General features: G+C 66.8%; 401 protein-coding genes, 13 tRNA genes, 2 pseudogenes and 1 riboswitch (1 of these 417 cut by a window edge). Of the genes and pseudogenes, 210 read left to right on the top strand and 206 right to left on the bottom strand.

Going from position 1 to position 433,544, the window contains the following annotated elements:
- From AC5P9W_RS04595 to AC5P9W_RS04605, 3 genes are all read right to left on the bottom strand, one after another.
- Positions 1-364, bottom strand: the beginning of a protein-coding gene (locus AC5P9W_RS04595; RefSeq protein ID WP_206621303.1) for an HvfB family MNIO-type RiPP peptide maturase. 482 nt of this gene lie to the left of the window's left edge; only the first 364 of its 846 coding nucleotides appear in the window; the start codon lies at positions 362-364; its stop codon lies off the left edge, out of view.
- 54 nt (positions 365-418) lie between these two features.
- On the bottom strand, positions 419-895 hold the full coding sequence (locus AC5P9W_RS04600; protein ID WP_206621302.1) for an HvfA family oxazolone/thioamide-modified RiPP metallophore: 477 nt from the start codon (positions 893-895) through the stop codon (positions 419-421).
- Positions 896-990: 95 nt separating this feature from the next.
- Positions 991-1,635 carry an HvfX family Cu-binding RiPP maturation protein gene (locus AC5P9W_RS04605; protein ID WP_019659348.1) on the bottom strand — a complete coding sequence of 215 codons (645 nt, stop codon included), beginning with the start codon at positions 1,633-1,635 and terminating at the stop codon, positions 991-993.
- Positions 1,636-1,976: 341 nt separating this feature from the next.
- On the opposite strand from AC5P9W_RS04605, the gene AC5P9W_RS04610 reads away from it, so the two are divergent.
- From AC5P9W_RS04610 to AC5P9W_RS04630, 5 genes are all read left to right on the top strand, one after another.
- Positions 1,977-2,765 carry an alpha/beta fold hydrolase gene (locus AC5P9W_RS04610; protein WP_021203081.1) on the top strand — a complete coding sequence of 263 codons (789 nt, stop codon included), beginning with the start codon at positions 1,977-1,979 and terminating at the stop codon, positions 2,763-2,765.
- Positions 2,766-2,768: 3 nt separating this feature from the next.
- Complete coding sequence (locus AC5P9W_RS04615) at positions 2,769-3,314, top strand: redoxin family protein (RefSeq protein WP_021203082.1); 546 nt, start codon at positions 2,769-2,771, stop codon at positions 3,312-3,314.
- A 57-nt stretch (positions 3,315-3,371) separates the two neighbouring features.
- On the top strand, positions 3,372-4,112 hold the full coding sequence (locus AC5P9W_RS04620) for a response regulator (RefSeq protein WP_019659345.1): 741 nt from the start codon (positions 3,372-3,374) through the stop codon (positions 4,110-4,112).
- Positions 4,109-5,422 (top strand): sensor histidine kinase, encoded by a 1,314-nt coding sequence (locus AC5P9W_RS04625; protein WP_111098252.1) that lies wholly within the window; start codon positions 4,109-4,111, stop codon positions 5,420-5,422. Before AC5P9W_RS04620 ends, AC5P9W_RS04625 begins: the two co-directional genes overlap by 4 nt.
- A 184-nt stretch (positions 5,423-5,606) precedes the next feature.
- Positions 5,607-6,866 (top strand): MFS transporter, encoded by a 1,260-nt coding sequence (locus AC5P9W_RS04630; protein ID WP_111098253.1) that lies wholly within the window; start codon positions 5,607-5,609, stop codon positions 6,864-6,866.
- 4 nt (positions 6,867-6,870) lie between these two features.
- Here AC5P9W_RS04630 and AC5P9W_RS04635 read toward each other — a convergent pair whose 3' ends face one another.
- Complete coding sequence (locus AC5P9W_RS04635) at positions 6,871-7,818, bottom strand: nucleoside hydrolase (protein WP_206621301.1); 948 nt, start codon at positions 7,816-7,818, stop codon at positions 6,871-6,873.
- A gap of 267 nt (positions 7,819-8,085) precedes the next feature.
- Here AC5P9W_RS04635 and AC5P9W_RS04640 point away from each other — a divergent pair, with 267 nt between their 5' ends.
- Together AC5P9W_RS04640 and AC5P9W_RS04645 are read left to right on the top strand one after the other, a co-directional pair.
- A complete protein-coding gene (locus AC5P9W_RS04640; protein WP_241744877.1) occupies positions 8,086-8,559 on the top strand; it encodes an SMI1/KNR4 family protein in 474 nt (157 codons plus the stop codon).
- A 443-nt stretch (positions 8,560-9,002) separates the two neighbouring features.
- Positions 9,003-9,329, top strand: coding sequence for a hypothetical protein (locus AC5P9W_RS04645; protein ID WP_206621300.1), 327 nt, complete (start codon positions 9,003-9,005; stop codon positions 9,327-9,329).
- A gap of 70 nt (positions 9,330-9,399) precedes the next feature.
- On the opposite strand, the gene AC5P9W_RS04650 is transcribed toward AC5P9W_RS04645, so the two are convergent.
- The 15 genes from AC5P9W_RS04650 to AC5P9W_RS04720 all read right to left on the bottom strand — a co-directional run bounded on the left by AC5P9W_RS04650 (position 9,400) and on the right by AC5P9W_RS04720 (position 25,184).
- On the bottom strand, positions 9,400-10,119 hold the full coding sequence (locus tag AC5P9W_RS04650) for a GntR family transcriptional regulator (RefSeq protein ID WP_021203087.1): 720 nt from the start codon (positions 10,117-10,119) through the stop codon (positions 9,400-9,402).
- A gap of 105 nt (positions 10,120-10,224) precedes the next feature.
- Positions 10,225-11,592, bottom strand: coding sequence for an SLC13 family permease (locus tag AC5P9W_RS04655; protein WP_111101831.1), 1,368 nt, complete (start codon positions 11,590-11,592; stop codon positions 10,225-10,227).
- 104 nt (positions 11,593-11,696) lie between these two features.
- Positions 11,697-12,617 carry a malonate decarboxylase subunit epsilon gene (gene mdcH / locus AC5P9W_RS04660; RefSeq protein ID WP_021203089.1) on the bottom strand — a complete coding sequence of 307 codons (921 nt, stop codon included), beginning with the start codon at positions 12,615-12,617 and terminating at the stop codon, positions 11,697-11,699.
- The gene (gene mdcB, locus AC5P9W_RS04665) at positions 12,614-13,471 is read right to left on the bottom strand and encodes a triphosphoribosyl-dephospho-CoA synthase MdcB (RefSeq protein WP_495218911.1); all 858 of its coding nucleotides are present in this window, start codon (positions 13,469-13,471) and stop codon (positions 12,614-12,616) included. The genes mdcH and mdcB overlap by 4 nt, the downstream gene beginning before the upstream one ends.
- Positions 13,468-14,109 carry a malonate decarboxylase holo-[acyl-carrier-protein] synthase gene (gene mdcG, locus AC5P9W_RS04670; protein WP_111098258.1) on the bottom strand — a complete coding sequence of 214 codons (642 nt, stop codon included), beginning with the start codon at positions 14,107-14,109 and terminating at the stop codon, positions 13,468-13,470. Before mdcG ends, mdcB begins: the two co-directional genes overlap by 4 nt.
- On the bottom strand, positions 14,102-14,812 hold the full coding sequence (gene mdcE / locus AC5P9W_RS04675; protein ID WP_021203092.1) for a biotin-independent malonate decarboxylase subunit gamma: 711 nt from the start codon (positions 14,810-14,812) through the stop codon (positions 14,102-14,104). The genes mdcG and mdcE overlap by 8 nt, the downstream gene beginning before the upstream one ends.
- The gene (locus tag AC5P9W_RS04680; protein ID WP_019659334.1) at positions 14,809-15,717 is read right to left on the bottom strand and encodes a biotin-independent malonate decarboxylase subunit beta; all 909 of its coding nucleotides are present in this window, start codon (positions 15,715-15,717) and stop codon (positions 14,809-14,811) included. Before AC5P9W_RS04680 ends, mdcE begins: the two co-directional genes overlap by 4 nt.
- On the bottom strand, positions 15,714-16,034 hold the full coding sequence (mdcC, locus tag AC5P9W_RS04685; protein ID WP_188250127.1) for a malonate decarboxylase acyl carrier protein: 321 nt from the start codon (positions 16,032-16,034) through the stop codon (positions 15,714-15,716). The genes AC5P9W_RS04680 and mdcC overlap by 4 nt, the downstream gene beginning before the upstream one ends.
- Positions 16,035-16,043: 9 nt before the next feature.
- Positions 16,044-17,687 carry a malonate decarboxylase subunit alpha gene (gene mdcA, locus AC5P9W_RS04690; protein ID WP_021203095.1) on the bottom strand — a complete coding sequence of 548 codons (1,644 nt, stop codon included), beginning with the start codon at positions 17,685-17,687 and terminating at the stop codon, positions 16,044-16,046.
- A 189-nt stretch (positions 17,688-17,876) separates the two neighbouring features.
- Positions 17,877-20,069 (bottom strand): TonB-dependent siderophore receptor, encoded by a 2,193-nt coding sequence (locus AC5P9W_RS04695; RefSeq protein ID WP_206621299.1) that lies wholly within the window; start codon positions 20,067-20,069, stop codon positions 17,877-17,879.
- Positions 20,070-20,391: 322 nt separating this feature from the next.
- Complete coding sequence (mqo, locus tag AC5P9W_RS04700) at positions 20,392-22,080, bottom strand: malate dehydrogenase (quinone) (protein ID WP_495218913.1); 1,689 nt, start codon at positions 22,078-22,080, stop codon at positions 20,392-20,394.
- Positions 22,081-22,271: 191 nt separating this feature from the next.
- A complete protein-coding gene (locus AC5P9W_RS04705; RefSeq protein WP_021203098.1) occupies positions 22,272-22,718 on the bottom strand; it encodes a GNAT family N-acetyltransferase in 447 nt (148 codons plus the stop codon).
- A gap of 184 nt (positions 22,719-22,902) precedes the next feature.
- A complete protein-coding gene (locus AC5P9W_RS04710) occupies positions 22,903-23,487 on the bottom strand; it encodes a hypothetical protein (RefSeq protein ID WP_021203099.1) in 585 nt (194 codons plus the stop codon).
- A 198-nt stretch (positions 23,488-23,685) separates the two neighbouring features.
- Positions 23,686-24,120, bottom strand: coding sequence for a tetratricopeptide repeat protein (locus AC5P9W_RS04715; protein WP_111098263.1), 435 nt, complete (start codon positions 24,118-24,120; stop codon positions 23,686-23,688).
- A gap of 158 nt (positions 24,121-24,278) precedes the next feature.
- On the bottom strand, positions 24,279-25,184 hold the full coding sequence (locus tag AC5P9W_RS04720) for a LysR family transcriptional regulator ArgP (protein WP_019659327.1): 906 nt from the start codon (positions 25,182-25,184) through the stop codon (positions 24,279-24,281).
- Positions 25,185-25,322: 138 nt separating this feature from the next.
- Between AC5P9W_RS04720 and AC5P9W_RS04725 the strand changes: the two genes are divergently transcribed.
- A complete protein-coding gene (locus AC5P9W_RS04725) occupies positions 25,323-25,958 on the top strand; it encodes a LysE/ArgO family amino acid transporter (RefSeq protein ID WP_019659326.1) in 636 nt (211 codons plus the stop codon).
- 167 nt (positions 25,959-26,125) lie between these two features.
- Positions 26,126-28,108 carry an alpha/beta hydrolase family protein gene (locus AC5P9W_RS04730; protein ID WP_021203101.1) on the top strand — a complete coding sequence of 661 codons (1,983 nt, stop codon included), beginning with the start codon at positions 26,126-26,128 and terminating at the stop codon, positions 28,106-28,108.
- A gap of 57 nt (positions 28,109-28,165) precedes the next feature.
- On the opposite strand, the gene AC5P9W_RS04735 is transcribed toward AC5P9W_RS04730, so the two are convergent.
- The 3 genes from AC5P9W_RS04735 to AC5P9W_RS04745 form a co-directional block, all read right to left on the bottom strand.
- Positions 28,166-29,920 carry a peptide MFS transporter gene (locus AC5P9W_RS04735; RefSeq protein WP_111098264.1) on the bottom strand — a complete coding sequence of 585 codons (1,755 nt, stop codon included), beginning with the start codon at positions 29,918-29,920 and terminating at the stop codon, positions 28,166-28,168.
- A gap of 79 nt (positions 29,921-29,999) precedes the next feature.
- The gene (locus AC5P9W_RS04740; RefSeq protein WP_021203103.1) at positions 30,000-31,148 is read right to left on the bottom strand and encodes an acetyltransferase domain-containing protein; all 1,149 of its coding nucleotides are present in this window, start codon (positions 31,146-31,148) and stop codon (positions 30,000-30,002) included.
- A 56-nt stretch (positions 31,149-31,204) separates the two neighbouring features.
- The gene (locus AC5P9W_RS04745) at positions 31,205-31,720 is read right to left on the bottom strand and encodes a hypothetical protein (RefSeq protein ID WP_021203104.1); all 516 of its coding nucleotides are present in this window, start codon (positions 31,718-31,720) and stop codon (positions 31,205-31,207) included.
- Between the two features lie 328 nt (positions 31,721-32,048).
- Between AC5P9W_RS04745 and AC5P9W_RS04750 the strand changes: the two genes are divergently transcribed.
- From AC5P9W_RS04750 to AC5P9W_RS04760, 3 genes are all read left to right on the top strand, one after another.
- Positions 32,049-34,013 (top strand): OPT family oligopeptide transporter, encoded by a 1,965-nt coding sequence (locus AC5P9W_RS04750; RefSeq protein ID WP_495218915.1) that lies wholly within the window; start codon positions 32,049-32,051, stop codon positions 34,011-34,013.
- A 207-nt stretch (positions 34,014-34,220) separates the two neighbouring features.
- Positions 34,221-36,299 carry an alpha/beta hydrolase family protein gene (locus AC5P9W_RS04755; RefSeq protein WP_111098265.1) on the top strand — a complete coding sequence of 693 codons (2,079 nt, stop codon included), beginning with the start codon at positions 34,221-34,223 and terminating at the stop codon, positions 36,297-36,299.
- 136 nt (positions 36,300-36,435) lie between these two features.
- Positions 36,436-37,680, top strand: a complete 1,245-nt coding sequence (locus AC5P9W_RS04760) for a DUF819 family protein (protein ID WP_021203107.1) — start codon at positions 36,436-36,438, stop codon at positions 37,678-37,680.
- Between the two features lie 120 nt (positions 37,681-37,800).
- Here the strand turns inward: AC5P9W_RS04760 and AC5P9W_RS04765 are convergent, their stop codons facing one another.
- From AC5P9W_RS04765 to AC5P9W_RS04785, 5 genes are read right to left on the bottom strand one after another with little or no spacing between them, the layout of a single operon-like run.
- A complete protein-coding gene (locus AC5P9W_RS04765; protein ID WP_171952331.1) occupies positions 37,801-38,283 on the bottom strand; it encodes a hypothetical protein in 483 nt (160 codons plus the stop codon).
- A 46-nt stretch (positions 38,284-38,329) separates the two neighbouring features.
- Positions 38,330-38,590 (bottom strand): cell division topological specificity factor MinE, encoded by a 261-nt coding sequence (gene minE, locus AC5P9W_RS04770; RefSeq protein WP_005408532.1) that lies wholly within the window; start codon positions 38,588-38,590, stop codon positions 38,330-38,332.
- Between the two features lie 2 nt (positions 38,591-38,592).
- The gene (gene minD / locus AC5P9W_RS04775) at positions 38,593-39,402 is read right to left on the bottom strand and encodes a septum site-determining protein MinD (protein WP_019659318.1); all 810 of its coding nucleotides are present in this window, start codon (positions 39,400-39,402) and stop codon (positions 38,593-38,595) included.
- 37 nt (positions 39,403-39,439) lie between these two features.
- The gene (gene minC / locus AC5P9W_RS04780; protein ID WP_164143875.1) at positions 39,440-40,285 is read right to left on the bottom strand and encodes a septum site-determining protein MinC; all 846 of its coding nucleotides are present in this window, start codon (positions 40,283-40,285) and stop codon (positions 39,440-39,442) included.
- Positions 40,231-40,827, bottom strand: coding sequence for a GNAT family N-acetyltransferase (locus tag AC5P9W_RS04785; protein ID WP_019659316.1), 597 nt, complete (start codon positions 40,825-40,827; stop codon positions 40,231-40,233). The genes minC and AC5P9W_RS04785 overlap by 55 nt, the downstream gene beginning before the upstream one ends.
- Positions 40,828-40,978: 151 nt before the next feature.
- Between AC5P9W_RS04785 and AC5P9W_RS04790 the strand changes: the two genes are divergently transcribed.
- The 4 genes from AC5P9W_RS04790 (at position 40,979) to AC5P9W_RS04805 (ending at position 44,606) form a co-directional block, all read left to right on the top strand.
- Complete coding sequence (locus AC5P9W_RS04790; protein WP_019659315.1) at positions 40,979-42,181, top strand: sensor histidine kinase; 1,203 nt, start codon at positions 40,979-40,981, stop codon at positions 42,179-42,181.
- A complete protein-coding gene (locus AC5P9W_RS04795) occupies positions 42,181-42,822 on the top strand; it encodes a response regulator (protein ID WP_021203109.1) in 642 nt (213 codons plus the stop codon). The genes AC5P9W_RS04790 and AC5P9W_RS04795 overlap by 1 nt, the downstream gene beginning before the upstream one ends.
- A gap of 234 nt (positions 42,823-43,056) precedes the next feature.
- Positions 43,057-44,130 (top strand): polyketide cyclase, encoded by a 1,074-nt coding sequence (locus AC5P9W_RS04800; protein WP_021203110.1) that lies wholly within the window; start codon positions 43,057-43,059, stop codon positions 44,128-44,130.
- A gap of 104 nt (positions 44,131-44,234) precedes the next feature.
- On the top strand, positions 44,235-44,606 hold the full coding sequence (locus tag AC5P9W_RS04805) for a DUF423 domain-containing protein (protein ID WP_019659313.1): 372 nt from the start codon (positions 44,235-44,237) through the stop codon (positions 44,604-44,606).
- A 159-nt stretch (positions 44,607-44,765) separates the two neighbouring features.
- On the opposite strand, the gene AC5P9W_RS04810 is transcribed toward AC5P9W_RS04805, so the two are convergent.
- Genes AC5P9W_RS04810 through AC5P9W_RS04830 form a run of 5 tightly spaced genes read right to left on the bottom strand, consistent with a single transcriptional unit; the run spans position 44,766 to position 47,464 of the window.
- A complete protein-coding gene (locus tag AC5P9W_RS04810) occupies positions 44,766-45,575 on the bottom strand; it encodes a M15 family metallopeptidase (protein ID WP_206621295.1) in 810 nt (269 codons plus the stop codon).
- A 9-nt stretch (positions 45,576-45,584) separates the two neighbouring features.
- On the bottom strand, positions 45,585-46,178 hold the full coding sequence (locus AC5P9W_RS04815) for a PH domain-containing protein (RefSeq protein WP_019659311.1): 594 nt from the start codon (positions 46,176-46,178) through the stop codon (positions 45,585-45,587).
- A gap of 3 nt (positions 46,179-46,181) precedes the next feature.
- Positions 46,182-46,361 (bottom strand): DUF4177 domain-containing protein, encoded by a 180-nt coding sequence (locus AC5P9W_RS04820; protein ID WP_019659310.1) that lies wholly within the window; start codon positions 46,359-46,361, stop codon positions 46,182-46,184.
- The gene (locus AC5P9W_RS04825; protein WP_019659309.1) at positions 46,358-46,537 is read right to left on the bottom strand and encodes a type II toxin-antitoxin system antitoxin; all 180 of its coding nucleotides are present in this window, start codon (positions 46,535-46,537) and stop codon (positions 46,358-46,360) included. Before AC5P9W_RS04825 ends, AC5P9W_RS04820 begins: the two co-directional genes overlap by 4 nt.
- A 45-nt stretch (positions 46,538-46,582) precedes the next feature.
- Positions 46,583-47,464, bottom strand: coding sequence for an SPFH domain-containing protein (locus AC5P9W_RS04830; RefSeq protein WP_021203112.1), 882 nt, complete (start codon positions 47,462-47,464; stop codon positions 46,583-46,585).
- Positions 47,465-47,601: 137 nt separating this feature from the next.
- Here AC5P9W_RS04830 and purT point away from each other — a divergent pair, with 137 nt between their 5' ends.
- On the top strand, positions 47,602-48,789 hold the full coding sequence (gene purT / locus AC5P9W_RS04835; RefSeq protein ID WP_111101819.1) for a formate-dependent phosphoribosylglycinamide formyltransferase: 1,188 nt from the start codon (positions 47,602-47,604) through the stop codon (positions 48,787-48,789).
- A 130-nt stretch (positions 48,790-48,919) separates the two neighbouring features.
- Here the strand turns inward: purT and AC5P9W_RS04840 are convergent, their stop codons facing one another.
- Together AC5P9W_RS04840 and AC5P9W_RS04845 are read right to left on the bottom strand one after the other, a co-directional pair.
- Positions 48,920-50,134, bottom strand: a complete 1,215-nt coding sequence (locus tag AC5P9W_RS04840; RefSeq protein ID WP_111101818.1) for an endonuclease/exonuclease/phosphatase family protein — start codon at positions 50,132-50,134, stop codon at positions 48,920-48,922.
- 38 nt (positions 50,135-50,172) lie between these two features.
- Positions 50,173-50,928, bottom strand: coding sequence for an arginyltransferase (locus AC5P9W_RS04845; RefSeq protein WP_111101869.1), 756 nt, complete (start codon positions 50,926-50,928; stop codon positions 50,173-50,175).
- A gap of 156 nt (positions 50,929-51,084) precedes the next feature.
- Between AC5P9W_RS04845 and AC5P9W_RS04850 the strand changes: the two genes are divergently transcribed.
- A complete protein-coding gene (locus AC5P9W_RS04850) occupies positions 51,085-51,645 on the top strand; it encodes an EF-hand domain-containing protein (RefSeq protein ID WP_021203117.1) in 561 nt (186 codons plus the stop codon).
- A 51-nt stretch (positions 51,646-51,696) separates the two neighbouring features.
- Here AC5P9W_RS04850 and AC5P9W_RS04855 read toward each other — a convergent pair whose 3' ends face one another.
- The 4 genes from AC5P9W_RS04855 to AC5P9W_RS04870 all read right to left on the bottom strand — a co-directional run bounded on the left by AC5P9W_RS04855 (position 51,697) and on the right by AC5P9W_RS04870 (position 55,485).
- Complete coding sequence (locus AC5P9W_RS04855; protein WP_019659303.1) at positions 51,697-52,914, bottom strand: RNA polymerase sigma factor; 1,218 nt, start codon at positions 52,912-52,914, stop codon at positions 51,697-51,699.
- A gap of 228 nt (positions 52,915-53,142) precedes the next feature.
- Positions 53,143-53,652 (bottom strand): pathogenicity-like protein, encoded by a 510-nt coding sequence (locus AC5P9W_RS04860; RefSeq protein ID WP_019659302.1) that lies wholly within the window; start codon positions 53,650-53,652, stop codon positions 53,143-53,145.
- A gap of 5 nt (positions 53,653-53,657) precedes the next feature.
- Positions 53,658-54,557, bottom strand: a complete 900-nt coding sequence (tesB, locus tag AC5P9W_RS04865; protein ID WP_032953622.1) for an acyl-CoA thioesterase II — start codon at positions 54,555-54,557, stop codon at positions 53,658-53,660.
- Between the two features lie 151 nt (positions 54,558-54,708).
- A complete protein-coding gene (locus AC5P9W_RS04870; RefSeq protein ID WP_188250118.1) occupies positions 54,709-55,485 on the bottom strand; it encodes an enoyl-CoA hydratase-related protein in 777 nt (258 codons plus the stop codon).
- A gap of 34 nt (positions 55,486-55,519) precedes the next feature.
- Here AC5P9W_RS04870 and AC5P9W_RS04875 point away from each other — a divergent pair, with 34 nt between their 5' ends.
- Entirely contained in the window at positions 55,520-55,966 is a 447-nt protein-coding gene (locus tag AC5P9W_RS04875; RefSeq protein WP_021203119.1) for a copper chaperone PCu(A)C, read from the top strand.
- A gap of 72 nt (positions 55,967-56,038) precedes the next feature.
- Here the strand turns inward: AC5P9W_RS04875 and AC5P9W_RS04880 are convergent, their stop codons facing one another.
- From AC5P9W_RS04880 to uvrA, 3 genes are all read right to left on the bottom strand, one after another.
- Positions 56,039-56,764 carry a hypothetical protein gene (locus tag AC5P9W_RS04880; RefSeq protein ID WP_021203120.1) on the bottom strand — a complete coding sequence of 242 codons (726 nt, stop codon included), beginning with the start codon at positions 56,762-56,764 and terminating at the stop codon, positions 56,039-56,041.
- 90 nt (positions 56,765-56,854) lie between these two features.
- On the bottom strand, positions 56,855-57,262 hold the full coding sequence (locus AC5P9W_RS04885) for an acyl-CoA thioesterase (protein WP_019659297.1): 408 nt from the start codon (positions 57,260-57,262) through the stop codon (positions 56,855-56,857).
- Positions 57,262-60,252 (bottom strand): excinuclease ABC subunit UvrA, encoded by a 2,991-nt coding sequence (gene uvrA, locus AC5P9W_RS04890; RefSeq protein ID WP_019659296.1) that lies wholly within the window; start codon positions 60,250-60,252, stop codon positions 57,262-57,264. The genes AC5P9W_RS04885 and uvrA overlap by 1 nt, the downstream gene beginning before the upstream one ends.
- Positions 60,253-60,590: 338 nt before the next feature.
- Here uvrA and rplU point away from each other — a divergent pair, with 338 nt between their 5' ends.
- The 3 genes from rplU (at position 60,591) to cgtA (ending at position 62,411) form a co-directional block, all read left to right on the top strand.
- On the top strand, positions 60,591-60,899 hold the full coding sequence (rplU, locus tag AC5P9W_RS04895; RefSeq protein ID WP_005408557.1) for a 50S ribosomal protein L21: 309 nt from the start codon (positions 60,591-60,593) through the stop codon (positions 60,897-60,899).
- 18 nt (positions 60,900-60,917) lie between these two features.
- Positions 60,918-61,181 (top strand): 50S ribosomal protein L27, encoded by a 264-nt coding sequence (gene rpmA, locus AC5P9W_RS04900; protein WP_005408558.1) that lies wholly within the window; start codon positions 60,918-60,920, stop codon positions 61,179-61,181.
- Positions 61,182-61,358: 177 nt separating this feature from the next.
- Positions 61,359-62,411, top strand: coding sequence for an Obg family GTPase CgtA (gene cgtA / locus AC5P9W_RS04905; protein ID WP_288041237.1), 1,053 nt, complete (start codon positions 61,359-61,361; stop codon positions 62,409-62,411).
- Between the two features lie 167 nt (positions 62,412-62,578).
- Here cgtA and rpsT read toward each other — a convergent pair whose 3' ends face one another.
- Complete coding sequence (rpsT, locus tag AC5P9W_RS04910) at positions 62,579-62,848, bottom strand: 30S ribosomal protein S20 (RefSeq protein ID WP_005408560.1); 270 nt, start codon at positions 62,846-62,848, stop codon at positions 62,579-62,581.
- A 116-nt stretch (positions 62,849-62,964) separates the two neighbouring features.
- On the opposite strand from rpsT, the gene murJ reads away from it, so the two are divergent.
- The 7 genes from murJ (at position 62,965) to AC5P9W_RS04945 (ending at position 72,608) form a co-directional block, all read left to right on the top strand.
- Complete coding sequence (murJ, locus tag AC5P9W_RS04915) at positions 62,965-64,569, top strand: murein biosynthesis integral membrane protein MurJ (protein WP_032955127.1); 1,605 nt, start codon at positions 62,965-62,967, stop codon at positions 64,567-64,569.
- 75 nt (positions 64,570-64,644) lie between these two features.
- A complete protein-coding gene (locus tag AC5P9W_RS04920) occupies positions 64,645-65,592 on the top strand; it encodes a bifunctional riboflavin kinase/FAD synthetase (protein WP_019659293.1) in 948 nt (315 codons plus the stop codon).
- Positions 65,589-68,420 carry an isoleucine--tRNA ligase gene (gene ileS / locus AC5P9W_RS04925; protein WP_197575894.1) on the top strand — a complete coding sequence of 944 codons (2,832 nt, stop codon included), beginning with the start codon at positions 65,589-65,591 and terminating at the stop codon, positions 68,418-68,420. Before AC5P9W_RS04920 ends, ileS begins: the two co-directional genes overlap by 4 nt.
- Entirely contained in the window at positions 68,420-68,944 is a 525-nt protein-coding gene (gene lspA, locus AC5P9W_RS04930) for a signal peptidase II (protein ID WP_014646377.1), read from the top strand. The genes ileS and lspA overlap by 1 nt, the downstream gene beginning before the upstream one ends.
- A 27-nt stretch (positions 68,945-68,971) precedes the next feature.
- The gene (gene ispH / locus AC5P9W_RS04935) at positions 68,972-69,922 is read left to right on the top strand and encodes a 4-hydroxy-3-methylbut-2-enyl diphosphate reductase (protein ID WP_019659291.1); all 951 of its coding nucleotides are present in this window, start codon (positions 68,972-68,974) and stop codon (positions 69,920-69,922) included.
- 116 nt (positions 69,923-70,038) lie between these two features.
- Positions 70,039-71,922, top strand: coding sequence for a M61 family metallopeptidase (locus tag AC5P9W_RS04940; RefSeq protein ID WP_495218919.1), 1,884 nt, complete (start codon positions 70,039-70,041; stop codon positions 71,920-71,922).
- Positions 71,919-72,608, top strand: a complete 690-nt coding sequence (locus AC5P9W_RS04945) for a lysoplasmalogenase (protein WP_206621292.1) — start codon at positions 71,919-71,921, stop codon at positions 72,606-72,608. Before AC5P9W_RS04940 ends, AC5P9W_RS04945 begins: the two co-directional genes overlap by 4 nt.
- 59 nt (positions 72,609-72,667) lie before the next feature.
- Here the strand turns inward: AC5P9W_RS04945 and AC5P9W_RS04950 are convergent, their stop codons facing one another.
- From AC5P9W_RS04950 to AC5P9W_RS04970, 5 genes are read right to left on the bottom strand one after another with little or no spacing between them, the layout of a single operon-like run.
- Positions 72,668-73,375 (bottom strand): hypothetical protein, encoded by a 708-nt coding sequence (locus AC5P9W_RS04950; protein ID WP_206621291.1) that lies wholly within the window; start codon positions 73,373-73,375, stop codon positions 72,668-72,670.
- Complete coding sequence (locus tag AC5P9W_RS04955; RefSeq protein WP_495218920.1) at positions 73,372-74,328, bottom strand: hypothetical protein; 957 nt, start codon at positions 74,326-74,328, stop codon at positions 73,372-73,374. The genes AC5P9W_RS04950 and AC5P9W_RS04955 overlap by 4 nt, the downstream gene beginning before the upstream one ends.
- Positions 74,329-74,373: 45 nt before the next feature.
- Positions 74,374-77,172 carry a TonB-dependent receptor plug domain-containing protein gene (locus AC5P9W_RS04960; protein WP_111201644.1) on the bottom strand — a complete coding sequence of 933 codons (2,799 nt, stop codon included), beginning with the start codon at positions 77,170-77,172 and terminating at the stop codon, positions 74,374-74,376.
- Positions 77,173-77,183: 11 nt separating this feature from the next.
- Positions 77,184-78,152 carry a FecR family protein gene (locus AC5P9W_RS04965; protein ID WP_111201643.1) on the bottom strand — a complete coding sequence of 323 codons (969 nt, stop codon included), beginning with the start codon at positions 78,150-78,152 and terminating at the stop codon, positions 77,184-77,186.
- Positions 78,149-78,676, bottom strand: a complete 528-nt coding sequence (locus AC5P9W_RS04970; protein WP_088496450.1) for an RNA polymerase sigma factor — start codon at positions 78,674-78,676, stop codon at positions 78,149-78,151. The genes AC5P9W_RS04965 and AC5P9W_RS04970 overlap by 4 nt, the downstream gene beginning before the upstream one ends.
- A 236-nt stretch (positions 78,677-78,912) precedes the next feature.
- Between AC5P9W_RS04970 and AC5P9W_RS04975 the strand changes: the two genes are divergently transcribed.
- The 4 genes from AC5P9W_RS04975 to AC5P9W_RS04990 all read left to right on the top strand — a co-directional run bounded on the left by AC5P9W_RS04975 (position 78,913) and on the right by AC5P9W_RS04990 (position 83,433).
- Positions 78,913-81,786 carry an autotransporter outer membrane beta-barrel domain-containing protein gene (locus AC5P9W_RS04975; protein WP_111201642.1) on the top strand — a complete coding sequence of 958 codons (2,874 nt, stop codon included), beginning with the start codon at positions 78,913-78,915 and terminating at the stop codon, positions 81,784-81,786.
- Between the two features lie 97 nt (positions 81,787-81,883).
- On the top strand, positions 81,884-82,894 hold the full coding sequence (locus AC5P9W_RS04980; protein WP_111201641.1) for a 2-hydroxyacid dehydrogenase: 1,011 nt from the start codon (positions 81,884-81,886) through the stop codon (positions 82,892-82,894).
- Positions 82,895-82,945: 51 nt separating this feature from the next.
- Entirely contained in the window at positions 82,946-83,272 is a 327-nt protein-coding gene (locus AC5P9W_RS04985) for a hypothetical protein (protein WP_111201640.1), read from the top strand.
- 85 nt (positions 83,273-83,357) lie between these two features.
- Positions 83,358-83,433 (top strand) — tRNA-Thr (locus AC5P9W_RS04990).
- Positions 83,434-83,528: 95 nt separating this feature from the next.
- Here AC5P9W_RS04990 and AC5P9W_RS04995 read toward each other — a convergent pair.
- Both AC5P9W_RS04995 and AC5P9W_RS05000 read right to left on the bottom strand, forming a co-directional pair.
- The gene (locus tag AC5P9W_RS04995) at positions 83,529-83,861 is read right to left on the bottom strand and encodes a hypothetical protein (RefSeq protein ID WP_111201639.1); all 333 of its coding nucleotides are present in this window, start codon (positions 83,859-83,861) and stop codon (positions 83,529-83,531) included.
- A 20-nt stretch (positions 83,862-83,881) separates the two neighbouring features.
- Entirely contained in the window at positions 83,882-84,517 is a 636-nt protein-coding gene (locus tag AC5P9W_RS05000; protein ID WP_111201638.1) for a GyrI-like domain-containing protein, read from the bottom strand.
- Between the two features lie 353 nt (positions 84,518-84,870).
- On the opposite strand from AC5P9W_RS05000, the gene cyoA reads away from it, so the two are divergent.
- The 4 genes from cyoA to cyoD are packed head-to-tail and all read left to right on the top strand — an operon-like array spanning position 84,871 to position 88,887.
- The gene (gene cyoA, locus AC5P9W_RS05005; RefSeq protein ID WP_014646391.1) at positions 84,871-85,911 is read left to right on the top strand and encodes a ubiquinol oxidase subunit II; all 1,041 of its coding nucleotides are present in this window, start codon (positions 84,871-84,873) and stop codon (positions 85,909-85,911) included.
- Between the two features lie 2 nt (positions 85,912-85,913).
- Positions 85,914-87,911: a cytochrome o ubiquinol oxidase subunit I gene (cyoB, locus tag AC5P9W_RS05010; protein WP_019659275.1), complete on the top strand. Its 1,998-nt coding sequence runs from the start codon at positions 85,914-85,916 to the stop codon at positions 87,909-87,911.
- Positions 87,908-88,546 carry a cytochrome o ubiquinol oxidase subunit III gene (cyoC, locus tag AC5P9W_RS05015; protein WP_206621289.1) on the top strand — a complete coding sequence of 213 codons (639 nt, stop codon included), beginning with the start codon at positions 87,908-87,910 and terminating at the stop codon, positions 88,544-88,546. Before cyoB ends, cyoC begins: the two co-directional genes overlap by 4 nt.
- Positions 88,546-88,887 (top strand): cytochrome o ubiquinol oxidase subunit IV, encoded by a 342-nt coding sequence (cyoD, locus tag AC5P9W_RS05020; protein ID WP_005415725.1) that lies wholly within the window; start codon positions 88,546-88,548, stop codon positions 88,885-88,887. Before cyoC ends, cyoD begins: the two co-directional genes overlap by 1 nt.
- 136 nt (positions 88,888-89,023) lie before the next feature.
- Here cyoD and AC5P9W_RS05025 read toward each other — a convergent pair whose 3' ends face one another.
- The gene (locus AC5P9W_RS05025; protein ID WP_206621288.1) at positions 89,024-91,084 is read right to left on the bottom strand and encodes a putative bifunctional diguanylate cyclase/phosphodiesterase; all 2,061 of its coding nucleotides are present in this window, start codon (positions 91,082-91,084) and stop codon (positions 89,024-89,026) included.
- A 149-nt stretch (positions 91,085-91,233) separates the two neighbouring features.
- Between AC5P9W_RS05025 and radA the strand changes: the two genes are divergently transcribed.
- The 4 genes from radA (at position 91,234) to AC5P9W_RS05045 (ending at position 97,584) form a co-directional block, all read left to right on the top strand.
- Positions 91,234-92,610, top strand: coding sequence for a DNA repair protein RadA (gene radA / locus AC5P9W_RS05030; protein ID WP_019659272.1), 1,377 nt, complete (start codon positions 91,234-91,236; stop codon positions 92,608-92,610).
- 202 nt (positions 92,611-92,812) lie between these two features.
- Entirely contained in the window at positions 92,813-94,669 is a 1,857-nt protein-coding gene (locus tag AC5P9W_RS05035) for an ATP-binding protein (protein WP_206621287.1), read from the top strand.
- 49 nt (positions 94,670-94,718) lie between these two features.
- On the top strand, positions 94,719-97,025 hold the full coding sequence (locus AC5P9W_RS05040) for a tetratricopeptide repeat protein (protein WP_206621286.1): 2,307 nt from the start codon (positions 94,719-94,721) through the stop codon (positions 97,023-97,025).
- Positions 97,026-97,119: 94 nt separating this feature from the next.
- On the top strand, positions 97,120-97,584 hold the full coding sequence (locus AC5P9W_RS05045; protein ID WP_019659269.1) for a YqhG/Tai3 family protein: 465 nt from the start codon (positions 97,120-97,122) through the stop codon (positions 97,582-97,584).
- A gap of 156 nt (positions 97,585-97,740) precedes the next feature.
- Here the strand turns inward: AC5P9W_RS05045 and AC5P9W_RS05050 are convergent, their stop codons facing one another.
- A complete protein-coding gene (locus AC5P9W_RS05050) occupies positions 97,741-98,535 on the bottom strand; it encodes a cytochrome C assembly family protein (RefSeq protein WP_019659268.1) in 795 nt (264 codons plus the stop codon).
- 122 nt (positions 98,536-98,657) lie between these two features.
- On the opposite strand from AC5P9W_RS05050, the gene ffh reads away from it, so the two are divergent.
- From ffh to AC5P9W_RS05105, 11 genes are all read left to right on the top strand, one after another.
- Positions 98,658-100,034 (top strand): signal recognition particle protein, encoded by a 1,377-nt coding sequence (gene ffh, locus AC5P9W_RS05055; RefSeq protein WP_010483267.1) that lies wholly within the window; start codon positions 98,658-98,660, stop codon positions 100,032-100,034.
- A 148-nt stretch (positions 100,035-100,182) separates the two neighbouring features.
- Positions 100,183-101,259, top strand: a complete 1,077-nt coding sequence (locus tag AC5P9W_RS05060) for an NAD(P)H-dependent flavin oxidoreductase (protein WP_206621924.1) — start codon at positions 100,183-100,185, stop codon at positions 101,257-101,259.
- Positions 101,256-102,038, top strand: a complete 783-nt coding sequence (locus tag AC5P9W_RS05065; protein WP_111099004.1) for an aminotransferase class IV family protein — start codon at positions 101,256-101,258, stop codon at positions 102,036-102,038. Before AC5P9W_RS05060 ends, AC5P9W_RS05065 begins: the two co-directional genes overlap by 4 nt.
- A gap of 307 nt (positions 102,039-102,345) precedes the next feature.
- Positions 102,346-102,777, top strand: a complete 432-nt coding sequence (locus AC5P9W_RS05070; RefSeq protein ID WP_258391450.1) for a suppressor of fused domain protein — start codon at positions 102,346-102,348, stop codon at positions 102,775-102,777.
- Positions 102,778-102,965: 188 nt separating this feature from the next.
- On the top strand, positions 102,966-103,226 hold the full coding sequence (gene rpsP / locus AC5P9W_RS05075; RefSeq protein WP_005415733.1) for a 30S ribosomal protein S16: 261 nt from the start codon (positions 102,966-102,968) through the stop codon (positions 103,224-103,226).
- 44 nt (positions 103,227-103,270) lie between these two features.
- Complete coding sequence (rimM, locus tag AC5P9W_RS05080; protein WP_019659264.1) at positions 103,271-103,783, top strand: ribosome maturation factor RimM; 513 nt, start codon at positions 103,271-103,273, stop codon at positions 103,781-103,783.
- 8 nt (positions 103,784-103,791) lie between these two features.
- Positions 103,792-104,550, top strand: a complete 759-nt coding sequence (trmD, locus tag AC5P9W_RS05085; RefSeq protein WP_021202471.1) for a tRNA (guanosine(37)-N1)-methyltransferase TrmD — start codon at positions 103,792-103,794, stop codon at positions 104,548-104,550.
- Positions 104,551-104,704: 154 nt separating this feature from the next.
- Positions 104,705-105,106, top strand: coding sequence for a 50S ribosomal protein L19 (gene rplS, locus AC5P9W_RS05090; protein ID WP_005408597.1), 402 nt, complete (start codon positions 104,705-104,707; stop codon positions 105,104-105,106).
- A gap of 82 nt (positions 105,107-105,188) precedes the next feature.
- A complete protein-coding gene (locus AC5P9W_RS05095; protein ID WP_021202472.1) occupies positions 105,189-105,569 on the top strand; it encodes a DUF6404 family protein in 381 nt (126 codons plus the stop codon).
- 78 nt (positions 105,570-105,647) lie between these two features.
- A complete protein-coding gene (locus tag AC5P9W_RS05100; protein ID WP_021202473.1) occupies positions 105,648-106,082 on the top strand; it encodes a DUF1801 domain-containing protein in 435 nt (144 codons plus the stop codon).
- A gap of 38 nt (positions 106,083-106,120) precedes the next feature.
- A complete protein-coding gene (locus tag AC5P9W_RS05105) occupies positions 106,121-106,531 on the top strand; it encodes a DUF1801 domain-containing protein (protein ID WP_019659260.1) in 411 nt (136 codons plus the stop codon).
- A 68-nt stretch (positions 106,532-106,599) separates the two neighbouring features.
- Here the strand turns inward: AC5P9W_RS05105 and AC5P9W_RS05110 are convergent, their stop codons facing one another.
- Positions 106,600-108,072 (bottom strand): MATE family efflux transporter, encoded by a 1,473-nt coding sequence (locus tag AC5P9W_RS05110; RefSeq protein WP_021202475.1) that lies wholly within the window; start codon positions 108,070-108,072, stop codon positions 106,600-106,602.
- 62 nt (positions 108,073-108,134) lie between these two features.
- On the opposite strand from AC5P9W_RS05110, the gene AC5P9W_RS05115 reads away from it, so the two are divergent.
- On the top strand, positions 108,135-108,374 hold the full coding sequence (locus AC5P9W_RS05115; RefSeq protein WP_021202476.1) for a hypothetical protein: 240 nt from the start codon (positions 108,135-108,137) through the stop codon (positions 108,372-108,374).
- Positions 108,375-108,383: 9 nt separating this feature from the next.
- Positions 108,384-108,791: an RNA-binding S4 domain-containing protein gene (locus AC5P9W_RS05120; RefSeq protein ID WP_021202477.1), complete on the top strand. Its 408-nt coding sequence runs from the start codon at positions 108,384-108,386 to the stop codon at positions 108,789-108,791.
- 35 nt (positions 108,792-108,826) lie between these two features.
- Here AC5P9W_RS05120 and AC5P9W_RS05125 read toward each other — a convergent pair whose 3' ends face one another.
- The 4 genes from AC5P9W_RS05125 to AC5P9W_RS05140 form a co-directional block, all read right to left on the bottom strand.
- On the bottom strand, positions 108,827-109,429 hold the full coding sequence (locus AC5P9W_RS05125) for a DUF937 domain-containing protein (protein ID WP_206621923.1): 603 nt from the start codon (positions 109,427-109,429) through the stop codon (positions 108,827-108,829).
- 108 nt (positions 109,430-109,537) lie between these two features.
- Positions 109,538-111,181, bottom strand: coding sequence for a catalase (locus AC5P9W_RS05130; RefSeq protein ID WP_425605084.1), 1,644 nt, complete (start codon positions 111,179-111,181; stop codon positions 109,538-109,540).
- A 191-nt stretch (positions 111,182-111,372) separates the two neighbouring features.
- Complete coding sequence (mutS, locus tag AC5P9W_RS05135) at positions 111,373-113,964, bottom strand: DNA mismatch repair protein MutS (RefSeq protein WP_206621922.1); 2,592 nt, start codon at positions 113,962-113,964, stop codon at positions 111,373-111,375.
- A gap of 134 nt (positions 113,965-114,098) precedes the next feature.
- Entirely contained in the window at positions 114,099-114,491 is a 393-nt protein-coding gene (locus AC5P9W_RS05140) for a barstar family protein (RefSeq protein WP_180876055.1), read from the bottom strand.
- A gap of 628 nt (positions 114,492-115,119) precedes the next feature.
- On the opposite strand from AC5P9W_RS05140, the gene AC5P9W_RS05145 reads away from it, so the two are divergent.
- The 3 genes from AC5P9W_RS05145 to AC5P9W_RS05155 all read left to right on the top strand — a co-directional run bounded on the left by AC5P9W_RS05145 (position 115,120) and on the right by AC5P9W_RS05155 (position 119,395).
- The gene (locus AC5P9W_RS05145; protein ID WP_026346935.1) at positions 115,120-117,342 is read left to right on the top strand and encodes a methyl-accepting chemotaxis protein; all 2,223 of its coding nucleotides are present in this window, start codon (positions 115,120-115,122) and stop codon (positions 117,340-117,342) included.
- Positions 117,343-117,508: 166 nt separating this feature from the next.
- Entirely contained in the window at positions 117,509-117,877 is a 369-nt protein-coding gene (locus AC5P9W_RS05150; RefSeq protein ID WP_014646414.1) for a glycine zipper 2TM domain-containing protein, read from the top strand.
- 225 nt (positions 117,878-118,102) lie between these two features.
- Positions 118,103-119,395: a hypothetical protein gene (locus tag AC5P9W_RS05155; protein WP_188250104.1), complete on the top strand. Its 1,293-nt coding sequence runs from the start codon at positions 118,103-118,105 to the stop codon at positions 119,393-119,395.
- A 51-nt stretch (positions 119,396-119,446) separates the two neighbouring features.
- Here AC5P9W_RS05155 and AC5P9W_RS05160 read toward each other — a convergent pair whose 3' ends face one another.
- From AC5P9W_RS05160 to AC5P9W_RS05180, 5 genes are all read right to left on the bottom strand, one after another.
- Entirely contained in the window at positions 119,447-120,568 is a 1,122-nt protein-coding gene (locus AC5P9W_RS05160) for an ABC transporter permease (protein WP_134730311.1), read from the bottom strand.
- Positions 120,565-121,752 (bottom strand): ABC transporter permease, encoded by a 1,188-nt coding sequence (locus AC5P9W_RS05165; RefSeq protein WP_206621921.1) that lies wholly within the window; start codon positions 121,750-121,752, stop codon positions 120,565-120,567. Before AC5P9W_RS05165 ends, AC5P9W_RS05160 begins: the two co-directional genes overlap by 4 nt.
- The gene (locus AC5P9W_RS05170) at positions 121,737-122,750 is read right to left on the bottom strand and encodes an HlyD family secretion protein (protein ID WP_019659205.1); all 1,014 of its coding nucleotides are present in this window, start codon (positions 122,748-122,750) and stop codon (positions 121,737-121,739) included. Before AC5P9W_RS05170 ends, AC5P9W_RS05165 begins: the two co-directional genes overlap by 16 nt.
- Positions 122,743-124,149 (bottom strand): TolC family protein, encoded by a 1,407-nt coding sequence (locus tag AC5P9W_RS05175; RefSeq protein ID WP_111102350.1) that lies wholly within the window; start codon positions 124,147-124,149, stop codon positions 122,743-122,745. Before AC5P9W_RS05175 ends, AC5P9W_RS05170 begins: the two co-directional genes overlap by 8 nt.
- A gap of 78 nt (positions 124,150-124,227) precedes the next feature.
- Entirely contained in the window at positions 124,228-125,121 is an 894-nt protein-coding gene (locus tag AC5P9W_RS05180; RefSeq protein ID WP_021202486.1) for a LysR family transcriptional regulator ArgP, read from the bottom strand.
- Between the two features lie 106 nt (positions 125,122-125,227).
- Between AC5P9W_RS05180 and AC5P9W_RS05185 the strand changes: the two genes are divergently transcribed.
- On the top strand, positions 125,228-125,842 hold the full coding sequence (locus AC5P9W_RS05185) for a LysE/ArgO family amino acid transporter (RefSeq protein WP_111098998.1): 615 nt from the start codon (positions 125,228-125,230) through the stop codon (positions 125,840-125,842).
- On the opposite strand, the gene map (AC5P9W_RS05190) is transcribed toward AC5P9W_RS05185, so the two are convergent.
- The 15 genes from map (AC5P9W_RS05190) to AC5P9W_RS05260 all read right to left on the bottom strand — a co-directional run bounded on the left by map (AC5P9W_RS05190) (position 125,839) and on the right by AC5P9W_RS05260 (position 138,432).
- Positions 125,839-126,621: a type I methionyl aminopeptidase gene (map, locus tag AC5P9W_RS05190; RefSeq protein ID WP_031269556.1), complete on the bottom strand. Its 783-nt coding sequence runs from the start codon at positions 126,619-126,621 to the stop codon at positions 125,839-125,841. The two genes, AC5P9W_RS05185 and map (AC5P9W_RS05190), sit on opposite strands and share 4 nt — an antisense overlap.
- A 10-nt stretch (positions 126,622-126,631) precedes the next feature.
- Entirely contained in the window at positions 126,632-126,844 is a 213-nt protein-coding gene (locus AC5P9W_RS05195) for a ParD-like family protein (protein WP_019659200.1), read from the bottom strand.
- Between the two features lie 68 nt (positions 126,845-126,912).
- Positions 126,913-127,272 (bottom strand): bleomycin resistance protein, encoded by a 360-nt coding sequence (locus AC5P9W_RS05200; protein WP_206621920.1) that lies wholly within the window; start codon positions 127,270-127,272, stop codon positions 126,913-126,915.
- 110 nt (positions 127,273-127,382) lie between these two features.
- On the bottom strand, positions 127,383-128,267 hold the full coding sequence (locus AC5P9W_RS05205; protein WP_021202490.1) for an arginase family protein: 885 nt from the start codon (positions 128,265-128,267) through the stop codon (positions 127,383-127,385).
- A gap of 3 nt (positions 128,268-128,270) precedes the next feature.
- Positions 128,271-129,335: a GNAT family N-acetyltransferase gene (locus tag AC5P9W_RS05210; protein ID WP_111102347.1), complete on the bottom strand. Its 1,065-nt coding sequence runs from the start codon at positions 129,333-129,335 to the stop codon at positions 128,271-128,273.
- Positions 129,336-129,364: 29 nt separating this feature from the next.
- Positions 129,365-130,765 (bottom strand): aspartate aminotransferase family protein, encoded by a 1,401-nt coding sequence (locus AC5P9W_RS05215; protein WP_021202492.1) that lies wholly within the window; start codon positions 130,763-130,765, stop codon positions 129,365-129,367.
- Positions 130,766-130,813: 48 nt separating this feature from the next.
- Positions 130,814-131,530 carry an MtnX-like HAD-IB family phosphatase gene (locus AC5P9W_RS05220; RefSeq protein ID WP_495218929.1) on the bottom strand — a complete coding sequence of 239 codons (717 nt, stop codon included), beginning with the start codon at positions 131,528-131,530 and terminating at the stop codon, positions 130,814-130,816.
- Between the two features lie 168 nt (positions 131,531-131,698).
- Positions 131,699-132,907: a DegT/DnrJ/EryC1/StrS family aminotransferase gene (locus tag AC5P9W_RS05225; protein ID WP_197575672.1), complete on the bottom strand. Its 1,209-nt coding sequence runs from the start codon at positions 132,905-132,907 to the stop codon at positions 131,699-131,701.
- Between the two features lie 10 nt (positions 132,908-132,917).
- On the bottom strand, positions 132,918-133,316 hold the full coding sequence (locus AC5P9W_RS05230; protein WP_019659193.1) for a DMT family transporter: 399 nt from the start codon (positions 133,314-133,316) through the stop codon (positions 132,918-132,920).
- Complete coding sequence (locus tag AC5P9W_RS05235; RefSeq protein WP_021202495.1) at positions 133,313-133,672, bottom strand: EamA family transporter; 360 nt, start codon at positions 133,670-133,672, stop codon at positions 133,313-133,315. Before AC5P9W_RS05235 ends, AC5P9W_RS05230 begins: the two co-directional genes overlap by 4 nt.
- Position 133,673: 1 nt before the next feature.
- Complete coding sequence (locus AC5P9W_RS05240; RefSeq protein WP_134730289.1) at positions 133,674-134,510, bottom strand: alpha/beta hydrolase; 837 nt, start codon at positions 134,508-134,510, stop codon at positions 133,674-133,676.
- A 79-nt stretch (positions 134,511-134,589) separates the two neighbouring features.
- Entirely contained in the window at positions 134,590-135,969 is a 1,380-nt protein-coding gene (locus tag AC5P9W_RS05245) for a sensor histidine kinase (protein ID WP_019659190.1), read from the bottom strand.
- Positions 135,966-136,649, bottom strand: a complete 684-nt coding sequence (locus tag AC5P9W_RS05250; RefSeq protein WP_019659189.1) for a response regulator — start codon at positions 136,647-136,649, stop codon at positions 135,966-135,968. Before AC5P9W_RS05250 ends, AC5P9W_RS05245 begins: the two co-directional genes overlap by 4 nt.
- 132 nt (positions 136,650-136,781) lie before the next feature.
- Positions 136,782-137,909, bottom strand: a complete 1,128-nt coding sequence (locus AC5P9W_RS05255; protein ID WP_021202498.1) for a metallophosphoesterase — start codon at positions 137,907-137,909, stop codon at positions 136,782-136,784.
- A 73-nt stretch (positions 137,910-137,982) separates the two neighbouring features.
- On the bottom strand, positions 137,983-138,432 hold the full coding sequence (locus AC5P9W_RS05260) for a winged helix-turn-helix transcriptional regulator (protein WP_019659187.1): 450 nt from the start codon (positions 138,430-138,432) through the stop codon (positions 137,983-137,985).
- A gap of 89 nt (positions 138,433-138,521) precedes the next feature.
- Between AC5P9W_RS05260 and AC5P9W_RS05265 the strand changes: the two genes are divergently transcribed.
- Positions 138,522-139,724 carry an MFS transporter gene (locus AC5P9W_RS05265; RefSeq protein WP_425605083.1) on the top strand — a complete coding sequence of 401 codons (1,203 nt, stop codon included), beginning with the start codon at positions 138,522-138,524 and terminating at the stop codon, positions 139,722-139,724.
- 95 nt (positions 139,725-139,819) lie between these two features.
- Here AC5P9W_RS05265 and AC5P9W_RS05270 read toward each other — a convergent pair whose 3' ends face one another.
- The gene (locus tag AC5P9W_RS05270; protein WP_021202500.1) at positions 139,820-141,235 is read right to left on the bottom strand and encodes a GGDEF domain-containing protein; all 1,416 of its coding nucleotides are present in this window, start codon (positions 141,233-141,235) and stop codon (positions 139,820-139,822) included.
- 285 nt (positions 141,236-141,520) lie between these two features.
- Here AC5P9W_RS05270 and AC5P9W_RS05275 point away from each other — a divergent pair, with 285 nt between their 5' ends.
- Positions 141,521-143,770 (top strand): TonB-dependent siderophore receptor, encoded by a 2,250-nt coding sequence (locus tag AC5P9W_RS05275; protein WP_111102342.1) that lies wholly within the window; start codon positions 141,521-141,523, stop codon positions 143,768-143,770.
- A gap of 140 nt (positions 143,771-143,910) precedes the next feature.
- On the top strand, positions 143,911-144,900 hold the full coding sequence (locus AC5P9W_RS05280) for a cation diffusion facilitator family transporter (RefSeq protein WP_197575671.1): 990 nt from the start codon (positions 143,911-143,913) through the stop codon (positions 144,898-144,900).
- 221 nt (positions 144,901-145,121) lie between these two features.
- Here the strand turns inward: AC5P9W_RS05280 and nfi are convergent, their stop codons facing one another.
- Entirely contained in the window at positions 145,122-145,796 is a 675-nt protein-coding gene (gene nfi, locus AC5P9W_RS05285) for a deoxyribonuclease V (RefSeq protein ID WP_164145468.1), read from the bottom strand.
- 93 nt (positions 145,797-145,889) lie between these two features.
- On the opposite strand from nfi, the gene gpmA reads away from it, so the two are divergent.
- Positions 145,890-146,639, top strand: a complete 750-nt coding sequence (gene gpmA / locus AC5P9W_RS05290) for a 2,3-diphosphoglycerate-dependent phosphoglycerate mutase (protein ID WP_019659181.1) — start codon at positions 145,890-145,892, stop codon at positions 146,637-146,639.
- Between the two features lie 209 nt (positions 146,640-146,848).
- Positions 146,849-148,942 carry a M13 family metallopeptidase gene (locus AC5P9W_RS05295; RefSeq protein WP_111098988.1) on the top strand — a complete coding sequence of 698 codons (2,094 nt, stop codon included), beginning with the start codon at positions 146,849-146,851 and terminating at the stop codon, positions 148,940-148,942.
- 199 nt (positions 148,943-149,141) lie between these two features.
- Here the strand turns inward: AC5P9W_RS05295 and AC5P9W_RS05300 are convergent, their stop codons facing one another.
- From AC5P9W_RS05300 to AC5P9W_RS05315, 4 genes are all read right to left on the bottom strand, one after another.
- Positions 149,142-149,759 carry an HD-GYP domain-containing protein gene (locus AC5P9W_RS05300; protein WP_227851938.1) on the bottom strand — a complete coding sequence of 206 codons (618 nt, stop codon included), beginning with the start codon at positions 149,757-149,759 and terminating at the stop codon, positions 149,142-149,144.
- Positions 149,760-149,804: 45 nt separating this feature from the next.
- On the bottom strand, positions 149,805-153,269 hold the full coding sequence (gene mfd / locus AC5P9W_RS05305) for a transcription-repair coupling factor (protein ID WP_111098987.1): 3,465 nt from the start codon (positions 153,267-153,269) through the stop codon (positions 149,805-149,807).
- A 127-nt stretch (positions 153,270-153,396) separates the two neighbouring features.
- Positions 153,397-153,942, bottom strand: coding sequence for a GNAT family N-acetyltransferase (locus AC5P9W_RS05310; RefSeq protein ID WP_019659177.1), 546 nt, complete (start codon positions 153,940-153,942; stop codon positions 153,397-153,399).
- A 95-nt stretch (positions 153,943-154,037) separates the two neighbouring features.
- The gene (locus AC5P9W_RS05315) at positions 154,038-154,895 is read right to left on the bottom strand and encodes a 23S rRNA (adenine(2030)-N(6))-methyltransferase RlmJ (RefSeq protein WP_021202507.1); all 858 of its coding nucleotides are present in this window, start codon (positions 154,893-154,895) and stop codon (positions 154,038-154,040) included.
- A gap of 35 nt (positions 154,896-154,930) precedes the next feature.
- Here AC5P9W_RS05315 and creB point away from each other — a divergent pair, with 35 nt between their 5' ends.
- The 7 genes from creB (at position 154,931) to AC5P9W_RS05350 (ending at position 162,743) form a co-directional block, all read left to right on the top strand.
- Positions 154,931-155,656, top strand: a complete 726-nt coding sequence (gene creB / locus AC5P9W_RS05320) for a two-component system response regulator CreB (RefSeq protein ID WP_019659175.1) — start codon at positions 154,931-154,933, stop codon at positions 155,654-155,656.
- Between the two features lie 3 nt (positions 155,657-155,659).
- Complete coding sequence (gene creC / locus AC5P9W_RS05325; protein ID WP_021202508.1) at positions 155,660-157,120, top strand: two-component system sensor histidine kinase CreC; 1,461 nt, start codon at positions 155,660-155,662, stop codon at positions 157,118-157,120.
- An 81-nt stretch (positions 157,121-157,201) separates the two neighbouring features.
- Positions 157,202-158,521, top strand: coding sequence for a cell envelope integrity protein CreD (gene creD, locus AC5P9W_RS05330; RefSeq protein ID WP_188250088.1), 1,320 nt, complete (start codon positions 157,202-157,204; stop codon positions 158,519-158,521).
- Positions 158,522-158,531: 10 nt separating this feature from the next.
- Positions 158,532-158,942, top strand: a complete 411-nt coding sequence (locus AC5P9W_RS05335) for a hypothetical protein (protein ID WP_111101987.1) — start codon at positions 158,532-158,534, stop codon at positions 158,940-158,942.
- Positions 158,943-159,066: 124 nt separating this feature from the next.
- Positions 159,067-160,659: a M28 family metallopeptidase gene (locus tag AC5P9W_RS05340; protein WP_188250087.1), complete on the top strand. Its 1,593-nt coding sequence runs from the start codon at positions 159,067-159,069 to the stop codon at positions 160,657-160,659.
- A gap of 154 nt (positions 160,660-160,813) precedes the next feature.
- Positions 160,814-162,217, top strand: coding sequence for a glutamate--tRNA ligase (gene gltX / locus AC5P9W_RS05345; protein WP_111098983.1), 1,404 nt, complete (start codon positions 160,814-160,816; stop codon positions 162,215-162,217).
- A gap of 34 nt (positions 162,218-162,251) precedes the next feature.
- A complete protein-coding gene (locus tag AC5P9W_RS05350) occupies positions 162,252-162,743 on the top strand; it encodes a Fur family transcriptional regulator (protein ID WP_021202513.1) in 492 nt (163 codons plus the stop codon).
- Positions 162,744-162,898: 155 nt separating this feature from the next.
- Here the strand turns inward: AC5P9W_RS05350 and AC5P9W_RS05355 are convergent, their stop codons facing one another.
- From AC5P9W_RS05355 to AC5P9W_RS05375, 5 genes are all read right to left on the bottom strand, one after another.
- Positions 162,899-164,053, bottom strand: a complete 1,155-nt coding sequence (locus tag AC5P9W_RS05355; protein ID WP_111101990.1) for an HlyD family secretion protein — start codon at positions 164,051-164,053, stop codon at positions 162,899-162,901.
- 8 nt (positions 164,054-164,061) lie between these two features.
- Positions 164,062-165,735: an MFS transporter gene (locus tag AC5P9W_RS05360; protein WP_111101991.1), complete on the bottom strand. Its 1,674-nt coding sequence runs from the start codon at positions 165,733-165,735 to the stop codon at positions 164,062-164,064.
- Positions 165,735-166,301, bottom strand: a complete 567-nt coding sequence (locus tag AC5P9W_RS05365; protein ID WP_019659167.1) for a TetR/AcrR family transcriptional regulator — start codon at positions 166,299-166,301, stop codon at positions 165,735-165,737. Before AC5P9W_RS05365 ends, AC5P9W_RS05360 begins: the two co-directional genes overlap by 1 nt.
- 221 nt (positions 166,302-166,522) lie before the next feature.
- Positions 166,523-166,837: a hypothetical protein gene (locus tag AC5P9W_RS05370; RefSeq protein WP_155029186.1), complete on the bottom strand. Its 315-nt coding sequence runs from the start codon at positions 166,835-166,837 to the stop codon at positions 166,523-166,525.
- 293 nt (positions 166,838-167,130) lie between these two features.
- Complete coding sequence (locus AC5P9W_RS05375) at positions 167,131-169,338, bottom strand: TonB-dependent receptor (protein WP_021202516.1); 2,208 nt, start codon at positions 169,336-169,338, stop codon at positions 167,131-167,133.
- A gap of 136 nt (positions 169,339-169,474) precedes the next feature.
- Here AC5P9W_RS05375 and AC5P9W_RS05380 point away from each other — a divergent pair, with 136 nt between their 5' ends.
- Together AC5P9W_RS05380 and AC5P9W_RS05385 are read left to right on the top strand one after the other, a co-directional pair.
- Complete coding sequence (locus AC5P9W_RS05380) at positions 169,475-169,888, top strand: MerC domain-containing protein (protein ID WP_021202517.1); 414 nt, start codon at positions 169,475-169,477, stop codon at positions 169,886-169,888.
- A gap of 110 nt (positions 169,889-169,998) precedes the next feature.
- Positions 169,999-170,178 (top strand): 30S ribosomal protein THX, encoded by a 180-nt coding sequence (locus AC5P9W_RS05385; protein WP_004150462.1) that lies wholly within the window; start codon positions 169,999-170,001, stop codon positions 170,176-170,178.
- A gap of 129 nt (positions 170,179-170,307) precedes the next feature.
- On the opposite strand, the gene AC5P9W_RS05390 is transcribed toward AC5P9W_RS05385, so the two are convergent.
- The 3 genes from AC5P9W_RS05390 to AC5P9W_RS05400 form a co-directional block, all read right to left on the bottom strand.
- Positions 170,308-171,558, bottom strand: a complete 1,251-nt coding sequence (locus tag AC5P9W_RS05390; RefSeq protein ID WP_495218930.1) for an alkaline phosphatase family protein — start codon at positions 171,556-171,558, stop codon at positions 170,308-170,310.
- A gap of 425 nt (positions 171,559-171,983) precedes the next feature.
- Entirely contained in the window at positions 171,984-172,475 is a 492-nt protein-coding gene (locus AC5P9W_RS05395) for a methylated-DNA--[protein]-cysteine S-methyltransferase (RefSeq protein ID WP_021202265.1), read from the bottom strand.
- Entirely contained in the window at positions 172,472-173,950 is a 1,479-nt protein-coding gene (locus AC5P9W_RS05400) for a DNA-3-methyladenine glycosylase 2 (RefSeq protein WP_019659161.1), read from the bottom strand. The genes AC5P9W_RS05395 and AC5P9W_RS05400 overlap by 4 nt, the downstream gene beginning before the upstream one ends.
- A gap of 444 nt (positions 173,951-174,394) precedes the next feature.
- Here AC5P9W_RS05400 and AC5P9W_RS05405 point away from each other — a divergent pair, with 444 nt between their 5' ends.
- The 4 genes from AC5P9W_RS05405 (at position 174,395) to ubiM (ending at position 177,820) form a co-directional block, all read left to right on the top strand.
- Positions 174,395-175,555, top strand: a complete 1,161-nt coding sequence (locus tag AC5P9W_RS05405; RefSeq protein ID WP_206621635.1) for a COG3904 family protein — start codon at positions 174,395-174,397, stop codon at positions 175,553-175,555.
- Between the two features lie 59 nt (positions 175,556-175,614).
- A complete protein-coding gene (locus AC5P9W_RS05410) occupies positions 175,615-176,160 on the top strand; it encodes a DUF4019 domain-containing protein (RefSeq protein ID WP_019659159.1) in 546 nt (181 codons plus the stop codon).
- Between the two features lie 11 nt (positions 176,161-176,171).
- Complete coding sequence (locus tag AC5P9W_RS05415) at positions 176,172-176,561, top strand: MAPEG family protein (protein ID WP_206621634.1); 390 nt, start codon at positions 176,172-176,174, stop codon at positions 176,559-176,561.
- A gap of 80 nt (positions 176,562-176,641) precedes the next feature.
- Positions 176,642-177,820 carry a 5-demethoxyubiquinol-8 5-hydroxylase UbiM gene (ubiM, locus tag AC5P9W_RS05420; protein ID WP_021203643.1) on the top strand — a complete coding sequence of 393 codons (1,179 nt, stop codon included), beginning with the start codon at positions 176,642-176,644 and terminating at the stop codon, positions 177,818-177,820.
- Positions 177,821-177,831: 11 nt separating this feature from the next.
- Here the strand turns inward: ubiM and AC5P9W_RS05425 are convergent, their stop codons facing one another.
- Complete coding sequence (locus AC5P9W_RS05425) at positions 177,832-178,053, bottom strand: RNA-binding S4 domain-containing protein (protein ID WP_197575667.1); 222 nt, start codon at positions 178,051-178,053, stop codon at positions 177,832-177,834.
- Between the two features lie 264 nt (positions 178,054-178,317).
- Here AC5P9W_RS05425 and AC5P9W_RS05430 point away from each other — a divergent pair, with 264 nt between their 5' ends.
- The 6 genes from AC5P9W_RS05430 (at position 178,318) to AC5P9W_RS05455 (ending at position 187,974) form a co-directional block, all read left to right on the top strand.
- Positions 178,318-180,264: a DEAD/DEAH box helicase gene (locus AC5P9W_RS05430; RefSeq protein ID WP_197575666.1), complete on the top strand. Its 1,947-nt coding sequence runs from the start codon at positions 178,318-178,320 to the stop codon at positions 180,262-180,264.
- A gap of 218 nt (positions 180,265-180,482) precedes the next feature.
- Positions 180,483-182,906, top strand: a complete 2,424-nt coding sequence (locus AC5P9W_RS05435) for a putative bifunctional diguanylate cyclase/phosphodiesterase (RefSeq protein WP_111101996.1) — start codon at positions 180,483-180,485, stop codon at positions 182,904-182,906.
- A 109-nt stretch (positions 182,907-183,015) separates the two neighbouring features.
- Positions 183,016-184,680: a sensor domain-containing diguanylate cyclase gene (locus tag AC5P9W_RS05440; RefSeq protein WP_188250084.1), complete on the top strand. Its 1,665-nt coding sequence runs from the start codon at positions 183,016-183,018 to the stop codon at positions 184,678-184,680.
- Positions 184,681-184,714: 34 nt separating this feature from the next.
- Positions 184,715-185,437 (top strand): pseudouridine synthase, encoded by a 723-nt coding sequence (locus tag AC5P9W_RS05445; protein WP_019659152.1) that lies wholly within the window; start codon positions 184,715-184,717, stop codon positions 185,435-185,437.
- Between the two features lie 143 nt (positions 185,438-185,580).
- Entirely contained in the window at positions 185,581-186,651 is a 1,071-nt protein-coding gene (locus AC5P9W_RS05450) for a sensor domain-containing diguanylate cyclase (RefSeq protein WP_021203647.1), read from the top strand.
- A gap of 162 nt (positions 186,652-186,813) precedes the next feature.
- Positions 186,814-187,974 carry an AAA family ATPase gene (locus AC5P9W_RS05455; RefSeq protein ID WP_227854131.1) on the top strand — a complete coding sequence of 387 codons (1,161 nt, stop codon included), beginning with the start codon at positions 186,814-186,816 and terminating at the stop codon, positions 187,972-187,974.
- 30 nt (positions 187,975-188,004) lie between these two features.
- Here AC5P9W_RS05455 and AC5P9W_RS05460 read toward each other — a convergent pair whose 3' ends face one another.
- Positions 188,005-188,952 (bottom strand): DMT family transporter, encoded by a 948-nt coding sequence (locus tag AC5P9W_RS05460; RefSeq protein WP_021203649.1) that lies wholly within the window; start codon positions 188,950-188,952, stop codon positions 188,005-188,007.
- 78 nt (positions 188,953-189,030) lie between these two features.
- On the opposite strand from AC5P9W_RS05460, the gene AC5P9W_RS05465 reads away from it, so the two are divergent.
- Positions 189,031-189,645: a Pr6Pr family membrane protein gene (locus tag AC5P9W_RS05465; RefSeq protein ID WP_026346926.1), complete on the top strand. Its 615-nt coding sequence runs from the start codon at positions 189,031-189,033 to the stop codon at positions 189,643-189,645.
- Here the strand turns inward: AC5P9W_RS05465 and AC5P9W_RS05470 are convergent.
- Together AC5P9W_RS05470 and AC5P9W_RS05475 are read right to left on the bottom strand one after the other, a co-directional pair.
- A complete protein-coding gene (locus tag AC5P9W_RS05470; protein ID WP_021203650.1) occupies positions 189,566-190,441 on the bottom strand; it encodes a DUF72 domain-containing protein in 876 nt (291 codons plus the stop codon). The genes AC5P9W_RS05465 and AC5P9W_RS05470 overlap by 80 nt on opposite strands.
- Positions 190,438-190,881 carry a VOC family protein gene (locus AC5P9W_RS05475; protein ID WP_495218934.1) on the bottom strand — a complete coding sequence of 148 codons (444 nt, stop codon included), beginning with the start codon at positions 190,879-190,881 and terminating at the stop codon, positions 190,438-190,440. Before AC5P9W_RS05475 ends, AC5P9W_RS05470 begins: the two co-directional genes overlap by 4 nt.
- 110 nt (positions 190,882-190,991) lie before the next feature.
- Between AC5P9W_RS05475 and AC5P9W_RS05480 the strand changes: the two genes are divergently transcribed.
- A complete protein-coding gene (locus AC5P9W_RS05480) occupies positions 190,992-192,545 on the top strand; it encodes a serine hydrolase (RefSeq protein ID WP_111102002.1) in 1,554 nt (517 codons plus the stop codon).
- Between the two features lie 203 nt (positions 192,546-192,748).
- Complete coding sequence (gene smrA / locus AC5P9W_RS05485) at positions 192,749-194,581, top strand: multidrug efflux ABC transporter SmrA (RefSeq protein ID WP_111102003.1); 1,833 nt, start codon at positions 192,749-192,751, stop codon at positions 194,579-194,581.
- 252 nt (positions 194,582-194,833) lie between these two features.
- On the opposite strand, the gene AC5P9W_RS05490 is transcribed toward smrA, so the two are convergent.
- Positions 194,834-196,642, bottom strand: coding sequence for a DUF885 domain-containing protein (locus tag AC5P9W_RS05490; RefSeq protein WP_111102004.1), 1,809 nt, complete (start codon positions 196,640-196,642; stop codon positions 194,834-194,836).
- A gap of 112 nt (positions 196,643-196,754) precedes the next feature.
- Between AC5P9W_RS05490 and AC5P9W_RS05495 the strand changes: the two genes are divergently transcribed.
- Positions 196,755-197,111, top strand: a complete 357-nt coding sequence (locus AC5P9W_RS05495; RefSeq protein ID WP_495218936.1) for a GFA family protein — start codon at positions 196,755-196,757, stop codon at positions 197,109-197,111.
- Between the two features lie 32 nt (positions 197,112-197,143).
- On the top strand, positions 197,144-197,923 hold the full coding sequence (locus AC5P9W_RS05500; protein WP_495218981.1) for a DUF4349 domain-containing protein: 780 nt from the start codon (positions 197,144-197,146) through the stop codon (positions 197,921-197,923).
- Between the two features lie 31 nt (positions 197,924-197,954).
- Here AC5P9W_RS05500 and AC5P9W_RS05505 read toward each other — a convergent pair whose 3' ends face one another.
- Together AC5P9W_RS05505 and AC5P9W_RS05510 are read right to left on the bottom strand one after the other, a co-directional pair.
- The gene (locus AC5P9W_RS05505) at positions 197,955-198,248 is read right to left on the bottom strand and encodes a hypothetical protein (protein ID WP_021203661.1); all 294 of its coding nucleotides are present in this window, start codon (positions 198,246-198,248) and stop codon (positions 197,955-197,957) included.
- A 68-nt stretch (positions 198,249-198,316) separates the two neighbouring features.
- A complete protein-coding gene (locus AC5P9W_RS05510) occupies positions 198,317-199,261 on the bottom strand; it encodes a LysR substrate-binding domain-containing protein (protein WP_134735789.1) in 945 nt (314 codons plus the stop codon).
- A 115-nt stretch (positions 199,262-199,376) separates the two neighbouring features.
- Between AC5P9W_RS05510 and AC5P9W_RS05515 the strand changes: the two genes are divergently transcribed.
- Positions 199,377-200,249 (top strand): EamA family transporter, encoded by an 873-nt coding sequence (locus tag AC5P9W_RS05515; RefSeq protein ID WP_134735788.1) that lies wholly within the window; start codon positions 199,377-199,379, stop codon positions 200,247-200,249.
- 581 nt (positions 200,250-200,830) lie between these two features.
- Here the strand turns inward: AC5P9W_RS05515 and AC5P9W_RS05520 are convergent.
- Together AC5P9W_RS05520 and AC5P9W_RS05525 are read right to left on the bottom strand one after the other, a co-directional pair.
- Positions 200,831-201,733 carry a peptidylprolyl isomerase gene (locus tag AC5P9W_RS05520; protein ID WP_111098964.1) on the bottom strand — a complete coding sequence of 301 codons (903 nt, stop codon included), beginning with the start codon at positions 201,731-201,733 and terminating at the stop codon, positions 200,831-200,833.
- 130 nt (positions 201,734-201,863) lie between these two features.
- A complete protein-coding gene (locus AC5P9W_RS05525; protein WP_180832682.1) occupies positions 201,864-202,337 on the bottom strand; it encodes a lytic transglycosylase in 474 nt (157 codons plus the stop codon).
- A gap of 220 nt (positions 202,338-202,557) precedes the next feature.
- On the opposite strand from AC5P9W_RS05525, the gene AC5P9W_RS05530 reads away from it, so the two are divergent.
- On the top strand, positions 202,558-202,923 hold the full coding sequence (locus tag AC5P9W_RS05530; protein WP_069138000.1) for a PadR family transcriptional regulator: 366 nt from the start codon (positions 202,558-202,560) through the stop codon (positions 202,921-202,923).
- Complete coding sequence (locus tag AC5P9W_RS05535; RefSeq protein WP_180832681.1) at positions 202,920-203,909, top strand: sensor domain-containing protein; 990 nt, start codon at positions 202,920-202,922, stop codon at positions 203,907-203,909. The genes AC5P9W_RS05530 and AC5P9W_RS05535 overlap by 4 nt, the downstream gene beginning before the upstream one ends.
- 106 nt (positions 203,910-204,015) lie before the next feature.
- Here the strand turns inward: AC5P9W_RS05535 and AC5P9W_RS05540 are convergent, their stop codons facing one another.
- Both AC5P9W_RS05540 and AC5P9W_RS05545 read right to left on the bottom strand, forming a co-directional pair.
- Positions 204,016-205,323, bottom strand: a complete 1,308-nt coding sequence (locus AC5P9W_RS05540; protein ID WP_155029199.1) for a polyhydroxyalkanoate depolymerase — start codon at positions 205,321-205,323, stop codon at positions 204,016-204,018.
- 93 nt (positions 205,324-205,416) lie between these two features.
- Positions 205,417-206,007, bottom strand: coding sequence for a class I SAM-dependent DNA methyltransferase (locus AC5P9W_RS05545; protein WP_495218939.1), 591 nt, complete (start codon positions 206,005-206,007; stop codon positions 205,417-205,419).
- A 149-nt stretch (positions 206,008-206,156) separates the two neighbouring features.
- Between AC5P9W_RS05545 and AC5P9W_RS05550 the strand changes: the two genes are divergently transcribed.
- On the top strand, positions 206,157-206,612 hold the full coding sequence (locus AC5P9W_RS05550) for a CopD family protein (protein WP_021203668.1): 456 nt from the start codon (positions 206,157-206,159) through the stop codon (positions 206,610-206,612).
- Between the two features lie 284 nt (positions 206,613-206,896).
- On the opposite strand, the gene AC5P9W_RS05555 is transcribed toward AC5P9W_RS05550, so the two are convergent.
- The 19 genes from AC5P9W_RS05555 to AC5P9W_RS05645 all read right to left on the bottom strand — a co-directional run bounded on the left by AC5P9W_RS05555 (position 206,897) and on the right by AC5P9W_RS05645 (position 230,047).
- Positions 206,897-207,856, bottom strand: coding sequence for an acetyl-CoA carboxylase carboxyltransferase subunit alpha (locus tag AC5P9W_RS05555; RefSeq protein WP_019659134.1), 960 nt, complete (start codon positions 207,854-207,856; stop codon positions 206,897-206,899).
- Positions 207,857-207,969: 113 nt separating this feature from the next.
- The gene (locus tag AC5P9W_RS05560) at positions 207,970-208,839 is read right to left on the bottom strand and encodes a hypothetical protein (protein WP_021203669.1); all 870 of its coding nucleotides are present in this window, start codon (positions 208,837-208,839) and stop codon (positions 207,970-207,972) included.
- Between the two features lie 55 nt (positions 208,840-208,894).
- Entirely contained in the window at positions 208,895-212,485 is a 3,591-nt protein-coding gene (gene dnaE, locus AC5P9W_RS05565) for a DNA polymerase III subunit alpha (protein WP_111102008.1), read from the bottom strand.
- A 236-nt stretch (positions 212,486-212,721) separates the two neighbouring features.
- Complete coding sequence (gene rnhB, locus AC5P9W_RS05570) at positions 212,722-213,381, bottom strand: ribonuclease HII (protein WP_021203671.1); 660 nt, start codon at positions 213,379-213,381, stop codon at positions 212,722-212,724.
- Positions 213,378-214,580, bottom strand: a complete 1,203-nt coding sequence (gene lpxB / locus AC5P9W_RS05575; protein WP_227844006.1) for a lipid-A-disaccharide synthase — start codon at positions 214,578-214,580, stop codon at positions 213,378-213,380. Before lpxB ends, rnhB begins: the two co-directional genes overlap by 4 nt.
- 53 nt (positions 214,581-214,633) lie before the next feature.
- The gene (lpxA, locus tag AC5P9W_RS05580) at positions 214,634-215,425 is read right to left on the bottom strand and encodes an acyl-ACP--UDP-N-acetylglucosamine O-acyltransferase (RefSeq protein WP_005415844.1); all 792 of its coding nucleotides are present in this window, start codon (positions 215,423-215,425) and stop codon (positions 214,634-214,636) included.
- A 16-nt stretch (positions 215,426-215,441) separates the two neighbouring features.
- Complete coding sequence (gene fabZ, locus AC5P9W_RS05585; RefSeq protein ID WP_005415845.1) at positions 215,442-215,900, bottom strand: 3-hydroxyacyl-ACP dehydratase FabZ; 459 nt, start codon at positions 215,898-215,900, stop codon at positions 215,442-215,444.
- A complete protein-coding gene (gene lpxD / locus AC5P9W_RS05590) occupies positions 215,897-216,919 on the bottom strand; it encodes a UDP-3-O-(3-hydroxymyristoyl)glucosamine N-acyltransferase (protein WP_021203673.1) in 1,023 nt (340 codons plus the stop codon). The genes fabZ and lpxD overlap by 4 nt, the downstream gene beginning before the upstream one ends.
- 452 nt (positions 216,920-217,371) lie before the next feature.
- Entirely contained in the window at positions 217,372-219,735 is a 2,364-nt protein-coding gene (gene bamA, locus AC5P9W_RS05595) for an outer membrane protein assembly factor BamA (RefSeq protein ID WP_019659128.1), read from the bottom strand.
- 74 nt (positions 219,736-219,809) lie between these two features.
- On the bottom strand, positions 219,810-221,168 hold the full coding sequence (gene rseP, locus AC5P9W_RS05600) for an RIP metalloprotease RseP (protein ID WP_021204146.1): 1,359 nt from the start codon (positions 221,166-221,168) through the stop codon (positions 219,810-219,812).
- 55 nt (positions 221,169-221,223) lie between these two features.
- A complete protein-coding gene (locus AC5P9W_RS05605) occupies positions 221,224-222,414 on the bottom strand; it encodes a 1-deoxy-D-xylulose-5-phosphate reductoisomerase (protein WP_021204145.1) in 1,191 nt (396 codons plus the stop codon).
- Positions 222,415-222,416: 2 nt separating this feature from the next.
- Positions 222,417-223,253 carry a phosphatidate cytidylyltransferase gene (locus AC5P9W_RS05610; RefSeq protein ID WP_019659125.1) on the bottom strand — a complete coding sequence of 279 codons (837 nt, stop codon included), beginning with the start codon at positions 223,251-223,253 and terminating at the stop codon, positions 222,417-222,419.
- Positions 223,250-224,017, bottom strand: a complete 768-nt coding sequence (gene uppS / locus AC5P9W_RS05615; protein ID WP_019659124.1) for a polyprenyl diphosphate synthase — start codon at positions 224,015-224,017, stop codon at positions 223,250-223,252. Before uppS ends, AC5P9W_RS05610 begins: the two co-directional genes overlap by 4 nt.
- Before the next feature lie 5 nt (positions 224,018-224,022).
- Positions 224,023-224,577, bottom strand: coding sequence for a ribosome recycling factor (frr, locus tag AC5P9W_RS05620; protein ID WP_019659123.1), 555 nt, complete (start codon positions 224,575-224,577; stop codon positions 224,023-224,025).
- 96 nt (positions 224,578-224,673) lie between these two features.
- The gene (pyrH, locus tag AC5P9W_RS05625) at positions 224,674-225,402 is read right to left on the bottom strand and encodes a UMP kinase (protein WP_019659122.1); all 729 of its coding nucleotides are present in this window, start codon (positions 225,400-225,402) and stop codon (positions 224,674-224,676) included.
- Between the two features lie 121 nt (positions 225,403-225,523).
- Positions 225,524-227,062 carry a sensor domain-containing diguanylate cyclase gene (locus tag AC5P9W_RS05630; RefSeq protein WP_021204144.1) on the bottom strand — a complete coding sequence of 513 codons (1,539 nt, stop codon included), beginning with the start codon at positions 227,060-227,062 and terminating at the stop codon, positions 225,524-225,526.
- Between the two features lie 261 nt (positions 227,063-227,323).
- Complete coding sequence (gene tsf / locus AC5P9W_RS05635; protein WP_019659120.1) at positions 227,324-228,199, bottom strand: translation elongation factor Ts; 876 nt, start codon at positions 228,197-228,199, stop codon at positions 227,324-227,326.
- Between the two features lie 125 nt (positions 228,200-228,324).
- Complete coding sequence (gene rpsB / locus AC5P9W_RS05640; protein WP_005408748.1) at positions 228,325-229,131, bottom strand: 30S ribosomal protein S2; 807 nt, start codon at positions 229,129-229,131, stop codon at positions 228,325-228,327.
- A 220-nt stretch (positions 229,132-229,351) separates the two neighbouring features.
- Positions 229,352-230,047 (bottom strand): fimbrial biogenesis chaperone, encoded by a 696-nt coding sequence (locus AC5P9W_RS05645; RefSeq protein WP_111097795.1) that lies wholly within the window; start codon positions 230,045-230,047, stop codon positions 229,352-229,354.
- A gap of 6 nt (positions 230,048-230,053) precedes the next feature.
- On the opposite strand from AC5P9W_RS05645, the gene AC5P9W_RS05650 reads away from it, so the two are divergent.
- On the top strand, positions 230,054-230,308 hold the full coding sequence (locus tag AC5P9W_RS05650; protein WP_164143964.1) for a hypothetical protein: 255 nt from the start codon (positions 230,054-230,056) through the stop codon (positions 230,306-230,308).
- A gap of 106 nt (positions 230,309-230,414) precedes the next feature.
- Here AC5P9W_RS05650 and AC5P9W_RS05655 read toward each other — a convergent pair whose 3' ends face one another.
- The 4 genes from AC5P9W_RS05655 to AC5P9W_RS05670 are packed head-to-tail and all read right to left on the bottom strand — an operon-like array spanning position 230,415 to position 235,102.
- Positions 230,415-231,452 carry a Csu type fimbrial protein gene (locus tag AC5P9W_RS05655; RefSeq protein WP_457894530.1) on the bottom strand — a complete coding sequence of 346 codons (1,038 nt, stop codon included), beginning with the start codon at positions 231,450-231,452 and terminating at the stop codon, positions 230,415-230,417.
- Positions 231,449-233,815: a fimbria/pilus outer membrane usher protein gene (locus AC5P9W_RS05660; protein ID WP_021204140.1), complete on the bottom strand. Its 2,367-nt coding sequence runs from the start codon at positions 233,813-233,815 to the stop codon at positions 231,449-231,451. Before AC5P9W_RS05660 ends, AC5P9W_RS05655 begins: the two co-directional genes overlap by 4 nt.
- Before the next feature lie 7 nt (positions 233,816-233,822).
- Positions 233,823-234,572: a fimbrial biogenesis chaperone gene (locus tag AC5P9W_RS05665; protein ID WP_021204139.1), complete on the bottom strand. Its 750-nt coding sequence runs from the start codon at positions 234,570-234,572 to the stop codon at positions 233,823-233,825.
- A complete protein-coding gene (locus tag AC5P9W_RS05670) occupies positions 234,572-235,102 on the bottom strand; it encodes a Csu type fimbrial protein (protein ID WP_019659113.1) in 531 nt (176 codons plus the stop codon). Before AC5P9W_RS05670 ends, AC5P9W_RS05665 begins: the two co-directional genes overlap by 1 nt.
- Before the next feature lie 242 nt (positions 235,103-235,344).
- Here AC5P9W_RS05670 and map (AC5P9W_RS05675) point away from each other — a divergent pair, with 242 nt between their 5' ends.
- The 7 genes from map (AC5P9W_RS05675) to AC5P9W_RS05705 all read left to right on the top strand — a co-directional run bounded on the left by map (AC5P9W_RS05675) (position 235,345) and on the right by AC5P9W_RS05705 (position 245,092).
- Positions 235,345-236,130 carry a type I methionyl aminopeptidase gene (map, locus tag AC5P9W_RS05675; RefSeq protein ID WP_032955117.1) on the top strand — a complete coding sequence of 262 codons (786 nt, stop codon included), beginning with the start codon at positions 235,345-235,347 and terminating at the stop codon, positions 236,128-236,130.
- Positions 236,131-236,150: 20 nt separating this feature from the next.
- Positions 236,151-238,760, top strand: a complete 2,610-nt coding sequence (locus AC5P9W_RS05680) for a [protein-PII] uridylyltransferase (RefSeq protein ID WP_026346923.1) — start codon at positions 236,151-236,153, stop codon at positions 238,758-238,760.
- Complete coding sequence (gene dapD / locus AC5P9W_RS05685; protein ID WP_111097791.1) at positions 238,760-239,821, top strand: 2,3,4,5-tetrahydropyridine-2,6-dicarboxylate N-succinyltransferase; 1,062 nt, start codon at positions 238,760-238,762, stop codon at positions 239,819-239,821. Before AC5P9W_RS05680 ends, dapD begins: the two co-directional genes overlap by 1 nt.
- Before the next feature lie 191 nt (positions 239,822-240,012).
- A complete protein-coding gene (locus AC5P9W_RS05690) occupies positions 240,013-240,384 on the top strand; it encodes an arsenate reductase (RefSeq protein ID WP_021204138.1) in 372 nt (123 codons plus the stop codon).
- Entirely contained in the window at positions 240,381-241,508 is a 1,128-nt protein-coding gene (gene dapE / locus AC5P9W_RS05695) for a succinyl-diaminopimelate desuccinylase (protein WP_206621627.1), read from the top strand. The genes AC5P9W_RS05690 and dapE overlap by 4 nt, the downstream gene beginning before the upstream one ends.
- 379 nt (positions 241,509-241,887) lie before the next feature.
- Positions 241,888-243,579, top strand: coding sequence for an asparagine synthase B (asnB, locus tag AC5P9W_RS05700; protein ID WP_111097789.1), 1,692 nt, complete (start codon positions 241,888-241,890; stop codon positions 243,577-243,579).
- 124 nt (positions 243,580-243,703) lie between these two features.
- Positions 243,704-245,092 (top strand): cation:proton antiporter domain-containing protein, encoded by a 1,389-nt coding sequence (locus AC5P9W_RS05705; protein ID WP_495218942.1) that lies wholly within the window; start codon positions 243,704-243,706, stop codon positions 245,090-245,092.
- 82 nt (positions 245,093-245,174) lie between these two features.
- On the opposite strand, the gene AC5P9W_RS05710 is transcribed toward AC5P9W_RS05705, so the two are convergent.
- Positions 245,175-247,505, bottom strand: a complete 2,331-nt coding sequence (locus AC5P9W_RS05710) for a penicillin acylase family protein (protein ID WP_495218943.1) — start codon at positions 247,503-247,505, stop codon at positions 245,175-245,177.
- A gap of 123 nt (positions 247,506-247,628) precedes the next feature.
- On the opposite strand from AC5P9W_RS05710, the gene bfr reads away from it, so the two are divergent.
- Positions 247,629-248,117 (top strand): bacterioferritin, encoded by a 489-nt coding sequence (bfr, locus tag AC5P9W_RS05715; protein WP_005408763.1) that lies wholly within the window; start codon positions 247,629-247,631, stop codon positions 248,115-248,117.
- Positions 248,118-248,447: 330 nt separating this feature from the next.
- Here bfr and parC read toward each other — a convergent pair whose 3' ends face one another.
- A complete protein-coding gene (gene parC / locus AC5P9W_RS05720) occupies positions 248,448-250,691 on the bottom strand; it encodes a DNA topoisomerase IV subunit A (protein ID WP_021204132.1) in 2,244 nt (747 codons plus the stop codon).
- 59 nt (positions 250,692-250,750) lie between these two features.
- Entirely contained in the window at positions 250,751-251,632 is an 882-nt protein-coding gene (locus tag AC5P9W_RS05725; RefSeq protein WP_026346921.1) for a helix-turn-helix domain-containing protein, read from the bottom strand.
- 172 nt (positions 251,633-251,804) lie between these two features.
- Here AC5P9W_RS05725 and emrR point away from each other — a divergent pair, with 172 nt between their 5' ends.
- From emrR to emrB, 4 genes are read left to right on the top strand one after another with little or no spacing between them, the layout of a single operon-like run.
- A complete protein-coding gene (gene emrR / locus AC5P9W_RS05730; protein ID WP_019659100.1) occupies positions 251,805-252,248 on the top strand; it encodes a multidrug efflux system transcriptional regulator EmrR in 444 nt (147 codons plus the stop codon).
- Entirely contained in the window at positions 252,245-253,738 is a 1,494-nt protein-coding gene (emrC, locus tag AC5P9W_RS05735) for a multidrug efflux transporter outer membrane subunit EmrC (protein WP_206621766.1), read from the top strand. Before emrR ends, emrC begins: the two co-directional genes overlap by 4 nt.
- An 11-nt stretch (positions 253,739-253,749) precedes the next feature.
- Positions 253,750-254,931 carry a multidrug efflux MFS transporter periplasmic adaptor subunit EmrA gene (gene emrA / locus AC5P9W_RS05740; RefSeq protein WP_021204129.1) on the top strand — a complete coding sequence of 394 codons (1,182 nt, stop codon included), beginning with the start codon at positions 253,750-253,752 and terminating at the stop codon, positions 254,929-254,931.
- A 7-nt stretch (positions 254,932-254,938) separates the two neighbouring features.
- Positions 254,939-256,525 carry a multidrug efflux MFS transporter permease subunit EmrB gene (gene emrB, locus AC5P9W_RS05745; protein ID WP_019659097.1) on the top strand — a complete coding sequence of 529 codons (1,587 nt, stop codon included), beginning with the start codon at positions 254,939-254,941 and terminating at the stop codon, positions 256,523-256,525.
- Positions 256,526-256,636: 111 nt separating this feature from the next.
- Here emrB and AC5P9W_RS05750 read toward each other — a convergent pair whose 3' ends face one another.
- The 3 genes from AC5P9W_RS05750 to AC5P9W_RS05760 all read right to left on the bottom strand — a co-directional run bounded on the left by AC5P9W_RS05750 (position 256,637) and on the right by AC5P9W_RS05760 (position 258,272).
- Entirely contained in the window at positions 256,637-256,915 is a 279-nt protein-coding gene (locus AC5P9W_RS05750) for a hypothetical protein (protein WP_019659096.1), read from the bottom strand.
- A gap of 322 nt (positions 256,916-257,237) precedes the next feature.
- Positions 257,238-257,322 (bottom strand) — tRNA-Leu (locus AC5P9W_RS05755).
- 50 nt (positions 257,323-257,372) lie between these two features.
- Positions 257,373-258,272, bottom strand: a complete 900-nt coding sequence (locus tag AC5P9W_RS05760) for a LysR family transcriptional regulator (protein ID WP_021204128.1) — start codon at positions 258,270-258,272, stop codon at positions 257,373-257,375.
- A gap of 99 nt (positions 258,273-258,371) precedes the next feature.
- Between AC5P9W_RS05760 and AC5P9W_RS05765 the strand changes: the two genes are divergently transcribed.
- Complete coding sequence (locus AC5P9W_RS05765) at positions 258,372-259,118, top strand: sulfite exporter TauE/SafE family protein (RefSeq protein WP_087803314.1); 747 nt, start codon at positions 258,372-258,374, stop codon at positions 259,116-259,118.
- A 56-nt stretch (positions 259,119-259,174) separates the two neighbouring features.
- On the opposite strand, the gene AC5P9W_RS05770 is transcribed toward AC5P9W_RS05765, so the two are convergent.
- Both AC5P9W_RS05770 and AC5P9W_RS05775 read right to left on the bottom strand, forming a co-directional pair.
- Positions 259,175-259,259: transfer RNA gene (locus AC5P9W_RS05770), tRNA-Leu, on the bottom strand.
- Positions 259,260-259,463: 204 nt separating this feature from the next.
- A tRNA-Leu gene (locus AC5P9W_RS05775) sits at positions 259,464-259,548 on the bottom strand.
- Positions 259,549-259,907: 359 nt separating this feature from the next.
- On the opposite strand from AC5P9W_RS05775, the pseudogene rnr reads away from it, so the two are divergent.
- From rnr to rlmB, 3 genes and pseudogenes are all read left to right on the top strand, one after another.
- Positions 259,908-262,136: pseudogene (gene rnr / locus AC5P9W_RS05780) on the top strand (ribonuclease R); the annotation flags it as partial.
- 85 nt (positions 262,137-262,221) lie between these two features.
- The gene (locus AC5P9W_RS05785) at positions 262,222-262,716 is read left to right on the top strand and encodes a GFA family protein (RefSeq protein WP_111097784.1); all 495 of its coding nucleotides are present in this window, start codon (positions 262,222-262,224) and stop codon (positions 262,714-262,716) included.
- A gap of 93 nt (positions 262,717-262,809) precedes the next feature.
- Positions 262,810-263,553 carry a 23S rRNA (guanosine(2251)-2'-O)-methyltransferase RlmB gene (gene rlmB, locus AC5P9W_RS05790; RefSeq protein WP_206621765.1) on the top strand — a complete coding sequence of 248 codons (744 nt, stop codon included), beginning with the start codon at positions 262,810-262,812 and terminating at the stop codon, positions 263,551-263,553.
- Positions 263,554-263,635: 82 nt separating this feature from the next.
- Here the strand turns inward: rlmB and AC5P9W_RS05795 are convergent, their stop codons facing one another.
- The 3 genes from AC5P9W_RS05795 to AC5P9W_RS05805 are packed head-to-tail and all read right to left on the bottom strand — an operon-like array spanning position 263,636 to position 268,271.
- Positions 263,636-265,075 carry an efflux transporter outer membrane subunit gene (locus AC5P9W_RS05795; protein ID WP_058979458.1) on the bottom strand — a complete coding sequence of 480 codons (1,440 nt, stop codon included), beginning with the start codon at positions 265,073-265,075 and terminating at the stop codon, positions 263,636-263,638.
- On the bottom strand, positions 265,072-267,030 hold the full coding sequence (locus tag AC5P9W_RS05800) for a MacB family efflux pump subunit (protein ID WP_019659089.1): 1,959 nt from the start codon (positions 267,028-267,030) through the stop codon (positions 265,072-265,074). The genes AC5P9W_RS05795 and AC5P9W_RS05800 overlap by 4 nt, the downstream gene beginning before the upstream one ends.
- Positions 267,027-268,271, bottom strand: a complete 1,245-nt coding sequence (locus AC5P9W_RS05805) for an efflux RND transporter periplasmic adaptor subunit (protein ID WP_031270711.1) — start codon at positions 268,269-268,271, stop codon at positions 267,027-267,029. The genes AC5P9W_RS05800 and AC5P9W_RS05805 overlap by 4 nt, the downstream gene beginning before the upstream one ends.
- 204 nt (positions 268,272-268,475) lie before the next feature.
- Between AC5P9W_RS05805 and AC5P9W_RS05810 the strand changes: the two genes are divergently transcribed.
- From AC5P9W_RS05810 to AC5P9W_RS05820, 3 genes are all read left to right on the top strand, one after another.
- Entirely contained in the window at positions 268,476-269,204 is a 729-nt protein-coding gene (locus tag AC5P9W_RS05810) for a response regulator (RefSeq protein WP_019659087.1), read from the top strand.
- A 6-nt stretch (positions 269,205-269,210) separates the two neighbouring features.
- A complete protein-coding gene (locus AC5P9W_RS05815) occupies positions 269,211-270,620 on the top strand; it encodes an ATP-binding protein (protein ID WP_021204122.1) in 1,410 nt (469 codons plus the stop codon).
- A 177-nt stretch (positions 270,621-270,797) separates the two neighbouring features.
- A complete protein-coding gene (locus AC5P9W_RS05820) occupies positions 270,798-273,824 on the top strand; it encodes a ligand-binding sensor domain-containing diguanylate cyclase (RefSeq protein ID WP_111097780.1) in 3,027 nt (1,008 codons plus the stop codon).
- Positions 273,825-273,919: 95 nt separating this feature from the next.
- Here the strand turns inward: AC5P9W_RS05820 and rnt are convergent, their stop codons facing one another.
- The 15 genes from rnt to AC5P9W_RS05895 all read right to left on the bottom strand — a co-directional run bounded on the left by rnt (position 273,920) and on the right by AC5P9W_RS05895 (position 286,980).
- On the bottom strand, positions 273,920-274,504 hold the full coding sequence (gene rnt, locus AC5P9W_RS05825; protein WP_005408782.1) for a ribonuclease T: 585 nt from the start codon (positions 274,502-274,504) through the stop codon (positions 273,920-273,922).
- A gap of 185 nt (positions 274,505-274,689) precedes the next feature.
- Complete coding sequence (locus AC5P9W_RS05830; protein WP_021204120.1) at positions 274,690-275,211, bottom strand: HvfX family Cu-binding RiPP maturation protein; 522 nt, start codon at positions 275,209-275,211, stop codon at positions 274,690-274,692.
- Between the two features lie 31 nt (positions 275,212-275,242).
- Complete coding sequence (locus tag AC5P9W_RS05835) at positions 275,243-275,998, bottom strand: HvfC family RiPP maturation protein (RefSeq protein WP_111097779.1); 756 nt, start codon at positions 275,996-275,998, stop codon at positions 275,243-275,245.
- Positions 275,991-276,866 (bottom strand): HvfB family MNIO-type RiPP peptide maturase, encoded by an 876-nt coding sequence (locus AC5P9W_RS05840; RefSeq protein WP_058979472.1) that lies wholly within the window; start codon positions 276,864-276,866, stop codon positions 275,991-275,993. Before AC5P9W_RS05840 ends, AC5P9W_RS05835 begins: the two co-directional genes overlap by 8 nt.
- Positions 276,853-277,209, bottom strand: a complete 357-nt coding sequence (locus AC5P9W_RS05845; RefSeq protein WP_058979473.1) for an HvfA family oxazolone/thioamide-modified RiPP metallophore — start codon at positions 277,207-277,209, stop codon at positions 276,853-276,855. The genes AC5P9W_RS05840 and AC5P9W_RS05845 overlap by 14 nt, the downstream gene beginning before the upstream one ends.
- A gap of 259 nt (positions 277,210-277,468) precedes the next feature.
- Positions 277,469-278,176, bottom strand: coding sequence for a phosphate signaling complex protein PhoU (phoU, locus tag AC5P9W_RS05850; RefSeq protein WP_005408787.1), 708 nt, complete (start codon positions 278,174-278,176; stop codon positions 277,469-277,471).
- 65 nt (positions 278,177-278,241) lie between these two features.
- On the bottom strand, positions 278,242-279,072 hold the full coding sequence (pstB, locus tag AC5P9W_RS05855; protein ID WP_005408788.1) for a phosphate ABC transporter ATP-binding protein PstB: 831 nt from the start codon (positions 279,070-279,072) through the stop codon (positions 278,242-278,244).
- Between the two features lie 19 nt (positions 279,073-279,091).
- Entirely contained in the window at positions 279,092-279,955 is an 864-nt protein-coding gene (pstA, locus tag AC5P9W_RS05860; protein WP_005415894.1) for a phosphate ABC transporter permease PstA, read from the bottom strand.
- Complete coding sequence (gene pstC / locus AC5P9W_RS05865; protein WP_019659079.1) at positions 279,955-280,923, bottom strand: phosphate ABC transporter permease subunit PstC; 969 nt, start codon at positions 280,921-280,923, stop codon at positions 279,955-279,957. The genes pstA and pstC overlap by 1 nt, the downstream gene beginning before the upstream one ends.
- An 82-nt stretch (positions 280,924-281,005) precedes the next feature.
- The gene (gene pstS / locus AC5P9W_RS05870; RefSeq protein WP_019659078.1) at positions 281,006-282,094 is read right to left on the bottom strand and encodes a phosphate ABC transporter substrate-binding protein PstS; all 1,089 of its coding nucleotides are present in this window, start codon (positions 282,092-282,094) and stop codon (positions 281,006-281,008) included.
- Positions 282,095-282,503: 409 nt separating this feature from the next.
- A complete protein-coding gene (pstS, locus tag AC5P9W_RS05875) occupies positions 282,504-283,520 on the bottom strand; it encodes a phosphate ABC transporter substrate-binding protein PstS (protein WP_019659077.1) in 1,017 nt (338 codons plus the stop codon).
- Between the two features lie 222 nt (positions 283,521-283,742).
- Positions 283,743-284,954, bottom strand: coding sequence for an OprO/OprP family phosphate-selective porin (locus AC5P9W_RS05880; RefSeq protein WP_329859107.1), 1,212 nt, complete (start codon positions 284,952-284,954; stop codon positions 283,743-283,745).
- Positions 284,955-285,150: 196 nt separating this feature from the next.
- Entirely contained in the window at positions 285,151-285,840 is a 690-nt protein-coding gene (nth, locus tag AC5P9W_RS05885; RefSeq protein WP_021204114.1) for an endonuclease III, read from the bottom strand.
- The gene (locus AC5P9W_RS05890) at positions 285,840-286,193 is read right to left on the bottom strand and encodes a hypothetical protein (protein WP_005408795.1); all 354 of its coding nucleotides are present in this window, start codon (positions 286,191-286,193) and stop codon (positions 285,840-285,842) included. The genes nth and AC5P9W_RS05890 overlap by 1 nt, the downstream gene beginning before the upstream one ends.
- Before the next feature lie 4 nt (positions 286,194-286,197).
- Entirely contained in the window at positions 286,198-286,980 is a 783-nt protein-coding gene (locus AC5P9W_RS05895; RefSeq protein WP_021204113.1) for an enoyl-CoA hydratase/isomerase family protein, read from the bottom strand.
- A 168-nt stretch (positions 286,981-287,148) separates the two neighbouring features.
- Here AC5P9W_RS05895 and AC5P9W_RS05900 point away from each other — a divergent pair, with 168 nt between their 5' ends.
- From AC5P9W_RS05900 to AC5P9W_RS05910, 3 genes are all read left to right on the top strand, one after another.
- The gene (locus AC5P9W_RS05900) at positions 287,149-287,850 is read left to right on the top strand and encodes an FKBP-type peptidyl-prolyl cis-trans isomerase (protein WP_005408797.1); all 702 of its coding nucleotides are present in this window, start codon (positions 287,149-287,151) and stop codon (positions 287,848-287,850) included.
- 216 nt (positions 287,851-288,066) lie between these two features.
- On the top strand, positions 288,067-288,870 hold the full coding sequence (locus AC5P9W_RS05905) for a CoA pyrophosphatase (RefSeq protein WP_111097776.1): 804 nt from the start codon (positions 288,067-288,069) through the stop codon (positions 288,868-288,870).
- Positions 288,867-289,769: a sulfurtransferase gene (locus AC5P9W_RS05910; protein ID WP_206621761.1), complete on the top strand. Its 903-nt coding sequence runs from the start codon at positions 288,867-288,869 to the stop codon at positions 289,767-289,769. Before AC5P9W_RS05905 ends, AC5P9W_RS05910 begins: the two co-directional genes overlap by 4 nt.
- A gap of 445 nt (positions 289,770-290,214) precedes the next feature.
- Here AC5P9W_RS05910 and AC5P9W_RS05915 read toward each other — a convergent pair whose 3' ends face one another.
- Complete coding sequence (locus AC5P9W_RS05915) at positions 290,215-290,781, bottom strand: N-acetylmuramoyl-L-alanine amidase (protein WP_021203541.1); 567 nt, start codon at positions 290,779-290,781, stop codon at positions 290,215-290,217.
- A gap of 72 nt (positions 290,782-290,853) precedes the next feature.
- Between AC5P9W_RS05915 and AC5P9W_RS05920 the strand changes: the two genes are divergently transcribed.
- A complete protein-coding gene (locus AC5P9W_RS05920) occupies positions 290,854-291,381 on the top strand; it encodes an alpha/beta hydrolase (RefSeq protein WP_024958728.1) in 528 nt (175 codons plus the stop codon).
- A 145-nt stretch (positions 291,382-291,526) separates the two neighbouring features.
- Entirely contained in the window at positions 291,527-293,665 is a 2,139-nt protein-coding gene (rlmKL, locus tag AC5P9W_RS05925; protein ID WP_206621760.1) for a bifunctional 23S rRNA (guanine(2069)-N(7))-methyltransferase RlmK/23S rRNA (guanine(2445)-N(2))-methyltransferase RlmL, read from the top strand.
- Positions 293,666-293,820: 155 nt separating this feature from the next.
- Here rlmKL and AC5P9W_RS05930 read toward each other — a convergent pair whose 3' ends face one another.
- The 6 genes from AC5P9W_RS05930 to aptA form a co-directional block, all read right to left on the bottom strand.
- Positions 293,821-294,150, bottom strand: a complete 330-nt coding sequence (locus tag AC5P9W_RS05930; protein WP_019659066.1) for a DUF3325 domain-containing protein — start codon at positions 294,148-294,150, stop codon at positions 293,821-293,823.
- The gene (locus AC5P9W_RS05935) at positions 294,147-295,775 is read right to left on the bottom strand and encodes a PepSY domain-containing protein (protein ID WP_206621759.1); all 1,629 of its coding nucleotides are present in this window, start codon (positions 295,773-295,775) and stop codon (positions 294,147-294,149) included. The genes AC5P9W_RS05930 and AC5P9W_RS05935 overlap by 4 nt, the downstream gene beginning before the upstream one ends.
- Positions 295,772-296,086 carry a DUF3649 domain-containing protein gene (locus AC5P9W_RS05940; protein ID WP_021203544.1) on the bottom strand — a complete coding sequence of 105 codons (315 nt, stop codon included), beginning with the start codon at positions 296,084-296,086 and terminating at the stop codon, positions 295,772-295,774. The genes AC5P9W_RS05935 and AC5P9W_RS05940 overlap by 4 nt, the downstream gene beginning before the upstream one ends.
- Before the next feature lie 243 nt (positions 296,087-296,329).
- Complete coding sequence (locus tag AC5P9W_RS05945; RefSeq protein ID WP_206621758.1) at positions 296,330-297,616, bottom strand: DUF445 family protein; 1,287 nt, start codon at positions 297,614-297,616, stop codon at positions 296,330-296,332.
- A gap of 123 nt (positions 297,617-297,739) precedes the next feature.
- Positions 297,740-298,618, bottom strand: coding sequence for a ParB N-terminal domain-containing protein (locus AC5P9W_RS05950; RefSeq protein ID WP_206621757.1), 879 nt, complete (start codon positions 298,616-298,618; stop codon positions 297,740-297,742).
- 63 nt (positions 298,619-298,681) lie between these two features.
- Positions 298,682-300,034 (bottom strand): omega-aminotransferase AptA, encoded by a 1,353-nt coding sequence (aptA, locus tag AC5P9W_RS05955; RefSeq protein ID WP_206621756.1) that lies wholly within the window; start codon positions 300,032-300,034, stop codon positions 298,682-298,684.
- Between the two features lie 103 nt (positions 300,035-300,137).
- Here aptA and AC5P9W_RS05960 point away from each other — a divergent pair, with 103 nt between their 5' ends.
- Positions 300,138-301,634 carry an aldehyde dehydrogenase gene (locus tag AC5P9W_RS05960; RefSeq protein ID WP_111097881.1) on the top strand — a complete coding sequence of 499 codons (1,497 nt, stop codon included), beginning with the start codon at positions 300,138-300,140 and terminating at the stop codon, positions 301,632-301,634.
- Positions 301,635-301,804: 170 nt separating this feature from the next.
- Here AC5P9W_RS05960 and AC5P9W_RS05965 read toward each other — a convergent pair whose 3' ends face one another.
- On the bottom strand, positions 301,805-302,446 hold the full coding sequence (locus AC5P9W_RS05965) for a hypothetical protein (protein ID WP_111097882.1): 642 nt from the start codon (positions 302,444-302,446) through the stop codon (positions 301,805-301,807).
- A gap of 156 nt (positions 302,447-302,602) precedes the next feature.
- On the opposite strand from AC5P9W_RS05965, the gene AC5P9W_RS05970 reads away from it, so the two are divergent.
- A complete protein-coding gene (locus tag AC5P9W_RS05970; protein WP_180832791.1) occupies positions 302,603-303,895 on the top strand; it encodes an MFS transporter in 1,293 nt (430 codons plus the stop codon).
- On the opposite strand, the gene AC5P9W_RS05975 is transcribed toward AC5P9W_RS05970, so the two are convergent.
- The 3 genes from AC5P9W_RS05975 to AC5P9W_RS05985 all read right to left on the bottom strand — a co-directional run bounded on the left by AC5P9W_RS05975 (position 303,876) and on the right by AC5P9W_RS05985 (position 307,404).
- Positions 303,876-304,337, bottom strand: coding sequence for a bacteriohemerythrin (locus AC5P9W_RS05975; RefSeq protein WP_019659057.1), 462 nt, complete (start codon positions 304,335-304,337; stop codon positions 303,876-303,878). The genes AC5P9W_RS05970 and AC5P9W_RS05975 overlap by 20 nt on opposite strands.
- 86 nt (positions 304,338-304,423) lie before the next feature.
- Positions 304,424-305,767 carry a diguanylate cyclase gene (locus AC5P9W_RS05980; protein WP_111102043.1) on the bottom strand — a complete coding sequence of 448 codons (1,344 nt, stop codon included), beginning with the start codon at positions 305,765-305,767 and terminating at the stop codon, positions 304,424-304,426.
- 101 nt (positions 305,768-305,868) lie between these two features.
- Positions 305,869-307,404 (bottom strand): MASE1 domain-containing protein, encoded by a 1,536-nt coding sequence (locus tag AC5P9W_RS05985; protein WP_021203552.1) that lies wholly within the window; start codon positions 307,402-307,404, stop codon positions 305,869-305,871.
- A 345-nt stretch (positions 307,405-307,749) separates the two neighbouring features.
- On the opposite strand from AC5P9W_RS05985, the gene AC5P9W_RS05990 reads away from it, so the two are divergent.
- Positions 307,750-308,169, top strand: coding sequence for a hypothetical protein (locus AC5P9W_RS05990; RefSeq protein ID WP_227853851.1), 420 nt, complete (start codon positions 307,750-307,752; stop codon positions 308,167-308,169).
- Between the two features lie 108 nt (positions 308,170-308,277).
- Here the strand turns inward: AC5P9W_RS05990 and AC5P9W_RS05995 are convergent, their stop codons facing one another.
- The 3 genes from AC5P9W_RS05995 to AC5P9W_RS06005 form a co-directional block, all read right to left on the bottom strand.
- On the bottom strand, positions 308,278-309,867 hold the full coding sequence (locus AC5P9W_RS05995) for an MASE1 domain-containing protein (protein WP_031270281.1): 1,590 nt from the start codon (positions 309,865-309,867) through the stop codon (positions 308,278-308,280).
- Positions 309,868-310,058: 191 nt separating this feature from the next.
- A complete protein-coding gene (locus AC5P9W_RS06000) occupies positions 310,059-311,666 on the bottom strand; it encodes an MASE1 domain-containing protein (RefSeq protein WP_188250432.1) in 1,608 nt (535 codons plus the stop codon).
- A gap of 50 nt (positions 311,667-311,716) precedes the next feature.
- Positions 311,717-312,994, bottom strand: a complete 1,278-nt coding sequence (locus tag AC5P9W_RS06005) for an NAD(P)/FAD-dependent oxidoreductase (protein ID WP_111097886.1) — start codon at positions 312,992-312,994, stop codon at positions 311,717-311,719.
- A 161-nt stretch (positions 312,995-313,155) separates the two neighbouring features.
- Here AC5P9W_RS06005 and AC5P9W_RS06010 point away from each other — a divergent pair, with 161 nt between their 5' ends.
- From AC5P9W_RS06010 to AC5P9W_RS06020, 3 genes are all read left to right on the top strand, one after another.
- Positions 313,156-313,917, top strand: coding sequence for a gamma-glutamyl-gamma-aminobutyrate hydrolase family protein (locus AC5P9W_RS06010; RefSeq protein WP_111097887.1), 762 nt, complete (start codon positions 313,156-313,158; stop codon positions 313,915-313,917).
- Positions 313,914-315,311 carry a glutamine synthetase family protein gene (locus AC5P9W_RS06015; protein WP_021203558.1) on the top strand — a complete coding sequence of 466 codons (1,398 nt, stop codon included), beginning with the start codon at positions 313,914-313,916 and terminating at the stop codon, positions 315,309-315,311. Before AC5P9W_RS06010 ends, AC5P9W_RS06015 begins: the two co-directional genes overlap by 4 nt.
- 91 nt (positions 315,312-315,402) lie before the next feature.
- Entirely contained in the window at positions 315,403-316,512 is a 1,110-nt protein-coding gene (locus AC5P9W_RS06020; protein ID WP_019659050.1) for a polyamine ABC transporter substrate-binding protein, read from the top strand.
- Here the strand turns inward: AC5P9W_RS06020 and AC5P9W_RS06025 are convergent.
- A complete protein-coding gene (locus AC5P9W_RS06025) occupies positions 316,509-317,918 on the bottom strand; it encodes a flavin-containing monooxygenase (RefSeq protein ID WP_329866202.1) in 1,410 nt (469 codons plus the stop codon). The genes AC5P9W_RS06020 and AC5P9W_RS06025 overlap by 4 nt on opposite strands.
- A 308-nt stretch (positions 317,919-318,226) precedes the next feature.
- Here AC5P9W_RS06025 and AC5P9W_RS06030 point away from each other — a divergent pair, with 308 nt between their 5' ends.
- The 4 genes from AC5P9W_RS06030 to AC5P9W_RS06045 all read left to right on the top strand — a co-directional run bounded on the left by AC5P9W_RS06030 (position 318,227) and on the right by AC5P9W_RS06045 (position 322,579).
- Entirely contained in the window at positions 318,227-319,363 is a 1,137-nt protein-coding gene (locus AC5P9W_RS06030; RefSeq protein ID WP_329866200.1) for an ABC transporter ATP-binding protein, read from the top strand.
- A complete protein-coding gene (locus AC5P9W_RS06035; protein ID WP_021203561.1) occupies positions 319,360-320,292 on the top strand; it encodes an ABC transporter permease subunit in 933 nt (310 codons plus the stop codon). Before AC5P9W_RS06030 ends, AC5P9W_RS06035 begins: the two co-directional genes overlap by 4 nt.
- Entirely contained in the window at positions 320,289-321,131 is an 843-nt protein-coding gene (locus AC5P9W_RS06040; RefSeq protein ID WP_021203562.1) for an ABC transporter permease subunit, read from the top strand. Before AC5P9W_RS06035 ends, AC5P9W_RS06040 begins: the two co-directional genes overlap by 4 nt.
- 83 nt (positions 321,132-321,214) lie before the next feature.
- Positions 321,215-322,579, top strand: a complete 1,365-nt coding sequence (locus AC5P9W_RS06045) for an NAD-dependent succinate-semialdehyde dehydrogenase (RefSeq protein WP_206621640.1) — start codon at positions 321,215-321,217, stop codon at positions 322,577-322,579.
- 167 nt (positions 322,580-322,746) lie between these two features.
- Here AC5P9W_RS06045 and AC5P9W_RS06050 read toward each other — a convergent pair whose 3' ends face one another.
- From AC5P9W_RS06050 to AC5P9W_RS06085, 8 genes are all read right to left on the bottom strand, one after another.
- Complete coding sequence (locus AC5P9W_RS06050; protein WP_019659045.1) at positions 322,747-323,769, bottom strand: magnesium and cobalt transport protein CorA; 1,023 nt, start codon at positions 323,767-323,769, stop codon at positions 322,747-322,749.
- Positions 323,770-323,775: 6 nt separating this feature from the next.
- On the bottom strand, positions 323,776-325,026 hold the full coding sequence (locus AC5P9W_RS06055) for a lipoprotein N-acyltransferase Lnb domain-containing protein (protein WP_021203564.1): 1,251 nt from the start codon (positions 325,024-325,026) through the stop codon (positions 323,776-323,778).
- On the bottom strand, positions 325,023-325,904 hold the full coding sequence (locus tag AC5P9W_RS06060; RefSeq protein ID WP_019659043.1) for a CorC family transporter: 882 nt from the start codon (positions 325,902-325,904) through the stop codon (positions 325,023-325,025). Before AC5P9W_RS06060 ends, AC5P9W_RS06055 begins: the two co-directional genes overlap by 4 nt.
- A gap of 64 nt (positions 325,905-325,968) precedes the next feature.
- Complete coding sequence (locus AC5P9W_RS06065; RefSeq protein ID WP_180832779.1) at positions 325,969-326,556, bottom strand: hypothetical protein; 588 nt, start codon at positions 326,554-326,556, stop codon at positions 325,969-325,971.
- Positions 326,556-327,164 carry a hypothetical protein gene (locus AC5P9W_RS06070; RefSeq protein WP_188250426.1) on the bottom strand — a complete coding sequence of 203 codons (609 nt, stop codon included), beginning with the start codon at positions 327,162-327,164 and terminating at the stop codon, positions 326,556-326,558. The genes AC5P9W_RS06065 and AC5P9W_RS06070 overlap by 1 nt, the downstream gene beginning before the upstream one ends.
- A 78-nt stretch (positions 327,165-327,242) precedes the next feature.
- Entirely contained in the window at positions 327,243-327,848 is a 606-nt protein-coding gene (locus AC5P9W_RS06075; RefSeq protein ID WP_019659040.1) for a hypothetical protein, read from the bottom strand.
- Between the two features lie 47 nt (positions 327,849-327,895).
- Positions 327,896-328,381, bottom strand: a complete 486-nt coding sequence (ybeY, locus tag AC5P9W_RS06080; RefSeq protein ID WP_019659039.1) for an rRNA maturation RNase YbeY — start codon at positions 328,379-328,381, stop codon at positions 327,896-327,898.
- Positions 328,378-329,364 carry a PhoH family protein gene (locus AC5P9W_RS06085; protein ID WP_019659038.1) on the bottom strand — a complete coding sequence of 329 codons (987 nt, stop codon included), beginning with the start codon at positions 329,362-329,364 and terminating at the stop codon, positions 328,378-328,380. Before AC5P9W_RS06085 ends, ybeY begins: the two co-directional genes overlap by 4 nt.
- A 441-nt stretch (positions 329,365-329,805) precedes the next feature.
- Here AC5P9W_RS06085 and AC5P9W_RS06090 point away from each other — a divergent pair, with 441 nt between their 5' ends.
- Genes AC5P9W_RS06090 through AC5P9W_RS06100 form a run of 3 tightly spaced genes read left to right on the top strand, consistent with a single transcriptional unit; the run spans position 329,806 to position 332,815 of the window.
- A complete protein-coding gene (locus AC5P9W_RS06090; RefSeq protein ID WP_021203568.1) occupies positions 329,806-330,762 on the top strand; it encodes an HlyD family secretion protein in 957 nt (318 codons plus the stop codon).
- Positions 330,763-330,782: 20 nt separating this feature from the next.
- Positions 330,783-331,706 (top strand): ABC transporter ATP-binding protein, encoded by a 924-nt coding sequence (locus AC5P9W_RS06095; protein WP_111097895.1) that lies wholly within the window; start codon positions 330,783-330,785, stop codon positions 331,704-331,706.
- Positions 331,703-332,815, top strand: coding sequence for an ABC transporter permease (locus tag AC5P9W_RS06100; protein WP_021203570.1), 1,113 nt, complete (start codon positions 331,703-331,705; stop codon positions 332,813-332,815). Before AC5P9W_RS06095 ends, AC5P9W_RS06100 begins: the two co-directional genes overlap by 4 nt.
- Positions 332,816-332,888: 73 nt before the next feature.
- Here AC5P9W_RS06100 and miaB read toward each other — a convergent pair whose 3' ends face one another.
- The gene (miaB, locus tag AC5P9W_RS06105; protein ID WP_111097897.1) at positions 332,889-334,307 is read right to left on the bottom strand and encodes a tRNA (N6-isopentenyl adenosine(37)-C2)-methylthiotransferase MiaB; all 1,419 of its coding nucleotides are present in this window, start codon (positions 334,305-334,307) and stop codon (positions 332,889-332,891) included.
- Positions 334,308-334,515: 208 nt separating this feature from the next.
- Positions 334,516-335,136: a glutathione S-transferase family protein gene (locus AC5P9W_RS06110; RefSeq protein ID WP_058979542.1), complete on the bottom strand. Its 621-nt coding sequence runs from the start codon at positions 335,134-335,136 to the stop codon at positions 334,516-334,518.
- Between the two features lie 80 nt (positions 335,137-335,216).
- On the opposite strand from AC5P9W_RS06110, the gene AC5P9W_RS06115 reads away from it, so the two are divergent.
- From AC5P9W_RS06115 to AC5P9W_RS06145, 7 genes are all read left to right on the top strand, one after another.
- Positions 335,217-336,185 (top strand): helix-turn-helix transcriptional regulator, encoded by a 969-nt coding sequence (locus AC5P9W_RS06115; RefSeq protein ID WP_495218956.1) that lies wholly within the window; start codon positions 335,217-335,219, stop codon positions 336,183-336,185.
- A 45-nt stretch (positions 336,186-336,230) separates the two neighbouring features.
- Positions 336,231-337,151, top strand: coding sequence for a lytic transglycosylase domain-containing protein (locus AC5P9W_RS06120; protein WP_111097900.1), 921 nt, complete (start codon positions 336,231-336,233; stop codon positions 337,149-337,151).
- A 184-nt stretch (positions 337,152-337,335) separates the two neighbouring features.
- Entirely contained in the window at positions 337,336-337,956 is a 621-nt protein-coding gene (gene petA / locus AC5P9W_RS06125) for a ubiquinol-cytochrome c reductase iron-sulfur subunit (protein ID WP_021203575.1), read from the top strand.
- Positions 337,956-339,215 carry a cytochrome b gene (locus tag AC5P9W_RS06130; protein WP_019659030.1) on the top strand — a complete coding sequence of 420 codons (1,260 nt, stop codon included), beginning with the start codon at positions 337,956-337,958 and terminating at the stop codon, positions 339,213-339,215. Before petA ends, AC5P9W_RS06130 begins: the two co-directional genes overlap by 1 nt.
- Positions 339,208-339,957, top strand: a complete 750-nt coding sequence (locus AC5P9W_RS06135; protein WP_058979545.1) for a cytochrome c1 — start codon at positions 339,208-339,210, stop codon at positions 339,955-339,957. The genes AC5P9W_RS06130 and AC5P9W_RS06135 overlap by 8 nt, the downstream gene beginning before the upstream one ends.
- 134 nt (positions 339,958-340,091) lie before the next feature.
- Complete coding sequence (locus AC5P9W_RS06140; RefSeq protein ID WP_021203577.1) at positions 340,092-340,727, top strand: glutathione S-transferase N-terminal domain-containing protein; 636 nt, start codon at positions 340,092-340,094, stop codon at positions 340,725-340,727.
- A gap of 83 nt (positions 340,728-340,810) precedes the next feature.
- Positions 340,811-341,263, top strand: coding sequence for a ClpXP protease specificity-enhancing factor (locus tag AC5P9W_RS06145; protein ID WP_019659028.1), 453 nt, complete (start codon positions 340,811-340,813; stop codon positions 341,261-341,263).
- 46 nt (positions 341,264-341,309) lie between these two features.
- Here AC5P9W_RS06145 and AC5P9W_RS06150 read toward each other — a convergent pair whose 3' ends face one another.
- The 4 genes from AC5P9W_RS06150 to AC5P9W_RS06165 all read right to left on the bottom strand — a co-directional run bounded on the left by AC5P9W_RS06150 (position 341,310) and on the right by AC5P9W_RS06165 (position 344,022).
- Entirely contained in the window at positions 341,310-341,660 is a 351-nt protein-coding gene (locus tag AC5P9W_RS06150; RefSeq protein WP_049423257.1) for a DUF3301 domain-containing protein, read from the bottom strand.
- 67 nt (positions 341,661-341,727) lie between these two features.
- A complete protein-coding gene (locus tag AC5P9W_RS06155; protein ID WP_111097901.1) occupies positions 341,728-342,729 on the bottom strand; it encodes a DUF2272 domain-containing protein in 1,002 nt (333 codons plus the stop codon).
- A 175-nt stretch (positions 342,730-342,904) separates the two neighbouring features.
- Positions 342,905-343,756 carry a carboxylating nicotinate-nucleotide diphosphorylase gene (gene nadC, locus AC5P9W_RS06160; RefSeq protein ID WP_021203580.1) on the bottom strand — a complete coding sequence of 284 codons (852 nt, stop codon included), beginning with the start codon at positions 343,754-343,756 and terminating at the stop codon, positions 342,905-342,907.
- Positions 343,753-344,022, bottom strand: coding sequence for a Trm112 family protein (locus AC5P9W_RS06165; RefSeq protein ID WP_019659024.1), 270 nt, complete (start codon positions 344,020-344,022; stop codon positions 343,753-343,755). The genes nadC and AC5P9W_RS06165 overlap by 4 nt, the downstream gene beginning before the upstream one ends.
- A gap of 58 nt (positions 344,023-344,080) precedes the next feature.
- Between AC5P9W_RS06165 and purE the strand changes: the two genes are divergently transcribed.
- From purE to AC5P9W_RS06180, 3 genes are all read left to right on the top strand, one after another.
- Complete coding sequence (gene purE, locus AC5P9W_RS06170) at positions 344,081-344,584, top strand: 5-(carboxyamino)imidazole ribonucleotide mutase (RefSeq protein WP_005412808.1); 504 nt, start codon at positions 344,081-344,083, stop codon at positions 344,582-344,584.
- Positions 344,581-345,729: a 5-(carboxyamino)imidazole ribonucleotide synthase gene (locus AC5P9W_RS06175; RefSeq protein ID WP_495218959.1), complete on the top strand. Its 1,149-nt coding sequence runs from the start codon at positions 344,581-344,583 to the stop codon at positions 345,727-345,729. The genes purE and AC5P9W_RS06175 overlap by 4 nt, the downstream gene beginning before the upstream one ends.
- A gap of 125 nt (positions 345,730-345,854) precedes the next feature.
- Complete coding sequence (locus AC5P9W_RS06180; RefSeq protein ID WP_019659022.1) at positions 345,855-346,196, top strand: carboxymuconolactone decarboxylase family protein; 342 nt, start codon at positions 345,855-345,857, stop codon at positions 346,194-346,196.
- Positions 346,197-346,270: 74 nt separating this feature from the next.
- Here the strand turns inward: AC5P9W_RS06180 and AC5P9W_RS06185 are convergent, their stop codons facing one another.
- Positions 346,271-346,849, bottom strand: a complete 579-nt coding sequence (locus AC5P9W_RS06185; protein WP_058979595.1) for a superoxide dismutase — start codon at positions 346,847-346,849, stop codon at positions 346,271-346,273.
- 121 nt (positions 346,850-346,970) lie between these two features.
- Between AC5P9W_RS06185 and grxD the strand changes: the two genes are divergently transcribed.
- The 11 genes from grxD (at position 346,971) to AC5P9W_RS06240 (ending at position 360,382) form a co-directional block, all read left to right on the top strand.
- The gene (gene grxD / locus AC5P9W_RS06190; RefSeq protein ID WP_005408852.1) at positions 346,971-347,291 is read left to right on the top strand and encodes a Grx4 family monothiol glutaredoxin; all 321 of its coding nucleotides are present in this window, start codon (positions 346,971-346,973) and stop codon (positions 347,289-347,291) included.
- A complete protein-coding gene (locus tag AC5P9W_RS06195) occupies positions 347,288-348,064 on the top strand; it encodes an SDR family NAD(P)-dependent oxidoreductase (RefSeq protein ID WP_111102033.1) in 777 nt (258 codons plus the stop codon). The genes grxD and AC5P9W_RS06195 overlap by 4 nt, the downstream gene beginning before the upstream one ends.
- A 232-nt stretch (positions 348,065-348,296) precedes the next feature.
- A complete protein-coding gene (locus tag AC5P9W_RS06200) occupies positions 348,297-351,533 on the top strand; it encodes a TonB-dependent receptor (protein WP_065200299.1) in 3,237 nt (1,078 codons plus the stop codon).
- Positions 351,534-351,785: 252 nt separating this feature from the next.
- Positions 351,786-353,174 (top strand): nucleotide 5'-monophosphate nucleosidase PpnN, encoded by a 1,389-nt coding sequence (ppnN, locus tag AC5P9W_RS06205; RefSeq protein WP_495218984.1) that lies wholly within the window; start codon positions 351,786-351,788, stop codon positions 353,172-353,174.
- A 161-nt stretch (positions 353,175-353,335) separates the two neighbouring features.
- The gene (locus AC5P9W_RS06210) at positions 353,336-353,851 is read left to right on the top strand and encodes a GspH/FimT family pseudopilin (protein WP_021203585.1); all 516 of its coding nucleotides are present in this window, start codon (positions 353,336-353,338) and stop codon (positions 353,849-353,851) included.
- The gene (pilV, locus tag AC5P9W_RS06215) at positions 353,848-354,321 is read left to right on the top strand and encodes a type IV pilus modification protein PilV (RefSeq protein ID WP_021203586.1); all 474 of its coding nucleotides are present in this window, start codon (positions 353,848-353,850) and stop codon (positions 354,319-354,321) included. Before AC5P9W_RS06210 ends, pilV begins: the two co-directional genes overlap by 4 nt.
- A 2-nt stretch (positions 354,322-354,323) precedes the next feature.
- Positions 354,324-355,484 (top strand): PilW family protein, encoded by a 1,161-nt coding sequence (locus AC5P9W_RS06220; protein ID WP_233653026.1) that lies wholly within the window; start codon positions 354,324-354,326, stop codon positions 355,482-355,484.
- A 2-nt stretch (positions 355,485-355,486) separates the two neighbouring features.
- A complete protein-coding gene (locus tag AC5P9W_RS06225; RefSeq protein WP_021203588.1) occupies positions 355,487-356,005 on the top strand; it encodes a PilX N-terminal domain-containing pilus assembly protein in 519 nt (172 codons plus the stop codon).
- Positions 356,006-356,016: 11 nt separating this feature from the next.
- Positions 356,017-359,766 carry a PilC/PilY family type IV pilus protein gene (locus AC5P9W_RS06230; protein WP_206621645.1) on the top strand — a complete coding sequence of 1,250 codons (3,750 nt, stop codon included), beginning with the start codon at positions 356,017-356,019 and terminating at the stop codon, positions 359,764-359,766.
- A gap of 38 nt (positions 359,767-359,804) precedes the next feature.
- Positions 359,805-360,227, top strand: coding sequence for a type IV pilin protein (locus tag AC5P9W_RS06235; RefSeq protein ID WP_019659012.1), 423 nt, complete (start codon positions 359,805-359,807; stop codon positions 360,225-360,227).
- A 78-nt stretch (positions 360,228-360,305) separates the two neighbouring features.
- Positions 360,306-360,382: transfer RNA gene (locus AC5P9W_RS06240), tRNA-Asn, on the top strand.
- 48 nt (positions 360,383-360,430) lie between these two features.
- On the opposite strand, the gene AC5P9W_RS06245 is transcribed toward AC5P9W_RS06240, so the two are convergent.
- A complete protein-coding gene (locus AC5P9W_RS06245) occupies positions 360,431-360,967 on the bottom strand; it encodes a GspH/FimT family protein (protein WP_111097906.1) in 537 nt (178 codons plus the stop codon).
- Positions 360,968-361,096: 129 nt separating this feature from the next.
- Here AC5P9W_RS06245 and uvrB point away from each other — a divergent pair, with 129 nt between their 5' ends.
- From uvrB to AC5P9W_RS06260, 3 genes are all read left to right on the top strand, one after another.
- Complete coding sequence (uvrB, locus tag AC5P9W_RS06250) at positions 361,097-363,121, top strand: excinuclease ABC subunit UvrB (protein WP_021203591.1); 2,025 nt, start codon at positions 361,097-361,099, stop codon at positions 363,119-363,121.
- 107 nt (positions 363,122-363,228) lie between these two features.
- A tRNA-Val gene (locus AC5P9W_RS06255) sits at positions 363,229-363,303 on the top strand.
- Between the two features lie 98 nt (positions 363,304-363,401).
- Positions 363,402-363,476: transfer RNA gene (locus AC5P9W_RS06260), tRNA-Val, on the top strand.
- A gap of 96 nt (positions 363,477-363,572) precedes the next feature.
- Here the strand turns inward: AC5P9W_RS06260 and AC5P9W_RS06265 are convergent.
- From AC5P9W_RS06265 to AC5P9W_RS06280, 4 genes are all read right to left on the bottom strand, one after another.
- Positions 363,573-363,905 carry a hypothetical protein gene (locus tag AC5P9W_RS06265; protein WP_111102029.1) on the bottom strand — a complete coding sequence of 111 codons (333 nt, stop codon included), beginning with the start codon at positions 363,903-363,905 and terminating at the stop codon, positions 363,573-363,575.
- Between the two features lie 232 nt (positions 363,906-364,137).
- Positions 364,138-364,329, bottom strand: coding sequence for a hypothetical protein (locus AC5P9W_RS06270; RefSeq protein WP_019659008.1), 192 nt, complete (start codon positions 364,327-364,329; stop codon positions 364,138-364,140).
- A 63-nt stretch (positions 364,330-364,392) separates the two neighbouring features.
- Entirely contained in the window at positions 364,393-364,584 is a 192-nt protein-coding gene (locus tag AC5P9W_RS06275) for a hypothetical protein (protein ID WP_019659007.1), read from the bottom strand.
- A 110-nt stretch (positions 364,585-364,694) separates the two neighbouring features.
- Positions 364,695-365,264, bottom strand: a complete 570-nt coding sequence (locus tag AC5P9W_RS06280) for a peroxiredoxin family protein (RefSeq protein ID WP_111097907.1) — start codon at positions 365,262-365,264, stop codon at positions 364,695-364,697.
- Positions 365,265-365,385: 121 nt separating this feature from the next.
- Here AC5P9W_RS06280 and AC5P9W_RS06285 point away from each other — a divergent pair, with 121 nt between their 5' ends.
- Positions 365,386-365,526, top strand: a complete 141-nt coding sequence (locus tag AC5P9W_RS06285) for a hypothetical protein (RefSeq protein ID WP_021203593.1) — start codon at positions 365,386-365,388, stop codon at positions 365,524-365,526.
- A gap of 18 nt (positions 365,527-365,544) precedes the next feature.
- Here the strand turns inward: AC5P9W_RS06285 and AC5P9W_RS06290 are convergent, their stop codons facing one another.
- Positions 365,545-365,829 (bottom strand): hypothetical protein, encoded by a 285-nt coding sequence (locus AC5P9W_RS06290; protein ID WP_019659004.1) that lies wholly within the window; start codon positions 365,827-365,829, stop codon positions 365,545-365,547.
- Between the two features lie 342 nt (positions 365,830-366,171).
- Between AC5P9W_RS06290 and AC5P9W_RS06295 the strand changes: the two genes are divergently transcribed.
- From AC5P9W_RS06295 to AC5P9W_RS06355, 13 genes are all read left to right on the top strand, one after another.
- Complete coding sequence (locus AC5P9W_RS06295) at positions 366,172-366,843, top strand: response regulator transcription factor (RefSeq protein ID WP_019659002.1); 672 nt, start codon at positions 366,172-366,174, stop codon at positions 366,841-366,843.
- Between the two features lies 1 nt (position 366,844).
- On the top strand, positions 366,845-368,188 hold the full coding sequence (locus tag AC5P9W_RS06300) for a sensor histidine kinase (protein ID WP_021203594.1): 1,344 nt from the start codon (positions 366,845-366,847) through the stop codon (positions 368,186-368,188).
- Positions 368,189-368,247: 59 nt separating this feature from the next.
- Positions 368,248-370,647 (top strand): DNA internalization-related competence protein ComEC/Rec2, encoded by a 2,400-nt coding sequence (locus AC5P9W_RS06305; protein ID WP_021203595.1) that lies wholly within the window; start codon positions 368,248-368,250, stop codon positions 370,645-370,647.
- A 3-nt stretch (positions 370,648-370,650) separates the two neighbouring features.
- Positions 370,651-371,313 (top strand): MotA/TolQ/ExbB proton channel family protein, encoded by a 663-nt coding sequence (locus AC5P9W_RS06310; RefSeq protein ID WP_021203596.1) that lies wholly within the window; start codon positions 370,651-370,653, stop codon positions 371,311-371,313.
- Between the two features lie 3 nt (positions 371,314-371,316).
- Complete coding sequence (locus tag AC5P9W_RS06315) at positions 371,317-371,739, top strand: ExbD/TolR family protein (RefSeq protein ID WP_019658998.1); 423 nt, start codon at positions 371,317-371,319, stop codon at positions 371,737-371,739.
- On the top strand, positions 371,736-373,484 hold the full coding sequence (gene msbA / locus AC5P9W_RS06320; RefSeq protein ID WP_019658997.1) for a lipid A export permease/ATP-binding protein MsbA: 1,749 nt from the start codon (positions 371,736-371,738) through the stop codon (positions 373,482-373,484). The genes AC5P9W_RS06315 and msbA overlap by 4 nt, the downstream gene beginning before the upstream one ends.
- Positions 373,484-374,503, top strand: coding sequence for a tetraacyldisaccharide 4'-kinase (lpxK, locus tag AC5P9W_RS06325; RefSeq protein WP_495218963.1), 1,020 nt, complete (start codon positions 373,484-373,486; stop codon positions 374,501-374,503). The genes msbA and lpxK overlap by 1 nt, the downstream gene beginning before the upstream one ends.
- Positions 374,504-374,577: 74 nt before the next feature.
- On the top strand, positions 374,578-375,351 hold the full coding sequence (kdsB, locus tag AC5P9W_RS06330; RefSeq protein ID WP_021203598.1) for a 3-deoxy-manno-octulosonate cytidylyltransferase: 774 nt from the start codon (positions 374,578-374,580) through the stop codon (positions 375,349-375,351).
- Positions 375,348-375,836 (top strand): low molecular weight protein-tyrosine-phosphatase, encoded by a 489-nt coding sequence (locus tag AC5P9W_RS06335; RefSeq protein WP_495218965.1) that lies wholly within the window; start codon positions 375,348-375,350, stop codon positions 375,834-375,836. The genes kdsB and AC5P9W_RS06335 overlap by 4 nt, the downstream gene beginning before the upstream one ends.
- Complete coding sequence (locus AC5P9W_RS06340) at positions 375,833-377,245, top strand: hypothetical protein (RefSeq protein WP_019658993.1); 1,413 nt, start codon at positions 375,833-375,835, stop codon at positions 377,243-377,245. The genes AC5P9W_RS06335 and AC5P9W_RS06340 overlap by 4 nt, the downstream gene beginning before the upstream one ends.
- On the top strand, positions 377,242-379,086 hold the full coding sequence (uvrC, locus tag AC5P9W_RS06345) for an excinuclease ABC subunit UvrC (protein ID WP_021203600.1): 1,845 nt from the start codon (positions 377,242-377,244) through the stop codon (positions 379,084-379,086). The genes AC5P9W_RS06340 and uvrC overlap by 4 nt, the downstream gene beginning before the upstream one ends.
- An 18-nt stretch (positions 379,087-379,104) precedes the next feature.
- The gene (pgsA, locus tag AC5P9W_RS06350) at positions 379,105-379,731 is read left to right on the top strand and encodes a CDP-diacylglycerol--glycerol-3-phosphate 3-phosphatidyltransferase (protein ID WP_021203601.1); all 627 of its coding nucleotides are present in this window, start codon (positions 379,105-379,107) and stop codon (positions 379,729-379,731) included.
- Between the two features lie 236 nt (positions 379,732-379,967).
- A tRNA-Gly gene (locus AC5P9W_RS06355) sits at positions 379,968-380,043 on the top strand.
- 67 nt (positions 380,044-380,110) lie between these two features.
- Here the strand turns inward: AC5P9W_RS06355 and AC5P9W_RS06360 are convergent.
- A complete protein-coding gene (locus tag AC5P9W_RS06360; RefSeq protein ID WP_288040161.1) occupies positions 380,111-380,887 on the bottom strand; it encodes a hypothetical protein in 777 nt (258 codons plus the stop codon).
- A gap of 294 nt (positions 380,888-381,181) precedes the next feature.
- Here AC5P9W_RS06360 and AC5P9W_RS06365 point away from each other — a divergent pair.
- The 6 genes and pseudogenes from AC5P9W_RS06365 (at position 381,182) to AC5P9W_RS06390 (ending at position 387,096) form a co-directional block, all read left to right on the top strand.
- Positions 381,182-382,287 (top strand): annotated as a pseudogene (locus AC5P9W_RS06365) (NAD(P)/FAD-dependent oxidoreductase).
- A 117-nt stretch (positions 382,288-382,404) separates the two neighbouring features.
- Positions 382,405-382,480, top strand: a tRNA-Gly gene (locus tag AC5P9W_RS06370).
- A 360-nt stretch (positions 382,481-382,840) separates the two neighbouring features.
- Positions 382,841-384,304: an efflux transporter outer membrane subunit gene (locus AC5P9W_RS06375; protein WP_495218968.1), complete on the top strand. Its 1,464-nt coding sequence runs from the start codon at positions 382,841-382,843 to the stop codon at positions 384,302-384,304.
- Entirely contained in the window at positions 384,301-385,440 is a 1,140-nt protein-coding gene (locus AC5P9W_RS06380; protein WP_495218970.1) for an ABC transporter permease, read from the top strand. Before AC5P9W_RS06375 ends, AC5P9W_RS06380 begins: the two co-directional genes overlap by 4 nt.
- Positions 385,441-385,450: 10 nt before the next feature.
- Positions 385,451-386,179, top strand: a complete 729-nt coding sequence (locus AC5P9W_RS06385; protein WP_111097912.1) for an ABC transporter ATP-binding protein — start codon at positions 385,451-385,453, stop codon at positions 386,177-386,179.
- Entirely contained in the window at positions 386,176-387,096 is a 921-nt protein-coding gene (locus AC5P9W_RS06390; RefSeq protein WP_197575632.1) for an RND family efflux transporter, read from the top strand. Before AC5P9W_RS06385 ends, AC5P9W_RS06390 begins: the two co-directional genes overlap by 4 nt.
- Positions 387,097-387,102: 6 nt before the next feature.
- On the opposite strand, the gene AC5P9W_RS06395 is transcribed toward AC5P9W_RS06390, so the two are convergent.
- From AC5P9W_RS06395 to AC5P9W_RS06405, 3 genes are all read right to left on the bottom strand, one after another.
- Positions 387,103-387,354 carry a hypothetical protein gene (locus AC5P9W_RS06395; RefSeq protein WP_229301604.1) on the bottom strand — a complete coding sequence of 84 codons (252 nt, stop codon included), beginning with the start codon at positions 387,352-387,354 and terminating at the stop codon, positions 387,103-387,105.
- A 192-nt stretch (positions 387,355-387,546) separates the two neighbouring features.
- Positions 387,547-389,253, bottom strand: coding sequence for a hypothetical protein (locus AC5P9W_RS06400; protein WP_197575633.1), 1,707 nt, complete (start codon positions 389,251-389,253; stop codon positions 387,547-387,549).
- A gap of 115 nt (positions 389,254-389,368) precedes the next feature.
- Positions 389,369-389,842, bottom strand: a complete 474-nt coding sequence (locus AC5P9W_RS06405) for a hypothetical protein (RefSeq protein WP_111102019.1) — start codon at positions 389,840-389,842, stop codon at positions 389,369-389,371.
- 133 nt (positions 389,843-389,975) lie between these two features.
- Between AC5P9W_RS06405 and AC5P9W_RS06410 the strand changes: the two genes are divergently transcribed.
- From AC5P9W_RS06410 to AC5P9W_RS06430, 5 genes are all read left to right on the top strand, one after another.
- Positions 389,976-390,051: transfer RNA gene (locus tag AC5P9W_RS06410), tRNA-Gly, on the top strand.
- Between the two features lie 142 nt (positions 390,052-390,193).
- Positions 390,194-390,269 (top strand) — tRNA-Gly (locus tag AC5P9W_RS06415).
- A 66-nt stretch (positions 390,270-390,335) separates the two neighbouring features.
- Positions 390,336-390,409 (top strand) — tRNA-Cys (locus AC5P9W_RS06420).
- A gap of 122 nt (positions 390,410-390,531) precedes the next feature.
- The gene (locus AC5P9W_RS06425) at positions 390,532-391,446 is read left to right on the top strand and encodes an ADP-ribosylglycohydrolase family protein (protein ID WP_111097915.1); all 915 of its coding nucleotides are present in this window, start codon (positions 390,532-390,534) and stop codon (positions 391,444-391,446) included.
- Between the two features lie 218 nt (positions 391,447-391,664).
- On the top strand, positions 391,665-391,934 hold the full coding sequence (locus AC5P9W_RS06430; protein ID WP_005415995.1) for a hypothetical protein: 270 nt from the start codon (positions 391,665-391,667) through the stop codon (positions 391,932-391,934).
- Positions 391,935-391,956: 22 nt separating this feature from the next.
- Here AC5P9W_RS06430 and AC5P9W_RS06435 read toward each other — a convergent pair whose 3' ends face one another.
- Positions 391,957-393,033, bottom strand: coding sequence for an alpha/beta hydrolase family protein (locus AC5P9W_RS06435; protein ID WP_021204392.1), 1,077 nt, complete (start codon positions 393,031-393,033; stop codon positions 391,957-391,959).
- 173 nt (positions 393,034-393,206) lie between these two features.
- Here AC5P9W_RS06435 and AC5P9W_RS06440 point away from each other — a divergent pair, with 173 nt between their 5' ends.
- Positions 393,207-394,040 (top strand): AraC family transcriptional regulator, encoded by an 834-nt coding sequence (locus AC5P9W_RS06440; protein ID WP_019658975.1) that lies wholly within the window; start codon positions 393,207-393,209, stop codon positions 394,038-394,040.
- A 4-nt stretch (positions 394,041-394,044) separates the two neighbouring features.
- On the opposite strand, the gene crcB is transcribed toward AC5P9W_RS06440, so the two are convergent.
- Both crcB and AC5P9W_RS06450 read right to left on the bottom strand, forming a co-directional pair.
- Entirely contained in the window at positions 394,045-394,437 is a 393-nt protein-coding gene (crcB, locus tag AC5P9W_RS06445) for a fluoride efflux transporter CrcB (RefSeq protein WP_021204393.1), read from the bottom strand.
- Positions 394,438-394,519: 82 nt separating this feature from the next.
- Positions 394,520-394,583: riboswitch (Fluoride riboswitch) on the bottom strand.
- 22 nt (positions 394,584-394,605) lie between these two features.
- Entirely contained in the window at positions 394,606-395,007 is a 402-nt protein-coding gene (locus AC5P9W_RS06450; RefSeq protein WP_019658973.1) for an XRE family transcriptional regulator, read from the bottom strand.
- 111 nt (positions 395,008-395,118) lie between these two features.
- On the opposite strand from AC5P9W_RS06450, the gene AC5P9W_RS06455 reads away from it, so the two are divergent.
- Positions 395,119-395,328 (top strand): helix-turn-helix domain-containing protein, encoded by a 210-nt coding sequence (locus tag AC5P9W_RS06455; protein WP_495218971.1) that lies wholly within the window; start codon positions 395,119-395,121, stop codon positions 395,326-395,328.
- A gap of 353 nt (positions 395,329-395,681) precedes the next feature.
- Positions 395,682-395,918: a hypothetical protein gene (locus AC5P9W_RS06460; protein WP_019658971.1), complete on the top strand. Its 237-nt coding sequence runs from the start codon at positions 395,682-395,684 to the stop codon at positions 395,916-395,918.
- 1 nt (position 395,919) lies between these two features.
- Here the strand turns inward: AC5P9W_RS06460 and AC5P9W_RS06465 are convergent, their stop codons facing one another.
- Complete coding sequence (locus AC5P9W_RS06465) at positions 395,920-396,969, bottom strand: 4Fe-4S dicluster domain-containing protein (protein WP_021204394.1); 1,050 nt, start codon at positions 396,967-396,969, stop codon at positions 395,920-395,922.
- Entirely contained in the window at positions 396,966-397,253 is a 288-nt protein-coding gene (locus AC5P9W_RS06470; protein WP_019658969.1) for a hypothetical protein, read from the bottom strand. Before AC5P9W_RS06470 ends, AC5P9W_RS06465 begins: the two co-directional genes overlap by 4 nt.
- 179 nt (positions 397,254-397,432) lie before the next feature.
- On the opposite strand from AC5P9W_RS06470, the gene AC5P9W_RS06475 reads away from it, so the two are divergent.
- Both AC5P9W_RS06475 and hemN read left to right on the top strand, forming a co-directional pair.
- On the top strand, positions 397,433-397,873 hold the full coding sequence (locus AC5P9W_RS06475; protein WP_021204395.1) for a group III truncated hemoglobin: 441 nt from the start codon (positions 397,433-397,435) through the stop codon (positions 397,871-397,873).
- Between the two features lie 44 nt (positions 397,874-397,917).
- Positions 397,918-399,327 (top strand): oxygen-independent coproporphyrinogen III oxidase, encoded by a 1,410-nt coding sequence (gene hemN / locus AC5P9W_RS06480; RefSeq protein WP_058980175.1) that lies wholly within the window; start codon positions 397,918-397,920, stop codon positions 399,325-399,327.
- Positions 399,328-399,350: 23 nt separating this feature from the next.
- On the opposite strand, the gene AC5P9W_RS06485 is transcribed toward hemN, so the two are convergent.
- Positions 399,351-399,437 (bottom strand) — tRNA-Leu (locus AC5P9W_RS06485).
- Between the two features lie 131 nt (positions 399,438-399,568).
- On the opposite strand from AC5P9W_RS06485, the gene AC5P9W_RS06490 reads away from it, so the two are divergent.
- The 4 genes from AC5P9W_RS06490 (at position 399,569) to AC5P9W_RS06505 (ending at position 403,678) form a co-directional block, all read left to right on the top strand.
- Positions 399,569-400,003, top strand: a complete 435-nt coding sequence (locus tag AC5P9W_RS06490; protein WP_019658901.1) for a BLUF domain-containing protein — start codon at positions 399,569-399,571, stop codon at positions 400,001-400,003.
- 142 nt (positions 400,004-400,145) lie between these two features.
- Complete coding sequence (locus AC5P9W_RS06495) at positions 400,146-401,432, top strand: nucleotide sugar dehydrogenase (protein ID WP_180832790.1); 1,287 nt, start codon at positions 400,146-400,148, stop codon at positions 401,430-401,432.
- A gap of 55 nt (positions 401,433-401,487) precedes the next feature.
- Positions 401,488-403,110, top strand: coding sequence for an FMN-binding glutamate synthase family protein (locus tag AC5P9W_RS06500; RefSeq protein WP_021204397.1), 1,623 nt, complete (start codon positions 401,488-401,490; stop codon positions 403,108-403,110).
- A gap of 106 nt (positions 403,111-403,216) precedes the next feature.
- Positions 403,217-403,678 (top strand): GNAT family N-acetyltransferase, encoded by a 462-nt coding sequence (locus tag AC5P9W_RS06505; RefSeq protein ID WP_111102018.1) that lies wholly within the window; start codon positions 403,217-403,219, stop codon positions 403,676-403,678.
- A 122-nt stretch (positions 403,679-403,800) separates the two neighbouring features.
- On the opposite strand, the gene AC5P9W_RS06510 is transcribed toward AC5P9W_RS06505, so the two are convergent.
- Together AC5P9W_RS06510 and AC5P9W_RS06515 are read right to left on the bottom strand one after the other, a co-directional pair.
- Entirely contained in the window at positions 403,801-405,048 is a 1,248-nt protein-coding gene (locus tag AC5P9W_RS06510) for a TIGR03862 family flavoprotein (RefSeq protein WP_155029261.1), read from the bottom strand.
- The gene (locus tag AC5P9W_RS06515) at positions 405,035-405,469 is read right to left on the bottom strand and encodes an FKBP-type peptidyl-prolyl cis-trans isomerase (RefSeq protein WP_134729552.1); all 435 of its coding nucleotides are present in this window, start codon (positions 405,467-405,469) and stop codon (positions 405,035-405,037) included. Before AC5P9W_RS06515 ends, AC5P9W_RS06510 begins: the two co-directional genes overlap by 14 nt.
- A gap of 70 nt (positions 405,470-405,539) precedes the next feature.
- On the opposite strand from AC5P9W_RS06515, the gene AC5P9W_RS06520 reads away from it, so the two are divergent.
- The 4 genes from AC5P9W_RS06520 (at position 405,540) to AC5P9W_RS06535 (ending at position 408,724) form a co-directional block, all read left to right on the top strand.
- Positions 405,540-405,905 (top strand): DUF6164 family protein, encoded by a 366-nt coding sequence (locus AC5P9W_RS06520; protein WP_021204401.1) that lies wholly within the window; start codon positions 405,540-405,542, stop codon positions 405,903-405,905.
- A gap of 287 nt (positions 405,906-406,192) precedes the next feature.
- The gene (locus tag AC5P9W_RS06525) at positions 406,193-406,960 is read left to right on the top strand and encodes a sulfurtransferase (RefSeq protein ID WP_019658894.1); all 768 of its coding nucleotides are present in this window, start codon (positions 406,193-406,195) and stop codon (positions 406,958-406,960) included.
- Positions 406,961-407,161: 201 nt separating this feature from the next.
- Positions 407,162-408,157: an LLM class flavin-dependent oxidoreductase gene (locus tag AC5P9W_RS06530; RefSeq protein ID WP_019658893.1), complete on the top strand. Its 996-nt coding sequence runs from the start codon at positions 407,162-407,164 to the stop codon at positions 408,155-408,157.
- Positions 408,158-408,226: 69 nt separating this feature from the next.
- Positions 408,227-408,724, top strand: coding sequence for a pyridoxamine 5'-phosphate oxidase family protein (locus AC5P9W_RS06535; RefSeq protein WP_111103060.1), 498 nt, complete (start codon positions 408,227-408,229; stop codon positions 408,722-408,724).
- A gap of 92 nt (positions 408,725-408,816) precedes the next feature.
- On the opposite strand, the gene AC5P9W_RS06540 is transcribed toward AC5P9W_RS06535, so the two are convergent.
- Both AC5P9W_RS06540 and AC5P9W_RS06545 read right to left on the bottom strand, forming a co-directional pair.
- A complete protein-coding gene (locus AC5P9W_RS06540; protein ID WP_111103058.1) occupies positions 408,817-409,476 on the bottom strand; it encodes an exopolysaccharide biosynthesis protein in 660 nt (219 codons plus the stop codon).
- Positions 409,460-410,764 (bottom strand): hemolysin family protein, encoded by a 1,305-nt coding sequence (locus AC5P9W_RS06545; protein WP_005416017.1) that lies wholly within the window; start codon positions 410,762-410,764, stop codon positions 409,460-409,462. Before AC5P9W_RS06545 ends, AC5P9W_RS06540 begins: the two co-directional genes overlap by 17 nt.
- A gap of 292 nt (positions 410,765-411,056) precedes the next feature.
- Between AC5P9W_RS06545 and AC5P9W_RS06550 the strand changes: the two genes are divergently transcribed.
- Positions 411,057-411,683 carry a DUF47 domain-containing protein gene (locus tag AC5P9W_RS06550; RefSeq protein ID WP_004152833.1) on the top strand — a complete coding sequence of 209 codons (627 nt, stop codon included), beginning with the start codon at positions 411,057-411,059 and terminating at the stop codon, positions 411,681-411,683.
- A 13-nt stretch (positions 411,684-411,696) separates the two neighbouring features.
- Entirely contained in the window at positions 411,697-412,818 is a 1,122-nt protein-coding gene (locus AC5P9W_RS06555; protein WP_206622006.1) for an inorganic phosphate transporter, read from the top strand.
- A 384-nt stretch (positions 412,819-413,202) separates the two neighbouring features.
- Here AC5P9W_RS06555 and AC5P9W_RS06560 read toward each other — a convergent pair whose 3' ends face one another.
- The 3 genes from AC5P9W_RS06560 to parE form a co-directional block, all read right to left on the bottom strand.
- Positions 413,203-414,699, bottom strand: a complete 1,497-nt coding sequence (locus tag AC5P9W_RS06560; protein ID WP_206621943.1) for a S10 family peptidase — start codon at positions 414,697-414,699, stop codon at positions 413,203-413,205.
- Between the two features lie 110 nt (positions 414,700-414,809).
- Complete coding sequence (locus tag AC5P9W_RS06565; protein ID WP_021204093.1) at positions 414,810-415,388, bottom strand: GNAT family N-acetyltransferase; 579 nt, start codon at positions 415,386-415,388, stop codon at positions 414,810-414,812.
- Between the two features lie 153 nt (positions 415,389-415,541).
- Complete coding sequence (gene parE, locus AC5P9W_RS06570) at positions 415,542-417,431, bottom strand: DNA topoisomerase IV subunit B (RefSeq protein ID WP_019658886.1); 1,890 nt, start codon at positions 417,429-417,431, stop codon at positions 415,542-415,544.
- A gap of 170 nt (positions 417,432-417,601) precedes the next feature.
- On the opposite strand from parE, the gene AC5P9W_RS06575 reads away from it, so the two are divergent.
- From AC5P9W_RS06575 to truD, 10 genes are all read left to right on the top strand, one after another.
- Positions 417,602-417,835 carry a hypothetical protein gene (locus AC5P9W_RS06575; protein ID WP_019658885.1) on the top strand — a complete coding sequence of 78 codons (234 nt, stop codon included), beginning with the start codon at positions 417,602-417,604 and terminating at the stop codon, positions 417,833-417,835.
- Positions 417,836-418,235: 400 nt separating this feature from the next.
- Positions 418,236-419,900: a CTP synthase gene (pyrG, locus tag AC5P9W_RS06580; RefSeq protein ID WP_005416023.1), complete on the top strand. Its 1,665-nt coding sequence runs from the start codon at positions 418,236-418,238 to the stop codon at positions 419,898-419,900.
- Positions 419,901-419,989: 89 nt separating this feature from the next.
- Complete coding sequence (kdsA, locus tag AC5P9W_RS06585; RefSeq protein WP_019658884.1) at positions 419,990-420,820, top strand: 3-deoxy-8-phosphooctulonate synthase; 831 nt, start codon at positions 419,990-419,992, stop codon at positions 420,818-420,820.
- The gene (locus AC5P9W_RS06590) at positions 420,817-421,164 is read left to right on the top strand and encodes a hypothetical protein (RefSeq protein WP_206621944.1); all 348 of its coding nucleotides are present in this window, start codon (positions 420,817-420,819) and stop codon (positions 421,162-421,164) included. Before kdsA ends, AC5P9W_RS06590 begins: the two co-directional genes overlap by 4 nt.
- Positions 421,164-421,493, top strand: coding sequence for a hypothetical protein (locus AC5P9W_RS06595; protein WP_019658882.1), 330 nt, complete (start codon positions 421,164-421,166; stop codon positions 421,491-421,493). The genes AC5P9W_RS06590 and AC5P9W_RS06595 overlap by 1 nt, the downstream gene beginning before the upstream one ends.
- Positions 421,494-421,589: 96 nt before the next feature.
- Positions 421,590-422,882, top strand: a complete 1,293-nt coding sequence (gene eno / locus AC5P9W_RS06600) for a phosphopyruvate hydratase (RefSeq protein ID WP_014036739.1) — start codon at positions 421,590-421,592, stop codon at positions 422,880-422,882.
- A gap of 4 nt (positions 422,883-422,886) precedes the next feature.
- On the top strand, positions 422,887-423,240 hold the full coding sequence (gene ftsB / locus AC5P9W_RS06605) for a cell division protein FtsB (protein WP_019658881.1): 354 nt from the start codon (positions 422,887-422,889) through the stop codon (positions 423,238-423,240).
- Positions 423,237-423,935 (top strand): 2-C-methyl-D-erythritol 4-phosphate cytidylyltransferase, encoded by a 699-nt coding sequence (gene ispD, locus AC5P9W_RS06610; RefSeq protein ID WP_019658880.1) that lies wholly within the window; start codon positions 423,237-423,239, stop codon positions 423,933-423,935. The genes ftsB and ispD overlap by 4 nt, the downstream gene beginning before the upstream one ends.
- 34 nt (positions 423,936-423,969) lie before the next feature.
- Entirely contained in the window at positions 423,970-424,467 is a 498-nt protein-coding gene (gene ispF, locus AC5P9W_RS06615) for a 2-C-methyl-D-erythritol 2,4-cyclodiphosphate synthase (RefSeq protein ID WP_021204089.1), read from the top strand.
- Positions 424,464-425,495 carry a tRNA pseudouridine(13) synthase TruD gene (truD, locus tag AC5P9W_RS06620; RefSeq protein ID WP_111103050.1) on the top strand — a complete coding sequence of 344 codons (1,032 nt, stop codon included), beginning with the start codon at positions 424,464-424,466 and terminating at the stop codon, positions 425,493-425,495. The genes ispF and truD overlap by 4 nt, the downstream gene beginning before the upstream one ends.
- A gap of 123 nt (positions 425,496-425,618) precedes the next feature.
- On the opposite strand, the gene AC5P9W_RS06625 is transcribed toward truD, so the two are convergent.
- Positions 425,619-426,158 carry a Smr/MutS family protein gene (locus tag AC5P9W_RS06625; RefSeq protein ID WP_111103041.1) on the bottom strand — a complete coding sequence of 180 codons (540 nt, stop codon included), beginning with the start codon at positions 426,156-426,158 and terminating at the stop codon, positions 425,619-425,621.
- Positions 426,159-426,367: 209 nt separating this feature from the next.
- On the opposite strand from AC5P9W_RS06625, the gene surE reads away from it, so the two are divergent.
- The 4 genes from surE to AC5P9W_RS06645 are packed head-to-tail and all read left to right on the top strand — an operon-like array spanning position 426,368 to position 429,236.
- Positions 426,368-427,147, top strand: a complete 780-nt coding sequence (gene surE / locus AC5P9W_RS06630; protein ID WP_019658877.1) for a 5'/3'-nucleotidase SurE — start codon at positions 426,368-426,370, stop codon at positions 427,145-427,147.
- Positions 427,144-427,821, top strand: a complete 678-nt coding sequence (locus AC5P9W_RS06635) for a protein-L-isoaspartate(D-aspartate) O-methyltransferase (protein WP_010485977.1) — start codon at positions 427,144-427,146, stop codon at positions 427,819-427,821. The genes surE and AC5P9W_RS06635 overlap by 4 nt, the downstream gene beginning before the upstream one ends.
- Before the next feature lie 18 nt (positions 427,822-427,839).
- Positions 427,840-428,454: a YqaA family protein gene (locus AC5P9W_RS06640; RefSeq protein WP_019658876.1), complete on the top strand. Its 615-nt coding sequence runs from the start codon at positions 427,840-427,842 to the stop codon at positions 428,452-428,454.
- Positions 428,451-429,236, top strand: a complete 786-nt coding sequence (locus tag AC5P9W_RS06645; protein WP_206621945.1) for a peptidoglycan DD-metalloendopeptidase family protein — start codon at positions 428,451-428,453, stop codon at positions 429,234-429,236. The genes AC5P9W_RS06640 and AC5P9W_RS06645 overlap by 4 nt, the downstream gene beginning before the upstream one ends.
- Before the next feature lie 139 nt (positions 429,237-429,375).
- Here the strand turns inward: AC5P9W_RS06645 and AC5P9W_RS06650 are convergent, their stop codons facing one another.
- Complete coding sequence (locus AC5P9W_RS06650; protein WP_180832956.1) at positions 429,376-429,750, bottom strand: Mth938-like domain-containing protein; 375 nt, start codon at positions 429,748-429,750, stop codon at positions 429,376-429,378.
- 13 nt (positions 429,751-429,763) lie between these two features.
- Complete coding sequence (gene yhbY / locus AC5P9W_RS06655; protein ID WP_019658872.1) at positions 429,764-430,069, bottom strand: ribosome assembly RNA-binding protein YhbY; 306 nt, start codon at positions 430,067-430,069, stop codon at positions 429,764-429,766.
- 65 nt (positions 430,070-430,134) lie between these two features.
- Between yhbY and rlmE the strand changes: the two genes are divergently transcribed.
- The 3 genes from rlmE to AC5P9W_RS06670 all read left to right on the top strand — a co-directional run bounded on the left by rlmE (position 430,135) and on the right by AC5P9W_RS06670 (position 433,058).
- The gene (rlmE, locus tag AC5P9W_RS06660; protein ID WP_005409014.1) at positions 430,135-430,767 is read left to right on the top strand and encodes a 23S rRNA (uridine(2552)-2'-O)-methyltransferase RlmE; all 633 of its coding nucleotides are present in this window, start codon (positions 430,135-430,137) and stop codon (positions 430,765-430,767) included.
- Between the two features lie 69 nt (positions 430,768-430,836).
- A complete protein-coding gene (ftsH, locus tag AC5P9W_RS06665) occupies positions 430,837-432,771 on the top strand; it encodes an ATP-dependent zinc metalloprotease FtsH (RefSeq protein WP_058980127.1) in 1,935 nt (644 codons plus the stop codon).
- A 101-nt stretch (positions 432,772-432,872) separates the two neighbouring features.
- Positions 432,873-433,058 carry a hypothetical protein gene (locus AC5P9W_RS06670; protein WP_019658870.1) on the top strand — a complete coding sequence of 62 codons (186 nt, stop codon included), beginning with the start codon at positions 432,873-432,875 and terminating at the stop codon, positions 433,056-433,058.
- The last annotated feature ends 486 nt before the right edge of the window (positions 433,059-433,544 follow it).

The raw sequence follows: 433,544 nt of genomic DNA on the forward strand, positions 1-433,544 counted from the left end.
GAACGGCCTCGGCGGTGAACGGCAGTGGCAGCAGGTCGTAGACATGGCCACCGGCGGCGCAGTAGCTCAGGTGTTCGCTGTACAGCTGCACCTGGTGCAGGTCGAGGAAGGCACGGGTCTGTGCCAGCAGGGTGCGGTCCAGCGGATCAGGACCGCCCAGCGACAGCGACAGGCCGTGGCAGGTCAAGGGGTGGCGCTCGCTGAGTTGGCGCAGCGCGTCGCCGTGTGCACCGCCGACGCCGATCCAGTTGTCGGGGGAGACTTCGAGAAAGTCGATGGCACCGGCCGGCATGGCCAGCAGTTCGTCGATCAGGCCACGGCGCAGGCCAAGACCGGCGGCATGGGTGGGCAGGGGCAGGGACATGGCGGATGCTCCACAGAGAGCGCCGCCTTGAAGGCGGCGCCGGGTGAACGTCGATCAATCGGCAACGCGGGAGAACAGGCCCTTCGGCATCGGCTTGCCGTTGGCGGTGTAGACGCTGCGCAGATAGTCGTGCGCTTCCTGCTCGCTGATGTAACCGTCGTGGTCGGTGTCGATGCGGTCGAACTCGGCGGCACGCTTGGCGGCCACAGCGTTGAATTCGGCACGCGAGACCTTGCCGTCGTGGTCGCGATCAGTGCGGGCAAACGAGGCGTCGCCGCACTTGCCTTCGCCACACTGGCCCTCGGCCACCTTGGCCTTGCCGGCGGGCTTGCTGGAGGCGGTCTTGTTGGCCCCGCACTTGCCTTCACCGCACTTGCCTTCGGCGGCGGCGCTCATGGCTACGGTGCTGATCGCCAGAGGCTGGATTGCCGCGGCCTGTCCGGCCAGCAGCAGGCCGCCGGCCAGGGCGATGCCGATGGCACCGATGCGCGGCGGGCGGGAGGACGGGGTGTTGTTGTTCGAGATGGACATGGTGGTGACTCCTTGGGAAAGCACGCGGGGCGTGCGGGATGGACGCCGCCGAAGAGGCGACGGAAAGCGAAACGCGCGGGAACAGGGGAGTCGGCTCAGGCGGCGCGGCGACAGCGCAGCAGATGGCCCAGCAGCAGCACACCGCCGAGCAGGGCACCGCCGAAGCCGATGCCGGGCAGCAGCGCGGCAACCGGCAGCAGCAGGGCGATCAGGCTGACGCCCCAACCCAGGCCGTCATTGCCTGCCGTGGCGCGGCCGGGGCCGGCCAGCAGCCGGTCCACGCTGAGTGCGCCACCGCCGTTGAGGATCAACGGCAGCAGCATGGCCAGGAACAGCAGCGGCAGCTTGAAGTTGCCATAGCCCTGGTCGGTGATCGCATAGCCCTGCCAGAGTTCACCCAGGCCGTTCCATTGGTCGGGCCAGTGCACGGCGGCGATGGCAACGATGGTGAGTACCCAGAACACGTAGGCCACCGAGCGCGTGGCCAGGCCGAGCAGCAGCATCACTGCACCCACCAGTTCCAGCCACGTGGCCAACTGCCAGTTCAGCGACGCGGGCAGGGTGGAGAACGGGAACGGGAAGCGGCCTTCCAAGTCGGCGAACCAGTTCTGGCCGCCCAGCTTCTCGCGGCCGGATTCAAAGAACTCCCAGGCCAGCAGCGTGCGCAGCGCCAGCGGTGACAGCCAGCGGCCGACGGCGTCCAGTCGGGGGGTATATACGGAAGAGGCGGTGCTGATCATGGTGGAGTCCTGCGAGCCAGTGGTCGATGGAGGCCATTCCAGGCGGCGCAGGTATCGGCAACGTGTGCCGTTGCCCGGGGTTTTGTCAGCGACTGTGGCCGCGCCCGGGTTTCGTACAGTCAGATACAAAGACGATGCGCTGAGCCACATCGGGACGTTGCGCGCCCGCGTGCGGGCAGCGATATCCACCCGAAAGCGCCCGGCCAGGACCGGCGCGCGAATGTATCCCACTGTAGAAACCCGCCTGCGCCCTACAGTCCGGTACAACTCCGCGCTGCGGAGAAACAGCGCCGATACACCGGCAGGCGGAAATGGCCACTCCCAACTCCGGAGTGCCCCCCATGATCCGTACCTGCTTGCTGGCCGCCGCTCTCGCCCTCGCCGCCGCCCCTGCCTTCGCTGCCCAGGCCGATACCGCTGCACCCCCCACCGTCATCCTGGTGCACGGCGCGTTCGCTGATGGCTCCAGCTGGAGCAAGGTCATCAGCACCCTGCATGACTGGAAGCTGCCGGCGGTGGCCGTGCAGAATCCGCTCACCTCGTTGGCCGACGACGTCGCCGCCACCCGTCGTGCGATTGCCGCTGCGCCTGGCAAGGTGGTGCTGGTCGGCCACAGCTGGGGTGGCACGGTCATCACCGAAGCGGGCAATGACCCGAAAGTGCAGGCGCTGGTGTACGTGGCCGCTTTCGCGCCGGACGCAGGGCAGTCTTCGGCGCAACAGGGCGAGGGTTTCCCGGTTGGCCCGGGCCTGGCCCGACTGCAGGAAAGGGATGGCTACCTGACGTTGCCGGCTGATGCCGTCGCCCAGGACTTCGCGCCGGACGTGATGAAGAAGTCGGCCGCACTGCTGTACAGCACGCAGGTCCCGTTGAAGGCCAGCGCGCTGGGCGAAGTAGTGAACGTTGCGGCGTGGCGCAGCAAGCCGAGCTGGTACGTGCTCAGCCGCGATGACCGCATGCTGTCGCCGCAGCTGCAGGCCGCCACCGCCAAGCGCATCGGTGCACAGCTGCAATCGATCGGCAGCAGCCATGTGTCGCTGCTTTCGCATCCGGCGCAGGTGGCCGACAGCATCCTGGAAGCGGCGGGAGTGAAGCCGGCCGAATTGCCGCTGGCCGAGCAGGGGGGCTGAACGATGGCCGCCCTGCGTGTGTATGCGCTGCCGTTGCTGCTGAGCCTGCTGGGTGGGGCTGCGCTGTTGATGGCCTGGCCCAGCCCGGAGGCCGACGCGCAGCCGGCACAGGCCGTTCCCGCCGCCGGGTTCGACGGTGGCGGGCCTTGGCACAACAGCCCACCGCTCACACTGAAGCAGTTGCGGGGGCAGGTGGTGCTGGTCGAGTTCTGGACCTACACCTGCAGCAACTGCCTCAACGTGGCGCCGTATGTTCACCGGTGGCATGCACGCTACGCGCCGCAGGGTCTGCGGGTGATCGGCGTGCATACGCCGGAGTTTGCCCATGAAGGGCTGCCCGGCAACGTGCGCAAGGCCATCGCACGGTTGGACATCACCTGGCCGGTGGTGCAGGACAACCAATACCGGATCTGGAACGCCTGGCGCAACCGCTTCTGGCCCGCACTGTACCTGCTCGACCGGCAGGGGCGGGTGGTCTACCGCCATTACGGCGAGGGCGACTACGCACGTACCGAAAGCGAGATCCAGCGCCTGCTGGCCAGCCCCTGAGCCGCGCTACCATGGCCGCGCAGCGCGGCCCTGACCTCCGTCTTCATCGAGAACGCAATGAACCATGTACCGCACATCCTGGTCGTCGACGATGACAGCGAGATCCGCCAGATGCTGGCCGACTACCTCCAGCGCAACGGCCTGCGCGTGAGCCAGGCCGACGGTGGCCGGGCCATGCGGGCGCTGATGGATACCCATGCCGTGGATCTGGTGGTGCTGGACGTGATGATGCCGGGCGAGGACGGACTGAGCCTGTGCCGCAACCTGCGCGCCGGCAAGCATCGGGCGGTACCGGTGGTACTGCTGACCGCGCGCGACGACGAGACCGACCGCATCATCGGCCTTGAAATGGGCGCCGACGACTACGTGACCAAGCCCTTTTCTTCGCGCGAGCTACTGGCACGCATCAATGCGGTGATCCGTCGCACGCAGATGCTGCCGCCGAACCTGCAGGTAAGCGAAGCCGGCCGCCAGTTGGCCTTCGGCGAGTGGCGCCTGGATACCACCGCCCGCCACCTGCTGGATGCACAGGGCACCGCGTATCCGCTCAGCGGCGCCGAGTTCCGCCTGTTGCGCGTGTTCCTCGATCACGCCAATCGGGTGCTCAGCCGCGACCAGCTGCTCAGCCTCACCCAGGGCCGTGATGCCGAACTGTTTGATCGCTCGATCGACCTGCTGGTCAGCCGCGTGCGCCAGCGCCTGGGTGATGACGCGCGCGAGCCGACCTACATCAAGACCGTGCGCAGCGAAGGGTATGTGTTCAGCCTGCCGGTGCAATTGCTGGGGCCGGACGAATGAACACCGCCGCACGTCGTCCACGCTGGCCGCGCACGCTGTCGGCGCGTCTGCTGCTGGTGCTGCTGGGCGGACTGTCCCTGGCCCACGCACTGTCCTTCGGCTTGCTGTTCTTCGAACGCTACCAGTCCACCCGCAGCATGATGCTGCGCAACCTCGACGAGGATGTGGCAGTGAGCGTCGCGCTGCTGGAACATTTGCCTGCGGAGCAGCGTGAGGCCTGGGTGCCCCGGCTGGAGCGGCGCACCTACCGCTATCTGCTGCGCCCGGCCGCGGCCGGACCAGGGCTGCAGACCGATCGTGCACGCCAGGTCACGGCGATCATCGACGACAGCCTGCAGCACCGCTATCCGTTGCAGGCGCGCCAGGTGGCTCGCCTGCCGGAGCGGTTCGAGGTGGAACTGCGCCTGCACGACGGCACGCCCTTGACCATTGAAGTCACCCCGTCGGGCCTGCCGCTGGCACGTTGGCTGCCCGCCGTGCTGCTGCTGCAGCTGGCGCTGCTGCTGGTGTGCGCGTGGCTGGCGGTGCGTCTGGCCATGCGCCCGCTGCAGCAGTTGTCGCATGCGGTGGAGCATCTGCAGCCGGGCAAGGACGGGCCTGCACTGCCTGAAGATGGCCCTGCGGAAGTAGGCGGCGCAGCAGCCGCACTCAATGCCCTGCAGGCACGCATTCGTGGCCATGTCAGTGAACGCCTGCAGATCCTGGCCGCGATCTCGCATGACCTGCAGACCCCCATCACGCGCATGAAGCTTCGGGTGGAGACCCTGCCTGAAGACAGCACCCAGCAGCGCCTGCTGGCCGACCTCGATCACCTTGGGCAGCTGGTGCGTGAGGGCGTGGCCTATGCGCGCAGCAGCCACGTTGCCGCTGGCGCGCCGGTGTCGATGGACCTGGGCGCGTTCCTCGCCAGTGTGGTCGGCGACTACGAGGACATGGGCAAGCCGGTCACTGGCGGTGCGCCCGCTGGACTGGTCGTGCAGACCTGGCCGCAGCCGCTGCGCCGCGTGGTCGGCAATCTGGTCGACAACGCATTGCGCTACGCCGGCGCCGCCGAGATCGAGGCGGGCCGCGATACGGCCGGAAGGGTGTGGATCAGCATTTCCGACCGTGGCCCCGGCATTCCCGAGGACCAGCTGCAGGCAGTGCTGGCACCGTTCCACCGGCTGGAGAGCTCGCGCAACCGCGATACCGGAGGGACCGGTCTGGGACTGGCCATCGCGGTGCAGCTGGCGCAGTCGCTGGGTGGTTCGCTGAGGTTGCGCAACCGCGAGGGTGGCGGGCTGCGGGCGGAACTGCAGCTGCCGGGCTGAGTTGCCCGGCCTTGTGTTCCAGCAAGGATGCTTCTGCTTCGGCCTTGGCGGTGAGCGCTTCACCGGTCATCAAACCCAGTGCATGCACGCAGTCGACAGCCGATGACCGGCATTTCACCCCGTCCATGCCACGCTGCGCGGAACCTGCCCAACCGGGACCGAGGCTGTTGAAGGCGAACACGCAATGACTGCGGCGCGGCAGCGCTCGATGTGGGTGGCGGGCCTGTCCACGGTGGTGGAGTGGTACGACTTCACCCTGTACCTGTACTTCGCCACGGTGCTGTCGCGGGTGTTCTTCGGCGGTGGCGAGCAGGCGTTGCTGGTGACCTTGGCTGGCTTCGCGGTGTCCTACCTGATGCGTCCGCTGGGCGCGCTGTGCTTCGGCCACCTGGGCGACCGCCTGGGCCGGCGCTGGATGCTGCTGGCTTCGATGGCGTTGATGGCAGCGGCGATGCTGGCCACTGCACTGCTGCCGACAGCGGCCACGGCCGGTACGACGGCCGGCGTGCTGCTGCTGATCCTGCGCTGCGTGATGGCGTTTTCGGTGGGCGGTGAGTACACCGGGGTGGTGGCGTACCTGCTGGAAAGCGCACCGGCGCGACGACGTGGCCTGGTGACCTCGCTGGCCTCGGCCGCCAGCGAAGTGGGCGCCCTGCTGGCGGTAGCGATCTCTGCACTTACCGTCGCGCTGCTGCCCACACCGCAGCTGGACAGCTGGGGCTGGCGGATTCCGTTCTTCGTTGGGGCTGCGCTCGCGCTGGTGATCCTGGTTGCGCGTTCGGGCATGCACGAGTCGCCGGAGTTCGAGCGCCAGCGGCGCGAGGGCAGCATCCCGGCCACGCCACTTCGGCACGTGCTGCGCCACCACCCGCTGGCGGTGGCGCGCACCTTTGCGATCTCCGCCTTGGGCTCGATCACCTACTACGTGGGCATCACCTATGTACCGGCGTTCCTGCACGCACGGGGGCATGATGAAGGCGATGCGCTGTGGTTGTCGACGATCGCGGCGGTGGCGGTCATTGCGATCACGCCGCTGTGCGGCGCGTTGTCCGACCGCTTCGGACGACGGCCGATGCTGTTGGGTTTGACCGTGCTGGCAGCGCTGCTGCCGCTGTCTCTGTTCGCGTGGATGGCGCAGGCGACCGCACTGGGCATCGCGCTGGCGGCGGTAGTGCTGGCCTGCGTGGCCGGTGGCATCAGCGCGGTGGCGGCGCCGGCCACGGCCGAGCAGTTCCCCGGCGAAGGCAGGGTCAGCGGGCTGGCACTGGGGGTAACCATGGCCACTGCATTCTTCGGTGGCGCAACGCCGTGGCTGGCGCAATGGTGGGTGGAGCGCAGCGGCTGGGCAGCGGCGCCGGGCGCGATGATCGCGTTGGTGGCGGTGCTGGTGCTGCCGGTGCTGTGGACCCTGCCCGAGACGGTCCCGGGCAGGGCCAGGCGCTAGCGGGTCAGACCTTCAGGGTCTGCTCGATGTCAGCCAGCACCGCGGCCGCATCCACGCCGATGGCAATCGACTGCACCACGTGGCCGTCCCACACGCTCGGGCCGAAGGCCAGGCCTTCCGGCTTGGGAATGGTCATGCCGCGGGCAACGCCGTCGGTGGCCACGCGCACGCTGGCGCGTTCGAACTGGAACAGCTCCGGTCGGGTCAGCGCGATGCAGGCGCAGCAGTCGTGCACGACCATGCCCTTGTGGCCAGCCTGCAGGTAGAAGTCCACGTAATCCTGCGACAGCGCACGGACCAGCTCGGCGTCGGCGCCGCCGATGGCGGCCAGCGTGTCCAGGCCGTCACGGTCCATTTCCACGCGGGTGGTGACGTCCAGGCCGATCGCGGTCACCGGCCAGCTGGCGGTGAACACCACGTCGGCGGCTTCGGCATCGCCCCAGATATTGGCCTCGGCGGCCGGGGTGATGTTGCCGTTGACGTGGAAGGCGCCGCCCATGATCACCACGCCGCGTACCAGGCCGGCGATGTCCGGGGCCTGCTGCAGGGCCAGGGCCAGGTTGGTCATGCGGCCGACCGCGACCAGGGTCACTTCGCCCGGATGGGCGCGGACCAGGTCGATGATCAGCTGATGGGCCGGGCGGGCATCGGCGGCCACGTCCAGGCTGGCCGGCACCGGGTGGTTGCCCAGGCCGTTGTGGCCATGGATGTGGACCGGCCAGGCTTCGGGGGTGGCTTCCGGCTGCAGCGGGCCATCGGCACCGCGCGCGACCGGGGCGGCGAAGCCCCAGGCCTGCTTCAGGTACAGCGCGTTGTGCGTGGTCGACTCCACCGAGGCATTGCCGAAGGTGGTGGTGACACCGATCAGGTCGATCTGGGCGTGCTTGTGCAGGTACAGCAGGGCCAGGGCGTCGTCGACGCCCGGGTCGGTATCGAAAATGACTTTCAGCATGTTGTTGTTCTTCTTCTTCTTCCGTGTGGTGCGGGGGGCGCCGGCGGCCCGAAGGCAGGCCGGCGCGCCCTACATTGTCCCATCTTCATGACAGGCAGGGCGAACCGCGGCGTCGGTGGGGGCATATCATCGCCTTCAAGGTAGGGTGTCGACTCGAACCGTTTGAGAGCTGTCCTGCCAGACTCCGAACCATCTTCATCGATGACGAGCCAGTGCCACTTTGCATTGCCGACACCTACTATGCAGAGAACGGCAGCAGTTCCGTATTTGAAGAGCGCACCTGGCTCATTGGCAGAAGGTGACTCCTTGGTGGAAACAATTGCAGAGAGTTTCAGGAAAATAGCGATGAAATATCAACTAACAGAAGGACAGCTCAATGGTCCAGCTCAACTTTCGGCCATTGATAGCCTGCCAGAAGAATTGAGAACGGCACTCCCTAAGAGCTACCTTGAATTCCTTAAGACTCACGACGGCGGCGAAGGATTCATTGGCGATAACTACATAATTTTTTGGAGGGCAGAAGAGCTGGTTGATTTCAATCGTGAATATGAAGTCGAGACGGATGCGCCCGGTGTATTTTTGTTCGGCTCCAGCGGGGGAGGAGAAGCGTATGGATTCGACATGTGGGATGTCGCTATGCCGGTAGTAATGATTCCTTTTATAGGCATGGATCGTCAATACGCCATCGTGGTAGCGGCCGACCTTCCGGATTTATTTGCGCAATTGGCAGAGCGAGAATGATTGGCCTGGATAAGCACGCACGCCCTAAAGGCGTGGAGCTGTTCGAGCTTAGACCCGTTATCGTTGGTGGTGATCCGGTCAGCCCTGAGAACAAAGCCTGGTTGACGAGAGAGCAGCATTTTGAGGCTGTGCGCTACTGGAATAGGATTGTCAGAAGTCTGCGTGATGGGCCGAAGTAGCTGGAGATAGAACGGTGTAGAAGGAGTAGGTCAGGAGCGGCCAGCTGCTATATAAGACATCTTGAATTGCTAAGCGAACCGGAGGATGTCCGGCTCGCGCAAGATAGTTTGTAGAATTCCTGCAGGTCTGACTAAAATGCTTGGTCAACATTTATCGATAGCCTCGCAGAGTATTTATTCGAGCGGAAATCCGATGGAAAAGCCGCGCTGCAACCAATGGATCAGTCGCGGTAGGTATGCCCCCCCTGCTCAAGGAGCTGCGCCATGCTGGTGGTAACCCTGGTCTTGGTCGCCCTGGTATTGGGCTTGAACCTCGTCGCCACCTTCGTGGTGCTGGGGCGCGAAGAGGTGTCGGCGGGCGGCCGGACGGTGCAGCTGCTGCTGGTATGGCTGCTGCCGCTGGTCGGCGCCATCCTGTGCCTGGCAGTGGCCACGGCCGATGGCTCCGGCAGCCGGGGGGATGGCGGCGGAAGCCATGACACCTCCGTTGGCTATGCCAGTGACAACCACAGCCATCACAGCCACAGCAACTTCGACTGCAGCAGCGACGGTGGCAGCAGCGACGGTGGCAGCTGCGGTGGTGGCGATTGACGAGATGTTCCGGGACGCCGGCCAAGGTCACGTCCTGGTAGTGCCGGCCGCTGGCCGGCAACTCATCCGCTCAACCGCCGCCTTCGGTCGGCAAGGGCGCCGGCACGTTCAACAGCCCGCCCGCTGCCACATAGGCGGCCAATGCCTGGCCCTGGCTGAGCAGATGGCGCTCCATGGTGCGTTCGGCAGCCTGCGCATCGCGGCGGCGGAAGCACTCCATCAGCTCGCGGTGTTCGGCCAGCGATTGCGCGGTGCGCCCCGGGGTCAGCAGCTGGCGGCCGCGATGCATCTTCAGGATGCGGTGCAGGTCGTGGGTGATGCGGATCAGCCACGGGTTGCCGGCGTAATGCTGCACGGTTTCGTGGATCAGGTAGTTGTTGCGGTAGTACTCGGCGATGTTGCCCTCGGCCGCCGCCGCTTCCATCGCTGCATGCAGGGCCTCCAGTTGTTGCACGCCGGCATCGTCGATGTGCCTGACCGCCTCGTGTGCGCAACGGCCTTCCAGCATGGCCATCACCGGGAACAGCTGGTTGAGGTCTTCCAGCGTCAGCCGGGTGACCCGGCTGCCACGACCGGCATCGATCTGCACCAGGCCTTCGGCGGCCAGCAGCTTCAGCGCCTCGCGCAGGGGCGTACGGCTGATGCCCAGTTCTTCGCACAGCGCGGGCTCGTCGATCCACCCGCCCGGCGGCAACCGGTAGTCATAGATGCGCTCGCGCACGTGTTCGGCCACCTCTTCGTACAGAGGCGCGCGCTTCTTCGGGGACCGTGGAGCAGGGGCGATGGCCATGGAGGAAGTGTACCGCCAGGTAGTGCCGGCCGCTGGCCGGCAACCCGTGATCGCTGGATGGCTTCATGAGATTGCCGGCCAGCGGCCGGCACTACCGCTGGGTGGTTACATCCAGCCGGGCACCACGAACACCAACCACGCCAGCAGCGGCCCCAGCGCCACCACCAGACCGCTGTAGACCAGGAAGCGGCGGAACAGGGTCTCCCGTTCTTCCTTGGCGGCCGAGGCGACGACCAGCGCGCCATTGGTCGAGAACGGGCTGACATCGACGATGGTGGACGACACCGCCAGCGCGCAGATCACGCCGGCCGCGCCGAGATGGCCCTGCATCAGGAACGGCACCGCCAGCGGAATGGTCGCGCCCAGCACTGCGGCCGACGAGGCGAACGCGGAGACGATGCCACCCACGTAGCAGACCAGCAGCGCACCGAGCAGCGGGATGCCGATGTTGGACACGCCGTTGCCGATGAAATCCACCGCGCCGGCATGTTCCAGCACGCCGATGTAGGTCACCACGCCACAGATCAGCAGCACGGTGGACCAGCTGATGCCATCGACCGCGCCCTTCTGGCTCTGCGGCGACAGCAGCGCCAGCGCCACCGCCACGGTGATCGAGACCAGGCCGACGTTGAGGTTGTAGATCAGCGCAGCAACACCCAGGCCCAGCAGGCCGATCAGAGTGAACAGCCGCTCGCGGGTCAGGTTCACCGCATCCAGAGCGGCGGGATCATTGGACAGGGTGCCCCCGCCAGCGGCTACCAGCGCGCCGTGGCCTTCGATGGCGAACTGGCGTGAGGATGCCTGCGGGCCACCGGCCATTGCCAGTTCGGCACTGCCGATCGTTCCGGCCGCGGTGACCGAACCACGCCGCAGCAGGGCGATGCCGCCGAAGGCGAAGAAGCAGATCGTGGCCATCATGAAGTTGAAGCCGAGACTGGTCAGGAACACCGCCATTTCAGTCACGTCCAGCCCGGCTTTCTGCACCACGCCGTTGGTGATGCTGCCGTACACGCTGATGGGCGAGAAGCCGCCGGCCTGCGCGCCATGGATGACCAGCAGGCCCATCATCAGCGGGTTGATGTTGTACTGCTTGGCAAAGCGCAGCGCGACCGGGCCGATGATCGCGACCGCCGCCGGGCCCAGCGCACCGAACGCGGTCAGCACCGCGGTGATCACGAACATCACCCACGGAATGGCCACGATATGGCCGCGTACCGCTTTCACCGCCCAGTGCACCAGCAGGTCGATGGTACCGTTCTTCTGCGCGATGGCGAACAGGTAGGTGATGCCGACCAGGGTCAGGAACAGATCGCCGGGAAAGCCGGCCAGGACCTCCTTGCCACCCATGTCGACCCACAGCCCACCGATGATGAAGGCCAACGCGAAGGCGACCGCGCCCATGTTGATCGGCATCGCCGTGGCGACGATGAACATGATCACCAGGCCGATGATCGTTGCGATTTGTGGACTCATGCGCCCTCCCAGACACGTGGCTCACGTACAGCGCGGATGGAGACCCGCCATCCCGGGGTAAGGCGACGTACGGCGTATTGCGTGATACGTACTGCTCGAACCCGTTACTGAAGCCGTTCCAGCGCGCTGCGGACCCATGCCGCGGCGCCGGCCAGGCTCTGGAACTCTTCCACCGCGCGCACCTCGCAGCACGGATAATCGGACGCGACCATGCGGGCCAAGGCATTGCCCGGGCCCAGCTGCAGGAACACCCGCGCACCGCGCTCGTAGGCCTGGCGCATCACCTGCGCCCACTCGATGGTCTGCGCCAGTTGCAACGACAGCGTGTGGACCGCCGTTGCGCGATCCCGCACCGGACGCGCATCGATGCCGGCCAGCAGCGGCAGGCGTGGGCCCTGCAGCGCCGAGGCATCGAGTGCGGCGGCGAACGGTGCGACAGCAGAGCGGAGCAGCGGCGTATGCGCGGGCACATGCACCGGCAGCGGGCGGATCTCCGCACCCTGCGCGCGAGCGTCATCGGCCAGCGCCTGCAGAGCGGTCTGCGTGCCGCCGACGATGAAGTGATCGCGGCCGTTGGCGATGGCCACATGTGCGCCGTGTGCATCACACAGCGGCTGCAGGGTATGGCGCTCCAGCCCCAGCACGGCCTGCATGCCTGCATCGGCAGGGCTGGCGGCATCCATCAGCCGCGCGCGCTGCGCGGCCAGGCTCAGGCAGGTGCTCGCATCAACGCTGCCGGCAACCACATGCGCCGCCAGTTCACCGATGCTGTAGCCGGCCACCAGCACCGGTGCTGGCACTGCTTCGCGAAGTCCCTGCCAGTGCGCGAGGCTGGCTGCACACAGCAGGGGCTGCGCGAGTGCATTGCCGAAGCGCGATTCGTCAGCGGCCGCCGCGAACACATCGCGTCCAAGCACTGCGCTGGCGGTCTCCAGTACGTCGCGCGCGGCCTGCAGATCGCGCACGCGGTCGAACATCGCCGCATGCTGCGCACCTTGGCCGGGGCAGAGCAGGGCAAGGCTCATGCGCCCTCCTGCAGCAGCAGGAACCAGCTGCAGGCCAGCAGGTCGGCGCTGCCACCCGGGCTCAGGCGGCGCGCGACGAAGCCCTCGCCGATGTCGTGCAGGTGTGCCTGCCAGCCAGGCGCGAAGGCACCGCCCGCCTCGATGAAGCGGCGCGCCTGTTGCTGCGCCCAGGCCAGGCCCTCTGCGCCGCCGCGGTGCAGCAGGTTGAGATCGTCCACCTGCGCGACCAGCTGCATCAGGGTCTGGCACATCGCTGCATCACGCGGCAATTCACTGTGCAGGGCATGACGCAGGGTCGGTATGGCCAGCTCGCGCAGCATGGGGTAACCGGCGGCGGCCTGTTCGCGCACGCCCGGCACGCCATGCCGCAGGCGCGCGCGCTGGCCGGGGCTGGAGGCATCCAGCGGCGCCACGGCGAACGCATCCGCCCAGTGCTGTACGGCCAGGCACACCTGCTCAGCGGGCGCGGCGTGGCCCTGCTGGCGGCGGCAGCGTGCGGCAGCGGCGACCAGCAGGCCCAGGCTGAAGATGGCACCGCGGTGGGTATTGATACCGCCAGTGGCGCGCAGCATCGCGTGCTCGGCGGCGATACCGTGCGCGCGCAGGATGGCGAACGGCGCGTCAGCGGCACCGGCGTCGGCAATCGCGGTGAAGAAGTGGCGCAGCGCGAACAGGCTGCGCAGGAACGTACCGGCGTCCATGTCGTCATGGCTGCCGGTATCGAAGGGGGTGACCAGCCCTGGCTTGGGCGCGCAGGCCAGTTCGGCATGCAGGCTGGTGATGGCCAAGCGGCCCAGACGCGCGCTGTCGATCGCGTTTGCATCCTGCAGCCGGGACTGGAAGACCGCGCTCACGCCGCCGCTCCGGCAGTCTCGAACAGGCGCTCGCGGACGTCCAGTGCAGCACCCTCCAGGCGCTTCACCAGCACCTGGCGGCTGTCACCGGCAAACTCGCGCCAGTTCACCGCGCCGCCATCAGGCAGGCACAGTTCACCATCGACCCGGCGGGCATGCGCGTGCTCCCAGGCGTTCAGGCGTGCGGCAAGCGCATCGGCCTGCGTACGGCTCTCAACCTGCCACAGCAGGTCGATGTCCGAGCATGCGTGCACATAGGGCAGGCCGCTGAGGTGCTGCCAGGCGAAGGCGCCGAACACGCGTGCCGGTGCAACGCTCGCCAGTGCGTGCAGGGCCCTCTGCCAGTCGGTTGGCACGCCCCGGGTGAGTACCGCGTCCAGTGCGGGCGGCAATTGCAGGCGCTGCACATCCTGCTGCGGCACGCGCAGCGCAAGGCGCAGCTTGCCTTCGCCCGGTGGCAGCGGCACGCCCAAGCGCAGGCGCGGGTCGGGGTCATCCGCGGCGCGGCGCGCCACCATGGCCGGCAGACCCTGCGCGAACCACGCTGCCAGGCGCGGTTCCTGCGCAGCCACGTCGGCCCGCCAGTCGGCGTGGGCCGACAGCCAGACCAGCATGTGGCGTGCGGGCTGATCAGGCATCGCTGCGGGCCACCGCATCTGCAACATCCGCCGCCAGTGCACGACCGCCGCGCTGTGCAGCCAGCGCCGCGCGTGCATCGCCGTCGCTGGGTGTGCGCAGGGCCCGCAGCAGGTGCTGGGCGAGATCGCCATCCCACAGCGATTCCACCGCACCCATCGCCACGTAGTTGGCCACGCCCGGCGCAAATACCGGCGAGCTCTGGCTGAGTGCCTGCAGCTTCTCCAGCGGTTGCTTGGTTACCCGGGCCATCGCGCGCAGGTCCATCACCCGTACCTGTGCATCGGGCAGGGCATGGATGTGGTCGGCCATCAGGCCGAAGGACAGGAATCCGCCGCTCACCGATTCGCCGTAGACCAGGGTGACCAGACGCGCGCCACGGCGGCGGGCCAGATCGAGAGCCTGCGCGAGATGCGCGAAGTAGCCGTTGATGCCCAGCAGCTCATCGCGCCGCGCCAGGCGCTGGCCGGCAGTGTCCGCCAGCATCACGATCGACCGCTGCGGGTGTGCGGCGGTGCTGGCAAGCACGGTCCCGGCCAGCGCCAATGCATGGTCGACGCCAACCTCGATGCGATCGGTGGTGCCGATCACGGTCACCTCGCCATCGTCGGTGGTGGCGGTACCGGTCAGCACCGAATCCTGGATGTCGATACGATGGCCACGCGGGAACAAGGCATCGAGCAGAGACTGCAGCGGTGCGCTCATGGCAGCCTCCGGGCGGCGGTGGCGGCAAGGAAGGCGTCGGTGTCCAGCAACGGCAGTCGTTCGGGTTCGGCGATGCCTTGGCGGGCCCAGATTTCCAGCCCATCGCGGCAGTCGCCCCAGGCCTGCATTCGGGCTTTCAACGCCGCATGGCGTTCCTGCAGCGCGGCCAGCGCAGCATCGGTATCCGTGCTGGTGGCATCGGGTTGCAGCGCATTGCTTGCGGCCTGCGCGAAGGCTTCGATGGCGTCGGGTACCAGCACCTGTGCCTGGTCGATCAGATAGCGGTGCTTGCCGCCGGTCACGCGCCAGACCAGTGCACGGTCGCGCGAGTCGAACTCTTCGACGCCGCGTACCGTCTCGATCACTTCCGGTCCGGACAACGACAGCCGGCCTTCCTCGGACATGATCACCGTGGTGCAGCAGCGGGCGACGATGCCCATGCCGCCGAACGCACCGTTGCCGCTGCCGATCAGCGCGATGACCGGCACGCCCGCTGCACGCGCGTCCAGGGTGGCGCGCATGATTTCGGAGATCGCAATCAGGCCCGCATTGGCTTCGTGAAGCCGCACGCCGCCGGTATCGAGCAGCAGCAGCACGCCGTCAGGGCGGGTGTGCGCCGCACGGCGCAGCAGTCCGGTCAGCTTGGCGCCATGCACTTCGCCCACGCCACCGCCCATGAACTGCCCCTGCTGCGCGGCCAGCAGTACGTGCTTGCCGCGCAGCGTGGCCTCGCCGACGACGATGCCATCGTCGAACGCGGCCGGCTGGTCCAGCTGGGCCAGGTGCGGGCTCATCATCCGCCGCGCCGGGCCAAGGAACTCGCGGAACGAGCCGGCGTCAACCAGCCCGGCGATGCGTTCGCGCGCATCGGCTTCGTAGTAGCTGTGGCGCTGTACGTGGCTCATGGCGTGCCTCTGGCCAGCAGGGTTTCGACGGCCTGGTCGAGGCGCAGGCTGACCACGGCCGGGGTCGCACCGGCGTCGTTGATCGAGACGCGCACATCGCGCAGCGGATGACGCTTTGCGAAGTCGTTGATCACCGCCTGCCAGATGCTGCCGAAGCCCTGCGCGGCGGTGATGACGCGCACCGTCATCGCGCCCTGCTGCGCCACCGGTTCCAGCAGGATTTCCAGGTTGCCCGACGCCAGCACGCCCACCAGCACCGCATCGCGCGGGAACTGCACGGCGGTGCGGCCGTCGAATCGATAGTCGAGGGTTTCCATGCTCTGTCCTTACCAGTTGCGGAAGCGCTTGGGCGGGTCGTAGAGGCCACCGGACCAGCGCACCAGGTCCTTCACCGAGCGTGCGGCCAGCAGATCGCGGCTGGCGTCGCGGGGCGAAATACCCAGGTCGTCCGGGCGACGGATCACGCCGCGGTCGCGCAGGTTCTCCACCATCGCGCGGTCGCGGCCAAGACCGACGGCGGTGTAGCCGGATACGCCGCGGATCGCCTGTTCGCGTTCCTCCGGCGTGCGGCACAGCAGCAGGTTGGCGATGCCTTCCTCGGTCAGCACATGGCTGACGTCATCGCCGTAGATCATCACCGGCGGCAAAGGCATCTGTGCGCGCTCGGCCAGGTCCCAGGCATCGAGGCGCTCGACGAAGGCCGGGGCCATGTGCTCGCGGAAGGTTTCCACCATCTGCACCACCAGCTTGCGCCCGCGTGGCATCTCGCCCGGACGTGCGGCCTGCTGGCCGGCCTTGATCCAGGCCTCGCTGGCGTGGCGGCGGCCACGTGCGTCCGAGCCCATGTTCGGTGCGCCACCGAAGCCGGCGATACGGTCGCGGGTGGCAGTGGAACTGTTGCCCTGCAGGTCGATCTGCAGGGTGGAACCGATGAACATGTCGCAGGCATACAGGCCTGCGGTCTGCGAGAACGCGCGGTTGGAACGCATCGAGCCGTCGGCTCCGGTGAAAAACACATCGCCGCGCGCGGCAATGTATTTCTCCATGCCCAGTTCCGAACCGAACGAATGCACCGACTTTACGAAGCCCGATTCGATCGCCGGAATCAGTGCCGGGTGCGGGTTCAGTGCCCAGTGCTGGCAGATCTTTCCCTTCAGCCCGAGCGATTCGGCATAGGTGGGGAGCAGCAGTTCGATGGCGGCGGTATCGAAGCCGATGCCGTGATTCAAACGATTCACGCCGTACGCGGCGTAGATGCCCTTGATGGCCATCATTGCCATCAGCACCTGGATCTCGGAGATCTGCGCAGGGTCGCGGGTGAACAGCGGCTCGATATGGTTCGGCTTCGGCGCCTGCACCACGAAGTTGACCCAGTCCGCAGGAATATCGACGCGGGGGAGGCTGTCGACGATCTCGTTGACCTGGGCGATGACGATCCCGCCCCGGAACGCAGTGGCTTCGACGATCACCGGCGTGTCTTCGGTGTTCGGGCCAGTGTAGAGGTTGCCGTGGCGGTCGGCGGCCTGCGCGGTGACCAGCGCCACCCGTGGGGTCAGGTCGATGAAGTAGCGGCCGAACAGTTCCAGGTAGGTGTGGATGGCACCGATCTGGATGCGTCCCTCGGCGACCAGGTTGGCCAGCCGCACCGACTGGGGGCCGGAGAAGGAGAAGTCGAGCCGGGAGGCGATGCCGCGCTCGAACACATCCAGATGCGAGGGCAGTGACAGCACCGACTGCACCATGTGCAGGTCGTGCACTCGTGCCGGATCGAGGCCGGCCAGCACCTGTGCCAGGAAGTCGGCCTGCTTCTGGTTGTTGCCTTCCAGGCAGACCTTGTCGCCGGGCTCCAGCAGCGCGTGCAGCAGTTCACCCACGTCCCCGGCGGCGACCTGGTGGCCGCGCGCCCACGGCGCGGCCCGCTCCAGGCGCGCCTGGCGGCTGCGCTCCAACGTATCCCAACTCGGGTTCATCGACGGGCTTCCGACTGGCGTTGAAATAATTACGACATAATTACGGAGCGGAGTGCAACCCGCAGTGCAGCAAAAAAGGCCCGCGCGGAGGCGGGCCCATTCAGGTAGGCCACGACGGTGGGTCGTGGCGGAGAGGGCGTGCCGACCAACGGTCGGCACCCACCAGGCACCCACCGGTTCGCGGGTTGCTCAGAACTTCCAGCGCAGGCTGGCCGACACGAAGCGCGGCTCGCCGTAGTTGTTGTAGTCCAGGTTCGCCCAGTAGCTCTTGTCCAGCGCGTTGCGCACGCTCAGCGTCGCCGTCCAGTTGTCGCTGATGCGGTAGTTGGCGTTGAACTGCACCAGCATGTAGGCCGGCTGGTTCACGGTGACCGTGCCGCCCAGCGGGTAGGCAATGTTGTAGCCCTGCACCTTGCTCTGCCACTGCAGGCCGCCGCCAACGCTCAGGCGTTCCAGTGCGCCGCGCAGCTGCAGTTGGGTGTTGAGCTGCAACAGATCCTTCGGCGGGTTGGCGTACAGCAGGTCAGTGGCCGCGCGGGTGACCTTGACGTGGGTGTAGCCGGCATTGACCGTCCAGCCCGGCAGGATCTCGCCGTTGACGTCCATCTCCCAGCCGCGCGCCTTGGTGCCGTTGACGCCGATGTAGGCCGAGGTGCCATCGCTGAGCGAACCCTCCGGCACGCCCATGTCGCGCACCGCGTAGTTGTCCTGCTTGGCCTCGAACACCGCCGCATTGGCGGTCAGGCGGCCATCGAACCACTGCGTCTTGATGCCCGCTTCCAGGTTGGAGCCCTGTACCGGCGCCAGCAGGTTCTCGTTGCGGTCCTTGTAGTTCTGTGGATTGAAGATCTCGGTGTAGCTGGCATAGGCCGACACGTTCGGGGTGATCTCGTAGACCAGGCCCACGTACGGAGTGACTTCATCGCTCACCTTGTACGCACCGCTGGTGCCGGTATAGGCGCCGGCAGCGTTGTACGAGCGGCTGAGCGTTTCCCACCGGCTCAGGCGTGCACCGGCGATCAGCGACAGCGGATCGGCCAGGTGCACGCGGGTAGCCAGATAGACGCCGCTCTGCGTGGTCTTCGCTACACGGCGTGCGCCGGTGCGGGTGTAGGTCACCTCGGAAATGTCGCCGTTCCAGGAGTACACATTGGGGATGTAGTAGCAGCGCTCACGCCCGCAGGTGGCCCAGTCGCCCGGGAAGTTCAGCGCGACGGTGTTCGTGGTCCCTTCCAGATCCGACCACTGGGCGCCGACCGTGAGGTCGTGGTCGCGGCCGAACAGCGGGAAGCTGCCGGTCAGGTAAGCATCGACATTGCGTCGGGTGTCTTTCGAATCACCGGCGGCGGCACGCAGGTAGATGCCCGATCCGGTCACCGGGTCCGGGTTGCCGGTGCCGTACAGGCGCACGTTCTGCACGTTGCCGCGGGTGTAGGCCGTGTTGATCTTCAACAGCCAGTTGTCGCCGAAACGCTGTTCCAGGTTGGCGAAGGCGGTGTTGCTCTCGCGCTTCCAGTAGCTCCATTTCGGCGACAGGTTGGTCGAGCGCGGCAGGTGCGCGAAATTGCCCTGGCTGTCGAAGAACGGCACGGTGCCCCAGGTCGAACCGGTCGGGTTGTTGTCCTGGGTCTGGTAGCCGAGGGTGAGCGTGGTGCTGTCGCTGACATCGCCTTCAAGCACCGCCATGCCGGCCATCTTGTTCTCGTCGTAGCGGTCGTAGTACAGGCCACGATCGGTATAGGCGGCGACCACGCGGCTGCGGAAGCGGCCGTCATCGGTCAGCGGCGCGGTCACGTCCGCTTCCATGCGGCGATAGTCCCAGCTGCCCGTGCTGACCGCGAACGAGGCATCGAATTCCCTGCCCGGACGCTTGCGCAGCAGATTGACCGTGGCCGACGGCACACCCGCACCACTGAGCAGGCCGTTGGCACCGCGGATCACTTCGATGCGGTCGTAGAAGGCGGTGTCGTATTCCTGGTTGGTGGACCCGCTGTAAGTGGGGATGCCGTCGACCTGGAAGTCGGTGATGGCGAAGCCGCGCGCGTAGTACAGCGGGCGCTGCGTGTCATAGAAGGACACGCTGACGCCGGTCACGTTGCGCATCACGTCATTGATGCTGAACAGCGATTCGTCCTGCAGGCGCTGCAGGCTGATCGCAGTGGCCGACTGCGGGGTTTCCTGCAGGGTGATCGGCAGGCGCGTGGTGCTGGCCGGCGGAGCGGACTGCTCGGCTCGCACGCTGACCCGGTCCAGGGTCTTGGCATCGGCTGAGCCGTCGGCGACAGCAAACGCGCTGGGCGCCGCCAGCAGGGTCAACGACGAAAGCAGGGCAGCCGGCAGCAGCGCGCGGCGGGGCAGGCGGTTACGCAGGGTCAAGGACATGGTGGGCTCGAGGCTTGGAAGCGGGAAGGGTGGCGACAGTCGTCCAGTACCCGGGGCGGCGGCTTCGGGCACATCAGGTCCATCTGGGAGGGCGCGGTCACTGTGCAGGGCGCAAATGTAAATAATTCTTAACAACATTACAATTCGTGTCATCGTGCATCGGCTTTCCGGCACCAGGCATCGCCTTCTGTAGAGCCGAGCCCATGCTCGGCTGCTTTTTGCTGGAGCCGAGCTTGGGCTCGGCTCCACAGCAGGGAGCCGCCCAAAAGCGAACGGCCACCCGAAGGTGGCCGTCCGTCTGCATCGAAAGGAACGTGCGGGCTTACAGCGCCTGCAGTTCCTCATTGGCGTTGCGCTTTTCCTTGGCCTGCGCAGGCACCGTGGCCGCAGCGGGCGATGCCGCGTTCGCATTCACCGGCACCTCCAGATACGGCAGGTGCAGGGTCTGGCTGGTCAGCGTACGGATCTCGTTGACCAGCGCCGGGCTGTCGTTGAGCTTGCGCCCATACGACGGCACGATCTCGCGCAGGCGGGTTTCCCAGCCGGCCTTCATCTGCTCCGGGAAGGCCTTGGCCATCAGGTCCAGCATGATCGGCGGCGAGGTCGATGCACCCGGCGAGGCGCCGAGCAGGGCCGCAATGGTGTGGTCCTTGTCGGTCACGATCTCGGTACCGAACTGCAGCACCGCGCCCTTCAGCGGATCGCGCTTGATGATCTGCACGCGCTGGCCGGCGGTGATCAGCTTCCAGTCACCCGGCTTGGCACTGGGGAAGTACTTGACCAGCTCGGCCTGGCGGTCGGCATCGTTCAGGCGTGCCTGGCCCATCAGGTACTGCACCAGGTCCAGGTTGTCCTTGCCCACTTCCAGCATCGGGCCGACGTTGTTGTGGGTGACCGAGGAATACAGGTCCCACCACGAGCCGTGCTTGAGGAACTTGGTGCTGTACAGCGCGAACGGCCCGAACAGGACCACCGGCTTGCCGTCCAGCTTGCGTGCATCCAGGTGCGGCACCGACATCGGCGGCGAACCGGTCTCGGCCATGCCGTAGGCCTTCACCCCATGGCGCGAGGTCACGTCCTGGCCCTGGAAGGCGAGGAACTGGCCACCGACCGGGAAGCCGGCATAGTCCTTCGATTCCGGAATGCCGGACATCTGCAGCAGCTTGAGCGCGGCGCCACCGGCGCCGATGAACACGAACCGGGCGTGGGTGGTGGTCTCGGTGCCGGCCTTGAGATCCTTCACCGTCACGTTCCAGCTCTTGTCGGCGTTCTGCCGCAGCGCGGTCACTTCATGGTTCAGGTGCAGGCTGAAGTTCGGGCTGCGCTGCAGGCCGGCGGTCAGCTGGCGGGTGATCACGCCGAAATTGACGTCGGTGCCCAGCGGCATCCAGGTCGCGGCAACCTTCTGCTTCGGGTCACGGCCTTCCATCAGCAGCGGGGCCCACTGTTTGATCTGCGCCGGATCCTCGGAGTACTGCATGCCGTAGAACAGCGGATTCTTGACCAGGGCCTGCTGGCGCTTGTGCAGGTAGGCGATGTTGTCATCGCCCCAGACGAAGCTCATGTGCGGCGTCGGGTTGATGAAGTCGCTGGGCTGGTTCAGCCGGCCTTCCTTCACCTGGTGCGACCAGAACTGGCGCGAGACTTCGAACGACTCGGCGATGCCGACCGCGCGCTTGGTCTCGATGCTGCCATCGGGCAGCTCCGGGGTGTAGTTCAGTTCGGCGAAGGCCGAATGGCCGGTGCCGGCGTTGTTCCAGCCATCGGAGCTTTCACCGGCGACGCCATCGAGGCGTTCGTAGACCTGGATGTTCCAGTCCGGCTGCAGTTCCTGCAGGTAGGTGGCCAGGGTGATGCTCATGATGCCGGCGCCGACCAGCACAACATCGACGGGCTTGTCGTTGCTGGCGGCGGGCACCGAGCGCTGGGTCAGCGGCCAGTACAGGAACAGCGCGGTGGCCAGCAACAGCAGCACGAGCAGGGCGAGAAGAGCCTTGCCAAATTTCTTCATGGGGGCGGGATCGTTGGCGGAGGGGAAGGGGTCAGGATGCGCGTGGGGCAGGGAAAGGGCGTGAAGAAACAACGCCTTGCAGCATCCATCCGCGATTCTAACCGGATCCGGTCCTTTTTTGATGCAACGCAGCATCCGACGTTTCGCGGCGCTGTCACATGGACGGCAGGCGACGCCCGGCAACGGTGGGATCAGACCAGCTCAAGGATCTCGTCGCCGGCCTCATCGACCCCGCCGGTCGGGCGCCAGCCCAGGCGGCGGTAGAAGCCATGCGAGCGCGAACGCGGGTCGGCGGAGCAGGCCAGGAACAGCCGCTGGTGGCCGGCATCGCGGGTCAGGCTGACCACGTTCTGCAGCAGCTGGCGGCCAATGCCGCGGCCCTCGTAGTCCGGCAGCAGGGCCAGCACCAGCACCTCGCCGCTGTCACGGTCGGCGAAGCAGTAGCCGGCCATGCGCTCGCCGTCCCAGGCGATGCGGCCGATCGAATCGCCCTGGGCGATGCCGGCCGCCCAGCTGTCCACCGTGATGCCCCGTTCCGCAAGCTGGGCCGCGCTGAAGGCGTTCTCGCGGGTGCGCCCGCGCAGGTCGATGCAGGCGGCGGCATCTTCGGGGCGGGCGTCGCGGACGAATACAGGCATGCAGGGCATCCTTGCGGTGATCGGCCGCTCAGTATCTGCATGGCGCATGGAATCGATGTGTAGGGTTGATGGAGATTGGATGGAGGCCCCGCAGCAGCAGGGGATAGGGGGATCGGTGCCGCTGATGCAGATGTCGCCCGGCGGCGTGGCAGTGAAAGGCTTTCAGCAGGTGCTTGCACCCCGGTCAGTCACTGCCGACGGTGAAGTACTCCACGGCGAAGTAGCCGATCTGGTAAGCCAGCGTTGCCAGCACCAGGCGCAGCTGTGTGCGTTGGCTGCGCAGTCGCCAGCCGAGCACCGCCACCGCCAGCATCAACACGGCATGCAACGGGTACGCGGCTCCCAGCAGCTTCCAGCGGCTGCTGCCCTTGATGGCGGTATCGACCAGGTCGAGCAGGGTCAGTGCAGCCACCACGCTGAAGATCCAGCGCCGACGCTGCATGAGATAGTTCCCGTAGCTGCCGTATTCACGCAGGTCGTCGGGAAACAGCAGCGCGCACAGCAGGAACCAGGTCGCGCAGTACACAATCACGAACAGGTAGGTTTCAAACGTCCAGCGGTGCACCTCGATGAGGCGGAACTCCCACCACCAGAAGGTCACCAGCGATATCAGCGTCCACGCCACCCAGCCCAGGTGCAGGGCCGAGCAGCCGCGGCGCTGCGGATGCTCGATGATCTGCGCCAGGCCCTTGAGCACGGTGGTGATCGACAGGCCGAGGATGATGCCCATCACCACCCGGATGTGCAGGAACAGCGGATCGGTCTGCATCGCGGCGCTCCGTGTCGGGTGCTGCGATGCTGGCACAACCGGGCGCCCCTGAACGGACCCCGGTCACGCACAGAAGAGCGGAGAAAAAAGGGACGGAGGGGATTAAGTCGCTCTCGCCCTGATTCGTCCATGGCTGAGGACTGGCCACGTCCTGGCGACCAGGCGCGGTATTCTCAGCGCTTGGCCGGCTTGGTGGTATCAGGGCGAAGTAAGGCCCTGCTGTCGCAGCAGGGCAATATACTTCCCGCCTTCATCGTCAGCGTCGAATATGTCCTCGCCGTCCAGTGCATACGCCCTGAGCAGGTATTCAAGGGCCCGATCCCGCTGCCCCAGAAGTTCGTTGCATTGGCCAGCGCGATACAGAATGAAGGGATTGGCACGCCCGTCCGGACCATTCAATGCATCCATGAAGTACTTCAGGGCGGCCACTACGTCACCGGAAAGAAAGCTCGCGTCTCCAAGTGAAGCACAGAGCCAAGTGTAGGCCTCCCAATCCTTGGCAGGAGCTGGCAACGCTTCTAAAGCCTGCAGCCAGCACCGAGTCGCACCAGCATGGTCATCGGCATCCATGAGGACGTTTCCCTGCTCTGAGAGGTCAGTGACCTGCTCATAGATTTCGTCAGGAAGTTCCATTCGGTTTGACTCACAGATGACAAGCCTTCCAGCCTACGTAAAAAAAGTGCACCTGTCGGCTGGCAAGTGCGCTATCTGGTGTCGCGATCGTCTCGCATTTTGACCCCGTGAGCCGAAAGCGCCTGTCAACCAAGATCTACACCCCCTGAGAAGCCAACTCAGCGCTTGCGCCGGATCAGCGCCGAGGAGGCATCCAGTACCGCGCGGGTGAGCAGGGCCATGGTCTGCACGTCGCCCTTCCAGTGCTGCCAGTACAGCGGCACGTCTTCCCACGCGCGCTGGCGCACGTAGACCAGGCGGCCGGCGTCCAGGTGCCGCTTGACCAGTGGCAGCGGGTTCATGGTCCAGCCCAGTCCGCCGAGGTTGGCCTGCACGAAGGCGCGCGTGGACGGAATCCACCAGGTCGGTGCAGTGCTGGGCAGGTCGTCGCCGGCCATGCGCCGGGCGAAGCGCGACTGCATGTCGTCCTTGCGGTTGAATACCAGCACCGGTGCCTGTGCCAGCGCCTGCGCGGTCACGCCCTTGGCGAAGTGGCGTTCGCGAAATTCGGGGGTGCACGTCGCTGCGTAGCGGATGCTGCCCAGCGCATGGATCTGGCAGCCCTGCACCGGCTCGTCCAGCGTGGTCACTGCGCCCAGCACCGTGCCCTGGCGCAGCAGCTCCACGGTGTGGTCCTGGTCTTCCACACGCAGGTCCAGGGTGGTGCCGGTGGTCTGCGCGAACTGGTAGGCGGCCTGCGGAAACCAGGTTTCCAGGCTGTCGTGGTTCACCGCCACCGGGATGCTGGCCTGGGGCAGATCCTCATCGGCCAGGCCCATCCGGTGCAGCGCATCGTGTTCGAGCAGGGCGGTCTGCTCGGCCAGCTGAACGAGCAGCTGCCCCTCGGCGGTGGCGGTGGCAGGCGTGCCGCGCTTGACCAGCAGGCGGCCGATCCGGTCCTCCAGTGCCTTGACCCGCTGCGAGATGGCCGAGGGCGTGACATTCAGCGACTGTGCGGCGCGGTCGAAGCTGCCTTCGCGGATCACCGCGGCCAAGGCGCGCAGCTGGGCATGATCGATACGCATCGAATTAAGCTCCGCTAATGTTGGTTTAGGAAGTTTAGCTCGTCTTTTTCATGTTGCGGCGCGACAATGGCGCCCGTTCCGGTGCTGTCCGCCTTCGCGAGGCACCGTCCCCCCAAGCAAGTTAAGGCAGTGAATCCCATGTTCTCGGTCATCTCCGCCAGCACCGGCCTCGGTGCCTGGTTCTCTGGTGCAGCTACCGGCATCGGCCTGTTCGCCGTGGTCGGCGCCCAGAGCGCCTTCATTCTGCGCCAGGGCATCCTGCGCAAGCACATCGTGCCGGTGGTTGCCACCTGTGCGGCCATCGATGCGATCTTCATTTTCGCCAGCGTTGCCGGCCTGCGCACGCTCACCTCGGCGCTGCCGTGGCTGACCAGCGCCGTGCTGTGGACCGGCGTGGCATTCCTGGCCTGGTACGCGATGAAGTCGGCACGCCGTGCGATCGCCGGTGGCGGCGGCATGGGTGAGGCTGACAGCGATGACGGCAGCCGCCGCGCGGTGCTGATGGCCGCAGTCGGCTTTTCGCTGATCAACCCGCACTTCTGGCTGGACATGATGGTGATCGGCTCGATCGCCGAGAACTTCGGCAACGCCCGCATGGCCTTCGCCGCCGGCGTGGTGACCGCCAGCTGCCTTTGGCTGACCGCGCAGGGACTGGGCGCACGCCTGCTGGCGCCGCTGTTCACCAAGCCCAGCACCTGGCGTGTGCTTGACGGCACCATCGCCGTGATCCTCAGCATCCTGGCCCTAACGTTGGCGGTGCGCGGGGTCCACTGACCCGGCGCATGCCCCCCGAACCCACGTCCTGACTCTCTCTCCAAGGTAGTGGTAACGACGGCACCGGCAACGGTGCCGTCGTTTTTTCTGCCGATGTGGCGCGGCAAACGGTCACGTGCCTAGAATCGTGCATCCGGACAGGGTGTCCGGTTTTCCATGGGGGAAGGATGCGCAGGATTGTGCTTGCTGTACTGCTGGGAGCGGTTGTGGGCGGAGCATCGGCGGCGACGCTGGACCTGGATCGCTATCTGCGGCAGGAGTCGTTTACCGACATCAAGATTTCACCGGGGGGCGAGTACATCGCCGCGACGGTTCCGCTGGAGGCCGGGACCGCATTGGCGATCTACCGCATTGCCGACATGAAGATGGTGGGCAGCTTCCGCCCGCCCCGCAACGATCACGCCCACACCTTCGACTGGGTCAGCAACGAGCGGCTTCTGGTCGGCATGGCACAGAAGTTCGGGGTGCTGGAGCGGCCGACGCCGACTGGCGAATTGTTCGGCATCAATGCCAATGGCAAGGGCGGCGAGCTGCTGGTGGGTTACCGGGTTGCCGACCAGAGCCTGGGTACCAACATCAAGGTCAAGCCGGCGGGCCTGGTGGCCGCGTACCTCAGTGATGAACTCAAGGACGACGACCGCAACGCACTGGTGACGGTAATCCCGCTGGTCGGCAGTTCGCATGCACAGGTCGAGCGCATGGACGTGATCACCGGTCGCCGCAATGCGGTGGCACGGGCTCCCATTCCCGATGCGGACTTCACGACCGATGAGCAGGGCGAAGTGCGGTTCGCGCGCGCTGTCGTTACCGACGGCACGCAGAAGCTCTATTACCGCACGGGCAGCAACAGCGACTGGCTCCTGCTCAACGATGAATCCCTGAGCAAGCGCATCGAGCTGCCGCTCGGCTTTTCGGCCGATGGTCGCCTGGCGTACCTGCAGGTCGAGCAGGCAGACGGGCCTGACGCCATTGTGAGCTGGGATCCGCACAGCAATGAGCGACGCACCGTGCTGCGCGATGGGACGGCCGACCCTGCGCGCATCATCCGGCGCCCCGGCAGCCGCGTACCGGTCGGGGCGCTGTTCCTTGGCAGTGCACCGCGAACGGCATTCTTCGATGATGCCTCGGACGAAGCCCGCCTTTACCGCAGCCTCGAAGCGGGCCTGGGCGGAGCGGTCTACATCACCTCCAGCACGCGCGATGGCAGGACGGTGCTGGTGGAAACCTGGTCAGGCAGCAACCCAGGCGATTTCTATCTCTATGACACGGTGGCCAAGAGTGCTCGGCACCTGATCAGCCGCAGCGACTGGATCGACCCTGCGCTGGCCGCGCAGGTGCGTCCGATCAGCCTGAAGGCGCGTGACGGGCGTCCGCTGCATGGTTTCCTTACCGTCCCGCATGGCCACGAGGCCGGTGCGCTGCCGATGGTAGTGGTGCCGCACGGGGGCCCGATCGGCGTTGCCGACGACGGCACCTACGACACCGAGGCACAGATGCTGGCGGCGGCAGGCTATGCGGTGTTGCAGGTGAATTTCCGCGGATCTTCCGGCTATGGCCGGGCCCACATGCAGGCTGCGCGCAAGCAATGGGGGCTGTCGATGCAGGATGACGTCACCGATGCCACGCGGTGGGCGATCGACCAGGGCGTGGCCGACAAGAACCGCATCTGCATCTACGGGGCCAGTTACGGTGCCTATGCGGCGATGATGGGGGCGGTGCGCGAACCAGGCCTCTACCAGTGCGCGGCCGGCTACGTCGGCATCTACGATCTGCCGTTGATGTACGCCCGCGGAGATATCCAGAGTGATGAGTCAGGCCTGGCCTACCTGCGCAACTGGCTGGGATCGCCCAAGGATCTGGCAGAGCGTTCCCCGGTGAATCTGGCTGCGCAGGTACGGGTACCGGTATTCCTGGCCGCAGGTGGCCAGGACCAGCGTGCGCCGATCGTGCACAGCGAACGCATGGAAGCGGCATTGAAGAAGGCGGGTTCGCCGGTGGAAACCCTGTACGTAAGGAACGAAGGGCATGGCTTCTATTCGCCTGCCAACCAACGCACGTACTACAGCAGGTTGCTGGCCTTCCTCTCGCGCAGCCTGGGGGGACAGGTGGCCGCGCAGGCCGCGCCTGCGGAAAAGAGCAGCGCGCCCTGAGCACGCCGGGAGCGGCGGATGATCGATCCGCCGCCCCGGATTTCGCCTGCACCGGGCTTACTTGACCCCGTGCATCATCTTCTTCAGCAGCGGCGCGGCAATGAAGGCGGCCAGCGCACAGCCCAAGCCGATCCACATCAGCAGCCAGAACAGGTGCGCATAGGCGCCGGCGGCGGCCACCATGTCCAGCGATTCGCCTTCCGGCACCTCGATCGCGGCCAGCTTGCCGAACAGCGCGGCCAGCGTCTCCGAGAAGGCGGTGGCGAGGAACCAGGTGCCCATCATCAGGCTCATCACCCGCGGCACGGCCAACTGGGTGACCGCCGACAGGCCGACCGGCGACAGGCACATCTCGCCACTGGCCAGCAGGAAGTAGGCCAGCACCAGCCACCACACACTGGCCATCTCGCCGGTAGCGCCGACCTGCTGTGCGGCCAGTGCCAGCGGCACGAACGACAGCGCGCCGATCACCAGACCCCAGGCCGATTTGACCGGCTTGCCCGGTTCCCAGCCGCGGCGGTCCATCCACGTCCACAGTGCGGCGAAGGCCGGTGCCAGCAGCACCAGGAACAGGCCACCCAGGTAGGTCAGCGAGCCTGCGGTCTGCGGGATCACCAGGCAGTCGCGCACCAGCAGCACCAGCATCAGCACGACGATGGCGGCGAAGAACGTGCGCGGCGCAGCCGAGCCCGGGCGCCGTTCCGACAGGCGCGCGCTGACCACGAAGCCGAGCGGTGCCAGCAGCAGCGAGAGAATCGACCACGGCAGCGGCGTGCCGCCGGTGATCACCAGCGAGGGCACGATGTCCTTGGTCAGCAGGCGGTCGGTGAAGGTCACCCACGAGCCGTAGGACTGCTCGTACATCGTGAAGAACACCAGCGCCATGAAGATCAGCACCATCAGCGCGATCATCTGCTGACGCTGCACCGGCGTGCATTTCGTGCCGGTGAACCAGGCGAACCAGACCAGCACGCCGCCCAGCACCACCAGCATCAGCATCAGCGCCAGGCTGATTTCACCGCCCAGCGCGAACGCGCCATTGCCGGCGGCCCACATCAGCCAGGCGACCGGCAGCACACCGAGCATCGCGCACAGGTAGATCAGCCATTCGCGCGGCAGGCCCAGCACCTTCTGTTTCAGCGCTGCCGGCTGCGGCGGTTCGGCGTGGCCCTGCAGGTATTTCTGGCCCCACAGGAACATTGCCAGGCCGGCCAGCATGCCGACGCCGGCCGCACCGAATCCATACTTCCAGCCGTAGGCCTCACCAAGGAAGCCGCACACCAGCGATGAGAACAGCGCACCGAGGTTGATGCCGGCGTAGAACAGCGAGAAGCCCGAATCGCGGCGCGGATCGTCCTTGGCGTACAGCTTGCCGACGATGGTGGAGATGTTCGGCTTGAGGAAGCCGACGCCCATGATGATCAGCGCCAGCGACAGGTAGGTCACCGCCAGTGCCGAGGTGTCGCGCACCACTTCGCCGTTCACCCGGTAGGCTGCATGGCCCTCGAAGGCCATGCCGAGGTGGCCGAGCACCAGCAGGATGCCGCCGAACAGCACCGCCCGGCGCATGCCCAGCCAGCGGTCGGCCAGCATGCCGCCGAACACCGGGATGCAGTACACCAGGCCGCCGTAGGCGCCGAGCAGGTCCAGGCCGGCCTTGTCGCCGAACAGGTGGTATTTGGTCAGGTACAGCAGCAGCAGCGCCTTCATGCCGTAGAAGGAGAAGCGCTCCCACATTTCAGTGAAGAAGCAGACGTAGACGCCCTTGGGGTGGCCCAGGAAATCGTCGGAAGCGATAGCGGTGGAATTCATCGCGGAATTATAGGCCTGTGGCCCGATCCGCTTTCAGTGGATCCACGCCATGCGTGGATTGCCGGACTGGTCTGGGCGATCACAGGTATCGCAACCACGGCAGATCGCGCCTTCGCGCTTTGAACCGCGCGAAGGCCCGCGTCGGCGGGTACAGCACCACCGCCAGCGCACAGGCCACCAGCAGCAGGCCGGTCACCGAATCCAGTGCGTACAGGTCACCGTGCGTCGGTCCCCAGATCGCCAGCGCGGCCAGGTACAGCCCCTTCAGCACATACAGGTGCAGCAGGTAGAAGAACATCGGCGCGGCGCCGATATCGGCCAGCGGGCGCAGCGCAAGCGCCAGGGGCGGCCATTCGTACAGGCGCAGCAACAGCAGGCCCACGCCCAGGGTCAGCAGCAGGAACTGCAATGACGGCGGGTACTTGGTGATGTTGAGGATGCTCAGCCAGGTGCGCAGCGTGGTGGTCTGGTACTGCCACGGTGCATCCCCGTACTGGTTGGCGAACCGCAGCAGTGCGAACAGGGCCAGCGCGCCGATGCCTGCCCACAGCAGCCAGCGCTGGCGCTGCTCTGGCGCGCGCTCGCGACCGAACCACGGCCCCATCAGGTAGCCCAGTGCGATCACCCCGATCCACGGCAGCAGCGGATAGGACGTGCGCAGGCGCAGCGCACCGGCCTCGATCCAGTCGCGCTGGTGCAGCACTTTCCACAGCACCGCCAGCAGGCCATTGCCTTGCACCCGTAAGCCGTCGAACAGGTTGTGCCCGGCCACCACCGCGATTGCCAGCACCAGCAGGGCCGGGCGTGGCAGCCAAAGCAGCCCGGCCAGCGCGATCATGCTCAGCCCGATCGCCCAGATCACCTGCAGGTACAGCGTGTCCGGCGGCAGCTGGAAGGTCCAGGCGAAGTTCACCAGGGTCAGTTCCAGCACGACCAGAAACAGCCCGCGCTTGAGCAGGAAGGCTGCGGTGGCCCGGCGCGGATCCGCCTGGCGCTGGCCGTACAGCCAGGCCGACAGGCCGGTCAACAGGACGAACACGGGCGCACACAGGTGCGCCAGCAGACGGCAGGTGAACAGCGCAGGGGAGACCGTCGCCGCGTCCATCGGGTCGCTTACCTGGTGCTGCAGGAAGAAGGTCTCGCGCACGTGGTCGAGCAACATCAACAGCATCACGGTGCCGCGCAGCTGGTCGATGGAGGCAAGGCGGAGGGAGGGGGAAGAGGCCACGTGGGATGTTCGACCGGCGTGACAGGATATAACATAACGTTCTGCTGCGTAGCCCGTCAGGGTTGGCAGACAGCTGCGCTCCAACCCGTCCGCTTGTCGTACCTGATGGGGATCACCCGAGTCGATCCGTCAGGCGCAGCTTTCAGGCAGAACTTCGCCGTGTAGCCCCTGATTGGGCCATTGGTGGGAGCGTTGAGGTAGACCTCGTACAAGGTTGCAGGAATCAATGGCTGTGGAGAAGTGCGCAGCGTGGCCGAGGCTGGCAGATCGCCGTAGACGATGCACTGGCCCGGTGCCAAAGGCTCTACGGGAGTCAGGTCGTACATGAACGACCATGCCTTCACCGTGTCGTGGTGATACACGATCACCGCTTGCAGGATACGGGGCGATCGGACCCATTCCAGTGCCCGCGGCGGCAGGCCGAAACAAGGTATTCCTTCCCGATCCTCGATCACCGCGGTGCCGAACCCGCTGTAGGCGTTGACGTTGCCTATACCCAGCAGCAGGCACAGCATCGCGCCCGCTGCAACGAGGAGGGCACGCATCATCGTGATCAATGGTGCGTCTGCCATGCGGTCTCCTTGCCGACGTTGTGTTGGTGGCAGTGCACGGTGTTGGATTCCGGGAATCGACTCAAGCAGGTGCTGGGTCGCAAACCCCCTCGCCTGGCGCGCATCGCCCGATGGGCCGGGGGCGTCGGGGGATTGGGGTCAAGGGACCCCCCGCTCCGACGCACCGGTGCCCTGTGCACAACTTGGTCAAACACGACACATCTGAAGGGGCCAGGGGCCTGCTAGGGCGCAGCGCTGGGCGAGGGCTTGCCAGCCGGTACCAACCGCACTGGACTTGCCGCCCCCTGAACGCTAGCGTGGCAGGGATTTTTTGCCAGCAGGGGCTTCCATGAACCACGACGCTGCGCCCAAGCAGCTCACCTTCCGCGCAGTGGCCCTGGCCATCGTGCTGGCGGTGGTGCTGTCGGCCGCAAACGCCTACCTCGGCCTGTTCGCAGGCCTGACCATCGCCACCGCCATTCCCGCCGCGGTGATTTCCATGGGCGTGCTGCGCCTGCTGGGCGGTGGCTCCATCCTTGAAAACAACATCGTGCAGACCGGCGCGTCGGCCGGTTCGTCGATCGCCGCCGGCGTGATCTTCACCATCCCCGCGCTGGTGATCATGGGCTACTGGCCGGACTTCAAGTACTGGTGGGTGCTGGGCATCGCCGGCCTCGGCGGCCTGCTGGGCGTGCTGTTCTCGGTGCCGCTGCGCCGTTCGATGATCGTCGAAGACCCGCTGCCGTTCCCGGAAGGCAAGGCGGCGGCCGAAGTGCTCAAGGCCGGCGAGAACCCGGGCCCGGGCCTGAAGATCCTCGGCCTGTCGGCGGTGATCGGCGCCTTCGTCAAGCTGGCCGCGGAAAGCGGGATGCGCCTGATTCCAGATGCCTGGGCCACCTCGGCCTATGTCGGCAGCTCCAAGGTCACCGCCTTCATCGGTACCAACCTGTCACCGGCGTTGCTGGGCGTGGGCTACATCGTCGGCCTCAACGTCGGCATCGTGGTGGTGTCCGGTTCGATCCTGACCTGGCACATCGCCATCCCGATCTACCAGGCGTTCTTCATGAACACCGATCCGGCGCTGGCCGCGTCGGTTGCCGCGGCTTCGTCCACCGAGGCGGCGTTCGCCATCTGGGGCGCGAAGATGCGCTACCTGGGTGTCGGCGCGATGCTGATCGGTGGCATCTGGACCCTGATCTCGCTGCGCAAGTCGCTGCTCAACGGCGTCAAGAGCGGCTTTGCCGCCGCCCGCAAGAGCGGTGGCCCGGTGCTGGCGCATACCGAGCGCGACCTGCCGATGAAGTGGATGCTGGTTGCCCTGGTGGCGTTCGTGCTGCCGCTGCTGGCCCTGTACCAGGCCATCGTCGGCCAGTGGCACGTGTCGATCCCGATGACCCTCATCATGATCGTCGCCGGCTTCCTGTTCGTGTCGGTCTCGGCCTACCTGGCCGGCCTGATCGGTTCGTCCAACAACCCGGTCTCGGGCATCACCATCTCCACCATCCTGTTCGCCTCGGCCGTGCTGGTCGTGCTGCTGGGCGCTGACGGCCTCAAGCCGGTCGGTGCCGGCGGGGCGCCGCTGGGCGCGGTGGCCGCGATCATGATCGGTGCGGTGGTGTGCTGTGCCGCTGCGGTCGGTGGTGACAACCTGCAGGACCTCAAGGCCGGTTACATCGTCGGTGCCACCCCGTGGAAGCAGCAGCTGATGCTGGGCATCGGTGCGTTCTCGTGCGCGCTGATCATGGCCCCGGTACTGAACCTGCTGGCCACTGCCTACGGCATCGGCGTGAAGTCCGAGCTGCACCCGAACGCGCTGGCTGCGCCGCAGGCCAACCTGATGGCCTCGGTGGCCAAGGGCCTGTTCGGTGGTGAACTGCCGTGGACCTTCATCGGCATCGGTGCTGTGGTCGGCGCTGCCATCATCGCCTTCGACAGCTGGCTGAAGTCCCGCAACGCGCGCTTCCGCGTGCCGGTGCTGGCCGCCGCCATCGGCATCTACCTGCCGCTGGAACTGATGGTGCCGATCTTCCTCGGCGGCCTGATCGCCCATCTGGTCGAGCGCTTCCACAGGGTGCGCGCCGATGACGAAGAAGGCGCCGACCGCGTGCACAAGCCGGGCGTGCTGTTTGCCGCCGGCCTGATCACCGGTGAGGCACTGATGGGCATCGCCATCGCGATTCCGATCGTGGTCAGCAGCCGCGCCGATGTGCTGGCAGTGCCGTTCCACCTGCCGGGCGCACAGTGGATCGGCCTGGCCGTGCTGTTCCTGGTCGGCTGGCTGATCTACCGCACCGGCAAGTACGCCAAGGCGTAAGGGACGGGTAGTGCCGACCGCTGGCCGGCAATCCCGGAATCCCGTGATACCCCTGGTTGCCGGCCAGCGGCCGGCAGTACCGCAAACCCCGCTTCGGCGGGGTTTGCTGTTTATGGCGATTGCCCGCCTGCAGCCATGACCGATGGCCTTGGCAGCCCCGGCCATGCGGGCCTACCATCGGTTTTTTGCCGTCCTGCGGAGACCCCGATGAAACTGCGTCATGCCCTGCTGCCACTGAGCCTGCTGGCCGCCCTGCCCAGTGTTGCCGCTGCCCGTGGCCTGGAAGTCCGCGACATGGTGGCGATGGACCGCGTTTCCGCGCCGGTGCTGACCGCAGACGGTGGCACCGTGGTGTTCGCCAAGCGCAGCGTGGACGCCAACCTGAAGGCCTCCACCGCGCTGTTCGCGCGCAACCTGCGCACCCGCGACGCAGCGCCGCCGAAGCAGATCACCCCGGCCGGCTGGAACGTCAATTCCGCCTCGCTGTCGGCCGATGGCCAGACGGTGTATTTCCTGAGCGCCAAAAACGGCAGCCAGCAGCTGTACGCGCAGCCTATCAGCGGCGGTACTCCGCGCCAGCTGACCGACTTCCCGGTCGACGTGGACAGCTACCACGTGTCGCCGCAGGACGACCGCGTGTTGTTCAGCGCAGGCGTGTTCCAGGCCTGCGCCTCGGACCTGGCCTGCACCGAGAAGAAGCTGAAGGAAAAGAAGGACGCCAAGGCCAGCGGCCAGGTATGGGATTCGCTGTTCGTGCGCCACTGGGACACCTGGAACGACGGCCGCCGCAACACCCTGTTCGTCGCTCCGCTGCCTGCGGCCAAGGCCGGTGCAGTCAAGGGCGCCTCGGCACTGAGCGCGACCATCGATGGTGATGCGCCGTCCAAGCCGTTCGGCGGCAATGATGACTTCGCGTGGTCGCCGGATGGCGCCAGCGTAGTGGCCAGCATTCGTGTGGCCGGCAAGCAGGAACCGTGGTCGACCAACTTCGATCTGTACCGCTTCGACGCCGCGGGCAAGCAGGCGCCGGTCAACCTGACCGCCTCCAACCCAGCCTGGGATGCCGGCCCGGTGTTCAGCGCCGACGGCAAGACGCTGTTCTATCGTGCGATGAAGCGCCCGGGCTTCGAGGCCGACCGCTTCGGCCTGATGGCGATGGACCTGGCCAGCGGCAAGACCCGCGAGATCGCGCCGCAGTGGGACCGTTCGGCGGGCGGCATCACCCTGTCCGCCGACGGCGCCAGCATCTACACCACCGCCGACGACCTCGGCGAGCATCCGCTGTTCCAGATCGACGTGGCCAGCGGCAAGGCCACCAAGCTGGTTGGCGACGGCAGCGTGACCTCGGTCGATGTGGCCGGCAACAGCGTGGCGATCACCCGCAACAGCCTGAAGAGCAACGACCAGGTGCTGGTCGGACTGCTGCCGGCCGCAGGCCAGCCGATCGGCGAACTGCGCGCGCTGACCCCGGCTGCTGGCGACGTACTCAAGGACGTGTCCTTCGGCGACTACGAACAGTTCGAGTTCAAGGGCTGGAACAACGACACCGTGCATGGCTACGTGGTCAAGCCGCACAACTATCAGGAAGGCAAGTCCTACCCGGTGGCGTTCCTGATCCATGGCGGCCCGCAGGGCAGCTTCGGCAATGGCTGGAGCTACCGCTGGAATCCGCAGACCTATGCGGGCCAGGGCTACGCGGTGGTGATGATCGACTTCCACGGCTCCACCGGCTACGGCCAGGCGTTCACCGATGCGATCAGCCAGCACTGGGGCGACCGCCCGCTGGAAGACCTGCAGAAGGGCTGGGATGCGGCGCTGAAGAAGTATTCCTTCCTCAACGGTGACAAGGCCTGTGCGCTGGGCGCCAGCTACGGCGGCTTCATGGTCAACTGGATCGCCGGCAACTGGAACAGCCCGTTCAAGTGCCTGGTCAACCACGACGGCGTGTTCGACCAGCGCATGATGGGCTACGCCACCGAAGAACTGTGGTTCACCGAGTGGGAGCAGGGCGGCACGCCGTACCAGAAGGCCGCGAACTACGAGAAGTTCAACCCGGTCAACCACGTGGCGGACTGGAAGAAGCCGATCCTGGTCATCCACGGCCAGCAGGACTTCCGCATCCCGGTCGAGCAGGGCCTGGCCGCGTTCACCGCCGCCCAGCGCCAGGGCATCGAATCGAAGTTCCTGTACTTCCCGGATGAAAACCACTGGGTGCTCAAGCCGAACAACAGCATCCTGTGGCATGACACCGTCAATGCCTGGCTGAAGCAGCACATCGGCAACTGATGGTTGCGGCGCCGCCCTCCGGGGCGGCGCTTCTGTTTCACCATCTGCTTTACCGGTGGGTGCCGACCGTTGGTCGGCACACCTTATCTGCCGCCAACAGCAGCCGGCCAGCGGCCGGCTCTACCAGAGCGCCTGCATGCCTTCGACTGCCCTGATCCAGAACGACATCGTCGTCTTCGGTTTGATCGCCGCCACGCTCGGCGCCGTTTTCTGGACCGCCTCGCGCGAGCAGGGCCTGTGGAAACGCTTCTACACCTTCGTGCCGGCGCTGCTGCTGTGCTACCTGATTCCCGGCATCTACAACACCGTCGGCCTGATCGACGGGCAGAGCACCCGGCTCTACAACCCGATCGCACGCGACATCCTGCTGCCGGCGGCGCTGATCCTGCTGACCCTGGCGGTGGACATCAAGGGCATCCTGCGGCTGGGCCCGAAGCTGGTGCTGATGTACCTGGGGGCATCGGCCAGCATCATGCTCGGGGCGGTCGTGGCCTTCCTGCTGATGCGCGCCGTGCATCCGGAAACCGTGGCCGGTGACACCTGGGCCGGCATGGCTGCGTTGGCCGGCAGCTGGATCGGTGGTGGCGCCAACATGCTGGCGATGCGCGAAGTGTTCGACGTCAACGCGACCACCTTCGGCCAGTTCGCCGTGGTCGACGTGGGTGTCGGCTATGTGTGGATGGCGGCGCTGATCTTCCTCGCCGGTCGTGCGGCGAAGATCGATGCACGCAGTGGCGCCGATACCTCGGCCATCGATGAACTGAAGGAGCGCATCGCGCGCTTCCAGGCCGAGCATGAGCGCATTCCCAGCCTCACCGATCTGATGCTGATCGTGGCCGTGGCCTTCGGTGGCGTCGGACTGGCACACGCGATCGGTGCGCCCTTGGCGGCGTGGTTCAAGGCAAATGTCAGCTGGGCCGCGCAGTTCAGCCTGGACGCACCGTTCGTGTGGGTGGTGGTGCTGTCGACCACCCTGGGCCTGAGCCTGAGTTTCACCCGCGCACGCAACCTGGAAGGCGCGGGTGCCTCGCGTCTGGGTTCGTTGCTGCTGTACTTCCTGATCGCCTGCATCGGCATGCAGATGGATCTGCTGGCGTTGCTGGACCGCCCGTGGCTGTTCCTGCTCGGCCTGATCTGGATCGCCGTGCACATCGTGCTGCTGTGGTGCCTGGGCAAGCTGCTGAAGGTGCCGTTCTTCTATTTCGCCATCGGTTCGCAGTCGAACATCGGTGGCCCGGCCTCGGCGCCGGTGGTGGCCGCCGCGTTCCATCCGGCGCTGGCGCCGGTGGGCGTGCTGCTGGGCACGATGGGCTATGCCACCGGCACCTACCTGGCCTACATCGTCGGTATTACCCTGCGCGCGCTGGCCGGGCAGGGGTGATCCTGTAGAGCCGAGCCCATGCTCGGCTGCTTCTGGCTTTGCATTCGCGCTCGTGACAGCGAAGAGCAGCCGAGCATGGGCTCGGCTCTACAGTAGATCCACGCCATGCGTGGATGGCGGTTACGCCGCCTGCAGCAACCCGCGTTCGATCAACCACGCCCGCGCATCCTCGGCGTCCTGTTCAAACCACGCCTTGGTGGATCCCAGCCGATACGTGTACCCCCAGGCGTCCATGTCGGCCATCAACCGCGCGCTGCCAACACCCGGCAGCTGCCCGGCCAGCACGATCTGCAGGTAGCAGGTGGCATCTTCCTCGGCCACCGAGTCGGTGGCGTCGGTATGCACCTGCGCACGCCGCTCCGGCGGCAGCACGATCAGGTGGCAGGCTTCGTGCAGCATCGAATGCACGGGCGTGTCGTCGCGCACGTACACGTTGCTCGCGATGATGCCGGCCTCTGGCTCGCCCCAGTAACTGCCGGGAATCGGTTCGCCGGGCGCCACGTGGTGCAGCCGCAGGCCATGCGCGGCGAGCAGGCGCTGTGCGTCGGCGAAGGCGATGTCGCCCACGCAGGTGATGCCCACGGTGGTTGTCGTATCGGTCATGCAGGTCACGCAGCCCCGCCCATGCAGGCACGGGCGGGGCGGGGGATCAGGGTTTGTCCGGGCCTTCAGGCAGCGCCACGGAGATGTCCAGCACGTCGTGCTGGCCATCCTTCACCAGGTCGACCTTCACCGCATCGACGTCGATGTTCACGTACTTCTTGATCACTTCCAGCAACTCGCGCTGCAGCAGGGGCAGGTAGTCCGGGCCACCGCGGTGGCTGCGTTCCTGCGCGATGATGATCTGCAGGCGGTTCTTCGCGGTTTCGGCGGTGGTCTTCTTCGCTTTGAGGAAATCGAACAGGCCCATGCTTACCCTCCGAACAGCTTGCTGAAGAAGCCCTTCTTCTCCACGGTGGTGAAGCGCATCGGCCGCTCCTCGCCAAGGATGCGCGCAACGGCGTCCTCATAGGCCTGGCCGGCTGCGGATTCGACATCCAGGATGACCGGCTCGCCCTTGTTGGAGGCATTGAGCACGTCACCCGACTCGGGGATCACGCCGATCGCCTTCAGCCCCAGCACTTCCTCGACGTCGGCAATGCTGAGCATCTCGCCGGTTTCCACGCGCAGCGGGGTATAGCGGGTCAGCAGCAGGAACGCGGGCACGTTCTGCCCGGATTCGGCCTTGTGGGTCTTCGAATCCAGCAGCCCGATGATGCGGTCGGAGTCGCGCACGGAGGACACTTCCGGGTTCACCACCACCACGGCGCGGTCGGCGAAGTACATCGCCAGGAAGGCACCCTTTTCGATACCCGCCGGCGAGTCGCAGATGATGTAGTCGAAGCCGTCGGCGGCCAGGTCCTTCAGAACCTTGCCCACGCCTTCCTGGGTCAGTGCGTCCTTGTCGCGGGTCTGCGAGGCGGCCAGCACGTACAGGTTGTCGAAGCGCTTGTCCTTGATCAGGGCCTGTTTGAGGGTGGCTTCGCCGTGCACGACGTTGACGAAGTCGTACACCACGCGGCGTTCGCAGCCCATGATCAGGTCGAGGTTGCGCAGGCCGACGTCGAAGTCGATCACCGCCACCTTCTTGCCGCGCCGTGCCAGGCCGCAGGCCAGGCTCGCGCTGGAAGTGGTCTTGCCGACGCCGCCCTTGCCGGAGGTGACTACGATGATTTCAGCCAAAGGACTTCTCCTGGTTCTGCATGAGTTTGGAGCTGCGTCAGTCCAGCGCAGCGATCTTGACCTGGTCCTGTTCCAGCCACACCTGCACGGCTTTGCCGCGCAGGTTGTCCGGGACATCGTCCAGTACCTTGTAGTGGCCTGCAATGGCCACCAGTTCCGCATGGAAATCACGGCAGAAAATGCGTGCCGCGGTGTTGCCCTGGGCCCCTGCCAGCGCGCGGCCGCGCAGGGTGCCGTAGATATGGATGCTGCCGTCGGCGATGACTTCGGCGCCGGCGCCGACGGTGGCCATCACGGTCAGATCGCAGTTCTCAGCGTACAGCTGCTGGCCCGAACGCACGTTGCCCAGCTGCATGCGGCCCGGCTGCGGTGCCGCAGCGCCGGCAATCCTGGCTGTCGGCGCGGCCGGCGCCGGCTTCGGTTCGGCGCGCGCTGCGCGGCGCGGTTCCGGAGCGGGCGGGGGCGGGGGCGGCTCGGCCTCGGCTCGCTCGTACTGGGCGCGGAACTTGGCCAGCAGCGGCAGTCCGAGCTGCTGCGAGAGCAGGTCGACCGCGCTGGTGCCATAGGCCAGCGCCACCGGCAGCACGCCGGCGCTGCGCAGGCCATCGACCAGCGCTTGCGCCGTGGCCACGTCCGGTACCTGGCTCAGGCCGCCGAAGTCGAGGATCACCGCGGCGCGGCCGAACAGCTTCGGCGCCCGGGTAACGCGTTCGCGCATTTCCTGCACGAGGCGTTCGACGTCAAGCGTACGGATGCGCAGGTTGGCGATGCCCACCTGGCCGATCTTCAGTTCACCGGCCTGTTCGTAATCGAAATTCACCGCCACGCTCAGGTCCCCGTCGGCCGCTGTGCCTGCGCCGGCAGCTGCCGGGCACGTGTCCATGCCACATCCGGCAGCTTGCCGCCGTAGGTCTCCTTCACCCACGGGTAGCTGCACAGTTCCTTGGCCAGCATGCTGGCGCGCACATCGACCTGCGGCATGGTGTTCTGGCCCAGCTCGCGGAAGCCGAAGCTGCCGTGGAAGAGCAGGGCGGCATCGGCGCCATGGTCGAGGAAGACCTCGCAGGTCATCTGCGGGTAGCGCAGCTCGGCGAAGCTCTGCGCATCGGCATAGAACGCGCGACCGACGCCACCACCACGGCGGCGGCTGGCAACCACGATGCGGTCGATATAGAAGAACGGGGCGTCCAGCTGCTGCTTGAACCAGGCAAAGTTGCTGCTGTCGTGCTGGCTGTCGCTGCCGAAGCCGATCAGGAAGCCGGCAAGGTTGCCGTCGCGCTCGGCGACGCGGAAATACTCAGCGGTTTCATAGAACAGGCGCAGGCGGGCCGCATCCAGGGGAAGGATGGCCAGGCCAGCGTTGTTGTTCAAAGCCAGGACGGAATCGAGCTCGTGCTCGCGCACGTCGCGGATGACAATCGACATTGTGACTCCGTGGGGTAACGCGGTTGGTCCGTCAGGGGACCCTGCGCACGATTATTGCATGCCCGGGGTGGGCTGCGGCATGAACAGGGGGGCGCGGATGCATGACTTCCGTGGGAGTGCGCGACGCAGGCCGGGCCCGTAGAGTGCTGGCATGTTGGGAGTCCTCAGCCATACCCGCGTTCTCCGTCTGGCCGGCCTGTTCACCTGGGTCATGGTCGGCCTTCCATTGGCGTATTCGCAGTTCGAGAACCTGCACAGCCGCAGCGATATGGGCGGCTGGGCGATCCTGCTGTTTGTCGCCTACCTGTCCTTCGGCGCGGCGTACTATTGGCTGACCCGCCTGCTGCGCAGCGACAGCGGCAGCCACACCAGCTGGCTGGACCGCGGCCTGCTGCTGCTGCTGACGGTCTCGGCGCTGGGCGTCAGTTTCCTCAGCGGCTCGGGCCTTGGCAGCATCCTGATGATGGTGGCTGCCGGCGTCATTCCGTGGATGCTTTCGGTACGCCTGTGCGTGCTGTGGCTGCTGGTCAGCCAGCTGGCGGTGGCGCCGGTCTATTACCTGCTGCTGCGCTTCCCGCTGTTCGAAGCGGTGATGCAGTCGTTGCTGTATGGCGGCTTTTCCATGTTCATCTTCGTGACCAGCCTTGTTGCGAGACAGCAGACCGAGGCCCGCGACGAACAGCGCAGGCTCAATTCAGAGCTGCGCGCCACCCGTGCCCTCCTCGCCGAGAGCGCCCGCGTCAACGAGCGCACCCGTATTTCGCGGGAGCTGCATGACCTTCTGGGGCATCAGCTGACCGCGCTGACCCTGAACCTGGAAGTGGCAGGCCACCTGGCCGAAGGCCAGGCGCTGGACCATGTGAAGCGCTCGCATGCCCTGGCCAAGCTGCTGCTGGGCAACGTGCGCGAGGTGGTCAGCCAGCTGCGCGAGACCGGTGCCATCGATCTGGCCGCGGCGCTGCGCCCGCTGACCGAGAACGTGCCCTCGCTGGACATCCAGCTGGACATCGAGGATCCACTGAACGTGGAGGACCCGCAGCGGGCCCACGTGCTGCTGCGGTGTACCCAGGAGATCATCACCAACGCGGTGCGCCATGCCGGTGCCCGCCACCTGTGGATCAAGGTGTACCGTGAAGCCCCCGACCAGGTGGTGGTGGAGGCCCGCGACGACGGCGTCGGCGCGGATACGGTCAATGTGGGCAATGGCTTGCGCGGCATGCGCGAGCGACTGCAACAATGTGGTGGCCAGCTGCAGGTCGAGACCCGGCCCGGTGAAGGCTTCCGGCTGCGGGCGACGGTACCGGCAACGGTGCTGGTGGCCGCCCTTACCAAGGTTCCTGAAGGAGTGCGTTGATGATTCGCGTCTGCCTGGTCGACGACCAAACCCTGGTGCGGCAGGGAATCCGCTCCCTGCTGGCGCTCGACGACGGCATCGAGGTGGTGGCCGAGGCCGGCGACGGCCGCCAGGCGGTGGAGCTGATACCGCAGGTGCGACCGGACGTGGTGCTGATGGACATGCGCATGCCGGTGATGTCCGGGCTGGAGGCGCTGCAGGTCCTGTCGCGTCAGGACCTGCTGCCGCCGACCATCATCCTCACCACTTTCGACGATGACCAGCTGGTGCTGGCCGGGCTTAAGGCCGGCGCCAAGGGTTACCTGCTCAAGGACGTGACCTTGGCACAGCTGGTCGGTGCCATCCGCACCGTGGCCGACGGCGGTTCGCTGGTGCAGCCGGCCGTGACCCAGCGGCTGCTGTCCGGCCTGGAGCACATGCGCAACGAGTTTGTCAGCCTGGACCGTCCGGACCCGTTGACCGACCGCGAGACCGAGATCCTGCGCCTCATGGCCAGCGGCTTCTCCAACAAGGAAATTGCCAATTCGCTGGGGGTGGCCGAAGGCACCATCAAGAACCACGTGTCCAACATCCTTTCCAAGCTGGGCGTGCGCGACCGTACCCGCGCCGTATTGAAGGCGTTCGAGCTGCAGCTGGTGTGAGGAAATTCTTTTCAGGACAATGACTTGAGGTCCATTCATGGCCCTCCGGCGGGGTTGCCCCCTACTTCAGGGGCGTCGGTATGCGGTACCCTTCGATTTCTTTGTCCATACAAATACGCAGCCGGCACGGAAACCGGTGCGCCAATCCCGATAAACAATGCCCGCGAAGCCTGCTAGGATTGGCGCTTCGCTTCAATCAACCCGGCCGTGGGATCGGCCCCGGAGACTCTCTGAATGACCCGTATTATCGAGTTCCTGATCGCCTTGGGGATCGTGGCTGGCCTGTTCGTCATCATTGGCGTATGTCTGCCGGGCGAGCGTCACATCACCGAAAGCATCGAGACCAACCGCAAGATGACGATCGTGTACGACACGGTCAGCAGCCTGCGCCGCTTCAAGGACTGGAACCCGCTGGTACTGCGCGATCCCGCCGTTGAACTGAAGCTGTCCGGCCCGGCCTCCGGCGTCGGTGCCACCCTCGACTTCACCTCCAAGGACCTGGGCACCGGTTCCTGGAAGATCACCGAAGCCGAAGAGAACAAGCGTGTTGCGATCGCCATCGATGACGCCACCAAGGGTCACGACAAGATCACCACCTTCACCCTGGAGCCGACCGGCAAGGGTGGCCGTAACGTCAAGATCACCCAGGACTACTCGGTGAAGTACGGCTTCGACCTGTTCGGCCGTTATGCCGGCCTGTATGTCAGCCGCCAGATCGGCGACGACATCAAGATGGGCCTGTCGCGCATGGCCAACATGCTGGCCACCGTCCCGAACGTCGACTACCGCACGCCGGAAGCCCCGCTGACCGATCTGGGCATCGTCGATGTGCCGGCTGAGGACCTGCTGGTCGTCAACGCCGGTAACGTGGACCGCGGTCAGGACACGATCACCAAGTCCATCAAGGACAACCAGGAGTGGATCAAGCGCGTGATGGAGGCCAATGGCCTTGAAGCCGCCGGTCCGTTCCGCATCATCACCACCGACTTCGGCCAGGAGAAGTACGCCTTCGACATCGCCCAGCCGGTGAAGAAGAAGGGTGCTGAAGGTGCCACCGCTGAAGAGCTGACCGTCAAGATCGACGGCGGCGCGCCGGTCAAGTACGTGCATGTGGCTCCGCACCGTTCGGCGCATGCGGCCTACACCGGCCACATGGCGGGTCTTGACGTGGCCCGCAACGGCCTGCGTGCCTGGGCGGTGACCTCCGGCAACGAAGTGATCGACCGTCCGTACGAAACCTGGAAGGACGGCATCGACAAGTCGTTCACCCCGGAAGGTACCTACGACATCTACTGGGCCGTCAAGTAAGCTTCGGCTGATCCATGTAGTGCTGGACACGAAAACGCGCCGCTCATTGCGGCGCGTTTTTTTTTCATCTGGCGCCCGGCAAGGGCGCTGCGCAAGGAGCCCACATGTTCAATCTCGAACGTCGCGCACGTAAGCCTTCGCTGCTGGCCTGCCTGGGGGCACTGCTGGCCGCCGCCTCGATCGGCCTGTCCGCCTATGCATCGCATGGCGTGGCTGATCCGCTGGCGCAGCAGCATCTGAACATGGCGGCGCTGTATGCGTTCGCGCACGGTGCGGTGCTGGTGGCGCTGGGGCCGCGCGCGCAGGGAGCGATCGCGCACCTTGCGCTGTACGTGCTGCTGCTGGGTGTGCTGTTGTTTTCCGGCAGCCTGGTGGGTGGTGCGCTGTGGCAGTGGCCGACGCGGATGGCACCGATCGGTGGCACCAGCATGATGGCCGGATGGGTGTTGCTGGCGATCAATGCGTTGAGGCGGTGACGGCAGCGGAGATCGGCCAAGCACGACACCGCTGCGCCGTCAGCTTCTGTAGAGCCGAGCCATGCTCGGCTTCGAGCGAAGCGACCGGCTTTTGTCTTTGCTGTCTTGTTCCATCCCGCGGCCATGCGCTGACCGCTCCAGGCTTTCGCCACGAGGGGCTCAGCCGTTGGCCGGTCTCCAGCACCAGTGCCAGGGTTCGTAGACGATGCCGTGCGGGTTGTCGCGTGGGTAACTCAGATGGAAGCCATGCCCGCCGGCATGCACCTGCAGCCAGGCGAACGCGTCGGTGGCTTCGAACGATTCTTCGGCCGGCGCATCGCCAGGTGTGCCGATGTCCAGCGCGTAGCCGCTGTGGTGTTCGCTGAAACCCGGGGCGGCATTGACCTTCAGGATCTCTGCCACGCTCAAGCCGCGCGCCAGCTTCCGCTCGAAGATGCCCAACTGGTAGGCATGGCTGCGGAAGCCGGAGATGGCGTCCAGCGCAATTCCATCCTGTGCCGCGTGCAGTCGCATCCGCCGCCAGCCCTGCGCGGCGGCACAGCGCATCCACAACGGGCGGGCGAAGCGGTCGCGGCCGGCGAAGTGCAGCAGGCAGGGTTCGGGTTCGAGCGGCAGCCCGCTGTCGCCGGCATAGCGCTGTGCATCCAGGCCAAGCTGCTGCAGGCGCTGCTGCAGGCCTGCCAGTGGCAACCACTGATCCTCCAGCACGGCGCCGAACGGACGCGCCGCTGCTGCATCCAGCAGCGCCAATGCGTCCTCCACCCCTGGCTCGCGTGCCAGGCGCGGCACCATGGCATGAACCCCGCGCGCCAGTACCGCCGCGAGGTAGCGGCCATCGCGCTTGCGCCGCAGCACCCAGTGTGCCTGCGACAGCAGGCGTGCATCCAGGTTGCTGCGTGCACGCAGCAGGTGCGCGGGCCACAGCTCGATGGCCTCGGTGTTGATCAGCAGGGGGGCGCGTCGTTGCATCTCAGCAGCTTACTGCCGTGGCGCCGACGCGGCCACTTTGTGCAGCGCATCGAGCAGCGCCTGCGGCCGGTCCACGCTGAGCAGCAGCGTGCTGCCGTCACTGACCGGCAGGGCGAGGACACGCGCACGATCGGTGACCAGAGCGAAGCCCTTGCCGCCCCCGTGCAGGCGGAAGTGGCCGGAATAGAAGCCTGGCACTGAATAGCCATTGGTTTTGACACGGATGCCATAGCGGCGGTCACGCTGCAGGTCGACCACCTCGGCCTGGTCCAGCCGCAGCTGCGCCACCGGGACGCGGCGGCGGTACATCGTCGAGCGCACATCCAGCACGTTGTCGTCCAGTTCCACCCGGCGACGGAAGAATGCTGCGCCCAACCCGATGCCGAGTACCGCGATCACCAGCAGACTCCAGGCGGCACTGCCACCCATCCGGAACCAGGGCGGCGACAGCGCTACTTCGATCCAAGGGGCACTGGCCGGCGCCTTGTACAGCTGTGCGTACACGCACGCCACGAAGGCAGCCAGCAGCGGAAGCACGATCCAGAGCACGCGCAACGGCGAGCTCTCGGCCACTTCAAACGTCTTCGGGTCGCTGCCGCCCATGCGTCAGGCCTCCTTCTTGAACACCAGCATCGCCGGGCGCATCGGCGCCGGGATGATGATGTTGACCAGTTCCCAGCCCAGTTGGCCCTGGCGGCTGAGTTCGGCCTGGATGTCCTCGGCCTTGAGCAGGCCCATCATGGACGTCTTGACCTCGATGGTCTGGTAGCTCCAACGCTTGCTCATTCCTTGTCCTCCGACGATGGCGCGGGTTTCGGCAGGCGTCCCGCCTTGCGCAGGGCGTCGCGCAGCACGTATTCGATCTGCGCGTTGAGGCTGCGCAGTTCGTCATCAGCCCAGCGCTGCGCAGCAGCCAGGACGTCGGCATTGATGCGCAGCGGGTAGGCTTTCTTCTCACTCATGGGGGCTCCTGGCGGGGCGGTGGGGCACCCCGTTGCGAGTGTGGCTCAATACAGCGAGCCGGCATTGACGATCGGCTGGGTGCCGCGGTCCGAGCACAGCACGGTGAGCAGGTTGCTGACCATGTGCGCCTTGCGTTCCTCGTCCAGCTGCACCACGCCGTTCTTCTGCAGTTCGGCCAAGGCCATCTCGACCATGCCCACCGCACCAGCAACAATACGCGTGCGCGCGGCGATCACCGCGTTGGCCTGCTGGCGTTGCAGCATCGCCTGGGCGATTTCGGCGGCGTAGGCCAGGTGGCTGATGCGCGCGTCGATCACCTGTACACCGGCATCGGCCAGGCGCTCGGCCAGCTCGTTCTTCAGGTGCTGGGAGATCTCGCTGGCGTGGCTACGCAGGGCCAGCTGTCCATCCTCGTGCTGGTCGTAGGGATAGCTGGTGGCCATCGCCCGCAGTGCCGATTCGGACTGGATGTGCACGAAGCTCTCGTAGTCGTCCACGTTGTAGACGGCCTCGGAGGCATCGACCACCTGCCAGACAATCACCGCGGCGATCTCGATCGGGCTGCCGTCCAGCTCGTTGACCTTCAGCTTGCCGCTCTCGAAGTTGCGCACGCGCTGGCTGACCCGGCGCTTGGCATAGAAAGGGTTGTTCCAGCGCAGGCCGTTGTCCTTCACCGTGCCCACGTACTTGCCGAACAGGCTCAGCACCGCCGCCTGGTTGGGCTGGATGGTGTACAGGCCGGCCAGCGTGAACACGCCCAGGACTACCAGCAACGCCCCCAGCAGCATCAGCAGCAGGTTGGGCGAGCCGACGCTGGCCTTGGCGGCCACACCCAGTACGAACAGGGCGGCGCCAGCGAGGGCGACGAGCAGGGCGACGGCCAGCGTGCCGAGGCCGTTGAGCGAAGACAGCGACTTCTCTTTCATGGCGGTACGTCCTTGAGGGTTCGAACATAAGATATCAAAGTGATATCACTTCCAGGCTACCGTTCGTCGGATGGCATGGCCAGAGGGCGCGGCCAGCTAGAATGCCCTTCCGCCTTCACATTGCTGCTGGAACCGCCATGGCCAAGCTTGGAACTCCGTTGTCCCCCTCCGCCACCCGCGTGCTGCTGCTGGGCTCGGGCGAACTCGGCAAGGAGGTGGCCATCGAGCTGCAGCGGCTGGGCGTGGAGGTGATCGCCGCCGATCGCTACGCCGATGCGCCGGCCATGCAGGTTGCGCACCGCTCGCACGTGATCGACATGCTCGATGCGATGGCGCTGCGCGCTCTGATCGCCGAGGAGCAGCCGCACCTGGTGGTGCCGGAGATCGAGGCCATCCACACCGAGACCCTGGTCCAGCTGGAACAGGAGCAGGGCCTGCGGGTGATCCCGACCGCGCGTGCTGCACGCCTGACCATGGACCGCGAAGGCATTCGCCGCCTCGCCGCCGAAACCCTGGGCCTGCCGACCTCGCCGTACCGCTTCGTCGATACCGAGGCCGAGTACCGTGCTGCCGTGGCCGCCATCGGCCTGCCGTGCGTGGTCAAGCCGGTCATGTCGTCCTCGGGCAAGGGCCAGAGCACCCTGCGCAGCGAAGCGGACATCGCCCCGGCGTGGGAGTACGCACAGACCGGTGGCCGCGCCGGCGCCGGCCGCTGCATCGTCGAGGGTTTCATCGACTTCGATTACGAGATCACCCTGTTGACCGTGCGCCATGCCGGCGGCACCTCCTTCTGTGCGCCGATCGGCCACCTGCAGAAGGACGGCGACTACCGCGAAAGCTGGCAGCCGCAGCCGATGTCGGACAAGGCGCTGGCGCGTGCCGAAGAGATCTCGCGCGCGATTACCGACGACCTCGGTGGCTGGGGCCTGTTCGGCGTCGAGCTGTTCGTGAAGGGCGACGAAGTATGGTTCAGCGAAGTGTCGCCGCGCCCGCACGACACCGGCCTGGTGACGCTGGTATCGCAGGAACTGAGTGAGTTCGCGCTGCATGCACGCGCCATCCTCGGCCTGCCGATCCCGCTGATCCGCCAGAGCGGCCCGTCGGCATCGTGCGCGCTGTTGGCCCACGGCGAGGGCGTGCCGTACTTCAACAACGTCGCCGCCGCACTGCAGGTGCCTGACACCGCCGTGCGCCTGTTCGGCAAGCCGAGCGTGCACGGTCATCGCCGCGTGGGCGTGACCCTGGCGCGCGCGGAAACCATCGACGAAGCACGCGCCATCGCGCGTGACGCCGCCGACGCCATCGGCGTCGAACTGCGCCCGTAAAGCGAAAAGGGGACGGACGGGATTAAGTCGTTTGTGGCACAAACGGCTTAATCCCGTCCGTCCCCTTTTTCCGGTGGGTACCGACCGTTGGTCGGTACAGATTTTCCGTGCAGTCGACTAACAGTCGACTCTACCGCACGTCCACCCACACCAGGTGGTGGTCGCTGCCGTCGGCGATCTTCGCTTCCGGGCTCTCATTGGCCGGCCAGAAGATGCCGCTGCCCACGTACTCGAAACCGGTCGAGGGCAGCACGTAGTCCAGGCGCATCGTGCCGGACTTCGGACCGAAGTCGCCGGTGGCGTGGAACGGTGCGCCCTTGCGCTCGATGCCCTTGGCCGCATAGGCCAGGCTGGTCTGCTCGCCGCCGACGCTGCGCGGGGTGGGGTAGCGCAGCACGCGGGCGTTCTCGATCAGCTCGACGATTGCTTCATGGCGGCCATCGCCATCGGCCGGGTCATTGTTGAGGTCGCCAAGGATCACGAAGCGCGCGTCCTGGGCCAGGCCGCCGCACTGGCCCTTGTCGTCGCACAGCCACGACTTGTCGCCCTTGGACAGGTATTCCTGCCACAGGCGCAGTTCGTCGTGGTTGCGCGCGGCGTTGCGCTTTTCCGGGCCGTCGAACACCGGCGGGGTCGGGTGCGAGACCAGCGCGTGCACCACGCCGCCCGGGGTCTTCACCGGCACGTCCCAATGCGACTTCGAGGACAGGCGCAGCTGCGACCACACGTGGTCGTTGTAGAAGCTCTTGCCGGTGCGCGGATCGACCGGACGGATCGCGCCGGGCATCGCGCTCCACTTCAGCAGCTGGAAGCTGCGCACCTTGGCTTCGTCGATCGGGTAGCGCGACAGCACCAGCATGCCGTACTGGCCGGGGTGCAGGCCGTAGCCCCACGCGTCATTGCCACGGCTGCGGCCTTCGCCGCCGACCACGCCGTTGTTGTCCAGGTCCAGGCCGCTGGGCACGCCGGTGTTGACCGGTGCCAGATAGCGGTAGGCGAAGTGCAGCGGTTTGCCGCCACCGGGCTGGGCGACCTCCAGGTAGCGCTTCTGGAACAGGTCGGCGGCGCGATGGGCGTCGTCGAAGTCGAATTCGTTCAGCAGCACCAGGTCCGGGCGCACCTGCTGCAGCACTGCGGCGATCTTGCGCGCGTGCTCGCTGTCGCCTTCCAGCTCCTTGATCAGGCCACCGGCGTCATCGGAGTACAGCGAGGTGTTGTAGGTGGCCAGGCGCAGCGCAGCGGACGGCTTTTCGGTCATCGCAGGGGACGTGGCGAAGGCAGGGGCGGTGGCGCCGCAGAGCAGGGCCAAGGCGAGGATCAGGGGATGGCGGCGGGTCATGTTCATGGGCCGTATTGTGCACCCGGCCCGGTGTCAGCGGTTTGTCAGCGCCCGTCCAGATCGTTGTCGAAATCGTGCCAGCGGCGGCCATCGTAGGCTTCCAGCGGACGGAAGCGACGCTTGTAGTCCATCTTCTGGTGGCCGCGGATCCAGTAGCCCAGATACACGTGCGGCAGGCCCTCGCGGCGCGCCCATTCGATCTGCTGCAGGATCGCGAAGGTGCCCAGCCCGCGCGCGGCGTGGTCCGGGTCGAAGAAGGTGTAGACCGCCGACAGGCCGTGCTCGGTGACGTCGGTCACTGCCACCCCCAGCAGCTGGCTGGGCTGGCCGTCGTGGCCGGGCAGGCGCATCTCTATGAAGCGGGTGTGCGACCAGCTGCCGATCAGGAACTGCTCGAACTCGTGCGGGCCATGGTCGTCCATGCCGCCGTTGGCGTGGCGGTGGGTGAGATAACGGTGGTACAGCGCGAACAGGTCGTCACGGGCGGTGGCGGCGGTGATCCGCACCTCCAGGTCGTCATTGCGGGCGGCACAACGGCGCTGGCTGCGGTCCGGGGCGAAGCGGGCCACGGGGATGCGCACTGCCACGCAGGCCTGGCAGTGCGCGCAGTGCGGCCGGTAGACCAGGTCGCCGCTGCGGCGGAAGCCCCAGCTCAGTGCCAGCGGATAGAGGGCGCCGAGGCGGCGGTCGTTCGGGTCCAGCACCAGGTCGCGTGCCACCCGGTCCGACCAGTACCCGCAAGGGTGCTCGCCGGTCTGGAAAAGTCGCAGTTCGTCGTCTCTGTCGCCATGGATCGCCATGGACACAGCATAGCCCCAGCCCGTCGCAGTGGCGGCGACTGTCCGCCGGATGAACGGAACCGGCAGCGGCGTCAACCGATGTCGCGTCCGAGCGTTGTTGTCCTTCGAGGGTGAAGTGATCACCCCGACGCTGTTCCCATCCCCAGGAGTGACCTCATGATCCGTACCCCCCTGCTGCTGGCCCTGCTGCTGGGCACCTCTGCTTCCGGAATCGCGCTGGCCGCCGACACCCCGGCCACGCCGGCACCGCGCCCGGCCAAGCTGGACACCAACGGTGACGGCGTCATCGACCGCAGCGAGGCGGCCGCCAACCCGCACCTGGCTGCGAAATTCGACGAGCTGGACAAGAACAAGGACGGCAAGCTCTCGCGCGACGAACTGCCGCGCTGGCAGCATGGCCGCCGCGGCCATGGCGGTGAGCGCTGGGCCACGCTGGACGTCAACAAGGACGGCCGCCTCAGCCGCGAGGAAGCCAAGGCCGATCCGCGCCTGGCCGCGCGTTTTGACCAGCTTGATCTGAACAAGGATGGCTACCTGGACAAGGCCGACCGCGAGCTGCGCATGAAGCAGCATCGTGATGCCTGGTTTGCCGCCGCCGACACCAACAAGGACGGCCAGCTGAGCAAGGCCGAGTTCGACGCGGCCAAGGGTCCGATGCACGGCGGCCCGCGCCACGGTGGCCCGCGTGATGGCAGCGCGCCGAAGCCGCAGCGCTGAGTTTCAATGCTGTGATTGACGACAACGCCGGCGCATCGCCGGCGTTGTCCGTTACAGCCGGCCGCTCCGCACCAGCGAATACAGCACAAGCGCGATGACCATCAGGTTCATGGCGATGATGCCGGTGCGGCCGTACATGGCCTCGTACTTCCAGTTGGTTCCGGTGAGCCCGCGCTGCAGCGAGTCACGCGCGATCATCGGCGCCATCAGCCGCTGCAGCGGTACCAGGCACTGGTAGTTGACTACGGCCAGGCCCGCGACCTGCACCAGCAGGACGGCCCAGAGCGGCGCCTGCAGCAGCACTGCCATCAGGATCGTCAGGCACCAGAGCATGCAGGTGCCGATGTTGAGATAGAGGAAACGGCGGACGTCGGCGCGCTCGGCCTCGCTGCGGGTGTACGACATCAGGAAGCGTCCACCGAAGTAGCTGCCGACCGTGCCGCCGACCACGCCACCGATGACCGCTCCCCAGCTTTCAGCCGGCATCATGTGCAGTTGCCCCAGTGCGGCGGTCAGCGAGCCCATCGCGGTACCGCCGGCGGCACTGGCGCCACCGAGGCTGAGCTTGCTGCCACCGATGCCGACACCGGTGCCGAGCAGGATTGCGGCACTGGCGGTGCCGGGCGCGGCCACCAGTACCATCGAAACCACCGCCGTAGCGAACGCGGCACTGGGTGCGCTGCTACGCGCGAACTCACCGAAGCGCTGCAGCAGGCCGTCGCGCACCAGCGCGCGGGCGCGCGACAGGCGCTTGCGCACCGCAGCGTCGCTGAGCCCGAGCAGGTCGGCCACCTGTTGCGAGCGCTGGCCCTCGCGGTAGTACAGCAGCAGCACTTCGCGGCTGTCTGCGGGCAGGGCAGAGATGATCTCCTCGGCGGCGATCTCCTCTTCCACCCGCTGCAGGCGGTCGGCAGCACCCGGGGCGGGGTCGGCGGCCATGCCCATCGCCACCTCGGCCGCCTCGCCAGTCAGCGGGCGCCCGCGCTGGGCGCGCAGCCAGTCGCGGGCCAGGTTGCGGGTGATCTGCCGCAGCCACGGCAGGAAGCTGGTCGAACTGCGCAGCTGGTGCAGCTGCTGCCAGCCCTTGACGAAGGCCTCCTGGGCGATGTCCTCGCTGGCTTGGCGGTCGCGGGTGATGGCCAGCGCGATGGCGGTGACCGTGTTCTGGCAGGCCAGCACGATGCGCCCGTAGGCGTGCTGGCAACCGCTTGCGGCGGCGGGCAGTTCGCGTTCCAGGGTCTGGTCGATCGATGCGGCGAACGTCGTCATGGCGGCAGCTCTCCTGCTGGGATTGTGTCCCATGACGGAGCCGCGCGCGAAGTGTGACCGCAGATGCTGATGCATCTTCGGTCCGCGCATTCCACCTCATCCCCGCGCCGTTGGCGCGCCCCCTTGAACAACAAGGGGGGGGGGGCCAATCCTGACGGGTTACGGTAAAGTCGCGGCCCTGCTGACAGGCCGCTGCGCTCGCCGGGCATGGCCCGGCGCTACCGCCTCTTACTTGGAGGGCTGGATGCGGACCCGCACTTCTTCCTCTGCCGGCGCGGCCTGCGGTGCCGGCTGTGCCTGCTGCGGCTGGGCCTGCGGGGCAGGGGCCGGCGCGACCGGTGCCGGGGCACCACGATGGCGCAGGCCGATGACCAACGCCACGCCAGCAATTACCACCAGCAGGGCGATGCGGATGCGCCAGGCCCAGCTGCGGCCGCCGCTGCCCGGTTCCGCCGTGTCGCGGAAGGCGAATTCGGCGGTGGGGTGGTCGCGGCGGGTAGTGTCGAGCAGGCGCGCCTCGCGCAGGATTTCGCGCGCGCGCGGCTGGTCGTCGGCACGCACGATCCATACCGCCGGATAGGCGTTGGCGTTGCCCAGGTCGGTATAGCTGAACTGGCCGCGGCGACGGGTCTTGTAGGAGCGCCCGTTGGTCACCTTGACCTCGATGCCATGCCCGCGCAGGAGCTCGGCCACGCCTTCGACGGTTTCCACGCGCTGGCTGCTGAAGATCTGGCGCATGGGTTTTACTCCTTGGCCGGCACGGCGGCCGCGGCAGCCTGGTCGGGAACCACGCGGATCAGGCCTTCCTGCGCGGTGCTGGCCACCAGCACGCCGTTGCGGGTGAAGAACTGGCCGCGGGCCAGGCCGCGCGAATCCTGCGCGCTGGGGCTGTCCAGCGAATACAGCAGCCAGTCGTCGGCACGGAACGGGCGGTGGAACCAGATCGCGTGGTCGAGCGAGGCCATCTGCACGTGCGGGTGGTAGTAGCTGATGCCGTGCGGGAACGTCGCCGTGCCCAGCAGGTGGAAGTCGGAGGCGTAGGCCAGCAGCGCCTGGTGCAGTTCGGGCGCATCGCCGACCGGTTCGCTCAGGCGCAGCCACACCTGGTGGTAGGGCGGGCGCTTGGGCGGGTTCAGTTCATCGCGCGGGTAGACGTGGCGGAACTCGAACGGGCCGCCACGCGACAGCCAGCGCTGCACCTTGATCGGCAGTCGCTCCAGCACCTCGGCCGGCAGCGGCCGGTTCGGTTCGATGTCTTCCGGCTGCGGCACCTCGGGCATCTTGTGCTGGTGCTCGGCGCCGGTCTCGGCCTGCTGGAAAGAGGCCGCGCAGAAGAAGATCACCTTGCCGTGCTGGATCGCGGTAACCCGTCGCACCGAGAAGCTGCCGCCATCGCGGGTGCGGTCCACGTCGTAGACGATCGGGTGGTCGATGTTGCCGGCGCGCAGGAAATAGGCGTGCAGCGAGTGCACGTGGCGGCCATTGTCGACCGTGGCCTGCGCTGCGGCCAGCGCCTGGCCCAGCACCTGCCCGCCGAACACGTACTTGGTGCCGATGTCGCGGCTCTGCCCGCGGAACAGGTTGTCCTCCAGCCGCTCCAGCGTGAGCAGGTCGATCAGCTCGGAGACGACGGGTTCGGGCATGTCGTTCAAGGGGGCGGCCACAGCAGTGAAGAGGCCCCGATTATACCGGTGCAGGCCGGCTGCCCGATCTTCGGTAGTGCCGGCCGCTGGCCGGCAACCTCATGATCCTCTTGGACTGCCTGTGGCTGCCGGCCAGCGGCCGGCACTACCGTTATTTGCCGAGGCGGGCCACCAGCGCCTGCAGCGCGTTCTGTGCATCCGGGGCGAACCAGGCCTCGACGAAGCGGTCGAGCTGGATCAGGTCCGGGTGCAGCGCCTCGTGCAGGTCGGCGCGGGCGATGGCGCGGGTCAGCAACATCGGCTGGCGCGGCTGCTTGAGCAGGTTCTGCAGCCAGGCCACGGCACGTGCCACCACCAGGTCACCCTCGGCCAGCTCATCGACCAGCCCGATCTGCAGTGCCTGTTCGGCCGGCACCAGCGAACCGGTGGTGAGCAGCACGCCGGCACGGTGCACACCCACCGCACGCCGCAGCAGCCGCTGGATGCCCTCCGGCGCGATCAGGCCGACCTGCACTTCGTTCAGGCCGATGGCATACGGGCGCGACGGATCGGCGCTGCGCGCCATCACCCGGTAGTCGCAGCACAGCGCCAGCACGCAGCCACCGGCCGGCGCGTGGCCGGTGATCGCGGCCACCACCGGGATACGGCTCTCGGCCAGCGTGCGCACCGCGCCGAAGAAGGCGTTCCAGGTGTCCAGCAGCCTTTGCTTGTCATCGCCGTGCGAGAGCAGGTGCGGCACGTCCATGCCTCCGGTGAAGATGCGCTCGCTGCCCGACAGCACGATGCCGTGCGCGTCTTCGGCCATGGCCAGCTCGATGGCGTGGATCAACTGCCGGCACAGGTCGGTGTCCAGTGCATTGACCGGCGGCCGCGCCAGGCGCAGCTCGCGGATGGGGCCGTGGTTGATCACCTCGATGAGCGTCGTCATGCTGCGGTCTCGTTGCGAAGAAGGAACCTGGGCGATGATAACCAAACCATTCGTTGGCGTACTGTGGGTTCTGTGTGCGGCCGCAGCATCGGCTTCAGCGGCCGAACCGGCCTGCGTCACGGTGGAGCAGGGCTGGGCGCGGTTGCCACCGAATCCGGCGATGCCGATGACCGCTGGTTACGGCGTGATCCACAACGGCTGCAGCAAGGCGGTGGCAATCACTGGCGCAGCCAGCAGCAGCTTCGATGATGTGTCACTGCACGAGACCACGATTGTCGATGGCGTCAGCCGGATGCGCGCGATCGAACGCCTGCCGCTGGCGCCGGGCGCGCGTGCCGAGCTCAAGCCCGGCGGCCTGCACCTGATGCTGATGCAGGGCAAGGGCGCGTTGAAGGAAGGCCAGGCGTTGCCGTTGCGGCTGCAGCTGGAAGGCGGCGGCGAAGCGAGTGCGACGTTGACCGTGCGCAAGGCTGCGAAATGAGGCTCGGGTAGTGCCGGCCGCTGGCCGGCAGGACAGGAAATGCCGGCCAGCGGCCGGCACTACCGCAGGGTCTTACGACCAATCGTACGAGAACAGCACCGTGCGGCTCACCGGCTCATACAGCATCACTATCGCGTCGGCGCCGGTGGCGCACCAGTTGTAGCCAGCGACTTCGGCCACGGCGAAGAACTTGTGGCCGCCGTGGCGGATGATCGCCAGTTCGGCATCATCTGGAGCATGCCGGTCGTTGGCGGCGTCGGTGAATTCCAGGGTGAAGGCGGCCGGAATATCGGCTGTTTCGATCCAGTTGCCACAGGAAATCCGTCCACCCAGCGTATCCAGGTAATCGCGCTCGCTGGGCTCGTCCTTGCCATAGCGCGAGTAGCAGGCCAGGCGGCCGTGCGTGGCATGGTAGTCACGCGCCTTGGCATAGCTCTCGCGCATCTGCGCGATGTGTTTCCGCGCGTGCTTGTCATCCACCTGATCGCCGATGAAATAGCCCTCGTTGCCGAGGAAGCGCATCTGGTTGCCGGCGGTCAGCTCGAAGGCGATCCAGTTGGTGCTGGTGAAGTCGTTGTGGTGTTCTTCGGTGGTCTCGCCGATGCAGCCGTCGTACGGCTCGATCGGGCACAGCATCGTTGCCACCTGGCCGGCCAGTTCAGGGCGCAGCACACCGAGGTCGATCTTCAGCAGCGGCAGCAGATGCTGGGCGAGCCACGCCTGGTCAGCGGGGAAGACATCGGTAGGGAAGGGGACCATGCCGGGCAGCAGGTCGCGCAGTTCAGTCTGGTGGATCATCTCAGTCCTTTGAATGGGATCGGTAGTGCCGGCCGCTGGCCGGCATGCGCGAAGCATCTGGAGGTTGCCGGCCAGCGGCCGGCACTACCTTCAGGTGGAAGCGCTGCGGATCGCCTCCGGCAGCGGTGCGCTCCTGCCGGTCTGCGTATCCATCCAGACCACCACCACGTTGCCATCCGAGTACAGCTTCGAGTCGTCCTGCTGGTCGACGATGCGGTGGCCGATGGTCACGCTGCTGTTGCCCAGGCGCTCGACGAACAGCTCGACCAGGATGTCGTTGGGCCACACGATCGGCAGGCGGTAGTTGACGTTGGTCGCGGCCACCACCGGTGCGATGCGGTCGGTCATCGACACGCCTTCCACGCCCAGCATCCAGCGCACGCGCGCTTCCTCCAGGTAGGAAATGTACTTGGCATTGTTGACGTGGCCCATGCTGTCCATGTCACGCCAGCGCACGCTGATCGGGATGCGGGCCAGGATCTTGTGTTCGCTGCTCATCAGGCGTCCTTCTTCTTGCGGGTCGTCGCGGTCTTGCTGGTCTTGCCGGTGCTCCTGGCAGCCACCGCCTTCTTCGCCGGCTTCTCAGGCTTCAGCTTGCGTGGCGGACGGGCGTCGGGCTTGTTGGCCACCGCAGCCGGTTGCTCCGGGCGCGCGCTGGTGGAGGGCAGCATGCGGGCCAGGAACTGGCCGGTGTACGACTGCGGGCAGGCCGCCACATCCTCCGGCGTGCCGGTGACCAGGATGGTGCCACCGCGATGGCCGCCTTCCGGGCCCAGATCCACGATCCAGTCGGCGGTCTTGATCACGTCCAGGTTGTGCTCGATCACCACCACCGTGTTGCCTTCGTCGCGCAGCTTGTGCAGCACGCCCAGCAGCGCTTCGATGTCGTGGAAGTGCAGGCCCGTGGTCGGCTCGTCGAGGATGTACAGGGTGCGGCCGGTATCGCGGCGCGACAGTTCCTTGGACAGCTTCACGCGCTGGGCTTCACCACCGGACAGCGTGGTCGCGCTCTGGCCCAGCTTGATGTAGCTCAGGCCCACGTCCACCAGCGTTTCCAGCTTGCGCGCGATCGACGGCACCGGCTCGAACAGCTTCAGCGCATCCTCGACGGTCATTTCCAGCACGTCGTTGATGTTGAAGCCCTTGTAAAGGATCTCCAGCGTTTCGCGGTTGTAGCGCTTGCCGTGGCAGACATCGCAGGGCACGTACACGTCCGGCAGGAAGTGCATCTCCACCTTGATCAGGCCGTCGCCCTGGCAGGCCTCGCAGCGGCCGCCGCGCACGTTGAAGCTGAAACGGCCCGGCGAATAGCCGCGCGCACGCGCCTCCGGCACCTGTGCGAACAACTCGCGCAGCGGCGTGAACAGGCCGGTGTAGGTGGCCGGGTTCGATCGCGGGGTGCGGCCGATCGGCGACTGGTCGATGTCCACCACCTTGTCGAACAGATCCAGGCCATCAATCTCCCTGTACGGCGCAACCGGGTGCGAGGCACCGTTGATCTCGTTGGCAGCCAGCGAGAACAGGGTATCGTTGATCAGGGTCGACTTGCCCGAGCCGGACACGCCCGTCACGCAGGTCAGCAGGCCCGCCGGAATCGCCAGGTCCACGCCCTTGAGGTTGTTGCCGCTGGCACCGCGCAGGTGCAGCGTCATCTTCGGGTTCGGCGTGTGCCGGCGAGCAGGAATCTCGATCGCGCGCTTGCCGGACAGGTACTGGCCGGTCAGCGAGCGCGGGGCCTCCAGAATGTCCTGCAGGGTGCCCTGGCCGACGATCTCGCCGCCATGCACACCCGCGCCCGGGCCGATGTCCAGCACGTAGTCGGCCAGGCGGATCGCGTCCTCGTCATGCTCGACCACGATCACCGTGTTGCCCAGGTCGCGCAGGCGGGTGAGGGTGCCTAACAGGCGTTCATTGTCGCGCTGGTGCAGGCCGATCGACGGTTCGTCGAGCACGTACATCACGCCCACCAGGCCGGCGCCGATCTGGCTGGCCAGGCGGATGCGCTGCGCCTCGCCACCGGACAGGGTGTCGGCCTTGCGTTCCAGGGTCAGGTAATCCAGGCCCACATCGACCAGGAAGCCGAGGCGCTCACCGATTTCCTTGACGATCTTCGCGGCGATCTCGCCACGCCAGCCCGGCAGGCTCAGCTCGCTGAAGAACTTCAGCGCCTCGTCGATCGGCAGCACCACCAGCTCCGGCAGTGGGCGGTCGGCCACGAACACGTTGCGTGCCGCCTTGTTCAGGCGCGCGCCGTTGCACTCCGGGCACGGGCGTTCGCTGATGTACTTGGACAGCTCCTCGCGTACCGCCGGCGATTCGGTCTCCTTGTAGCGGCGTTCGAGGTTGGGAATGATGCCTTCGAAGCGGTGCTTGCGCTGGGTGCGGCCGCCGGCTTCGGTGAAGTAGGTGAAGGTGATCGTTTCATCGCCGCTGCCGTACAGCACGGCCTGCTGCACCTTGGCTGACAGGGAGTTCCACGCAGCGTCCACGTCGAACCTGTAGTGCTTGGCCAGCGAGGCGATCAGCTGGAAGTAGTAGGCGTTGCGACGGTCCCAGCCGCGCACCGCACCGGCGGCCAGCGACAGCTCCGGATGCACCACCACCCGCGACGGATCGAAGAACTCGGCCATGCCCAGGCCATCGCAGCCGGGGCACGCACCCATCGGTGCATTGAACGAGAACAGGCGCGGTTCCAGCTCCGGCAGCGAGTAGTCGCAGACCGGGCAGGAGTACTTGGAGGAGAACAGCGTGGGCGAAGCATCGGCGCTGTCCAGGCTCTGCACCGAGGCCATGCCATCGCCCAGCTTGAGCGCCGTTTCAAAGCTCTCGGCCAGGCGCTGCTTGATGTCCTCGCGCGGGCGGAAGCGGTCGATCACCGCCTCGATGGTGTGTTTCTGGCGCAGCGCCAGCGGCGGCACCGCATCGATTTCGTGCAGCTCGCCGTCCACGCGCACACGCACGAAGCCCTGCGCGCGCAGCTGGTCGAAGACCTGTGCGTGTTCGCCCTTGCGGTCACGGATGACCGGGGCCAGCAGCATGTAGCGCTGCTCCGGGTCCAGGGTCAGCACCTGGTCGACCATCTGGCTGACCGTCTGCGCCTCCAGTGGGTAGCCGTGGTCCGGGCAGCGCGGGGTGCCCACGCGTGCGTACAGCAGGCGCAGGTAGTCGTAGATCTCGGTGATGGTGCCGACCGTCGAACGCGGGTTGTGCGAGGTCGACTTCTGCTCGATCGAGATGGCCGGGGACAGGCCTTCGATGTGGTCCAGGTCCGGCTTTTCCATCACGCTCAGGAACTGGCGCGCATAGGCCGACAGCGACTCGACGTAGCGGCGCTGGCCTTCTGCATAGATGGTGTCGAACGCCAGCGAGGACTTGCCCGAACCGGACAGGCCGGTGATCACGATCAGCTTGTCGCGGGGCAGGTCGAGGTCGAGGTTCTTCAGGTTGTGCGTCCGCGCGCCGCGGATGCGGATGAAATCCATCGCCATGGGGGATCCGGTTGTGGGGGCGTTGGCTGGGTGCCGGGCCAGCAGGGAACGGCAATCGGTCAGCCTACCGAGGTGACCAGATGGGGGCAATGGGCGACAATGCCACCCCGGCGTCTCACGTTGTGAGACCGGCCGACAGCTTTGTGTAGGGTCGGGCCATGTGCAGCGGCCTGGACCGCGAACCGTTCAGCCGTGCATGGCTCGGCCTGCAGGCCCGGGCCCGTGGGTCGTTCAGGGGTTGACTTGACCCGCGCCCGCTGATCTGCGTACAATCCCGCTCCTGTCCGCCCTCGATGGCGGCAGTTCAGACCACAATAACTACAGAGGAAGGCCTGGTCATGTACGCAGTACTGGTCACCGGCGGTAAGCAATACCGCGTGGCGCAGGGCGAAAAGCTCCGCATTGAAAAGCTCGAAGTCGAAGTCGGCAGCGAGATCAAGTTCGACAACATCCTGATGCTGGGTGACAGCGATGGCGTGAAGCTGGGCGATGCGCTGAAGGGCGCTGCCGTCACCGCCAAGGTCCTGTCCCAGGGTCGTGCTGACAAGGTGCGGATCATCAAGTTCCGTCGCCGCAAGCACCACATGAAGCGTCAGGGTCACCGTCAGTACTACACCGAAATCGAGATCACCGGCATCGCCGGCTAAGTATCAGGAGAAGCAGTCATGGCACATAAAAAGGGCGTAGGCTCCTCGCGCAACGGTCGCGACTCCAACCCGAAGTACCTGGGCGTCAAGATCTTTGGCGGCCAGGCCATCGAAGCCGGCAACATCATCGTGCGTCAGCGCGGCACCCAGTTCCACCCGGGCACCGGCGTTGGCCTGGGCCGTGACCACACCCTGTTCGCCCTCGTGGACGGCAAGGTGGAGTTCTCGGTCAAGGGCGCCAAGAAGCGCCGCACCGTCAGCATCGTCTCGGCCGACGCCTGATCCAGGCATCGCCGGCACCCGTGCCCCGGCATGGGAGTGCTGCATGAAGAGCCCCGCTTCGGCGGGGCTTTTCGTTAGAGTTGAAGCAAGACCGGCTGGGCCGGGTTACCGGCCCGCGGCCGGCATGACATTCAAGGTGGCGGCCAGCAGGCCGCGCCCATCGCAGGCATCGAAACAATGAAACTGGTAGACGAAGCAGAAATCGAAGTGTTCGCCGGCAACGGCGGCAACGGCTGCATTGGCTTCCGTCGCGAGAAGTTCATTCCGCTCGGCGGCCCGGACGGCGGCGACGGCGGTGCGGGCGGCAGCGTTTACATCCGCGCCGACGAAAACCTGAACACCCTGGTCGACTTCCGCCATGAGCGCATCTTCAAGGCGCAGCGTGGCGAGAACGGCATGGGCCGCCAGGCCTACGGCAAGGGCGGCGAAGACCTGACCATCACCGTGCCGGTCGGCACCGTGGTCATCAACGTTGCCACCGATGAAGTCATCGGCGACCTGACCCGGCACGGCGACCGCCTGCTGGTGGCCAAGGGCGGCCGCGGTGGCCTGGGCAACATGCACTTCAAGAGCTCGACCAATCGCTCGCCGCGCCAGGCGCTGCCGGGCGAGCCGGGTGAGGAGCGCACGCTGAAGCTGGAGCTGAAGCTGCTGGCCGACGTCGGCCTGCTGGGCTTCCCCAATGCCGGCAAGAGCACCCTGATCCGTGCCGTTTCGGCTGCAACGCCGAAGGTGGCCGATTACCCGTTCACCACGCTGTACCCGAACCTGGGTGTGGTGAAGGTGGAAAACCACCGCAGCTTCGTGATCGCTGATATTCCGGGCCTGATCGAAGGCGCGGCGGATGGTGCCGGCCTGGGTGCGCAGTTCCTGCGCCACCTGCAGCGCACCCGCCTGCTGCTGCACCTGGTGGACATCTCGCCGATGGAAGGCGGCGTGGAGGGGATTTCGCCGGTGGAGCAGGTGCGTGCGATCGAACGCGAGCTGGAGAAGCACGATCCGGAGCTGCTGAACAAGCCGCGCTGGCTGGTGCTGAACAAGGCTGACCTGATGTTCGAAGACGAGGCGCAGGCCGCGGCCGAGCAGATCGTCGCCGAGCTGGGCTGGAAGGAGCCGTGGTTCCTGATCTCCGCGCTGGGTCGCGAAGGTACCTTCCCGATCATGAGCCGGATCATGGCCTTCTTCGATCGCCAGAAGGAAGAAGAGCAGGAAGCCCGCGACGCGCAGTAATGCCGTTGTGGTTCCATGCGAAAAACCCGGCTTCGGCCGGGTTTTTTATTTGGTAGTGCTGGCCGCGCGGCTCCGCGGATCGCCCGGACCGCAGGCAACAAAAAACCCGGCCGGGGCCGGGCTTTTGCCTGCTGCCCAACCCCGGAGGGCAGGGCGGCAACGCCGGATCAGGCGGCCTTGAGGGCCTTGATGCGGTCGTTCAGGCGGCTCTTGTGGCGAGCAGCCTTGTTCTTGTGGATCAGGCCACGCGCGCTGAAGCGATCCAGGATCGGCTGGGCAACGGCGAAGGCGGCTTCGGCGCCGGCGGCATCGTTGGCGTCCAGCGCCTTGATCACTTTCTTGACAGCGGTGCGCAGCATCGAGCGCTGAGCCACGTTGCGCGCGTTGCGCACGACGGTCTGCTTGGCGCGCTTCTTGGCGGACTTGATATTGGCCACGGTGGTGGTTTCCTGAAAAATCGGTGTTATGGGAACAGCAAGCTAGCTAGTATGATGGCGTAAGAAATGCACGTCAAGTCGATTGTCAAGAGGGACGCTGAGTGAGTTCACCCAAGTTGTTGCGGGGCCTGCTGTCGTTCAGCAGCATGACCATGGTCTCGCGCGTTCTCGGACTTGTCCGGGACTTCGTGGTGACCACCACGTTCGGCACCAACGCCATCACTGATGCTTTCTGGGTCGCCTTCAGGGTACCCAATTTCCTGCGGCGTTTGTTCGCCGAGGGCTCGTTTGCCACCGCTTTCGTGCCCGTGTTCACGGAAGTGAAGGAAACCCGCAGCCACGCCGAACTGCGCGAACTGATGGCGCGCACCGCCGGCACCCTGGGCGGGGTGCTGATGCTGGTCACCGCACTGGCCCTGATCTTCGCGCCGCAGCTGGCCTCGGTCTTCTCCAGTGGCGTTGATACCGACCCGGTCAAGCAGGGCCTGCTGGTCGACCTGTTCCGCCTGACCTTCCCGTTCCTGCTGTTCGTCTCGCTGACCGCACTGGCCGGCGGTGCGCTGAACAGCTTCCAGCGCTTCGCGATGCCGGCGCTGACCCCGGTCATTCTCAACCTGTGCATGATCGCCGGTGCGCTGTGGCTGGCGCCGCGGCTGGGCGGCACGCCAGAAAAGCAGATCCTGGCGCTGGGCTGGGCGGTGCTGGCGGCCGGCATCCTGCAGTTGCTGTTCCAGCTGCCCTCGCTGAAGGGCATCAACCTGCTGACCCTGCCGCGCTGGGGCTGGAGCCATCCGGGCGTGCGCAAGGTGATGACGCTGATGGTGCCGACCCTGTTCGGTTCCTCTGTGGCGCAGATCAACCTGCTGCTGGACACGGTGATCGCGGCCAAGCTGACCGATGGCTCGCAGTCCTGGCTGTCGCTGGCCGACCGCTTCCTGGAGCTGCCGCTGGGCGTGTTCGGCGTGGCGCTGGGCACGGTGATCCTGCCGGCGCTGGCCCGCCATCACGTCAGTACCGACCGCGAGGGCTTCTCGCGCTCGTTGGACTGGGGCCTGCGCATGACCCTGCTGATCTCGGTGCCGGCCATGCTGGGCCTGCTGCTGCTGGCCGAGCCGCTGATCGCGACCATCTTCCAGCACGGCCAGTTCAGTGCCTTCGATACCCGCATGACCGCGTTGTCGGTGTACGGCCTGAGCTTCGGCCTGCCGGCATTCGCCCTGCTGAAGGTGGTACTGCCGGCTTTCTACGCCCGCCAGGACACCAAGACGCCGGTGCGCGCGGGTGTGGCCGCGCTGGTGGCCAACATGGTGTTCAACTTCGCCCTTCTGGCGGTGTTGTACCAGGTGATGGTGCCGGACGAGCTGAAGGCGCAGGGCGTGATGGCGGCCATCGGCAAGCAGCCGGGCCTGCACCTGGCGCTGGGCATTGCCAGTGCGCTGTCCAGTTACCTGAACCTGGGCCTGCTCTGGTACTGGCTGGGCAAGACCGATGTCTACCGCCGCCGGCCGGGCTGGGCTGGCTATCTGCTGCGGCTGCTGCTGGCCTGCGCGGCCATGGTCGGGGTGCTGCTGGCCCTGCTGCACTGGCTGCCAGGCTTCTCGGCGATGACTGTGTGGGAGCGGATCGGCGCCCTGGCGCTGCTGGTCGGTGGCGGTGGCGCGACCTACGCGGTTGCCATGGTGGCGATGGGCTTCCGCCCGCGCGACCTGCGTGGGCATTGATCGTGCGCCGTGACGGCTATACTTCAGGGTTACACCATTGAAGCGGCGGCCCCGGTCGGGCCGGAACGAGAGTTGATGAGCAGGCTGTTCAGAAGCGTGGAGGGCGGGGCGCTGTTCCCCAACGGAAGCGTGGTCTGTATCGGTGCATTTGACGGCCTCCACCTGGGCCATCGTGCGCTGGTGCGCCACGCGGTTGCCCGCGCGCGCGCCTTGGGCGTGGCCGCAGTGGCCGTGGCATTCGAGCCGCTGCCGCGTGAATTCTTTTCCCAGGGCACGCCGCCACCGCGGCTGACCCTGGCGCGCAGCAAGGTCGAGATCCTGCGCGAGCTCGGTGTGGATGCGATCGGACTGTTGCGTTTCGACGCGGCGATGGCAGCGATGCCGGCCGAGGATTTCGTCCACCGGCTGCTGGCCCACCGCCTGGGCGCACGCGAAGTGTGGATCGGCCCGGAGTTCTGCTTCGGCAACCGCCGCCGTGGCGACCTGGCCCTGCTGCAGAAGATGGGCGCTGCACTGGGCTTCACCGCGGGCGAGATCGAAGCGGTGGATCTGCATGGCGAGCGCATTTCCAGCACCCGCATCCGCCAGCTGCTGCAGCAGGGCGACTTCGCCCGTGCCAACGACCTGCTGGGCCGTCCCTACGCGATCAGCGGCCGGGTGGTGCGCGGTCGACAGCTTGGCCGTACGCTGGGTTTCCCCACCGCCAACCTGCGTTTCCCGAAGACGCCGGCGCTGTCGGGTATCTACGCGACCTGGGTGCATGGTGTGTTCGACCAACCGTGGCCATCGGTGTCCAGCTTCGGCACGCGGCCGACGGTGGAGGGCGTGGAGCCGCTGCTGGAAGCCCACCTGTTCGATTTCCAGGGTGACCTGTACGGTCGCCACATCGACGTGGAATTCGTCGCCAAGCTGCGCGACGAAGAGAAGTTCAATGATCTGGCGGCGCTGACCGACCAGATGCACCGCGACGCCGAACAGGCGCGCGCCATCCTTTCCGAACATAGATTGCGAGCCACTGCGTGAGCCAGGACTACAAGACCACCCTGAACCTGCCAGCCACCGAATTCCCGATGCGCGGCGACCTGCCCAAGCGCGAGCCGGGCATTCTGGCGCGGTGGGAAGCGCAGGGGCTCTACCAGCAGCTGCGCGACAACGCCGCCGGCCGCCCGCTGTTCGTGCTGCACGACGGCCCGCCGTACGCCAACGGCCGCATCCACCTCGGCCACGCGGTCAACAAGATCCTGAAGGACATCATCGTCAAGTCGCGCTACCTGGCCGGCTTCGATGCGCCCTATGTGCCGGGCTGGGACTGCCATGGCCTGCCGATCGAGATCGCGGTCGAGAAGAAGTGGGGCAAGGTCGGCACCAAGCTCGACGCCGTCGAATTCCGCCAGAAGTGCCGCGAGTTCGCCGAAGAGCAGATCAACATCCAGCGCGTGGACTTCAAGCGCCTGGGCGTGACCGGTGACTGGGACAACCCGTACAAGACCCTGAGCTTCGACTTCGAAGCCAACGAGATCCGTGCGCTGTCCAAGGTCGTGGCCAACGGTCACCTGGTGCGCGGCGCCAAGCCGGTGTACTGGTGCTTCGACTGTGGCTCGGCGCTGGCCGAGGCCGAGATCGAGTACCAGGAAAAGGAATCGCCGGCGATCGACGTGGCCTACGCCGCGCGCGATGCCCAGGCCATCGGCCAGGCGTTCGGCGTGAGCGTGCCGGCCGACGTGGAAGTGGCCGTACCGATCTGGACCACCACCCCGTGGACGCTGCCGGCCTCGCTGGCGGTGTCGCTGGGCGCGGAGATCCGCTACGTGCTGGCCGAAGGCCCGGCGCACAACGGCAAGCGCCGTTGGCTGGTGCTGGCTGCGGCGCTGGCCGAGCGCGCGCTGCAGCGCTATGGCGTCGAAAACGTGGTGCTGCACGGTGAAACCACCGGTGCGGCGCTGGAGAACCAGCTGCTGGCGCACCCGTTCTACCCGGAGCGCGAGATCCTGGTGCTCAACGGCGACCACGTCTCCGACGAGGACGGTACCGGTGCGGTGCACACCGCCCCCGGCCACGGCCAGGAAGACTTCGTGGTCAGCCAGAAGTACGGCCTGCTGGACAAGTACAACGCTGGCCAGGTGACCCCGATCGACGGTCGTGGCGTGTACCTGGAATCGACCCCGCCGGCCGGTGACGTGGTGCTGGCCGGCCAGCACCTGTGGAAGGCGCAGGAGGCCATCGTCGGCGTGCTGCGCGAGAACGGTTCGCTGCTGGCGTTCCATCCGATCCGCCACAGCTACCCGCACTGCTGGCGCCACAAGACGCCGGTGGTGTTCCGCGCCACCCCGCAGTGGTTCATCTCGATGGACAAGGCCAACCTGCGCAACGATGCGCTGGCCGCCATCGACACCGTCGGCTGGTTCCCGACCTGGGGGAAGGCGCGCATCCAGAGCATGGTCGACGGCCGCCCGGACTGGACCATCTCGCGCCAGCGCACCTGGGGCGTGCCGATCGCACTGTTCACCCACCGGCAGACCGGCGAGATCCATCCGCGTTCGGTGGAGCTGATGCAGCAGGTCGCCGACCGCGTCGAAGCCGAGGGCATCGACGTGTGGTACTCGCTGGATGCCGCCGAACTGCTGGGCGCTGAAGCCGCCGACTACGAGAAGGTCACCGACATCCTCGACGTCTGGTTCGATTCGGGCGTGACCCATGAAGGCGTGCTCGCCGCGCGTGGCTTCGGCAAGCCGGCCGACCTGTACCTGGAAGGTTCTGACCAGCACCGCGGCTGGTTCCAGTCCTCGCTGCTGACCGGCGTGGCGATCGACAAGCGCGCCCCGTACAAGCAGTGCCTGACCCACGGCTTCACCGTGGATGAGCACGGCCGCAAGATGTCCAAGTCGCTGGGCAACGGCATCGAGCCGCAGGACATCATGAACAAGCTGGGCGCGGACATCCTGCGCCTGTGGATCGCCTCGGCCGACTACAGCAACGAGATGTCGCTGTCGCAGGAGATCCTGAAGCGCAATGCCGATGCCTACCGCCGCCTGCGCAACACCGCACGCTTCCTGCTCGGCAACCTGGACGGCTTCGACCCGGCGCTGCACCTGCAGCCGCTCGAGCAGATGGTCGCGCTGGACCGTTGGATCGTGCATCGCGCGTGGGAGCTGCAGGAGAAGATCAAGGCGGCCTACGACGGCTATAACATGGCCGAGATCGTGCAGCTGCTGCTGAACTTCTGCAGCGTGGACCTGGGCTCGCTGTACCTGGACGTGACCAAGGATCGCCTGTACACGATGCCGACCGATTCGCACGGTCGCCGTTCGGCACAGAGCGCGATGTACCACATCGCCGAAGCGTTCACCCGCTGGGTCGCGCCGATCCTGACCTTCACCGCCGACGAGCTGTGGGGCTACCTGCCGGGCGAGCATGCTGGCCATGTGCTGTTCACCACCTGGTACGACGGCCTGGCGCCGCTGCCGGCCGATGCCCAGCTCAACGCCGCCGATTTCGACCAGCTGCTGGCCGTGCGCGAACAGGTGGCCAAGGTGCTCGAGCCGATGCGGGCAAACGGCGCGATCGGTGCCGCACTGGAAGCGGAGATCACCATTGCCGCCAGCGAGGAGCAGGCCGCGCGCTGGCAGCCGCTGGCCGATGAACTGCGTTTCCTGTTCATCAGTGGCGACGTGCAGGTGCGCCCGGCGACCACCGACGAGGTGTTCGTCAGTGCCCAGCCGACCAGCAAGGCCAAGTGCGTGCGCTGCTGGCACCACCGCGCCGACGTCGGCAGCAACGCCGACCATCCGGAACTGTGCGGCCGCTGCGTGAATAACGTGACCGGCGCCGGCGAAGTGCGGAGCTGGTTCTGATGGCCGCGCCCCGTCCGCATCCGAACGCGCTGGTCTGGCTGCTGCTGTCGGTGGCCATCATCGGCCTGGACCAGTGGTCCAAGGCCTGGGTGCTGTCCAGCCTCCCGGAGTTCCAGCCGGTGGTGGTCATCGACGGCTTCTGGAACTGGTACCGCACCTATAACACCGGCGCGGCATTCAGTTTCCTGAGCGACGCCGGTGGCTGGCAGAAGTACTTCTTCACTGCACTGGCTATCGCCATCAGCGGCCTGATGGCCTGGTGGCTGCGCGGCACCGCCCGTGGCAACTGGAAGGCCGCGGTGCCGTATGCACTGATCATCGGCGGCGCCATCGGCAACGTGATCGACCGCCAGGTGCACGGTCACGTGGTCGATTTCATCCAGTGGTACGTGGGCAGCTACACCTGGCCCTCGTTCAACATCGCCGATTCGGCCATCGTGGTGGGTGCCATCGGCATCGCCCTGTTTGGCCTGTTCGACGGCAAGTCCGCCAAAAAGGCGGATAATGCCAATCCGAAACCGTAAGCCGGCCGCTGCCGGGAGATTGAACTGATGGATGTGCTGCTCGCCAACCCGCGTGGTTTCTGTGCCGGTGTCGATCGTGCGATCGAGATCGTCAAGCGCGCGATCGAAACGCTGGGCGCGCCCATCTACGTCCGCCATGAAGTGGTGCACAACCGCTTCGTGGTCGACGACCTGAAGCAGCGCGGCGCGATCTTCGTCGAGGAGCTCGATGAAGTGCCGGACAACAACACGGTGATCTTCAGCGCGCATGGCGTGTCCCAGGCCGTGCGCCAGGAAGCCGAGCGTCGTGGCCTGAAGGTGTTCGATGCGACCTGCCCGCTGGTGACCAAGGTCCACTTCGAAGTTGCCCGCCACTGCCGCGCTGGCCGTGACGTGGTGCTGATCGGCCACGCCGGTCACCCGGAAGTGGAGGGCACCATGGGCCAGTGGAACCGCGAAGCCGGTACCGGGCAGATCTACCTGGTCGAGGATGTCGAGCAGGTTGCGACGCTGCAGATCAACCAGCCGGACAACTTCGCCTACACCACCCAGACCACGCTGTCGGTGGATGACACGCGCGGCATCATCGATGCGCTGCGCGAGCGCTTCCCGGCGATGCAGGGCCCGAAGAACGACGACATCTGCTACGCCACGCAGAACCGCCAGGACGCCGTACGCGATCTGGCCAAGCGCTGCGACCTGGTGCTGGTGGTCGGTTCGCCGAACAGCTCCAACTCCAACCGCCTGAGCGAGCTGGCCCGCCGTGAAGGCGTGGAGTCGTACCTGATCGATGGCGCGCACGAGATCGACCCGGCGTGGGTGGCGGGCAAGCAGCACATCGGCGTGACCGCTGGCGCCTCGGCGCCGCAGGTGCTGGTCGACGGCGTGCTGGCACGCCTGGCCGAGCTGGGTGCCAGTGGCGTGTCCGAGCTGGACGGCGAGCCGGAATCGATGGTGTTCGCGCTGCCGAAGGAACTGCGCCTGCGCCTGGTCGACTGACCGGGAAAGGCCTCATCCACGCCACGCGTGGATAAGCACATCCATGACCTTTGGCCATGGGGCCCGCCATCGCACAGGCCTAGCATCGGAGGATTGTCCGATGCTGGAAGTTGCCGATGAAGACCCGTGCCCTGGCGATGTCGTTGCTGTTCGCGCTGGCCGCCACGCCCGCGCTGGCGCAGGCCTCGCCATCGGATGATGCCGCAGCCCCAGGCCTGCTGCGCATCGATGTGGATGCACGTGACCTTGCCCGTCGCATCTTCAAGGTGACCGCCACCGTGCCGGTCAAGCCCGGTCCGGTCACCCTGCTGTACCCGCAGTGGATTCCCGGCAACCATTCGCCCACCGGCCCGATCGACAAGCTGGCCGGTCTGCGTATCACCGCCAACGGCAAGCCGCTGGCCTGGCAGCGCGACCAGTACAACGTCTATGCGTTCAAGGTGGACGTGCCCGAGGGCGTCAGCGAGATCGTCGCCCACTTCGATTTCCTGTCCTCGCAGGGCGGCAGCCAAGGGCGGGTGGTGATGACCCCGGAAATGCTCAACCTGCAGTGGAACGCCAATTCGCTGTATCCGGCCGGCGTAGATGCGCGCAACCTGCAGGCGCAGGCCAGCGTGACCCTGCCCAAGGGCTGGTCGTTTGCCACGGCGCTGGAAACCGCGCGCCGCGACGGCGATACCGTGGTGTTCAAGCCGATCTCGTATGACCATCTGGTCGATTCGCCGTTGTTTGCCGGCGAGCACTACCAGCGCATCGATCTCGATCCGGGCGCGAAGGTGCCGGTGCACCTCAATGTGTTTGCCGACGAAGCCAAGTCGCTGAAGCCGACCGACGCGCAGATCACGATGCACCGCGCGCTGGTGCAGCAGGCCGACAAGCTCTTCGGTGCGCGTCACTACAACCGCTATGAATTCCTGCTGGCCTTGACCGACCGTCTTGGTGGCATCGGCCTGGAGCACCACCGTTCCAGCGAGAACAGCGCCGACCCGGGTTACTTCACCGAGTGGGACCGCAACGCCTGGATGCGCGATCTGCTGCCGCATGAGTACACCCATTCCTGGAACGGCAAGTACCGTCGCGGCGCGGATCTTGCCACCGCCAACTTCAACACGCCGATGGGCGACAGCCTGCTGTGGGTGTACGAAGGGCAGACCCAGTTCTGGGGGCAGGTGCTGGCGGCACGCTCGGGGTTGTGGTCGGCTGCGCAGGCGCGCGACATGCTGGCCAATGTGGCCGCGACCTATGACCGTGGCCGCCCGGGCCTGGCCTGGCGTCCGCTGCAGGACACCACCAACGACCCGACCATCGCCCAGCGCCGCACGTTGCCGTACCGCAACTACCAGATGAGCGAAGACTATTACTCCGGCGGCCAGATGCTGTGGCTGGAAGTGGAAGGCAAGCTGCGCGAACTGAGTGGCAACCGCCGCAGCCTGGATGACTTCGCGCGCGCCTTCTTCGGCGTCGGCAATGGCGACTGGGACGTCAACCCGTACACCTTCGACGACGTGGTCGCGACCTTGAACGACATCGCGCCGTACGACTGGGCGACGTTCCTGCGCGGGCGCCTGGACGGCCACGGCGCGTTGACCGGTGGCCTGGAGCTGGCGGGCTGGAAGCTGGTCTACCGCGATACGCCGAACGATGCCTACAAGGCGCAGGAGAAGCGCGCCAAGGCCGCATTGCTGGCGTACTCGCTGGGTGCGACGGTGCTCGACAACGGTACGGTCGGCGACGTGATCTGGGACAGCCCGGCCTTCAACGCCGGCCTGGCGCCTGGCATGAAGGTGATTGCCGTTGGCGGCCGCGAGTACAGCAGCCAGCGCTTGAAGGACGCGGTGGCTGCGGCGGCGAAGGACAAGGCGCCGATCGTGCTGCTGGTGAAGCAGTTCGATCGGATCGACACGATGAACATCGACTACCACGGTGGCCTGCAGTACCCGGTGCTGGAGCGCATTGCCGGAAAGCCTGACCGCCTTGCGGAGCTGTGGAAGCCACGATGAAGCCGCGCGCCGGCGATGGCTTGATCCTGCTGATGGCGATCCTCGCCATCATCGGTGCGTTCCTGGACGGTGACGGGCGCTGGCTGCATTGGCTGGCGAAGCCGGCGACCACGCTGCTGATCGCGGCCATCGCCTGGCGGGTGCGTGATCCTGCGCAGCCGATCTACCGGCGCGCGGTGCTGGCCGGCATGCTGCTGTCGTGCGTGGGTGACATCGCGCTGATGCTGCCGATGGACGCGTTCGTACCGGGGCTGGTGGCGTTCCTGCTGGCGCACCTCTGCTACATCGTGGCCTTTCGCGATGGCCTGCGTGCCGGACGCGGCCTGCTCGCCGCCAGCGTCCTGCTGGCGGCCTTTGCCGTACTCAATGTGCTTGGCCTGTGGCCGCACCTGCCGGTGCCGATGCGTGTGCCGGTGCTGGCATACGTGGTGGTGCTGGCATCGATGGCAGCGCTGGCCCTGGCACGGCAGTGGCGCAGCCCGCAGCCCGCTGCCGTGGAAGCCAGCAGTGCACGCTGGGCTGCCGTCGGTGCGCTGCTGTTCGTCGCCAGCGATTCGCTGCTGGCCTGGGACCGCTTCGCCGGCGGCCTGCCACTGGCCAGCCTGCTGGTGCTGTCCATCTACTACGGCGCCCAGTACGCCATCGCCCGCTCGGTGAAACAGCAAAAAGGGGACGGAGGGGATTAAGTCGCAGACGGCACCAAGGCGTAAACGACTTAATCCCCTCCGTCCCCTTTTAGCGTTGACTATCGTCGGTTCGCGTTGCCGGAACGGCCCTGTGCGTCGAACGAGAGTCGTGCGGACTGGCGATCGCCGGCGACCTCGTCCGGCAGCCACACCAGCCTGCCACCCTTGCGCACGATCACATAGACGTGGCCGACGTCACCCGGCGTGGCCATCAGCGCGTTGCGCTGCGCCTGCAGCGCCTGGGCGACGCGTGGCACCGCCTCGAAATCGATGTTGGCCAGCGCCGTGCTGCTGCGGCGCAGGGTGATGGTGGGCGCGAAGCGCTGCGGATCGACCGGGTCGCCCTTGCGCCACTGGCCGTGCTCGAAGTGGTAGCTGTCCACGTGCGTAGGTTGCTGCGGATCGACCAGGTCCAGATTGATGCGGCCATCATCGTAGAAGTGGATGCTGTGGAACACCATCAACCGGTGCCCGGCCAGGGCTGGCATCTGTTCCAGTGCCTGGCGGGCGGCCAGCAGGTAGTCCGCATCGAACAAGCGGTTGCTGCGTTCGGGCATCGGCATCGACCGCGGTTCGGGAATCGGTGCGAGCGAAGCAGGCCTCTCGCGCGGTGGGGGCCTGGTGATCGGCGTGGTTGCGCGGTCATCCTGCACCGAATGGCCCATCGTTTCGGCAAGGGTCTGCAGTGCCCCGCCGGCAACGGCGACGCCGGCCAGCAACAGCAGCACCATCGAAAATACCAGTCGCGTCGAGGGGGGCTGCTTCATACACCCTCCAGGCGAACGTTGCCGCGATCTTCCGGGTCGTACAGCAGCGTGACCTGCTCGCGTGGAAGGTTGGCCAGCTCGATCAACGGGATGAAGCGGCGCACGCTCACCTGCTGTATGCCACCTTCGCGGTCGGTGTACTCCAGCTGGAACTCCACCTGCGGCTGCTCGTTGAGGTAGGTGCCGGTCTGGCGCAGCTTCAGCACCTTCGCATCCACGCCGATGCCGCGGTACTTCAGCGCGTCTCCGCGGGCATCGGCGTGCAGCAGGCGGCCGAGCAGGCGCAGGACCAGGGCGTAGCCGCACAACACCAGCGGGCACACCAGCAGTGGGTGGCCGAAGGTCAGGAAGGTCCAGCCCAGGCCCTCGCTCTGCAGCCGGTAGGCCAACACATAGGCAGCGGCAACGGTTCCGATGCCGAGTGCTGCACCGATGCCACGCCGCCACAGGCTGGCGACATTCAGTTCGGGCTGGGCGCCGTCCAGTACCACGTTCGGGAACGCGCCCGGCACCCGGCTCAGGCGTGCATCGACGTGCCTGCCGACGCCGAAGCGCTGCAGTTGCGGCTTGCTGTCGACTACCAGCAGCAGTTCGCGGATCGGCGTGCCGGACAGGTTCTTGAAGGACAGCTGCAGTTTCCATTGCGCGAAGCCACGCACCTGCACGCCGGTCTGTTCAGCGTTTTCGATCAGCGCATCGCGTGGTTCGCCATCGGCGAGGATCGAGCGAACGCGATGCAGGGCGCGTGGTGGGCCGAGCAGCAGGAAATGCAGGAACGCGAACAGCAGAGCGAGCCATGCAGCGAGCGACAGTGCCAGCAGCAACAGTGCCAGCCACGGTGCACTGCGATCAGCCAGCGCCACGGGCCACGACGTGCCGAAGTAGAGGATGCACGGGAAGGGCAACGCGAAGAACAGCAGGAACGCGCCCCAGAACCAGAGATAGGCCTTCATGGGGTGGTGGGGGACCGATGGAACAGGGCGCGTAGGGTACTACGCTCAGCGGATCTGCAGGGTCAGCAGGAAATAGCGGCCAAGTGGATCGTCCAGCCCAGGCATCTGGCCGCCATTGCCGACCAGGTAGTTCACCGGTTGCGTGTCGAGCACGTTGTGCACGTCCAGCGCGGCGACCACGCGCGGCCCCAGCCGCCTTGCCAGATGCAGGTTCCAGCGCAGCTGCCGCGGATTCATGCAATGGTTCTGCTCGCGCTGTTCTTCCGGGCACTCCGCACCGGGCAGCCAGGCACGCGTGCGTCCCACCTGGTTGCCGCGCAGGGCGATGTCCCAGTTGCTGTTCTGCCACTGCACATTGAGCACGGCGGCCATTGCTGGCGTGACATGGCCACGCAGGTCCACCGTCGCTTCGTGGCCACGCTCGCGGCGTAGTTCCTGCTGTTTCAATGCATCGACGGAGAACAGCCACTGGCCGGTGCTGCCGGTGTCGATGTGGTACTCCCCGCGCAGAACAAGGTTGCGCGACGTGGTGCGGCCGATGTTGTCGAAGGACAGGCGCAGGTTGTACAGGCGTCCATCCTCGTCCAGCTCCCAGGTGCTGCGGTTCCACACCGCATCGGCCGGTTGCAGGGCCAGGATTTCATTGCGCAGTTCGACGATGTTGTGGGTCAGCGACAGTGAAAACGCATCGGTCGGTGTCCAGGTCGCACCCAGGGAATGACTGCGCGACCGCTCCGCTTTCAGCGCATCGTTCTCCACCACGTCCACGGTTACGCTGCAGCGTCCGTTGCCGTTGCTCTGCGCGCAGTCGGGCAGTGCACTGGAGGCGGGTAGTTCGATCGCGCCGAAATAGCCCGGCGGCCGCCGTTGCTCGAACAGGCTGGGGGCCCGGTAGCCGCGCCCGGTGGCAAGCAGGAATGACCACTGCGGTGTCGGGCTCCAGCGTACGCCCACGCGGGGCGAGAAAGCCTGGTAACCGCCATCGCGGTCCCAGCGTGCTGCCAGGTCCATACGCAGCGTGCGCGCCAATGGCAGGCCGAGTTCGGCGTAGGCACCGCCACTGCGGCGTGACAGGTGGCGTTGTTCCTGTGGCAGGCCCAGCGCCAGGTCGCCCTGGCTCAGCAGCGCGTCGGGATGCGACGTCCAGCGTTCCTGGCGCAGGTCGATGCCGGTGGCCACTTGTGCAGCACCGCCGGCCAATGGCATCAACTCGCGCTGCATGCCCCACCAGCCCTGCCACTGCTCGGTGCGCCCGCGGTTGCGGATCGACGGGAACAACTGCGCGGCGGTCTCTGCCGGCAATGAGGTGAAGCCGGGCAGGAAATCCAGCGTCTCGGCCGCGCGCAGCAGTGGTTGGGCGCGCACGGTGCCGGACGTCGTCAGAGTGACATCGCTGCGCTGTGCGCTGATGCCGGCATCCCAGCTGCGGCGGCCTTGGTCGTGGCCGATGCCGAAGGTGACGTCGGCATCGGTGGCACGTACATGCGGACGCACGTTGCCGGCTTCGCGCAGCACGCTGTTGAAGGTGAACCCATAAAGCCCGATGGCTACAGCGGTCGGGCCGAGGTCGAAGCGTTGCCGGTTGTGGCTGGCCCTCGCCTCGGCGTAGGCGTAGCGACCTTCGCCGCGCTCATGCCGATAGCGCAGGTAGGCCGAGGCGGTGTCCGAGGCCGGTTGCAGCGAACGCGGGCGTGCGCTGTCGAACCAGCAGGCACCATCGCGCCGTTTCAATGGCCCTTCGCAGCGCGTTGCCGGCCAGTAGCGTCCATCGCGGAACGCGCCGATCAGGTACTGCGAGGTTTCCGCATGCCATTCGCGGCGATCGCCGGCCACGTGGTCGATGCGATGCAGGTCGATGCCAGCGAACCAGCGGTCCCCTCCGTCGCGCACGCCACCGGTGGCCGCCTGCAGGCGATACTGGCCGGCGTCGCCGCGCCCGCTCAGGCCGGTCTGCAGCATGGCTTCAGGGCCATCGGCCTGGTCACGCAGGATGATGTTGACCACGCCGGACATCGCGTCGGCACCATAGATGGCCGACGCACCGCCACGCACCAGTTCGATGCGCTCGACGAAGCTGAGCGGGATGCCCCCCAGGTCGGTGAGTCCGCCCTGTTCCAGCGACACCATCGGATAGCGTGGCAGGCGCCGGCCATTGACCAGGAACAAGGTCGCACGCGGTCCCATGCCGTCCAGGCTGGTGGTGGTGGCCGCACCCACCGGCAGGTACTGCGAATCGCCACTGCGCGAGGTGCTCATTGCCGGGTGGCCGTTCATGCCCGGCAAGTGCCGCAGCAGGTCGAACAGGCTGCCGTAACCGCTGCGCAGGATGTCATCGCGGTCGATGATGGTCACCGGCAGCGTGGTCTGCACGGAGGTGCGCGGCAGCCGGCTGCCGGTGACATGGATCGGCGCCAGCTCGACCTGCGGTGGCGTCTCGGGCACCCTGCCCGGCGACGGTGCCGCGGGCATCGCACGCGCCGCGACCGGCGGTGGCGATGGCGGTGCCGGCCGGGTGCGGCGGACGACGAATCCACCGGCAGGCGTGCGCAGGATGGTCACCGGCATGCCGGCGACCAGTTCCTTCAGGGCCGCGGCCGCATCGCTATGGCCATGGGTGCCGGCCGTACGCAGGCCATCCAGTTCACGCGCATCGAACAGCAGGGCGATGCCACTCTGGCGCGCCCATTGCTGCAGGGCAGGTGCGAGCGGGCCTGAACCCACATCGACCTCCAGGGTGCCGGCCTGTTCGGCTGCATCGGCAGAGGGCAGCGCGGCAAAGCTCAGCGCGAAGCAGAACAGGGTGCGGAGCAGCCCCTCCCGCAGCGCGCCCGGTACTGCCTTCACTGCAGGCCTCCTCAGTACGTGCGGCGCAGTTCCAGCGCGCCATCCGGTCGCGTCTGGCCAGCCACCGACCAGCCCAGTTCCAGCGCCGACAGCAGTTCCTGCGCATCGCCGGCACGGAAGGTGCCACTCACGGCCAGGCTGGCGATCTCGGGATCGGCGATCACCAGCGGCGTGCGACCGTAGCGGTTCATGCGCTCGACCACGATCGACAGCGGCGTGGCATCGAACACCAGCTGCCCTTGCAGCCAGCCTTCGGCAGCGGCATTGGACGACAGCGCCGGGCCGGGCTGGAAGCGGCCCGAGGGCAGCACCTGCAGCTGCTGGCCGGGTGCCAGGGTGTGCTGGGCCCCGCCATTGCTGACTTCCACCGCACCTTCCAGTAGCGCGACTTCGACCAGGCCGTCGTTCAGGCGCTCCACCTGGAAGGTGGTGCCGATGTCGCGGATGGTGCTGTCGCCGGCGCGCAGCTGCAGCGCCTTGCTCGACGGTGCGACCTGCAGCTGCAGGCGGCCCCGTTCCAGCACCAGGTTGCGATGGCGCCAACCGAATCGGGCGTGCAGCGTGGTGCCCGCATCCAGCGTGGCCACGCTGCCATCGGCCAGCGTCTGCTGCCGGGGCTGGTGGGAATCGTTGGCATAGCGCAGCGCTGTGGGGTTGCCGTCGATGGCGACCATCCAGCCGATCCCGATGGCCAGGCAGACGCCTGCGGCGGCGGCCACTGCCGGCAGCCAGCGACGCTGCGCCGGCCGCGCCGCACGTGCCGCGGCGGTGCGCAGCCACGGGTCGGCGGCCAGTTCTTCGCCCCGCTGGAACAGGGTCTCGGCATCGATCCAGGCGCTGACATGGGCCGGGTCTTCGGCCAGCCAGTCCTCGAACGCCTCGCGCTCGCCCGGCGTGCAGTCCGGAGCCTCCAGCCGCGCCACCCAGGCGCTGGCGCGTTCGAACAGCAGGGTGTCTTCCCTGGGTCTGGCGTGACTCATCCGTTGTCCCTGTCGTTGTGCAGCGGATCCGATCCGAGTTCCTGGCGCAGGCCCTGCAGGGCGCGGGCGATATGTTTTTCCACGGTCTTGGCGGTGATTCCACAGTGCCGCGCGATCTGCGTATAGCTCATGCCGGTGATCCGGTTGAGCAGGTACACCTCGCGCGCGCGCTCGGGCAGCTTGAACAGGGCCTGCCGCAGCAGGGACAGCATCTGCCCGGACTCGGCCTGGCGCAATGGATCGGGCGACGTGCTGGAGGGCTCGTCGCCGCCATCGTGTTCGGCGAGGGACAGGTGTGGCCGCGACTGCGACGAGCGGCCGCGGTCTGCCAGGCGGTTGCGGGCGATACGATACAGCAGCAACCGCAGCTCGTCGGCACTGTGCGCGCGATAGCGGATCAGCCGCTCCATGCAGTCCTGCGCGATGTCCTCGGCATCCTCCGGCCCAACGCCGCGCGTGCGCAGGAAAGCGCACAACGGCGCGCGCTCTTCCCGTACGAACGCAATGAACGCGTCCGCCGGCACGGACAGGTCCGGCGCGCGATGGATCAGAGGAGAGGGGGCGGACAGGGCTGGCCTCGGGCGTCGGTGGCGGGTGCGTCTTCGAGTTTTACGCGACGATGACCGGATGGGGAAGAGTGTGCATGGCCCCTGATTCCATTGTGAATGCATTCATGTTTCGGGGGCTGGTGCGCTGGGGGAGTTTGCGCCGCCCGGACGTTGAACTCCTGACCCGTGTGTTGCGGGTGGAGAGAGAACACATGAAGCGTTCGAAGTTGAGCCTGGCCCTGGCCGGGCTGATGGGCATCACCGCCATGGCGGCGGTTGATGACGTCATGGCAATGAATTATCACGTGCGGGACGATCGCGTCTTCCTCAGCGGCGGCGTCACCGTTGCCGATGTGGTGGCGCTGCCCGCGCTGCTGGCCAAGGCACAGGCTGAAGGCCGTCCGATCCGCGAAGTCGTGCTGCGCACATCCAATGGTGGCGCGCTGATCGCCGGCGAGTGGCTGCAGGCGGTGATCCGCACCCAGGGCTTGGACACCATCGTGTCCGGCCACTGCATCTCGTCCTGCTCGATCATGCAGTCCGGTGGCGTCAACCGTTACCTCGGCGGCGATCTACCACTGGTCGACTCGGTGCAGATCCATGCCGCGAGCAGTGGCGGCAAGATCACCTATGCGCCGTCAGCGCGCATGACCCAGATCTACACAGGCAACTACGGCGGCGGCATGGATGCGGGCCTGTTGCACAAGGCGATGTATGAAGTGGTTCAACCCAATGGCCTGCTGGTATTCCGCGACCCGGCGCGCACCACGGGTACGTCGGTCACCTTCGATCCGGATGGCAGCGGCAGCAAGCTGGAGTCGTTCCCGGGCCAGGGCATCCGCGGCAACAACATCATCAACACGGCAGGCTATCGCGATCCGGGCGACACCCTCCGTGTCACCAGCAACGTCAGCGGCGACATCAACCCGGGCTACCTGCGCACCGCGCGCCAGCTGCAGGCCTTCGTCGACGACGATTTCGCGCGCTGGAACACCGACTGGGCCAGCACCTACATCAACTACGCGGTGAGCCTGTACAACGTCTCCACGCGGGGGCCGAACGGCATCGGCACGCAGTCGCTGCAACAGCTGCTCGCCGATCCCGACCTCCAGGAAGAGCTGCGCGGCCAGTTGCGGCTGGCCGATCTGGATGCGTCCACCCTGGGCAGTTCGGCGGGCGTGATCCGTGTCAGCAACGGCGCCACCTGGCGCACCGCCGAAACCACCGGCGCCGATTTCATTCTGGTGGACAACGGCACCATCGCATTGGAGGGTGGTGCGCTGCGCACCCCCGAACTGCGGGTGATGCCGGGCAGCATCGTGGTCGGCCACGGTGATATCGCATCGGTCGGCACCGACAGCGATGCGTTGCTGGATGGCACCGGCCCGTCCTACCGCGAAGACGGCTTCAACCGCCTGCGCGTGTTCGGCACGCTGATGCCGCGTGGTGGTGATCTGGTGACCCACGGCTACGTCAACATCATGCCCGGCGGGCAGGTGCTGTTCGACGTTACCGAAACCGGTGGTACCGGCAGTGGCCGCCTGCGCGTGGGCAGCTTCTACGATGGCGGCTCCGAGGAGGGCGCGCTGGTGATCGCGCAGGGCGCACACCTGGCGTTGAACGTCGCCCAGGGCTTCTATGCCGGCACCTACCGTCGCGACCTGGTGGAAGGACCGATCTACCAGGGGGGCTTCCAGGATGCCGTGCGGCTGGGCGATGCCGGTTACAGCGCCAGCATCACGGCCGGTGAAGTGTTCCGCCCGCGCCACAATTCGCTGCTCAGCTTCAACGTCAACCAGACCGCCGATGGCCTGTGGCTGACCGCCAACCCGGGCTTCGATCAGCTGGGCCTGTTCGCCAACGGCACCTCCGGCGACGGCCTGGGGCGCGCGCTGGCCGCTGCATCGGACCGCCAGGACAGCGGCCTGAAGTCGTTGCTCGGCGCGCTGCAGTTCGCTGACCGTGATGTGATCGCACAGCAGGCTGGCGCCTTGCGCGGTGATGCGCACGCCAGCCTGCGACTGGCCGATAATGCACTGATCGGCCGCATCGGCAACGTCGTGCAGCAGCACCAGGCAGCGATGCGTAGTGGCGGCGATGCCGATGGCCTGGCCTCGCAGGCGGCGCAGTCGGTCTCGGCGCAGCCAGGCATGCGCCATGGCAGCCTGTTCAACCAGTTGGCCATGCATCTGGTCGAGCCGGTGGGCGAGGGTGCTGGCGACAGCCGCGTGGCGGGTCGCAGCCGTGGCCTGTGGGCGCGCGGTTTCGCCAGTCATGGCCGCATCGATGCCGACGGCGGCGTGGCCGGCCTGAGCCACAACATCGGTGGCATCGTGGTCGGTGCCGACACCCGCGTGGCCGATGACCGCGTCACCCTTGGCGTCAGCGTGGCAGCGGCCGACATGTCGACCAAGGCCAGCGATGGCTCCGAATTCAGCGGAGACGTGCGCGCGCTGGACGTGGGGGGCTATCTGGACGCGACCTATTCGCGGGGCTATCTGTCGGCGGCCGTGCGCTACACCGACCTGCGGCATGACACCCGCCGCGGTGTCGGCGGCATTGATGGGCTGCAGCAGCCTCTGCGCGCGAAGTACAGCAACGATGCGATCTCCGCACGTGTTGAACATGCGTTCTCGTTCACCACCGGCAATGGCCTGGTGATCCAGCCGCTGCTGCCGGTGGTGGACTACGCACGGACCTCGGCCACCCGTTTCAATGAAGGGCAGGGCGCCGGTGCGCTGGTGGGCCGCAGCGGCAGCCTGGAGAGCATTCGCGTGGGTGCGGGCCTGCAGCTGTTCAAGACCTTCGAAGGCAACAACGGTGAGCGCATTACCCCGCGCGCGCGCGTGGTCTGGCAGAAGGAGCTGGGCGATTCGCAGGCGCGCTACAGCACCGGCTTTGCTGCGGCCCCGGACCTGGTGTTTGGTGCCAGCAGCCAGGCCGTGGGCGAGCAGGTGCTGGCCTGGAACCTGGGCGTGACCAGCCGTGCCAGCGAGCGCCTGTCGATCATGGCCGACTACGTGGGCGAACGCCGCGATGGGCAGATCCAGAACGGCGTGATGCTGGGCCTGGGCTACCGGTTCTAAAGGGCACTCGGCCCCGGCGATATCCGTATCGCCGGGGCCATCCCATCAGGGCAGGTGCTGCGGTATGGTCGGCAGGGAATTCCCGCCAGGCCCGTCCATGCAGATCGCCGTTTTCAGTGCCCGCCCCTACGATCGTCGCTTCCTCGACGAGGCCAACCAGCGCGATGCGGCCGGGCAGGGCTTTGCATTCGTGTACTTCGATGCCGCGCTGGACGTGCATACCGCAGCGCTGGCACAGGACTGCGCCGCCGTCTGCGTGTTCGTCAACGATCGCCTGGACGCGCCGGTTCTGCACGCGTTGCATGCGCTGGGCGTACGCGCCATCCTGCTGCGCTGCGCCGGCTTCAACAATGTGGACCTGGCCACCGCGAAAGCGCTGGAGCTGTTCGTCGCACGGGTGCCGGCCTATTCCCCCGAAGCCGTGGCCGAGCACGCGCTGGCGCTGGTGATGACGCTCAACCGGCAGACCCATCGCGCCTACAATCGCGTGCGCGAGGGCAACTTCATGCTCGATGGCCTGCTCGGCCGCACTCTGCATGGGCGCACGGTCGGCATCGTCGGCACCGGCAAGATCGGCCTGGCCACCGCGCGCATCTTCCACGGCATGGGCTGCACCGTGCTGGGGCATGACCCGTATCCATCGCCGGCCTTCGCCGGCGTGGGCGACATGGTTGGGCTGGATGAACTGCTGGCGCGCGCCGATATCGTGTCGCTGCATTGCCCGCTGACACCCGATACCCAGCATCTGATCAACGACGCCTCGCTTGCGCGGATGAAGACCGGCGCGATGCTGGTCAACACCTCGCGCGGCGGGCTGGTCGATACCCATGCGGTGATCCGCGCGCTGAAGTCACGGCGGCTGGGTCATCTGGCCATCGACGTCTACGAGCAGGAAAGCGCGCTGTTCTTCCAGGACCTGTCCGGCGAGATCATCGACGACGAGGCCTTCCAGCGCCTGATGACCTTCCCCAACGTGCTGGTGACCGGCCACCAGGGCTTCTTCACCGTAGAGGCGCTGCAGGAGATATCGGCAATCACGCTGGGGAACCTGCGGGATTTCGCCGAGGGGCGGGTGTGTGCGAACCGGGTGGAGACATCGCTGAGATGATTGGAAGTCATGAGGGGTGTGCGTTTTCATACCTATCATTGAGGGGCGCAGATGAAACGCTTAGTCACCTTGAAAGTTGGGCTGCTGTTTCCATTGCTGATGGCGGGCGGCTGTGCAGCGGAGGAGTCCCGAGGCGAGAAGGGGTGGGAAGGGCTAGAACGATGCGTGACAACAATCGAGACTTACGTTCAAGAGACGAGGGGATGGAAACGGGAGATGTATCGGATTGCGGAGGAGTCTTCCGGCACCGCAGATATTGGCTTCTCGGTCCAGCACGTCCATGACAGGGTTCTGCTGCCAGAAGGTGGACTGAAGTCATTTCATGTTGATCTCGACCAGCGATGTTCCAAGGTCATCCGTGAAAGCCACTATCAGTAGCTGGTAGCGGCTTGTTGGCCCATGAAGAGGGTAGATGCGCGGCCATTGACCGCATGTTGCTCGTAGTCCTACAATGCCCAGCTAGGCCGGAATAGCTCAGTTGGTAGAGCGGCGCATTCGTAATGCGTAGGTCGCAGGTTCGACTCCTGTTTCCGGCACCAGTTGCAATGAAAAGCCCCGGCCTTGGTTGGGGCTTTTTGTTTGCGCCCGCCGGTGATCCTTGGATGGCCACCTCACTGAAGGCTGCAAGCCTTCATCAACGCCTCGTCATCCCTGCATCCTTCGCCAGCCACCACGCCAGCTGCCGGAGATAACCACCTGCAGCTCCCGCCAATGCACCGATCATCAGGCGTGCAAGCACTCTGATCCCGCGCGCGGCCCGCTCCCGCACCCAAGGCAGTACCGCCACCACCTGCGCACCCAGCAACAGCATCAGCACGTCCAGCCCCAGCGCATCCACCACCGGCAGCAACGGCAGCAGATCCGGATTGCAGGCCAGCACGATTACCAGTGCAGCACCCAGCACGGCCATCAGGCGGCGCCCGGCGGGCACGGTGGTCCAGTGCAGCAGTCGGCTGATCAGGCGCATGGCATTCCTTGTGCCTTGTGTCATCTGCGGGAATCCTCATCAGGCCCGATCGGCCGCACCGGCTGCCGCAGCACGGTCTTCAACCGCGCCGCCTCGGTCCTGCGTGGGTCGCTGAGGTAGATCTCATGATGGGACCCGGCAAAGGTGTATCCCAGTGCGGGCATCACTTCGTCATGCAGCTGCGCCAGGATGGGGCCTTCGTCGTCGTAGGCGCCTACATGCAAGGTCTGCAGGCTGGGGCCCTCGGCAAGGATCTGATGGCGAAGGCTGGGCGGCGCGTCCCGCAGCTTCGTGCGCGCCTTGCCGATCGCGGCCTGCCACAGTGCGGGGCCGATGCCCTCAGGCGTGCGGATCATTACGGTCCAGGCCCACTCATCCTTGCGCCGTGCGACGAAGCTGGCCGGGTCCTCGGCACTCCAAAGCGCCTCCAGCGGTGGCACCACGTAGTCGCGCCCTTCGGCCTTCAGCGCGAACTTCAGTGCATAGCTCACCGAATACAGCCACTGCACGGCCTGCAGGTAGGCGGGGGCCGTGTTCGGGTCGCCGCGACCATCGACCATCACGTAGGGAATGGGCGGTACATCCACGCGTACGAACCTGCCGGCGGGCGGTTGATAGAACGCCCGGTCGCGCTTCTTGAAGTCGATCTTGTCCACGGGCCTTCCTCCTGCGCCGAGCATCCCACGCCAGGCACCCGCCAGCACGCCTGAACAGGTTCAGGTGACTTTGCCGAACGAGGGCGGACTGCCGGCCAGCACCTGATGCCAGGATGCCGCCCGCGGGCGTCCTGCCCGCCGCGCGTGCGCGGTGCGACAACGTGTCGCAGCCAGAATCGGGCCTTTCCTGCGCTCGATCATTGTCAATGCCTTTCTTAAATGGTGGGTGACGGCCTAAAATTGAAAGGCTGACTCGACCCCACCTCCCTGCCTGTCTTCCGGACCGGTGGGACCGGCTTTGGCCGGAACAGGCAGGGACGGGGAACGGCATTCCCTCGCAATTGGATCGACCGATGATTCCGTTGAAAACCCTTGGGCGCTGGTTGCGCCCGGGCCTGCTGCTGTCGTTGCTGGTGATGCTCACCGGCTGCGATGCCGTGGCCATCCTCAGTCCGAAGGGCCAGATCGGCCAGGATGAGAAGACCCTGCTGATCACGGCCACCGTGCTCATGCTGCTGGTCGTCATCCCGGTCATCATCATGACCCTGACGTTCGCGTGGAAGTATCGCGCCTCCAACACCAAGGCCCGTTACGAGCCGAAGTGGTCCCACTCGACGGCGATCGAGGTGGTGGTGTGGTCGATCCCGTGCATGATCGTGCTGGTCCTGGCGGTCCTGACCTGGCGCTCGTCGCACGCACTGGATCCGTACCGTCCGCTGGATTCGGACGTCAAGCCGGTCACCATCGAGGCGATCTCGCTGGACTGGAAGTGGCTGTTCATCTATCCGGAAGAGAAGGTGGCGGTCGTCAACGAAATCAAGTTCCCGGTCAACACGCCGCTGAACTTCAAGATCACGTCCGATTCGGTGATGAATGCGTTCTTCATCCCGCACCTGGGCAGCATGATCTACTCGATGGCTGCGATGGAGACCAAGCTCCACCTGATCGCCAACGAGACCGGTGAATTCCCGGGCATGTCTTCGCACTACAGCGGCGCGGGCTTCGCCAAGATGCACTTCACCGCCTACTCGGTCACCGATGCCGAATACCGCCAGTGGCTGGACCAGGTCCGCGCCGGCGAGCAGACCCTGGACAAGGCCTCGTTCAAGGCCCTGGGCGAAGCACGCAACGCCGAGTGGTATCCGGTCACCTACTTCGGCAAGACCGAAGAAGGCCTGTTCGACTGGGTCATCGCCAAGCACATGGGCGACAACAAGCATTACGGCATGAAGCACTCGCATGCCGGTGCCGCCGCTGCCGACGCCGCCACCCATGAAGCGCACGAGGGCCACGCCCCCAGTGATGCGCATGATTCCAAGGAATCGGGTGAAAACCTGGATGCCAACGAACACGAACACGCAGGCCATGCCGGCCACGCGGGTTCGGGAGAATGAACATGTTGGGAAAACTCTCTCTTGAGTCGATCCCCCACGATCCGATCGTGCTGACCACCCTGGTCGGCGCGGTGCTGGGTGGCCTGGGCGTCGTCGCCCTGATCACCAAGTTCAAGCTGTGGGGCTATCTGTGGAAGGAGTGGTTCACCTCGGTGGACCACAAGAAGATCGGCGTGATGTACCTCATCGTCGCCTTCGTCATGCTGCTGCGCGGCTTCTCCGACGCCATCATGATGCGCACCCAGCAGGCGCTCGCCGTCGGCGGGTCCGAGGGCTACCTGCCGCCGCACCACTACGACCAGATCTTCACCGCCCACGGCGTGATCATGATCTTCTTCGTGGCGATGCCGCTGATCACCGGCCTGATGAACCTGGCCGTGCCGCTGCAGATCGGTGCGCGTGACGTTGCGTTCCCGTTCGTCAACTCGCTCAGCTTCTGGCTGTTCGTGGCGGGCGCGGTGCTGATCATGCTGTCGCTGTGGATCGGTGAGTTCGCCGCCACCGGCTGGCTGGCGTTCCCGCCGTTGTCGGGTATCGAATACAGTCCAAGCGTCGGCATGGACTACTACATCTGGGGCCTGCAGGTGGCGGGTTTGGGTACCACGCTGAGTGGTATCAACTTCTTCATCACCATCCTGAAGATGCGTACCCCCAGCATGAAGCTGATGCAGATGCCGGTGTTCACCTGGACTGCCCTGGTGACCAACGTGCTGATCGTCGCTGCCTTCCCGGTGCTGACCATCACCCTGGTGCTGCTGACCCTGGATCGTTACCTGGGTACGCACTTCTTCACCAATGATGGTGGCGGCAACGCCATGCTGTACATCAACCTGATCTGGATCTGGGGTCACCCGGAGGTGTACATCCTGGTCCTGCCGGCGTTCGGTGTGTTCTCCGAAGTCATCGCCACGTTCTCGCGCAAGGCGCTGTTCGGCTACAAGGGCATGGTCTACGCCACCGCCTGCATCGGCGTGCTGTCGTTCATCGTGTGGCTGCACCACTTCTTCACCATGGGCTCGGGTGCCAACGTCAATGCCTTCTTCGGCATCACGACGATGATCATCTCGATCCCGACCGGCGTGAAGATCTTCAACTGGCTGTTCACCATGTTCCGCGGTCGCGTGCACTTCACCACCCCGGTGCTGTGGACCATCGGCTTCATGGTCACCTTCGTCATCGGCGGCATGACCGGCGTGATGCTGGCGATCCCGGCCATCGACTTCGTGCTGCACAACAGCCTGTTCCTGATCGCCCACTTCCACAACGTCATCATCGGCGGCGTGGTGTTCGGCATGTTCGCCGGCATCACTTACTGGTGGCCGAAGATGTTCGGCTTCCGCCTCAATGAGTTCTGGGGCAAGTGCGCGTTCTGGTGCTGGTTCATCGGCTTCTACGTGACCTTCATGCCGATGTACGTGCTGGGCTTCATGGGCATGACCCGTCGCCTGCAGAGCACCGTCAACCCGGCCTACGAGCCGCTGCTGCTGGTTGCTGCCTGCGGTGCGTTCATCGTCGGCGCCGGCATCCTGTGCCAGATCATCCAGGTGGCCGTGTCGATCCGCGACCGCAAGAAGACCGTGGACCTGACCGGTGACCCGTGGGATGCCCGTACGCTGGAGTGGGAAACCTCCTCGCCGCCGGCCTTCTACAACTTCGCGACCCTGCCGGACGTCACCGAGCTGGACGATTTCTGGGAACGCAAGCAGCGTGGTGAAGCCTGGCCGAAGCCGGCCAAGTACACCGACATCCACATGCCGCGCAACACCGGCACGGGCGTTGTCATCGGTGCCTTCAGCCTGGTGTTCGGCTTCGCGATGATCTGGCACATCTGGTGGCTGGCCATCGTCGGCTTCGTCGGCATGATCGCCACGTTCATCTACCGCACCTTCGACCAGGACGTGGACTACTGGGTCCCGGCCGCCGAGGTGGAACGCATCGAGAACGCACACCGCAAGCACCTGGAAGCCCAGGGCCTGGTGAAGTCGGAGCTGAAGGCATGAGCACCAATACCTCGACCCTGAGCCACGGGCACGCCGCACACGCGGCGGCCCATGGCCATGACGACCACGAGCACCACGACACCGGCGGCAACACCGTCTTCGGTTTCTGGGTGTACCTGATGAGCGACTGCCTCATCTTCGCCTCGCTGTTCGCCACCTACGTGGTGCTGGCAGGCGGTACCGATGGTGGCCCCACCGCGAAGGACCTGTTCGAGCTGCCGTTCGTGGCGTGGGAAACCGCGCTGCTGCTGACCTCGTCGCTGACCTTCGGCCTGGGCATGATTGCCATGCACCGCAAGCAGATGGGCCAGATGTACCTGTGGCTGGGCATCACCTGGCTGCTGGGCTTCGGCTTCATGTGCATGGAAGTGTGGGAGTTCCAGCATCTGATCCATCAGGGCTACGGTCCGGACCGCAGTGCCTTCCTGTCGGCGTTCTTCGCCCTGGTCGGTACCCACGGCCTGCACGTCAGCGCGGGCCTGCTGTGGCTGCTGGTGATGTTCGTGCAGCTGAAAAAGCACGGCCTGACCGCGACCAACAAGACCCGCATGGCGTGCCTGAGCCTGTTCTGGCACTTCCTGGACCTGATCTGGATCGGCGTGTTCTCCGTCGTCTACCTCAATGGAGCGCTGTAATGGCACATGACAACCATGCACACGACCACGGCACCGGCGGCGAAAGCCACGGCAGCGTGAAGTCGTACCTGATCGGCTTCGTGCTGGCGGTGGTGCTGACCGTCATCCCGTTCTGGATGGTGATGTCGGGCGATTTCTCGCGCACCGTCAACGGTGTGGTGATCGCGGTCACCGCGGTGCTGCAGATGCTGGTCCACCTGGTGTTCTTCCTGCACCTGGACCGCTCTTCGGAAAGCCGCTGGAACGTCAACGCGGCGGCCTTCACCGTCGTGGTGATCGGCATCATCGTGATCGGCACCCTGTGGGTCATGCACAACATGAACGTGCACATGATGCACTGACGTCCTCGCGACGTTGCCACGCAGAAAGGCCGCCCTCGGGCGGCCTTTCTGTTTGTCGCGCCCACCGGGAATGCCACGCGCGGTGGTAGTGCCGGCCGCTGGCCGGCAATCGCGGGAAGCCGGCCAGCGGCCGGCTTTACCCTGCCACCCGGCGCAGGAATTCCTCTGCCTCCATCGGCCGGCCCAGGTGGTAGCCCTGCAGCTGGTCGCAGCCCAGCTCGCTCAGGTACTCGCGCTGCGCCTGCGTTTCCACGCCTTCGGCCACCACCTGCAACTGCAGGGTGCGGCCCAGCGCAATGATCGACGACACGATGGCGGCATCTTCGTCGTTGCATTCCAGGTCACGAACGAACGCGCGGTCGATCTTCAGTTCGGTGGCCGGCATGCGCTTGAGGTACAGCAGGCTGGAATAGCCGGTGCCGAAGTCGTCGATGGCGATGTGCACGCCCATCGTGGTCAGGTCGTTGAGGATGGCCAGGCTGGCATCGACGTCCTTCATCGCGGTGGTCTCGGTGATCTCCAGGGTCAGCCGGGCCGGTTCGATCCGATGCCGCTGCAGTACTTCGCGCACGCTGTCCAGAAGCGCCGGCGAGGCGAACTGCAACGGCGACAGGTTCACCGCCATCGACCAGTCTGCGTGGCCGGCGTCATGCCAGGCGCGCAGCTGTGCACAGGCGCGGTCCAGCACCCAGTCGCCGATGGGGAGGATCAGTCCGCTGCGTTCGGCGATCGGAATGAACACATCCGGCGCCAGCAGCCCCAGCTCCGGGTGCTGCCAGCGCAGCAGCGCTTCGGCGCCGGTAGCCGGTGCGCCCGCGGCCGGGAATTTGGGCTGGTAATGCAGGATCAGTTCGTTGCGGGCGATGGCCTTGCGCAGGTCCTGCAGCAGGCGCAGCTGGCGATTGGCACTGAGCTGCATCGAGGGAGTGAAGAAGGTATAGCCGTTCCGCCCGGTTTCCTTGGTGTGGTACATCGCCGCATCGGCGTGCGCCATCAGTTCGCGCTCATTGCTGGCGTCGTCCGGGTACAGGGCGATGCCCAGGCTGGCGCTGACCTGCAGTTCGGCCGCATCCAGCGTGAACGGCTCACCGGCGGCGGCAATGATGCGCTCGGCCACCACCACCGCATCGTCGGGAATATCGATGGCCAGCACGATCACGAACTCGTCGCCGCCGAGGCGGGCGAACGTGTCCTGCGGGCGCAGCAGGCCGCCGATGCGCTGCGCCACCGCCACCAGCAGGCGGTCGCCAAGCTGGTGGCCATAAGCATCATTGACCGCCTTGAAACCATCCAGGTCGCAGAACATCACCGCCACCGCATGATTGCGGCGCCGCGCCTTCTCGATGGCCTGCTCGATGCGGTCCTGCAGCAGCATGCGGTTGGGCAGCTGGGTCAACGGGTCGTGCAGTGCCGCCTGGATCAGCTTGTCGTTGGCGTGCGCCAGCGAATCGGCCAGCAGCCCGGTGCGCACGCGCATCTGCCGGTCGAACAGCGAGGCCACCAGGGCGATGCCCAGCGTGGCCACGGTGGTGACGATCACCAGCACCGCCAGCCAGCGCGTGTCGACGCCGCCGCTGCCGACGGCGCCACAGATGCTGCCTTCGGGGAAGCGCGCCGCCGCCATGCCGGTGTAATGCATGCCGACGATGGCCAGGCCCATCACCAGCGATGCGAGCGCGCGCAGCAGCAGGGTGTTGCGCTGCTCGGCGCGCAGCCGGAAGGCGATCCACAACGCTGCACCTGCGGCACCGATGGCCACCGCAATGGAGGCGGCGAACCAGCCGGGGTGATAGTCGATGCCCGGCTGCATGCGCATCGCGGCCATGCCCAGGTAGTGCATGGTGGCAATGCCCAGGCCCATCAGTACCGCACCGGCCAGCAGCCGCCGCCACGGCAGGCTGGGGCGCGACACCAGCCACAGCGCATAGGCCGAAGCGCCGATCGAGACGGCCAGCGAGTACAGGGTGATGCCCAGGTCGTAGCCGACCGGAATCGGCAGGTCGAAGGCCAGCATGCCGATGAAATGCATCGACCAGATCCCCAGGCCCATGGCCGCCGCGCCACCCGCCAGCCACCAGCGTGCCACGCGCCCCTCGGCCGTGGCCAGGCGGCCGGCCATGTCCAGCGCCGTGTACGAAGCAAAAATGGCCACCAGCAGCGAGATGGCGACCAGGCTCTGACTGTAACTGCCAGTCATGTTGAATCCAGAGGGAGAGGGAGGGGCGCCCGCAAGGCGCACGCCCGCGACAGCTATCGGCGCGGGTGGACGGGACTTGAGCGGTCGCAGCACCTGCGACCCGGCTCGGCTATCCTGCCACGCCTGTTCCCATTGCTGGAAATCATCCGATGGCAAAAGCCCGCACCGCCTACGTCTGCAATGAATGCGGCGCCGAATTCAGCAAGTGGCAGGGGCAGTGCACCGAGTGCAACGCCTGGAACTCGTTGTCGGAGATCGTGCTGGAGAGCGCGGCGGCGGCCAAGGCGCCGGCCTCGCGGCGGGCCGGCTGGGCCGGGAAGATCGACCCGCCGAAGATCACCGCGCTGAAAGACGTGGAGCAGACCGAGCATCGCCGGGTCTCCACCGGCATCGGCGAGTTCGATCGCGTGCTGGGCGGCGGCCTGGTCGAAGGCGCGGTGGTGCTGGTGGGCGGCGACCCGGGCATCGGCAAGTCGACGCTACTGCTGCAGGCGGTGGCGAAGATGGCCGCTGAACTGCCAGTGCTGTACGTCACCGGCGAGGAGTCGCTGGCCCAGGTGGCTGGCCGTGCGCATCGCCTGGAGCTGCCGCTGGACGGCGTCAATGCGCTGGCCGAGACCGGCGTCGAGTCGATCCTGCAGCACGCGGCCAAGGCCGGCCCGCGGCTGATCGTGGCCGACTCGGTGCAGACCCTGTGGACCGAAACGCTGACCGCGGCGCCCGGCTCCGTAAGCCAGGTGCGCGAGAGCGCGGCACGGCTGGTGCGCTTTGCCAAGGAAACCGGCACTGCGGTGTTCCTGGTCGGCCACGTCACCAAGGAGGGCGGCATCGCCGGCCCGCGCGTGCTGGAGCACATGGTTGATGCGGTGCTGTACTTCGAAGGCGAGAGCGGCAGCCGCTTCCGCCTGTTGCGCGCCTTCAAGAACCGGTTTGGTGCGGTGAACGAACTGGGCGTGTTCGCGATGGGGGACAAGGGCCTGAAGGAAGTCTCCAATCCATCGGCCATCTTCCTGTCCGGCGGCAGCACCCATCAGCCGGGCAGCTGCGTGATGGTCACCCGCGAGGGCACGAGGCCCCTGCTGGTGGAGGTGCAGGCGCTGGTCGATGCATCGCCGCTGTCGAACCCGCGCCGTGTCGCGGTCGGCCTGGAGCAGAACCGCCTGGCGATGCTGCTGGCGGTGCTGCATCGGCACGGCGGCGTGCTGGTCGGCGACCAGGACGTGTTCGTCAACGTGGTCGGCGGCATCCGCGTGCAGGAGACCGCCGCCGACCTGCCGGTGCTGCTGGCGGTGCTGTCGTCGCTGCAGGATCGGCCGCTGGCGGAAAAGACGATTGCCTTTGGCGAGGTTGGCCTGTCCGGCGAGATCCGCCCGGTGCCCAATGGCGAGGACCGCCTGCGCGAGGCGGCCACCCATGGTTTCAAGCGCGCCATCGTGCCCAAGGCCAACGCGCCCAAGGGCGGCTCGGTGAAAGGCATGGAAGTGATCGCGGTAGAACGCCTGTCCGAGGCCATCGACGCGGCGTGATGCCAGCCCTGTAGAGCCGAGCCCACGCTCGGCTGCTTTCTGTGGAGTCGAGCCATGCTCGACTGGTGGTCGAACAGCAGCCGAGCATGGGCTCGGCTCTACAAGTGTCCAATGCAGTAACGGTCAGCTTCACTGTGCTAGTTTTTCCCGCTCGACGAAGACGCCCTCTGGCGTCTTTCCGTGCCCAGGAGTAAACGATTACATGCAGGACACCGCGCTCACCGCCCCCAACGCCGAGATCCGTCGCGCCGGGGTCGATCTCAATGGACTGATGACGGTGCTGGGCAAGCACCTGTATTCCACCCCGGTGGTGGCGCTGCGCGAACTGGTGCAGAACGCGCACGACTCGATCATCCGCCGCCGCATCGAACAGCCCGGCGTCGCAGTGCCGTCGCGCATCTCGGTGCAGGTCGATGCCGGTGCCGGCGTGCTGCGCATCTCCGATACCGGTGCCGGCCTGACCCGCCAGGAGATCCACGATTACCTGGCCACCGTCGGCGTCGGCTATACCCGTGGCCTGCGCCAGGGCGGCGAGGACGATGAGGGCCTGATCGGCATGTTCGGCCTCGGGTTCCTGTCGGCCTTCGTGCTGGCGCGCCGGGTCAGCGTGCGCACCACCTCGTACCAGACCCCGGACCTGGGCCATCTATACGTGTCCAGCAATGCCGAGCAGTACACGGTAAGCGAAGTGCCGGCACGTGCGGTCGGCACCGAGGTGGAACTGGAGCTGCATCCGGATTTCCTGCCGCTGGCCAACGAGGCGCGCCTGCACGAGGTGCTGGGCCGCTACTGCGCGCTGCTGTCCGAGCCGATCTTCATTGGCGCTGCGACCGAGGCGATCAATCCCGAGCCGCCACCGTGGCGCGGTCAGGGGGATGTTGCCGTGCATCCGGTGCAGGCCCGCCGCCAGGCGCTGCAGTTCGCCGCGCGGTTCGAGCATGATTTCGAGCCGATCGTCACCGTGCCGTTGCGTGCCGATGGCAACAGCGATGCCACCGGCCTGCTGTGGGTGCAGGACGGCGCCACCTATGGCACCAGCGACAACCGCAACCTGTCGGTGTTCGTGCGCGGCATGCTGCTGGATGACGACGCGCGCGACCTGCTGCCGCCGTGGGCCGGTTTCATCGGCGGGGTGATCGAATCCTCGCGGTTGACGCCCACCGCCAGCCGCGAAGACCTGCAGCGCGATGACCAGTACCGCGCGGTGCAGCATGCACTGCTGGAGGCGCTGATCGACGGCCTGGCCGACGTCGCGAAACAGCAGCCGGAAGCCTGGCGGCGCGTGCTGACCCGCCACAACGAGGCGCTGCTGGGTGCGGCACTGTGCGATGAGCGCCTGTTCGAACTGCTGATGGAGCATGTGCGGGTGCCGACCTCGCAGGGCGATCTGCCGGCCAGCGCGTTGCCGGCGCGCGGTGCCGTGCATGTCATCCTCGACAACGGCGGTGGCTTTGAAGAGATGCTGTTCCGCGCGATGGGCGTACCGGTCGCGCATGGCCATCGCTACGCGGTGGTGCCGTTCCTGCGACGCTGGGCACAGGCCAAGGGCCTGCGCCTGCTCGAGCTGGGTACCGAGCAGGGCAACCGTGCGCTGTTCCGCAGTGATGACAGCCTCGACGAGGCGCAGCTGGCCTGGCTGCGCGAACAACTGGGTGACGGCGAACAGTTGCTGCCGGCACGCTTCAGCCCGGAGGCGCTGCCGGTGGTGGTGGTGCCCGACCGCGAGGCCGAGCTGAAGCAGCGCCTGGAAGACGACGAGAACGACAAGCGCGTATCGATGGCGGCGCTGCGCCTGGCGCGCCAGTTCACCGCGCGCATCGAATCACGCGCACCATCGCGGCTGTACCTCAACCTCGACAACCCGGCGGTGCAGGCGCTGTTGCGCGCCCAGCGCGAGGGCCATCCGCAGGCCGAGGCCGCAGCCCGCCTGCTGCGCTCGCTGAAAGTCATCGTCGCCGCGCAGGGCCGCCCGCTGGCACGCGCGAACGCTACGCCCGGCCCGGATCTCAACGGCGCGTTTACCGATATCGCCGGTGCCCTGCAGCAGATGCTGCGCTGAGCACCGCACCTTCTCATCCAGCCTTCGCTAGACAGGAGCAATTACCCCCATGGACATCTGGAACTGGGTCGAAAAGCTGCAGGGTGACCTGCGCCAGGCCGGCCAGGCGCAGAACGCGCACCTGCTGAACCGTCTCGCCGACGAGGTCAGTGAACTGCAGATCGACCGCGTCGATGCGCTGCTGCCCGAAGCGCGCGCATTGGGCAAGGCGTTGGACAACCCGTGGGTTGACGTCTATGTCGGCCACTGGGCGCTGCGCAACCGCGTCGGCAACCGCGTGGAAGGCGAAAGCGCACTCGGCGAAGCCGTAGCGCTGTTTGAACGCGCGCACCGCGAGGACACGCTGGAATGCCCGCAGTCGATCTGCGTGACCCAGGACCTGGCCGCCTGCTATGGCAACATCGATGGCCCGGGCTGGGTGCCCGAGCGCATCGAGGTCTGCGATGAAACACTGGGTCGCATCGACCCGAGCTGGGCCTGTTTCCAGTGCCTGAGCTGCGAGAAGGCCGATGCGCTGCTTGATGATGGCCGTGGCCAGGCGGCACTGGATTACCTGCAGGTGCAGGCCGATGCCGTGGAGGCCTGTGGCAAGGAAGTGTTCGACAGCTTCCCGGAGATGCAGATCAAGATCCTGCTGGGCATGGGCCGTGCCGATGAGGCACTGGCGCTGATCGAAAAGCGGGAGGCCGAAGTTGCTGCGTCCGGAGAGTACGAGCCGGCCAACTGCACGGTGCCGCGCCGCCTGTCCAAGGCCTGGGCGCTGGCCCAGCTGGGCCGCGACGAAGAGGCGCTGCAGCAGCTGGTGCCGTGGAGCGAACTGACCCCGAACTACTGGCGGCTGTGGGCAAACACCGCGGCAGCGCTCTGTCAGCGGGATCCTGCGCGCAACAGCTGGGACCTGGGCACGCGCTTCAACACGATCATCGAGCACTTCGCCCGGGTTGGTTCGCATCGCCTGCTGATCGAAGTGGCTGCGCTGAGCCTGGAGCTGGCGCTGCAGCGTGGCGCGCGCTGGGTCGCACTGCGGCAGCTGGAACTGGCCCGCACCCATCTGGCGCAGCTGCGCCAGGACCGTGGTGCCGCGGCCCTGGTGGCCGGCCTGGCCGCGCGCATCGAGGCATTGCCGGACGTCGCGCCGCTGCCGGTGCCGGCCGGCGAGCTGCTGGCATGGCTGGACGCGCAGGGCGAACAGAACCAGTCGCGCGATCCCGAGCGCGAAGCGCAGTGGTTGCTGCAGGCGCATGCCGAGCTGCCCGATGACGAGCCGCTGGCCGACATGGCCGCCTCGGCACTGAATGCCTGCGGCGCGCAGGCCGAGGCGCGGTCGCTGCTGTGGCGGTTCGTGCGCGGCCATGCGCAGCACGATGGCCCCGCGGCCTACACGCTGATGCGCTGGCTGGCCGAACAGGGCGACGACGACGGACTGCGCCAGCTGGCCGATCTCTATCGCGGCAGCGTGCCGGTGTTCGCGCACTGGTGCGAGGTGCAGCGTGCACGCCGCGTGTCCGACTGGCCGGCGCTGGAGCAGGCGGCCCGATCGCTTCTGGAGCTGTCTCCGGGCTCGCACGGCGCGCGCGGCACGCTGGCGCGTATGTACATGGAAACCGGCCGTTTCAGCGACGCCCAGGCCTGTTATGCACAGCTGGTGGAGCTGCTGGAGGAGCCCAATGCCGCGCATTGGGACCACATGAGCGCAGCCAGCGCGGCGCGCGACTGGGACGCCGTGCGCCGCTCGGCGGCGGCGCTTGGCATGGAATTGTCCAGCCAGGAAGGTGTGGTCGAGGAGCCATGGGGCTGGGTGATCATCCGCAGCGAAGAGAACGGCGAGCCGATGGAGTACTACGCCCGTCGCAGCGGTCCGGTGACCGCGCGCATCGTCGAGAACGCGCCGTCCAACCGCGCCCAGCAGGTGGGCGACTGGGTGGTGTTCGATGCCGCGCTGGTGCATCCGGCACCCGAGGAGGAGGAAGCGCGCGAGCATTTCATCCCGACCTACTCGCAGGTGCATGTGCTGGAGCGCGGCGGCTTCGCCCGCAGCTGGATGATCGATGGCGCGCACCCGGGCGAAGAGGCGTGGAATGCCTTCGTCGAGGCGGCCGAAGCACAGGGTTGGAAGGTGTGGTCGCACAGCCGCCCGGACTACACCGTCACCGATCCCGATAGGGAGGAGGGCACGCTGCCCGGCCTGCTGTTCACCGTCGCCCAGCCGCAGGACCATGCGCCGCTGGCGCTGCACCGCTTCCTCCAGCAGCAGACCGCTACGTGGCCGCATCCGCATTGCTGGCTGCGCCTGGCTGAAGCCTGTGACCAGGATCGCCAGCCGCATCTGGACGTGATCGAGCGTTACGGGCTGTAAGTAGAGCCGAGCCTGCGCTCGGCTTATGCTGGAAAGCAGCCGAGCATGGGCTCGGCTCTACAAGAGATCGCCATCACGACCAAAGGGATTGGACATGCGAAAGACAGGGATGTTGATGATTGCCGGCCTGCTGCTGGCGCCAGCAGCACAGGCTGCACCCGCCTGCCAGGAGCCTGCGGCTGTCGCCCGCGCTTTCTACGAGGCGACGACCGGCAACGGTGATCTGCTGGAGCCGCCGGCCGCGCTGGTCAGCGTGGCCTTCGGCAAGGCGCTGCGTGATGAGCGCGCCTGCCAACAGCGCGAGGAGGGCATCTGCACGATCGATTCCGATCCGTGGCTGGATGCGCAGGACGGCGACATCGAAACGCCGGTGCGCTACAGCTGGGAAGAGGCGTCGGCCACCGCCGGCCAGGTTGAGATGCGCTACTCGGTGTGGAAGAAGGCTTACCTGACCCGCCTGCCGATGGTGCGCCAGGGGCAGGGGTGCTGGCAGGTTGATGACATCCTCACCAACAGCGGTCGTTCGGTCCGGAAAATCCTGGCGCAGCCGATTCCCTGACCGGCGGCAGCGTCCGCGCATTGCGTGGCTGCCGGCCAGCGGCCGGCACTACCAGGGTGGGTGGGGGCGGCCGGTGGCCTGCAGTACCGGGGTGGGTGGGAACGGCCGGTGGCCTGCAGTACCGGGGTGGCTGCCGATCGTTGGTCGGCACACGGCCTATCGCGTATGCCCGAACACCAGCTCGATCACGAACTGGCTGCCGAAGAACGCCAGCAGCAGCAACAGCATCGCCGCCAGCGTCCAGTGCACCGCCTTCATGCCGCGCCAGCCGTAGCGGCGGCGGCCGATCAGCAGCACGCCGAACACGATCCACGACAGCACGCTCAGCACGGTCTTGTGCACCAGCTTCTGCGCCAGCAGGTCATCGACGAACAGTACGCCGGTGACCAGGGTCAGGGTCAGCAGCGCGAAGCCGACGGTGATCACCCGGAACAGCAGCGACTCCAGGTCAGCCAGCGGTGGCAGCGCGCGCAGCCATGGCCGGAACTCGCGGCGGCGCAGCGCGCGCTCCTGCAGCCACAGCATGATCGCCAGCAGGGCGGCGATGCTCAGCGTGGCATAGGCCAGCAGGGCCAGCCAGGCGTGGCTGGCCAGGCGCCAGCCCAGCACCTTGCTCGGCTCGTGGCCGTAGCCGTGGTAGGCCAGCAGCAGCACGGCAGCCAGTGGGAACACCACCACGCCCAGCGCCGACATCCGCCCGCGCGCGCCGACCAGCGAGGTCAGCCAGGCCATGCCCAGGCCGACCAGCGACAGCGCGGCGAAGAAGTGCATGTCTGGCCCGCCGGTGGTACGCATCGCCACCATCACGTGGTAACCGCCATGCAGCAGCATCGCCGGCAGGGCGGGCCACAGCCAGGTGGGCGAGCCGGTGGTTTCATCGCGGCCGAGCGCGCGCACCAGCAGGGCACTGGCAGCCAGGTAGAGCAGGACGGCGATGAGAACGATTGTCATCGTTGCAGTTTCGCATACCCCTGTGATGCTGGCGACGGCCCTGTGGTCGCAGTCCGGGGCGACGGCCGGACCCGTTATACTGTCTGCCTTATTGTCCCCCGCTTTCAGACAGGTTGCGCCGCATGTTCGAGTCCCTGACCCAGCGCCTTTCCGGCACCATCGAGCGCCTGCGTGGCCGTGGCCGCCTGACCGAGGAGAACATCCGCGAGGCGACCCGTGAAGTGCGCATCGCACTGCTCGAAGCCGACGTCGCGCTGCCGGTGGTGCAGGCGCTGATCGAGCGCATCAAGGTACGCGCAGTCGGCCAGGAAGTGCTGAAGTCGCTGACCCCGGGCCAGGCCCTGATCAAGGTTGTGCGCGACGAGCTGACCGCCGTGATGGGCGCCGAAGCCAGCGACCTGAACCTCAACGTTCCCGCTCCGGCCATCATCCTGATGGCAGGCCTGCAGGGTGCCGGCAAGACCACCACGGTCGGCAAGCTGGCCAAGCACCTGAAGGAAAAGCGCAAGAAGAAGGTGATGGTGGTGTCGGCCGACGTCTACCGCCCGGCCGCGATCGAGCAGCTCAAGACCCTGGCCGAGCAGGTGGGCGTGCTGTTCTTCCCGTCCAGCGCCGACCAGAAGCCGGAAGCCATCGTGCGCGCGGCCATCGACGATGCGCGCAAGTCGTTCGTGGACGTGCTGCTGGTCGATACCGCCGGCCGCCTGGCCATCGACGAAGCGATGATGGCCGAGATCAAGGCCCTGCACGCGGCGGTGAATCCGGCTGAAACGCTGTTCGTGGTCGACGCCATGACCGGCCAGGACGCGGCCAACACCGCCAAGGCCTTCGGCGATGCGCTGCCGCTGACCGGCGTGGTGCTGACCAAGACTGACGGTGATGCCCGCGGCGGCGCCGCGCTGAGCGTGCGCTACATCACCGGCAAGCCGATCAAGTTCGTCGGTGTTAGCGAGAAGCCGGAAGGCCTGGACGTGTTCCATCCCGACCGTATCGCCAGCCGCATCCTCGACATGGGCGACGTGCTGTCGCTGGTCGAGCAGGTCGAGCAGCAGGTCGACAAGGACAAGGCGGCCAAGCTGGCCGAGAAGGTCGCCAAGGGCAAGAAGTTCGACCTGAACGACATGCGCGACCAGCTGGAGCAGATGCAGAACATGGGTGGCATCGGTGGCCTGATGGACAAGCTGCCGGGCCTGGGCAACATCCCCGATCATCTGAAGCAGCAGGTCAGCCAGGGCAAGGAAGTGCCGCGCATGATCGCCATCATCAACTCGATGACCAAGAAGGAACGGCGCAACCCGAACCTGCTCAACGGCTCGCGTCGCGCGCGCATTGCCAAGGGCTCGGGCGTGACACCGGCCGACGTCAACAAGCTGATGAAGCAGTACATGCAGATGGAAAAGATGATGAGCAAGATGGCCGGCGGCGGCATGAAGGGCATGTTGCGCAGCATGAAGGGCATGATGGGCGCCATGGGTGGCCGCGGCATGCCGTTCCGTTGATGACGGCCCCGGTCGCAGTCTGATGTAGCGCCCGAGCCCACGCTCGGGCGGCGGCGCACAGTCGCCGCAGCAGGCCGTCAGGCAGCAGGCTCGACTCTTCCCCTGTCCTGCGCGCACCATGAGGGCCTGTCCAAAATGATGGGCCGTCATGCAGAGTTCCGCTGTAGCTTCCCGCGCCGAGGCGTTCTGCCGGCGCTTTGGCGTTTCCGTTCCAATCCTGCTGGCACCGATGGCCGGCGCCTGCCCGGTGCCGTTGTCGGCCGCGCTGGCCAACGCCGGCAGCATGGGCGCGATGGGCGCGGTGTTGTCCTCTTCGGCCGATATCGGTCGCTGGATGGACGAATTCCGCACCGCTTCGACCGGCCCGGCTCAGGTGAACCTGTGGGTGCCCGATCCCGCACCGACCCGTGATGTTGCCGCCGAAGCCGCCAGCCGCGCCTTCCTCGCGCAGTGGGGCCCGGACGTGCCCGCCAGTGCCGCCGACGCCACGCCCGCCGACTTCGAAGAACAGTTCGCCGCACTGCTGGCCGCGCGCCCGGCGGTCGCCTCGACCATCATGGGCGTGCTGTTGCCGCATCACGTGCAGCAGCTGAAGGACGCCGGCATCGCCTGGATCGCCTGTGCCACCACCTTGTCCGAAGCGCGCGCGGCACAGGACGCCGGTGCCGATGCGGTGGTGGCGCAGGGCGCGGAGGCCGGCGGCCATCGTGGCGCGTTCGATCCGGCGATGGCCGAGCGCCAGTTGGTCGGGTTGTTCGCACTGCTGCCGCGCCTGGCCGATCACCTGCAGATTCCGGTGATTGCCGCAGGCGGCATCGCCGACGGCCGTGGCATCGCTGCCGCACTCACGCTGGGGGCCAGCGCCGTGCAGATCGGCACCGCCTTCCTGCGCACGCCCGAAGCGGCGATCGCTTCGGCGTGGGCTGATGGGCTGGCCGCCAGCGAACCGGAAGACACTTGGCCGACCCGTGCCTTCAGCGGTCGCCTGGGTCGTGGCCTGGCGACACCCTATGTGCGCGCCGCTGCCGCAGAAGGAGCCCCCGCGCCGCGTCCATACCCGGTGCAGCGTGGGCTGACCGCGCCGATGCGCAAGCAGGCCGCGCAGGAAAACCGCCTGGCGGCGATGCAGGCCTGGGCCGGGCAGTCGGCGTGGATGGCGCCGGCGCAGCCGGCCGCCGACGTGCTGCGCGGCATGTGGGAGCAGGCGCAGGCACTGTTGCCATGATGGTGAGCTGCAACGGCCGGGCGGCGCAGGTGGAGGATCTGCTGCCGGCGCTGGTGAACTACGGCCACTTCACTTCGCTGCAAGTGCGCGACAGCGCAGCGCAGGGCTTGGACCTGCATCTGGCGCGGCTGTCGCAGGCCACGCGCGAACTGTTCGGCAGCAAACTGGATACGGCGCAGGTGCGGGGCTGGATGGCGCAGGCGCTGCGGCAGGCCGGCCTGGCCGATGCCTCGCTGCGGGTGACGGTGTACTCGCGCCGCTTCGATTTCCGCAATCCGCTGGCGGCGGTGCCGGTGGACGTGCTGGTGGCGGTTTCAGCGCCGGTGACGCTGACCGCCTCCAAGCGTGTGCGCAGCGTGACCTGGCAGCGCGAGCTGCCGCAGCTCAAGCATGTGGGCACCTTCGGCCTGTTCGCCGAGCGCCGCGCGGCGATGGCCGAAGGATTCGACGACGTGCTGTTCGTGACCGCCGATGGCGAAGTGAGTGAAGGCAGTACCTGGAACCTGGCCGTGCACGATGGTGAACGGCTGCTCTGGCCGCAGGCGCCGGCCCTGCGCGGTACGGCTGAGGCGCTGCTGAAGCGGCACTGGCCCGATGCGCAGTTGACGCGGCCGTTGGCGCTGGCTGAACTAGGCAGTGTGAAGGCCGCTTTTGCCTGCAACGCCAGCGGCCTGTGGGCACTGGAGGCCATCGACGGACATGTCCTGCCCGGCTCGCAGACGCTGGCTGAACAGGGCAGGGCGGTGCTGGCGGCGGTGGCCTGGCAGCCGCTCTCCTGAACGAGGCGCGCGGGCTGCCGGTCGCCAAGCATGGCCGCACGCTACCTTGAAGCGTTGCAGCTGGTAGCGCCGGGCCATGCCCGGCGGATGCCGCCGCAGCGAACAACGCACCGGGGTTCCAATCCGATATGAGTACGGTCACCGAGCAGCATCGCGCGGTAGCGATGCACGCAATCAAGATCATGGGCGGTGAGGCGCGGCCCAAGGTCCAGACCTTTCACGATGATCATCGCCTGCGTTCGGTCGATATCCTTACGACGTCCAACTCGCCGGAAGCAGGGCTGAAGTCCATCTCGTCCATCGGACTATCGGACTATCGGATTTTGCTTTACGTCATTCAGAGGGGCACGAGCTGGAAACCCGCGTCGAGCTGTGCGCGTGTGCGGAAGATGACACGCAGCACTGGGACAACGTGGTCGCCTCGACCGCCTTTGCAATCATGCGTGATCGTGCGGCGGTGTGGCCGGGCTGCGTGATTCCCGACATCCTGCAGGACTACTTCCCATCGACCCGGATGCCGCACGTCTATCTGGTGCTGCCCTTCTTCTGGAATGACGCAAGTTTTCCAGGGTTGGAGGTTCCGCCCGTGGCGATCAATTGGCTGCAGTGCATCGCCATCCACGAATCCGAGCGGCAACTTGTCGAGCGGATTGGCGGCGATGCATTTGACGACCTGCTGCAGCGGCACGAGGTAGATGTGCTGGACATGCATCGGGCGCCTGTCGCTGGAGCACGTTGACGTTATCGCCATGGGGACGTCGGCGGGGTAAGTCAGAAGTTGATCACATTGCTGAACAAAAGCCGCCGGGCATGGCCCGGCGCTACCGTGAGGGCGCGGCGTCATATGGGGTTGGCTAGGCCGGGGTCTGCCGCTATAATCGCCCGCTTACCTCGCCATCCTGGCGACTGGGCAATAGGAAAAACACCATGGTCAAGATCCGACTGACCCGCGGCGGCGCCAAGAAGCGTCCGTTCTACCACATCATCGTCACCGACGTGCGCAGCGCGCGCGACGGCCGCAACATCGAGCGCGTTGGCTTCTACAACCCGGTCGCCCAGGGCGCCGAGAAGCGCATCGAACTGGACCTGGCCCGTGTTGACCATTGGGTCAAGAACGGCGCCCAGCCGACCGACAAGGTCCGCAACCTGATCAAGGAAGCGACCAAGTCCCAGGCCGCTGCGGCCTGATCCTGACGGGCCACGCTTCGGCGTGGCCCTCTTGGTTGAAGCAGATGAAAGATATCGAGCGCCGCATCCTGCTGGGCAGGGTTGTCGGCGCTTTTGGTGTGCGCGGCGAGATCAAGCTCGAGTCCTGGACCGAGCCACGTTCCGCCATTTTCCGTTACCAGCCGTGGATCGTGCGCAGCCCGTCCGGCGTGGAAACCACGATAGAAGGTGTGCGTGGCCGTGACAGCGGCAAGCACCTGGTCGCCCGTTTCCCGGGCGTCGAGGACCGCGACGTGGTCGAAGCGATGCGCGGCACCGAAATCTACGTGGCCCGCAGTGCATTGCCGCCACCGAAGCCCGATGAGTACTACTGGGTGGACCTGGAAGGCCTGGACGTGACGACCACCGAGGGCGTCGCCCTGGGCCAGGTCTCGCACCTGTTCAGCACCGGCGCCAATGATGTGGTGGTGGTCCGTGGTGACCGCGAGCGGATGATCCCGTTCGTGCTGCCGGACTTCGTCAAATCGGTCGATTTCGAGGCCAATCTGGTCGTGGTCGACTGGGATCCCGAGTTCTGAGCAGACGCATGCGTTTCGACGTCATCACCCTGTTCCCCGAGTTCCTCGCCCAGTCCGCTGGATTGGGCGTGGTCGGGCGCGCGCGGGAGAAGGGGCTGTTCAGCCTGCATGGCTGGAACCCCCGTGATTACGCCGAAGGCAACTATCGCCGGGTGGACGACCGTCCGTTCGGCGGTGGCCCGGGCATGGTGATGCTGATCGAGCCGCTGCAGGCCTGCCTGCAGGCGATCCGCGATGCCGATCCAACCCCGGCGCGGGTGATCTACCTCAGCCCGCAGGGCGCGCGGTTGACCCAGGCCAAGGTGCGGGAGCTGGCGGCGCTGCCGCGCATGGTCCTGCTCTGTGGCCGCTACGAGGGCATCGACGAGCGTTTCCTGGAGGCCAATGTCGACGAGGAAATCTCCCTCGGCGACTACGTGCTGTCCGGGGGCGAGCTGGGCGCGGCGGTGATCATCGACGCCGTGGCCCGCCTGCAGGAGGGGGCCCTCAACGATGCGGAGTCGGCGGCGCAGGACAGCTTCGAGGGCGACCTCGGCCTGCTCGACTGCCCGCATTACAGCCAGCCGGCCCAGCACCCGCTGGGAGACGTGCCGGAGGTGCTGCGCTCGGGCAACCACGCAGCCATCGCCGCCTGGCGCCGCCAGCAGTCGCTGCTCCGGACTGCCCAGCGACGCCCGGACCTGCTGGATGAACAGGCGCTGGGCAAGGCCGACCGCAAACTGCTGGACCAGGCCCGCCAGGCCCGGAAACCCAAGGCCAGCCCCTAGCGCAGGGCTGGCTTTATCGGCTATCATGGCCAATTCCCGCCAGCCCCGGTTGGCGCGCGCAGTACCCAAAACAAACGTGCAGCACAGTCCGGTGACTGCATGAGCCCACGTTGTCGATACGACACGCCCACCCGAACAAGAATCGGTGTAACCCATGAGCAAGCTGAACAAGTCCATCGTCGCGGAATTCGAATCCGCCCAGATCACCCGTGAACTGCCGAAGTTCAGCCAGGGCGACACCGTTGTCGTCAACGTGAAGGTGAAGGAAGGCAGCCGCGAGCGCGTGCAGGCCTACGAAGGCGTCGTCATCGCCACCAAGAACGCCGGCCTGAACTCCTCGTTCACCGTGCGCAAGATCTCGCACGGCTACGGCGTCGAGCGCGTTTTCCAGACCCACAGCGCCATCATCGACTCGGTCGAAGTGAAGCGTCGTGGTAAGGTCCGCGCCGGCAAGCTGTACTACCTGCGTGGCCTGGAAGGCAAGGCTGCCCGCATCAAGGAAGACCTGGCTGCCGCTGCTGCCGCCAAGGCTGCCCGTCTGGCCGAGAAGGCCTGATAAACAACTTCGGTTGTTGCCGCGACGGCCACCTTCGGGTGGCCGTTTGCGTTTCCGGCATTGCATCGGCCACGATCGGGTGATGAATGACGTCAATCCGCACTATCCCGTCGTGATCCAATCGGCGCTGCGCTTTCTTGATGACAAGGGGCTGGCACGCGCGCAGTCGGCGCCGCTGTTGCATCGGCTGCTGTGGCGCGCAGGCATCGCACTGCCGCCCCCGATCCTGGCTGGTTTCGGTACCAATGCGCTGGTGCAGGGCCTGCTGTTCGGGCTGTTCTGGACCGCGCTGATGTGGCTGATGCTCTGGCAGGGCAGCGAGCGCCCGCTGGTGCTGTTGCTGGTGGCAGGCCTGTCGGCCGGAGCGCTGTTCGGCCTTGTGATGGCGGTGCTGATGCGCTCGCTGCGCCGCCACCGCCAGCTGCCGGAGTGGCGCCGGTTCCGCGCGCGGCAGGCGGACTGAGCCGATGGCGCACTGCGCCGTGACGCCCGGCACAGGCCGCGCTAGGCTGCAGCGTCATTCCGATGGTCGTACCGTGCGATGCCTGCCAAGCGAACCGCACCCACCGCTGTGCCCGCGCTGCTCACCGGTGGCAACCCGCAGATCGCCAAGGGCGAGGGCGATGCTCCGGTGCAGGCGTACATCGCCGCAATGCCGGATTGGAAACGTCCGATCGGCGCACGGCTGGATGCCCTGATCGAACGGGCCGTACCCGGGGTGCACAAGGCGGTGAAGTGGAACTCGCCGATGTATGCGGTGGCTGCGGGCGCAGGCTGGTTTCTCAGCTTCCATTGCTTCACGCGCTACATCAAGGTGGCCTTTTTCCGCGGCGCGGCCTTGACGCCGGTGCCACCGGAGCCCTCCAGGAGCGCCGACACGCGCTACCTGCACATCCACGAATCCGGCCTGTTGGATGAAGCGCAGTTCCTGGACTGGGTGCGCCAGGCCGCTGCGCTGCCCGGCGAGCGCATGTAAGCCCGGCATTCCGTTTCCCTTCCCGACGAGAGTCCCTGATGGCCACGCATGCTCCCAACCCTGACGATGCCGGAACACCGGCGGCCGAACTGATCGATGCACGCATCGCCGCGCTGGGGGACTGGCGCGGCGAAACGCTGGCACGCGTGCGTGCATTGATCCATGAAGCGCTGCCGGACGTGCAGGAAGCCTGGAAGTGGCGCGGTACACCGGTGTGGGAGCACAACGGCATCCTGTGCACCGGCGAAACCTACAAGCAGGCAGTGAAACTGACCTTCGCCAACGGTGCCGCGCTGGCGGACCCGAAGGGCCTGTTCAACGCCAGCCTGGAGGGCAACACGCGGCGTGCGATCGACATCCATGAAGGTGCGATGCCCGATTCCGCGGCGTTGAAGGCACTGCTGCGCGCGGCGGCGGCGTTCAATGCGGCGAAGAAGAAGAAGCGCTGACCGTCTTCTGTAGCGCCGAGCCCATGCTCGGCTGACAGGCCTGTGCGGACCAACGGTCCGCACCCACCTCACCGTGGCGGGGCTGACTCCAGCGCGGCATCCGGGTCGGCCACCGGCGACGGCGGACAGGCCGGAATCTCCGACGGCGTGGCCAGTTCCTCAGCGTGCGAAGGCTTGCCGATCATCTTCGCCTTGCGCCAGCCGCCCCAGCGGTAATACGCCAGCGACAGCAGCATGGACACGAACGAGCTGACCGGGAAGCTCCACCAGATCGCGTCGGCGCCCCAGTACGGTTGCAGCAGTTCGGCAAACGGCACGCGCACGCCCCACAGCGAGCCGGCCAGGATCAGCAGCGGCGGAATCACCGCGCCGGTGGAGCGCACTACGCCGGAGATCACGAAGCTGACGCCGAAGAACAGGAACGAGCCGATCACTACGTGGTTGAGGTGGCGCGCGATGTCCAGTGCCTGGCTGGCCGGTGGCAGGAACAGCGCCAGCAGCTGGCGATCGAACACCACCAGCGGCAGGATCAGCGCGCCGGTCAGCAGGAAATTGAACAGCACGCCCTGGCGTGCGGTGCCGCGTACGCGGTCCCAGCGCTGCGCACCGACGTTCTGCGCCGCCATCGAAGAGCACGCCGCGCCGATCGCCATCGCCGGCATCTGCAGGTAGTTCCACAGCTGCAGGGACGCGCCGTAGCCCGCGGCGGTGTCGGTGCCGTACTGGTTGACCATGGTCATCAGCAGGATCACCGACAGCGAGATCAGCACCATCTGCAGGCCCATCGGTACGCCCTTGATCACCAGCGCCTTGAGGATGGTCAGGTCGAGCCTGAACAGGCGCATGTCGGCGCGGCCCAGCCACAGGGTGTGGCGCTTGTGCCGCATGTACAACAGCAGGCCGGCCAGCGACAGCGTCTGCGCGATCAGCGTGGCCCACGCCGAGCCGGCGATGCCGAGCGCGGGGAGCGGCCCCATGCCGAAGATCAGCACCGGGTTCAGCACGATGTCCAAGGCCACCGACACCAACAGGAAACGGAACGGCGTACGCGAATCACCGGCGCCGCGCAGCGCCGCGGTAAGGAAGGCGAACGCGTACAGCGTCGGCATCGCCAGGAAGATGATCTGCAGGTAGGCCTCGGCCAACGGCAGCGAGGCGGCCGGCGTGCCCATCGCCGCCAGCAGCGGGTGGGCCATGAACCAGCCGGCGATGGCGATGATCACCGACAGGCCGATGAAGAAGGTGGCACTGGTGCCGACCACGCGCCGCGCCTGCGCGATGTCGCGCGCGCCGATCGCCTGTCCGATCAGGATGGTCGAGGCCATGCCGAAGCCGAACACCGAGCCGATCAGGAAAAACATGATGTTGTTGGCGTTCGCGGTGGCGGTCAACGCCGCCTCGCCGAGGAATCGCCCGACCCAGACCGCGTTCACCGACCCGTTCAGCGACTGCGCGATGTTGCCGGCCAGGATCGGCAGCGAAAACAACAGGAGATTGCGCCCGATCGGGCCGGAGGTCAGGTCAAGCGGCGCTTTGGCCATGGAGTGGTGATCGAATCCCGGGAGGCGCACACTAGCACCAAGCCGGTTTGCGGGATGTGGCAATGCATCAACGACTGCAGGTGAAGCGGAGCGTGGCGCTGGCCTTGATCGGCGCCGCCCTGGCCGCATGTTCGACGGGTGACCGGCTGGGCGATACCCAGGTGCGGCCGACCGACCGCCCCGAGTGCCTGGTCGGCAGCCAGCGCCAGGATCTGTCTGCTGGCGTACCCACGTTGATCGGCGGCAGCGGCTGCCGCACCGACCCCGACAACCCGCGTCCCCTGAACAAGCGAACGGAGTAGTCCCTGCCGATGACCGAGCTTTCCCCGCTGTCGCCCAGTGTCCGCCTGGACATCTGGCTGTGGGCGGCCCGTTTCTTCAAGACCCGCAGCCTGGCCAAGCAGGCGATCGAAACCGGCAAGGTGAGCGTGGCCGGGCAGCGCCCGAAATCCTCACGCGCGGTGCGCGTCGGCGAGCACTTGCAGGTCAACCGTGGTGAGGAGCATTTCGAGATCCAGGTGCTGGGCCTGAGCGACCAGCGCGGGCCGGCGCCGGCGGCGCAGCAGCTGTATGCCGAGAGCGAGGCCTCCAAGGCGCGCCGTGCCGAACAGCGTGCGCTGCGCATCGCCGCACGCGATGGTTTCCAGCCGCCGGAGCACAAGCCGGACAAGCGCGCACGCCGGTTGATCCGCGCGCTGGGTGATATCGACGCGTTGTAGGCGTGCGCCGGGTCATTGCCCGGCGCACACAAGCCTCAGCGTTTGCTGCCCAGCAGGCTGCCGCCGATCTTCAGCAGGTCGCCGACACCGAGCTGGCCGTCACCGTCCTGGTCCAGCACGCTGCCGAGCAGGCCACCGGCGATGCCACCCTGCTGCTGCACCTGCTGTTTTTCCTGGCCGAGGGCCTGGCTGAGCGCGCCTGCATCGGCTTGTCCGCCGCCGAGGCGCTGGGCGAGGAAGGCCATCACGATCGGTGCCAGGATCTGCAGCAGCTGGCTGGTGCGGCCGCTGTCGAGCTGGGTGGCCTGGGCCAGGCCGGTTTCCACCTTCTGCTGGCTGCCGCCGAAGATGTGGCCGAGGATGCCGGCGCCGTCGCTGGCGGCACCACCGCCACCGCCGCCCAGCACTGAACCGAGCACACTGCCCAGGTCCAGCCCACTGTGGTTGTTCTGCAGTGCGCCGAGCAGCGCCTGCGCGCCCTGCGGCTGCGAGGCGTTGTTGCCCAGCGCGCCCATCAGCACCGGCAGTGCGGCACTGATCGCACCGGAGGCCTGGGTGTCGCTGATGCCGAGCTGCTGCGACACCTGCTGCAGCGGGGCGCCCTGCAGTTTGGCGAGAAGTTCATCGGTCAGGCTCATCTGCGGAATCCTTGATTGGGGTTGGGCGTGCAGAAGGTACGACGCGGACCGTTAAAACGGCGACGCCGCCCCACACGGAGGCGGCGTGCCGTACACGGGGCAGGGCGATCAGAGCTCGATGTCTTCGGCGCCCGGGGTGGCAGTGGGGAAGTCCGCTTCCGGCTGCGCCGGCTTGAACGGATCCGACGGCTGGCTGGCCAGCGCCTTCAGCGCCGCAGCGACGCCGGCACCGTAGGCCGGGTCGGCCTTGCTGCAGTTGTCGATGTGGCGCTGCTTGATGAAGTCCGGCGCATCGCCCAGGGCGCGGGCGGTGTTGGCGAACAGGCGGTCCTTCTGTGCCTGGTTGTAGCTGCGGAACAGCGCACCGGGCTGGCTGAAGTAGTCGGCGTCGTCCTCACGGAAGTTCCAGAAGTCGGCGTCGCCCCGGATCTTCATCGGCGGTTCGCGATACTGCGGCTGCTCCTGCCACTGGCCGTAGCTGTTGGGCTCGTAGTGCGGCAGGCCGCCGTAGTTGCCGTCCACGCGCATCGCACCGTCGCGGTGGTTGCTGTGCACCGGACAGCGCGCGGCGTTGACCGGAATCTGGTGATGGTTCACGCCCAGCCGGTAGCGCTGCGCATCGGAGTAGGCGAACAGGCGCGCCTGCAGCATCTTGTCCGGCGACGGGCCGATGCCCGGCACCAGGTTGCTCGGCGCGAACGCCGACTGCTCCACGTCCTGGTACCAGTTGACCGGGTTGCGGTTCAGTTCGAACTGGCCCACTTCGATCAGCGGGTAATCGCTCTTCGGCCACACCTTGGTCAGGTCGAACGGATGGATGCGGTAGGTTTCCGCTTCCAGCTCCGGCATGACCTGGATGAACAGCTTCCACTTCGGGAAGTCGCCCTTCTCGATCGCGGCAAACAGGTCGCGGCCGTGGCTTTCGCGGTCATGGCCGACCAGGATCTGCGCCTGTGCGTCGGTCAGCGATTCGATGCCCTGCTGGCTGACGAAGTGGAACTTGACCCAGAAGCGTTCGCTGTCGGCGTTGGTGAAGCTGTAGGTATGCGAGCCGAAACCGTGCATGTGGCGGAAGCTGCGCGGGATGCCGCGGTCGCTCATCACCACGGTCACCTGCAGCAGGGCCTCGGGCAGCAGCGTCCAGAAATCCCAGTTGTTGCGCGCGCTGCGCAGGTTGGTATGCGGGTCGCGCTTCACGGCCTTGTTGAGGTCGGCGAACTTGCGCGGGTCGCGCAGGAAGAACACCGGCGTGTTGTTGCCGACCAGGTCCCAGTTGCCTTCTTCGGTGTAGAACTTCAGTGCGAAGCCGCGGATGTCACGCTCGGCGTCGGCGGCACCACGCTCGCCGGCCACCGTGGTGAAGCGCGCGAACATCTCGGTCTGCTTGCCCACCTTCTCGAACAGCTTGGCGCGCGTGTACCGGGTGATGTCGTGGGTGACGGTGAAGGTACCGAACGCGCCCGAGCCCTTGGCGTGCATGCGGCGCTCGGGAATGATCTCGCGGTTGAGGTTGGCCAGCTTTTCCAGCAGCCACACGTCTTCCATCAGCAGCGGGCCGCGCGGGCCAGCGGTCCTGCTGTTCTGGTTGTCCACCACCGGTGCGCCGAAGGCCGTGGTCATCGGCGTGACCGGATCGTCGCCGTGCTTCTGCTTCGGCGTGGTGCTCAGTTCACCCTGCTGCTGGGCGCCTTCTGCCGGCGACGGAGCGGTGTGATACGGGCACTTGGGACTGGTGTTATCGGACTGGCTCATGGCTGGCTCCTGCGGGTGAAGACGGGGGTGGAACATCTTCACTCGACTTTAGCTAGGGCCAGATGAAATGAATAATCGAATGATCCGTTCAGGCCGATAGTTTCTGTCAATTGAAACGTGAAGTAGGATTTGCAGAGCCTTTCGGACGGCCGCCCGCGCCGTGGCGGGAGCCGGAGCCGGGCGCGGCAGTCCTAGAGCAGCGCCTTCAGGCGGTACAACGCCTCCAGTGCCTGCTTCGGGGTCAGCTCATCGGGGTCGATGGCCGCCAGCGCTTCCTGTGCCTTGTTCGATGGCGCGGCGAACAGCCCGAACTGCTGCGGGGCATCCAGCGCCTGCGGCGCCAGTTCGGCGGCATGGCTCTCCCCGCCGCGCTGCTCCAGTTCGGCCAGGCGACGCCGTGCCTGGGCCACGGTGGCGCGCGGCAGGCCGGCCAGTGCCGCCACCTGCAGGCCGAAACTGCGGTTGGCCGGGCCATCCTTGACCGCGTGCATGAACACCAGCGCCTCGCCGTGCTCGACCGCATCCAGGTGCACGTTGGCGATGCCGCTGCGGCCGCCTTCGTACTGTTCGTCGGCCAGCGCGGTCAGCTCGAAATAGTGGGTGGCGAACAGCGTGTAGCAGCGGTTCTGATAGGCCAGGTGACGGGCCACCGCATCGGCCAGCGCCAGGCCGTCGTAGGTGGACGTGCCGCGGCCGATCTCGTCCATCAGCACCAGCGAATGGGCGGTGGCGTGATGCAGGATGTAGCTGGTCTCGGCCATCTCGACCATGAAGGTCGACTGTCCGCGGGCGAGGTCGTCACCGGCGCCGATGCGGGTCAGGATGCGGTCGATCGGGCCGATCACCGCACGGCTGGCCGGCACGAAGCTGCCGATGTGGGCCAGCAGCACGATCAGCGCGTTCTGCCGCATGTAGGTCGATTTACCGCCCATGTTCGGGCCGGTGATGACCAGCATGCGACGGTCCGGATGCAGGTCCAGGTCGTTCGGTTCGAACGGCTGCTCGCGCACCGCTTCGACCACCGGGTGGCGGCCACGCTCGATCTTCAGGCACGGTGCCGTTTCCAGTTCCGGCCGCGACCAGTCCAGTGCCTGCGCGCGCTCGGCGAAGGCGGCCAGCACGTCCAGTTCGCTCAGCGCAGCGGCACACTGCTTCAACGGTTCCAGCTGTTCGCCGAGGGTATCCAGCAGCTGCTCGTACAGGTACTTCTCGCGAGACAGCGAACGGTCGCGCGCGGACAGCACCTTGTCTTCGAACGCCTTCAGCTCTTCGGTGATGTAGCGCTCGGCATTGGTCAGTGTCTGGCGGCGGGTGTAGTGCACCGGCGCGCGGTCGGACTGGCCCTTGCTGATCTCGATGTAGTAGCCGTGCACGCGGTTGTAGCCCACCTTCAGGGTGGGAATGCCGCTGCTTTCGCGTTCGCGCTGTTCCAGGTCCACCAGGAACTGGTCGGCGTGGGTGGACAGGCGGCGCAGCTCGTCCAGCTCCTCATCGAAGCCGTCAGCCAGCACGCCGCCGTCGCTCAGTTTCAGCGGCGGCATATCGGCGATGGCACTGGCCAGCAGCTGCGCGCACGCATCGTGTTCACCTAGTGCGGCATGCAGGGCCTGCAGGCGCGGTGAGTCCAGCGGTGCCAGCACCTCGCGCACGGCCGGCAGCAGCCCCAGGCCGTCGCGCAGCGTGGAGAAGTCGCGCGGGCGCGCCGAGCGCAGCGCAACGCGCGTGAGGATGCGTTCCAGGTCGCCCAGGCGGCGGAACTGCTCGCGGATGTCGGCGTCCGCGCCGCGATCGATCAGGGTTTCCACCGCATGGTGGCGCTGCACCAGCACCTCGCGCAGGCGCAGCGGACGATGCAGCCAGCGGCGCAGCAGGCGCCCGCCCATCGGCGTGACCGTACTGTCGAGCACGCCCAGCAGGGTGCTGCGGGTATCCCCGTCCACGCGCGTATCCAGCTCCAGGTGGCGGCGGGTGGCGGCGTTCATCGCGATCGCCTCGCCGGCGGTTTCCATCGCGATCGAGGTCAGGTGCGGCAGGCGCTGCTTCTGGGTCTCCTCGACATAGCCGAGCAGGGCGCCCGCGGCTGCGGTCGCGCGCGGCTTGTCATCGATGCCGAAGCCGCTCAGGTCATGCAGCTTGAAAAACGCCAGCAGCTGGCGGCGGCCGCTGTCGGCGTCGAACAGCCACGGTGCGCGGCGGCGCACCCCGGTGCGCTGGCGCAGGAACTCCGGCCAGTTCTCCTCGTCCGGCACCAGCAGCTCGGCCGGTTCCAGACGGGCCAGTTCGGCTTCCAGAGCGTCGTCGGTTTCCACTTCGTTGACCAGGAAGCGGCCGCCGGCCAGGTCGGCCCAGGCCAGGCCATAGCCCTGCTTGCTGCGCGACAGGGCCATCAGCAGGGTGTCGCGGCGCTCATCCAGCAGCGCCTCGTCGGTGACCGTGCCGGGGGTGACGATACGCACCACCTTGCGCTCGACCAGGCCCTTGGCCAGCGCGGGATCGCCGATCTGCTCGCAGATCGCCACCGACTCGCCCAGCGCCACCAGCCGTGCCAGGTAGCCTTCGTACGCGTGCACCGGCACGCCGGCCATCGGGATCGGTGCGCCACCGGAACTGCCTCGCTGGGTCAGGGTGATGTCGAGCAGGCGCGCGGCCTTGCGCGCGTCGTCGTAGAACAGCTCGTAGAAATCGCCCATGCGGAAGAACAGCAGCAGGTCCGGATACTCGGACTTGGCTGCGAAGAACTGCTTCATCAGCGGGGTGTGTTCGGCGGACTTGTCTTTGGACATGGGACTCGTGAATCGGGGCGTCCGGCCGCGCCGGAGGGCGGCGGCAGCGGAGCCGGTACAGGGCCGTCCATGGTAACTGCTGGGGCGCAGGGCTGCCGCCACTGATGGCAGGCCGGTGCGGCACGAAAAAGGGTTCAGGCCGGTACCAGGGTGATCTGCCGATGGCTGTCGAAGATCTGCATGACGATCTCGAAGTAGGTCGGGCCCTCGCCCTGTCGCACCGCCTGCAGCCGGCGGGCGATCGCCCGCGCGTTGAAGCTGCCTGGTGCGTCCAGCTTGGCCTGCAGCCACTGGCAGGTCGCCTCCACGCCCAGGGCCGCACGGCTGTGGGCGATATCGCGCCAGATCAGCGTGGCCTGCGCCTGCCCGGCCAACGCGCCATAGCCGCCATGCAGCAGGTCGTCCAGTGCGTCCAGGCTCGGCCCGAGCTGCCATGCCTCGCCGGCCATGAACACGCGGTTGATCTCCGTGTAAAGGCTGGCGATGTCATCAATGGCGGCGCCTTCAATCTGCAGGACGAGGGTCATGCGCCGACTGTAGCGTGGTCCGCGCTGTTGTTGATGGCCCAGCACGAGAGAGCTTTGCGCGGTCGCTCCGGGCTGAATGCCATATGGCATCGCGGTGCGCCTTTGCCACAGGTCACGACGGACGTCGAAGGATGCGTAGAGGGCCAGCGACGATGCGAATCATTGCACTGGCTACGTGGTGGCTTGCTCTGCAGTGGGCGGACGCCACGCCGCCATGCATCTTCTGCATCGGTCATGGATGCCAGGGACTACTCCGGAGAAACACCGATACTGAGCGCGAGTTCATGAGGCTCTCCCGAGAAAGTATCGAACGTTCTTTCCCAGGCCAGAGGCGGAAGGAAGCGTGGCACATGCCTCTGGTGGCTTCTTCGCAGCCCAAGTTAATGCTGGCTACTCGTTCTCCATGCGCCGTCACCGGCTCGCAAAGTGAATAACCCGCATTCAGGTCGGACAGTGGGTGGTCCGATGCACGTTTGGAAATGTGCGGTTGCAGGAATTTGCCGGTGCGCGGTTTTCACAACAGCCCGCACATTTCAGGATATCTGGATCGATACAATAATATCGGCCCATAAAGTTTCCCCTGCCTGCGCCGCCATCGACCGTACGGCCATTGATCAAGGGAATTGAGATGCTCGCCTTACGCAACCTCCGAGTGGGATCCCGGCTGGGCGCCGGGTTTGGTTTGCTGCTGCTGTTCATCGTCGCCATCGTCGGCCTGGCGCTGTACGGAAATCACCTGAAGTCCACCCAGTTCGAGAAAGTGGTGGACGTCAACATGGTGAAAATGCGGTTGTTGAACGAGATGCTGGATACCAACAATGCGGTGCTGATGCAGCGCCGGCTGATGGTGATCAAGCGCGGTGAGGATTTCGACAGGGATTATCGGAAGGCGCAGGAGCTGTCGCAGGCTTACGACGCCATATGGGCCAAGTACATCAAGATTCCGCGTGATGCCACCGGCGATACGCTGGTCGCGCGGATCGACGCGGCACGCAAGGCCACCGACGCGTCCACCCGGCAACTGCATGAGCGCATGAAGGCCGGCGATTTCGACGGTGCAGCCAAGGAGCTGCTTGCCGAGCAGGGCCTGGCGACGGCCTGGAACGAGGCGATCTCCACCCTGCTGCGGCACCAGGAGGTGCTGACGGCGCGCAGCCGCGAGGACTACCGCGCGACCGAGGCGTGGACCGGCACCTTGTCGATCGTGTTCGGCGTGCTGAGCCTGATACTCGGCTCGCTGGCCGCATGGGCCATCACCCGCAGCCTGACCCGGCCGCTGGAGGGAGCCGTGAAGCTCGCCGATGGCATCGCCAACGGGCGGCTGGACAGCAGCATCGACGCCTCCGGCAACGATGAGGTGACGCAGCTGCTCAGGTCGATGCAGCGCATGCAGGCGCAATTGCAGTCTGTGATGGCGGCGCAGGGGGAACTGGCTCGCCAGCACGATGCGGGCAGCCTCAGCTATCGCATGGATGAGAGCGCCTTCCCCGGTGACTACGGGCGCATGGTGCACGAGACCAATGCGCTCGTCGGCTCGCATGTGCAGGTGCAGAACCGGTTGATCGAAGTAATGAAGCACTACGCCAGGGGCGATCTGTCGGTAGACATGGATCCTCTGCCGGGCGAGAAGGCCGCGATCACCCAGGCGATGGACGAGACCAAGGCCAGCCTGTCAGCGATCAACGGTGAGATCCGCAGGCTGGCGACGGCAGCAGCGGCGGGGGACTTCAGCCTGCGCGGTGACGAGCAGCGCTTCGCTCACGATTTCCACGACATGGTGGCCGGGCTCAACCGGCTGATGCAGACCACCGACGAGAACCTGGTGCAGGTATCGAGCCTGTTGCAGTCCATCTCGCGCGGTGACCTGACCGTGCGCATGCAGGGGGACTTCCACGGGGTGTTCGCCCGGATGCGCGATGACTGCAACGCCACCGTCGACCAGCTCACGCAGATCGTCGGCCGCATCCAGGCCAGCGCGTCCAGCATCAACCTGGCGGCAGGCGAGATCGCCGCGGGCAACACCGACCTGTCGCGGCGCACCGAGCAGCAGGCGGCGAACCTGGAAGAGACTGCGGCGTCGATGGAGGAACTGACCTCCACCGTGAAGCAGAATGCCGAGCACGCACGCCAGGCCAATCAACTCGCGATCGGCGCGCACGGTGTCGCTTCGCAGGGCGGCGAGGTGGTCGGCCAGGTAGTCACCACGATGTCGGCGATCGAGGCCTCGTCGAAGAAGATCGCCGAGATCATCTCGGTCATCGATGGCATTGCTTTCCAGACCAACATCCTGGCGTTGAACGCGGCGGTGGAAGCCGCGCGAGCCGGTGAACAGGGCAGGGGCTTTGCGGTGGTGGCCAGTGAGGTGCGCACACTGGCACAGCGCTCGGCGGGTGCGGCCAAGGAAATCAAGGGCTTGATCGAGGATTCGGTTGGCAAGGTCGCCGACGGCTCGGCGCTGGTCCGCCAGGCTGGCACCACCATGGGCGAGGTGGTGGCCTCGGTGCAGCGGGTGACCGACATCATGGCCGAGATATCTGCCGCATCGCAGGAGCAGAGCTCGGGCATTGAACAGGTCAACCAGGCGGTGGTGCAGATGGACGAGACCACGCAGCAGAACGCGGCGCTGGTGGAAGAGGCCAGCGCCGCGGCTCGTTCCATGGAGGAGCAGGCCAATCTGCTGGCCGAAGCGGTTTCGGTGTTCCGCATCAGTGCGGCAACCACGGCCGCAGCCGTGCGCCCGGTCCTGGCCGCGGTCGCGGCGAAAGTGACTCCGGTACGCCGGCCGGGGGTACTGGTACCACGCATCGAGCCGACGCTGGCTGCGAACGCGGGCGGCTGGGAAGAGTTCTAGCAACAGCGCATGCCGGCAGGGAGACGGCGCCCATCACGATCGTTGACCGTGATGGGCGCGGATTTTTTCCCTGAACGCGCGATGGCCGGCGAGAATGGGGACACGCCCATTTCACTTCCGGTTGCCAACCGCTGGGGGACACTGGCCCCGTACCGGAACTCAGGAGATGGCCATGAAGACCTCGACCCGATTGCTTGTGCTGGGTACCCTGCTGGCGGCCTCGTCGGTGGCCGGCGCGCAGACTTACGGCCCGCGAGATGAGGGGCGCAGGTTCAACGACGGTAGCCGCGTGGTCTGCAAGAACGTGGAAGTGCAGCGCAACTCGCGCGATCCGAACCGCATTGCCGGTACGGCAACCGGCGCGGTAATCGGCGGCCTGCTGGGCAACCAGGTGGGCGGCGGCAACGGCAAGAAGCTCGCTACCGTGGCGGGCGCCGTGGCCGGTGGTGCGGCTGGTCGCCAGATCCAGGGCAACAGCCAGCAGAAGAACGGCGACCGCGTCGTCGAGCGCCGCTGCGAACGCGTCTATCGTTGATCGGTCGCTGCCACACCTGTTCGGCCCTTCCACATCGCAGTATTCGAACGCCGGCCCCGCGCCGGCGTTCGTCGTTCCGGACCCGTATCGCTGAATCTGGCGTCATGCCTATACTGCGCCGACTCAACGGATGAACGTCCAGTGAACGAATCGGCTCCAGCTCCCCAACCGGCACCGCTCGCCGGGCATGACCCGATAGCGGAAGCGACCGCCCATCCCCAACGGGTGCGTGATCGCACCGATGAACTCGAGCTGTTCATTTCGGGCCTGCTGGCGTTCGCGCTGCTGGCCGTGCCGGGCTATCTGTTCGACGCCTGGGCGCGCAGCAGCCTGCACACCGAAGGCATGTACTTCCAGATGCTCTGGTTCGGTTTCAGCATCAGTGTCGGCATGTGCTATGTGCTGGCAGTCGCCTTGATCATCCACCTCACGGTGCGCGGCTACTGGATCGGGCTGATCGGCCTCCGGTCGCATTTCCCCGATGGCATTGACTGGGCGCGCCTGCCAAGAATGGGGGCGGTCACGCGCGCTTTCCTGCAGGCCCGGGACGGAGGCCTCGATGGCAGCATCGAACGGGCCGACCGGCTGGCGACGATGCTGTTCTCGACCACCCTGCTTGCCTTACAGACATTGGCGGGCACGCTGGTGTTGGCCGTCCTGACGCTCGGTGTGTCGATGGTGATCGGCGCGCTGTCAGGTGGCGCCGATCATGTCGCCATGCTCGCCCTGTGCAGCGTGCTGGCCGCACTGTTGATGCTGGCTGTTACCCCCGGGATCCTGGAAAAGATCGTGGCGCGGCGGCAGGCGCGCGGGCAGCCCCATGAGCGACCGCAGCGACTCCTGCAGGGCATGCTGGCGGCCCTGCAACGGGTTCCGCTGTTGCGCCTGATGCAGACCATGCAGCTGACCATGCAGAGCAACCTGCGCTCGCGCTCGTTCACGGCGGCCTACCTGTTCGCGGTGCTGGTAGCGATGCTGCTGGCCGCCGTGCAGGTGATGGCGTCGTTGAAGTTCTCGCTGTTCAACCGGTACCAGATCGTCACGGAAGCGGCGGTTGAGCACGGCATGCTGAGTGCGCATTACGAATCGATGCGTTCGGCGCATGACCAGCTGCTGCCGTACCCGATGATCCCGTCGGACACGATCAGCGGTGGGCAGCTTCGCGTGTTCATTCCGCATCGCCCGCAACGCGACAATCCGCTGGCGCGCCAGCATTGCACCGCACTTCCGGACGCGCACAATGAAGCCTCCGGGCAACAGGCCGCCAACGCCGCAGTGGAGTGCCTTTCCCGGCTCTGGCAGGTCAAGCTGGACGGCACCCCGGTCGACCTGCATGGCTTCGTGCCCATGGAGCGGCGCGACCTGGATATGCGCGGCCTGGTGGGGTACCTGCCTACCCGCGGCCTCGCGCCCGGACGCCATGACCTGGAACTGGTGTGGAATGCCACAGGCGGCGAGCGCGGGGGCGGACGGCGTCGCGCGTTCCGCATCCCGTTCTGGTACGCCCCGGATCCCTGAGCGTCGGCTCGAAGCGGCCATGCCGCGGCCCTTGAACAGGTTGCCTGCGACTTAATCCCCTCCGTCCCCTTTTCGGGCCAGGAGGCGCCAGGCGGCGAGGCTGCCGTAAAGCAGCAGCAGAAGGGTGAGGGTGATCAGTTCGTGGCTGACGTCGGTCAGGCGGGCATCCATCTGGTTCAGGCGCACCATCAGGTTGATGCCCGAGGTGGTGGGCAGCAGCTGTGCCAGCCAGACCAGCGGTTGCGGCGTCATCACCGCCGGCCACGACAGGTTGGCCAGGAAAAACAGCGGGATCGAGGTGGCGACGATGTACTGGAAGGCGCGCTCGCGGGTGCGGAAGAAGCTGCCGACCAACAGGCCGAAGGCCACGGTGACGGCGATGAACAAGGTGCCGCCCAGCAGCTGGCCTATCGGGTTGCCGCCGCGCGGGTAGTCCTGCGCCCAGGCAGTGAAACCGGCGTACCAGAACAGGCCGAACAGTCCGATCAGGCCGAAGCCCAACGCCATGCCGGCCAGCGTCGGCAGGTCGAAGCGCAGGCGCCGGCCCAGTGCGAGGCGGCGGCCGCCGAGCAGAACGCCGATGCCCATCAACAGCGTCTGGTGCACGATCAGCTCGGCCACCCCGGGCACGATCGCGCTGCCATAGCCTTCCTGGGTGTTGTACAGCGGACGCTGCACAAGCGTGACCGGCGGGGCCTGCGGTGCACCCATGAAGGCGGCCTGGCCGACCACGGCATCACGCCCGAACGCACCCAGCGCGTCAGCTACGCTGCCCAGCACCCAGCTGGCGCGGCCCAGGTAGGCGCCGTTGCCAAGCAGTACCAGCTTGGCTGGATGGCCGCGCAGGATGTCGCGCTCCAGGTTGGCCGGGATCACGACGATGCCTTCGGCGTGGCCGGCTTCGAGCTGCTGGCGTGCGCTGTCGACGTCCGCCGGTTGCCCGACCACGCGCGCAACGCGCAGTGCGTCGAGCTTGCGCAGCAGCTCGCGGCTGGTCGCGCTGTGGTCTTCGTCCACCACCAGCACCGGCAGGTTGCCGGCCACCTGGTGCCGGTAGGCGGCTGGATAGAAGAACGAATACAGGATCACCGCACCGACCATCACCACGATCGCGTAGCGGTCGCACAGGACCGCCATCAGGGTCTGCCGGAGGCTGCGCCAGAGTACGCTCATGCGTCGCCCCCCGCCGGCTGTGCGGCTTCTGGGGTACGCGCAAAGGCGATCAGGCGCAGCCCGCCGATGCCCCCGGCCACCACCGTCATCAATAGCAGCGTAGCCAGCGGCCATGCCGAAACCTGCAGCGGCGAGCCGATGAACTGCTGTTGGGTCTGCAGCTTGATGTAGGCGCTCAATGGCAGCAGCTGATGCCAGATGCGGGTGAACAACGGCCCGTCCAGCACCGGGAACGTGGCGCTGGAGAACGCCAGTGCGGTGCCGATGCTGAGGCCCACCGCGGACAGTGCGGTGCCCATGTCGCGGGTGACGCCGACGAAGAACAGCGCGTAGGCGGCGGTGGCCAGGTAGAACAACGGCTGCGCGAGCAGCAGCAGAAGTACGCTGCCGGCCACGCCGTCGCCACGCAGCCATGCCAGGTAACCGATGCCGAGCGCGCCATACAGCGAGAACAGCAGGAGGTACGGCGCGACCTTGCCGGCAATCGCCGACCACGGCGTGCGGCCCAGCCAGGCGGGCAGGGTGCCATCGCGGACCTCGCGGCCGAGGCTGCCGGCCACCGCAAGTGCCAGTACCAGTGACAGCACCGCCGGGAAGATCAGCGGCAGCAGGAACAGCTCGTAGCTGCGTGCCGGGTTGTAGAGGATGTCCGACTGCACAGCGATCGGCGCCGCACGCAGCTCGCCCGGGCCGACCTGCAGGCCAATGCGCTCGCGCAGCAGGCGTGCATTCCATGCGGAAACCGCCTCGCCGATGTCGCGCGCCGCCGACTGGCCGGTGGTCATGTACGTGGCGTTGTAATAGGCGAACACCGTGCCCTGGCGGCCGCGCAGCGCTTGGCGGGTGACGTCGCGCGGCACCAGCACGATGGCGAATACATCCAGGCGGCGCAGCTGCGAACGTGCGTCTTCCATGTCCGCTGGCTGGCTGGCGACGCGTACGCCGGGACTGGCGTCGAGCATGCGCAGCAGCAGGCGGCTGTCACTGCTGTGGTCAAGGTCAACCACAGCAATCGGGATGTCGCGCATCACCGACGGCGTGAACATCCATGCCATCACTACCAGCATCAGTTGCGGCAGCAAGGTGACCAGCAGCAGGTCGGCACGGTTGCCGCGCAGCGACTGCAGCTCGCGTCGCCACGAAGCGGCGAAGCCGTTGCGGTCCGGGCTCAGTGCTGGGGCCATGCGAACAGCACGCTCATGCCGGGGCGGAAGCCCTCGATGCGGCGTACCGGGCGCACCCGCACCTCGAAGCTGCGGACGTCATAGCCGGACGACTGGCGGGTGGTACGCCAGGTTGCATAGTCACCGGCCGGATTGATGAAGTAGACCTCGAATTCGCCGTCCAGGCCGAGCGCCGGCACGCTGCCCTGCAGCTTGCTGCCGACCTTCAGGCCCTGCATCTGCGATTCGCGCAGGTTCATGGCGACCCACATGCGGTCGATGTCGACCAGGGTGAACACCGGATAGCCGGCCGGCACCAGCTCGCCCGGGTCGGCCATGCGCTTGTTGATCTCGCCCGCCACCGGCGCGCGTCCCTCCACTTCGGCACGCGCCGCGTTGACTTCGGCCACCGCGCCCTGCGCCTGCTGCACCTGGCCCTGCGCGGCGCGCTTGTCCTGCTCTCGGGCGCCGGCCAGGGCCATGTCGTACTGCGCGCGGGCGGCGCGGGCCAGTTCGCGCGAACTGGTGGCCTGGGCATGCGCTTCATCGCGCTTCTGCCGGGTCATCACCCCTTCGTTGAACAGGTTCTGCACGCGCCGGTAGGTGGCTTCGGCCAGTGCCGCGCCGGCTTCGGCGCGCTTCCAGTTCGCTTCGGCGGCGCGGATGTCTTCGCTGCGCGCGCCTTCGTCGGCCTTGTCGGCCACCGCCTGCGCAGCCGCCAATGCGCCGTGCGCCTGCTGTTCCTTGGCGGCGACTTCGGGGCTGTCGAGCAGGAACAGCACCTGCCCGGGCTGCACGCGATCGCCCTCGCGCACCTTCAGCTCGGCCACGCGCGCGGTGATCTTGGCGGCCACGTTGATCGTATCCGCATCGGCCATGCCCTGGATCTGGTCGGCCGGGCTGCGCCAGGCCAGCCACAGGCCCAGCACCACCGCGACCAGCAGGACCACCAGCAGGATCGGTCCCAGCCGTCGCTTGCCGGGGGGCGTCGTCGCATCGTCGTGCAGCACATCACTCATGGTCGATCACCTCGTCCGCACGCCGCCGGAATTCTTCGAAACGGTCCATCTGTCCACTGATCTCCAGCAACTGTGCCAGCGCAATGTCGTATTGGTAGGCGGCCTGTGCGCGCTCGACACGGGCGCCGCCCAGGCCGAGCCGCGCATCGATCACATCCAGCGAGGTGGCCTGGCCTTCGCGGAATGCCAGCTCCTGCAGGCGCAGGTTTTCCTGTGCCTGGGCGATGCTGCTGTCGAGCAGCACGAACTGCTGGCGCGCGGTTTCCAGTTCGTTCCAGGCCTTGCGCACACCCAGTGCGACCTGGTTCTCGGCCTCGCGCAGGCCGGCTTCGGCCTGGTCCTGTTGTGCACGCGCGGCGCTGATCTGCGCCGGCCGCGAGTTCGGTGACAGGAAGGTGTACTTCAGCCCGATGCCGAACGCCCAGTCCGGGTCGGTCAGCATCTCGTCGCGGCGACGGAAGTCGTATTGGCCGAAGGCGAAGATCTGCGGCTTCAGCTTGGCCTGCTGCACCCGCACGCCCTGTTCGGCCTGCGCCACCATCGCGCGCAAGCGCGCGATCTGCGGCTGGCGCGCCTGCGCCGTGCGCTCGAAGCTGGTCACCGGTTCCAGCGGCACGCGCTGCACGAACAGCGGCGACACCGGCTGCACCTCGCCACCACTGCGCAGCAGCGTGGACAGCGCGGCCTTCAGCGTGGCCAGGTCATTCACCGTCTTCTGATACTCGCGCTCGGCCTTGTCGCGGGCCACGGTGGCCTGCAGGCGCTGGGCGCGGGTGGCGAAGCCCTCGCGTTCGAGCTTTTCGGCATCGGACAGGTGGCGGTTGAGGCCGTCGCGCACGTCGCGGCGCACGTCCACCGCCTGCTCGGCCAGGCGCTGGCCGAAGTAGGCCTGGGCCAGCTGCACGGTCAATGATTGGCGCTGTGCCTCGCGCTCGGCGTTGGCCTGCTCATGGGCGGCGCTGGCCGCACGTTGCGCGGCCGGGATCACGCCGCCGGTGTACAGCGGCAGCACCGCGGTCACTACCGGGCGTGTACGCCAGTCGCGCTCGGTGAACGACAGTGGCGAATCGATACCGAAGGCTTCAGCCACCGGCGCCAGCGAACCCAGTGGCAGGGTCAGGGTCTTCTGGAACTGCAGCCGGCGCACTTCGCCGGTGATCTCCGGCAGGCGCAGCAGGCGCGTGGCGTCCTGCAGGTCCTGCTTGTTGCGTACCGCTGCATCAGCGGCCGCCAGCGCATCGGAGACCTGCTCCAGGCGTTGCCGTGCCTGTTCCCAGTCCAATGCGGGGGCGTCGCTGGTGGGCTGCGCGGGGGCAGCGGTTGGCAGGCAGGTCGCCAGCACCAGCGCCAGTGCGGCCTTCGCGCGGTGCATCCTTGTACGTCGGCCGATCACGCCCATGCCGTCCCAGTGGTAAAGAAGTGCGCAAACGGTAGTGCGCGCGGCGTGAAGCCCGGGTCTGCGATCATCGTTTCGTCCTCAACGAAGGGTGCCGCTGGCCGCAGTGCGCAGCGCCTGGGTGATGTGCTGCAGCGTGCTTGAGCGCACGGCGGCATGCTGCCAGTACAGCGGCACATCGAGCCAGCGGCGGGGTTCCAGGACCACCACGCGGCCAGCGCACACGGCGGGCGCGACCAGGGTTTCTGGGGCCATGCCCCAGCCGAGTCCGCACGCGGCGGCTTCGACGAAACCGGTGGAGGAGGGCAGGTAGTGTAGCGGCGGCTGCAGGCGCGCGCGGGTCAGGCGCCGCACGAAGCGCCATTGCAGTTCATCTTTGCGGTTGAACACCAGCATCGGTGCGCGCGCCAGTGCCGCAGCCTGCATGCCGTCGCTGAAGTACTGGCGGGCGAAGCTGGGCGAAGCAATCGCTTGGTACCGCATGGCGCCGAGCGGGTATACGTTGCAGCCCTTCACCGGCTGGCTTTCGGCGGTGACCGCGCCGAGCACGCTGCCATCGCGCAGCAGTTGCAGGGTGTGGTCCTGGTCGTCCATGCGCAGGTCGAACAGGTAGCCATGGCGCTGGTGCAGGTCGGCGATGGCCGGCACGAACCAGGTGTCAAGCGAGTCGTCGTTGACCGCCAGGGGGATGGGCGTACGCGCAGCGTCGTTGCCACGCTCGGGCAGCAGCTCGGCCAGCGCCTCGGCTTCCAGTGCCTGCATCGGCCGTACCCGGCGCAGCAGTGCTTCCCCCGCGGCGGTCGGTCGGCAGGGTGCCTGGCGCACCACCAGTACCTGGCCGAGGCGGTCTTCCAGCGCCTTGACCCGCTGCGACAGTGCCGACGGGCTGATCGACAGGCGGCGTGCCGCGGCCTCGAAGCTGCCTTCTTCCAGCACCGCAGCGAATGCGGCCAGCTGCGGATGTACCAGGTCCATGCCGTCGCCTCTTCAGTTTTCCTGCACAGGATAAAGAAAAATCAGATTGTCTAAACAGGGCAATTGGCCGCACCCTGCGCGTCCCCTCGCTGCCTGGGCCTTCCTGATGTGGATCGCCGCCATTGCCGCCGGCCTGTTCGCGGGTGCCGGCCTGATCATCGCCATCGGCGCACAGAATGCCTTCGTGCTCCGACAAGGATTGCAGCGTCGGCATGTCGGAACGGTGGTGGCTGCCTGTGCCGGCGCGGACATCGCGCTGATACTGGCCGGCGTCGGCGGCATGGGCGCGCTGGTGCTGCAGTGGCCGCTGCTGCTGCAGGTGCTGCGCTTCGGTGGCGCCGCGTTCCTGCTGTGGTATGGCCTGCGGGCAGGGCTGCGCGCGTGGCGCGGAGGCAGTGCACTGGCCGCGGCCGAGGCGCAGGGCGGCAGCGCGCGCCAGGTGCTGCTGACCTGCCTGGCCTTCACCCTGCTCAATCCGCACGTCTACCTGGATACCGTGGTGCTGCTGGGCAGTCTGTCCACGCGCTACCCGGGTGACCTGCGCTGGGCCTTCGCCGCCGGGGCGTGCCTGGCCAGCGTGGCCTGGTTCTGTTCTCTGGGCTATGGCGCGCGCCTGTTGCAGCCGGTGTTCCGCAGGCCAGGTGCCTGGCGGGTGCTGGATGCCGCCGTGGCGGTCTTCATGTTCTGCCTGGCGACACTGTTGCTGTTGCGTCCGCTCTAGGCCGCGTCCACCGCGCACAGTGGCGCTTCGCCGGGGCGCAGGGTCAGTACGCACACACCGGTGCGGGTTACCGCCACCGTGTGCTCGAACTGCGCCGACAGTTTGCCGTCGCGGGTGTAGACCGGCCATTCGTCCGGCTGTTGGCGGATGGCCGGCTTGCCCTGGTTGAGCATCGGCTCGATGGTGAACACCATGCCTTCTTCCAGCACCCTGCCGGTGTTGGGATGGCCGTAGTGCAGGATCTGCGGTTCCTCGTGCATTTCCTGGCCGATGCCGTGGCCGCAGTATTCCTTCACCACGCTGTAGCCGTGGCTGCGCGCGTGGCGGGCGATGGCGTGGCCGATATCGCCCAGGTGCGCGCCGGGGCGCACCGCAGCGATGCCTTTCCACATCGCCTGGTAGGCGGTCTGCACCAGCCGGCGCGCGGCGTAGTCGACCTCACCGACCAGGTAGGTGGTGCTGGAGTCGGCGATGTAGCCGTTCTTCTCCAAGGTGATGTCGAGGTTGACGATCTGGCCGCTGCGCAGCACGTCGGTGGTGCTGGGCACGCCGTGGCAGATGACGTTGTCGATCGAGGTATTGAGCACGTACGGGAAGCCGTACTGGCCCTTGCTGGCCGGCCGCGCCTGCAGCTCGTCGACGATCATGCGTTCTACGAAATCGTTGATCTCCATCGTGCTGCGGCCCTGCAGCGGCAGCTGGTCGAGTGCGGCGAACACCTGGGCCAGCAGGCGACCCGATTCGGCCATCAGTGCGATCTCGTCGGGGCGCTTGATGATGCCCATGGACTCAGGCCTGACCTGGCGCCAGCAGCGGCGGCTGCACCCCGGCCGCGCGCAGTTCACTGGCGACGATGTCCTGGAAACTCAGCGTCGGGTTCATTTCGCACAGCATGCCGACCCGGATCCAGAAGTTGGCCTGGGCGTTGATCGAGCGGCTGGAAACGGTGCAGGCACGGCGCAGCTGGTCGTGCAGGGTGTCATCGATGTTGACGATGCCCATGGGCGGTCCTGGAGGGGTGAATATACGAATCGTATGTGTTTCGTATATCCAGCTCAAGGCCGCATCGTTCAGTCCACGTCGGTGGCAAAGCGCAGGCGGTTGCCGTCGGGGTCACGCAGCCGCATCTCGCGGCTGCCCCATTCGGTGTCATGCGGCGGCTGTTCGATGGGGACACCCGCGGCGCTGAAGGCGCGGTGCAGCGCGTCTACGTCCTCGACGATGAAGTACACCGCGCCGCCGACCTCACAGTCGCCGCTGTGCTCGGTGAGGAAGATCGTCTGGCCGTCGCGGGTGAGCTGGGCGAACAGTGGGAAGCCTGGTTCGAAGTGGTGTTCCCAGTCGACTACGAAACCCAGTCCCTGCACGTAGAACGGCAGGGTGGTATCGGCGTGGTGCATGCGCAGTTGCGGGATGACGGTCTGGGGCATCGCGGCGGCTCCGGGGCGGAAGTCCAGTGTAGTGCCGGCCGCTGGCCGGCATCCGCATGCGCCCGGGAACAACGAGGTTGCCGGCCAGCGGCCGGCACGACCGGACGCGGTCAGCAGGCGGTTGGCACCGAAGCCATAGCCGCCAGCAGCTCGCGGTTCACCTGCTGGTGCCGCGCCTGCCACGAGGGCAGGTCATCGACACGGATGTCGGGCTGGCCATCCAGCGAGGACAGCCAGCGCTTGAAGCGGCTGCGGTAGTGGGCCAGCGACACTTCGCCGGTGATGTCACTGCCGACCAGGCCACCGGCGCGCAGTGCTTCGATCACCACCAGCGCGTGTTCCAGCTGGAAGCGGCCCTGGTCCCAGTTGCTGCGGGCAACGTCCTCGGCGAACACATCCTTGTCGATCGACAGATAGGTCGGCTGCGGTGACGTGGCCTGCTCGGCGGCGAACGCGGCGACCAGGGCCTCGGGATGCTCGAAACGGCGGAAGGCGTGGCCCATGCCGAGGCGATGGCCCCAGCCCACGTCCACATCCATGCACCAGTAGGTCAGGCGACCGCACATCAGCGGTCGCCAGTGGTTCTCCCAGGCATGACCGAGGCCGATGTCCCTGGAGGTGACGCCGAGCACATGGATGTGCGAGATCTGCGGCAGCTTGCTGGCGGCGTTTACCCACGAGCCGCAGTGCATGCCGAACGGGAAACGCATGTTGTCCGGATGGTTGTCCAGCACGACCAGCTGGAATGGCGCCTGCCCATGCATGCGGCGCAGCAGCGGCAGGCTGAGATGGTGGAAGTCACCACTGCCGAGCATGACCGTGCCGAGCTGCGCGGGCAGCGGTGCCAGCACTTCGGCGGCGAAACGGTCCAGGGTGGCATTGCTGCAGGCAAAGCGCAGCGGGTCGTGCCACTGCGGCAGGGCCAGGATCTGCGCCCGGGGCAGCGGCAGCACGCCACCGTCCAGGTCCAGGATCAGCGGCGAACGCACCGGCATCGTTCAACCGCCTCCATCAGGTTCGCCCTGCAGGTACGGGGCCAGCCTGCGAAGGGCGGCACGCAGCAGCGGGGAACGGGCATGGATCGCATGCCGGGTGGAGGTGAAGCGCGCACCCAGTTCGGCCTTGATGCGCGAGTCGGTCCAGCCGGCCACGTAGTGGCTCAGGCCGTGCTGCAGGGCGTACTCGATGTTGTGCATCCAGCTGACCGCGTACAGGTTGTGCTCGCGTGATTGCGGGTAGGCCAGGCCAATATACTTGTCCACCAGCTTTCCGGCGTGGATGTAGCACAGGTTCCAGCCGATCAGCAGACCCTGGTGGCGGTACAGGAACATGCGGCCCTGGCCCTGGCTGTCGGCCAGCAGGTATTGGAAGTAGGGCAGGTCGAGCTGGTCGAAATGCACCGCGCTCTGCGCATACACGCCCAGGTACAGCGCGTACAGTTCGCCCTGCAGTTGCGGGTCGGCCAGGGCCGGATCACCGGTGGCGATGCAGTCGATCTGCAGCTCACCGCGCGAGCGCAGCTTGCGCCGGATGTTCTTGCGGCGCGAGGACGACAGGCGGCCGAGATAGCCATCGATCGAATCGAAATCGATCGCCACCCAGGCCAGTGGCATGCCTTCCAGTTCAACGAAGCCGCGTGCCAGCAAGGCCTGCAGGAAGGCGCCGCTGTGCGCGTTGGCGGCATCATCCAGCAGCGGTGAATCCATGGCCAGGTCCTTGACCACCAGCAGCCGGGTATCGCCGATCGCGTGACGCGTCACGTCCTCGGCCAGCGCCTCCGGCGCCACGTGCGCCGGCAGCGGGGTGTACTCGGTGCTGGTGGCACCGACGAAACGGGTCTTCCAGGTGATCCATGGCCGCCACAGGCGCGACAGCGGCAGGCCGAGCAGCCTGCCGCGCAGTTCGTCGTCCATCGTGGTGGTCAGGTCCAGCGGCGCACGGAAGGTCGGCAGGCCACTGGGAAGGCGGCCTGCCTCGAACCCGAGCGGCGGGTGGGCCAGGAAACCCTCCAGCAGCGCGGCCGGTTCCAGCGCGGTGCTGGATGCGCGTGACGTCATCTCCATCGGCACGGGAACCGGCAGCGCAGCCAGCCTCAGCCCTTGGCCTTGGTCAGCGCCTGGTCGAGCAGGGTGATCGCCAGGTCGATCTCTTCGTAGCTGATATCCAGCGACGGCGCGAAGGTGATCACGTTCTTGTACCAGCCACCCACGTCGAGCACGAGGCCCATGCGCTTGCCGTCGTGCAGCAGGTCACCGGCCAGGCCGATGTCGACCATGCGGTCCAGCAGCTCCTTGTTCGGGGTGTAGCCGTCGGCCTGGCAGATTTCCGCACGCAGCGCCAGGCCCAGGCCGTCGACGTCGCCGATCTCCGGGTGACGCTTCTGCAGGCCACGCAGGCCGTCGAGGAAGTACGCGCCCTTCTCCGGCACGGTGCGCTCGTAGTCCATTTCCTTGCCCAGCTTCAGCACTTCCAGGCCCAGGCGGGTGCCCAGCGGGTTGGAGTTGAAGGTGGAATGGGTGGAGCCCGGCGGGAACACGGTCGGGTTGATCAGCTCTTCGCGAGCCCACAGGCCCGACAGCGGGTTCAGGCCGTTGGTCAGCGCCTTGCCGAACACCAGCACGTCCGGGGTGACACCGAAGTGCTCGATCGACCACAGCTTGCCGGTGCGCCAGAAGCCCATCTGGATTTCATCGACGACCATCAGGATGCCGTACTTGTCCAGCACGCGCTTGAGGCCGGTGAAGAAGTTGCGCGGCGGAATGACGTAGCCGCCGGTGCCCTGGATCGGCTCAACGTAGAACGCGGCGTACTCGGCCTGGCCGACCTTGGGATCCCACACGCCGTTGTACTCGCTTTCGAACAGCCGCTCGAACTGCCACACGCAGTGGTCGGAATACTCGTCCGGGGTCATGCCCTTCGGGCGACGGAAGGGGTACGGGAACGGGATGAACATCGCACGCTCGCCGAAGTGGCCGTAGCGGCGGCGGTAGCGGTAGCTGGAGGTGATCGACGACGCACCCAGGGTGCGGCCGTGGTAGCCGCCTTCGAAGGCGAACATCAGGCTCTTGCCGCCGCGCGCGTTGCGCACGATCTTCAGCGAGTCTTCAATGGCCTGCGCGCCGCCGACGTTGAAGTGCACGCGGCCGTCGAGGCCGAACTTCTCGTGCATGTCCACGGCAATGGTCTTGGCCAGCTGCACGCGGGTCGGGTGCAGGTACTGGCTGGCGACCTGCGGCAGGGTGTCGATCTGGTCCTTCAGCGCGTCGTTCAGGCGCTTGTTGCTGTAGCCGAAGTTGCAGGCCGAGTACCACATCTGCAGGTCGAGGTAGGGCACGCCCGCACCGTCGAACATGTAGCTGCCTTCGCCGCGCTGGAAGATCTTCGGCGGGTCGACGTAGTGGACGGTATCGCCGAAGGAGCTGTAGCGGGCTTCGTCGGCCAGCAGCCGCGCATCGGAGGCAGCCGCGTCGGCGTTCTTGTCAAAAATGTTCATGCAGTTCGGTTCCGTGAAGGACGTTCGAAAGAGATGGCGGGGGCGTGCTCAGGCGGTGGCCAGCAGCAGGGGCAGTGCGGTGGGCTGCGGGCTGGCGTCGATGCGGCGTGGCTGCAGCAGGCTGCCATCGAGCAGGCGCGGCAACAGCGCGATTGCATCGTGGAAGGTAGCGATGGCGGCATGCCCGATGCCGGCATTGGCGCAATGGGTGATCAGGCGGCGCTTGGCGAACACGAAGTCGGCATCTTCGGATACGCAGAAATCCGAGCTGCCGTCACCGATCATCAGCACGCGCGGTGCTTCGTTGGCGCGCGCCTGCGCGGCGCAGGTGCATTTGCAGGTGCCACTGCGGCAGCCTTCGGCCTGGTAGGGCGACTCCAGTTCCCAATGGTCTTCGCACCAGCGCAGGTGGTTGGCCACCACCGGCAGCGGTGGCAGGCCATGGTTGGCAAGGATGCGGTGGATCGCGTAGTCCAGGCCGTCGCTGACGATGCGCAGTGGCAGGCCCAGCTGTTCGGCGCGGCAGACGAAGGCCGCGAAGCCCGGATCGATCTGCACCTGGTCCAGATGGGCATCGAGCGTGGCCGGGTCCAGCTTCAGCAGCCGCACCTGGCCCTGCATGCATTCACGCGAGCCGATCTTTCCCGCCTTCCACTGGTCTTCCAGTTCCTGCCAGCCCGGCTGGCCGTACTTTTCCAGCAGCGAGTCGATGACATCTTCGAGGCTGATGGTGCCGTCGAAGTCACACAGGATGCTCCAGCGCATGGGCAGGTCCGTCGATGAAAGAAGCGTCCGGCACGATGCCGGGGCAGGCTCAATGTAGGCAGGCCGCCTTTCGTGTTCCTTTCCTGTTGAAAGCCTGCACCGCAGGCTGGGGAAAGTGTTCAGGAATCGCGCTTGCTGAAGGGGCGTAATGCCCTGGAAACCGCGGTTTCAGAACTGCGCAGCGGCCAGCGCCCGCAGGATCTTCGAGGTTTCCTCACGGGTCTGCCAGGCGCTGTTGCCAAGGGTCAGCATGCGTGCGGCGAAGTCACGTGCATTGGGCACGTTCTCCTGCGGCACGATGCCACGCAGGTAGGCGTAGTCGGGCAGGGCATGGATGAACATGCGGCTGGCGCCGAGGCCGCGCGGCCACAGTGTGTCCAGTGCGGCGTCACGCGCGCGCTGGCTGGGCAGCAGCAGCATCAGCATCGGCCAGGTGCCGCCGCTACCGGCCAGGCCATCGACCACCTCCACCGCCGGCAGTTGTGCCAGCTGCACGCGCAGCTGCAGTGCGCGCAGGCGCCCGGCCTGCAGGAACGCCGGCAGCCGCCGCGCGGCATGGGCACCGATGTTCTGCCGCCATCGGCTGACCTGGTGCTGCGGTATGTCCAGCGGGAAAATGTCACCGACCGCGTCTTCCAGATCGCCACGCTGCAGTGCGCTGCGCAGCGGATTGCCGTACACCAGCGACAGCAGCGATGGGCGATAGCAGGCGGCAAGGCCAAGCAGCTGCACACTGCGAAGCAGCTCCCAGCGCAGGTTGAAGCGCACGTGTTCGGCGGCATGCTCGGCCAGTTCGGCGCGCAGTTCGTCATCGCGGCTGACCAGCAGGCCGCCTTCGTGCAGGCTCAGTCCCTTCCCTGCAGCGAGGCTGAAGAATCCGATATCGCCACGCAGGCCGACACTGCTGTTGCCCACCCGTGCACCCAGCGCCTGTGCGGCATCTTCGATGACCCGGGTGCCGGCGCCGCGTGCGATGTCGCAGGCCTGTTCGACATCGGCGATGCGCCCGCCCAGGTGGGTCGGCAGGATCGCCAACGTACGCGCATCGGCCAACCGTTTGAGCTGGCCGGGATCGAAGTCGAAGTGGCCGTGCCGGGTATCGCACAGCTGCACGCGCAGGCCGAGGCTGTGCACCGCGATCGGCACCAGCGGGCAGGTGTAGGCCGGCATGATCACTGTGTCGCGCTTTGGCGCACGCTTGCGCAGGGTGCGCAGCGCGATCAGCAGCGCGTGGGTACCGGAACAGGTCAGCTGCAGCGGCGGTGTGCCGAGCTGGTTGGCCAGGATCTCGCGCAGGTCGCCGCCACCGGGAAGGAAGTCGCTGGCCTGCATCGGCAGGCCAGCCGTCGGCGGCAGTTCGCGCGCGAACAGGCTCATCGCCGCGCGCTCATGGCGTGCTTGCCGCGGGGCTGTGCGGATCGTCTGCTTCGGCGCGACCGAGGCAGGCGATGCCGGCCACGATCAGGACCGCACCGACCAGGTGGTGCAGGGTCAGTGGTTCGTTCAACAGCCACGCCGACAGCAGCAGCACGCTGATCACTTCCAGGTGCGAAGCCGCGAACGCCGGACCGATCGGCGCATGCCGCAGCAGGCTCATCCAGGTGAAGAACGCCCCCACGTAGCCGAGGATGGCGCCGTACACCCACGGCTGCGACAGCACGCGCAGCAGCCACGCCGTGTTGGCCTCCACCGGCAGCGCGGCGTCGCCGGCGTATTTGAAGCACAGCTGGGCCAGTGTGTCGAAGGCCATCAGCAGCGGGAAGCCGATTACATACAGGCGCCTCATGAGCCGGCCCCCACCACCGCCACGCCCGCCGTGACCAGCAGCATGCCGGTCACCCGCAATGGCGTGAGCTTTTCGCGGAACAGGATGCGGCCGGCGATCATCAGCGCGACGATGTTGATCGAGCCAAGCAGCACGCCCTTGGACAATGGAACCAGCGACAGGAACGCAATCCAGGCGACGAACTCAAGCACGTAGCAGGCGATGCCGATCCACAGCCAGGGGCGGCTGAGCATGTGTTTCCAGCGTTGCAGTCCCTCACCCTCCTGCGGATCGCTGGCGGCGGCCTTGAAGGCGAGCTGGCCACCGGTATCGAGCACGACATTGGCCAGCCACAGCAGCGTGGCAAGTGCCCCCATTTCAGGCCACCGCCTTGAGGACGCCGCTGCGTTCACCGATCCCGGTGAAGAAGCGCGCGCTGCGGCGGATCACCTCGCGGCGTTCGCGGTCGATGGTGATCATGTGGTAGCTGTCCTCCAGCACCACCAGTTCCTTCGGGCCACTGACCCGCGACATCACCAGTTCGGCATTGCCCATGCTGGCCACGTCGTCTTCGCGGGCGTGCATCACCAGGCACGGGGCGGTGACCTGGTGCAGGTGGCGGCGGGTCCAGTTGCTCAGCGCACGCATCTCGGCCAGCGCGTGCCAGGGATTGCCCGGAAGGCCTGCCGCCGCGCTGTCGCCGGACAGCATGGCGGCGCTGACCTGCGCACGCAGGCGCTCGTCGCGCAGGCCGTACGGCGGTTCTTCCATGAACATGCGGTCGCGGCCGATGTTGAAGCGCTTGAACCACGGCAGCAGGAACGAGAGGCGGGCGACAGCGGGTATGTTCCAGCCGTCGTAGCGGAACGTGGCGCCATACACGCCGACGCCGGACACCCAGTCCGGTCGTCGAGCAGCAAGTGCCAGCGACAGCACCGCGCCCATCGACAGGCCACCGACGAACAGCTGGTCGACCTTGCCGCGCAGGCTTGCCGCCGCATCTTCCACGCCCTGGTACCACTGTTCCCAGGTGGTCGCCAGCAGGTCATCCACGGTGCCACAATGGCCGGGCAGCTGCACGCCGTGTACGGTGAAGCCGGCGTTGTTCAGGCCCTTGCCCAGCATGCGCATTTCCGCCGGGGTACCGGTCAGGCCATGGACCAGCAGCACGCCCTGGCGGCCACCGGGGAGGAAGAAGTCGTGCGATTCGGTCACCTGGCGGCTCCGGGACGGCAGTGGGGAGGGTCAGGATCGCAAGCGCGATTTTCGCCAGCCTTTCAGCGTCCCGGCCGGGTCAGGATGCCTTCAGCAGCGGCAGCGAGATGGCGACCTTCAGTCCACCACCGGGCCGGTTGAGGAAGCTCAGGCGGCCGCCGAAGTGCTCCACCGCCTCGTGGGCGATGGCCAGGCCCAGGCCGGTGCCGCTGGCGGTGGTGCCGGGGGCGCGGAAGAAGCGCTCGCCCAATCGTGGCATCAGCTCCTCGGGTACGCCGGGTCCGTTGTCCTCCACGTACAGTTCGACGTCATTGTCATCCAGCGCGTGCACGCCGACGGTGACGGTCGCACCGCGGCCGGCATAGCGCAGCGCATTGTCGATCAGGTTGTCCAGTGCCTCCTGCAGCTGGGCACCGTTGCCGAGCACGCGCAGAGGGTGGGGACTGCCGAGGTAGCCCAGGTCGATGCCGTCGCGGATCGCTTCGGGCACGCGCATGCCGACCCACTGTGGCACCCGTTCGCACAGGTCCAGTGCCTCCACGGTATCGGGCACGGTCTGCGCCCGGCTCAGCGCCAGCAGCTGGGTGCTGACCCGCGCGGTGCGCTGGTTGAGCCGGCGGATGTGCTGCAGTGCCTCGCGCACCGTGTCCGGGTCGCCATGCGCCAGTGCCTGGTCCACGTGCAGGGCCATGCCGGCCAACGGCGAGCGCAGCTGGTGCGCGGCGTCGGCGATGAAACGGTTCTGCAGGGTGATCATTTCCGCCTGGCGGGCAAACAGATCGTCGATGGTGCTGATCAGCGGCTGGATCTCCTCCGGCACGTCGGCGTCGGAGATCGGCGCCAGTTCGCCGCGGCGCTGTGCCAGGCGGGTCCTCAGCGGGGTCAGGATGCGCAGGCCATGGGTCACCCCGAACCAGACCAGCGCGGCGGTGCCCAGCGCCAGCATGGTCATCAGCGGGATGATGATCATCAGGATCTCGCGCGCGCGCTGGCGTCGTTCGGCCATGCTTTCGGCCACCGTCACCGCCAGCTGGTCCTGCGGATCGTTCATTGCACGCGTGCAGACGGTGGCCATGCGCACCGGCTGGCCGTTGAGAATGCCGTCGTACAGGGTGGGGTCCACGCCGGTGCATTCCTGCGAAGGCGCGTAGGCACTGAAATCCGCATTGCCGCTGAGTGTCCCCTGGCGGCTGCTGTCGACGTTGAAATAGCGATGGCCGTCGGGCTCGTACTCGATCAGGAAGCGCGCCTGAGGTGACAGCTCGCTGGTCACCGGCATGCCGCTCAGCATCTGCGCGAAGGAGTGCGTGTCGTCGATGAGGTTGCGGTCGTGGATGCGGTTGGAGTAGTCCAGCGCAACGTAGTAGGCCAGGATCGTATTGAAAGTGAGCAGGGCCAGCATCGGCAGCGCCAGGAAGGCAAGCAGGCGCCGGCGCAGGCTGGGCGGTCCACTGATCACGGGGCGCTGTCGTCCTGCGCGTCTTCCAGCATGTAGCCCAGCCCGCGCACGGTGCGGATGCCCATGCCGCCGGGCTGCAGCTTGCGGCGCAGGCGGTGCAGGGCGATGTCCAGGCCGTTGTCGGTCAGGTCCTGGCCCCAGTCGCACAGCGCTTCCACCAGCTGCGCGCGCGATACGATGCGCTCGGCGCGAACGGCCAGCGCCGACAGCAGGCCGAACTCGCGTGCGGTCAGTTCAAGTGATTGGTCGTCGATCCAGACGCGGTGCCCGGCCAAGTCCAGGCGCAAGCGGCCGACGCGCAGGTCCGGATTACCATTGCTGGTGACCCGCCGCAGCTGTGCTCGCACGCGGGCTTCGAATTCGTCCAGTGCGAACGGCTTGACCAGGTAGTCATCGGCGCCGAGGTCGAGCACGCGTACCCGCTCGGCCAGGCCGTCACGTGCGGTCACCACCAGCACCGCCAGGCCATCGCCGCGCTGGCGCAGGCGTTGCAGCACGTCGCGGCCATCCAGTTGCGGCAGGCCCAGGTCCAGCACCAGCAGCGCGTACTGCGTCGAGCCCAGTGCAGCATCGGCGTGCGCACCGTTGTCGACGTGGTCGACCACGTGCCCCTGCCGGCGCAGCGAGGCGCACAGGCCGGAGGCGATATCCGGGTCGTCTTCAGCAATCAGAACGCGCATGCGCGGGGCTCCTGTAACGGTCAGGCCCACCGGATGGACGGGTTGGACCTCTCGGCTGCCGAAGGGTAGCCGCAAACCGGGTGAAGGTGGAGCGCGCCGGCACCTCCCGGCACCGTCGCGCTGTCCCTCCATTCAGTCCTGCAGGCCCGGCTCACCCAGCGCCAGCGGCACCCGCGAACCATCCAGCAGGCCACGGCTGAGCTTGCCATCCTCGATGAACAGCAGTTCGCCGTTCTCGCCGTTCTTGATGCTGCTGTCGATCGCGATTACGCGGTCGCCATGGAAGCTGCTGACGTGCGGCATCGAAGTGTGGCCGACCACGATGCGGGTGAGCTGCAGGCGGTCGAGCACGGCCTGCACACCCGCGGTGTCGAGGCGGCCATCGAAATAGCCGCGGTACCAGATCGGGCTGGTCTTGCCGTCATACAGCGGTGCCGTGGCCGGGTCGGCCTTCACTTCGGCTTTGGGCAGGCCCAGCGAGGCCTGATAGGCCGCGTTGGTGCGTGCCGGGTCCAGCGCCAGCTGCACCGCCTCGGGCGAGATGCCGCCGTGCAGGAACAGGGTATCGCCGATCTTCAGCAGCACCGGACGGGTGCGCAGCCACTGCCCGATCACCGAATCGGCACCATACAGCTGCGGGTAGCTGCGGCCCAGCAGCTGGGCGCTGCGCAGGTACTTCGGGTTGACGTAGCGCAGGTCGTCGTACAGCACCATGGTTTCGTGGTTGCCGAGCACGAAGTGCACGGCGCCACCGGCGGCGGCCGCCTGCTGCTGCAGGCCGTAGAGCAGCCAGAACGCCTCGGTCACCTGCGGGCCGCGGTCGAACACGTCGCCGGCGATGACCAGTGTGTCCTTGCCCAGCGCCCAGCGATCCTCCGCGTCGATCACGTGGTGGGCGCGCAGCAGGCGCACCAGCAGCCCGTACTGGCCATGGATGTCCGACAGCGCGACGATGCGCGGTGCAGCCGGCAGCACGGAAATCGAAGGTGCGTTCGGCGCGGCCACATGTACGGTGTGCTCGTAGCCACAGCGCGGCGCGATATCGGTGCCCGTCGTGTTGATGGCCAGCGTGCGCGACTCGACCTTGTCGTCGCAGATCCACTTGGCCTGCAGCTGGTCGCCCTGGCGGAACACATAGGGGCCATCGGCCTGCACGTGGTCGGCGGGCGCGGCAACCTCGCGGGCCTGCGTGGTTGCTGTGGCGCAGGCCAGCAGCGGCAACAGCAGGGCGGTCAGCAGGGAAGGGCGACAGCGCGACATCGGCGGCATCCAGCGGCGGAAAGATCCGATGCTAACCGGCGCGGGCGTCCGTCGGTGTGCGCGAGTGGGCGGATCAGGCGCCGCGCCGGTCGTCCTTGAGCTTGCGCACGCGGGTGGCGGCGGCCTGCAGCGGCTGACCGTCGCGCCCGTGTGGCTGCATGTAGGGCAGTGGTCGCCGCGTGCTGGATTCGATCAACTGCGAATGGGTTTCACCGGCGCTGAAGCGATGGCGTTCTCCCCACTGGCGCAGCGCGACCAGCAGCGGGAACAGTTCCTGGCCGGCGTGGGTGAGCACGTATTCCTGGTAGGCCGAGCCATCGGAGGCCGGTTGCAGTTGCAGGATGCCGGCCTCGACCAGCCTGCGCAGGCGATCGCTGAGGATGTTGCGCGCCGCGCCGAGGCTGCGCTGGAAGTCGCCGAAGCGGCTGACGCCGTCGAAGGCATCGCGGATCACCAGCAGTGCCCAGCGATCACCGAGCAGGTCGGCGCTGCGGGCAACGGGGCAGGGACTGTTGGCGTGCATGCTGGGGCCTCCGAATGTGGTTGCAGTTTAAAACCAATGGCGATAGCCTGCATCAAGTTTCAAATTGCAACTACATCATGAGCGCATCGATGTCCCGCCCATTGCTGACCCTGCTCGCGGTCGCGGCCGGCGCCAGCGTGGCCAACGTCTATTACGCGCAACCGCTGCTGGATCGGCTGGCACAGGCCTTCGCACTGGACCGTGCCGTGGCGGGCGCAGTGTTGGCGGCAACCCAGGCCGGCAGCGTGCTTGCATTGCTCGGCCTGCTGCCGCTGGCCGATCGCGGTGACCGGCGGCGCCTGCTGCGGCTGCAGCTGGCGGCACTGGTGGCGGCCCTGCTGTGGCTGGCAGCGGCACGCACGACCGGTTGGCTGCTGTCGGCCATGCTGCTGGCCGGACTGCTGGGCACCGCGCTCACCCAGGGCTTGATCGCCTATACGGCAGCGATGGCTCCGGCCGCGCAGCGCGGGCGCGTGGTGGGGGTGGTGCAGGGTGGGGTGTTCATCGGGCTGCTGCTGGCGCGTGTGCTGTCCGGCACGGTGGCGGCCATTGCCGGCTGGCAAGCGGTCTATCTGCTTTCGGCAGCGCTGATGGCGGCCTTGGCCGTACTGCTGTGGCGGCGCCTGCCGGCCGTGCCGATACCCGCAGTGCCGCCGCGCTGGCGCGACCTGATCGGCTCGATGCTGGGCATGCTGCGCCGCGATCGAACGCTGCGCGAGCGCGGGCCGCTGGCATTGCTGCTGTTTGCCGGCCTCAATGTGTTCTGGGCGGCGGCACCCTTGCCGCTGTCGGCACCGCCGCTGCACTGGTCGACCGCAGCCATCGGTGCGCTCGGCCTGGCCGGGGTGGCAGGTGCATTGATGGCGTCGCGGGTCGGGCACTGGATGGACCGTGGTTTCGCGCATCGGGTCAGCCTCGGCGCGCTGTTGTTGATGCTGGTCGCGTGGTGGCCGCTGCTGGGCCTGCCGCGTTCGCTGTCCTTGCTTTTGCTGGGTGTGGTCGTGCTCGACCTCGGCGGCCAGGCACTCCATGTCTCGAACCAGGCATTGTTGCTGCGTGCACCGGCAGAACAGCATGGGCGCCTGGTGGCGTTGTACATGTTGTTCTATGCAGTTGGCAGTGGGGCGGGTGCGGCTGCGGGGCCTTGGGTGCAGGCCCGGCATGGCTGGCCAGCAGTGTGCCTGTTGGGCGCCGGCATCGCGCTGCTGGCGCTGCTGTGGTGGGCAGCATGGCGGGTGGTGGCGTTCAACGCATCGGCTGGCGCGCGAACCGGTAGAGTCGACTGTCGGTAGAGTCGACTGTCAGTCGACTGCTCTTCGCCCCGCGTGCGAAAAATCCCGCGCTGCGCGCGATAGTCGACCAGCGGTCGACTCTACCTGTCCTGTCGTCATCGCTGCAGTGCACGCCGCCCCGGGGCTTCCTGCAGGTCCGCGCTGGCCACCACCACGCGGTTGCGGCCGCTGCGCTTGGCCTCGTACATCGCCGCGTCTGCGCGTGCCATCAACCGCTCGTAGTCCGGATGACCATCGTGACCGGCCACGCCGATGCTGGCGGTCAGCTCCAGCACCTGGCCATTGGCTAGTGCTACCGGTGATTGTGCGATCTGCCGGCGCAGGCTCTCGGCGATCACGGTCGCCTGCGACTCGCTGGCCGCCACCAGCACCACCACGAATTCTTCGCCGCCATAGCGGAACAGGTAGTCGCTGCCCCGCGTGAGTTGGCCGAGCAGGCCGGCCACGTGCTGCAACGCGCGGTCGCCGGCATCGTGGCCGTGGCCGTCGTTGATCGCCTTGAAGTGATCCAGGTCGAGCAGCAGCAGCGAGAACGGCGTGCCGTTGCGCGTGGCCAGCTCGATTTCCCGCCGCAGCACGGTCGGCAGGAAGCGGCGGTTGAGCAGGTTGGTCAGCGCATCGCTGCCGGCATCCAGTTCGCCGATGCGCTCGAACAGCAGGGTCATCAGGGTGCGGATGGCGGCCAGATCCTCGCGGATGGCCGGCAGCACCGCCAGCCGCTGCGCCGGGGCATCGTTGCTTGCCTGTTGCAGGTTCCCGTCGATGCGGGCCATCAGCTGGCCGACCTGCTGGGTTTCGCTGCTCTCGCCGAAGCTGGGGATGCCCTTGTGGGTGAACCACAGGCCGAATTCCGAGGTCGCCAGGCTGGCGCTTTCGCCGGCCTGCACGTGGCCGGCCAGTGCGTACAGCAGTGCGTTTTCCCAGTCCAGCAGCAGGGCGCGCTGGCGCTCGCGCTCGGTGCTGACGTTCTGCACCAGCGAGAACAACCGGTAGGCCGCATCGGCACGGGTGGATCGTTCGCGCGCATGGGTGTAGGCCAGGGTCATGCCTTCCATGGCGATGTCCATGATCGCGCTGAGGCAGTCGATGGCGGCGAACGCGGTGGCACTGTCGGGTGCGTCGTCGCGCAGGCGCACGAACAGCTCGTGCTTGAGCACGCGCGCGCCGCGGGTGACCAGGTCGACCGGAATGCCGACCCGGGCATGCACATCGCCGATCACCCGTTGCGAGGCCACGGCACTGGCGATCCTGTCGCGATCAGTGGTCAGCAGTTGCACCAGCCAGCGCTGCATGGCCGGCTGCAGGCGCTGCTTGACCTGGTCGTGGGACAGGAAGCGGCGTGCACGCCCGTCCTGCAGCAGCACTTCGTAAAAGCGCTGTGCCAGCACGGCTGGGGCATCGGTGGCTGCGGCCTTGAGCAGCGCGGTGGCGGCAGGGCCAGCCTGTTGCAGGCAGTGCTGCCAGGCTTCGGCCAGCGGCTGGCTGGCATCGTCCAGTTGCGGTGTTTCCACGTCGATCTCTGACTGCGTACGACAAACCACGGGTATCGGCCGTGGCGGCGTGCGGTTGATGGCGGGTTAGCCGGCCAGTTTACGCGCGGTGCAGCGTTGCACGGTGCGCAAAGCACATCCGTGCCCCTGCGGCAATGAGTTAACGCATTTGAGAATCACTCGTATTGATGGGAGAATGTACGCACGGATCGGGCCGCAGGCGACTGCAGCGACGCTCCCCTCCCCCTTGTCGTTGCCTCAAGCCCTTTGCCAGAGGCCCCGTAGCCCTGCCAGAAGGTCCAGATCATGTCTCCTGCCGTTGTCCTCTCGCCGCGCCCGCTGGCGCTTGCCGTTGCCGCCCTGCTGGCGGGCAGCGCCCTGACCGCCAAGGCTGAAACCGACGCCACCGATATCGACACGGTGCATGTCACCGCCTCGCAGATTGCCCGCCAGGCGTTGGGCACTTCGACCATCACCGCTGAGGACATCGCCAGGCGCCCGCCGGCCAACGACATCGCCGAACTGCTGCGCACCATGCCGGGCGTCAACCTGACCGGCAACAGCGCCTCGGGCCAGTACGGCAACAACCGCCAGATCGACCTGCGTGGCATGGGCCCGGAAAACACCCTTATCCTGGTCGACGGCAAGCGCGTCGGTGCCCGTGATGCCGTGCGCATGGGGCGCAGCGGCGAGCGCAATACCCGCGGCGATACCAACTGGGTGCCGGCGGAAATGATCGAGCGCATCGAAGTGCTGCGCGGCCCGGCGGCGGCACGCTACGGCTCCGGTGCTTCCGGCGGCGTGGTCAACATCATCACCAAGCACCCGACCGGCGATCTGACCGGTGCGGTCGACCTGTTTGGGTTGGTGCCCGAGCACAGTGCCGAAGGGGGCAGCGAGCGCGTCGGCCTGCAGCTCAGCGGGCCGATGACCGATACCCTGTCGTTCCGCCTGTACGGCAATCTCAACAGGACCGACGCCGATTCGCTGGACCTCAATCGCCGGTACGCGACGAATCCGAACGCGGTGCCGCCAGCCGGCCGCGAGGGTGTCAAGAACCGCGACGTCAACGCGCTGCTGCGCTGGGACGTGACCGCCAACCAGGTGGTGGAGTTCGAAGCCGGCACCAGCCGCCAGGGCAACATCTACGCCGGCGACCGCGCCGTCAGCACCACCGGTACCTCGACCGGCGTCGATCTGGCGGCACTGGCCGAGGGCGAAGCGGAGACCAACCGCATGTACCGCAACACCGGTGCGGTCACCCACCGCGGCCGTTGGGGTGATGTCACTTCGCGGGTGACGGCCGCAGTCGAGGCGGTCAACAACTCGCGCATCAATGAAGGCCTGGCCGGTGGCCCGGAAGGCAGCTTCAACGGCACCGACTGGTCTACCTCGCGCCTGCGCAACTACCAGCTGGATGGCGAAGTGAGCTTCCCGACCGCGCTGGGCGGCGCAGAGAACATCTGGACGCTCGGCTTTGAATACCTGGACAGCCGCCTGACCGATCCGTATTCGATGAGCCAGTCCAGCAGCAGCGGCGGCGGTATTCCAGGGTTGTCGGCCGACCGTGCGCGGGGCAAGGCCGACGCGCAGACCACGGCGGCGTTCGTGGAAGACAACATCTACCTGGGTGAGCGCTGGATCGTTACCCCGGGCCTGCGCTTCGACCACCACAGCCAGTTCGGCAACAACACCAGCCCCAGCCTCAATGCGCAGTTCCGCATCAACAGCGACTGGGTGGTGAAGGGCGGCATTGCCCGCGCGTTCAAGGCGCCGAACCTGTACCAGTCGAATCCGGACTATCTCTACTACACCCGCGGCAACGGCTGCCCCAATGCGCTGCCGAGCCTGGGCGCCGGTTGCTACATGCGCGGCAACGCGGACCTGAAGGCGGAAACCAGCCTGAACAAGGAACTGGGCATCGAGTGGGCACCGCAGAGCGGCTGGCAGGCGTCGTTGACCTACTTCCACAACGATTACAAGGACAAGATCCAGGCCGGATACACCCAGATCGGGCTGACCGCCGACACCAAGGGCCGCATCTTCCGCTGGGAGAACGCGCCGAAGGCGATCGTGCAGGGGCTGGAAGGCAACCTGGTCATTCCGCTGCTGGGCGAGCAGGGCAACCGCCTGAAGTGGAGCAACAACTTCACCTACATGGTGGAAAACGAGAACAAGACCACGCATCAGCCGCTGTCGGTGATTCCGAAGTACACGATCAACACCATGCTGGACTGGCAGGCCACCGACAGGCTGTCCGTGTTGCTGACCGGCACCTTCTACGGCAGGCAGGAACCGGCCACGACCAACATCAACAACGACCCGCGCTGCACTGGCAGCTGCGATGCATCGATCGCGCTGCAGGATCGTGGCGCGTACAACATCTGGGGCGTGAGCGCGCGCTACAAGGTGACCGAGACGGTCAGCTTCGGTTTCGGAGTGAACAATCTGGCCGACAAGCGCTTGTTCCGCGAGGCCAACAGCAGCGATGCCGGGGCGGCGACCTACAACGAGCCGGGCCGCGCATACTGGGCCAGCCTGCGCTTCGGCTTCTGACCGCAGGCGGTCGTCGGTCTGCAGCCCTCGCCGGGCCATGCCCGGCGAGGGCTCGTGTGGCCTGCAATGTTATAAACATCGTAATAGTCTCCCCCGCCGGCACCGCGTAGCCTGCACCGCATCGCAAAGGAGCTGTTGCCATGGGCCACGACCACGGCCACCTGCCATCCCAGATCCGCCACGAGAAACCCCTGTGGTGGGCACTCGGCCTGACCACCACCTTCCTCGTCGTCGAAGTGGTGGGCGCGTTCTGGACCAACAGCCTGGCGCTGCTGTCCGACGCCGCACACATGGCCACCGATGCGCTGGCGCTGATGATCGCGCTGGTCGCGGTGCGGCTGAGCCGGCGCCCGCCGGATGCGCGCCGCACCTACGGCTATGCACGGCTGGAAGCGTTGGGCGCGATGATCAACGGTGCCATGCTGTTCGTGGTCGCCGCCTACATCCTGTGGGAGGCGGTCGGCCGTTTCCGCCAGCCGCAGGAGATCGCCTCCTCCGGCATGCTGGTGATTGCTGCGGCGGGCCTGGTCATCAACCTGATCTCGATGCGCCTGCTGCAGGCGGGCAGTGGCGAGAGCCTCAACGTGAAGGGCGCCTACCTGGAAGTATGGGCCGACATGCTCGGCTCGGTGGCAGTGATTGCGGGCGCATTGTTGATCAAGTGGACCGGATGGAAACCGATCGACCCGATCCTGGCGGTGCTGATCGGCCTGTGGGTGCTGCCGCGTACCTACGTACTGATGCGTGAGGCGATCAACGTGCTGCTGGAAGGCGTGCCCAAGGGCATGGATGTGGCCAGGGTGCGCGACAGCCTGGCCGGCCACGCCGCAGTCCTGGACGTGCATGACCTGCACGTGTGGGCGCTGGCTTCAAGCACGCCGGCGCTGACCGCGCACATCGTGATGCGCGACGGCACCGACGCCGATGCATTGCGCCGCGAGCTGGGCGGTCGCCTGCATGATGACTTCGGTATCGAGCACGTGACACTGCAGATTGAAGCGGACCATTGTGGCGAAGCCTGTGGCGGGCCGGCGCCGGCCAAGGGCGGCGGACACGAGGGCCACGAGGGCCACGAGGGCCACGACCATGGCGAGGACGCGCAGGGCCATCGTGGCCACGTGCATCGTTGAATGGCATAAGAGAGACGCCGGCTGGGTGAAACCGGCCGGGTGAAAACGGTCGGACAAAACCGATTGGACGAATCCGCCTTGGTAGAGCCGACTGTTGGTCGACTGCTCTCCCGCGAGGCTGCGACGAAGCCCGCGCTGCGCGCGATAGTCAACTGACAGTAGACTCTACCCAATCGTCCCGACACGACCGCGCAGGCTGCCTCCGTCCAGAGCAGCGAAGGTCATTCGTCCCGCCTCGAGGCCAGCCGATCCGCCAGCCGGGTCGGCTCCGGAAGCCGATAGCCACGCAGGGTGTGCTGCACCCAACCCAGCGCGGTGTCGGCACTGACCCGATGGCCACCGGCCACGAACAGCGGCTTGCAGCGCACCTTGCTGCGCAGCACCCAGCCCAGTTGCTCGTCGCCATCCAGCAGCGGTGTATGCGCACCAGCTTCGGCGCCCGGTTCGACGAACCTTCCCACCAGTTTCGATTTCGCCACGCCGATGCTCGGCAGATCGGTGACCACGCCAAGATGCGCGGCGACGCCAAGCCGGCGCGGATGGCTGATGCCGTGGCCATCGACGAACACCAGGTCCGGCGTTCGTGGCAGCAGTGCCAGTGCGGCCAGCAATGCCGGCAGCTCGCGGAAGCTGAGCAGGCCCGGGATATAGGGCATCAGTGTGGGAACCCGCGCGATCTCCTGCGCCACGGGCTGCAGCGTCTTTGCATCCAGCAGTACCGCCGCGGCGCGGGTGATGGCGCCGTTGTCTTCGAAGCCGACATCCATCCCGGCCAGCCAGCGCACGCTGCGTGGCAGGCGGTCCTGGCGCTCCACGCGGCCCGCCAGTTGCAGCTGCTGCGCACGGGCGGCAGCGACGCTGCCTTCCCAGCGCCCGGGATCGATCACCGTATTCATGGGTCACAGCATCGCACGGGCGGCGCCACGGCCCGGTGAGCGGCGGCCGGGCTACAATGGCGGCCTGCCTATCCTCGCGTTGGAGACCCTGCAGTGACCCGTAGACTCGTACTGTTGCGCCATGGCCAGAGCCAGTGGAACCTGGACAACCGCTTCACCGGCTGGGTCGATGTCGATCTGACCGAGCAGGGGCGCCGGGAAGCGGCCGCCGCCGGTCGCCTGATGCGCGAGGAAGGCCTGCAGTTCGACGTTGCCCATACCTCCGTACTGAAGCGCGCCATCCACACCCTGCAGGGTGCGCTGGCCGAGCTGGAGCAGGACTGGCTGCCGGTGAACAAGTCCTGGCGCCTCAATGAGCGCCACTACGGCGGCCTGCAGGGCCTGGACAAGGCCGAGACCGCGGCCAAGCACGGCGAGGAGCAGGTCAAGGTGTGGCGTCGTTCGTACGACATCCCGCCGCCGCCGATGGAACTGGAAGATCCGGGCCACCCGATCCATGACCGCCGTTACGCCGGTCTGGACCGCAACGCGCTGCCGGGCACCGAGTCGCTGGCCACCACCCTGGATCGCGTGCTGCCGTACTGGCACGACGCCATCGCCCCGCAGCTGAAGGACGGCAAGACCGTGCTGGTCACCGCCCACGGCAACTCGCTGCGCGCGCTGTACAAGTACCTCAACAATGTCTCGCGCGAGGAAATCCTCGAGCTGAACATCCCGACCGGCATCCCGCTGCTGTTCGAACTGAACGATGACCTGACCGTGCAGTCGTTCCGCTACCTGGGCGACCCGGAAGCGGCGCGCAAGGCCGCCGAAGCCGTGGCCAACCAGGGCAAGGCGAAATAAGAAGCAGAAGGCCGGCGCAAGCCGGCCTTCGCTTCTGTAGAGCCGAGCCCACGCTCGGCTGCTTTGGGTTTTTGCCGCACGAAGCATGAACCCGGAACGGAGAGCAGTCGAGCATGGCTCGACTCTACAGAAGGACGCTCTGTGACCTTTGGCCGGTCCCCAACCTCACGCCCCCGGCTACCCTGTGAAATTACCCGCAGGAGAGCCTCATGAACGTCCGCAACCTGGTCCCGCTGGGCCTGACCATCGCCATCGCTGCTTCGCTGGCGGCCTGTGGCAAGAATGACGCCGCACCGGCGGCCAGCGCCGACGCCAAGCCAGCCTTCGACCTGTCGCAGATCAAGACGCCGCTGATTTCGCTCAACAGCGCTGATCTCGATCCGTCCATCTCCGCCTGTACCGACCTCAATGGCTTCGTCAACAGCAAGTGGCTGAAGGCCAACCCGGTGCCGGGCGACCAGACCACCTGGGGCAGCTTCGAGATCCTGCGCGAGCGCTCGCTGGAAGTGCAGCACGCGCTGGTGCAGCAGGCCGCCGCCAGCCAGGCCAAGGCCGGCTCGGTGGAAGCCAAGATCGGTGACATCTGGAAGACCGGCAACGACGAAGCGAAGATCGAAGCTGCCGGCCTGGCGCCGCTGCAGCCGCAGCTGGACAAGATCACCGCGCTTAACGACACCGCCGCCATCACCCGGTACCTGCGCGACAGCCAGGCCGAAGGCAAGGGCGTGCTGTTCTCGCTGTTCGCCAATGCCGACTACAAGGATTCGGCCAACGTCATCGCCTACGTCGGCCAGGGTGGCCTGGGCCTGCCGGAGAAGGGCTACTACTTCGACGATGCGCAGGCCAAGATCCGCGACGCCTACGTGGCCTATATCGCACAGGTGCTGACCCTGTCCGGCGTGGACGCGGCGCAGGCCGCCGAGCAGGCCAAGGCCGTGATGGCCTTCGAAACCCGCCTGGCCAAGGCCTCGATGTCGCGCATCGAAATGCGTGACCCGGCCAAGCGCTACAACCCGCTCAGCGCGGCTGAGGCCGACAGACTGACCCCGAACTTCAGCTGGACCGCGCTGTTCGACACGCTGAAGGTGCCGGCCGCGCAGAAGTTCTCACTGGCCCAGCCGGGCTTCTTCGGTGAAATGGACAAGATGCTGGCCGACGTGCCGGCCAGCACCTGGCAGGCCTACCTGCGCTTCCACACCATCGACGATGCCGCGCCGTACCTGAGCAGCCAGTTCGAGAAGGCCAACTTCGAGTTCTACGGCACCACCCTGCGTGGCCAGAAGGAAATGCAGCCGCGCTGGAAGCGCGTGCTGGAGTCGGTCAACGGTGGCATGGGCGAAGCCCTGGGCCAGCTGTACGTCGACGCCGTGTTCCCGGCCGAGTCGAAGGTGGCCATGCAGCACCTGGTGGAGAACCTGTCGCAGGCATTGAAGGCGCGGCTGGAGCAGCTGCCGTGGATGGGCGAGGAAACGAAGAAGAAGGCACTGGAAAAGTGGGCCAGCTTCACCCCGAAGATCGGCTACCCGGACAAGTGGCGTGACTGGTCGGGCCTGCAGACCAACGGCGACAGCTACCTGGGCAACATGCAGGCGGCGCGTGCGTTCAACTACCGCTACATGCTGGACAAGATCGGCAAGCCGGTGGACAAGACCGAATGGGGCATGACCCCGCAGACCGTCAACGCGTACTACAACGCCACCAAGAACGAGATCGTGTTCCCGGCAGCGATCCTGCAGGCGCCGTTCTTCGACGCCAAGGCCGATCCGGCGCTGAACTACGGCGGCATCGGTGCGGTCATCGGCCACGAAATGATGCACGGCTACGACGACTCGGGCAGCCAGTTCGCCGCCAACGGCAACTTCGACAACTGGTGGACCGACGCCGACCGCAAGGCCTTCACCGAGCGTACCGACCAGCTGGTCGCGCAGTTCGACGGCTACGAGTCGGTGCCGGGCGTGTTCGTGAAGGGCAAGCTGACCCTGGGCGAGAACATCGGCGACCTGGGCGGCCTGACCGTGGCCTATGACGCGCTGCAGATGGCGCTGAAGGAAGACCCGAAGGCGAATGTCGAGGTCGATGGCCACAGCCAGGACCAGCGCTTCTTCATGAACTGGGCCACGGTGTGGCGCCGCAATTTCACCGATGGTGAGCTGCGCGTCCGCCTGAACACCGATCCGCACGCCCCGGCCAACTTCCGTGCCAACGGCGCACCGTCGAACATGCCTTCGTTCGCGGCCGCCTTCCAGTGCAAGGCCGGCGATGCAATGGTGCGTGCCGACGACAAGCGCGTGGTGATCTGGTAATCGATCACCCGTGATGCGTGGAGCGAAAGGCCCGGCGAACGCCGGGCCTTTTGTCTTCCAGGCCGGCAGCGCAGCGCCGGCTAGTAGAGTCGACTGTTAGTCGACTATCGCGCGCAGCGCGGGATTTTCTCGAGCTGAACGACGAGCAGTCGACTAACAGTCGACTCTACCGGCGGGTCGTTTCACCGTCGGGAAGATCTCAGGCCAGCGCAGGTTCCCGCGCCAGCATGCGATGGAAGCGCTGCAGCACGTAGGGGTCCACCAGCCCGCCGGACTGCGCTTCGATGATCCGCAAGACGGTTTCGTGCTCCATTGCGTCGCGATACGGGCGTACGCTGGTCATCGCATCGTAGGCATCGACAATGGTGACGATGCGCGCGCCCAGGGGGATGGATTCGCCGCGCAGCCCATCGGGGTAGCCGCTGCCATCGAAGGCCTCGTGATGGGCGCGGATCAGCCGCGCCACCGGCAAGGCGTCGCTGCGGCCGGTGGCCAGGAAGATGTGTTCGCCGCGTACCGGATGCTCGCGCATGATCGCGCGCTCCTCATCGGTATGCCGGCGTGGTGCCAGCAGCACATCATCGGGTATGCCGATCTTGCCGATGTCATGGAAGCGCGCGGCCAGGCCGATCTGCGCACGGGCCTCGTCATCAAGATCGCAGTGCGTGGCCAGACACTGCGCGAGCAGGCCAACGCGGTCGCAGTGGTGGCGGGTGTAGGCGTCGCGCATCTGCAGCGACATCGCGAGAGCATCGATCAGGCAGGCCTGCGCGTGCAGCAGGTCGGGGGCGGGTACGGCGTCAGGGAACATGGTCATCCGCCCGCACCGGGTGGGGGCCGGTGCGGGGTGTTCGGGGGGTGATCAACCCGGGGCGAGGGTGGTCAGAAGGGCGCGGGCCGCGTTGAAGCGGTCTTCCGGCAACGGCAGCGGGTGCTTGATGCGCAGCTTGTCGGGCCCTTCCATGGCATAGAGGTTCGGTTGTTTCTGGATCAGCTGGATCACCGCCATCGGATCGATGTTCGGCTTGGACTCGAACACGATGCGGCCGCCGTTCTCGCCCAGGTCGAGCTTGCGGATGCCCAGCGTATTGGCTTTCAGCTTCAGCTCGGCGATGGCGAACAGGTGCTTGGCTGCATCCGGCAGCAGGCCGAAGCGGTCGATCATCTCCACCTGCAGCTCGCGCAGTGCATCGCTGTCGCGCGCGCTTGAAATGCGCTTGTACAGGGTCAGGCGGGTGTGCACGTCCGGCAGGTAGTCTTCCGGGATCAGTGCCGGCACATGCAGCTCGACCTCGGCGCCGCGCACTTCCTCACCGGCATCCAAGTCGGGCAGCTTGCCCTGCTTGATGCTGCGTACCGCGCGTTCCAGCAGCTCGGTATACAGGCTGAAGCCGACCTCGGCCATCTGCCCGCTCTGGTCCTCGCCAAGCAGTTCACCGGCGCCGCGGATCTCCAGATCGTGCGTGGCTAGGGTGAAGCCGGCGCCCAGCTCGTCCATCGAGGCGATCGCTTCCAGGCGCTTCTCGGCGTCGGGGGTGATCGCGCGACGGTCGGGGGTGATCAGATAGGCGTAGGCACGGTGGTGCGAACGACCGACGCGGCCACGCAGCTGGTGCAGCTGGGCCAGGCCGAAACGGTCGGCACGGTTGATGATGATGGTGTTGGCGTTGGGGATGTCGATGCCCGATTCGATGATCGTGGTCGACAGCAGCACGTTGAAACGCTGCTTCTGGAAATCCAGCATCACCTTTTCCAGTTCGCGCTCGGGCATCTGCCCGTGGGCGATGCCGATGCGTGCCTCCGGCACCAGCTCGGACAGCTCGCGCTGCATGCGGCCGATGCTCTCCACGTCGTTGTGCAGGAAGTACAGCTGGCCACCGCGCGCGAGCTCGCGCTGGAAGGCTTCGCGCAGCAGCGCGTTGTCCCACTGGGTGATGAAGGTCTGCACCGCCAGCCGGTTCGGCGGCGGCGTGGCGATGATCGACAGGTCGCGCAGGCCGGCCATGGCCATGTTGAGCGTGCGCGGGATCGGCGTGGCGGTCAGCGTCAGCAGGTGCACGTTGGCGCGCAGCGCCTTCAGTGCCTCCTTCTGGCGCACGCCGAATCGTTGCTCCTCGTCGACGATGACCATGCCCAGGTCCTTGAACTTCACGTCCGGCTGCAGCAGGCGATGGGTGCCGACGATGACGTCGATGGTGCCGGCAGCGACCTTTTCCAGTTCGGCCTTGATTTCCTTGCTGGTCTTGAAGCGCGACAGCACCTCGACCTTCAGCGGGTAATCGGCGAAGCGGTCGCGGAAGTTGCGGTAGTGCTGTTCGGCCAGCAGCGTGGTCGGCACCAGCACGGCCACCTGCTTGCCGGCACTGGCGGCGGCGAACGCGGCGCGCACCGCCACCTCGGTCTTGCCGAAGCCGACGTCGCCGCAGACCACGCGGTCCATCGGCTGGCTGCTGGCCAGGTCGCGCAGGGTCGCATCGATCGCGGCCAGCTGGTCCGGGGTCTCCTCGAACGGGAAACCGGCCGCGAACGGCTCGTACATCGCGCGGTCGACCTGCAGTGCCAGGCCGGCACGCGCCTGGCGGCGGGCCTGGATCTCCAGCAGCTCGGCAGCAACGTCGCGTACTTTCTCGGCGGCCTTGCGCTTGGCCTTGCTCCACTGCTCGCCACCGAGCGAATGCAGCGGCGCGGTTTCCGCCGACGCACCGGAATAGCGGCTGATCAGGTGCAGCTGGGCGACCGGCACATACAGGCGGTCGCCCTTGGCATATTCGATTTCGAGGAACTCGCCGGGCATGCCGCCGACGTCCATCGCGATCAGGCCACGATAGCGGCCGACGCCATGATCCTCGTGCACGATCGGCGCGCCCTCGGTCAGTTCACCGAGGTCGCGGATGATCGCTTCCGGCTCGCGGCCGGCACGGCGCGTGCGCCGGGTGCTGCCGGCGCGCTCGGGGAACAGCTGGCGCTCGGTCAGCACCGCGATGCGCGGATCGTCCAGCGCAAAGCCATCCTCCAGCGGTGCCACCGCGATCGCGAAGCGCGCGTCGTCGGCGAGGAAGCTGGGCAGGTCGGCCACCACCGGCGGCTTCAGCTCGGCGGCCTGCAGCACTTCCAGCAGCGCCTCGCGGCGGCCGGGTGAATCGGCGGCGATCAGTACCCGGCCCGGATAATGGCCGAGGAAGGATTTCAGCGCATCGCCGGCGGGGGCTTCGCGCGCGGCCACCGGCAGCGGTGGCAGCGGCTGGTCGCCCAGCGCGTGCGCGTCGGCGATGCGCGCATGGTCAGCCGCCCACACCTCGATGCGCGGGGCATCGTTCAGGCGCTCGCGCAGCAGCTCCGGCGACAGGTACAACGCCGAAGGCGGCAGCAGCGGGCGCTCCACATCATGGCGGCGCTGCTCATAGCGGTCCGCGGTCTGCGCCCAGAACGCGACGGACGCCTCATACGCACCGGCGCAGACCACCGGCAGGCTGCCGTCGGGCAGGTAGTCGAACAGGGTCGCGGTGCGTTCGAAAAACAGCGGCAGGTAGTACTCGACGCCGGCCGGGGCCAGCCCGGACTTCAGATCCTGGTACAGCGAACTGCGCCGGGTATCCACATCGAAACGCTCGCGCAGCGTGGCCAGCACGCGTGCGATGCTGGCCTCGTCCATCGGCACTTCGCGGCCGGGCAGCATGTGCACCGCCTCGACCTTGTCCAGCGAACGCTGGCTTTCCGGATCGAAGGCACGGATCGAGTCGATGTCCTCGTCCAGTAGTTCTACCCGCAGCGGCTCGTCGGCGCCCATCGGGAACACGTCCAGCAGGCCGCCGCGCACGGCGAAGTCGCCCGGGTCCATCACCTGCGGCACGTTGCGGTAGCCGGCGCTTTCCAGGCGGCGCTTCTCGGCCTCCAGGTCCAGGCGCTGGCCGACCTTCAGGTCGAAGCTGCCACCGATCACATAGCTGCGCGGGGCCAGCTGCTGCAGCAGGGTCTGCACCGGCACGATCACCAGGCCACGCTTCAGCGTGGGCAGGCGGTGCAGGGCAGCCAAGCGCTGCGAGATGATGTCCGGATGCGGGCTGAAGCGGTCGTAGGGCAGGGTTTCCCAGTCAGGGAAGGCGACCACCGGCAGGGCCGGGTCGCCGCCAAGCAGGGTCTGCAGGTCGGCTTCAAGCTGGTTGGCACCGTGGTTGTCACGGGCGATCACCAGCAGCGGGGCGTCGTGCGCGCGCGCGGCCTGGGCCAGGTACCAGGCCAGGGCGGTCGGCGAGGCGGGGGCGCGCCACCAGGCGCGGAGCTGGCCGGCACGCGGCAGCGGCGGGGCGGGGTATGAGGTACGCGACATGGACTCCGGATTTTAGCAGAAGCCCCTGCCGGGCCCATGATCGTGACGTGAGCGGGTGTAGCGCCGGGCCAAGCCCGGCGAGCGCGGCGGTTGAATCAACGTCGCCGGGCAGGGCCCGACGCATCCGTCAGTTGTCCAGCTCCAGCACCATCCGCACCAGGCCTTCGGCCCCGTTCGGATGCGGCACCGGCTTGAAGCCCAGCGAGGCGGCCAGCTGCTTCATTGGCTCGTTCTCGGCGGCAACGTCGCCGTACAGGCGGTCCAGGTACTTGCCGCGGCCCCACTTCACCAGCTTGCGCATCAGCTGCCGGCCCAGGCCCTGGCCGATCAGGAAGCGGCTGATCAGGATCGCGTACTCGGCTTCACGGGTGCCGGGGATGATCGAGGCCCGGGCAACCGCGCCGACCACCGCTTCGCCAGCGGGCAGGGACTCGGCTGCGACCAGGGTGATCTCGGTCTTGGGGTTCGGGTGGGTCAGGCGCTGGGTAGTCTCCGGCGACAGTTCGGTCACCGCCTGCAGGAAACGATCACGGATTTCTTCCGGCCCGAACAGGCTGAATGCCGCTTGCAGCGGTGCGCCATCTTCCGGGCGGATGGGGCGGATCAGCAGCTCGTGGCCGCTGGGAGCCTTGAAGATCTCATGCCAGGGCGGCATGCGGTTGCGAGTGGCCATACCGGGTGATTCCTTGGTGGTCCATCGATTGTGGCATCACCGGGGCTGCATTCCGTGAACGGAAGGCTCACGGCGGTACAGCCTCGTGAAGGCCGTTATTCGGGGGCTTTGAGCCAATCCAGGCGGGTGCTGGCACCGGGTTCGCCCAGGTGCTGGCGCAGCGCCGGCAGGGCCGGGCCGACCACCCGGTCGAACTGCCAGGGCGGGTTGAGCAGCAGCATGCCGCTGCCGTTGAGCCGCAGCGGCGAGTCGTCAGGGCGCACCAGGAACTCAATCGTCATCGCCGACTTGACCGGCAGGGCAGTGGCCTTGCGCAGGAAGTGCAGGATGGTGCGCCGCTGCTTGATCGGGAACCAGACCGCACAGGTGGCCTGCGGCCAGCGTGCCAGGGTCTCGGCCAGGGCGGCCAGGACGTTCTGGTATTCCGCGTCCTGGGCCTCGTACGGCGGGTCGATCAGGACCAGGCCACGGCCGATCTTGCTGCCGTTGAACTTCGGCGGCAGCAGCGAGCGCAGCAGGGCATAGCCATCGCCGGCGCGCACGTCGACGCGGCTGTCATGGGCGAACAGGGCCTTCAGCGTGGCCGTTTCGGCCTCCTGAAGTTCACAGACCGCCATGCGGTCCTGCGCGCGCATGGCCTGTGCGCTCAACAGCGGCGAGCCCGGGTAGTTGGTCAGCGCGCCCACCGGATTGTCGGCCTGCACCGCCTTCAGGTAGCGCTCGACCACCTCGGGCAGCTTGGGCTGGGCCATCAGCCGCATGATTCCGGACTCGGCCTCCAGCGTCTTGCGGCTCTCTTCGCTGGCCAGCAGGTAGCGGCCGGCACCGCCGTGGGTATCGAGCACGAAGAACGGGCTGTCCTTGCGCTTGAAGCTGTCGATCAGGGCCAGCTGCACGATGTGCTTGAGCACATCGGCGTGGTTGCCGGCATGGAAGGCGTGGCGGTAGTTCATGGGCGGCAGTGTACGGGGCGGCGGCCGCAGCGGCTATGCTGCGCGCCATGACAGCTCCCGTTGCCCATGTCCTGGTGGTCGAGGACGAAGCCGCCATCGCCGAAACCGTGCTCTATGCGCTGCGCAGCGAAGGCTATGCCGCCAGCCACTGCCTGCTCGGCGGCGAGGCCCTGCAACGGCTGCAGGCCGGCGATATCGACGTGGTGGTGCTGGACGTGGGCCTGCCCGACCTGGGCGGTTTCGAGGTGTGCCGGCGGCTGCGCGCGCAGCCCGGGCCGGCGGCCCAGCTGCCGGTGATCTTCCTGACCGCCCGCAACGATGAAGTGGACCGCGTGCTGGGCCTGGAACTGGGCGCCGACGATTACATGACCAAGCCGTTCTCGCCGCGAGAACTGGTGGCGCGGGTGCGTGCGCGCCTGCGCCGCGCGGCACCGGTCAACGCAGGACCCAGCGCCGATGCGGGCTGGCAGGAACATGGCGCCTTTGCCATCGACCGCGAAGGCCGGCGTATCCGCTTCCGCGGCCAGGCACTGGACCTGACCCGCTACGAGTACGCGCTGCTGGAAGCGCTGCTGCAGCGCCCGGGCGCCATCCTCAGCCGTGCCCAGCTGATGGACCGTGGCTGGGACAGCAGTGCCGACAGCGCCGACCGCACCGTTGATACGCATGTAAAGACGCTGCGCGCCAAGCTGCGCGCGGCCGGTGCCAGCGAAGACCCCATCCGCACCCACCGTGGCCTTGGCTACGCGCTGGAGGTCTAGCCGATGCGCCTGGTATTGAAGCTGTTCCTCGGCTTCTTCCTGATAACCGGCATCGCCGCGTTCTTCGTGATGCGCGTGTTCGTCAACGAAGTGAAGCCCGGCGTGCGCCAGGCGATGGAATCGACCCTGGTCGATGCGGCCAACGTGCTGGCCGAGATGGCCGCCGCCGACGTCAAGGCCGGCACCATCGGCAGCGGCAGCTTCACCCGCAACCTCGCCAAGGCGCGGCAGCGTGACCTGAAAGCGATGGTCTGGCGCTTTCCCAAGCGCTCACTGGACTACCGGGTGACCATCACCGATGCCAAGGGCATCGTCATCTACGACTCGCTGGGCCGCGACCTGGGGCGCGACAACTCGCGCTGGAATGATGTCTATCGCACCCTGCGTGGCGAGTACGGTGCCCGCTCCAGCCCGGAAACGCCGGGCGAGGAAGGCAATACGGTGATGCATGTGGCGGCGCCGGTATACGACCCGGACGATGGGCGCACGCTGATCGGCGTGCTCAGCCTGGCCCAGCCCAACCGCAGCATCGATCCGTTCATCGCTGCAAGCCAACGCGCCATCATCGAGCGCGGCGCCTGGCTGATCGGATTGTCGGCGCTGGTCGGCGTGCTGGTGACGATGTGGCTCACCACGGGCCTTGGCCAGCTCAGCCGCTACGCGCGTGCGGTCAGCGCCGGCGAACCGGTGCCACCCCCGCGGCGGCGCCGCGACGAGATCGGCGACCTGGGCCAGGCACTGGAAACGATGCGCCGCAAGCTGGAGGGCAAGGCCTACGTCGAGCAGTACGTGCAGTCGCTGACGCATGAAATGAAGAGTCCGCTGGCGGCGATCCGCGGTGCCGCCGAGCTGCTGCAGGAGCCGCTGCCGGAGGCCGACCGCGTGCATTTTGCACGCAGCATCGTCGATCAGCAGGAGCGGCTGACCGAGACGATCGACAAGCTGCTGGCGCTGGCCGAAGTGGAACAGCACGGCTGGCTGCAGACCCGCGATCCGATCGCGCTGCCAACCCTGCTGGCCGATGCGGCGGCGGCCGCGCAGGTGCGTGCGCAGGCGGCCGGCGTGCAGGTGCGCATCGGCAGCGTACCCGACATGCGCGTGCAGGGTGATGCCTATCTGCTGCGGCAGGCGTTGCACAACTTGATCGACAACGCGATCGCCTTCTCACCGCCCGGCGCGGACATCGCGCTGCTGGCCGAGGTGGACGGGCAGGGAGTACGCCTGCAGGTAGCGGATCGCGGTGCCGGCATTCCCGACTATGCGCGCGAACGCGTGTTCGAGCGCTTCTATTCGCTGGCGCGACCGGGCAGCGGCCGGCGCAGTTCCGGCCTGGGCCTGCCGTTCGTGCAGGAGGTCGCGCGCCTGCATGATGGGCGCGCCAGTGTCGATGCCCGCGACGGCGGCGGTATCGTGGCCAGCCTGTGGTTGCCGCTGGGTACACCAGGCCAGCGCCCCCGCCGCTGACTTCACATTCGCTTCAAATTCGCCACAAACCCCGCTCACCGTGGCGGTCCATCCTGCAGTCCTCTCCAACGAGGATGGACCATGAAATCCCTGAAGATGCTGCTGCGCTTCGCCATTGTCGGCGGCCTGATCCTGCTGCTGCTGGTTCCGCTGACGATGATCCGCAGTGTCATCAACGAACGCAGTGCGTACCGCGACGAGGCTTTCTCGCGGGTGGCCGACAGCCGCGCCGGCGCACAGCAGCTGGTGGGCCCGGTGCGGGTGGTGCCATGGGTGGAACGCAAGCAGGTTGAACTGGTCGACCCCCTGGGCGTCAAGAAGACCGAAGTGCAGGTCACCGAGGGGCACTGGCTGCAGATGCCGGCATCGCTGGAGGTGGGCGGCGAAATGCTGCCGAGCCAGCGCGAGGTGGGGCTGTTCAAGGTGCCGGTGTACAGCTGGAACGGCCAGATGAAGGCGACCTTCGCCGCAGACGACTACCCGGTGAAGGCCGGTCGCAGCTACGGCAAGCCGTATGTGGCGGTGGGCATTTCCGATGTGCGCGGCCTGGTCGGTACGCCGAACCTGCGCGTGGATGGCAAGCAGTTGCGGTTGCTGCCGGGCGTTGGCGCGGCCAGCGAAGTCGGACGCGGTCTGCATGCACCGGTGACCGGGTTTGCCGAAGACCACGGCGGCACGCTGGCCGCCAGCACCGTTGAACTGGAGCTGCGCCTGGATGGCAGTCGCATGCTGTCGGTGGTGCCGGTGGGCGATGACACCCACATCGCGCTGCGTTCGAGCTGGCCGCATCCGTCGTTCAGCGGAGCTTTCCTGCCCAACGAGCGCCGCGTTGATGCGCAGGGATTCGATGCGCGCTGGGCGGTGTCCTCGCTGGCCTCCGACGCACAGCGGCAGCTGCGCAATGACGGTTCGGTGGACTCGCAGGCGGTGACGGTGTCGCTGGTCGATCCGGTCGATACCTACACCCAGGCCGACCGTGCCTCGAAGTACGGCGTGCTGTTCGTGCTGCTGACCTTCCTCGGCTTCATCCTGTTCGAGCTGATCAAGTCGCTGCGCATCCACCCGCTGCAGTACCTGATGGTCGGCCTGGCGCTGGCGATCTTCTTCCTGCTGCTGATCAGCCTGTCCGAGCACATCGCGTTCTGGAAGGCCTACCTGGTTTCGGCGGTGGCCTGCATCGGCCTGCAGGCGGTGTACCTGGCCAATGTGCTGGGCCACTGGAAGCGCGGCTTCGGCTTCGCGGCGCTGCTGACCGTGCTGTACGGCGCGCTGTATGGCCTGCTGGTGTCGGAGAACAATGCGCTGCTGATGGGTTCGCTGCTGCTGTTCGTGATCCTGGCGCTGGCGATGTGGGTGACCCGTCGGGTGGACTGGTACGCGCTCGGCGCGGACCTGAAGTAAGGAGCAGGCCATGAGTTGGCGCCAGGGATTGCGGCAACGGGCACGGCAGGGTATTCCGGCCCTGTTGGAAGTGGATGCACTGCTGCAGGCACATGGCGTGCTGGCGGCCCTGCCGGGGGCACGGATCGCCCCCGGCCTGGTCCGCTTCCAGCTGGCGGCGGCGACCTGCCAAGGACTGCGGGGCAAGGGCCTGGGCTGGTTGCAGGGTGCGCGGCAGGGACGTGGCGCAGTGGCCGGACGGGTGCCGCGCTACCGGCCCTGGAAGGCCGGGGCGGAAGCGCTGGCCGAAATCGGCATCGACGGCCTGCCCGATGACTGGCCGGCACACGCGGCGGTGTACGGCTGCAGCAGTATCGACCGGCGGCACTGGTTGTTGTTGCTGCCGGAGCGGGCGCAGTTGTGGTTGGGGTGGAGGGGGTGATCGGGTTGTTCATCCACGCATGGCGTGGATCTACTGCTGTCCATGACCGATGGGACGGTATCGGCGCGCCCCTGCTGGCTAGACTCGATGGGTTGAAGATCGAGCCGAAGGGCAGGGGTGCGATGTGTTGAAGTGGGGCGTGCTGGCTGTAGCGCTGGCGATGGGTGGCAATGCAATGGCGCAGCAGCGCGAACCGGTGGACCTGGACATGGTCAGCCGCATCCGCCAGGAGGCCTTCCACCGTTCGCAGGTGATGGATACCTTCAGCTACCTCACCGAACGCATCGGCGCGCGCCTGACCAATTCGCCGGCGATGGGCCGCGCCAACGCGTGGACCCGCGGCAAGTTCAGCGAATGGAAGCTGGACAACGTGCACGACGAAGCCTTCGATGATTTCGGCCGTGGCTGGGAATTCACCTCGGCGAGCGTGGAAATGCTGGGTGACCGCGTGCAGCCGCTGCATGCGCTGCCCAAGGCCTGGACCCCCGGTACGAAGGGCCCGGTCGAAGGCGAGCTGGTGCAGGTCGACATCAAGAAGTCCGAAGACATAGAGAAGTACCGCGGCAAGCTGCGTGGCAAGATCCTCCTGCTGGGCGAGGCACGCGAATACAAGCGGGGCACCGAGCCCGATTCGCACCGCCACGACGCCACCTCGCTGGAGGGCCTGCAGGAGTTCACCCTGCCCAAGGACAAGGACGCCACCGCCGAGCGCGCCAAGCGGGTCAAGGAATACCAGGAACGCCAGCAGCTGGCGGCCAAGGTCAATGCCTTCTTCGTGGAAGAGGGCGCGCTGGCCTCGATCGGCATCAGCAGCTGGGACAACGGCATCATCCGCGTTGCCGGTGGTGGTTCGCGCAAGGCCGGTGAGTCGGTGGGCATTCCCGAGCTGGCGATGATCAGCGAGCACTTCAATCCGCTGGTACGCGCGCTGGAGGCCAAGCAGACCGTGCGCCTGCGCGTGGATGTGGCCGCACGCTTCACCGACGAGGCCGACCAGCCCGGCTACAACACGCTGGCCGAGATCCGTGGCAGCAGCAAGCCCGATGAAGTGGTGATGATCGGCGCGCACCTGGATTCCTGGCACAGCGGCACCGGTGCGGCCGACAACGCCGCCGGCGTGGCGGTGATGATGGAGGCGATGCGCATCCTCAAGGCCACCGGCGCCAAGCCCAGGCGCACCATCCGCGTGGCGCTGTGGAGCGGCGAGGAGCAGGGCCTGATCGGCTCGCAGGCCTATGTGGCCAAGCACTTCGGCAAGTTCCCGGAGCCGACTGACCCGGCGCAGAAGGCGCTGCCGGCGTCGCTGCGCGAGCCGACCGGCGCACTGCAGAAGACCCGCGACTACGGCAAGTTCCAGGTCTACTTCAACATGGACAACGGCTCGGGCCGCTTCCGTGGCATCTACGCTCAGGAAAACCTGGCGGCCATGCCCATCTTCGAAGCCTGGCTGGCGCCGTTCCATGACGTGGGCGCCACCACCGTGGCCACCCGCAACACTGGCAGCACCGACCACATCAGCTTCGACCGCATCGGCCTGCCGGGCTTCCAGTTCATCCAGGACCGGCTGGACTACTTCACCAACGTGCACCACAGCCACTTGGACACCTGGGACCACGCCGAGCCGGAAGACCTGAAGCAGGCCGCTGCCATCGTCGCCTCGTTCGCCTACAACGCCGCGATGCGCGAGCAGCCGTTCCCGCGCAAGGTGGAACCGTAAAAGGGGACGGAGGGGATTAAGTCGCATCTCCCCTCCGTTTCCCGGTTGCAGTGCCCACGGGCTGGGCAATCGCGACTTAATCCCCTCCGTCCCCTTTTTCCGTCGGGGGCGGCGGGCTGGTAAAATCGGGGGAGTCCCGTTCCTCGAGCCGTCCATGACCTGCCGCACCCGCTTCGCCCCCAGTCCCACCGGCTACCTCCACATCGGTGGTGCCCGCACCGCGCTGTACTGCTGGCTGGAGGCCCGCCATCGTGGCGGCGAGTTCGTGCTGCGCATCGAGGACACCGACCGTGAACGCAGCACCCAGGGTGCGATCGACGCCATCCTGGAGGCGATGGAGTGGCTGGGCCTGGACTATGACGAAGGCCCGATCTACCAGACCGACCGCGTTGCCCGTTACCAGGAAGTGGCCGAGCAGCTGATCGCCGAGGGCAAGGCGTACTACGCCTACGAGACCCGCGAAGAGCTGGACGCGATGCGCGAGGCTGCCATGGCCAGGCAGGAGAAGCCGCGCTACAACGGCGCTGCGCGCGATCTGGGCCTGCCCTACAGGGACGACCCGAACCGCGTCATCCGCTTCAAGAATCCGCTGGAAGGCACGGTGGTGTTCGACGACCTGATCAAGGGCCGCATCGAGATCGCCAACAGCGAGCTGGATGACATGGTGATCTTCCGCCCGGACGGCTACCCCACCTACAACTTCGCGGTGGTGGTGGACGACTGGGACATGGGCATCACCGAGGTCATCCGCGGCGACGACCACATCAACAACACCCCGCGCCAGATCAACCTGTACGAAGGCATTGGTGCGCCGGTGCCGAAGTTCGGCCACATGCCGATGATCCTGGACGAGCAGGGCGCCAAGTTGTCCAAGCGCACCGGCGCGGCCGACGTGATGCAGTACAAGGACGCCGGCTACCTGCCCGATGCGCTGCTGAGCTACCTGGCCCGCCTCGGCTGGTCGCACGGTGACCAGGAGCTGTTCAGCCGCCAGGAGCTGATCGAGCTGTTCGACGTGAAGGACTGCAACTCCAAGGCCTCGCGACTGGACATGGCCAAGCTGGGCTGGGTCAACCAGCACTTCCTGAAGACCGAGGATGTGGCCGCGATCGTGCCGCACCTGGTCTACCAGCTGCAGAAGCTGGGGCTGGACGTGGCTGCCGGACCGGCACCGGAGGACGTGGTGATCGCCCTGCGTGAACGCGTGCAGACCCTGAAGGAGATGGCCGAGAAAGCCGTGGTCTGGTACCAGCCGCTGACCGAGTACGATGACGCGGCGGTGGCCAAGCACTTCAAGGCCGGTGCCGAGGTGGCGCTGGGCAAGGCCCGCGAGCTGCTGGCAGCCCTGCCGGAATGGACCGCCGAGTCGGTGGGCGTGGCCCTGCACGACGTCGCCGCCGCGCTGGAGATCGGCATGGGCAAGGTCGCCCAGCCGTTGCGCGTGGCCATCACCGGTACCCAGGTCAGTCCTGACATTTCCCATACCGTGTACCTGGCTGGCCGCGAGCAGGCCTTGAAACGCATCGATGTGGCCATCACCAAGGTAGCAACGGCCTGAGGCATCCTTGCCAGGCCCGAACCGGAGAACGCGCATGTCCGCCAAGACCGCCACTGCTTGTACCGCCCCGCACCACCACGTCCACGACGCATCGGATTTCGTGGCGGTGGTCGAGCGTGTCTCGCGCGAACGCGGGCTGCGCCTTACCCCGATCCGCGCCAATGTACTGAAGCTGATCGCCGAGGCCGGCAAGCCGGTCAAGGCCTATGAGTTGCTGGAATGGGTGCGCAACGGCAAGGGTGTGGGTGCTGATGCCCCGCCCACCGTGTACCGCGCCCTCGACTTCCTGATGGCCAATGGTTTCGTGCACAAGCTGGAATCGGTGAATGCCTTCGTGGCCTGCCACCACCCCAGCAGCGCCGCGCATTCGGTGCCGTTCCTGATCTGCAACAGCTGCCACAGCGCGGTGGAACTGGAAGACCGGGAAATCGTCAGCCAGCTGGAAAAGCGCGCCAAGGAACTGGGCTTCCAGCCGCAGGCACAGACCCTTGAAGTGCACGGTCTCTGCGCGCGCTGCGCGGGTTGATCGTGTCGGCGGTAGAGTCGGTCGGCGGTAGAGTCGACTGTTAGTCGACTGCTCTTCCGTGAAGCCCAAGAGCAACCCGCCCTGCGCGCGATAGTCGACTAACAGTCGACTCTACCCAGCCGTCTCTACCCAGCCGAGTCCTGCAGGGGCGCGCCCTAGTCCATGGGTTTGCCTGCCGTATCCACCCGCACGATCACCGACATGCCGGGCCGCAGCCGCGCCGCCAGTGCCTGACCCGGATCGATCGAGATCCGCACCGGCAGCCGCTGCACCACCTTGGTGAAGTTGCCGCTGGCATTGTCCGGGCGCAACACGCTGAACTCCGACCCGGTGGCGGGCGCGATCTCTTCGACACGGCCCTTCAGCACCTGCCCCTGGAACGCGTCCACCGAGAACGTGGCCGGCTGGCCGATCGCCATCCCCCAGGTCTGGCCTTCCTTGTAGTTGGCCACCACCCACAGCGTGTCAGGTACCAGGAACAGCAGCTGCGAGCCGGCCGCGACGTACTGGCCCACGCGTACGCTGGCTTCACTGATCTGGCCGTCGCGCGGTGCGTGGATCACCGTATTGGCCAGATCGATGCGGGCCAGCTCCAGCTGCGCCTGCGCGCTTTCCACCTGGGCCTCCAGGCTTTTGCGCGCGACCTGGGTCGACACCAGCGTTTCCTCGGCGATGCGGATCTGCGCCTGCGACTGCTGCACGCTGGCCTGCGCCGAGGCCTGGCTGGTGCGGAACTTGTCGCGGTCATTGATCGACACGAGTTGCTGTGCGGCCAGTTCCTCGTAGCGCTTCAGCTCGTTGCGCGAGCGCTGCAGTTCGGCCTGGCCGGCCGAGAGCGTGGCGCGCGCCGAGGCGATCTGCGCACGGTTCTGCGCCTGCGACTGGTCGGAGTTGGCCAGCGCCGCACGCGCGCTGTCCAGCGTTGCCTGCGCCTGGGCGACACGCTGCGCATAGATGCGGTCATCGATGCGCAGCAGCGGCTCGCCTTCCTTCACGTGCTGGAAGTCCTTCACCAGCACCTCAGTCACATAGCCGTTCACCTGCGGCGCCATCACCGTGATCTGGCCGCGCACATAGGCGTTGTCGGTCACCATCACGCTGCTGGTGAACGGCCACAGGTGCCAGGCACGCAGGATCAGCGCAATGCCCAGCAGGGCGACAATCACCATCACCGCCACGCTGCGCGCGCTGGGCTTGAGGTACTTCGGCGCGACCGCGGGTTCTACCGGCGTGGACGCGGGCGCCGCGTCGGTGGGCGGCGGCGGGGTGACGTTGTCGGCGTCGTCGGGTCGGGGCGGCACGGGAGGCATGGGGGGACTCAACGGGATGCGGCCGGCGTGGCCGCGGTGGACACGGGCGGGTGGCGCTTGCGCCATTGCTTCAGTACGGCGGTACGCAGCGACAGCAGCAGCAACCAGCACAGGAAACCGATCGCCAGCCAGCCGCTCAGGGTGAACACATCGTTGAAGCCACGCACGTTGGCTTCTCGGCGCGTGGTCTGTGCCAGCTGCGCGCTGCCCTGTGCGCTGCGCAGGACCGGGTCGGTGATCTGGGCGCTGTACAGCTGCTGCTGGAGACGCAGGCGTTGCGCTACCACCGGATCGGCCGGATCGAGCTGGCTGGTCAGCGCGCTGGAATACAGTTGCTCGCGATGCAGCTGGAAGGTGCCCAGCACCGCCGAGCCGGCCAGGCCGCCCAGCGTCTGCGTGATCGACAGCGTCACCAGGAAGGTGATCATGTGGTCCACGCCCTGTTTCAGCGCAGCAGAGATGCCAAGCATGATCAGGGGCCCCATGAACATGCCCGCACCGACCGAGGCCAGGAACTGGCTGGCGTAGAAGTCGTGCGGCCGATCCATGCTGGTGCGGTGCTGGTCGAAGAACGCGGCGGCGCCCAGCAGCAGGATCGCCATCAGCAGCTGGGCGATCAGCCGCTTCGGGCCGAAGGTAAGCGAGGCACCGGCGATTCCGGTGATCACCCCGGCCAGGATCACCACGAACAGCGGCCGCATCTGGTCCGGTCCCATGCCCAGCGTGCGCATCAGGTTGACCACGCCGTAGGACTGCTCGGTGGTCAGGAAGCGGATCAGGAAGGCGCCGACGATGAAATGCAGCACCGGCAGCGTCGACAGCCAGCGGATCTGCAGCAGTGGGTTACGCCGGTAGTGCTCGATGATCAAGGCGGTGGTGGACAGCACGATCGAAGTGATCAGCGCCCAGCCCAGCCACGCTGTATTGAGCCACCAGCGCGTGTAGCCCTGCGCCAGCACGATCACCAGCAGGGCGACGGCCGGGGCGAGCAGCGCGAACGTGAGGAAGTCCAGTGGCTCGAACGCCTTCACCTGGATGCCCGGCGGCAGCTTCAGCACTACCACTGCGGCGAAGGCGCACAGGGCCAGGCCGGCCTCGAACGAGTACAGTTGGTGCCACTGGCCGGTATCGACCAGGCCCGGGGAGACGATCCAGGCGATCGGCACCGCCAGCTGGGAAAGGCCGACGCCGACCACCAGCAGATTGCCGGTGAAGCGCCGCGGCAGCGCCTGCAGCATGTACAGCGTGCCCAAGGTCGAACAGGCCGCGCCGGCGAAGCCGCTGGCGGCTCGGGTCAGCATCGTGGTCTCGAAGCTGCCGACGAACAGGTGCAGGACCGCCAACGCCGCGTACAGGCCCAGCCCGATTTCGGCGAACAGGCGGATGCCGTATTGCTGGCGGAACTTGAAGGCCAACAGGTTGGCGGTGACATTCACCATCGCATAGGCCGCTACCAGCCAGCTGCCCTGGGTCGGGGTCAGCGCCAGCTGGCCCTGCAGGAACGGCAGGTTGGCGGTAACCAGCGCATTGCCGAGGCCGCCGGTGATCGCCACCAGCAACGATACCAGCGCATAGGCCGCGCGCCGGTACGGCGGGTGCCAGGGCATCGACGCCGAGCCGGGCATGGTCGGCTTCTCATGTTCCTCCCAATCCGGAACCGGCTTCAGATACGGCTGGACCATCAACGGGCCTCGCTGGCAGCTCCCTGGAGACCCCCACGCAGCAGCTGCAGGGCGCGCCCGGCCAACTGGGCGCGCTCGTCGCGGGTCTTGCCGCGCAGGGCCGCACCCAGCATGCCCGAGATCAGTGAAATATCCGTCTTTTCCAGGTCGGCACGGCACAGTCCGGCGGCCTTGGCGCGCGCGATCGGTTCCTCCAGCAGGTCGCGCACGGTCTCGCGCGCAGCGCGCATGGACGGCACGTCCGAATCGACCGCGCGCCAGTAATCGGCCAGCGCCGGCGAATCGATGATGCGCTGGGCCATGCCCTCGAATACCTCGAACAGGGCGTCGTCGCGGTCACCGAGCTGTTCGACCTGGCGCCGGATGCGGTCGACCGTACGCTGCAGCAGCGCCTGGATCAGCGCGGTGCGGTCGGGGAAGTTGCGGTACAGGGTGGCGCGGCCCACCTGGGCGCGTTCGACCACCAGATCCAGCGGGGCGGTGACGCCATGTTGGCCGAAGACATGATCGGCGGCGTCGAGGATGAGGGCACGGCGGGCAGCAGCATCGGCACGTTGGGCAGTCATGGGTATATTTTCGGACATTAGTGTCCGGTTGGCGAGACATTGAGTGACGGGATTGTCCGCTTGTTGTCGTACGCACATCTTTGTGACGGATACGTGATGGTGAGAATCTGAACGAAAGCGGGGCCCGAAGGCCCCCCGCTGGAGTTGCTGTAGATCCACGCCATGCGTGGATGAAAAGGCTTGGCGCCGGAACGGATGCGGCTAGCCGGTGGCTGATCCGCTCATCTGGCCTTCTTCCTGCTCTTGATGAAATCAATGAACCCCTTCTCATGGCCCTCAAAGGCACGTCTGCCGTACTTGCGGTGCTGCGGTTCGAACAGCGCGTAGGCTGCATCAAGGTTTCCCGATTCGAACTCAATCGTTGCAAGGAGCTCGTCCATGTACTCGCTTGAGGCTTCTCCTTGTCCATAAGTGTCTCTGGCGACCGTCGCCCACGCTCTGGCCTTCTCAAACTGGGCGGTATCGCGATAGAAAACTGCTATTCCATACGATGAACTCTGGGCGTGGTCATAGGATGACTTGGGCTCTGGAATCATGTCCCAGCTTTCAAGGAAGCGATGCTCTGCCTCCGCGATGTCGCCGGCCAGCCAAGCGGTTCTCCCGCGTTTGGCGATTGCAAGGAAGCGTTCTTCCAGTTCGGCATCGAGACTCAGGGCCGTGCAAATGTTTCCGCTCAGTTTGTCTATTGGATTGACACCGGGCTGAGTCTAGCCGCGTAGCAGATGGTGATGCGTCGGTAGTGCGCCGCTTCCACCAGTTCATGCCATATGCGACAAAGAAAAGGGGGCCTTTCGGCCCCCTCAGGTAATGTTCCGGCGGCGTAAGCCGATCAGAAGAACGCGCGGATGCCGAATGCGACGCCACGGCCCGGCAGCGGCGAGTAGTCGCGCAGCAGCGAGGTGTGCGGACGGACTTCGCGGTTGGTCAGGTTGCTGCCATCCAGGAACACCTCGTAGCTGTTGCTGGCGTTGCGGTCCCAGCGGTAGGCCAGGTGGGCGTCGACCAGGGTGTAGCCATCGCTCGGCTCCTCGTTCTGCGCCACGTCCTTCTGGCGGCTGTAGCGCACCGCACCGACCGAGGCGCGCCAGCCGTCCTTCGACCAGCGCAGGTCGGCGCCGACGCGGGCCGGGGCGATGCGCGGCAGGTAGCCGGTGTTGGCCAGTTCCACGTTGTAATTGTGGTTGTGGTCGCCGTGCGGCACGGCGATGTCGAGGTTGCGGCTGCCGCTGCCATCCAGCTTGGCTTTCACGTAGTCACCGAACAGGCGCAGATCCCAGTCACCGGCGCCACCCTCGAACAGGTGCACCAGCGCTTCGGCCTCGGCACCGCGGAACACCGCGTCCTGCTGGGTCCAGGCGCGGACCGGCAGGCCTTCGGTAACACCGGTGTCGGCCAGGTAGATGAAGTCCTTGAACCTGGTCTGGTAGACCGACGCGGAGAAGTCCAGGCGCTCACTGTGAGTGTGGATACCCAGTTCCACGCGCTGGCCGCGCTCGGTCTTCAGGTTGGCGTCGCCGATCTCCAGCGAACGGGTGGCGATGTGGGCGCCGGCGGCATACAGCTCCTCGTTGGTGGGTGCACGCTCGGAGCTGTCCACGCCGATACGCAGGTCAACGGCGTCGTTGAGCTTCCAGATGCCGGCGGCAGACAGGTTGGTGGCGCCGAACGTGCGGCGCCGGTAATCACCGGTCGGGTCCAGCTTGACCTGGTCGTGGCGGCCGCCCAGTTCAAGCTTGAACGGTCCGAACTGCTTTTCCTGCAGCACGAACAGGCCGATGTTCTTCGTGCCTGTATCCGGAACGAACGCCTCTTCGCCCTTGGCACCGAAATCACTGTTGCCGAACTGCAGGCCGAAGGCACCGTCCCAGCCACCGATCTGCTGCTGCACCGCTTCCAGGCGCGCTTCGATGCCACGGTTGGTGAAGCGGGTCGACGGCGTGCCGGCCTCCAGCTCCACGTGCTCGTAGTCGGTATAGGCCACGCGTGCGTTGATGTTCTTCAGGAACGAGACCGGGTCATAGATGCCGGCCTTGGTCTCGAAGCGGTTCTGCACCATGTCGATGCGCACGTCATGCTCGTCGCCGCCTTCCTCTTCGTCGCCATGGTCGTGGCCGTGGTCATGGCCGTGATCGTCGCCATCGGCGTGCACGTGTGCGCCGTTGGGAATGCCGTAGTTGGTGCGGTAGGTGCTGGCCGACACGCCGAAGTAGCCGCCTTCGCCCAGCCAGGTCGCACCGACGCCACCGGCACGGGTGCGGATCGAGCTGTTGTCGAGGCGGCCGCGACGCGGCTCTTCGCCTTCCTCGCCCGCGTGGTCATGGTCGTGGTCGTCATGGTGGTCTTCCAGGCTGTCGATCACCGCGTAGCCAGGGATACGGTAGTCGTCGCCATTGCGCACCAGGCCGTCCACATGAAGCACGACATTGCCGCTGACGCCATCGAGGCGGAACATGCCGCTGCGCTCATTGTTCACCGAATTGCCGCGCAGTTCGGCGCGGCCGCTGAGCGGCCGCTCCGGCAGCTCCCGTGCGATGCGGCCATCGACCACGTTGACCGCACCACCGATGGCACCGCTGCCGAACAACAGCGTGGCGGGGCCCTTCAGCACTTCGATCTGGTCGGCCAGGAACGGCTCGATGCTGGTGGCATGGTCGGCACTGACGGTGGATGCATCCATGTTGCCCATGCCGTTGGACAGCACGGCCACGCGCGGGCCTTCCTGGCCGCGGATGATCGGGCGGCCGACGCCGGGCCCGAAGAAGGTGCTCTGTACGCCGGGCAGCTTGGCCACGGTATCGCCGAGGGTGCCGGCCTTCTGCTCGTCCAGGCGCTCACCGGCCAGAACCTCCACCGGGCGGGCCAGCGATTCGGCATCGCCCTGCAGTGGCGACGCGGTGACCTGCACCGACGACAGTTCAGTCAGGTGGCGGTCACGATGGGAATCGTCTTCGCTGGCGGCGAAGGCAACGGTCGGAAGCAGGGCGGCGAGGGCCAGGGCCAGGGAATGCGGCTTGAGCCGTGGGGTGTGGGCAGGCATGGATCGGTCCTTTGTTACACTGTATCAATCGCAGGGCGCACGAATCCCGCCGATGGGAGAGGGGGAGGGGAAACCGTGCGGTTCGGGAAGGGATGTTATATTATTCCATAACGATTCGCCGACCCTGCTGGAAGTCATGTCCCTGTCCTCACGCCTGCGCCATCTGCTCGACCGTTTCGGCGCTACCGGTTCGATGCTGTGCGCGGTGCACTGCGCGGTGATTCCCGTACTGCTGGCGGCGGCGCCTTCGCTGGGCCTGTCGTTCTGGCTGGGCGATGGCGTGGAGCAGGCGCTGGTGGTGTTCGTGACCCTGCTCGGGCTGTTCAGCCTGGTATGGGGCTACCGCCGCCACGGCGCGCTGCGCGCGCTGGGCTTCCTGATTCCCGGCCTGGTCGCGTTGTGGGCCGGTGTGCTGTACGACCCGCTGCACCACAACGCCGTGCCGCATGCGGTGGTGATGACCATCGGCGGCCTGCTGGTGGGGGTGGCCCACCTGGTCAATCTTCGCCTCAACCACGGCCACGTGCACGACGCCAGCTGCGCGCACTAGGCGCTCCGTGATAGGATTTTCGATCGTGCGCGGGGGCGCCCAGCAAGGCGGCCCCGCCGAACCCGTGTCAGTACGGGGTAACCAGATTTCACACTTGAGGAGTTGAAGACATGGGTAAGGGTGACCGCAAGACCGCCAAGGGCAAGCGCTACAACGCCAGCTACGGCAACGCCCGTTCGCACACCGCGAGCAAGGTCGCCGTAGGCGCCGCCGCCCCGGTTGCCAAGAAGACCGTGGCCAAGGCTCCGGCGAAGAAGGCTGTGGCGAAGAAGGCCGTCGCCAAGGCCTGATCCGGCCGACCGACCGGTCCAAAGAAAAACGCGGCGCCTGGCGCCGCGTTTTTTTTATGCACGTTCTTGTAGAGCCGAGCCCATCCTCGGCGCAATGCAGCCGAGCGTGGGCTCGGCTCTACAATCGGATCAGCGCAGGGTCTTCTTCAGCGTTTCCGGATTTCCGTCGTTCGGCGCGGCCGGCACCTGCAGCAGGTGCGCCAGCAGCGGGTAGACGTCGACATTGTCGAAGCCATCGATCACCAAACCCTGTCGGAATGACGGGCCGCTGGCCACGAACACGGCACGCATGGAGGGCAGGGCATTGTCGTAGCCATGCGAGCCGCGATCCTGATGGTCGCGTTTGGCGATTTTCTCCTGATGCAGGGCATCCCAGCCTTCATCCATGACACAGACGATGGCCGGAACCCGCGGATGCGTGCCATAGTGCCAGCGTGCCGGCAGGTTCTCCTTCTTCCAGCATTCGTAGTGCGCGTGGCGTCCGAGCAGGGCGCGTTCGGCTTCCGCTTCGCGGCCGGCGACCGGCGCAAAACCCACCGACTGGCCCTGGCTGATATTGCGTGCAATGGCCGGGTCGGCCATCGACTCGGTGGAGATCACCTGGCCGACCGGCACGCTGGCCATGCCATGGTCAGAGACCACGATCACGTTGGTGGTCGCGGCGAGGCCGCGCTGCTGCAGCCCATCGAGCACCCGGCCGACGATCTGGTCGGCGCGCACGATGGCGTCGGCATACTGCTTCGACTCGGGGCCGTAGTTGTGGCCGGCCTTGTCCACGTGTTCCATGTACAGCGTGGTGAGGCGCGGTGCATCAGCATCGGTCTGCGCCAGCCAGTCGAGCACGATGCCGGCCCGCTGTTCCAGCGGTTGCTTGCCGTCGTACACGCGCCACTTGCTGGGGCGCACGCCGCGGATTTCAGACTCACTGCCCGGCCACGCCGTGGTGGCCGAACGTACGCCAGCGTTCTCGGCACTGACCCAGATCGGTTCGCCACCCCACCAGCCGCTGGTGGTGACCGCGTCGCGGTTGCTCAGTTCGAAACGGCCCAGGGTTGCATCGTCCATGCTGTTGTTGACGATGCCGTGGTGGTCCGGACGCAGGCCGGTGACGATGGTGTAGTGGTTGGGGAAGGTCAGCGAGGGATAGGACGGCGTCATCCAGCGTGCACGCACGCCGCCGTCGATCAGTCGCTGCAGGTTCGGGGTCAGGCCGCGGTCGAGCGCGTCGGCACGCAGGCCATCGATGGAGATCAGCAGCAGCTTGGGCGGCGCAGCCGCAGCGACGGGTGTGGGAACGGAGGCGGAAGGGGCGGGCGCGGTGGTGCAGGCGGCCAATGGCAGCAGCAGCGCCAGCGCGCAGGTCAGGCGTACGGAAGTCATCCGCGCATGATAGTGCGAGGTAATGACGCGCCCAAGACACGGCGCACTATTGCGCGCCGTGTCCGCGCATTTTTCCTTATCCCCGCGCCTGTCGGCGCGCCCCCTTCAACAAGAAGGGGGCTTTTCTCCAGATATATTCCTGATGCTTCCATTCACGCACGGCGTGGATCTACCGTGTCGACCAAGGTCGACACCTACCAACAGTTGCGCAGAATGACGTTCGGACAGATCGCCGGAACCTGTCGAAGGCGGGGTGGGTCCGGTTGCGGGGGCGTCCGCGGCATGGATGCCGCGGCCAAGCCCCCATGGACGGGTTGACGGCGTCCCCCGCAGCCGGACCCACCATGCCATGCCTCGGAACGCTGCTGTTGCTTCGGCCGTTGCGGTTGCCTCTGCGAGTGCTGGGCGCAGCCCGGCCAGCCCTCTCAGGCGAACAGCGGGGCCTGGCGTTGTTCCAGCCGCAGCAGCGCCGCCTTGGTTTCCAGGCCGCCGCCGAAACCGGTCAGTGCGCCGTTGCTGCCGATCACGCGGTGGCAGGGCAGGATGATCGGCAGCGGGTTGCGCCCGTTGGCTGCACCGACCGCACGGGTCGCGCTGGGTTGGCCCAGGTGCTGCGCCAGCTGCAGGTAGCTCCAGGTCTGGCCGAACGGAATCAACGCCAGCGCCTGCCACACACGCAGCTGGAACGGCGTGCCGCGTGGTGCCAGCACAAGGTCGAAGCTGCTGCGTTCGCCGTGCAGGAACTGCAGCAGTTGCTCGCGCGCTTCCGGCAGCGCATCCGGTGCGTAGTGCCAGTCATCGCGCCCGCGTGCCGGATGGCGGTTCTCGGGGAAAAGCACATGTGACAGGCCACGTTCGTCACCGGCGATGGTCAACACGCCGATCGGGCTGTCGAAACGGTCGAACAACAGGGTCATGTCGGTTCTCCAACGAACGTGCCGGACAGGTGCCACAGGTGCAGCACCGCGTAGGCGCGCCACGGCCGCCACGGTTGCGAGCGCGCTTCGGTTGCACGTTCGCTCAGGCGCTGGCCCTGCGCGTGGCCGAGCACCTGCTGCAGTACAAGATCGCCGGCCGGGAACGCATCGGGCTGGCCGAGCCCGCGCAGGGCGATGTACTGCGCCGTCCACGGGCCGATGCCGGGCAGCGCGACGCAGCGCGCAACGAATTCCTCCAATGCCTGCCCGGGCGCGAAGTCGAGCTGGCCGCTGGCGCAGGCGGCCGCCAGCGCACGCACGGTGGCGGCGCGGCTGCGCGGCAGGCCGATCGATTCCAGGGGCGCTTCGGCCAGCACCTCGGGCGCCGGGAACTGGCGATCGAATTCCGATGGCATGCCCGGCAGGTGCGCGCCATAGGCGTCGACCAGGCGCCGCGCGAAGGTGGTGGCTGCGGCCACACTGACCTGCTGTCCGAGCACGGCGCGTACGCCCACCTCGAAGCCATCCCAGCCGCCGGGTACGCGCAGCCCGGGGCGTTCGGCGATACCGCGCGCCAGCAAGGGTTCTTCGCTCAGCGCGGCGTGCACCTGCTGCAGGTCCGCGTCCAGATCGAATACGCGGCGCACGCGGCGCACGATGTCCGGAATCAGACGCGGATCGACCGCGCCCAGCTGCAGGCGCAACTCCGGGCGCTTCGGGTCGGCGGTGACCCGCAGCAGGGTGGGGCGTTCGGGCGTGCCCAGCACACGCTGGTAGCTGTCTTCGCCGATCAGTTCGATGCCAGGCAGGCTGCGTTTGCGCAGGAAGGCCAGCATGCGCGGGAAGTCCAGCGGCGGGCGATACACCAGGCGCAGCACCAGGCCGCCGTCATCGGCGGCCAGCGGCTGGTGCTGGCGACGCAGCGCCGTCGGTGCCATGCCGCAACCCTGCAGGAAGGCGGTGTTGAAGCGGCGCAGGCTGTTGTAGCCGGCGGCCAGCGCAACGTCGGTCACCGGCAGCGTGGTCTCGGTCAGCAGTTGCTTGGCCAGCAGCAGGCGATGGGTGGCGTGGATCTGCGCCGGCGTCGCGCCCAGGTGTTCAACGAACAGGCGCTGCAGCTGGCGCGCGCTCAGGCCGATCTTCTGCGCGAGGTCCGCGACGGGCTGCTCCTGAAGGAAGCCGCCATGGATCAGGGCGAGTGCGCGCTGCACGGTCTGCCCGGCCAATGCCTGCTGGGCCTGCGGTGCCAGTTCAGGACGGCAGCGCAGGCACGGGCGGTAGCCGGCAGCTGCGGCCGCAGCGGCGGTGGGGTAGTAGGTGATGTTGCGCGGCTTCGGTGGCGGTGCCGGGCACACCGGGCGGCAGTAGATGCCGGTACTGCGCACGGCGGTGAAGAACACGCCGTCGAAGCGCGCGTCGCGGGCCAGGCGGGCACGGTCGCAGGCGGCGGTGTCGAGGGCGAGGGCGGTATCCATGGCGCCAGTCTAGGCGTGTGCGGCTGGAGATACTCGCCACATTCGGACATGGATGCTGAAGAGGATTGGGCAGGGCTGCGCCCTGCACCCGCAGAGGCAACAGCAACAGCAGGCTTCCTGCGGGAGGGCGGGGTGGGGCCGGTGGCAGGGGGCGCTGCAAGTACGTCCCTGTAGCTCGGTCGCGCCATCCATGGCGCTCACGCCCCTGCCACCGGACCCACCCCGCCTTCGACAGTTTCCCGCGGCCTGCCGGAACGGCATCCCGCTCTGGGTGTCGACCTTGGTCGACACGGTAGATCCACGCCATGCGTGGATGGAGTGGTGCAAGACGTTGTAATGAAAAGGTTGGAGCCAGAGGGTCAGAAGGGGTTCAGTGCCACGCGCTGAACGGGTGCCCCGGACGGGTAGACTGTGGCTCCTGCTCACGTGAAGACTGGTTGCCCGATGTCCGCCAAACGCCGCTGGTTGCCCCTGTTGTGCCTGGCCCTGGCGGGCTGCAGCCAGCTGGAAAATCCGGGCAATGTGACTGCTGCCGACAAGGCGGCGCGGGCACCGGCCAGCGATGGCGAGAACATGGTGTCGATCAATGCGGCCGATGCACCGCCACCGCCAGCGCCGCCGCGCAGCCAGGCGGATCGGCCGTGGCCGCAGGCGCAGCTTGAGAATGGCCGTGCCTGGGTCAGCTGCAGCACGGAATATGCTGGCGATGCCGGCGACGGTGTCGAGCTGGAAGGCCTGCAGCGCGAGCAGATCACTCAGGCGCTGGCGCCGTGCGCCGAGCGCGGCCTGATGCGCGTGCGTTACGCCGGCAAGATCAATCCGGGCTTCGCCGAGATGATGTGGCGGTTGGCGGTGGTCGCCGACCAGCAGAAGATCCACAAGCGCATCCTCGATCTGGATTCCAGCGGCGGCCAGGTGGAATCGGCGATCGTTGCCGGTGACAGCATCGGTGAATCCAGCTGGACCATCTGGGTGCGCGAAGGCTCGATCTGCCACAGCGCCTGCGTGTTCGTGCTGGCCGCCGGTGACAACCGCCTGCTGTCGGGCAAGGTCGGCATCCACCGCATGATGCGGATCAGCTCCAAGGCCACCTCGCGCGCGGAACTCAACCGCGAGCTGCACGAGGTCTACGACAACGTGAAGGACTATCTGCAGCGCAATGGCGTGGCGGTGGGCGTGGCCGATCTGATGATGACCGTGCCCAACCGCAGCCTGCGCCTGCTGACTCCGGACGAGCTGCGCCAGTACGGCCTGGATGGGACCAATGCGGTGCAGGATGATCTGGAACGGATCAAGCAGATGCGTGCCTGCGGCGATGATTTCGTGCAGCGCAAGGACGCGTTCCTGGTCGCCTTCGACCAGCAATGCAAGCGCGAAGGCGCCGACATGGAGTCGATCAACAGCTGCGGCCAGGCGTTGAAACAGCGCTTCGGCTTTCCCGACGCGGTGTGCCCGGACGAAAGCCCGCTGTCGGAGATCGATGTGGCGACGCTGCCCCCGGCACCGCCGGAACCGCCGATGGCCGAGCAGGCAGCCGACGATGCAGGCAAGTCTGCGGCGCAGGCCGATGCGGCGGCGGTGGAAGGCAACGCCCACGCGCGCTGACGAACCGCTCACCGCGCTGGCGTAGACTGCGGTCCTTTCCTCGAGAACCGGCGGTGTCCATGAAGCGCGCGCTCCTGCTGCTGTCCCTGCTGCCCCTGACTGCGTTGGCGCAGGCACCTGCGCCGGCCACGCCGGCACCGGCACCCGCGCGCCCGGCCCCGGCATCGCCGGCGGCTGCGAAACCGGCCACCGCCGGCGCTCCGGCATTGACCGCCGCGCAGCAGGCCCAGGTGCAGAAGCAGGATGCCGAAATGGGCGCGGCTGCGTTGAAGGCGGCGCAGCTGGTCGATGCCAACCGCGCCGGCGAACTGTGGGATGGCGCTTCGGCCGTCGCCCGTCGTGCGGTGCCGAAGGCCGCCTTCGTCAGCCAGCTGACCACCGAGCGTGCGCGCCTGGGTGCGTTGGCCGGGCGTGGCCAGCCCACCATCACCCGGGTCAAGTACAGCGCCGGTGCTGCGGTGCCGGAAGGGCTGTACATCAACGTCAGCTTCCCGACCCGTTTCGCCAACAGCGCGCAGCCGGTGCGCGAGCTGGTCTCGTTCCGTTTCGACGAAGACCAGGTGTGGCGCCTGGCCGGTTACAGCCTGCGTGCGTCGGCACCCTGAGGAGATGATCGATGGCAACTGAACTGGCAATGCTGGCCTGGTCGATCGTGCTCGGCTTCGTGTACATCTTCGCCACCTCCACCGTGGTCACCCGCGAGCGCGGGATGAAGTGGAATGCCTCGGCACGCGATGGCGATGCAAAGCCGCTCAGCCCGCTGGCCGGCCGCCTGCAGCGGGCCCAGGCCAACTTCCTGGAAACCTTCCCGTTCTTCGCCGCCGCCGCCATTGCAGTAGTCGTGTCCGGTCGCGGCAACGGCACCACGGCGCTGGCTGCGCAGGCCTACTTCTGGGCGCGTGTGGGCTATCTGCCCCTGTACGCGGCCGGCGTGCCCTACCTGCGCAGCCTGGTGTGGCTGGTGTCGCTGCTGTCGATCCTGGCGCTGGTGTTCGCGTTGTTGTGACCCGCGCCTGATCCAGATCAAGGCCGGTCAGGCGCGCGGCGCTATGCTGGCCCGGACTGAATCAACGGCAGGAGACGCGCATGCGCAGGATGGACGTGGTGGTGGTCGGCGCCGGACCGGCGGGCCTGTGCTTCGCTCGGGCGCTGGCCGGCAGTGGCCTGCAGGTCGGGCTGGTCGAAGTTCAACCGCGCCAGGCGCTGGCCGAGGCCGCCTTCGATGGCCGCGAGATCGCGTTGACCCATGCCTCGCGGCAGAGCATGGAGCAGCTGGGGCTGTGGCAGCGCCTGCCGCCGGCCGAAGTCGCTGAACTGCGAGATGCCAAGGTGATGAACGGCGGTTCGCCGTTCGCGCTGACCTTCGCCAGCAGCCAGGTCGACGGCCAGCCGCTGGGCTGGCTGGTGCCCAACCATCTGATCCGCCGCGCTGCATGGGATGCCGTGCAGGACCAGGATGGTCTGGACCTGTTCGACGGGCGCAAGGTGCAGCGCGTCCAGGCCGATGCGCAGGGCCACGTGGTCAGACTCGATGACGGCAGCCAACTGCACGCCCGCCTGCTGGTCGCGGCTGACAGCCGCTTCTCCGCCACCCGCCGCATGCTTGGCATCGGTGCGCAGATGCGCGACTTCGGCAAGTCGATGCTGGTGTGCCGCATGCAGGTCGAGCGCGACCATCACCACACGGCCTGGGAATGGTTCGGTTACGGCCGCACCATGGCGCTGCTGCCGCTCAACGAGGGCCAGGCATCGGCGGTGATCACGCTGCCGCCGCGGCAGATCGAAGAACTGCTGGCGATGGATGAGGTGGCCTTCGGCGATGCCATCAGTGCGTGCTTTGAACATCGCCTGGGCCGCATGCAGCCGGTGGCGACGCCGCAGGCGTACCCGCTGGTGGGTGTGTACGCGCACCGTTTCGTCGGCGAGCGTTCTGCGCTGATCGGCGATGCCGCAGTCGGCATGCATCCGGTCACCGCGCATGGCTTCAACCTGGGCCTGGCCAGCGCACAGCGGCTGGCGCAGGGCATCGTCGCGCAGCAGCGTCGCGGTGCCGACATTGCTGCCGCCGGCATGCTGACCAGCTACCAGCGGGGCCATCGGCTGGCGTCGCGGCCGCTGTACGAAGCCACCAATGCGATCGCCAGCCTGTACACCGACGACCGTCGCCCGGCGCGCCTGCTGCGTGCGGCTGGCCTGCGCCTGGCGCAGGGCGTGGCACCGTTCAGGCAGCTGATCGCCTCGCACCTGACCCAGCGCGTGGCCTGAACGGCTTCAGATCAGCCGGCAGCCAGCACTCGGATCTGGCTGCCGGAAAATTCGACCACCTGGCCCGCGCGGATCTTGCAGGCCTTGCGCAGCTCGATTTCGCCATCGACCCGCACCTGGCCTTCACTGATGACCATCTTGGCCTCGCCGCCGCTGGTGACCAGGTCGGCCAGCTTGAGCAGCTGCTTGAGTTCGACGTAGTCACCGTCGAGGTCGAATTCGAGAGTCTGCATGGAGCGGGTTCCTGGGAAGAGGGCGCAGGCCAGCGGCCGGGCCGGGAAGCGGGCGCGTATTGTGCGCCAGCACGGGCTCGACGGCACGCGCACGGAAAGCTGTACGCCTCGTTCAGGATCAATGCGGTATCATCCCGCTCTGAGCGAGTGAAATCTCCTCCGACCGAGCAGCGCCAGGGCACGCGATAAGAAGGGCGCCCAAAGCGCGGACCATCCCTTTTTTATCGCACTGCCAGGAAGACGGCAGTGCCTTCGGAGTTCCCCATGTCCCAAGATTCCCAAGCGCCGCTGCAGTTCGCGCAGCTCGGCCTGTCCGAGCCCGTGATGCAGGCGGTCACCGCCATCGGCTACGAAACCCCGTCGCCGATCCAGGCCGCCACCATCCCGGCGATGCTGGAAGGCCGCGACGTGCTGGGCCAGGCCCAGACCGGTACCGGCAAGACCGCTGCGTTCGCACTGCCGGTACTGTCCAACATCGACCTGCAGCAGATCAAGCCGCAGGCCCTGATCCTGGCGCCGACCCGCGAACTGGCCATCCAGGTCGCCGAGGCATTCCAGTCCTACTCGTCGAAGATCCCGGGCTTCCGCGTGTTGCCGGTGTACGGCGGCCAGCCTTACGGGCAGCAGCTGTCGGCGCTGCGCCGTGGCGTGCATGTCGTGGTCGGTACCCCCGGTCGCGTGATCGACCACCTGGACCGCAGCACCCTGGACCTGTCCGAGCTGAAGACCCTGGTGCTGGACGAAGCCGATGAAATGCTGCGCATGGGCTTCATCGACGACGTCGAAGCGGTGCTGAAGAAGCTGCCGGAGCAGCGCCAGGTGGCCCTGTTCTCGGCCACCATGCCGCCGCAGATCCGCCGCATCGCGCAGACCTACCTGCAGGATCCGGTGGAAGTGACCATTGCGGCCAAGACCACCACCTCGGCCAACATCCGCCAGCGTTACTGGTGGGTGAGCGGCATGCACAAGCTGGATGCGCTGACCCGCATCCTGGAAGTCGAGCCGTTCGACGCGATGATCATCTTCGCGCGCACCAAGGCCGGCACCGAAGAACTGGCCAGCAAGCTGCAGGCCCGTGGCCTGGCCGCTGCCGCCATCAACGGCGACATGCAGCAGGCCCAGCGTGAGCGCACCATCGCCATGCTGAAGGAAGGCAAGCTGGACATCCTGGTTGCCACCGACGTGGCTGCGCGCGGCCTGGACGTGGAGCGCATCAGCCACGTGCTGAACTACGACATCCCGTACGACACCGAAAGCTACGTGCACCGCATCGGCCGTACCGGTCGTGCCGGCCGCAGCGGCGAGGCGATCCTGTTCGCGACCCCGCGCGAGAAGGGCATGCTGCGCCAGATCGAGCGCGCCACCCGCCAGCCGATCGAAGAGATGCAGCTGCCGAGCGTGGAAGCGGTCAACGACACCCGCATCAACAAGTTCACCTCGCGCATCAGCGAAACCCTGGGTGCCGGTGGCCTGGACTTCTACCGCCAGCTGCTGGAGCGCTTCGAGAACGAGCAGAACGTGCCGGCCATCGAGATCGCCGCCGCGCTGGCCAGGATGCTGCAGGGTGACACCCCGTTCCTGCTGCAGCCGCCGGTGCGTGCCCCGCGTGAAGAGCGCACCCCGCGCGAGCGTTTCGACCGTGGCGACCGTCCGGAGCGTGGCGATCGCTTCGACCGCAACGAGCGCGGTCCGCGCTTCGAGCGTGGCCCGCGTCGCGACGACGCCGAAGGTGGTTTCGAGCAGCGTCCGCGCCGTGAGGTTCCGCCGCGTGGTGCACCGGAGCAGGGCATGGAGACCTACCGCATTTCGGTGGGCCATCAGCATGGCGTGAAGCCGGCCAACATCGTCGGCGCCATTGCCAACGAAGCGGGCCTGGAAAGCCGCTTCATCGGCCGCATCGACATCCACGACGACTTCTCGCTGCTGGACCTGCCGGCACAGATGCCGCCGGACGTGCTGTCGCACCTGCAGAAGGTGTGGGTGTCCGGCCAGCAGCTGCAGATGCGTGCGCTGGCTCCGGGTGAAGACACCAACCCGGCCCCGCGTCCGTTCAAGCCGCGCTTCGACAAGCGTGGCCCGGGCGGCCCGGGTGGCCCGCGTCGTGGTGGCCCGGGTGGTCCGGGTGGCCATGGTGGCGACCGCGGCGGTGACCGCGACAGCCGCCCGCCGCGTCGTGACGGCTTCAAGCCGCGCGGCCCGCGCAGCTTCTAAGCCGCACCCGCAGCCGTCCATAACGACGCCAGCCCCCGGGCTGGCGTACAGGAAAAGGGGACGGAGGGGATTAAGTCGTAAATGGCAGGCCATGCGCTTATGCCGAAAACGACTTAATCCCCTCCGTCCCCTTTTTCGCATGGCCCACACATTGCCGGTCATAGGCTGGGCCGGTTCCAAGGCAGGTTGTCACCGCAGCACATTCGGGGGGATCCGGGATGGGTAGAAGTGGCACGGACCAGCAGAGCCGGCGGGTGCCGATGACCCGTGGGCTGGGATTGCGCTTTGCGTTGTTGACGGGCATGGCGATCGGGCTGGTCGCATTGTCCGCGTTGATCCAGGAACTGCAGGCGGCTTCGACGGCCTGGATCGCCGGGCAGGGTTACTGGTCACGCGGGCAGCAGGATGCCACTGCTGCGCTGAGCCGCTACCTGGCGCGCGGCCATGCCCAGGACCTGGAGGACGCGCGCCAGGCCCTGCGGATTCCGTTGGGAGATCTGCAGGCCCGGTTGGCGCTGGAACAGGCGGTACCGGACGAGGAGAAGGCCCGGCAGGGCTTCCTGCAGGGTGGCAACGCACATGCCGATATCCCGCGTCTGGTGTTCTCGTTCCGCTATGCACGCGACATCGGCGCCTTCCGCGAAGCAACCGCGTTGTGGCGGCAGACCGACGATGACCTGTTGGCGGTGCAGCGGCTGGTCGCCGAGCTGCAGTCGGCGCACGCCGAAGGCACGCTGCCAGTGGCCGACCGCGACCGTTACCTGCAACAGCTGCGCGATCTGGACCGGCGGCTGCAGGTGCAGGCGCAGTCGTTTTCCCGAGCGTTGCTGCGCATGGCCACGATGGTGCGGATCGCCACGCTCGTGGTTGGTGGGCTGTCGGTGCTTGCGATCAGCCTGATGGCGGTGGCCCTCGCGCGCCGCGTCGGCAAGGACCTGACCGAACATGAAAGCCGCTTCCGCGCCGCCTTCTATCAGGCCAATGTCGGCATGCTCAAGCTCGACACCGAAGGCAAGGTGATCGAAGCCAACCAGGCGATGGCCGATATCCTCGACTACCGGCGCGACGTGCTGCTGCAGATGTCGTTGGGCGATCTGCTGATGGACGGCGAGCTTGTCATCGATGGGGTGGGCCGTATCGACTGGGACCGGCAGCTGCGGCCGAGCGAACTGCGCTTCCGCCGTCGCGATGGCAGCCTGGTCTGGGGCCGCTGGAGCGGCACCGGCGTGCGCAGCGCCGCCGGTGGCCTGTCGGTGTTCGCGATCATCGAGGACGTCAGCCAGAACCATGCACTGGCGCGCGAGATCGAGCACCACGCCAGCCATGACCCGCTGACCGGCCTGATCAACCGCCGCGAGATCGAACGGCTGCTGGAACGCGCGCTGTTGCAGGTGCGCAGCGAAGGCGGCACGCACGCGCTGTGCTATATCAACCTGGACCATTTCAAGCTGGTCAACGACAGCTTCGGCCACGCCGCTGGTGACCAGATGCTGCGCGCCTTCGCCGAGTACCTGGTGGCGGCGGTGCGTGATGGTGACTGGGTCGGCCGGCTGGGTGCGGACGAGTTCGCGGTGTTCCTCGCCCATGCCGGGCAGGACGAGGCCAAGCGCGTGCTGCAGCGGGTGATCCGCAACCTGGGCCAGGCCACGTTTCCGATCAGCGAGGGCAGCCCGCAGCTGAGCTGCAGCATCGGCGTGGTCGAGGTCAGTGCAGACGCGCCGGACGTGAACTGGTTGATGAGTGCCGCCGACAGCGCCTGCTATGCCGCCAAGCAGGCCGGGCGCAACCGCGTGCACTGCTTCAATGAGAACCGCATGGCGCTGGAGGAGCGGCGGCAGGAGGCCGAGCGCCTGCAGGGCGTCAGCCTGGCGATGGCCGAGAATCGCATGCTGCTGTATGCACAGCGCATCGCCCGCGTGGGGGATCCGTCCTACCTGCACTACGAGGTGCTGGTGCGCATGCGTGGCACCGATGGCAGCCTGCATCTGCCCGGCCAGTTCATGCCGGCGGTGGAGCGCTATGGCATGGCGGTGGCGCTGGACCGGCACGTGCTCGGGCTGCTGTTCCGCCACCTGCAGGTGTGCCCGGCGCACGTGCGCCAGCTGGGCCTGTGCAACGTCAACGTGTCCGCGCAGTCGATCGCCGAGCCGGGATTCCTCGCCTTCGTCTGCGACCTGCTCGAGCGCAACCGCGCGCTGGCCTCCAAGCTGTGCTTCGAGATCACCGAGACTGCGGCGATCAGCAACCTCAGCCAGGCCCGCGCCTTCATCGATGCGGTGAAGGCACGGGGGTGCCGGATGGCGCTGGATGACTTCGGCTCCGGCCTGTCTTCCTTCGGCTACCTGCGCCAGTTGCCGGCGGACATCCTGAAGATCGACGGCGCCTTCGTGCGCGACATGGATACCGACCCTGTCAGCCACGCCACGGTGCGCGCGATCAGCGAGCTCGGGCGCGAGCTGCAGATGGAAGTGGTGGCCGAGTGGGTGGAGACCGCCGAGGTTGCCGGTGCGCTGACCCGGCTTGGCGTACAGGGGCTGCAGGGCTATGCCATCGAACGGCCGCAGCCGCTGGAGCGGCTGACCCTGGTCGATCTGCGCCCGGTACGGCTGGTCGCGGTGAAGGGGCCGCCGGCGGCTGGCTGAACCGCGGGCGCCGACTTTGGTGTACACATGCGTGGCGTGCCCGGCTGCGATAATGCGCGTCAGGGGCGGCGCGCAGTGGGCGCGGACGTAAGCAGGAACAGGACGTGGCGTGGGCGGCAGGCAGTGGCGGTATGGAACAGGAGCGGTGCTGGCCGTCCTGATGGTGTGGTTGGCGTTGCCGTGGCCGCTTCAGGCTGCAGAGGCCGTGTCGGGCCATGATTATCTCCTGGTCGGCGGCGCTACCGACGAGCCGACGCCGCACCGCGCATGCACGCCGCAGATGCTGTCCGGCGCCCGCCAGCAGGTGCTGGTACCGGCTCCGCCGCAGGGCTGGTCAGGCCAACCGCAGGCGCTGGACGTGTTCAACGTCTTTGCCGGTGAAGTGCGCGTCCAGCATGGTGACCGCGAGATCTGCGGCAACATGCACGACGCGCGCACCCGCGATTCACGTTTCCGGGCTGGCATCGGCCTGGTGGCGGTACCGCCGGCCGGCAGCCATGAGCCGTTCCTGGTCTCCTGGCAGACACCGCTGAAGACACGTTGGGTACCGACCCTGCGGCTGGGCGCGCCCAGCCCGGTGCAGCAGAACGACACCGCCCGCCTGCTGGTGCGCGCGGCCTGCATCGCGGTGGCGATCGCGCTGGCGCTGTCGGCGTTGATGGCCTTCCTGACCACCCGGGACCGCAGTTTCCTGGTCTACATCGCCGGCACCACCGTGATGGTGCTGTGGCAGGCAATCCTCGGCGGGCTCAGCGGCTATCCGGAACCCTGGCTGCCGGTGGGCGAGCACGGCGCATGGTGGCTGCTGGCGCTGACCGCTGCTACCCAGGCACTGGTGCTGCCGGCGCTGTGGCGGCTGAACGGAGGCGATCGCGTGCTGCCTCGATCGCGCCCGGCCCAAGTGGCGGTGTTGTGGGCCCTGATGGCGCTGGCCGTGCTGGTGCCGTGGCTGCGCTGGGAGCATCTGGCCTGGGTCGCGAAGGGCTTGCAGGTGTCCTATCTGTCCGGATGTGGCCTGGCACTGATGGTCGGCGTCTGGGCACGCTGGCGCGGCGACCGTTGGGCGCAGGCGGGTCTGGCCGCGCTGGCACCGATGCTGGTACTGATCATCGCCGATGCCTGTGGTGCGGCGTGGCTGCTGGAATACCGGGTGGAGGCGCTGCAGCTGGCGGTGACCTGGCTGTTGATGATGGCCGCGTATGCGTTGAACCAGCGGCTGGGCCGGCTGCGCCAGCAGCGTGATGAACTTCGCCAGCTGGCCGAGACCGACGGCCTGACCGGGCTTCCCAACCGTCGCGCCGGACTGCAGCAGCTGGCCCGCCACCTTGAGCGGGTCGACCGCGAGCGTGGCCCGCTGGTGATCGGCTTCCTCGACATCGACCTGTTCAAGGACATCAACGACCGCCATGGTCACGCCGTGGGCGACCTGGTGCTGGTGGCGGTGGCGCGTGCCCTGCGCATGGCAGTGCGCAGCCAGGACGAAGTGGTACGGATGGGCGGCGAAGAGTTCCTGCTGCTGATGCCGGGCATGCCGCGCGAGGCCGCTTCGGCGCGACTGGACCGGTTGCGCCAGCGAATCACCGAGGCTGGCCAGGCCCTGCAGGTGCCGGGGCTGGAGGTGACCGCCAGCATCGGCCTGGCGCAGTGGCGACCGGGCGAGGACGATCTGGCCGGGCTGCTGCGGCGGGCCGACCATGCCATGTACGTGGCCAAGCGGGCGGGCCGCAACCGGGTCTTCGACGGCGAGGAGCTCGATCCGCCCGCCCTGGCATGAAGCGCAGCGGGCGGCGATGCCGGATAATGGGCCGATGACCACCCGACTCAACAAACATATCGCCGACACCGGCTTCTGCTCCCGCCGCGAGGCCGATCGCCTGATCGCCGCGCGCCGCGTTACCGTCAACGGCCATCCGGCCGGTACCGGCGCGGTGGTAGGCGAGGAAGACCAGGTGCTGGTCGACGGCCAGCCGCTGCGCGCCCGCGTGGCACGCAAGCCCGGCGCCCGCCGCCACGTCTACATCGCACTGAACAAGCCGGTAGGCGTCACCTGCACGACCGAAACTTCGGTCAAGGGCAACATCGTCGACTTCGTCGGTCACGAACAGCGCATCTTCCCGATCGGCCGCCTGGACAAGGACTCCGAAGGCCTGATCCTGATGACCAGCAATGGCGATATCGTCAACCAGATCCTGCGCGCCGAAAATGGCCACCAGAAGGAATACCTGGTGGCGGTGAACAAGCCGGTCACCGATGAGTTCCTGCGCGGCATGGCGCGCGGCGTGCGCATCCACGACCAGATGACGCTGCCGTGCAAGACCTCGCGCATCGCCAAGTTCGGTTTCCGCATCACCCTGCAGCAGGGCCTGAACCGGCAGATCCGCCTGATGGCTGCCGAGTTCGGCTATCGCGTGACCCAGCTGCGCCGCGTGCGCATCGACAACATCAAGATCGGCGCGCTGAAGCCGGGCCAGTGGCGCAACCTGACCGAGCAGGAGCTGCAGGGCCTGCTGCCGAAGCAGCTGGACTGGTAACGCGCGGTAGTGCCGGCCGCTGGCCGGCTACTCCAGGCATCGAATGCGCGCGGGATGCCGGCCAGCGGCCGGCACTACCCGTTGTGCGGATTACGCGCCGGCATCAGCTAGACTTTGCAGTGACCTGCCGGAAGTGACGCTGCATGATCAAGCCCGACAAGCCTGCCAACGAAGCCCTCCGGCTCGAGGCGCTGTACCGCTACCGGATCCTTGATTCGCAGCGCGAGAAGTCATTCGACGACCTGGTGGCGATCGCCAAGGCGGTCTGCGGTACCTCGATGGCGGCGGTGACCCTGATTGACGTCGAACGGCAATGGTTCAAGTCGATCCAGGGCATCGATGCGGCGGAAAACCTGCGCAGCGAATCGATGTGTGGCCACGCCATCCTGCAGCCGCACGAAATCATGGTGGTCGAGGATGCGTTGCAGGACATCCGCTTCCACGACAACCCGGTGGTGACCGGCGACCCGCACATCCGCTTCTACGCCGGTGCGCCGCTGATCAGTTCCGATGGCCTGCCGCTGGGTACGCTGTGCGTGTTCGATGCACAGCCGCAGCACCTGCCAAGCGACAAGGCCGAGGCGCTGGCCGCGCTGTCGCGGCAGGTGATGCTGGTGATGGAGCTGCGCCGTTTCGCGCTCGACATCCGGAACCACATGCTGGAACGCGATGATTACGAGCGCCTGCTGTCGGAGTACCACGACGTGCTGCTGGCGCAGAACGCCGACCTGGCCGAGCAGAGCCGCACCGATGCGCTGACCGGCCTGCCGAACCGCCGCGCGATGGCGGCGGCGCTGGACGAGGCAGTGGCGGTGACCGGGGATCAGCCCGATGTGGCCTGCGTCGCGCTGCTGGACATCGACCACTTCAAGCACATCAACGATTTCCAGGGCCACGCCACCGGCGACCGGGTGCTGGCCGAGCTGGGCACGCTGCTGCGCTCGCACTTCGCCGGCCGTGGCATGGCCGCGCGCTATGGCGGCGAGGAGTTCGTGGCGGTGATGCCGGCGACCGACCTGCAAACCGCCGAACTTCAGTGCGAGTTCCTGCGCCTGGCCGTTGCTGATCTGCCGCTGGGGTTCCCGGTCACGATCAGTATTGGAGTGGCCCAGCACCAGCCCGGTGAAAGCGTGGATGAGACGCTGGCACGTGCCGACAAGGCGCTGTACCGGGCCAAGGGAAAAGGCCGCAACCGGGTGGAACGGGCGGACTGAAACACGGCGGTTCGCGCGTTGAACGCATGCGACGCGTGGATGATTCGATGCCGCTCCAGTAGATCCACGCCATGCGTGGATGCTCTTCCCGTTTCACTTGGCGTCGCAGCTCCTGCGATCAGAACCGGCCAGCATGACGCCCTGTTTCCCCGGACGCCGCCCATGCTGCAGACCCTGGCCATCGCCCACTATCGTTCGCTGCACGGGCTCGTACTGCCGCTGCAGCAGTTGAATGTGGTGACCGGTGACAACGGCAGTGGCAAGTCCAGCCTGTACCGTGCCCTGCGCCTGCTGGCCGAGACCGCGCAGGGCGGCGTCGCGGCGGTGCTGGCCCGCGAAGGCGGGCTGGGCTCGGCGCTGTGGGCGGGTCCGGAAAAAATGGACCGTCGGGTTGCTGCCGGCGAAATCCCCCTGCAGGGCGGCCCACGCCAGGAATCGGTGGGATTGAAGTTGGGCTTCGCCACTGACGAATTCGGCTACGCCATCGATCTGGGCTACCCGCCGCCCAGTCGATCGGCCTTCGCACTGGACCCGCAGATCAAGGCCGAGGCGATCTGGGCCGGCCCGTTCCTGCGCAGCGCCAACCTGCTGGTTGATCGCCGTGGGGCAATGGTTCGGCAACGCCATGCGCGCGGTTGGGATCTGGTGGATGACAGGTTGTCGCTGTTCGACAGCCTGTTCACCCAGGTCGGCGATCCGCAGCGCCTGCCGGAAACCATCGCCCTGCGCGAGTACATCCGTCGCTGGCGCTTCTACGACCATTTCCGCAGCGACGCCGATGCACCGGCGCGGCAGCCGGCGATGGCCACGCGCACGCCGGTGCTGCATCACGACGGCCGGGATCTGGCCGCGGCCTGGGTCACCATCCTCGAGATCGGTGACCCGGTGGCGTTGGCACGCAGCGTCGACGATGCGTTCCCCGGTGCCACGGTCGGCTTCGAAGAGCTGGACGGTCGACTGGCCCTGCGCTTCCACCAGCTGGGGTTGCTGCGGCCGTTGTCGATGGCCGAACTGTCCGACGGTACGCTGCGCTTCCTGCTGCTGGCTGCTGCGCTGCACACGCCGCGTCCACCGCCGCTGCTGGTGCTCAACGAGCCGGAGACCAGCCTGCATCCGGACCTGCTGCCGGCGCTGGCGCGGCTGATCATCGCAGCCAGTTCGCGCAGCCAGGTATGGGTGGTGTCACACGCCAGCCGCCTGATCGCGGCGCTGGAACAGGCGCCAGGGTGCCATTCGCTGCATCTGTACAAGGAACAGGGCCGCACGCTGTTGAGCGGGCAGGGCCTGCTGGATGCGCCGGCCTGGCATTGGCCGCAGCGTTGATACGGGCGTCCACGCCATGCGTGGATGCATTCAATCGGCGATGTTGCGCGCCTCGGCCGTGCCAAGAATCTCCGGATGCTGCACCGGCTTGCGGCGGTTCAGCAGCGGATGCAGGAACACCGCGCCGACGATGATCGCCACGCCCAGGTAGAACCACGGGGTGACCTCGTGCTGCTCGCGCAGCAGCACCACCGCCAGCACCACCGCATAGACCGGCTCCAGGTTGGTCACCAGTTGCACCGTGTAGGCGCTCAGGTGGCGCAGTGCGACCAGGGCCAGGGCAAACGGCAGCAGCGTGCAGAACCCGGCCAGCACCAGCAGCAGGATGCCGTCGTGCAGGTCCGGGACCACCCACAACGGGCTGGCCAGCGCAGGCAGCAGGTAGGGCATCAGCGGCGCCAGCAGGGTCAGGGTGAGGGTGCCCGCACCCAGCTCCAGCGCGGTGACCGTGAGCGGATCGGCGTGGCTGACCATGCGCTTGTTGAGCGAGCCGAACACCGCCACCAGCAGCGCTGAGATCGCGCCGATCAACACACCCAGGCGCATGCCATCGGGCACGCCACCGACCACCAGCGCAACACCCGGCAGCACCGCCAGGCCGAACGCCAGCTCACGCAGCTGGAACGGCCGCTTGGCCACCCACGGTTCGATGATCGAGGTGAACACCGGCGCCAGTGCGATGCAGGTGGCAGCCACCGAGGCATTGGCCAGCTTCACCGCGCCATAGAAGGTCAGCCAATGCAGGGCGACCAGCGCGCCAACGCCGGCGTAGCCGGCGACCAGCCGCAGGGGCAGGGTGCGCAACCCGCGCCAGACCCGTGGCAGCAGGGCCAGCATCGCCGTCACCAGCAGCATGCGCCACCACACCAGCGGCAGTGCGGGCAGGGTGATCAGCTTGCCGAGGATGGCGGTGATGCCCCACAGCAGGACACAGAAGTGGATCTGCCACAGCGCTTTGCGGGTGTCGGGTGTGCTCATCAGCCTATTGTGAGGCAATCGCGCGGCCGTCGGCGATGACTGTGGCATGCTCGCGGCATCGACCCAGAGAACCGAGCCATGGCAGCCGATTGCTCCCTTCTGCGCGGATGGGCCGCACTGACTGCCCTGATGGCGGCAGCCTCGCTGCTGTTGCAGTACCTGTTGCTGGTGCAGGGGCCGGGGGCGGCGGCCGGGATCGGCGTGGCGACGCTGCGTTTCTTCGGCTATTTCACCATTCTCAGCAACCTGGCTGTCTGCGTCGGATGTGGGTGGGTGGTCCTTGGCAGAGTGCTCAAGCCGGCGGTGGCGGCGAGCCTGGCGCTGTGCATCGGTGTGACCGCGTGCGTCTACGTGCTTGCATTGCAGGGGCTGTGGCAACCGACCGGGCTGCAATGGTGGGTCGATGCGGGCCTGCACTATGTCGTGCCTGCCCTGTTCCTGCTGGGGTGGCTGCTGCTGTTGCCGCACGGTGAGCTGCGCTGGCGCGCGCTGGGCGGCGTGCTGCTGGTACCGCTGGCCTACCTTGGCTGGGCGATGCTGGTCGCTGCAATGACCGGACAGGCGCCGTATCCATTCCTCGAACTGCAACGCCTGGGCCTGGCGGCCTTCCTGCTCAACGTGCTGCGCGTTGCGGGCGTGTTCGTGGTGGGCTGGACCCTGCTGTGGGGGCTGGACCGCTGGCGCCGTCGATGAGGCGCTGCAGGGCCATCGCTGCCGCCGGGTTGCGGGCCTTGCCGGCACCGATGCACAGCAGGTAGACCTCGCGCGGGGTTTCCGGGGCGTGCCCGGCCAGACAGGGCAGGTCGTCCACCGGCTCGCCGCGTGACCAGCGTCGCGCGCGTTCAGCCCAGCGCTGCTGCACGGGCGCAGGCAGGCCCTCTTTCAAACGGGCCTGGCTGCGCTTGATCCGCGCGTAGACGAAGCCCGAACTGACGTCGCCGTGCAGCGGCGCCTCGTCGCTGTCCTCGATCACCAGTGCCACGCCGTGGCGGCGCGCGGCGGCGACCAGTGCGGGGCCATGTGCTGCGGCATTGCGGACCTCCAGCGCATGCTGCAGCGGCACCCCTTCCAGCTGCTTCGGCAGCTGCGCCATCAGCGCGTCCAGTGCATCGGCGTCGGCCGGGTGGCGTGGATCGAACTGCCACAACAACGGGCCAAGCCGGTCACCGAGCGCGATCGCTGCCTGCAGGAAGGGCGCGGCTGCCTCCACCGTGCTGGACAGGTCGCGGCGCTGCACCAGGTAGCGTGGTGCCTTCATCGCAAAGCGGAAGCCTTCCGGCGTCTGCGCGGCCCACTGCGCGCACTGTGCGGCGGTGGGCGTGCGGTAGAAGGTGCCGTTGATTTCGATGCAGCGCAGGGCGCGGCTGGCATGGGCCAGCTCTTCACGCTGCGGCAGGCCCACGGGGTAGAAAACGCCGCCGCGCCATTCGGGAAACACCCAGCCACCGATGCCGCAGCGGATCTCCGCCTGCCGGGCGGTCGCGGTCACTGGCCGTGGTCCGTGCGCCACGGGTCGTAGCTGCCGAACCACCACAGATAGCCTTCCGGGTCGGCGCAGGCATAGCCACGGCTGCCGTAGTCCTGCTCGGCGATGTCGATGACGATGCGGGCACCGGCGGCCTTGGCCCGGGCGTAGTGCGCGTCGGCATCGGTGACGATCACGCAGGCACTCTGCGTCTGGCGGCCGCCGACCTCATCAGGCAACGCCGCATGCTCGCTCCACGCGCTCTGGTTGCTGGCCGAGCCCAGCATGATCATGCCGGTGCCGAAGGTCAGCTGCGCATGGAGCACCGTGTCGCCGTCGGCATACACGGCCTGGGCATGGAAGCCGAAGGCGCGCTGCAGCCAGTCGATGGCGGCCTGCGCGTCGCGATAGCGCAGGCACGGAATGATGGTGGAGCCGTTGCTCGGTTGGCCGTTTCCGCCCATGACACCCCTCCAATGGCACAGGGCAGGGTGCGCCGCAGACCGTTACCATCCCGCGAAACCCCGGTGACGGCCTGCACATGGCCGCTACCCCTGTTCGGAGATCGTGCTGGATGAAACCCTGGATTGGAGGAGCCGTGCTGCTGGCGTGCACGACCATGGCGAGCGCTGCCACCCCGGCGCAGCTGCAGGAGCTGGATGCGACCGTCGAGCGCGTGCGCGCGCAGTTCGACGTGCCCGGTATTGCGGTGGCGGTGGTCAAGGATGGCGAGGTGGTGCTGGAGCGCGGCTGGGGCGTGCGCGAGCAGGGCAAGCCGGAACCGGTGCAGGCCGATACGCTGTTTGCCATTGCGTCCAACACCAAGGCGTTCACCGCCACTTCGCTGAACCTGCTGGCCGAGGACGGCAAGCTGAAGATGGATGACAAGGTGATCGACCACCTGCCGTCGTTCCGCATGTCCGATCCGTTCGTGACCGGGCAGATGACGATCCGCGACCTGCTGTCGCACCGCAGCGGGCTGAGCCTGGGTGCCGGCGACCTGCTGTTCTGGCCGGCCACCTCCTACAGCAATGCCGAAGTAGTCGAACGGCTGGGCAGGGTGCCGCTGAAGGGCGGTTTCCGCGAGAGCTACGCGTACGACAACATCCTGTACGCGGTTGCCCAGCAGGTGATCGAGCATGTCTCGGGCGTGAGTTACCAGCAGTTCCTGCAGACGCGCATCTTCGACAAGGTGGGCATGACCGGCACGCGCTACAACGCCGATCACCTGAAGCCGGGCGACAAGGCCGCGGTCGGCCACGCCAAGTACGATTTCAAGGACCTGCGCACCGTTGCGCCGCTGACCTGGTCGAACAATGCCGGCGCCGGCGGCATCTATTCCAGCGCGCACGACATGGCGCGCTGGATGCAGGTGCAGCTGGCCGAAGGCAAGCTGGCCGACGGCACGCCGTTGTTCAGCGAGAAGAGCCAGCAGCAGATGTGGCGGATGATCACGCCGCAGTCGATCCCGGCGCCGAGCGTGCCGGAGCTGGCACCTGCGCGGGCCAACTTCGCCGGCTATGGCGAAGGCTGGAGCCTGAGCGACTACCGTGGGCAGAAGCTGGTCTGGCATACCGGTGGCTGGCCGGGCATGGTTTCGCGGCTGACCCTGGTACCGGGCGAGAAACTGGGCGTGGTGGTGCTGACCAATCAGGAAGTGGGCGCGGCGTTCAATGCGATCACGCTGAGCGTGCTTGATGCCTACCTGGGCGGTGAAAAGCATGACTGGGTGGACGCCTATGCCAAGGCCGTGGCCAAGGGACAGGACAAGGCCGACGAGGCCTGGGCCAAGCACCAGAGCGCACGCGACAAGGGCAGCAGGCCATCGCTGGCGCTGGCCGGCTACACCGGCAGCTTCCGTGACCGCTGGTATGGCGACATGCAGATCAGCGCCGAAGGCAAGGGCCTGCGCCTGCGCTTTGCGAAGACCGCGCAGCTGAGCGGGCGCCTGGAGCACTGGCAGCACGACACCTTCATCGTGCGCTGGGACGACCGTTCGCTCAACGCCGACGCCTTCGTGAACTTCAGCCTGGACCCGGATGGCAAGGTGCGCGAGGTGCGCATGCAGCCGATTTCCGACCTGACCGATTTCAGTTTCGATTTCCAGGACCTGCTGTTCACCCGGTGAAATGACGCCGCCGGGCGTGCCCCGGCGCTGACGTTTGACGAATCCGATGGGTAGTGCCGGCCGCTGGCCGGCCACTTCAGCTTCCCGGGAGGCGTCACAAGGTTGCCGGCCAGCGGCCGGCACGAACGCAGCCGCAGCGATCGTCGGCCGGCGTACACATGCGGCGTGGGATACTCCGCCGGCTAAGATGGCGAGGGAATGCGATGTTCCGTTGGTTTGAATCCCTGATTCCGGTGTTCCCGCCCGTGGATGGGCGCATGCCACCGCGCAAGGTGCTGCCGTTCTACCTGCACTACCTGCGCCCGGTGTGGCCGGTGCTGCTGGCCACGCTCATCGCCGGCCTGCTCCTGGCGCTGGTGGAAGTGGCCATGTTCGATTATCTGGGCCGCATCGTCGACATGGTCGCCGAGCAACCCGGTGCCGATTTCTTCAAGCGCCATGCCAATGAACTGGGCTGGATGCTGTTCATCACGGTCATCGCGCGGCCGATCCTGGTCGGCCTGCACAACCTGCTGGTCAACCAGGCCATCGTGCCCGGCCTGAGCAACCGCTCGCGCTGGCTGATGCACAACTACGTGGTTCGGCAGAGCCTGAGCTTCTTCCAGAACGACTTCGCCGGCAGCGTCGCCAACCGGGTGATGCAGACCGGTACCTCGCTGCGCGAGTCGGCGGTGCAGATGGTCGACTCGCTCTGGTACATCGTGGTCTATACCGGCACCGCGCTGTACCTGTTCGCGCAGGCCGACTGGCGGCTGATGGTGCCGCTGATCCTGTGGCTGCTGGCCTACGTGGTGATCATGGTCTACTTCGTGCCGCGCGCGAAGGAGCGGGCCTGGATCGCCTCGGAAGCACGTTCGAAGGCAATGGGCCGCATCGTCGATGGCTACACCAACATTCCCACGCTGAAACTGTTCGCCCATGGCGGGCGCGAGCAGGCCTACGTGGCCGAGTCGATCCAGGAGCTGGCAGTCAAGCACCGCGCGCAGACCCGGGTGACCACCGGCATGGACCTGACCATCGCCATCGTCAACGGTTTCCTGATTGCCGGCACCTGTGGCCTGGCCCTGTGGCTGTGGAATGGCGGCCACATCACTGTCGGCGCGATCACGCTCGCGACCGGCCTGGTGATCCGCATCCACAACATGTCCGGCTGGATCATGTGGACCATCAACGGCATCTTCGAGGACATCGGTACGGTACAGGATGGCATCACCACCATTGCCCAGCCGCTGACCGTGCAGGACCGCGAGGACGCGGTGCCGTTGCAGGTGACCCGCGGTGGCGTGCACTTCCAGGACATCCACTTCCACTACGGCAAGAAGGGCGGCGTGATCGCAGGCCTCGACCTGGTGGTGAAGCCGGGCGAGAAGATCGGCCTGGTGGGTCCTTCCGGTGCCGGCAAGTCGACCCTGGTCAACGTGCTGCTGCGCCTGTACGACCTGGAAAGCGGCCGCATCCTGATCGACGACCAGGACATTGCCTACGTCACTCAGGAAAGCCTGCGCCAGCAGATCGGCGTGGTCACCCAGGATACCTCGCTCCTGCATCGCTCGATCCGCGACAACCTGCTGTACGGCCGGCCGGACGCGACCGATGAGCAGTTGCGCGCTGCGGTGGCCAAAGCACGTGCCGAGGCCTTCATCGATACGCTGGTGGACGGGCAGGGGCGTCGTGGCTACGACGCGCATGTCGGCGAGCGCGGCGTGAAGCTGTCCGGCGGCCAGCGCCAACGCATCGCCATTGCCCGCGTGCTGCTGAAGGACGCACCGATCCTGGTGCTGGACGAAGCAACCTCGGCACTGGACTCGGAAGTGGAAGCGGCAATCCAGGACAGCCTGGATGAGCTGATGGGCGGCAAGACGGTGATCGCGATCGCGCACCGGCTGTCGACCATCGCGCGCATGGACCGGCTGGTGGTGATGGACCAGGGCCGCATCGTCGAGACCGGCACCCATGCCGAGCTGATTGCTGCCGGTGGCCTGTATGCGCGCTTGTGGGCGCGGCAGACCGGGGGGTTCGTGGCGGCCGATCAATGAGTGTTTTCGGGGTCCGAGCCCTTCCCTTCGAAAAAGGCTCCGACCCCGGCGTGCTTCTGGGGACCTGCATGATCCGCTCCCTATGCTCCCTGCTGCTGGCGCTCGCGCTGGCCGGGAGCACTGCGACCGCGATGGCCGCACCCGTGGCCGACGAGCAACTGCAGCAGCTAATCCTGCTCAGCCGCCACAACCTTGCAAAAAAAATGGCCCGGGTTTCCCCGGGCCGCTCCGCTTCACCTCACACCGGCGCGATCACTCGATCGGCTGGTCCAGCATCAGCTGGCGTGCGAAACGCACCGGCGGTGCGCCGTAGGACAGTACCTGGTCGTGGTACGCCTTCAGGTTGAACTTGTCGCCCAGCTTCTCCTGCACCGCCTTGCGGGTGTCGAAGTGTTCCTGCGCACCGACGAAGTAGGTCGGCAGCTGCGCCGAGGTCAGCTGCGCGCGCACCCACTTGCCGGCCGCTTCGCTTTCCTGCTGGAACGCGTCGTGGGTCATCAGGTGCATCGCCTTCTCGCGATCCCAGTTGTCCACGTGCACGCCCTGGTCGAGGATCGCGTTGGAGATCGTGCGCAGGTAGAACTTCAGCTGCACCAGGTGGAACAGCGGGTCGTTGTTGAGGTAACCCTGCTCCTGCATCATGCGCTCGGTGTAGACCGCCCAGCCTTCGGCGAACAGGCCCGAACGCAGCACCGCACGCAGGGTGGAAGGGAACTTGGCCGAATGCCAGCCCTCCAGGTAATGGCCCGGGGTGCCTTCGTGGATGCTCAGCAGGTGGATCATGCGCGAGTTGTACTCACGCAGGAACGAGTCGACCTGCTTGTCGTTCCAGTCGTCCGGAATCGGCGACACGGCGTAGAAGGTCTTCAGGTTCTTGTCCAGCGGACCCGGCGAATCGCAGTAGGCCACGGCCACGCCACGTTGGAATTCCGGCATCAGGATGATGTCCACCGGCGCATCGGGCAGGGTCATCAGGTCGTGCTCGCGCACGAATGCGGTGGACTGCTCCAGCGCGGCCTTGGCATCGTCGACGACCTTGTCGCGTGCCGGCTTGTCGGCGTAGGCCAGTTCCAGCGCAGCTTCGATCGCCTTCTGCTGCTGCTCGTCGGTCGGCTGGGCCGGCATCTCCGGCGCACCCGGCTTGTCCTTCAGCACGGTCTGCGCGATGCCGTACATGTCCTCGCGCACACGCTTGAGTTCGGCGCGCGCACGGTCACCGATCTCCTGGCGCGACAGCGAGGAGCTGAGCGCGAACTTCAGCTTCTGGTCGTACTTTTCCGCACCGATGCGGAAGTCGCCCTTGGCGTTCGGCACCAGGGTCTTGTCCAGCCAGGTCTGCTGCTCGTCCACCGCCTTCTTCAGGCCGTCGATGGCCGCCTGCAGGCGCTGCTGGTCGGCCTGCGGCAGTTCACCGATGTGCGGGGTGATGAAGGTATCGACGATGCTGAGGATGCCCTTGTTCTGCTTGGCCACCGTCTCGGCGTGGATCTTCGGCACGCGCGCCGGATCCAGGTTCTCGCGGGCCTGGGCGAAGATCGCCGGCAGCTTTTCCATGCGCGCGGTGGCCGACTTCAGGCGCTCCGGCAGTGGCGCGAACTCGCGCGCCATCAGGCCGTAGATCGCGCTGCCGGCGATGCCGTTGTACAGCTGCGGGTCCCACTTGCCGGACTGAAGCACTTCGGCGTTCCAGATTTCCGACTGCAGCTGGTTGCGCAGGATCGCCGCGTCCACCTGGTTCTCGCGGCCCAGCTTGGCCACGTCGATCTTGTCCAGCTCGCCCAGCAGCGCCTTGTAGGCGGCCACGGTCTTCTGCTGGCCGGCGGCACTGAGGTCGTCCAGCTCGCTGTCGTAGCGGTGGTCACCGATCTGGGTGGCGCTGACCGGCGACAGCTGCATCCAGGTATCCAGCGCGCGCTTGGAGAGATCGGCGAAGGCGGCATCGACCGCCGCATCACCGGCCTGCTGGCTGGCGGCCGGGGTGGAAGCGTTGGTCGGGGCGTCGGCCGGCTGGCAACCGGCCAGCGCAGCGACCAGGGCGAGGGCAAGAAGATGCGGGCGCATCGGCATTCCTGTACGGGGTCAAACCCTGAGCATAGGGCCCCGTCGCTGCTTTGTCCCCGTGCCATAGGATTACCATGGGCGGATTCAAGGACCCTCCAAAGGAGCGCAGGACATGGAATACCAGGGAAGCTGCCATTGCGGCAGGATCGCATTCACCGTACAGGCCGAGGCGCCGATCAGCGACGTCATCGACTGCAACTGTTCGATGTGCCAGCGTCGCGGCAGCCTGCTGTGGTTCGCCCCGCGTGCGGCGTTCCAGCTGACCACCGATCCGGCTGACGTGGCCACCTACCACTTCAACAAGGCCCACATCGACCATCACCACTGCCGCGAATGTGGCGTCGCCCCCTACAGCGAAGCGGTCGATCCGCGTAGCGGCACACCGATGGTGGCGGTGAACGTGCGCTGCGTGCCGCAGGTCGATCTGGCTGGCCTTTCGGTGACCTCCTACGACGGAGCCGCACTGTGACGGGCGCGCGCGCCTGGACGCGCAGCCTGGCGATGCCGGTGGTGCTGCTGGCATTGGCGGGCTGCGCCAAGCAGGGCGACATGGCCGCGGATGCGGGCGCCCCGGCCGCCGAAGCGGCCGTCGCGTCGCCAGAAGGTGCGTTCCTCGCCTATGAACATGACGTGCAGGTGCAGCTGGAGGCGGCAAAGATCGCGCCGCGCATCCAGCAGATCGCCCAAGCCTGCCAGAGCGCGAAGTTCGGCGACTGCGCGGTATTGCAGGTCGACCAGCGCAGTGGCGAGCGACCCAGCGGTGAGGTCAAGGTGCGCATCGCGCCGAAGGGCGCCGAGCCGCTGATCGCGATGGCCGGTGAGGGCGGAACGCTGCAGTCGCGCACCACCCGCGCCGAGGATCTGGCACAGGCCGTGGCAGACACGGCGCTGACCAAGGCGCGGCTTGAAAAGGAGCACGCCCGCCTGCTGTCCTACCAGGACCGCAAGGACCTGAAGATCGAAGATCTGATGGCGATCACCACGCGCCTGTCAGAGATCGAGGCGGGTGTCGAGCAGGCCAACAAGGACGCCGCGCAGCAGCGCCGGCGCATCGATACCCAGCTGGTGACGCTGCACTTCGAGACCACTTCGGGCCAACGCAGCCGAAGTGAGATCGGCGAGGCGCTGAGCGAGTCGGGCAGCATTCTCAGCACCAGCGTGGCGTTCCTGATTCGTGCTGTTGCCGCGCTGCTGCCGGTGGCGGTGCTGGCCCTGGTCGCAGCCTGGGGCGTGCGCGCATGGTGGCGTCGCCACCGTCGCAAGCTGCCGCCCAACCGCTGAGGTCAAGGCTGATGCCGGCAGCCCGCCGGCATCAGCCCTCGTCGGTTTCGTACTCGACGAACACATCCAGTTCCAGCGCCAGATCCTGCACGGCGTCGCGCACCTTCTGCGCGGTGCTTTCATTGCCCACTTCCACTTCCAGCTCGTGGATGCCCGGGCCGATGTCATCGGACAGCCCGGCCGAGCTGGAGTCGTCGTCGTCCATGTGCGGCATCAGGTCGTCGGTTTCCTCGACATGCTCGATGCCATCCAGGCCGAGCAGCAGGTCGCTGATGGCACGGGCGTCGTCTTCGGTTCCGGTAATGCGCAGTCGCAGCATGGCCATGGCGTAGGTACGTTGTGGAGTTGCCTGCAGCCTAGCCAGCATCGGGCAAAGAATGGGTGAGGGCGAAGTCAGGTGGGCGTGGCCGGGCGCCCGAGCAGGCTGTCCGGCAATGCCGGAATCGGTGTGCGTTCGTCCTGCGCCTGTTCCAGCAGCCAGTCGATGAACAGGCGTGCGGCCGGGCTGGGCGGTTGTCCTTCGGCATGCACTACGTGATACGCATAGCGCGCCTTCAGCGCCGGGCCGGGCAGGCGCACCACCTCGTAGCGCTGCAGGTAGGGCTGGGCGATGTGGGTGCGCGCCAGCACCGCGCCCATGCCATACACCGCTGCACGCATCGCGTCGGTGCTGTCGGCGAAGGTGTGCATGGGTGGCAGCGGCGACGGCGTGCGCACGCCGGCGTGGCGGAGCCAGTCGCGCCAGCCCTGCGGCGACAGGTCGGTCAGCAGCGGCAGGTCGGCGATGCGCGCCGGATCGACCAGCGTTTCGACGCCGGCCAGTGCCGGTGAGGCGACCGGGAACAGGTAGTCATCCATCAGGTGCTGCGCACGCAGGCCGGGCCATTGGCCCAGGCCGTAGCGGATGCCCACTTCCGGGCCGTTGTCGTCATAGCGATCCAGCCCGCTGCCGGTATGCAGCTCGATGCGGATATGCGGATAGGCCTGGGTGAAGCGCGGCAGCCGTGGCAGCAGCCAGCAGTAGGACAGCGAGCGCAGCGTGGTGATGCGCAGCGGCACGCTGTCGGCATCCGGCTGCAGGTGATGGGCGACGGCCGCGACATCGGTGAAGGCGGCGCTGGCAGCGTCGGCCAGTTGCCGGCCCTCGGCAGTCAGGCGCACGCCGCGGGCGTGGCGTAGGAACAGCCGTACTTCCAGCACTTCTTCCAGGCGGCGGACGTGGTGGCTGACCGCGCTGGCGGTCAGGTGCAGCTCCTGCGCGGCCTGGGCGAAGTTCTGGTGGCGCGCCGCGACCGCGAACACGGCCAGTGCGGGTAGCAGGGAAGGGCGTAGCAGCATGTCGAGCCTCAAACCATATTTGTGGCTGGCAGCGATACTACGCGCTTGTGCCGCGGGCGTCTGCGCCTGATCCTGTCCGCATTGGCGAAGAATTGACGATGTACGGAGGCAAGGCATGAATGCGGTCCCACAGGCGGCCGAGCGCGATTGGCGCACGCCGCTGGAATTGACCCTGCTGGGCGCCATCTGGGGTTGCTCGTTCCTGTTCATGCGGGTGGCGGTGCCGTCGTTCGGCCCGTTCGCGCTGGTCGAGGTGCGGCTGGTGCTGGGTGCGCTGGTGCTGCTGCCGTTCCTGTGGCGCGCCCGCGCGCAGTTCCCGCCGCGGCGCTGGCTGTGGCTGGCGCCGATCGGCCTGATCAACTCGGCGTTGCCGTTCGTGCTGTTCGCCTATGCAGCGGAACAGGCGCCGGCGGCGATCGGCGCGATCTGCAATGCGATGACGGTGCTGTTTGCCGCGCTGATCGCGTTCCTGTTCTTCGGCGAGAAGATCGGCATGCGCCGTGCCGGGGCGCTGCTGGTCGGCTTCGCCGGCGTGGTGGTGCTGGCCACGGCCAAGGTTTCCGGCCTGAGCATCGGCACCGCAGTGCTGGCCGGTGCGGCGGCATCGCTGCTGTACGGCCTGGGCGTGAACCTGGTGAAGCGGCACATGACTGGGTTGCCGTCGGCCGCCGCCGCGGCGGCAACGCTGTCCTGCGCCTCGCTGTGGATGCTGCCGATGGCGGTGAACCACTGGCCGCAGGCGGCGATTCCGGGCAAGGCGTGGGGCGCGGCGATTGCCTTGGGCGTGGCCTGCACTGGCTTGGCGTTCCTGATGTTCTACCGCCTGATCGGCCGTATCGGCCCGTCGCGTGCGTCGACGGTGACCTACCTGATTCCGCTGTTCGGCGCGGCGTTCGCGTGGTTGTTCCTGGGGGAGGCGGTGACGGTACAGATGTTGGTGGCGGGGGCGTTGATTCTGGGGAGCGTGGCGGTGAGTCAGAAGGGCTGAGGCGTTGGCGTTTTGCGCGTGGCGCGTGCTGAAGGTGCTTCATTGTTCATGGGCGTTACTTTTCTTTGTACGCAAAGAAAAGTAACCAAAAGAAACGTGCCGCCGGCCGCGAGCCGGTGCTGCGCACCGGTACCCTGCGCTCCTCGGCCCGTCGAGGGACGGCGCGGGAACTCGCTGCGCTCAAACACCCGCGCCTCTTCGCCCTCGCCGGACCTGCGGTGCTCGGCTCGCTCAAGGCGGACCCAAGATCAAAGGCAAAAGCGGTCGCTTCGCTCGCCGGGCCCGGCCCGGCACTACCAAACATCGTCGTGCAGCTGTGGCTCTTGACCTTGAGTCCGCCTTGAGCGAGCCGAGCATCGCAGGGGAATCAGGGGCGAAGAGGTGCCGATGTCTGAGCGCAGCGAGTTCGGCACCGTCCCCTGATTCACCGAGAAGCGCAGGGGACCGACGTGCGAAGCACGGCGGCTCGCGACCTGGCGGCGCGTTTCTTTTGGTTACTTTTCTTTTCGCGCGAAAAGAAAAGTGACGCCCATGAACAGTGAAGCACCTTCAGCACGCGCCACGTGCAGGAAGCCAGGCTCCTACCGCACCGGCACCGGAATATTGCACAGATCGATATGCCCGGCCGGGCGCTTGTAGAAATCATCCACGCGGTTGCGCCGCGCCTCCACCGTATCGGCGAAGGTCTTCGAGTCGGTACGCAGTACCTGGATCGGCGTGCGCTCGGCCGCCGGCACGTCGCTGGCACGGCGGATCGACAGGATCGGCGTACGCAGCTTCGGGTCGGTGTAGAAGCCCATCGGCGCCGGTCCGCGCCGGGTCGCGCTGAGCAGTTCCATGCCCTTCAACACGCGACCGACCAGAGTGATGTTGCGGTCCAGCTGGCGCGGCGACTGACCGGTCACCACGTACAGTTCGGCGCCGATGCTGCTGTCTTCCTCGTTGCTGCGGCCGGCACCGAGCATGCCGTAGCAGTGCGCCAGCCAGGCCTTGCCGGCTTGCGGGTCCTGGCCGACCGGGAAGCCGTCGACGAAACCGGTCTGCGCGGCCCAGCCATCGCGATCCGGCAGCACGCTGACCTTCAGGCCGGCGCTGGCGCGTTCGAACTCGGCCGGCAGCTTGCGCGCGGCGCTGCCGAACGGCCTGGCCTTGGCCGCGTCATCGGCGTCGGCATCGCCGAACTGCACCACGAAGTTGTCCTGCGAGCGGTAGATGCTGGTGCCGTCCCAGAAGTGCTCGTGGGCGAAGGTCTGGATGTTGGCGACATGGCGGGGGGCGAACTGCGGCGCCAGTTCGATGATCACGCGCCCGGCCGGCAGGTCCATGTACAGCAGGTTGGCCGGGTCCGGGGTGCGCCAGTCGCTGGCCGCCGAGGCGTCGAGGACCTGCTGCGGGCTGCGGTACGGGGCGGCAGCGCTGGCCAGCGAGGGCAGCAGGCAGGCCAGGGCGAGGGCGGTCAGGGCAAGGCGACGACGGTGCGGCATGGGAACCCCGGAACATGAACGAGGGTTCGATTCTGCGCGACTAGAGACCACATCGCCAAGCGAGATGTAGGGCAATCGCGTCAGCCTGCGCACGGCCTCTTGGCCGATCCAATGGGTCTGGAATCAACGCCTATCGTTCTTCTGCAATTAGACCGGAGTAATGGCCGAAGACAGGAACAGGTTCATAGTTGCCTGTCGGATCGTGCGTAGTTGAAGACTCTTCCAGATGATGAGGTGAAAAATTCTCCCTGGTTATCGTAAGCCGACCATCTTCATTGAAGAGGTAGCTTGTCCCTTCGGCAATGCCGTCACTCTTCTCATCGAACGTTCTATGTACCGCCATGCTCAGGAACAGATTTCCCGGCGCTACCTGCTGGAATTGATACGTCAGGCGCTCCCTTAGATGTTCATCCAGAAAGTCGACGCCAATCATTTCTTTGTCCAACAGCACATCGATAATCGCTGATGGCGTGGTGGGGGAGCCAACGAGAACCGTATAGCGAGCCTGGCTCTCATGTCTCGATTTGGCTTCGGATTCACTGATTATGTTTCGGGCGGACTTCTTTGCGCCAAACCAGAAGTCGCAATAATAAAACTCAGTCATAAGTGGATACTCCCGGGACCGTCGTGCTCGCAGGAGCTGGATCAGCCGCTGCGCTGTTGGAAGGTGACGGTATGCCGCGGTTCGCAGAGGGACAAGCAAGCCAATGGGCCTGCCGGCCAGGTGGTCATCCGGCCCTCGCCAACCGGCAGAGTGACTAACGACACATTCGCTATACCGAACTTCGCACTACTGTGGACTTCAACGTAGTGGAGGGCCGGCCATGTCCGAGGACGATGTCCACCTGAAGAAGTTCCAGAAGGAGCTCAGCGCCGGAACGGTGTCGCTGGCCCTGCTGGCGGTGCTGGCCCAGGCCGGGGAGCCGCTGTACGGCTATCTCATTGCCAAGGAGCTGGAGCGGGTGGGCGAGGGCGTGCTGAGCGGCAAGCAGAGCGCGCTGTACCCGGTGCTGCGCAACCTGGAGGGCGCCGGGCTGCTGGAAAGCCATGTGGAGCCATCCAGCAGTGGTCCGCCCCGGCGCTACTACCGCATCAATGAACGTGGCCGCGAGGTTCTGGCGCAATGGCGCCAGGCCTGGCAGGCCACCCGCGATTCCGTCGATTCCGTGTTGGAGGGGGTACCGCAATGAACGACCCGAGCCTGGCAGGCCGCGCCCTGCCGACCACCATCCCGCAATACCTGGCGCAGCTGCGCGCGGCGCTGGAAGGTGCCGATCCGGCGATGGTGCAGGACGCGCTGTACGACGCCGAGGAGTACCTGCGCTCGGAGCTGGCCGCGCAGCCCGGCCGCAGCGAAGCCGAGGTCATCGCCGACGTGGCCGGCAGCTATGGCGCGCCGGACGAAGTGGCCGAGATCTACCGCGAGACCGAAGTGACGGTGAACCGCGCGCTGCGTACGCCGCGTGCGGATACCGCACCGGTGCTGCGTGCGGCGGCCGAAGCCAGTGGCGTCGAGCCGGCCTCACCGCCGCCGGCGCCGGTGCAGCGTTCGCTGCTGGCGCGTGTCTTCGGCGTGGTGACCGATCCGCACACCTACGGTGCGCTGTTCTACATGCTGCTGTCGCTGGCCACCGGCATCTTCTTCTTCACCTGGGTGGTGACCGGCCTGTCATTGTCGCTGGGCCTGCTGATCCTGATCGTGGGCATTCCGCTGACCGTGCTGTTCTTCGGCTCGGTGCGCGGGCTGGCGCTGCTGGAAGGGCGGTTGGTGGAAGCACTGCTGGGCGAGCGCATGCCGCGCCGCCCGCGTTACACCGACCGCAGCCGCACCTGGCTGCAGCGCATCGGCGACATGTTCACCGATGGCCGTACCTGGCTGACCCTGCTGTACTTCGTGCTGATGCTGCCGCTGGGCGTCATCTACTTCACCATCGCGGTGACGTTGCTGTCGCTGTCACTGGGGTTCATCTGGGCACCGGTGGCCGCACTGTTCAGCGGTGACATTCCGGGCGTGTACGTCGACGGCGTGAACGTGTTGCCGATGGCCGCTTCGCCGCTGGTGGGCATCGTGATCGCCGCCGTGGGCGTACTGCTGCTGTTGTTGACCATGCACCTGGCACGCGGCGTCGGCAAACTGCATGGTCTGATCGCCAAGAACCTGCTGGTGCGGTTGTAAGCGGGAGCCCAGGCTTCGGTAGGTGCCAACCTTGGTTGGCACGATCGATCAGATGCCGGGATCCATGGTAGAGCGCCAACCAAGGTTGGCATCTACCAGGGCCTGGTTACCCCGCCTTTCGCCGCAACGGGGTGACGTTGCTCTTCTTCTTCGTAGCCTTCGCCGCCGGGGTTTCGGCATGCGCGGCGAAGAAGTCGCGTACCTTCGGGTACACCACTTCGCGCCAGCGACGGCCACTGAAGATGCCGTAGTGGCCGGCGCCTTCGACGATGAAATGCTCGCGGCGGTCAGCAGCAATGCCGGTGCACAGCGCCTGCGCGGCTTCGGTCTGGCCGAGGCCGGCGATGTCGTCCAGTTCGCCCTCGATGCTCAGCAGCGCGGTATCGCGGATCGCCGACGGGTCGACCTTCTCGCCATTGACCACCCACTCGCCACGCGGCAGCAGGAAGTCCTGGAACACCACGCGGATGGTGTCCAGGTAGTACTTGGCCGGCATGTCCAGCACCGCGTTGTACTCGTCGTAGAAGCGACGGTGCGCGTCGGCGTCTTCCAGGTCGCCCTTGACCAGGTCGGTGTAGAAATCCCAGTGCGAGCTGAAGTGGCGGCTCGGGTTCATCGACAGGAAGCCGGCGTGCTGCAGGAAGCCCGGATACACGCGGCGGCCGGCGCCGGGGTAACTGGCCGGCACGGTGTGGATGACGTTGTTCTCGAACCACGACAGCGGGTTCTGCGTGGCCAGGTTGTTCACTGCGGTCGGGCTGCAGCGCGCATCGATCGGGCCGCCCATCATCACCAGCGTGCGCGGCGTCGGCTCGCCACGGCTGGCCATCAGTGAAACCGCGGCCAGCACCGGCACGGTGGGCTGGCACACGCTGACCACGTGCAGGCGCTCGACACCCAGGTGGCGGATGAACTCCTGGATATAGGCGATGTAGTCGTCCAGGCCGAACTCGCCTTCGCTGGCCGGTACCATGCGCGCGTCAACCCAGTCGGTGACGTACACGCGGTGGTCGCGCAGCAGCGTGCGCACGGTATCGCGCAGCAGCGTGGCATGGTGGCCGGACAGCGGTGCCACCACCAGCACGAACGGCTGGTTGAGCATGGTGTGCAGCTGGTCGGCTTCATTGCTGTGGCGCTTGAAGCGCAGCAGCTTGCAGAACGGCTTGCTTACTTCCTCGTGCACGACGATCGGCACGCGCTCGCCTTCGACCTCGATTTCGTTGATGCCCCACTCGGGCTTCTCGTAATCCTTGCCGATGCGATGGAACAACTCGTTGACCGCCGCCAGGCGATCGGCACCCGGCATCTGCGACCACCAGTGGCCCGGGTTGGCGAAGAACTTGGCGTTGGCCTGGGCCTGGTGCACCCAGGGGGCAAGCAGGTTGCGGGTCAGTTCGTGCAGTTGATAGAGCATGACGACCGAATATGTATGGTCATATGTTGCCGCGCAGCATATCCCATCCGGGTGTCCCGCAGGTTAAGTTGCCTGAAAATAATGAATCCGGATTCACATCCGTTCCAGCGCGGCGGCATCGCTTGCCAGGGCGGGGCCGAGCCAGCAGTGCGACCCCACCGACTGCAGGCCGTGCCGGGCCAGCGTGCGGCGGTACCAGCGCGCCGGGCGGGCGTGGAAGCCCTCGTGGTCGCCGTCGAATTCATCCTCGGCGGCGAAGGTCTCCAGGAAGGCCACGCCACCGGTCAGCTCGGCCACCCCGGCCAGGCCGGCGCGCAGTTCACGGTCGGGCACGTAGTGCATCACGTCCGAGCACACCAGCAGGTCGACCGGGGCGCAGGGCCGCAGCCAGGCGAAATCACCGAAGGCGGCCAGGTGCAGGTTGCGGGTCCTGCCGTAGCGGCGCACAGCGTACTCGCTGCTGTCGAAGCCGAGATATTCGACCTTCGGACGCAGCTTCAGCAGCGGCGCGCGCCAGGCGCCTTCACCGCAGCCGATATCCAGCACGCTGCGGATCGGCCGCTCCAGGTAGTACTCGGCGCTGGCCACGGCCAACGCAACCTTGCGCGCCAGGCGGGCGCTGCCGCCGATGTCGGCACGGCGGTACCAGCGTTGGAAGTAGGCGGCGTCGTAGGTCTTGTCCATGGGGCGGTGCGCGATCGGGGAAAACGGCGCCTATCGTACGGTGTTGCGGCGCGCCATGCGTCGATGTGTCGCGGCGGGCGTGCCTGCGGCGGCTTCGCCACGGCATGCGAGAATGGCCGCCAACCTACGCCAGCCGCCGGAGCGAGCGCATGCAGAGCTACTACTGGGTCAAGACCTTCCACATCGTGTTCGTGGTGGCGTGGATGGCCACGGTGTTCTACCTGCCGCGCATCCTGGTGAACCTGGCCGAGACCGCGGGCCAGCCGGCGGTGAGCGAGCGCCTGCAGCTGATGGGCCTGCGCCTGTACCGCTTCGGCCACTCGATGTTCGGCCTGGCGTTCCTGCTCGGCCTGGTGCTGTGGCTGGGCTACAAGGTCATCCCCGATTTCCCGACCATGGTGGCTCCGGGAGCTGCCGGCTGGCTGCACGCCAAGCTGGGGCTGGTGGTGGTGCTGCTGGTGTACTTCGGCTGGATCGGCCGCCTGCTCAAGGGCGTGGCCAAGGGCCGGGCGCTGCCGTCGTCGCGCGCGCTGCGCTGGATCAACGAGATCCCGCTGCTGGCGTTCATTCCGATCGTGTGGCTGGTGCTGGCCAAGCCGTTCTGAACGGGGCGCGCTGCGCGCGCGGCGCATCGCACAGATGCATCCACGCATGGCGTGGATCTACTGGGTGCAGCTGTGGCTTTTGATGTCCAGGTCCGCCATGAGAGAGCCGAGCATCGCAGGTGAAACAGGGGCGAAGAGGCGCCGATGTCTGAGCGCAGCGAGTTCGGCGCCGTCCCCTGATTCACCGAGAAGCGCAGGGAACCGGTGCACAGCACCGGTTCGCGTTCGGCGGCGTGTTCTTTGGTTACTTTCTTGCACGAGCAAGAAATTAACAAGCCGATGAATCAGGCTGCCTCGTACGTGCCGTAACTGCGCAGGCGCGTGTAGCGCTGTTCCAGCAGCTGTTCGGTGGACAGCTTGTCCAGCGCGTCCAGCTCGTTCAGCAGCACGGCCTTCAGGCGCTTGGCCATCTGGGTCGGGTTGCGGTGGGCGCCACCGGTCGGCTCGCGCACGACCTTGTCGACCAGGCCCAGGCTCTTCAGGCGCGGGGCAGTCAGGCCCAGTTGTTCGGCCGCTTCCTTGGCCTTGCCGGCGTCCTTCCACAGGATCGAGGCGCAGCCTTCCGGCGTGATGGTCGAGTACACCGCGTATTCCAGCATCACGGTGCGGTCGCCCACACCCAGTGCCAACGCACCGCCGGAGCCGCCTTCACCGATCACGGTGCAGATGATCGGCACCTTCAGCTCGGCCATCTCGATCAGGTTGCGCGCGATCGCTTCGGACTGGCCGCGCGACTCGGCGTCGATGCCCGGCCAGGCGCCGGCGGTGTCGATCAGGGTCAGCACCGGCAGGCCGAAGCGCTCTGCCATCTTCATCAGGCGCAGTGCCTTGCGATAGCCCTCCGGCTTGGGCATGCCGAAGTTGCGCTTGATCTTTTCCTTGGTGTCGCGGCCCTTCTGGTGGCCGATCACCATTACCGCGCGGCCATTGATGCGGGCCAGGCCGCCCATGATCGCCTTGTCGTCAGCGAAGGCGCGGTCACCGGCCAGCTCCTGGAACTCATCGAACATGACGCGGATGTAGTCGGCGGTGTACGGACGCGATGGGTGCCGGGCCAACTGCAGCACCTGCCACGAGGTCAGGTTGCGGAAGATCTGCGCGGTGCGCATGCGCAGCTTGTCCTGCAGCGCGTGCACTTCCGCCTCGACATTGACCGCCGGCCCGGCACTGGCGTTGCGCAGTTCCTGGATCTTGGCTTCCAGGTCGGCGATGGGTTGCTCGAAGTCGAGGTAGTTCGGATTCATCGGAAGCCGTCGTGTAAAGAAGGGGGCAATTCTAGCCGAATGCGTGCAAACCACCCGTACGCCTTCGTCTGGAAGGCGACGGTAACGCAGCCGGGCAGGCGGCGCCAGTCAGCTCAGGGCACCACCAGGGCGCTGCGGCCCATCAACTGGCTGCGCTGGGAAACGAAGTCGTTGTAGGCCTCGTTGGCCTCCCGGCCCAGGCCGCTGCCCAGGGTGGCGGTGGCCGAGGTGAAGGCCATCTGCGCGTCGAAGTCCTGCTTGCGCAGGGCCTTCTGTTCATCGGCGGTGGTGGCCTTCAGCCAGCGCGCATAGACCTCGCGCAGCGGCGCGGCGTGCGCCTCGAAGGCGGGGTCCAGTGCCGGCAGGCTGGCCGGGGCCGGTTCCAGGCTGAATGCCGGGGCCACGTAGCCGGCCGGCTGTTGGCGCTTGAATGCACCGGGTTCGCCCATGCCTTCTTCGACGTAGGCGATGAAATCCGGGGCCGTGAACACCTTGGCCACGATCTGGCCGCCGCTGGAATCGACGTGGGCGACCACCTTTTCCTTGGGGAAGGGTTCGCGCACGCCGTAGGTCCAGGTCTTGTCGATGAACAGGTCGTGGCGCTTCTCGAAGGGGCCTTCGAAGTTGACCCCGCCCAGTTCGATCCCGTTGTTGCCGACGCCGAAATTCTTCAGCTTGCTCTCGTCGGTGACATAGACCTCGCGAGCAATCACGTACTCGCTCAGGGTCGGGTTGATCAGGCCGCCACGACCGTCGACGTAGACGATGAAGCGCACGTCGCCAAGCGCGTCGGTGTGCAGGCGATGTTCGCCAATGGCGAGCGAGATCGGGCGCGAGCCGTGCGCGGCCACTGGCACGTCCTGGCCGTCGATGCTCAGCGCCAGTGGCGCGTCGGTCGGGTTGTCGATCTGGAACTCGATCTTCGACGGCGAGCAGGCGGCCAGTGCCAGTGCGGCAACGAACGGAAACAGCAGGGTCTTCATGGGCAATCGTCCTTGATGGTTGGAACGGGAAAACAGGAACACGAAGGAGCCAGCCTCAGCTGGCCCACGGCGGGCTGTAGCGCACCTTCAGCGTGCGTACGGCCGGGTCGGCGCGCAGCGCCTCCATCAGCTTGGAATCGATGCGTACCGCGCTCTGCCCGGAGACATCGAGCATGCCGGCGACACCGCCGTGCGGGCCCTTCAGCAGCAGGTCCAGGCGCAGCGGCGTGCGCCCCGGGCGATGGCGGTCGAGCAGGGCATTGATGCGCTCCCAGACCGGGCGCTGCTGGCGCAGGTCCAGGCGCAGCGACAGCCGCGTGGCGTAGTTGGCGCAGACTTCGTCGAAGTCCCAGCACTGGCGGATGCGCAGCGCGTAGCCACCGTTGAACTCGTCCTCGCGCAGGCCGCCCTTGACCACCAGGATGCGGTCCTTGGTCATCAGGTGGCCGAACTCGGCCATTGCATCGGAGAACGCACTGCACTCGACGCGGCCGCGGCCATCCTCCAGCTGGATGAAGATCTGGCTTTCGCCCTTGCGGCGCACGCCGACCACCTGGCCTGCCAGCACGGTCTGCACCTCCGGGCGCCAGCGCTTCTCGCCGCCACCGCCGCCACCGCTGTTGGCGCTCCAGATTTTCTCCACCGAACCCAGGTCGTTGCCTACCAGATCGCGCACATCGTCGCGCCAGGGATCGAACGGGTGGCCGCTGAGGTAGAAGCCCAGCGTGTCGCGCTCGCCGTTGAGGCGCTGCAGCAACGGCCATTCTTCGGCTTCCGGCAGGTCCAGCTGGATCGAAACGGTGCTCGGGTCGGGCCCGCCAAACAGCGAGTTCTGTCCGGACGCACGCTCGCGTGCCATCTGATCAGTGGCCTTGATCACTTCCGGCAACTGCAGCATCAGCGAGGCACGGTTGCGGCCGAGCTCATCGAGCGCACCGCAGTTGATCATCGCTTCCAGCGTGCGCCGGTTGAGCTTGGCCGAGCCGACGCGGGTGCAGAAGTCCAGCAGATCCTTGAACGGGCCGCCCTTCAGTCGTTCCTCGACCACCGCTTCGCAGGCGCCCTGGCCCACGCCCTTGATCGCGCCCAGGCCGTACTGGATCGTGTCCGGGGTGACCGCTTCGAACATGAAGGCCGACTGGTTCACCTTCGGCGGCAGCACGGTCAGGCCGAGGTTGCGCACCTCGTCGAGGAAGCCGACCACCTTGTCGGTGTTGTCCAGGTCCGAAGACAGCGTGGCCGCCATGAATTCGGCCGGATAATGGCGCTTCAGCCACGCGGTCTGGTAGCTGACCAGTGCGTATGCAGCGGCGTGTGACTTGTTGAAGCCATAGCCGGCGAACTTCTCCATCAGGTCGAAGATCTCGTCGGCCTTGGGGCCATCGACGCCGCCCTTGGCCGCACCTTCGCGGAAGATCTCACGGTGCTTGGCCATTTCCGCCGGCACCTTCTTGCCCATCGCGCGGCGCAGCAGGTCGGCGCCGCCCAGCGAGTAGCCGCCGACGATCTGCGCCATCTGCATCACCTGCTCCTGGTACACCATGATGCCGTAGGTGTCCTTCAGGATCGCTTCGGTGCGCGGATCGGGATAGATGATTTCTTCCTGGCCGTGCTTGCGCGCGTTGAACGAAGGAATCAGGTCCATCGGGCCAGGGCGGTACAGCGACACCAGCGCGATCAGGTCTTCGAAACGGTCGGGGCGCGCGTCCTTCAGCAGGCGGCGCATGCCCGAGGATTCGAACTGGAACACCGCGCCGGTGTTGCCGTTGGCGAAGATGTCCTTGTAGGTGGGCGCATCGTCGAGCGGGATCGCGGCAATGTCGACCGGCGGAATGCCCGCGCGTTCGTGGCGCTTGTTGATCGCCTTCACCGCCCAGTCGATGATGGTCAGCGTGCGCAGGCCGAGGAAGTCGAACTTCACCAGGCCCACTTCTTCCACGTCGTTCTTGTCGAACTGGGTGACCGGGTTCTTGCCGAGCCCATTTTCGTCGTGTTCCGCATACAGCGGGCAGAACTCGCTCAGCGGCTCGGGCCCGATCACCACGCCGCCGGCGTGCTTGCCGGCGTTGCGGGTCAGGTCTTCCAGCTGCAGCGCCAGGTCGATCAGGTCGCGGACATCGTCCTCTGTCTCGTAGCGCTGGATCAGTTCCGGCGACGCCATTTCCGAGCTCGGGCCTTCCTTGCCCCTGCCCAGCGCATCCTTCAGGTGGATACCCAGGATGTTCGGGATCAACTTGGAAACGCCGTCGACCAGGCCGTACGGGAACCCGAGCACGCGGCCGGAGTCGCGCACCACCGCCTTGGCGGCCATGGTGCCGTAGGTGATGATCTGGCTGACGCGCTCGCGCCCATACTTGCGCGCGACGTAGTCGATCACCTCGTCGCGGCGGTCCATGCAGAAGTCGATGTCGAAGTCGGGCATCGACACGCGTTCCGGATTGAGGAAGCGCTCGAACAGCAGGTTGTACGGCAGCGGATCCAGGTCGGTGATCTTCAGCGCCCAGGCCACCAGCGAGCCGGCACCCGAGCCGCGGCCGGGACCGATCGGGATGCCCTGGTTCTTGCCCCACTGGATGAAGTCGGCCACGATCAGGAAGTAGCCGGGGAAGCCCATCTTGATGATGGTGTTGAGCTCGAACTCCAGGCGCTGGAAGTACTCCTCACGGGTCTTGCCCGGCGCCAGCGGATTCTTCTCCAGGCGCTCTTCCAGGCCCTCGCGCGACATCTTCTGGATCCAGGTATCCAGCGTTTCGTCGTCGGGCACCGGGTAGTTGGGCAGGAAGTAGGTGCCCAGCCGCATCTCGATGTTGCAGCGCTCGGCCAGCGCCAGCGTGTTGTCGATCGCGTCGGGGATGTCGGCGAACAGCGCGCACATCTCCTCGGCCGACTTCAGGTACTGCTGGTCGCTGTACTCGCGCGGACGCTTGGGATCGTCCAGCACGCGGCCGGTGGAAATGCACACGCGCGCCTCATGCGCGCTGAAATCGGACGGCGACAGGAAGCGCACGTCATTGCTGGCCACCACCGGCAGGCCACGCTGGCCCGCAGCCATCAGCGCGAACTGGTTGAAGGTTTCCTCGCCCTCGCGGCCGGTGCGGGTCAGCTCCAGGTGCAGGCCATCGCCGAACACCCGTTGCCAGTCGGCCAGCTGCTGCTCGGCCAGCTCATGCTTGCCGTCCAGCGCCAGGCGTCCGGCCAGGCTCTGCCGGCCGGCCAGCGCGAACAGGTTGGCGTTGCCGGCCTTCAGCCAGTCCGGGTGGATGGCTACGCCGCCTTCGGGGCGATGGCCTTCCATCCAGGCGCGGGTCAGCAGCCGCGACAGGCTCAGGTAGCCTTCGCGATCACGGCACAGCAGGGTCATCCGCCACGGGTCCTGGCCTTCCTCGGCGATCAGCACGTCGGCACCGGCGATCGGCTTGATGCCCACGCCTTCGGCGGCCTTGTAGAACTTGACCAGGGCGAACAGGTTGTTGAGGTCGGTCACCGCCAGCGCCGGCAGGCCGAGCTCGACCGAGCGCGACAGCAGGTTGGCCTGCTTGGCCTTCTTCGGGTCCGCCTGGTCCGGCTTGGCCGGCACACGGATGGTGGAGTCCGCCAGCGAGAACTCGGTGTGGACGTGGAGATGTACGAAGCGGGAGTTGGACATGCCGGACCAGGTTGGAGCGCGCGGGCCCCGGGTGCTGACGGAGGTTCGTCGCCGGGGTCGGGAAGCGCTGGAATGCCCGGTCAGGGTAGCGAGGGCAGGGGGTTGCCACAAGGCTTGACAGGGGCACGGCGTGGCGCCGGATTCAGGCGTGCGGGAGGCCGCCTTCTTAGAGCCGAGCCCATGCTCGGCTGTCCACAGCAGCCGAGCATGGGCTCGGCACTACAACTCCAGCTGGCTCAGGCGATGGCCGCCGCCTGCGTCAGGTCCAGACACTCACGCACCGGAGCGAAGCTGCGGCGGTGCTCCATGCAGGGGCCGTGCTCGCGCAGGGCGGCCAGGTGGGCCGGGGTGCCGTAGCCCTTGTGCTGTTCGAAGCCGTACTTCGGATGGCGGGCATGCACCTCCTGCATGTAGCGGTCGCGCGAGACCTTGGCCAGGATCGAGGCGGCCATGATCGCGCGGTCGATGCCATCGCCGCCGACCAGCGCCTGCGCCGGCAGTGCCAGGCCCTTGGGCACCACGTTGCCGTCGATGCGCGCGAAGCCGGCCACATGGGCGACCGCTGCAACGACGTCACGCATGCCCTGCAGGGTGGCCTGGTAGATGTTCAGGCGGTCGATGGTGTCCACGTCCACCAGCACCACATGCCAGGCCAGGGCGCGCTCGATGATGCGGTCATGCAGCTGCTCGCGGCGGGCCGCGGTCAGCTGCTTGGAGTCATCCAGGCCGTTGATCCGTGGTCGCGACGGGTCGAACACCACCGCTGCCACCGCGACCGGCCCGGCCAGTGGGCCACGGCCTGCCTCGTCGACGCCAGCGACCAGGCGCTCCGGCTCGACCACGGGCGCACCGTCGAACAGGGTCAGGCTGGCTGCGGCGGCGTGACGGCGGCTCATGCCTGTGCCTGGTCGCGCATCAGCAGTTCGCCAACGGCGTCGGCGGCACGCGCCGAGGCGTTGCGGCGCAGCCGCTCGTGCAGGCGCACGTAGGCATCCTGCAGATCGGTCACCCGCTGCGGGTGGTCGAACCACTGCTGGATGGCCGCGGCCAGCTTGTCCGGCGTGCAGTCGTGCTGCATCAGTTCCGGTGCCAGGTCCTGCCCGGCCAGGATGTTGGGCAGGGCGAAGCGGTCGACCTTGATCAGGCCGAGCGCCTTCACCAGTCGATAGGTCAGTTCGTTGACGCGGTAACCGACCACCATCGGCCGCTTCACCAGCATGGCCTCCAGGGTCGCGGTACCGGAGGCCAGCACCACCACGTCGGCGGCGATCATCGCGTTGCGCGCCTGGCCATCCAGCACATGCGAATAGGCCACCGGCAGCGCCGAGCGCGACAGCTGTTCCTCGATCAGTTCCCTGCAGGCCGGGTTGGCGGCAGGCACCACCACATGCAGGCCCGGAATGCGTTCGGAGACCTGCCAGGCGGCTTCGAAGAACGGTTCGCCCAGGCGCGAGATCTCGCCCAGGCGGCTGCCCGGCAACACTGCCAGCACCTTGGCCGAGGCCGGCAGTCCGAGCGCGGCGCGTGCTTCCTCGCGATTGCCCTGCAGCGGAATGTCATCGGCCATCGGGTGGCCGACGAAGCGCGCGTCGATGCCGTGCCTGGCATAGATCGGTGGCTCCATCGGGAACAGGCACAGCACCAGGTCGGCACTGCTGCCGATCTTCTCGGCGCGCTTTTCGCGCCAGGCCCAGACCGAGGGACTGACGTAATGCACGGTGCTCACGCCACGCTGCTTCAGCCAACGCTCGATACCCAGGTTGAAGTCGGGGGCGTCGATGCCGATGAACACGTCCGGCTGCCAGTCAAGCGCACGCTGGCGGAACGCCGAACGCAGCTTGAGCAGGCGCGGCAGGTGGCGCAGCACTTCGGTCAGGCCCATCACCGCCAGCTCGCTGGCATCGTGCCAGGTCTGGCAGCCCGCGCTGCGCATGGCGTCGCCACCGATGCCGGCGAACTCGGCATTCGGGAAGCGCGCTTTCAGTTCGCGGACCAGGCCCGCACCGAGCAGATCGCCGGAGGCCTCGCCGGCCACCAGCGCGATCCGCAACGGGCGCTCGCTGAGCACCCGTTGCGCCGGGACGCTGCCGGTCATCGAGGCCAGCGGGATCACTGCGGCGCCGGCCGGCGCCTGGCCGGTCGTGCTGCTCATCGCAGCAGGGGCCTCTCGGCGTGCTCGATGAAGTCCAGCATCGCCTTTACGTCGTCGCTGTCACGCGCCTGCTCGGTCAGCTGCACCTTGGCCTCTGCCAGCGGCAGGCCCGCCACGTACAGCGTGCGGTAGGCACGCTTGATGGCCGAAATGCGGTCAGCGTCGAAGCCACGTCGCTTCAGGCCTTCGCTGTTGATGCCGCGCGGGCGTCCCAGCGAATCAGTACCGACCATGGTGAACGGCGGTACGTCACCATTGGTCAGCGCGCCCATGCCGAGGAAGGCATGCGCGCCGATCCGGCAGAACTGGTGGGCACCGGCGAAGCCGCTGATGATCACGTAGTCGCCCACGGTCACATGGCCGGCCAGGGTGGTGTTGTTGGAGAACACGCAGAAATTGCCGACATGGCAGTCGTGCGCCACGTGCGTGTAGGCCAGCATCCAGTTGTCGTTGCCGATGGTGGTGATGCCGCCGCCGCCGCCGGTGCCACGGTTCAGGGTGACGAACTCGCGGAACACGTTGCGGTCGCCGATCACCAGTTCGGTGCGCTCGCCGCCGAACTTCTTGTCCTGCGGCTCGCCACCGATCGCGGCATGGCCGACGAAGCGGTTGTCGCGGCCGATCCGGGTCGGGCCGTGGATGCTGCAATGGGGGCCCACCACCGTACCGGCACCGATTTCAACGTCGGGGCCGATCAGGGTGAAGGCGCCCACCTGGACATCGTCGGCCAGGCGTGCGGCCGGGTCGATGACGGCGGTGGGGTGGATCCGCGGTGCGTTGTCAGTCATTGCTGCCTCCAGTGGATCAGCCCTTGGCGCCGGCACACATGACCTCGGCCGACGCGACGACTTCACCGTTGACCTTGGCTTCGCCGTAGTACCAGCCCATGTTGCGGATCAGGCGCTTCATCTGCACGTCCAGCATCAGCACGTCGCCGGGGACGACCTGCTTGTTGAAGCGGGCGTTTTCCACCTTGACCATGTAGAACAGCTTGGACTGCGCATCGCGGCCAAGCGTGAGCTGGGTCATCACGCCGCCGGCCTGCGCCAGCGCTTCGATGATCAGTACGCCGGGCATGATCGGGCGGCCCGGGAAGTGGCCCTGGAAGAACGGCTCGTTGATGCTGACGTTCTTCTGCGCCAGGATCCGCTTGGCCTCGACGTCGAGTTCAAGCACCCGGTCCACCAGCAGGAACGGGTAGCGGTGTGGAAGCAGTTCCTGGATCTGGCAGACGTCGATCGGAAGCTGCAGCGAATCGTTCATTCTTTCTCCTTGCCAGCAGCCAGGACGCGGCGAGCCAATGCGTCCAGCTGCTTGAAACGCGCGGCGTTCTTGCGCCACGTACGGTTGTCGGTCAACGGGGTGCCGGATGAGTACTCGCCCGGCTCATGGATGGAATTGCGGACCACCGACTTGCCGGTGATCACGACCTTGTCGCAGATCTCCAGGTGGCCGACAACGCCGACGTGGCCGCCGAGCAGGCAATAGCGGCCGATCTTGGCGCTGCCGGCGATGCCGGTGCAACCGGCGATGGCCGAATGCGCACCGATCTGCACGTTGTGCGCGATCTGCACCAGGTTGTCCAGGCGTACGTCTTCGTCCAGCACGGTGTCTTCCAGCGCGCCACGGTCGACGCAGGTGTTGGCGCCGATTTCGCAATCGTCGCCGATGCGCACGCCGCCGAGCTGCGGCACCTTGATCCACTTGCCGGCGTCCATCGCCAGGCCAAAGCCGTCGGCGCCGAGCACGGCACCGGGATGCACGCGCACGCGCTTGCCCAGCCGGACCCGGGTGACCAGGGTGACCCGGGCGATCAGCTCACAGCCGGAATCCAGGCTGCAGTCCTCGCCGATCACGCTGCCGGCGCCGATGATGCAGTTCTCGCCGACCACGCTGCGCGCACCGACCGAGACGAACGGACCGATGTGCGCGCTGGCCGCAACCTGGGCACTGGGGTCGATCACCGCGCTGGGGTGGATGCCCGGCGGACGGGTCGGCGCGATGTCGAACAGCGCGGCGATCTTGGCGAAGGTGGTGTACGGGTCCTTGGCGACGAGCGCGGCGCCGGGAGCGGACTCGGCGTCTTCGGCACGCAGCACCACCAGCGAGGCTTGGCTGTCGGCCAGCTGGGCGCGGTAGCGCGGGTTGGCAAGGAAGGTCAGCTGGCCAGGACCGGCATGGGCGAGGGTGGCCACGCCATGGATGGCGGTGGCGGGGTCGCCATGGACCTGCAGGCCGAACTGCTCGGCGAGTTGCTGGGCGGTGTAGGTGGGAGTATTCACGGCGGGAGTTTAACGTGTGACGCCATTGCGGTCATGCGGGGGGGGGCAGGGCTTGGCGCCTGCCGGGTACGGTGGGAGGCGGCGGGTGGCCCTGGCCAGGACACGCAAAAGCCCCTCCATGGTGCTCGATGGCGCCTTGCTCGTGTGCGCTGTCCTGCGCACACGGCAAGACCGGGGTTGGGCGTCCTGCCCAACCCGCCCGAGGCATGCCTCGGGCCCATGGCGCCAACGGTCCTGGTCAGCCCCCTGCGCCATCACCAGATGATTTCACGCGAGCGCGGGAAGTAAGGGCGGCGAGCAAGTAAAACGAAAACGCCGGGCAATGCCCGGCGCTTCGCGCCCCGTCTGGTGGAGAGCCCCCCTTTGTTGAAGGGGGCGCCAGCGGCGCGGGGGATAGGTGAAATGCGCGGGCAATTCACCGGAGGTGGATCAGTTCTGAGGAACAGAGTTCCTCAGAACTGGCCACCGAACGTGAATTGCAGGCGTTCGATCTTGTCATCGTCTTCCTTCTTCAGCGGGAAGGCGTAGCTGATCGAGATCGGGCCGACCGGGGCGCGCCACAGCAGGGCCACACCGGTGGATACGCGCAGCTCGTTGGCCTTGAAGTTGTCCACGCCGGTATACACGTTGCCGAAGTCGACGAAGGCGGACACGCGCGCCGACGGGCTGTCGAACAGGCGCGGGAAGTAGGCCTCCACCGAGCCGACGGTCTTCAGCGAGCCACCCAGCGGCTGGCCTTCTGGGTAGCCGCGGGTAACTTCGCGCGGGCCGAGTGTGTTGTCCTCGAAGCCGCGTACCGAGTTGGTACCACCGGCGTAGAAGTTCTCGAAGAACGGCAGGCCGCTGGCGGTGACGGTGCGGGTGGTGCCATCCGGATTGGTCAGCGTACGGGTGTAGTCCTTGCCGTACGCATCACCGTAGCCGATTTCGGCGCGGGTGTTGATCACCAGCGACGGCATGATCGGCCAGTACTTGCTGATCTGGTAGTTCAGCTTGTAGTACTCGATGGTCGAACCCGGCAGCGTGGTTTCCAGGCCCACGCGCTGGTAGGTACCGCGGGTCGGCATGAAGTAGTCGTTGCGCGAGTCGCGCGCCCAGCCCAGCTCGGTGCGCCAGGCATGGAAGGTGCGCTTACCGACGGCGTTGATGTAGTCGATGATCGACTGCGGGGTCGAGCCTTCGTAGGTGGTGATCTGGTTGCTGTCGATGCCGAACATCAGCGAGACGGTGTCGGTCTCGGTCAGCGGCACGCCGAACACCACCTGCGCGGCACCGTTGGTGCTGTTGTACTGCGCGGTGTTGAAGTCGGAGTAATCCAGTTCGCGCCAGGACAGGTTGTAGCCCAGCGACACGCCGTCATCGGTGAAGTACGGGTTGGTGTAGCTGAAACCGTAGCGCTGCAGGTAGCTGCTGCGCGAGGCTTCGACCGACACGCGGTTGCCGCCGCCGAGGAAGTTGTTCTGCGACAGCTGCACCGACGTGGTCATGCCGTAGGACTGCGAGTAACCCAGGCCGAACACGAAGCTGCCCGAGGTGGTTTCCTTGACGTTGTAGACGACGTCGACCTGGTCGTTGCTGCCGCTGACGGCCGGGGTCTCGACGTCCACCGATTCGAAGTAGCCCAAGCGCTGCAGGCGGATCTTGGAACGATCGATCGCGGCCTGCGAGTACCAGCTGTTCTCGAACTGGCGCATTTCGCGACGCATCACTTCGTCGGACGTACGCGTGTTCCCGCGGAACAGGATGCGACGCACCGACACGCGCGGGCCGGGCACGACCTGCATGTTGATCGCCACGGTCTGCTCGGCGCGGTTGGTGGTCGGGATCGGGTTCACCTTGGCGAACGCGTAGCCGATGTTGGACAGCGAATTGGTGATGGTGTCCGAGCTGAACTCCAGCAGCGCACGCGAGAACGTATCGCCGGACTTCTGGATCACCATGCGCTCGACGTCCTCCTGCGGGAGGATGGTGTCGCCGCTGACCTTGATCTCGGAGATCTTGTACTGCGCACCTTCGGTCACGCCGGCGGTGAGGAACATGTCGCGCTTGTCGGGGCTGATCGACACCTGGGTCGAATCGATGCTGAAGTCGACATAGCCGCGGTCCAGGTACCAGGAATTGAGCTTTTCCAGGTCGCCGGACAGCTTTTCCTTGGAGTACTGGTCGTCACGGCGGTACCAGGACGCCCAGTTGTGCTCCTTGGACTCCCAGGTTTCCAGGATGTCCTTGCTCTCGAACTTTTCGGTGCCCACCAGGTTGACGTGGCGGATCTTGGCCGCCTTGCCTTCCTTGATGGCGATGGCGATGTCCACGCGGTTGCGGTCCAGCGGGCTCACCGTGGGGGTGATCTCGACGTTGTACTTGCCGCGGTCGTTGTACTGGCGGCGAAGTTCCTGGGTCACGCGGTCCAGGCTCAGCCGATCAAAGGTGCCGCCCTCGGTCAGGCCGATGTCGGACAGGCCCTTGAGCAGCTGCTCGGACTTGATGTCCTTGTTGCCGGTCACGGTCAGCTTGTTGATCGCCGGGCGTTCCTTGACGGTCACTACCAGGATGCTGCCCTGTCGGTCCAGCTGCACATCCTCGAAGAAGCCGGTCTTGTACAGGGCGCGGATCGTCTCGCCGACCTTGCTGTCGGTGACCGTCTCGCCACGTTCCACCGGCAGGTAGGTGAACACCGTGCCCGAGCTGATGCGCTGCAGGCCGTCGACGCGGATGTCGCTGACAGTGAAGGGCTCGGCTGCCTGGGCCAGGGCGGGGGCGCCGGTGACGGCGGCAAGGGCGAGGGCCAGCAGGCGGCGATTGGGGAGTCGCGTCATGTCACGTCCGGTAGGAAGGTCGATTTCATTGGTGCGGGATGCCGACGCTGTAGACGGCAACAACGTGGAAAAGTTCATCGCGGGACCAGGCCGAGGATGTCGTTGTAGAACGCCAACCCCATCAGCCCGGCCAGCAACGCCAGGCCGATGTACTGGCCGGCGGCGATGGCACGCTCGCTCAGCGGGCTGCCCTTGACCAACTCGATAAGGTAATACAGCAGGTGGCCGCCGTCCAAGATCGGGATCGGCAGCAGGTTGATGATGCACAGGCTGAGCGACAGCAGGGCAAGGAACTGCAGGAACCAGTCGAGGCCGCGCTTGGCCGAGACATTGGCCACCCGGGCGATGGTGACTGGCCCGGACACGTTCTGCAGCGAGGCCTTGCCGGTGACGATTCGGCCCATCATGCCCAGCGAATCTGCCGCCAGGCGGCCGGTTTCGCGCACAGCCACGGTGACCGCGTCGAGCGGGCCATAGCGAAGCAGGGTGTCGTAGGGAGGGCTGAACGAAGTCGGGAACTGCACGCCGATCTGCCAGGTCGGTTCACCCCTGGAATCCTTGCCCTGGCGCGGGGTGACTTCCAGCGCCAGGCGTTCACCGCCGCGCAGGACCTCGATCATGCCAGGGCCGCCGGCGCGGCCCAGCGTCTGGATCTCGCCGATGACCTGATCGGCACCATCGATGCGCTGGCCATCAATGGCCACGATCAGGTCCCCCGGCTGCAGCTGCCCGGCCACCACCGAATCCGGCGTCAGCGAGTCGACCAGCGCCGGCTGCAGCCACGACTGCCAGTACAGGCCGGCCAGGATCGGCACCCGCCGCTCATCGAAACCTGCCGGCAGCTGCGACAGCGGCAGAGTGCGCATGCGTACCTGGTCAGCCGTATCCAGCACCTCCAGCCTCACGTCGCGGCGGTCCATCGCGGCCGCGGTCAGCGCCATGCTGGCTTCACCGAGGGTAACGACCGGGCGCTCGTCCACGCGCAGCACGCGGTCACCGCTGGCCAGCCCGGCACTGGCAGCGATGCCGCTGACACGGCCGATCGTCGGCGAATAATCCTGCTTGCCGATCACGAACATCGCCCACAGCAGCAGGATGCACAGCAGCAGGTTGGCGATCGGGCCGGCGGCAACGATGGCAATGCGCTGCCAGACGCTCTTGTGGTTGAAGGCCTGGCCGCGCTCGTGGGGGTGGACTTCAACCTCGCGTTCGTCGAGGAACTTCACGTAGCCGCCCAGCGGGATGGCGGCAATGGCGAACTCGGTGCCGTGCCTGTCCCGGCGCGACCACAGCGGCCGGCCGAAGCCGACCGAGAAGCGCAGGATCTTGACCCCGCACAGGCGCCCGACCCAGTAATGCCCGAACTCGTGGAACGTGACCAGCAGCCCGAGGCTGACAATCATCCACCAGACCGATCCGATGAAGTCAGTCATGCAGGCTCACAATGGCGGGCAGGGGCGGCGGCGTCATGCTGGGCGAGGCAGTCGTTCAGGCGGCGTCGATGGCGTTCAGGGTGAGCTGGCGTGCCCGCTGGTCGGCGCACAACAGGACCTCCAGTGTATCGGCTGGCTGGGTCGGCAGTGTTGAAAGAGCGTTAGCAACCAGCTTCGGGATGGTCAGGAAACCGATCCGGCCCTGAAGAAACGCTGAAACCGCCTCTTCATTGGCGGCGTTCAGCACCGCCGGTGCGGTGCCGCCGGCCTGCATGGCCTGCCAGGCCAGCGCCAGACAGGGGAACGCGTCCGTGTCCGGGGCCTCGAAATCCAGCCGGCCCTGGGCCAGCAGATCCAGCCCGGCCACGCCCGATTCGATGCGTTGCGGCCAGCCCAGGCCAACGGCGAGGGTGGTGCGCATGTCCGGCAGGCCCATCTGTGCCAGGGTCGAACCGTCAACGAACTCGACCAGCGAATGGACCAGGCTCTGCGGGTGCACCAGTACCTCGATGCGTTCGCCGGGTACGCCGAACAGGTGGTGGGCCTCGATGACTTCCAGGCCCTTGTTCATCAACGTCGCCGAATCGACCGAGATCTTCGGCCCCATCGACCATTTCGGGTGGGCAACGGCCTGGGCCGGGGTGACCTGGGCCAGTTCGTCGCGGCTGCGGCCACGGAATGGGCCGCCGGAGGCGGTCAGCAGGATCCGGCGCACGCCGGCGCCATCAACGCTGGCATCGCGTGAGCGCAGGCACTGGAAGATTGCGCTGTGTTCGCTGTCGATCGGGATGATCTCGGCGCCCGCGCGTTCAGCGGTGCGGGTCAGCAGCTCACCGGCCAGTACCAGTGATTCCTTGTTGGCCAGCAGGATGCGCTTGCCCGCGGCGGCTGCGGCCAGGGTGGAAGACAGCCCGGCCGCGCCAACGATCGCGGCGACCACGGTGTCGCAGGCGTCACTGGCGGCCAACTGGTCCAGCGCGGCATGGCCGGCATGCGCCTCGGTGGACAGCCCCGCATCGCGGAGGCCGTCGCGCAGTTCGGTGAACAGCGCTTCGTCGGCGATGACCGCGTGCGCTGGCCTGTGCTGGCGGCACAGTGCCAGCAGCGCCTGCACCTGGCGGCCGGCAGCGAGCACCGTGGCCTGGTAGCGGTGTGGGTGGCGGGCGATCACGTCCAGCGTGGAAGCACCGATCGAGCCGGTGGCGCCGAACACGGCGACCCGGCGCAGGTCTGCGACAGCATTCATGGTCAGAATCCGAAGATTTCCTTGCCGAGTGCGAACACCGGCACGGCAGCCAGGACACCGTCGACACGATCGAGCACACCACCATGGCCCGGAATCAGGTTTCCGGAGTCCTTGGCGCCGGCGTGGCGCTTGATCAGGCTTTCGAACAGGTCACCCAGCACCGAGGCGAACACGGCCACCACCGAGGTGATCAGCAGGCCTGGCAGGTGCCCGGCGTCGATGCCGGCCAGCCAGCCCAGGCCGAGGGCCACGGCGACACCGGCCAGCAGGCCGCCGAACAGGCCTTCCCAGGTCTTGTTGGGGCTGATCCGTGGGGCCAGCTTGTGCTTGCCGAAGTGACGACCGGCGAAATAGGCGCCCGAATCGGCCGCCCAGACCAGTGCCAGCGCAGCCAGCAGCCACAGGTGGCCCTGCCTGCCCGGCGGATCGCCGCCGGCATGGATCAGCACCAGCGCAGCCCAGGCCGGAACGATGGCCAGCGTACCGGCCAGCATCTTCACGATGCGCGAGGGTGCCGACGGCTGCGCACCGAAGTTGAAGAAGCGCAACCAGACCAGCGCGGCCAGCCACCAGGCCACGCCGGCCAGGGTGGTGATCTGGAACAGCACCAGCGTGCTGCCATCGGCCCAGACCAGCAGCACCATCAGCAGCAGGTTCAGTACCAGCAGCACGGTACGCGCCAGGGTGTCTTCGATGCCGGCCAGCTTCAGCCATTCCCACAGGCCGATCAGCAGCACCGCAGCGGCCGCCGCTGCCAGCCACTGGGTCGGCAGCAGCAGGATCGCGGCAATGGCGACCGGCGCCATGATCAGCGCGGCAAGGACTCGGATCTTGGTCATGGGCTGGAAGTCTCGGTGGCCAGTGCGGCGATCTGGGCGCTGGTCAGGCCGAAACGACGCTCACGTCTGCCATAGGCGTCCAGCGCCTGCTGCAGCTGCCCGGCATCGAAGTCCGGCCACAGGGCATCGGTGAACCACAGCTCGGTATAGGCCAGCTGCCACAGCAGGAAGTTGCTGATGCGGGTGTCGCCACCGGTGCGGATGAACAGGTCCGGCGGTGGCAGGTCGGCCAGGGCCACCTGGCTGCCCAGCAGCGATTCATCGATCTGCTCGGGCAGAAGGCGACCGGCCGCCACTTCGACGGCCAGGGCGCGCGCGGCGCGGGCGATGTCCTGGCGGCCACCGTAGCTGGCGGCGATCGACAGGGTCAGGGTGGTGTTGTCGGCGGTGCGCTGCTCGGCCAGCTGCATGCGGCTGACCAGCCCTGCACCGAAGCGCTCGCGTTCGCCGATGAAGCGAACGCGCACGCCACGCCGATGCAGCTCGTCCACTTCACGGTCGAGCGCGCCGAGGAACAGCTTCATCAGGGCATCGACTTCTTCCTGCGGCCGGCCCCAGTTCTCGCTGGAAAACGCGAACAGGGTCAGCGCCGGTATGCCCAGTTCAAGGCAGCGCTCGATGGTGCGGTTGACCGCGCGCGCGCCGGCCCGGTGGCCGATCACGCGCGGACGACGGCGCTGCTGTGCCCAGCGCCCATTGCCATCCATGATGATGGCGATGTGGCGGGGCAGGGCGGCCGGCAACGGAGGTGGGACTGAAGGCATCGACTTCAGACCGACAGCAGTTCTTTTTCCTTGTCGGCAACGACCTTGTCGACGTCCTTGATGTTGGTGTCGGTCAACTTCTGGATGTCGTCTTCACCGCGCTTCTTCTCGTCTTCGCTGATCGCCTTGTCCTTGACCAGCTTGGCGATTTCCTTGTTCGCGTCCTGGCGGATGTTGCGGATCGCGATCTTCGCGCCTTCGCCTTCCTTCTGCACCTGCTTGACCAGCTCCTTGCGGCGCTCTTCGGTCGGCGGCGGCATGTTGATGCGGATCGCAGTGCCCAGCGTGTTCGGGGTGAATTCGGCGTTGTAGAGACCCTTTTCGATCTCCTTGATCATGCCCTTGTCGAACGGCGTGACCAGCAGCGAGTGCGCGTCGGCGTTGGAGATCGACGCGACCTGGTTCAGTGGGGTGCTGGCGTTGCCATAGGCGCTGACCGTGACACGGTCCAGCAGGGCCGGGGTGGCGCGGCCGGTGCGGATCGAGGTGAGGGTGTGCTTCAGAGCGTCGATGCTCTTGGCCATGCGCGTCTGCGCGTTGTTCTTGATGTCGTTGAGCATCGCCGGGTCCTGGGTGTAACTGGAATCGGGCGATTATAGGCGAATACGGGACGCTGCCGGGCCTGAATCGGCCCGGAGCTCGCCTGGCGCTCAGGCTCAGGCCGGGTCGCGGCCCTGGACCAGGGTGCCGATGTTCGCGCCGCTGAGGATCTTCAGCAGCTCACCCGGCTGGCCCATGTCGAACACGCGCATCGGCAGGTCGCTGTCGCGGGCCAGCGCGAAGGCCGCCGTATCCATCACTTCCAGGCCGCGGCGGATGACTTCGTCGTAGCTCAGGCTGTCGAAGCGGACCGCGTCGCTGTGCTTGTTCGGGTCCTTGTCGTACACGCCATCGACCTTGGTGGCCTTCAGCAGCAGGTCGGCGCCGATCTCGATCGCGCGCAGCGCGGCGCCGGAGTCGGTGGTGAAGAACGGGCTGCCGACGCCAGCGGCGAAAATCACCAGGCGGCCCTTTTCCAGGTGGCGGATGGCGCGGCGGCGGATGTAGTCCTCGCACACGTCGTTGATCTTGATCGCGCTCATCACGCGGGCCTTGGCGCCCAGTTTCTCGAGGGCGTCCTGCATGGCCAGGGCGTTGATGACCGTGGCCAGCATGCCCATCTGGTCGCCGGTGACCCGGTCCATGCCGCCAGCGGCCAGGCCGGCGCCGCGGAAGATGTTGCCGCCGCCGATCACCAGTGCCACTTCGGCACCGGCCTGCTGGGCTTCGATGACCTCACGGGCCAGGCGGTTGATGACCTTCGGGTCGATGCCGTAGTCCTCATCTCCCATCAGCGCCTCCCCGGACAGTTTCAGGAGGATGCGGCGATAGGCGAGCTTGGACATGGGGACCTCGGGTGCGTGGAAATCGCGGGGGATTCTACGCGCATGCGGCGTAGGGCCAAAGTGTTTTGTGCACTGCGGCGCGAAATCCTGCCATCCGCCCCGGTCATGCAGGGCGTCCCGTTCAGCCCAGCTCGGCGCCGGCGGTGGCTGAAAGCTCGTCGTGGCCGAGCGCACCGGGGGAGCGGGCGATCACCCGGTTACGGCCCAGGTTCTTCGAGCGGTACAGCACGTCGTCGGCGGCGCGCAGCAGGTCCTGCACGTCGGCAAAGCGCTCGTAGCCGCCCTGGGTAGCCACGCCGGCGGAGAAGGTGACGAACAGCGGCCCTCCCTCCAGTTCGGCCATCGGCGTGGCGACGATGTTGGCCAGTACGCGCCGGATTACGTCAAGGGCCACGGACTCACTGGTATTGGGCAGCAGCGCGACGAATTCCTCGCCGCCGAAGCGGGCCACGGTATCGCTATGGCGCAGCTGGCCCTGCAGCTTGCCGGCAAAGGCGCGCAGCACCTCGTCGCCGGTCAGGTGGCCGTGGGCGTCGTTGATCTTCTTGAAGTCATCCAGGTCGATGAAGGCCACCGACAGCGGCCAGCCCTGACGCCCGGCGCGCAGGAACTCCTGCTCGAGCACCGCCTCCAGCTGGCGCCGGTTGAGCACGCCGGTCAGGGCGTCGCGGTGGGCCTGGTCAGCCAGGCGCTTGGCCCGCGCCTCGAATTCGTCGGCGCGGCGGCGTGCCTGCTCGGCATCCTGCAGCTCGCGCAGGTTGCGCAGGGTGGCCAGCTCCTGCGCGTGGTCGATCAGCTCGCGGACCCGCGAGGGCGAGTTCAGGCCGGCCTCGAACAGGCTGGCGATATCCGGCAGGGCCTCGCTGATGCGGGTCAGCACCTGGTCGAAACGGGCGCTGTCGAGTTCCAGCCGTTCATGCACCTGGTGCAGGGCGCGCTCGCGGGCGGCATCGGCGTCATCGTCCAGCCAGATGTCGGCAACGGCGCCGGACAGCTGCACGCAGGCCTGGAACGGCGAATCGGCGGCGTCGTCGTCCTCGCTGTGGCTGATGCTCTCAACCAGATAGCGTGGCAGGCCCCATTGCTCGGCCACCCAGGCGCCGACATCGGCGTGGCTGCAGCCGAGCGCGTCGCGTTCGCGGGCGACCAGGTCCGTGTTGTCACGGGCTTCGCGCAGCAGCGGCAGGTAACGCTCCGATTCGGCCTGGGCCAGGCACAGCACGCCCAGGTCCTGCAGCAGCCCGGCCAGCATCAGTTCCTCCAGCCGGCGCAGGCCGCGGGCCTGGCCCAGCTGGCTGGCGGCCAGTGCACTGAGAATGCTGCGCTTCCACGCGCGCTGGCGCAGGTCGTGGTCGGCGCCTGCGCCGCCGGTCAGGCCCTGGGTGACGGTGAAACCCAGGGCAAGGCTGATTGTGGCGTTAAGGCCGAGCATGGTCAGTGCCTGGCCAAGGTTCTCGATGCGGCGGCGGCTGGCGTACAGCGGCGAATTGGCGATGCGCAGCATGCGAGCGCTCAGCGCCATGTCGATGGCGATGATGTCGGCGGCGGTGGCGATATCCGCTTCCGGGTCCTGTGCCAGCTCGATGATGCGCAGGGCAATACCGGGCGGCGAGGGCAGGTTGCGGCAGAGCGCCAGGGCAGCTGTCAGCTCGGGAGGCATGTCGGGTCGTTCAATTCCATTAGGACAAGAATACCTAGGAATGCATCACAGTCCGCGATTTTCCTTCCTGCTACGCGACTGTGGATTCCCTGCGCCGAGTATCGGCTTGATTCGCGCGCAACGCAAAGAGCCCTGATATCGGGCTGTGCCTGGCGTCAGTGCGCGCACCAACGGTGCCCACCCACCGATGCAGTGGGTACAAAAAAAGAGCCGCGGTTTCCCGCGGCTCCTTCTGGTCGCTTCACAGCCGGAGGGCTGGAATCAGACCTGCATCGCCTTGGCAACTTCGGCGGCGTAGTCTTCCACCACCTTCTCGATGCCTTCGCCGACGATCAGCAGCTTGAAGCCAGCCACATCGGCGCCAGCGGCCTTGACCACCTGCTCGACGGTGGTGTCGCCCAGCACGTAGGTCTGGCCGTACAGGGTCACGTCGCTGACGATCTTGTTGATCTTGCCGCTGATGATCTTTTCCAGGATCTCGGCCGGCTTGGCCTTGTCCTTCTCGGACATCTTGGCCAGCTCGATTTCCTTTTCCTTTTCGACGAAGTCGGCCGGAACGTCCGCAGCCTTGTTGTGCGGCGGCTTCAGCGCGGCCACGTGCATGGCCAGGCCGCGGGCCAGCTCGACGTCGCCGCCGATCAGGTCAACCAGCACGCCGACCTTGCCGTTGGTGTGGACGTAGGCGCCGATGTTGCCGGTGGTGTCGACCTTGACCATGCGGCGGATCTGGATGTTCTCACCCAGGGTCTGCACGGCGGTGGCGCGGGCTTCTTCAACGGTGCGGCCATCGGCCAGCGTGGCAGCCTTCACGGCTTCCACGTCGTTGGCGCCCGATGCCAGGGCGGCAGCGGCGACGGCGTTGACGAAGGTCTTGAAGTTGTCGTCGTTGGCGACGAAGTCGGTTTCCGAGTTGACTTCGACCAGCACGGCCTTGCCGCCATCCTGGGCCAGGCCCAGGCGGCCTTCGGCGGCCACGCGGTCAGCCTTCTTGTCGGCCTTGGCAGCGCCGGACTTGCGCATGGCTTCAGCAGCGGCGTTGATGTCGCCGTTGGCTTCGGTAAGCGCCTTCTTGCATTCCATCATGCCGGCGCCGGTGCGCTCGCGCAGTTCCTTGACCAGGGAAGCAGTGATTTCCACGGGATTACCTCACGAAAGAAAGGGGTTGGGCCGGCATGGTGGCCGGCCCGTGTGACACGGTCCTGTCACGCGCCAAGGGCTGCGTGCAGGAGGGTGGACGCCGGGCGTCCACCCTGTGGCCTGGATCAGGCCTGGGCGTCGTCGCCCTTCTTGGCAGCCTTCTTGGCCGGAGCGCGGCGGGCCGGCTTCTCTTCGCCTTCGGCAGCGGCTTCAGCGAACTCTTCCTCACGCACCGAAGCGGCGTGCGGAGCAGCAGCCTTGCCTTCCAGCACGGCGTCGGCAGCGGCGCGGGCGTACAGCTGCACAGCGCGGATGGCGTCGTCGTTGCCCGGGATGGCGTAATCAACCAGTTCCGGGTTGTAGTTGGTGTCGACCACGGCGATGACCGGGATGCCCAGCTTCTTGGCTTCCTTGATCGCGATGTCTTCGTGGCCGATGTCGATCACGAAGATCGCGTCCGGCAGGCGGTTCATGTCCTTGATGCCGCCCAGCGAGGCTTCCAGCTTGTCGCGCTCGCGACGCAGGCCCAGCACTTCGTGCTTGACCAGCTTCTCGAAGGTGCCGTCGGTTTCACCGGCTTCCAGTTCCTTCAGGCGGGCAACCGACTGCTTGACGGTACGGAAGTTGGTCAGGGTGCCGCCCAGCCAGCGCTGGTTCATGAACGGCATGCCGCAACGCTCGGCTTCTTCCTTGATGGTTTCGCGGGCGCTGCGCTTGGTGCCCAGGAACAGGACGGTGCCGCGCTTCTGGGCAACCGACGAGATGAAGTTCATCGCGTCATTGAACAGCGGGACGGTCTTTTCCAGGTTGATGATGTGGATCTTGCCGCGGGCGCCGAAGATGTACGGAGCCATCTTGGGGTTCCAGTAGCGGGTCTGGTGGCCGAAGTGGACGCCGGCTTCCAGCATCTGACGCATGGTGACCTGGGGCATTGCAATACTCCTGATATGGAACCAGCGATTCCGCCCGCGGGAATAGGTATGCGGGACGCGTGGAAGCGCGATCGGTTCCGGGGTTGGGCTTCCCTGTTGCCTCCGTGGCCGAACTCCTTGCGGAGCACCCCGGCACGGATGGGGGCAGCAGGTGTGGATTCACCGGTGACGTCCGGTGTGGACGGGTTCCCGCGCACGCAGGCGGCAGGAATCCGGACGATTATAGCCCGCTGCGGGCGCTCGCTGCAATTGCGGGGTCAGATGCGGCCAGATCGACCTCGCGGCCGTCCTGCAGGCGTGCCCGGAAGCGGCCACCTGCGTAACTGTCCGCGCGGGCGGGCAGGGGCCAGCGTCGTTCATGGCCGGCGAGGATGTAGCCGGCCAGCCCGCCCACCAGCACTGTCGATTGGCCGTCCGCCGCGATGAAGCGCAGGTCGTGCAGGCGGCCGTGCAGCGTACCGCAGTTGCTGAGTCGCAACACAGGCTGCGACCCCAGGGCCTCGATCCGACCCTGCAGGCGGGCGTGCAGGACTGGCGCCGCGGCGCCCCGGAACAGCGGTAGCGAGTAGCGCGGCAGCCCTGCCAGCGCCGGCGTCAGCACGATCCTGTAGGCCTGTTCACCCATTGCCGCGGCCGGATCGCGTGGCAGCAGCCAGACGCGCTGCGTACCGCCCGGGGCGAGATCCAGCCGCGTCGGGCTGACCCGGATCTGGTCGCTGGGCTGCAGTCGTTCGGCGTCCAGCTGCTGATCCCAGGCCAGCACCTGCACGTGGCCCTGCCAGCGGCCGGGCCCGGGATTGCGTAGCCACAGCTCGGCGCGGCCGCCTTCGGCCGGCAGCTGCAGGGTGGTAGGCAACACCTCAAGCGCCGCAGCCGGCTGCGCCAGCAGTGCAAGCAGGATCAGCAGCGCGCGCATCAGTAGATGAGGGTCACGGCGGGTGTTGCGTTCTCGTCCGTCGCCGGTGGTGCGAGCTCGCGCACCTGGGATGGCAGCTGGGGTGTATCGCTGCGCTGGTGCGGCGCCGTACAGCGCGCGCCACCGGTGTCGTCGCTGCAGGAGTCGACCACGGTCAGCCGGATCTGCAGGGAGCTGCTGGGTTCGGCCAAGGCCGGCGTACTGGCGACCAGCATCGCCGCGATCGAAAATGTGCGAACCACCTGCCATCCACCATGCTGAAAGACTTGCTGCGCGGTATCGGCGGGATGTGCCGGAACTGTAGCGCCGAGCCGGCGCTCGGCACGGCCTTCGTCCGGTGGGTGCCGACCGTTGGTCGGCACGCCGGTCAATAGGTGATCGTCACCGTCACCAGGTCGTTGTAGGTACCAGCCGGGGGCTGGCCGGTGACCGGTGGCACCCGGCCGTAGATGGTCAGCTGCTGTGCGCTGCCGGTGCCGGTGCCGCTGGCCGTGTCGACAGTCAACGTATTGCCCCAGCGCAGGCTCCGAGCCGAGTCCCGGTACAGCTCGTAGGGAAGGTAGTAGGTACTGCCGCCGATGGTGGTGGCCATGCGGCGGATGCTGGTCGCGGCAGGGTTGTTCCGGCCGTTGTTGAGTCCGACCTGGAAGGCGGTGTTCTTCAGGCAGGTCAGTGTCAGCGTGGCGGTCCGGTCGATGTTGGCGGGAATGCCGCCGGTGACGTTGCCGAAGTTCATGTCGGTGGTGACGTAGCTGCCGCACTGCGGCAGCACATTGGCGCTGGCGGTGAAACTGAAGGCTGCGCTTGCGCTGTTGGTGCCGGTGGCGCCGCCGTTGCAGGTGGCGGGCACTGTGGCATTGCCGAGCAGGACCTCGTTCCAGGCCCAGGTCAACACCACGTCGGCGCCGCTGAAGGTGCTGCTGTAGGCGCCGGAGGCCAGGATCTGGTTGGCCGGAATCTGCCCGAACAGCTGCACGGACTGCGCACCGCTGCCGCCGGCGACCAGCGGCACGCTGTAGGTCATGGTCAGTTCCTGTGCCGGGGGCGTGCCGCGCGGGACCAACCCCGTCACCTGGCTGAAGTCCGAGGAGTTGTAGAGCTGGAAATTAATGCTGTCGCTGCTGCTGGTCTTCATCGTCCGCCAGCTTGAACTGCTGCCGCCACCACTGCCTGCGCCGATGCCGACGCAGACGCGCACACCGGTTGTGGCCAGCGCGCTCAGCGCGGCGGTGGTGCATGTCACCGTGATGTTGAGGTTGGCCGTGCTCGGGCCAGGCGCATTGCTGTTGATGTTGCCGAACGGCAGCGTTGGATTGGCGACCGCGGTGCAGACCGCGACGGCGCGGGCCGGTGCTGCCGCCAGCAGGCCAGCGAACAGCAGCAGGCCGAGCAGCAACGTCCTCATGGCGCCACCTCCGGAATGCACTGCAGCGGCGCCGGTTTCGGCCGCGCGCCGGTCGCCACCACCCTGGGCGGGTCGGGGACCTTCACCCGGCAGGGGCCGCGGCTGGTGGTGACGTACAGCACGCTGCCGGCGGCAACGTCTTCCAGGTACAGCAGGCCGTCATAGCCGACCGTGGCCTGGCGGCCATCGGGCAGCTGCACCTCGCTGCCCACCTCCAGCGGCTGCCCGTCCATTGCCAGCAGGGTCAGGCTCAGCGACGGTCGCGAGCGCAGCTCGAAGGCAATCCGGGTGCCGGCGCGCTGGCGCGGGGTCACCCAATTCTCGATGCGGTCGGCACGCATGTCCTCGGGCAGGTCCAGGGTGTCGATCGAGACCCGGTTGCGCTGCCAGGACAGCAACGGGCTGACCAGCAGCAGGCCGCGATCATCGGTGACGCCGATCAGGCGGTTTTCCAGCCGCACCGGCACGCCGCCGACGCCACTGGTGCTGATCACCGCGAACGCGTCCGACACTTCGCGCGTGGCGAAGGTGTGGCCACCCATCCACACCACGCTGCCGCTGGCGCTGGCGTAGGCATAGTTCAGCCCGCCCTGGCGCGAGGCGCCGAACGAATAGCGGCCGGTATCGTTGAGGATGCCGACCTCGGCCAGGCCGCCATTGCCGTCCTCGCCATGGCGCAGCTGTGCGCGCCAGCCGACGCCGCCGGCACTGCCATCGCCGGGCACCGGCTGGGTCACGTCCGCGACCCAGCTCTGGCTGTCGCCGTTGCGTTGGCTCGAGAGGCTGGCCTGGCGGTTGTTGCCCAGACTGGCGGTCAGCGACAGGTAGATGCTGCGGTCGTCGCTCTGGTCCAGGTTCTGGTTCATCGACAGGTAGGCCGACCAGCGCTGGCTCCAGCTGCGCGACCAGAACAGGCTGGCGTAGCGGTTGTCGTCGCCGTCGGGGTAGCGCAGGCGCAGGTAGCTTGCGCTGAGCGTGCCCAGCCGCAGCAGGTCCAGGCCGAGGGTGGCCTGCTCGCTGATGCTCGGTGGCAGGTTGCCCTGCAGTGCGCCCAGGTCGCGGTAGTCGCCGTGGCTGCGCACGCTGCGCAGATTGACGTTGAAGCGGCGGTTGTTCCAGCTGTAGCCCAGCGCCCATTGCCCGCCCCGCAGGCCGTGGTAATCACTGCGTGCATAGGCCGCATTGAACACGCCGGCAGCGCCGAGCAGCCACCAGCCGCCGATGCCGGCCTGGGCCAGGCCGCCGCCGCCTTCGGCATGCGCCTCGCCAGTGAAGGCATCGCTGATGCCGCCGCGCCAGCTGGCACTGGCCACCGAGCGATCGTCGTAGCCGAAGGAGCGCTGGCCGAAGTCCTCGCGCAGCTGGCCGACGCCGACCGACCAGTCCGAAAGGCCCTTGGCCAGCAGTTGCTGGGTGCCATAGAAACTGAAATCCAGTGTCTGCATGCGGCCGAACGCATCGGTTACCACCACCTGCGCATTGCCGGTGCCGCTGATACCAGGCTGTGCCGCCAGCTGGAAGGGACCGACCGGGACCTGTCCGCTGTACTGGCGCAGGCCATCCACGTACAGCTCGACCGTGGAGGGCACCACGGCCTGGCCGAGGAAGCTCGGCGTGGGCGTCAGTACGCGATAGGGCTGCAGCCCGTAGTTGCGACCGATCTGCACGCCACCCAGGCGCACTGGCCGGGTCCAGTCGACGAAGCCGCTGTAGAAGTCGCCGACCTCCAGCGTCGTTGCGCTGTCGGGGAAGTCCAGGCTCCAGCGGGTGTCCAGGCGCACGCTTTCGCCGCGCCAACGGCGATCACCGGGTTGCTGGTAGCGGCGGCTGATGGCGGTGTTCTCAAAAGTCCCGTTGCCGATGCCGAACACGCGCAGCTCCGAGCTCAGGCTGAGGTTGCCGAGCGTGTCCACCCGGCTGCCGTATACGTCGTAGTTGAGCAGCACGCCCGGCGAGGCAGTGCCAGTCGGCGCACGCGCCTGCGGCCGGCTGAGCACCGTGGTCGGCAGGGTCAGCTGGTCCAGCGGCACATCCAGCGCCAGGGTCTGCATGTGCGCGTCGTAGCGCACCACCGCGCCACTGATCTGGTCCAGGTAGACCGGTACCTCGCCGCTGGCATTGAAGCCGAGCTGGCGCAACACCTCGGGGCTGGCCTGAAGCCGGCCGCGGTTCTCGATGAACGGCAGCAGGCCGCGTGGCGTGCTGTTGAGCGACACATCCAGGTACAGCGTCTGGCTGGCGGTCAATGGGGTCGGGGGCGGCAGGGTGGCATCGGCCGACACGCCGGAGACATCAACGGCCGCGCCGGACGCATCGGCGGCCTCGGTCGCCGCGGGAGCCAGGGCAGCCAGCAACGCGCCCATCAAGGCCTCAGCGAGCCGGTGGGGGCGACAGTGGCGTCTGTTCCGACTCGCCATTGAGCTTGGCCGTGATCTGGTCGTTGTCGCGGTCGATCGCCACGCGCTCGATCGGCCAGCGCATCACCTGGCCCGGCAGCACGTAGCCCAGCAATCCGGGATGGACGATGCGCGGACGCGTGGCGCTGCCCAGCGCAAGATCGGCGATCTGCGCGTAGCTGTCACCCGTATTGGCCACCTCCACGCCATTGCGGCCATCCGCCAGTGTCACCAGGCGGGCCTGCAACTGTGGGGCGAGGGCGCCGGCCGAAGGCTGCACGAACACGGGGATCGAATAGCGCAGGACGAACTGCATGCCCTCGGCACGCGTGGCCAGGTCCGGGATCTGGTCGACGATCAACCGGTAGTGCCGTTGTGCAGGCGGTGGCTCGATGTCCGGACGCATCACCCGCACCAGTTGCTGCTGGCCCGCGGCCAGCTCCTGCATGGGCGGTGTGGCCATCAGCTCATCGGTGGGCAGCAGCCGTTCCTGGCCGTCCTGCTGCACCCAGCGGAACACGCGCACCTGCAGCTTTACCGGCGCGGTGCCGCTGTTGGTCAGCCATAGCTCAGCCGCACGCTGGCGCGCCTCCAACTGCAGGCTGGTCGGCGCGACCTGCAGGCTGGTGGCGCCGGCGGTGGCGGTGGCCAGCAGGCACAGGGCGAGCAGCGCCACGCCGGTGGCGCGCCACGGGCGGGGTCCGGCCATGCGGGCGTGCTCCATCAATAGGTGATCGTGGCGGTAACCGTATCCAGGTAGCTGCCGGTGGCCGGGTTGTTGGTGCTCAGGTTCAGGATCTGGCCGTAGACGACGTACGGCACGGCCAGGCCGGTGCCGATGCCGGCCTGGGTATTGGTGCCGGTTGTGGATCCCCAGACCAGGGTATGCGCGGCATCCTGGTAGAGCTGGTAGCCGACATAGTTGTTGGCGGTCACGGCGGCATTGGTGTTCTTCATGCGCCGCGTGGTGACGTCGTTGGCGGTGCCCGCGTTGGCGCCCGCATTCAGCGCGATCGTGTACGGCGTCAGCGCCGAGCACTGCGCGGTGACCGTGCCCTGGCCGAGGGTGGGCGTGGCGGTGGTCGACGCCGCCGTGCCGAAGTCGACGTTGGTAGCGGCCGCGGCCGTGATGGTGCAGGCCTTGGTGACCACCAGCGTGACGTTGAAGGTGGTGGTATCTGCGGCCAGGGCCGGGCTGGACAGCAGGAGGCCGGCGAAGGCCCAGGCAAGCGGAGAACGAAGCGCGGATCGCATGGACAACCTCCCTGACCCGAAGGTCCGTTGAACAAGGCGAAGGCGGCACGATCGGCACCGCTTCGGCGACGGTGACCCCAGCTTAGGTGGCGTAAGTGTCTGTAATCCGTGATAAACAGGCGGGCGAAAGGGTGGAGGGCATCACGCTTTCATTTTCCTTGCCGAAAGCGTGCATGGCCCGGTGCATGGCCCGGAATGCCAGTTGGGTGGCGTTCGTTCAGATTGCGGCCGGATCGGCGATAATGGGTGCCATGAGCGTGAATCTGAAAACCCCGCAGGAAATCGAGATGATGCGCATCGCCGGCCGCCTGGCCAGCGAAGTGCTGGACATCGTCACCCCCCACGTCAAGCCCGGTGTCACCACCGAGGAGCTGGACCGCATCTGCCACGACCACATCGTCAACGTGCAGGGCGCCATTCCGGCCAACGTCGGCTACCGCGGCTTCCCGAAGACCGTGTGCACCTCGGTCAACAATGTCATCTGCCACGGCATCCCCAGTGAAGGGAAGGTGCTCAAGGATGGCGACATCATCAATATCGATGTCACCGTCATCAAGGACGGTTGGCACGGCGACACCAGCCGCATGTACTTCGTCGGCACGCCGTCGGTGATGGCCCGCCGCCTGGTGGAAACCACCTACGAAGCCATGTGGCGCGGTATCCGCGCCGTGCGTCCGGGCGCCACCCTGGGCGACATCGGCCATGCCATCCAGAGCTATGCCGAAGGCGAGCGTTTCAGCGTGGTGCGCGAGTACTGCGGCCACGGCATCGGCAAGGTCTACCACGATGAGCCGCAGGTGGTGCATTACGGCCGCCCGGGCCAGGGCCTGGTGCTGCAGCCGGGCATGACCTTCACCATCGAACCGATGATCAACGAGGGCACCCGCTACAACAAGGTGCTGCCGGATGGCTGGACCGTGGTGACCAAGGACCGCAAGCTGTCGGCGCAGTGGGAGCACATGGTCGCGGTCACCGAGACCGGCGTCGACGTGCTGACCCTGTCGCCGGGCGAGTCGCAGGTTTCCTGACGATGCTGCCGGCGAGTTCGCTGCTGGACACGCCGGCCGCGTCGCTCAACGACCCGGACTGGGCTGCTGCGGCGCGGCAGGCGCTGCAGCAGGCCGACGCACGCCTGTACCGCCGTTTCGACCAGGGCGACAACATCGAGCGCCTGCTGGCGTTGCGTGCGCGCGCTGCCGATCACTTGATCCGCCTGGCGTGGCAGCGTTGCCTGCCGGCCGGCAGCGGCCTGTCGCTGTTCGCGGTGGGCGGCTATGGCCGCGGTGAACTGTTCCCGCGATCGGACATCGACCTGCTGGTGTTCGGCGATCCGCCGGCGCAACTGGCGCACGAAGCGGCCCTGGCGCGGCTGTTCGCGCTGCTGTGGGACTGCGGGTTGGCGGTCAGCCATGCGGTGCGTTCTGCATTGCAGTGCCGCGAGGCGGCGGCTGACCAGACCGTGCTGACCGCGCTGATCGAGGCGCGTCCGATCCTGGCCGATGACGCCGCCCGCCGCGCGCTGCGCGAGGCCATCGACGATCGCGAACTGTGGCCGGCACGCACTTTCTTCCTGGCCAAGCTGGAAGAGCTGCGCAACCGTCACCAGCGCTTCGGTGATACCGCCGACAACCTGGAGCCGGACCTGAAGGATGGCCCCGGTGGCCTGCGCGATCTCAACACGCTGGGCTGGATGGCACTGCGCGCGTTCGGCGTGCGCGACCTGGAAGCCCTGGTCGGGCTCGGCCATCTGGGTGCCGACGAAGCCGCGGCGCTCAAGCGCGAACGTGCCGTGCTGGCGCGACTGAGGTTTGGCCTGCACCTGGTAGCACGTCGCCCGGAAGAGCGCCTGCGTTTCGATTACCAGAAGACCCTCGCCGCGCGCCTGGGCTTCGAAGACGACGCCGAGAGCCTCGGTGTCGAGAAAATGATGCAGGGCTTCTACCGCGCCGCGCTGGTGGTGCGGCGGATCAGCGACCGCCTGCTGCAGCGCTTCGAGGAGCAGTTCGACGGCGAGGCGCAGCCGGAGCCGCTGACCGTGGGCTTTTCCCTGCGTCGTGGCTACCTGGCCGCCAACGAGGCCGACTGGCCGCAGGGCGACATTGGCCAAGTGTTCGCGCTGTTTTCCAGCTGGGCCAACAACCCGCAGGTGCGCGGCCTGCACTCGCTGACCGCGCGTGCACTGGCCGAGTCGCTGCCGCTGCTGCCGGCCTATGACCAGGCCGACGCCGACGCACGCGAGCACTTCCTTGCCCTGCTGCGTGGCCAGCGCCCGGTCGACACGCTTTCGCGCATGGCGCGGCTGGGCGTGCTTGGCCAGTGGATTCCCGCGTTCGCCCAAGTCAGCGGGCGCATGCAGTTCGACCTGTTCCATGTCTACACCGTCGACCAGCACACGCTGATGGTCCTGCGCAACATCGGCCTGTTCGCCAGCAGCCGTGCCGACGAGCGCTTCTCGATCGCGCACGAAGTGTGGCCGCGCCTGCGCAAGCCGGAGCTGCTGCTGCTGGCCGGCCTGTTCCATGACATTGCCAAGGGCCGCGGCGGCGACCACTCCGAGCTGGGTGCGGTGGACGCGCGCGCGTTCTGCCAGGCACATGCGCTCAGTGGCACCGATACCGAACTGGTCGCCTGGCTGGTCGAACAGCACCTGCGCATGTCGGTGACCGCGCAGAAGCAGGACATTGCCGACCCGGTGGTGATCCATCGCTTCGCCACCCTGGTCGGCAGCCGCGACCGCCTGGACTACCTGTATCTGCTGACCTGTGCCGATATTGCCGGCACCAGCCCGAAACTGTGGAACGCCTGGAAGGATCGCCTGCTGGCCGACCTTTACTTCGCCACCCGGCGCGCGTTGCGCGAAGGGCTGGAGCATCCGGTGCCCGCCGCCGAGCGTGTGGCCGAGGCGCGTGACAGCGTGCGCGCACTGGTGCGCGAGCAGGGTTACGACGATGCCACCATCGACCGCCAGTTCGCGGTGATGCCCGATGAGGGCTTCATCCGCCTGCGCCCCGAGCAGCTGGCCTGGCAGGCCGCTGCGCTGGTGCCGGTGAAGCAGGGCCAGACCCTGGTCAAGGTCCGCCGGATCAGTGTCGACGACCCCGCGCTGGAAGTGTTCGTGCACTCGCCCGACCGCGACGGCCTGTTCGCCGCGATCGTAATGACCCTGGACCGCAAGGGCTACGGGATCCACCGTGCACGCGTGCTGGACGGCCCGGCCGACACCATCTTCGATACCTTCGAAGTGAACCCGGCCGACACGTTTGCCGATGGCAACAGTGCCAATCTGGAAGCGGCGCTGCGCGAGGCCCTGAGTGGCGACCTTGCGCGGCTTCGGCCGTCACGCCGGGTGGTGCCGCGGCAGCTGCGTCATTTCCGTTTTGCGCCGCGCATCGAATTCCGCGATGAACCGGGCGCAACCCGTTTTGCCCTGGTCGCCCCCGACCGCCCCGGCCTGCTGGCCGATGTGGCGTTCGTGCTGCGCAACCAGGGCCTGCGCGTGCATGATGCGCGCATTGCGACATTCGGCGAACGCGCCGAAGACACCTTCGTGATCAGTGACGAACACGACCTCCCCCTGACTGAGCCTGCCCGGCAGCAGCTGCATGACGCGATGCTGGCCTGCCTGGACCCTGATCGAAACGCCGGAGACCCCGCCTGATGGCCACCAAGCCTGTTAAGAAGACTGCTGCCACCGCCAAGAGCGCAGCGGCCAAGAAAACTGCCGCCGTGCCGGCCGCGAAGAAGGCTGCCGCGCCGAAGAAAGCCGCGATGGTGAAGGCGCCGGCGAAGAAGGTGGCGGCACCGAAGAAGGCCCCGGCCAAGAGCGCAGAAGCCGCACGCGCCGAAACCATCGCCCGCAAGTCGCTGCGCAAGCCGGCCGCGCCGGGCGTGGAAGAACTGAAGTTCGGCATCGAAAGTGCCTTCGAACGCCGCGCCACGCTGACCCTGCACGAACTGGAAGGCTCGACCAGGCCGCTGGTCAACCGTGTGATCGACGGCCTGGAGAGCGGTGAATTCCGCGTCGCCGAGCCGGACGGCCAGGGCGGCTGGAAGGTCAACGAGTGGCTGAAGAAGGCGGTGCTGCTGTATTTCCGTGTCAACGACATGGCGGTGGTCGATGCACGCCCGGCACCGTTCTGGGACAAGGTCGAATCGCGCTTCGCCGGCTATGACGAAGCGAAGTTCCGCCGAGGCGGCGTGCGCGTGGTGCCGGGCGCGATTGCTCGCCGGGGCACGTATTTCGGCAAGGATGTGGTGCTGATGCCGAGCTTCACCAACATCGGCGCCTATGTCGGCGAAGGCACCATGGTGGACACCTGGGCCACGGTCGGTTCCTGCGCGCAGATCGGCCAGCACTGTCATCTGTCCGGCGGTGCCGGCATCGGTGGCGTGCTGGAGCCGCTGCAGGCCAGCCCGACCATCATCGAGGACCATTGCTTCATCGGTGCCCGCTCGGAAGTGGTTGAGGGTGTGGTGGTCGGCCACCACAGCGTGATCGGCATGGGCGTGTTCCTCAGCCAGAGCACCCGCATCTACAACCGCGCCACCGGTGAGATCAGCTACGGCTACATCCCGCCGTACAGCGTGGTGGTGTCCGGCTCGCTGCCGAGCAAGGACGGTACCCATTCGCTGTACTGCGCGGTGATCGTCAAGCAGGTCGATGCCAGGACCCGCAGCAAGACCAGCGTCAACGACCTGCTGCGCGGCCTGGCCGACTGAAGGTGACTGCGCCGGAGGATCCGGCGCAGTACGCGAGCTACCGGCATCCCTCCGACGTCCTGTTCGGGCGGATGCTGCCGCGCCTGCCGCGTGCGCCGCGCTGTGGCAGGCGACCCACCGTGCCGTGCCGTTCAGGGTCGTGCCCGAACGCCTGTTGTGAGATTCTGCCGCTCTGTTTTCCAGCATCACAGATGGCCATGAGCACCACTGTCTACGGTTTGAAGAACTGCGATACCTGCAAGAAGGCGACCAAGTGGCTGGACCGCTTCGGCGTGCCGTACACCTTCGTCGACTACCGCGACAACAAGCCCAGCCCGGAAACGCTGCTGGAATGGGCCGCGCAGCTGGGGGGGCTGGCGGCGATGGTGAACAAGTCCTCCACCACCTGGCGGCAGCTGCCGGACAACCGCAAGGCCGCGGACTCCGAGGCCGAATGGAAGCTGCTGCTGCGCGAGTACCCGCAGCTGATCAAGCGCCCGCTGGTGGTCACGGCCGACGGCAAGGCCAGCCAGGGTTTCAGTGACAACGGCTTCAAGGCCCGCTTCGGCGTGGGCCAGTCATGAGTGCCGTCCTCGACCTGGCCTGCGAGCTGATCGCGCGCCCCTCGGTTACCCCGGACGACGCCGGCTGCCAGGCACTGCTGGCGGCGCGGTTGAAGCAGGCAGGGTTCCACTGTGACCAGCTGCGTCTGGGTGAGGTCGACAACCTGTGGGCGACCCACGGCCAGGGTGCGCCGGTGCTGGTGCTGCTGGGCCATACCGACGTGGTGCCCACCGGCCCGCGCGAGGCCTGGACCAGCGATCCGTTCACGCCGCAGATCCGCGATGGCGTGCTGTATGGCCGTGGCGCCGCCGACATGAAGGGCAGCGTGGCCGCGTTCGTGGTGGCCGCCGAGCAGTTCGTCGCCGCGCATCCCGATCACCCCGGCACGCTGGCGGTGCTGCTGACCAGCGACGAGGAAGGCGACGCGATCGATGGCGTGCGCCACGTCGCGCGCCTGTTCGCCGAGCGCGGCCAGCGCATCGACTGGTGCATTACCGGCGAGCCATCATCGACAGCGGCGCTGGGCGACCTGCTGCGCGTCGGGCGTCGCGGCAGCCTGTCGGCCAAGCTGCGCGTGCAGGGCGTGCAGGGCCACGTGGCGTATCCGGAGAAGGCACGCAACCCGATCCACCTGGCGGCGCCGGCCCTGGCCGAGCTGACGGCGCGACGCTGGGACGAGGGGTACGAGAGTTTCCCGCCGACCAGCCTGCAGATCTCCAACATCCGTGCCGGCACCGGCGCCAACAACGTGATTCCCGGGGAGCTGGAGGTCGATTTCAACATCCGCTACAACCCGCACTGGGATGCACCGAAGCTGGAAACGGAGATCACCGCGCTGCTGGACCGGCACGGCCTGCAGTACGCGCTGAAGTGGCATCGCAGCGGCGAGCCGTTCTACACCCCGGAAGGCACGCTGCGCGCCACCGCACGCGCGGTGCTGGCCGAGCACATCGGTCGTGCCCCTGAGGAAAGCACCGGTGGCGGCACCTCCGATGCACGCTTCATCGCGCCGCTGGGTGCGCAGTGCATCGAAGTGGGGCCAGTCAACGCCAGCATCCACCAGGTGGATGAGAACGTGCGCGTGGATGATCTGGAAGCGTTGCCGGGGCTTTACCAGCGCCTGGTGGAACGGCTGCTGGCGTGAGGCATGGCGCCGGGCACGGCCCGGCGCTCCCCCTGTGAGTGCCGACTGCTGGGTGCCGACCGTTGGTCGGCACACCTTCACCTGGTTGCCAATGCAACGGTTGCGCAGCGCCGGAATCCGGGGTAGGGTCGATGCCATGTCGATCCGCCTGGCCACCGCCGTCAATAGCAACAACCGCAATAATCTGCGCGCGAATAATCGTGCGCGGCCGATGCGGGACTGCGCCCTGGGTAGATAGACAGCAACACACGCCCGGACACCAGAAAACCCGCATCGGTCGATGCGGGTTTTTTTGTGCCCGGGCGCAGCCCCACCCGGGCCTGGATGGCCGGTCGAACACCCTCCCACCCGTGAAATTCCCCCAACAGGAGCTCCCCCCATGTGTTCGATATTCGGAATCTTCGGCCTGCAGGCCGGTGACGATCTTCCGGCTCTGCGCCGCCATGCGCTGGAACTGTCGCAGCGCCAGCGCCACCGCGGCCCGGACTGGAGCGGCGTGTATCTTGACGAAGGTGCGCTGCTGGTCCACGAGCGGCTGGCCATCGTCGACCCGGCCGGTGGCTCGCAGCCGCTGCTGTCGGCCGATGGCCAGCTGGCGCTGGCGGTGAACGGCGAGATCTACAACCACCAGCAGTTGAAGGCCACGCTGACCACCGCCTACGACTTCCAGACGGGTTCGGACTGCGAGGTGATCAACGCGCTTTACCGCCAAGGCGGATCGCCGGCGCAGTGGCTGGAGCAGCTCAACGGCATCTTCGCCTTCGCGCTGTGGGACCGTGATGCCGGCCGCGTGCTGGTGGCGCGCGATCCGATCGGCGTGGTGCCGTTGTACTGGGGCCACGATGCCCAGGGCCGCCTGCGCGTGGCCTCGGAAATGAAGGCGCTGGTCGATACCTGTGCCGATGTCGCGCAGTTCCCGCCGGGCCACTATTTCGACAGCGCCAGTGGCGAGCTGGTGCGCTACTACCAGCAGTCGTGGCGCGCCTACGCTGACGTGCAGGGGCGCCAGGCCGATCTGGCCGAACTGCGCCAGGCCTTCGAGCATGCGGTGGAACGCCAGTTGATGAGCGACGTGCCATACGGCGTGCTGCTGTCCGGTGGCCTGGACTCGTCGCTGGTGGCGGCGGTGGCTGCGCGCTATGCACGTCGCCGCATCGAGGATGGCGGGCAGACCGAAGCCTGGTGGCCGCGCCTGCATTCGTTCGCGATCGGCTTGAGGGGCTCGCCCGATCTGGCTGCCGCTGCCATTGCTGCCGAAGCGCTGGGTACCGTGCATCACGGCTTCGAGTACACCTTCGAGGAAGGCCTCGATGCGTTGCCGGAAGTGATCCGCCACATCGAAACCTACGACGTCACCACCATCCGCGCCTCGACGCCGATGTTCCTGCTGGCGCGGCGGATCAAGGCGATGGGGGTGAAGATGGTGCTCTCCGGCGAGGGCAGCGACGAGATCTTTGGTGGCTACCTGTATTTCCACAAGGCGCCGGATGCGCGTGAATTCCACGAGGAGCTGGTGCGCAAGCTCGACGCGCTGCACAACTACGACTGCCTGCGTGCCAACAAGTCGATGATGGCCTGGGGCGTGGAGCCACGCGTGCCGTTCCTCGACCGCGAATTCCTCGACGTGGCGATGCGCTTCGATGCCGCGCACAAGATGGTGGGCGCCGGCTTTGGCGGTCGCCGCATCGAAAAGGCGGTGCTGCGCGAGGCGTTCGACGGCTACCTGCCGGACAGCATCCTGTGGCGGCAGAAGGAACAGTTCAGCGATGGCGTCGGCTACGGCTGGATCGACGGGCTGAAGGCACATGCCGAGGCGCAGGTGAGCGACCGTGTACTGGCTGCGGCCGACAAGCGCTTCCCGCACAACCCGCCGCAGACCAAGGAGGCGTACTACTACCGCCACCTGTTCGAGCAGTTCTTCCCCAGCCGCGCAGCCGCAGAGACCGTGCCGGGTGGCAAGTCCATCGCCTGTTCGTCGCCCGCGGCCATTGCCTGGGACGCCAGCTTCGCCGCGGCTGCAGATCCCTCGGGCCGCGCGATCGCCGGCGTGCACGAGCAGGCACTGGCGTAATGCTTCCGCCGGGCACGGCCCGGTGCTACCGAGCGATGGTAGCGCCGGGCCATGCCCGGCGGGCACAAACGACTTAATCCCCTCCGTCCCCTTTTTGTATGATCGCTCCCTGCGCATTGGGGGAATGTTCATGGACGCACAGCGCGGGGGGCACCCGTCGCCGACGAAGTGGGGATGGCGCTACCTGGCCTGGGCTGGAATGCCGTTGCTGGCCGGCGTGCTGCTGGCGCGCTATGCCGGGCCGGCCGCCCCCGAGGCGATTGCGCGTACCACGGTCGCTGCCGAAGGCAGCTGGGCACGGCATCTGGCGTCACCGCTGGGCCTGTTCCTGCTGCAGCTGCTGGTGCTGTTGCCGGTAGCCAAGGGCGCCGGTGCGCTGCTGAAGCGGCTGGGGCAGCCGGCGGTGATCGGCGAGATGGCCGCCGGCCTGATGATGGGGCCGCTGGTGCTCGGCAGCCTGCTGCCGCAGCTGCAGGGTGCGCTGTTCCCGGCCAGTTCGCTGGGCCCTCTGGGCATGCTCAGCCAGCTGGGCGTGCTGATGTTTCTGCTGGTGGCCGGTGCCGAACTGGACCTGGCGGCACTGCGCGGCCGCCGGCGTTTCGCCTTCACGGTCAGCCATGCCGGCATCGCGGTGCCGTTCGTGCTCGGCGTCGCGTTGGCGATCTGGCTGTACCCGCAGCACGGCCCGCAGGGCGTGGGCTTCACCGCATTCGCGCTTTTCGTTGGCGTATCGATGAGCATCACCGCGTTCCCGGTGCTGCTGCGCATCCTCGCCGACCGTGGCATCACGCAGACGCCGCTGGGCCAGACCGCCATCGCCTGCGCGGCTTTGGGCGATGCCACCGCATGGTGCCTGCTGGCACTGATCGTGGCGGCGGCACAGGCCAGCGGCTGGCTGCCGGCCAGTCTCAATCTGCTGTGCGTGGTCGCCTTCGTGGTGCTGATGCTGGGGCTGGTGAAGCCGTGGTTCGCTCGCCAGGAGATTGCGCCGGGCCGTGAGGGGCGCTGGATGCTCGGCATCCTGCTGCTGTCGCTGGGTAGTGCCCTGATCACCGAAATGCTGGGCATCCACGCGCTGTTCGGTGCGTTCGCTGCGGGCGTGGCGGTGTCGTCCAACGCGCAGCTGCGCGGCCTGTTGATGGCCCGCGTCGAACCGTTCGCGGTGACCCTGCTGCTGCCGCTGTTCTTCGCCATGACTGGCCTTCGCATGCGCGCCGACGCGCTGCAGGCCAGCGACCTCGTGCTGTGTGGTGTGGTGATCGCAGTGGCCACGACCGGCAAGCTGCTGGGTACCTTCAGCGCCGCGCGCAGTGCCGGCATGCCCACCCGTGAGGCGTGGCGGCTGGGTGCACTGATGAACACCCGTGGCCTGATGGAGCTGATCGTGCTCAACCTGGGTTACGAACTTGGCCTGCTCGGTGACCGCCTGTTCGCGGTGCTGGTGATCATGGCGCTGGTGACAACGGCGATGACCGGGCCACTGCTGAACCTGATCGAGCGGCGCAGGGGCTGAGCGTCGAACGGTAGTGCCGGCCGCTGGCCGGCAACCTCATGATGCTGGACGCACCTACATGGATGCCGGCCAGCGGCCGGCACTACCGCGATGCCGGCACCAGCGTCATCGTGTGCTGCGCCTTGCCGGGCAGGAACGGCGTCGGCCGCCCATGCACCCAGTCTTCGTGGCCGGCGCCCCAGTACGGCGACAGCGGGTGCCCGCTCTGGCCGCCGGGCATGTGCACGATGCCGTCGGCCTCGTGCCCGGGCGAAACCACCATGCGCTCGGAAGCACCGAAGCCCGGCGTCTGCACGCGCGGCATGTCGCGGTCGCCGGGCAGGCGGTCGGCCGGCATGCACAGCCAGTGTTTGGCGATGTCCGGCAGCGCCCGTGCGATGGGGTGGCAGATCGCCGCCGTATTGCGTTCGCCCCAGCTGCGCTTGGCCAGTGGGCCCTGCCTGGCCAGCTCGCTCTCGGTGCGGCGTGCGGCGTCGATCAGCAGCGCATCCCAGCTGTCGAAGGCCGGTGGCAGCAGATTGGCCGGACGCTGCTGCAGCATCGGCCAGGCCACGCCTTCCAGCTGCGCCAGGCGCGGCTCCAGATAGTCATCGCCCAGCTGCGCATTGGCCGGTGCCAGCAGTGCATTGGACAGTGTTGTCATCACCTGCGTACGGAACTCGCGCACCACCCGGTAGCTGACCGAGCTGGCCGAGGCACGGCCGTCCCATTGATGGCTGGCCTCCTTCAAACGCTTCAGTGCAGGGTCGTCACTGCGCTCGATGACGTCGTGCAGCAGGGCCCACCAGCGCTGCAGGAACACCGCGCGATCGTCGAGCTGGATCGCCAGCAGGTCGTGCTCGTCGAAGCGCTCCTGGATCGCCAGCAGGTCACGGATCTGCCGCGCCCGTGCTCCCAGGTCATAGCCACCGTTGCCGACGCTGGCCAGTGCCTCGCCGTCGAGGACGCGGCCGTTGGCGGTCCACAGGCGGTGGTTGGGAGGATCGATCAATGCCGGTGAAGCATCGCTGCGGATCGGCCACGGCGCACAGTCCTGGTTGTTGCCGGCACTGAAGCCGGCCGGCGCGCAGCCCGGACCGCGATCCGGGCGGGCGCCGATCAGCCGCCAGGCGATGCGTCCGCTGCGGTCGCCGACCACCAGGTTCTGCGCGGGGATGCCGGCGCGGTCGGCGAACTTCAGTGCAGCGTCCAGATCGCCAGCGTGGGCCAGGTCACCGAAGTCCAGCCGCACCGCGCCGGGCAGGTGGGCGACCCAGCGCAGCGCGTCGCCACTGCCATCTGCATGCGTGTGCAGGATCGGCCCCCAGTCGGTTTCGCGTACCGTCAACAGCACGTCGGCCTGGCCGGCCACCGCAATTCGCTCTTCATTCACGGTCACTGCGGCGTTGGCCGGTTCGGTGCGGTAGTCCGCCGTGTCGATGTAGCTGTTGGTGAAGCCCCAGGCCACGTGCCCGTTGCTGCCGACGATCACCGCCGGCAGGCCGGGCAGCGAGAAGCCGGTGACATCGACCTGGCCGCCGGCAGCCTGTGGATCGGGGTAGCGCAGGCGCACGCGGAACCACAGGCCGGGGGCACGCAGGCCCAGGTGCATGTCGTCGGCGACGATGGCGCGGCCGTCGGCGGTGAGTGCACCGGCCACCGCGAAGTTGTTGCTGCCGATGACGTCGGCTTCTTCCTGTTCTGTGCCCGACTTTCCCTTCAGCGTGCGCAGGTCCAGCTGGCTGGCATCGGGCAGGGGGGCATTGCCGGTGGGTTCGCCGAACAGCGGGGCATCCCATTCGGTGCCATCGTGGGCAATCAACGCATACAGCGCCGGAGGTACCACTGCGCGGATGCGGCTGAGCGCAAGCTCGGTCTGGTTGCCGGGGTCCTGCAGGTCGGCGTACATGGCCAGCCCGGCCAGCACGCTGTCGCTGGCCTGCCAGGGTTGTGGCGGTTGCCGCAGCAGCAGGTAGGCCCACGGGCGCACGGAGAGATCGGCCAGGCCTTCGTTGACGCCGTCCACGTAGGCACGCACGGCATCGCCGTTGTCGCCCAATGCAGCGTCCAGCTGCGCTTCGGTGCGTTCACGCAGGCGATGCACGCGCATGCGTTTGTCGGCGTCGATGGCCTTCGGCCCGAACAGCGCTGACAGTTCGCCGGCGGCACTGCGGCGCATCAGGTCCATTTCGAAATAACGTTCCTGCGCGTGCACGCGGCCGAGTGCGCGCATCGCATCGGCCTGGCTGCCGGCGGTGATGGTGACCACGCCCAGCGCATCGCGCTCGAGGGTGACCGGCGCGGCCAGCCCCGGCAAGGCATGCTCGCCGTCCAGGTCGGCCAGGCTGCCCCGCAGCAGGAGCCACAGGACCAGTGCGGCGATCAGCACGATGGCGATCACTACGCCCAGCACCCAACGCCATGTACGTCGCATCGCACGTCCTTTCCGAACTCGTGGGCCGATTGTAGCCGCAGGCGCAACTGCGACTGATTCCGATTAGATCACCGTACTTTGAAATGCGGCACCCTATGCCGCATCGATTCACAGGAGCCCCCCATGAAAGGCAACCCGGACGTCATCGCCTGCCTGAAGGAACTGCTGCGCGGCGAGCTCGCTGCCCGCGACCAGTACTTCATCCATTCCCGCCGCTACGAGGACCAGGGCCTGTTCGCGCTGTACGAACGCCTGAACCACGAGATGGAAGAGGAAACCCAGCATGCCGATGCGCTGCTGCGCCGGATCCTGTTCCTGGGGGGCGACCCGGACATGCGCCCGCATGCCACCGAGCCGGGCAAGACCGTGGAGGAGATGCTGCAGAAGGATCTCGACACTGAATACGCGGTTCGGAACAATCTCGCCGCCGGCATGAAGCTATGCGAGGAGAAGGGCGATTACGTGAGCCGCGACATCCTGCTGGCGCAGCTGAAGGACACCGAGGAAGACCATGCCTGGTGGCTGGAACAGCAGCTGGGCCTGATCAAGCGCATCGGCCTGGAGCTGTACCAGCTGAGCAAGATCGACGGCAACGGCGCCCCGGCGCACTGACCGGCACCGCTTTTTGTAGAGCCGAGCCAATGCTCGGCTGCCTTCCGGTAGAGCCGACCGCTGGTCGGCCGCTTTTCGGTAAAGCAGCCGACTGACAGTCGGCTCTACCAAGAGCAAAGAGCAGCCGACCAGCAATCGGCTCTACCAGAAGCACGGCGTTCTGTCGCCCGCCAGCACCGGAGCATCGCCAGCCAGCCTTCGCCAGCCAGCTGCTCCACCGCCCGCCAGCCGACAACGAAAAAGCCGGGGAATGCCCGGCCTTTTCGTGTCTGATCCCCGGCGAGGCGTGTCAACCAAGGTTGACACCCGCCAGGGGCAGGGCCCCAGCTCTCACTCCACCGACAGCCCTTCCACCTTCTGCCAGCCGCGTGGCAGCAGGTGGCCGCGGGTGGCGCGGGCGCCGAGGTAGGCATCCAGCTCGTTGAACTTCAGGCCCATGGTGCGCTGGCCGCTGCGCACCTGCAGGGTCTGCCCCGGGCTGATCGCCACGATGGCGACCACGCGTTCGGTGGCGAGCTTGGCCTTCGGGATCTCGATGATCTTGTTGCCCTTGCCCTTGTCCAGTTCCGGCAGGTCGTTGGCGGCGATCGCCAACAGGTTGCCCGAACTGGTCACCGCCACGATGCGGTCGGTGGCGACGTTGGCGACCACCGACGGGGTCAGCACCGACGAGCCCGCCGACAGGTTCAGCATCGCCTTGCCGGCCTTGTTGCGGCCGATCAGGTTCTCGAAGCGGGTGACGAAGCCATAGCCGTGGCTGGAAGCCAGCACGAAGCGGGTGTCCGGTTCGGCGCTGGCCAGGGTCACGAAGCTGGTGCCCGGTGCCGGCGAGAAGCGGCCGGTCAGCGGTTCGCCATTGCCACGCGCGGAGGGCAGGGTGTGCACCGGCGTCGAGTAGGCGCGGCCTTCGCTGTCGAGGAACGCGACCTGCTGGGTGCTGCGTGCGCGCACCGCGCCCTGCAGCCCGTCGCCTTCACGGTACGACAGTGCGGATGCATCGACGTCGTGGCCCTTGGCGGCGCGGATCCAGCCCTTCTCCGACAGCACCACGGTCATCGGTTCGCTCGGCACCAGCTCGGTCTCGTCGATGGCCTGCGCCGCCTGGCGCTGCACCAGCGGCGAACGGCGTGCGTCGCCGAACTTCCTGGCGTCGGCGGTCAGTTCATCGCGGATCAGCTTCTTCAGCTTGGCCTTGCTGTCCAGGATGCCGAGGATCTTCTCGCGCTCCTTGGCCAGTTCATCCTGCTCGCCGCGGATCTTCATTTCCTCCAGGCGGGCCAGCTGCTTCAGCTTGGTTTCCAGGATGTACTCGGCCTGTTCCTCGGACAGGCCGAAGCGCGCGATCAGCGCGGCCTTCGGCTCGTCTTCGGTACGGATGATGTGGATCACCTCGTCCAGGTTGAGGAAGGCGACCAGCAGGCCTTCCAGCAGGTGCAGGCGACGCTCGACCTTCTGCAGGCGGTGCTGCAGGCGGCGGGTGACGGTGTTGCTGCGGAAGGTCAGCCATTCGCTGAGCAGCATCTTCAGGTTCTTCACCTGCGGACGGCCGTCCAGCCCGATCACGTTGAGGTTGACGCGGTAGCTGCGCTCCAGGTCCGTGGTGGCGAACAGGTGGCCCATCAACTGGTCGGCGTCGACGCGGTTGGAACGCGGCACCAGCACCACGCGCACCGGATTGGCGTGGTCGGATTCATCACGGATGTCCTCCAGCCACGGCAGCTTCTTGGCGCGCATCTGCGCGGCGATCTGCTCGATCACCTTCGACGGCGACACCTGGAACGGCAGCGCCGTGATCACGATGTTGCTGGCTTCCTTGGTGAAGGTCGCGCGTGCACGCACGCTGCCGTTGCCAGTCTCGTAGATGTTGCGCAGGTCATTGGCCGCGGTGATGATCTCGGCGCTGGACGGGTAGTCCGGGCCCTGCACGTGTTCGCACAGGTCGCGCACGGTGGCGTCGGGGTTGTCCAGCAGGTGCAGCAGCGCACTGACGATCTCGTTGAGATTGTGCGGCGGCACGTCGGTGGCCATGCCCACGGCGATGCCGGTGGTGCCGTTGAGCAGCAGGTGCGGGAGCCGCGCCGGCATCCAGGTCGGTTCCTGCAGGGTGCCGTCGAAGTTCGGTGCCCAGTCGGTGGTGCCCTGGCCCAGTTCGCCCAGCAGCACTTCGGCGATCGGGGTCAGCTTGGATTCGGTGTAACGCATCGCCGCGAACGACTTGGGGTCGTCGCTGGAGCCGAAGTTGCCCTGGCCCTCGATCAGCGGGTAGCGGTACGAGAACGGCTGTGCCATCAGCACCAGCGCCTCGTAGCACGCGCTGTCGCCGTGCGGGTGGTACTTGCCGATGACGTCGCCGACGGTGCGCGCGGACTTCTTCGGCTTGGACGCGGCATTCAGGCCCAGCTCGCTCATCGAATAGATGATGCGGCGCTGCACCGGCTTCAGGCCGTCGCCGATGAACGGCAGGGCGCGGTCCAGGACCACGTACATCGAGTAGTCGAGGTAGGCGCGTTCGGCGTACTCGCGCAGCGGCAGTTGTTCGAATCCGTGGAACACGGGACGGGCAAGTTCGGTCATGCGGCGTTGTTACCTATGTCGGGAGGCGGCGACGGCGGTCGCCGCTCGCAATCCTGTGATTATCCGGATGCGGCGGGGGATGCCAAGCCGCGTGCAGGGTCCAGCCCGGTTTCCAGGCCATGCCCGGCCCGCGCCAGGTAGCGCCCAGGCGGCAACCCGAAGTGACGGCGGAACACGGTGACGAACGCGCTGGCGCTGCTGAAGCCCAGTGCGTGGGCGATGTCGGCCACGCTGCGGCCCTCGGTCAACTGGCGCAACGCCTCGGACAGGCGGGCCTGTTGCCGCCACTGGGCGAAGCTGAGCGTGGTCTCGTCGCGGAAGTGACGGGTCAGGCTGCGCGGCGACAGGCCGGCCCAGTGAGCCCATTCGGCCAGGCTGCGCTCGTCGGACGGGTCGGCCAGCAGCTGCGAGGCGATCTTCAGCAGGCGCCGGTCGTGGGGCATCGGCAGATGCATGCGCTGACGCGGCGCGGTGCGGATCTCGTCCAGCAGCACCTCGATGATGTGCTGGCGCTCGGGCGTGGTGTCATAGCCCAGCGGCCATTCGCAGATGCGCTCGGCCAGCGCCTGCGCCAGCTTGGACAGGCCCAGCACGCAGGGGTCGGCGGGCAGGGTGGCACAGGCGGGTGCGGCCAGCGCCATGCCCCAGCCACGCAGCGGCCCGTCGAGGGTGACCGTGTGCGGCTCCAGAGGGGGCATCCAGCCGGCCGAACCCGGCGCCAACGACCAGGTGCCGTGCGAGGTGCGGGTGGTCAGCAGGCCACGCTCCACGTAGATCAGTTGCGCGCGCTGGTGATGGTGCCAGTCCACCTCACGGACCAGTCCCTGCGGGCTGTCGAAGCGGTAGGCGACCACCGATGGGCCGTCGTTGCGCTCGAACCAGTCCAGCGCGTCGTCGCGCAGCAGGCGCTTGGGAGGGGGAATTTCTGCCTTGTTCATCATATCCGCTGGCTGAAATGTGTCATCCATTGGCTGAATTGTACTACCGGGCCAGCTGACCAGGTCATTAAGGTAGGCGCCTTCACCGATCCAGCCCATTGCTGCAACACAGCATTCGATGCCAGATCGAATATTTCCATTGAGAAATATTTTTTTTGGAAGAGAATGCTCCCCCATGATCTGTCCTGCAACCACTCCCCCCAGCTTCGGCCTGCTGCTGCGCCAAGTGCGCGACGGGTTGGTCCGCCAACTCGACGCGTCCATGGCGGAAGAAGACCTGGGCATCGGCTTCACCCACTACATCGGGTTGAAGGTGCTTTCCAACATGGCGCCGTGCACCGCCAACGAACTGGCCCAGGCCATCGACCAGGTGCCCAGCGCCGTGACCCGGCTGCTGGACAAGCTGGAGGCACTGGGCTGCGTCCGTCGCCAACCGCATGCCCAGGACCGTCGTGCGCTGCAGATCGTGCTGACCGATGAAGGCCGCGCGTTGTGGGCGCGGCTGAAGCTGCGCGGCGACGCGGTGATGGATTACGCCCTGCGTGATCTCTCAACCGACGAGCGCACGCTGCTGCTGTCCCTCCTTACCCGAATCCGCGATTCCTTGACGACCCCATGAACCCGATCCCGCATTTCACTTTCCGCCGGTCCGGGCGCACGCTGCTGGTGTCAGCGCTGGCCCTGGCCCTGGCCGCCTGTGCCAGCAGTCGTGGCCTCAATCCGCAGGGCCACGTGCTGGATGTGGACAGCCTGCACAGCGAACGCACCCTGGCCGACACCGACCTGAGCGCCACCGGCTTCCCGGCGCAGGACTGGTGGAAGGCGCTGGGCGATGCGCAGCTGGACGCGCTGGTCGCCGAGGGCCTGGCTGGCCACCCGAGCCTGGACGCCGCCGACGCGCGCCTGCGCCAGGCCCAGGCCCAGGTCGGCACTGCGCGTGCCGACGAACTGCCGAGCCTGTCGGTGTCTGGTGGCTACACCGGCCTGCGCCTGCCTGAGTCGATGGCAGGCAGCGAGATCGGTGGCCATTACGCCGGCAGCAGCCAGATCGCCTTCGACTTCAGCTACGGCGTGGACCTGTGGGGCGGCAAGCGCGCCGCCTGGGAAGCCGCCGTGGACGGTGCGCACGCCGCCACCGTTGAAGCGCAGGCCGCCCGCCTGAACCTGTCCACTGGCATCACCCAGGCCTATGCCGACCTGGCCTACGCGTGGCAGCTCAACGACGTGGCCGAGGAAGAGCTGAGCCGTTCGCAGAAGTCACTTGAGCTGACCCGCCAGCGCCGCCGCGCCGGCATCGACAGTGATCTGCAGGTGCGCCAGGCCGAGGCCCGCGTGCCGGCCGCGCAGCAGCAGGTGCAGGCCGCCCAGCAGCGTATCGACGCCGCCCGCACCGCACTGGCCGCGCTGGTCGGCAAGGGCCCGGACCGTGGCCTGTCGATCCAGCGCCCGCAGCCGTTGAACCCGGTGGCGCTGCAGCTGCCTGGGGTGCTGCCCAGCGAGCTGCTGGGCCGTCGCCCCGACATCGTGGCCGCACGCTGGCGCGTTGAAGCGGCCGACAAGCAGATCAAGGTCGCGAAGACGAAGTTCTACCCGAGCTTCAACCTGACCGCGCTGGCCGGCGTGGTCGCCCCGAATGTGAGCGACCTGCTGAAGAGCAGTTCCACCTTCGCCTACATCGGCCCTGCGCTGAGCCTGCCGATCTTCGAAGGCGGCAAGCTGCGCGCCAACCTGGCCAATACCGATGCGCAGTACGACCTGGCGGTGGCCAACTACAACCAGACCGTGCTCGATGCGCTGCGTGATGTGGCCGACGAGGTCAACGCGGTGCGCTCGCTGGCACAGCAGGCGCAGTCGCAGCAGCAGGCGGTGGACACCGCACGCGCTGCCTTCGACCTGGCCCAGCAGCGCTACCGCGCCGGCATCGGCAGCTACCTGGACGTGCTGACCGCGCAGTCCACCCTGCTGCAGTCGCAGCAGCAGCTGGCCGGCCTGCAGTCGCAGCAGGTGCAGTCCTCGGTGCGCCTGAGCAAGGCGCTGGGCGGTGGTTTCCAGCCCACTGACGCCGACCGCGCACCGATCGCCTCCCATTCCGATTCCTCGCATTCCTGAAGATCTCCGACATGAGCCAGACCCAAGACACCGCGGCCCCGGCCGCCCCCAACCGCCGCGGCAACCTGCTGCGCGGCCTGTTCGTGATCGTCGTGCTGCTGCTTGCCGCTCTGGCGCTGTGGTACTTCATGTTCGGCCGTTGGTTCGAAGAGACCGACGATGCCTACGTGCAGGGCAACCAGGTGCAGATCACCCCGCTGGTGGCCGGCACCGTGGTCGCCATCAATGCCGATGACGGCATGCGCGTGGAGCGCGGCCAGCTGCTGGTGCAGCTGGACCCGTCCGACACCGCAGTGGCGCTGCAGCAGGCCGAAGCCAACCTGGCCAAGACCGTGCGCCAGACCCGCGGCCTGTACCGCAGCGTGGAAGGCGCGCAGGCGGACCTGAACGCCCGCCAGGTGACCCTGAAGCGCGTGCGCGAAGACTACGCCCGCCGCAAGGACCTGGCCGCCACCGGCGCCATCTCCAACGAAGAACTGGCCCACGCCCGCGACGAGCTGGCCGCGGCCGAAGCGGCCGTGGCCGGTTCGCGCGAGACCGTCGAGCGCAACCGCGCGCTGGTCGACGACACCGTGATCGCCACCCAGCCGGACGTGCAGGCCGCCGCCGCACAGCTGCGCCAGGCCTTCCTCAACAACGCCCGCGCCGGCATCGTCGCGCCGGTCTCCGGCTACGTCGCCCGTCGTTCGGTGCAGGTCGGCCAGCGCGTGCAGCCGGGCAACGCCCTGATGGCCGTGGTGCCGACCGAGCAGATGTGGGTCGAGGCCAACTTCAAGGAAACCCAGCTGCGCCACATGCGCCTGGGCCAGGAAGTGGAACTGAAGTCGGACCTGTACGCCGGTGACGTGAAGTACAAGGGCCGCATCCAGAGCCTTGGCCTGGGCACCGGCTCCGCGTTCTCGCTGCTGCCGGCGCAGAACGCCAGCGGCAACTGGATCAAGATCGTGCAGCGCGTGCCGGTGCGCATCGCCATCGATGCCAAGCAGCTGGCCGAACACCCGCTGCGCATCGGCCTGTCGATGAAGGCTGAAGTGAGCCTGCGCGACCAGAAGGGCGAAGTGCTGCCGAGCACTCCGGCCAAGGGCACGGTGTTCGACACCGACGTGTATGCCAAGCAGCTGCATGATGCCGACGAGGTGATCCACACGATCATCCAGGGCAACCTGCCGCAGCAACAGGCGAAGGTGGGCTGAGGTCGCCATGTCCGCACAAGCTCCAGCCGCGCCCGGCGCTCCGGGCGCACCGGCGGCGCCGGGTGCGGCCTCCGGGTTCCTGCCGCCCAGCGTCGCCCTGTGCACGGTGGGCCTGGCGATGGCGTCGTTCATGCAGGTGCTCGACACCACCATCGCCAACGTCTCGCTGCCGACCATCGCCGGTAACCTCGGTGCCAGTTCGCAGCAGGCGACCTGGGTCATCACCTCGTTCGCGGTCAGCACGGCCATCGCGCTGCCGCTGACCGGCTGGCTCAGCCGCCGCTTCGGCGAACGCAAGCTGTTCGTCTGGGCCACGCTGGCCTTCGTCATCACCTCGCTGCTGTGCGGCCTGGCGCAGAGCATGGGCATGCTGGTGGTGTCGCGTGCACTGCAGGGCTTCGTGGCCGGCCCGATGTACCCGATCACGCAGTCGCTGCTGGTTTCGATCTACCCGCGCGAGAAACGCGGGCAGGCATTGGCGCTGCTGGCGATGATCACGGTGGTTGCGCCGATCTGCGGGCCGATCCTCGGTGGCTGGATCACCGACAACTACAGCTGGGAATGGATCTTCCTGATCAACGTGCCGCTGGGCATCTTCGCTGCGCTGGTGGTGGGCAACCAGCTGAAGGGGCGGCCGGAGCAGATCGAGAAGCCGAAGATGGACTACGTCGGCCTGATCACCCTCGTGATCGGCGTCGGTGCGCTGCAGCTGGTGCTCGACCTGGGCAACGACGAGGACTGGTTCGCGTCGATGAAGATCGTGGTGCTGGCCTGCGTGGCCGTGGTGACGCTGACGGTGTTCCTGATCTGGGAGCTGACCGACAAGGATCCGATTGTCGACCTGAAGCTGTTCCGGCACCGCAACTTCCGCGCCGGCACGCTGGCGATGGTGGTGGCCTACGCGGCGTTCTTCAGCGTGGCGCTGCTGATCCCGCAGTGGCTGCAGCGTGACATGGGCTACACCGCGATCTGGGCGGGCCTGGCAACGGCGCCAATCGGCATCCTGCCGGTGATCATGACCCCGTTCGTGGGCAAGTATGCATCGCGCTTCGACATGCGCATGCTGGCCACGATCGCCTTCATCGTGCTGTCGATGACCAGTTTCCTGCGCTCGAACTTCAACCTGCAGGTGGACTACATGCACGTGGCCGGCGTACAGCTGATCATGGGCATCGGCGTCGCGCTGTTCTTCATGCCGGTGCTGCAGATCCTGCTGTCGGACCTGGATGGGCGCGAGATCGCGGCGGGCTCCGGCCTGGCCACGTTCCTGCGTACGCTGGGCGGCAGCTTCGCGGCGTCGCTGACGACGTGGCTGTGGGCGCGGCGCACCCAGGTGCACCATGCCGACCTGACCGAGCATATCTCGGCCTATCAGCCGGGCATGCAGGACCAGGTCACGGCGATGGGGCAGGGCGACCTGCAGCACGGCGCAGCGGTACTGAACAACATGATCAACCACCAGGCATCGCAGATGGGCTTCAACGACATCTTCTTCCTGCTGGGCTGGATCTTCCTGGCGATCATTACGTTCCTGTGGCTGGCCAAGCCGCCATTCGGCGCAGGTGCGGGTGCGGCCGCCGGTGGTGGGCACTGAAAACTCCCTGGAAACACGTGCTGTATTTTGACCCCGCCGCAAGGCGGGGTTTTTGTTTGTGCAACGTGGGTCGCACGGGCCCTGCCGTTGGGGGAGTGCAGCGGCGCAGGTTCAGCGCGTGCGATAGACGCGCTTGAACACCACCCGATCACGGAACAATCGGGAAATGGCCCACATTCCCGCCACAAGTACGGCGCCGCACGTGATCCAGCCGGCAGTGGCCTGCAATCGGCTGCCGACCAGTGCGCCGCAGATGATGGCGGCGACAAAGACGAACATTACGGCCTCCTTCGATGCGCCGTAGTGGACCTCGGCCTGGCATCCCACGCATACGCGTACGCCGTGGTTCGAGCCGGTGTGGCAGTGAGGGCAGATGATGCTGCGCTGCATTGGGGCGTCCTTTGGGGAAAGGGGGGCGCTGGTTCGGTCGTGTCGATAGACCTGCAACCGGCTCCGGTAAATCTGCCTCCCACCGAAAAGGAATCGGGTGGATCTCGACTAGGAAAAGTACGAATTGAACGGGGAACGTGAAATGCGCCCCAAAAGGGGGGCGTTCAAGGTCTGGTGACGGCGCGCCGGGGGGAGGTATACACCCGCAGGCGACGCCCGGGTGGTGCGAGATACGACAGTCCGAGTGGCGGTTGCGATGCCACGCTCGCCAGGCCCCGGAAACGAAAAAACCCGCTTTCGCGGGTTTGATCATCTTGAGTCGTGGTGCCCAGGAGAGGACTCGAACCTCCACGGTTTTACCCGCTAGTACCTGAAACTAGTGCGTCTACCAATTCCGCCACCTGGGCGACTCAGGAAATGAATTGTGCGGGACGGCAGAGGATGTGTCAACAACATTTCACAGCTTTTTCTGCGGCTGCACGCCCAGGTGAAGCAGCAGGCTGCGCATTGCCGATGACAACTGCGCCCACTCGGCAAAACAGGCGCACAGGCGACGCTGTGCCCACGCATCGGCGAGCGGTACGGCGACGGTATGCGTGCTGCGCCGGTGCTGGCGGGCGATGGTCCGCGGCACGATGCCGATACCAATGTCGTGGCCGACCATGATGCACACCCCTTCGAAGGTCTTCATGCGGATGCGCACGTCCAGGCGCCGCCCGATGTCGCGCGCCTGGTCTTCGATGTAGGCCTGCAGTGCATTGCCGTCGGCCAGCGCGACGAAGGTCTCGCCGGCAACATCGGCGAAGGCCAGGCTGCGCCGCGATGCGAGGCGATGGTCTGCGGGCAGCAGCATCACCAGTGGATCTTCGGCGACCACGTGCTGCTGCAGGCCGGCAGCGTCGACCGCATCACTGATGATGCCGGCCTCGGCCTGGCCAGCGTTGATCGCACGCACTACTTCGGGGCTGGTGCGCTCCAGCAGTTCCACGTGCAGGCGCGGGCGTTCGGCCAGCCACGGTGCCAGCCGCGAAGGCAGGTAGTTGGTCAGTGCTGCGGTGTTGGCATACAGATGCAGTGTGCCGCGCGCGCCGTGCGCGAACGCCTGCAGTTCACCGCGCAGCTGCGCCTGCTGCTGCAGGATCAATCGTGCATGGTGGGCGAGGGCGGCGCCGGCTTCGGTCAGGCTGACGCCGCGGGGGTGCCGGTTCAACAACGCGGTGCCGGCATCGGCTTCGATCGTGCGCAGGCGTTCGCTGGCCGACGCCAGTGCCAGGTTTGCCTGCGCTGCGCCGGCCGTGATGCTGCCCGCCTCGGCAATCGCCAGGAACAGGCGCAGGTCGGCGATATCCATCCGCATGTGATGCCCTCATCGCAACGGCTGCGCCTTCGGATCAGCCGAAGGCAAGGCCGGAAACACCGCATTGTGCGCCGAGCGGCCGGCCGATCCAATGAAGCCATGAATGAATCGATGTACTTCTACGTGCTGCTGGTGGTGGTGTTCGTGCTGGCCGGTGTGGTCAAGGGCGTGACCGGCATGGGGTTGCCGACGGTGGCGATGGGGCTGCTGGGCAGCACGCTGTCGCCGGTGTCGGCGGCGTCGATGCTGTTCATTCCCACCTTCGTCACCAATGCGTGGCAGCTGTTGTCCGGGCCGTCACTGGACCGCATCGTGCGGCGCCTGTGGCCGATGATGCTGGCCGTGGTGGTGGTGACGCTGGGCTCGGCGGCGCTGCTGGTGCGGGTCGATCGCACTTGGTCGCGCGTTGCGCTGGGCGTGGCATTGGTGGTCTATGCCGCCTATGCGTTGCTTGCGCCGGTGTTCCGCGTGCAGCAGCGGCGCGAGCGTTGGCTGGGGCCGCTGGTGGGGGCGTTGTCGGGCGTGGTGACCGGCGCCACCGGCGTGTTCGTGATGCCGGCGGTGCCATACCTGCAGTCGCTGGGGTTGCAGCGCGAGGAGCTGGTGCAGGCGCTGGGGCTGGCGTTCACGGTGTCAACGATTTCGCTGACCGCCGGCCTGGTGCTGCACGGCGCATTCGGCATCCAGCAGCTGGGGCTGAGTGCGCTGGCGGTGCTGCCGGCATTGCTGGGCATGTGGCTGGGGCAGGTGATCCGGCAGCGCATCAGTGCGCGGGTGTTCCGGGGCTGCTTCCTGGGTTTCCTGCTGTTGCTCGGGCTGGAGCTGGTGCTGCGGCCGCTGCTCTGATGCCGGATTCCGGGCATGAAAAAACCCGCTCTCGCGGGTTTTTCTCATTCTCGACGTGGTGCCCAGGAGAGGACTCGAACCTCCACGGTTTTACCCGCTAGTACCTGAAACTAGTGCGTCTACCAATTCCGCCACCTGGGCGTCGAGGAGCGAGATTATGGGGCGTTGTTATGGGGGTGTCAACACTTTTTCTGGATCCGGTGTCGGACCCCGTTTCGCGTGCGGAGCGGGCTCTGACTCCATCTCAATCGCTTGGGTCGGAGCCCTTTCCTTCGGAAAGGAATTCGGCCCCGCTGCTGGATTGCAGGCAAAAAAAATCCCCGCCGAAGCGAGGAGTTTTTTCGTTGGTGCCCAGGAGAGGACTCGAACCTCCACGGTTTTACCCGCTAGTACCTGAAACTAGTGCGTCTACCAATTCCGCCACCTGGGCGTTCCAGAGGCGCAATTGTGAAGATGAATCTGCAGGCTGTCAACGACTTCCTGAATATTTTTCACGCAAGGCCTTCAAGACGGCCACTGACCCGTTCTGCACGCCGTCAACGGCTACCATGTAGGGCGATGACTACCAAAAAACCAAGCAAGGGCGGGAGCACCTCCCGCGGCCAGGCCCCGAAGAAGGGCGCCAAGGCGGGCACGGCCCGCACCACCAAGCCGGGCAAGCCGTTGCCGGGCTGGTTCCCCGAATTGAATGAAGGCGGCGCACCGCCGCGTGGCCGCAAGGTCCGCAGCAGCGACGCACCGGGCCCGGCGCCGGGCCGCAAGTTGCCGCCGACCGGCAAGGTGATCGACGATCCCTATGCCGCCCGCGAAGCCGAGAAGTACGAACAGCCCATCGCCAGCCGCGAAGCCATCCTGGCCCTGCTGGAGCGTTGCGAAGGGCCGCAGACGGCAGAGGAACTGGGCGCACGCTTGGGCCTGACCGCACCGGACCGGGCCGAGGCGCTGTCGCGCCGGCTCGGTGCCATGGTCCGTGATGGCCAGCTGGTGCAGAACCGCCGTGGCGGTTTCGCCCCGATCCAGACCCTGAACCTGGTCACCGGCGTGGTGATCGCCAACCCGGAAGGATTTGGCTTCCTGCGCCCGGTCGAGGGTGGCGACGACCTGTTCCTGCCACCGTATGAAATGCGCAAGGTCATGCATGGTGACAAGGTGCTGGCCCGTGTGACCGGCATCGACCACCGTGGCCGCCGCGAGGGCAGCATCGCCCGCGTGCTTGAGCGCGGCATGACCCGCCTGATCGGCCGTTTCAGTGTCGAGATGGGCATCAACTACGTGGTGCCCGATGACAAGCGCGTGCAGCGCAACGTACAGGTGCCGCCGGACCAGATCGGTGGCGCGCGCGACGGCCAGCTGGTGGTCTGCGAACTGACCCAGGCGCCGGATAGCCGCCGTCCGCCGATCGGCCGCATCATTGCCGTGCTCGGCGACAAGCTGACCGCCTCGCTGGTGGTGGAGACCGCCATCCACGGCCATGAACTGCCGTTCGAATTCCCGCAGGAAGTGCTGGATGAAGCGGCCTCGGTGCCGCTGGTGGTCGAACCGGCGATGATCGGCGACCGTGTCGATCTGCGCAGCATGCCGCTGGTCACCATCGACGGTGAAGATGCCAAGGACTTCGACGACGCGGTGTACTGCGAGCCGAACGTCGATGGCTTCCGGCTGGTGGTGGCGATTGCCGATGTCTCCAACTACGTCCGGCCCGGCACGCCACTGGACGAAGAAGCGCAGAAGCGCGCCACCTCGGTGTACTTCCCGGGCTTCGTGGTGCCGATGCTGCCGGAGACGCTGTCCAACGGCATCTGTTCGCTGATGCCGAAGGTCGACCGCATGTGCTTCGTCTGCGACATGCAGATCGACCGCGACGGCCTGGTCACGCATTCGCGCTTCTACGAAGCGGTGATGAACTCGCATGCGCGCCTGACCTACACCCAGGTGTGGAAGGCGGTGGGCGAGGACGATGCCGATACCAAGGCCTGGATGGGTGACCTGCTGCCGCAGGTGCAGCGCCTGCACCAGCTGTACAAGGTCCTGTCCAAGGCGCGTGCCAAGCGTGGCGCCATCGAGTTCGAGAGCAGCGAAGTGCGCTTCGTGCTGGACAACCGCGGTGAAGTGACCCAGGCCGGCATGCTGGTGCGCAACGACGCGCACAAGCTGATCGAGGAATGCATGATCGCGGCCAATGTGGAGGCGGCGAAGTACCTGCTGTCGCGCCATGTGCCGGCCCCGTACCGCATCCACGAGAAGCCGCCGGAAACCAAGTACGCCGACCTGCTCGAATTCCTCAAGGAGTTCAAGCTGAGCCTGCCGCCGTGGTCGAAGGTGCGCCCGGGCGATTACACCAAGCTGCTGAAGAAGATCCGCGACCGCCCCGATGCCACGCTGCTGGAATCGGTGCTGCTGCGCAGCCAGAGCCTGGCGATCTACAGCCCGGAAAACCACGGTCATTTCGGCCTGGCACTGGAGGCGTACGCGCACTTCACCTCGCCGATCCGCCGTTACCCCGACCTGCTGGTACACCGCGCGATCAAGCACGCGTTGTCCGGCAAGCCGCTGGACAAGTTCACCTACAACGCGCGCGAAATGGCTGCGCTGGCGCTGCAGTGTTCCGAGCGTGAGCGCCGTGCCGACGAGGCCGAGCGCGAGGTCGACGAGCGTTACCGCGCGGCGTGGATGGAAAAGCACGTGGGCGGCCAGTTCGACGGCGTGATCAGCGGCGTGACCAGCTTCGGCCTGTTCGTCGAGCTGGATGAGTCGAAGGTGCAGGGCCTGGTGCACGTGACCCAGCTGCCGCAGGACTATTACAAGTTCGACGCGACCCGCAAGACGTTGACCGGCGAGCGCCGCGGCGGCAGCTACCGGTTGGGCGACCGCGTGCGCATCCTGGTGCTGAAGGCCAGCATGGAAGAGCGCAAGATCGACTTCCGCCTGGTCGAGCACAAGGGTGAGGACGAGGGCGATGGCCTGCCGCCGCTGCCGGAGCGTGGCAAGCCGGCCAAGCGTACGAAAAAGCAGTATTGAGAGACGTGCCGACCAACGGTCGGCACCCCACGTTACCTGGTAGGTGCCAACCGTTGGTTGGCACGACGCTTTGGAGGAACGCACCATGCAGGGCCAACCCGAATACAGCGGCGGCTGCCAGTGCGGCGCGATCCGCTTCCAGGCCCGTGGCGAGCTGACCCACAGCTCGATCTGCCACTGCCGCATGTGCCAGAAGGCCTTTGGTGCGTACTACGCGCCCTTGGTGTCGGTGCGGGGCGTGCAGTTCAGCTGGACCCGCGGCCAGCCGCGCTATTTCCAGTCCTCCAACGTGGTGCGGCGCGGGTTCTGCGCCGACTGCGGCACGCCGTTGACCTACGAAGCGCCCGATGGCGTGGCGGTGGCTGCCGGTGCGTTTGACGAACCCGAACGCCTGCCGCCGACGATCCAGTACGGAGTGGAGCGCAAGCTGCCCTTCGTCGACAGCCTGGCCAGCCTGCCGGCGCGACGTACCGAGGAAGACATCGCCGCGCTGGATTTCCTGGCCAAGATCGTGTCCCACCAGCACCCCGACCACGACACCCCGCACTGGCCGCCGCGCAGCCGTTCAGCCGGGGGATGAACGGCCGGTAGCGCCGGGCCATGCCCGGCGAGCGCGAAGCGCGGCCGCCGCCGATGCTCTACCATAGCCACCCCCTTTCCGGTCCCCGCCCGCATGAGCAAGAACAGCCAGTGGATTGTCGGCGTCAACGCCGTCGCCTCCTCCATCGAGAACGACGCCGAGAACGTCCGCGAAGTGCTGGTCGAGGCCGGTGCGAAGAACCCGCGCCTGACCGAGATCGAGGAAAACGCCCGCCGCAAGGGCATCGACGTGCGCAAGGTGAACAGCCAGGCGCTGGACGGTGTCGGCGGTTCGGTACGCCACCAGGGCGTGGCCGCGCGCTATGCCGCCGCCCGCACTTACAGCGAGAACGAGCTGGAAGGCCTGGTCACCGCAGCCGAGGGCAAGGCCCTGCTGCTGGTGCTGGACGAAGTGCAGGACCCGCACAACCTTGGCGCCTGCCTGCGCTCGGCCGCTGCGGCCGGTGCAACCGCAGTGATCATCCCCAAGGACAAGTCGGCCACGGTGAACGCGACCGTACGCAAGACTTCGGCCGGTGCCGCCGATCTGGTCCCGGTGGTGGCGGTGACCAACCTGTCGCGCTGCCTGAAGGACCTGCAGAGGCAGGGCGTGTGGATCTATGGCCTGGCCGGCGAAGCCACCGCTTCGCTGTACCAGCTGGACCTGAAGGGCAACATCGCCCTGGTGCTGGGGGGCGAGGCCGATGGCCTGCGCCGCCTGACCCGCGAGAACTGCGATGGCCTGGTCAAGATCCCGATGCCGGGTGAGATCGAGAGCCTGAATGTCTCCGTCGCCGCCGGCGTCAGCCTGTTCGAGGCCGTGCGCCAGCGCGGCTGATCTGTAGAGCCGAGCCCACGCTCGGCGATCGCATACCCGATCAAGGAAGCAGCCGAGCATGGGCTCGGCTCCACAGTAGCCGCTACCCCGCGCTGCCGCCCAGCGCCTTGAACAGGGTCACATCGTTGTTCAGCTGGCCCTGCCGCGCGCGCGCCAGTGACAGCTCGGCATCGCGCCGGGTCTGCTGCGCTTCCAGCCAGGTGCGCAGGTCGGTCGCGCCCACGCGGTAACGCACTTCCTGCGCGCGTTCCACTTCCACCGCTTCGTCATACGACGCCTGCGAGGCCGCCACCTGCCGCGCCAGCTGCTCTCGTGCCGACAGCGCGTTGTCCACTTCCGAGAGCGCGGTGTACAGCGTCTTGCGGAAGTTGGCCGCGGCGATCTGGTAGGCGGTGCCGGCGATGTCGGTATCCAGCTGCGCGCGCTGCAGGTTGAGGAACGGCAGGGACAGGCCCGCGCCCAGCGTGGCCACCGGATTGCGCAGCACATTGCCTAGCGAGGTGGCGCTGGAACCGAGGCTGCCGGTCAGGCTCAACGCCGGGTAATACTGGGTTGCCGTGACCTTGATCGTCTTCAGGCTGTTGCGCAGGCGCAGCTCGGCCGCGCGCAGGTCGGGACGGCGGCCCAGCAGGTCGGCCGGCAACCCCTCGACGATGTCCGGGCTGCGTGCGCCCAGCAGGTCCTGCGGTTCGTCCTGCTGCGGCCAGGGCGTGCCATCCAGCAGTACGGTCAGTGCATTGCGCACTTCCACCCGCTGCTGTTCCAGCGCGCTCTGCGCCGAGCGCTGCGACTGCAGGTTCTGCAGCGCCTGGCGCACTTCCAGGCGCGATACCGCGCCGGCGTCGAAGCGGGCCTGCACCAGTTCGCGGGTACGTTCCAACCGCTCCAGGTTGGCCTGGCCGGTGGCGATGGACTGGTTGAGATAGGCCAGGTTCCAGTACTGGGTGATGGTGTCGCCGATCACCAGCAGCGCGGTGTTCTGCCGGTCTTCCTCGCTGGCTTCGGCTTCCCAGCGGGCGATGTCGCGCTGGGTGCGCAGGCGCCCCCACAGGTCCACTTCCCAGCCCAGCGAGACGCCGGTGGAATAGCTGCGGCGCCAGTCATCGGCCTGGTCGGTGGCGCGGCTGGCACTGCCGCTGACGCCCGATGACGAAGGCTGCGGCCACAGCGCATTGCTGGCCAGGCCGGCCTGCAGGCGTGAACGCTGCACGGCCAGGCCGGCGGCGGCCAGATCGCTGTTGGCGGCCAGCGCCTGCGCCACCAGACGGTCGAGGCGTTCATCGCCGAAGCCGGTCCACCAGGTGTCCTGCCGGATGTCGCGGCCGGGTGTATCCAGGCTGCTGCGCGGGCCGTCGGCCGGTGCATTGAGGGTGGCATCGCCACGCCCATACTGCGCCGCCACGGCCGGGTCATGCACCGGATAGCGGCCGACGGAGGCGCAGCCGGACAGGGCGAGTACAACCGCACCGGCCGGCAGCAGGTGCCGGGGAGCGGGGAAGGGCAGTCGGATCATCTTCTTCATTCGCGGGCCAGGGCCTCCACCGGATCGAGTTGCGCGGCGTTGCGTGCGGGCAGGAAGCCGAACGCCACGCCGATCAAGGTCGAGCAGGCAAACGCGGCAACGATCGAGGCGGTGGAGAACAGCACCTGGAAATCGCTGGCGAAGCGGCCGATCATCGAGCCCAGCAGCAGCGCCAGGCCGATGCCGAGCACGCCGCCGAGCAGGCACACCAGCACCGCCTCGATCAGGAACTGCTGGCGGATATCACTCTGCCGTGCACCCACCGCCATGCGCACCCCGATCTCACGGGTGCGCTCGGTCACCGACACCAGCATGATGTTCATCACGCCGATGCCACCGACCAGCAGTGCGATGGCGGCGATGGCACCGATCAGCAGGGTCATCGTGCGCGTGGTCTGCTCGATGGTCTGGCGGATCTCCGCGCTGTTGCTGAGGAAGAAGTCCTCGGTGCCATGGCGCAGGGTCAGCAGGCGGGTGATTGCTTCCTGCGCCGCATCCATCGGTGTGTCGTCGTCCACGCGTACGGTGATGCTGGAGACGTGGCTCTGGCCGAGCATGCGCGACATCACCGTGGTGTACGGCACCCACACGCTGAGGCTGGTACTGCCACCGAAGCCGAAACTCTGGCGCTTGGCCACGCCGACCACGCGTGCCGGCACGTTGCCGAGCAGGATCACCTGTCCGACCGGGTCGACATCGGGGAAGAACTGGGCCTGGGTGTTCTCGTCGATCACCGCCACCTGGCCCAGGCCCTTGACTGCATCGGCATCGAAGAAGCTGCCGCTGAGCAGAGTCACGCCCTTGACCCGGAAGAACTGCTCGCCGACGCCGCTGACCTGGGCGGTCGACGACTGGTTGCGATAACGCGCGGTGACCGAGGTCGATACGCTGGGAGTGGCGCTGTCCACGTAGCTCTGCTTTGCCAGTGCATCGGCATCGCTGGCCTTGAGCGTCTGCACCCGGGCCGAGCGCATGTCGCCGAAACCACGGCCGGGATAGACGTCGATGGTGTTGGTGCCGAGCGCGCTGATGTTCTGCAGGATCTGCTGCTGCGAGCCGTTGCCCAGCGCCACCACCGACACTACCGAGGCGATGCCGATGATGATGCCGAGCATGGTCAGGAAGGTCCGTAGCCGATGGGCGTTCATCGCCAGCAGCGCCATGCGGAACGCTTCGGTGAAGCGGTCTCGGGCCGCCCGCCAGCTGTTGCCGTGGGCGGCCCCGGTACTGGCTTCGCGCTGCGCACGGTAGGCCGGCGCATTCGGGTTGGCGCGGTCGGCGATGATCTCGCCATCGCGGATCTCGATGATGCGCTGTGCGTGCTGGGCCACGCTCATGTCGTGGGTGACGATGATGATGGTGTGGCCTTCGGCATGCAGTTCGCCGAGGATCGCCATCACTTCCTCACCGGATTTCGTATCGAGCGCGCCTGTGGGTTCGTCGGCCAGGATCACCTCGCCGCCGTTCATCAGCGCGCGTGCGATCGACACGCGCTGCTGCTGGCCACCTGACAGCTGGCCGGGCTTGTGATGCATGCGGTCGCCCAGGCCCAGGCGTTGCAGCAGCTGCTCGGCACGCGCATTGCGCACTGCGCCCGGGCTGCCGGCGTACACCGCCGGCACTTCCACATTGCCGCGTGCGTCGAGGTCGCCGAGCAGGTGATAGCGCTGGAAGATGAAACCGAAATATTCGCGGCGCAGTTCGGCCAGTTCGTCCGGCGCCATCTTTCCGGTCTCGCGGCCGGCCACCTGGTAGCTGCCGCGGGTGGGGCGGTCGAGGCAGCCGAGGATGTTCATCAGTGTCGACTTGCCCGAGCCGGACTGGCCGACGATGGCCACCATCTCGCCAGCATGGATGTCGAGATTGACGTCGCGCAGCACGGCGATCACATCATCACCGGCCGGGAACTCGCGTCGCAGGTCGCGCAGGCGCAGCAGCGGCGCCGTCGTGCTCATCGGCGCGGCCCCATGCCCGGGCCGCCGACCCGCATCTGCATGCCGCCTCGGTTCCCGCCACCGGAACCGGCACCGGCGGCGCTGGCTTCGCCGACCACCACGCGCTCGCCTTCCTTCAACCCGGACAGGATCTCGGCGGAGGCGCCATTGTTGATGCCCACCGTGACCTTGCGCGGCTGCGGCTGGCCCTTGTCGTCCAGCACCCGCACCATGCGCTCGTCGCCACGGCGCTTCGGCCCCAGCGCCACCGCCGGCACCATCAGCACGCCCTTGGCCTGCTTGAGCAGTACCGAGACCTGCGCGGTCATGTCGATGCGCAACGTGCCGTCCGGATTCTCCACGTCGAACAGCGCGTTGTAGTAGACCGCGCTGCTGGAACTGGAACTGGACGAACTGCTGGAGCTGGAGGAGCTTTCGTTGGCGATCGAGGCCGGCGCCGGATTGATCTGGCGCAGCGTGGCGTGGTACTTGCGGTCCGGGTCACCCAGCGTGGTGAAGTACACCGGCATGCCGGGCTTGATCTTGACCACGTCGGCCTCGGAGATCTCGGCATTGACGGTGACCACGTCCAGCCGCGCCAGCATCACGATGGTCGGTGCGGTCTGGTTGGCGTTCACGGTGCGGCCTTCCTCCGCCACCACCGCCACCACGGTGCCGTCCATCGGCGCGGTGATGCGGGTGTAGGCCAGGTTGGCGCGGGCGGTGCCCAGTTCTGTTTCGCGGCCCTTGATCTGCGCCTCGTAGGACTGCAGCTGGGCACGGGCGGTCTTCAACTGCGCCTCGGCGGCATCATATTCCTGGCGCGAGGTGGCTTCGGCAGCCAGCATCTGCTGCTGCCGCGCGAATTCCAGTTCGGCCTGGCGCAGGGTGGCCTGCTGCACGGCGCGCTGCGCGGTGACCTGGTCCAGCGAGGCCTGCGCGTTGAGCACCTGGTTCTGCTGGGTGGTGGCATCGATCTCGGCGATCAGGTCGCCTTCCTTCACGGTGTCGCCCAGCTGTACCTTCAGCGACTTGATCTGGCCCGAGGCCTGGGCGCCGACGCTGACCAGCTTGTAGGCGTCGATCACACCGGTGGCCTCCACTGTCTGCTCGATGTCACCACGGCTGACGGGCGCGGTCGCCACCGCCGGGACGGCCGGCTTGCGCAGCAGCCACCAGGCGGCTGCAACGACGGCAAGGGCAAGCAGGGCGACCAGTATCAGGCGACCCCGGCGGGTCGCGGGCAGCAGGCGGAACATCACGTCGTGGCTTCACTCTCGGGGCCGCGTGGGCGGCGTTGGCGGGCATTGTGAAGACCGGGCGACAGGCGGCTCAATCCTCGGGGTATGTCTCTATGTAACACTGTCGGCAAATAGGCGTAACCACAGGTATCCCGACCATCGGTGGATACACTGGTACGCATTGCCCCGGATGCGGTTCAGCTGCCGACACGGGATGATCGCGACATGGAGACTGAAAACACGATGCATCGACTGCTGATCGTCGACGACGACAATGACATCCGCACCCTGCTGGCCGAGCAGCTCGGCCGCGCCGGCTACCAGGTGAGCACGGCGGCTGATGGCACCGCCATGCGCCAGCTGCTGGACCGTGAGCACGTGGACCTGATCGTGCTCGACCTCAACCTGCCGCGTGAGGATGGCTTGACCCTGTGCCGCGACCTGCGCGCGCGCTCGAACACGCCGGTGATCATGCTGACGGCTCGTGCCGAGCCGATTGACCGCGTGCTGGGCCTGGAGATGGGCGCCGATGACTACCTGGCCAAGCCGTTCGAGCCGCGCGAGCTGCTGGCGCGCATCCGCAATGTGCTGCGCCGGACCGAGGCGCTGCCGGCCAACCTGGAGCCATTGGCGATTCGCCGTGCGCGCTTCTCGCGCTGGGTGTTCGACTTGGAACACCGCCATCTGGTTGACCCGGACAACCGCGTGGTGGTGCTGTCCGGCGCCGAGTTCCGGCTGCTGCGGGTGTTCATTGCCCATGCCAACAAAGTGCTGTCGCGCGAGCAGCTGGTCGCGCTCAGCAGCGGGCGCAATTACGAGGCACAGGACCGTGCCATCGATCTGCAGGTCAGCCGGCTGCGCAACAAGCTGGGCGACGACGGTGGCCCGGATGGGCTGATCAAGACCGTTCGCAACGAAGGCTATGTACTGGCCTCCTCGGTGAACCTGGAATAGGCCGCGATGAAACGCCTGCGCCATTTCCTGTCCTCGATGGTCGGGCGGTTGTTCGTGATCCTGCTGCTGGGCATGAGCGTGGCCGCGATCGGCGCGACCATGCTCGCCACCTCCAAGCGGCAGCAGGAGTTCGAGCGGCAGAACCTGAACCGCATCGCCGACCGCCTGCAGGGTTACGTCAACCTGCTGGACGGCAATCCGGAACTGCGCGAGCGCCTGCTCGAGATCGGTGGGCCCAGCGTCCGCGCCCTGCAACCCGGCGCGCGCCTGGGGCGGGCCGATACAGCTCTGATGGAAGTGCTGGATGACCGGCCAGGCCCGGTCGCACGCGCTCACGTGCACTTCGCTTCATTCCGCTCCTGCATCCCCAAGCTGCAGGAACTGCTGCCGCCGCCGCCGCCCGGGCATCGCAAGCACCCGCGCGAGCGTGATCCGGCGTTCATTCCGCCCAAGTGCCGCGCGGTGGACGTAACGCTCACCGATGGCACGCTGCTGAAGCTGGCGCTGGATTCGCCGGCGGTAGCGCACAACGGCATCCTCGCCGTTGACCCGTGGTTCCTGACCCTGCTGGTGTTGGCGATCGCGGTGCTGGCCTATATCGTCGCGCGCATTGCAAGCGCGCCGCTGCAGGAGTTGGCCGCTGCCGCCGAAGACCTGGGCGACGACCTGCAGCGCGATCCCTTGCCGCTGCGCGGGCCGCGCGAAGTGCAGCGCGCCGCCGAAGCCTTCAACGCCATGCAGCACCGGCTGCAGCGGCACCTGGCCGAGCGCACGCAGATGCTGGCAGCGATCACCCACGATCTGCAGACGCCGCTGACGCGGCTGCGGCTGCGGCTGGAGAATGTCAGCGACGAGGCCCTGCGTGAGCGCCTGATTGGCGATCTGGCCGCGATGCAGGCACTGGTGCGCGAGGGCCTGGAGCTGGCCCGCAGTGCCGAGAGTGCCGAGCAGCGTGCAGCACTGGACCTGGATTCGCTGCTGGAGAGCATTGTCGAGGACACCGCCGAAGGCGGCGCCGATGTGGTCTTCGAAGGCGGCAGCGGGGCGGTGCTGATGCTGCGCCCGCTGGCCATGCACCGCCTGTTCTCCAACCTGGTGGACAATGCGGTGATGTATGCGCAACGGGCGCGGGTACGGGTCGAGCGCAGTGGGGGTGCGATCACCGTGGTGGTGGCCGATGATGGCCCGGGCCTGGCCGAGGAGCAGCTGGAGGCGGTGTTTGATCCCTTCGTGCGGGTGGAAACCTCGCGTTCGCGCCAGACCGGCGGGGCCGGGCTGGGCTTGACCATCGCCCGCGCCCTGGCCGAGAAGGATGGGGCGCGGCTGTGGCTGCGCAACCGTGCCGAAGGCGGGCTGGAGGCGGTGGTGCAGTGGCCGGCCAGCGCCCAGGTGACGCCGCCGGGGCGCGCCGGCTGAGCCTTCGCAGCTGGCGATGGTGACGCGGTGGGCCGGCTTTGGCCTATCATCTGCCCAACTTCCCAGTACCCCCCCGATGAGCCAGCCCGTTCCCGCCGGCATGCCGCTCCGCGCTGCCCGGCCGTTCCCGCACGCTGCCAGGCACGGCAGCCCTGCCTGGCCGCCGCCGCTGCACTGATGGCCGCACAGGGGGACATCCGGCGCTGGGCGGAGCGCCGCGGATCAGATATCGGTCGATGGCTGCGACAGGGCCTGCTGTGCCTGCTGCTGGCCCTCGCGCTGCCGGTGGCTGCGCAGGAAGGGGCGCCGCCGCTGCGCGACTATGCCATTGATGTATGGACCTCGCGCAATGGCCTGCCGCACAACTCGCTGCGTGACATCGCGCAGACCCCCGAAGGCCACCTGTGGTTCGCGACCTGGGAAGGCCTGGTGCGCTACAACGGCCTGGATTTCACCGTGTTCGACCGCAGCACCCGCCCGGGCCTGCGCGACAACGGCATCGGCGCGCTGTTCGTCGACCGCCAGGGTGGCTTGTGGATCAGTGATTCGCGCGGCAACGTCAGCCACCGTGGCAGCGATGGCCAGTGGCGCGTCTGGGAGCACCAGGCCGATACGCCGCAGGTGCTGATACAGTCCATGCAGATGGACAGCCAGGGCCGGCTGTGGCTGCTGTACGAGGGCAAGGGCATCGGCTATCTGACACCGGACAATGGCATCGTCTACCAGGCGCCGGCGGCGGACCTTCCGATGGCGATGAGTTTCACCAAGCTGGTGGTCGATGCGCAGGACCGGGTCTGGGTCGGTACGCTGGACGGGCTGGTGCTGCGCGACAACGACGGCGTGCTCAAACGCGCGCCCGCAGCCTGGGGACTGGGGGCCGGCAGTGGTCTTTCATGGCCCTACCGTGCGCCGGATGGTGCGCTGTGGATCGTCGCCGGCGAGCGCCTGTACCGGGTGGAAGATGACCAGCTGGTGCTGATGCACCGTCTGCCGGGACAGCTGCACATGACCTCGATGCTGCAGGATCGCCATGGTGACCTGTGGCTGGGCACCGAGAACCAAGGCCTGCTGCGCATCTCCGCACATGGCCTGGAGCGGCTGCCGGCGGGCCTGAACCTGCCGGGCGGACGCGTGGTCAGCCTGCGCGAGGACGCCGAGGGCAGCATCTGGGTGGGCGCCAACGGCGGGCTGTACCGCCTGCGCGAAACGCTGTTCAGCAGTTACACCGAGCGCGATGGGCTCAGTGGCGACTATGTGCGCACCGTGTTCGAGGACCGCGACCGCCAGCTCTGGGTGGGCAGCGCCAGCGGCCTCGATCTGCAGACGGCCGACGGCCGCTTCCGTGCGATGCCCCTGCACAACCGCGGTGGCAAGGCACCTTCGGTGCTCAGCCTGGCGCAGGGACCGGACGGTGACCTGTGGGTCGGCACGTTCGGCGATGGCGTCTACCGTCTTGGTCCCGACGGCCGGCTGCGGCACAACTACGCCGCTGCCGATGGCATGCCGGGCGGCAACATCCGCGCGATCAGCGTAGACCCGCAGGGCGTGGTCTGGGCCGGCACGCAGAAGGGCGTGGTCCGCATCGACGGCGACCGTGTGCAGGTATCAAGCATGGCGGGCATGCCCGGCGGCCTGATCACCGCGCTTGAGCACGATCATCAGGGCAACCTGTGGATCGGCACCATCGAGGGAATCCGCGTGCTGCGCGGCGACCACGTGCAGTCGATCGACCTCGCGCCGATGGGCGGTGGCCGCAGCGTGTTCGGCTTCCACCAGCTGGGCGACGCGATGTGGATCAGCAGCGACCGTGGCCTGTACCGCTGGCGGAACGGGATGCTGGCGCGGGTGGGGCTCGAGCAGGGTATGCCGGTGGACGCGGTGTTCCAGCTGGTGCCTGATCGTCTTGGCAACGTGTGGGTCAGCAGCAACCGAGGCGTGCTGCGCACCGACATGGCTACCCTGAACGCGGTGGCCGATGGCCGAGCACCCCGGGTGATGGTGGAGCGCTACAACGAGATCGACGGCATGGCCAATGCGCAGGCCAACGGCAGCTCTGGGCCTTCGGCGATCCTGCGCCAGGACGGCACGTTCTGGGTGGTGACTGCCGGTGGCCTGAGCACGGTTGATCCGCAGCGCCTGCAGCGCTTCCGCGAGCGGCCATCGCCGCCCGCCGCGATCGAGAGCGTGCAGGTGGATGGCGCGCCGGTGCATTGGGAAGGACCGGATCGCAACGCCATTCCCGGTGGCCGCCGCCTGGCGGTCAGCTATGTCGGCCTGAGCTACCTGATGTCTGACCGGATCCGTTACCGCACGCGGTTGGATGGGCTTGATGCCGGCTGGGTCGAGCGCGGCCCGCAGCGCAGCGTGGAGTTCGTCGGCCTGCCGCCGGGCGAATACACCCTGCACGTGGCGGCGGCACATCCCGGTGGCAGCTGGGGCCAGCAGGAGGCGGTGTGGAGCTTCACCGTGGAGCCGTTCTGGTGGCAGCGACGCAGCGTGCAGGTGCTGGGGGCACTGGTGCTGCTGGCCGGGCTGGTGGCGCTGTACCGCTTGCTGCTGCAGCAGTTGAAGGCCAGCAACCTGCGCCTGGCCCGTCGGGTGGACGAAGCAACTTTCGACCTGCAGGCCAAGACCGTGCACCTGCAGGCGTTGAACCAGGAAAAGACCGAACTGGCCGAGCGCCTGGCACGCCAGGCTGAGGCATTTGAACGGCAGGCCCGCGAGGATGCACTGACCGGCCTGCCCAATCGCCGCGCCTTCGACGAAACCCTTGCCCGCGACTTCGCCCGTTCGCAGCGCAGTGGTCATCCACTGTGCCTGGTGGTGCTGGATATCGACCACTTCAAGGACGTCAACGACCGCCACAGCCACAGCATCGGCGATGCCGTGCTGGTGCAGGTGGCGCGCTTGATCGCTGCGGCCTGCCGCGATTCGGACCTGCCGGCGCGCACCGGCGGTGAAGAGTTCGCGCTGCTGCTCAACGACACCCGCCTGGAAGAGGCCGCACAGCTGTGCGCACGCCTGCGCGGCCTGTTCCATGACCACCCGGACTGGGCCGGTGTGGAAGGCCTGCGCGTGACCTTCAGCGCGGGCCTGGTGGAGCTGGATGCCGACGACCGCACCCCGGCGCTGCTGTACCAGCGCGCAGACCGCGCACTGTACCGCGCCAAGAGCGATGGCCGCGATCGTACGAGTATTGGTTGATCCCATCCAGGCGTGGCGTGGATCTACCGTGCGGTGAGTGGTGGGTGCGGACCGTTGGTCCGCACTGCGTGGATGCGGTTGCGCCGTTGGCTGCCTTACCGCGGCCAGGCGTTGGCGATGGTGCAGAACAGCCGCGCGGTCTGTTCGGTGTCATACACCGCGCTGTGTGCCTCGTTGGCATCCCAGCCCAGCCCGGCGGCCGTGGCGGCGCGCGCCAGCACGGTCTGCCCGTAGGCGATGCCGGCCAGGGTGACCGTGTCGAACACGCTGAACGGATGGAACGGGTTGCGCTTGTGACCGGTGCGGGCCACGGCGGCGTTGACGAAGCCAAGGTCGAAATGGGCGTTGTGGCCGACCAGGATCGCGCGCTGGCAGCCGTATTTCTTCATTGCTGCGCGCACCGGGGTGAAGATGTGGTCCAGTGCGGCCTTTTCTTCCTTGGCCAGCCGGAACGGATGGTCGAGGATGATGCCGGTCACTTCCAGCGACTTCGGGTCGATCTCCAGGCCTTCGGCCGGCACTACATGGGCGCTGGCGGTCTGGCCCGGGTACAGCAGGCCGTTCTCGTCCATCTCGATCGGCACTGCGGCTATTTCCAGCAGCGCGTTGCGCTGGCTGTCGAAGCCGCCGGTTTCCACATCCACCACCACCGGCAGGAAACCGCGGAAGCGTTGTGACATCGCGCGCTGCGCCTGGGATACTGCGGAATCGGGAGCGGCGGCAGGTGCGGGAATGGGGTCGGTCATGCGTGAATTCTAGCAGAGCGACCCTGGGCGCCCGGCCACGCAGCCCATGCCCGCCACCGTGGCAGAACCCGGTAGGTGCCAGCCTTGGTTGGCACGCGATGCGCCGACCAAGGTCGGATCTACCGGACCGCGGGACGTGCCGTCGTACCCGACGGATGCCACGGCCACAGCAACGCATCCACGCTCAGCCTGCCTGCGCCGGTGAAGACCAGCGGCAGCAGCATCGCCATGAACAGCACCGGCAGCTTGAAGTTGCCGTAGCCCTGGTCGCTGATCGCATACCCCATCGCGAGGTCGCCCAGCGAGTTCCATTGCATCGGCCAGTGCACGGCGTAGGTGGCCACCACGGTCAGCACCAGCAGGCTGGCAGCGGCAAAACGGGTACCAAAACCGAACAGCAGGCAGGCTGCGCCGAGCAGTTCAAACCAGGTGGCCAGTTGCCAGTTCAGGGCAGCGGGGAGCTGGTTGAACGGAAACGGGAAGGCGTCCTGCAGATCGGCGAACCAGTTCTGGCCTTGCAGTTTCTCGCGGCCGGATTCGAAGTATTCCCAGGCCAGCAGCAGCCGCAGGCCGAGCGGGGCCAACCAGGGGGCGAGACGGTCCAGCTGGCCACGCGCGGTGGCCAGGGGCGGGAGCTTCATCGGTGCATCTCCGGGGCGGGGAAGGGAGGTGTCAGGCAGGTGCGGTCAAAGGGCCGATCACGCCGGCCCGCAGGAACTGCTGCAGCAGCGCGGCACCGGGTTCGGCCAGCGCCTGTTCGGCCAGGTCATGCGCGGCGGCCAGTTGCTTCAGATAGGCATGTCCATCGAGGCCGGGCTGCTCCCCGATGCTGGACAGCAGGTACACCGCCAGCGGGCTGAGTACGGCGAAGCGCACCTCGCCATCGGCCTCGCGACGCACCAGCAGGCCGGTCGGCTCGGCCGGCAACTGGGTAGGTGCGTCCTCGGCGCCGAGGCGGTGCACCGGCCATTGGTACAGCAGCGGCCACGCCAGCGGTGAGCGCTGCAGCGGCACCCGCAGCGGGTCGATGTCCGCTACGACCGGCAGCGGTTCGGCGTCCAGTTGGTACAGCGCGGTTTCCACCCACTCGTAGTGGGCCAGTTCGGCCAGCGCAGGGTGTGGCAGCTGCGGCTGTGCCTGCAGCCACTGCACGAATTCGGCGGCCAGTTCGGTGAACAGCGGCGTCTGGCAGCGATGGGTTGCGAAGTAGTGGCGCACCAGTCCGCTCCAGGCTGATACGCCGAGCAGGCGCACGCAGACCGGAAAGCCGTTGCTCAACAGGCCGAGCAGGTTGTTGAACAGCAGCCGCTGGTAGACCGCGACGCGCCGTGGCTCCAGCCCGCCCGGTGGCGGCACGCCCTGGGGATCTCGCAGAAAGGCGGTGAATGCGTGCTGCTGCGCACGCAGCGTGGCGGGGGTATCAGCCATATGCCGCCTCCGCGTGTACGGCCTGCAGGCGGCGGATGGTCTGCAGTTCGCCGCGCAGTTCGGCATAGGGCGGGAAATTGAAATCGCGTTCGAGCAGGGTGGGGCGAGCGCCGATGCGCGCATAGGTGCGTGCCAGCAGCTCCCAGACCGGGTCGATCACCGCGCTGCCGTGGGTATCGATCTTCAGATCCGGTGCCTCGTCCAGGTGCCCGGCCACGTGCAGGCAGACGATGCGGTCTGCGGGCAGGCCAGCGATGAACGCGTCGGCGTCGTAACCGTGGTTGCAGGCGTTGACGTAGACGTTGTTGACGTCCAGCAGCAGGTCGCAGTCGGCTTCGGCAAGCACGGCGTTGGTGAAGGCCAGTTCGTCCATCGCCGGTTCCGGTGCCAGGTAGTAGGACACGTTTTCCACCGCGATGCGGCGACCCAGCACGTCCTGCACGCGGGCGATGCGTGCGGCGGTATGGCGCACCGCTTCATCGGTGAAGGGGATCGGCAGCAGGTCGTACAGGTGGCCGTCGTCGCTGCAGTAGCTCAGGTGTTCGCTGTACAGCGGCACGCGGTGTTTTTCCAGGAACTGGCCAACCTGCTCCAACAGCTGCGTATCCAGTGGCGCAGTGCCGCCCAGCGACAGGGACAGGCCGTGGCAGCTCAGCGGATGGCGCTGTGCCAGCTCGGCCAGTGCGTCACCGGCGGGGCCGCCGACATGGATCCAGTTCTCCGGCGCGCATTCGAGGAAATCGAAATCGCTAGCCGGTGCATCGCGCAGCTCCTGCAACAGCGCCCGGCGCAGCCCCAACCCGACGGCCGCCGCACGAAGCGGCGACCGCAGGTTGGCGATGCTGGCGCGGACCTCAGTGCTTGCCACCGCACTTGCCTTCGCCACACTTGCCTTCGGCGGCCTTCTTGTCGCCGGCCTGAGCCTTGGCGCCTGCTGCCGCACCGGCAGCCTTGCCCTTGTCGGCGCCGCACTTGCCTTCGGCGGACTTGCCATCTGCGCCACACTTGCCTTCGGCATGCTTGGCGGCCTCTGCGGAGGTCTTGGCTTCGGCGCCCTTGGCATCGGTGCTGGCCTTGGCAGCCTGGCCAGCCACCAGATAGCCCTGGGCCAGGTCGCTCATGCTCAGCGCCGAGGCATTGGCGGTGATGCCAAGGCCGGCGGCCAGGGCGGTAGCAGTCAGCAGGGACAGGGTCTTGTTGGAACTGCTCATCGGTCGTGCTCCTGGGTGGTGTGGGCGGGTGCCCGGGTGGCCGGCAGGGATGCCGGTGGAAACGATGGTGCAGCGATCCTACTCAACGAATCCTCGCCAAGACCTCAAATTTTCGTGAGGTTTGTTACAGAAGGGGAACACGGTTCCCGGTGGATCCACGCCATGCGTGGATGAATCGCCGGAACGCCCAGAAACAAGAAGGCCGCTGTCACCAGGACAGCGGCCACCTTGGAGTCGACTCCGGTGTTGCAGTGCAGCGTCAGGGCTGGCCGGTGCTGGAGGTCTCGTCGCGCTTCTCGCGCGGCGGCAGCGGCTGCTCCCCGTGCACCAGGAACCATACGTTCTCGGCGATGTTGGTGGCGTGGTCGCCCACGCGCTCCAGGTTCTTGGCCATGAACAGCAGGTGCGTGCACGGGGTGATGTTGCGCGGGTCTTCCATCATGTAGGTCAGCAGCTCGCGGAACAGCGCGGTGTACTGTGCGTCCAGGCGGGCGTCGTCCTCGCGCAGTTCCAGTGCGGCGTCGGCGTCATTGTCGCGGTAGGCGGCAATGGCACGACGGACCTGCTGCGCGGCCAGGCGGCCCAGCGCACGCAGGCCCTGGATCTGCGGCAGCGGCGGCACCTTGCCCAGCGCGATCGAACGCTTGGCCACGTTCGCTGCATAGTCGCCGATGCGTTCGATGTCGGCCGGGATGCGCAGGCCAGCGAGGATCTCGCGCAGGTCGCGCGCCATCGGGCCACGCAGGGCCAGGCGCATCACGTCATGGCTGATCTGCTGCTCCAGCGCATCAATGGCTTCGTCGTTGGCGATGATGCGATGGGCGGCGTTCTCGTCGCGCTTCTCGATCACGTCCATCGACGCTTCGAGCTGGGCGACGGCCATCTCGCCCATGCGCACGATTTCGGCCACCAGGCGCTGCTGCTCTTCGTCGTAGCTCTTGACGATGTGGTCGTTGGGAAGGTTCATGGTCTGCAATCCGGGTGGAGCCAGGCCGTGCCTGGCTGGGACATGTGGCGAAGGATCAGCGTCGATCAGCCGAAGCGACCGGTGATGTAGTCCTCGGTCTGCCGCTGCGACGGCTGCGAGAAGATCACTTCGGTGCGGTCGTGCTCGATCAGGTCACCCAGGTACATGAAGGCGGTGTAGTCGGAAACGCGCGCGGCCTGCTGCATGTTGTGGGTGACGATGACGATGGTGTACTCGTGCTTGAGCTCTTCCACCAGCTGCTCGATGCGGCTGGTCGAGATCGGATCCAGCGCCGAGGTCGGCTCGTCCAGCAGCAGCACCGACGGGCGCAGCGCCACGGCACGGGCGATGCACAGGCGCTGCTGCTGGCCACCGGACAGGCCCAGCGCGCTCTGCCCCAGCTTGTCCTTCACTTCGTCCCACAGTGCACCCTGGCGCAGTGCCTGCTCGACGCGGTCGGCCATGTCGGCCTTGCTCAGCTTCTCGTGGTGGCGGATGCCATAGGCCACGTTCTCGAAGATGGTCATCGGGAACGGCACCGGCTTCTGGAACACCATGCCGACCTTGCTGCGCAGGCGGTTCATCGGGTACTTCGGCGACAGGATGTTCTCGCCGTCCAGCAGCACTTCACCGCGCGCTTCCAGCTTCGGGTACAGCGCGTAGATGCGGTTGAAGATGCGCAGCAGGGTCGATTTGCCGCAACCGGAAGGACCGATCAGCGCGGTCACGCGCTTTTCCGGAATTTCCAGGTTGATGCCCTTCAGGGCGTGGAACTTGTCGTAGTAGAAGTCCAGTCCACGCGCAGCCAGCTTCACCGGCGACGGTGTGTGCAGGCTCTCGTGCGAGGACGGCACGGCGATGCGCTGCATCGGCACGGCGTTGGAAAGGTCGTTCATGGCGTTGTCCACGGAAAGGTCAGTCATGGGAGATACGGTTGCGCAGCAGGATGCCGCGGGCGGCAAGGCTGACCAGCAGCACGAAGACAGTCAGCACCAGGGCACCGGCCCAGGCCAGTACCTGCCAGGATTCGTACGGGCTGCCGGCGAACTGGTTCATCACCACCGGTACCGAAGCCATCGGCTGGAAGATGTTGTTGTTCCAGTACTGGTTGCCGAAGGCGGTGAACAGCAGCGGAGCGGTCTCGCCGGAGATGCGGGCCAGCGCCAGCAGGATGCCGGTGATGATGCCGGCCGAGGCACTGCGGTACAGCACCTGCACGATCACCTTCCACTGCGGGATGCCCAGCGACAGGGCCGCTTCGCGCATCTGCGAGGGCACCAGGCGCAGCATCTCGTCGGTGGTGCGCACCACCACTGGCAGCACGATGAAGGCCAGCGACAGGGCGCCGGCGAACGCCGAGAAATTGCCGCCGGTCTGCATTACATACAGCGTGTAGACGAACAGGCCCAGCACGATGGACGGCGCCGACAGCAGGATGTCGTTGACGAAGCGGACCACGGTGCCGGCCTTGCGGGCGTTGCCATACTCGGCCAGCCAGGTGCCGGCCAGCACGCCCAGCGGGGTGCCGATGCCGATGGCCAGTGCACACATCACGGCACTGCCGAAGAAGGCGTTGGCGAGGCCACCGTCCTGCATCGGCGGTGGCGTCATCTTGGTGAACAGATCCCAGTTGATGCCGGCCAGGCCCTTGGCAGCCAGGGTGAACAGGATCCAGCCCAGGAAAAACAGGCCGAACAGGGCGGTGGCGCAGGACGCAGTGATCGCAACGACGTTGCCGATGCGGCGGCGCAGGTACAGCGAATCAGCGGTGGTGGACATCAGTTGCCCTCCTTGCGGGACAGGCGCATCAGCATCAGGCGGGCGATGGCCAGCACCACGAAGGTGACGATGAAGAGGACGAAGCCGAGCAGCAGCAGGGCCGAACGGTAGGTTTCAGTGGCTTCACCGAAATCGTTGGCGATCAGCGCAGCGATGGTGGTGCCCGGTTCCAGCAGCGACGGCGACAGGCGCACGCTGTTGCCGATCACGAAGGCCACCGCCATCGTTTCGCCCAGCGCGCGGCCCAGGCCGAGGAAGATGCCGCCGATGACCGCCGAACGGGTGTAGGGCAGGACGATGTCCCAGCTCACTTCCCACTTGGTGGAGCCCAGCGCATAGGCCGATTCCTTCAGGCGGGTCGGCACGGTCAGGAACACTTCGCGCATCACCGAGGAGATGAACGGAATGACCATGATGGCCAGCACGAAACCGGCGGTGAGCATGCCGATGCCCAGCGGCGGGCCCTGGAACATCGGGCCGATCACCGGCCATTCGCCCAGGGTCTCGTTGAGGAACGGGGTGACGTACTCGGTCATCACCGGCACCAGCACGAACAGGCCCCACATGCCGTAGATGATCGACGGGATGCCGGCCAGCAGTTCGATGGCGGTACCGACCGGGCCACGCAGCCAGCGCGGCGCGACTTCGGTGAGGAAGAAGGCGATGCCGAAGCTGACCGGCACGGCGATGACCATCGCGATGACGGCGGTGACCAGGGTGCCGTAGATCGGAGCCAGAGCGCCGAACTTGTTTTCGACCGGATTCCAGTCAGCGGAGAAGAAGAAGCTCAGGCCCTGCATCTGCAGGGCGTGGCGACCGCCCCACAGCATCGACAGCGCGGCGCAGGCCAGGGCGATCAGGACGAAGATGACGGTGCCGACCAGCACCCATCGGAACAGTGTGTCGTTGCGGGCATCACGCGCATCACGCGTGGACGGGGCGGCTACAGGCTGGGCGATGGCATTCATGGGGACGGCTGGGCCAGGAAGGGGCGGGGCGGCACGGCGTGGAACAAGCGGTGCCCGCGCGGGGCGGGCACCGTCGTGTCCATCACTTCAGGTCGGTCGCCCAGTAGGCCTCGATCTGCTTGACCAGTTCGGCCGGCAGCGGCACGTAGTGCAGTTCGTTGGCCTGCGCCTGGCCGTTTTCGAAGGCCCACTTGAAGAAGGCCAGGGTGTCCTGGTTGCGCTTGGCATCCTTCGGCTTCTTCTGCATCAGCATGAAGTTGGTGGCGGTGATCGGCCACGCCTGCTCGCCCGGGGCATTGGTGATGACCAGGTTGAAGTCCTTGGCGCTGGCCCAGTCGGCGCTGGCGGCCGCGGCGGCGAAGGTTTCCGCGCTCGGCTCGACCCAGTTGCCGGCCGCGTTCTGCATGGCGGTGTACGGCATGCCGTTCTGCAGCGCGTAGGCCAGTTCGACGTAACCGATCGAGCCCTTGATCTGCTTCACGTAGGACGCGACGCCTTCATTGCCCTTGCCACCGACGCCGTCCGGCCACTGCACCGAGGTGCCTTCGCCGACCTTGCTCTTCCACTCCGGGCTGACCTTGGACAGGTAGTTGGAGAAGTTGAAGGTGGTGCCCGAACCGTCCGAACGGTGGACCAGGGTGATCTTGCCATCCGGCAGCTTCACGCCCGGGTTGGCGGCGACGATGGCCGGGTCGTTCCAGGTCTTGACCTTGCCCAGGAAGATGTCGGCCAGCAGGGCGCCGCTCAGGCGCAGCTTGCCGGCTTCCAGGCCTTCGATGTTGACCACCGGCACCACGCCGCCGATGGCCGACGGGAACTGCGCCAGGCCGGCCTGGGCCAGCTCCTCGCTGCTCAGCGGCTTGTCGGACGAACCGAAGTCGACGGTGCCGGCCTTGATCTGGGCGATGCCGCCGCCGGAGCCGATCGACTGGTAGTTGATCTTGGCGCCGGTGCTGGCGTTGTAGTCAGCCGACCACTTGGAGACCAGCGGGAAGATGAAGGACGCGCCGGCACCGGACACTTCGGCGGTCACCTTGGCACCGGCAGCGGCCGGGGCAGCGGCAGCGTCGGTAGCCGGCTGCTGCGCGGCCTGCTTGTCGCCACCGCAGGCCGACAGGCCCAGGGCGATGGCCAGGGAAAGGGCGGCAAGGCCGGCCGAGTGCAGTTTCATGGTCACTCCATAGCGGGGAAGAGCCGACGTGGTCGGCGGATGCGGCTATGAAATGATGTTTTTGTTACAGCCGTATTACGACCATGACAGAGGTGCCCTGGATCACGTTCTGACAAGGGTTTCACAGGATTGGCGCCGATCCGGCAGGTGCCCGGAAACCCCCGATCTGCGCACCGATATGACGGTCGGGGCAAGGTAGAGCCGAGCCCGCGCTCGGCTGTTCCCTGCCCTCGGTAGCTGCGGACCGTTGGTCCGCACGCTCCAGAGCGCAGCCGAGCGTGGCTCGGCTCTACAGAGTCAGGCGCATCCCCAAGAACAAGAAGAGCGCGAGATCTCGAGGATCTCGCGCCCGGGTGGGAGCGGCGGGGGAGAGAGGACCCGCCGCCCCCGTTCCTGCGGGGGAACGCGCTTACTTCAGGTTCTGCGACCAGTAGGTCTCGATCTGGCGGACCAGGCTGTCCGGCAGCGGCACGTAGTCCAGCTGGCGGGCCTGGGCATCGCCGTTCTTGTAGACCCAGCGGAAGAATTCCTGGGTCGCCTTGCCATTGGCAGCATTCTTCGGCGTCTTCTGCACCAGGATGAAGTTGGTGGCAGTGATCGGCCAGGACTCGGCGCCCGGCGCATTGGTCATCACCAGGTAGAAGTCGCGGGCGCTGGCCCAGTCGGCACTGGCGGCAGCGGCAGCGAACGAGGTGTCGCTCGGCTGCACGAACTTGCCGGCGGCATTCTTCATCGCGGTGTAGGAGAGCTTGTTCTGCAGCGCGTAGGACAGTTCGACATAGCCGATGCCGCCCTTGATCTGCTTCACATAGGCGGCAACACCTTCGTTGCCCTTGCCGCCGATGCCGGCCGGCCACTGCACCGAGGTGCCTTCACCGACCGAGCTCTTCCACTCCGGGCTGACCTTGGACAGGTAATTGACGAAGTTGAAGGTGGTGCCCGAGCCGTCCGAACGATGCACGACGGTGACCTTGGCGTTGGGCAGGGTCACGCCCGGGTTCAGCGCGGCGATGGCCGGGTCGTTCCAGGTCTTGATCTTGCCCAGGAAGATGTTGGCCAGCACGGCGCCGTCCAGCTTCAGCGCGCCCGGCGCGATGCCGGCCACGTTGACCACCGGCACCACGCCGCCGATCACCGACGGGAACTGCGCCAGGCCCGCAGCAGCCAGGTCTTCCGGCTTCAGCGGCGCGTCGGAGGAGCCGAAATCAACGGTCTTGGCCTTGATCTGGGCAATGCCGCCGCCGGAACCGATGGACTGGTAGTTGACCTTGTTGCCGGTTGCGGCGCTGTAGTCGGCCGACCACTTGGACATGACCGGGTAGATGAACGATGCGCCCGCGCCGGTGATATCGGCGGCGTTGGCGGCGAACACGGACGATGCAGCCAGGATGGCGACAGCGGCGCGCGACTTGAAGGCGTGGATCACGGGGAGACTCCTGGGGTGGTGGTCGAAGGGCGGTTGCCCGACGTTTCGGTGCACATTCCATAACGGTTGCGTGACACGCCCGCGTCTGTCACATGACGCGGGCGTGACATGCGTCATGAGGGATGTCACGTCCGCTGCGCCGGCTGGGCAGCGCGGGTGCCGATGCAACGACGAAGGCACGGCCGGTGCCGTGCCTTCGCGGTTCAATGCAGGTGGCGGGACTTACCAGAAGAACTGCGCGCGGGCTTCCAGGATGTTGGGATCGTCGTTGACGAAACCGCGCGCCGTGGAGCTGTACTTCTTGCTGTCGACCATCACGTAGTTGAGCATCAGCTTGAAGTTGGAACGCAGGTACCAGTTCGCGCCCACGGTCCAGATGTCCATCTTGCCACCCAGCACGCCATCGACGATCGGCGGGCGACCGGCGACCGGGTTGGCGGCGAGGTTGCCGTCATTGAGGTCCATGTGGTCGTAGCGCACGCCCAGCTGCCACTGACCGCCGGCCGGGTTGTTCGGCAGGCCGGTGCCCGGGGTGCCGCCCTTGTAGCTCCAGGTCTCGCCGGTCACGTTCCACACGCCGCTGATGTAGTAGCCGTCGCTGGTGTAGTTGTCGTGGTCGTAGCGCTTGGCCTTGCTGGTGTAGTACTCGGCCTGGGCCTTGAAGGGACCCTGGAAGTACATCGCTTCGGCACCGATGGTGCTGACGCGGTCGGTGTCGGTCAGGTTGCCGCTGTCGACCAGGCGGGCAGTGGCGAGGTCGGCATTCGGACGCGCACGCACGCGCAGGGTGTCGGCGTCGGCGTCGTAGTTGACGTAGCTCAGGCCGAAGTGCAGGACCTGGCCCTTTTCATTGATCGGGGCCCAGGTGCCACGCGCGCCGTAGCCGCTGCCGTGGGCCAGATTGCGGGTCAGCTCGCGGCCGAAGGCGCTGGCGGTCACCGACCAGTTGTCCTGGCCGTAGCTGTACGCGCCGCCCAGGCGGCGGGCGATGGCATAGGTATTGGTGACCGCTGCCTTGGAAATGAAATCGTTGTTCTTGGTGCTGGACAGTTCTTCCAGGCTGTTGGGCTGCTTGAACTGGCCCAGCTGCAGGAAGTGGTTGGCGTTGCCCAGCAGCTTGTACTTCACGTTGGTGTCGAGGAACTTGTCGGCCTTGGCGTCATAGCCGACCACCCACTCCATGTTGCCCGGGCCCTTGCCCTTGAGCACCAGCTCGGCGCGACGCAGTTCGAATTCGCTGTTCTTGCCGTTGCCGGCGTCGCCACCGTTGAGGTCCACCACATCGTTGTGGAACCAGTTGCCGTCGGCCTGGACCAGGCCTTCGAAGGTGATTTCCGAACCGCCGATCACGTCGATGGCGACTTCGGCGTGTGCAGTCGGCACATACAGCGCAGCAGCCACGGCCACCGTCAGGAGTTGGTGATGCAGTTTCATGGAGAGGAGCCTTGCAGGCAGGTGGGAAGATGCGCGCAGGCTAGAAGGTAAAGATTGCGTAAATGTGACAGTTCACGCGCGGCAGACATCCACCGCAGGTCCCGTCACGGCAGGGCCTGCCATTGAAACCGCTTGCGTATGACGCCCGGATTGCGCCTTGGTTGCAGTCGATCCACGCCCTGCATGGATGTGGCCGTCACTCGGCCGCGGTCTTGTCCTTGAACCGGCACAGGTCGGCGATCACGCAGCCCGGGCAATCCGGCTTGCGCGCCTTGCACACGTAACGTCCGTGCAGGATCAGCCAGTGATGCGCGTCGAGCAGGAACTCGGCGGGGATCACCTTCACCAGCTTGTCTTCCACTTCGCGCACATTCTTTCCCGGGGCCAGGCCGGTACGGTTGGCGACGCGGAAGATGTGCGTGTCCACCGCCATTACCGGCTCGCCGAAGGCGGTGTTGAGCACCACGTTGGCGGTCTTGCGGCCCACGCCCGGCAGTGCTTCCAGCGCATCGCGATCGCGCGGCACTTCACCGCCATGCTTTTCCAGCAGGATCGCGCAGGTGGCAATCACGTTCTTCGCCTTGGCATTGAACAGCCCGATGGTGGAGATGTACTGCTTCAGCCCGTCCTCACCGAGCGCAAGGATCTTTGCCGGGGTGTTGGCGACCGGGAACAATCGGCGCGTGGCCTTGTTGACGCCGACGTCGGTGGCCTGCGCCGACAGCGCCACCGCCACCAGCAGCTCGAACGGCGAGCTGTACTCCAGTTCGGTCTTCGGGTGCGGGTTGAGTTCGCGCAGGCGGGTGAACATCTCCACCACGTCGGCGCGCGGCATCGTGCCGCCACGCCGCGCCGGGGCGCGTGCGGTTTTCTTCGTGGTCGCCATTACTGCTCCTTGCCGCTGGCGCGGGCCTTGGCCCGGGCGAGGATGGCGGCTGCCGCGGCGGGCAGGGCGGGCTTCACGTCCGGCGCCGGGGCGGGCGTGCGCCGCGCGTCGCGTTCGGCTTCGCGGCGGGCCAGTCGCACCGCACGGGCGCGGTAGCGTTCGCGTGCCGCCCAGGCGGCCTGAAGCTGCTGCTGGGCCTGCTGCAACCGCTGCGGGAGTTCCGGGTGGCCGGGCAGCAACTGCGCGTCGTCAGCGCGGGCGACATAGTCCATCAGCCCGGCTTGCAGGGCGCCATCAAGATCGTCTGCCTGGACCCGGGCGAACAACTGCGCGGGATTGGGTCGGGAAGCCATGGCGTCAGCGGTTCTGGAACGCCGGCGGGCGGCGCTGCAGGAAGGCGCTGGTGCCTTCGCGCATGTCCTCGGTGGCGAACAGCAGGCCGAACTGCGCGCTTTCGTACTCCAGCCCGGCGTCCAGGCTGCATTCGCCGCCCACGTGCACCGCATCGAGCAGGCCACGCAGGGCCAGCGGGGCCGAGCGTGCCAGCTGGCGGGCAATGTCCTGCACGCGATTGTCCAGCGCGTCGGCGGGCACCACTTCGTTGACGATGCCCAGTTCGAGCGCACGCGCGGCGGTGATCGGCGCCCCCAGCAGGCACAGCTCCAGGGTGGTGGCGCGGCCGCACAGGCGCAGCAGGCGCTGGCTGCCGCCGAAGCCGGGGATCAGGCCGAGGTTGATTTCCGGTTGGCCGACCTTGGCGGTATCTGCGGCGATGCGCAGATGGCAGGCCATCGCCAGTTCCAGCCCACCGCCCAGTGCGAAACCATTCACGCGTGCGATGACCGGCTTCGGCATCCGTTCAATCTGGCGCATCAGGGCCTGGCCCAACAGCGAGAAATCACGTCCCTGAACCGCGCTGAGTGTGTTCATCTCGGCGATGTCGGCGCCAGCCACGAAGGCCTTCGGACCGGCCCCGGTCAGTACCACGACGCGCACCTCCGGATCGGCGGCGGCGTCGCTGAAAGCGCCGGCAAGGGCCTGCAGGGTCGCGGCGTTGAGGGCGTTGAGCTTGTCCGGGCGCTGGACGGTCACGGTGCGGATGGCGCCGTCGTCGGAGACAGCGATCAGAGCATCGGCCACGGGGAAAACTCCTGAAACGTTAAAAAAAAGTGATATTGAACTCTGCAAACGCAGGCGGGTCATAGCCTGCATCGTGAGTAGCGGTTACACGTTGCGCCCGTTATCCTAACCCGTCGCCTCAGGGCGGCGCAGAACGTCCCTGAGTTACCACCCCTGGAGAACTGTTTGATGAAGTTGCGTTCTATCGCGGTCGCCGTCGCGGCCCTGGCCCTGACGGGCAATGCCTTCGCCCAGGACGTCTCGTCCGAAAAGGGCAAGCTGAGCTACTACTTCGGTTACGACTACGGCAACAACCTGGCGGAGCTGACCGGTCGTGGTGAGCAGCTGGACATCAACTCGGTGGTGAAGGGCCTACAGGATGCCTACGCCAAGAAGCAGCCGGCGATCACCGCCGAGCAGCTGAAGCCGGCCGTTGAAGCGTTCCAGAAGCGCGAGCAGGGCCGTGCCCAGGCTGCCAAGGCCGAGTACGAGAAGGCTGCTGCCGAAAACAAGACCAAGAGCGATCAGTTCATCGCGGCGAACAAGGCCAAGGCCGGCGTGCAGTCGCTGCCGAGCGGCGTCCAGTACCGCGTGATCGAAGCCGGCAAGGGTGCCAAGCCGACCCAGGCCAGCACCGTGCAGCTGGAAGTGGCCGGTCCGTTCCCGTACGGCCAGCGCCCGACCGAAGCCCGCCCGGCCCAGCAGATCCCGTCGATCAAGGTCAGCGAAGTCGAAATGAAGGCCATGCGCGAGACCCTGTTGCAGATGCCGGCAGGCTCGAAGTGGGAAGTCACCCTGCCGCCGGACCAGGCCTACGGTGCCGATCCGCGCACCCCGTTCCCGCCGAACGTGGCTGTGCAGTTCGAGATCAAGCTGGTCAGCGTCAAGTAAATCGAAGCAGTAAACCAAACGCGCCGGTGACCCCACCGGCGCGTTCTTGTTTGCGCAGTGCCGACGGTAGAGACGACTGTCAGTCGACCGCTCTTGGGTCACATCGGGGAAACGCCCGCGCTGCGCGCGCGAGTCGACTCACAGTCGACTCTACCGTCCGGCCGGGCCACCCGCGCAAATTCAGCCCGATCGCGCTACTGTTGGCGGGTGCAAACAATGGAAGAAACGGCGCGTGTTGTCGCAAGTCCCTGCATCGGAGTGTGCACGCTGGATCCGGACCGGCAATGCACCGGCTGCGGGCGGCATCTCGAAGAAATCGCGCGGTGGTCGTCAATGAACAACGAGGAACGCAGCCGCATCCTGCACCGCGTGCAACCGTTGCGTGCACAATTGCAGCAATCGCTACGCGGATCGCTGGCCGACCACGAGCGCTTGGTGCGCGCGTTGCATCCTTTGGCCGAACCGCCGGCCGGCGACGGCTGGAACCGCAGCGAGCTGATCGACCTGCTGCCACCGGGGCCGCCTGTGGAGGCGGCGGTGCTGGCCGGCATCGTGCCGCGCGCCAATGGCGCACAGGTGATCCTCACCCGTCGCACCGAAACACTGCGCACCCATGGTGGCCAGGTCGGATTCCCCGGTGGTCGCACCGAACCCGATGACCGCGACGCGCTGGCGGCCGCGCTGCGCGAGAGCCAGGAAGAAATCGCATTGGCGCCCGGCCAGGTGCAGGCGCTGGGGTATCTCGATCCCTTCGTCACCATCACCGGCTACCGGGTCACGCCGGTGGTGGCGGTGGTCGATCCGGAGTTCGTGCCGGTGCCGCAGCCCAGCGAAGTGGCCGAAGTGTTCGAGGTGCCGCTGGACTACCTGATGGCCCCTGACAGCCTGCGCCAGGTCGAAATCAATCATCGCGGCCGCATCCGCCACGTTCTTGAGTATGGCTGGCCCGGTCAGCGCATCTGGGGGGCGACCGCGGCCATCCTCTACAACCTGCGTCGCCGCCTGGAGCAAGTGCAATGAACCCGATCAAGCAGCCGTGGACCACCCTGGTCGATGTCGACACCCTGGCCGCTGCACTGGGCGAAGGCGTACGCGTGGTCGACGCGCGTGCCACCGCCAGTACCGCCGTGCGCGTGGTCGATGCGCGTGCTTCGCTGGCCGACCCGCAGGCTGCGGGCGGCCAGTACCTGGCAGGACACATACCGACTGCGGTGCATGCCGATCTCAACCGTGATCTGTCCGATCTCAGCCGCGTCGGCCATGGTCGCCATCCATTGCCCGACAGCGATGCTTTTGCCGCGAAACTGGGGCAGTGGGGCATCGGCCTCGACACCCAGGTGGTGGTCTACGATGGCAGCGACGGCAGCATGGCCGCCTCGCGCCTGTGGTGGCTGCTGCGCCTGATCGGGCACACCAAGGTGGCTGTGCTCGACGGCGGCATCGCTGCCTGGCAGGCCGCCGGTAACGCGTTGGAAAGCGGCCAGGCTGAAGTGACAGCGCTGCCTGCCTACCCGGGCCGCTTCGACACCACCCAGGTCGCCAGCGCCGATGAAATCACCGCGCGCCTGAAACATGCACCGGGCTGGTTGGTCGACGCACGCGCAGGTGAACGCTTCCGCGGCGAAGTGGAGCCGCTGGACCCGGTCGCTGGCCACGTACCCGGCGCGGTCAACCGCCCGTTCGCCCTGAACGTGTTCGACGGCCGCCTGCGCGATGCACAGGAACTGCGCGCCGAATTGCAGGGCGTGATCGGCAACCGCGATCCGCAGCAGGTGGTGCTGATGTGCGGCTCCGGAGTGACCGCCTGCCACCTGCTGCTGGCGATGGAAAGCGCAGGACTGAGCGGTGCGCGCATCTATGCCGATTCCTGGAGCGGCTGGGTGAGCGACAGCAGCCGCCCGGTGGCGACCGGCGCCTGAGCGATCCGAGCAGAAGGCAGTCGAGCGCGGAGCCTCTCCAGAGCCGAGCGGCCGGCTCCAGGCGCACGGCGATGCCTTCAAATCATCGGCGCCCGCAGGTCATGGAGCGCGGCTCGACTCTACAAAGGCACCCTCCGATCGATTCGACTCCGTGCCGACCAACGGCCGGCACCCACCAACAGCGGCAGAAATCTGTCGAAGGCGGGGGGGGGGCGGTTGCGGGTGTCCGCGGCATGGATGCCGCGGCCAAGCCCCCAGGGGTGAGGGCGCTTTGCTTGCGAAGCACTGCTTCGCGAGCGCCCGAACGCACAGCCGCCAGCGGCTGGGCCGGCCTGGGGATTTACGGCGTCCCCCGCAACCGGGCCCACCCTGCCATCCCACGGATAGCCTGCTGTTGCCGGCCAGCGGCCGGCACTACCGCAGGTGCAGGGCGCAGCCCTGCCGCTTACCCAACCGGCTGCAGCGGCACCTTCGCCAGCACCCGCGCCCAAGGGAACAACGGGCCCGGGTCGCGTTTGCGTGCCACCCTCAGCGTCGGATCATCGCTGGCCGGCACCTGCTCCAGGTCCAGCTGGTCATGCCCGGCAATCCGCTGCAGCGACGGATAGCGCACCACCAGCGCCTGCAGCAGCCGCTCCAGCGCTTTCAGTTGCGCCTCGGTGTAGGCCTCGTCCATCGCCTGGTGACGGCTGTCGAACCAGTGCGGGTAGCGCCCGGTATTGACCAGCTCGATGCCCAGCGTATGCGCGTTCATGCCGCGCACGTGGTGGGCCACGCGTTCGGGCGCAACGTACTGCACCACGCTGCCATCGCGGTCGATGTAGAAGTGCCCGCTGTTGCCGGCACCGCTGTCATACAGCACGCGCTCGCCGTACTCGCGGGCCGTCGCCAGATCGGGCAGCTCGGTGCAGTGGATCACCACCATCTCCAGCGTGGCCGGATCGCGCAGCGGCAGTCGGTCGTGGTAGGGCAGGGGCTGCAGCTGCAGGCCGGGCAGGAGCGGGTTGGGCATCCGGCGATGCTAGCATTGCGGCATGAACCTGCCTTCTCTTTCCTGGTTGGCCCGCGCCCACGGAGCACGCGCATGAGTCGCGGCCACTGCATCCTCTCCCATGGCTTCGAAAGCGGCCCGGAGGCGACCAAGGTCACCGCGCTGGCCGAGGTGGCCCAACGCCTGGGCTGGACCCACGAGCGCCCCGACTACACCGATCTGGACGCGATGAGCGAGGTCAGCCGGGTGGGCGACGTGCCGACCCGCCTGCGCCGTCTGGTTGAACGCGCCGCCATCGCTGCCCGTCAGGGGCCGGTGGTACTGGCCGGCTCCAGCCTGGGCGCCTACATTTCCGCCATCGCCTCGCTGCAGGTGCCGGTAGCCGGCCTGTTCCTGATGGTGCCGCCGACCACCATGGGCCCGATGCCGGCGCTGGACGCCGCTGCGGTGCCGACCACGGTGGTGCAGGCCTGGCATGACGACGTGGTACCGGCTGCCGGCGTGATTGCCTGGGCGCAGGCGCGTTCGGCGCAGTTGCTGCTGGTTGACGATGGCCACCGCCTGGAGCGCCACGTGGAGGCCTCTGCGCAGGCCTTCGAGCGCCTGCTGCGGCAACTGTGAAGCCGGGGCGCACGGCGCGCCCGCCCGCATTGACTACAATGGCAGCCCCGCCGCCCCCGGCGCGGGCCTGCCGGCCGTGCCTACGGCCCTCCTTTCCGACCGGCCCGGCCCCTGTGCCGCGCCCGACCACCTGCGAACCGACCCCGTGAAATTCTTCGTCTCCTGCGCCAAGGGCCTGGAATACCTGCTCGCCGATGAACTGTCGGCCCTGGGCCTTGCCAAGGCCACCGCCACCATTGCCGGCGTCAACGCCGAGGGCGAACTGGCGCAGGCGCTGCGGATCGTGATGTGGTCGCGCCTGGCCAGCCGCGTGCTGTGGCCGATCGACGAATTCGACTGCCCGGACGAGCAGGCCCTGTATGACGGCGTGCGTGCGCTGCCGTGGCACGAGCACATCACGCCGGAGATGACCCTGGCGGTGGACGCACACGTGTCCGGTGACAAGATCACCCATGCGCGCTTTGCCGCGCAGCGGATCAAGGACGCCATCGTCGACCGGATGCGTGATGAAGGCCTGGAGCGCCCCTCGGTCAACACCGACCTGCCCGATGTGCGCGTCAACCTGTCGCTGCGCAAGGGCCGTGCTTCGCTGTCGATCGACCTCGGCGGTGGCCCGCTGCATCGCCGTGGCTGGCGCGGTGCCGCCCACGAGGCGCCGCTGAAGGAAAACCTGGCCGCCGCGCTGCTGCTGCGCGCGCAGTGGCCGCGCCTGCACACCGCCGGAGGCGGCCTGCTGGACCCGATGTGTGGCAGCGGCACGCTGCTGATCGAAGGTGCACTGATGGCCGCCGACGTCGCCCCTGGCCTGATGCGGCATGGCAGCCTGCCGCCGAGCCGTTGGCTGGGCTTCGACAAGGCGGCCTGGAAGTCCATCCAGAGCGAAGCACGCGAGCGCGAAGCGGCCGGCCTGGCCGCGCTGAAGCCGGTCATCCATGGCAGCGATATCGACCCGGCCGCGATCCAGGCCGCCCGCGAGAATGCAGAGGTTGCCGGCGTCGCCCACGCGATCCGCTTCACCCGCGCCGATGTCGCCGACCTGGCCGCGCCGGAACAGGAGATCGGTGCGGTGGTCTGCAACCCGCCGTACGACGAGCGCCTGGCCGCCGATCCGGCGTTGTACCGCGCACTGGGCAATGCCTTGCAGAAGGCGGTGCCGCAGTGGCGCGCCAGCCTGCTGTGTGGCAATGACGAACTGGCCTTTGCCACCGGCCTGCGTGCCAGCAAGAAGTACCAGATGTTCAACGGTGCGCTGGAATGCGCGCTGATCGTCTGCGATCCGATCGCTGTGCCGGGCCGTGATCCGGCACAGCCCCGCGAGCTGAGCGAAGGCGCGCAGATGGTGGCCAACCGCCTGCGCAAGAACCTGAAGAAGTTCAAGAGCTGGCGTGCCCGCGAGGACATCACCTGCTTCCGCGCCTACGACGCCGACCTGCCGGAGTACGCGGCGGCCATCGACGTCTACGAGGAAGAGGGGGGCAGGCGGCGTACCTTCCTGCATGTGCAGGAATATGCGGCACCGGCGGCGATTCCCGAGAACGACGTGCGCCGCCGCCGCAATGAGCTGCTGGCCGCCGCGCGCGAAGTGTTCGGCGTGCCACCGGAACAGGTGTCGATGAAATCGCGCGAGCGCGGCAAGGGCGGCAGCAAGTACGGCCGCTTCGAGCAGCGCGACGAGTTCATCGTGGTGCGAGAGAACAACGCGCTGCTGCAGGTGAACCTGTTCGATTACCTGGATACCGGCCTGTTCCTCGACCATCGCCCGCTGCGCCGGATGATGGCCGAGCAGGTGCGTGGCAAGCGTTTCCTCAACCTGTTCTGCTACACCGGCGTGGCCAGCGTGCAGGCCGCCGTGGCCGGTGCCGCCAGCACCACCAGCGTCGACCTGTCGGCCACCTACCTGCAGTGGTGCTACGACAACCTTGCGCTGAACGGGCAGGGGGGCAACCAGCACCTGCTGGTCCAGGCCGACGCGATGGCCTGGCTGGAAGGCGACCGCGGCCAGTACGACGTGATCTTCTGTGATCCACCGACTTTCTCCAACTCCGCCCGCGCCGATGACTTCGACGTGCAGCGCGAACAGGTGAAGCTGCTGCGGGCGGCGGTGGCCCGGCTGGCACCGGGTGGCGTGCTGTACTTCTCCAACAACTTCCGCCGCTTCAAGCTGGAAGAGAACGCCATCGCCGAATTCGCCCAGTGCCGCGAGATCACCGCACGCACCATCGGTCCGGATTTCGAGCGCAACGCGCGCATCCACCGCGCATGGGAACTGAAGCGGCTGGGGTAAGCCCGGTAGTGCCGGCCGCTGGCCGGCAACGGTGTCAGATCCGCAAAGGGTTCATGAGGTGCCGGCCAGCGGCCGGCACTACCCCTGTCTGGCCGGTGGATCCACGCCATGCCTGGATGGTTGTTCAGTAGATCCACGCCATGCGTGGATGGCGGTTACAGCAACGCCACCACCAGCCCCAGCGCCGGCAGCGTGATCGCCAGCGGTGCGATCCACTTCGGCCGGTACGGATACAGCCCGAACGAGAGTGCCACGCCGCACATGGTCATTGCGCCCAGCCACAGCACCGGGCCCATCGCCCAGCCGTGATCGGCCACGCACAACGCGAACGCCACCGTCAGCAGGGCCCAGCCCAGCACCCGCCACTGCGTGCGCCGTGCCGGGCTGGCCGCAGCCTTGCCGTGCAGGTCGTACTGGTGTCTTTCCATCGCCAGCGACAGCGCGGTGAACGCGGAAAACGACAGGGTCAACGCCAGCAGCATCATGCACTGGCCTCCGCTTCGGCGGTTTCGACCACAGCCACTGGCGCCGCAGCCGCCGCCGCACGCTTCTTCTTCTCGGCCGCGCTCAGCGGTGGCGTCCAGCGCTGCATGCGCCAGCCGCACATCGCCAGCATTGCGCCGAAGACGATCATCGAAAGATCGACGCCGGCCAGTACCCAGTCGCCGTTGCGCAGGGTGTTGCCCAGGTGCGCATGCGTGGTCAACGCATTGACCACCGGCACCAGTGCGAACGCGGCCGCGCCCAGGTAGAGCTGCCACGCCCACATCATTCGCTTCGGCCAGATGAAGGCGGCCAGCAGCGCGCCGGCCCAAGCGTAGAAGAATACGTTGGCCTCCGCACTCGCGCGCTCGGCGATGTCCAGCGGCAGCAGGCGGTTGCCCCAGAAGTACGCCGCGAAGGCGATCGGCAGGCCAGCCACGGTGCCGATGTTGAGCGCATCGACCAAGCGAAGGCCGAAGCCGGTGCGTCCACTCTTGGCATGCTTCGGTCGTTCCTTCACCGCCCACAGCACCACGCCGCTGGCGACCATCAGGCAGCCCACCAGACCGGACAGGAAGAACAGTGCACGCAGGCCCCAGTCCGCAAAACGCGCCAGGTGCAGGCCGTACAGCACACCACGGGTGGCGGTGGCACCGCCCGATGGCGGCGTTTCCTCAAGCAGAGCACCGCTGACCATGTCGTAACGCACGGCCGGGGTGTCGATGGACAGGCGCTTGCCATCGCGCTGGCGGATGTCGATCACCGCATTGGCCGCCCCCGGATTGGACACGGTGAAACCGGCCACCTCCACGCCGTGCCAATGCGCGCGTGCGCTGTCCAGCAACTGTGCGATCGGCAGCGGCGTGGCGCGGCCCTCGGCGGGCGAGGTCACTTCCGGAAGGCCGCCGAAAGCCTCGCTGATGAATTTGTCCTCGTCCTGGGGGTAGGCGACCTTCACTCCCCACGGCAGGTACATGATCATCAGGGTGACGATGCCGGTGTAGGTGATCATCGCGTGGTACGGCAGCGCCATCACCGCGCTGACGTTGTGGAAGTCGAGCCAGGAGCGCAGGCCCTTGTCCTTGCGGAAGGTGAAGAAGTCCTTGAAGATCTTCTTGTGGGTGATCACGCCGGTGATGATCGCCACCAGCATGAACATCGCGCAGAACCCGACCAGGTAGCGCGCCCAGTACACCGGGATGTAGTGCAGGTCGAAGTGCAGGCGGTAGAAGAAGTCGCCTCCACGGGTCTCGCGCGCCTTCAGTGCCTGGCCGCTGTTCGGGTCCAGCGTGGCGTCGCCGAAGCCACCGCGGCGGCCACGGCTGGGGTCGGCCAGTTCCGGTGGCAGCCGCCAGAACATCTGCATGGCCGGGTTGCGCGGCTGCGGCAGGGTGACGAACCAGTTCTCGGCGTGGCTCGCATTGGCCTGCAGGTAGGCCACCGCGCGCTGCGCGGCCACGTCGATGCTGACGTTGCTGGACGGCAGCTCCGGGCGCATCCAGCGGCTGATTTCCTCGCGGTAATAGCTGGCGGTGCCGGCCATGAAGATCAGCAGCAGCAACCAGCCGACCAGCAGGCCGGTCCAGGTGTGCAGCCAGGCCATCGACTGGCGGAATCCGTTCTTCATGCCCAGGCCCCCAGCATGCGCGCGATGGCAGCCATCAGCAGGGCGGGAGCGAGAATGCCGACCCACGCACGCAGCGCGCTGCGGGTGGCGAACGCCCACAACGCCGCGCAGGCGGCGACCAGGATCGCCAGCAGCATGCCGGTCAGCACGGTCTGGCCGCGCGCGCCGGGCAGCGCCACTGCGCAGAACACACTGGTCATCGAGGCCAGCGCGTAGCCACCGAAGATCGCAGCCAACGAGCGTGACAGCACGCCCCAGCGCGGGTTGGAGAACAAGGTGCGGGGGCTGGCGGTTACGGGCGAGCGGTCCAAGGAGGTCCTGCAGGTTGGAGGAGGGATGGAATGCGTCCGCGGCCCCTGCGCCCTGCGCATGTTGCCCAGCGTGTCCCATCGACACGAGGCACGTCCCGCGCGGGCGGTCAGCGCGGAAGGCGGGGATGTACACGGGCGATGGGCACGTTTCCGTGCCATCTGACTAAGCGCACAACCGATCAGTAAATGATAGGCATTCGCATTTCATGAATCAAGCATGACGATGCCGTGGAGCGCTGGCGGCTAGAACCTGAACACCACGGTTGCCGCGTGCAGCAGCAGGCCGATCAGCCCGCCGACCAGGGTGCCGTTGAAGCGGATGAACTGCAGGTCACGGCCCACGCTCAGTTCCAGCTGTTCGACCAGGTGCCGCTCGTCCCAGCCCTTCACGGTCTGCGCGATATGCGTGGTGACGCCCTCGCGCAGGCGCCCGGTCAGGCGCTGCGCACCTTCCATCAGATGCTGGTTCAGTGCCTCGCGCAGCGCCGGGTCGGCCTGCAGGCTGGCACCGAGCGAACCCAGGCTACGCTGCAGGTGGCCGACCAGCGCCGAATCCTCGCGCTGCAGGTCCGCCCGCAGGCTGGCGTGGATGCGCGCCCACAGCCCCTGCACGTACTCCTGCAGGGCCGGGTGGTCGATCATTTCCTGCTTGAGCTGCTCGATGCGCTCGGCCAGCGCCGGATCCTCGCGCAGGCGCTGCACGTAGTTCTGCAACCAGGTCTCGTAGTCCTGGCGCAGCGGATGCTGCGGCTCGGCCAGCACCTGCTGCAGCTCTTCCAGCACCGCGCGGGCCAGGCGTTCGGCCAGGCTGTCGCCGATCTCGTCGATCGGCTTGACCCAGTTCACCGTGCTCGACAGCGTCGGCCATTCGCGCTGGATGTAGCGCACGATCAGCTGCGAGGCGCGTTCCTTCACCTCCGGCTGTTCCAGCCAGCGGCCCAGCCGCTGCAGGCCCTCGTCCAGCACGCGTTGATGGCGGCCATCGGCGGTCAGCAGGGCCAGCAGTTCACCGGCAGTGGCAGCGGCATTCCACTGCCGCAGCTGCTGCACCACAAAGGCGTGCAGCTGGCGGCGTACGGCGGTTTCGTCGAAGAAATCCAGTGCCTGCAGCGCCCAGCCGCGGGCCATGTCGGCCAGCATGCGCGAGCGTGCCGGGTCGGCCAGCCAGCTGCCGAGGCGGCTGGCCGGATCGAACACCTGCAGCTTGGCCAGCAGCACCCCCGGCTCCAGGAACTGGTCGCGCACGAACAGCGCAAGGCTGTCGCCGATGCGTTCCTTGCTGCGCGGGATGATCGCGGTGTGCGGGATCGGCAGGCCCATCGGCCGCCGGAACAGCGCGACCACAGCGAACCAGTCGGCCAGCGCGCCCACGGCTGCGGCTTCGCAGAAGGCCGAGACCCAGGCCCAGATGCCGCGCTCGCCCTGCCAGTGGCTGACCGCGAAACCGGCCAGCATCAACAGCAGCAGGCCCAGTGCGAGGGCTTTCAGGCGCCGCAGCTGGGCGCGGCGCGGATCGTGGGCAGGCGTCATTGCACGAGTCTAACCGCAGCCCGGTGATGCCTGCCTGTAGAGCCGAGCCCATGCTCGGCTGCCTTGCGCGCGGCAAACCGCAGCAGAGCATGGGCTCGGCTCTACATGAGAGGTTCGCGTTTTTTAAAGCGCTTCCAGCTGCTTGCGCAGCGCGGCCAACTGCGCGCGCAGGGTGTCGTTCTCGCGGGTCAACGCGACCACGCGGCGGCGCAGGGCCGGGGCATCCTCGCCCAGCTGTTCCAGCGCCAACAGCACTTCTGCGTCGCGGCTGGCGATCTCGTCCTCATCGGGCTCCTCGAAATCCATATCGGCCGGCTCCGGCTTCGGCGCGCGCGGCTTGCGCTTGGACTCGCGCACGCGCTTGGCGGCCTGCTTCAGCTCGTCCTTGCCACCGGCGGCGGCGGCGCGCTGTTCTTCTTCAGGCAGGTCGGCCACGGCCGCGGCGGCGCTGATCGAGATCACGCCGGCCTTCACCGCCTCCACCACTTCGGGTGCAGCCTGGGCATGGATGCGCTCGATCATGCCGACCTGGCTGGTACTCAGCTTGGCTTCGCGGGCCAGCTCAGCACGGCTGAGCTTCGGGGCCGGCTCCCACGGCGGGCTGTCTTCGCCCCCTTCGTCGGTGATGTCCGCGGTGCCGTCGCTCTCGCGCTGCAGCTGCGCCTGCTCGATCTGCTTGCGGGCGGCCAGGATGTCGCGCTTGCGCAGCGCCAGCACGCCGCGCTGGAAGTCGGACACGCTGCGACGGCCCAGGTGCTGCTCGATCATCCACAGGTGCACGTCTTCCATGCTCTGGAAGCGGGTGTTCTGTACGGTGTTGAAGGGCAGGCCATGCTTCTGGCAGATGCCGAAGCGGTTGTGGCCGTCGACCAGTACGTTGCCCCACAGGACCAGCGCGTCACGACAGCCCTCGGCCAGGATGCTGCGCTCCAGCGCGTCATGTTCGTCCGCGGTCAGCGGGTCGATATAGGCCTTCAGTTCTTCTTTGACGACGATATCCATGGGCACGGCAACGAGCAGGAGCGGAACCGCCCATTGTACCCGCTCGCCGCCGCGGGCCCGGGCTCAGGCCGTGGCCCGGATCATCTCGCCCAGCGTGCCGGTGATCTGGTCGATCTGCGCCTTGTCCACGATCAGCGGCGGTGACAGCGCGATGATGTCACCGGTGCAGCGCACCAGCAGCCGGCCATCGTGGAAGCAGCGCCGGAACACCTCGTAGCCGCGGCTGCCGGGCATGTCCCGGCGTGGCGCCAACTCGACCGCCCCGACCAGCCCGAAGTTGCGGATGTCGATCACGTTGGGCAGGCCCTGCAGCGCATGCAGCCGTTCCTGCCAGTATTCGCCCAGTTCGATGGCCCGCTCGAACAGGCGCTCCTCGGCGTAGACCTCCAGAGTGGCCAGCGCGGCCGCACAGGCCAGCGGGTGACCAGAGTAGGTATAGCCGTGGAACAGCTCGATGGCCTGCGGTGGCGCCTGCATCAGCGTAGCGTGCACCGCATCGCTGGCCAGCACGCCGCCCAGCGGCACCGCGCCGTTGCTGACCGCCTTGGCGAAGGTCAGCAGGTCGGGGGTGACCCCGAAGCGCTGTGCGGCGAAGGGCATGCCGACCCTGCCGAAGCCGGTGATGACCTCATCGAACACCAGCAGGATGCCGTGGTGATCGCACAGCTCGCGCAGGCGCTGCAGGTAGCCCGGCGCCGGCAGGATGACCCCGGCGGACCCAGCGACGGGCTCGACGAAGACCGCCGCGATGGTCGAGGCGTCATGCAGCGCGATCAGCCGCTCCAGGTCGTCGGCCAGTTCAGCGCCCTGGCGCGGCAGGCCCCTGCTGAATGCATTGCGCTGCAGGTCCAGGGTGTGGCGCAGGTAGTCCACGCCGCCCAGCTGCAGGCCGAACGCCCTGCGGTTGTTGGGCAAGCCGCCCAGCGCCATGCCACCGAAACCGACGCCGTGATAGGCCTTCTCGCGGCTGATGAAGCGCGTGCGCTGGCCCTCGCCTCGCTGGCGGTGGTAAGCCAGCACGATCTTCATCGCGGTATCCACCGCCTCCGAGCCGGAGCTGGTGAAGAACACATGGTTGAGCGGGGCCGGAGCCAGTGCGGCCAGCCGCTGTGCCAGCGCGAATGCCGGCGGCGAGCCCATCTGGAAGGCAGGGGAGTAGTCGAGCGTGCGCGCCTGCTCGACGATGGCCTCGACGATGCGCGGCCGCGCGTGGCCGGCGTTGCAGCACCACAGGCCGGCGGTACCGTCGAGGATCTGGCGGCCGTCGACATCCTCGTAGTGCATGCCCTCGGCACGCACCAGCACACGCGGCGCCGCCTTGTACTGGCGGTTGGAGGTGAACGGCATCCAGTACGCCTCCAGTGATTCCGGGCGCTGGGTAGCAAGGTCGTGCAGGTCGCTTCCGGGACGCTTCATGCCAGCTCCGTCGGGTCCGATGGGGGAAATGTAGCGCAGCCACGTCACGGTGAAGTCGCGGTCGCGCCGGTATAACCGGGGAAACTGTTCCGTGGAGCCCGACATGGCCGACTTTCCCCACCGCAGCCACTGGCAGGCGTTGTCGCAGCAGCTTTCGATGCCCGGCCAGGCCTTCATCGATGGCCGCTACACCGACGCCGCCAGCGGCGCCCGCTTCGACTGCATCAGCCCCATCGATGGCCGTGTGCTCGCGGCGGTCGCCGACTGCGATGCACAGGACGTGGAGCGCGCAGTGCTGGCGGCGCGGCGTGCCTTCGATGCGGGCCACTGGTCGCAGGCCAGCCCGGCGCATCGCAAGCGCGTGTTGCTGGCGCTGGCCGCGCTGGTGGAGAAGCACGCCGATGAGCTGGCGCTGCTGGAAACCCTGGATATGGGCAAGCCGGTGCGCGACGCTCGCCGTATCGACCTGCCCGGCGTGGTGCGCTGCCTGGCCTGGACCGCCGAAGCGGTGGACAAGCTGTACGGGGAAATCGCGCCGACCGGCCCACACGAGCTGGGGCTGGTCACGCGCGAGCCTGCCGGCGTGGTGGCGGCGGTCGTGCCATGGAATTTCCCGTTGCTGATGGCCTGCTGGAAGATCGCGCCGGCACTGGCGATGGGCAATTCGGTGGTCCTCAAGCCGTCCGAGCGTTCGCCACTGTCGGCGTTGCGGCTGGCGGCGCTGGCGGCCGAGGCGGGCCTGCCGGACGGAGTGCTGAACGTGCTGCCCGGCCATGGTGCGCGCGTGGGCGAGCCCTTGGCGCTGCACATGGATGTGGACGTGCTGGCCTTCACCGGTTCCACCGCCACCGGTGCGAAGCTGCTGGAGTATGCAGGACGGTCCAACCTCAAGCGGGTCTGGCTGGAATGCGGTGGCAAGAGCCCCCACCTGGTGTTCGCCGACGCGCCGGACCTGGACGCAGCGGCCAAGGCCGTGGCGCAGGGCATCTTCTTCAACCAGGGCGAAGTCTGCACCGCTGGCTCGCGGCTGCTGGTGCAGCGCTCGATCCGTGAGGACTTCGTGCACCAGGTGATTGCCTATGGCCAACACATGCAGCCCCGCCATCCACTGGAGGCCGATGCACCGATGGGTGCGCTGGTCGACGCCGCGCACGTGGACAAGGTGCTGGCCGATATCGCCCGTGCCGAAGGCGAGGGCGCTCGTCTGCTGATGGGGGGCCATCGGGCCGAGGTGGAGTCCGGCGGCTGCTACGTGCAGCCCACGGTGTTCGACCAGGTGCGTCCGGACCACGCGTTGGCACGCGAGGAAGTGTTCGGGCCAGTGCTGGCCGTGCTTGGTTTCGACGACGAGGCCGAAGCGGTGCGCGTGGCCAATGACAGCCGCTATGGATTGGCGGCGGGCCTGTGGACGCGTGACCTGGGCCGCGCCCATCGTGTCGCACGCCAGCTGCGCGCCGGCAGCGTCTGGGTGAACGGCTGGGACGGTGGTGACATGACCGCCCCGTTCGGTGGCTACAAGCAGTCCGGCAACGGCCGGGACAAATCGCTGCATGCGTTCGACAAGTACAGCGAGATCAAGGCCACCTGGATCCAGCTGTAACGACGCGCCCGCCGAGCGCTTTTCGTAGAGCCGAGCCCACGCTCGGCTGCTGTTTGCTCTTTGTAGAGTCGAGCCATGCTCGACTGCTCTTCGCGAAATGCAGCCGAGCATGGCTCGGCTCTACAAAATGCGAAAAGCCGTCGAGCAAGCTCGACGCCACAGTAATGCGACTACCGGCAACGCGCGCTCACCTGCAGCACCGCCGCACGCAGCATGTCGCGGTCGGCTTCTTCGACGGCGTTCTGGAAATAGTCCATGTCCTGCTTGCCCAGCTCGCACGGGTCGACGATGTAGCCCGGTGGCCACAAACCCAGCAGTTGCGCGACGCCATGCACGATCTGCTCGGGGGTCATCTGCCGACGGATCGGGAAGTAGTTGCGGCGCGCCGCGAATGCCGGGTGTATCTCGCGGCGACCAATAAGACGCGGAGCGACACCCGCAGCGCTGATGCCGTCACCACCGTCGATGCTGCCCGCAGGCAGACTCAGGATCAGTGGCGCCACCGCAGCCGCGTTTTCCGCGGCAGGCTGGGCGCTGTCTGCCTGCGCAACCGGGGCAGGGCGGGGCATCACCGATGCGGCCGGACGCGTCATCTGTGCGGAGGGCAAGGTCGGCTGCTTGGCTACAGGCGTCGGCAGTTCCGGTGGCAGCCAACGCAGCAAGACCCGTGGGCCGTCGTCGCTGCGCAGTTCGATCCGGCCGCTGTCCAGCAGCCACAGAGCAAGCCCGCCATGCACCAGCAGTACCACCAGCCACGCCGCCATCCGCGGCAGCTTCGGCGAATCGGACCACGACAGCGCGACTGCAGTCATCGGCAAAGCGTCCATGCAGGGACCGGTGGCGCAGCCTAGCGGGTGGCCCGAAAAATTCCGTTGGCATCGGTGTCGGCTGAAACCATCGCCCCGTGCGGCCATCGGCCCGTGGCAGAATCGGGCGATCCGCCGTTACCCGTGTTGCCGATGTCGACGATCACCGCTGCCGCGCCGCCCGTGAATTCCCCCCGTCGTGTCCTGCTGGCCAGCCTGATCGGCACCACCATCGAATTCTTCGATTTCTACATCTACGCCACGGCCGCCGTGCTGGTGTTCCCGCACCTGTTCTTCCCGGACAGCAGCGAGCAGGCAGCCCTGCTGCAGTCGCTGGCAACGTTCGCGGTCGCGTTCATCGCGCGCCCGGTGGGCTCGGCAGTGTTCGGCCACTTCGGTGACCGTATCGGCCGCAAGGCCACGCTGGTGGCCGCGCTGCTGACCATGGGCCTGTCCACGGTGCTGATCGGCCTGTTGCCCACCCATGCACAGATTGGCCTGTGGGCCCCCGCGTTGCTGGCGCTGTGCCGCTTCGGCCAGGGCCTGGGGCTGGGTGGCGAGTGGGGCGGGGCGGTGCTGCTGGCCACTGAGAACGCTCCGCCGGGCAAGCGCGCCTGGTACGGCATGTTCCCGCAGCTGGGCGCGCCACTCGGCTTCCTGTTGTCGGCCGGCATCTTCCTGGTGTTGGGCCGTTGCCTGAGCCAGGGTGACTTCCTGCAGTGGGGCTGGCGCATTCCGTTCGTGGCCAGCGCGCTGCTGGTCGGCCTTGGCCTGTGGGTGCGCCTGAACATCCACGAGACCCCCGATTTCAGGCAGGCGCTGGAGCGCAAAGCACCGGTGCGGCTGCCGATGTGGACGGTGCTGCGTGACCACCCGGTGCCGATGCTGCTGGGTACCCTGGGCGCGTTCGCCACCTTCGTGCTGTTCTACCTGATGACCGTGTTCAGCCTCGGCCATGGCACGGCGGTGCTGGGTTACAGCCGCGAGCAGTTCCTGCTGATGCAGATGGCCGGCATGCTGTTCTTCGCGCTGGGCATCCCGCTGTCGGCGCGCTATGGCGACCGCTGGGGGACGCGCCGCACCATGATCGTCGCCAGCGTGCTGATTGTCGGCTTCGGCGTGCTGTTCGCACCGCTGTTCCAGCCGCACAGCCCATGGCTGGTCACTGCGTTCCTGTGCCTGGGATTGTTCCTGATGGGGCTGACCTACGGCCCCTGTGGCACCTTCCTGGCCGAAATCTACCCGGTGGAAGTGCGCTACACCGGCGCCTCGCTGTCATTCAACCTGGCCGGCATTCTGGGTGCGGCGCCGGCGCCGTACCTGGCCACCTGGCTGGCGGAACGCTTCGGCCTGGTCGCGGTCGGCTACTACCTGTGCCTGACTGCGGTAGCTACCCTGTGCGCGCTGGTAGCACTGCACCGGCGCGCCCTGCGGCTCAACCAAAGAAGCGCTTGAGCGTGCGCCCCAGCCAGCCGCCGCCCTGGTGTTCGCGGGCGAACTGGTTCAGGTGCGCCTTGACCTGTTCGGCATAGGCCTGGTCATCACCGCGGATGTGGTTGAACAGCCAGCGCGAGAGCATGGTGCGTAGTTCGTCGCTGATGTCCTCGCCGGCCTGGAAGCGCATGCGGTATTCCGAGACGCGCTTGATGAAGACCTCGTGCACGCGCTTGTGCGCGGCACAGAACGGATAGCCCGCCTCCTCCATCAGCTCTTCTTCGAAGGCGAAGTGCGACAGGGTGTAGTCCACCACCTCGTCGATCACTTCACCCACCGCCGCACGCTGCATGCTGGCCTGTGCCACGTGCAGGTGGTTGAGCATCTCGATGATGCGGCGGTGTTGTTGGTCGATCACATCGATGCCGATGTTCAGATCGTCCTGCCAGACCAGTAGTGCCATCCCCCGGCTCCCCTTCATGCGTATGTCGGGGCCGACTGTAGAACTGCCGCGCGGGTGCGGCGTTGATCTGGATCAAGGCGGGCCGGTCAAGGCAGGGCAGGCTCGCGGGGGCGCAGCGGGCTGGCCACCGTGGTGCAGCTGACCCGGTTGCGGCCACCGGCCTTGGCCAGGTACAGCTGGCGGTCGGCCTCGGAGATCAGCCGGTGCAGCGCATCGCGCTGCGGGCGCAGGCAGCACAGGCCGATGCTCACGGTCATGCGCAGGGTAGCGCTGCCGATGTCCACTTCCAGCGCAGCGATGCGCTGGCGCAGCTCCTCGAAGTACAGCAGCGCCTCGTCCTGCTCCATGTCCGGCACCAGCAGGCAGAACTCCTCGCCGCCGAAGCGCGCGATCAGGTCGTGGTTGCGTGCGTGTGCGGCCACCGCGCCGGCCACCGCGCGCAGCGCGTCGTCGCCGGCCTCGTGGCCGTAGGTGTCGTTGATGTGCTTGAAGTGGTCGATGTCGATCATCGCCACCGCCACGCACTGGCCATGCAGCTGCAGCTGCGGCAGCTGGCGCTGGCTCTGCTCCAGGAAGAAGCGTCGGTTGGGCAGCCCGGTAAGGAAGTCGCGGGTGGCCAGATCCTGCAGAGTGCCGATCAGCTCCAGCTGGTCCACGTTCTGCGAGACGCGGCAGAAAAACTCCTCGCGCGAGAACGGCTTGCGCAGGAAGTCGTTCGCACCGTTCTTAAGGAAGCGTGGGATCAGCGAGGCATCGGTATTGCCGGAGATGCCGATCACTGCCACCTTGTCGCGCGAGCGCAGGGTGCGCAGGCGACGGGTGAACTCCACGCCCTGCATGCCCGGCATTTCCTGATCGACCACGGCGAGGCGGATCGCAGGATGCGCTTCGATCGCAGACAGCCCCTCGTTGCCGTCGGCGGCCTCATGCACCTCATGGCCGTACATGCGCAGCAGGGCTGCGGCATAGCCACGCGCGGACGGCGAATCGTCCACCACCAGCGCGGCGATGCGGCGGTTGCGTTCCAGCCGCTGCACCAGCCACACCAGGTAATCGATGCTGCCGGGGGTGTTCTTCAGCACGTAATCGATGATCTGCTGCTGCAGCACGCGCTTGCGCAGGTCCTCGTCGTACACGCCGCTGACCACCACCGTTGGCAGGTCGCGCTTCAGGAAGAACTCGACCACCGCATCACGGTCGCCGTCGGCCAGCACCAGCCCGGTCAGCACCAGGAACCAGCCGGCACCTTCGCTGAGCAGGCGATCGGCCTCGGCGAGGGTGGAGGCGATCACCACCGGCAGTTCCAGGCGCTGTTCGATGGCTTCGCGCAGCATGCCGGTGAACGCACGGGAATTTTCGACCAGCAGGATCCGCTGTGGCAGGGGATCGGCCAGGTCGCCATCGACGGCGGCCTGCGGCAGGACGGGCATGATGCGGTGGCTCACGAAGGAGGGCTCGGCACGGATAGCGGCGGTTTCGGGCGTAACTTTAGCGGTCCATGGCGGGTGTGTCTGGCGATTTGTAGCTCAGATTAAGGAACGGTCGATGATGGTCTCTGTGTGGGCTCAGATAGCGCGATCCGGAGCCGATTGTGACGGCACTGCACCGCGCCGCCGTAGGGCAGGATTCGGCCAGAGAGTCGTTCAACGGCCTGACTCATGGTGTGAGTCGACAACCCTTGTCTGCGATCGAGCAGGCCCACCACCACGACGATGCCGCGCTGACGTCCGGCAACGCCACAGCGAGCCCGGATGCAGATCTGACCGGATTCCAATTCCAGCAGAATCGATACTGCTTCGATCACGGTGCGGTAGATCGCCAGTTGAAGCTCTACGCTCAACAGGCAGGGGTTGCCGGCAAGGTCATGCACCGTGACGCGATCGCTGTTCTTCCAGACTCCACTTGCGCCACCTGCTTGCAGGGTGACGTAGAGCCCGACTTGCTCCAGTCCGGTCGGATAAACCAGGCTGGCCTGCTCCCGGAAAAGGCGTGAATGCACGGAGGAGGCATGTAGCAGGCTGCTCGCTACCGCGTGGTGGCCTTGGGATTTCAGCCAGTTGACCATCTCGCCGAGCGAGCTGTCCATGCCTTCTCCCAAGTGCTTGAGATGGATGGCCCGTTCACGCAGCTCACGTTCGCTGGTTTGGTGGGAACTGCGTGCCAGACGTAGTGTCGTTTCCTCGGCCAGGCCGCGGGATCGGGCGCGCTGATGGTGATAGCTGATGCTGGAACCGAGCGCAAGCAACGCGACACTCATCACCGCCATGTTCTGTTGGGTGGAAAACGTGCCCAGATCGAACGAGGCCGGCAGGCCGGTGCTGGGGGTGGCGAAATGAAGTGGAAGGTTCAACAGTGGAATCGCGATGGCAGCGCCACGCCATCCATGCATGAAGGTCAAGGTGATGGCGGGCAATGCCGCCAACAGCACAAGGTGCGTACGGGTCGAATGGGCATTCGTCGAAATCAGCTGCATGCATAGCCCCAAGGCCAGCATCAGGGCAATGGCCACGAGGGATGGAACGAGCAACCTCTTCTGCCATGGAGAACCGGAGCGCCGCCGGGCCCAAAGAAGGGCCAGTGGAGCCATGGTAATGATCGCGGCAAAATGACCAAATACCACTCTTTCGGCAGCATCCAGCAGCGTATCTGGGGGAGGAACTGGCCACAGCAGGCGAGAAAGACTCAGGTTGACACCGGTGACCGCAACTGCTGCCGACGTTGAGAGGGACAGCAGCCAGAATCCGGTGGCTGCCTCGGATATGGTTTTTCTCAGATGGAGGTGAACTATCAGCATCGCCATCGGCATCAGCAGCGTGGACGCCAGGATGACCCATTCCAGGCCGTACTCGTCGATCGTAGGGATGCGCAGATATGCAAAGTAGCCCCATTCTCCCAGCAATACATAAGGCCATCGACGTTGTGGAACGATCAAAAGCGCTGCCACCCGGATACCGGCAGGAAGGAAAAACTGGTCCAGGGAAAACTGTCGGGCGGATATGCAGGCAATAGCGTAGGCGGCAGCCAAGAGAAGCCCGGCCGGGTGCACCGGAATGCCGGCTAGTGCCATGTTCTTCACGGCGCTCCATCTCGGATGGGCTGGTACGCGAGCAACGCTCACATTCTCTCGGGGCGGTAACGGTCCAGCGGCGAAAGTAGCGATACTTCGCGGGGTGTGCAACGGTATTGGCAGAAACTCCGCCGTTGTTCGTATCCACGTAGGGCGAGTGATGTGAACGGCGGGGTTGTGAGTGGCGCAGGTATGCTGACAGGGAGGCGAATCCTGAGATTGTTCACGTCGCCATGGGGCACTCAGGGGATATTGCACTATCTGCCAGGGCCGCGCCTGTGTTGCCTTGATGTTGTCCACCTTTCAATCATGGAGATGCCTGTGAGATTTTCCCGGTTGTCGAAGTTGAGCGCCGCTGCTGCGCTGCTGGTCGTTCCTGCGCTGTCGTTTGCCTGCTGTCCGGGCGGAGGGCAGGGTGTGCCACTGGCAACGGCTGGGTTGGGTGAGAGCCAGCCCGCAGCGCTTGATCTGAGTTCAGATCCCGCATGGCTTGTCTACGCATTCGAGCGGGATGGGGTGTCGTACTACCAGGTCAATGATTTGACCGGCCAGGTCAATCTGATCGTTGCCAACATCGAATCGACGTTCTGGGCCTTGCCGGCCGGCAAGACCGTAGCTCGCGTGTCGCTGCCGTCCAAGCCTCTGGCGATACCGAAGAATGCTCGCCGCAGCGTTGTCTTCCGCGGGCCTGATTTTTCTCTGGTCGTCTATGGAGAGGGGCGTGGGGCAGTCTGGTCGGTCGAGCGCGGGGTCAGTAACAAATGACGGGCTGAATACAGGTGGCCTGCCTGTGGCTTGCTTCGCAGAGGGAGGAAACACCTCTACGGGGGCGAGCCACAGGCGTCGCCTGGGCTATTGATCGTCCGCCTGTGATCACTGGCGCGCGGGCGTCTCGCAAATGTCGTTTCGCTTGTATGGAAGTGTTCCGCGCTCGGACTCGCCTGCAGTGTCCAGCAACACCATGGTGATGCGGTGGCCCCGGCATTGCACGCGTCCCGAATAGGCGTGCACGCGTGCAGAGAGTCGATCAATGGCGCTTTCCATGGTTCGCGAGGCGAGTGCGCGATGTCGGTCCAGCAGCGCGACCCTCAGCACGATACCGTGCATGCCTCTATAGCGACCGCAGCGAGCGCTGATCTGGATCTGGCCGGTTTCGTCCTTCAGGAAAAGCGATACGGCTTCGGCAAAGGTGCGATACGCGGCAAGTTGCAGGCCCATGCTCAGCTGGCATGGATCCCCGCCAAGTATCGGACGGACGATCCGGTGGCTGGCGTTCCAGGTTTCGCTGAGTCCACCCGCACGCAAGGCGACATAGAGGCCTGCATGCTCGAGCTCCGTGGGATAGACCATACTGGTCAGTTCACGGAATCGCCGTGAGCGTTGCGAGAAGGTGCGGAGCAGATCAGACGCAGGAACTTCATGGCCATCGGCCTTGAGTTGTTGCACAGTCTCTCCCAGAGCCTCTTCGATGTCATCTGCAATCTGGCGCAGGCCCAGCGCGCGTTCGCGCAGGTCCTGCTCGTTGGCAAGATGCGCCGAGCGCGAGAGTGCATTGACCCGTGATGCTGACATCGCTACAGGTGTGCGCTGATTGTAATGATGGGTGATGCGCGGTCCCAGCGCGATAAGCGCTGTACTGGTGATGGCAATGATCTGCTGGGTGAAGAAGGTGGTCTCGTCGAATGAGCCGGGGAGACCCGTGGTCGGCATGGTCTGGCTGAGGATGATGTTCATCAGCGGAACACCTACAGCGGCCCCCCGCCAACCGTGCATGCAAGTCAGTGCGATGACTGGCAGCACCAGCAACAACTGCAGCGTTGCTCGTGCAGAGTGATCCTCCGTGCCGACCTGGAGCAGCAGAGCGCCCAGCATGCCCAGCGAAGTGAGGGCAGCGATGGTCGGTCGGCGTCGCCAGGTCGTCCAGTCGTAGCCGCTGTGTCGGCGTATCCAGAGCAGCGCCAGGGGCGCGACCGTAAGGATTGCAATGTAGTCGCTGAGCACGTAGAGCATCGCGTTCGTGTAGAACGGCATGCTCGGTGGAGCTGGCCACAGCATGTGAATCAGACCGAGCTTGAGAGAAGTGGCCACCAGCGCAGCGGATGCCGCGATCGAAAGCAACCAGCTTTCGGTGGTGGAAGCTATCAGCTTGTGGTGAAGATGAACGATCAGCGCCACCGCGGGTATGAGGCACGCAGATCCGAAAATGACCCAGGCCATTCCGTAATCTTCAATCATCGGATAGCGCATGTGGGCGAAGTAGGCATACTCGCCAAGGACCAGATACGCCCACATTCGCTTCGGGGTCAGCAAGAGCGCCGCAACACGGATTCCAGCCGGAAGGAAGAACTGATCGACGGAAAGGTGCCAGGTGGCCCAGCACGCGACAGCGTAGAGTACCGCCAGCGCAAGGCCTGCCGGGCGGATACGGAAACTCAGCTCAAAGCCATTTCTCAGCCACTTCAAACGCAAGCCTCCCCTGCTCGTCGAACACTATCGCTGTCCAGTCGATACATGACGCACTCCCTTTAGCGCGACAGTATCGATAGATTCAGATGGGTGCAATCTCACCCTTCTATCCGTGATGCGGACATACGAAAAGGAGACTTGGGGAATGTCACGGCAAGGTTGTGATATTCATCGCATTTTTCACCTGGCTACCAAGAGTGGGGGGCTGTCCCAGGCGGCTTCAGTCCGGCAGGTACACCGGTTCCCCAGACCGAGGCCTCTTCGCCCTGTGATGCATCGGCTGCTTCAATCAGCATCAGCCTGATTCTCCTACGGCCACAATGCAGCGCACCACGATAGGCGGTTATCCGAGCCGATAATTGGGACGTCGCAAGATCGAAGGTTGCCGTTGACAGCGTCTGATGCGGATCCATCGCCGCAACCACAACGACGATGCCGCGGTGACCGGCACGTTGCCCGCAGCGGGCCCGGACCATGAGCTGGCCTTTTTCGCTGCCCAGGAGGATCGAAACCGCTTCGACGATCGAGCGATAGGCTGCCAGCTGCAGACCGGGGCTGAGCTGGCAGGGATCACCCATCAACCTGGGTTGCCCGATTCGATGCGTGGCGTTCCAAGCCTCACGCACCCCACCGGCTTGCAACGCCACATACAAGCCCAGTCGTTCCAGGGCGGCGGGATAGATCATGCTGGCCTGGGCCCGGAACAGGCGTGAATGCACCTCCGAGGTATGCCGCAGGCTGTCAGCCACGGCGTGATGGCCCTGCGCATGCAGCCAGTTCACCATTTCGTTCAGCGACAGGTCCATGCCATCGCCCAACTGGCGCAGATGGGCCGCGCGCTCACGCAGGTCCATCTCGCTGGCCAGATGTGAATTCCGTGCAAGCTGCAGTGCCGCTCTGCCATCTTCCTCGCGCAACCGGTGCTGGTTCTGGAAGTGAGTGATGCGCGCGCCCAGCAACAGCAGGGCGATGCTGGCGATGGCCATGGCCTGCTGGGTAGCGAAGGTCGCTTGATCGAATGACGCCGGGTGGTCCGAAGGGGTGCTCAGGCCAAGGATCATGTTCACGGCAGCGACACCGATGGCCGCACCGCGCCATCCCAGTAGGCAGGTCAGGGCGATTGCGGGAATAGGCAGGATCAACAACAACTGCAGCGAGCCAGGCGCCGTGATCGAGGCAGGTACCGGAGTCGCCTGTCGGCCAACGAGCAGCATGGCTGCGAGTGCTCCTGCCACAGCAGCAACTGACCGGGGCGTCCATTGCTCCTCGGCGCGGCGTATCCACAGTAGTGCCAGAGGCGCCAGGATCAGGATGCCGGTGAAATCGCCCAGCGCATAGCGCAACACGTTGGTGATGAATGACGCGTTCTGCAACGGCTCCCAGAGCAGGTACGAGATTCCCAGGTTGAGCAGGCTGATGACCGTCGCGGCGCATACCGCAATGGAGATCACGCCGACGATCGTGGTGCGTGCCAGCAGCTTCCGATGCAGGCGCACGATCAGCATCACGGCAGGCATCAGGAATACCGAGGCCAGGATCACCCAGGTCAGGTTGTATTTGCTGATCAGGGGGATGCGCAGATGCGCGAAGTAGGCGTATTCACCCATCAGCAGGTAGGGCCAAAGACGGGGCGGGCACAACAGCAATGCGGCCACCCGCACGCCGGCGGGCAGGAAGAACTGGTCCAGTGACAGCTTGCGCGCACCCCAGCAGGCGAGGGCATAGAGCAGCGCCAGCGCCAGCCCTTCGGGGCTGACCCGTATCCTCACCAGCAGGCCGTCTTTCCACCACTGCATCCACGTGCTCCCCAGCTCCTGCGCCGATTATGTGGCTGGGAAGGGCCCCGCTACCACAACGCATCCCGCAGCTTGTACCACGACATCGCCGCCACCAGCAGTGGCGTGCGCAGCAGCCGGCCGCCAGGGAAGGGGGCATGCCGCAGGCGCTGGAACACGTCCAAGCGCTCACTCTGGCCTGCAATGGCGGCGGCGATCACCTCGCCGGCCAGCCCGGCGGCGGCCACCCCATGGCCGGAGAACCCCTGCGCGAAGTACAGATTGCCGTCCAGCCGGCCCCAATGCGGGGCGCGGTTGCGGGTAATGTCCACATAACCGCCCCAGACCTGCTCCAGTGGCACGTCGGCCAGCTGCGGGAACACCTGGTGCATGCGCCGCTGCATCACCCCGCGCAGGCCGGGTGGCGGTAGTGCTGAATAGCTGGCACGGCCACCAAACAGCAGGCGATGGTCGTGGCTGAGACGGAAGTAATCCAGTGCCCAGGCGGTGTCGGCCACGGCCATGTTGTTGCCGATCAGGGCACGGGCGCGTTCGGCACCCAGCGGCGCGCTGGCCCCGATATAGGTGCCGACGGGCATGATCCGCCGTTCCAGCTCGGGCAGCAGGCCCTGCAACCAGGCGTTGCCGGCCACCACCAGATGCGCAGCGCGCACGCTTCCCTGCGCGGTATGCAGGGTGGGCTGCGGTCCGCGCTGCACGCGGGTCACTGCGGAGTTCTCATGGATCACCGCGCCGGCCGCACGCGCCGCATCGGCCAGTCCGCGGGCATAGGCCAGGGGCTGCAGATGCGCGCTGAGCGGATCGAACATCGCGGCGCGGTAGCGTGGGCTGTCCAGCTGTGCGCGCAGGGCATCACGGTCCCACCACTGCATGGGGTAGTCGTAGTGGCGTTGCAGATGCTCGCAGTTGGCCTGCAGGTCGCGCTCATGGCGTTCGCGGATGGCGACGCTGGCGTGGCCTTCCACCCAATGACAGTCAATGCCGTGCCGATCGATGCGTGCGCGCATCGCCTGCACCGCGTCGCGTGACCAGTCGAACAGGTGGCGCGCATCATCACGACCGAGCTGACGCTCCAGTTCGTCCACCTCGCAGCCATAGCCGACCAGCGCCTGGCCACCGTTGCGACCGGACGCGCCCCAGCCGATCCGCTGCGCGTCCAGCACCACCACGCGCTGGCCGCGCGTAGCCAGTTCCAGGGCTGCGGTCAGGCCGGTATAGCCGGCGCCCAGCACCGCGACATCGGCCTGCACATCCCCCCGCAACGAGGGCAGGGCGGGCGGTTCGGGCAGGCTGGCGGCATACCAGCTGGGCGGGAAGGCGGCGCTCACCGCAGGCCTCGCGGGCGCAGTGCGGGAGGGGGGAGCGGGGGAGGACGATCAGCATTCACCCGCGTAGTTTCGCCGATGCGTGACAGCCATGGTGTGACGGCGACGACTTGCCGCCTTCGCCGGGCGACGGGTAACGTGTCGGCACGTCAAGGAGTTTTTCCATGCGCCGCCTGCCCTGGGTGGGCCTGCCCACCGACAGTACCGTGCTCGGCCATCACCGCTTCGCGGTGGCCGGCGAGAAGTACGTGCGCGCGCTGGCCGAGGCCGCCGAAGTGACCCCGGTGGTACTGCCGAGCCTGCAGCCTACTTTGCCGGCTGGCGACTGGCTGCAGGGGCTCGATGGCCTGCTGCTGACCGGTGCGGTCAGCAACATCGAACCGCAGCACTACGAGGGCGGCCGCAGCTGGCCGGGCAATCCGCATGACCCGGCGCGTGATGCCAATGCCTTCGCACTGCTGCGCGAGGCGCTGGCGCTGGACCTGCCAGTACTGGCGATCTGCCGCGGCTTCCAGGAACTGAACGTCGCGCTGGGTGGCAGCCTGCATCCGCAGGTACACGCGGTGCCTGGCCTGGCTGACCATCGCGAAGACCCGCAGGCGCCGGTGGAGGTGCAGTACGGACCGGCCCACGCGGTTACCCTGGTTGCCGATGGCTGGCTGGCGCAGTGGCACGGCAGCGACCGGGCGCAGGTCAATTCGGTGCACGGGCAGGGCATTGCCCGCCTCGCGCAGGGCCTGCAGGTCGAGGCCGTGGCCGACGATGGGCTGGTCGAGGCGGCGCGCAGCCTGCACCATCGTTTCGTGCTCGGCGTACAGTGGCACCCGGAGTGGCGTGTCATGCAGGCGCCGTTCTATCACGCTATTTTCCGTGCGTTCGGCCAGGCTTGCCGGCAGCACCAACAGAACCGACTGGATTCCCGATGAGTTCCCGAACGCGCCCGCGCAAGACGGCCACGCCCCCCGCACCGCAGGAAAGCAGCCTGCTGCGCTGGCTGAAGGAACGGCGCATCACCGAGGTGGAATGCCTGGTGCCGGACATCACCGGCAACGCGCGCGGCAAGATCATTCCCGCCGACAAGTTCTCGCACGACTACGGCACGCGCCTGCCTGAGGGCATCTTCGCCACCACCGTCACCGGCGAGTTCCCTGACGATTACTACGAGCTGACCTCGCCGTCCGACTCGGACATGATGCTGCGCCCCGATCCGGACACGGTGCGCATGGTGCCGTGGGCGGCCGACGCCACCGCGCAGGTCATCCACGATTGCTACACCAAGAGCGGTGAGCCGCACGAACTGGCGCCGCGCAACGTGCTGCGCCGCGTGCTGGCAGCCTACGCCGAGCTGGGCCTGCGCCCGGTGGTGGCGCCGGAGCTTGAGTTCTTCCTGGTGCAGAAGAACACCGACCCGGACTTCCCGCTGCTGCCACCGGCCGGCCGCTCCGGGCGCCCGGAGACCGCGCGGCAGTCGTACTCGATCGACGCGGTCAACGAATTCGACCCGATCCTCGACCTGATGTACGACTACGCCGATGCGATGAAGCTGGACGTGGACACGCTGATCCACGAATCGGGCGCGGCGCAGCTGGAGGTCAACTTCACCCATGCCGATGCGATGGACCTGGCCGACCAGGTATTCCTGTTCAAGCGCACCATGCGCGAGGCGGCGATGCGCCACGGCGTGTATGCCACCTTCCTGGCCAAGCCGATGGAGAACGAGCCGGGCAGTGCCATGCACATCCACCAGAGCCTGGTGCGGATGAGTGACGGCAGCAACGTTTTTGCCGGTGATTCCGATGCCGAGGGCGAGTTCAGCCCAGTGTTCGGCCATTACCTGGGTGGCCTGCAGAAGTACGCGCCGCAGGCGATGGCGTTCTTCGCGCCGAACGTGAACTCCTACCGCCGCCTGGTGTTCGGCGAGGTCTCGCCGAGCAACGTGCACTGGGGCTTCGACAACCGTACCTGCGGGCTGCGCGTGCCGCTGGATACGCCGGAAAACATGCGCGTGGAGAGCCGTTTCGCCGGCTCCGACGCCAACCCGTACCTGGCAATGGCGGCGACCCTGGCCTGCGGCCTGCTCGGCATCCGCGAGCGGTTGGCGCCGGACGCGCCGGTGACCGGCAGCGCGAAGGAACTGGGCTACAACCTGCCGCGCTCGCTGGGCGAGGCGCTGGACGGGCTGGAGCAGTGCAGCGAGCTCCAGGCCCTGCTGGGCGAGCGTTTCTGCCGCGCCTACATCTCGGTCAAGCGCAAGGAATACGAGACCTTTTTCCGCGTCATCAGCTCGTGGGAGCGCGAGTTCCTGCTGCTGAACGTCTGAGCATCTGGAATAGAAAAATCCGCCGCCGGGGGGTAGGCTGGCACCCGTCGCCGGCACCACCGGCCCCCCTTCCCGCATTCTGGAGCACCCGATGAAGCTGCGTATCCTCACGCTCGGCCTGGCCTCCGCCATGCTTGCCGCCTGTGGCGGTGGCAACGGCGGCGCGCAGGACAGCCAGGTCCTGAACGTCTACAACTACAGCGATTACATCGCCGAGGACACCATTCCGACCTTCGAGAAGGAGAGCGGGATCAAGGTGACCTACGATGTGTTCGACAGCGATGAGATGGTCGAGACCAAGCTGCTGGCCGGCAACAGCGGCTACGACGTGGTGGTGCCGACGCTGAACTTCTTCGGCCGCCAGATCCAGGCCGGCGTGTTCCTGCCGCTGGACAAGAGCAAGATCCCGAACCTGGCCAACCTCGATCCGGCGGTGATGAAGCGCATCGCCACCCAGGATCCGGGCAACCAGTACGGCGTGCCGTACATGATCGGCACCACCGGCATCGGCTACAACGTGGACATGCTGAAGCAGCGCTTCGGTGGCAGCACCGACATCGCCAACAGCTGGGACCTGGTGTTCAAGCCGGAGAACATCAGCAAGATGAAGGACTGCGGCGTGACCATCCTGGACACGCCGGCCGACATGATCCCGATCGCGCTGCATTACCTGGGCCTGGACCCGCACAGCGGCGACCCGGCCGAACTGCAGAAGGCGGCCGACCTGCTGAAGTCGATCCGCCCGTACGTTCAGAATTTCCACTCCTCGCAGTACGTGGGTTCGCTGGCCAACGGCGGTACCTGCCTGGTGGTCGGCTGGTCCGGTGACATCATCCAGGCCCGCGACCGCGCCGAGGAAGCCAGCAATGGCGTGCACGTGGCCTACTCGATCCCGAAGGAAGGTGCGCCGCAGTGGTTCGACATGCTGGCGATCCCGAAGGACGCCAAGCACCCGGAAGCGGCTTACAGGTTCATCAACTACCTGCTGGAACCGAAGGTCGCTGCGGCCAACACCAACTTCATCCACTACGCCAACCCGATCCCGACCGCAACGCCGCTGGTGGACGAGGCGATCCGCACCGACCCGACCATCTATCCGCCGGCGGATGTTGCCGAGAAGATGTTCACCTACTCGATCAACACGCCGGAGACCGACAAGCTCTACACCCGGCTGTGGACCGAGGTGAAGACCGGCCGTTAAGCGGGTCTGGCGCCGCCGGGCGTTGCCCGGCGGCCGCCTTGCTTCACCGTGCCGGAATCGGTACCGACGCCCTCGCCAAGGTGCCTCAGGATGGCCGGCAGCAGGTCGCGTGCATCGCGGCCGCCGTTGCACAGGAACGACGAACTCATCCGCTGCAGGTTGTGCATGCCGATGAAGAACAGGCCCGGTTGCGGGGAAACGCCAAACTCGCCCAGCGGATAGCCGTGGGCATCCAGCGCGCCCTGCACATCGAGCCAGGGCCACTCGGCGACGAAACCGGTGGCCAGCACCACCGAGCGGATGTCTGTGGACGGCAGATCCAGCTCGCACGGGGACGGTTCCGGCTCCCAGTGCAGGTAGACCTCTTCGGGAATGTAGCGGGCATCGTCGGTGCGCGGTTCGGGCCGCGTGGCGTAGTACGCGCTGGCCAGCGAATCGAGATAGGCATACTCGGCCCGCGTCGCTTTGATCGCGGCGCGAAGTTGCGGGCGGACATCGGCGAAGCGGGCGGTGTTCCCATTGAATTCCTGCAACCGGCCCAGCAACCTGATGCCTGCACGGTGCATCGCCAGCAGGCTGATCGAACTGCCCAGGCCGGCGCCTCCCTTGCCGGAAATCAGCGGGAACTCCGCAGTGCGGGCCTTGCGCAGCGCGTCCTGCTCGCCTGCCAGTACGGCCGCCGATTGGCTTACGTGTTGATGGATGCGCCCGGCCATGTCCCACCAGGTCATCGAGTCCTTGCCGCGCAGCCGACGGGTGTGCGAATGACGATCGGCCAATGACCAGTACACGCTGCGACCACCGTCGCGCAGGTCCTGGGCGATCTGCGCGCCGGACTGGCCGCCGCCGATGACCAGCACCGCGCCCTCGGGTAGCCGGCCGGGACTTCGGTAGTCGCTGGAGTGCAGCACGGTGAGGCCTGGTGCGGGCGCGAAGGGGGCCCGGGGCAACCGCGCCCGGCGGTATTCACCGGTGGCGACCACCACCGCCTGGGCATGGATCAGCCCCCGGCTGCTGTCGATGGCATAACCACCAGACTCGGGCCCGACCCGATGGACCACGCACCCCTCGCTGATCGGCAACGAGCGCTCGTCGGCATAGTCGCGCAGCCGTCGGATCACTTCCGGGGCCCCCATGAACCCTTCCGGGTCATCCCCGGCATAGGCATGGCCATGCAGGGCCATGGTCGCGTTGGCGGTGTTGGTCTGGAACGAATCCCAGCGCCGCCGCCAGCTGGCACCCACGGTTTCGGCCTCCAGCACGCGATGCTCGACGCCGGCCTCCTGCAGGAGCGCGCTGAGCGACAACCCGGCCTGGCCGGCGCCGATGATGACCAGCGGCAGCCGTGCAGGCAGGCAGCCCGGCAGGCGGGGCGGGAAAGGGGAGGGGCTGTCCGGGGAAATCACAGGGTCGGTCCATGCAAGGCCTAGATCCGGGGCATTGCGCGGGGAATGTCCCGGGCTTTCAATGGATCACGCTCTGAAAAATGTTGCAGATCGGGCCGCCGCCCGTGGTGCCTGGCCGGGACGGCCGTCCGGGCGTCGAGGAGAGCCCGGGCCTTCCGGCGGACAGGCCACCATGGCGGGGGAAAACCGACACTGCTCTAGCCCCCGAGGCCGGCCAACGGCCGCTTCCGCCTGCCTCCGTCATATCCCCTGCAGCCCCCGGCCGTTAGAATGGCGGCCGCTGTCCACCGCCCGCTCCCGGAGCCCCCATGCCCGTTGAAGCCCAGCCGGTAGCCGCCGTCGTCGACACGACCGGTGCGCCCGGCTATCTCTCCATTCGTGATTTGCGCAAGGAATTCGACGGTTTCGTCGCCGTCGACGACGTCAACCTGGACGTGCGCAAGGGCGAGATCTTTGCCCTGCTCGGCGGCTCCGGCAGCGGCAAATCGACCCTGCTGCGCTGCCTGGGCGGCTTCGAGACGCCCACCAAGGGCAGCATCACCCTCGATGGCCAGCGCCTGGACGCGCTGCCGCCGTACCAGCGGCCGGTCAACATGATGTTCCAGTCCTATGCGCTGTTCCCGCACATGACGGTCGAACAGAACATTGCGTTCGGCCTGAAGCAGGATGGTTTGGGCAAGGACGCGATCAGCAAGCGCGTCGGCGAGATGCTCGACCTGGTGCAGATGGGCCACCTGGGCAAGCGCAAGCCACACCAGCTGTCCGGTGGCCAGCAGCAGCGCGTGGCGCTGGCGCGGTCGCTGGCAAAGGGGCCGAAGCTGCTGCTTTTGGATGAACCGATGGGCGCGCTGGACAAGAAGCTGCGCTCGCAGATGCAGTTGGAACTGGTCAGCATCATCGAGTCGTCGGGCGTGACCTGCGTGATGGTCACCCACGACCAGGAAGAAGCGATGACCATGGCCACCCGCATCGCGGTGATGGATGCCGGCTGGATCCAGCAGGTCGGCAAGCCGGACGAGGTCTACGAGCAGCCGGCCAACCGCTTCGTTGCCGAGTTCATCGGCTCGGTCAACCTGTTCGACGGGGTGATCGACGAGGACCTGCCCGAATACGTGACCGTGCGCTCGACGCTGTTCCCGGCGCCGATCTACATCGCCCATGGCATCACCTGTTACGAAGGGCAGCCGGTCGCATTCGCGCTGCGCCCGGAAAAGGTGATGATCGGCAAGGACGAGCCGGAAGGGCACACCAACAAAGCGCAGGGCGTGATCGAGGACATCGCCTATTTCGGCAGCCATTCGGTCTACCACGTGCGGCTGCCCAGCGGCGCCAAGGTGCTGGCCAACTTCGCCAACTCGCAGCGCTGGGCCAGTGATGGCTTCACCTGGGGCGACGAGGTGTGGGTGCACTGGCGCGACAACGACGGCGTGGTGCTCACCTCATGAGCGTCGCCGGCCTGAAGCGCTGGCTGCCGGGGCTGCGTGCCACGGTGATCGGCATTCCGTACCTGTGGCTGCTGCTGTTCTTCGCAGTGCCGTTCCTGATCGTGCTGATGATCAGCTTCTCGCTCAGCCGGGTCGGCTCGCCGCCGTATACCTGGCTGCTGCAGTACGCCGACGGCGGTTTCTCGCTGAAGCTGAACCTGGAAAACTACCTGGCGCTGTTCCGCGATTCGATCTATGCCCAGGCGTTCCTGAGCTCGATCAGGATCGCGGCGATCTCCACCTTCTTCACCCTGCTGATCGGCTATCCGATGGCCTATGCCATCGCGCGCCTGTCGCCCGCCGCTCGCAACGTGGCGATGATGCTGGTGGTGCTGCCGTCGTGGACCTCGTTCCTGATCCGCGTGTATGCGTGGAAGGCGATCCTGGACCGCAACGGCCTGCTCGACCAGTTCCTGCAGTTCACCGGCCTGCAGACGCTTATGACGTCGATGGGCCTGCCGAAACTGCAGCTGATCGACACCCCGACCGCCGCCTACATCGGCATCGTCTACTGCTATCTGCCGTTCATGGTGCTGCCGCTGTACGCCAATCTGGTCAAGCATGACCACCGCCTGCTGGAAGCGGCCTACGACCTCGGTGCCAAGCCGTGGCAGGCGTTCCTGCGCATCACCCTGCCGTTGTCGAAGGCGGGCATCATCGCCGGCTGCATGCTGGTGATGATCCCGGCGGTGGGTGAATTCGTGATCCCGGAAATGCTCGGTGGTTCGGAGACACTGATGGTCGGCCGCCAGCTGTGGAACGAGTTCTTCAACAACCGCAACTGGCCGGGCGCGTCGGCGATGGCGGTGGCGATGATCCTGTTGCTGCTGGTGCCGATCCTGCTGTTCAACCGTTCCCAGCAGCGCCTGCTGGAAGGGAAGCAGGCATGAGCCCGCGTACCGCCAAGGGCCTGGGGCTGGGCGTGCTGCTGCTGGGCTTCGCCTTCCTGTACCTGCCGATTCTGCTGTTGATGTTCTATTCGTTCAACAGCTCGCGGCTGGCGATGGTCTGGGCCGGGTTCTCCACCCGCGCCTACAGCGACCTGTTCGCCGACCGCGCGCTGATGGAGGCGATGTGGACCAGCCTGGTGGTGGCGTTCTGGACTGCGTGTACCGCTACTGTGCTGGGTACGCTGGCGGCGATGGTGATGACCCGTTTCAAGCGCTTCCGCGGCAAGCCACTGTTCGGGGCGCTGGTCACCGCGCCGCTGGTGATGCCGGACGTGATCCTGGGCTTCTCGCTGATGGCGCTGCTGGCATCGATGGGCGCGATTCCCGGCTTCCCGGCGCGTGGCCTGGCCACCATCTGGATCGCGCACGTGACCTTCACCCTCTGCTTCGTCACCGTGGTGGTGTCCTCGCGCCTGCAGGAAATGGACCTGTCGCTGGAAGAAGCGGCGATGGACCTGGGCGCCAGCCGGTTGACCGTGTTCACCCGCATCACCCTGCCGATCATCGCGCCGGCGCTGGTGGCGGGTTGGCTGCTGGCGTTCACCCTGTCGCTGGATGACGTGGTGGTGGCCAGCTTCGTCGCCACGCCGGGCTCGACCACGCTGCCGATGAAGGTGTTCGCGTCGGTGCGCATGGGCATCAGCCCGAAGATCAATGCACTGGCCACGCTGCTGGTGTCGGCGGTATCGATCGCCGCGGTGATCGGCTGGTACATCAATGCCCGCGCCGAGAAGCGGCGCCAGCGCGACCTGCAGCTGGCGCGGCAGGACAACGGCTGAGTACACGATCCGTCCACTGTGCCGGCAACACCCGGCTCACGGCCGGCGGCGCACAATGGGGGTCTTCCAGATGGAGATCCCCCATGACCGTCGAGATCGTCGACCCGGCCACCGGCCAGGTGACCTACCGCCATGAACTGATGGGCGCTGCCGACATCGAGCAGCGCCTGCAGGCCGCCGCCGATGCCTTCCCCGGCTGGGCCGAGCGTTCACTGCAGGAACGCGGCGCGATCCTGCGCCAGATCGCGGCTCAGCTGCGCACGCGCCGCGACGACCTGCAGCAGGCGATGACCCACGAGATGGGCAAGCTCAAGGCCGAGGCGCTGGCCGAGGTCGACAAGTGCGCGGCGGCCTGCGAGTACTACGCCGACCACGCGGCCGACTACCTCAAGCCGCAGCTGATCGATACCGAAGCCCAGCGCAGCTACGTGCGCTACGAGCCGATCGGCTGCGTGTTCGCGGTGATGCCGTGGAATTTCCCGATCTGGCAGGTGTTCCGTTTCCTCGCCCCGGCGTTCATGGCTGGCAACGTCGCCCTGCTCAAGCACGCCAGCAACGTGCCGCAGTGCGCCGACCTGATCCTGGCGGTGTGCCGTGACGGCGGCCTGCCTGATGGGGTGTTCGACGTGCTGCACATCGACAACGACCAGGCCGCCGACGTGCTGCGCGACGCACGGGTGAAGGCGGTGACGCTGACCGGCAGCGAGCGGGCAGGGCGCTCGATCGCCTCCAATGCCGGCAGCCAGCTGAAGAAGTCGGTGATGGAGCTGGGTGGCAGCGATGCCTTCGTGGTGCTCGACGATGCCGACCTCGACAAGACCGTGGCCGCAGCGGTGAAGTCGCGCTTCGACAACAGCGGCCAGACCTGCATCGCGGCCAAGCGGTTCATCGTGGTCGAGGCGGTGGCCGATGAGTTCACCCGTCGCTTTGTGGAGGCGGCGGGCGAGCGCCAGTACGGCGATCCCGATAAGCCTGGCACCACGCTGGCACCGATGGCTCGCGCCGACCTGCGTGACGAACTGCACAAGCAGGTGCAGGCCAGCGTGGCCAAGGGCGCGCGGGTGCTGATCGGTGGTGAGCCGATAGCCGGCACCCATGCCGGCTATCCGGCCACGGTGCTCGACCAGGTCGGCCCGGGCATGCCGGCGTATGACGAGGAGCTGTTCGGGCCGGTGGCCGCGGTGATCCGGGTCAAGGATGAGGCCGAGGCACTGCGCGTGGCCAACGACACCCGCTTCGGCCTGGGCGGCAGCGTGTGGACCGGCGATCCGGTACGCGGCGAGCGCTTCGCGCAGCGCATGGAATGCGGTGCGGCGTTCGTCAACGCCATCGTCAAGAGCGACGCGCGGCTGCCGTTCGGCGGCAGCAAGCAGTCAGGCTTTGGTCGGGAGCTGGCTGACCATGGCATCCATGAGTTCATGAACATCAAGACCGTCTACGTGGCTTGATCCCGAGCGGTAGTGCCGGTCGCTGGCCTGCATTGCCCTGATTGCCGGCCAGCGGCCGGCACTACCAGAAGCGGGTCATGTGCCACCACCAACGGTCGGGGCCTACCGGATTGCGGGGTATCGACGCCCCCCGTGCATGGTGGGTATCGACCGTTGGTCGATACGCGCTACAACCACTTCGCGCGCTTGAACAGCCGGTACAGCCCTACGCAGACGCCGCCCACGCCAACGATCATCAGTGGGTAGGCCCACGGTTGGCTCAGCTCCGGCATGTGGCTGAAGTTCATGCCGTACCAGCTGGTGATCAGCGTCGGCGCCGCCAAGAGTGCGGCCCACGCACCCAGCCGCTTGACCGTCTCGCCCTGCGCCAGTGTCACCAGCGAAAGGTTCACGCTCAGCGCGGTGCCCAGCATCTCACGCAGGGTGTCGATCACATCGCTGATGCGCACCGCATGGTCATGCACGTCACGCACGTACAGCTTCACTTCGTCCGGGATCAGTTCGCCCTGGTAGCGGCGCAGCTGCGCAAGCACGTCCTGCAGTGGCGCCACTGCCATGCGCATCTTGTTCAGTTCGCGCTTGAGCTCGTACAGGCGCACCACGGTGCTGCGCTTGTAATTCTCGGCGAAGATGTCCTTCTCCAGCAGGTCCAGGGTATCGCGGAAGCGGTGCACGATCGGCAGGTAGTTGTCGACCACGAAGTCGGTCACCGCATACAGGCAGTACGACGGGCCCATTTTCAGCAGCTGCGGCTCGCGCTCGACGCGTGCGCGCACTGGCGCGTAGGACAGCGAGGCGCCGTGGCGCACCGTCACCAGGAAGCGCGGGCCGAGGAAGGCATGGGTTTCGCCATACTGGATGCGCTCGTCGACCATCTGCGCGGTGGTCACCACCACGAACAGCGAATTGCCGTAGGTCTCGACCTTGGGCCGCTGGTGTGCGTTGCGCGCGTCTTCGATGGCCAGGTCGTGCAGGCAGAATTCTTCCTGCAGTTTCAGCAGCACATCGTCGTTGGGATCGTACAGGCCGACCCACACGAAGCCATTGCCACTGGCGATGACATCGCTGATGGCGTCCAGGCTGATGTCGTGGCGTTTGCCCTCGTCATCGTAGTGGACGCAGTTGATGACGCAGGTAGGGTTGGCCGAAGCCGGGGCGGAAGCGGAGGCGGGCAATGACATGCCCGCCATCGTGCGTCAGGGCCGTGTTTCGGACAAGTGAGGACGGCGCCCCAGCACCCACGCCAGGGCCGCGTGCACCGGCAGCAGCAGCACGATCCACTGCACGTTGTACTGGGCCTGCAGGCTCAGCCAGTGCAGCACCAGTGCGGCCACCGCCTGTACCGCCAGCAGCCACAACATGATGCTGAACATGCGTCCCGGCAGGCGCCGGCGCAGCAGCGCGATCGCACCGGGCAGCAGCAGCACGGCCAGCGGCGAAAGCAGCAGCAGGTTGCGGTTTGCCCACGCGGCGTAGTGGATGCTGAAGCCCCACAGGAACACCAGCACGCCACCCAACAGAGCGCACAGCAGCCAGAACGGCAGTGCCAGCCCGGCCAGCAGGCGCGGGCGGTTGCGCAGCGCCAGCACGCCAGCGGCGATCACCAGGCCGCACAGCAGCCACGGCCACCAGCGGCGTGCGAACTCCTTCGGCTCCGGATCGATGCGGTGCGGCAACAGTTCCTGTTCGGACTGCACCAGCGGCCGGCCATCGCTGTTGCGTGCCTGGCGCAGGGCATCGGCCAGGCGCATCGGGACGAACGCTTCCTGCCAGCGCGACAGCGGCTGGTCGGCGAACGGCCCCAGGCCCACATCGAAGCCCAGCCACATCCATGGTGCCGGCGAGGCCAGACGGACCGATTCACTGCGATAGGTGTTGCCACGCGAGCGCCCCGACAGCTGCGACTGCAGGCCACCACCCAACGCCTTGTCGAGGGTGTCGCGCACCATCGTGGCGCAATTGGCGGTGTAATAGTCGTAGTGGTAGCGCGCGTTTTCCGGCTTGGCCCGCTCGGCCAGGTCAGCGGCCAGCGCACGCGCCTGGTCCGGGCGCAGGTCCAGCCATTGCACGCTGGCACCGCGGCCGGTCTCGTCGTAGTACGACAGGTCCTGCTGCAGCGGCAGCGCCACCAGGTAATACATCATGTCGCCACGTGCGAAGCGGCTGATGAAATCGTCCTCGGAGGGGTCGAAGTAGCCGAAGTTGTACGAGGTTGCGTCGCCGCTGAGCGGATCGACCACCACGATGGCGTCATGGCCGAAGCGTTCGAAGAACACCGTGCCCGGCTGCATGGTCACCACGCCGATGCGCGGAGCAGGGGCTTCAGCGCTGGCCGCGGGCACGGCAGGTGTGGCCGGCGCCGGCTGCGCGAAGGCGGCCAGCGGCAGGGCCATGGCCAACACGTAGAGTGTCAGCCACACCATGAGGATCAGGCCGCGGCGCTTCAAGCGTCGTCCTGCGCGTCCGGCGGCAGCACGGTCACGTGGAAGGCCTGTACCCGGCGCGCATCGGCGCGGGCCACGCGGAACATGAAGCGGTCCAGTGCCAGCTCATCGCCGACTTCCGGCAGATGGCCCACGGCCTCGGTGACCAGGCCACCGATCGTGTCGTAATCCTCGTCGGAGAACATTGCGCCGAAACGCTCGTTGAAGTCGCCGATCGGGGTCAGCGCGTCGACCACGTACTGTCCGTCGGACTGGATGGCGATCTGCGCCGACGGGTCCTCGGCCTCGTCATGCTCGTCGTCGATCTCGCCGACGATCTGTTCCAGCACGTCCTCGATGGTGACCAGGCCGGCGACACCGCCGTACTCGTCGACCACGATGGCCATGTGGTTGCGCGACAGGCGGAACTCCTTCAGCAGCACGTTGAGCTTCTTCGCCTCCGGAATCAGCACTGCCGGGCGCAGCAGCTCGCGTACGTTGGCCGGGCCGTTGTCGGCGACCACGCCGCGCAGCAGGTCCTTGGCCAGCAGGATGCCAAGGATGTCGTCCTTGTTCTCGCCGTGTACCGGGAAGCGTGAATGGCCGGATTCGACCACCTGCTTCATCAGTTCCAGGAAGGGCGCTTCAACCGGCAGCGAGACCATCTGCGAGCGCGAGATCATCACGTCGCCCACGGTCAGCTCGGCCACCGAAATGGCGCCTTCCATCATCTTCAGGGTATCGGCGGCGATCAGGCCTTCTTCCTGCGCGGTGTGCAGGACAGCGACCAGCTCGTCGCGGGTATGGGGTTCGCCGGAGAAGGCGGAGGTCAGGCGTTCAAGCCAGCCGCGCTTCTTTTCACTGTGCTCCGCAGGGGAGCTACTACTGTCGTCTTCTGACATCTCTGGAAAAAAGGCACCCGGCAGGCCGGGCGTTGACCCAAGTCTAGCAGGATGTGACGGCCTGTCAGTGACTGCCGGTGGCCGGGGCTGGGGCGGCCGCGGCCGGCTCCTCCTCGGGCAGGTCCAGGCTATAGGTGCAGCCGGCCAGGGTCTTGCCCGGGTGGGAGGCCACGGTGGAGACGCTGAGGATGATCGACTCGATCTGGGCCTCGCCGGTCTTCGGGTCGGTCACGTCGCGGCTGACCAGCTCGCGGCCGGCCATGAACTTGCCGTCCTGGTCGTAGCCGGTCTCCAATTCCAGCCGTTTGGCCAGCGGGCGTGGGTCGGCCTGGTCGAGGACGGCCATGACGCTGGCGCCGGCCACCGCCACCCGATCGGTCTGTTGGCCGAAGACGGTGATCGGGCTGGCCAGCCGGAACTCGCTCATGAACTGGTTGCCCTGCGGCAGCGGCTGCAGGCCCTGGGCCACGGCCTTCAGCGGATCGGCCAGCAGCGGCGCCAGCGCGGCCTGCTCGGCCACGCCCTGGCGGCATTCGATCAGGGCCGGCAGGTCGACGCTGGAAGCGAAGGCGGATGGGACCGCAAGGGCACACAGCACGGGCAGGCAGCAGCGCAGTGACACGGGCGGTTTCCGCAGGCGAAGGGCACCCATCATAGCTCCGGTGAGCGCCTGAACAGCCCGATGAGAAGGCGCAGGAAACCGGTCATCGCCCGCCGCACGACCATCAGTGAGAGGGTAAGCACGACCGCGAGCATGGTGATCTGCATCGATTGCCCCGCGATGCGCACCACCGCCGGCCACAGGCCCGGGCTGGTCAGCCAGGGCAACATTTCCGATGCGGCTGTCCTGGCCACTTTCACGTAGATCACGGCCAGCACGAACAGCACCAGCAACGAGGTGCGGCTGGCATGGAAGAACGGAAGCGCGTTGACCGGCCTGCCAAGCCGCTGCTGCAGCAGCGTTCGCCACAGCACCGGCAGGGTCAAGGCACCGACCAGTACCAGCACCATCGACGTTTCCCACAGCCCGGGCAGGTGGACGGGTTCTGCTCTACCCGTGAGGTGTGGGCCGATCATGCCGGTCGCCAGCCCGGCCAGCAGGCACAAGGGCGAGAGCAGGGCCAGGCTGCGCAGCAGCCACTGCCTGCCGCTGGGGTCGCGGGCGCTGATGCGGCGCACGGTGTACGCGCCCAGCACCAGCAGGCCTGCGAACAGGCCCGCACTCATTGCAATCGCCGTGAAGCTGTTTCCCGAGGTCATCCTTGGTTTCCTTGTGCCGCCATGCCAGGCGGCAAACAATTGCGCAGCGCGCGGACCGGCACCTGCAGCCCGGCTGGGTCAGGGCGATCGGCGCTGCGATGCCGCTGGGTACCAGCGCAGCCTGACCGGGTAGCCCAGCAGCGCCTGCAGGTGGTCGCGCACGGTCGCCGCCGTTGCGCGCGCGCCAGCGGTATCCCGGAGTTCCAGCTCCAGTTCACCGGTCATGACGTCCAGGCCATAGCCGGTCAGACCGGGCAGCTGCGGGATGAACCAGCCCTGCTGCGCCTGAAGACGGCGCTGCATCTCCGCTTCGGTCATTGAAGCGCCGATGATATAGCGCACGCGTTGCGGGCCGTCCGCCCCTGGATGGGTCTCATCCGCCTCGGAGGCTGGGCCAGTCAATCGCACGACGACGGTCCAACCCGTCGCATTGTCCACCCACATGCCGGCCAGGCGTGCCGCGTGGCGCGCCCTCAAGCGTTCCATCAATGCGTGCTGCTGCGCCTCGGCGACCGCCTGGCGGGCCGTCTGTTGGCTGACGTCAAAGAAGGCCTGCACCTCGGCGACTTTGGCGGCAATGTCGGCCGCGCTGTCGCTGGCCGGGAACGGCGACGGTCGTTCCCGGTCGGGGTCGATGCCCGGGGCAGTGGTTACCTGCAGAAGAGCGGCGATGAGTGCGGGCAACAGCGCGATGGGGTTGTCCTCCGTGATGAACCCGGTGTGTGTGGTCGTCAGCGCTCGCCGGCGTAGGGATCGGCGATGCCGAGCTCGGCCAGGATGTCGCGCTCCAGCTGTTCCATCGCCTCGGCTTCCTTGTCGTCCTCGTGGTCCCAGCCAAGCAGGTGCAGCACGCCGTGCACGGTCAGGTGCGCGTAATGGGCGTTGAGCGCCTTGCCCTGTTCGTCGGCTTCGCGGGCCACCACCGGTGCGCAGATCACCAGGTCGCCGAGCAGTGGAAACTTGACGCCCTTGGGCAGGCCTTCGGGCACTTCGGCCGGGAAGCTGAGCACGTTGGTGGCGTAGTCCTTGCCACGGTAATGGCGGTTCAGCGACTGGCCTTCCTTGGCATCGACCACGCGGATGGCCAGATCGGCCTCGCGGATGCGGCCCTTCAACGCAGCCGCCACCCACTTGCGAAAGCTCACGGCCGCCGGCAGGCCGGCACGCGGCAGGGCATAACTGACGGCGACGTCCAGTCGCACGGGACCACGGGTCATGGCGTCGCTCCAGGCTGGATCTGATGCAGGTCGCGGCGGTCGTAGGCGCTGACGATGCGCGCGACCAGCGGGTGGCGGACCACGTCGCGGGATTCGAAGAAGGTGAAGCTGACGCCCTCGACTTCACGCAGCACATCGATGGCGTCGCGCAGACCGGATTTCACGTGCTTGGGCAGGTCGGTCTGGGTCAGGTCACCGGTGACCACCGCGGTGGAGCCGTAGCCCAGGCGGGTTAGGAACATCTTCATCTGTTCGATGGTGGTGTTCTGTGCTTCGTCCAGGATCACGAATGCATCGTTGAGCGTGCGGCCGCGCATGTAGGCCAGCGGCGCGATCTCGATGACGTTCTTCTCCAGCAGCTTGACCACCTTCTCCACGCCCATCATCTCGTACAGGGCGTCGTACAACGGTCGCAGGTAGGGATCGACCTTCTGGCTCAGGTCGCCTGGAAGGAAGCCCAGCTTCTCGCCGGCTTCCACCGCGGGGCGCACCAGGATCAGGCGCTGCACCCGCGATTCGTTCAGTGCTTCGACCGCGCTGGCCACGGCCAGGAAGGTCTTGCCGGTACCGGCCGGGCCGATGCCGAAGTTGATGTCGTGGGTGGCGATCTGGTGCAGGTAGCGGGACTGATTGGCGCCACGGCCACGTACCGTACCGCGCTTGACCTTGATCGCGACCTCCTGCGCTTCGTAGGAGCGTTCGGCGATCTGCTCGACATTGGCCTGCGCCAGGCGCAGATGGATGGCGTGGTTGTCAAAGACGGTCTCGCCGGCTTCGGCGTACAGCGCTTCAACCAGCTTCTGCGCCTCCACGATGGCTTCATTGGGCCCGCTGATGCGGAACACGAAGCCACGGTTTGCGATCTCCACGCCGAGCTTCAGCTCGATCTGGCGCAGGTGCCCGTCGAAGGGGCCGCACAGGTTGGCCAATCGCTCGTTGTCTTCCGGCGACAGGGTGAAGTCTCGATGATCGATGCTTTTCATTGCTTGGGGTGGGGCGGGTTCGCCGTCCACCGCGATGGACTTGGGATGACAAGGTTACGCGCGTACCGGGCATGCGGCCAGCAGCGGGCCGATACGCGGTTTTCCACACCCGGTGTGGACGGGGGGCGCGAAAACCTGTGGATAGGCCTTCGCAGTGCTTGTGCCACAAGGCGTATGAGGCGGTGGTGAAAAAACCGTCACAGCCGGCCGGCTCCTGTGACGGCAGCGCATCTTCCGCTGCCAGGCACCCAGTACGGCCGCCCCCGTTCGGTTCTCCACACCAGCTGTGGAATGATGCTGAATCAAGCTGTGGATAGGTGGAGAGGAGCCTTGCAGCAAAAGGCTCGCCCGTACGTGGCGAAAAAACCGTCAGGGCTGATCGGAATCATTGAGGGTGCACGGGGCAGCTGGCACCGTGTCGCCGTCGCAGGAGGGGATGGTATGGGCATCGGCAACGGGATGCGTGGACTCGGGCTGGCGGCCATCGGCCTGCTGGCAGGCTGTGGGCAGTCAACGCCAACGGCGCTGGGCACACTGGAGTGGGACCGGATCACGGTGCCGGCGCCGGCGGCCGAGGTGATCGCCACGTTGGAGGTGCGCGAGGGCCAGCGGGTCAAGGCGGGGGCCGTGCTGATGCAGCTCGACCCCGCCCGCGGCGACGCGCAGTTCGCGGTGGCGCAGGCCGACACGGCGCGCGCGCAGGCCCAGCTGGAAGAGCTGAAGCTCGGCCCGCGGCAGGAACAGATCGCACAGGCCCAGGCACAACTGGCCGCGTTGCGCGCGCAGTCTGCTGAAGCCACTGCCTACTATCGGCGCGTGCAACCATTGGCACGCCAGCGCCTGATCGCCGCCGCCGAGCTGGACCGTGCACGGGCGGCCGCCGGCAATGCCGCGGCCAGCGTGCGTGCCGCCGAGCAGGCCTGGCTGGAACGGGTGCACGGCAGTCGCGCGCAGGACATCGCCCAGGGCCAGGCGGCCGCCGACGCCGCACAGGCGCAGCAGGTGGTGCAGGGCGTCAACCTGCAGAAGCTGCAGCTGCGCGCACCGCGCGATGGCGTGATCGATGCCTTGCCGTACCGGCAGGGTGACCAGGCACCGATCGGGGCGCCACTGGCGGTGCTGCTGGTTGGCGAGCGCCCCTATGCGCGCGTCTACCTGCCGCAGCCACTGCGCCTGCAGGTCAAGGTCGGCCAGCCGGCGCAGATACAGCTGGAGGGAGGGCGCACCGTACTGAAGGGCCATGTGCGCGCGATCCGCAGCGAGCCTTCATTCACCCCGTACTACGCACTGACCGGCGATGACGTCGAGCGCCTGAGCTACCTCGCCGAGATCGAAGTGGATGAAGCCAGCGACATGCAGACGCTTCCGGCCGGGCTGCCGGTGCAGGTGCGCTTCTGAACACCGGTGCGGACATCGCAGTGCATGCGCAGGGCCTGACCCGCCGCTTCGGCGATCTGCTGGCCGTGGACAAGGTCGACCTGACCGTGCCCCGTGGCCAGGTCTATGGTTTCCTGGGCCCGAACGGGTCGGGCAAGTCGACCACCATCCGCATGCTGTGCGGCCTGCTGGAACCCAGTGCGGGGCAGATCGAGGTGCTGGGCCTGGCGGTTCCCGAGCAGGCCGAAGCACTGCGCCGGCGCATCGGCTACATGACCCAGCGCTTCTCGCTGTACGAAGACCTATCGGTACGCGAGAACCTGGAATTCCTCGCCGCCATCCAGGGCCTGCCGCGCAACCAGGCCCGGCAACGGGTCGATGCGCTGCTGCAGCAGTACCGGTTGCAGGACCGGCAGCCGCAGCTGGCCGGTACGCTCAGCGGCGGGCAGAAGCAGCGCCTGGCCCTGGCCGGCGCCGTGGTGCATTCGCCCGAACTGCTGTTCCTGGACGAGCCGACCAGCGCGGTCGACCCGGAGTCACGCCGCGACTTCTGGGAGGCCCTGTTTGAACTTGCCGACGCCGGTACCACCGTGCTGGTCTCGACCCACTACATGGACGAAGCCGAGCGCTGCCACCGGCTGGCTATTCTTGATCGTGGCGCGCTGGTCGCCGATGGCACGCCGGCCGAACTGTGTGCGCAGCTGGACGGCCGCACGCTGCAGGTCACGTCATCGCAGCCACGCCAGGCCAGCCGCGTGCTGGCCGAGCTGCCCGGCGTGCTGAGCGTGGCGCAGATCGGCACCCATCTGCGCGTGCTGTGCAATGAGGGCGTAGCGGATGTCGCAGTGCTGCGGCGCGCGCTGGCCAGCGCCGACCCGCAAGCGCACATCGAAACCGTAGCGCCGAACCTGGAAGACGTGTTCGTCGCCGCCACCCGCGGCCGTGGCCGGGAGCCGGCGGCATGAACCTGCGCCGGCTGTGGGCGATCGTGCTCAAGGAGCTGCGGCAGCTGCGCCGCGACCGCATCACGCTGGCGATGATCGTCGGCATTCCGGTGATGCAGCTGCTGCTGTTCGGCTATGCGATCAATCTCAACCTGCGTCACCTCGATGCCGGTGTCGCCGATCAGGCCAACAGTGCCGCCTCGCGCGCGCTGGTGCAGGACATGGTCGCCACCGGCGTGATCACGCCGCGCAGCGAGGCGTACACGCCCGACCAGCTGATGCAGGCACTGCGCCGTGGCGAGATCAGTGTCGGCATCGTGGTGCCGGCCGACTTCGAGCGTCGCCGCTTCGATGGACGCGAAGCGGTACAGGTGCTGGTCGATGGCAGCGACACCGTGGTGCAGAGTGCGGCGATCCAGCTGGCGCAGGTGCCACTGGATGCGCGCCCGACCAGCAATACGCGGCCGCTACGCGAAGGCAGCATCGCAGGTGGTCCAATCAGCGTGACCAGCTTCTACAACCCGCAGCGGCGCTCGGCGGTGAACATCGTGCCCGGCCTGATCGGGGTGATCCTGACCATGACCCTGGTGATGTTCACGGCGGTGGCGGTGGTGCGCGAGCGCGAGCGCGGCAACATGGAACTGCTGATCGCCACGCCGGTATCGCGCAGCGAACTGATGGTCGGCAAGGTGCTGCCCTATGCAGCGATCGGCCTGCTGCAGACCACCCTGGTGCTGGCGCTGGGTACCTGGCTGTTCCAAGTGCCGATCCGCGGCAGCCTGCTGGACATCTATCTGGCCGCGGTGCTGCTGGTGCTGGCCAACCTGGCGCTGGGCCTGCTGATCTCCACGCGCGCGCGTTCGCAGTTCCAGGCGATGCAGATGACGCTGTTCCTGTTCCTGCCGTCGATCCTGCTGTCGGGTTTCATGTTCCCGTTCGCCGGCATGCCGCGGCCGGTGCAGTGGCTGGCCGAGGTGCTGCCGCTGACCCACTTCCTGCGCCTGGTGCGCGGCATCATGCTGCGCGGCGCCTCCCTATGGGAGCTGTGGCACGACGCGCTGGCGCTGCTGGCCTTCATCGTGGTGATGATGACGCTGGCGATCCTGCGTTTCCGCAAGCGCCTGGATTGAGGCCCGTCATTCGGTAGTGCCGGCCGCTGGCCGGCATCATTTCCGGTAGGTGCCGACCGTTGGTCGGCACACCTTATTCCGCCACCACGCGCCCACGCAGCGAGTTTGTAAGCGCTTCGGTGATCAGCACATCCACGAACTGGCCGATCAACCGCGCAGGCGCCGGGAAATTCACCGAACGCATGTTCTCGGTCTTGCCGGTCAGTTCGTTCGGATTCTTGCGCGACGGCCCTTCCACCAGCACGGTCTGCACGGTACCGACCATCTTCTCCGAGATGCTGGCGGCGTGCGCATTGATGCGCTCCTGCAGCCGCGACAGGCGAGCGTGCTTCTCGGCATCGCTGATCGTGTCCTCCAGATCGGCCGCTGGCGTGCCCGGGCGGCGCGAATAGATGAAGGAGAAGCTGTGGTCGAAGCCGATGTCCTCGATCAGCTTCATGGTCTTCTCGAAGTCGGCATCGGTCTCGCCGGGGAAGCCGACAATGAAGTCCGAGCTGATCGAGATGTCCGGGCGCACCGCGCGCAGCTTGCGGATCTTCGACTTGAATTCCAGTGCGGTGTAACCACGCTTCATCGCCGACAACACGCGGTCGCTGCCGGCCTGCACCGGCAGGTGCAGGAAGTTGGCCAGCTGCGGCACGTCGCGGAACGCATCGATCAGCGAATCGCTGAACTCCAGCGGATGCGAGGTGGTGAAGCGGATGCGGCCGACGCCGTCGATCTCGGCGATGGTACGGATCAGCAGGCCAAGGTCGGCGAATTCGCCGTCCCCATAAGGCCCTCGGTAGGCATTGACGTTCTGGCCGAGCAGGTTGATCTCGCGCACGCCCTGTGCGGCCAGCTGCGCCACTTCCACCACCACGTCCTCGAACGGGCGGCTGACTTCGGTGCCGCGGGTGTAGGGCACCACGCAGAACGAGCAGTATTTGGAACAGCCTTCCATGATCGACACGAATGCCGAGGGACCTTCGGCGCGCGGCTCGGGCAGGCGGTCGAACTTCTCGATCTCGGGGAAGCTGATGTCCACCTGCGGGCGCTTCTGCTCGCGGCGTGCGCGGATCAGTTCCGGCAGGCGGTGCAGGGTCTGCGGGCCGAACACCAGGTCAACGAACGGCGCGCGCTTGATGATCGCCTCGCCTTCCTGCGAGGCCACGCAGCCGCCCACGCCGATGATGACCTCGCGGCCCTTGTTCTTCAGGCCCTTCCACACGCCCAGCTGGCTGAACACCTTCTCCTGCGCCTTCTCGCGGATGGAGCAGGTGTTGACCAGGATGACGTCGGCGTCGTCCGGGCTGTCGGTCAGTTCCAGGCCATCGCTGGCGGCAAGTACGTCGGCCATCTTGGCCGAGTCGTACTCGTTCATCTGGCAACCGTGGGTCTTGATGTACAGCTTGCCCTTGACCTGGTCAGGCTTGCGCGGACCAGCGGGCAGGGCAACGAGCGGGGTACCGCCCGGCGTGACGGGCGGAAAGACGTCTGGCGTCCCGGTCATGGCGCTTAATCCATTCGGGTGGCGGGAAAGCGGGCAATTCTACCCGCATCCCGCGCCAGCCGCCGCGTTCATGCGGCCAAGCCCAAGCCCGGCGTGGTCATCACTGTAGAGCCGAGCCCACGCTCGGCTGCCTTGTGCAAGGCGGAGGAGCAGCCGAGCGTGGGCTCGGCTCTACAAGGAAAGCCGGCCGGCGCTGCTCCGGCGCTGCTTATGCCGCCGCCAGCTCCGCATCGATCTGCCGCGAACGGTCGAAGGCGGTCATCGCGCTCATCCGCGCAATGTAATCAGCCGTGGCCGGCGCAGGCTGCACCAGGCCGAAGGCCGTGGTCCAGGCCAGCGCATTGCCCCACAGCACATCGGCGGCACTCATCGTCCCGCCGAGCAGGTAGGGACCCTGTGCCAGCTGGGCCTCGACCACCTGCAGCACGGTGTCCGCATCGTTGTACGGTGACATCAGGCGCGGCGGTGGCTCGCGGTGCATCGCCTTGTCGATCATCGCTGGCTCGAAGCAGGCGCCGTAGAAGGCCATCCAGCGAAGGTAGGGCCCGCGCAGGGCGTCGCCGATCGGCGGTGCCAGCCCGGCTTCCGGATACAGGTCGGCCAGGTACAGATAAATGGCGACCTGCTCGGTCACCAGTGCGCCGTTGTGGACGATGGCCGGCACCTTGCCCATCGGGTTGATGGCCAGATAGGCCGGAGCCAGGTTGGCGCCCGCTTTCAGGTCCAGCACCTGCATGCGGTAGTCGGCACCCAGCGCTTCGAGCAGAGCCACGGCGCCGCTCGAGCGGGATCGGGCGGCGTGATACAGGGTGATCTGGCGTGAGGTCATGGCATTGCTCCTTGCGGTGGGTGGTGAACTGGAAGCCATCCTGGGGCACTATTGCGGACGACTTCTGTCCTCGATTCTTCATGCGCCATACCGCCCATCGACTGCTGCGCCTGATCGCCCTGCTGCAGGCCCGCCGCCAGTGGTCCGGGGCTGAGCTGGCCGAGCGCATGGGCGTGGACCGGCGCAGCATCCGCCGCGATATCGAGCGCCTGCGCGAGCTGGGCTACCCGGTCCACGCCTCGTCAGGGGTGGGCGGCGGCTACCAGCTCGGGGCGGGGGCGCCGGTATTGCCGATGCTGCTGGACGAGGAGGAGGCAACCACCCTGGCCATCGCCCTGCGTGCCGCGTCTGCGACCGTCGCCGGCATCGACGACACTGCGCGGGGCCTGTTGTCCAAGCTCGACCCGCTGGTGCCGACCCGCCGCCGCCGGCAGGCCGGGGAGGTGCATGCGGCGACGGCCACCCTGTCCGACCTTCCGTCCACCGACGCACGCCTGCTCGGACGGCTGGCCCAGCACTGTCGGCAGGCGTCGCGGCTGGCCTTCGAATACCGCAGTGCGCAGGACGCGGTCACCCAGCGCGAGGTCGAGGCCCAGCACCTGGTCAATTACGGGCGGCGCTGGTATCTGCTTGCCTGGGACCTGGGGCGGCAGGACTGGCGCACTCTGCGCGTGGACCGCATGGGTGCCGTACGTGAGTGCTCCGAGCCGGGCCTGCACCGGCGCACGCCAGCCCCTCCGGACGTGATGGTGCGGCAGGCGGTCAGCCAGGCGCCGTTCGCACTGCAGGCCATCGTCCGCCTGGCCGGCAGCCGCACCGAGCTGGAAGGGCGCGTCCCACCGTGGTGTGGTGTGCTGGAGGCTGATGGTGCCGGCCATTGCCTGTTGCGCATGGGCGCCGAGAGCCGCGGCATGATGCTGGCGCAGATCCTCAGCCTGGACCGGGTGCCGGTGGCGTTGTGGACCACACCGCCGGGCCTGCGCGATGAGCTGGCACAGCGTTTGGCCGGATTGGGCCAGGTGCTGGCTGTGCCGCCGGTCACAGGCTGAGCCACGTCGCTTGGCAAGCCCCGGCGAAGCTGGGACACTCGCGGCATGAAGGGGATACTGGGGACAACGGCGATCATCATCGCTGCGCTGACCGCTGCGCCGGCCAGCGCTGGCACCCTGTACAAGTGCCAGGGCGCCGACGGGGTCACCAGCTACGTGAGCAAGCGAGTGGCCGGCGCGCGCTGCAGCAGCATCAGCTACAGCCGCGATACCCGGCCGGCACCGCGCCCTGTGGTGGTCGCGCCGAAGCCTGCGTCGACCACCGTGGCCAGCATCGAACGCAATCCGGTCGCCGTGGCGGCCAGCGCCGCTGCGCCCACTGCGGTCGCGTCGACGCCTGCTGCCCCCGCGCCTGCTGCGGCACCGACGGCCTCGCGGGCCGGGCGGATGGTCAGCGGCCAGGTCTATTCCTTCATGAAGGATGGGGTGCGCCACTACACCAGTGCGCGGCCAACCCAGGTCGCCAACCTCGGCCCGGTGCGTACCATCCGCTACAGTTTCATGGAGCGCTGTTATGCCTGTGGCGTCAACCCACGCGTGGACTTCGGTTCGGTGCGCTTGAACACCACCGCGTTCCAGACCGAGATCACCTCGGCCGCACGCGAGTTCGGCGTCGAAGAAGCCGTGGTGCGCGCCATCATCCACGCCGAGTCGGCCTACAACCCGACCGCGCTCAGCCGCGCCGGCGCGCAGGGCCTGATGCAGCTGATGCCGCCGACCGCGGCCCGCTTCGGGGTCAGCGATTCCTATGATGCCGGGCAGAACATCCGCGGTGGCGTGCAGTATCTTGCGTGGTTGCTGAAGCGCTTCAATGGCGACCTGACCCTGGCTGCGGCCGGCTACAACGCCGGCGAGGGCGCGGTCGACCGCCACGGTGGCGTGCCGCCCTACAGCGAGACGCAGTACTACGTGCGCCGGGTCGGGCAGCTGGCCGAGCGTTACCGCACCGCATTGAGTCACCAGTAGGTGCCGACCGTTGGTCGGCACTCCCTTGAACAGGTGGGTGCCGACTGTCAGCCGGCACTCCTTGCAAAGAGCGTTGTGTGGCGCGCGACGGTTCCGCTACACTCGACCGCGATTCAATGCGGCTCTGGCCCCCACCGGATCCGCTGGCAGCCTTAAAGCTACCTAATCAATATCGGAGTGCCGGATGGCCAACGATGGGGTACACGATCCAGTCAACACCGGACGTCGGCGTTTTCTTTCTGCCACCACAGCCGTGGTGGGCGCCGTCGGCGTCGGATTCACCGCCGTTCCTTTCATCAGATCCTGGAACCCCAGTGCCCGCGCCAAGCTTGCCGGCGCACCGGTGGTGGCCGATATCAGCGCCCTGCAGGAAGGCCAACGCCTGATCGTGGAATGGCGTGGCCAGCCGATCTGGATCGTCAAGCGGTCCAAGGCCATCCTCGATGCGCTGCATGGGCTGGACGGCCGTCTCAAGGACCCCGAGTCCGGCGAGAAGGACCAGCAGCCGGACTACGTGCTGAAGCAGAACCCCGAACTGCGCTCGATCAAGCCGGACATCTCCGTACTGGTCGGCCTGTGCACGCACCTGGGCTGCTCGCCGGAAATGGTCGCCGAAATCCGGCCTGAGCCCTACGACCCGCAGTGGAAGGGCGGCTACTTCTGCCCCTGCCACAAGTCGCGCTTCGACATGTCCGGACGCGTCTTCAAGGACGTGCCGGCGCCGATCAACCTGAAGGTGCCCGCGCACCATTACCAGGACGACAACACCATCATCATCGGTGTCGATCCGCAGGGGGCTGCCTGATGGCCAATATCCTCAGCCGTACCGCCAGCGGCGTGGCCGACTGGGTCAATGCCCGCGCGCCGGGCCTGATGCCGGTCTATCGCAAGCATGTGAGCGAGTACTACGCGCCGAAGAACTTCAACATCTGGTACTACTTCGGTTCGCTGGCGCTGCTGGTGCTGGTCAACCAGATCGTCACCGGCATCTTCCTGACGATGCACTACAAGACCAGCGCCGCCGAGGCGTTCGGCTCCATCGAGTACATCATGCGGGACGTGGAGTGGGGCTGGCTGATCCGCTACATGCACTCCACGGGTGCCTCGCTGTTCTTCATCGTGGTCTACCTGCACATGTTCCGTGGCCTGCTCTACGGCAGTTACCAGAAGCCACGAGAGCTGGTGTGGATCCTCGGCATGCTGATCTACCTGGTGTTGATGGCCGAAGCCTTCATGGGCTACGTGCTGCCGTGGGGCCAGATGTCGTTCTGGGGCGCCAAGGTGATCATCTCGCTGTTCGGTGCCATTCCGGTGATCGGCAACGGCCTGACCGAGTGGATCATGGGCGATTACCTGCCCAGTGACGCCACGCTCAACCGCTTCTTCGCGCTGCATGTCATCGCCTTGCCGCTGGTGCTGTTGCTGCTGGTGGTACTGCACCTGGGCGCGCTGCACGAAGTGGGTTCGAACAACCCCGATGGCGTGGAGATCAAGAAGGGGCCGAAGGGCAACCGCTGGTCGCCGAACGCTCCGGCCGACGGTATTCCGTTCCACCCGTACTACACGCTCAAGGATGGTGTAGGCGCCGGCTTCCTGCTGATCATCGCCGCCTTCATCATCTTCTTCGCGCCTGGTTTCGGCGGCCTGTTCCTGGAGCACGACAACTTCACCGAGGCCAACCGCCTGGTCACCCCGGAGCACATCAAGCCGGTCTGGTACTACACGCCGTACTACGCGATGTTGCGCGTGGTGCCGAACAAGCTCGGTGGCGTGCTGGTGATGTTCTCGGCCATCGCGATCCTGTTCCTGGTGCCGTGGTTGGACAAGGCGAAGGTGAAATCGGTGCGCTACCGCGGCTGGATCTCGAGGGTGATGCTGGGCGTGCTGGCGGTGTGCTTCGTGTGGCTGGGCGTGATCGGCTCCGGCCCGGGCACCGACGTGCATGAAACCTACATCGGCCGGGTGCTGACCTTCCTGTACTTCGCCTTCTTCATCACCATGCCGCTATGGACAAGGCTGGACAAGACCAAGCCGGTACCGGAGAGGGTGACCACGCATGACTGAGCGCTGGATGGTCCGGCTGGCCCTGGCGGCCACCCTGATGCTGGGCAGTTTCCTGGCCTCCGCCGCCGAGGGCGGCACCAAGCTGCTGCAGGCAGGCAACGATCTGGGTGACCGCGCCTCGCTGCAGCGCGGCGCACAGTTGTACATGAACTACTGCTCCGGCTGCCATGCGCTGAAGTACCTGCGCTATTCGCGGATGGCGCAGGACCTGGGCCTGACCGAGGAAGAGGTGATGAACAACCTCAACTTCACCGGCTCGGCGATCGGCGACCCGATCCCGGTGGCGATGCCCAAGGAGAACGCGGAGAAGTGGTTCGGCAAGATGCCGCCGGATCTCAGCCTGATCGCGCGCGTGCGCGGCAGCGACTGGGTCTACACCTACCTCAAGTCGTTCTATCTGGACAGCAGCCGGCCGCTGGGCTGGAACAACGCGCTGTTCGCCAACGCCTCCATGCCGAACCCGCTGTGGGAGATGCAGGGCCTGCAGCACGCCGTGCATGGCAAGGCCGAAGGCCCCGGCATGGACCCGCCGGTGACCGGCCTGAAGATTGAAACGCCGGGATCGGTGGATGCCGGACAGTACGACCAGGCCGTGCGGGACATCACCAATTTCCTCGAATACGCCGGCGAGCCGGCCGCGCTCAAGCGCCAGCAGCTGGGCGTGTGGGTGATCCTGTTCCTGGCCCTGCTGACCTTCCTGCTGTACCTGCTGAAGAAGGAATACTGGAAGGACGTCCACTGATTCGGCCGCCGGCCATCGCACGGGCCTATTGGCTTTTGTGATGGTCGGTTGCACACTCGGGGAGGAGTCGACCGTCGGCACGGTGCCGGCGGCGCCGATGCGGCAGGCGGTCTCCTGTCGTGGGAGAGCCTTTGATGGCGGCGAGCGTACGCATGCGCAATACACTGACGCTGTTTTCCTCGAACGACGATGTGCTGTGCCACCGGGTGCGCCTGGTCCTGGCGGCCAAGGGCGTCACCTTCGACTTCGTTCCGGTCGATCCGCAGAACCCGCCCGAAGACCTGATCGATCTCAATCCGTACCACTCGGTGCCGACCCTGGTGGAGCGCGAGCTGGTGCTCTACGCCGCGTCGGTGGTGAGCGAGTACCTGGACGAGCGCTACCCGCATCCGCCGCTGATGCCGGTCGATCCGCTGTCGCGTGCGCGCATCCGCCTGGCGATGCTGCGCATCGAGCACGACTGGGTGCCACAGGTGCAGGCCATCCAGCTGGGCAACAAGACCCAGGCCGAGGCCGGGCGCAAGCGCCTGAAGGAACTGCTGACCGCCTCGCTTCCGCTGTTCAAGGCCAGCAAGTTCTTCCTCAACCCGGAAATGAGCCTGGCCGACTGCGCCATGGCCCCGATCATCTGGCGGCTGCAATCGCTGGATGTGCCACTTCCGAAGGATGGCAAGGCGATTGAGGACTACGGTAACCGCATCTTCCGCCACCCCGGTTTCGTCCGCAGCCTGACCGAGCAGGAAAAGAAGCTGCGCGACCTGCCGGCCTGATCCGGCCCGCGTTACCCGTCTGCACGCCGACCGGCGTGCAGGCGATCCGCCCCGGCGGGGCGCCGGGCGCGTACACTTCACGCATGACCGAAGACTTTTTCCACATGACCAGCCACCGCCCGTACCTGCTGCGGGCGCTGGTGGAATGGATCAACGACAACCAGCTGACCCCGCACATCCTGGTCGACGCCGGCGTTCCCGGCGTGCAGGTGCCGCCTTCGGCGGTCAAGGATGGCCGGGTCGTGCTCAACATCGCCGAACGTGCCGTCGTACGGCTGATGATCGACAACGAGATGGTGAGCTTCTCGGCGCGCTTCTCCGGTACCAGCTACCCGGTGCAGGTGCCGATCAGCGCCGTGCTGGCGGTCTATGCCCGCGAGACCGGGCAGGGCATGGCGCTGCCGGATGATATCCCGGGCAGCGAAACCGCGCCGACCAGCGACGAACTGCTGCACGAGGAAGGCACGCCGCCGGACGATACGCCGCCAGCCAGCCCGCCGCCGAAGGGGCGGCCGAACCTGCGCGTGGTCAAGTAACCAAGTAACGGTGGGTGCCGACCGTTGGTCGGCACGCCTTCAGCCCTTACACATCCTCGGCATCCTCCGCATCCGGCCGGATCTGGCTGATCCGCGCCGCGCCGGGGCCGGTGAACGAGATCAACTGGTCGCCACGCAGCACCATGCGACCCACGTGGCGATCGATGCCATCGTAGGAATACTCGAACTTGAAGGTGCGCTCGAACCCAAGCCGGCCATCCTCGCCGCGCGACAGGCGCAGGCCGGTGGCGTGCACCGCCTGATCCAGCCATTGCACATCAGCTGCGCGGCAGGCATTGCGGCCCAATTCAACGGCGCGCTCTGCGGCCGAGCGTGCCGCGTTCCAGAAGAAGTAGATGATTCCGCCGGCAATCAGCAACAGCAGCAGTGTAGGCATGGCGTCAGCCGTCAGAGGTCGATCCCGCAAAGATGGCGGCGAACGCGCGCTGGATCAAGCGCTGCACTCACCGCCGCGGCTGCGGTTCGCTGGACACCGGCTGCGCGGGCACGATGATCGGTTGCGGTGCCGGAGTGGGCTGCATCGGCGTCGCAGTGGGCGAGGGCATCACCAGCGGTGAGGTTGCAGTCAGCTGCAGCAGGGCTGCCCAGTCCTGGCGGTTGAAGCTGCATTCGTCCTCGCGCCCTGGCGTGCAGCTCGGGTCGATGCCGGTGCTGTTGCGTTCGCGCGCCGGTGGCAGCTTGATCAGCCCGGTGCGGTCCAGCGGCAGCAGCCGCATCGCTACGGTGTTCATCACGTTGCCACCGACCAGGTACAGGGTCTGGTCGCCCCCCAGGTTGGCTGCCACCACCACTTCGCAATGCGACTTCCAGTGGCCCACCGAGCCGTTGCCCAGCGCCTGCACCAGCCCGCTGTAGCTGAGCGTGGTGCTGCGGTCGCGCAGGAAGCACAGCAGGTCGCCCGGCGCGGGTTTGGCCGTGGCCGGGTCGACCAGCCGGTACGGCACGCCCGAGGGGCCGCCCTGGTATGCGGCACGGATGTAGTCGATGTGGCGAGGCGAGGTATTGAAGCCAGGAACGCCGGACTGCACCATTACCCAGGAGATGAACGCGGCCGACCACGGGTTGTCGATCAGGAACGCGCGGCAGTCACTGTCGGTGTAGCGCGTGCCCAGCGGTGCCAGGCAGCTGCTGGCGCCGGCGATGCTGCCCATCGCGTTGAGCGTGCCGCTGTTTCGCCAGTAGCCAGCCACGCGCTGCCAGGCGATCAGTCCGTTGTCGGCCAGGTGATCGCTTTCGGCCTCGGTGACGCTGAGGCTGGCGGCACGGCCTTCACGATCGATGAAGGGCCGGTACCAGAGCCGGTGCTCATTGCAGGCGGTGTTGCGGATGGCCACCGCCAACGGACTCAGGCCGAAGCGGGGCGGTACGTCGCAGGCTTCGGCGGCCGCTGCGGACAAGGGCGCTGCGGCCAGCAGCAGGCAGGCAGGCAAGAGCATCCGGCGCATGCGCGGCTCCTGTGGGGGGTGCCCGCAGCGTCGCAGAGGCGGCCGTAGCCGAGCCGTGAAGGCGTTCCGGTCGTGCAGAGCCGAGCCCACGCTCGGCTCATCGCGCAAAGCGGGGGCAGGGCGCGCCGCAGATCGAGAAGCAGCCGAGCGTAGGCTCGACAACGTCCCGCAGGCCTCAAGCCGGAGGCGGGCCCAGCTTCAGCGACAGATCGATGGCCTGCACATGCTTGGTCAGCCCGCCGATGGAGATGCAGTCCACGCCGTCTTCGGCGATCGAACGCAGGCCGCCCAGGCCGACGCTGCCGGAGACTTCCAGTGGAATGCGGCCGGCCGTGATGCGTACGGCTTCGCGACGCAGGTCGGGGCTGAAGTCGTCCAGCAGGATGCGTTCGCACCCGGCTTCCAACGCCTGGCGCAGCTGCGCCAGGTCTTCGACCTCCACCACCAGCGGCAGCGCAGGCCACTGCCGGCGTGCGGCGGCCACCGCTGCGGCCAGCGAACCGGCGGCACGGATATGGTTCTCCTTCAGCATCACCGTGTCGTACAGGCCGAAGCGGTGGTTCTCGCCACCGCCGCAGCGCACCGCGTACTTCTGCGCCAGGCGCAGGCCGGGCAGGGTCTTGCGGGTGTCGAGGATGCGCGTGCCGGTACCGGCCACTGCCGCTACGTAGCGGGCGGTGGTGGTGGCGGTGCCGGACAGCGTCTGCAGGAAATTCAGAGAGGTGCGCTCGGCACTGACCAGACTGCGGCTGCGCCCGTGCAGCAGGGCCAGCACGGTGCCGGCAGTGACGGGGTCACCCTCGGAGACACGCCATTCGATGCGCACCTCCGGGTCGAGTGCGCGGTGGGTGGCGTCGAACCAGGGGCGACCGGCGATCACTCCGTCCTGCTTGCACAGCAGGTAAGCGCTGTCGGCCTGGTCGGGCAGCAGCGCAGCGGTGACGTCGCCGCTGCCCAGGTCCTCGGCCAGCGCACGCGCGACATCGGCGGCGACAACGGCCGCGTCCGGCGTCGGCAGCGCGCTCATGCGGCCGGGAAGTCGGCGATCTGGGCGGTGGGAATGGCTTCCTCGGCCAGCAGCACCGGAATGCCATCGTCCACGCGGAAGACCTGCTTGCGGTCGCGGGTGACCAGTGCCTCGCGCAGCGGCTGCGCCAGCGGGTTGCCATCGGCCTTGGTCACCGCGCCGGCGGAAATGGCCTTGTTGAGGGCTTCCAGGCCCTTGCCATCCAGCAGGGACAGGGGCTGGCGGGTGTCCGGCGACACCAGCAGGTCGAGCAGCTTGCGATCCATGGTTCTTCGTCTTGCGTGGAAGATGGCTAGAATACGTCTTTAAGGCAGGTGACGGCCAATGACCCCCAACCCGATCGCGCCGCTTGTCGGCATCGTCATGGGTTCCCGTTCCGACTGGGAAACCATGCAGCACGCCGCCCAGAAGCTTGAAGCCCTGGGTGTTCCGTTCGAAGTGAAGGTGGTGTCCGCGCATCGGACGCCGGATGTGTTGTTCAGTTACGCCGAGCAGGCGGGCCCGCGTGGCCTGCGGGCCATCATCGCCGGTGCAGGCGGGGCCGCGCACCTGCCGGGCATGATCGCTGCCAAGACCGCCGTGCCGGTGCTGGGTGTGCCGGTGCAGTCCAAGGCCCTCAACGGCATGGATTCGCTGCTGTCGATCGTGCAGATGCCGGCCGGTATCCCGGTCGCCACCTTTGCCATCGGCAACGCCGGCGCCTCCAACGCCGCGCTGTTCGCCGCTGCGATGCTGGCCAGCGACCAGCCGGCGATCGGCCAGGCGCTCGATGCCTTCCGTGCACGCCAGACCGAAGACGTGATGGCCCACGACGATCCGCGCCAATGAGCCTGACCGTCGGCATCCTGGGCGGCGGCCAGCTCGCCCGCATGATGGTCCTGGCCGGTGCGCCGCTGGGGCTGCGCTTCGAACTGTATGACCCGGCCGCTGATGCCTGCAGCGGCCCGCTGGCGCCGCTCACCGTGGGCGCCTTCGATGACCGCCAGGCCCTGGCGGACTTCGCTGCCAAGGTCGATGTGGTCACCTTCGATTTCGAGAATGTGCCGGCCGACAGTGCGCAGTGGCTGGCCGACCGCGTGCCGGTCTACCCGCCGCCGTCGGCGCTGGCTGTCGCACAGGACCGTCTCAGCGAGAAGACCCTGTTCCAGCAGCTGGGCATTCCGCTGCCGGCCTTCGCCGATATCCGCAGCCGCGACGAACTGGCCGCCAAGGCCGCCGAATTCGGCCTGCCGTGCATCCTCAAGACCCGTCGCCTCGGCTATGACGGCAAGGGCCAGTTCCGCCTGCGCAGCGAGGCCGACTTCGATGCCGCGTGGGATGCGCTGGGTGCACAGGTCGAGCGTACCGGCCTGATCCTGGAAGGCTTCGTGGCCTTCCAGCGCGAAGTCAGCGTGGTTGCCGTGCGTGGCCGCGATGGCAGCTTCGAGGCCTGGCCGGTCACCGGCAACTGGCATGTCGACGGCGTGCTGTCGGCCAGCGTGGCCCCGGCCGTGTTGTCCGACACCGAGCAGCAGGCCGCGATCGGCTATGCCCGCCGCGTTGCCGAGCACCTGCAGTACGTCGGCGTGTTCGCGCTGGAGCTGTTCTGCCGCGATGGCGAACTGCTGGCCAACGAGATGGCGCCGCGCGTGCACAACTCCGGCCACTGGACCATCGAAGGCAGCGAAACCTCGCAGTTCGAGAATCACCTGCGCGCCGTGCTGGGCCTGCCGCTGGGCAGCACCCGCATGCTGGGTCACGCCTGCATGCTGAACTGGCTGGGCGTGATGCCCGACCCGGCACCGGTACTGGCCCAGGCCAGCGGCCACTGGCACGACTACGGGAAGGAACCGCGCGAGGGCCGCAAGGTCGGCCACGCCACGTTGCGCGACGATGATGCCGCTGCATTGGCCGATGCGCTGGATCAGGTCGGCCTGGAACTGGACCGCCAGGCCCAGGTGGCGCCGGCGGTACACGCGCTGCGCAATCGCTGAGCCCGGGCGTGCCGGCCAATGGCCGGCACAACCTTGTATGCCTGCAACGGTGTGGCGCGCCGGTGCAGGCATCGGCGCACCATTGCCGGTGGTAGCGTGGAGCTCCTTTCACAGGAGTCACGACCATGCTCGACTGGAATGCCTACCGCAAGGAACTGAAGGGCCGTATCGGCGAGATCGGCAAGCTCTCGCCGGACACGGTCAAGGGCTACGCGACCCTGGCCAATGCCGGCGCCCAGACCAACCATCTGGATGCCAAGACCCGCGAACTGATCGCGCTGGCAGTGGCGGTGACCACCCGCTGCGATGGCTGCATCACCGTACATGTGGATGCAGCGCTGAAGCATGGCGCCAGCCGCGAGGAAATCGCCGAGGCACTGGGCGTGGCGGTGTCGCTCAATGCAGGCGCCGCGCTGGTGTATTCGGCACGGGTGATGGACGCGGTGGCCGCGCACGAGAACGCGTGAAGCGTGATCTGTAGAGCCGAGCCCATGCTCGGCTGGCCGGACAGCAGCCGAGCATGGGCTCGGCTCTACAGGGATCAGCGCAGCTGGCTTTCGGCGAATTCCCAGTTGACCAGCTGCCAGAAGGCGTCCAGGTAACGCGCCCGGTCATTCTGGTACTCGGTGTAGTAGGCGTGCTCCCATACATCGCAGCACAGCAGCGGGGTGCTTTCGCCGGTCAGCGGCGTGCCGGCGTTGCGGGTGGCCTGGATGCCGAGCTGGCCACCGGGGTGCTGCACCAGCCATACCCAGCCCGAGCCGAACAGGCCCAACGCCGTGCGGTTGAACTCCTCGCGCAGGCGCTGCGCGTCACCGAACTGGCGCTTGACCAGCTCGCCCAATCGGCCCTGCGGCTCGCCGCCGCCGCGCGGCCGCAGGCACTGCCAATAGAAGCCGTGGTTCCAGGCCTGGGCGGCCGCATCGAACAGCCTGCCCTGGGCGTGGCGGACGATCTCATCCAGCGACGCTTCCTCCCACTCGGTGCCGAGGATGCCGGCGTTGACGGCATCTACATAGGCGCGATGGTGGCGGCCGTGGTGCAGTTCCACGGTCTGTGCGGACAGGTGCGGCTGCAGGGAGCCGGGAAGGTAGGGCAGGGCAGGCAATTCAACAGGCATGGACAGGTTCGTGGCCAGAGGGGCGGCGGCAGCCGGTTCCATCCGCTTACAATGGCGGCTACCGTGGGCAGTCTAGCCGACCACCGCGGTCGGTTTGTCCGGCGAAGCAAGGAGTGTGGTTGTGGCGGTAATGCAGCAAATCCAGGCCGAGGTCGATCGTTACCCGCTCGTGCTGTTCATGAAGGGCACCCCGCAATACCCGATGTGCGGCTTCTCCAGCCGCGCGGTACAGGCGTTGATGGCGGCCGGCGCGGTCACCCTGCGCACCGTCAACGTGCTGGAAGAACCCGAGATCCGCGCCAACCTGCCGCGCTTTTCCAACCTGCCGACCTTCCCGCAGCTGTTCATCAACGGTGAGTTGATTGGTGGCTGTGACATTGTCCTGGAGTTGTTCGAAGCCGGCGAGCTCAAGCGCATCGTCGAAGAGGCGACCCAGGGATGAGTGCCTGGCCATCGACGTCACCGGCCGACGGGGCGCTCGATGGCCGCCCGTTGCAGGATCGCGTAGTGCTGGTCGCCGGTGCCGGTGGCGGATTGGGTAGTGCGGCGGCAGTGGCTGCTGCGGCCGCCGGTGCCACCGTGGTCCTGCTGGGCCGCAAGCCGCGCCGCCTGGACCGTGTCTACGCCCAGGTGCAGGCGGTCGGCCCGGAGCCGCTGCTGTATCCACTGGACCTGGAAGGCGCGGGCCCCGACGACTATGCCGAGCTGGCCCAGGCCCTGCAGCGCGAGCTGGGGCGATTGGACGGCCTGCTGGTCTGTGCCGCTCACTTCCCTGGCCTGACCCCGTTTGAACTGGCCGACCCGGCCAGTTTCGCCCGCGCGGTGCACGTCACCCTGACCGCGCCGGCCTGGCTGGCCCAGGCCTGCCTGCCGCTGCTGCGGCAGCGTGAAGATGCGGCGCTGGTGTTTGCGGTCGATGCTCCCGAACGGGTGGGGCAGGCTTACTGGGGCGGTTATGGCGTGGCCCAGCATGGCCTTCGTGGCCTGATCGCCAGCCTGCACGACGAACTCGGCCGCAGCCCGGTACGGGTTAGTGGCCTGTACCCCGGTCCGCTGCGCACAGCCCTGCGGGCCCGGGCCTATTCCGTCGACCAGGACCCGGCCGCCCAAGGCCCGGAAGCCGCCGCCGCCGCGGCGGTGACCCTGTTGTCGGGCGCTGGCGCCGTCTGGCGGGGCAAGATTCTCGATGCCAGCGAGGCGCCCCCCGCCGAGTGAGTGCTGGGGAAAGACGGAGTGAAGAACCCGTCACGATTGCGTTGCGAACCGGTGCCGTTTGTCGCACAACCGTCACATTGATGGCGTAGCGTGTTAATCTAGTGTTAACCGTTGTGGCTGCCTTCAGCCAAGCGGTAGGGAACCCCAGATAAATCTCCGATCAGCCACCCGCAGGGCTGCTTGGATGCGCTTTTTTTCCGCCATCGCCAACTCGCATCGAGGCTACCGAAAAATGACCCACCCACTCCGGATGTCCAAGCTCACCCTTGGTCTCGTGGCCGCACTCGCCGCCGCTCCCGCCTTCGCCCAGAGCACCTCTGCCGGTGTCGGCGGCCAGGTGATGTCCGCTGCCGGCCAGCCGGTCGCCGGCGCCGAAGTCACCATCACCCACACCGAGTCGGGCACCGTTTCGCGCGCCACGACCGATGCGTCGGGTCGTTACGCCGCGCGCGGCCTGCGCGTGGGTGGTCCGTACACCATCACCATCACCAAGCCGGGTGAAGGCACCAAGACCGAAGAAGGTGTCTACCTGAACCTGAACCAGGTCAACACGGTCAACGCCAGCCTGGGCGGCGACCTGGCCGCCACCAACCTGGACGCCGTGAACGTGGTTGCCACCGCGGGCGGCCTGGACCTGTTCAGCGCCACCAAGATGGGCACCGGCAGCAACGTCACCCGCGAAACGATGGACGCGCTGCCGTCGGCCAACCGCAACATCCAGGACTACATCCGCCTGGACCCGCGCATTTCGCAGGTCAGCAAGGCTGACGGCGCGATCTCGGCCGGTGGCCAGAATACCCGTTACAACGCCATCCGCATCGACGGCATCAGCGCCTCCGATCCGTTCGGCCTGGGCTCCAACAACCTGCCGACCGAGCGTCAGCCGGTGTCGATGGATGCCATCCAGGAAATCAACATCGACCTGGCCAACTACGACACCACCATCGCCGGTGGTACCGGTGCGGTGATCAACGCCGTGACCAAGTCGGGCACCAACGAATTCCATGGCACCGTCTATGGTTCGTACCGTGACAAGGACATGGTCCGTTCGCGCCTGGAAGGCGACCGCCAGGACTTCAACGGCTTCAAGGACGAGAAGACCTACGGCATGACCTTCGGCGGCCCGATCGTCAAGGACAAGCTGTTCTTCTTCACCAACTACGAAAAGTACGAGCGCTCGGCCGCCGGCATCAGCCTGAGCGACACGCCGATCGGCAAGGGCACCATCAGCACCGCTGACGTGACCCGCGTGCAGGACTACCTGAAGGGCCTGGGCTATGACCCGGGTACCCTGGCCGCGCCGAACAGCAAGACCGAGATCGAAGAGTACGCGGTCAAGCTGGACTGGAACATCAACGAGAACCACCGTGCGGCCCTGCGCTACAACAAGATGGAGCAGAACGTCGTCCGCTTCCCGCAGGTCAGCAACAGCGCGATCTCGCTGAGCAACTTCTGGTACCAGCAGCCGACCCAGTACGAAACCTGGATGGGTGAGCTGTTCAGCGACTGGTCCGAGAACTTCTCGACCGAGTTCAAGGTCTCGCACAAGGATTACTCGGCCAACCGCGTCCCACTGGTCACCATGCCGCAGATCCGCATCCGCTCGGGTAACGATTCGCTGTACGTGGGCACCGAGCAGAACACCCACGTCAACATCGTCGAGTCGAAGGAGCTGAGCGCCTTTGGTGCCGGTACCTGGTATGCCGGCGACCACACCGTCAAGTTCGGCTTCGACTACACGAAGAACGACCTGATGAACTTCTACGGCCGCAACCTCAACGGCGTGTATGAGTTCAACAGCGTCGACGACTTCCTGGCGGGCAGGGCTGCGCGCTACCAGCTGCGTGCGCCGCGCGCCGGTGGCAGCCGCAGCGACATCCCGGCCGACTTCACCCTGAAGAACACCGGCGTGTTCGTGCAGGATACCTGGGCGATCAACTACAACCTGAGCCTGATGTTCGGCGTCCGCGTGGACATGCCTGACTTCAGCAGCCAGCGCCTGTACAACCCGCGCATCGAGCAGCTGTACGGCTTCAACAACACCCAGCTGGTCGACAAGAACCTGGTGCAGCCGCGTGTCGGCTTCAACTACACCTTCGACAGCGAGCGTCCGACCCAGCTGCGCGGTGGCGTGGGCCTGTTCGGTGGCGCTGCCCCGAACGTGTGGCTGGCCGGCGCCTACCAGAACACCGGCCTGAACTACGTCGAGTACGACGAGCGCAACCTGACCAGCGGCTTCACCCCGGACGGCAACAATCCGTACATCCCGGCCGGTGGCCCGGCCGCAGCCCGCCAGAACGTCGACATCATCGCGCCGGGCACCCGCCTGCCGTCGGTGTGGAAGGCCAACCTGGCGTTCGACCATGAGCTGCCGTGGTACGGCATCGTGGCATCGGCTGAAGTGCTGATGACCAAGGTCAAGGATGGCATCTACTTCGACCGCCTGGATGTGTCCGCACCGACCACCATCGGCCCGGATGGGCGCGCGATCTACTGGAATGCAGCGGGCCTGAATCCGGCCAACAGCCGCATGCAGAATGGCGTGAACTTCGGCATGACCACCGGCACCAACCGTGCCGGCGATCGCGCCAACCGCCCGGGCGATATCGGTGACGTGCTGGTCATGCGCAACACCGACAAGGGCCGTGGCACCCAGGCCACCTTCTCGCTGGCCAAGCCGCTGACCGAGAACTGGGGCTGGTCGCTGGGCTACACCTACACCCAGTCGAAGGAAGTCAGCCCGCTGTCCAGCTCGCAGAACACCTCGAACTGGAACAACACGCTGATCTTCAATGCCAACGAGGACGTGGCCTATGACTCGCGTTACGCGATCAAGGACCGCATCACCGGCACGCTGGAGTGGAAGCACAACTTCTTCGGTGACAACGCCACCCGCGTCGGCCTGTTCTACGAAGGCCGTTCGGGTCGTCCGTACAGCTACATCTTCTACAACGATGCCAACGGCGACGGCGCCACCACCAACGACCTGTTCTACGTGCCGAGCGGCCCGGGCGACGTACTGTTCGGCAACGTGGTCGGCGGCCGCTTCGTGCAGAACGCGCAGATGGAGAAGGACTTCTTCAACTGGCTGGCGCAGAATCCGGAGCTCGATGCCTACCGTGGCAGCGTGGTCCCGGCCAACTCGCACCGTGCCAAGTGGATCAACAGCTTCGACGTCCGCGTCAGCCAGGAATTCCCGGGCTTCATGAAGGGCCACAAGGGTGAAGTTGCCCTGGACATCATGAATGTCGGCAACCTGCTGAACAAGAAGTGGGGCCTGATCGACGACTATGGCTTCTACTCGACCCGCCGCGTGGCCAACTACGCTGGTATCGACCCGGCGACCGGCAAGTATGTGTACTCGTTCACCGGTGCGGAAAGTTCTGCGGTCCAGGAAAACAACAACGACAAGGGCAACACCGCCGTGTCGCGCTGGTCGATGCAGCTGACCGTGAAGTACAAGTTCTGATCCGTCAGGACCCGAAGTGGTAAGCGGAAGCGGCCGGGGAAACCCGGCCGTTTTCCGTTCAGGCGAAAGTCCTTGCAGGGCGTGGGGCAACGGCGTAGCATCCAGAAATGTGCGCGGTGCCAACGCCGCCGATGCGGTCCCGGAATGGCGGACGCGGGCGGCACACATCCAACGGTCGGGCTTCCCGGCCGTTTTGCTTTTTAAGGGGGCGGCAGTACAGTCGGAAACCTTGAAGGAAGCGAAAAATTGGATATGACCACGAACGAAAAATCGGGCCGTGCACTGCCGGTGCAGGATGCCCGGATCTACCCGCGCGGTGGGCTGGATGTGCTGTCGCGGGCCGAGGTGGCACGCCTGCGCGATGCCTCCGCCGGCGGCATGCATGAGCTGCTGCGCCGCTGCGCGCTGGCCGTGCTGACCAGCGGCAGCGCCTCCGACGATCCGCGCGCTGCGCGCGATCTCTACCCTGATTTCGACATCCAGGTAGCGCAGCAGGATCGCGGCGTGCGCATCGATCTGGTCAACGCACCGGCGATGGCCTTCGTCGACGGCGAGATCATCCGCGGTGTCGCCGAACTGCTGTTCGCCGTCGTGCGCGACCTGGCCTACATGGCCATCGAAATGGGCCCGGCCTACGCGGCAGAGCTGGAGTCATCCGAGGGCATCACCAACGCGGTGTTCGGCCTGCTGCGCAACGCGCGCATCCTCAATCCGGGTGATCCGAACCTGGTGGTGTGCTGGGGCGGACACTCGATCTCGCGCGACGAATACCTGTACACCAAGCAGGTGGGCTATGAACTGGGCCTGCGCGGCCTGGACATCTGCACCGGCTGTGGCCCGGGTGCGATGAAGGGCCCGATGAAGGGTGCCACCATCGCCCACGCCAAGCAGCGCCGTACCGTGACGCGTTACATCGGCCTGACCGAGCCGGGCATCATCGCGGCCGAGTCGCCGAACCCGATCGTCAACCACCTGGTGATCATGCCGGACATCGAGAAGCGCCTTGAGGCCTTCGTCCGCATCGGCCACGGCATCATCGTGTTCGCCGGTGGCGTCGGTACCGCCGAAGAGATCCTGTACCTGCTCGGCATCCTGCTGCGCGAGGAGAACAAGGACCTGCCGTTCCCGCTGATCCTGACCGGCCCGACGGTAGCGGCACCGTACTTCGAGCAGATTGATCGCTTCATCCGCCTGACCCTGGGCGATGCGGCTGCCGAGCGCTACGAGATCATCATCGGCGACCCGGTGGCGGTTGCGAAGAAGATGGCCACCGGCATCAAGCGCGTGCGCGAGCACCGCCTGGCGCAGAAGGACTCGTTCTTCTTCAACTGGTCGATCGAGATTCCGTGGGAGTACCAGCAGCCGTTCGTACCCACCCACGAAGCGATGGCGGCGCTGGACCTGCACCACGGGCGTGCCCCGCACGCGCTGGCGGCCGACCTGCGCCGCGCGTTCTCGGGCATCGTCGCCGGCAACGTGAAGGAAGACGGCATGCGCCGCATCGAGCAGTTCGGGCCGTTCCAGATCCACGGTGACCCGGACATGATGCAGGCGCTGGATGCGCTGCTGCGCGCCTTCGTCGAGCAGCGCCGGATGAAGATCTCCGGCGAGTACCAGCCCTGCTATCAGGTGCTGGCCTGAACCCGGGCCGGCGTGATGGGGATCGCGCCGGCACTGGCAGGGGAGGACGGGTCGTCAAGGCTTTGACGCCCGTCGCCCCGGATTGACCGTTCATCCTGCCGCCGCTTGCCGGTGGCGGGGCGATGGCCCATCGTGGCCACCAACACGCTGGGGAGCGTCCAATGTCTTTGCGCCGGCAAAACGGCTTCACGCTGGTTGAGTTGATGGTCACGGTTGCCGTGCTGGCGATCGTGGCCGCGATCGCCTTTCCGAGTTTCCAAGGCACTCTCCGCTCCAATCGGGTTGCGTCGGCAAACAATGAAGTCCTGGGCCTGCTCAGCCTGGCGCGGAGCGAGGCAATTCGCAGCAACCGCGGCGGTGGCGTGTGTGGCAGCAGCGACGGCGCGAGCTGTGACGGTAACTGGTCTGCCGGCATGCTGGCCTTCACTGACACCGATGGTGATGGCACGATGTCCTCCGAGGAAACCGTACTGCGGTTCGTCAGCGGCAGCCCCAAGCTGCAGCTGAGTGGGCCGTCGGAAGAGATCGCCTTCGATGGGCGGGGGCGCCGCCGGGCCGCCAGCGATCAGTCGATCCAGCTGGAGCCGGATGTGTGCAGCAAGGGCGCACTGGACAAACGCACTCTTACGGTAAATGCCTCTGGGCAGATCCGCAGCAGCAAGGAAACCTGCTCATGAACCCGCGTTCCATCCGCGCACGCCAAGCGGGCGGCTTCACTCTGCTGGAAGTGCTGGTTGCAATTATCGTTCTGGCATTCGGCCTGCTGGGATTCGCCCTGCTGCAGACCATGAACGTCCGCTTCGTACAGAGCGCCAACTATCGTACCCAGGCAACCAATCTCGCCTACGACCTGACCGAGCAGATGCGCAGCAACCGCTATCAAGCGGCGTGGTACACCGCCGCGTCGTTTGAGGCAGGCAGCAAAACCGCAGAGAAGGCGTGCACGGCCGACACCGGCGACGTCGCTATTGCTGCAAAAATTGAACGTTGGCAATGCCAGGTTGTGAAGGCGCTGGGTGACGATGCCGGTGCCGAAGTGACCTACAAGGGGGGCGTGGTGAACGTCGCGATCACCTGGGGCGACCAGCGCTGGGATCCGGATGATCCGGACAAGGCCACTACCTTCGCGCTGGCGACGGAACTGTGAGCATGACCATGAAACATCGTACCTCCATGGCTGGTCTATCGCTGGTCGAACTGATGGTTGCCCTGGTGATCAGCTTGGTGTTGATGCTGGGCGTGGTCCAGGTGTTCATTGCCTCACAGACGGCTTCGCGCCTGTCTGAGGGGGCCTCCCGCGTCCAGGAAAATGCACGATTCGCGTTGGACTTCCTGGAGCGGGACATCCGGATGGCCGGGCACATGGGCTGCGTCAACGACCAGGCCCATGTAGTGAAGAATCAGGGAGACCCGGTATCGCATCTCGGTGCGACCTCCGGTGATGGCAGTCCGTTGGATTTCAGTGTTTCCATCCAGGGCTTCGACGCTCCCGACACGGCTCCCGGCGGCAGTCTGGCGCTAGGCGCGGACTGGTCCGCGCCGCAAGGCCTGCCGGCCGCGATCGCCGGATTGAGCCCGGCACCGGCCGGCGGCAGCGATGTGCTGCTGCTCCGGTTCTTCGCCCCGATGGGGGCGCCGGTCACGGCGATCTCTTCCAATGGCGGCGATGCACTCCTGGACGTGGATAGTGACCACGTCGCGCGCCTGACCAGCGATGGCATCAGCACGCCCACTCTGTTCGGCATCGCTGACTGTGGGCATGCCGATGTGTTCGCAGGCACGTTGAGCGCTGCGCGGGTGACTGCGACCTCTCTGGACCTGTCGCGCTACGTGGCCCAGCCAACCGGGCAGACGATGCTCTATCGCGCCGAGTCGATGGTCTATTACGTGGGTATCAATCCGGAGACGAAACAGCCTGGCCTGCGGCGAGCGCGCGCCGACAGCGATGGGGAATACACGATCAATGAAGAGTTGGTGGAAGGCATCGAAAGCCTGCAGCTGATGTACGGCCTGGACAACACTGCCAACATCAGTATCAGCACTCCGCCGGCCGGCAACATCACCCAGCTCGACGCAGCCGGCGGGGTCAGCACGGATGCCAATGCCGAGGGTGCTGCACAGTGGTTGCGCGTGGGGCAGGTGCAGGTTGGATTGCTGGCGCGCAGCCCATCGCCGTCGTCCTCGGCCCAATCGGCCAATGCGCTATCGGTGCTCGGCGTTGAGTTCACCAACAGTGACAAGCCCGACGGTCGCTACCGGTCCAGTTATGAAGTGTCGATTGCCCTGCGCAATCGCTTGTTCGGAAACTGATCATGCCCCATTTCCAGCGTTCATTCAGACCCGTCACCGCCCCCCGCCAGCAACGCGGTGCGGTGTTGTATGTCGCGTTGATCATGCTCATCCTGCTGGCATTGCTGGGTATCGCTGGCATGCAGGTGGCGGGCATGCAGGAGAAGATGGCAGCCAACTACCGAGCCGCCAACCGGGCGTTCCAGAATTCAGAAGGTGTGGTGCGTGCAGCCGAGCGCACGGTGGAACAGATCGCCAATCGCCAGGATGTCGGCGACGAGAGCCTGGTACAGGCCAGCGATGTGTCGCGGGTCTGCGATGACGGATTTGACCCGGCCGATTGGGCCGTGGAGCGCCGCGACGATACTCGCCCTGCCGTCAACGTAAGGCAGATCGACAGTTGCGTCATTGGTGAATCGGCACTTGAGATGGGGCGGCCACTGGAAGACATCACACCGATCTACCAGATCACCGGATTTGCCACTGACGATGCGGATGCCAGCTCGTCCGCAGTGGTCATCGATACCGTATTCAAACTCTGAGGACGCAGGCCATGGCTTCGCGCAAATTCCGCTTCATGGCCGCAGGTGGCGCCGCACTGGCGCTGGGTGGGGGCTACTTCATCTATACCCTGATGGCGGCCCAGGGCCAGGGTACGCTGGCGCAGGCGCCGCTGAACATCCAGGTTCAGACGCCACCGGCATTCCTGATGGCGCTGGATGATTCCGGTTCGATGCTGTGGGAAACGCTGAACAATACTCGTGATGGTGTCTATCGCTGGGATGGCAGCAGCTTCTACAACCAGGGCGTTGCCAACGGCTACGGTGATTCCGTGCAGCGCTATCTGTATGTATTTCCGAGTTATGGGCGTGATAGCCAGGTGGCCATACCACCGCTGGACAATTTTGGATTCGCACGTTCCCCGGACGTCAACCCGTCGTATTACGATCCCCGCGAAACCTACCCCGGTTGGAAGACGGGCCTGTCGGGCGAGGCTGCCTCCAATTACATGGAGATCAAGCCGGCCAATGCGCCTCTTGATCCCCGACCAGCTGGTGCACCTGCCAAAATCGGCGGTTCACTGAATCTGACTGCGGATTCCTTGTTGACCAGCATGGCTACGGGGGCGAAGGATCCGGCGAACTGGCGCTTCCGCTTTCGTTCCGGCATGAAGCTGCCGGTAGGCGCCCGTATCGAGATCAATCGGTGCAGCTTGAGCGGTGGAGTTACCCAGAAGGAAGACAAATTCCTCAGGGTCACCCGCGAGGCCACCATCAGCAGCTCATTCTGCGATGCTGCTGTGGCCTTCTATCCGGCCACGTTCTTCCTGGCGGATCCTGCCACGTTGCCTGCGGAGTATGGTTACACCGCCACTCCGGTGGCGATAACCAATCCGGCTGGTGGGCGGCCAGGCACCCTCTACAAGTATGAAATCAAGCTTGAGAATTTCAACAAGGACGAGGGCAAGTACAACGCTGCCATGCAGAGCTTTGCAAACTGGTTCAGCCTGTACCGGACGCGTCGTGAGGCGTTGATCGGTGCCGCTACCAATGCACTGTACGACACCACCAATCTCCGCGTGGGCTGGTTCCGTATCAATGGCCAACGTCCGGTGACCATGTTCAACATGACCACCGAATCGGAAAGAGCGCGGCTGCTGGGGGAGATCATCGGTGAGATGCGCGCCAGCAGCAGCACGCCGAACCGTTCGGCTGCGGACTACCTCGGTAAGCAGTTCCAGCGCACGGATGAAGGGGCGCCTGTGCTGCTGGCTTGTCAGAAGAATGCGGGCATGCTGTTCACTGACGGCTATATCAATGAAAGCGAAAACAAGACTCTGATGAAGGACCTGGTGGCGCCCTACTACAAGGGCCCGCTGGTCGAGGACCTTGATAACAGCTCTGTGCCGGTTCCTGCAGAGTGCAGCAGTTCGAGTCCGGACCCGTCATTGGACTGCAACAAGAAGCTGCACATGAATTTCTACGGCGTGACGCTGGGGACGCTGGGCAAGGAGTTCGGCGTCAAGTACCTTCCGGATCCCAAGCGCCCCTGGGTGCTCAGCCCAGATCCGTATGTTGTCAAGCCCAATTTCCCGACCACGACGCAGGATCTCAAGCCGGAAGCGGTCGACGAGCTGTGGAACGCGGTGTATGACACCCGCGGCGAGATGGTCAACGCCACGCGCCCGGGCGAAATCACCGCTGCCATGCGCCGGATCATCAGCAATGTTGCCCAGGGGGCCACGCCGTCCGGCTCGCGTTCGTTGACGGGGGCTCGTATCGGCGTGGGCTCGCTGTCGGTGGAGCCGTTCTACGAGGCGACCAACAACGGCACCGACTGGTACGGCAGGCTGCATGCCTACTCGCTGAAAGTGGACGAATCTACGCGCGGGATTGTCTCGGAGGAGGCATGGGAAGCGTCGGCGAAGATGCCAGCGGCCGCATCGCGCCGCATCCGCTTCTGGCGCAACGGTGAACTGGTTGATTTCACCGGCAGTAATGTCAGCCTGGCCAACCTGTGCGACAAGTCCAGTGTGATGTATCCGGGCATGCTGATCTGCAGTGCCTCGGAACTCGAAGGGCTCGCCACTAATTCGGCTACCGCCGTTGCGTACCTGCGTGGAGACACAACCAACGAAAAGCGCAGCGGCGGCAAGCTGCGCGACCGTACCACAGTGCTTGGGGACATCATCACCTCTACGCCGGCCCTGAGTTCGCCGCTGGATGACTACGGCTTCCGTCGCCTGCCAGGCGCGATGGGCACCAGTTATGCCGACTATATGGTCACCAAGCGCAATGACCGACGCTACATGGTCTACGCGGCTGCCAACGACGGGATGCTGCACGCCTTTGATGGCGGCATGGGCGCGGATGGCGAGATGGACAGCGATGGTGGCAAGGAGCTGTTTGCCTATATCCCATCCACATCGTTGGGTCATATGGGCAATCTGTTGCTGCCCAACGATCCCACCAACCAGAACGTCCAGCGCTTCCAGCATCGCTACTATGTCGATGGCCCGGTGACGATCAGTGATACCTACAGCGGCGGAAGCTGGACGACCTCGCTGGTCGGCACGGCGGGTGCCGGTGGGCGCAGCGTGTTCGCGCTGGATGTGTCCGATCCTGCCGAGTTCGGTGGCACCGGCTCGCTGCTGTGGGAGATCAGTGATCTCAACGCCTCGCTGGATGAGGACGTAAGGAGCAATATCGGCTACGTGCTGGGCAAGCCGGTGATCGTGCCGATGAAGAACTCTGACGGCTCGGTGGGCTTCCGGGCGATCTTTGGCAATGGCTATGAAAGCAAGAGCGGAAAAGCCGTGTTGTTCGTGGTCGACATGGCGGCTGGCAATACGCCGACGATTCGCATGATCGAGGCGGTCGAGTCGGGTACGGATCTGCCTGCCGGCAGCAATGGGCTGGGCAACATTGTGGTGGTGGATCGTTGGGGTGGGGCTGGACAGAACGAACGGGTCCGCGATGGTCTTGCTGATACCGTCTATGGTGCTGACAAGCGCGGAGCGGTCTGGAAGTTCGACCTGCGTGCCGACGCGGCACCGACGGTTCCGCTGTTCACCACCGATACCCATGTCGATCGCAGTGACAAGCGAACCTATCGCCAACCCATCACCGGCGGCTTGACGGTAACCACAGGCCCATCCGGTGGCGTGATGCTGATCTTCGGCACCGGCAGCTTCTCGTACTACGGCGATGAGAACGACGCTGCGGTGCAGGCGCTGTATGGCATCAATGACGTTGAAACCGGGCAGCCCAGTGCTACGCTGACGTCGGCCAATCTGCGCCCGTTCGCGGCGCAATTTGAGAATGGCGTTCGCACCCTGCTTCCGGGCACTGTTCCGGCGCTGAGCCGCGGCTGGACCGTAACGCTGTCCAACAAGGAGCGTGCGGTCGGCAATCCGCGCATCGTTTCCGGAGTGGTGTTCATGCCCACCTATATCCCGTCCGAGGCCAAGGGCTGCTCGGTGGATGGCGCGAACTGGGTGTTTGGCCTGCAGGCCGGCAGTGGCGAAGCGGCAATGTCGCAGGTGCGCTTCGGTGCACCGGACGGCACGTCGCCGGGGGCAGGTACGGCCGGTGTACCCCTGGAAACGGGCGGCAACGCACCGGTCAGGGATGTCACGACCTCTGTTGTCCCTCGCCTTGCGCCGCCGGATCCGGGTGAACCAGGGACTCCTCCACCGACGCCGCCGGGCGAGGCCTGCCTGATGCAGATTTCGGTGGCAGGTGCAAAACCGATGTACTTGCCTTACCCGTGTGGTCGCCAGTCGTGGAGGCAGATCCAGTGAGTAGTGTCCGTGCTTCGTCGATCAATGGAGTTGCTGCAATGCACACGACGTTCGCCCCTGGCCGCCTGGCCCGCGGATTCACTCTCATTGAACTGATGATCGTGGTGGCAGTCGTGGCGATCCTCGCTGCGATCGCGTACCCGAACTACAGTGAGCATGTGCGAAAGTCGCGGCGTGCGCAGGCCAAGGCCGATCTGGTGGAGTATGCGCAGCTGGCCGAGCGCTACCACACCATCAACAACACCTATGTGGGCTTCACCTTCCCGGGCGGAGCTGATTCCATCAACTCGCCACGCGAGGGCGGTACTGCGGCCTACACCTTGTCCATGGAAACCGCGCAATCGACGTTTACGTTTACGGCGACGGCTGCCAATGCTCAGGCCGAAGACAAGTGTGGTGACCTGTCCCTCAACCAGGCCAATGTGAAGACATCCAAGGGCACGCTGTCCGAATGCTGGTGATGTGGAAAAGCACGCCGGCGGGCGTCGTGGGTAGGAGTGTTGCACTCTCTGATCGAGGTGATTACAATGCGCCTCCCCGCCCGAATAGCTCAGCCGGTTAGAGCACTTGACTGTTAATCAGGGGGTCGTTGGTTCGAGTCCAACTTCGGGCGCCAGGTTATACGCATCAAAGGCTTGCGGTCATCCGCAGGCCTTTTTTGTTATCAGCAGGGTCGATCGGTCCTGGTCCGTGTTGATCGGACGCGCCCGCTGTTGCTGACGATTATCCGGGAGTGCTCACGGCCGTCCGCGCAGATGCGCAGCGTCAGATTGGCTCCAGGGCTGCGGCCATCCGGTTGGAAGTAAAGCTGCGGCCGGCCACTGCTGGTGGTTCCCCGGATCCTGATGTTCGGAAAGCCTGCCTGGTGCATCAGAATAGCGTCGGCAGAAGAGGGTGGTTCGCGCCGGCCGCTTGTCCTGTAGATGACCCACCCCTGGCTCCAGTCGTCGCCGCAGTGGTGGCCATCGGTACTTGCGCAGATGCCGATCAAGTTTCGTCGCATGATCGCCTGGTAGCGCGCAGCAGCGAGTCCGGACTGCAGGTTGATACGGGTGGCGTCCGCACGCTGCCGCAACAGCATCGAATGCAGGGTGGGCCATCCGGCGGCCAGCAGCACGGCCAACACGGCCACCACCGCCATCAGTTCGACCAGGTGCATGCCTCGCGGCGCCGTAGGGCTGGGGATTGGGCAGTGGCGCATGAGTCCAGCCTCCCTCGTCCAGCGTCGCCGGCGCCATCAGGCACTGCCGCGCCCGCCTGCCCGGAAACCCCTCAGCTGGCCGTCACCGCTTGCCCCGTATACTCACTCTTCCCGGGAACTGGCAACACCATGAGCGACCGTTTTGAACTCGTCTCGCCGTATTCGCCGGCAGGCGACCAGCCTGATGCCATCGCAAAGCTGACCAGCAACTTCGAAGCGGGCATCGCCAAGCAGACCCTGCTGGGCGTCACCGGTTCGGGCAAGACCTACACCATCGCCAACGTCATCCAGAACGTGCAGAAGCCGACGCTGATCATGGCGCCGAACAAGACGCTGGCGGCGCAGCTGTACGGTGAGTTCAAGGCATTCTTCCCGCACAACGCGGTGGAGTACTTCGTCAGCTACTACGATTACTACCAGCCGGAAGCCTACGTGCCGTCGTCGGACACCTTCATCGAAAAGGACAGTTCGATCAACGAGCACATCGAGCAGATGCGGCTGGCGGCGACCAAGACCCTGCTGTCGCGCCCGGATGCGATCGTGGTGGCCACGGTGTCGGCGATCTATGGCCTGGGTGCACCCGAGGACTATCTGTCGCTGCGCCTGATCCTGTCCAAGGGCGAGCGCATCGACCAGCGCGACCTGATCAATCACCTCACCCAGCTGCAGTACACGCGCAACGAGTACGAGCTGCAGCGCGGTACGTTCCGCGTGCGTGGCGAAGTGATCGACGTGTTCCCGGCCGAGTCGGACAGCGAGGCGCTGCGCCTGGAACTTTTCGATGGCGAGGTCGAGAAGATCACCCTGTTCGACCCGCTGACCGGCGAGACGCTGCGCAACATGCAGCGTTTCACTGTTTATCCGAAGACACACTACGCGACCACGCGCGAGCGCGTGCTGGCAGCGATCGAGACGATCAAGGTGGAGCTGAAGGAGCGGCTGGAGCAGCTGTACGCGCAGAACAAGCTGGTGGAGGCGCAGCGCCTGGCCCAGCGCACCCAGTTTGACCTGGAAATGATGGCCGAGGTTGGCTACTGCAACGGCATCGAGAACTACTCCCGGCATCTGACCGGCAAGAATGCCGGCGAGCCGCCACCGACCCTGTTCGATTACCTGCCGCCGGATGCACTGCTGGTGATCGACGAATCGCACGTGACCATTCCGCAGATCGGCGCCATGTTCAAGGGCGACCGCTCGCGCAAGGAGACCCTGGTCGAATTCGGTTTCCGCCTGCCGTCGGCGCTGGACAACCGCCCGCTGCGCTTCGAGGAGTGGGAGGAGCGCTGCCCGCGCAGCATCTACGTGTCGGCCACGCCCGGGCCCTATGAACTGCGTGAAGCCGGTGACGAGATCACCGAACTGGTGGTGCGCCCGACCGGCCTGATCGACCCGGTGGTGGAGATCCGCCCGGTCGGTACCCAGGTCGACGACCTGATGAGCGAGGCCAACGCGCGCATCAAGGCGGGCGACCGCGTGCTGGTCACCACGCTGACCAAGCGCATGGCCGAGAATCTCACGGAATACCTCACCGAACATGGTATCCGCGTGCGCTACCTGCACTCGGACGTGGACACGGTCGAGCGCGTGGAGATCATCCGCGACCTGCGGCTGGGCAAGTTCGACGTGCTGGTCGGCATCAACCTGCTGCGCGAAGGCCTGGACATGCCCGAGGTATCGCTGGTGGCGATCCTTGATGCCGACAAGGAGGGCTTCCTGCGTTCCACCGGTTCGCTGATCCAGACCATCGGCCGTGCCGCGCGCAACGTGCGTGGCAAGGCGATCCTGTATGCGGACAAGATCACCCGTTCGATGCAGGCCGCGATCGATGAGACCGACCGCCGTCGTGCCAAACAGGTCGAGTACAACGAGGAACATGGCATCGTGCCGCGCTCGGTGGCGCGCCCGATCGTCGACGTGCTGGAAGGCGCGCGTTCGGATGCGGCAGAGAAGGAAGCGAAGAAGGGCAAGGGCAAGGGCAGGCCTGGCGTGGCCGAGGACGGGGGCGACTATCGCTCGCTCAGCCCGGCCCAGCTGGCGTCCCGTCTCAAGGCGCTGGAACAGCAGATGTACCAGCATGCGAAGGACCTCGAATTCGAGGACGCGGCCCGCGTGCGCGACCAGATCAGGCAGCTGAAGGAGGCGAGTCTGGGCTGAACGCGGCAGTGCAGCATCTTCTTCACGAAAGTATTGCACTTCACGGCGGGCATACGTAATATACGCGGCCTGCACCGACGCAATCGCGAACGTTCAGAAGCAAAAACGGGCGGTTAGCTCAGCGGTAGAGCACTACCTTGACATGGTAGGGGTCACAGGTTCGAACCCTGTACCGCCCACCACGAAGTCCTCGGAAGAGGGCTGTCGTGAAATGCAAAGCCCGGCCCTGGCGCCGGGTTTTTACGTAGCAAGGCCAGCTTTCGGGCGGCAAGAACAAGATGGGCGGTTAGCTCAGCGGTAGAGCACTACCTTGACATGGTAGGGGTCACAGGTTCGAACCCTGTACCGCCCACCACCTGGCTCCCGGCACTGCCGGTGCAACGGTGGATCAGAATGAAAGCCGGCCCCGGGCCGGCTTTTTTCGTTTGCGCCAGTGGGCTGCAGCCAGCGGTCAGCGTTGGGCCACCCATTCGTCGATGCTGATCATGCGCTGCAGCCGCCAATGCCCGTCCACGCGTTCCCAGACCTGCGCAACGCGTGCCGAGCCGGTGCGCTGCTGCGGGGTGTCCGCCCGCAGGGGCTGGTTGCCCACGCGCAGCACGCGATCCTGGCGCAGCCGGTAAAGCTGAAGGGTGGCCGGGTCTGCTTTCTCATCCGGCATTGGAGATGCTCCTGCCTGCCCAGCCTCGGCCTGCAGGATCTGGCTGCGCAGGGAAGGATCCCCGGCGTCGGTATCGCGGCCGAACAGGCCAGCGCACAACAGCAGCAGGGCAAGCATCGGCATGGCACGGTGCTCCGGAGAAGGGAGTCCAGCGTGGCACTGCCCCCTGCGGTGTGAAACCGGTATGCGACGAAAGCCGGTAAAGCGCGCGCCAAGGCGCCCGGGGAAGGATGAATCCGGGGCCGGAAGTGCCGGGCCGCCCCAAGAGACGGCCCGGCGCGATGCCCAATGCGGGTGGGCGCCGATCAACACCGCTGCGCTGGGTCAGCGCTGGCGACCCGCAGCTCGGCTTCGATTACAGCGGATCACAGCACAGCACCTGGCCAGGCTTGCCGGAGTTGCCGAACGGGCAGCTCGGATGCGGCTCGCAACCGGGCGCATAGCCGGTCTTGGGCGCAACGGCAAAGGCCTGGCTGGTGCCGAAGGCCATGGCCGCGACAACGACGATACCGGCGACAGACGAGAACAGCTTCTTCTTACCGATCATGCGTGGCTCCTTCAGGTGTGGAAATGCACGGTGTAGGCCGTTTGCGGGACGGCCTTGCACAGGTCAGTTCGGCTGGCAGCAGATGCGGGTACCACCGATTGTCCCGTTGCCGCCGAAAACGCAGCCCGGCGTGTAGGTGCAGCCCGGCGCGAAGCCAGCCTTGGTTGGCTTCGCAAAGGCCTGGGACGCGCCGAACGACAGCGCGGCGACAACGACGATACCGGCGACGGACGAAAGGACCTTCTTTCCGATCATGTGTATCTCCTTGGTTGGCGTTGGTGTTGCAGTTGCCGAAGGCACCGGAGTGCCGGTTGTGGCGCGAATCTGGTGGCGAGGGCGGGCGCGCGGATCGGGCGCGTGGCGCCTCAGTGCAATGCAAGGCGAGGCGCCAGCGACTTCATGGCGGCCTGCACGACCTGCTCATCGAGCTGGCCGACGTGTTTGTAGGCCACGCTGCCATCTGCAGCCAGCACCACCAGCATCGGTGTGACCGTGGCGCGGTAGCGTCTGGCGGCATCGCCGTCGCTGTCGATGGCAATCGGGAAGCGCAGATCGTGCTTGCCGGCGTAGTCGGCCAGTTCATCGTAGGGAGGAAGGCCCACGCCGACCAGCTCGCTGGTGCCACGTCCACCAGCAATCTGCTGCAGCTGCGGCATCGAGGCCAGGCAATAGCGGCAGGCGGTGGAAAAGAAGTACAGGATCTGGGCAGTGCTGCGTTCGCCGCCGATCATCACCCGGGTGCGCTGGGTGGTTTTCAATGCCAACGCATCGGCACGCGTGCCCAGCGCCAGGCCATGCGCCTCATGCTGCATGGCCTGCAGCTGGGCGGCCATCTGCTCGTTGATCTGCCGCAACTGGCGGTTCTGCCATCCCAGCGCGATGATCAACGCCGACAGCAGCAGGGCAGCAACAGGAACCAGGGCGCGCTTGAGCATTGATCATCCTTGAACGCAGCGTTGTCCGGAACATACCCGAACTGCGGCGCGAGTTGTTAAGCAGACGTTCCGCGCGTCGCCGTGGCGTGCGCGTCCCTACCACTCTCAGGATCCGTCTCAGATGAGCGAGCATGTTCCGGCTCCCCGGACCAATCCATTCGTCGAGCTGCTGTTCGGCGGCAACATGCTGGAAGGCACCTTCAAGGCCGTGGTCTGGGTAGCCCTGCTGGCTGCGGTGCTGGCCTGGGCCACCTTCCGCTGAGCCATCGTGCCCCTGCGCTCAGGCGTTGAAGACCTGCCGCAGGCTGTGCAGCGTAGCCTGGCGGTGCTCCTTTGCGGTCGCTTCGCTCATCTCAAGTTCCTGCAGGCGCAGGCCGACCAGGGTCATCGACAGCGCGTAGGTGCGTGCCGCATCGGCGACGCGCGAAAGCCCGAGTGCGCGGCGGGCCAGCGCATCCACATGCTCCAGATCGGGCATAAGGCCCAGATACGCACGTTCTGCGCTGTCCAGGTCGGGAGCACACAGGATCGCATGGGCTTCGAGGGGGGCGGAGACGCAGGCCATGAGGGGTGTCCTTGTCTGTAACGGGCGCTCGCTCAGAACGAGCGCATCAGGGAAACGAAGGCCGACGTCTGTGTCCCACGCCGCGCCATCGGGCTGTCCTTTACTGCATCGCGAACCGCTGGTTGGCGGCCAACGGAAAGCTGATGGCAGCGGAGAACAGCAACAGGCGCAGCAGGGTCGGGGGCAGCAACGGCATCGATCAGCCACTTTGCGGAGGATGGCTGTGCATGGTGCGGGCGCAACATTGTCAGAACATTGCGCGTCGGCAATCGGCACGCGAAGGCGCCCAAACCCGGCGCAAGGCACTATGATCGGCAGCGTTTCCGGTAGCCGAACCCCCTGATGCGCATCCTCCTGGTCGAAGATGATCCCGATCTGTCCCGAGCCCTGCAATCGGGACTGGAGCGGCAGGGCGTGGTCGCCGACGTGGTCGGAAGCCTGGCCGAAGCTACGATCGCGCTGCGCGAACCGGTACACCAGTTGATGTTGCTCGACCGCCAGCTGCCCGATGGCGATGGCGCGGCGTTCGTCGCCACCGCGCGTGCACTGCGGCCTAACCTGGCGGTGATCATGCTGACCGCCAAGGGCACGTTGTCAGACAAGGTCGAGGGCCTGGATGTGGGGGCCGATGACTACCTGGTGAAGCCAGTGGCGATCGAGGAACTGATGGCGCGGATCCGTGCAGTCTCACGGCGGCCCTCGGCGATGGTGACGCCGCGCCTGCACCTGGGGCGGCTGGAATTCGACTTCGAATCGTTGCAGGCGCAGGTGGGAGGCCAGCCGCTGGCACTGCCCCGGCGCCAGGTGCTGGTGCTGCAGGCGCTGGCGATGCGCCAGGGGCGCACGGTCACACGCAGCGCGCTGGAAGCGGCGGTGTACGGGTTTGATGACGAGATCCAGTCCAATGCACTCGACGCGCACATTTCCAAGCTGCGCAAGGCGCTGCAGCAGGCCGGGGCTGGTGTGGAGATCCATGTGATCCGCGGCGTCGGCTATCTGCTGGCGGAGGCGTGAGATGACCCGACCGATCCGCTCCATCACGCTCGGCCTGGCCTGGCGGCTGTTCCTGGCGCAGGCCTTCACTGTGTTGTTCGCGGTGGTCGCGTTGATCCTGACCTGGGGCGACAAGGACACTTGGGGAATGGACATGTTCACGGCCGAGGCGGTGGCCAAAGCCGTGCACAGCGAAGGCGGCCGGCTGGTACTGGACCAGGCGCGCTGGGACAGGCTCAATGCCGGGGCGGGGGGCAACCTCTGGTTCGCGGCGGTTGATGACAGGGGCACGTGGCTGGAGCGCGGCACGATTCCTGCGGTCCACGCCCCGTTGCTGGCACGCTTGCCGACGGTGGGCGCCACCGAACTGGGTTCACTGGTGCCGCCCTATCTGGACGTTGCGCGGGTGATGATCCGCAACGAGGATGGGCGGCGCATCACGGTGATGGTGGGCGGGGCGCCGAAGGGCGGGCTGCTGGACGGCGCACTGATGGTGCTGCGCCTGATCGGCCTGTGGTTCTTCCTGCCGCTGATCGTGATCACGCTGCTGGTGATGCCGACCGTGATCCACCGTGCGATGCGCGGCGTGCGTCGGTCCGCACAGCAGGCCAAGGAGCTGGATATCGGCCAGCCGGGTGCGCGGCTGGATGCGCAGCTGGTGTCGACCGAGGTCGCGCCGCTGGTGGAAGCTTTCAACGACGCGATCGACAAGGTGCAGCAGGGCTATGCAGCACGTGACAAGTTCCTCGCCGATGCCGCGCACGAGCTGCGGGTGCCGATTGCAGTGGTACAGGCGCGCTTGTCGCAGCTGCCGCAGGGTGAGCTGAAATCGCAGCTGCTGACCGACGTGGCGCGGCTCGGCAACGTCGCCGAGCACCTGCTTGACCTGCAGCGGCTCGACCGCAATGTCGGCGCACTGCAGCGGCTGGATCTGGCGCTGCTGGTGCGTGAAGCGGCCGCCGATCTGGCGCCACTGGTGGTCGGCGCCGGCTATGGCTTCGAGGTGGATGCGCCGGAGTCGCCCGTGTGGATCCATGGCGACAGCCTGGCGCTGGGGCGGGTGATCGCCAACCTGGTGCACAACGCCATCGTCCACGGCGGCGGGCGCGGCACCATCTGCGTGCGCCTGGATGCACGTGGCCTTCTGGAAGTCAGCGATCAGGGCGCCGGTATTCCGGTGAGTGACCGTGAAGCGATCTTCGAGCCGTTCCATCGCCTGCGCGCGGCGGGCAGCGGCAGTGGCCTCGGCCTGCATCTGGTGAAGGAAATCGTGCAGCATCACGGCGGCTCGGTCAGTGTCGGCGAGGCCACCGGCGGTGGTGCCAGCTTCCGGGTCAACTTCCATCGCGGCACCGTCCGGCGCTGACAGCCGCGCGGGGGAAACCCCGATAGGCAGCCTGTAGCGCCTGGCGGCAGGCTGATGGAATGGCTTCCGAACGTTCCGCGCCGGCCCTGTTCGGCCCCGGCTGCGCTGCCGGCCTGGTGCTGGGCGCGCTGGCCTGCGTGCAGATGCCGGCGCTGCTGCCGCTGTGGCTGAGCGCGCCGATGGCGGTTGCCGGCGGCGCGGGCTGGCTGCTGCGCTGGCGCGGCCGCCCCTGGGCTGCAATCGTGCTCGGCCTGGCATGGGCAACATTGCACGGGCATCGGGCGCTGCACGGCCAGCTGCCACCCGGCGCGCCGCCGCAGGATGTGCGGGTGAGCGGACGAGTCGCCGATCTTCCGCAGCGGGGGCCCGGCTACACCCGTTTCGTGTTGCACGTGGATGAGGCCGATGCGCTGCCAGCGCTGCGCGGCAAGCGCCTGCAGGTCACCTGGAACGATCCGTGGCGCGGGTCGTCAGCGCACGAGGCCGAGGGTGGGCGGCATGCGGTTCGTGCGGGATCGCATTGGCAGTTGCCGCTGCGGGTGCGTGCGCCACGTTCGCGGATCAATCCCGGCGGCTTCGATGGCGAACGCCATGCCTTGCTGCGCGACATCTCCGGCAATGGCACGGTACGCGACCCGGGGGCTGCGCGTGAGCGCGCGCCTGCGCAGGGCCTGCCAGCCTGGCGCGAGCGCAGCAGTGACGCCATCGCTACGCAGGTGGCACATCCTGCCGCGCGGTTCGTGCAGGCCTTGGCGCTGGGCGATACCCGCGGGCTGTCCGATGCCGACTGGGAACACCTGCGCGCGCTGGGCTTGACCCATCTGGTCGCCATTTCCGGTTTTCACGTGGGCGTGGTGGCGGGCTTCGGGGTACTGCTGTGCCGCTTGTCGTGGTGGCTGTGCCCGGTGCTGGGACGTTGCTGGCCACGGCCGCAGGCGGCGGCATGGGGTGCAGCGCTGGCCGCAGCCGCCTATGCCGTGGCCGCCGGCGGCGCGCTGCCAACGGTGCGCGCGGCGCTGATGATCGGGCTGGTGGCACTGGCCCGTGCCGGACGTCGCCCGGTGGGTGCGGGGCAGGGGTTGGCCCTGGCCGCGATGGTGATGCTGCTGCCGGCGCCGCTGTCGGTGTTGTCGGCCGGCTTCTGGCTCAGCTTTGGCGGGGTGCTGTGGCTGCTGTGGTGCCTGCCGCGAACCGGGCCGGAGGGCGCCGGTGGGGGCCTGCGTGGCTTCCTGGCCGCCCAGGGCGTGGCCAGCCTCGGCCTGTTGCCGCTGTGCGTGGCCCTGTTCGGCGGCACCGCGCGGTTGGGGCCGCTGGTCAACCTGCCGATCATTCCGTGGTGGACGTTGCTGGTGGTGCCGTTGTCGTTGCTGGGTACGGGGCTGCATGCGCTGCACGAGGGAGCCGGCCGCTGGTCCTGGCGTGCTGCGGCCTGGCTGTTCGAGCTGAGCTGGCAGGCGCTGCAGCCACTGGCGCTGCACCCGCAGGCCATGTGGTGGTTGGCCGAGGCGCCGCGCTGGGCCGTACCGGCGGCATTGGCGGGGGTGTTCTGGTGGCTGCTGCCACGCGGCGCCGGCGGTGGCCTGGCGGGCCTGCTGCTGTGCCTGCCGCTGTTGTGGCCGGCGCGGCATGCACCGGCCGAGGGGGAACTGGAGCTGCTGGTGCACGATGTGGGGCAGGGCACAGCGGTGCTGGTGCGTACAGCGCGGCACGCACTCTGGTACGACGTAGGGCCTCCGACCGGCGGCGAGGGCAACGAGCGCATTCTGGTCCCGGCCCTGCGCGCGCTCGGCCAGGCGCCGCCCCGGCAGGTGATGCTCAGCCATGACCATCTTGATCACACCGGCAGCCTGTCCAGCCTGCGACGGCAGCTGCCCGGACTGCAGCTGCTGGCGCCACCGGGCAGCACCATCGCCGGCGCGACGCCCTGCCAGCAGGGGCTGCGCTGGCAGTGGGACGGGGTAGATTTCCAGGTCCTGCACCCGGCGCCGGGCAGCCGTGAGGCTGAGAACGAAGACAGCTGCGTGCTGCGCATCGCCAGCCACCACGGCGTGGTCCTGCTGCCGGGTGACATCGGCCGACCGGCCGAGCGGACGCTGCTGCAGTCGTCTCCGGCCGCGCTGAAGGCGGATGTGGTGCTGGTGCCGCATCATGGCAGCGGTGGCAGCTCCAGCGCGCCGTGGGTGGCCGCCGTGGCGCCACGGTTGGCGGTGGTTTCGGCCGGCCACCGCAACCGTTTCGGCCATCCACGCCAGGACGTGGTCCAACGCTGGCAGGCGCAGGGGGCGGAAGTGCTGGCCACGGCCGACTCCGGCGCGATCCGCGTATGGCTTGGTGCACAAGGGCTGCAGCTGCGTGAACAGCGTATCCACGCATCCCGGTGGTGGGATGCCGCTGGGCGGGCGCGGTCGGCTGCTATCCTATCGCCGAACGAACAAGCGGCCGTTGGGCCGGAGGGTTGAAACGTGTGGGAACTGGTCAAGGCCGGTGGCTGGCCAATGGTGCCGCTGCTGCTGTTGGGCGTACTGGCTTTGGCGATCATCCTGGAGCGTTTCTGGTCCCTGCGGCGGACTGAAGTGCTGCCGCCCGGGCTTGGCCAGGAAGTGCGCAACTGGGCCGCACGCGGCAAGCTTGACCCGGCGCACCTGCAGACCCTGCGCGCCAACTCGCCGCTGGGCACGCTGCTGGCCGCTGCGCTGGAAGCGCGCAACCGCCCGCGCGACCAGATCCGTGAGCGGATCGAGGACACCGGGCGCCACCTGGTGCACCGCATGGAGCGCTTCCTCAACGCGCTGGGCACCATCGCCTCGGCCGGCCCGCTGCTGGGCCTGCTGGGCACCGTGATCGGCATGATCCAGATGTTCCTGGGCATCCTCGACCATGGCGTGGGCGACGTGAACCAGCTGGCCGGCGGCATCGGCAAGGCGCTGGTGTGCACCGCCACCGGCATGATCGTGGCCATCCCGGCGCTGATGTTCCATCGCTATTTCAAGGGCCGGATCCACGGCTATGTGGTGGAAATGGAACAGGAAGCCAGTGCCCTGCTGGATACGCTCGACGGCCGCCCCGGGGTGATGAACCCGGCCGCGCCGGCGCGGCCAGCCCACGCTGCCACGGCGAAGGCCTGATCGATGCGTATCGGCAATGACCGATCCCAGGATGAGCCGCATATCGATCTGGTGCCGCTGATCGACGTCATCCTGGTGCTGATCATCTTCTTCGTGGTCACCACCACCTTCGATGCGCGCTCGACGCTGCAGGTGCAGCTGCCGACCGCCAGCCAGCAGCCCAGCAACGAGCCGCCGCGCTCGCTCAGCGTGCTGATCAACGCCGAAGGCCGCTATTTCATCAATGACCAGGAAGTGCTGCGCAGCGATGTCGAGTCGGTCAAGCAGACCATCGCATCGGTCGCCGGCAGCGATCGCAGCCAGCCGGTGCTGCTGCGCGCCGACGCACGCACCCCCTACCAGGCCGTGGTGACTGCGCAGGACGCGCTCGGTCAGCTCGGTTTCCGTCGTATCGCCATTGCAACTGCGCCAGAGGTGCGTCCATGAGTTCCCATCACGCGCCGGTGTGGCCGATCTACAAACGTCTGCTGGGCTACACCCGCACCTACTGGGTGTTCATGGTGGGCGCGGTCATCGCCATGGTGGTCGAAGCCCTGGCCGGCTATCACTTCACCAAGCTGATGGAGCCGCTGGTCAACGAGGGGTTTGTCGATCCGCAGCCGCGCGCGGCCGTGGTCCTGCCGCTGACCATCCTCGGCCTGTTCCTGATGCGCAGCGTGGCCACCTGGGTCAGCGACTATACGCTGGCCAAGACCGGCCGCAGCGTGGTCCGCGACCTGCGTGAGCAGGTGCTGCAGAAGTACCTGCACCTGCCGTCGTCGCACTTCGACACCGAAGCAACGCCGGTGATGGTCAGCCGCCTGAACTTCGATACCGAGCAGGTCACCCAGGCCAGCGCCGACGCGCTGAAGACCGTGGTGGCCGATACCCTCACCATCATCGCGATGCTGGCGGTGATGCTGCAGATGAGCGTCAAGGTAACCCTGGCGATGCTGCTGGTGGTGCCGCTGATCGGTGCCATCGTGTCCTACGTGGGCAAGCGCTATCGTCGCATCAGCCGCGGCATCCAGGACGGCATGGGCACGATGGCGCAGACCGCCGAGCAGTCCTTGGCGGCGCAGCAGGAAGTGAAGGTGCACGGCACCCAGCAGCATGAGATCTCGCGCTACTCACGCCTGGCCAACCGCATGCTGGCGCTGAACATGAAGGTCGAGGTGACCCGCGCAGCGGCGTCCAGCGTGGTGCAGTTCCTGGCCGCACTGGCGCTGGCGGTGATCGTCTGGGTGTCGACCCGCGAAGCCCTGGCCGGCCGGCTCAATGCCGGCCAGTTCATGGGCCTGATGACCTCGATGATGGCGATCATTCCTTCGCTGCGGCGCCTGACCAGCGTGCAGACCTCGATTTCGCGCGGCGTGTCCGCCGCCGAGCGCCTGTTCGGCATCCTCGACATGCCGGTGGAGCGCGACGAAGGCCAGCACCGCGTGCAACGCGTGCGTGGCGAACTGGCGTTCGACCACGTCATGCTGCGCTACCGCGAAGACAGTGGCATCGCCCTGGACGACATCAGTTTCGTTGCCAGGCCGGGTACGGTGACGGCCATTGTCGGCCGTTCCGGCAGCGGCAAGACCAGCCTGATCCGGCTGGTGCCACGCTTCTACGAGCCCAGTGGCGGGGTCATCACCCTCGATGGCGTGGCGCTGGATCACTATCCGCTGGCTGACCTGCGCCGGCAGGTGGCGATCGTCGGGCAGAAGGTGATGCTGTTCGATGACACCATCGCCGCCAACATCGCCTATGGCATGGAAGCGACCGACGAGCAGATCCGCGCGGCGGCCGAAGCCGCCAACGCGTGGGAGTTCATCGCACGCATGCCGCAGCAGCTGCAGACGCCGGTAGGCGAGAACGGCGCGCTGCTGTCCGGTGGCCAGCGCCAGCGCCTGGCGATCGCCCGCGCGATCCTGCGCGACGCCCCGATCCTGATCCTCGACGAAGCCACTGCGGCGCTGGACAACGAATCCGAGCGCCTGGTGCAGGACGCGCTGCAGCGCCTGATGCCCGAACGCACCACGCTGGTCATCGCGCACCGGCTGTCGACCATCGAGCATGCCGACCAGGTGCTGGTGATGGACCATGGCCGCATCGTTGAACGCGGCACCCACAAGGAGCTGCTCGAGCTGGGCGGCCTGTACCAGCATCTGCACAGCATGCAGTTCCGCGAAAGGCAGGACTGATGGCCGGCAAGGGTACCCAGACCCCGGCGTACTGGTACGACGGCAGCCCGGTTCCGTGGGCGATGCGCCTGCTGGCACCGCTGTACGCCGGCGTCACCGCGCTGCGCCGGCGCGCCTATCGGCGTGGCTGGCGCAAGCGTTACACGCTGCCGGTGCCGGTCATCGTGGTTGGCAACATCACCGCCGGTGGCACTGGCAAGACGCCGCTGACCATCGCACTGGTGGAGCGCCTGCGTGCCGCCGGCTGGAAGCCGGGCGTGGCCAGCCGCGGTTACGGGCGCGAGGATGCCGACACGCCGCTGTGGGTAAAGGCCGATACGCCGACCGCCAAGGGCGGTGACGAGCCAGTGCTGATCGCCTGGAAGACCGGCGTGCCGGTACGCGTGGACAGTGATCGTGTTGCTGCCGGCAGGGCGCTGATCGAGGCTGGCTGCGATGTGATCGTCTGCGATGACGGCCTGCAGCATTACCGGCTGGCACGCGACATCGAGATCGAGGTGGTCGATGCGCAGCGTCGCTATGGCAATGGCCGGATGATTCCGGGCGGGCCGCTGCGCGAGCCGGTCAGCCGCGCCAGCGAATGCGATTTCCGCGTGGTCAATCTCGGTCAGGCCGATGAGGAGACTGCGGCACAGGCCTGTGGCTTCGGCCAGTGGCCGATGGCCCTGCACATCGACAGTGCGCAGCCGCTGGCCGGTGGCCGCGCACGCCCGCTGGCGTACTTCAAGGGCCAGCGCGTGCATGCGGTGGCCGGCATCGCCCATCCGCAGCGCTTCTTCGACATGCTGCGCGCGCGTGGCATCGGCGTCGTGCCGCATGCGTTCGCCGACCACCAGGCCTATCAGCCGCAGGACCTGTCCTTCGGCAGCCAGCTGCCGGTACTGATGACCGAAAAGGATGCGGTGAAATGCCGGGCGTTCGGCAACGACTGGCACTACGCGGTTCCGCTGCGCGCCGAGTTGCCCGCCGCGTTCTGGGTGGCGCTGACTGACCGCCTGGACAAGCTGCGACCGAACTGAGCGACGCAGCGGCGCTTGCATTCACGCGCCGCCGGCCGCATTCCCCTTGTAACGAGCCTGCCGAGTACCGCCCCATGACCGAATTCGTCGTCGCCATCCCGGCCCGCTATGCCGCCTCGCGGCTGCCCGGCAAGCCGTTGCGCCTGCTGGGTGGTGAACCGCTGGTACTGCACGTGGCGCGCCGCGCGCTGCAGGCCGGCGCCCGGGAGGTCTGGGTAGCGACCGACGATCAGCGCATTGCCGATGCGCTGTCCGGGCTGGCCGAGGTGAGGGTGGCCATGACCGCCACCTCGCATGCCTCCGGTACCGACCGCCTGGCCGAGTGCGCACGCATCGCCGGCTGGGCCGACGACACGGTGGTGGTCAACCTGCAGGGCGACGAACCGTTCGCACCGGCGACCGGCATCCGCGCCCTGGCCGAGGTACTGGCCAACGGCACTGCACCGATGTCGACCCTGGCCACCGCCGTCGAGGACGCGCCTACGCTGTTCGACCCGAACGTGGTCAAGCTGGTGCGCAACGTGCGCAACGAGGCGATGTACTTCAGCCGCGCGCCGATCGCCTGGCACCGCGATGGCTTTGCACGCAGCCGCGACGCGCTGCCGGCCGGTCACAACTGGCTGCGCCACATCGGCATCTACGGCTACCGCGCCGGTTTCCTGCAGCGGTTCGCGGCAATGCCGCCGGGCCAGCTGGAGCAGGTCGAATCGCTGGAGCAGCTGCGTGTGCTGGAGGCGGGCTACCCGATCAGTGTGGCGATCTCGCCCGAACCATTCCCGCCGGGCATCGACACGCCCGAGGACCTGGAGCGCGCCGAAGCGCTTCTTCAGGCGCTGGCTGCCCGATGAAACTGCTGGTCGTCTGCCTCGGCAACATCTGCCGTTCGCCGATGGCCGAAGGTGCGCTGCGTGCACGCCGGGAGGCCTCGCCGCTGGCCGGGCGGGTGCAGGTGGATTCGGCCGGCACCGGCGACTGGCACGTGGGCGAGCCACCGGACCGGCGTGCGATCGCCTGCGCGGCCGGGCACGGTGTGGACATCGGCGGCCTGCGCGCACGCCAGCTGCAGGCCGCGGATTTCGACCGTTTCGACTGGATCCTGTGTGCCGACGAGGCCAACCTGCGTGACGCCGGTCGCCTGGCGTCGGTGGCGCAGCGCGAACGGCTGGCGCTGTACCTGCCCTGGTCCGGCGCGCAGGGGCGGATCGCGATCCCCGATCCGTACACCGGCGGGAGCGATCATTTCGAACAGGTCTGGTCGCTGGTCGACGATGCTGCAAAACGTGCAGTGGCACGACTGTTGCATGACGCCGACTCCGGCATAATCGGATCATGAACGTCCAGCCCGTCCCGGACCTGCCCGAGTTCGCCACCTGGCTCAACGCCACCCCCTGCACCCTGACCGAACTGCGCGGCCGGCCGGTCGCACTGCTGTTCGTCAATGCGGCCTCCGCCTGGAGCGCGCAACGCCTGGCCGAGTTCGGCCAATGGCTGTCGCGCCATCCGGGCAAGCTGCAGCCGCTGGTGCTGCAGGTGCCGCGCTTCGATTTCGAACGTGACGCCAGCGCTGCACTGAAACTGCTGCGTCGCCAGGGCCTGACCATGCCTGTGCTGCTGGATGCCGACTGGGATGGCTGGCGCCGCTTCGGCGTCAGCGCCTGGCCGACCCTGGTGCTGCTGGATGCACAGGGCAGGGAGCAGCAACGGCTGATCGGGCTGGGGGCCCCCGGTGAACTGGAACGCGCCTTGAACGCGCTGTGCCAGGGAGCCCCTTCGGCGCCGTCGCGCGGGGGCAGCGAACTGCATCCGGAACCGCGCCAGGCCCTGCGCTTCCCGTTGGGGCTGGCAGTCAGCACCGAGCGCCTGTACATCGCCGACAGTGGCCACCACCGCATCCTTGAATGCAGCCACGGTGGCCGCATCCTGCGCCAGTTCGGCCTCGGTACCGCCGATTTCATGGATGGCAACCTTGCCGAAGCGGCATTCCATCGCCCGCAGGCGCTGGTGCTGGAGCGCGATTCGCTGTACGTGGCCGATACCGGCAACCATGCCGTGCGCCGCATCAACCTGTTGACCGGCATCGTCGACACCCTGTGTGGCAACGGGCGCCCCGGTGCGCCGGTGGAAGGTCCGGTTGCGCAGCCGCGGCAGGTCTCGCTGGACCACCCGGTCGGCTTGGCCATTGCCGACAACCAGCTGCACATCGCGATGGCCGGCGACAACCGCATCTGGAGCTACCACCTGGGCCAGCGCAGCCTGCAATGGCGCGCCGGCAGCGGCTCCATTGACGAGCGTGATGGCAGCGGCCATCTGGCGGCCTTCGCCCAGCCCACCGCGCTCGCCGTGGTGCAGCAGGTGCTGTACGTGGCCGATGCGCTGGGTTCCTCGATCCGCGCGCTTCAGCTGCGTGGCGACCTGGTGCAGACCCTGGTCGGGCAGGGGCCCTGGCGCTTCGGCAGTGAAGACGGTCCCCGCGCCCAAGCCAGCCTGCAGTTCCCGCAGGCCATCGCGCTGAGCCCGGATGCGCCGCTGCTGTGGATTGCCGATACCGGCAACGGCCGCCTGCGCACGCTGCGCCTGGGCGGAGGCGAACTGACGACCCAACCGCTGCCGCGTCGCCTGCATGGCCCGGCCGGCCTGGCGGTGGGGGCCGGGGCGGTGTGGATTGCCGAGACCGACGCCCATGCCGTGCTGCGATTCGATCCCGACAGCGGCGTGCTCAGCGAAGTGCCGATCAGCGAATGACCGACGTTCCCGTCCCGGCCTTCGACGGCAAGGCCTTCGCGGCCCAGCTCAGCACCGCGCCCGGCGTGTACCGCATGTACGCCGCCGACGACACCCTGCTGTATGTGGGCAAGGCCCGTGCACTGCGCAATCGCGTTGGCAGCTACTTCAACGGCAGTCCGAAGAACGCGCGGATCATGTCGATGATCTCGCAGATCGCGCGCATGGACGTGACCGTCACGCGCTCGGAAGCCGAGGCGCTGCTGCTGGAAAACCAGCTGATCAAATCCCTATCGCCGCGTTACAACGTTTCGCTGCGCGACGACAAGACCTACCCGCATGTACTGCTGACCCGCGAGGACTGGCCGCGCATCGCGCTGCATCGCGGCCCGCGCGCCATTCCCGGCCGCTATTTCGGGCCGTACCCGGGCGTGACCGCGGTACGCGAAACGCTGAACCTGATGCACAAGCTGTTCAAGCTGCGCAGCTGCGAGGACAGCGTGTTCCGCAACCGTTCGCGGCCGTGCCTGCAGTACCAGATCGGGCGCTGCAGCGCGCCGTGCGTGGAGCTGGTGCCGGCAGCGGAGTACGCCGAGTCGGTGCGCCGCGCCGCCCTGTTCCTTGAAGGCAAGAGCGACGAGCTCACCCGCGAGCTGGGCGAGCAGATGCAGGCCGCCAGCGAGGCGCTGGAGTTCGAGCAGGCCGCGCGCCTGCGCGATCTGATTTCCTCGCTGCGCAGCATGCAGACCCGGCAGTACGTGGACGGTCGCGCCGCGGACCTGGACGTGCTGGCGGTGGCCATGCAGGGGTCGCAGGCCTGCGTGCTGCTGCTGGCGTTCCGCGATGGCCGCAACCTCGGCACCCGCCCGTTCTTCCCGCGCACCAACGGCGAGGAAAGCCCGGAGGAAGTGCTGGCCGCGTTCGTCTCGCAGTACTACATCGAATTCGAGCCGCCGCGCGAGATCCTGCTGGACCGCGAGATTCCCGATGCCGACCTGCTGGTCGCCGCGCTCTCGGCCTCGGCCGAGCGCAAGGTGCAGCTGAAGTGGAACGTGCGCGGTGAACGCGCCGGCTACGTGGAACTGGCCAGCCGCAACGCGCAGCTGACCCTGGCCACCGAACTCAACAGCCGCAACGCGCAGCACGCGCGCAGCGACGCACTGCGCGAGATGCTGGGCTTGGCCGAGCCGGTCAAGCGGGTCGAGTGCTTCGATATCAGCCATACGCTGGGCGAGGCCACCGTGGCCTCGTGCGTGGTGTTCGACGCCGCCGGTCCGGTGCGCGCGCAGTACCGCCGCTTCAACATCAGCGGCATCGAGCCGGGCGACGACTACGCCGCGATGCGCCAGGCCATCGACCGCCGCTTCCGCCGCGCGGTGGAAGAGCAGGGCGTGCTGCCGGACGTTCTATTGATCGACGGTGGCGCCGGCCAGCTGGCGCAGGCGCAGGCCGCACTGGCCGACCTGGGCGTGGAAGGCGTGCTGCTGGTGGGCGTGGCCAAGGGCGTGGAACGCCGCGCCGGCCACGAAGCGCTGGTGATGCCCGATGGCCGCGAGCTGCGCCCGGGCGCTGCCAACCCGGCGCTGCAGTTCATCCAGCAGGTTCGCGACGAGGCGCACCGTTTTGCCATCACCGGCCACCGTGGGCGCCGCCAGAAGGCGCGGATGACCAGCAAGCTGGAGGATATCCCCGGCATCGGCCCGCGCCGTCGTGCCAGCCTGCTCAAGCATTTCGGCGGCCTGGTCGGCCTGAAAGCGGCTGGCGAAGCCGAAATCGCCAAGGTGGAAGGCATCAATGACGCCCTCGCGGCACGTATCTACGCTAACCTGCACGGGTTGGCCACGCCCGATGCGGCCGAGTAGAGAGAGAAGCACGCAAGCATGAAGTTGACCCTGCCCACCTGGCTGACGTTGTTGCGGATCGTGATGATCCCGGTGCTGGTGCTGGTGTTCTACCTGCCCTACACCTGGACCAACTTCGCTTCGGCGGCGATCTTCGGCCTGGCCGCGATCACCGACTGGCTCGATGGCTGGATCGCCCGCCGTTACCAGCTGGAGTCGGCCTTCGGCGCCTTCCTCGATCCGGTCGCGGACAAGCTGATGGTGGCAGTGGCGCTGTTCCTGATCGTGCAGGGCCATCCGACGCCGTGGATGGCATTCTGGGCGGCGGTCATCGTCGGCCGCGAGATTGCAGTATCGGCGCTGCGCGAGTGGATGGCCGAGCTGGGCCAGCGCGCCAAGGTGCGCGTGGCGATGATCGGCAAGATCAAGACCACCGCGCAGATGGTCGCGCTGCTGTGCCTGCTGTATTCGGTGGCCCCCAACGTGCCGGTGGAAGACATCTGGATGGGCTGGCCGGTGTTCCATATCGGCGACTGGACCTTGGCGATTGCCGCGGTGCTGACCCTGTGGTCGGGCCTGCAGTACCTGCATGCCGCCTGGCCGAGCCTGCGCGAAGACGAGCGCGCCGCACGCGAGCGCTCGCGGCAGAAGAAGCTGGGCAACTGAGCCTGGGGTCGGATCCCTTTCCGCAGGAAAGGGCTCTGACCCCACGGTTGCTGCCATCCACGCATGGCGTGGATCCACTGGAAATGCTGCATCCACGAAGGACGTGGATCCATCGGTTTGCGGGGATGCTGTAATGGATCCACGCCATGCGTGGATACGCGGTGCAAGGCGCCTCGCAGACTCTGGAAAAAAGCGCTTGACGCCATCCTTGGAATAGGTAGAATTTCGCCTCCCAAGCGGGAATAGCTCAGTTGGTAGAGCGCAACCTTGCCAAGGTTGAGGTCGCGAGTTCGAGTCTCGTTTCCCGCTCCAGATTCAAGAAAAACGCTCCCGCAAGGGGGCGTTTTTCGTTCTGGTTTGAATCTGTCGTCTCAACGTTCTAGATCGCCGCAAGGATCTGATCGATGTGACCAGCGGCGTCAGCATCGCGATCGTCCAGCCTCAAGTGCGCCTCGGTCGCGATGAACTTGCTGATCAGCCCAAAGCAGGCTTCGCCAAGTCGCGCTCTCCACAGTGAGAGAAAATCGAATCGAACAGTGAATGCCTGCACGTCGTTAAACACGTACACGGGCGCATCGTCAATTCCATCCATCAACGAAGCAACGTAACGATCCTGCTCGGACTCCGAATGGGTCCAGGCTGCATGCCAATCCACGCAGGGCGGCTCGCGTTGCAGGCCAAGCGGTTCTATCGCGGCGATCGCATCAACGAGCTCCGCTGTAATCGGATTGCATAGAGCCTCGCTTTCCAGCCAGAAGAGGTAGCTGGCGATGGACGTGATCGTATCGCATGCGCGGATCGTTGCTGCTCCGGGAGTTGGTAGTGCTTGAATTACAAGTGCAACGTGGTTCTGTAATCGGACGGAGGCGCCAAGCGAGCGAAGATCGTCGAAGAATGCATTATGAGTGCTTCCTATCCTTGCTTCGCTGAAGCTGGCGTAGAGGTAGTAGTTGTCTCCTCCATCGACCAGCTGGCTCACTGTCCGCTGTGCTGCAAGCCGCGCAGCTTCAGCATCGCTTCTCGGAAATGTTGAAAGGAGCACCTCCCTGAAACAGTCGGTGGCCAGCAGAAACACGATTTGATCGACTGGAATCGCCATCGTTGAATGCGTGAGAAAGGGGCATGCACCATCAGGCTTTGATGTGGCGCGGTCCATGCAATGTTTCCGAAATGGAAGCAGTGGCATGGTATTCCTGCCGGAGCTGGCCGCTGGTTTGGGTGACGGTGCCACTCATACATTACGCAGTCAGCTGCTTCAACCGCTACCTTGCCAAGGTTGGGACGGTAAATTCGAGTCTCGTTTCCCGCTCCAGATTCAAGAAAAACGCTCCCGCAAGGGGGCGTTTTTCGTTTGCGTATTCCGCGCTTCATTCCCACTTCACCGCCACTCCTTCGGCTCGTCACGCGGCAGTTCGAAGCTGCATCTCCGATTCTCCACGGCGATGCCAAAATGCCTCACACTTCCCCCGCCTACGACCACGACGTCGTCATCGTCGGCGCCAGTTTCGCCGATGCCGCCTGCGCACTGGCTGCCGCCCAGTACGGTCTGCGCGTCTGCGTGCTGGAACGCAAGGCCGACCCCGGCGAGCGCCTGCACACCACCGGCATCGTGGTGAAAGAGGCGATGGAGCAGACCTGGCTGGGGCGCATGCCCGAGCACCTCGTGCAACGCGTCGCAAACGTGCGCCTGTATGCGCCGAACCTGCGCAGCGTGTTGCTGGCCGCGCCGGGCTATTACTTCCTCACCACCGATACGCCGAACGTGATGCGTTGGCTGGCCAGCGAACTGCGCGCGAACGGTGTCGACCTGCGCCTGCAGCAGTCCTTCACCGACGCTCGTCGCTGTGGTGACGGCTGGCAGGTGGAAGGGGCAGGGCGCTGCGCCTATCTGGTCGGTGCTGATGGCGCACGCTCACGCGTGGCCCAGCGCACCGGCCTTGGCCAGGTGCGCGACACCCTCTACGGCGTCGAGCGCGAGTTCGCCGGCCTGCAGGTGGCGCAGGGCAATGCGCTGCATTGCTTTGTCAGCAAGCGCTACGCGCCGGGTTATATCGGCTGGGTCGCGCAGAATCCGACCGGCCTGCAGGTCGGATTGGCGCTGCGTCATGACCCGCAACAGGTACGGCCGCCGGATATCGACGGCTTCCTCGACCACGTGCGCGATGGGGTCGGCATTCCGCCTTCGGCGCGTCCCTCGGGCACTCGCGCAGGGCTGGTGCCCTGCGGCCGGCCGGATGGGCCGATCACCGGCCAGCGCGTGATCCTGACCGGCGACGCGGCGGGCATCGTCTCGCCGCTGTCCGCCGGGGGCATCCACTCTTCGTGGCGGCACGGCTGGGCGGTCGGTGAGGCGATTGCCCGCCATCTGCGTGGCAAGGGCCAGAAGCGGAACGGGTGGCGCGTCAGGTCGCCCCGGCGTTCCATGGCAAGCGCGTGCTGCGCTGGGCGATGGATCATCTGCAGGCCGATTGGCCGCTCGATGTACTGCTGCATACAGCGGTCATGCGCCGCATTGCCGAACAGGTCTACTTCCATCGCCGCGGGCTGCGCACGTGAAGGGAGCAGGCAGGGGCGCCTGAACGCCACCCCCTCACTTCTCGTGAAAATTCCTGTTGACGCCGTGCAGCAATCCCGACACAATAGCGCTCCTTCGACGCAGGTCGAACGAAATCTGCGGGAATAGCTCAGTTGGTAGAGCGCAACCTTGCCAAGGTTGAGGTCGCGAGTTCGAGTCTCGTTTCCCGCTCCAGATTCAAGAAGAACGCTCCCGAAAGGGGGCGTTTGTCGTTTGTCGGGCCGGATGCGCCCATGGGTCGCCAGCAAGCGTTCGAGGCCGGTGGAGCGGTCAGCGCGACCACGATGCACCGACAGCCACCGCCGTGATCGAAGCGATTGGCTGCCAGCGGCGAGGATGTTCACGCGTGCGGCACGTCGAGCCGGGGAGACGTCGCAATGTGCAATGCGCCGTGAAAAGCATCCAGTGTTCTGTACCGGGAACGCGTTGAAAGCGCAGTGAAAGACTGGGGCAGCGCTGCCTGAACCGCACGCGTGTGGTGACCGTTTTCGGACCAATTCTCCATGTTCGCTCCACAATCGCACGGTAGCCTTCATGCTCCTTCTACACGTTGGCGGGCTGGTGGTCAGGCGTATCACTTCAGTGGCAGTGCCCAGGACCGGGCGCGGACTCTCCCTGCAGGCAGTGCTGCGCCCGGGCGCGCTGCTGACCAGCCTGGCGCTTGCAGGTTGCATGTCGGTGCCGGCTCCGGACCTGCCTGATCGCACACCCAGCACCTGGACCCAGGTGCCGCAGGGCCAGGGCGTAGCGGTGGATGCCAGGCAGTGGTGGAAGGTGCTGGCCGACCCGGCGCTGGACGGCCTGGTCGACCAGGCCATCGCCGGCAACCTTGATCTGCAGCAGGCCACGTTGCGCCTGCAGGCGGTGCGCATCGTCGCCAGCGCCTCCAACGCGCGCTTCCTGCCGGAAATCACCGCCAGCGCCAAGCAGGTACAGGACGCTGCCGCTGTCGACACCTACTTCCATGCCGGCATCGAAGCGATCTGGGACCTGGGCCTGTTCGGTGCCGCCGAGAGCGCGCAGTTGAGCGCTCAGGCCTCGGCCGGCAACGCCATGGCCCTGCGCAATGCAGCGCAGGTGGCGGTGATCGCCGATGTGGTACGCAGCTATCTCGACCTGACCGTGGCGCAGGCCCAGCAGGATCTGCTGGTCCGACAGCAGGCCGTGGACGAGCGCGGCGAACAGCTGGCGCTGGTCCGTCAGCGGCTGCGTCTGGATGAGCCGGGCGAGCTGGAACGGCTGCGCGCGCGGCAGGCGGCCACCCGTGCGGCCATCGCGCAGGCGCGGGAAAACGCCGACAACGCCGCCCGTGCGCTGGCGCTGCTGCTGGGGCGTGACGGGCCGGATCCCGCCTGGCGTGCATACCGCGCGCCGCCGAAGCTCGGTGCATTCTCACTGCAGCAGGTCCCGGCTGACCTGCTGCGCCACCGCCCGCAGATCCTGCTGGCCGAATCGGAAGTGATGCAGGCCGCCGCCAGCAAGGGCGCGGCGCGCGCTGCGATGTATCCGCGGATCAGCCTGGGTGGCTCGATCCTGTACGCCTACAACCTCACCCAGAACGCCCGTTCCAATTCCGACTCCAGTCCGTCGATCGGCCCGTACATCGATATTCCGCTGTGGGACTGGGGCCAGCGTCGCGCGCGCTTCCATGCCGATGAGAAGCAACTGGACGCCGCATTACTCGGCTACCGCAAGGCCGTGCTGGAAGGCGTGAGCGAAGTGGAAGCTGCACTGGGCAGCCTGGCGCGGCAGGACAGCAGCATCCAGTCGCTGCGCGCGGCCAACGATGCCGCCGGGCAGCAGGTCAAGCGCCAGGCGCGGCAGGTGCAGCTGGGCCTGTCCAGCGAGTTCGATGGGCTGGATACGCAGCGTGCCGCATTGGCCTCGCAGGCCGACCTGATCGGTGCTCAGGGGGCGCGCGTGCTGGCCTTTGCGTCGCTGTACCGCGCCCTCGGCGGTGCACCGCTGCCGGTCGAGGCTGAGGGCGAACAGCAATGATCGCGCTGGCCCGCAAGACCCTGGCCTATGAGTGGCGCCGGTTCCTGCCGGTGGTGCTGGCGATGTGTTTCGCCGGCGTGCTGCTGATCGTGCAGGCGGCACTGGTGCTGGGCATCTTCGGTACCGCTGCGATCTACGTGAAGGCATCCTCGGCCGATATCTGGGCCGGTTTCCCCGGCACCCAGAGCGTCAACTACGGCCATGCGATCAGCGCCGACGTCGAAAGCCACCTGCGCATGGACCCGGATGTCACCCGCGTCGAACCCTACGAGTGGGTCGACGGCGAATGGCGGTCCGGCGCGCAGGGCACCGGCAATGTGTCGGTGTACCTGTCCGGCATCTCCACCCGGGACGACGGGATGATGTTCGCGCGCATCCTCCCTGCGAACCTGCGCGCGCAGCTTCGCGAGCCGGGTGCGGTGATCGTCGACAGCGCCGATCCGGATACGCTGGGCGTGGACCTGCAGAACAACCGTGCCTGGATCAATGGCAAGGCGGTGCGCGTGGTCGCTGCACAACCGGGCCTGCGGGGCCTTGGTGGTGTCAACGTACTGGCCTCGCTGGACACCGCGCGCGCCATCGCCGGCACCGACCCACACGCGGGAAGCACCTATTTCGTGGCGGGCCTGCGCTCGCCGGACCTGGCCGACCGCGTGCGTGACCGCCTGGCCGCGTCGATGGGCCAGGCCACACCGGTCGAGTTCTGGACCGCGCCGGCGTTCGCCAGCCGTTCGCAGCAATACTGGCTGTTCGACACCGGCGCCGGCATCGCGGTGCTGTTCATGGCCGTCATCGTCTGCTTCGTCGGTGCGGTGATCACCAACCAGTCGTTCGCCTCGGTAGTGGCAGGTTCGGTGCGCGAGTACGCCACGCTCAATGCACTCGGTGCAGGCCGCTATGCGCTGGCACGGGTGGTGTTCGAGCAGGCATTGCTGATCGGTGGCGTGGGCATGCTGCTGGCGGCGGCGTTCAGCACGGTGGTGCTGTTGATCGCGCAGACCCAGCGCGTACCGGTGCAGCTGACGCCGATGGTGATCCTGGGCTGCGTGGCGCTGGTCGCGGTGATGGCCATGCTGTCGAGCATCATGGCGGTGCGCAGTGTGGTCCGCTCCGATCCATCGTTGCTGCTGCGTTGAGGACCGGCCGATGACTTCCACACGCGCCATCGCCCCGACCCTGCAGGCCGACGCATTGGAAAAAGGCTTCATGTCCGGTGATGTGCAGGTGCCGGTGCTGCGTGGCCTGTCGCTGGACATCTATCCCGGCGAGCTGACCTTGGTATCCGGCCCGTCCGGCTGCGGCAAGAGCACGCTGCTGTCGCTGCTGTCCGGCCTGGCCGCACCCGATGGCGGTCGCGTGCACGCGCTGGGCCAGGACGTGGGCCACATGACCCGCAGTGAAGTGGAGCGTTTCCGCCTGCACCATGTCGGCTTCGTGTTCCAGGGCTTCAACCTGTTCCCGGCACTGACCGCGCTGGAGCAGGTGCAGCTGCCACTGGGCTACCGCGGCATGCGCAATCGCGAAAGCGAGCCGCTGGCCCGCCAGGCGCTGGAAGAAGTCGGCCTCAGCCACCGCAGCCACATGCGCCCGGCGCAGCTGTCCGGTGGCGAGAAACAGCGCGTGGCGGTTGCCCGCGCGTTTGCCAAGTCGCCAACCTTGATCTTCGCAGACGAACCCACCAGCGCGCTGGATGCCGAGAACGGCCAGCGCGTGATCGACATCCTGCATCGCTACGCACGTGCGCATGGTGCCACCGTGCTGTGCGTGAGCCACGATCCGCGCCTGATCCGGCATGCCGATCGGGTGATCGCCATGGAAGACGGCATGGTCCGTGATGACCGCCGCCAGAACGAAACCGTAGAGTCCGCCCCATGACCAAGACGTCGCATCTGCTTCCCCTCAGCCTGGCCCTGTCCGCGGCACTGCTGCTCGGCGCTTGTTCCAGGGAAGCGCCCACCGCTGCATCGGCCCCCTCAGGCAAGGAGGGTACTGCCGCCGCCGGCAAGGTCGCCGTGGCGCGGGGCATCATTGACGTCGAAGGTGGCCTGATCGCGCTGGCACCGCCGGTGGATGGCTCGATCATCGCCGCACCGGTGAAGGAAGGCGCCACGGTGAAGAAGGGGCAGCTGCTGCTGTCGCTGGATGGTGCCCTGCTGCAGCAGGAGGTGGCGATGGCCAGCGCCGATCTGGCCTTGGCCAATGACCGCCTGAAGGGCAGCCAGGCGCAGCTGCGCGAACTGGAGCGCAACGCCACTCGCCTGTCCACGGGCGCCAGCGAAGGCGTGTCCTCGAACCAGCAGGCCGATGCAGCCAAACAGCAGCTGGCCGGCGTGCGCGCCGATGTCGACGTGGCCGGTGCGCAGGTCGACATGGCGCAGCACAAGCTGGAGCACGCGAAGCTGAAACTGCAGCAGATGTCGTTGAGCGCGCCGGAAGCCGGCACCGTGGTCGGCCAGGTGCCGGGCGTCGGTGCCTTCGTGCAGGCGGGCAAGCCGGCGATCTCGTTGCTGCCGGCGCGCCCGCTGCAGGTGCGCGCCGAACTGAGCGCCGCCTACGCCGATGCGGTGCAGGTAGGCATGAAAGCGGCGGTGGTACCGGACAGTGATGGTGCCGAGAACACCGACACGCTGCCGACCGCACGCGTGGTACGCATCAGCCCGGTGTTCGCGCAGGCACGCCTGCCTGAAGATGCAGGGCGTGGCGTGGCCAAGGTGGTGGAGTGTGTGCTGGAGTTCGATGGCGAGGCCAAGGCACGCTTCGGCCAGCATGTGCGGGTAGAGTTCCGGAAGTAGGTCCGGTCAGCCGTTGAGCCAGCGGCGTAGGCGCGGGCAGGCGGAGGCCGCGACCACGACCAGTAGTGCCACAAGAAGAAAGGCGGCAACGGCGAGCACCCAGTTCAAATGCACATCGCGCACGGGTGATTGGTGCCTGGCGGTCACGCCCCAAAGTACTGTCCAGCCCAGCCAGGGAAAGGCACAGACAAACATCCGCAGCCACAGGCGGTGAAACCGCCATGGCTGCACGATCAGGCCCAGGACAACAATCTCCACCAGAATGATCAGCGCGAAGGTGAAGACTGAATCTGTGGGGTAAGGCAGTGTCCCGGGCTCGATGTGACACAGTTGCCAGTAGTCTGGCTTGAAGCCGGCATGGATGAGTGCGAAGGCCAGCAGCAGCCATATAACGGATGCGGATAGCTAGAAGGCCTGGACTGCCGTCGGTTTCTGAAAGAACTCTGGCATCTACTCGGGCAGGTATCCCTGCTGCTTCCAGAAGTTCACCGCGAACGCATGATCTTTTGCGAAGTAGGGTGTTCTTCCTTTCAGTAGGCCTGAATTTGTGCCGCGCATTTCCCTTGCGCCACGCTTGAAAAGTTGTAGTGCGTCGGCCAGCGCCTCCCCTCCGACAGGATCTATCTGAACCGGCGAGTCTTCAGTGCGCAGGTCTGCCTTGTAACGAATGTGAACGCGCTCCCGTCCATCCATGCAGGTCTCAACGTAGTAGTAGTAGCTTTCGGTGACGCTGCTACCGTCGGTCTGTTGAAGTTCCCGTGAAAGTCGGAGCATGGGCCCCTCGCCGCCGGGCCCGCGTTTCTCTTGGCGAAACGCCGCATGACAGTGACCCACCCACAATCCGCAACGGTCACCATCGCCACAGTCGTCGTATGGCTGACAGATCGGAAGCGCCAGTAGACCGCGTATCTCGGCCGCTGAAATTGTCTCCGCAGACCTTTTTCGGTTCGATGCGCCTTCCTCAAGAAATCGCCACCCGCCGAGGATGAGTGCGATGAAGGGTGGCTGGATGTCATGTGACTCAACCTCGTCCCATTCGCGCTGATCCTGTCCAGCATCGCTGCAGATGTACTTCAGTAGGCTCCAGCCAGATCCAGCACCTCCTATGTAAGAGGCCGTGGTGCTGGCGGTTGCATCGGTGCGCCACATTACCAGGCGTGCAGCGATGTTCTTCGAAGGATCTTCCATCTGCACGGTGTATACGCGGGCGTCGGCGTCGGCGTCGGCGGTGCCAGCACTTGCTAGAAGTGCGATGCCGCTGCGGTGGAATTCATAGGTCCGGGTATCCATGGGAAGCATGTCTTCTCCACAAATGCGTAGCAGGCTTTCTGCACTGACAGTGGCGTCGCTAAACAGGTTCATTGTGCATAGCATCGGGTCTCGCGCTGACAGACCCTCCGCACGGATGACGCTCTTCCCGGCAGTGAGCCTTTGCAGCATGGCTCCCGCGTCCAATGACCAGAAGCTGTCCGGACCCTCGGATTCGCGTAACAGACAATCGGGTTCGATGATCTGCTCAATTCCGTCGTCAATGATGGCTTCGTCGTCCATCCTGCGAATGCAGTGAACCGAGCCATCGAATTGCATGGAGTAGTCGGTCTGAATGAGAAGCGCTGCCTGGGTGTTCCCGACCACGTGCAGTTCCCCGTGGTTGTAGTCGCCCCAGAACAGCTCGCGGACCAGTAGGTTGCCGCCTACGCGGATTTCCTGTCCGCCGACGATGGCATTGGTTGTCGTCAGGTCGCCCGAGACAAGCAATCCGCATGCGCCGTCGGTTTCAAGGCTGTGAACATGGCGTGCTATCTCTGCATTGCCGCGAACCAAGATGAAACGGATGTACGCACCAAGATCTTCTTCCCGCCACGGGGCCAGCGGGTCGTCCAGGTCCAGCGTGTCGAGCTTGAGGTCGCCATCAACCAAGAGAACCAACTCATCGGGATCGCCCCAGACGTAGTGCTCTGGTGCGTATGTTGAGTCCTGCGGTACCTCATCCTTGATGTCGGCGTATCGGACGACCTGAAAGGGGCAGGCTGCGGAAAGTCGCGTGGCAAGTTCCAAGGGCGTAATCGGGCGGTCTCCAGCCATTGCTGGCAACGCTGCGTCAAGCGGATCCGCGTCGTCGGGGAGCTGTGATGCCCGCTGGCTCGACTGCTGCATGATTTATCCCGGTTTGGCAGAGGCATATGCAGAGCAGCGGCAGTGAAAGTATTGCCGGCGCTGTGGGCCTCGGGTCAGGTACTGTCCTTCGCCGGTCCGCTGCGGGTCCATGCAACTATTCTGAAATGCGTAGGCCATCTCTGCGCGTCTTCTCCCTGCGGCAGCCATGCGGTGAGCTTATGAACGCCCGCCATGCGCTCACCGCCGACACCCCGCACAGCGCCAGCAGCAATCCCACGTCCAGCAGCAGCAACCACAGCAGGTGCATGCCTTGTACCGGCGGCTGGTGCATCGCCGACAGCATCCACGGCACCGACCACAGCACCAGCAGGGCGAAGGCGATCAGCAGGCGCAGCCACAGGCGTTTCAGTTTCCAAGGCCGCACGATCAACGCGGCCACCACCAGCTCAACCGTTCCCAGCAGCGCGAACAGGATGACGGTGCTGGTCGGGTAGGGCAGCTCAGCGCCTTCCAGGTGGTGCAGCAGCCAGTAGTCCGGGGTGAAACCGGCATTGACCAGCGCGGCGATCAGCGCCAGCCAGGTCAGCGCGACCAGCAACCAGAACAGGCGGACGTAGCGTCTCGGCATCGGCGGTGTCCGTGCTTGGGCGGGGCAGCGTACCCCAGCGCGGACGCCCGTGACCGCATGATGTGAAGACTGTTGACGGCGTGAAGGAATTTGGACACAATGGCGCTCCTTCGACGCAGGTCGAACGGAATCTGCGGGAATAGCTCAGTTGGTAGAGCGCAACCTTGCCAAGGTTGAGGTCGCGAGTTCGAGTCTCGTTTCCCGCTCCAGATTCTACAGGGCCCCGGTAGGGGCCTTGTTTTTCTCCCGCCACGGCAAGGCGGGGCACGTTGGGCCACAAGGCTTTACGCGCAGTCAGAAAGGTGAAATCGCTGGTGTGTTTTCCGGATTTCCGGTAGCATGTCGGCTTACGCGGGAATAGCTCAGTTGGTAGAGCGCAACCTTGCCAAGGTTGAGGTCGCGAGTTCGAGTCTCGTTTCCCGCTCCATGTTCCGACAGGCCCCATCTTGGGGTTTTGTCTTGTCAGGGCTGCGTTCCTGGCGTGAAGTACGTTGGCCTCATGGCAGAGTGGCTATGCACCGGATTGCAAATCCGTTTACAGCGGTTCGATTCCGCTTGAGGCCTCCAATTGAAAAGCCCTGACTCCGGTCAGGGCTTTTTTGTTTGGCTGCAATCGATTCCCCGCTCGCGCGATCGCCACCCGACCTGGCGGTCAGTCATGGCGGATGCGGTGGCGCTACACTCGCGTGATGAACCAGATTGATCACTTCCGCGGGGCTTTGCTCGGCCTCGCGTGCGGCGATGCCGTCGGTACCACGCTGGAATTCAAGCCCCGTGGCAGCTTCACCCCGATTACCGATATGGTGGGTGGTGGGCCGTTCCACCTGCAGCCGGGGCAATGGACTGACGATACCTCCATGGCGATGTGCCTGGCCGAGAGCCTGGCGCGCTGCGACACCTTCGACCCGCGCGATCAGATGAACCGCTACGCCAACTGGTACCGGCACGGTTACTGGAGTGCGACCGGCGAGTGCTTCGATATCGGTATGGCAACGCGAGCTGCGGTCGACCGGTTCCTGCAGGACGGCCATCCGCTGGCGGGGAGTAACGACCCACGCAGCGCTGGCAATGGCTCGATCATGCGTTTGGCGCCGGTAGCATTGCGCTACGCCGGGACTCCCGATCTGCAGGCCATGGCCGAGCTGAGTTCGCGGACGACGCACGCTGCGCAGGAGTGCCTGGAGGCGTGCCGCTTGCTGGCGGTCGCGCTGGAGCGGGCGTTGGCAGGTGGCACCCGTGACGGGGTGCTGGATCTCAGCAATGTCCCCGTCGAGAGCGCGCGGCTGCAGCAGATCGCGGCGGGCGGCTACCGCGGTGCCGCGCGTGAGCAGATCCGTGGCAATGGTTATGTTGTTGACAGTCTGGAAGCAGCACTCTGGTGCTTTGATCGCCACGACACCTTTGAAGCCGTCGTACTCGAGGCGGCCAACCTTGGTGAGGATGCCGACACCACGGCCGCCATCGCCGGGCAGCTGGCGGGCGCATTCCATGGCGCGCGCGGAATCCCCGGGCGGTGGTTGCAGCGGCTGGCCCTGCGTGCCGAAATCCAGGCGCTGGCCGATGCGCTGCACGCCTTGAACCAGGGCAGCGACCGCGCTGCGTGAGTCGGGTTCCCTGCCTGTGAACTGCGCCGGCAGGATGCTCCCTGCTGCCGCCATTTCCGACGCCGCGCTGCTTCACCTGCAGCAGTCCGCCACGTCCCGATCGCCAGTCTCAGCCGGCCACGACATGGAAAGGCGCTATGGTCGAGTTCCACGTCTCAGGGAGCCGCAATGGCGAGCACAGACATCACGCGTCGTTCCAGCCACGGAGCGAAACGGAAATGAGCAAAGTCACGGCAGATGTGCGCTGGTTGACCTTCCGCTTGAAGAACGGGCAATCCATTGGCCCTGATCGGCTGAAGGACGGATGGGTCATCGCCTCGGAAACCGCCCGCTGCGGGGTGCGCCGCGAGCATATTGAAGGGTCGGGCCTGGTGTATGCCCTGTACGCGCCGGCCAACCTGGCCTCACCACGGCGCGCGGAAATGCGCATGCGCGAATTCCTGATGAGCTCGGGCTACACCTTCACGATGGGCACGCTGGGCGGCTGAGCTGCGCGCGGGCCGCGATTGTTCAACGCTGCGCGGCCTTCAACGCCTCGATGATCTGCGCTCCGGAGAAGCCACAATGGCCTTCGCCAACGGGCGGCAGCACCTGTGGCAGCGGACGGGCGCCGGCCCGTGCGGCCGTCTGCGGATACACTGTCTGCATGCGCGGCACGATCGTCGGGTCGTTGTTGTTGAACTGGATCACCAGCGGTCGCCTCAACGCACCGCTCAATGCCAGCTCCCTGCGGACAGCGGCCTGCGCGGCAGGCACGGCATCGACACGTTGCACGCCGGCATTGAACGCCATGTCGTCACCGAAGCCGCTGTAAGCCACGCCTCTGTTGCCCACCGGCATGCCGCCGCTGCGCGTGGCCAGTTCGTGCAGGACCAGTGCATGCAGGCTGATCGTGCCGGCCAGTGCATCAGCGGACACCTGCAGCCGCTGTGCCAGCAACGCGGCATGCGAGGGGCTGCGTTGCAGCGCATTGGAGATGCCTTGGTACAGTTCGCCCTGTGGCAGCGCAGCCGCTTCGGGTGAGAGCAGTCCCGCACCCGGCAGGCCTTCGGCCTTGGCAAAGAAGTAATCGAAAGCGACCAGCGTGGTCAGCAGATCACTCGCGATCTGTTCGCCACTGAGATTGGCGCCGCATAGCGACACACCACCGGCGTAGTGTTGCGGGAACCGCTCGAGGCTGGCGAGGGTCACGGCGCCGCCCATCGAAAATCCCAGCATCCAGATATGGCGCACATGCTTGAGTTCAGCCACTGCATGCCGGCGCAGGCGTTCCATGTCGGTGATCGCATCGGCCACCGCCCAGCCCTGGCTGGCATAGGCGCTCTGCGCGACGGCGTAGCCTGCAGCCAGCAGTGGCGCGGTGCCGTCATTGGCAGGCATTGGCGTAGCACGTGGCATGCCTACCGGCTCGTAGCCGTGCGCCAGCATCACCAGGTCACCGTTCCAGTCAGCCGGCACGTCCAGGCGCCACGGGGCCCTCTGCAACTGGCCACTGAACGTGCGCGGTGATGCAGCGGGTGCGGCCATCACCTGTGTCGCGGGGAATAGCAGGGCGAGGGTGAGGGCACATCGTAGCAAGTGACACATCACGGGCATTCCATCCGGGAATGGCGTCAGCTTAGACCCCGCCAGCAGCCTGCGCGCGCTGCACTGCCGCAGGAAGGGCGGGGGGCGCTCCCCGAGTCGATCACGTCCGCTACGGGAGGATTCCGATACGATGTGTCGCCTTGATCTCTTTCTACTTTACCCAGGGTCCCGTCATGGTCGACCGTCTCGCCATTCTGCTTGAACGCTTTGCGGTCACTGCCTCGGTGTTCCATGCCGGTGCGCTGTGCGGTATCAACATGCTGGAGGGGGAGAATGAGGCCGGGCAGCTGCACCTGGTGCGGCGCGGCCCGTTGCAGGTCAGCCACGGCCGGCAGACCGTGCAGGTCGAGGTCCCCAGCCTGCTGCTGTACCCGCGACCGATGCCGCATCGCTTCAGCACTGATCCGCAGCACGGCGCCGACATGGCCTGCGCCAACCTGCATTTCGAGGGCGGTCGGCTCAACCCGATCAGCGCCGCGTTGCCCGATTTCATCTGCATGCCGCTGGCGGATCTCCATGGCGGCAACGCAGCGCTGGAACTGCTGTTCGAGGAGGCCTTCGAGCAGCGCTGCGGACGTGCGGTGATGGTCAACCGGTTGTTCGAGGTAGTGATGATCCAGGTGCTGCGCCAACTGATGGAAGGGGGCGGGATGCGTGGTGGCCTGTTTGCCGGGCTGGGTCATCCACGGCTGCGGCTGGCACTGGTAGCAATGCATGAGGCGCCCGCACAGTCCTGGACCCTGGAAGACCTGGCCGAGGTTGCCGGCATGTCACGCAGCGTGTTTGCTGCCAGTTTCCGCGAGGCGATGGGTACCACGCCCGGGCAGTACCTGCAGGGTTGGCGGGTGGGCCTGGCGCAGCAGGCACTGCGTCAGGGGCGCCCGCTGAAACGGATTGCCGACGACGTGGGTTATGGCAGCGAAGCCGCGCTGTCGCGCGCGTTCAAGGCGCATACCGGGCTGTCGCCGCGGGAATGGCGCGGGCAGACCCGGGCCAGCGCGGCCTGAGCGCTCAGCCCAGCAGCAGCCGGGCCAGCTTCATGCCGCCGAACAGGCCGGCCAGGCCCAGTGCCACCGAGCCGCCGGCATACAGGGCCGCCAGCCCATGTTGGCCGCGCTGCAGCAGCAGGCCGATCTCCAGTGCATAGGTGGAAAACGTGGTGTAGCCGCCGAGGATGCCGGTGGCCAGCAACAATCGCAGCTGTGGCGAGGCGCCATTGCGCATCGCGAAGACCTCGACCACGACGCCCATCAGGAGCGCGCCGCTGATGTTGATCAGGAAGGTCGACCAGGGCCAGGGACTGCCGGCCACTACCCGCGCGCCGAGCAGATTGCAGGCGTGGCGCAGGCAGGCACCGATGCCGCCTCCGATGAAGACCAGGAAATAGCCGTTCAGTGCGTGCATGGGGTGCCTCGAATACGGGTTCGCAGGGTCAATGGCGAACGCCGAGGGCAGGCACGACCCGCCGTCGACGAACACCGGGTTCGTCATGGCAGGAGCCATCAGCCTTCTCAGGCGGTTATCGGGGGAGCCCCATCCCCATCGAGGCCCATGCTACCAGCGGCGGTGCATTTACGTCATCGAGGTCGTCAGAACCCGGGCAACCTTGCTGCGGCTGAAGCCGTCCATCAGTAGTTCAAACGCGAGCAGATCCAAGGCCGCGTGGCGCCGGTGGTCGATCTCCAGACCGTTCTCGGCCACCAGATGGCTGACCAGCTCGTAGGCGTCCTGCCAGACATCCAGGTGGGCCTGGCTGGGGATGTAGGCATTGCCAGGCTCTCCGACGCCAAGCCCGCTGACCCCGTACAGCAGTTCGCGTGCGTCCAGCTTGGCCGCATCGGCGATGCGGAACAGCTGTTCGGCCTTTACGTGCGAGGCGCTCACGTGGTCGTTGAGCCAGTTGCTGATGGTTGCTGTCGTTGATTTGGCGGCGCGTGCCAGATCGGCTGGGCGTGGGTGCCCGGCTTTCTTCATGGCTGCCGCGAGTCGTTGGCCAAGAGTATTCATCTATGCAAGCCAGCTTAACGCGTGGATTGCGAAGAAGCCTTGCCGCAAGAATCAGTCTGGTTAACAGAAGGACCGACCGTGACCGAATTCTGGAGCAAGCGGCAGGTACGAACCCGGCTGGGATTCCTCACCGACGCGGAACTGGCGCGCTTCTTTGGCATCAGCCGTTCCGCAGTGTCGCAATGGCCGAGGGACTTTCCCATTCCTCCATTGCGGCAGTACATCCTCCATCAGCGCTACCCGAACCTTTTTCCGACAACTGAAGCGCGGGCAGACGAATCCATCTGATTTGCGCCGCCTTTTGTCGCATCCAGCCTGCTTAGCCCGATGCGCTAAGTACACTTAGCAAAATAGGCAAGTTCAATCGATCCCAAGCTGATAATCAGTGCCGCCTACTGCGGACGTCGTGCTGTGCTTCCTGACGCCTGTCGGCTTCGCCCCATCCGGCACCCCCAGGGCCCCGTATGTAGTTTCGTGAACGATTAATAATTTCAATCACGAAAGTCGCTGCATGTAATTGACCTGTCGTGAAATCTGTGACTAATTGGAGTCAACCAGTCGTGAAGCCTGGGAGTCTTTCAGTAGCACGCAAGTGAGTCGGTAGACCGTCAACGATGCAGAACAAGTCCAACGGAGGTCGTATGGAATACGGCATGAATGGCTTGGCTGAACGGGTACGCCGCGAACTGGAAGCCAGTTATCACAAACACGGATGCGGTCCGGCGTTCTGGGATACCTACCAGCAGGTGCTGGATCGCCTGGTCCCACAGGGGACCGAGCGTACCGAAGTCACCAACGAGATGGCGCTGATCATCGAACAGTTGGGCATCGTCCGGCGCGCCCAGCTTGTGCCGCCGCACGCCAACGCGTCGCGTTGATTCACAGCAGGCGCCAGGCGCCGCAGGCAAGCAGCGCGAGCAACAAGGACAGCAGGGCCAACGTCCGGGGTCGCCACAGGCGCTTCGGTTGTCCGGCCATCGCCTGCGGACTGCAGTAGCGCACCAGCCCAGGACCGAAACCGGCCCGGAGCTGTTGTTGTGCGCAGGCCTCCAGGCAGGCGCCACAGGCCAGGCAATCGGCCTGCGGTCCCTGGCGGATGTCCAGTTGCATCGGGCAGGCACGGACGCAGGCTGCGCAATCGGTGCAGTCACCCAGGCGGTCGGCGCTGAAGGTCGGCATCGGTCCTGCCAGCAGCGGATGCGCAGCGCGGAATACGTAGTCCTGCGCAGTGGTCGGGTCGAGCAGGCCGCGGCCACGGCCCAGCACCCCGCCGAGACCGGACGGGCGTGGCCCGCGCGGCTCACCGCGGCGGGCGTCGTACAGCATGCGCGGCGTATGCGGATCGGTCAGCAGCGGCTGCATGCGTGCGAACGGGCACAGCGAACGGCACACCTGCTCACGCAGGAAACCGGCGTTTCCCCAGGTGGCGGCGGCGTAGAACAGCACCCAGAACGTTTCCCAGCCGCTCCAGCCAGCGTTTGGCGCGGCGGCCAGCAATCCGCTGATCGGGCTGAACAGGCCGACGAAGGTGATGCCGGTCCACACTGACAGCAGGCCCCAGGCCAGCTGGGTGGCTGGGCCCGCCGCAGGTGCGGGCAGTACCCGCGCCGCGCTGCGGGCGATCCAGTCGAAGGCACGGCGCCACAGCGTCTGCGGGCAGGCGTGGCCGCACCAGATGCGCCCGGCGAGGTGGGTCAGCAGCGCGAGGCTTACTACCAGTACCGCCAGCAGGCCGATCAGCGCGCCGACGTCGCCGGGCCACAAGGTCCAGCCAAACAGGTCGAATCGCCGCGCGCTGATGTCCAGCAGCAGCGCCTGGCGTCCTTCCCAGCGCAGCCACGGCAGTGCGTAGAACACCACCAGCAGGGCAGCGCTGAGCGTGCCGCGCCAATGCCAGGGACGGGGTACCCGGGTGCAGGACGTGCTCATCCCAGCGGCAGCTCCTCGTCGTCATCGCCCGGCAGGGGCCGCTGCAGGTACCAGGTGACCGCGCTGGACAGTGCAGTGACCGACCAGAACATGAAGAATCCTGCCGTATAGCCCAGTTCGCGGCTGATGGCCGTGCCCGGGAAACTGATGGCCTGCAGGCGCAATGGATCGACGAAGGCGAAGAACACCACGCTGGCAACGCCGGCGGCGATGAAGCTGGGCCAGAGGATCGCGCCCCAGTGCTGGATCAGCCGCTGGCGGCGGTTGGGAAAAGGTCTGTTCATGCTGTCCCCGATCGAAAAGTGGGCGGCGCGTATACTTCGCCAGGATCGGCGCCGTATCCGCAGGGCATGCTTCCTGCAAGCGTGCCAGCCTAGGCGCAGCGGATTGCGCCGACATTGATCTGGATCAACGGCGCTGCCGCCTGGGTGCGGCAGCCTGCCTGCAAGCTTTGGATGCCCCGATGAACGCAACACAGCCGCCTGTCCTCCCCGTCGCCTCGCCCGGGTTGTGCACCGAGCAGGAAGTGACCCGACTGGTCCACGATTTCTATGCCCGCGTGCGAGCGGAAGAGCGGCTGGGACCGGTGTTCGAGGCGCACGTGCACGACTGGCCCGGGCACCTGGCGCAGCTGGTCGATTTCTGGTCGGCGATGCTGCGTGGCACTCGCCGCTTCAAGGGCTCGCCGATGTCCAAGCACATGGCCATCGAGCTGGACAAGGACCTGTTCGACCGCTGGCTGGTGCTGTTCCGGGCCACCACTGCCGAGTGCGGTAACCCGCCGATGCAGGAACTGGCCAACGACGTGGCAGCGCGGATCGGTGACACCTTCTGGAAGCGCTACCAGATGCTGCGCTGGCCGCAGGTCGGCCTGCCGGTACTGGGGATCGCCGGCAAGCATTGATCTGGGTCAAGGCGGCATAGGCCGCCTGGCGCGATGCTGGCGGCATGGACACGTTCTCTCCCGCCGCCGGTGGCCTGGCCTGGACCTTCGACCCCGACCTTCTGCGCCGGCACGACCGGCCGGGCCCGCGCTACACCTCGTATCCGACCGCGCCGCATTTCCATGATGGCTTCGACGCGCCGGCGCTGCGCCAAGCGATCGCCGACAGCAACCAGCTGGCCCGCGCGCTGTCGCTGTACGTGCATGTGCCGTTCTGTTCCAGCCCCTGCTTCTACTGTGGCTGCAACCGGGTGATCACCCGCGACCGCGGACGTGGTCACAGCTATGTGTCGCGCGTGCTGGCCGAGGCCGACCTGCTGGCGCCGCAGTTCGAGGACGGCCGTGAGGTCATCCAGCTGCATCTGGGCGGTGGCACGCCGAATTTCCTCGAGGCCGAGGCGATGACCACGCTGGTGGAAGGGCTGCGCCGGCGCTTCGATTTCAGCGATTCACCGCAGCGCGATTTCTCGATCGAACTCGATCCACGCTTCATCGACACCCGCGACGTCGCCATGCTGGCGCGCCTGGGATTCAACCGGGCCAGCCTGGGCGTGCAGGATTTCGACCCGCAGGTGCAGGAATCGATCAACCGCATCCAGGGCGTGCAGCAGACACTGGACATCCTGAGCGCCTGCCGCGACAGCGGCATGCGTTCGGTCAACGTCGACCTGATCTACGGCTTGCCGGGGCAGAGCCTGGAGGGGTTCGGCCGCACCCTCGATAGGGTGCTGGCGCTGCGTCCGGACCGCCTGGCGGTGTACGGATACGCGCATCTGCCGCATCTGTTCCGTGCGCAGAAGCAGATCGACGAAAGCCGCTTGCCTTCGCCGGAGGACAAACTGGCGCTGCTGGGTCTGGCGGTGGAGACGCTCTCTGCGGCCGGCTACCAGTACATCGGCATGGATCACTTCGCATTGCCGGAAGAAGATCTGTCGCGCGCACAACGCGCCGGGCAGCTGCATCGCAATTTCATGGGTTATACCACCCACGCCGATACCGATCTGCTCGGCCTGGGCGTGAGTGCGATCAGCCACATCGGTGCCACCTACAGCCAGAATCCGCGCGACCTGCCGTCATGGGAGGATGCCGTGGACCAGGGGCAGCTGCCGGTGTGGCGCGGCGTGGCGCTGAGCGCTGACGACCAGCTGCGTGCGGAACTGATCCAGCAGTTGATGTGCCAGGGCGAGGTCGATGGCGTGCAGCTGGGTCAGCGCCACGGCGTGGATTTCGAACAGTACTTTGCCGAGGACCTGCATTCGGTACAGCGGCTGCAGGAAGACGGCCTGGCCGAATACCGCGATGGTGTGGTGCGTTCCAGCGAACCGGGGCGACCGCTGCTGCGGTTGCTGGCGATGTGCTTCGATCCGTACCTGCGTGCCACTCATGAGCAACCGCGTTACTCGCGGGCGATCTGAGTGTGGGTTGCGCGGCGTGCGTATGGTGCCCGGAGCCGGAATCGAACCGGCATGGGGTTGCCCCCGGCGGATTTTAAGTCCGATGCGTCTACCAGTTTCGCCATCCGGGCCAGCAGCGCGGCGCCGATTGTAGCCCACCTGCGGTGCCTCGGCCTGTTTGCATCACGGCGGTCGCGTGCTTAACTGCCGATCGTATTCATGTCATAGTCCCTGCCATCGTTCCCAGGGGGGGAGCCATCTGATGTCGCTGCACGCGATTGCCTATGCCAGCGAGGCCCGCGCCGATCTGCAGACAACCGATCTTGACCGCCTGCTGGCCGATGCCACGGCATTCAATCGTGTAGCTGGAGTCACCGGCGTCCTGATGTTCGATGGCAGCCGTTTCCTGCAGTATCTCGAAGGCCCGCAGGACGGTATCGATTCGGTGTTCCAGCGCATCCTCAACGCGCGCAGCCATGGGCAGCTGCACGTACTGTGCCGCGCTCCGGTGGTGCAGCGGGCATTTCCGCGCTGGTCGATGGGTACGCGGCGCATCGAGCCAGAACCACTGGCGCAGATCGTCGACGCCGCTTGGCCCGGCTTCCTGCTTGGCAGCGGTGGATTTGAACGCCTGCTGCAGGCCTGGACCGGTGCCGACGGTGAGCTGGAACCGGCGGCGGTGGCGTTGGGGTCCTGAGCCCGCCTTGGCGGCAGGGCGCCGGGGCCGGTAGGCTGTAGCCTTTCTGGCGCAGGTTTTCCGGAGTGGTGCAGCAGATGAGTGTGTTGGCCGAAGCCATGGCAGCGTATGTGCGATTGCATCGATTGCATGGGATGTGCCGATGAGTGTGCCGGTTGCGGCGGCCAGTGACCCTCGGTTTGCGGTGGTCGGCCTGGGCTATGTCGGCCTGCCGTTGGCGGTGGCGTTTGGCCGGCAGTGGCCGACGTTGGGCTTCGATATCGACGCCGGTCGCATCGCCGAGCTGCGCAGCGGCCAGGACCACACACTGGAAATGGAAGCCGACGAGCTGGCCAGTGCGCACCTGTTGCAGTACGGCAGCGATCCGGCACTGCTTGATGCCTGCAATGTCTACATCGTCACCGTGCCGACCCCGATCGATGCCTACGAACAGCCCGATCTGGAGCCGTTGCGTTCGGCCACGCGCCTGATTGCCAGCCATCTCCGCGCCGGAGATCTGGTGATCTACGAGTCCACGGTCTACCCCGGAACCACCGAGGAAGTGTGCGTGCCGCTGCTGGAACAAGGGTCCGGCCTGCGCTTCAACGAAGACTTCTACTGCGGCTACAGCCCCGAACGGGTCAGCCCCGGTGACCGCCAGCGGCGCCTTGCCGACATCCGCAAGATCACCTCCGGATCGACCCCGGAGGTCGCTGCGGTGATTGATGGTCTGTACCAGCGCATCATTGCCGCCGGTACGTTCCCGGCCCCTTCGATGCGCGTGGCTGAAGCGGCCAAGGTGGTCGAGAATATCCAGCGTGACGTCAACATCGCGCTGGTCAACGAGCTGGCCCTGATCTTCGACCGGCTCGGCATCGACACCCAGGACGTGCTGGATGCCGCCGGCAGCAAGTGGAACTTCCTGCCGTTCCGCCCGGGCCTGGTCGGTGGTCACTGCATCGGCGTCGATCCGTACTACCTGCTGCACAAGTCCGAGAGCGTGGGTTACCACCCGGACCTGATCCACACCGCGCGACAGGTCAATAACCGCGTCGGCGAGCACGTATCGGCTCGGGTGCTGGCGATGCTGGCCGAGCGTGGCCGTGCGCCGGCGGATGCACGCATCCTGGTCCTGGGCGTGACCTTCAAGGAGGATTGCCCGGACCTGCGCAACAGTCGCGCGTTGGAACTGGCACAGCGCTTGCGCGATGCCGGTGCGAGGGTCGAGGTAAGCGACCCGTGGGTCGGCCCGGCGGCATTGACCGGCGAGGGCCTGGACTGGCTGGCCGAGCCCGGGGCAGGGCGCTATGACGCGGTGGTGCTGGCGGTGGCCCACGCCCGTTTCAAGGCGATGGATGAATCCGCAATCCGGGCGCTGCTGGCGCCCGGTGGCCTGGTCTACGACGTGAAATCGGCCTGGCCGCGCAACGTGGTTGACGATCGTTTGTAAGCCCCGGCTGCGAACGGCGCGGTAGACTCGGGGGCAGTTGCAACCGAGGAACGCCATGCATCGGTATATCGTCTACCTGCTCGCCATCCTGATGTTCCCGATATGCCTGTGGCTGGCCACGATCTGGCCAGCCTGGTACTGGGGCGTCGGCCTGACTGCCGCGATGGTGGCGCTGGGGACCTGGGACCTGCTGCAGAAACGCAGCACGTTGCGCCGCAATTATCCGGTGATGGCGCACTTCCGCTACGGGCTGGAGTCGATCGGTCCGGAGATCCGCCAGTACTTCGTGCAGAGCGACCTGGAAGACGTGCCGTTCTCGCGCCAGCAGCGCGCGCTGATCTACCAGCGCGCAAAGAACGAGATGGACACGGTGCCGTTCGGCACCCTGCGCAGCACTTATGCGGTGGACTACGAGTGGATCAACCATTCGCTGGCACCGACGACGATTGCCAAGCATGACTTCCGCGTCCTGATCGGCCCGAACTGCGCCAAGCCTTATTCGGCCAGCGTGTTCAACATCTCGGCGATGAGCTTTGGCTCGCTGTCAGCCAATGCGATCCGCGCACTGAACGAAGGCGCGCGCCGCGGTGGCTTCTACCACGACACCGGCGAAGGATCGATTTCGCCCTACCACCGCGAAATGGGCGGCGACCTGGTGTGGGAGATCGGCTCGGGGTACTTCGGTTGCCGTGACGAGAAAGGTGGTTTCAGCGAGGAGCGCTTCGTTGCCAACGCTACCCACGATCAGGTCAAGATGATCGAGATCAAGCTGTCGCAGGGGGCCAAGCCGGGCCACGGCGGTGTGCTGCCGGCACCGAAAGTGACCGCCGAGATCTCGGTGACCCGTGGCGTGCCGATGGGCGTTGACTGCGTGTCGCCGTCGCGCCATTCGGCGTTCTCCACGCCGGTTGAACTGTTGCAGTTCGTGGCCCGCCTGCGCGAACTGTCCGGTGGCAAGCCGGTCGGTTTCAAGTTGGCCATCGGCCACCCGTGGGAATGGTTCGGCATCGCCAAGGCGATGCAGGAAACCGGCCTGTTGCCGGACTTCATCGTGGTGGATGGCGCCGAAGGCGGCACCGGCGCGGCACCGGCCGAGTTCGTCGATCATGTCGGCGTGCCGATGCATGAGGCACTGCTGCTGGTGCACAACACCCTGGTCGGCCTCGACCTGCGTGAGCGCATCCGCATCGGCGCGGCCGGCAAGATCACCAGTGCGTTCGACATCGCACGGACCATCGCGTTGGGGGCCGACTGGTGCAATGCCGGCCGAGGCTTCATGTTCGCGCTGGGCTGCATCCAGTCGCTGAGCTGCCATACCGACAAGTGTCCGACCGGGATCGCTACCCAGGATCCCGCGCGCTGGAAGCATCTGGATGCGCCGGACAAGGCTGCTCGTGTCTACAGCTACCACGAGCACACGCTGCATGCCTTGAAGGAACTGCTGTGTGCCGCTGGCCTGAACGACCCGGCTGAACTTGGGCCGGAGCACATCCTGCGTCGTGTTTCGCCGGTGGAGATCCGTTCGCTGGCCTCGCTGTACCGTTACCTGGAACCGGGCGAGCTGTTGCACAAGGTGCCCGACCATGCGGTGTTCCATGCGTTCTGGGCCGATGCACGCAGCGATTCCTTCCAGCCGCCGCCGAAGATCCAGGCGCTGCGCGCCAGCAAGTCGCGATAACGTGATGTTGTAGAGCCGAGCCCATGCTCGGCTGATCTTCGTTCCAACATCGCGATGCGTGATCGAGAAGCAGCCGAGCATAGGCTCGGCTCTACAAGGAGATGTAATGCAGTTCAGGACCGGCACCATGGATGACGTGGCCATGTTGTGGGCGCTGCGCACGCGTTGCGTGCGCGAGACCTGCAGCAGCCATTACCCGCCCGAAGTCATTGCGCCCTGGTCTGCCTCGCCGCCACCGTCGCAGTATGCGCGGCTGTTGTCGCAGGGCGGCTGCGTAGTGGCCGAGGACGGGCAAGGTGGCCTGCTCGGCTTCGGCGTCTTTGATGCCGATGCCAATGAAGTCGACGCGTTGTTCGTCAATCCGGATCATGGCGGCCAGGGCATTGGCCAGGCGTTGATGCAGCGCCTGCTGGCGATGGCCGATCGTGAACGTGAGGTGGTGCTGTCGGCCTCGCTCAACGCCGTGCCGTTCTATCAACGCCAGGGGTTCGTCAGCGTGCGCGAAGAGGCCTACCCGCATCCCAGCGGCGTGGCGCTGGCTTCAGTGAGCATGCGCCGGCCGTGGTGAGTGCTCGTTTTCTGCGTTCTGTAGAGCCGAGCCCACGCTCGGCTGCTTTTGACTCAAGCCGAGCATGGGCTCGGCTCTACAGGTAACGCCGTCGAGCATGGCTTGACGCTACAAGGCAGGCGTCACCGCCCGGCCAGCCACCTGATTACGCCTTCCGCAGCACGCAGGCCACTGGCGTAGCACGCGGTCAACAGGTAGCCACCTGTCGGCGCTTCCCAGTCCAGCATCTCGCCGGCGCAGAACACGCCGGGCACTGCCCGCAGCATCAGGCCATCATCCAGCGCATCCAGGCGCACGCCGCCGGCGGTGCTGATCACCTCGGCCATCGGCCGGGGACGCAGCAGGCGCAGCGGCAGGCGCTTGAGCGTAGCCGCCACGGCAGGCAGGTCGCTGCCCGCTTCTTTACCCAGAATCTCGAACACCAGTGCGGCTTTCACTGCATCCAGGCCGGCTTGGCGGCGCAGGTGCTCGCCGAAGCTGCGGCCCTTGCGTGGGCGTGACAGATCGGCAAGCAGGCGCGCCTCGTCGCGGCCCGGTACCAGATCCAGCCACAGCATCGCGTGGCCCTCGCGGTTGATGGTCTCGCGCAGGTCCGCCGCCATCGCATAGATCAGGCTGCCTTCGATGCCGTACTCGCTGGCCACGCATTCGCCCTGCAGCGACCGTGGCTGTCCGGCCAGGTCGATCCAGTGCGCGACCACCGGCTTCAACGGCGCGCCGGCATTGCGTTGGGCGAAGAATGGGGTCCAACCCACGTCGAAACCGCAGTTGGCCGACTGCAGTGGTGCGATGTCCACGCCACGGGCCTGCAGTGGCGCGACCCACGCGCCGTCACTGCCCAGCTGCGGCCAGCTGCCGCCGCCCATGGCCAGCAGGGTGGCATCGGCATGTACTTCAACGGCGCCATCTTCGGTTTCAAATCGCAGCGCGCCATCCTCACCCCAGCCGATCCAGCGGTGGTTGGCATGCAGGCGCACACCCTGTTCCTTCAGCCGGCGCACCCAGCCACGCAGCAGCGGCGCAGCCTTCCGGTCGACCGGGAACACGCGGCCGGAGCTGCCCACATAGGTCTCCACGCCCAGGCCGGCGGCCCAGTCGCGCAGCGCCTGCGCATCGAAGTCGTCCAGCCAGCGGCCCACGGCCGTGGACTGCTCGCGGTAGCGGCTGTCGAACAGCGGACGCGGATCGGAATGGGTGAGGTTGAGCCCGCCCTTGCCGGCGATCAGGAATTTGCGGCCGGGCGACCCCTTGGCCTCGTACAGGTCGACGTCCAGCCCGGCGGCGCGCAGGCGCTCGGCGGCGAACAGGCCGGCCGGGCCACCGCCGATGACGGCGACACGGTGGGGCATGGCGGCATCACGGTTTGACATCGAGCAGCTCTACGTCGAACACCAGCGACGATCCGGCCGGAATCGGGCCGACCTTGCGGTCACCGTAACCGTAGTCCGGCGGGATCATCAGCGTGCGCTTGCCGCCAACTTTCATGCCGGCCACGCCCTCATCCCAGCCGCGGATGACCTGGCCGGCGCCAAGCGCGAAGGTGAACGGTTGGCCGTGCTTGAAGGAGCTGTCGAAGGTCTTGCCGTGCTTGGTCTCGGTACGGTTGTCGTAGATCCAACCGGTGTAGTGCACGGTGACCTTGCTGCCGGGAACGGCTTCAGCACCGGTACCTGGCACGGTATCGATCCGCTCGAAGGCGGTCAGGGTGCCGCCGGGCGGCGGGCCGGACGGTTCGGTCGAGCAGCCAGCGGCGGCGAGGGACAGCAGCAGGGGAAGCAGCAGGCGGCGCATCGGGCGTCTCCGGTAGGGCGCAGGTCGAGGGCGGCAAGGGTAGCGCATCGGCGCCGGGTATCATGGGGACATGGCAAAACTCCTGCTCAATCTGCGCAATGTCGGTGACGACGAATACGCCGATGTCTGCACGCTGCTCGACCAGCACGGCATCGCCTGGTACCGCACCGAACCCAGCCCCTGGGGCATTTCCAACGGAGGCCTGTGGCTGCGCGAGGACGCCGATCATCCACGTGCGAAGGCGCTGATGGCGGAGTACCAGGCCGAACGCGGGCCGCGCATCCGTGCCGAGCGTGAGCAGGCATTGCGTGATGGCACGGCGGAGACCTTCGGCAGCCTGTTCCGGCGGCGGCCGCTGTTCGTAATGCTGGTGCTGCTGGGGATGGCCGCTGCCGCTGCGCTGGTGCTGCTGCCGTTCGTGCTGTTGCGGGGGTAAGGGGTTTCGGCCGGGTTGCACCCGGCACCCGCAGACGCAACGGCGACGTCAAAAGCCGGGCTTCAGTGGGAGGGTGGGGCGGTGTGGGCAGGCGGGGGACGGCAAACGCTGCTCCTGCGTGCCTCGTAGAGCGCCATCCATGGCGCTCTGCGCCCCCGCCTGCCCACACCGCCCCACCCCTGACAGATTCCGGGTGTCTGCCGGGCTTGGGGTCGGATCCCTCTGCTGCGCAGAGGGCACTGACCCCTGAATCTGTCTGTGCGGGCGGGAGGCGCTAAAATGGCGGGATGATCGCCAATACCGCTGCCTACCATTTCGCCGTCATCGACGCCCCTCAGGCCCTGTGTGACCAGCTGCTGGCGCGTGCCGAGGCGGCACAGCTGCGCGGCACGATCCTGGTGGCGGGCGAGGGGCTGAACCTGTTCCTGGCGGGTGCGCCAGAGGCGGTCGAGGGTTTCTACGCAGCGCTGCGCTCTGACGCGCGCTTTGCCGATATGCGGGTCAAGACCAGCTTCAGCGAGCACCAGCCGTTCGCCCGGCTGAAGGCCAAGGTGAAGGACGAGATCATCAGCTTCCGCCGTGATGACGGCCAGCCGCTGGACTACCCGCGTGCGCCGGCGGTGGATCCGGCCACCGTGCAGCGCTGGCTGCGGCAGGGGCATGACGATGCCGGCAAGCCGGTGGTGATGCTCGACACGCGCAATCTGCAGGAAGTGGAGTACGGCACCTTCAAGGATGCGCTGGTGTTGCCCATCCACAAGTTCACCGACCTGCCGGAGGCGCTGGCGCCGCACCGCGAAGCACTGAAGGACAGCACCGTGGTCAGTTTCTGCACCGGCGGCATCCGCTGCGAGAAGGCGGCGCTGTGGATGGTCAACGACGGCATGGACAACGTGCTGCAGCTGGACGGTGGCATCCTCGGCTACTTCGAGGAAGTGGGCGGCGAAGGCTACGAAGGCCGCTGCTTCGTGTTCGATGAGCGCATTGCGCTGGATGCGGAACTGAAGCCGATGGTCGACCAGCCGTTGCCTGATCCGCGCCCCAGCGCGTTCTAAGCCGGGATGTCGATTCCCCGGTAGAGCCGGCCGCTGGCCGGCTGCCAGGGCACGTTGCCTGCCGGCCAGCGGCCGGCTCTACCGGATCAAGTGCAGCCAGTCGTGGACCCGCGCTGCGGGAATCAGCATCCTGCCACCGGCACTGGCCGCTGCGTCGGGTCGTCCCCATGCATGGGGGATCCTGTGACGGAAAAACGCCTGATGATCCCGTTGTCGATCCTTGACCTGGCCCCGGTCTGCGAGGGCAGTGACACCACCACCGCCTTTGCCAACATGCTGGAACTGGCCCAGCACGCCGATGCGCTGGGCTACCGCCGCTACTGGCTGGCCGAACACCACAACATGCCCGGCATCGCCAGTGCGGCCACCGCCGTGCTGATCGGCCATGTCGCCGGCGGCACCCGGCGCATCCGGGTCGGTGCCGGCGGCATCATGCTGCCCAACCATGCCCCGCTGCAGGTGGCCGAGCAGTTCGGCACGCTGGCCTCGCTGTATCCGGACCGGATCGACCTGGGCCTGGGCCGCGCACCGGGTACTGACCAGCCGACCGCGCGTGCATTGCGCCGCTACTTCGACAGCGCGGACCAGTTCCCACAGGACGTGCGCGAGCTGCTGCACTACTTCGAGCCGGTTCAGCCGGGGCAGGCGGTGCAGGCCGTTCCAGGTGGCGGCCTGCGGGTACCGACCTGGATCCTCGGTTCCAGCCTGTTCGGCGCGCGCATGGCCGCGTCGATGGGCCTGCCGTATGCGTTCGCCTCGCACTTCGCACCCGACGCGATGGACGAAGCCCTTGCTGTCTACCGCCGCGAGTTCCGCCCCTCGGCGGCGCTGAAGCAGCCGCACGCGATGCTGGCCCTGAACGTCGTTGCCAGCGACAGCGAGGCGGAGTCGCGCCGCCTTTTCACCAGCCAGCAGCAGAGTTTCGTCAACCTGCGTCGTGGCCGGCCGGGCAAGATTCCGGCACCGATCGACGACATCGAGTCCTTCTGGGAGCCGCACGAAAAACTGGGGGTGGAGCGGGCGCTGGCCTGCACCGTGCTGGGCGATCCGCAGCAGGTCGGGGAGGGCATCGCCGCGTTTGTCGAACGGCACAAGCCCGACGAGCTGATGCTCACCGCCAACCTGTACGACCACCGCGCGCGCTTGCGCTCGTTCGAACTGACCATGCAGGCCTGGCACGCCCGCCACGCGGGCTGAACAATTGCGTCACGGGCTGTTGCGGCCGTGCCCGGTCTGATGGGGGCTCATTCCGATGGAGTCCCCCACATGGCCGACACCCGTGCCGAACACGTCAACCAGCTGGCCGAACTGATCAAGGATGTGGAGGTGGCCATGTTCACCACCACCGGCGTCGACGGACGGCTCTACAGTCGGCCGCTGGCCACCCAGCAGGTCGCCTTTGACGGCGACCTGTGGTTCGTCATCACCGCCGACAGCCCGAAGGTGGCCGAGATCGCGCTCGACCCGCGGGTCAACGTGGCGTATGCCTCGCCCTCGAACAACACCTATGTCTCGGTGGCCGGGCGTGCCCGCGTCGTCGATGACCGCGCGAAGATCGAGGAGCTGTGGTCGCCGGCGATGAAACTGTTCTTCCCGGGTGGCAAGGACGATCCGAACCTGCGCCTGATCCACGTGCGCGCCGAGAGCGCCGAATACTGGGATGGCCCGGGCACGCTGCTGGGCAAGGCATTGAGCTTCGTGCTGTCGGCGGTGCAGGACGAACCGGCGGCGCTGGCCGACAACGGCTTCATCGATCTTCGGTGATGACCGATGTCCGGTATTGGTAGTGCCGGGCGCTGGCCGGCAACCCTGGAAACGTGGCAGCCGGCCAGCGGCCGGCTCTACCGGATGCCGCTTCAGAACCAGCGCTGGAATAGCTCCACTGTATAGCCCACCAGCTGCCCCGAACTGAAGCCGAAGAACGCGATCGCCACCAGTGCGGCGATCCAGTTGAACAGCATCAGCGCACCATCGCGTTCCAGCAGCGCCAGCGAGAACAGCAGCAGCTGGAAGCCGAACAGGAAGTTGGTGAACGGAATCGGCAACGACAGCAGCAGGCCCAGCAACACCAGCAGCAGGCCAGTGAACGCGTGTGCGGGCAGCGGTGTCAGCAGCTGCGGCAGGCGTGGCTTCAGCATCCTGTCCAGCCGCCGCAACGGGCGATCGATACGGTCCAGGAAGCGGTGCATGGTGCCGCGCTTCGGCCCGCGTCGGGCAATCAAACCGGGCAGCCAGGGGCGGCGCAGGCAACACAGCATCTGCAGGCCGATCAGGACCACCAGTGGGCCGCTGACCGCCCCCCCCATGCCCGGGATCGGGATGAACGAGGGCAGGATCGCCACGAACAGGAACACGCCGAACGCGCTCTGCTGCAGGTTGCTGAGGATCTGGCCGAGCGGCATGTGCTCGGCGGGATCGCCGGAGGCGAACATCTCCAGCAGGGTGCGGATGCCCTCGTTGCGGTAGGCCGCGCGCTGAGCGCCCTGGCCCTGGCCGGTCTCAGGCGGTGAGCTCATCGGCCTGCTCGTCGGACAACGTGCGCAGCAGCAGCTTGTCCACCCGCGCACCGTCCAGGTCGACCACCTCGAAGCGCCAGCCGGCCCAGTCGAAGTACTCGCCTGCGTGCGGGATGCGGCCGAAGTAGTGGATGCACATGCCGGCCAGCGTGTAGTAATCGCCGTCCTCGGCATCGGGCAGGTCGTTGCTTCCGATCAGCTCGCGCAGGTCTTCGATCGGCAGCGAGCCGTCCACCAGCAGCGAGCCGTCCTCGCGGGTCACCACCAGGGCGTCCTCGTCGGCATTCTCGACCGCCTGCAGGCGGCCGACCACGGCGCCCATCAGGTCGCTGATGGTCACCAGGCCCTGGATCTCGCCGTACTCGTCCACCACCAGCGCCATCGACTGCTGTTCCTCGCGGAAGATCTCCAGCAGCTTCATCGCGTGGGTCGATTCGGAGACGTACAGCGGTTCGCGCAGGGTCTGGAACAGCGCGTTGTCGCCGCGCGCCATGCGCGTGGCCAGCGATTTCAGCTCCAGCACGCCGACCACGTCCATGTCGTTGTCGCGGTACACCGGGTAACGGGAGAACTCGTGCTCGGCCATGATGTCCAGATTGCGCTCCAGCCCGGCCTGGGTGTCGAGCCAGGCGATGCGGTTGCGCGGCGTCATCAGGCTGTCGGCGGTGCGGTCGCCCAGGCGCATGACGCGGTTCATCATGTCGCGCTCGTGGGCGTCGATCACGCCGGCCTCGTGGCTCTCGGCCACCAGCATCCGGATCTCTTCTTCAGTCACCTGCGCGGCCTCGTCCTTGCCCAGGCCCAGCACCTTCAGCACCAGCTGGGTAGTCTTGGACAGGAGCCAGACGAAGGGCAGGGCGAGCCTGGCCAGCCAGCTCATCGGCATCGCGACCAGGCCGGCAATGGCCTCGGAACGTGTCAGGGCCAGGCGCTTGGGCACCAGTTCGCCGAAGATCAGCGTGATGAAGGTGATCAGCGAGACCGCCAGGGCGGTGCCTACTTCGCGCGCGTACGCAAAGCCGGGCATCAGGCCCTGCAGCCAGCCGGCGATCGCGTCGCCGATCGCATCACCACCGAGGTAGCCGGTGAGTACGCCGATCACGGTGATGCCGATCTGCACGGTGGACAGGAAGCTCTCCGGCTTCTCCGACAGCTCCAGCGCCTTGGCGGCGCGCTTGGAGGTGGCGGCCATCTGCTTCAGGCGGCTCTTGCGCGAGGTCATGACCGACATCTCGGACATGGCGAAGAAGCCGTTCAGCAGAACCAGCGCGAAGACAATCAGGATCATTTCAAACACGGGCGTCGTCCCCGGTTGGTGGCAGGGAGGGCGGGTGCTTGCGATGGCGGCAGGCGCTCAGGAACGGGGTCCGGCGCGGCGCAGGGGGATAAGGGTCGTCGTCCATAAGGTGCGCCTGAAGGCGCGCTGGCATCTTAGCAAAGGGGCGTGGCAGGGTGGCAACCGCCTGTTCAGGTTGGGGCTCCCAGAGCCCGGAAAGGGCGCGGGGATACCCGTGATGGTCATCTAGCCGTCATAATTCGCTCTGGTGCCGTCCTTCCCGCGACGGCTGACAGGTTTCTCAATGTTCTCTCTGCAGACCATTTTCGGTTCCGGCAAACAGTTCTACACCCTGCTCGATGAGGCTGCTGTCGCGGCTTCCGATGCCGCCAAGGCGCTGCATTCCATGCTGCGCGAGGCCGACCGCCAGCCCGCGCTGGACGCCTTCAAGCTGGCCCGCCTGCGCGAACGCGCGGCCTCTGACAAGATCAGCCAGGCGCTGGTGGACAGCTTCATGACCCCCATCGAGCGCGAAGACATCGAAGCGCTGGGTTCGGCCCTGTACAAGATTCCGAAGCAGATCGAGAAGTTCGCCGATCGCTATTCGCTGGCCACGACCCACCTCGAGCACATCGACTTCGCGCCGCGCGCGGCGATGCTGGAGCAGGCCGCCGGCGTGGTGGTGGAGATGGTGGCCGACCTGCGCCACATGAACCTGGACCGGATGACCGCGCTGAACGAGAAGCTGCGCTCGCTGGAGAACGAGGCCGACCGCCTGATGCTCGAGCTGTACCGCGACATCTACTCCGGTCGCCTGGACAACCTGCAGATGTTCCTGCTGAAGGAATTCTTCGAGATCCTAGAGAAGGCCATCGACCGTTGCCGCGAGGCTGGCGTGGTGGCGTACCAGATCGTGTTGAAGAACAGCTGACGGACGCCGCCGCATGTTGACCCTTGTCCTGGTAGTGATCCTGGCCGCGCTCGTCTTCGAGTTCATCAACGGCTTCCACGACACTGCCAATTCCATTGCCACCGTAGTGGCGACCAAGGTGCTCTCGCCCGGCTGGGCGGTGATGCTGGCCGCCTTCATGAACCTCATCGGTGCGCTGACCGGTACGGCGGTGGCGCTGACCATCGCCTCGGGCCTGCTCAACACCAACGTGGTGGAAGTCACCCCGCAGGTGATCCTGTGCGCGCTGCTGGGCGGCATCATCTGGAACCTGATCACCTGGTGGAAGGGGCTGCCGTCCTCGTCCTCGCACGCGCTGATCGGCGGCCTCTGCGGCGCCGGCCTGGCTGCGGCCCACAACAACTGGGATGCCCTGATCTGGTCCGAGCGCCTGGGCAGCTGGGCGCAGAACAAGGGCCTGCTGTGGAAGGTGTTCGTGCCGATGATCACCTCGCCGATCGCCGGCTTCCTGCTCGGCATTGTGGTGATGGTGCTGCTGTGGGCGCTGATCGCCGGCCTGGCCAAGGTCGGTGGCGCCATCGGCCGCCTGGCCCGCCCGCGCATCGTCAATGCCTTCTTCGGCAAGGCGCAGATCGCCTCGGCGGCCTACATGGGCTTCGCCCACGGCCACAACGACGCGCAGAAGACCATGGGCATCATCGCGATGACCCTGATTGGTGCCGAAGCCACCGGCGCACTGAACGATCTCCCGTCCTGGCTGGCCTTCATGCACCCGGACGCGCACGCCGGTGACGGCATCGCCATGTGGATCGTGCTGACCTGCGCGGTGGTGATGGCGGCCGGTACCGCTTCGGGTGGCTGGAAAATCATCAAGACCCTGGGCCACAAGATGGTCAAGCTGCACCCGATCCACGGCTTCGCCGCGGAGACCAGCTCGGCCACCATCCTGACCCTGGCGGCCCACTTCGGCATGCCGGTCTCGACCACGCACAGCATCTCCACCGCGATCATGGGTGTCGGCTTCGCCAAGAACCCGCGTTCGCTGAAGTTCGGCGTGATCGAGCGCATCGTCTGGGCCTGGATCCTGACCATCCCGGCGGCCGGCGGCTGTGCGTACCTGATCCTGAAGCTGTTCGAACTGTTCGACTGGACCTGATCGCCACGCCAGGGTTGCAAACGAAAAAGCCCGCCATATCAGGCGGGCTTTTTCATGGGCAAAGAATTTTTCCGCATACAACGTGTCGACCAAGGTCGACACCTACCAGAGCAGAACCAGGGTCAGAGCCCGTTGCCAAACAACGGGATCCACCCCCGTGCCGACCAACAGCGCCCGGAAACTGTCGAAGGCGGGGTGGGGTGGGCAGGCGGGGGCGCAGAGCGCCATGGATGGCGCTCTACGAGGCACGCAGGAGCAGTTTTTGCCGTCCCCCGCCTGCCCATCCCACCCCGCCATCCCACGGAATCCAGGCCTTTGCAGTCGCAGCTGCAGTTGCAGTTGATCCAGCGGGTGCCGGGCCGCAGGCCCGGCCGCCACCACCCATCAATTGCGCTGGAACAGCGCCTTCACATCATTCCGGAACGCCGCCTGGCTGTCGGCCCGGCTGTAGAACATGTGCCCGCCCGGATAACTGCGCACCTGCACCCGGTCCGGATTGCTGCCCATCGTCGGCATCTGGTCCACGGTCAGGATCGACCCCATGAACGGGCACGACAGGTCGTTCCAGCCATGCACGATCAGCACCTGCAGATGCGGGTCGATCGCCACCGCCTGGCGCAGCTGGGTCACCGCGCCCTGGCGCAGCTCGCCATTGCGGTCCCACAGCCGGTTCACGTCGTAATTCAGCGCCTGGTAGCGCGCATCCACCTTCCAGCCGACCACGCGCGTCACGAAGTCGACCATCGCCGTGGTGGTCGGCGCAATGATGCTGTCCAGCAGCGGATCGTTGGCGCGCTGCTCCGGATCGTTCGGGAACGGATCGAACGCGGTCACGTTGGAATCGTAACGGCTGCCCAGCGTGCCCTTGTCGCGGAATACTTCGCGCAGGTAGGCCTGCGTTTCCAGGCGGCCACCGGCACGGCGCACGAACTGCGGCTCCAGGCCGGTCAGTTCGGTCACCCGGCGCAGCATCGCCTCGGTTGCCTGCGGATCGCTACGGCCTTTCATCAGGGCGGTGGCGTAGTCGCCACGGGTGTATTCCACTACTTCGCGCATCGCTGCATCGGTCAGTTTGCCCTGGCGCTCCAGGTGCGCGGCGGCGATCGACGGCAGGGTCTGCATCCACGCCATCGGCGAGACATCGGCGTTGTCTTCCAGGGTCGGGCTCAGGTACGGCGAGACCAGTACCAGGCCGTTCATCGCCACGCCCAGCCGGGTCTGCAGGTAGTGGGTGATGCGCGGGCCGCGATAGCCGCCGTAGCTCTCGCCAGTCAGGTACTTGCGCGACGCCATGCGCTGGTTGCGCAGCAGCCAGTCGTAGATCGAGCGTGACAGGTATTCGATGTCGGCGCTGGGGTTGTACAGTGCCTTCTTCGCTTCATCGTCGCCGATCCGCGCGCGGCTGAAGCCGGTGCCGACCGGATCGATGAACACCAGGTCGGTGAAGTCCAGCCAGGTGCCGGGGTTGTCGTGCAGCGTGGCCGGCGCCGACGCGCTGTCACCCTCGGAGCCGAAGGTCACCACCTTGGGCCCGATCGCGCCCATGTTGAGGTACACCGACGACGCACCGGGGCCGCCATTGAGTGCGAAGGTCACCGGCCGGTCCTTGCCCGGCATCGTGTAGGCGGTGAACACCACATCGGCGATCACCTTGCCCTTGGCATCGCGTACCGGCAGGGTGCCGACGGTGGCGGTGTAGTCCAGGGTGCGGCCGGCCAGGCGCATGCTCTGGCGGGCTGAGGCGTCTGCGGGCAACGCAGGTGCCTCGGTCTTGTCGTCTTTCGGATCGGGCTTGGCGTCGGCATCAGGCGCGGCCAGTACGCTGGCTGGGGCGATGAGCAGGCCGACGCAGAGCGCGGCAGTGTGCAGCAGGGACTTCATGGCACCGGGTGGGCAGCGGAAGGGGATTCCGATGCTAGGCCGGTGGCGGCCCATGTCGTATGTGTCCAAAGGCATGGCCGTGCGTTGAGCCCGCTACTGGCCAGATTGGGTCAAGCGGGCAGGGTGGCGGCCGCTTCGTCATCGGCCAGCAGGCCATAGACGGCCGAGTCGGCCAGTTCCCCCTGGATCCGCCAGCGCTGGCGCAGCACTCCCTCGCGGCGGAAGCCCAGGCGTTCGAGCACGTGCGCGGAGGGTGCGTTGCGCGGGTCGATCTCGGCTTCCACGCGATGCAGGTGGAGGGTGCCGAACAGGTAGGCCAGTACCTGCTGCAGGGCCTCGTGCATGTAGCCCAGGCCTTGGCGATCCGGTGCCAGCAGGTAGCCGATCTCGGCGCGTGCCGCATCGCGGTCCAACGCAAACACCACGCAGATGCCCAGCAACGGGCCGTCCAGCGTTTCGCGCACGGCCAGCTTGAGCTGGGTGCCGGTGGCCTGTGCCGCCAGGTCATCGTCGATCTGCGCGCGTGCCTCGGACGGTCGTGTCCATGCAGGATGGTTCCAGAACCGCATCACGTCCGGATCGGACTGGATTGCGAACAGGGCGGCCGCATCGTCGCGGCGGATCGGGCTCAGGACGAGGCGCGCGCTGTGCAGCGGCAGGCCGGGAAACAGCAGGGAGTGGCTGGCCAATACGTTGGTCCACACGGATGGACGCGCATTATGGCTCCGCCGGGTTTGCCGATGGGGGTGGGATCTCTGTAGAGCCGAGCCGATGCTCGGCTGCCCGGCACGGCGTGGAATGCAGCCGAGCGTGGGCTCGGCTCTACAGGAGGGCTGCGGGAGTCAGACTTCCAGCGAAGCCAGGTCGCCCTTCGACTCCAGCCAGCCCTTGCGGTCGGAGGCGCGCTTCTTGGCCAGCAGCATGTCCATCAGCGAACTTGTCTGCTCGCGATCGTCCACGGTCAGCTGCACCAGCCGGCGCGTATCGGGGTGGATGGTCGATTCACGCAGCTGAGGCGGGTTCATCTCGCCCAAGCCCTTGAAGCGGGTCACGTTGATGGCGCCCTTGATCTTCTCGCGTTCGATCTTGTCCAGCATCGAGCGCTTTTCTTCCTCGTCCAGGGCATAGAACACCTGCTTGCCCACGTCGATGCGGAACAGTGGCGGCATGGCCACGAACACGTGGCCGGCATCGACCAGCGCAGGGAAGTGCCTGAGGAACAGCGCGGTCAGCAGTGTTGCGATGTGCAGGCCGTCGGAGTCCGCGTCGGCCAGGATGATGACCTTGCCGTAGCGCAGGCCGCTGATGTCGTCCTTGCCCGGGTCGCAGCCGATCGCGATCGCCAGGTTGTGCACTTCTTCCGAGGCCAGCACGCTGTTGGAGGAAACCTCCCAGGTGTTCAGGATCTTGCCGCGCAACGGCATGATGGCCTGGAAATCCTTGTCGCGGGCCTGCTTGGCGCTGCCGCCTGCCGAATCACCTTCCACCAGGAACAGCTCGGTGCGCGACAGGTCCTGGCTGATGCAGTCGGCCAGCTTGCCGGGCAGGGCCGGGCCCTGGGTGACCTTCTTGCGGACGACCAGCTTTTCGGTCTTCAGACGGGCGCTGGCGCGCTCGATGGCGATCTGCGCGATCTTCTCGCCCAGCTCCACGTTCTGGTTGAGCAGCAGGCTGAAGGCATCATGGGCGGCACCTTCGATGAAGCCGGCCGCCTGGCGTGAGGACAGGCGTTCCTTGGTCTGGCCGCTGAACTGCGGGTCGGTCATCTTCAGCGACAGCACGAACGACACGCGGTCCCACACGTCTTCCGGGGCCAGCTTGACGCCACGCGGCAGCAGGTTGCGGAAGTCGCAGAACTCGCGCAGCGCCTCGGTCAGGCCGGTACGCAGGCCGTTGACATGGGTGCCGTGCTGGGCGGTGGGGATCAGGTTGACGTAGCTTTCCTGCACCAGCTCGCCTTCCGGCAGCCAGGCCACTGCCCAGTCCACGACCTCGGTGTCCTTCTTCAGGCTGCCGACGAACAGCTCGGCCGGCAGCATCTCGCGATCACCCAGCTCCAGCTTCAGGTAATCGCGCAGGCCGTCTTCGTAGTACCAGGTATCGACTTCACCGGTGGCTTCATCGGTCAGCTTCACGGTCAGGCCCGGGCACAGCACGGCCTTGGCGCGCAGCAGGTGCTTGAGCGCGCGCACCGCGAACTTCGGCGTATCGAAGTACTTCGGGTCCGGCCAGAAGCGCACGCGGGTACCGGTGTTCTTCTTGCCGACGCTGCCAACTACTTCCAGCGGTGTGGCGCGGTCGCCATTGCGGAAGGTGATGCGGTGTTCGGCACCGTCGCGCTTGATGTGCACTTCCACCAGGGTCGACAGCGCGTTGACCACGCTGACGCCGACGCCGTGCAGACCACCGGAGAAGGTGTAGTTGTTGTTGCTGAACTTGCCGCCGGCATGCAGGCGGGTGAGGATCAGCTCGACGCCCGGGATCTTTTCTTCGGGATGGATGTCCACCGGCATGCCGCGGCCGTCATCGCTGACCTCCACGCTGCCGTCCTTGTACAGGGTGATCTCGATCGAGCGGGCGTGGCCGGCGAGGGCCTCGTCCACCGAGTTGTCGATCACTTCCTGCGCCAGGTGGTTCGGGCGCGCGGTGTCGGTATACATGCCGGGACGGCGCTTGACCGGGTCAAGGCCGGACAGGACTTCAATATCGGCGGCGTTATAACGGGCGTTCATCTGTCTTCGAAAGCTTGGAGCGACGGGCAAGTGTGGGGTCTGGCACGGGATTTTGCACGCCTGCGGTTCAGTCTCGGCGACGCAGAGGGGGTAAAATGGCAGCCGCTGGAATCTGAACGCCGGCGCTCCGTTGGATCAGAACGTCCAAGCCATACCGCGAGGAGGACTCCATGAAGAAGTTGCTGACCATTGCGATCCTGGCCGCTGCCGCCGTTGCAGTGCCGCTGGTGGTGGCGCAGAACGCCGGCCAGTCGGCCCCGCAACAGGGTGATCAGGCCGACAAGGCCCAGGCCGAGGCCGATGCAAAGGCCAAGCGCCGGGCCCAGGCCAATGCCCAGATGAAGGCGCAGGGCCAGCCGGCCCCGCAGCAGGAAGAGGAAGAGGAAGCGCGCAAGAAGCGCTGATCCTGCAGCCTGCCAGGCGCCCTTGCGACAAGGGTTGCGCACCGGAACGCCCCGCTCAGCGGGGCGTTTCTTTTTGGGAACGTGGCGTCTGCCCCTTGGGTTGGCGGCCATCAATCTGTAAACTATGGCTTTCCGGGAGTAAGTGCGTGTCCACCATTTGCGAATGGGCTGGAGCGGCCAAGCGTGGCTTCCAGCATGGCGGGTCGCAGGTGACGGTCGATTTGGCCGGCACGGCCGCCCCGACCTCGCACGATGGTTCCGGTCCGGCGCCTGCCGCCGCACGGATCCGCACCTCCCTCGCTGCCTCAGCGAACCGGAAAACCCCCTCTGAGCACCATGCCCGCCCACCGGGTGCGCGTGGTGCTGCCGTTTTCCATTTCCAGACAGGATGCTTGCAGCCATGACTCCCTTGATTTTCGTAACCGGCGGCGTGGTGTCCTCGCTCGGCAAAGGCATTGCCGCCGCGTCGCTGGCCGCCATTCTTGAAGCCCGTGGCCTGAAGGTCACGATGATGAAGCTCGACCCGTACATCAACGTCGACCCGGGCACCATGAGCCCGTTCCAGCACGGTGAGGTCTACGTCACCGACGACGGCGCGGAGACCGACCTCGACCTGGGCCACTACGAGCGCTTCGTGCGCACCCGCCTCAGCCGCAAGAACTCGGTCACCACCGGGCGCATCTACGAGAACGTGATCCGCAAGGAGCGCCGCGGCGACTACCTGGGCGCGACCGTGCAGGTCATTCCGCACATCACCGACGAGATCCGTCGCTGCATCGACGAAGCCACCGAAGGCTACGACGTGGCACTGGTCGAGATCGGCGGCACCGTGGGCGACATCGAGTCGCTGCCGTTCCTGGAGGCGATCCGCCAGGTGCGCACCGAACGTGGCCCGGAGAAGGCGCTGTTCATGCACCTCACCCTGGTGCCGTACATCGGTGCCGCCGGTGAGCTGAAGACCAAGCCGACCCAGCACTCGGTGAAGGAACTGCGCTCGATCGGCATCCAGCCGGACGTGCTGTTGTGCCGTTCAGAACAGGCGGTGCCGGATTCGGAGCGTCGCAAGATCGCCCAGTTCACCAACGTCTCCGAGCGTGCAGTGATCAGCGTGCCGGACGTGGACGTGCTGTACCGCATCCCGTCCGGCCTGCATGCACAGGGCCTGGACGAAATCGTGGTGAACCAGCTGAAGCTGGCCGACAAGGCCGGTCCGGTCGATCTTTCGATGTGGGAAGACGCGGTCGACGCGACCCTGCACCCGCTGGACGAAGTGACCATCGCCGTGGTCGGCAAGTACGTCGATCACCAGGATGCCTACAAGTCGGTCGGCGAGGCACTGAAGCACGGTGGCCTGCGCCAGCGCACCAAGGTCAACCTGAAGTGGCTGGAAGCACAGGACCTGGAAGGCACCGACATGGCTGCACTGGCCGATGTCGACGGCATCCTGGTACCGGGTGGCTTCGGTGACCGCGGCTTTGAAGGCAAGGTGCTGACCTCGAAGTTCGCCCGCGAGCAGCAGGTGCCGTACTTCGGCATCTGCTACGGCATGCAGGCGGCAGTGGTCGATTACGCGCGCAACGTGGTCGGCCTGGAAGGTGCCAACAGCACCGAGAACGATCGCCAGTCGCCGAACCCGGTGATCGGCCTGATCACCGAATGGCGCACCGCCAGCGGCGATGTCGAGAAGCGTGACGACAAGAGCGACCTCGGCGGCACCATGCGCCTGGGCCTGCAGGAACAACGCCTGAAGCCGGGCACGCTGGCCCGCGAGCTGTACGGCAAGGACGTGGTCGCCGAGCGCCACCGCCACCGCTACGAGTTCAACAACCGCTACCGCACCCAGCTGGAAGATGCGGGCCTGGTGATCGCCGGCAAGTCGATGGACGACACCCTGGTGGAAGTGGTCGAACTGCCGCGCGATGCCCACCCGTGGTTCCTGGCCTGCCAGGCGCACCCGGAATTCCTGTCCACGCCGCGCGACGGCCACCCGCTGTTCATCGGTTTCATCCGTGCCGCGCGCGAGCGCAAGGCGGGCGGCAAGCTGCTTTCCGAAGCGCGCGCCTGACTTGTGAATGGGGGCGTGGGCCCCCATCCTGCATGCTTCAACCCCCAGCGCACCGGCCCGGCCGGTGCTGCGGACAACAAGGAAACGCCATGAAACTGTGTGGATTCGAGGTCGGGCTGGACCAGCCCCTGTTCCTGATCGCCGGCCCCTGCGTGATCGAGTCGATGCAGTTGCAGCTCGATACCGCCGGCAAGCTGAAGGAGATCACCGGCAAGCTCGGCGTCAACTTCATCTTCAAGTCCAGCTTCGACAAGGCCAACCGCACCTCGGGCACCGCCTTCCGCGGCCCGGGCATGGAGGAGGGCCTGAAGGTCCTGGCCGAGGTCAGGAAGCAGATCGGCGTGCCGGTGCTCACCGACGTCCATGAGTACACCCCGATGGACGAAGTGGCCTCGGTGGTGGACGTGCTGCAGACCCCGGCGTTCCTGGTCCGCCAGACCGACTTCATCCGCAAGGTGTGCTCGGCCGGCAAGCCGGTCAACATCAAGAAGGGCCAGTTCCTGGCGCCTTGGGACATGAAGCCGGTCGTGGAGAAGGCCAAGGCCACCGGCAACGAGCAGATCATGGTCTGCGAGCGTGGTGCCAGCTTCGGCTACAACAATCTGGTCAGCGACATGCGTTCGCTGGCGGTGATGCGCGAGACCGGTTGCCCGGTGGTGTTCGACGCTACCCATTCGGTGCAGCTGCCGGGCGGGCAGGGCACCAGTTCCGGTGGCCAGCGTGAGCACGTGCCGGTGCTGGCCCGTGCCGCCGTGGCGGTAGGCATTTCCGGCCTGTTCGCCGAGACCCATCCGGACCCGTCCAAGGCCCTCTCCGATGGCCCCAATGCGTGGCCGCTGGACCAGATGGAAGCCCTGCTCGAGACCCTGATGGAACTGGACGCGGTGACCAAGAAGCACGGCTTCTCGCGCTTCGCGTGAGTCGTGACCCGTGGCTGGCGCTGGAAAACCAGCGCCGCCGCCGGCACTGGAAACAGTGGCCCTGGGGCCTGATCGCACTGGGCCTGGCCGTGCTGTTCACCGTGGGCATGTTCGGTCTGGTGCTGATCGGCGCCGCGTCAGTGCGCCCACCAGGTGATGGCGACAGCGCGCTCAATCTGCGCGTGTACTTCATTGCGCTGCTGGTTGCAGAGCTGGTCGGCGCCGTGGGATGCGTCGCTGCCGCCGTACTGGCCTGGCGCCTGAACCGTGGCAAGGTGGCCGCCGGGTTGGCGATCATCCTGCTGTCGCTGTGGCTTGGCGCCCTGTTCTACGGACTGTTCTGATGAATGCGACCCTGGCAACCCGTGATCGGCCCTGGGGCCTGATCGCGCTGGCGCTGGCTGTTCTTGCCTGGGCCGGCCTGGTGGCAGCTGTATTCGCCTTCGCCGCCAGTTTCGGTTCGCCCGGGGATGGCAGCCATGGCATGCAGGCCATGCAGTACTGGATCTGGGCTGCACTGGCCATGCTCGTGCTGTCCTTCGTTGGCAGCCTGGTGGCGATGGTGATGGCCTGGCGTTGCCGCCGCGGCGGCGTAGTGGCGGCCATTGCTGGTGGCCTGCTGGTGGTGATGGTGTCGTTGATCCTGATGGTGATCGGGGCCACTCTGGCCTGACGGCGCCCACGCCATTTGGCAAGTGGCGGGCAGCCGGGGATAATCACGCGGCATTCGTTTTGTCGCCCCCTCTCCAGACAGGTAACCGGCCCGACCATGAGTACGATCCGCAGCATCCACGCCCGTGAAATCCTCGACAGCCGTGGCAACCCCACGCTGGAAGCCGAAGTCATCCTGGAGGACGGTTCGTTCGGTCGTGCCGCGGTTCCCTCCGGCGCCTCGACCGGCACCAAGGAAGCGGTCGAGCTGCGTGATGGCGACAAGACCCGTTACCTGGGCAAGGGCGTGCGCAAGGCCGTCGACAACGTCAACACCACCATCGCCAACGCGCTGAAGGGTTTTGAAGCCACCGACCAGGCCGGCCTCGACCGTCGCCTGATCGATCTTGATGGCACCGAGAACAAGGGCCGCCTGGGCGCCAACGCGCTGCTGGGTGTTTCGATGGCCGCCGCGCACGCCGCCGCTGCATCGAACAAGCAGGCGCTGTGGCAGTACCTGGCCGCCAAGACCGGCGTTACCCCGTCGCTGCCGGTGCCGATGATGAACATCATCAATGGTGGCGCGCACGCCGACAACAACGTGGACTTCCAGGAGTTCATGGTGCTGCCGGTCGGCTTCACCTCGTTCTCCGAAGCGCTGCGCGCCGGCACCGAAATCTTCCATTCGCTGAAGTCGGTGCTGAAGGGCCACGGCCTGAGCACGGCGGTGGGCGACGAAGGCGGTTTCGCGCCGGACTTCCGCAGCAACGTCGAAGCGCTGGACACCATCCTCGAAGCGATCGGCAAGGCCGGCTACACCGCCGGTGAAGACGTGCTGCTGGGCCTGGACGTGGCGTCCAGCGAATTCTTCGAGAACGGCAAGTACAACCTGGTCGGCGAGAACAAGCGCCTGACTTCCGAGCAGTTCGTCGACTTCCTCGCTGACTGGGCCGCGCAGTACCCGATCATCACGATTGAGGATGGCCTGGCCGAGAATGATTGGGCGGGTTGGAAGCTGCTGACCGACCGCATCGGCAAGAAGGTGCAGCTGGTCGGCGACGACCTGTTCGTGACCAACCCGAAGATCTTCCAGGAAGGCATCGACTCGGGCACCGCCAACGCGATCCTGATCAAGGTCAACCAGATCGGCACGCTAAGCGAAACCCTGGAAGCGATCGCCATGGCTGATCGTGCCGGCTACGCCGCCGTGGTTTCGCACCGCTCGGGTGAAACCGAAGACACCACCATCGCTGACATCGCCGTGGCTACCACCGCCACCCAGATCAAGACCGGCTCGCTGTGCCGCAGCGATCGCGTGGCCAAGTACAACCAGCTGCTGCGCATCGAGGAAGCCCTCGGCGCCGGCGCGCGTTACGCCGGTCGTGACGCGTTCGTTTCGCTGAAGCGCTGAGCCGATGCGCGACTGGCGCTGGATGCTGCTGGTGCTGGCCCTGTTGCTGGGCTGGCTGCAGTACCGCTTCTGGTTCGGTCCGGGCAATTCGGGTGAAGTGATGATGCTCGAAGCCCAGGTCGCCAACCAGGAGCGGGACAACGAGGGCCTGCAGCAGCGCAACGACGCGCTGGCCGCCGAAGTGAAGGACCTCAAGGAAGGCCAGTCCGCCATCGAGGAGCGCGCGCGCAGCGAGCTGGGCATGATCAAGCCTGGCGAGAAGTTCTACCGTGTGGTCGAGGATGCGCCGGTCCAACCGGCGCAACCTGCGGCAGGTGTCAGCGCCCAGGTCGGCGATCATCCGGCGGACGTGCCATGAGTGGGGCGATCTGGGTGGTGGTTCCGGCCGCCGGCCGTGGCGCCCGCTTCGGCGCACCGCTGCCCAAACAGTACCTGCAGGCCGGCGGGCAGATCCTGCTCGCCCATACCCTGGACGCGCTGCTGGCGCACCCGGCCGTGGCCGGCGCGATGGTGGTGATCGGACAGGACGACGGTGACTGGCCTGGCTGGAGTGAATGGGCCGGCAAGCCGGTGCTGACCTGCATCGGCGGCGCGACCCGTGCCGCCTCGGTGCTGGCCGGGCTGCAGGCCCTGCCGGACTCGGTGCGTGCCGATGAATTCGTGTTGGTCCACGATGCGGCGCGGCCGAACCTGTCACTTGCCGATCTTGGGCGGCTGCTTGAAGTCGGTCGTGCCGACCCGGTCGGGGCGATCCTGGCCGCACCGGTGCGCGACACCCTCAAGCGCGCGGGCGATGACGGTGGCATCGATGGCACCGAGCCGCGCGAGCGCCTGTGGCGTGCATTGACGCCGCAGCTGTTCCGCCGCCACCAGCTCAGCCGCGCGCTGTCCGAAGCCGCTGCCGCCGGTGTCGAAGTCACCGACGAGGCCATGGCCATGGAGCGCCAGGGCCAGCGCCCGCTGCTGGTGGAAGGCAGCGAGGACAACTTCAAGGTAACCACTCCGGCCGATCTCGACCGGTTCGAATTCGTACTTTCCCGTCGCGCCGGCTGATTGCCCGCGCGGCCCTGCTGCAAGGGTTGCATCCATGAGCACCGCACCGTTCCCGCCCGTCCGCATCGGCCAGGGCTACGACGTCCATGCCTTCGGTGAGGGCGATCACATCATGCTCGGTGGGGTGAACGTGCCGCACAGCTGTGGCGTGCTCGCGCACAGCGACGGCGACGTGATCCTGCATGCCCTGTGCGACGCGATGCTCGGTGCGCTGGCGCTGGGTGACATCGGCCAGCACTTCCCGCCGAGTGATGACCGCTGGAAGGGCGCTGACAGCAGCGATTTCGTCCGCCATTGCGACAGCCTGCTGCGCGAGCGTGGCTGGCGCGTCGGCAACACCGACATCACCGTGATCTGCGAGCGTCCGAAGGTCGGTCCGCATGCGCTGGCCATGCGTGAGCGCATCGGTGCGCTGCTGCAGCTGCCGCTGGATGCGGTCAGCGTCAAGGCCACCACCTCGGAGAAGCTGGGCTTTACCGGCCGTGGAGAAGGCATCGCCGCACAGGCGGTGGTGCTGCTGGTGGCGGCATGATCCCGCTGCCGCTTGCGTTTGGTGCGCCGTTGCTGTCGGCGCGCATCCGCACCACGCCGGAAGATTTCCAGGTCGACGAGTTGCCGGCGTTCGAGGCCACTGGCGAGGGCGAGCACCTGCTGCTGCACATCCGCAAGCGCGGTGCCAACACCGTGCATGTGGCCAAGCTGCTGGCCAAGTGGGCCGGCCTGCCGGAAATGGCGGTGAGCTACGCCGGCATGAAGGACCGCCATGCGGTCACCACCCAGCGCTTCAGCGTGCACCTGCCCAAGCGCATTGCACCGGATCTGGCCGAGCTGGACAGTGATGAGATCGAAGTGCTCGAAGCCACCTGGCACAACCGCAAGCTGCAGCGCGGCGCCTTGGCCGGCAACCGCTTCAAGCTGGTGCTGCGCCAGGTGCGGGGCGATGCTGCAGCGATCAGTGAGCGTTTGCAGCAGATTGCCAGCCGGGGCCTGCCGAACTGGTTCGGTGAGCAGCGCTTCGGCCGCGACGGCGGCAACGTGCCGGCCGCATTGGCGATGTTCGGGGGCCGCCGCATGCGCAAGGACCAGCGTTCGCTGCTGTTGTCTGCCGCCCGTTCGGCGCTGTTCAACCGCGTGCTGGCCGCGCGCGTGGAGCAGGGCAGCTGGGATCAGCCACTGGAGGGCGAAGTGTGGATGCTGGACGGCAGTCGCAGCGTGTTCGGCCCCGAGCCGTACACCGACGTGCTGGCCGAGCGCCTCGCGCGGTTCGACATCCATCCCAGCGCACCGTTGTGGGGCGAAGGCGAGCTGCGCAGCGCCGACGCTGCACGTGAGCTGGAGCTGGCCGCGCTGGACGACGAGGAATCGAAGGCGCTGCGCGCTGGCCTGGAAGACGCACGGTTGAAACAGGAGCGCCGCGCGCTGCGCCTGCGCCCGGCGCTGCTGCAGCATCAGTGGCTGGCCAGTGATGTACTGGAACTTTCGTTCGCGCTGCCGCCGGGCTGCTACGCCACCGCTGTACTGCACGAGCTGGGCCCGGTCGAAGACGCCTCGCAGGCCTGAGCAGGGCGCACGGTAGAGTCGACTGTCAGTCGACTTGCGCGCGCAGCGCGGGGTATTCGCTTGCCGCTGGAAGAGAAGTCGACTGACAGTCGACTCTACTTGGACTCATGGCGTCCCCTTTTTTCAGCGCCGCGCCAGCAGCACCAGTACCGCGCCGGTCCCGCCTTGTCCGGTCGGCGCTGAATGGAACGCCAGCACGTCGTTGCGCAGCCGCAGCAGGCGGTCAACCAGGTTCTTCAGCACCGGCGCACCGCCATCGGCTTGCAGGCCCTTGCCGTGGATGATGCGCACGCAGCCATATTCGTGTGCATGCGCTTCAAGCAGGAACTGGCGCAGCAGCGTCTCCGCCTGCGCGGCGGTGGCGCCGTGCAGGTCCAGCTCGTCCTGCACCGAGTACTGGCCACGCTTGAGGCGCTGGAACAGGCGTGGTGGCAGGTTGTCGCGTCGATAGCTGGCCACATCGCCGGCTTCCAGCGGGGTGCTGTCGCGCAGCAGCCGGGCGAACTCGCCGGCGGCGTCGGCCTCGTCACGTTCGGCCATCCGCGCACGCGGCTTCGGTCGCGGCGCGGCAGGTGCCGGCTCGGCATCCTTGCGCAGCGGCGTCACTTCGCCGATGGCCGCACGGAACAGCGCGGCGGGATCTTCGTCTTCAGGGTGCGACATGCGCACAGGGTAAACCGCCGACGCAGGTCTGCCTATGACGGTTCGATGTCGGCCGTGACCGCCGGCAGGGTAGGACCGGCGGCTCGCATGCGGCACAATAGACGATGCGCTTGCAGGGTCGACGGCTTCCGCAGGGGAGCGCGGCGGTCCCGCCCACACTGCACGGTGACGGAATCGAATTCTTGGAAAATCAAGCGGTTAAATCGAAGATGCGAATCCTGGTCAGCAATGACGATGGTGTCGACGCTGCAGGCATCCGGATGCTTGCCTCGGTCCTGCGCGAGGCTGGGCACGAGGTTACGGTGGTCGCACCCGACCGCGATCGCTCCGGCGCCAGCAACTCGCTGACGCTGGATCTGCCGATACGGCTCAAGCGCATCGACCATTACACCGTCTCGGTGGCCGGCACCCCGACCGACTGCGTGCACCTGGCGCTGACCGGCCTGCTTGAATTCGAGCCCGACATTGTCGTGTCCGGCATCAACAACGTCGCCAACCTCGGTGATGACGTGATCTATTCCGGCACTGTTTCGGCGGCGATGGAAGGTCGCTTCCTGGGCCTGCCCGCCGTGGCGGTGTCGCTGGTCAGCCGCAACCACGATCCGAAGCACTACGAAACCGCTGCGCGCGCCGCGGTCGAGATCGTTGCACGGCTCAAGGCCGACCCGCTGCCGGCCGACACCATCCTCAACGTCAACGTGCCGGACCTGCCGTGGAGCGAGGTCAAGGGCTTCGAGGTCACGCGCCTCGGCAACCGCCATCGTGCCGAAGGCTGCATCGCGCAGAAGGATCCACGCGGCAACGAGGTGTACTGGATCGGCCCGGCCGGCCGCGAGCAGGACTCCGGCCCGGGTACCGATTTCCACGCCGTGCGCACCGGCCACATCTCGATCACGCCGATCCAGGTCGACCTCACCCGCTACCAGGCGCTGGAGAAGGTGGCCAGCTGGGTCGGCGGCCTCAGCGCAGCCCTGGACCAGCCGGCATGAGCCCACGCCTGCGCCTGCAACCGGAAGCTGTGGGTATCGGCATGACCTCGCAGCGCGTGCGTGACCGTCTGGTCGACCGCCTGCGCGAAGCCGGCATCGTCGACGAGCCGACCTTGAACGCGATCCGGGTGGTGCCGCGCCATCTGTTCATCGACGAAGCGCTGGCCTCGCGTGCCTACGAGGATACCGCGCTGCCCATCGGCCACGGCCAGACCATCTCTCAACCCTGGGTGGTAGCGCGGATGACCGAAGCGGTCCTCCAGGTCGCGCCCAAGCGCGTGCTGGAAGTGGGCACCGGTTCCGGGTACCAGGCCGCCATCCTCGGTGCGCTGGGCCTGGAGGTCTACACCGTGGAGCGCATCGGCGACCTGCTGCGCCAGGCGCGCAAGCGCTTCCGTGCGCTGGGCATGAACATCCGCACCAAGCATGACGACGGTCGCGTCGGCTGGGCCGAGCACGGTCCCTTCGATGCCATCGTGGTCACTGCGGCGGCGCCGGCACTGGTCGACGCGCTGATCGAGCAGCTGGCCGAGGGCGGCCGGCTGGTGGCGCCGGTCGGTGGTCCCGGGGCGCAGTCGCTGGTGCAGCTGGACCGCAAGGCCGACGGCAGCATCGAACAACACGTGCTGGCGCCGGTCACCTTCGTGCCGCTGCTGTCTGGCATGCTCGACTAATCCACGGAGCAGGGTTGCATGAAGATTTTCGGGCCGCTGTACGAGCGGGCGATGAAGTGGGCGGCGCACGAACGCGCGCCGACCTACCTGACGGTGTTGAGTTTCTTCGAAGCGATCATTTTCCCGGTGATGCCGGAGGTGATGCTGGCGCCGATGTGCGTGGCCCAGCCCAAGCGCGGCTGGTGGTTCGCCACCCTCAGCCTGGCCGGCTCGATGCTCGGCGCGCTGGTTGGCTATGCACTGGGTCACTACGCCTTCGAGGCGATCAAGCCGCTGTTCGAAGCGCTGGGCATGCTGCCGGCGATCGAGCAGGGCATCACCACCGTGCAGGCGAAGATGGCCGAGTCGCCCTGGGCGGTGTTCACCTTCCTGGTGCTGGGCGGATTCATGCCCATCCCGATGAAGGTCTTCACGTGGGCATCGGGTATCGTCGGCGTACCCATGCCGCAGTACCTGCTGAGCATGCTGATCGGTCGCGGCAAGCGCGTGTTCGTGCTGGCCGCGGTCATCCGTATCGGTGGTGCGCGTGCCGAAGCCGCACTGCGTCGCTGGATTGAACCGCTGGGCTGGATCGCCACCGTGCTGGTGGTGGTGCTGATCGCCTGGCTTGTATGGAGGTCGAAGTTCGCATGAATCCTGATCGTCTGAGCAAGGGAGTGCGCATCGGCGCGCTGGCGTTGCTGGTTTCCACCCTGGCCGCCTGCGGTACCGCCACCGTGGTCCGCCCGGGAGGCGGCAGCGCCGGTGGCGGCGTGAGCACGCCGAAGACCTCGGTGCCCAAGCCCGGGCAGACCGTGGTGGTGCGCAAGGGCGACACCATCTATGCGCTGGCTCGCATCCATGACATCACCCCGGCCGACCTGATCGCCTGGAACCGCCTGGACAATCCGTCCACCATCTACCCCGGCCAGGTGATCCGCCTGTATCCGCAGGGGGCCACCAGCGGCCGTGCGCCGACCACGGTGGTCACCGCGCCGCGCCAGGGTGGCGGCAGTGCTGGCAGCACCGCACCGACGACGGCGCCGGTGGGGCCGGTGAAGAGCAACATTGCCTGGCGTTGGCCGGCCGACGGCGCGATTGTCGGCCGCTACGTGGCCGGTGACGCGACCAAGCAGGGCGTGGACATCGCCGGTACCAGCGGCCAGCCGGTAAAGGCCGCCGCCAATGGCGTGGTGGTGTATTCCGGTGCCGGCCTGGTCGGCTACGGCGAGCTGATCATCATCAAGCACAGCGACCAGTGGCTGTCGGCCTATGGCCACAACCGCAAGCGCCTGGTGAATGAAGGGCAGAGCGTGAAAGCCGGCGAGCAGATCGCCGAAATGGGCCGCACCGGTGCGAACCGCGACATGGTCCACTTCGAGATTCGCTACAACGGCAAGCCGGTCGACCCGCAGCAGTATCTGCCGGCGCGCTGACGCAGGCAGAGACGGGTAGCGCCGGGCCGTGCCCGGCGGCTTTCCGCGCCGCGATGCGGCGCCGCCCGGGCACGGGCTCGGGCGCTACAGAGTCAAGTGTGATCCAGGGTGGCGCCGGGCCATGTCCGGCGGCACCACGTCAGCCTTCGAGAATGAAGGCGGCGGCGACCTTGCGGCCTTCGCCGGCCAGGATGTTGAACGTACGCGCGGCGGCTGGATTGTTCATCACTTCCAGGCCGATGCCGCGTGACAGGCAGGCGGCCATCACCGCCGCCGGCGGGAACACCTGACGGTCACCCGTGCCGAGCACGATCAGCGCCGGGTTCAGCGCCAGGATCGGCTCCAGGTCAGCCAGCTGCAGCGCAGTGGCGCTCACCGCCGGCCATTGCGTGACCAGCTGGTCCGGGGTCAGGAAGAAACTGCTGCCCAGCAGCTGGTCATTGACCTTGGCCGAGCGGCCATCGGCGGCGCGCAGGCTGTAGGCGTAGTCCGGCGGTTCGTGGTTCAGCTGCATGGCAGTAGGCCGATCAGCCGCGCGGCAGCACGATCTGGCGCTGTTCCCTGCTCGGGCGGTACAGCACGGCGACGTGGCCGATGCGCTGCACCAGCGCGCTTTCGGTGGCTTCGACGATCTCGCCGATCATCACGTCACGGGCCTCGCGGTCTTCGGCAGCGACCTTCACCTTGACCAGCTCGTGGCGCTCCAGCACTTCGTTCAGCTCCGCAATGAAGGCCGGGGTCACACCCTTGCCGCCGGTCTGCAGCAGGGCCTTCAGGTCGTGGGCTTGGCCGCGCAGGAAACGGGTCTGGGAGGCGGTCAGGGCGATGGACATGCAGGAAAAGACGGTTGAATGGGGCGATCAGGGTATCATGAGGACCCCATCAGCCCCTATTTTCAATGGCTACCCGCAGCAAAAGCAGCCAGCGCTGGCTCAAGGAACACTTCTCCGACCCCTTCGTGAAGAAGGCCCAGGCCGAAGGCATGCGCTCGCGTGCCGCCTACAAGCTCGAAGAGCTGCTGGAACGTGACCGGTTGCTGAAGCCGCACATGGTGGTGGTCGACCTCGGCGCGGCCCCGGGCGGCTGGTCTCAACAGGTGCGGAGACAGATCGGCGATACCGGCCGGGTGCTGGCCCTGGATATCCTGGACATGCCGCCGCTGGCCGGCGTGGAGTTCCTTCATGGTGACTTCAGGGAAGAAGCCGTCCTATCGCAGTTTGAAGCCATGCTCGGGGACCAGCCGGTAGACCTTGTGCTGTCGGACATGGCCCCCAATAAGAGTGGTGTGGGTGCGGTCGACCAGCCGCGGATGATGCACCTGGCGGAGCTGGCCCTGGATTTTGCCGACAACCACCTCAAGACCGGTGGGGCGTTCCTGATCAAGCTGTTCCAGGGTGAAGGCTTTGACGACTACGTGCGCGACATGCGCCGCCGGTACGACAAGGTCTCCATCCGCAAGCCGGAAGCCTCGCGCAAGCGCTCTCCCGAGGTGTATGCCTTGGGTCAGGGAAAACGCGCCCACATGAAGTAAGCTCGCAATGTACGCAAGTTCGACCCCCACGCAACGCCAGCACTGAGAGGAACACCGGAGCCAATGAGGATGAACGACTTGACCAAGAACCTCCTGCTATGGGTGGTCGTCGCCGTCGTGCTGATGGTGGTCTTCCAGAGCTTCTCGCCGAAGTCCTCCGGAGCCGGCGCGCAGGGCGCGTCGTACTCGCAGTTCCTGGACCAGGTGGACAGCGGAAACGTGCAGAAGGTCGCCTTCGGCGGCGACATGCGCGGCGGCACCAGCCAGCTGACCTACACCACCCGCGGCGGGCAGACATCCACCATCACCGCACCGTTCGATCGCGACCTGATCAACGTGCTGCGCACCAAGAACGTGGAGATCGTGCAGGAGGAGCCGTCCAGCGGCATTTCCCTCGGCGCGATCCTGATGAATTTCCTGCCGGTCATCCTGATCATCGGCTTCTGGTTGTTCATCATGCGCCAGATGCAGGGCGGCGGTGGCGGTGCCAAGGGCGCGATGTCCTTCGGCAAGTCGCGCGCCAAGCTGCAGGGCGAGGACCAGATCAAGGTCACCTTCGCCGACGTCGCCGGCTGCGACGAGGCCAAGGAAGAAGTGGGCGAGCTGGTCGACTTCCTGCGCGACCCGTCCAAGTTCACCAAGCTGGGCGGCAAGATTCCGCGCGGCGTGCTGATGGTGGGCCCGCCGGGTACCGGCAAGACGCTGCTGGCCAAGGCCATTGCCGGCGAAGCCAAGGTGCCGTTCTTCTCGATCTCCGGTTCGGACTTCGTGGAAATGTTCGTCGGCGTCGGCGCCAGCCGCGTGCGCGACATGTTCGAGCAGGCCAAGAAGCATGCCCCGTGCATCATCTTCATCGATGAAATCGACGCTGTCGGCCGCCACCGTGGCGCCGGCCTGGGCGGCGGCCACGACGAGCGCGAGCAGACCCTGAACCAGCTGCTGGTCGAGATGGACGGTTTTGAAGGCGGCGAAGGCGTGATCGTGATCGCCGCGACCAACCGTCCGGACGTGCTGGACCCGGCGCTGCTGCGCCCGGGCCGTTTCGACCGCCAGGTCGTGGTCGGCCTGCCGGACGTGAAGGGCCGCGAGCACATCCTGAAGGTCCACATGCGCAAGCTGCCGCTGGCCGACGACGTCGAGCCGATGGTGATCGCGCGCGGTACCCCGGGCTTCTCCGGCGCCGACCTGGCCAACCTCTGCAACGAGGCCGCCTTGTTCGCTGCGCGTGGCAACGAGAAGGAAGTCCGCATGGACCACTTCGACCGTGCCCGCGACAAGATCCTGATGGGCGCCGAGCGCCGCTCGATGGCCATGAGCGAAGAGGAGAAGACCCTCACCGCCTACCACGAAGCCGGTCACGCCATTGTCGGCCGTCTGGTACCCGAGCATGATCCGGTCTACAAGGTCACGATCATTCCGCGTGGCCGTGCGCTGGGTGTGACCATGTACCTGCCGGAAGGCGACAAGTACTCGATGAACCGCGTCGCGATCCAGTCGCAGCTGTGCTCGCTGTACGGCGGCCGCGTCGCCGAAGAGCTGATTTTCGGCGAGGACAAGGTCACCACCGGTGCCTCCAACGACATCGAGCGTGCCACCAAGATGGCCCGCAACATGGTCACCAAGTGGGGCCTGTCCGAGCAGCTCGGTCCGATCGCCTATGGCGAAGAGGACGATGAGGTGTTCCTGGGCCGGTCGGTTACCCAGCACAAGAGCGTGTCCAACGACACGGCGCGCCGTATCGACGAGGAAGTGCGCAATATCCTCGACAAGGCCTACGCCCGTACTACCCAGCTGCTGACCGAGAACATCGACAAGCTGCACGCGATGTCCCAGCTGCTGCTGCAGTACGAGACCATCGATGCGCCGCAGATCGACGCGATCATGGAAGGTCGTGATCCGCCGCCGCCGGCGGGCTGGAGCAAGTCGAACAAGGACGGTGGCAACGACAAGGGCGGCGACGCCCGTCCGCTGCCGCCGATCGCGGGCCCGGCCGAATCGCACTGACGGTCCCCTGCAGGTGCACCAGACGAGGCCGGGGCAACCCGGCCTCGTCGTTTCCGGGCCACTGGCCCATCCCGAAGATCCGATCTGACGCTGGAGCCCGCATGTCCGCCCCGAAGCCCGAACCTATTTCCCACACCGCTGAAATGGTCATCGCCACCGTGGTCGGCGTGGGTGTGGGCCTTGGGGCCGACAACCTGCTGCTGGGCTGCGTGGTGGGTATCGGTGTCGGCATTGTGCTGAGCATTGCCAGGACCCTGTACGTGGACCGCAAGCGCCGCCGCCACTGAGGAGGGGGCGGCAGGGCTGCGCCCTGCACCCGTGGTAGTGCCGGCCGCTGGCCGGCAACCTCAACAGCAACAGCGGGCTTTCCGTAGGATGGCGGGGCGGTGTCGGAGTGCGGGGACGCTGCAAGTACGTCCCTGTAAGCTTGGCAGCCGCATCCATGCGGCTGACACCCCGCCCTCCGACACCGCCCCACCTCTGATAGATTCCTGCTGCTGTTGGTAGGTGTCGACCTTGGTCGACACGTAGATCCACGCCATGCGTGGATGAATCTCCATCTAAATCGAACATCTCGATATCCGGGAGATCTGAGCCGAGCATGGCTCGGCTCTACAGAAAACAGGGCCCGACAGATCGTGGAAATCTGTCGAAGGCGGGGTGGGTCCGGTTGCGGGGGCGTGAGCCGCATGGGCCCGAGGCATGCCTCGGGCGGGTTGGGCAGGACGCCCAACCCCGGTCTTGCCGTGTGCGCAGGACAGCGCACACGAGCA

The organism is Stenotrophomonas sp. YJH_SMC_33 (assembly GCF_059372295.1).

Excerpts from the sequence above, each read along its gene's own strand:
- AC5P9W_RS04600 (WP_206621302.1), bottom strand. The coding sequence starts at position 895 with ATGTCCATCTCGAACAACAACACCCCGTCCTCCCGCCCGCCGCGCATC.
- AC5P9W_RS04605 (WP_019659348.1), bottom strand. The coding sequence starts at position 1,635 with ATGATCAGCACCGCCTCTTCCGTATATACCCCCCGACTGGACGCCGTC.
- AC5P9W_RS04610 (WP_021203081.1), top strand. The coding sequence starts at position 1,977 with ATGATCCGTACCTGCTTGCTGGCCGCCGCTCTCGCCCTCGCCGCCGCC.
- AC5P9W_RS04615 (WP_021203082.1), top strand. The coding sequence starts at position 2,769 with ATGGCCGCCCTGCGTGTGTATGCGCTGCCGTTGCTGCTGAGCCTGCTG.
- AC5P9W_RS04620 (WP_019659345.1), top strand. The coding sequence starts at position 3,372 with ATGAACCATGTACCGCACATCCTGGTCGTCGACGATGACAGCGAGATC.
- AC5P9W_RS04625 (WP_111098252.1), top strand. The coding sequence starts at position 4,109 with ATGAACACCGCCGCACGTCGTCCACGCTGGCCGCGCACGCTGTCGGCG.
- AC5P9W_RS04630 (WP_111098253.1), top strand. The coding sequence starts at position 5,607 with ATGACTGCGGCGCGGCAGCGCTCGATGTGGGTGGCGGGCCTGTCCACG.
- AC5P9W_RS04635 (WP_206621301.1), bottom strand. The coding sequence starts at position 7,818 with ATGCTGAAAGTCATTTTCGATACCGACCCGGGCGTCGACGACGCCCTG.
- AC5P9W_RS04645 (WP_206621300.1), top strand. The coding sequence starts at position 9,003 with ATGCTGGTGGTAACCCTGGTCTTGGTCGCCCTGGTATTGGGCTTGAAC.
- AC5P9W_RS04650 (WP_021203087.1), bottom strand. The coding sequence starts at position 10,119 with ATGGCCATCGCCCCTGCTCCACGGTCCCCGAAGAAGCGCGCGCCTCTG.
- AC5P9W_RS04655 (WP_111101831.1), bottom strand. The coding sequence starts at position 11,592 with ATGAGTCCACAAATCGCAACGATCATCGGCCTGGTGATCATGTTCATC.
- mdcH (WP_021203089.1), bottom strand. The coding sequence starts at position 12,617 with ATGAGCCTTGCCCTGCTCTGCCCCGGCCAAGGTGCGCAGCATGCGGCG.
- mdcG (WP_111098258.1), bottom strand. The coding sequence starts at position 14,109 with ATGCCTGATCAGCCCGCACGCCACATGCTGGTCTGGCTGTCGGCCCAC.
- mdcE (WP_021203092.1), bottom strand. The coding sequence starts at position 14,812 with ATGAGCGCACCGCTGCAGTCTCTGCTCGATGCCTTGTTCCCGCGTGGC.
- AC5P9W_RS04680 (WP_019659334.1), bottom strand. The coding sequence starts at position 15,717 with ATGAGCCACGTACAGCGCCACAGCTACTACGAAGCCGATGCGCGCGAA.
- mdcC (WP_188250127.1), bottom strand. The coding sequence starts at position 16,034 with ATGGAAACCCTCGACTATCGATTCGACGGCCGCACCGCCGTGCAGTTC.
- mdcA (WP_021203095.1), bottom strand. The coding sequence starts at position 17,687 with ATGAACCCGAGTTGGGATACGTTGGAGCGCAGCCGCCAGGCGCGCCTG.
- AC5P9W_RS04695 (WP_206621299.1), bottom strand. The coding sequence starts at position 20,069 with ATGTCCTTGACCCTGCGTAACCGCCTGCCCCGCCGCGCGCTGCTGCCG.
- mqo (WP_495218913.1), bottom strand. The coding sequence starts at position 22,080 with ATGAAGAAATTTGGCAAGGCTCTTCTCGCCCTGCTCGTGCTGCTGTTG.
- AC5P9W_RS04705 (WP_021203098.1), bottom strand. The coding sequence starts at position 22,718 with ATGCCTGTATTCGTCCGCGACGCCCGCCCCGAAGATGCCGCCGCCTGC.
- AC5P9W_RS04710 (WP_021203099.1), bottom strand. The coding sequence starts at position 23,487 with ATGCAGACCGATCCGCTGTTCCTGCACATCCGGGTGGTGATGGGCATC.
- AC5P9W_RS04715 (WP_111098263.1), bottom strand. The coding sequence starts at position 24,120 with ATGGAACTTCCTGACGAAATCTATGAGCAGGTCACTGACCTCTCAGAG.
- AC5P9W_RS04720 (WP_019659327.1), bottom strand. The coding sequence starts at position 25,184 with ATGCGTATCGATCATGCCCAGCTGCGCGCCTTGGCCGCGGTGATCCGC.
- AC5P9W_RS04725 (WP_019659326.1), top strand. The coding sequence starts at position 25,323 with ATGTTCTCGGTCATCTCCGCCAGCACCGGCCTCGGTGCCTGGTTCTCT.
- AC5P9W_RS04730 (WP_021203101.1), top strand. The coding sequence starts at position 26,126 with ATGCGCAGGATTGTGCTTGCTGTACTGCTGGGAGCGGTTGTGGGCGGA.
- AC5P9W_RS04735 (WP_111098264.1), bottom strand. The coding sequence starts at position 29,920 with ATGAATTCCACCGCTATCGCTTCCGACGATTTCCTGGGCCACCCCAAG.
- AC5P9W_RS04745 (WP_021203104.1), bottom strand. The coding sequence starts at position 31,720 with ATGGCAGACGCACCATTGATCACGATGATGCGTGCCCTCCTCGTTGCA.
- AC5P9W_RS04750 (WP_495218915.1), top strand. The coding sequence starts at position 32,049 with ATGAACCACGACGCTGCGCCCAAGCAGCTCACCTTCCGCGCAGTGGCC.
- AC5P9W_RS04755 (WP_111098265.1), top strand. The coding sequence starts at position 34,221 with ATGAAACTGCGTCATGCCCTGCTGCCACTGAGCCTGCTGGCCGCCCTG.
- AC5P9W_RS04760 (WP_021203107.1), top strand. The coding sequence starts at position 36,436 with ATGCCTTCGACTGCCCTGATCCAGAACGACATCGTCGTCTTCGGTTTG.
- AC5P9W_RS04765 (WP_171952331.1), bottom strand. The coding sequence starts at position 38,283 with ATGACCGATACGACAACCACCGTGGGCATCACCTGCGTGGGCGACATC.
- minE (WP_005408532.1), bottom strand. The coding sequence starts at position 38,590 with ATGGGCCTGTTCGATTTCCTCAAAGCGAAGAAGACCACCGCCGAAACC.
- minC (WP_164143875.1), bottom strand. The coding sequence starts at position 40,285 with ATGGACACGTGCCCGGCAGCTGCCGGCGCAGGCACAGCGGCCGACGGG.
- AC5P9W_RS04785 (WP_019659316.1), bottom strand. The coding sequence starts at position 40,827 with ATGTCGATTGTCATCCGCGACGTGCGCGAGCACGAGCTCGATTCCGTC.
- AC5P9W_RS04790 (WP_019659315.1), top strand. The coding sequence starts at position 40,979 with ATGTTGGGAGTCCTCAGCCATACCCGCGTTCTCCGTCTGGCCGGCCTG.
- AC5P9W_RS04795 (WP_021203109.1), top strand. The coding sequence starts at position 42,181 with ATGATTCGCGTCTGCCTGGTCGACGACCAAACCCTGGTGCGGCAGGGA.
- AC5P9W_RS04800 (WP_021203110.1), top strand. The coding sequence starts at position 43,057 with ATGACCCGTATTATCGAGTTCCTGATCGCCTTGGGGATCGTGGCTGGC.
- AC5P9W_RS04805 (WP_019659313.1), top strand. The coding sequence starts at position 44,235 with ATGTTCAATCTCGAACGTCGCGCACGTAAGCCTTCGCTGCTGGCCTGC.
- AC5P9W_RS04810 (WP_206621295.1), bottom strand. The coding sequence starts at position 45,575 with ATGCAACGACGCGCCCCCCTGCTGATCAACACCGAGGCCATCGAGCTG.
- AC5P9W_RS04815 (WP_019659311.1), bottom strand. The coding sequence starts at position 46,178 with ATGGGCGGCAGCGACCCGAAGACGTTTGAAGTGGCCGAGAGCTCGCCG.
- AC5P9W_RS04820 (WP_019659310.1), bottom strand. The coding sequence starts at position 46,361 with ATGAGCAAGCGTTGGAGCTACCAGACCATCGAGGTCAAGACGTCCATG.
- AC5P9W_RS04825 (WP_019659309.1), bottom strand. The coding sequence starts at position 46,537 with ATGAGTGAGAAGAAAGCCTACCCGCTGCGCATCAATGCCGACGTCCTG.
- AC5P9W_RS04830 (WP_021203112.1), bottom strand. The coding sequence starts at position 47,464 with ATGAAAGAGAAGTCGCTGTCTTCGCTCAACGGCCTCGGCACGCTGGCC.
- purT (WP_111101819.1), top strand. The coding sequence starts at position 47,602 with ATGGCCAAGCTTGGAACTCCGTTGTCCCCCTCCGCCACCCGCGTGCTG.
- AC5P9W_RS04840 (WP_111101818.1), bottom strand. The coding sequence starts at position 50,134 with ATGAACATGACCCGCCGCCATCCCCTGATCCTCGCCTTGGCCCTGCTC.
- AC5P9W_RS04845 (WP_111101869.1), bottom strand. The coding sequence starts at position 50,928 with ATGGCGATCCATGGCGACAGAGACGACGAACTGCGACTTTTCCAGACC.
- AC5P9W_RS04850 (WP_021203117.1), top strand. The coding sequence starts at position 51,085 with ATGATCCGTACCCCCCTGCTGCTGGCCCTGCTGCTGGGCACCTCTGCT.
- AC5P9W_RS04855 (WP_019659303.1), bottom strand. The coding sequence starts at position 52,914 with ATGACGACGTTCGCCGCATCGATCGACCAGACCCTGGAACGCGAACTG.
- AC5P9W_RS04860 (WP_019659302.1), bottom strand. The coding sequence starts at position 53,652 with ATGCGCCAGATCTTCAGCAGCCAGCGCGTGGAAACCGTCGAAGGCGTG.
- tesB (WP_032953622.1), bottom strand. The coding sequence starts at position 54,557 with ATGCCCGAACCCGTCGTCTCCGAGCTGATCGACCTGCTCACGCTGGAG.
- AC5P9W_RS04870 (WP_188250118.1), bottom strand. The coding sequence starts at position 55,485 with ATGACGACGCTCATCGAGGTGATCAACCACGGCCCCATCCGCGAGCTG.
- AC5P9W_RS04875 (WP_021203119.1), top strand. The coding sequence starts at position 55,520 with ATGATAACCAAACCATTCGTTGGCGTACTGTGGGTTCTGTGTGCGGCC.
- AC5P9W_RS04880 (WP_021203120.1), bottom strand. The coding sequence starts at position 56,764 with ATGATCCACCAGACTGAACTGCGCGACCTGCTGCCCGGCATGGTCCCC.
- AC5P9W_RS04885 (WP_019659297.1), bottom strand. The coding sequence starts at position 57,262 with ATGAGCAGCGAACACAAGATCCTGGCCCGCATCCCGATCAGCGTGCGC.
- uvrA (WP_019659296.1), bottom strand. The coding sequence starts at position 60,252 with ATGGCGATGGATTTCATCCGCATCCGCGGCGCGCGGACGCACAACCTG.
- rplU (WP_005408557.1), top strand. The coding sequence starts at position 60,591 with ATGTACGCAGTACTGGTCACCGGCGGTAAGCAATACCGCGTGGCGCAG.
- rpmA (WP_005408558.1), top strand. The coding sequence starts at position 60,918 with ATGGCACATAAAAAGGGCGTAGGCTCCTCGCGCAACGGTCGCGACTCC.
- cgtA (WP_288041237.1), top strand. The coding sequence starts at position 61,359 with ATGAAACTGGTAGACGAAGCAGAAATCGAAGTGTTCGCCGGCAACGGC.
- AC5P9W_RS04920 (WP_019659293.1), top strand. The coding sequence starts at position 64,645 with ATGAGCAGGCTGTTCAGAAGCGTGGAGGGCGGGGCGCTGTTCCCCAAC.
- lspA (WP_014646377.1), top strand. The coding sequence starts at position 68,420 with ATGGCCGCGCCCCGTCCGCATCCGAACGCGCTGGTCTGGCTGCTGCTG.
- ispH (WP_019659291.1), top strand. The coding sequence starts at position 68,972 with ATGGATGTGCTGCTCGCCAACCCGCGTGGTTTCTGTGCCGGTGTCGAT.
- AC5P9W_RS04940 (WP_495218919.1), top strand. The coding sequence starts at position 70,039 with ATGAAGACCCGTGCCCTGGCGATGTCGTTGCTGTTCGCGCTGGCCGCC.
- AC5P9W_RS04945 (WP_206621292.1), top strand. The coding sequence starts at position 71,919 with ATGAAGCCGCGCGCCGGCGATGGCTTGATCCTGCTGATGGCGATCCTC.
- AC5P9W_RS04950 (WP_206621291.1), bottom strand. The coding sequence starts at position 73,375 with ATGAAGCAGCCCCCCTCGACGCGACTGGTATTTTCGATGGTGCTGCTG.
- AC5P9W_RS04955 (WP_495218920.1), bottom strand. The coding sequence starts at position 74,328 with ATGAAGGCCTATCTCTGGTTCTGGGGCGCGTTCCTGCTGTTCTTCGCG.
- AC5P9W_RS04965 (WP_111201643.1), bottom strand. The coding sequence starts at position 78,152 with ATGAGTCACGCCAGACCCAGGGAAGACACCCTGCTGTTCGAACGCGCC.
- AC5P9W_RS04975 (WP_111201642.1), top strand. The coding sequence starts at position 78,913 with ATGAAGCGTTCGAAGTTGAGCCTGGCCCTGGCCGGGCTGATGGGCATC.
- AC5P9W_RS04980 (WP_111201641.1), top strand. The coding sequence starts at position 81,884 with ATGCAGATCGCCGTTTTCAGTGCCCGCCCCTACGATCGTCGCTTCCTC.
- AC5P9W_RS04985 (WP_111201640.1), top strand. The coding sequence starts at position 82,946 with ATGAAACGCTTAGTCACCTTGAAAGTTGGGCTGCTGTTTCCATTGCTG.
- AC5P9W_RS04995 (WP_111201639.1), bottom strand. The coding sequence starts at position 83,861 with ATGCGCCTGATCAGCCGACTGCTGCACTGGACCACCGTGCCCGCCGGG.
- cyoA (WP_014646391.1), top strand. The coding sequence starts at position 84,871 with ATGATTCCGTTGAAAACCCTTGGGCGCTGGTTGCGCCCGGGCCTGCTG.
- cyoB (WP_019659275.1), top strand. The coding sequence starts at position 85,914 with ATGTTGGGAAAACTCTCTCTTGAGTCGATCCCCCACGATCCGATCGTG.
- cyoC (WP_206621289.1), top strand. The coding sequence starts at position 87,908 with ATGAGCACCAATACCTCGACCCTGAGCCACGGGCACGCCGCACACGCG.
- cyoD (WP_005415725.1), top strand. The coding sequence starts at position 88,546 with ATGGCACATGACAACCATGCACACGACCACGGCACCGGCGGCGAAAGC.
- AC5P9W_RS05025 (WP_206621288.1), bottom strand. The coding sequence starts at position 91,084 with ATGACTGGCAGTTACAGTCAGAGCCTGGTCGCCATCTCGCTGCTGGTG.
- radA (WP_019659272.1), top strand. The coding sequence starts at position 91,234 with ATGGCAAAAGCCCGCACCGCCTACGTCTGCAATGAATGCGGCGCCGAA.
- AC5P9W_RS05035 (WP_206621287.1), top strand. The coding sequence starts at position 92,813 with ATGCAGGACACCGCGCTCACCGCCCCCAACGCCGAGATCCGTCGCGCC.
- AC5P9W_RS05040 (WP_206621286.1), top strand. The coding sequence starts at position 94,719 with ATGGACATCTGGAACTGGGTCGAAAAGCTGCAGGGTGACCTGCGCCAG.
- AC5P9W_RS05045 (WP_019659269.1), top strand. The coding sequence starts at position 97,120 with ATGCGAAAGACAGGGATGTTGATGATTGCCGGCCTGCTGCTGGCGCCA.
- AC5P9W_RS05050 (WP_019659268.1), bottom strand. The coding sequence starts at position 98,535 with ATGACAATCGTTCTCATCGCCGTCCTGCTCTACCTGGCTGCCAGTGCC.
- ffh (WP_010483267.1), top strand. The coding sequence starts at position 98,658 with ATGTTCGAGTCCCTGACCCAGCGCCTTTCCGGCACCATCGAGCGCCTG.
- AC5P9W_RS05060 (WP_206621924.1), top strand. The coding sequence starts at position 100,183 with ATGCAGAGTTCCGCTGTAGCTTCCCGCGCCGAGGCGTTCTGCCGGCGC.
- AC5P9W_RS05065 (WP_111099004.1), top strand. The coding sequence starts at position 101,256 with ATGATGGTGAGCTGCAACGGCCGGGCGGCGCAGGTGGAGGATCTGCTG.
- rpsP (WP_005415733.1), top strand. The coding sequence starts at position 102,966 with ATGGTCAAGATCCGACTGACCCGCGGCGGCGCCAAGAAGCGTCCGTTC.
- rimM (WP_019659264.1), top strand. The coding sequence starts at position 103,271 with ATGAAAGATATCGAGCGCCGCATCCTGCTGGGCAGGGTTGTCGGCGCT.
- trmD (WP_021202471.1), top strand. The coding sequence starts at position 103,792 with ATGCGTTTCGACGTCATCACCCTGTTCCCCGAGTTCCTCGCCCAGTCC.
- rplS (WP_005408597.1), top strand. The coding sequence starts at position 104,705 with ATGAGCAAGCTGAACAAGTCCATCGTCGCGGAATTCGAATCCGCCCAG.
- AC5P9W_RS05095 (WP_021202472.1), top strand. The coding sequence starts at position 105,189 with ATGAATGACGTCAATCCGCACTATCCCGTCGTGATCCAATCGGCGCTG.
- AC5P9W_RS05100 (WP_021202473.1), top strand. The coding sequence starts at position 105,648 with ATGCCTGCCAAGCGAACCGCACCCACCGCTGTGCCCGCGCTGCTCACC.
- AC5P9W_RS05105 (WP_019659260.1), top strand. The coding sequence starts at position 106,121 with ATGGCCACGCATGCTCCCAACCCTGACGATGCCGGAACACCGGCGGCC.
- AC5P9W_RS05110 (WP_021202475.1), bottom strand. The coding sequence starts at position 108,072 with ATGGCCAAAGCGCCGCTTGACCTGACCTCCGGCCCGATCGGGCGCAAT.
- AC5P9W_RS05115 (WP_021202476.1), top strand. The coding sequence starts at position 108,135 with ATGCATCAACGACTGCAGGTGAAGCGGAGCGTGGCGCTGGCCTTGATC.
- AC5P9W_RS05120 (WP_021202477.1), top strand. The coding sequence starts at position 108,384 with ATGACCGAGCTTTCCCCGCTGTCGCCCAGTGTCCGCCTGGACATCTGG.
- AC5P9W_RS05125 (WP_206621923.1), bottom strand. The coding sequence starts at position 109,429 with ATGAGCCTGACCGATGAACTTCTCGCCAAACTGCAGGGCGCCCCGCTG.
- AC5P9W_RS05130 (WP_425605084.1), bottom strand. The coding sequence starts at position 111,181 with ATGAGCCAGTCCGATAACACCAGTCCCAAGTGCCCGTATCACACCGCT.
- mutS (WP_206621922.1), bottom strand. The coding sequence starts at position 113,964 with ATGTCCAAAGACAAGTCCGCCGAACACACCCCGCTGATGAAGCAGTTC.
- AC5P9W_RS05140 (WP_180876055.1), bottom strand. The coding sequence starts at position 114,491 with ATGACCCTCGTCCTGCAGATTGAAGGCGCCGCCATTGATGACATCGCC.
- AC5P9W_RS05145 (WP_026346935.1), top strand. The coding sequence starts at position 115,120 with ATGCTCGCCTTACGCAACCTCCGAGTGGGATCCCGGCTGGGCGCCGGG.
- AC5P9W_RS05150 (WP_014646414.1), top strand. The coding sequence starts at position 117,509 with ATGGCCATGAAGACCTCGACCCGATTGCTTGTGCTGGGTACCCTGCTG.
- AC5P9W_RS05160 (WP_134730311.1), bottom strand. The coding sequence starts at position 120,568 with ATGAGCGTACTCTGGCGCAGCCTCCGGCAGACCCTGATGGCGGTCCTG.
- AC5P9W_RS05165 (WP_206621921.1), bottom strand. The coding sequence starts at position 121,752 with ATGGCCCCAGCACTGAGCCCGGACCGCAACGGCTTCGCCGCTTCGTGG.
- AC5P9W_RS05170 (WP_019659205.1), bottom strand. The coding sequence starts at position 122,750 with ATGAGTGATGTGCTGCACGACGATGCGACGACGCCCCCCGGCAAGCGA.
- AC5P9W_RS05175 (WP_111102350.1), bottom strand. The coding sequence starts at position 124,149 with ATGGGCGTGATCGGCCGACGTACAAGGATGCACCGCGCGAAGGCCGCA.
- AC5P9W_RS05180 (WP_021202486.1), bottom strand. The coding sequence starts at position 125,121 with ATGGACCTGGTACATCCGCAGCTGGCCGCATTCGCTGCGGTGCTGGAA.
- AC5P9W_RS05185 (WP_111098998.1), top strand. The coding sequence starts at position 125,228 with ATGTGGATCGCCGCCATTGCCGCCGGCCTGTTCGCGGGTGCCGGCCTG.
- AC5P9W_RS05195 (WP_019659200.1), bottom strand. The coding sequence starts at position 126,844 with ATGGGCATCGTCAACATCGATGACACCCTGCACGACCAGCTGCGCCGT.
- AC5P9W_RS05200 (WP_206621920.1), bottom strand. The coding sequence starts at position 127,272 with ATGCCCCAGACCGTCATCCCGCAACTGCGCATGCACCACGCCGATACC.
- AC5P9W_RS05205 (WP_021202490.1), bottom strand. The coding sequence starts at position 128,267 with ATGCCGGTGCGTTCGCCGCTGATCCTGGACCTGGACGGTGGCGTGCTG.
- AC5P9W_RS05210 (WP_111102347.1), bottom strand. The coding sequence starts at position 129,335 with ATGGAGATGACGTCACGCGCATCCAGCACCGCGCTGGAACCGGCCGCG.
- AC5P9W_RS05215 (WP_021202492.1), bottom strand. The coding sequence starts at position 130,765 with ATGAACATTTTTGACAAGAACGCCGACGCGGCTGCCTCCGATGCGCGG.
- AC5P9W_RS05220 (WP_495218929.1), bottom strand. The coding sequence starts at position 131,530 with ATGCGCTGGAGCATCCTGTGTGACTTCGACGGCACCATCAGCCTCGAA.
- AC5P9W_RS05225 (WP_197575672.1), bottom strand. The coding sequence starts at position 132,907 with ATGAGCCTGTTCGCGCGCGAACTGCCGCCGACGGCTGGCCTGCCGATG.
- AC5P9W_RS05230 (WP_019659193.1), bottom strand. The coding sequence starts at position 133,316 with ATGAGGCGCCTGTATGTAATCGGCTTCCCGCTGCTGATGGCCTTCGAC.
- AC5P9W_RS05235 (WP_021202495.1), bottom strand. The coding sequence starts at position 133,672 with ATGGGGGCACTTGCCACGCTGCTGTGGCTGGCCAATGTCGTGCTCGAT.
- AC5P9W_RS05250 (WP_019659189.1), bottom strand. The coding sequence starts at position 136,649 with ATGCGCGTTCTGATTGCTGAAGACGACCCGGATATCGCCTCCGGCCTG.
- AC5P9W_RS05255 (WP_021202498.1), bottom strand. The coding sequence starts at position 137,909 with ATGTCGCGCTGTCGCCCTTCCCTGCTGACCGCCCTGCTGTTGCCGCTG.
- AC5P9W_RS05260 (WP_019659187.1), bottom strand. The coding sequence starts at position 138,432 with ATGCACGCCAACAGTCCCTGCCCCGTTGCCCGCAGCGCCGACCTGCTC.
- AC5P9W_RS05265 (WP_425605083.1), top strand. The coding sequence starts at position 138,522 with ATGTCCCGCCCATTGCTGACCCTGCTCGCGGTCGCGGCCGGCGCCAGC.
- AC5P9W_RS05275 (WP_111102342.1), top strand. The coding sequence starts at position 141,521 with ATGTCTCCTGCCGTTGTCCTCTCGCCGCGCCCGCTGGCGCTTGCCGTT.
- AC5P9W_RS05280 (WP_197575671.1), top strand. The coding sequence starts at position 143,911 with ATGGGCCACGACCACGGCCACCTGCCATCCCAGATCCGCCACGAGAAA.
- nfi (WP_164145468.1), bottom strand. The coding sequence starts at position 145,796 with ATGAATACGGTGATCGATCCCGGGCGCTGGGAAGGCAGCGTCGCTGCC.
- AC5P9W_RS05295 (WP_111098988.1), top strand. The coding sequence starts at position 146,849 with ATGAACGTCCGCAACCTGGTCCCGCTGGGCCTGACCATCGCCATCGCT.
- AC5P9W_RS05300 (WP_227851938.1), bottom strand. The coding sequence starts at position 149,759 with ATGACCATGTTCCCTGACGCCGTACCCGCCCCCGACCTGCTGCACGCG.
- mfd (WP_111098987.1), bottom strand. The coding sequence starts at position 153,269 with ATGTCGCGTACCTCATACCCCGCCCCGCCGCTGCCGCGTGCCGGCCAG.
- AC5P9W_RS05310 (WP_019659177.1), bottom strand. The coding sequence starts at position 153,942 with ATGGCCACTCGCAACCGCATGCCGCCCTGGCATGAGATCTTCAAGGCT.
- AC5P9W_RS05315 (WP_021202507.1), bottom strand. The coding sequence starts at position 154,895 with ATGAACTACCGCCACGCCTTCCATGCCGGCAACCACGCCGATGTGCTC.
- creB (WP_019659175.1), top strand. The coding sequence starts at position 154,931 with ATGCTGCGCGCCATGACAGCTCCCGTTGCCCATGTCCTGGTGGTCGAG.
- creC (WP_021202508.1), top strand. The coding sequence starts at position 155,660 with ATGCGCCTGGTATTGAAGCTGTTCCTCGGCTTCTTCCTGATAACCGGC.
- creD (WP_188250088.1), top strand. The coding sequence starts at position 157,202 with ATGAAATCCCTGAAGATGCTGCTGCGCTTCGCCATTGTCGGCGGCCTG.
- AC5P9W_RS05335 (WP_111101987.1), top strand. The coding sequence starts at position 158,532 with ATGAGTTGGCGCCAGGGATTGCGGCAACGGGCACGGCAGGGTATTCCG.
- gltX (WP_111098983.1), top strand. The coding sequence starts at position 160,814 with ATGACCTGCCGCACCCGCTTCGCCCCCAGTCCCACCGGCTACCTCCAC.
- AC5P9W_RS05350 (WP_021202513.1), top strand. The coding sequence starts at position 162,252 with ATGTCCGCCAAGACCGCCACTGCTTGTACCGCCCCGCACCACCACGTC.
- AC5P9W_RS05355 (WP_111101990.1), bottom strand. The coding sequence starts at position 164,053 with ATGCCTCCCGTGCCGCCCCGACCCGACGACGCCGACAACGTCACCCCG.
- AC5P9W_RS05360 (WP_111101991.1), bottom strand. The coding sequence starts at position 165,735 with ATGGTCCAGCCGTATCTGAAGCCGGTTCCGGATTGGGAGGAACATGAG.
- AC5P9W_RS05365 (WP_019659167.1), bottom strand. The coding sequence starts at position 166,301 with ATGACTGCCCAACGTGCCGATGCTGCTGCCCGCCGTGCCCTCATCCTC.
- AC5P9W_RS05370 (WP_155029186.1), bottom strand. The coding sequence starts at position 166,837 with ATGATTCCAGAGCCCAAGTCATCCTATGACCACGCCCAGAGTTCATCG.
- AC5P9W_RS05375 (WP_021202516.1), bottom strand. The coding sequence starts at position 169,338 with ATGCCTGCCCACACCCCACGGCTCAAGCCGCATTCCCTGGCCCTGGCC.
- AC5P9W_RS05380 (WP_021202517.1), top strand. The coding sequence starts at position 169,475 with ATGTCCCTGTCCTCACGCCTGCGCCATCTGCTCGACCGTTTCGGCGCT.
- AC5P9W_RS05385 (WP_004150462.1), top strand. The coding sequence starts at position 169,999 with ATGGGTAAGGGTGACCGCAAGACCGCCAAGGGCAAGCGCTACAACGCC.
- AC5P9W_RS05390 (WP_495218930.1), bottom strand. The coding sequence starts at position 171,558 with ATGACTTCCGTACGCCTGACCTGCGCGCTGGCGCTGCTGCTGCCATTG.
- AC5P9W_RS05395 (WP_021202265.1), bottom strand. The coding sequence starts at position 172,475 with ATGACCCTGTTGTTCGACCGTTTCGACAGCCCGATCGGCGTGTTGACC.
- AC5P9W_RS05400 (WP_019659161.1), bottom strand. The coding sequence starts at position 173,950 with ATGGATACCGCCCTCGCCCTCGACACCGCCGCCTGCGACCGTGCCCGC.
- AC5P9W_RS05405 (WP_206621635.1), top strand. The coding sequence starts at position 174,395 with ATGTCCGCCAAACGCCGCTGGTTGCCCCTGTTGTGCCTGGCCCTGGCG.
- AC5P9W_RS05410 (WP_019659159.1), top strand. The coding sequence starts at position 175,615 with ATGAAGCGCGCGCTCCTGCTGCTGTCCCTGCTGCCCCTGACTGCGTTG.
- AC5P9W_RS05415 (WP_206621634.1), top strand. The coding sequence starts at position 176,172 with ATGGCAACTGAACTGGCAATGCTGGCCTGGTCGATCGTGCTCGGCTTC.
- ubiM (WP_021203643.1), top strand. The coding sequence starts at position 176,642 with ATGCGCAGGATGGACGTGGTGGTGGTCGGCGCCGGACCGGCGGGCCTG.
- AC5P9W_RS05425 (WP_197575667.1), bottom strand. The coding sequence starts at position 178,053 with ATGCAGACTCTCGAATTCGACCTCGACGGTGACTACGTCGAACTCAAG.
- AC5P9W_RS05430 (WP_197575666.1), top strand. The coding sequence starts at position 178,318 with ATGTCCCAAGATTCCCAAGCGCCGCTGCAGTTCGCGCAGCTCGGCCTG.
- AC5P9W_RS05435 (WP_111101996.1), top strand. The coding sequence starts at position 180,483 with ATGGGTAGAAGTGGCACGGACCAGCAGAGCCGGCGGGTGCCGATGACC.
- AC5P9W_RS05445 (WP_019659152.1), top strand. The coding sequence starts at position 184,715 with ATGACCACCCGACTCAACAAACATATCGCCGACACCGGCTTCTGCTCC.
- AC5P9W_RS05450 (WP_021203647.1), top strand. The coding sequence starts at position 185,581 with ATGATCAAGCCCGACAAGCCTGCCAACGAAGCCCTCCGGCTCGAGGCG.
- AC5P9W_RS05455 (WP_227854131.1), top strand. The coding sequence starts at position 186,814 with ATGCTGCAGACCCTGGCCATCGCCCACTATCGTTCGCTGCACGGGCTC.
- AC5P9W_RS05460 (WP_021203649.1), bottom strand. The coding sequence starts at position 188,952 with ATGAGCACACCCGACACCCGCAAAGCGCTGTGGCAGATCCACTTCTGT.
- AC5P9W_RS05465 (WP_026346926.1), top strand. The coding sequence starts at position 189,031 with ATGGCAGCCGATTGCTCCCTTCTGCGCGGATGGGCCGCACTGACTGCC.
- AC5P9W_RS05475 (WP_495218934.1), bottom strand. The coding sequence starts at position 190,881 with ATGGGCGGAAACGGCCAACCGAGCAACGGCTCCACCATCATTCCGTGC.
- AC5P9W_RS05480 (WP_111102002.1), top strand. The coding sequence starts at position 190,992 with ATGAAACCCTGGATTGGAGGAGCCGTGCTGCTGGCGTGCACGACCATG.
- smrA (WP_111102003.1), top strand. The coding sequence starts at position 192,749 with ATGTTCCGTTGGTTTGAATCCCTGATTCCGGTGTTCCCGCCCGTGGAT.
- AC5P9W_RS05490 (WP_111102004.1), bottom strand. The coding sequence starts at position 196,642 with ATGCGCCCGCATCTTCTTGCCCTCGCCCTGGTCGCTGCGCTGGCCGGT.
- AC5P9W_RS05495 (WP_495218936.1), top strand. The coding sequence starts at position 196,755 with ATGGAATACCAGGGAAGCTGCCATTGCGGCAGGATCGCATTCACCGTA.
- AC5P9W_RS05500 (WP_495218981.1), top strand. The coding sequence starts at position 197,144 with ATGCCGGTGGTGCTGCTGGCATTGGCGGGCTGCGCCAAGCAGGGCGAC.
- AC5P9W_RS05505 (WP_021203661.1), bottom strand. The coding sequence starts at position 198,248 with ATGGCCATGCTGCGACTGCGCATTACCGGAACCGAAGACGACGCCCGT.
- AC5P9W_RS05510 (WP_134735789.1), bottom strand. The coding sequence starts at position 199,261 with ATGCTGCTACGCCCTTCCCTGCTACCCGCACTGGCCGTGTTCGCGGTC.
- AC5P9W_RS05515 (WP_134735788.1), top strand. The coding sequence starts at position 199,377 with ATGAATGCGGTCCCACAGGCGGCCGAGCGCGATTGGCGCACGCCGCTG.
- AC5P9W_RS05520 (WP_111098964.1), bottom strand. The coding sequence starts at position 201,733 with ATGCCGCACCGTCGTCGCCTTGCCCTGACCGCCCTCGCCCTGGCCTGC.
- AC5P9W_RS05525 (WP_180832682.1), bottom strand. The coding sequence starts at position 202,337 with ATGACTGAGTTTTATTATTGCGACTTCTGGTTTGGCGCAAAGAAGTCC.
- AC5P9W_RS05530 (WP_069138000.1), top strand. The coding sequence starts at position 202,558 with ATGTCCGAGGACGATGTCCACCTGAAGAAGTTCCAGAAGGAGCTCAGC.
- AC5P9W_RS05535 (WP_180832681.1), top strand. The coding sequence starts at position 202,920 with ATGAACGACCCGAGCCTGGCAGGCCGCGCCCTGCCGACCACCATCCCG.
- AC5P9W_RS05540 (WP_155029199.1), bottom strand. The coding sequence starts at position 205,323 with ATGCTCTATCAACTGCACGAACTGACCCGCAACCTGCTTGCCCCCTGG.
- AC5P9W_RS05545 (WP_495218939.1), bottom strand. The coding sequence starts at position 206,007 with ATGGACAAGACCTACGACGCCGCCTACTTCCAACGCTGGTACCGCCGT.
- AC5P9W_RS05550 (WP_021203668.1), top strand. The coding sequence starts at position 206,157 with ATGCAGAGCTACTACTGGGTCAAGACCTTCCACATCGTGTTCGTGGTG.
- AC5P9W_RS05555 (WP_019659134.1), bottom strand. The coding sequence starts at position 207,856 with ATGAATCCGAACTACCTCGACTTCGAGCAACCCATCGCCGACCTGGAA.
- AC5P9W_RS05560 (WP_021203669.1), bottom strand. The coding sequence starts at position 208,839 with ATGAAGACCCTGCTGTTTCCGTTCGTTGCCGCACTGGCACTGGCCGCC.
- dnaE (WP_111102008.1), bottom strand. The coding sequence starts at position 212,485 with ATGTCCAACTCCCGCTTCGTACATCTCCACGTCCACACCGAGTTCTCG.
- rnhB (WP_021203671.1), bottom strand. The coding sequence starts at position 213,381 with ATGAGCCGCCGTCACGCCGCCGCAGCCAGCCTGACCCTGTTCGACGGT.
- lpxB (WP_227844006.1), bottom strand. The coding sequence starts at position 214,580 with ATGACCGGCAGCGTCCCGGCGCAACGGGTGCTCAGCGAGCGCCCGTTG.
- lpxA (WP_005415844.1), bottom strand. The coding sequence starts at position 215,425 with ATGACTGACAACGCACCGCGGATCCACCCCACCGCCGTCATCGACCCG.
- fabZ (WP_005415845.1), bottom strand. The coding sequence starts at position 215,900 with ATGAACGATTCGCTGCAGCTTCCGATCGACGTCTGCCAGATCCAGGAA.
- bamA (WP_019659128.1), bottom strand. The coding sequence starts at position 219,735 with ATGACGCGACTCCCCAATCGCCGCCTGCTGGCCCTCGCCCTTGCCGCC.
- rseP (WP_021204146.1), bottom strand. The coding sequence starts at position 221,168 with ATGACTGACTTCATCGGATCGGTCTGGTGGATGATTGTCAGCCTCGGG.
- AC5P9W_RS05605 (WP_021204145.1), bottom strand. The coding sequence starts at position 222,414 with ATGAATGCTGTCGCAGACCTGCGCCGGGTCGCCGTGTTCGGCGCCACC.
- AC5P9W_RS05610 (WP_019659125.1), bottom strand. The coding sequence starts at position 223,253 with ATGACCAAGATCCGAGTCCTTGCCGCGCTGATCATGGCGCCGGTCGCC.
- uppS (WP_019659124.1), bottom strand. The coding sequence starts at position 224,017 with ATGCCTTCAGTCCCACCTCCGTTGCCGGCCGCCCTGCCCCGCCACATC.
- frr (WP_019659123.1), bottom strand. The coding sequence starts at position 224,577 with ATGCTCAACGACATCAAGAACAACGCGCAGACGCGCATGGCCAAGAGC.
- pyrH (WP_019659122.1), bottom strand. The coding sequence starts at position 225,402 with ATGTCCAAGCTCGCCTATCGCCGCATCCTCCTGAAACTGTCCGGGGAG.
- AC5P9W_RS05630 (WP_021204144.1), bottom strand. The coding sequence starts at position 227,062 with ATGCCTCCCGAGCTGACAGCTGCCCTGGCGCTCTGCCGCAACCTGCCC.
- rpsB (WP_005408748.1), bottom strand. The coding sequence starts at position 229,131 with ATGCCCCAGGTCACCATGCGTCAGATGCTGGAAGCCGGCGTCCACTTC.
- AC5P9W_RS05645 (WP_111097795.1), bottom strand. The coding sequence starts at position 230,047 with ATGCGCGCGCTGCTGATCCTGCTTGCACTGCTGGCGCAGCCGGCTGCG.
- AC5P9W_RS05650 (WP_164143964.1), top strand. The coding sequence starts at position 230,054 with ATGAGGGTCACGGCGGGTGTTGCGTTCTCGTCCGTCGCCGGTGGTGCG.
- AC5P9W_RS05655 (WP_457894530.1), bottom strand. The coding sequence starts at position 231,452 with ATGAGGACGTTGCTGCTCGGCCTGCTGCTGTTCGCTGGCCTGCTGGCG.
- AC5P9W_RS05660 (WP_021204140.1), bottom strand. The coding sequence starts at position 233,815 with ATGGGCGCGTTGCTGGCTGCCCTGGCTCCCGCGGCGACCGAGGCCGCC.
- AC5P9W_RS05665 (WP_021204139.1), bottom strand. The coding sequence starts at position 234,572 with ATGGAGCACGCCCGCATGGCCGGACCCCGCCCGTGGCGCGCCACCGGC.
- AC5P9W_RS05670 (WP_019659113.1), bottom strand. The coding sequence starts at position 235,102 with ATGCGATCCGCGCTTCGTTCTCCGCTTGCCTGGGCCTTCGCCGGCCTC.
- map (WP_032955117.1), top strand. The coding sequence starts at position 235,345 with ATGGGTGCCATGAGCGTGAATCTGAAAACCCCGCAGGAAATCGAGATG.
- dapD (WP_111097791.1), top strand. The coding sequence starts at position 238,760 with ATGGCCACCAAGCCTGTTAAGAAGACTGCTGCCACCGCCAAGAGCGCA.
- AC5P9W_RS05690 (WP_021204138.1), top strand. The coding sequence starts at position 240,013 with ATGGCCATGAGCACCACTGTCTACGGTTTGAAGAACTGCGATACCTGC.
- dapE (WP_206621627.1), top strand. The coding sequence starts at position 240,381 with ATGAGTGCCGTCCTCGACCTGGCCTGCGAGCTGATCGCGCGCCCCTCG.
- asnB (WP_111097789.1), top strand. The coding sequence starts at position 241,888 with ATGTGTTCGATATTCGGAATCTTCGGCCTGCAGGCCGGTGACGATCTT.
- AC5P9W_RS05705 (WP_495218942.1), top strand. The coding sequence starts at position 243,704 with ATGTTCATGGACGCACAGCGCGGGGGGCACCCGTCGCCGACGAAGTGG.
- AC5P9W_RS05710 (WP_495218943.1), bottom strand. The coding sequence starts at position 247,505 with ATGCGACGTACATGGCGTTGGGTGCTGGGCGTAGTGATCGCCATCGTG.
- bfr (WP_005408763.1), top strand. The coding sequence starts at position 247,629 with ATGAAAGGCAACCCGGACGTCATCGCCTGCCTGAAGGAACTGCTGCGC.
- parC (WP_021204132.1), bottom strand. The coding sequence starts at position 250,691 with ATGACCGAACTTGCCCGTCCCGTGTTCCACGGATTCGAACAACTGCCG.
- AC5P9W_RS05725 (WP_026346921.1), bottom strand. The coding sequence starts at position 251,632 with ATGATGAACAAGGCAGAAATTCCCCCTCCCAAGCGCCTGCTGCGCGAC.
- emrR (WP_019659100.1), top strand. The coding sequence starts at position 251,805 with ATGATCTGTCCTGCAACCACTCCCCCCAGCTTCGGCCTGCTGCTGCGC.
- emrC (WP_206621766.1), top strand. The coding sequence starts at position 252,245 with ATGAACCCGATCCCGCATTTCACTTTCCGCCGGTCCGGGCGCACGCTG.
- emrA (WP_021204129.1), top strand. The coding sequence starts at position 253,750 with ATGAGCCAGACCCAAGACACCGCGGCCCCGGCCGCCCCCAACCGCCGC.
- emrB (WP_019659097.1), top strand. The coding sequence starts at position 254,939 with ATGTCCGCACAAGCTCCAGCCGCGCCCGGCGCTCCGGGCGCACCGGCG.
- AC5P9W_RS05750 (WP_019659096.1), bottom strand. The coding sequence starts at position 256,915 with ATGCAGCGCAGCATCATCTGCCCTCACTGCCACACCGGCTCGAACCAC.
- AC5P9W_RS05760 (WP_021204128.1), bottom strand. The coding sequence starts at position 258,272 with ATGCGGATGGATATCGCCGACCTGCGCCTGTTCCTGGCGATTGCCGAG.
- AC5P9W_RS05765 (WP_087803314.1), top strand. The coding sequence starts at position 258,372 with ATGAATGAATCGATGTACTTCTACGTGCTGCTGGTGGTGGTGTTCGTG.
- AC5P9W_RS05785 (WP_111097784.1), top strand. The coding sequence starts at position 262,222 with ATGCAGGGCCAACCCGAATACAGCGGCGGCTGCCAGTGCGGCGCGATC.
- rlmB (WP_206621765.1), top strand. The coding sequence starts at position 262,810 with ATGAGCAAGAACAGCCAGTGGATTGTCGGCGTCAACGCCGTCGCCTCC.
- AC5P9W_RS05795 (WP_058979458.1), bottom strand. The coding sequence starts at position 265,075 with ATGAAGAAGATGATCCGACTGCCCTTCCCCGCTCCCCGGCACCTGCTG.
- AC5P9W_RS05800 (WP_019659089.1), bottom strand. The coding sequence starts at position 267,030 with ATGAGCACGACGGCGCCGCTGCTGCGCCTGCGCGACCTGCGACGCGAG.
- AC5P9W_RS05810 (WP_019659087.1), top strand. The coding sequence starts at position 268,476 with ATGGAGACTGAAAACACGATGCATCGACTGCTGATCGTCGACGACGAC.
- AC5P9W_RS05815 (WP_021204122.1), top strand. The coding sequence starts at position 269,211 with ATGAAACGCCTGCGCCATTTCCTGTCCTCGATGGTCGGGCGGTTGTTC.
- AC5P9W_RS05820 (WP_111097780.1), top strand. The coding sequence starts at position 270,798 with ATGGCCGCACAGGGGGACATCCGGCGCTGGGCGGAGCGCCGCGGATCA.
- rnt (WP_005408782.1), bottom strand. The coding sequence starts at position 274,504 with ATGTCACAACGCTTCCGCGGTTTCCTGCCGGTGGTGGTGGATGTGGAA.
- AC5P9W_RS05830 (WP_021204120.1), bottom strand. The coding sequence starts at position 275,211 with ATGAAGCTCCCGCCCCTGGCCACCGCGCGTGGCCAGCTGGACCGTCTC.
- AC5P9W_RS05835 (WP_111097779.1), bottom strand. The coding sequence starts at position 275,998 with ATGGCTGATACCCCCGCCACGCTGCGTGCGCAGCAGCACGCATTCACC.
- AC5P9W_RS05845 (WP_058979473.1), bottom strand. The coding sequence starts at position 277,209 with ATGAGCAGTTCCAACAAGACCCTGTCCCTGCTGACTGCTACCGCCCTG.
- phoU (WP_005408787.1), bottom strand. The coding sequence starts at position 278,176 with ATGAACCTTCCCAACGACCACATCGTCAAGAGCTACGACGAAGAGCAG.
- pstB (WP_005408788.1), bottom strand. The coding sequence starts at position 279,072 with ATGAACGACCTTTCCAACGCCGTGCCGATGCAGCGCATCGCCGTGCCG.
- pstA (WP_005415894.1), bottom strand. The coding sequence starts at position 279,955 with ATGTCCACCACCGCTGATTCGCTGTACCTGCGCCGCCGCATCGGCAAC.
- pstC (WP_019659079.1), bottom strand. The coding sequence starts at position 280,923 with ATGAATGCCATCGCCCAGCCTGTAGCCGCCCCGTCCACGCGTGATGCG.
- pstS (WP_019659078.1), bottom strand. The coding sequence starts at position 282,094 with ATGAAACTGCACTCGGCCGGCCTTGCCGCCCTTTCCCTGGCCATCGCC.
- AC5P9W_RS05880 (WP_329859107.1), bottom strand. The coding sequence starts at position 284,954 with ATGAAACTGCATCACCAACTCCTGACGGTGGCCGTGGCTGCTGCGCTG.
- nth (WP_021204114.1), bottom strand. The coding sequence starts at position 285,840 with ATGGCGACCACGAAGAAAACCGCACGCGCCCCGGCGCGGCGTGGCGGC.
- AC5P9W_RS05890 (WP_005408795.1), bottom strand. The coding sequence starts at position 286,193 with ATGGCTTCCCGACCCAATCCCGCGCAGTTGTTCGCCCGGGTCCAGGCA.
- AC5P9W_RS05900 (WP_005408797.1), top strand. The coding sequence starts at position 287,149 with ATGAAGTTGCGTTCTATCGCGGTCGCCGTCGCGGCCCTGGCCCTGACG.
- AC5P9W_RS05905 (WP_111097776.1), top strand. The coding sequence starts at position 288,067 with ATGGAAGAAACGGCGCGTGTTGTCGCAAGTCCCTGCATCGGAGTGTGC.
- AC5P9W_RS05910 (WP_206621761.1), top strand. The coding sequence starts at position 288,867 with ATGAACCCGATCAAGCAGCCGTGGACCACCCTGGTCGATGTCGACACC.
- AC5P9W_RS05915 (WP_021203541.1), bottom strand. The coding sequence starts at position 290,781 with ATGCCCAACCCGCTCCTGCCCGGCCTGCAGCTGCAGCCCCTGCCCTAC.
- AC5P9W_RS05920 (WP_024958728.1), top strand. The coding sequence starts at position 290,854 with ATGAGTCGCGGCCACTGCATCCTCTCCCATGGCTTCGAAAGCGGCCCG.
- AC5P9W_RS05930 (WP_019659066.1), bottom strand. The coding sequence starts at position 294,150 with ATGATGCTGCTGGCGTTGACCCTGTCGTTTTCCGCGTTCACCGCGCTG.
- AC5P9W_RS05935 (WP_206621759.1), bottom strand. The coding sequence starts at position 295,775 with ATGAAGAACGGATTCCGCCAGTCGATGGCCTGGCTGCACACCTGGACC.
- AC5P9W_RS05945 (WP_206621758.1), bottom strand. The coding sequence starts at position 297,616 with ATGACGCCTGCCCACGATCCGCGCCGCGCCCAGCTGCGGCGCCTGAAA.
- AC5P9W_RS05950 (WP_206621757.1), bottom strand. The coding sequence starts at position 298,618 with ATGGATATCGTCGTCAAAGAAGAACTGAAGGCCTATATCGACCCGCTG.
- aptA (WP_206621756.1), bottom strand. The coding sequence starts at position 300,034 with ATGAAGCGTCCCGGAAGCGACCTGCACGACCTTGCTACCCAGCGCCCG.
- AC5P9W_RS05960 (WP_111097881.1), top strand. The coding sequence starts at position 300,138 with ATGGCCGACTTTCCCCACCGCAGCCACTGGCAGGCGTTGTCGCAGCAG.
- AC5P9W_RS05965 (WP_111097882.1), bottom strand. The coding sequence starts at position 302,446 with ATGACTGCAGTCGCGCTGTCGTGGTCCGATTCGCCGAAGCTGCCGCGG.
- AC5P9W_RS05975 (WP_019659057.1), bottom strand. The coding sequence starts at position 304,337 with ATGGCACTACTGGTCTGGCAGGACGATCTGAACATCGGCATCGATGTG.
- AC5P9W_RS05980 (WP_111102043.1), bottom strand. The coding sequence starts at position 305,767 with ATGCCCGTCCTGCCGCAGGCCGCCGTCGATGGCGACCTGGCCGATCCC.
- AC5P9W_RS05985 (WP_021203552.1), bottom strand. The coding sequence starts at position 307,404 with ATGGCACTAGCCGGCATTCCGGTGCACCCGGCCGGGCTTCTCTTGGCT.
- AC5P9W_RS06000 (WP_188250432.1), bottom strand. The coding sequence starts at position 311,666 with ATGCAGTGGTGGAAAGACGGCCTGCTGGTGAGGATACGGGTCAGCCCC.
- AC5P9W_RS06010 (WP_111097887.1), top strand. The coding sequence starts at position 313,156 with ATGCGCCGCCTGCCCTGGGTGGGCCTGCCCACCGACAGTACCGTGCTC.
- AC5P9W_RS06015 (WP_021203558.1), top strand. The coding sequence starts at position 313,914 with ATGAGTTCCCGAACGCGCCCGCGCAAGACGGCCACGCCCCCCGCACCG.
- AC5P9W_RS06020 (WP_019659050.1), top strand. The coding sequence starts at position 315,403 with ATGAAGCTGCGTATCCTCACGCTCGGCCTGGCCTCCGCCATGCTTGCC.
- AC5P9W_RS06030 (WP_329866200.1), top strand. The coding sequence starts at position 318,227 with ATGCCCGTTGAAGCCCAGCCGGTAGCCGCCGTCGTCGACACGACCGGT.
- AC5P9W_RS06035 (WP_021203561.1), top strand. The coding sequence starts at position 319,360 with ATGAGCGTCGCCGGCCTGAAGCGCTGGCTGCCGGGGCTGCGTGCCACG.
- AC5P9W_RS06040 (WP_021203562.1), top strand. The coding sequence starts at position 320,289 with ATGAGCCCGCGTACCGCCAAGGGCCTGGGGCTGGGCGTGCTGCTGCTG.
- AC5P9W_RS06045 (WP_206621640.1), top strand. The coding sequence starts at position 321,215 with ATGACCGTCGAGATCGTCGACCCGGCCACCGGCCAGGTGACCTACCGC.
- AC5P9W_RS06050 (WP_019659045.1), bottom strand. The coding sequence starts at position 323,769 with ATGGCGGGCATGTCATTGCCCGCCTCCGCTTCCGCCCCGGCTTCGGCC.
- AC5P9W_RS06060 (WP_019659043.1), bottom strand. The coding sequence starts at position 325,904 with ATGTCAGAAGACGACAGTAGTAGCTCCCCTGCGGAGCACAGTGAAAAG.
- AC5P9W_RS06065 (WP_180832779.1), bottom strand. The coding sequence starts at position 326,556 with ATGGGTGCCCTTCGCCTGCGGAAACCGCCCGTGTCACTGCGCTGCTGC.
- AC5P9W_RS06070 (WP_188250426.1), bottom strand. The coding sequence starts at position 327,164 with ATGACCTCGGGAAACAGCTTCACGGCGATTGCAATGAGTGCGGGCCTG.
- ybeY (WP_019659039.1), bottom strand. The coding sequence starts at position 328,381 with ATGACCCGTGGTCCCGTGCGACTGGACGTCGCCGTCAGTTATGCCCTG.
- AC5P9W_RS06085 (WP_019659038.1), bottom strand. The coding sequence starts at position 329,364 with ATGAAAAGCATCGATCATCGAGACTTCACCCTGTCGCCGGAAGACAAC.
- AC5P9W_RS06090 (WP_021203568.1), top strand. The coding sequence starts at position 329,806 with ATGGGCATCGGCAACGGGATGCGTGGACTCGGGCTGGCGGCCATCGGC.
- AC5P9W_RS06100 (WP_021203570.1), top strand. The coding sequence starts at position 331,703 with ATGAACCTGCGCCGGCTGTGGGCGATCGTGCTCAAGGAGCTGCGGCAG.
- miaB (WP_111097897.1), bottom strand. The coding sequence starts at position 334,307 with ATGACCGGGACGCCAGACGTCTTTCCGCCCGTCACGCCGGGCGGTACC.
- AC5P9W_RS06110 (WP_058979542.1), bottom strand. The coding sequence starts at position 335,136 with ATGACCTCACGCCAGATCACCCTGTATCACGCCGCCCGATCCCGCTCG.
- AC5P9W_RS06115 (WP_495218956.1), top strand. The coding sequence starts at position 335,217 with ATGCGCCATACCGCCCATCGACTGCTGCGCCTGATCGCCCTGCTGCAG.
- AC5P9W_RS06120 (WP_111097900.1), top strand. The coding sequence starts at position 336,231 with ATGAAGGGGATACTGGGGACAACGGCGATCATCATCGCTGCGCTGACC.
- petA (WP_021203575.1), top strand. The coding sequence starts at position 337,336 with ATGGCCAACGATGGGGTACACGATCCAGTCAACACCGGACGTCGGCGT.
- AC5P9W_RS06130 (WP_019659030.1), top strand. The coding sequence starts at position 337,956 with ATGGCCAATATCCTCAGCCGTACCGCCAGCGGCGTGGCCGACTGGGTC.
- AC5P9W_RS06135 (WP_058979545.1), top strand. The coding sequence starts at position 339,208 with ATGACTGAGCGCTGGATGGTCCGGCTGGCCCTGGCGGCCACCCTGATG.
- AC5P9W_RS06140 (WP_021203577.1), top strand. The coding sequence starts at position 340,092 with ATGGCGGCGAGCGTACGCATGCGCAATACACTGACGCTGTTTTCCTCG.
- AC5P9W_RS06145 (WP_019659028.1), top strand. The coding sequence starts at position 340,811 with ATGACCGAAGACTTTTTCCACATGACCAGCCACCGCCCGTACCTGCTG.
- AC5P9W_RS06150 (WP_049423257.1), bottom strand. The coding sequence starts at position 341,660 with ATGCCTACACTGCTGCTGTTGCTGATTGCCGGCGGAATCATCTACTTC.
- AC5P9W_RS06155 (WP_111097901.1), bottom strand. The coding sequence starts at position 342,729 with ATGCGCCGGATGCTCTTGCCTGCCTGCCTGCTGCTGGCCGCAGCGCCC.
- nadC (WP_021203580.1), bottom strand. The coding sequence starts at position 343,756 with ATGAGCGCGCTGCCGACGCCGGACGCGGCCGTTGTCGCCGCCGATGTC.
- AC5P9W_RS06165 (WP_019659024.1), bottom strand. The coding sequence starts at position 344,022 with ATGGATCGCAAGCTGCTCGACCTGCTGGTGTCGCCGGACACCCGCCAG.
- purE (WP_005412808.1), top strand. The coding sequence starts at position 344,081 with ATGACCCCCAACCCGATCGCGCCGCTTGTCGGCATCGTCATGGGTTCC.
- AC5P9W_RS06175 (WP_495218959.1), top strand. The coding sequence starts at position 344,581 with ATGAGCCTGACCGTCGGCATCCTGGGCGGCGGCCAGCTCGCCCGCATG.
- AC5P9W_RS06180 (WP_019659022.1), top strand. The coding sequence starts at position 345,855 with ATGCTCGACTGGAATGCCTACCGCAAGGAACTGAAGGGCCGTATCGGC.
- AC5P9W_RS06185 (WP_058979595.1), bottom strand. The coding sequence starts at position 346,849 with ATGCCTGTTGAATTGCCTGCCCTGCCCTACCTTCCCGGCTCCCTGCAG.
- AC5P9W_RS06195 (WP_111102033.1), top strand. The coding sequence starts at position 347,288 with ATGAGTGCCTGGCCATCGACGTCACCGGCCGACGGGGCGCTCGATGGC.
- AC5P9W_RS06200 (WP_065200299.1), top strand. The coding sequence starts at position 348,297 with ATGACCCACCCACTCCGGATGTCCAAGCTCACCCTTGGTCTCGTGGCC.
- ppnN (WP_495218984.1), top strand. The coding sequence starts at position 351,786 with ATGACCACGAACGAAAAATCGGGCCGTGCACTGCCGGTGCAGGATGCC.
- AC5P9W_RS06210 (WP_021203585.1), top strand. The coding sequence starts at position 353,336 with ATGTCTTTGCGCCGGCAAAACGGCTTCACGCTGGTTGAGTTGATGGTC.
- pilV (WP_021203586.1), top strand. The coding sequence starts at position 353,848 with ATGAACCCGCGTTCCATCCGCGCACGCCAAGCGGGCGGCTTCACTCTG.
- AC5P9W_RS06220 (WP_233653026.1), top strand. The coding sequence starts at position 354,324 with ATGACCATGAAACATCGTACCTCCATGGCTGGTCTATCGCTGGTCGAA.
- AC5P9W_RS06225 (WP_021203588.1), top strand. The coding sequence starts at position 355,487 with ATGCCCCATTTCCAGCGTTCATTCAGACCCGTCACCGCCCCCCGCCAG.
- AC5P9W_RS06230 (WP_206621645.1), top strand. The coding sequence starts at position 356,017 with ATGGCTTCGCGCAAATTCCGCTTCATGGCCGCAGGTGGCGCCGCACTG.
- AC5P9W_RS06235 (WP_019659012.1), top strand. The coding sequence starts at position 359,805 with ATGCACACGACGTTCGCCCCTGGCCGCCTGGCCCGCGGATTCACTCTC.
- AC5P9W_RS06245 (WP_111097906.1), bottom strand. The coding sequence starts at position 360,967 with ATGCGCCACTGCCCAATCCCCAGCCCTACGGCGCCGCGAGGCATGCAC.
- uvrB (WP_021203591.1), top strand. The coding sequence starts at position 361,097 with ATGAGCGACCGTTTTGAACTCGTCTCGCCGTATTCGCCGGCAGGCGAC.
- AC5P9W_RS06265 (WP_111102029.1), bottom strand. The coding sequence starts at position 363,905 with ATGCCGATGCTTGCCCTGCTGCTGTTGTGCGCTGGCCTGTTCGGCCGC.
- AC5P9W_RS06270 (WP_019659008.1), bottom strand. The coding sequence starts at position 364,329 with ATGATCGGTAAGAAGAAGCTGTTCTCGTCTGTCGCCGGTATCGTCGTT.
- AC5P9W_RS06275 (WP_019659007.1), bottom strand. The coding sequence starts at position 364,584 with ATGATCGGAAAGAAGGTCCTTTCGTCCGTCGCCGGTATCGTCGTTGTC.
- AC5P9W_RS06280 (WP_111097907.1), bottom strand. The coding sequence starts at position 365,264 with ATGCTCAAGCGCGCCCTGGTTCCTGTTGCTGCCCTGCTGCTGTCGGCG.
- AC5P9W_RS06285 (WP_021203593.1), top strand. The coding sequence starts at position 365,386 with ATGAGCGAGCATGTTCCGGCTCCCCGGACCAATCCATTCGTCGAGCTG.
- AC5P9W_RS06290 (WP_019659004.1), bottom strand. The coding sequence starts at position 365,829 with ATGGCCTGCGTCTCCGCCCCCCTCGAAGCCCATGCGATCCTGTGTGCT.
- AC5P9W_RS06295 (WP_019659002.1), top strand. The coding sequence starts at position 366,172 with ATGCGCATCCTCCTGGTCGAAGATGATCCCGATCTGTCCCGAGCCCTG.
- AC5P9W_RS06300 (WP_021203594.1), top strand. The coding sequence starts at position 366,845 with ATGACCCGACCGATCCGCTCCATCACGCTCGGCCTGGCCTGGCGGCTG.
- AC5P9W_RS06305 (WP_021203595.1), top strand. The coding sequence starts at position 368,248 with ATGGCTTCCGAACGTTCCGCGCCGGCCCTGTTCGGCCCCGGCTGCGCT.
- AC5P9W_RS06315 (WP_019658998.1), top strand. The coding sequence starts at position 371,317 with ATGCGTATCGGCAATGACCGATCCCAGGATGAGCCGCATATCGATCTG.
- msbA (WP_019658997.1), top strand. The coding sequence starts at position 371,736 with ATGAGTTCCCATCACGCGCCGGTGTGGCCGATCTACAAACGTCTGCTG.
- lpxK (WP_495218963.1), top strand. The coding sequence starts at position 373,484 with ATGGCCGGCAAGGGTACCCAGACCCCGGCGTACTGGTACGACGGCAGC.
- kdsB (WP_021203598.1), top strand. The coding sequence starts at position 374,578 with ATGACCGAATTCGTCGTCGCCATCCCGGCCCGCTATGCCGCCTCGCGG.
- AC5P9W_RS06335 (WP_495218965.1), top strand. The coding sequence starts at position 375,348 with ATGAAACTGCTGGTCGTCTGCCTCGGCAACATCTGCCGTTCGCCGATG.
- AC5P9W_RS06340 (WP_019658993.1), top strand. The coding sequence starts at position 375,833 with ATGAACGTCCAGCCCGTCCCGGACCTGCCCGAGTTCGCCACCTGGCTC.
- uvrC (WP_021203600.1), top strand. The coding sequence starts at position 377,242 with ATGACCGACGTTCCCGTCCCGGCCTTCGACGGCAAGGCCTTCGCGGCC.
- pgsA (WP_021203601.1), top strand. The coding sequence starts at position 379,105 with ATGAAGTTGACCCTGCCCACCTGGCTGACGTTGTTGCGGATCGTGATG.
- AC5P9W_RS06360 (WP_288040161.1), bottom strand. The coding sequence starts at position 380,887 with ATGGACCGCGCCACATCAAAGCCTGATGGTGCATGCCCCTTTCTCACG.
- AC5P9W_RS06375 (WP_495218968.1), top strand. The coding sequence starts at position 382,841 with ATGCTCCTTCTACACGTTGGCGGGCTGGTGGTCAGGCGTATCACTTCA.
- AC5P9W_RS06380 (WP_495218970.1), top strand. The coding sequence starts at position 384,301 with ATGATCGCGCTGGCCCGCAAGACCCTGGCCTATGAGTGGCGCCGGTTC.
- AC5P9W_RS06385 (WP_111097912.1), top strand. The coding sequence starts at position 385,451 with ATGACTTCCACACGCGCCATCGCCCCGACCCTGCAGGCCGACGCATTG.
- AC5P9W_RS06390 (WP_197575632.1), top strand. The coding sequence starts at position 386,176 with ATGACCAAGACGTCGCATCTGCTTCCCCTCAGCCTGGCCCTGTCCGCG.
- AC5P9W_RS06400 (WP_197575633.1), bottom strand. The coding sequence starts at position 389,253 with ATGCAGCAGTCGAGCCAGCGGGCATCACAGCTCCCCGACGACGCGGAT.
- AC5P9W_RS06405 (WP_111102019.1), bottom strand. The coding sequence starts at position 389,842 with ATGCCGAGACGCTACGTCCGCCTGTTCTGGTTGCTGGTCGCGCTGACC.
- AC5P9W_RS06425 (WP_111097915.1), top strand. The coding sequence starts at position 390,532 with ATGAACCAGATTGATCACTTCCGCGGGGCTTTGCTCGGCCTCGCGTGC.
- AC5P9W_RS06430 (WP_005415995.1), top strand. The coding sequence starts at position 391,665 with ATGAGCAAAGTCACGGCAGATGTGCGCTGGTTGACCTTCCGCTTGAAG.
- AC5P9W_RS06435 (WP_021204392.1), bottom strand. The coding sequence starts at position 393,033 with ATGTGTCACTTGCTACGATGTGCCCTCACCCTCGCCCTGCTATTCCCC.
- AC5P9W_RS06440 (WP_019658975.1), top strand. The coding sequence starts at position 393,207 with ATGGTCGACCGTCTCGCCATTCTGCTTGAACGCTTTGCGGTCACTGCC.
- crcB (WP_021204393.1), bottom strand. The coding sequence starts at position 394,437 with ATGCACGCACTGAACGGCTATTTCCTGGTCTTCATCGGAGGCGGCATC.
- AC5P9W_RS06450 (WP_019658973.1), bottom strand. The coding sequence starts at position 395,007 with ATGAAGAAAGCCGGGCACCCACGCCCAGCCGATCTGGCACGCGCCGCC.
- AC5P9W_RS06460 (WP_019658971.1), top strand. The coding sequence starts at position 395,682 with ATGGAATACGGCATGAATGGCTTGGCTGAACGGGTACGCCGCGAACTG.
- AC5P9W_RS06465 (WP_021204394.1), bottom strand. The coding sequence starts at position 396,969 with ATGAGCACGTCCTGCACCCGGGTACCCCGTCCCTGGCATTGGCGCGGC.
- AC5P9W_RS06470 (WP_019658969.1), bottom strand. The coding sequence starts at position 397,253 with ATGAACAGACCTTTTCCCAACCGCCGCCAGCGGCTGATCCAGCACTGG.
- AC5P9W_RS06475 (WP_021204395.1), top strand. The coding sequence starts at position 397,433 with ATGAACGCAACACAGCCGCCTGTCCTCCCCGTCGCCTCGCCCGGGTTG.
- hemN (WP_058980175.1), top strand. The coding sequence starts at position 397,918 with ATGGACACGTTCTCTCCCGCCGCCGGTGGCCTGGCCTGGACCTTCGAC.
- AC5P9W_RS06490 (WP_019658901.1), top strand. The coding sequence starts at position 399,569 with ATGTCGCTGCACGCGATTGCCTATGCCAGCGAGGCCCGCGCCGATCTG.
- AC5P9W_RS06495 (WP_180832790.1), top strand. The coding sequence starts at position 400,146 with ATGAGTGTGCCGGTTGCGGCGGCCAGTGACCCTCGGTTTGCGGTGGTC.
- AC5P9W_RS06500 (WP_021204397.1), top strand. The coding sequence starts at position 401,488 with ATGCATCGGTATATCGTCTACCTGCTCGCCATCCTGATGTTCCCGATA.
- AC5P9W_RS06505 (WP_111102018.1), top strand. The coding sequence starts at position 403,217 with ATGCAGTTCAGGACCGGCACCATGGATGACGTGGCCATGTTGTGGGCG.
- AC5P9W_RS06510 (WP_155029261.1), bottom strand. The coding sequence starts at position 405,048 with ATGTCAAACCGTGATGCCGCCATGCCCCACCGTGTCGCCGTCATCGGC.
- AC5P9W_RS06515 (WP_134729552.1), bottom strand. The coding sequence starts at position 405,469 with ATGCGCCGCCTGCTGCTTCCCCTGCTGCTGTCCCTCGCCGCCGCTGGC.
- AC5P9W_RS06520 (WP_021204401.1), top strand. The coding sequence starts at position 405,540 with ATGGCAAAACTCCTGCTCAATCTGCGCAATGTCGGTGACGACGAATAC.
- AC5P9W_RS06525 (WP_019658894.1), top strand. The coding sequence starts at position 406,193 with ATGATCGCCAATACCGCTGCCTACCATTTCGCCGTCATCGACGCCCCT.
- AC5P9W_RS06530 (WP_019658893.1), top strand. The coding sequence starts at position 407,162 with ATGATCCCGTTGTCGATCCTTGACCTGGCCCCGGTCTGCGAGGGCAGT.
- AC5P9W_RS06535 (WP_111103060.1), top strand. The coding sequence starts at position 408,227 with ATGGCCGACACCCGTGCCGAACACGTCAACCAGCTGGCCGAACTGATC.
- AC5P9W_RS06540 (WP_111103058.1), bottom strand. The coding sequence starts at position 409,476 with ATGAGCTCACCGCCTGAGACCGGCCAGGGCCAGGGCGCTCAGCGCGCG.
- AC5P9W_RS06545 (WP_005416017.1), bottom strand. The coding sequence starts at position 410,764 with ATGATCCTGATTGTCTTCGCGCTGGTTCTGCTGAACGGCTTCTTCGCC.
- AC5P9W_RS06550 (WP_004152833.1), top strand. The coding sequence starts at position 411,057 with ATGTTCTCTCTGCAGACCATTTTCGGTTCCGGCAAACAGTTCTACACC.
- AC5P9W_RS06555 (WP_206622006.1), top strand. The coding sequence starts at position 411,697 with ATGTTGACCCTTGTCCTGGTAGTGATCCTGGCCGCGCTCGTCTTCGAG.
- AC5P9W_RS06560 (WP_206621943.1), bottom strand. The coding sequence starts at position 414,699 with ATGAAGTCCCTGCTGCACACTGCCGCGCTCTGCGTCGGCCTGCTCATC.
- parE (WP_019658886.1), bottom strand. The coding sequence starts at position 417,431 with ATGAACGCCCGTTATAACGCCGCCGATATTGAAGTCCTGTCCGGCCTT.
- AC5P9W_RS06575 (WP_019658885.1), top strand. The coding sequence starts at position 417,602 with ATGAAGAAGTTGCTGACCATTGCGATCCTGGCCGCTGCCGCCGTTGCA.
- pyrG (WP_005416023.1), top strand. The coding sequence starts at position 418,236 with ATGACTCCCTTGATTTTCGTAACCGGCGGCGTGGTGTCCTCGCTCGGC.
- kdsA (WP_019658884.1), top strand. The coding sequence starts at position 419,990 with ATGAAACTGTGTGGATTCGAGGTCGGGCTGGACCAGCCCCTGTTCCTG.
- AC5P9W_RS06595 (WP_019658882.1), top strand. The coding sequence starts at position 421,164 with ATGAATGCGACCCTGGCAACCCGTGATCGGCCCTGGGGCCTGATCGCG.
- eno (WP_014036739.1), top strand. The coding sequence starts at position 421,590 with ATGAGTACGATCCGCAGCATCCACGCCCGTGAAATCCTCGACAGCCGT.
- ftsB (WP_019658881.1), top strand. The coding sequence starts at position 422,887 with ATGCGCGACTGGCGCTGGATGCTGCTGGTGCTGGCCCTGTTGCTGGGC.
- ispD (WP_019658880.1), top strand. The coding sequence starts at position 423,237 with ATGAGTGGGGCGATCTGGGTGGTGGTTCCGGCCGCCGGCCGTGGCGCC.
- ispF (WP_021204089.1), top strand. The coding sequence starts at position 423,970 with ATGAGCACCGCACCGTTCCCGCCCGTCCGCATCGGCCAGGGCTACGAC.
- truD (WP_111103050.1), top strand. The coding sequence starts at position 424,464 with ATGATCCCGCTGCCGCTTGCGTTTGGTGCGCCGTTGCTGTCGGCGCGC.
- AC5P9W_RS06625 (WP_111103041.1), bottom strand. The coding sequence starts at position 426,158 with ATGTCGCACCCTGAAGACGAAGATCCCGCCGCGCTGTTCCGTGCGGCC.
- surE (WP_019658877.1), top strand. The coding sequence starts at position 426,368 with ATGCGAATCCTGGTCAGCAATGACGATGGTGTCGACGCTGCAGGCATC.
- AC5P9W_RS06635 (WP_010485977.1), top strand. The coding sequence starts at position 427,144 with ATGAGCCCACGCCTGCGCCTGCAACCGGAAGCTGTGGGTATCGGCATG.
- AC5P9W_RS06640 (WP_019658876.1), top strand. The coding sequence starts at position 427,840 with ATGAAGATTTTCGGGCCGCTGTACGAGCGGGCGATGAAGTGGGCGGCG.
- AC5P9W_RS06645 (WP_206621945.1), top strand. The coding sequence starts at position 428,451 with ATGAATCCTGATCGTCTGAGCAAGGGAGTGCGCATCGGCGCGCTGGCG.
- AC5P9W_RS06650 (WP_180832956.1), bottom strand. The coding sequence starts at position 429,750 with ATGCAGCTGAACCACGAACCGCCGGACTACGCCTACAGCCTGCGCGCC.
- yhbY (WP_019658872.1), bottom strand. The coding sequence starts at position 430,069 with ATGTCCATCGCCCTGACCGCCTCCCAGACCCGTTTCCTGCGCGGCCAA.
- rlmE (WP_005409014.1), top strand. The coding sequence starts at position 430,135 with ATGGCTACCCGCAGCAAAAGCAGCCAGCGCTGGCTCAAGGAACACTTC.
- ftsH (WP_058980127.1), top strand. The coding sequence starts at position 430,837 with ATGAACGACTTGACCAAGAACCTCCTGCTATGGGTGGTCGTCGCCGTC.
- AC5P9W_RS06670 (WP_019658870.1), top strand. The coding sequence starts at position 432,873 with ATGTCCGCCCCGAAGCCCGAACCTATTTCCCACACCGCTGAAATGGTC.